Origin of the sequence: Kangiella sp. TOML190 (assembly GCF_023706045.1) — a bacterium.
In the GTDB taxonomy this organism is placed as follows: Bacteria; Pseudomonadota; Gammaproteobacteria; order Enterobacterales; family Kangiellaceae; genus Kangiella.
In genome coordinates, this window is record NZ_BQYL01000001.1 from 749,387 (window position 1) to 1,210,759 (window position 461,373).

General features: G+C 44.0%; 428 protein-coding genes, 8 tRNA genes, 3 rRNA genes, 1 other RNA gene and 6 pseudogenes (2 of these 446 only partly in view). 258 read left to right on the forward strand and 188 right to left on the reverse strand.

Annotated elements, in window-relative coordinates; translation table 11 throughout:
- Positions 1 to 1,331, forward strand: the 3' portion of a protein-coding gene (locus NFS34_RS03605) for a YifB family Mg chelatase-like AAA ATPase (RefSeq protein ID WP_251358519.1). 190 nt of this gene lie to the left of the window's left edge; 1,331 of the gene's 1,521 nt are visible here — the last part of the coding sequence; its start codon lies off the left edge, out of view; it ends in the stop codon at positions 1,329 to 1,331.
- Positions 1,332 to 1,341: 10 nt separating this feature from the next.
- Here the strand turns inward: NFS34_RS03605 and NFS34_RS03610 are convergent, their stop codons facing one another.
- Positions 1,342 to 1,824, reverse strand: coding sequence for a histidine phosphatase family protein (locus NFS34_RS03610; protein WP_251358520.1), 483 nt, complete (start codon positions 1,822 to 1,824; stop codon positions 1,342 to 1,344).
- Positions 1,825 to 1,966: 142 nt separating this feature from the next.
- On the opposite strand from NFS34_RS03610, the gene NFS34_RS03615 reads away from it, so the two are divergent.
- The 3 genes from NFS34_RS03615 (at position 1,967) to NFS34_RS03625 (ending at position 4,181) form a co-directional block, all read left to right on the forward strand.
- A complete protein-coding gene (locus NFS34_RS03615) occupies positions 1,967 to 3,427 on the forward strand; it encodes an aminotransferase class V-fold PLP-dependent enzyme (RefSeq protein ID WP_251358521.1) in 1,461 nt (486 codons plus the stop codon).
- Between the two features lie 80 nt (positions 3,428 to 3,507).
- The gene (locus tag NFS34_RS03620) at positions 3,508 to 3,801 is read left to right on the forward strand and encodes an ArsR/SmtB family transcription factor (RefSeq protein WP_376707961.1); all 294 of its coding nucleotides are present in this window, start codon (positions 3,508 to 3,510) and stop codon (positions 3,799 to 3,801) included.
- Complete coding sequence (locus tag NFS34_RS03625) at positions 3,798 to 4,181, forward strand: rhodanese-like domain-containing protein (protein WP_251358523.1); 384 nt, start codon at positions 3,798 to 3,800, stop codon at positions 4,179 to 4,181. Before NFS34_RS03620 ends, NFS34_RS03625 begins: the two co-directional genes overlap by 4 nt.
- A gap of 67 nt (positions 4,182 to 4,248) precedes the next feature.
- Here NFS34_RS03625 and NFS34_RS03630 read toward each other — a convergent pair whose 3' ends face one another.
- From NFS34_RS03630 to NFS34_RS03640, 3 genes are read right to left on the reverse strand one after another with little or no spacing between them, the layout of a single operon-like run.
- A complete protein-coding gene (locus NFS34_RS03630) occupies positions 4,249 to 5,598 on the reverse strand; it encodes a hypothetical protein (protein WP_251358524.1) in 1,350 nt (449 codons plus the stop codon).
- Between the two features lie 14 nt (positions 5,599 to 5,612).
- Positions 5,613 to 6,398 carry an outer membrane lipoprotein-sorting protein gene (locus tag NFS34_RS03635; protein ID WP_251358525.1) on the reverse strand — a complete coding sequence of 262 codons (786 nt, stop codon included), beginning with the start codon at positions 6,396 to 6,398 and terminating at the stop codon, positions 5,613 to 5,615.
- 42 nt (positions 6,399 to 6,440) lie between these two features.
- Entirely contained in the window at positions 6,441 to 8,912 is a 2,472-nt protein-coding gene (locus NFS34_RS03640) for an RND family transporter (protein ID WP_251358526.1), read from the reverse strand.
- Positions 8,913 to 9,059: 147 nt separating this feature from the next.
- Between NFS34_RS03640 and NFS34_RS03645 the strand changes: the two genes are divergently transcribed.
- Together NFS34_RS03645 and rep are read left to right on the forward strand one after the other, a co-directional pair.
- A complete protein-coding gene (locus NFS34_RS03645) occupies positions 9,060 to 9,908 on the forward strand; it encodes an MBL fold metallo-hydrolase (RefSeq protein WP_251358527.1) in 849 nt (282 codons plus the stop codon).
- Between the two features lie 88 nt (positions 9,909 to 9,996).
- Positions 9,997 to 12,011: pseudogene (gene rep / locus NFS34_RS11630) on the forward strand (DNA helicase Rep).
- A gap of 297 nt (positions 12,012 to 12,308) precedes the next feature.
- On the opposite strand, the gene fadA reads toward rep, so the two are convergent.
- Positions 12,309 to 13,475 carry an acetyl-CoA C-acyltransferase FadA gene (gene fadA / locus NFS34_RS03660; protein ID WP_251358530.1) on the reverse strand — a complete coding sequence of 389 codons (1,167 nt, stop codon included), beginning with the start codon at positions 13,473 to 13,475 and terminating at the stop codon, positions 12,309 to 12,311.
- Positions 13,476 to 13,493: 18 nt separating this feature from the next.
- On the reverse strand, positions 13,494 to 15,647 hold the full coding sequence (fadB, locus tag NFS34_RS03665) for a fatty acid oxidation complex subunit alpha FadB (protein WP_376707962.1): 2,154 nt from the start codon (positions 15,645 to 15,647) through the stop codon (positions 13,494 to 13,496).
- Positions 15,648 to 15,902: 255 nt separating this feature from the next.
- Between fadB and pepQ the strand changes: the two genes are divergently transcribed.
- The 4 genes from pepQ to NFS34_RS03685 are packed head-to-tail and all read left to right on the forward strand — an operon-like array spanning position 15,903 to position 18,492.
- Positions 15,903 to 17,216, forward strand: coding sequence for a Xaa-Pro dipeptidase (gene pepQ / locus NFS34_RS03670; RefSeq protein WP_251358532.1), 1,314 nt, complete (start codon positions 15,903 to 15,905; stop codon positions 17,214 to 17,216).
- Between the two features lie 22 nt (positions 17,217 to 17,238).
- Positions 17,239 to 17,883, forward strand: a complete 645-nt coding sequence (locus NFS34_RS03675; RefSeq protein WP_251358533.1) for a YigZ family protein — start codon at positions 17,239 to 17,241, stop codon at positions 17,881 to 17,883.
- Positions 17,867 to 18,232, forward strand: coding sequence for a SirB2 family protein (locus NFS34_RS03680; RefSeq protein WP_251358534.1), 366 nt, complete (start codon positions 17,867 to 17,869; stop codon positions 18,230 to 18,232). The genes NFS34_RS03675 and NFS34_RS03680 overlap by 17 nt, the downstream gene beginning before the upstream one ends.
- A 14-nt stretch (positions 18,233 to 18,246) precedes the next feature.
- On the forward strand, positions 18,247 to 18,492 hold the full coding sequence (locus NFS34_RS03685) for an accessory factor UbiK family protein (protein WP_251358535.1): 246 nt from the start codon (positions 18,247 to 18,249) through the stop codon (positions 18,490 to 18,492).
- Positions 18,493 to 18,509: 17 nt separating this feature from the next.
- Here NFS34_RS03685 and NFS34_RS03690 read toward each other — a convergent pair whose 3' ends face one another.
- The 3 genes from NFS34_RS03690 to NFS34_RS03700 are packed head-to-tail and all read right to left on the reverse strand — an operon-like array spanning position 18,510 to position 20,969.
- A complete protein-coding gene (locus tag NFS34_RS03690) occupies positions 18,510 to 19,490 on the reverse strand; it encodes an EAL domain-containing protein (RefSeq protein ID WP_251358536.1) in 981 nt (326 codons plus the stop codon).
- Complete coding sequence (locus NFS34_RS03695; protein WP_251358537.1) at positions 19,487 to 20,287, reverse strand: GAF domain-containing protein; 801 nt, start codon at positions 20,285 to 20,287, stop codon at positions 19,487 to 19,489. Before NFS34_RS03695 ends, NFS34_RS03690 begins: the two co-directional genes overlap by 4 nt.
- Before the next feature lie 46 nt (positions 20,288 to 20,333).
- Complete coding sequence (locus NFS34_RS03700) at positions 20,334 to 20,969, reverse strand: DUF2959 domain-containing protein (protein WP_251358538.1); 636 nt, start codon at positions 20,967 to 20,969, stop codon at positions 20,334 to 20,336.
- A 164-nt stretch (positions 20,970 to 21,133) separates the two neighbouring features.
- On the opposite strand from NFS34_RS03700, the gene NFS34_RS03705 reads away from it, so the two are divergent.
- Positions 21,134 to 22,621, forward strand: a complete 1,488-nt coding sequence (locus NFS34_RS03705; protein ID WP_251358539.1) for a helicase HerA-like domain-containing protein — start codon at positions 21,134 to 21,136, stop codon at positions 22,619 to 22,621.
- Between the two features lie 85 nt (positions 22,622 to 22,706).
- On the opposite strand, the gene NFS34_RS03710 is transcribed toward NFS34_RS03705, so the two are convergent.
- Complete coding sequence (locus tag NFS34_RS03710) at positions 22,707 to 22,910, reverse strand: dodecin family protein (protein ID WP_251358540.1); 204 nt, start codon at positions 22,908 to 22,910, stop codon at positions 22,707 to 22,709.
- Between the two features lie 151 nt (positions 22,911 to 23,061).
- Here NFS34_RS03710 and NFS34_RS03715 point away from each other — a divergent pair, with 151 nt between their 5' ends.
- Complete coding sequence (locus NFS34_RS03715; protein WP_251358541.1) at positions 23,062 to 23,946, forward strand: PPK2 family polyphosphate kinase; 885 nt, start codon at positions 23,062 to 23,064, stop codon at positions 23,944 to 23,946.
- Here NFS34_RS03715 and NFS34_RS03720 read toward each other — a convergent pair.
- From NFS34_RS03720 to dnaA, 5 genes are all read right to left on the reverse strand, one after another.
- Entirely contained in the window at positions 23,936 to 24,736 is an 801-nt protein-coding gene (locus NFS34_RS03720; protein WP_251358542.1) for a YHYH protein, read from the reverse strand. The genes NFS34_RS03715 and NFS34_RS03720 overlap by 11 nt on opposite strands.
- 199 nt (positions 24,737 to 24,935) lie before the next feature.
- On the reverse strand, positions 24,936 to 27,359 hold the full coding sequence (gene gyrB, locus NFS34_RS03725) for a DNA topoisomerase (ATP-hydrolyzing) subunit B (protein ID WP_251358543.1): 2,424 nt from the start codon (positions 27,357 to 27,359) through the stop codon (positions 24,936 to 24,938).
- Positions 27,360 to 27,464: 105 nt separating this feature from the next.
- Entirely contained in the window at positions 27,465 to 28,565 is a 1,101-nt protein-coding gene (recF, locus tag NFS34_RS03730; RefSeq protein WP_251358544.1) for a DNA replication/repair protein RecF, read from the reverse strand.
- A gap of 56 nt (positions 28,566 to 28,621) precedes the next feature.
- The gene (gene dnaN, locus NFS34_RS03735; protein ID WP_251358545.1) at positions 28,622 to 29,725 is read right to left on the reverse strand and encodes a DNA polymerase III subunit beta; all 1,104 of its coding nucleotides are present in this window, start codon (positions 29,723 to 29,725) and stop codon (positions 28,622 to 28,624) included.
- Between the two features lie 39 nt (positions 29,726 to 29,764).
- A complete protein-coding gene (gene dnaA, locus NFS34_RS03740) occupies positions 29,765 to 31,126 on the reverse strand; it encodes a chromosomal replication initiator protein DnaA (RefSeq protein ID WP_251358546.1) in 1,362 nt (453 codons plus the stop codon).
- 903 nt (positions 31,127 to 32,029) lie between these two features.
- On the opposite strand from dnaA, the gene rpmH reads away from it, so the two are divergent.
- From rpmH to NFS34_RS03775, 7 genes are all read left to right on the forward strand, one after another.
- Entirely contained in the window at positions 32,030 to 32,164 is a 135-nt protein-coding gene (rpmH, locus tag NFS34_RS03745) for a 50S ribosomal protein L34 (RefSeq protein ID WP_154246629.1), read from the forward strand.
- A gap of 36 nt (positions 32,165 to 32,200) precedes the next feature.
- Positions 32,201 to 32,578, forward strand: a complete 378-nt coding sequence (gene rnpA / locus NFS34_RS03750; protein ID WP_251358547.1) for a ribonuclease P protein component — start codon at positions 32,201 to 32,203, stop codon at positions 32,576 to 32,578.
- Complete coding sequence (gene yidD / locus NFS34_RS03755; protein ID WP_376707931.1) at positions 32,575 to 32,805, forward strand: membrane protein insertion efficiency factor YidD; 231 nt, start codon at positions 32,575 to 32,577, stop codon at positions 32,803 to 32,805. The genes rnpA and yidD overlap by 4 nt, the downstream gene beginning before the upstream one ends.
- Before the next feature lie 41 nt (positions 32,806 to 32,846).
- Complete coding sequence (yidC, locus tag NFS34_RS03760) at positions 32,847 to 34,511, forward strand: membrane protein insertase YidC (RefSeq protein WP_251358549.1); 1,665 nt, start codon at positions 32,847 to 32,849, stop codon at positions 34,509 to 34,511.
- A gap of 33 nt (positions 34,512 to 34,544) precedes the next feature.
- On the forward strand, positions 34,545 to 35,903 hold the full coding sequence (gene mnmE, locus NFS34_RS03765; protein ID WP_251358550.1) for a tRNA uridine-5-carboxymethylaminomethyl(34) synthesis GTPase MnmE: 1,359 nt from the start codon (positions 34,545 to 34,547) through the stop codon (positions 35,901 to 35,903).
- A gap of 311 nt (positions 35,904 to 36,214) precedes the next feature.
- Positions 36,215 to 36,892: an HNH endonuclease gene (locus NFS34_RS03770; RefSeq protein WP_251358551.1), complete on the forward strand. Its 678-nt coding sequence runs from the start codon at positions 36,215 to 36,217 to the stop codon at positions 36,890 to 36,892.
- 193 nt (positions 36,893 to 37,085) lie between these two features.
- On the forward strand, positions 37,086 to 37,466 hold the full coding sequence (locus tag NFS34_RS03775) for a VOC family protein (RefSeq protein WP_251358552.1): 381 nt from the start codon (positions 37,086 to 37,088) through the stop codon (positions 37,464 to 37,466).
- 287 nt (positions 37,467 to 37,753) lie between these two features.
- Here the strand turns inward: NFS34_RS03775 and NFS34_RS03780 are convergent, their stop codons facing one another.
- From NFS34_RS03780 to NFS34_RS03790, 3 genes are all read right to left on the reverse strand, one after another.
- Positions 37,754 to 38,599, reverse strand: a complete 846-nt coding sequence (locus NFS34_RS03780; protein WP_251358553.1) for a neutral zinc metallopeptidase — start codon at positions 38,597 to 38,599, stop codon at positions 37,754 to 37,756.
- 129 nt (positions 38,600 to 38,728) lie between these two features.
- Positions 38,729 to 40,000 carry a hypothetical protein gene (locus tag NFS34_RS03785; RefSeq protein WP_251358554.1) on the reverse strand — a complete coding sequence of 424 codons (1,272 nt, stop codon included), beginning with the start codon at positions 39,998 to 40,000 and terminating at the stop codon, positions 38,729 to 38,731.
- Between the two features lie 50 nt (positions 40,001 to 40,050).
- Positions 40,051 to 40,674 (reverse strand): CPBP family intramembrane glutamic endopeptidase, encoded by a 624-nt coding sequence (locus NFS34_RS03790; RefSeq protein ID WP_251358555.1) that lies wholly within the window; start codon positions 40,672 to 40,674, stop codon positions 40,051 to 40,053.
- 246 nt (positions 40,675 to 40,920) lie between these two features.
- Here NFS34_RS03790 and mnmG point away from each other — a divergent pair, with 246 nt between their 5' ends.
- The 17 genes from mnmG to NFS34_RS03875 all read left to right on the forward strand — a co-directional run bounded on the left by mnmG (position 40,921) and on the right by NFS34_RS03875 (position 57,641).
- Positions 40,921 to 42,819 carry a tRNA uridine-5-carboxymethylaminomethyl(34) synthesis enzyme MnmG gene (mnmG, locus tag NFS34_RS03795; RefSeq protein ID WP_251358556.1) on the forward strand — a complete coding sequence of 633 codons (1,899 nt, stop codon included), beginning with the start codon at positions 40,921 to 40,923 and terminating at the stop codon, positions 42,817 to 42,819.
- Between the two features lie 35 nt (positions 42,820 to 42,854).
- Positions 42,855 to 43,502 carry a 16S rRNA (guanine(527)-N(7))-methyltransferase RsmG gene (gene rsmG, locus NFS34_RS03800; RefSeq protein ID WP_251358557.1) on the forward strand — a complete coding sequence of 216 codons (648 nt, stop codon included), beginning with the start codon at positions 42,855 to 42,857 and terminating at the stop codon, positions 43,500 to 43,502.
- Positions 43,503 to 43,524: 22 nt separating this feature from the next.
- Entirely contained in the window at positions 43,525 to 44,292 is a 768-nt protein-coding gene (locus tag NFS34_RS03805) for a ParA family protein (protein WP_251358558.1), read from the forward strand.
- Between the two features lie 141 nt (positions 44,293 to 44,433).
- Positions 44,434 to 45,324, forward strand: coding sequence for a ParB/RepB/Spo0J family partition protein (locus NFS34_RS03810; protein WP_251358559.1), 891 nt, complete (start codon positions 44,434 to 44,436; stop codon positions 45,322 to 45,324).
- Between the two features lie 211 nt (positions 45,325 to 45,535).
- Positions 45,536 to 45,919, forward strand: a complete 384-nt coding sequence (locus NFS34_RS03815; protein ID WP_251358560.1) for an ATP synthase subunit I — start codon at positions 45,536 to 45,538, stop codon at positions 45,917 to 45,919.
- A 26-nt stretch (positions 45,920 to 45,945) separates the two neighbouring features.
- Positions 45,946 to 46,821, forward strand: coding sequence for a F0F1 ATP synthase subunit A (gene atpB, locus NFS34_RS03820; protein WP_251358561.1), 876 nt, complete (start codon positions 45,946 to 45,948; stop codon positions 46,819 to 46,821).
- Between the two features lie 94 nt (positions 46,822 to 46,915).
- Positions 46,916 to 47,182: a F0F1 ATP synthase subunit C gene (gene atpE, locus NFS34_RS03825; RefSeq protein WP_251358562.1), complete on the forward strand. Its 267-nt coding sequence runs from the start codon at positions 46,916 to 46,918 to the stop codon at positions 47,180 to 47,182.
- Between the two features lie 58 nt (positions 47,183 to 47,240).
- Positions 47,241 to 47,711: a F0F1 ATP synthase subunit B gene (locus NFS34_RS03830; RefSeq protein WP_251358563.1), complete on the forward strand. Its 471-nt coding sequence runs from the start codon at positions 47,241 to 47,243 to the stop codon at positions 47,709 to 47,711.
- A gap of 17 nt (positions 47,712 to 47,728) precedes the next feature.
- The gene (locus tag NFS34_RS03835; RefSeq protein ID WP_251358564.1) at positions 47,729 to 48,265 is read left to right on the forward strand and encodes a F0F1 ATP synthase subunit delta; all 537 of its coding nucleotides are present in this window, start codon (positions 47,729 to 47,731) and stop codon (positions 48,263 to 48,265) included.
- Between the two features lie 14 nt (positions 48,266 to 48,279).
- Entirely contained in the window at positions 48,280 to 49,827 is a 1,548-nt protein-coding gene (atpA, locus tag NFS34_RS03840; protein WP_251358565.1) for a F0F1 ATP synthase subunit alpha, read from the forward strand.
- Positions 49,828 to 49,920: 93 nt separating this feature from the next.
- Positions 49,921 to 50,781 carry a F0F1 ATP synthase subunit gamma gene (atpG, locus tag NFS34_RS03845; RefSeq protein ID WP_251358566.1) on the forward strand — a complete coding sequence of 287 codons (861 nt, stop codon included), beginning with the start codon at positions 49,921 to 49,923 and terminating at the stop codon, positions 50,779 to 50,781.
- A gap of 82 nt (positions 50,782 to 50,863) precedes the next feature.
- Positions 50,864 to 52,240 carry a F0F1 ATP synthase subunit beta gene (atpD, locus tag NFS34_RS03850; RefSeq protein WP_251358567.1) on the forward strand — a complete coding sequence of 459 codons (1,377 nt, stop codon included), beginning with the start codon at positions 50,864 to 50,866 and terminating at the stop codon, positions 52,238 to 52,240.
- Positions 52,241 to 52,287: 47 nt separating this feature from the next.
- A complete protein-coding gene (locus tag NFS34_RS03855; RefSeq protein WP_251358568.1) occupies positions 52,288 to 52,713 on the forward strand; it encodes a F0F1 ATP synthase subunit epsilon in 426 nt (141 codons plus the stop codon).
- A 102-nt stretch (positions 52,714 to 52,815) separates the two neighbouring features.
- On the forward strand, positions 52,816 to 54,192 hold the full coding sequence (gene glmU, locus NFS34_RS03860; protein ID WP_251358569.1) for a bifunctional UDP-N-acetylglucosamine diphosphorylase/glucosamine-1-phosphate N-acetyltransferase GlmU: 1,377 nt from the start codon (positions 52,816 to 52,818) through the stop codon (positions 54,190 to 54,192).
- Positions 54,193 to 56,028, forward strand: coding sequence for a glutamine--fructose-6-phosphate transaminase (isomerizing) (gene glmS / locus NFS34_RS03865; RefSeq protein WP_251358570.1), 1,836 nt, complete (start codon positions 54,193 to 54,195; stop codon positions 56,026 to 56,028).
- A gap of 26 nt (positions 56,029 to 56,054) precedes the next feature.
- Positions 56,055 to 56,672 carry a thiol:disulfide interchange protein DsbA/DsbL gene (locus NFS34_RS03870; RefSeq protein WP_251358571.1) on the forward strand — a complete coding sequence of 206 codons (618 nt, stop codon included), beginning with the start codon at positions 56,055 to 56,057 and terminating at the stop codon, positions 56,670 to 56,672.
- A 69-nt stretch (positions 56,673 to 56,741) separates the two neighbouring features.
- A complete protein-coding gene (locus NFS34_RS03875; RefSeq protein ID WP_251358572.1) occupies positions 56,742 to 57,641 on the forward strand; it encodes a lysophospholipid acyltransferase family protein in 900 nt (299 codons plus the stop codon).
- Here NFS34_RS03875 and NFS34_RS03880 read toward each other — a convergent pair.
- From NFS34_RS03880 to NFS34_RS03915, 8 genes are all read right to left on the reverse strand, one after another.
- Positions 57,629 to 58,054: an arsenate reductase ArsC gene (locus NFS34_RS03880; protein WP_251358573.1), complete on the reverse strand. Its 426-nt coding sequence runs from the start codon at positions 58,052 to 58,054 to the stop codon at positions 57,629 to 57,631. The two genes, NFS34_RS03875 and NFS34_RS03880, sit on opposite strands and share 13 nt — an antisense overlap.
- Positions 58,054 to 58,512: an ArsI/CadI family heavy metal resistance metalloenzyme gene (locus NFS34_RS03885; protein WP_251358574.1), complete on the reverse strand. Its 459-nt coding sequence runs from the start codon at positions 58,510 to 58,512 to the stop codon at positions 58,054 to 58,056. The genes NFS34_RS03880 and NFS34_RS03885 overlap by 1 nt, the downstream gene beginning before the upstream one ends.
- 9 nt (positions 58,513 to 58,521) lie before the next feature.
- Positions 58,522 to 58,827, reverse strand: coding sequence for a metalloregulator ArsR/SmtB family transcription factor (locus NFS34_RS03890; RefSeq protein WP_251358575.1), 306 nt, complete (start codon positions 58,825 to 58,827; stop codon positions 58,522 to 58,524).
- Between the two features lie 456 nt (positions 58,828 to 59,283).
- Positions 59,284 to 59,766, reverse strand: a complete 483-nt coding sequence (locus NFS34_RS03895; protein WP_251358576.1) for a peptidylprolyl isomerase — start codon at positions 59,764 to 59,766, stop codon at positions 59,284 to 59,286.
- Complete coding sequence (locus NFS34_RS03900; RefSeq protein WP_251358577.1) at positions 59,766 to 60,188, reverse strand: MAPEG family protein; 423 nt, start codon at positions 60,186 to 60,188, stop codon at positions 59,766 to 59,768. The genes NFS34_RS03895 and NFS34_RS03900 overlap by 1 nt, the downstream gene beginning before the upstream one ends.
- Complete coding sequence (locus tag NFS34_RS03905; RefSeq protein WP_251358578.1) at positions 60,185 to 60,442, reverse strand: hypothetical protein; 258 nt, start codon at positions 60,440 to 60,442, stop codon at positions 60,185 to 60,187. Before NFS34_RS03905 ends, NFS34_RS03900 begins: the two co-directional genes overlap by 4 nt.
- Before the next feature lie 110 nt (positions 60,443 to 60,552).
- Entirely contained in the window at positions 60,553 to 61,443 is an 891-nt protein-coding gene (locus NFS34_RS03910) for a LysR substrate-binding domain-containing protein (protein WP_251358579.1), read from the reverse strand.
- Between the two features lie 39 nt (positions 61,444 to 61,482).
- Positions 61,483 to 62,238, reverse strand: a complete 756-nt coding sequence (locus NFS34_RS03915) for an SDR family oxidoreductase (RefSeq protein WP_251358580.1) — start codon at positions 62,236 to 62,238, stop codon at positions 61,483 to 61,485.
- A gap of 180 nt (positions 62,239 to 62,418) precedes the next feature.
- Between NFS34_RS03915 and apaG the strand changes: the two genes are divergently transcribed.
- Together apaG and NFS34_RS03925 are read left to right on the forward strand one after the other, a co-directional pair.
- A complete protein-coding gene (gene apaG / locus NFS34_RS03920) occupies positions 62,419 to 62,793 on the forward strand; it encodes a Co2+/Mg2+ efflux protein ApaG (RefSeq protein ID WP_251358581.1) in 375 nt (124 codons plus the stop codon).
- Between the two features lie 48 nt (positions 62,794 to 62,841).
- Positions 62,842 to 63,684 carry a symmetrical bis(5'-nucleosyl)-tetraphosphatase gene (locus NFS34_RS03925; RefSeq protein ID WP_251358582.1) on the forward strand — a complete coding sequence of 281 codons (843 nt, stop codon included), beginning with the start codon at positions 62,842 to 62,844 and terminating at the stop codon, positions 63,682 to 63,684.
- A 103-nt stretch (positions 63,685 to 63,787) separates the two neighbouring features.
- On the opposite strand, the gene NFS34_RS03930 is transcribed toward NFS34_RS03925, so the two are convergent.
- Positions 63,788 to 64,408, reverse strand: coding sequence for a hypothetical protein (locus NFS34_RS03930; RefSeq protein WP_251358583.1), 621 nt, complete (start codon positions 64,406 to 64,408; stop codon positions 63,788 to 63,790).
- Positions 64,409 to 64,631: 223 nt separating this feature from the next.
- Between NFS34_RS03930 and NFS34_RS03935 the strand changes: the two genes are divergently transcribed.
- The 3 genes from NFS34_RS03935 to rpoZ are packed head-to-tail and all read left to right on the forward strand — an operon-like array spanning position 64,632 to position 66,455.
- Positions 64,632 to 65,498, forward strand: coding sequence for a YicC/YloC family endoribonuclease (locus tag NFS34_RS03935; RefSeq protein ID WP_251358584.1), 867 nt, complete (start codon positions 64,632 to 64,634; stop codon positions 65,496 to 65,498).
- A gap of 10 nt (positions 65,499 to 65,508) precedes the next feature.
- Positions 65,509 to 66,162, forward strand: a complete 654-nt coding sequence (gene gmk, locus NFS34_RS03940; RefSeq protein WP_251358585.1) for a guanylate kinase — start codon at positions 65,509 to 65,511, stop codon at positions 66,160 to 66,162.
- A 44-nt stretch (positions 66,163 to 66,206) separates the two neighbouring features.
- Positions 66,207 to 66,455 (forward strand): DNA-directed RNA polymerase subunit omega, encoded by a 249-nt coding sequence (gene rpoZ, locus NFS34_RS03945; RefSeq protein WP_251358586.1) that lies wholly within the window; start codon positions 66,207 to 66,209, stop codon positions 66,453 to 66,455.
- Between the two features lie 88 nt (positions 66,456 to 66,543).
- Here rpoZ and NFS34_RS03950 read toward each other — a convergent pair whose 3' ends face one another.
- Positions 66,544 to 67,623 carry a CDP-glycerol glycerophosphotransferase family protein gene (locus NFS34_RS03950; protein WP_251358587.1) on the reverse strand — a complete coding sequence of 360 codons (1,080 nt, stop codon included), beginning with the start codon at positions 67,621 to 67,623 and terminating at the stop codon, positions 66,544 to 66,546.
- 456 nt (positions 67,624 to 68,079) lie between these two features.
- On the opposite strand from NFS34_RS03950, the gene spoT reads away from it, so the two are divergent.
- The 14 genes from spoT to NFS34_RS04020 all read left to right on the forward strand — a co-directional run bounded on the left by spoT (position 68,080) and on the right by NFS34_RS04020 (position 80,840).
- A complete protein-coding gene (gene spoT / locus NFS34_RS03955) occupies positions 68,080 to 70,191 on the forward strand; it encodes a bifunctional GTP diphosphokinase/guanosine-3',5'-bis pyrophosphate 3'-pyrophosphohydrolase (protein WP_251358588.1) in 2,112 nt (703 codons plus the stop codon).
- 51 nt (positions 70,192 to 70,242) lie between these two features.
- Positions 70,243 to 70,629 (forward strand): RidA family protein, encoded by a 387-nt coding sequence (locus tag NFS34_RS03960; protein ID WP_251358589.1) that lies wholly within the window; start codon positions 70,243 to 70,245, stop codon positions 70,627 to 70,629.
- Positions 70,630 to 70,640: 11 nt separating this feature from the next.
- On the forward strand, positions 70,641 to 71,327 hold the full coding sequence (gene trmH / locus NFS34_RS03965; protein WP_251358590.1) for a tRNA (guanosine(18)-2'-O)-methyltransferase TrmH: 687 nt from the start codon (positions 70,641 to 70,643) through the stop codon (positions 71,325 to 71,327).
- A gap of 51 nt (positions 71,328 to 71,378) precedes the next feature.
- The gene (locus NFS34_RS03970) at positions 71,379 to 71,594 is read left to right on the forward strand and encodes a hypothetical protein (RefSeq protein WP_251358591.1); all 216 of its coding nucleotides are present in this window, start codon (positions 71,379 to 71,381) and stop codon (positions 71,592 to 71,594) included.
- A gap of 111 nt (positions 71,595 to 71,705) precedes the next feature.
- Positions 71,706 to 72,929 (forward strand): DUF418 domain-containing protein, encoded by a 1,224-nt coding sequence (locus NFS34_RS03975; RefSeq protein WP_251358592.1) that lies wholly within the window; start codon positions 71,706 to 71,708, stop codon positions 72,927 to 72,929.
- Positions 72,892 to 73,749, forward strand: coding sequence for a tellurite resistance methyltransferase TehB (locus tag NFS34_RS03980; RefSeq protein ID WP_251358593.1), 858 nt, complete (start codon positions 72,892 to 72,894; stop codon positions 73,747 to 73,749). The genes NFS34_RS03975 and NFS34_RS03980 overlap by 38 nt, the downstream gene beginning before the upstream one ends.
- A gap of 96 nt (positions 73,750 to 73,845) precedes the next feature.
- On the forward strand, positions 73,846 to 74,760 hold the full coding sequence (locus NFS34_RS03985) for a hydrogen peroxide-inducible genes activator (protein ID WP_251358594.1): 915 nt from the start codon (positions 73,846 to 73,848) through the stop codon (positions 74,758 to 74,760).
- A complete protein-coding gene (recG, locus tag NFS34_RS03990; RefSeq protein WP_251358595.1) occupies positions 74,761 to 76,845 on the forward strand; it encodes an ATP-dependent DNA helicase RecG in 2,085 nt (694 codons plus the stop codon).
- A 114-nt stretch (positions 76,846 to 76,959) separates the two neighbouring features.
- Positions 76,960 to 77,937 (forward strand): malate dehydrogenase, encoded by a 978-nt coding sequence (locus tag NFS34_RS03995; RefSeq protein ID WP_251358596.1) that lies wholly within the window; start codon positions 76,960 to 76,962, stop codon positions 77,935 to 77,937.
- A 230-nt stretch (positions 77,938 to 78,167) separates the two neighbouring features.
- Positions 78,168 to 78,689, forward strand: a complete 522-nt coding sequence (locus NFS34_RS04000; protein WP_251358597.1) for a hypothetical protein — start codon at positions 78,168 to 78,170, stop codon at positions 78,687 to 78,689.
- Positions 78,690 to 78,712: 23 nt separating this feature from the next.
- Positions 78,713 to 79,123: a hypothetical protein gene (locus tag NFS34_RS04005; RefSeq protein ID WP_251358598.1), complete on the forward strand. Its 411-nt coding sequence runs from the start codon at positions 78,713 to 78,715 to the stop codon at positions 79,121 to 79,123.
- A 150-nt stretch (positions 79,124 to 79,273) separates the two neighbouring features.
- The gene (locus NFS34_RS04010; RefSeq protein WP_251358599.1) at positions 79,274 to 79,780 is read left to right on the forward strand and encodes an RNA polymerase sigma factor; all 507 of its coding nucleotides are present in this window, start codon (positions 79,274 to 79,276) and stop codon (positions 79,778 to 79,780) included.
- Between the two features lie 31 nt (positions 79,781 to 79,811).
- Entirely contained in the window at positions 79,812 to 80,186 is a 375-nt protein-coding gene (locus NFS34_RS04015; protein WP_251358600.1) for a DUF6768 family protein, read from the forward strand.
- A 66-nt stretch (positions 80,187 to 80,252) separates the two neighbouring features.
- Positions 80,253 to 80,840, forward strand: coding sequence for a hypothetical protein (locus NFS34_RS04020; RefSeq protein WP_251358601.1), 588 nt, complete (start codon positions 80,253 to 80,255; stop codon positions 80,838 to 80,840).
- A gap of 1 nt (position 80,841) precedes the next feature.
- Here NFS34_RS04020 and NFS34_RS04025 read toward each other — a convergent pair whose 3' ends face one another.
- Positions 80,842 to 81,315, reverse strand: coding sequence for a thermonuclease family protein (locus NFS34_RS04025; RefSeq protein WP_251358602.1), 474 nt, complete (start codon positions 81,313 to 81,315; stop codon positions 80,842 to 80,844).
- 37 nt (positions 81,316 to 81,352) lie between these two features.
- A complete protein-coding gene (locus NFS34_RS04030; RefSeq protein WP_251358603.1) occupies positions 81,353 to 82,630 on the reverse strand; it encodes a threonine/serine exporter ThrE family protein in 1,278 nt (425 codons plus the stop codon).
- Between the two features lie 157 nt (positions 82,631 to 82,787).
- On the opposite strand from NFS34_RS04030, the gene NFS34_RS04035 reads away from it, so the two are divergent.
- From NFS34_RS04035 to NFS34_RS04045, 3 genes are all read left to right on the forward strand, one after another.
- Positions 82,788 to 83,084, forward strand: a complete 297-nt coding sequence (locus NFS34_RS04035) for a hypothetical protein (protein WP_251358604.1) — start codon at positions 82,788 to 82,790, stop codon at positions 83,082 to 83,084.
- Positions 83,085 to 83,157: 73 nt separating this feature from the next.
- A complete protein-coding gene (locus NFS34_RS04040) occupies positions 83,158 to 85,482 on the forward strand; it encodes a TonB-dependent receptor (RefSeq protein WP_251358605.1) in 2,325 nt (774 codons plus the stop codon).
- 108 nt (positions 85,483 to 85,590) lie between these two features.
- Positions 85,591 to 86,850, forward strand: coding sequence for a pepsin-like aspartic protease (locus NFS34_RS04045; RefSeq protein ID WP_251358606.1), 1,260 nt, complete (start codon positions 85,591 to 85,593; stop codon positions 86,848 to 86,850).
- Positions 86,851 to 86,854: 4 nt separating this feature from the next.
- Here NFS34_RS04045 and rarD read toward each other — a convergent pair whose 3' ends face one another.
- Together rarD and NFS34_RS04055 are read right to left on the reverse strand one after the other, a co-directional pair.
- A complete protein-coding gene (gene rarD, locus NFS34_RS04050) occupies positions 86,855 to 87,730 on the reverse strand; it encodes an EamA family transporter RarD (protein WP_251358607.1) in 876 nt (291 codons plus the stop codon).
- A 43-nt stretch (positions 87,731 to 87,773) separates the two neighbouring features.
- A complete protein-coding gene (locus tag NFS34_RS04055; RefSeq protein WP_251358608.1) occupies positions 87,774 to 88,235 on the reverse strand; it encodes a thioesterase family protein in 462 nt (153 codons plus the stop codon).
- Between the two features lie 204 nt (positions 88,236 to 88,439).
- Here NFS34_RS04055 and NFS34_RS04060 point away from each other — a divergent pair, with 204 nt between their 5' ends.
- From NFS34_RS04060 to NFS34_RS04080, 5 genes are all read left to right on the forward strand, one after another.
- Positions 88,440 to 88,880, forward strand: a complete 441-nt coding sequence (locus NFS34_RS04060) for a cytochrome c5 family protein (RefSeq protein ID WP_251358609.1) — start codon at positions 88,440 to 88,442, stop codon at positions 88,878 to 88,880.
- Between the two features lie 296 nt (positions 88,881 to 89,176).
- Positions 89,177 to 89,500, forward strand: coding sequence for a cytochrome c5 family protein (locus tag NFS34_RS04065; protein WP_251358610.1), 324 nt, complete (start codon positions 89,177 to 89,179; stop codon positions 89,498 to 89,500).
- Between the two features lie 31 nt (positions 89,501 to 89,531).
- Positions 89,532 to 90,053: a DUF2391 family protein gene (locus NFS34_RS04070; RefSeq protein ID WP_251358611.1), complete on the forward strand. Its 522-nt coding sequence runs from the start codon at positions 89,532 to 89,534 to the stop codon at positions 90,051 to 90,053.
- Between the two features lie 148 nt (positions 90,054 to 90,201).
- A complete protein-coding gene (locus NFS34_RS04075) occupies positions 90,202 to 93,444 on the forward strand; it encodes an amidohydrolase family protein (protein WP_251358612.1) in 3,243 nt (1,080 codons plus the stop codon).
- A gap of 137 nt (positions 93,445 to 93,581) precedes the next feature.
- Complete coding sequence (locus NFS34_RS04080; RefSeq protein ID WP_251358613.1) at positions 93,582 to 95,456, forward strand: GGDEF domain-containing protein; 1,875 nt, start codon at positions 93,582 to 93,584, stop codon at positions 95,454 to 95,456.
- Positions 95,457 to 95,479: 23 nt separating this feature from the next.
- Here NFS34_RS04080 and NFS34_RS04085 read toward each other — a convergent pair whose 3' ends face one another.
- Positions 95,480 to 95,956 carry a Dps family protein gene (locus NFS34_RS04085; RefSeq protein WP_251358614.1) on the reverse strand — a complete coding sequence of 159 codons (477 nt, stop codon included), beginning with the start codon at positions 95,954 to 95,956 and terminating at the stop codon, positions 95,480 to 95,482.
- A 182-nt stretch (positions 95,957 to 96,138) separates the two neighbouring features.
- Between NFS34_RS04085 and tusA the strand changes: the two genes are divergently transcribed.
- From tusA to NFS34_RS04115, 6 genes and pseudogenes are all read left to right on the forward strand, one after another.
- On the forward strand, positions 96,139 to 96,387 hold the full coding sequence (tusA, locus tag NFS34_RS04090) for a sulfurtransferase TusA (RefSeq protein WP_251358615.1): 249 nt from the start codon (positions 96,139 to 96,141) through the stop codon (positions 96,385 to 96,387).
- A 17-nt stretch (positions 96,388 to 96,404) separates the two neighbouring features.
- Positions 96,405 to 96,968, forward strand: coding sequence for a DUF1285 domain-containing protein (locus tag NFS34_RS04095; RefSeq protein WP_251358616.1), 564 nt, complete (start codon positions 96,405 to 96,407; stop codon positions 96,966 to 96,968).
- A 36-nt stretch (positions 96,969 to 97,004) separates the two neighbouring features.
- Positions 97,005 to 97,217, forward strand: coding sequence for a hypothetical protein (locus NFS34_RS04100; RefSeq protein WP_251358617.1), 213 nt, complete (start codon positions 97,005 to 97,007; stop codon positions 97,215 to 97,217).
- Positions 97,218 to 97,289: 72 nt separating this feature from the next.
- Complete coding sequence (locus NFS34_RS04105; protein ID WP_251358618.1) at positions 97,290 to 97,781, forward strand: GNAT family N-acetyltransferase; 492 nt, start codon at positions 97,290 to 97,292, stop codon at positions 97,779 to 97,781.
- A 9-nt stretch (positions 97,782 to 97,790) separates the two neighbouring features.
- Positions 97,791 to 98,203 (forward strand): annotated as a pseudogene (locus NFS34_RS04110) (GNAT family N-acetyltransferase).
- A gap of 128 nt (positions 98,204 to 98,331) precedes the next feature.
- On the forward strand, positions 98,332 to 99,180 hold the full coding sequence (locus tag NFS34_RS04115) for a CPBP family intramembrane glutamic endopeptidase (RefSeq protein WP_251358620.1): 849 nt from the start codon (positions 98,332 to 98,334) through the stop codon (positions 99,178 to 99,180).
- A gap of 9 nt (positions 99,181 to 99,189) precedes the next feature.
- Here NFS34_RS04115 and NFS34_RS04120 read toward each other — a convergent pair whose 3' ends face one another.
- Complete coding sequence (locus NFS34_RS04120; protein WP_251358621.1) at positions 99,190 to 99,738, reverse strand: DNA-3-methyladenine glycosylase I; 549 nt, start codon at positions 99,736 to 99,738, stop codon at positions 99,190 to 99,192.
- Between the two features lie 211 nt (positions 99,739 to 99,949).
- On the opposite strand from NFS34_RS04120, the gene glyQ reads away from it, so the two are divergent.
- The 5 genes from glyQ (at position 99,950) to NFS34_RS04145 (ending at position 105,117) form a co-directional block, all read left to right on the forward strand.
- A complete protein-coding gene (gene glyQ, locus NFS34_RS04125; protein WP_309296424.1) occupies positions 99,950 to 100,885 on the forward strand; it encodes a glycine--tRNA ligase subunit alpha in 936 nt (311 codons plus the stop codon).
- The gene (gene glyS, locus NFS34_RS04130) at positions 100,885 to 102,945 is read left to right on the forward strand and encodes a glycine--tRNA ligase subunit beta (protein WP_251358623.1); all 2,061 of its coding nucleotides are present in this window, start codon (positions 100,885 to 100,887) and stop codon (positions 102,943 to 102,945) included. Before glyQ ends, glyS begins: the two co-directional genes overlap by 1 nt.
- Positions 102,946 to 102,996: 51 nt before the next feature.
- Complete coding sequence (gene gmhB, locus NFS34_RS04135; protein WP_251358624.1) at positions 102,997 to 103,551, forward strand: D-glycero-beta-D-manno-heptose 1,7-bisphosphate 7-phosphatase; 555 nt, start codon at positions 102,997 to 102,999, stop codon at positions 103,549 to 103,551.
- Positions 103,541 to 104,302, forward strand: a complete 762-nt coding sequence (locus NFS34_RS04140; protein WP_251358625.1) for a sugar nucleotide-binding protein — start codon at positions 103,541 to 103,543, stop codon at positions 104,300 to 104,302. The genes gmhB and NFS34_RS04140 overlap by 11 nt, the downstream gene beginning before the upstream one ends.
- Before the next feature lie 83 nt (positions 104,303 to 104,385).
- Positions 104,386 to 105,117 (forward strand): YdiY family protein, encoded by a 732-nt coding sequence (locus tag NFS34_RS04145; protein ID WP_251358626.1) that lies wholly within the window; start codon positions 104,386 to 104,388, stop codon positions 105,115 to 105,117.
- A gap of 47 nt (positions 105,118 to 105,164) precedes the next feature.
- Here NFS34_RS04145 and NFS34_RS04150 read toward each other — a convergent pair whose 3' ends face one another.
- The 3 genes from NFS34_RS04150 to NFS34_RS04160 form a co-directional block, all read right to left on the reverse strand.
- Positions 105,165 to 107,069 (reverse strand): lipopolysaccharide assembly protein LapB, encoded by a 1,905-nt coding sequence (locus NFS34_RS04150; RefSeq protein WP_251358627.1) that lies wholly within the window; start codon positions 107,067 to 107,069, stop codon positions 105,165 to 105,167.
- 10 nt (positions 107,070 to 107,079) lie between these two features.
- Positions 107,080 to 108,771 (reverse strand): DUF262 domain-containing protein, encoded by a 1,692-nt coding sequence (locus tag NFS34_RS04155; protein WP_251358628.1) that lies wholly within the window; start codon positions 108,769 to 108,771, stop codon positions 107,080 to 107,082.
- A gap of 100 nt (positions 108,772 to 108,871) precedes the next feature.
- The gene (locus NFS34_RS04160) at positions 108,872 to 109,708 is read right to left on the reverse strand and encodes a hypothetical protein (protein WP_251358629.1); all 837 of its coding nucleotides are present in this window, start codon (positions 109,706 to 109,708) and stop codon (positions 108,872 to 108,874) included.
- A 138-nt stretch (positions 109,709 to 109,846) separates the two neighbouring features.
- Here NFS34_RS04160 and NFS34_RS04165 point away from each other — a divergent pair, with 138 nt between their 5' ends.
- Both NFS34_RS04165 and NFS34_RS04170 read left to right on the forward strand, forming a co-directional pair.
- Positions 109,847 to 110,125 (forward strand): hypothetical protein, encoded by a 279-nt coding sequence (locus tag NFS34_RS04165; RefSeq protein WP_251358630.1) that lies wholly within the window; start codon positions 109,847 to 109,849, stop codon positions 110,123 to 110,125.
- A gap of 264 nt (positions 110,126 to 110,389) precedes the next feature.
- Complete coding sequence (locus tag NFS34_RS04170; protein ID WP_251358631.1) at positions 110,390 to 111,469, forward strand: IS1595 family transposase; 1,080 nt, start codon at positions 110,390 to 110,392, stop codon at positions 111,467 to 111,469.
- Here the strand turns inward: NFS34_RS04170 and NFS34_RS04175 are convergent.
- The 3 genes from NFS34_RS04175 to NFS34_RS04185 form a co-directional block, all read right to left on the reverse strand.
- A complete protein-coding gene (locus NFS34_RS04175; protein ID WP_251358632.1) occupies positions 111,455 to 111,937 on the reverse strand; it encodes a hypothetical protein in 483 nt (160 codons plus the stop codon). The genes NFS34_RS04170 and NFS34_RS04175 overlap by 15 nt on opposite strands.
- Before the next feature lie 105 nt (positions 111,938 to 112,042).
- Positions 112,043 to 112,912, reverse strand: coding sequence for a rhombotarget lipoprotein (gene rhlP / locus NFS34_RS04180; protein WP_251358633.1), 870 nt, complete (start codon positions 112,910 to 112,912; stop codon positions 112,043 to 112,045).
- Between the two features lie 129 nt (positions 112,913 to 113,041).
- Complete coding sequence (locus NFS34_RS04185; RefSeq protein ID WP_251358634.1) at positions 113,042 to 113,581, reverse strand: gamma carbonic anhydrase family protein; 540 nt, start codon at positions 113,579 to 113,581, stop codon at positions 113,042 to 113,044.
- A 158-nt stretch (positions 113,582 to 113,739) separates the two neighbouring features.
- Here NFS34_RS04185 and NFS34_RS04190 point away from each other — a divergent pair, with 158 nt between their 5' ends.
- Genes NFS34_RS04190 through NFS34_RS04200 form a run of 3 tightly spaced genes read left to right on the forward strand, consistent with a single transcriptional unit; the run spans position 113,740 to position 118,093 of the window.
- Positions 113,740 to 116,169, forward strand: a complete 2,430-nt coding sequence (locus tag NFS34_RS04190) for a bifunctional diguanylate cyclase/phosphodiesterase (protein ID WP_251358635.1) — start codon at positions 113,740 to 113,742, stop codon at positions 116,167 to 116,169.
- 23 nt (positions 116,170 to 116,192) lie between these two features.
- Positions 116,193 to 117,074 carry a RimK family alpha-L-glutamate ligase gene (locus tag NFS34_RS04195; protein ID WP_251358636.1) on the forward strand — a complete coding sequence of 294 codons (882 nt, stop codon included), beginning with the start codon at positions 116,193 to 116,195 and terminating at the stop codon, positions 117,072 to 117,074.
- 2 nt (positions 117,075 to 117,076) lie between these two features.
- Positions 117,077 to 118,093 (forward strand): TraB/GumN family protein, encoded by a 1,017-nt coding sequence (locus tag NFS34_RS04200; RefSeq protein WP_251358637.1) that lies wholly within the window; start codon positions 117,077 to 117,079, stop codon positions 118,091 to 118,093.
- Positions 118,094 to 118,201: 108 nt separating this feature from the next.
- Here the strand turns inward: NFS34_RS04200 and gorA are convergent, their stop codons facing one another.
- A complete protein-coding gene (gorA, locus tag NFS34_RS04205; RefSeq protein WP_251358638.1) occupies positions 118,202 to 119,554 on the reverse strand; it encodes a glutathione-disulfide reductase in 1,353 nt (450 codons plus the stop codon).
- A gap of 108 nt (positions 119,555 to 119,662) precedes the next feature.
- On the opposite strand from gorA, the gene hldE reads away from it, so the two are divergent.
- Entirely contained in the window at positions 119,663 to 121,081 is a 1,419-nt protein-coding gene (gene hldE, locus NFS34_RS04210; RefSeq protein ID WP_251358639.1) for a bifunctional D-glycero-beta-D-manno-heptose-7-phosphate kinase/D-glycero-beta-D-manno-heptose 1-phosphate adenylyltransferase HldE, read from the forward strand.
- A 26-nt stretch (positions 121,082 to 121,107) separates the two neighbouring features.
- Here the strand turns inward: hldE and NFS34_RS04215 are convergent, their stop codons facing one another.
- Positions 121,108 to 121,956 (reverse strand): adenylyltransferase/cytidyltransferase family protein, encoded by an 849-nt coding sequence (locus tag NFS34_RS04215; protein ID WP_251358640.1) that lies wholly within the window; start codon positions 121,954 to 121,956, stop codon positions 121,108 to 121,110.
- Between the two features lie 86 nt (positions 121,957 to 122,042).
- Here NFS34_RS04215 and NFS34_RS04220 point away from each other — a divergent pair, with 86 nt between their 5' ends.
- The 3 genes from NFS34_RS04220 to NFS34_RS04230 are packed head-to-tail and all read left to right on the forward strand — an operon-like array spanning position 122,043 to position 126,724.
- Positions 122,043 to 123,101 (forward strand): CDP-glycerol glycerophosphotransferase family protein, encoded by a 1,059-nt coding sequence (locus NFS34_RS04220; RefSeq protein ID WP_251358641.1) that lies wholly within the window; start codon positions 122,043 to 122,045, stop codon positions 123,099 to 123,101.
- A gap of 24 nt (positions 123,102 to 123,125) precedes the next feature.
- Positions 123,126 to 125,171: an oligopeptidase A gene (gene prlC / locus NFS34_RS04225; RefSeq protein ID WP_376707963.1), complete on the forward strand. Its 2,046-nt coding sequence runs from the start codon at positions 123,126 to 123,128 to the stop codon at positions 125,169 to 125,171.
- A 2-nt stretch (positions 125,172 to 125,173) separates the two neighbouring features.
- On the forward strand, positions 125,174 to 126,724 hold the full coding sequence (locus tag NFS34_RS04230; protein WP_251358643.1) for an FGGY-family carbohydrate kinase: 1,551 nt from the start codon (positions 125,174 to 125,176) through the stop codon (positions 126,722 to 126,724).
- A 191-nt stretch (positions 126,725 to 126,915) separates the two neighbouring features.
- On the opposite strand, the gene NFS34_RS04235 is transcribed toward NFS34_RS04230, so the two are convergent.
- The 3 genes from NFS34_RS04235 to NFS34_RS04245 are packed head-to-tail and all read right to left on the reverse strand — an operon-like array spanning position 126,916 to position 130,852.
- Positions 126,916 to 127,524: a TetR/AcrR family transcriptional regulator gene (locus tag NFS34_RS04235; RefSeq protein ID WP_251358644.1), complete on the reverse strand. Its 609-nt coding sequence runs from the start codon at positions 127,522 to 127,524 to the stop codon at positions 126,916 to 126,918.
- A complete protein-coding gene (locus NFS34_RS04240) occupies positions 127,524 to 128,312 on the reverse strand; it encodes an outer membrane lipoprotein-sorting protein (protein ID WP_251358645.1) in 789 nt (262 codons plus the stop codon). Before NFS34_RS04240 ends, NFS34_RS04235 begins: the two co-directional genes overlap by 1 nt.
- Positions 128,309 to 130,852: an RND family transporter gene (locus NFS34_RS04245; protein ID WP_251358646.1), complete on the reverse strand. Its 2,544-nt coding sequence runs from the start codon at positions 130,850 to 130,852 to the stop codon at positions 128,309 to 128,311. Before NFS34_RS04245 ends, NFS34_RS04240 begins: the two co-directional genes overlap by 4 nt.
- A gap of 260 nt (positions 130,853 to 131,112) precedes the next feature.
- On the opposite strand from NFS34_RS04245, the gene NFS34_RS04250 reads away from it, so the two are divergent.
- The gene (locus tag NFS34_RS04250) at positions 131,113 to 131,655 is read left to right on the forward strand and encodes an NADPH-dependent FMN reductase (protein WP_251358647.1); all 543 of its coding nucleotides are present in this window, start codon (positions 131,113 to 131,115) and stop codon (positions 131,653 to 131,655) included.
- Between the two features lie 5 nt (positions 131,656 to 131,660).
- The gene (locus NFS34_RS04255) at positions 131,661 to 131,825 is read left to right on the forward strand and encodes a DUF1415 family protein (RefSeq protein ID WP_251358648.1); all 165 of its coding nucleotides are present in this window, start codon (positions 131,661 to 131,663) and stop codon (positions 131,823 to 131,825) included.
- 64 nt (positions 131,826 to 131,889) lie between these two features.
- On the opposite strand, the gene NFS34_RS04260 is transcribed toward NFS34_RS04255, so the two are convergent.
- Together NFS34_RS04260 and NFS34_RS04265 are read right to left on the reverse strand one after the other, a co-directional pair.
- The gene (locus NFS34_RS04260) at positions 131,890 to 133,158 is read right to left on the reverse strand and encodes a serine hydrolase (protein ID WP_251358649.1); all 1,269 of its coding nucleotides are present in this window, start codon (positions 133,156 to 133,158) and stop codon (positions 131,890 to 131,892) included.
- A 14-nt stretch (positions 133,159 to 133,172) separates the two neighbouring features.
- Positions 133,173 to 134,123, reverse strand: a complete 951-nt coding sequence (locus NFS34_RS04265) for a GlxA family transcriptional regulator (RefSeq protein WP_251358650.1) — start codon at positions 134,121 to 134,123, stop codon at positions 133,173 to 133,175.
- A gap of 85 nt (positions 134,124 to 134,208) precedes the next feature.
- Between NFS34_RS04265 and NFS34_RS04270 the strand changes: the two genes are divergently transcribed.
- Entirely contained in the window at positions 134,209 to 134,757 is a 549-nt protein-coding gene (locus tag NFS34_RS04270; RefSeq protein ID WP_251358651.1) for a DUF1415 domain-containing protein, read from the forward strand.
- On the opposite strand, the gene NFS34_RS04275 is transcribed toward NFS34_RS04270, so the two are convergent.
- Both NFS34_RS04275 and NFS34_RS04280 read right to left on the reverse strand, forming a co-directional pair.
- Positions 134,751 to 135,401, reverse strand: coding sequence for an RDD family protein (locus tag NFS34_RS04275; RefSeq protein ID WP_251358652.1), 651 nt, complete (start codon positions 135,399 to 135,401; stop codon positions 134,751 to 134,753). The two genes, NFS34_RS04270 and NFS34_RS04275, sit on opposite strands and share 7 nt — an antisense overlap.
- Before the next feature lie 40 nt (positions 135,402 to 135,441).
- The gene (locus NFS34_RS04280; protein WP_251358653.1) at positions 135,442 to 136,032 is read right to left on the reverse strand and encodes a uracil-DNA glycosylase family protein; all 591 of its coding nucleotides are present in this window, start codon (positions 136,030 to 136,032) and stop codon (positions 135,442 to 135,444) included.
- Between the two features lie 191 nt (positions 136,033 to 136,223).
- Between NFS34_RS04280 and NFS34_RS04285 the strand changes: the two genes are divergently transcribed.
- The 4 genes from NFS34_RS04285 to NFS34_RS04300 all read left to right on the forward strand — a co-directional run bounded on the left by NFS34_RS04285 (position 136,224) and on the right by NFS34_RS04300 (position 139,997).
- Positions 136,224 to 137,936, forward strand: a complete 1,713-nt coding sequence (locus tag NFS34_RS04285; protein WP_251358654.1) for a murein L,D-transpeptidase — start codon at positions 136,224 to 136,226, stop codon at positions 137,934 to 137,936.
- 94 nt (positions 137,937 to 138,030) lie between these two features.
- The gene (locus NFS34_RS04290) at positions 138,031 to 139,029 is read left to right on the forward strand and encodes a D-Ala-D-Ala carboxypeptidase family metallohydrolase (RefSeq protein ID WP_251358655.1); all 999 of its coding nucleotides are present in this window, start codon (positions 138,031 to 138,033) and stop codon (positions 139,027 to 139,029) included.
- Positions 139,030 to 139,142: 113 nt separating this feature from the next.
- Positions 139,143 to 139,361 (forward strand): helix-turn-helix transcriptional regulator, encoded by a 219-nt coding sequence (locus tag NFS34_RS04295; RefSeq protein WP_251358656.1) that lies wholly within the window; start codon positions 139,143 to 139,145, stop codon positions 139,359 to 139,361.
- A gap of 24 nt (positions 139,362 to 139,385) precedes the next feature.
- A complete protein-coding gene (locus NFS34_RS04300) occupies positions 139,386 to 139,997 on the forward strand; it encodes a hypothetical protein (RefSeq protein ID WP_251358657.1) in 612 nt (203 codons plus the stop codon).
- Between the two features lie 8 nt (positions 139,998 to 140,005).
- On the opposite strand, the gene NFS34_RS04305 is transcribed toward NFS34_RS04300, so the two are convergent.
- On the reverse strand, positions 140,006 to 140,863 hold the full coding sequence (locus tag NFS34_RS04305) for an RluA family pseudouridine synthase (RefSeq protein ID WP_251358658.1): 858 nt from the start codon (positions 140,861 to 140,863) through the stop codon (positions 140,006 to 140,008).
- A 29-nt stretch (positions 140,864 to 140,892) separates the two neighbouring features.
- On the opposite strand from NFS34_RS04305, the gene NFS34_RS04310 reads away from it, so the two are divergent.
- From NFS34_RS04310 to NFS34_RS04320, 3 genes are read left to right on the forward strand one after another with little or no spacing between them, the layout of a single operon-like run.
- Positions 140,893 to 141,708: a class I SAM-dependent methyltransferase gene (locus tag NFS34_RS04310; protein WP_251358659.1), complete on the forward strand. Its 816-nt coding sequence runs from the start codon at positions 140,893 to 140,895 to the stop codon at positions 141,706 to 141,708.
- Entirely contained in the window at positions 141,698 to 142,294 is a 597-nt protein-coding gene (locus NFS34_RS04315; RefSeq protein ID WP_251358660.1) for a hypothetical protein, read from the forward strand. Before NFS34_RS04310 ends, NFS34_RS04315 begins: the two co-directional genes overlap by 11 nt.
- A gap of 2 nt (positions 142,295 to 142,296) precedes the next feature.
- Positions 142,297 to 142,581 (forward strand): peptidylprolyl isomerase, encoded by a 285-nt coding sequence (locus NFS34_RS04320; RefSeq protein WP_251358661.1) that lies wholly within the window; start codon positions 142,297 to 142,299, stop codon positions 142,579 to 142,581.
- A 62-nt stretch (positions 142,582 to 142,643) separates the two neighbouring features.
- On the opposite strand, the gene rsmD is transcribed toward NFS34_RS04320, so the two are convergent.
- Positions 142,644 to 143,246: a 16S rRNA (guanine(966)-N(2))-methyltransferase RsmD gene (rsmD, locus tag NFS34_RS04325; protein ID WP_251358662.1), complete on the reverse strand. Its 603-nt coding sequence runs from the start codon at positions 143,244 to 143,246 to the stop codon at positions 142,644 to 142,646.
- A 165-nt stretch (positions 143,247 to 143,411) separates the two neighbouring features.
- Here rsmD and ftsY point away from each other — a divergent pair, with 165 nt between their 5' ends.
- The 3 genes and pseudogenes from ftsY to ftsX all read left to right on the forward strand — a co-directional run bounded on the left by ftsY (position 143,412) and on the right by ftsX (position 146,467).
- A complete protein-coding gene (gene ftsY / locus NFS34_RS04330) occupies positions 143,412 to 144,770 on the forward strand; it encodes a signal recognition particle-docking protein FtsY (RefSeq protein ID WP_251358663.1) in 1,359 nt (452 codons plus the stop codon).
- Positions 144,771 to 144,819: 49 nt separating this feature from the next.
- A pseudogene (gene ftsE, locus NFS34_RS11605) lies at positions 144,820 to 145,499 on the forward strand (cell division ATP-binding protein FtsE).
- Positions 145,499 to 146,467, forward strand: a complete 969-nt coding sequence (gene ftsX / locus NFS34_RS04345) for a permease-like cell division protein FtsX (RefSeq protein ID WP_251358664.1) — start codon at positions 145,499 to 145,501, stop codon at positions 146,465 to 146,467. Before ftsE ends, ftsX begins: the two are co-directional and overlap by 1 nt.
- Here the strand turns inward: ftsX and NFS34_RS04350 are convergent.
- The 5 genes from NFS34_RS04350 to NFS34_RS04370 form a co-directional block, all read right to left on the reverse strand.
- Positions 146,464 to 147,720, reverse strand: coding sequence for an RNA polymerase sigma factor (locus tag NFS34_RS04350; RefSeq protein ID WP_251358665.1), 1,257 nt, complete (start codon positions 147,718 to 147,720; stop codon positions 146,464 to 146,466). The genes ftsX and NFS34_RS04350 overlap by 4 nt on opposite strands.
- Before the next feature lies 1 nt (position 147,721).
- Positions 147,722 to 148,075, reverse strand: coding sequence for a YciI family protein (locus NFS34_RS04355; protein ID WP_251358666.1), 354 nt, complete (start codon positions 148,073 to 148,075; stop codon positions 147,722 to 147,724).
- A gap of 99 nt (positions 148,076 to 148,174) precedes the next feature.
- Positions 148,175 to 149,089 (reverse strand): branched-chain amino acid transaminase, encoded by a 915-nt coding sequence (locus tag NFS34_RS04360; RefSeq protein WP_251358667.1) that lies wholly within the window; start codon positions 149,087 to 149,089, stop codon positions 148,175 to 148,177.
- A 32-nt stretch (positions 149,090 to 149,121) separates the two neighbouring features.
- The gene (locus NFS34_RS04365) at positions 149,122 to 149,421 is read right to left on the reverse strand and encodes a hypothetical protein (protein ID WP_251358668.1); all 300 of its coding nucleotides are present in this window, start codon (positions 149,419 to 149,421) and stop codon (positions 149,122 to 149,124) included.
- Positions 149,422 to 149,706: 285 nt separating this feature from the next.
- On the reverse strand, positions 149,707 to 150,069 hold the full coding sequence (locus tag NFS34_RS04370; protein ID WP_251358669.1) for a DUF1304 domain-containing protein: 363 nt from the start codon (positions 150,067 to 150,069) through the stop codon (positions 149,707 to 149,709).
- A 305-nt stretch (positions 150,070 to 150,374) separates the two neighbouring features.
- Between NFS34_RS04370 and rpoH the strand changes: the two genes are divergently transcribed.
- The 3 genes from rpoH (at position 150,375) to NFS34_RS04385 (ending at position 152,374) form a co-directional block, all read left to right on the forward strand.
- Positions 150,375 to 151,223, forward strand: a complete 849-nt coding sequence (gene rpoH / locus NFS34_RS04375; protein ID WP_251358670.1) for an RNA polymerase sigma factor RpoH — start codon at positions 150,375 to 150,377, stop codon at positions 151,221 to 151,223.
- Between the two features lie 29 nt (positions 151,224 to 151,252).
- A complete protein-coding gene (locus NFS34_RS04380) occupies positions 151,253 to 151,453 on the forward strand; it encodes a hypothetical protein (protein WP_251358671.1) in 201 nt (66 codons plus the stop codon).
- Between the two features lie 126 nt (positions 151,454 to 151,579).
- A complete protein-coding gene (locus NFS34_RS04385) occupies positions 151,580 to 152,374 on the forward strand; it encodes an ABC transporter substrate-binding protein (protein ID WP_251358672.1) in 795 nt (264 codons plus the stop codon).
- A 69-nt stretch (positions 152,375 to 152,443) separates the two neighbouring features.
- Here the strand turns inward: NFS34_RS04385 and NFS34_RS04390 are convergent, their stop codons facing one another.
- The 4 genes from NFS34_RS04390 to rho all read right to left on the reverse strand — a co-directional run bounded on the left by NFS34_RS04390 (position 152,444) and on the right by rho (position 157,825).
- Positions 152,444 to 153,187 carry an NAD(P)H-flavin reductase gene (locus NFS34_RS04390; protein WP_251358673.1) on the reverse strand — a complete coding sequence of 248 codons (744 nt, stop codon included), beginning with the start codon at positions 153,185 to 153,187 and terminating at the stop codon, positions 152,444 to 152,446.
- Complete coding sequence (ubiD, locus tag NFS34_RS04395) at positions 153,188 to 154,669, reverse strand: 4-hydroxy-3-polyprenylbenzoate decarboxylase (protein ID WP_251358674.1); 1,482 nt, start codon at positions 154,667 to 154,669, stop codon at positions 153,188 to 153,190.
- Positions 154,670 to 154,858: 189 nt separating this feature from the next.
- Positions 154,859 to 156,433, reverse strand: a complete 1,575-nt coding sequence (locus NFS34_RS04400; RefSeq protein ID WP_251358675.1) for a hypothetical protein — start codon at positions 156,431 to 156,433, stop codon at positions 154,859 to 154,861.
- A 135-nt stretch (positions 156,434 to 156,568) separates the two neighbouring features.
- Complete coding sequence (rho, locus tag NFS34_RS04405) at positions 156,569 to 157,825, reverse strand: transcription termination factor Rho (RefSeq protein ID WP_251358676.1); 1,257 nt, start codon at positions 157,823 to 157,825, stop codon at positions 156,569 to 156,571.
- Positions 157,826 to 158,075: 250 nt separating this feature from the next.
- Between rho and NFS34_RS04410 the strand changes: the two genes are divergently transcribed.
- The gene (locus NFS34_RS04410; RefSeq protein WP_251358677.1) at positions 158,076 to 159,920 is read left to right on the forward strand and encodes a hypothetical protein; all 1,845 of its coding nucleotides are present in this window, start codon (positions 158,076 to 158,078) and stop codon (positions 159,918 to 159,920) included.
- 210 nt (positions 159,921 to 160,130) lie between these two features.
- Here the strand turns inward: NFS34_RS04410 and trxA are convergent, their stop codons facing one another.
- The gene (gene trxA, locus NFS34_RS04415; RefSeq protein ID WP_251358678.1) at positions 160,131 to 160,457 is read right to left on the reverse strand and encodes a thioredoxin TrxA; all 327 of its coding nucleotides are present in this window, start codon (positions 160,455 to 160,457) and stop codon (positions 160,131 to 160,133) included.
- A gap of 110 nt (positions 160,458 to 160,567) precedes the next feature.
- Between trxA and rhlB the strand changes: the two genes are divergently transcribed.
- The 3 genes from rhlB (at position 160,568) to NFS34_RS04430 (ending at position 162,971) form a co-directional block, all read left to right on the forward strand.
- Positions 160,568 to 161,827 carry an ATP-dependent RNA helicase RhlB gene (gene rhlB / locus NFS34_RS04420; protein WP_251358679.1) on the forward strand — a complete coding sequence of 420 codons (1,260 nt, stop codon included), beginning with the start codon at positions 160,568 to 160,570 and terminating at the stop codon, positions 161,825 to 161,827.
- 21 nt (positions 161,828 to 161,848) lie between these two features.
- Positions 161,849 to 162,478: a YceI family protein gene (locus NFS34_RS04425; RefSeq protein WP_251358680.1), complete on the forward strand. Its 630-nt coding sequence runs from the start codon at positions 161,849 to 161,851 to the stop codon at positions 162,476 to 162,478.
- A gap of 187 nt (positions 162,479 to 162,665) precedes the next feature.
- On the forward strand, positions 162,666 to 162,971 hold the full coding sequence (locus tag NFS34_RS04430; protein ID WP_251358681.1) for a hypothetical protein: 306 nt from the start codon (positions 162,666 to 162,668) through the stop codon (positions 162,969 to 162,971).
- 27 nt (positions 162,972 to 162,998) lie between these two features.
- Here NFS34_RS04430 and NFS34_RS04435 read toward each other — a convergent pair whose 3' ends face one another.
- The 7 genes from NFS34_RS04435 to NFS34_RS04465 all read right to left on the reverse strand — a co-directional run bounded on the left by NFS34_RS04435 (position 162,999) and on the right by NFS34_RS04465 (position 168,435).
- Positions 162,999 to 163,505: an acyl-CoA thioesterase gene (locus tag NFS34_RS04435; protein ID WP_251358682.1), complete on the reverse strand. Its 507-nt coding sequence runs from the start codon at positions 163,503 to 163,505 to the stop codon at positions 162,999 to 163,001.
- Complete coding sequence (locus NFS34_RS04440) at positions 163,498 to 164,376, reverse strand: alpha/beta fold hydrolase (protein WP_251358683.1); 879 nt, start codon at positions 164,374 to 164,376, stop codon at positions 163,498 to 163,500. Before NFS34_RS04440 ends, NFS34_RS04435 begins: the two co-directional genes overlap by 8 nt.
- Before the next feature lie 88 nt (positions 164,377 to 164,464).
- The gene (locus NFS34_RS04445) at positions 164,465 to 165,145 is read right to left on the reverse strand and encodes a DUF4197 domain-containing protein (RefSeq protein WP_285834471.1); all 681 of its coding nucleotides are present in this window, start codon (positions 165,143 to 165,145) and stop codon (positions 164,465 to 164,467) included.
- Between the two features lie 145 nt (positions 165,146 to 165,290).
- A complete protein-coding gene (locus NFS34_RS04450) occupies positions 165,291 to 165,617 on the reverse strand; it encodes a hypothetical protein (RefSeq protein ID WP_251358685.1) in 327 nt (108 codons plus the stop codon).
- Positions 165,618 to 165,833: 216 nt separating this feature from the next.
- The gene (gene hemB / locus NFS34_RS04455) at positions 165,834 to 166,838 is read right to left on the reverse strand and encodes a porphobilinogen synthase (RefSeq protein WP_251358686.1); all 1,005 of its coding nucleotides are present in this window, start codon (positions 166,836 to 166,838) and stop codon (positions 165,834 to 165,836) included.
- Positions 166,839 to 166,865: 27 nt separating this feature from the next.
- Positions 166,866 to 167,867 (reverse strand): oxygen-dependent coproporphyrinogen oxidase, encoded by a 1,002-nt coding sequence (hemF, locus tag NFS34_RS04460; RefSeq protein WP_251358687.1) that lies wholly within the window; start codon positions 167,865 to 167,867, stop codon positions 166,866 to 166,868.
- A gap of 1 nt (position 167,868) precedes the next feature.
- Entirely contained in the window at positions 167,869 to 168,435 is a 567-nt protein-coding gene (locus NFS34_RS04465; RefSeq protein WP_251358688.1) for an L-threonylcarbamoyladenylate synthase, read from the reverse strand.
- Positions 168,436 to 168,629: 194 nt separating this feature from the next.
- Here NFS34_RS04465 and polA point away from each other — a divergent pair, with 194 nt between their 5' ends.
- Positions 168,630 to 171,350, forward strand: coding sequence for a DNA polymerase I (polA, locus tag NFS34_RS04470; RefSeq protein ID WP_251358689.1), 2,721 nt, complete (start codon positions 168,630 to 168,632; stop codon positions 171,348 to 171,350).
- Positions 171,351 to 171,735: 385 nt separating this feature from the next.
- On the opposite strand, the gene NFS34_RS04475 is transcribed toward polA, so the two are convergent.
- Both NFS34_RS04475 and yihA read right to left on the reverse strand, forming a co-directional pair.
- A complete protein-coding gene (locus NFS34_RS04475; protein WP_251358690.1) occupies positions 171,736 to 172,149 on the reverse strand; it encodes an MmcQ/YjbR family DNA-binding protein in 414 nt (137 codons plus the stop codon).
- 17 nt (positions 172,150 to 172,166) lie between these two features.
- A complete protein-coding gene (gene yihA, locus NFS34_RS04480) occupies positions 172,167 to 172,769 on the reverse strand; it encodes a ribosome biogenesis GTP-binding protein YihA/YsxC (RefSeq protein WP_376707964.1) in 603 nt (200 codons plus the stop codon).
- A gap of 150 nt (positions 172,770 to 172,919) precedes the next feature.
- Here yihA and NFS34_RS04485 point away from each other — a divergent pair, with 150 nt between their 5' ends.
- On the forward strand, positions 172,920 to 173,546 hold the full coding sequence (locus NFS34_RS04485; protein ID WP_251358692.1) for a cytochrome c: 627 nt from the start codon (positions 172,920 to 172,922) through the stop codon (positions 173,544 to 173,546).
- Positions 173,547 to 173,657: 111 nt separating this feature from the next.
- On the opposite strand, the gene NFS34_RS04490 is transcribed toward NFS34_RS04485, so the two are convergent.
- Positions 173,658 to 174,389 carry a DUF599 domain-containing protein gene (locus NFS34_RS04490; protein ID WP_251358693.1) on the reverse strand — a complete coding sequence of 244 codons (732 nt, stop codon included), beginning with the start codon at positions 174,387 to 174,389 and terminating at the stop codon, positions 173,658 to 173,660.
- Positions 174,390 to 174,539: 150 nt separating this feature from the next.
- On the opposite strand from NFS34_RS04490, the gene NFS34_RS04495 reads away from it, so the two are divergent.
- From NFS34_RS04495 to NFS34_RS04520, 6 genes are all read left to right on the forward strand, one after another.
- Complete coding sequence (locus NFS34_RS04495) at positions 174,540 to 179,177, forward strand: EAL domain-containing protein (RefSeq protein WP_251358694.1); 4,638 nt, start codon at positions 174,540 to 174,542, stop codon at positions 179,175 to 179,177.
- 166 nt (positions 179,178 to 179,343) lie between these two features.
- Positions 179,344 to 181,350, forward strand: coding sequence for a transketolase (gene tkt, locus NFS34_RS04500; protein WP_251358695.1), 2,007 nt, complete (start codon positions 179,344 to 179,346; stop codon positions 181,348 to 181,350).
- Positions 181,351 to 181,419: 69 nt separating this feature from the next.
- Positions 181,420 to 182,421, forward strand: coding sequence for a type I glyceraldehyde-3-phosphate dehydrogenase (gap, locus tag NFS34_RS04505; RefSeq protein WP_251358696.1), 1,002 nt, complete (start codon positions 181,420 to 181,422; stop codon positions 182,419 to 182,421).
- Between the two features lie 244 nt (positions 182,422 to 182,665).
- The gene (locus tag NFS34_RS04510; protein WP_251358697.1) at positions 182,666 to 183,850 is read left to right on the forward strand and encodes a phosphoglycerate kinase; all 1,185 of its coding nucleotides are present in this window, start codon (positions 182,666 to 182,668) and stop codon (positions 183,848 to 183,850) included.
- Positions 183,851 to 183,888: 38 nt separating this feature from the next.
- Positions 183,889 to 184,953 (forward strand): class II fructose-bisphosphate aldolase, encoded by a 1,065-nt coding sequence (gene fba, locus NFS34_RS04515; protein WP_251358698.1) that lies wholly within the window; start codon positions 183,889 to 183,891, stop codon positions 184,951 to 184,953.
- Positions 184,954 to 185,026: 73 nt separating this feature from the next.
- Positions 185,027 to 185,548 carry a hypothetical protein gene (locus NFS34_RS04520; protein ID WP_251358699.1) on the forward strand — a complete coding sequence of 174 codons (522 nt, stop codon included), beginning with the start codon at positions 185,027 to 185,029 and terminating at the stop codon, positions 185,546 to 185,548.
- Positions 185,549 to 185,557: 9 nt separating this feature from the next.
- Here NFS34_RS04520 and serA read toward each other — a convergent pair whose 3' ends face one another.
- Complete coding sequence (gene serA / locus NFS34_RS04525; RefSeq protein ID WP_251358700.1) at positions 185,558 to 186,790, reverse strand: phosphoglycerate dehydrogenase; 1,233 nt, start codon at positions 186,788 to 186,790, stop codon at positions 185,558 to 185,560.
- A 180-nt stretch (positions 186,791 to 186,970) separates the two neighbouring features.
- Here serA and NFS34_RS04530 point away from each other — a divergent pair, with 180 nt between their 5' ends.
- From NFS34_RS04530 to NFS34_RS04545, 4 genes are all read left to right on the forward strand, one after another.
- Complete coding sequence (locus NFS34_RS04530; protein ID WP_251358701.1) at positions 186,971 to 187,234, forward strand: acyl carrier protein; 264 nt, start codon at positions 186,971 to 186,973, stop codon at positions 187,232 to 187,234.
- 111 nt (positions 187,235 to 187,345) lie between these two features.
- Positions 187,346 to 188,809, forward strand: coding sequence for an XrtA/PEP-CTERM system histidine kinase PrsK (gene prsK / locus NFS34_RS04535; RefSeq protein ID WP_251358702.1), 1,464 nt, complete (start codon positions 187,346 to 187,348; stop codon positions 188,807 to 188,809).
- Positions 188,796 to 190,148: a PEP-CTERM-box response regulator transcription factor gene (gene prsR, locus NFS34_RS04540; protein WP_251358703.1), complete on the forward strand. Its 1,353-nt coding sequence runs from the start codon at positions 188,796 to 188,798 to the stop codon at positions 190,146 to 190,148. Before prsK ends, prsR begins: the two co-directional genes overlap by 14 nt.
- Complete coding sequence (locus NFS34_RS04545) at positions 190,132 to 190,614, forward strand: hypothetical protein (RefSeq protein WP_251358704.1); 483 nt, start codon at positions 190,132 to 190,134, stop codon at positions 190,612 to 190,614. The genes prsR and NFS34_RS04545 overlap by 17 nt, the downstream gene beginning before the upstream one ends.
- 9 nt (positions 190,615 to 190,623) lie before the next feature.
- Here NFS34_RS04545 and rpiA read toward each other — a convergent pair whose 3' ends face one another.
- The 5 genes from rpiA to NFS34_RS04570 all read right to left on the reverse strand — a co-directional run bounded on the left by rpiA (position 190,624) and on the right by NFS34_RS04570 (position 192,757).
- Positions 190,624 to 191,295 (reverse strand): ribose-5-phosphate isomerase RpiA, encoded by a 672-nt coding sequence (rpiA, locus tag NFS34_RS04550; protein WP_251358705.1) that lies wholly within the window; start codon positions 191,293 to 191,295, stop codon positions 190,624 to 190,626.
- A gap of 86 nt (positions 191,296 to 191,381) precedes the next feature.
- A complete protein-coding gene (locus NFS34_RS04555; RefSeq protein WP_251358706.1) occupies positions 191,382 to 191,987 on the reverse strand; it encodes a 5-formyltetrahydrofolate cyclo-ligase in 606 nt (201 codons plus the stop codon).
- Positions 191,988 to 192,169: non-coding RNA, 6S RNA (ssrS, locus tag NFS34_RS04560), on the reverse strand.
- Positions 192,170 to 192,183: 14 nt separating this feature from the next.
- Positions 192,184 to 192,525: a cell division protein ZapA gene (locus NFS34_RS04565; protein ID WP_251358707.1), complete on the reverse strand. Its 342-nt coding sequence runs from the start codon at positions 192,523 to 192,525 to the stop codon at positions 192,184 to 192,186.
- A gap of 28 nt (positions 192,526 to 192,553) precedes the next feature.
- Complete coding sequence (locus NFS34_RS04570; protein ID WP_251358708.1) at positions 192,554 to 192,757, reverse strand: TIGR02449 family protein; 204 nt, start codon at positions 192,755 to 192,757, stop codon at positions 192,554 to 192,556.
- A gap of 188 nt (positions 192,758 to 192,945) precedes the next feature.
- Between NFS34_RS04570 and NFS34_RS04575 the strand changes: the two genes are divergently transcribed.
- The 8 genes from NFS34_RS04575 (at position 192,946) to NFS34_RS04610 (ending at position 202,930) form a co-directional block, all read left to right on the forward strand.
- Positions 192,946 to 193,506 carry a UPF0149 family protein gene (locus NFS34_RS04575; RefSeq protein ID WP_251358709.1) on the forward strand — a complete coding sequence of 187 codons (561 nt, stop codon included), beginning with the start codon at positions 192,946 to 192,948 and terminating at the stop codon, positions 193,504 to 193,506.
- A 3-nt stretch (positions 193,507 to 193,509) separates the two neighbouring features.
- Positions 193,510 to 194,823 (forward strand): aminopeptidase P N-terminal domain-containing protein, encoded by a 1,314-nt coding sequence (locus NFS34_RS04580; protein ID WP_251358710.1) that lies wholly within the window; start codon positions 193,510 to 193,512, stop codon positions 194,821 to 194,823.
- Positions 194,802 to 196,025 (forward strand): 2-octaprenyl-6-methoxyphenyl hydroxylase, encoded by a 1,224-nt coding sequence (gene ubiH / locus NFS34_RS04585; RefSeq protein ID WP_251358711.1) that lies wholly within the window; start codon positions 194,802 to 194,804, stop codon positions 196,023 to 196,025. Before NFS34_RS04580 ends, ubiH begins: the two co-directional genes overlap by 22 nt.
- A gap of 13 nt (positions 196,026 to 196,038) precedes the next feature.
- Positions 196,039 to 197,217, forward strand: coding sequence for a UbiH/UbiF/VisC/COQ6 family ubiquinone biosynthesis hydroxylase (locus tag NFS34_RS04590; RefSeq protein WP_251358712.1), 1,179 nt, complete (start codon positions 196,039 to 196,041; stop codon positions 197,215 to 197,217).
- 138 nt (positions 197,218 to 197,355) lie between these two features.
- Positions 197,356 to 199,665 carry a serine protease gene (locus NFS34_RS04595; RefSeq protein WP_251358713.1) on the forward strand — a complete coding sequence of 770 codons (2,310 nt, stop codon included), beginning with the start codon at positions 197,356 to 197,358 and terminating at the stop codon, positions 199,663 to 199,665.
- Positions 199,665 to 199,997 carry a hypothetical protein gene (locus NFS34_RS04600; protein WP_251358714.1) on the forward strand — a complete coding sequence of 111 codons (333 nt, stop codon included), beginning with the start codon at positions 199,665 to 199,667 and terminating at the stop codon, positions 199,995 to 199,997. Before NFS34_RS04595 ends, NFS34_RS04600 begins: the two co-directional genes overlap by 1 nt.
- Positions 199,998 to 200,141: 144 nt before the next feature.
- Positions 200,142 to 201,251 carry an extracellular solute-binding protein gene (locus tag NFS34_RS04605; protein WP_251358715.1) on the forward strand — a complete coding sequence of 370 codons (1,110 nt, stop codon included), beginning with the start codon at positions 200,142 to 200,144 and terminating at the stop codon, positions 201,249 to 201,251.
- 119 nt (positions 201,252 to 201,370) lie between these two features.
- Positions 201,371 to 202,930: an ABC transporter permease gene (locus tag NFS34_RS04610; RefSeq protein WP_376707965.1), complete on the forward strand. Its 1,560-nt coding sequence runs from the start codon at positions 201,371 to 201,373 to the stop codon at positions 202,928 to 202,930.
- Here the strand turns inward: NFS34_RS04610 and NFS34_RS04615 are convergent.
- Together NFS34_RS04615 and NFS34_RS04620 are read right to left on the reverse strand one after the other, a co-directional pair.
- Complete coding sequence (locus NFS34_RS04615) at positions 202,927 to 203,346, reverse strand: VOC family protein (RefSeq protein ID WP_251358717.1); 420 nt, start codon at positions 203,344 to 203,346, stop codon at positions 202,927 to 202,929. The two genes, NFS34_RS04610 and NFS34_RS04615, sit on opposite strands and share 4 nt — an antisense overlap.
- A 42-nt stretch (positions 203,347 to 203,388) precedes the next feature.
- Positions 203,389 to 203,959, reverse strand: a pseudogene (locus NFS34_RS04620) (NADPH-dependent FMN reductase).
- A 120-nt stretch (positions 203,960 to 204,079) separates the two neighbouring features.
- On the opposite strand from NFS34_RS04620, the gene soxR reads away from it, so the two are divergent.
- The 7 genes from soxR (at position 204,080) to NFS34_RS04660 (ending at position 211,918) form a co-directional block, all read left to right on the forward strand.
- Positions 204,080 to 204,544, forward strand: coding sequence for a redox-sensitive transcriptional activator SoxR (gene soxR / locus NFS34_RS04630; RefSeq protein WP_251358720.1), 465 nt, complete (start codon positions 204,080 to 204,082; stop codon positions 204,542 to 204,544).
- A 185-nt stretch (positions 204,545 to 204,729) separates the two neighbouring features.
- The gene (gene gcvT, locus NFS34_RS04635) at positions 204,730 to 205,818 is read left to right on the forward strand and encodes a glycine cleavage system aminomethyltransferase GcvT (protein WP_251358721.1); all 1,089 of its coding nucleotides are present in this window, start codon (positions 204,730 to 204,732) and stop codon (positions 205,816 to 205,818) included.
- 148 nt (positions 205,819 to 205,966) lie between these two features.
- Positions 205,967 to 206,356: a glycine cleavage system protein GcvH gene (gene gcvH / locus NFS34_RS04640; RefSeq protein WP_251358722.1), complete on the forward strand. Its 390-nt coding sequence runs from the start codon at positions 205,967 to 205,969 to the stop codon at positions 206,354 to 206,356.
- 246 nt (positions 206,357 to 206,602) lie between these two features.
- On the forward strand, positions 206,603 to 209,470 hold the full coding sequence (gcvP, locus tag NFS34_RS04645; RefSeq protein WP_251358723.1) for an aminomethyl-transferring glycine dehydrogenase: 2,868 nt from the start codon (positions 206,603 to 206,605) through the stop codon (positions 209,468 to 209,470).
- A 139-nt stretch (positions 209,471 to 209,609) separates the two neighbouring features.
- The gene (locus NFS34_RS04650; RefSeq protein ID WP_251358724.1) at positions 209,610 to 209,840 is read left to right on the forward strand and encodes a hypothetical protein; all 231 of its coding nucleotides are present in this window, start codon (positions 209,610 to 209,612) and stop codon (positions 209,838 to 209,840) included.
- A 62-nt stretch (positions 209,841 to 209,902) separates the two neighbouring features.
- On the forward strand, positions 209,903 to 210,703 hold the full coding sequence (locus NFS34_RS04655; RefSeq protein WP_251358725.1) for an SAM-dependent methyltransferase: 801 nt from the start codon (positions 209,903 to 209,905) through the stop codon (positions 210,701 to 210,703).
- A gap of 39 nt (positions 210,704 to 210,742) precedes the next feature.
- Complete coding sequence (locus NFS34_RS04660; protein ID WP_251358726.1) at positions 210,743 to 211,918, forward strand: hypothetical protein; 1,176 nt, start codon at positions 210,743 to 210,745, stop codon at positions 211,916 to 211,918.
- 131 nt (positions 211,919 to 212,049) lie between these two features.
- Here NFS34_RS04660 and mutH read toward each other — a convergent pair whose 3' ends face one another.
- The gene (gene mutH, locus NFS34_RS04665; RefSeq protein WP_251358727.1) at positions 212,050 to 212,706 is read right to left on the reverse strand and encodes a DNA mismatch repair endonuclease MutH; all 657 of its coding nucleotides are present in this window, start codon (positions 212,704 to 212,706) and stop codon (positions 212,050 to 212,052) included.
- An 83-nt stretch (positions 212,707 to 212,789) separates the two neighbouring features.
- Here mutH and rppH point away from each other — a divergent pair.
- Positions 212,790 to 213,269 (forward strand): annotated as a pseudogene (gene rppH / locus NFS34_RS04670) (RNA pyrophosphohydrolase); the annotation flags it as partial.
- A gap of 239 nt (positions 213,270 to 213,508) precedes the next feature.
- On the opposite strand, the gene NFS34_RS04675 reads toward rppH, so the two are convergent.
- Positions 213,509 to 214,126: a carbonic anhydrase gene (locus tag NFS34_RS04675; RefSeq protein ID WP_251358728.1), complete on the reverse strand. Its 618-nt coding sequence runs from the start codon at positions 214,124 to 214,126 to the stop codon at positions 213,509 to 213,511.
- A gap of 70 nt (positions 214,127 to 214,196) precedes the next feature.
- On the reverse strand, positions 214,197 to 214,790 hold the full coding sequence (locus NFS34_RS04680) for a DUF938 domain-containing protein (RefSeq protein WP_251358729.1): 594 nt from the start codon (positions 214,788 to 214,790) through the stop codon (positions 214,197 to 214,199).
- Between the two features lie 121 nt (positions 214,791 to 214,911).
- Here NFS34_RS04680 and NFS34_RS04685 point away from each other — a divergent pair, with 121 nt between their 5' ends.
- From NFS34_RS04685 to folA, 4 genes are all read left to right on the forward strand, one after another.
- Positions 214,912 to 215,718 (forward strand): sulfite exporter TauE/SafE family protein, encoded by an 807-nt coding sequence (locus NFS34_RS04685; RefSeq protein ID WP_251358730.1) that lies wholly within the window; start codon positions 214,912 to 214,914, stop codon positions 215,716 to 215,718.
- A gap of 31 nt (positions 215,719 to 215,749) precedes the next feature.
- A complete protein-coding gene (gene lgt, locus NFS34_RS04690; protein ID WP_376707932.1) occupies positions 215,750 to 216,538 on the forward strand; it encodes a prolipoprotein diacylglyceryl transferase in 789 nt (262 codons plus the stop codon).
- Between the two features lie 111 nt (positions 216,539 to 216,649).
- Positions 216,650 to 217,444, forward strand: coding sequence for a thymidylate synthase (locus NFS34_RS04695; protein WP_251358731.1), 795 nt, complete (start codon positions 216,650 to 216,652; stop codon positions 217,442 to 217,444).
- Positions 217,445 to 217,490: 46 nt separating this feature from the next.
- Entirely contained in the window at positions 217,491 to 218,003 is a 513-nt protein-coding gene (gene folA, locus NFS34_RS04700) for a type 3 dihydrofolate reductase (protein WP_251358732.1), read from the forward strand.
- Between the two features lie 67 nt (positions 218,004 to 218,070).
- Here folA and NFS34_RS04705 read toward each other — a convergent pair whose 3' ends face one another.
- The 4 genes from NFS34_RS04705 to NFS34_RS04720 all read right to left on the reverse strand — a co-directional run bounded on the left by NFS34_RS04705 (position 218,071) and on the right by NFS34_RS04720 (position 222,113).
- A complete protein-coding gene (locus NFS34_RS04705) occupies positions 218,071 to 218,640 on the reverse strand; it encodes a class GN sortase (RefSeq protein WP_251358733.1) in 570 nt (189 codons plus the stop codon).
- On the reverse strand, positions 218,637 to 220,727 hold the full coding sequence (locus NFS34_RS04710; protein ID WP_251358734.1) for a marine proteobacterial sortase target protein: 2,091 nt from the start codon (positions 220,725 to 220,727) through the stop codon (positions 218,637 to 218,639). The genes NFS34_RS04705 and NFS34_RS04710 overlap by 4 nt, the downstream gene beginning before the upstream one ends.
- A 151-nt stretch (positions 220,728 to 220,878) precedes the next feature.
- Complete coding sequence (locus NFS34_RS04715) at positions 220,879 to 221,586, reverse strand: SIMPL domain-containing protein (protein ID WP_251358735.1); 708 nt, start codon at positions 221,584 to 221,586, stop codon at positions 220,879 to 220,881.
- A 119-nt stretch (positions 221,587 to 221,705) separates the two neighbouring features.
- The gene (locus NFS34_RS04720) at positions 221,706 to 222,113 is read right to left on the reverse strand and encodes a YccF domain-containing protein (protein ID WP_251358736.1); all 408 of its coding nucleotides are present in this window, start codon (positions 222,111 to 222,113) and stop codon (positions 221,706 to 221,708) included.
- Between the two features lie 137 nt (positions 222,114 to 222,250).
- Here NFS34_RS04720 and NFS34_RS04725 point away from each other — a divergent pair, with 137 nt between their 5' ends.
- Positions 222,251 to 223,108 carry an aspartoacylase gene (locus NFS34_RS04725; RefSeq protein WP_251358737.1) on the forward strand — a complete coding sequence of 286 codons (858 nt, stop codon included), beginning with the start codon at positions 222,251 to 222,253 and terminating at the stop codon, positions 223,106 to 223,108.
- 86 nt (positions 223,109 to 223,194) lie between these two features.
- Here NFS34_RS04725 and NFS34_RS04730 read toward each other — a convergent pair.
- The 4 genes from NFS34_RS04730 to NFS34_RS04745 form a co-directional block, all read right to left on the reverse strand.
- Positions 223,195 to 223,270: transfer RNA gene (locus NFS34_RS04730), tRNA-Phe, on the reverse strand.
- A gap of 80 nt (positions 223,271 to 223,350) precedes the next feature.
- Complete coding sequence (locus NFS34_RS04735; protein WP_251358738.1) at positions 223,351 to 223,632, reverse strand: oxidative damage protection protein; 282 nt, start codon at positions 223,630 to 223,632, stop codon at positions 223,351 to 223,353.
- 1 nt (position 223,633) lies between these two features.
- A complete protein-coding gene (gene mutY, locus NFS34_RS04740) occupies positions 223,634 to 224,707 on the reverse strand; it encodes an A/G-specific adenine glycosylase (protein WP_251358739.1) in 1,074 nt (357 codons plus the stop codon).
- Positions 224,708 to 224,732: 25 nt separating this feature from the next.
- Entirely contained in the window at positions 224,733 to 226,562 is a 1,830-nt protein-coding gene (locus NFS34_RS04745) for an SLC13 family permease (protein WP_251358740.1), read from the reverse strand.
- Positions 226,563 to 226,758: 196 nt separating this feature from the next.
- Between NFS34_RS04745 and trmB the strand changes: the two genes are divergently transcribed.
- Positions 226,759 to 227,484, forward strand: a complete 726-nt coding sequence (trmB, locus tag NFS34_RS04750; RefSeq protein WP_251358741.1) for a tRNA (guanosine(46)-N7)-methyltransferase TrmB — start codon at positions 226,759 to 226,761, stop codon at positions 227,482 to 227,484.
- A gap of 240 nt (positions 227,485 to 227,724) precedes the next feature.
- Here trmB and NFS34_RS04755 read toward each other — a convergent pair whose 3' ends face one another.
- The 10 genes from NFS34_RS04755 to NFS34_RS04800 all read right to left on the reverse strand — a co-directional run bounded on the left by NFS34_RS04755 (position 227,725) and on the right by NFS34_RS04800 (position 235,306).
- Complete coding sequence (locus NFS34_RS04755) at positions 227,725 to 228,006, reverse strand: DUF6232 family protein (RefSeq protein WP_251358742.1); 282 nt, start codon at positions 228,004 to 228,006, stop codon at positions 227,725 to 227,727.
- 191 nt (positions 228,007 to 228,197) lie between these two features.
- Complete coding sequence (locus NFS34_RS04760; RefSeq protein WP_251358743.1) at positions 228,198 to 229,022, reverse strand: META domain-containing protein; 825 nt, start codon at positions 229,020 to 229,022, stop codon at positions 228,198 to 228,200.
- 174 nt (positions 229,023 to 229,196) lie between these two features.
- On the reverse strand, positions 229,197 to 229,640 hold the full coding sequence (locus tag NFS34_RS04765) for an SRPBCC domain-containing protein (protein WP_251358744.1): 444 nt from the start codon (positions 229,638 to 229,640) through the stop codon (positions 229,197 to 229,199).
- Between the two features lie 20 nt (positions 229,641 to 229,660).
- Positions 229,661 to 230,668, reverse strand: coding sequence for an NAD(P)-dependent alcohol dehydrogenase (locus NFS34_RS04770; RefSeq protein WP_251358745.1), 1,008 nt, complete (start codon positions 230,666 to 230,668; stop codon positions 229,661 to 229,663).
- A 65-nt stretch (positions 230,669 to 230,733) separates the two neighbouring features.
- The gene (gene hemW / locus NFS34_RS04775; protein ID WP_251358746.1) at positions 230,734 to 231,939 is read right to left on the reverse strand and encodes a radical SAM family heme chaperone HemW; all 1,206 of its coding nucleotides are present in this window, start codon (positions 231,937 to 231,939) and stop codon (positions 230,734 to 230,736) included.
- 6 nt (positions 231,940 to 231,945) lie between these two features.
- On the reverse strand, positions 231,946 to 232,575 hold the full coding sequence (gene rdgB / locus NFS34_RS04780; protein WP_251358747.1) for an RdgB/HAM1 family non-canonical purine NTP pyrophosphatase: 630 nt from the start codon (positions 232,573 to 232,575) through the stop codon (positions 231,946 to 231,948).
- 114 nt (positions 232,576 to 232,689) lie between these two features.
- Entirely contained in the window at positions 232,690 to 233,139 is a 450-nt protein-coding gene (locus NFS34_RS04785) for a DUF4426 domain-containing protein (RefSeq protein ID WP_251358748.1), read from the reverse strand.
- A gap of 28 nt (positions 233,140 to 233,167) precedes the next feature.
- Positions 233,168 to 233,737, reverse strand: coding sequence for a YggT family protein (locus tag NFS34_RS04790; RefSeq protein WP_251358749.1), 570 nt, complete (start codon positions 233,735 to 233,737; stop codon positions 233,168 to 233,170).
- Between the two features lie 31 nt (positions 233,738 to 233,768).
- Entirely contained in the window at positions 233,769 to 234,626 is an 858-nt protein-coding gene (gene proC / locus NFS34_RS04795) for a pyrroline-5-carboxylate reductase (RefSeq protein ID WP_251358750.1), read from the reverse strand.
- On the reverse strand, positions 234,626 to 235,306 hold the full coding sequence (locus NFS34_RS04800; protein WP_251358751.1) for a YggS family pyridoxal phosphate-dependent enzyme: 681 nt from the start codon (positions 235,304 to 235,306) through the stop codon (positions 234,626 to 234,628). Before NFS34_RS04800 ends, proC begins: the two co-directional genes overlap by 1 nt.
- Before the next feature lie 35 nt (positions 235,307 to 235,341).
- On the opposite strand from NFS34_RS04800, the gene NFS34_RS04805 reads away from it, so the two are divergent.
- Both NFS34_RS04805 and NFS34_RS04810 read left to right on the forward strand, forming a co-directional pair.
- Positions 235,342 to 236,376 carry a type IV pilus twitching motility protein PilT gene (locus tag NFS34_RS04805; RefSeq protein WP_251358752.1) on the forward strand — a complete coding sequence of 345 codons (1,035 nt, stop codon included), beginning with the start codon at positions 235,342 to 235,344 and terminating at the stop codon, positions 236,374 to 236,376.
- A 15-nt stretch (positions 236,377 to 236,391) separates the two neighbouring features.
- On the forward strand, positions 236,392 to 237,531 hold the full coding sequence (locus NFS34_RS04810; protein WP_251358753.1) for a PilT/PilU family type 4a pilus ATPase: 1,140 nt from the start codon (positions 236,392 to 236,394) through the stop codon (positions 237,529 to 237,531).
- 429 nt (positions 237,532 to 237,960) lie between these two features.
- On the opposite strand, the gene NFS34_RS04815 is transcribed toward NFS34_RS04810, so the two are convergent.
- The 6 genes from NFS34_RS04815 to gshB all read right to left on the reverse strand — a co-directional run bounded on the left by NFS34_RS04815 (position 237,961) and on the right by gshB (position 246,772).
- Positions 237,961 to 238,416, reverse strand: a complete 456-nt coding sequence (locus tag NFS34_RS04815) for a hypothetical protein (protein ID WP_251358754.1) — start codon at positions 238,414 to 238,416, stop codon at positions 237,961 to 237,963.
- Positions 238,391 to 243,490 (reverse strand): RHS repeat-associated core domain-containing protein, encoded by a 5,100-nt coding sequence (locus NFS34_RS04820; protein ID WP_251358755.1) that lies wholly within the window; start codon positions 243,488 to 243,490, stop codon positions 238,391 to 238,393. The genes NFS34_RS04815 and NFS34_RS04820 overlap by 26 nt, the downstream gene beginning before the upstream one ends.
- 253 nt (positions 243,491 to 243,743) lie before the next feature.
- Entirely contained in the window at positions 243,744 to 244,181 is a 438-nt protein-coding gene (gene ruvX / locus NFS34_RS04825; protein ID WP_251358756.1) for a Holliday junction resolvase RuvX, read from the reverse strand.
- A complete protein-coding gene (locus tag NFS34_RS04830) occupies positions 244,182 to 244,745 on the reverse strand; it encodes a YqgE/AlgH family protein (protein ID WP_251358757.1) in 564 nt (187 codons plus the stop codon).
- Positions 244,746 to 244,814: 69 nt separating this feature from the next.
- Positions 244,815 to 245,720 carry an energy transducer TonB gene (locus NFS34_RS04835; protein WP_251358758.1) on the reverse strand — a complete coding sequence of 302 codons (906 nt, stop codon included), beginning with the start codon at positions 245,718 to 245,720 and terminating at the stop codon, positions 244,815 to 244,817.
- A 104-nt stretch (positions 245,721 to 245,824) separates the two neighbouring features.
- Positions 245,825 to 246,772 carry a glutathione synthase gene (gshB, locus tag NFS34_RS04840; RefSeq protein ID WP_376707966.1) on the reverse strand — a complete coding sequence of 316 codons (948 nt, stop codon included), beginning with the start codon at positions 246,770 to 246,772 and terminating at the stop codon, positions 245,825 to 245,827.
- A 269-nt stretch (positions 246,773 to 247,041) separates the two neighbouring features.
- Here gshB and pilG point away from each other — a divergent pair, with 269 nt between their 5' ends.
- The 6 genes from pilG (at position 247,042) to NFS34_RS04870 (ending at position 257,369) form a co-directional block, all read left to right on the forward strand.
- Complete coding sequence (gene pilG / locus NFS34_RS04845; RefSeq protein ID WP_251358760.1) at positions 247,042 to 247,425, forward strand: twitching motility response regulator PilG; 384 nt, start codon at positions 247,042 to 247,044, stop codon at positions 247,423 to 247,425.
- A gap of 82 nt (positions 247,426 to 247,507) precedes the next feature.
- Complete coding sequence (locus NFS34_RS04850; protein ID WP_251358761.1) at positions 247,508 to 247,873, forward strand: response regulator transcription factor; 366 nt, start codon at positions 247,508 to 247,510, stop codon at positions 247,871 to 247,873.
- Positions 247,874 to 247,876: 3 nt separating this feature from the next.
- Complete coding sequence (locus tag NFS34_RS04855; RefSeq protein ID WP_251358762.1) at positions 247,877 to 248,434, forward strand: chemotaxis protein CheW; 558 nt, start codon at positions 247,877 to 247,879, stop codon at positions 248,432 to 248,434.
- A 52-nt stretch (positions 248,435 to 248,486) separates the two neighbouring features.
- Entirely contained in the window at positions 248,487 to 250,784 is a 2,298-nt protein-coding gene (locus NFS34_RS04860; protein WP_251358763.1) for a methyl-accepting chemotaxis protein, read from the forward strand.
- A 107-nt stretch (positions 250,785 to 250,891) separates the two neighbouring features.
- On the forward strand, positions 250,892 to 256,876 hold the full coding sequence (locus NFS34_RS04865; protein ID WP_251358764.1) for an Hpt domain-containing protein: 5,985 nt from the start codon (positions 250,892 to 250,894) through the stop codon (positions 256,874 to 256,876).
- Positions 256,877 to 256,898: 22 nt separating this feature from the next.
- The gene (locus tag NFS34_RS04870; RefSeq protein ID WP_251358765.1) at positions 256,899 to 257,369 is read left to right on the forward strand and encodes a chemotaxis protein CheW; all 471 of its coding nucleotides are present in this window, start codon (positions 256,899 to 256,901) and stop codon (positions 257,367 to 257,369) included.
- Between the two features lie 25 nt (positions 257,370 to 257,394).
- On the opposite strand, the gene NFS34_RS04875 is transcribed toward NFS34_RS04870, so the two are convergent.
- The 4 genes from NFS34_RS04875 to coq7 form a co-directional block, all read right to left on the reverse strand.
- Positions 257,395 to 258,126, reverse strand: coding sequence for a 16S rRNA (uracil(1498)-N(3))-methyltransferase (locus NFS34_RS04875; RefSeq protein ID WP_251358766.1), 732 nt, complete (start codon positions 258,124 to 258,126; stop codon positions 257,395 to 257,397).
- A gap of 124 nt (positions 258,127 to 258,250) precedes the next feature.
- Positions 258,251 to 259,648 (reverse strand): adenosylhomocysteinase, encoded by a 1,398-nt coding sequence (gene ahcY / locus NFS34_RS04880; RefSeq protein ID WP_251358767.1) that lies wholly within the window; start codon positions 259,646 to 259,648, stop codon positions 258,251 to 258,253.
- Positions 259,649 to 259,688: 40 nt separating this feature from the next.
- Positions 259,689 to 260,852, reverse strand: a complete 1,164-nt coding sequence (gene metK / locus NFS34_RS04885; protein ID WP_285834446.1) for a methionine adenosyltransferase — start codon at positions 260,850 to 260,852, stop codon at positions 259,689 to 259,691.
- Between the two features lie 201 nt (positions 260,853 to 261,053).
- Positions 261,054 to 261,692 carry a 2-polyprenyl-3-methyl-6-methoxy-1,4-benzoquinone monooxygenase gene (coq7, locus tag NFS34_RS04890; protein WP_251358768.1) on the reverse strand — a complete coding sequence of 213 codons (639 nt, stop codon included), beginning with the start codon at positions 261,690 to 261,692 and terminating at the stop codon, positions 261,054 to 261,056.
- Positions 261,693 to 261,780: 88 nt separating this feature from the next.
- On the opposite strand from coq7, the gene NFS34_RS04895 reads away from it, so the two are divergent.
- Positions 261,781 to 263,280, forward strand: a complete 1,500-nt coding sequence (locus NFS34_RS04895; protein ID WP_251358769.1) for an AAA family ATPase — start codon at positions 261,781 to 261,783, stop codon at positions 263,278 to 263,280.
- A gap of 23 nt (positions 263,281 to 263,303) precedes the next feature.
- Positions 263,304 to 263,900 carry a glutathione S-transferase gene (locus NFS34_RS04900; protein ID WP_251358770.1) on the forward strand — a complete coding sequence of 199 codons (597 nt, stop codon included), beginning with the start codon at positions 263,304 to 263,306 and terminating at the stop codon, positions 263,898 to 263,900.
- A gap of 105 nt (positions 263,901 to 264,005) precedes the next feature.
- Here NFS34_RS04900 and NFS34_RS04905 read toward each other — a convergent pair whose 3' ends face one another.
- From NFS34_RS04905 to aroQ, 15 genes are all read right to left on the reverse strand, one after another.
- Positions 264,006 to 264,326: a YdbL family protein gene (locus NFS34_RS04905; protein ID WP_251358771.1), complete on the reverse strand. Its 321-nt coding sequence runs from the start codon at positions 264,324 to 264,326 to the stop codon at positions 264,006 to 264,008.
- A gap of 10 nt (positions 264,327 to 264,336) precedes the next feature.
- Complete coding sequence (locus tag NFS34_RS04910) at positions 264,337 to 264,525, reverse strand: YnbE family lipoprotein (protein WP_251358772.1); 189 nt, start codon at positions 264,523 to 264,525, stop codon at positions 264,337 to 264,339.
- Positions 264,526 to 264,610: 85 nt separating this feature from the next.
- Positions 264,611 to 267,244 (reverse strand): YdbH domain-containing protein, encoded by a 2,634-nt coding sequence (locus NFS34_RS04915; RefSeq protein WP_251358773.1) that lies wholly within the window; start codon positions 267,242 to 267,244, stop codon positions 264,611 to 264,613.
- 89 nt (positions 267,245 to 267,333) lie between these two features.
- Positions 267,334 to 268,614: a phosphoribosylamine--glycine ligase gene (gene purD, locus NFS34_RS04920; RefSeq protein WP_251358774.1), complete on the reverse strand. Its 1,281-nt coding sequence runs from the start codon at positions 268,612 to 268,614 to the stop codon at positions 267,334 to 267,336.
- Between the two features lie 15 nt (positions 268,615 to 268,629).
- Entirely contained in the window at positions 268,630 to 270,195 is a 1,566-nt protein-coding gene (gene purH / locus NFS34_RS04925) for a bifunctional phosphoribosylaminoimidazolecarboxamide formyltransferase/IMP cyclohydrolase (protein WP_251358775.1), read from the reverse strand.
- A 34-nt stretch (positions 270,196 to 270,229) separates the two neighbouring features.
- The gene (fis, locus tag NFS34_RS04930) at positions 270,230 to 270,532 is read right to left on the reverse strand and encodes a DNA-binding transcriptional regulator Fis (RefSeq protein ID WP_376707967.1); all 303 of its coding nucleotides are present in this window, start codon (positions 270,530 to 270,532) and stop codon (positions 270,230 to 270,232) included.
- Between the two features lie 2 nt (positions 270,533 to 270,534).
- Entirely contained in the window at positions 270,535 to 271,515 is a 981-nt protein-coding gene (dusB, locus tag NFS34_RS04935) for a tRNA dihydrouridine synthase DusB (protein ID WP_251358777.1), read from the reverse strand.
- A 157-nt stretch (positions 271,516 to 271,672) separates the two neighbouring features.
- Positions 271,673 to 272,428 (reverse strand): zinc-ribbon and DUF3426 domain-containing protein, encoded by a 756-nt coding sequence (locus NFS34_RS04940; protein ID WP_251358778.1) that lies wholly within the window; start codon positions 272,426 to 272,428, stop codon positions 271,673 to 271,675.
- A gap of 33 nt (positions 272,429 to 272,461) precedes the next feature.
- A complete protein-coding gene (gene prmA, locus NFS34_RS04945; protein WP_251358779.1) occupies positions 272,462 to 273,364 on the reverse strand; it encodes a 50S ribosomal protein L11 methyltransferase in 903 nt (300 codons plus the stop codon).
- A gap of 32 nt (positions 273,365 to 273,396) precedes the next feature.
- Positions 273,397 to 274,383: a PH domain-containing protein gene (locus NFS34_RS04950; RefSeq protein WP_251358780.1), complete on the reverse strand. Its 987-nt coding sequence runs from the start codon at positions 274,381 to 274,383 to the stop codon at positions 273,397 to 273,399.
- Between the two features lie 4 nt (positions 274,384 to 274,387).
- Positions 274,388 to 274,789, reverse strand: a complete 402-nt coding sequence (locus tag NFS34_RS04955) for an SMI1/KNR4 family protein (protein WP_251358781.1) — start codon at positions 274,787 to 274,789, stop codon at positions 274,388 to 274,390.
- Positions 274,790 to 274,885: 96 nt separating this feature from the next.
- Positions 274,886 to 275,689 (reverse strand): DUF4437 domain-containing protein, encoded by an 804-nt coding sequence (locus NFS34_RS04960; protein ID WP_251358782.1) that lies wholly within the window; start codon positions 275,687 to 275,689, stop codon positions 274,886 to 274,888.
- Positions 275,690 to 275,774: 85 nt separating this feature from the next.
- On the reverse strand, positions 275,775 to 277,121 hold the full coding sequence (gene accC / locus NFS34_RS04965; protein WP_251358783.1) for an acetyl-CoA carboxylase biotin carboxylase subunit: 1,347 nt from the start codon (positions 277,119 to 277,121) through the stop codon (positions 275,775 to 275,777).
- A gap of 27 nt (positions 277,122 to 277,148) precedes the next feature.
- Positions 277,149 to 277,607 carry an acetyl-CoA carboxylase biotin carboxyl carrier protein gene (gene accB / locus NFS34_RS04970; RefSeq protein ID WP_251358784.1) on the reverse strand — a complete coding sequence of 153 codons (459 nt, stop codon included), beginning with the start codon at positions 277,605 to 277,607 and terminating at the stop codon, positions 277,149 to 277,151.
- 29 nt (positions 277,608 to 277,636) lie between these two features.
- Positions 277,637 to 278,080: a type II 3-dehydroquinate dehydratase gene (aroQ, locus tag NFS34_RS04975; RefSeq protein ID WP_251358785.1), complete on the reverse strand. Its 444-nt coding sequence runs from the start codon at positions 278,078 to 278,080 to the stop codon at positions 277,637 to 277,639.
- Between the two features lie 384 nt (positions 278,081 to 278,464).
- On the opposite strand from aroQ, the gene NFS34_RS04980 reads away from it, so the two are divergent.
- The 4 genes from NFS34_RS04980 to NFS34_RS04995 all read left to right on the forward strand — a co-directional run bounded on the left by NFS34_RS04980 (position 278,465) and on the right by NFS34_RS04995 (position 284,487).
- Positions 278,465 to 279,178 (forward strand): response regulator transcription factor, encoded by a 714-nt coding sequence (locus NFS34_RS04980; RefSeq protein ID WP_251358786.1) that lies wholly within the window; start codon positions 278,465 to 278,467, stop codon positions 279,176 to 279,178.
- Positions 279,179 to 279,199: 21 nt separating this feature from the next.
- On the forward strand, positions 279,200 to 280,834 hold the full coding sequence (locus NFS34_RS04985) for a FecR domain-containing protein (protein ID WP_251358787.1): 1,635 nt from the start codon (positions 279,200 to 279,202) through the stop codon (positions 280,832 to 280,834).
- Between the two features lie 85 nt (positions 280,835 to 280,919).
- Positions 280,920 to 283,382 (forward strand): CHASE2 domain-containing protein, encoded by a 2,463-nt coding sequence (locus NFS34_RS04990; RefSeq protein ID WP_251358789.1) that lies wholly within the window; start codon positions 280,920 to 280,922, stop codon positions 283,380 to 283,382.
- A gap of 100 nt (positions 283,383 to 283,482) precedes the next feature.
- A complete protein-coding gene (locus NFS34_RS04995; RefSeq protein ID WP_251358790.1) occupies positions 283,483 to 284,487 on the forward strand; it encodes a DMT family transporter in 1,005 nt (334 codons plus the stop codon).
- A 146-nt stretch (positions 284,488 to 284,633) separates the two neighbouring features.
- Here NFS34_RS04995 and NFS34_RS05000 read toward each other — a convergent pair whose 3' ends face one another.
- The 5 genes from NFS34_RS05000 to cutA form a co-directional block, all read right to left on the reverse strand.
- Positions 284,634 to 285,242 carry a copper resistance protein B gene (locus NFS34_RS05000; protein WP_251358791.1) on the reverse strand — a complete coding sequence of 203 codons (609 nt, stop codon included), beginning with the start codon at positions 285,240 to 285,242 and terminating at the stop codon, positions 284,634 to 284,636.
- A gap of 104 nt (positions 285,243 to 285,346) precedes the next feature.
- On the reverse strand, positions 285,347 to 287,179 hold the full coding sequence (locus tag NFS34_RS05005; RefSeq protein ID WP_251358792.1) for a copper resistance system multicopper oxidase: 1,833 nt from the start codon (positions 287,177 to 287,179) through the stop codon (positions 285,347 to 285,349).
- Positions 287,180 to 287,280: 101 nt separating this feature from the next.
- Positions 287,281 to 287,655, reverse strand: a complete 375-nt coding sequence (locus tag NFS34_RS05010) for a hypothetical protein (protein WP_251358794.1) — start codon at positions 287,653 to 287,655, stop codon at positions 287,281 to 287,283.
- Between the two features lie 61 nt (positions 287,656 to 287,716).
- Positions 287,717 to 289,573: a protein-disulfide reductase DsbD gene (gene dsbD, locus NFS34_RS05015; protein ID WP_251358796.1), complete on the reverse strand. Its 1,857-nt coding sequence runs from the start codon at positions 289,571 to 289,573 to the stop codon at positions 287,717 to 287,719.
- 7 nt (positions 289,574 to 289,580) lie between these two features.
- The gene (gene cutA / locus NFS34_RS05020) at positions 289,581 to 289,910 is read right to left on the reverse strand and encodes a divalent-cation tolerance protein CutA (RefSeq protein ID WP_251358797.1); all 330 of its coding nucleotides are present in this window, start codon (positions 289,908 to 289,910) and stop codon (positions 289,581 to 289,583) included.
- A gap of 168 nt (positions 289,911 to 290,078) precedes the next feature.
- Between cutA and NFS34_RS05025 the strand changes: the two genes are divergently transcribed.
- The 3 genes from NFS34_RS05025 (at position 290,079) to katG (ending at position 295,661) form a co-directional block, all read left to right on the forward strand.
- Positions 290,079 to 290,567: an FxsA family protein gene (locus NFS34_RS05025; RefSeq protein ID WP_251358798.1), complete on the forward strand. Its 489-nt coding sequence runs from the start codon at positions 290,079 to 290,081 to the stop codon at positions 290,565 to 290,567.
- Positions 290,568 to 290,772: 205 nt separating this feature from the next.
- Positions 290,773 to 293,160 carry a membrane-bound PQQ-dependent dehydrogenase, glucose/quinate/shikimate family gene (locus NFS34_RS05030; RefSeq protein WP_251358799.1) on the forward strand — a complete coding sequence of 796 codons (2,388 nt, stop codon included), beginning with the start codon at positions 290,773 to 290,775 and terminating at the stop codon, positions 293,158 to 293,160.
- 278 nt (positions 293,161 to 293,438) lie between these two features.
- Complete coding sequence (katG, locus tag NFS34_RS05035) at positions 293,439 to 295,661, forward strand: catalase/peroxidase HPI (protein ID WP_285834447.1); 2,223 nt, start codon at positions 293,439 to 293,441, stop codon at positions 295,659 to 295,661.
- 108 nt (positions 295,662 to 295,769) lie between these two features.
- Here the strand turns inward: katG and NFS34_RS05040 are convergent, their stop codons facing one another.
- From NFS34_RS05040 to NFS34_RS05065, 6 genes are all read right to left on the reverse strand, one after another.
- Positions 295,770 to 297,176: a hypothetical protein gene (locus NFS34_RS05040; protein ID WP_251358801.1), complete on the reverse strand. Its 1,407-nt coding sequence runs from the start codon at positions 297,174 to 297,176 to the stop codon at positions 295,770 to 295,772.
- Between the two features lie 255 nt (positions 297,177 to 297,431).
- Positions 297,432 to 298,367 (reverse strand): NADP-dependent oxidoreductase, encoded by a 936-nt coding sequence (locus NFS34_RS05045; RefSeq protein WP_251358802.1) that lies wholly within the window; start codon positions 298,365 to 298,367, stop codon positions 297,432 to 297,434.
- 182 nt (positions 298,368 to 298,549) lie between these two features.
- The gene (locus NFS34_RS05050) at positions 298,550 to 298,885 is read right to left on the reverse strand and encodes a zinc ribbon domain-containing protein YjdM (RefSeq protein ID WP_251358804.1); all 336 of its coding nucleotides are present in this window, start codon (positions 298,883 to 298,885) and stop codon (positions 298,550 to 298,552) included.
- Between the two features lie 143 nt (positions 298,886 to 299,028).
- Entirely contained in the window at positions 299,029 to 299,406 is a 378-nt protein-coding gene (locus NFS34_RS05055; protein ID WP_251358806.1) for a hypothetical protein, read from the reverse strand.
- 74 nt (positions 299,407 to 299,480) lie between these two features.
- Positions 299,481 to 300,533: an NAD(P)-dependent alcohol dehydrogenase gene (locus NFS34_RS05060; protein WP_251358807.1), complete on the reverse strand. Its 1,053-nt coding sequence runs from the start codon at positions 300,531 to 300,533 to the stop codon at positions 299,481 to 299,483.
- Positions 300,534 to 300,672: 139 nt separating this feature from the next.
- A complete protein-coding gene (locus tag NFS34_RS05065) occupies positions 300,673 to 301,176 on the reverse strand; it encodes a transposase (protein WP_251358808.1) in 504 nt (167 codons plus the stop codon).
- A 330-nt stretch (positions 301,177 to 301,506) separates the two neighbouring features.
- Here NFS34_RS05065 and NFS34_RS05070 point away from each other — a divergent pair, with 330 nt between their 5' ends.
- The 4 genes from NFS34_RS05070 (at position 301,507) to tfpZ (ending at position 305,573) form a co-directional block, all read left to right on the forward strand.
- Entirely contained in the window at positions 301,507 to 301,797 is a 291-nt protein-coding gene (locus tag NFS34_RS05070) for a co-chaperone GroES (protein ID WP_251358809.1), read from the forward strand.
- Between the two features lie 42 nt (positions 301,798 to 301,839).
- A complete protein-coding gene (gene groL, locus NFS34_RS05075) occupies positions 301,840 to 303,486 on the forward strand; it encodes a chaperonin GroEL (RefSeq protein WP_251360295.1) in 1,647 nt (548 codons plus the stop codon).
- A 261-nt stretch (positions 303,487 to 303,747) separates the two neighbouring features.
- Positions 303,748 to 304,770, forward strand: a complete 1,023-nt coding sequence (locus NFS34_RS05080) for a hypothetical protein (RefSeq protein ID WP_251358810.1) — start codon at positions 303,748 to 303,750, stop codon at positions 304,768 to 304,770.
- Positions 304,771 to 304,868: 98 nt separating this feature from the next.
- Entirely contained in the window at positions 304,869 to 305,573 is a 705-nt protein-coding gene (gene tfpZ, locus NFS34_RS05085; RefSeq protein WP_251358811.1) for a TfpX/TfpZ family type IV pilin accessory protein, read from the forward strand.
- A 16-nt stretch (positions 305,574 to 305,589) separates the two neighbouring features.
- On the opposite strand, the gene NFS34_RS05090 is transcribed toward tfpZ, so the two are convergent.
- The gene (locus NFS34_RS05090) at positions 305,590 to 306,027 is read right to left on the reverse strand and encodes a YiiD C-terminal domain-containing protein (protein WP_251358812.1); all 438 of its coding nucleotides are present in this window, start codon (positions 306,025 to 306,027) and stop codon (positions 305,590 to 305,592) included.
- A gap of 123 nt (positions 306,028 to 306,150) precedes the next feature.
- Here NFS34_RS05090 and NFS34_RS05095 point away from each other — a divergent pair, with 123 nt between their 5' ends.
- From NFS34_RS05095 to NFS34_RS05135, 9 genes are all read left to right on the forward strand, one after another.
- The gene (locus tag NFS34_RS05095; RefSeq protein ID WP_251358813.1) at positions 306,151 to 307,995 is read left to right on the forward strand and encodes a VWA domain-containing protein; all 1,845 of its coding nucleotides are present in this window, start codon (positions 306,151 to 306,153) and stop codon (positions 307,993 to 307,995) included.
- 45 nt (positions 307,996 to 308,040) lie between these two features.
- Complete coding sequence (locus NFS34_RS05100) at positions 308,041 to 308,733, forward strand: sigma-70 family RNA polymerase sigma factor (protein ID WP_251358814.1); 693 nt, start codon at positions 308,041 to 308,043, stop codon at positions 308,731 to 308,733.
- A gap of 19 nt (positions 308,734 to 308,752) precedes the next feature.
- Entirely contained in the window at positions 308,753 to 309,736 is a 984-nt protein-coding gene (locus NFS34_RS05105) for a hypothetical protein (protein ID WP_251358816.1), read from the forward strand.
- A gap of 242 nt (positions 309,737 to 309,978) precedes the next feature.
- Positions 309,979 to 311,145, forward strand: coding sequence for a cytochrome c oxidase subunit II (gene coxB, locus NFS34_RS05110; protein WP_251358817.1), 1,167 nt, complete (start codon positions 309,979 to 309,981; stop codon positions 311,143 to 311,145).
- A gap of 2 nt (positions 311,146 to 311,147) precedes the next feature.
- Entirely contained in the window at positions 311,148 to 312,707 is a 1,560-nt protein-coding gene (gene ctaD, locus NFS34_RS05115; RefSeq protein ID WP_251358818.1) for a cytochrome c oxidase subunit I, read from the forward strand.
- A 53-nt stretch (positions 312,708 to 312,760) separates the two neighbouring features.
- Positions 312,761 to 313,372, forward strand: coding sequence for a cytochrome c oxidase assembly protein (locus tag NFS34_RS05120; protein WP_251358819.1), 612 nt, complete (start codon positions 312,761 to 312,763; stop codon positions 313,370 to 313,372).
- A 22-nt stretch (positions 313,373 to 313,394) separates the two neighbouring features.
- Complete coding sequence (locus NFS34_RS05125; RefSeq protein WP_251358820.1) at positions 313,395 to 314,315, forward strand: cytochrome c oxidase subunit 3; 921 nt, start codon at positions 313,395 to 313,397, stop codon at positions 314,313 to 314,315.
- A gap of 100 nt (positions 314,316 to 314,415) precedes the next feature.
- Positions 314,416 to 316,059: a hypothetical protein gene (locus tag NFS34_RS05130; protein ID WP_251358822.1), complete on the forward strand. Its 1,644-nt coding sequence runs from the start codon at positions 314,416 to 314,418 to the stop codon at positions 316,057 to 316,059.
- Positions 316,060 to 316,267: 208 nt separating this feature from the next.
- Complete coding sequence (locus tag NFS34_RS05135) at positions 316,268 to 316,429, forward strand: hypothetical protein (RefSeq protein WP_251358824.1); 162 nt, start codon at positions 316,268 to 316,270, stop codon at positions 316,427 to 316,429.
- Here the strand turns inward: NFS34_RS05135 and NFS34_RS05140 are convergent.
- On the reverse strand, positions 316,426 to 317,550 hold the full coding sequence (locus NFS34_RS05140; RefSeq protein ID WP_251358825.1) for a glycosyltransferase family 9 protein: 1,125 nt from the start codon (positions 317,548 to 317,550) through the stop codon (positions 316,426 to 316,428). The genes NFS34_RS05135 and NFS34_RS05140 overlap by 4 nt on opposite strands.
- Before the next feature lie 12 nt (positions 317,551 to 317,562).
- Between NFS34_RS05140 and NFS34_RS05145 the strand changes: the two genes are divergently transcribed.
- On the forward strand, positions 317,563 to 318,279 hold the full coding sequence (locus NFS34_RS05145; protein ID WP_251358827.1) for a 3-deoxy-D-manno-octulosonic acid kinase: 717 nt from the start codon (positions 317,563 to 317,565) through the stop codon (positions 318,277 to 318,279).
- 105 nt (positions 318,280 to 318,384) lie between these two features.
- A complete protein-coding gene (locus NFS34_RS05150; RefSeq protein ID WP_251358829.1) occupies positions 318,385 to 319,350 on the forward strand; it encodes a hypothetical protein in 966 nt (321 codons plus the stop codon).
- Position 319,351: 1 nt separating this feature from the next.
- On the opposite strand, the gene NFS34_RS05155 is transcribed toward NFS34_RS05150, so the two are convergent.
- Positions 319,352 to 320,467, reverse strand: coding sequence for a hypothetical protein (locus NFS34_RS05155; RefSeq protein ID WP_251358830.1), 1,116 nt, complete (start codon positions 320,465 to 320,467; stop codon positions 319,352 to 319,354).
- A gap of 66 nt (positions 320,468 to 320,533) precedes the next feature.
- Positions 320,534 to 320,755: a twin transmembrane helix small protein gene (locus tag NFS34_RS05160; protein ID WP_251358832.1), complete on the reverse strand. Its 222-nt coding sequence runs from the start codon at positions 320,753 to 320,755 to the stop codon at positions 320,534 to 320,536.
- A gap of 117 nt (positions 320,756 to 320,872) precedes the next feature.
- On the opposite strand from NFS34_RS05160, the gene NFS34_RS05165 reads away from it, so the two are divergent.
- Genes NFS34_RS05165 through NFS34_RS05195 form a run of 7 tightly spaced genes read left to right on the forward strand, consistent with a single transcriptional unit; the run spans position 320,873 to position 327,473 of the window.
- Positions 320,873 to 321,664, forward strand: a complete 792-nt coding sequence (locus NFS34_RS05165; protein ID WP_251358833.1) for an SURF1 family protein — start codon at positions 320,873 to 320,875, stop codon at positions 321,662 to 321,664.
- 50 nt (positions 321,665 to 321,714) lie between these two features.
- The gene (locus tag NFS34_RS05170) at positions 321,715 to 322,344 is read left to right on the forward strand and encodes a hypothetical protein (protein WP_251358834.1); all 630 of its coding nucleotides are present in this window, start codon (positions 321,715 to 321,717) and stop codon (positions 322,342 to 322,344) included.
- Positions 322,345 to 322,355: 11 nt separating this feature from the next.
- Positions 322,356 to 323,450 carry a heme A synthase gene (locus tag NFS34_RS05175; RefSeq protein ID WP_251358835.1) on the forward strand — a complete coding sequence of 365 codons (1,095 nt, stop codon included), beginning with the start codon at positions 322,356 to 322,358 and terminating at the stop codon, positions 323,448 to 323,450.
- Positions 323,450 to 324,376: a heme o synthase gene (cyoE, locus tag NFS34_RS05180; protein ID WP_251358837.1), complete on the forward strand. Its 927-nt coding sequence runs from the start codon at positions 323,450 to 323,452 to the stop codon at positions 324,374 to 324,376. Before NFS34_RS05175 ends, cyoE begins: the two co-directional genes overlap by 1 nt.
- A gap of 16 nt (positions 324,377 to 324,392) precedes the next feature.
- Complete coding sequence (locus NFS34_RS05185) at positions 324,393 to 325,046, forward strand: SCO family protein (RefSeq protein ID WP_251358838.1); 654 nt, start codon at positions 324,393 to 324,395, stop codon at positions 325,044 to 325,046.
- 25 nt (positions 325,047 to 325,071) lie between these two features.
- Positions 325,072 to 326,436, forward strand: coding sequence for an MATE family efflux transporter (locus NFS34_RS05190; protein WP_251358839.1), 1,365 nt, complete (start codon positions 325,072 to 325,074; stop codon positions 326,434 to 326,436).
- Entirely contained in the window at positions 326,433 to 327,473 is a 1,041-nt protein-coding gene (locus NFS34_RS05195; RefSeq protein WP_251358840.1) for a glycosyltransferase family 9 protein, read from the forward strand. The genes NFS34_RS05190 and NFS34_RS05195 overlap by 4 nt, the downstream gene beginning before the upstream one ends.
- Here the strand turns inward: NFS34_RS05195 and NFS34_RS05200 are convergent.
- Complete coding sequence (locus tag NFS34_RS05200) at positions 327,470 to 328,378, reverse strand: lysophospholipid acyltransferase family protein (protein ID WP_251358841.1); 909 nt, start codon at positions 328,376 to 328,378, stop codon at positions 327,470 to 327,472. The two genes, NFS34_RS05195 and NFS34_RS05200, sit on opposite strands and share 4 nt — an antisense overlap.
- A gap of 130 nt (positions 328,379 to 328,508) precedes the next feature.
- On the opposite strand from NFS34_RS05200, the gene NFS34_RS05205 reads away from it, so the two are divergent.
- The 4 genes from NFS34_RS05205 to NFS34_RS05220 all read left to right on the forward strand — a co-directional run bounded on the left by NFS34_RS05205 (position 328,509) and on the right by NFS34_RS05220 (position 330,644).
- Complete coding sequence (locus NFS34_RS05205; protein WP_251358842.1) at positions 328,509 to 328,889, forward strand: DUF423 domain-containing protein; 381 nt, start codon at positions 328,509 to 328,511, stop codon at positions 328,887 to 328,889.
- The gene (locus tag NFS34_RS05210; RefSeq protein ID WP_251358843.1) at positions 328,886 to 329,410 is read left to right on the forward strand and encodes a TIGR02444 family protein; all 525 of its coding nucleotides are present in this window, start codon (positions 328,886 to 328,888) and stop codon (positions 329,408 to 329,410) included. Before NFS34_RS05205 ends, NFS34_RS05210 begins: the two co-directional genes overlap by 4 nt.
- Positions 329,411 to 329,486: 76 nt before the next feature.
- Positions 329,487 to 330,290: an FKBP-type peptidyl-prolyl cis-trans isomerase gene (locus NFS34_RS05215; protein WP_251358845.1), complete on the forward strand. Its 804-nt coding sequence runs from the start codon at positions 329,487 to 329,489 to the stop codon at positions 330,288 to 330,290.
- A 27-nt stretch (positions 330,291 to 330,317) separates the two neighbouring features.
- Positions 330,318 to 330,644 carry a DUF962 domain-containing protein gene (locus NFS34_RS05220; RefSeq protein ID WP_251358847.1) on the forward strand — a complete coding sequence of 109 codons (327 nt, stop codon included), beginning with the start codon at positions 330,318 to 330,320 and terminating at the stop codon, positions 330,642 to 330,644.
- A 15-nt stretch (positions 330,645 to 330,659) separates the two neighbouring features.
- Here NFS34_RS05220 and NFS34_RS05225 read toward each other — a convergent pair whose 3' ends face one another.
- The 5 genes from NFS34_RS05225 to NFS34_RS05245 all read right to left on the reverse strand — a co-directional run bounded on the left by NFS34_RS05225 (position 330,660) and on the right by NFS34_RS05245 (position 334,741).
- Positions 330,660 to 330,887 (reverse strand): helix-turn-helix transcriptional regulator, encoded by a 228-nt coding sequence (locus NFS34_RS05225; RefSeq protein WP_251358848.1) that lies wholly within the window; start codon positions 330,885 to 330,887, stop codon positions 330,660 to 330,662.
- Positions 330,887 to 331,303, reverse strand: a complete 417-nt coding sequence (locus NFS34_RS05230; protein ID WP_251358849.1) for a hypothetical protein — start codon at positions 331,301 to 331,303, stop codon at positions 330,887 to 330,889. Before NFS34_RS05230 ends, NFS34_RS05225 begins: the two co-directional genes overlap by 1 nt.
- Before the next feature lie 160 nt (positions 331,304 to 331,463).
- Complete coding sequence (locus tag NFS34_RS05235) at positions 331,464 to 331,757, reverse strand: antibiotic biosynthesis monooxygenase (RefSeq protein WP_251358850.1); 294 nt, start codon at positions 331,755 to 331,757, stop codon at positions 331,464 to 331,466.
- Between the two features lie 15 nt (positions 331,758 to 331,772).
- Entirely contained in the window at positions 331,773 to 332,285 is a 513-nt protein-coding gene (locus tag NFS34_RS05240; RefSeq protein WP_251358852.1) for a disulfide bond formation protein B, read from the reverse strand.
- 146 nt (positions 332,286 to 332,431) lie between these two features.
- Complete coding sequence (locus tag NFS34_RS05245) at positions 332,432 to 334,741, reverse strand: Tex family protein (RefSeq protein ID WP_251358854.1); 2,310 nt, start codon at positions 334,739 to 334,741, stop codon at positions 332,432 to 332,434.
- 247 nt (positions 334,742 to 334,988) lie between these two features.
- On the opposite strand from NFS34_RS05245, the gene ompR reads away from it, so the two are divergent.
- Together ompR and envZ are read left to right on the forward strand one after the other, a co-directional pair.
- Positions 334,989 to 335,711 (forward strand): two-component system response regulator OmpR, encoded by a 723-nt coding sequence (gene ompR / locus NFS34_RS05250; RefSeq protein WP_251358862.1) that lies wholly within the window; start codon positions 334,989 to 334,991, stop codon positions 335,709 to 335,711.
- A gap of 10 nt (positions 335,712 to 335,721) precedes the next feature.
- On the forward strand, positions 335,722 to 337,011 hold the full coding sequence (gene envZ / locus NFS34_RS05255) for a two-component system sensor histidine kinase EnvZ (protein WP_251358865.1): 1,290 nt from the start codon (positions 335,722 to 335,724) through the stop codon (positions 337,009 to 337,011).
- A gap of 76 nt (positions 337,012 to 337,087) precedes the next feature.
- Here envZ and hslO read toward each other — a convergent pair whose 3' ends face one another.
- Together hslO and NFS34_RS05265 are read right to left on the reverse strand one after the other, a co-directional pair.
- Positions 337,088 to 337,981, reverse strand: coding sequence for an Hsp33 family molecular chaperone HslO (hslO, locus tag NFS34_RS05260; protein ID WP_251358867.1), 894 nt, complete (start codon positions 337,979 to 337,981; stop codon positions 337,088 to 337,090).
- A gap of 67 nt (positions 337,982 to 338,048) precedes the next feature.
- The gene (locus tag NFS34_RS05265; RefSeq protein ID WP_251358869.1) at positions 338,049 to 338,429 is read right to left on the reverse strand and encodes an RNA-binding S4 domain-containing protein; all 381 of its coding nucleotides are present in this window, start codon (positions 338,427 to 338,429) and stop codon (positions 338,049 to 338,051) included.
- A gap of 227 nt (positions 338,430 to 338,656) precedes the next feature.
- Here NFS34_RS05265 and gspC point away from each other — a divergent pair, with 227 nt between their 5' ends.
- From gspC to nudE, 14 genes are all read left to right on the forward strand, one after another.
- Positions 338,657 to 339,646: a type II secretion system protein GspC gene (gene gspC, locus NFS34_RS05270; protein ID WP_251358871.1), complete on the forward strand. Its 990-nt coding sequence runs from the start codon at positions 338,657 to 338,659 to the stop codon at positions 339,644 to 339,646.
- A gap of 30 nt (positions 339,647 to 339,676) precedes the next feature.
- Positions 339,677 to 341,773, forward strand: a complete 2,097-nt coding sequence (gene gspD, locus NFS34_RS05275; RefSeq protein WP_251358873.1) for a type II secretion system secretin GspD — start codon at positions 339,677 to 339,679, stop codon at positions 341,771 to 341,773.
- Between the two features lie 5 nt (positions 341,774 to 341,778).
- Positions 341,779 to 343,305 (forward strand): type II secretion system ATPase GspE, encoded by a 1,527-nt coding sequence (gspE, locus tag NFS34_RS05280; protein WP_251358875.1) that lies wholly within the window; start codon positions 341,779 to 341,781, stop codon positions 343,303 to 343,305.
- A 26-nt stretch (positions 343,306 to 343,331) separates the two neighbouring features.
- Complete coding sequence (gene gspF / locus NFS34_RS05285; protein ID WP_251358877.1) at positions 343,332 to 344,555, forward strand: type II secretion system inner membrane protein GspF; 1,224 nt, start codon at positions 343,332 to 343,334, stop codon at positions 344,553 to 344,555.
- Positions 344,556 to 344,644: 89 nt separating this feature from the next.
- On the forward strand, positions 344,645 to 345,112 hold the full coding sequence (gspG, locus tag NFS34_RS05290) for a type II secretion system major pseudopilin GspG (RefSeq protein ID WP_376707968.1): 468 nt from the start codon (positions 344,645 to 344,647) through the stop codon (positions 345,110 to 345,112).
- Positions 345,099 to 345,755 carry a type II secretion system minor pseudopilin GspH gene (gene gspH, locus NFS34_RS05295; RefSeq protein ID WP_251358882.1) on the forward strand — a complete coding sequence of 219 codons (657 nt, stop codon included), beginning with the start codon at positions 345,099 to 345,101 and terminating at the stop codon, positions 345,753 to 345,755. Before gspG ends, gspH begins: the two co-directional genes overlap by 14 nt.
- Complete coding sequence (gspI, locus tag NFS34_RS05300; protein ID WP_251358884.1) at positions 345,730 to 346,125, forward strand: type II secretion system minor pseudopilin GspI; 396 nt, start codon at positions 345,730 to 345,732, stop codon at positions 346,123 to 346,125. The genes gspH and gspI overlap by 26 nt, the downstream gene beginning before the upstream one ends.
- 2 nt (positions 346,126 to 346,127) lie before the next feature.
- On the forward strand, positions 346,128 to 346,817 hold the full coding sequence (gspJ, locus tag NFS34_RS05305) for a type II secretion system minor pseudopilin GspJ (protein ID WP_251358886.1): 690 nt from the start codon (positions 346,128 to 346,130) through the stop codon (positions 346,815 to 346,817).
- On the forward strand, positions 346,810 to 347,910 hold the full coding sequence (gene gspK / locus NFS34_RS05310; protein ID WP_251358888.1) for a type II secretion system minor pseudopilin GspK: 1,101 nt from the start codon (positions 346,810 to 346,812) through the stop codon (positions 347,908 to 347,910). The genes gspJ and gspK overlap by 8 nt, the downstream gene beginning before the upstream one ends.
- A 2-nt stretch (positions 347,911 to 347,912) precedes the next feature.
- Positions 347,913 to 349,145: a type II secretion system protein GspL gene (gene gspL, locus NFS34_RS05315; protein WP_251358890.1), complete on the forward strand. Its 1,233-nt coding sequence runs from the start codon at positions 347,913 to 347,915 to the stop codon at positions 349,143 to 349,145.
- A 17-nt stretch (positions 349,146 to 349,162) separates the two neighbouring features.
- A complete protein-coding gene (gene gspM / locus NFS34_RS05320) occupies positions 349,163 to 349,639 on the forward strand; it encodes a type II secretion system protein GspM (RefSeq protein ID WP_251358892.1) in 477 nt (158 codons plus the stop codon).
- 2 nt (positions 349,640 to 349,641) lie between these two features.
- Complete coding sequence (gene gspN, locus NFS34_RS05325) at positions 349,642 to 350,418, forward strand: type II secretion system protein N (RefSeq protein ID WP_251358894.1); 777 nt, start codon at positions 349,642 to 349,644, stop codon at positions 350,416 to 350,418.
- A 2-nt stretch (positions 350,419 to 350,420) separates the two neighbouring features.
- Positions 350,421 to 351,086, forward strand: coding sequence for a GMP/IMP nucleotidase (yrfG, locus tag NFS34_RS05330; RefSeq protein ID WP_251358896.1), 666 nt, complete (start codon positions 350,421 to 350,423; stop codon positions 351,084 to 351,086).
- Positions 351,083 to 351,628 carry an ADP compounds hydrolase NudE gene (gene nudE, locus NFS34_RS05335; RefSeq protein WP_251358898.1) on the forward strand — a complete coding sequence of 182 codons (546 nt, stop codon included), beginning with the start codon at positions 351,083 to 351,085 and terminating at the stop codon, positions 351,626 to 351,628. Before yrfG ends, nudE begins: the two co-directional genes overlap by 4 nt.
- 29 nt (positions 351,629 to 351,657) lie before the next feature.
- Here nudE and NFS34_RS05340 read toward each other — a convergent pair whose 3' ends face one another.
- Genes NFS34_RS05340 through gpmI form a run of 3 tightly spaced genes read right to left on the reverse strand, consistent with a single transcriptional unit; the run spans position 351,658 to position 355,598 of the window.
- Entirely contained in the window at positions 351,658 to 352,878 is a 1,221-nt protein-coding gene (locus NFS34_RS05340) for a S41 family peptidase (RefSeq protein ID WP_251358900.1), read from the reverse strand.
- 28 nt (positions 352,879 to 352,906) lie between these two features.
- Complete coding sequence (locus NFS34_RS05345; protein ID WP_251358902.1) at positions 352,907 to 354,016, reverse strand: murein hydrolase activator EnvC; 1,110 nt, start codon at positions 354,014 to 354,016, stop codon at positions 352,907 to 352,909.
- A gap of 46 nt (positions 354,017 to 354,062) precedes the next feature.
- Positions 354,063 to 355,598: a 2,3-bisphosphoglycerate-independent phosphoglycerate mutase gene (gene gpmI / locus NFS34_RS05350; RefSeq protein ID WP_251358904.1), complete on the reverse strand. Its 1,536-nt coding sequence runs from the start codon at positions 355,596 to 355,598 to the stop codon at positions 354,063 to 354,065.
- A 199-nt stretch (positions 355,599 to 355,797) separates the two neighbouring features.
- Here gpmI and NFS34_RS05355 point away from each other — a divergent pair, with 199 nt between their 5' ends.
- The 6 genes from NFS34_RS05355 to gpsA all read left to right on the forward strand — a co-directional run bounded on the left by NFS34_RS05355 (position 355,798) and on the right by gpsA (position 359,811).
- A complete protein-coding gene (locus NFS34_RS05355) occupies positions 355,798 to 356,706 on the forward strand; it encodes an SPFH domain-containing protein (RefSeq protein ID WP_251358906.1) in 909 nt (302 codons plus the stop codon).
- A gap of 34 nt (positions 356,707 to 356,740) precedes the next feature.
- On the forward strand, positions 356,741 to 357,193 hold the full coding sequence (locus tag NFS34_RS05360; protein ID WP_251358908.1) for an NfeD family protein: 453 nt from the start codon (positions 356,741 to 356,743) through the stop codon (positions 357,191 to 357,193).
- Between the two features lie 286 nt (positions 357,194 to 357,479).
- A complete protein-coding gene (locus tag NFS34_RS05365) occupies positions 357,480 to 357,905 on the forward strand; it encodes a rhodanese-like domain-containing protein (protein WP_251358910.1) in 426 nt (141 codons plus the stop codon).
- Between the two features lie 25 nt (positions 357,906 to 357,930).
- The gene (gene grxC / locus NFS34_RS05370; protein WP_251358912.1) at positions 357,931 to 358,218 is read left to right on the forward strand and encodes a glutaredoxin 3; all 288 of its coding nucleotides are present in this window, start codon (positions 357,931 to 357,933) and stop codon (positions 358,216 to 358,218) included.
- A 55-nt stretch (positions 358,219 to 358,273) separates the two neighbouring features.
- Positions 358,274 to 358,789, forward strand: a complete 516-nt coding sequence (secB, locus tag NFS34_RS05375; RefSeq protein ID WP_251358914.1) for a protein-export chaperone SecB — start codon at positions 358,274 to 358,276, stop codon at positions 358,787 to 358,789.
- Between the two features lie 17 nt (positions 358,790 to 358,806).
- Positions 358,807 to 359,811 carry an NAD(P)H-dependent glycerol-3-phosphate dehydrogenase gene (gene gpsA / locus NFS34_RS05380; RefSeq protein ID WP_251358916.1) on the forward strand — a complete coding sequence of 335 codons (1,005 nt, stop codon included), beginning with the start codon at positions 358,807 to 358,809 and terminating at the stop codon, positions 359,809 to 359,811.
- A 698-nt stretch (positions 359,812 to 360,509) separates the two neighbouring features.
- Here the strand turns inward: gpsA and trmL are convergent.
- The 5 genes from trmL to glnA form a co-directional block, all read right to left on the reverse strand.
- Positions 360,510 to 360,971 (reverse strand): tRNA (uridine(34)/cytosine(34)/5-carboxymethylaminomethyluridine(34)-2'-O)-methyltransferase TrmL, encoded by a 462-nt coding sequence (gene trmL / locus NFS34_RS05385; RefSeq protein ID WP_251358918.1) that lies wholly within the window; start codon positions 360,969 to 360,971, stop codon positions 360,510 to 360,512.
- Complete coding sequence (locus tag NFS34_RS05390) at positions 360,971 to 361,591, reverse strand: response regulator (protein WP_251358920.1); 621 nt, start codon at positions 361,589 to 361,591, stop codon at positions 360,971 to 360,973. The genes trmL and NFS34_RS05390 overlap by 1 nt, the downstream gene beginning before the upstream one ends.
- Positions 361,584 to 362,645: a nitrogen regulation protein NR(II) gene (gene glnL, locus NFS34_RS05395; protein WP_251358922.1), complete on the reverse strand. Its 1,062-nt coding sequence runs from the start codon at positions 362,643 to 362,645 to the stop codon at positions 361,584 to 361,586. The genes NFS34_RS05390 and glnL overlap by 8 nt, the downstream gene beginning before the upstream one ends.
- 97 nt (positions 362,646 to 362,742) lie before the next feature.
- The gene (locus tag NFS34_RS05400; protein WP_251358924.1) at positions 362,743 to 363,267 is read right to left on the reverse strand and encodes a DUF4124 domain-containing protein; all 525 of its coding nucleotides are present in this window, start codon (positions 363,265 to 363,267) and stop codon (positions 362,743 to 362,745) included.
- Positions 363,268 to 363,370: 103 nt separating this feature from the next.
- Positions 363,371 to 364,780 carry a glutamate--ammonia ligase gene (gene glnA / locus NFS34_RS05405; protein ID WP_251358926.1) on the reverse strand — a complete coding sequence of 470 codons (1,410 nt, stop codon included), beginning with the start codon at positions 364,778 to 364,780 and terminating at the stop codon, positions 363,371 to 363,373.
- A gap of 417 nt (positions 364,781 to 365,197) precedes the next feature.
- Between glnA and NFS34_RS05410 the strand changes: the two genes are divergently transcribed.
- Entirely contained in the window at positions 365,198 to 367,801 is a 2,604-nt protein-coding gene (locus tag NFS34_RS05410; protein ID WP_251358928.1) for a TonB-dependent siderophore receptor, read from the forward strand.
- A 65-nt stretch (positions 367,802 to 367,866) separates the two neighbouring features.
- Positions 367,867 to 368,853 carry a methyltransferase domain-containing protein gene (locus NFS34_RS05415; protein ID WP_251358929.1) on the forward strand — a complete coding sequence of 329 codons (987 nt, stop codon included), beginning with the start codon at positions 367,867 to 367,869 and terminating at the stop codon, positions 368,851 to 368,853.
- Positions 368,854 to 368,866: 13 nt separating this feature from the next.
- On the opposite strand, the gene NFS34_RS05420 is transcribed toward NFS34_RS05415, so the two are convergent.
- The 3 genes from NFS34_RS05420 to NFS34_RS05430 form a co-directional block, all read right to left on the reverse strand.
- Entirely contained in the window at positions 368,867 to 369,940 is a 1,074-nt protein-coding gene (locus NFS34_RS05420; RefSeq protein ID WP_251358930.1) for a tRNA (5-methylaminomethyl-2-thiouridylate)-methyltransferase, read from the reverse strand.
- Positions 369,941 to 370,107: 167 nt separating this feature from the next.
- Complete coding sequence (locus NFS34_RS05425; protein ID WP_251358931.1) at positions 370,108 to 370,599, reverse strand: hypothetical protein; 492 nt, start codon at positions 370,597 to 370,599, stop codon at positions 370,108 to 370,110.
- A gap of 146 nt (positions 370,600 to 370,745) precedes the next feature.
- The gene (locus NFS34_RS05430; RefSeq protein WP_251358932.1) at positions 370,746 to 371,018 is read right to left on the reverse strand and encodes a sulfurtransferase TusA family protein; all 273 of its coding nucleotides are present in this window, start codon (positions 371,016 to 371,018) and stop codon (positions 370,746 to 370,748) included.
- Between the two features lie 197 nt (positions 371,019 to 371,215).
- Here NFS34_RS05430 and typA point away from each other — a divergent pair, with 197 nt between their 5' ends.
- The 3 genes from typA (at position 371,216) to dtd (ending at position 374,012) form a co-directional block, all read left to right on the forward strand.
- Entirely contained in the window at positions 371,216 to 373,036 is a 1,821-nt protein-coding gene (typA, locus tag NFS34_RS05435) for a translational GTPase TypA (RefSeq protein ID WP_251358933.1), read from the forward strand.
- A gap of 170 nt (positions 373,037 to 373,206) precedes the next feature.
- Positions 373,207 to 373,578 carry a hypothetical protein gene (locus NFS34_RS05440; RefSeq protein ID WP_251358934.1) on the forward strand — a complete coding sequence of 124 codons (372 nt, stop codon included), beginning with the start codon at positions 373,207 to 373,209 and terminating at the stop codon, positions 373,576 to 373,578.
- Complete coding sequence (gene dtd, locus NFS34_RS05445) at positions 373,575 to 374,012, forward strand: D-aminoacyl-tRNA deacylase (RefSeq protein WP_251358935.1); 438 nt, start codon at positions 373,575 to 373,577, stop codon at positions 374,010 to 374,012. Before NFS34_RS05440 ends, dtd begins: the two co-directional genes overlap by 4 nt.
- Positions 374,013 to 374,038: 26 nt before the next feature.
- Here the strand turns inward: dtd and NFS34_RS05450 are convergent, their stop codons facing one another.
- Both NFS34_RS05450 and NFS34_RS05455 read right to left on the reverse strand, forming a co-directional pair.
- Complete coding sequence (locus NFS34_RS05450; RefSeq protein WP_251358936.1) at positions 374,039 to 375,916, reverse strand: MFS transporter; 1,878 nt, start codon at positions 375,914 to 375,916, stop codon at positions 374,039 to 374,041.
- A gap of 10 nt (positions 375,917 to 375,926) precedes the next feature.
- Positions 375,927 to 376,745: a TatD family hydrolase gene (locus NFS34_RS05455; RefSeq protein WP_251358937.1), complete on the reverse strand. Its 819-nt coding sequence runs from the start codon at positions 376,743 to 376,745 to the stop codon at positions 375,927 to 375,929.
- An 83-nt stretch (positions 376,746 to 376,828) separates the two neighbouring features.
- On the opposite strand from NFS34_RS05455, the gene NFS34_RS05460 reads away from it, so the two are divergent.
- The gene (locus NFS34_RS05460; RefSeq protein ID WP_251358938.1) at positions 376,829 to 377,890 is read left to right on the forward strand and encodes an AI-2E family transporter; all 1,062 of its coding nucleotides are present in this window, start codon (positions 376,829 to 376,831) and stop codon (positions 377,888 to 377,890) included.
- 79 nt (positions 377,891 to 377,969) lie between these two features.
- On the opposite strand, the gene NFS34_RS05465 is transcribed toward NFS34_RS05460, so the two are convergent.
- The 4 genes from NFS34_RS05465 to NFS34_RS05480 are packed head-to-tail and all read right to left on the reverse strand — an operon-like array spanning position 377,970 to position 384,318.
- Positions 377,970 to 379,445: an efflux transporter outer membrane subunit gene (locus NFS34_RS05465; RefSeq protein ID WP_251358939.1), complete on the reverse strand. Its 1,476-nt coding sequence runs from the start codon at positions 379,443 to 379,445 to the stop codon at positions 377,970 to 377,972.
- Positions 379,446 to 379,460: 15 nt separating this feature from the next.
- The gene (locus tag NFS34_RS05470; RefSeq protein WP_251358940.1) at positions 379,461 to 382,580 is read right to left on the reverse strand and encodes a multidrug efflux RND transporter permease subunit; all 3,120 of its coding nucleotides are present in this window, start codon (positions 382,578 to 382,580) and stop codon (positions 379,461 to 379,463) included.
- An 18-nt stretch (positions 382,581 to 382,598) separates the two neighbouring features.
- Entirely contained in the window at positions 382,599 to 383,729 is a 1,131-nt protein-coding gene (locus NFS34_RS05475; RefSeq protein WP_251358941.1) for an efflux RND transporter periplasmic adaptor subunit, read from the reverse strand.
- Between the two features lie 4 nt (positions 383,730 to 383,733).
- On the reverse strand, positions 383,734 to 384,318 hold the full coding sequence (locus NFS34_RS05480; protein ID WP_251358942.1) for a TetR/AcrR family transcriptional regulator: 585 nt from the start codon (positions 384,316 to 384,318) through the stop codon (positions 383,734 to 383,736).
- A 147-nt stretch (positions 384,319 to 384,465) separates the two neighbouring features.
- Between NFS34_RS05480 and NFS34_RS05485 the strand changes: the two genes are divergently transcribed.
- Positions 384,466 to 385,008: an HdeD family acid-resistance protein gene (locus NFS34_RS05485; RefSeq protein ID WP_251358943.1), complete on the forward strand. Its 543-nt coding sequence runs from the start codon at positions 384,466 to 384,468 to the stop codon at positions 385,006 to 385,008.
- A 43-nt stretch (positions 385,009 to 385,051) separates the two neighbouring features.
- On the opposite strand, the gene NFS34_RS05490 is transcribed toward NFS34_RS05485, so the two are convergent.
- Genes NFS34_RS05490 through NFS34_RS05510 form a run of 5 tightly spaced genes read right to left on the reverse strand, consistent with a single transcriptional unit; the run spans position 385,052 to position 387,212 of the window.
- A complete protein-coding gene (locus tag NFS34_RS05490) occupies positions 385,052 to 385,513 on the reverse strand; it encodes a DUF4442 domain-containing protein (RefSeq protein WP_251358944.1) in 462 nt (153 codons plus the stop codon).
- Positions 385,497 to 386,297 carry a twin-arginine translocase subunit TatC gene (gene tatC, locus NFS34_RS05495; RefSeq protein ID WP_251358945.1) on the reverse strand — a complete coding sequence of 267 codons (801 nt, stop codon included), beginning with the start codon at positions 386,295 to 386,297 and terminating at the stop codon, positions 385,497 to 385,499. Before tatC ends, NFS34_RS05490 begins: the two co-directional genes overlap by 17 nt.
- A 5-nt stretch (positions 386,298 to 386,302) precedes the next feature.
- On the reverse strand, positions 386,303 to 386,605 hold the full coding sequence (tatB, locus tag NFS34_RS05500; RefSeq protein ID WP_251358946.1) for a Sec-independent protein translocase protein TatB: 303 nt from the start codon (positions 386,603 to 386,605) through the stop codon (positions 386,303 to 386,305).
- A 17-nt stretch (positions 386,606 to 386,622) separates the two neighbouring features.
- The gene (gene tatA / locus NFS34_RS05505; protein WP_251358947.1) at positions 386,623 to 386,853 is read right to left on the reverse strand and encodes a Sec-independent protein translocase subunit TatA; all 231 of its coding nucleotides are present in this window, start codon (positions 386,851 to 386,853) and stop codon (positions 386,623 to 386,625) included.
- A gap of 26 nt (positions 386,854 to 386,879) precedes the next feature.
- Positions 386,880 to 387,212, reverse strand: coding sequence for a histidine triad nucleotide-binding protein (locus tag NFS34_RS05510; protein ID WP_251358948.1), 333 nt, complete (start codon positions 387,210 to 387,212; stop codon positions 386,880 to 386,882).
- Between the two features lie 153 nt (positions 387,213 to 387,365).
- Between NFS34_RS05510 and NFS34_RS05515 the strand changes: the two genes are divergently transcribed.
- Positions 387,366 to 387,644, forward strand: coding sequence for a hypothetical protein (locus NFS34_RS05515; RefSeq protein ID WP_251358949.1), 279 nt, complete (start codon positions 387,366 to 387,368; stop codon positions 387,642 to 387,644).
- A gap of 18 nt (positions 387,645 to 387,662) precedes the next feature.
- On the opposite strand, the pseudogene ubiB reads toward NFS34_RS05515, so the two are convergent.
- The 5 genes and pseudogenes from ubiB to NFS34_RS05545 form a co-directional block, all read right to left on the reverse strand.
- Positions 387,663 to 389,308 (reverse strand): annotated as a pseudogene (gene ubiB / locus NFS34_RS11635) (ubiquinone biosynthesis regulatory protein kinase UbiB).
- Between the two features lie 9 nt (positions 389,309 to 389,317).
- Positions 389,318 to 389,959 (reverse strand): SCP2 domain-containing protein, encoded by a 642-nt coding sequence (locus NFS34_RS05530; RefSeq protein WP_251358952.1) that lies wholly within the window; start codon positions 389,957 to 389,959, stop codon positions 389,318 to 389,320.
- The gene (gene ubiE, locus NFS34_RS05535) at positions 389,959 to 390,765 is read right to left on the reverse strand and encodes a bifunctional demethylmenaquinone methyltransferase/2-methoxy-6-polyprenyl-1,4-benzoquinol methylase UbiE (protein ID WP_251358953.1); all 807 of its coding nucleotides are present in this window, start codon (positions 390,763 to 390,765) and stop codon (positions 389,959 to 389,961) included. The genes NFS34_RS05530 and ubiE overlap by 1 nt, the downstream gene beginning before the upstream one ends.
- 2 nt (positions 390,766 to 390,767) lie before the next feature.
- On the reverse strand, positions 390,768 to 391,160 hold the full coding sequence (locus NFS34_RS05540; RefSeq protein WP_251358954.1) for a gamma-butyrobetaine hydroxylase-like domain-containing protein: 393 nt from the start codon (positions 391,158 to 391,160) through the stop codon (positions 390,768 to 390,770).
- Between the two features lie 71 nt (positions 391,161 to 391,231).
- On the reverse strand, positions 391,232 to 392,431 hold the full coding sequence (locus tag NFS34_RS05545; RefSeq protein WP_251358955.1) for an acyltransferase family protein: 1,200 nt from the start codon (positions 392,429 to 392,431) through the stop codon (positions 391,232 to 391,234).
- Between the two features lie 233 nt (positions 392,432 to 392,664).
- On the opposite strand from NFS34_RS05545, the gene NFS34_RS05550 reads away from it, so the two are divergent.
- On the forward strand, positions 392,665 to 393,462 hold the full coding sequence (locus NFS34_RS05550) for a LytTR family DNA-binding domain-containing protein (protein WP_251358956.1): 798 nt from the start codon (positions 392,665 to 392,667) through the stop codon (positions 393,460 to 393,462).
- A gap of 182 nt (positions 393,463 to 393,644) precedes the next feature.
- Here the strand turns inward: NFS34_RS05550 and NFS34_RS05555 are convergent, their stop codons facing one another.
- From NFS34_RS05555 to NFS34_RS05565, 3 genes are all read right to left on the reverse strand, one after another.
- On the reverse strand, positions 393,645 to 394,271 hold the full coding sequence (locus NFS34_RS05555) for a glutathione S-transferase family protein (RefSeq protein WP_251358957.1): 627 nt from the start codon (positions 394,269 to 394,271) through the stop codon (positions 393,645 to 393,647).
- A gap of 23 nt (positions 394,272 to 394,294) precedes the next feature.
- The gene (locus tag NFS34_RS05560) at positions 394,295 to 395,329 is read right to left on the reverse strand and encodes an NADP-dependent oxidoreductase (protein WP_251358958.1); all 1,035 of its coding nucleotides are present in this window, start codon (positions 395,327 to 395,329) and stop codon (positions 394,295 to 394,297) included.
- A gap of 128 nt (positions 395,330 to 395,457) precedes the next feature.
- Positions 395,458 to 396,051: a TetR/AcrR family transcriptional regulator gene (locus tag NFS34_RS05565; protein WP_251358959.1), complete on the reverse strand. Its 594-nt coding sequence runs from the start codon at positions 396,049 to 396,051 to the stop codon at positions 395,458 to 395,460.
- Positions 396,052 to 396,283: 232 nt separating this feature from the next.
- On the opposite strand from NFS34_RS05565, the gene NFS34_RS05570 reads away from it, so the two are divergent.
- Complete coding sequence (locus tag NFS34_RS05570) at positions 396,284 to 396,640, forward strand: YbaN family protein (protein ID WP_251358960.1); 357 nt, start codon at positions 396,284 to 396,286, stop codon at positions 396,638 to 396,640.
- Positions 396,641 to 396,696: 56 nt separating this feature from the next.
- On the opposite strand, the gene hslU is transcribed toward NFS34_RS05570, so the two are convergent.
- The 5 genes from hslU to priA all read right to left on the reverse strand — a co-directional run bounded on the left by hslU (position 396,697) and on the right by priA (position 402,633).
- Positions 396,697 to 398,037 carry an ATP-dependent protease ATPase subunit HslU gene (gene hslU, locus NFS34_RS05575; protein ID WP_251358961.1) on the reverse strand — a complete coding sequence of 447 codons (1,341 nt, stop codon included), beginning with the start codon at positions 398,035 to 398,037 and terminating at the stop codon, positions 396,697 to 396,699.
- A 263-nt stretch (positions 398,038 to 398,300) separates the two neighbouring features.
- On the reverse strand, positions 398,301 to 398,840 hold the full coding sequence (gene hslV, locus NFS34_RS05580; protein WP_251358962.1) for an ATP-dependent protease subunit HslV: 540 nt from the start codon (positions 398,838 to 398,840) through the stop codon (positions 398,301 to 398,303).
- A 71-nt stretch (positions 398,841 to 398,911) separates the two neighbouring features.
- Positions 398,912 to 399,718 (reverse strand): ceramidase domain-containing protein, encoded by an 807-nt coding sequence (locus tag NFS34_RS05585; protein WP_251358963.1) that lies wholly within the window; start codon positions 399,716 to 399,718, stop codon positions 398,912 to 398,914.
- The gene (locus NFS34_RS05590; RefSeq protein WP_251358964.1) at positions 399,712 to 400,290 is read right to left on the reverse strand and encodes an SPOR domain-containing protein; all 579 of its coding nucleotides are present in this window, start codon (positions 400,288 to 400,290) and stop codon (positions 399,712 to 399,714) included. The genes NFS34_RS05585 and NFS34_RS05590 overlap by 7 nt, the downstream gene beginning before the upstream one ends.
- 153 nt (positions 400,291 to 400,443) lie before the next feature.
- Complete coding sequence (gene priA / locus NFS34_RS05595) at positions 400,444 to 402,633, reverse strand: primosomal protein N' (protein WP_251358965.1); 2,190 nt, start codon at positions 402,631 to 402,633, stop codon at positions 400,444 to 400,446.
- 224 nt (positions 402,634 to 402,857) lie between these two features.
- Here priA and NFS34_RS05600 point away from each other — a divergent pair, with 224 nt between their 5' ends.
- Together NFS34_RS05600 and rpmE are read left to right on the forward strand one after the other, a co-directional pair.
- Positions 402,858 to 403,178 carry a hypothetical protein gene (locus NFS34_RS05600; RefSeq protein ID WP_251358966.1) on the forward strand — a complete coding sequence of 107 codons (321 nt, stop codon included), beginning with the start codon at positions 402,858 to 402,860 and terminating at the stop codon, positions 403,176 to 403,178.
- Positions 403,179 to 403,441: 263 nt separating this feature from the next.
- Positions 403,442 to 403,654 (forward strand): 50S ribosomal protein L31, encoded by a 213-nt coding sequence (gene rpmE / locus NFS34_RS05605; protein WP_251358967.1) that lies wholly within the window; start codon positions 403,442 to 403,444, stop codon positions 403,652 to 403,654.
- Positions 403,655 to 403,719: 65 nt separating this feature from the next.
- Here rpmE and NFS34_RS11640 read toward each other — a convergent pair whose 3' ends face one another.
- Positions 403,720 to 403,923, reverse strand: coding sequence for a hypothetical protein (locus NFS34_RS11640; protein WP_376707933.1), 204 nt, complete (start codon positions 403,921 to 403,923; stop codon positions 403,720 to 403,722).
- Between the two features lie 140 nt (positions 403,924 to 404,063).
- Between NFS34_RS11640 and NFS34_RS05610 the strand changes: the two genes are divergently transcribed.
- Positions 404,064 to 404,273, forward strand: a complete 210-nt coding sequence (locus NFS34_RS05610) for a helix-turn-helix transcriptional regulator (protein WP_251358968.1) — start codon at positions 404,064 to 404,066, stop codon at positions 404,271 to 404,273.
- A gap of 1 nt (position 404,274) precedes the next feature.
- On the opposite strand, the gene NFS34_RS05615 is transcribed toward NFS34_RS05610, so the two are convergent.
- The 3 genes from NFS34_RS05615 to NFS34_RS05625 all read right to left on the reverse strand — a co-directional run bounded on the left by NFS34_RS05615 (position 404,275) and on the right by NFS34_RS05625 (position 407,524).
- A complete protein-coding gene (locus NFS34_RS05615; protein WP_251358969.1) occupies positions 404,275 to 404,766 on the reverse strand; it encodes a helix-turn-helix domain-containing protein in 492 nt (163 codons plus the stop codon).
- A gap of 138 nt (positions 404,767 to 404,904) precedes the next feature.
- On the reverse strand, positions 404,905 to 406,002 hold the full coding sequence (locus tag NFS34_RS05620; RefSeq protein ID WP_251358970.1) for an anhydro-N-acetylmuramic acid kinase: 1,098 nt from the start codon (positions 406,000 to 406,002) through the stop codon (positions 404,905 to 404,907).
- A gap of 7 nt (positions 406,003 to 406,009) precedes the next feature.
- Positions 406,010 to 407,524, reverse strand: coding sequence for a peptidoglycan DD-metalloendopeptidase family protein (locus tag NFS34_RS05625; protein WP_251358971.1), 1,515 nt, complete (start codon positions 407,522 to 407,524; stop codon positions 406,010 to 406,012).
- A 360-nt stretch (positions 407,525 to 407,884) separates the two neighbouring features.
- Between NFS34_RS05625 and tyrS the strand changes: the two genes are divergently transcribed.
- From tyrS to NFS34_RS05675, 10 genes are all read left to right on the forward strand, one after another.
- Positions 407,885 to 409,081, forward strand: coding sequence for a tyrosine--tRNA ligase (tyrS, locus tag NFS34_RS05630; protein WP_251358972.1), 1,197 nt, complete (start codon positions 407,885 to 407,887; stop codon positions 409,079 to 409,081).
- Between the two features lie 676 nt (positions 409,082 to 409,757).
- Positions 409,758 to 411,292: ribosomal RNA gene (locus tag NFS34_RS05635) — 16S ribosomal RNA — on the forward strand.
- Positions 411,293 to 411,393: 101 nt separating this feature from the next.
- A tRNA-Ile gene (locus NFS34_RS05640) sits at positions 411,394 to 411,470 on the forward strand.
- A 236-nt stretch (positions 411,471 to 411,706) separates the two neighbouring features.
- A tRNA-Ala gene (locus NFS34_RS05645) sits at positions 411,707 to 411,782 on the forward strand.
- A 382-nt stretch (positions 411,783 to 412,164) separates the two neighbouring features.
- Positions 412,165 to 415,165, forward strand: a 23S ribosomal RNA gene (locus tag NFS34_RS05650).
- 161 nt (positions 415,166 to 415,326) lie between these two features.
- A 5S ribosomal RNA gene (gene rrf, locus NFS34_RS05655) occupies positions 415,327 to 415,442 on the forward strand.
- The 16S, 23S and 5S rRNA genes sit together here with 2 tRNA genes alongside, the layout of an rRNA operon.
- Positions 415,443 to 415,596: 154 nt before the next feature.
- Complete coding sequence (locus tag NFS34_RS05660) at positions 415,597 to 418,875, forward strand: thrombospondin type 3 repeat-containing protein (RefSeq protein ID WP_251358973.1); 3,279 nt, start codon at positions 415,597 to 415,599, stop codon at positions 418,873 to 418,875.
- 101 nt (positions 418,876 to 418,976) lie between these two features.
- Complete coding sequence (locus NFS34_RS05665) at positions 418,977 to 419,549, forward strand: hypothetical protein (RefSeq protein WP_251358974.1); 573 nt, start codon at positions 418,977 to 418,979, stop codon at positions 419,547 to 419,549.
- 138 nt (positions 419,550 to 419,687) lie between these two features.
- Positions 419,688 to 420,746, forward strand: coding sequence for a hypothetical protein (locus tag NFS34_RS05670; protein ID WP_251358975.1), 1,059 nt, complete (start codon positions 419,688 to 419,690; stop codon positions 420,744 to 420,746).
- Positions 420,734 to 422,638 carry a M14 family zinc carboxypeptidase gene (locus NFS34_RS05675; RefSeq protein WP_251358976.1) on the forward strand — a complete coding sequence of 635 codons (1,905 nt, stop codon included), beginning with the start codon at positions 420,734 to 420,736 and terminating at the stop codon, positions 422,636 to 422,638. Before NFS34_RS05670 ends, NFS34_RS05675 begins: the two co-directional genes overlap by 13 nt.
- 299 nt (positions 422,639 to 422,937) lie before the next feature.
- On the opposite strand, the gene NFS34_RS05680 is transcribed toward NFS34_RS05675, so the two are convergent.
- Positions 422,938 to 424,221 (reverse strand): amidohydrolase family protein, encoded by a 1,284-nt coding sequence (locus tag NFS34_RS05680; protein WP_251358977.1) that lies wholly within the window; start codon positions 424,219 to 424,221, stop codon positions 422,938 to 422,940.
- Between the two features lie 98 nt (positions 424,222 to 424,319).
- Between NFS34_RS05680 and murB the strand changes: the two genes are divergently transcribed.
- The 33 genes from murB to rplB all read left to right on the forward strand — a co-directional run.
- Positions 424,320 to 425,369: a UDP-N-acetylmuramate dehydrogenase gene (gene murB / locus NFS34_RS05685; RefSeq protein WP_285834448.1), complete on the forward strand. Its 1,050-nt coding sequence runs from the start codon at positions 424,320 to 424,322 to the stop codon at positions 425,367 to 425,369.
- Positions 425,369 to 426,346: a bifunctional biotin--[acetyl-CoA-carboxylase] ligase/biotin operon repressor BirA gene (gene birA, locus NFS34_RS05690; RefSeq protein WP_251358979.1), complete on the forward strand. Its 978-nt coding sequence runs from the start codon at positions 425,369 to 425,371 to the stop codon at positions 426,344 to 426,346. The genes murB and birA overlap by 1 nt, the downstream gene beginning before the upstream one ends.
- A 34-nt stretch (positions 426,347 to 426,380) precedes the next feature.
- Positions 426,381 to 427,238: a type III pantothenate kinase gene (locus tag NFS34_RS05695; protein WP_251358980.1), complete on the forward strand. Its 858-nt coding sequence runs from the start codon at positions 426,381 to 426,383 to the stop codon at positions 427,236 to 427,238.
- A 158-nt stretch (positions 427,239 to 427,396) separates the two neighbouring features.
- Positions 427,397 to 427,472 (forward strand) — tRNA-Thr (locus NFS34_RS05700).
- Positions 427,473 to 427,606: 134 nt separating this feature from the next.
- Positions 427,607 to 427,690, forward strand: a tRNA-Tyr gene (locus tag NFS34_RS05705).
- Between the two features lie 291 nt (positions 427,691 to 427,981).
- Positions 427,982 to 428,055: transfer RNA gene (locus NFS34_RS05710), tRNA-Gly, on the forward strand.
- A gap of 206 nt (positions 428,056 to 428,261) precedes the next feature.
- Positions 428,262 to 428,337 (forward strand) — tRNA-Thr (locus NFS34_RS05715).
- A 132-nt stretch (positions 428,338 to 428,469) separates the two neighbouring features.
- Positions 428,470 to 429,660: an elongation factor Tu gene (tuf, locus tag NFS34_RS05720; protein ID WP_251358981.1), complete on the forward strand. Its 1,191-nt coding sequence runs from the start codon at positions 428,470 to 428,472 to the stop codon at positions 429,658 to 429,660.
- Positions 429,661 to 429,922: 262 nt separating this feature from the next.
- Positions 429,923 to 432,553, forward strand: a complete 2,631-nt coding sequence (locus NFS34_RS05725; protein ID WP_251358982.1) for a GEVED domain-containing protein — start codon at positions 429,923 to 429,925, stop codon at positions 432,551 to 432,553.
- A gap of 227 nt (positions 432,554 to 432,780) precedes the next feature.
- Positions 432,781 to 432,856 (forward strand) — tRNA-Trp (locus tag NFS34_RS05730).
- 62 nt (positions 432,857 to 432,918) lie between these two features.
- Positions 432,919 to 433,287: a preprotein translocase subunit SecE gene (secE, locus tag NFS34_RS05735; protein WP_251358983.1), complete on the forward strand. Its 369-nt coding sequence runs from the start codon at positions 432,919 to 432,921 to the stop codon at positions 433,285 to 433,287.
- A gap of 44 nt (positions 433,288 to 433,331) precedes the next feature.
- Positions 433,332 to 433,865, forward strand: coding sequence for a transcription termination/antitermination protein NusG (gene nusG / locus NFS34_RS05740; protein WP_251358984.1), 534 nt, complete (start codon positions 433,332 to 433,334; stop codon positions 433,863 to 433,865).
- A 164-nt stretch (positions 433,866 to 434,029) separates the two neighbouring features.
- On the forward strand, positions 434,030 to 434,458 hold the full coding sequence (gene rplK / locus NFS34_RS05745) for a 50S ribosomal protein L11 (protein WP_251358985.1): 429 nt from the start codon (positions 434,030 to 434,032) through the stop codon (positions 434,456 to 434,458).
- A 4-nt stretch (positions 434,459 to 434,462) separates the two neighbouring features.
- Positions 434,463 to 435,158 (forward strand): 50S ribosomal protein L1, encoded by a 696-nt coding sequence (gene rplA, locus NFS34_RS05750; protein ID WP_251358986.1) that lies wholly within the window; start codon positions 434,463 to 434,465, stop codon positions 435,156 to 435,158.
- A gap of 638 nt (positions 435,159 to 435,796) precedes the next feature.
- Entirely contained in the window at positions 435,797 to 436,324 is a 528-nt protein-coding gene (rplJ, locus tag NFS34_RS05755) for a 50S ribosomal protein L10 (protein ID WP_251358987.1), read from the forward strand.
- An 84-nt stretch (positions 436,325 to 436,408) separates the two neighbouring features.
- Positions 436,409 to 436,786, forward strand: a complete 378-nt coding sequence (gene rplL / locus NFS34_RS05760) for a 50S ribosomal protein L7/L12 (protein ID WP_251358988.1) — start codon at positions 436,409 to 436,411, stop codon at positions 436,784 to 436,786.
- A 222-nt stretch (positions 436,787 to 437,008) separates the two neighbouring features.
- On the forward strand, positions 437,009 to 441,079 hold the full coding sequence (gene rpoB, locus NFS34_RS05765; RefSeq protein WP_251358989.1) for a DNA-directed RNA polymerase subunit beta: 4,071 nt from the start codon (positions 437,009 to 437,011) through the stop codon (positions 441,077 to 441,079).
- A 111-nt stretch (positions 441,080 to 441,190) separates the two neighbouring features.
- On the forward strand, positions 441,191 to 445,411 hold the full coding sequence (gene rpoC / locus NFS34_RS05770) for a DNA-directed RNA polymerase subunit beta' (RefSeq protein WP_251358990.1): 4,221 nt from the start codon (positions 441,191 to 441,193) through the stop codon (positions 445,409 to 445,411).
- A gap of 174 nt (positions 445,412 to 445,585) precedes the next feature.
- Positions 445,586 to 445,957 (forward strand): 30S ribosomal protein S12, encoded by a 372-nt coding sequence (gene rpsL, locus NFS34_RS05775; RefSeq protein ID WP_251358991.1) that lies wholly within the window; start codon positions 445,586 to 445,588, stop codon positions 445,955 to 445,957.
- 275 nt (positions 445,958 to 446,232) lie between these two features.
- Complete coding sequence (rpsG, locus tag NFS34_RS05780; RefSeq protein ID WP_251358992.1) at positions 446,233 to 446,706, forward strand: 30S ribosomal protein S7; 474 nt, start codon at positions 446,233 to 446,235, stop codon at positions 446,704 to 446,706.
- Between the two features lie 15 nt (positions 446,707 to 446,721).
- A complete protein-coding gene (gene fusA / locus NFS34_RS05785; RefSeq protein ID WP_251358993.1) occupies positions 446,722 to 448,818 on the forward strand; it encodes an elongation factor G in 2,097 nt (698 codons plus the stop codon).
- Between the two features lie 66 nt (positions 448,819 to 448,884).
- Positions 448,885 to 450,075, forward strand: a complete 1,191-nt coding sequence (gene tuf / locus NFS34_RS05790; protein ID WP_251358981.1) for an elongation factor Tu — start codon at positions 448,885 to 448,887, stop codon at positions 450,073 to 450,075.
- Between the two features lie 411 nt (positions 450,076 to 450,486).
- Positions 450,487 to 451,350 carry a DUF11 domain-containing protein gene (locus tag NFS34_RS05795; protein WP_251358994.1) on the forward strand — a complete coding sequence of 288 codons (864 nt, stop codon included), beginning with the start codon at positions 450,487 to 450,489 and terminating at the stop codon, positions 451,348 to 451,350.
- A gap of 494 nt (positions 451,351 to 451,844) precedes the next feature.
- Positions 451,845 to 452,378: a hypothetical protein gene (locus NFS34_RS05800; protein ID WP_251358995.1), complete on the forward strand. Its 534-nt coding sequence runs from the start codon at positions 451,845 to 451,847 to the stop codon at positions 452,376 to 452,378.
- A complete protein-coding gene (locus tag NFS34_RS05805) occupies positions 452,354 to 454,165 on the forward strand; it encodes a hypothetical protein (RefSeq protein ID WP_251358996.1) in 1,812 nt (603 codons plus the stop codon). Before NFS34_RS05800 ends, NFS34_RS05805 begins: the two co-directional genes overlap by 25 nt.
- Before the next feature lie 182 nt (positions 454,166 to 454,347).
- Entirely contained in the window at positions 454,348 to 456,015 is a 1,668-nt protein-coding gene (locus NFS34_RS05810) for a DUF1800 family protein (RefSeq protein WP_251358997.1), read from the forward strand.
- A 14-nt stretch (positions 456,016 to 456,029) separates the two neighbouring features.
- Positions 456,030 to 457,388 (forward strand): DUF1501 domain-containing protein, encoded by a 1,359-nt coding sequence (locus tag NFS34_RS05815; RefSeq protein WP_251358998.1) that lies wholly within the window; start codon positions 456,030 to 456,032, stop codon positions 457,386 to 457,388.
- Positions 457,389 to 457,515: 127 nt separating this feature from the next.
- A complete protein-coding gene (locus NFS34_RS05820; protein WP_251358999.1) occupies positions 457,516 to 458,682 on the forward strand; it encodes a hypothetical protein in 1,167 nt (388 codons plus the stop codon).
- Positions 458,683 to 459,041: 359 nt separating this feature from the next.
- On the forward strand, positions 459,042 to 459,353 hold the full coding sequence (gene rpsJ / locus NFS34_RS05825; protein ID WP_251359000.1) for a 30S ribosomal protein S10: 312 nt from the start codon (positions 459,042 to 459,044) through the stop codon (positions 459,351 to 459,353).
- Positions 459,354 to 459,410: 57 nt separating this feature from the next.
- Complete coding sequence (rplC, locus tag NFS34_RS05830) at positions 459,411 to 460,043, forward strand: 50S ribosomal protein L3 (RefSeq protein WP_251359001.1); 633 nt, start codon at positions 459,411 to 459,413, stop codon at positions 460,041 to 460,043.
- A gap of 17 nt (positions 460,044 to 460,060) precedes the next feature.
- The gene (rplD, locus tag NFS34_RS05835) at positions 460,061 to 460,663 is read left to right on the forward strand and encodes a 50S ribosomal protein L4 (RefSeq protein WP_251359002.1); all 603 of its coding nucleotides are present in this window, start codon (positions 460,061 to 460,063) and stop codon (positions 460,661 to 460,663) included.
- Complete coding sequence (gene rplW / locus NFS34_RS05840) at positions 460,660 to 460,953, forward strand: 50S ribosomal protein L23 (protein WP_251359003.1); 294 nt, start codon at positions 460,660 to 460,662, stop codon at positions 460,951 to 460,953. Before rplD ends, rplW begins: the two co-directional genes overlap by 4 nt.
- Positions 460,954 to 460,964: 11 nt before the next feature.
- A protein-coding gene (gene rplB / locus NFS34_RS05845) for a 50S ribosomal protein L2 (protein ID WP_251359004.1) crosses the window boundary here: on the forward strand, positions 460,965 to 461,373 show its 5' portion. The gene runs 419 nt beyond the window's last position; 409 of the gene's 828 nt are visible here — the first part of the coding sequence; its start codon is at positions 460,965 to 460,967; the stop codon falls past the right edge of the window.

A 461,373-nucleotide genomic window follows, 5' to 3' on the forward strand; every position in this document is an offset into this window, starting at 1 on the left:
GCATTACCATTAATTTAGCTCCAGCCGATCTGCCCAAAGAAGGCGGGCGTTTTGATCTGCCGATTGCTTTAGGAATTTTAGCTGCTTCTGGACAAATTAATGGCGATCGTTTAAATCGCTACGAGTTTGTTGGCGAACTGGCATTAACAGGCGAGCTACGAGCGATTAAAGGCGTTTTACCGATTGGTATTGCCTGCCAAGAGGCCGGCAGAACATTAATCGTACCTGCGAACAACGCTGAAGAAGCAGGGTTAATCCCTGCCAGTAAAGCTCTGCAAGCAAACCATTTATTGCAGGTATGCGAATTGCTGAATCAACACAATGAATTGGCTTCTTGTCCACCACCAAGCCATATTAACGGCTATCATTATCCCGTAGATGTATCGGACGTGATCGCGCAAGAAGCCGCCAAGCGTGCCTTGTTAATTGCTGCCAGCGGCAGTCATCATTTGCTGTTGGTAGGCCCGCCAGGAACTGGCAAAAGTATGTTAGCGCAACGTTTGCCGACTATTCTGTCGCCCATGAACGAGCGAGAAGCAAAAGAGTCTGCCGCAATTTATTCCGTTAGTCACTTTGGTTTTGATGCGCGCAGCTTTTTTCAAAGAAAGATCCGCTCGCCGCATCATTCTTGCTCGGCGCCAGCGCTGATTGGCGGCGGCAGCCACCCAAAGCCCGGCGAAATTTCCTTAAGTCACCGCGGCGTATTATTCCTTGATGAGTTTACCGAGTTCGATCGGCACGTTTTGGATAATCTTCGCGAGCCTATGGAGTCTGGCAAGGTCACCATTTCGCGGGCCGCTTCACAAATGGAATATCCTGCGCGGTTTTTATTGATCGCCGCCATGAATCCTTGTCCCTGCGGTCATTTTGGTAATAGCCAGGGTCAGTGTCGCTGTACTCCCGATCAGATCCGGCGATACCTTGGCAAAATTTCTGGGCCACTGCTGGATCGCATTGATTTACAAGTCGAAGTGCCGCTGCTCAGTGATCAACAGCTGACCCAGGGCAATCCCAAAGGCGTTATGCGCAGCCATGATTACCAGCAACAAGTGCTGGCATGCCAAGACTTACAAATAACAAGACAAGGAAAGCTTAATGGCGAACTGGCCTCAAGCGAATTAGAGCAATATGCCCAGCTATCGTCGGAAGCGCAGAGCTTAATCAGTCAATCCTTAAAACAGCTTAACCTTTCCGCTCGCTCTTACCATCGCATCATTAAGGTGGCGCGCACCATCGCAGACTTAGGGCAATCGCCGGCTGTTGAAGCCGCTCATATCAGTGAAACCTTGGGCTATCGCAAACTGGAACGTTATTTGGCGCAGTTGCCATAAAACCCATAGTTTAGTCCGTGGAGAGTTTCAGTAAACTCGATGCTTCACCCATTCGAGTGACTAAAAACAAATGCTGATATTCTTTTTCCGTCATCGGATTAACCATTTGCTCGGTTAACAACGCTGCTAATTGCGGAGTGGTATTACTGTGGCCCACCACCAAAATATTGCCCGATTGCTGTTTGAGCTGCTTGGCAAATTCGGCAAGTTTACGGGGATCGTATAGCTTCACTTCTAGTCCCAATTGCGTTGCTAAAGGCGCTGCGGTTTGCCGGGTTCTTTGGAAGTTTGTGCTATAAATTTGAGAAATATCACTATTAATTAGCAAGTTAGCTATTTTTTTCGCTCTATGCTCTCCTTGTTCGGTTAAGGCCGGATCGCGCCCTTGATCCACCGCTTTTTCTGCATGGCGCACTAAAAAGATATGGCTGTCCGCCACTGCTGTAACACTGGCTAACGCCAACAAAACACAAACTAACCGCATGATTTTCATAGCTAAATCCTTAACTGAGAAGTTCTTAGTATAGCTTGCATTCGTTTCAGGCATAATGCCAATATACATTTGCTAACAATTTTGCTTGTAAAAGCAGTATTTTTTGTTACATTAGCCAAACTTAATATAATAGTTGAACCTCATGAGTCTAGAGCAATACTTCCAGCCCTTTCGTGATAACATCATTGGCCATAATCACCCTTATCCCGAGGCCGGCGGACAACCCTTAATTTATGCCGACTGGATCGCCAGTGGCCGTCTTTATGCCCCAATTGAAGACTATTTAGCCAAAACTCTTGGCCCTTACGTTGCCAATACGCATACCGAAACGACCCTGACAGGCACTACCATGACTCACGCCTATCATGAGGCACAGCAGATCATTAAACGTCATGTGAATGCGGATCAAAACGACGTTTTAATTGCTGCCGGCTCTGGAATGACGCTGGTTATCAATAAATTTCAACGCATGTTGGGATTACGCATTCCAGAAAAATGGCGCGAACGGGTAACCATCGCCGAACATGAAAAACCTCTGGTGCTGATCACCCACATGGAACATCATTCCAACCAAACCACTTGGCACGAATGTGAAGTGACGGTGGAAATCGTAAAAGCCAACGCACAAGGTTGCCCCGATCTCGATCATATGCGGCAGTTGTTGGAAGACTATAAGGATAGACCCCTTAAAATTGGCTCTTTTACCGCCTGCTCGAACGTTACGGGGATCAAAACGCCTTACCATCAGATGGCAGAAATCATGCATCAGCACGGCGGCTTGTGTTTTGTGGATTTTGCAGCTTCTGCACCTTATGTCGATATTGATATGCACCCAGAAAACCCCGCACAAAAGCTGGATGCTGTTTTTATTTCGCCGCACAAGTTCTTGGGCGGCCCAGGTTCGAGCGGGATCTTAGTATTTGATAAGCATCTGTATGACTGCGAAGTGCCCGATCAGCCTGGCGGTGGTACCGTTTCTTGGACCAACCCTTGGGGCGAGCATCGCTTTTTTGATGATATTGAAGCGCGCGAAGATGGCGGCACCCCTGGATTTTTGCAAACCATTAAAGCGGCCTTATCGATCAAGGTTAAAGAGCAGATGGGCGTGGACAAAATGGTGGCGCGCGAAAAAGAGCTATCTTCTTACATGATGCAAGAATTATCACAAATTCCTAATTTACACATTCTTGAGGCGGATAAAACCGATCGCCTGTGCGTGATTTCTTTTTACGTATTAGGACTGCACCATAACCTTATCGTACGGTTGCTTAATGATCGATTCGGTATTCAAACGCGTGGCGGCTGCTCTTGCGCCGGAACCTACGGCCATATTTTGCTCGACGTCGATCAGGTCACCAGCTTAGAGATCACCAAGCGTATTGATCAAGGCGATCTAACCGACAAACCCGGCTGGGTTCGTGTTTCCATGCACCCCACCAGTACCGACGAAGATGCGCGAAAAATCGTAGCGGCGATCAAGGCAGTGGTAGAGAATGCTGCCGAATGGTCAAAAGATTATCAGTTTGATCCGTGTTGCGGCGAATTTACCCCTAATCATAATACCCAATACCAATCCTTAGCCGGATTTGCAGTTTTGCCCTAGAAGCCCTAAGCTATCGGCTCTTAAATTTCGAGGTTTTAAACGTGACAACATCAGTGCCCGCATTCGCAATCAGCAAAGAGATGATGGAAAACTCTGCCGAGGCAGCAGCTTTACTAAAGATTTTATCCAACGAACAGCGCTTATTGATCTTGTGCATATTACATGAAAATGAACTATCGGTCGGACAGCTCAATGAGATGTTACCCAACTTAAGTCAATCGGCGCTCTCGCAACATTTGTCCTTGTTGCGCAAAGAAAAGTTGGTTGCGACCCGTCGCGACTCGCAAACCATCTACTATAAACTTGCCTCGAATGATGCAGCACGTATTATTCACCTAATGCACGATATTTTTTGCCCCGAGGTGTGCCAATGAAACCTGCTATCGCCAACTACATGGCCAATGTTAAAAGCCAAGTCACCGAAGTTTCGGTAGATGATCTTAAACAAGCGCAAAATAACCAAGCGCTGATTTTTGACGTGCGCGAACCGCAAGAACATGCCCAGGGCGTGATTGCCGGAGCTTTAGCGATCCCGCGAGGAGTTCTTGAGTTTAATGTGTTTAATTTACCGATGCTCAAAGAGCTGCCAGAAGAAGACGCTTTTAACCAACCGATTTATGTTTATTGTGCCTCAGGCGGTCGCTCAGCCTGTAGCGCCTTAAGTTTACAACAAATTGGTTTTAAGAAAGTTTACTCGGTAGCAGGCGGTATTAAGCAATGGACTGAATCGGGCGGCCAGCTGATAAAGCCGTAATATTAAAATCGTAAGAGTAACTGTTGTTAACAGCAATTAAAGCGGCTTAGCCGCTTTTTTTATACGGCTAAAAACTGTAACGCACTCGAAAATAGGCATTGGATGCTTTTTCAAATTGGGCAAAAAAAGTATCAGCTTTATCCCCATCAATTTGGTTCACACCAAACGTATAACTCCATTGATCGTTTTGCCGGTAGCTAATATTCCAGCGCAAAAAATAATCTTCGTCCGTTAAAGAATAAAAACTAAATAAATTGATTCGCAGCTTATCTTGCATTGCCGAATACACAATCCGATTGGTTAGCCACTCTCGATATTCGCTAGGTTCGAATTCTGGGGAAAAAGAATTGCTAACAAGCTCTGAATGATGGTGCATTTTTTCCACATAATATTGAAAAGAAACGGTCAGCTTCGATAGCCATTCAGATTCAAACCCGACCAACCATTTGCTAAGACTATTAGTAACTAATGGATCCGTTCCAGCTTGGTCTTCTGTCGCATTTTCCCGCACCCACTCAAGATTGAATACGCCTCCGGCTAAGTTTCCTCGCAGACTAGCACCATAAGCATTACGCTCATGAAAAGTCGGTCTGAAATTTTCTGATAATCCTAACGGTTGTTTGGCAAAACCCTTATAGCCATATAGGGCTATTTCATAGCCTTGATAATTTTTATGCAGTCGTAAAGAAAATTCCCCATTGGAAAATTCTTTTTTGGGTCTTGATGGATTAATCAAATCGGCTCCGCCGAGATTCTCTCCCGCCAATGGCGAAAAAAAGGCAAAGCGTTCGCCGTCAATATAATCATCAGGAGTAAATTTTGGCGTCCACACTAAGTCTAAGTTAAGCGTATCGAAATGACTGGATACTCTCACCGCGTTGGTCGGTTTTTTTAAATAAGCATCATCGCGACCGTTAAAGTAAGCATTCCAATCTTTAGCAAAGAGGTCGTTCAAGAATAACAGATCACCAGTACCCCAAGTGATAATTTGCCGGCCCATCTTAAAGTCGGTATTTCCAAAAGCACTAAAGTTTAGGTTAAGCTCTCGGATATCAGCATCCATTTCGTTCAACACATGGTCGTACCAAAGATCCCCTGCAAAATCGACAAAGCTAGTATTAAAGCTCCAATCTTTTTGTAAATGTACTCGCGCTTCATTTAGCGTCTGCTGCTTGGAAAATAATGGATCGCTAGAGAGCCGATCGCCATAGCCATATTCAATAAAACCGGTCCAAGCTGAAGCTTCGTTAGCCGACTCGTCTTGCCACAGATCTTCTTCCCAAAGATCTTCATCTTGTTGCTCTTTTGCTATAACTTTAGTTTCAGCAGCCAAAACCGTTTGTGGCATCAGTGGTGAGAGCAAACCAACGATTAACAACAATACTAAGCTTGAAAAAGATTTTACGGCTGGTTGCATAAGTTATTTTGTGATTATTTTGTGAATAAAGTCTTAGGCGGATTTCGCAAGGACCGTTCCGTAAACAAGAGATTCTCTAGTCCAAGGTCATAACTTGGCTTTCTAAATTGCACCAGGGTATAGCCGCCTGATTCCAAATCGGTAACTTTTGATTTCAATACGGTCGGGTAAGTGTCAATAATTTCGCTTTCTAAGATTTCTGCTTGGCGATACAGTTTTCCTTTTTTAAAGTATTGCATCAACATTGGTAGTTTCGTTGTTTTAGCAATAATAATTTGATAATGGTCAAACTCCACCGAGGAAGGATCTTTGGGTATGGCTTTTATGGTATAAGTGTCTGCCGATTCTTCTAGAAATTCAAAGGTATCTAATTCGATATTACGCCCTGAAATATCTTCATAAAAATAATGCGAGCCGACAAAACTGGTTCTTTTATCGCTTGCTGAAATACGCTTAGTGAGATCCAGCCCTGGCAAATAGAGCCAACGATTGTCTTCTGAAGCTACTTTCTTGTTCACTAGAAAAACCGTGTCTTTAACATCGGTGGGTTTTTCAAACACCACTAAATAATCCTGAGCGCCACCATCAAGCTTATCCTTGCGAAAAATATTAAATTGGCGCAGCTGCTTATTGCCACTATTATCCACGATTAACATACGTGCCTTAGTTTGCCCATCATCGCCTGCATAATAAAACGCTTGGTAAGCTTGAGCGACAATTTGCTCCACCTTATTCTGCTCATTCGCTAGTGCGCTAGCAGAAAATACCATCGCAACTAGGGTAACCATCAATTTATTCATATTTATCTCTTCGCTTTCGCTTTAACACATTGTTTTTGAGCACTAAAGTTGTTTTCTAGCTTGCTTTAACGCTATCGGCAGTAATACCAGCGTGACTAAGGCCGATACGGCCATAATAGTCGCAAGGAAAAATCCTACCGTAACATACGGCATCAACGGCGCTACCAACAAAGGGGTAAACCCAACCGCAATCACAATAGCATTCCGGCTGATGGCACTCGCCGGTTCTTTATACATCTGTTCAAAAGTTTTTTGCAGGTTGCCAGTTTGCCGATAAATGTCTCGACTACGTTGTACAAAGTGTATCGCGAAATCGACCGATAAACCTAAGGTTAAAGCGGACAGTACCGCTATTGGCATATCATAATCCTTGCCCAGCCAGCCAATCAGTCCGTAAATGCTGGTGATGGTGATGGTTAGCGGCAACATTGCCAGCAGACCTAGCCAAACATTTCTAAACAAAAGCACCATCATAATAAAAACCACCACAAAGGCACTCAACAAGCTGGTTAACATTCCAGCCACCATTTCATCTTGCCAGATCTTATTGAGGAAGGTTTTACCAGCCCAATTAGCTGATACCCCTTCAGGCAAAGGTGCATTGACAAAATAATTATCCAACTTGCTAATAATCTGGCTCATCTTCTGATTATCGCCACTGGTCATTTGTAGCCAAATCACCGCGGATGAATAATCTTGCGTCACCAGATGCCACAAATCATTTGGCCGATGGGATGACTGATATTGCAACAAGGTTTGCGCTACTGCCGGTTGGCTTGCCGGTATTTGGTAATCTTGATCAAGACCTGATCGCAATTCTCGGTTGACGGTTTTAACCGCTTCAACCAAGCTCATGCTTTTTCCGACTAATCGATTAGCCGCCAATTCGTTTTGGATCTGCTCGAGCAACTTTAACGCTTGCGGACTTTGGAAATACGCCAGCTCTCTTTTAAGCAACTCCAATTCTTGCAAACTTTTTTCTAGCACTGGGTTTTGCGCTGCAAACAACTTATCTTCAAGTGCTACTATAGCTTCGTTAATTTGAGAGCCCAGCGCTAAATCAGTATTGATACTATCGTTAAGTTCTAGGCTCTTGATTAATTTGCTATATCTTTGAGCTATCGCGTAGCTATCTTTTTCTAATACTAAATAAGCATCGTAGGTTCCGGCAAAATGTTGATTTAACACCTTATCGGCAATCCGAATTTTATGATCTGCTTTAAACCAGCGAGTTGGATTATCGTTAATCTGAATTTTTTGGATACCGATAATGGCCAAGATTATTAACACCACAAAACCAGCAATAATCCCCTTACTATATTTAAAGCTGGCCACGCCTAACTTTGGTAGCCAGCGCTCTAAACGCTTAGCACGAGTTTCGGTGGTTTTTAGCGATGCTAAAGATTCTGCTTTTAAACTAGTCAGGTAAGCCGGAATAAAAATAATGGTTAACATAAACGCTAATAAGATCCCAAAGGCTACGAATGCGCCAAACACTTGTACTGGCGGGATCGGCGTTAGCATTAAGGAGGCAAAGCCCACTGCAGAAGTCAAACTGGTAAATAGCATTGGCTTATAAAGATTATCAATAACTTTTTTGATTACTGCTTGTTTATCGTTATGTTTGCGATAATGATCAGCAAATTCGGACATGATATGTACCGAGTCAACCACCGCAATCGGCATCAAAAAGATTGGGATCATGGAGCTCATAATGTGCACGGTAAAGCCCATTCCGATCATAACGCCCATCACAATAATTACTGTCGCCATTGCCACTATCATCGGCGCCGCTACAAATTTTAGGTTTCTAAAAAACAACCACATCAGAACAAAGATCATCAATGCCGCCAGTGGCGCAGAGATCCCCATCTGTACAAACATTTCAAAACCAAAAGTATCTTCGGCCACTGGCAAACCGGTAATATGGTATTGGTCATCGGAATCTAACGTTGCGATGAAATCTGTTATTTGTTGCGAGATTTGATAACTCTGATCTTTATTTTTTATGGGAATATAAACTGCCGCCGCTTGATGATCGGCTGACACCAAAGTATTTTTAAATAAAGGCAAGCGTTCAAGCTGTTGTTTTATCTTATCGCTTTGTTCCAGATTTGTTGGTGCTGACTGCATCATCCACTCAAACCTAAGCGCGCCATTTTGCTGAGTGATATTATCCACATTGGCGATGGATACCAAGTCAGCTACCAGCACTCCTTGCAGCTGTGTTAGCCAATCGGTTATTTCGATCAAATTTGATAAGGATTTTGGATTATAGATCCCCGCTTGATGCTCTGAAACTGCGCCGAGTACAATGGCATCGTGTAGCTGAAACCTTTGTTTGATCTGATTATGGAAAACCCGCTCTACTTGATCCGCTGCTAGCATATTTTCAGGATCGGTATCGATTTTGATATTCACGATAAAAGCGGCACAAGCAAAGCTTAGCAATGCGAGCAAGGCATAAACCCATTTAGGTCGATTTACCGAAAATTGAAATAAGTGGTTTTTCATAAATGTTATTCAAATAGTTAATGATGCGGATTAAAATTTATCAGTCCTTAGCAGCTTCGCAATTCTATATTAAGTTTTGCTAATATACAATTGCTGCACTATACTTCTTCAATACCTTTATTATCACTTAAGTAGATACCCACTCTAATGAGTCTTAGCATTCGATCGTTTTATCATAACGCCAGCGGCACTTGGAGTTATTTAGTTACGGATCAACCGCAGCGCAAATGCGCTATTATCGATCCCGTTATGGATTTCGACTTATCATCGGGCAGCATAGGTTTCGATGCTATCAACCCCATCATAGAGATCATTGAGACCGAAAGCCTGCAATTAGTGTGGATATTAGAAACCCATGCTCATGCCGATCATTTAACCGCTGCCAATTACGTCAAACAAAAACTAGGCGGCAAAACCGTCATTGGCGCAGGGATCACCGCAGTGCAGCAGCATTTTGCGCAAGTCTTCAACCTCGACATAGCCTGCGATGGCTCGCAATTTGATCGGCTAGTAAGTGAAGGCGACCGGCTTGCACTGGGCGACTTTTCATTTGAAGTTTACAGCACCCCTGGCCACACCAGCGATAGTATTATTTATAAAATTGCTGACAACATATTTCTTGGTGATACCTTCTTCCACCCCAACTCCGGCACCGCGCGCTGCGACTTCCCGGGTGGCGATGCGGCTACTTTATTCCAGTCTCTTAGCAAAATATTAAGTTTCTCTGAGCAGAGCCGTTTATGGTTATGCCATGACTATCCTGGCAATGATCGTGAGCCGATTGACGCCATACCACTTGCCCAAATGAAGCAGAACATTCATATCCAGAATGCACCTAATCAAGCATCTTATGTTGAACTGCGGCAAAGTCGCGACTCGCAACTGGCAGTACCAAAGCTGCTTTACCCCGCCTTGCAGGTCAATATCTGCGCAGGCCAGTTGCCGCAAGCAGAATCAAACGGCGCTAACTATTTGAAAATTCCTTTGAGATCCTAAATTATTAGACAATCTCCAATTTTCTTTTTCCTTCGGCGGCTAGCCTTGCTAAACTTGCCGCCTATTTTGCGCTAATCGAATCCAACTTTTGCATCAGCTTAATCCTCGCCAACAACAAGCCTTAATCAGCACCAGCGGTCCGCTACTGGTATTGGCTGGCGCTGGCAGTGGCAAAACCAGCGTTATCACGCGCAAGATGGTATATCTGATTAAAGAAAAAGGGATCCCTGCGCGCAATATCGTTGCCATGACCTTTACCAATAAAGCTGCGCGCGAAATGAAGCAAAGGGTTAGTAAGCTCGCTGGAAGTAACGCCACTCAAGGCTTAACGGTTTCGACCTTCCATAATTTTGGTTTGAATTTTATTCGCCGTGAATATAAAGCTTTGGGCATTAAGCCTAACTTTACTATTTTCGACGATCAAGATTGCTTGGCACTATTGAAAGACTTGGGTTTTAAAGAAGCTGAATCGGATAAAGAACTGTTACGACGCTTACAAGATCAAATTTCCAGCTGGAAAAATGATCTGATCCAAGCGCAAGAGGCCATTAACCTTGCTAAAGATCAAGAACAACTGATTTTTGCCAAAGTCTACGAACAATATGCTCGTAGCATGAAAGCTTATAATGCGGTGGATTTTGACGATCTCATCATGATTCCAGTATTACTACTAAAAGCACATCCGGAAGTTCGAGAAAAGTGGCAAAACAAGATCAAATATTTGCTGGTCGATGAGTATCAAGATACCAATACCTCGCAATATGAGCTGGTCAAATTACTCTGTGGTACTTTTGGTAACTTTACCGTGGTTGGCGATGATGATCAGTCGATCTACTCTTGGCGCGGCGCCAATCCCGAAAATTTAGAACTGCTAGCTAAAGACTACCCCAATCTAAAAATTGTCAAACTCGAACAAAATTATCGCTCTTATGGTCGGATCTTAAAAGCCGCCAATGTGTTGATTGATAATAACCCGCACGTTTTTGAAAAAAATTGTGGTCGGATAAACCTTATGGCGATATTTTAAAAGTCGTGACCTGCGCTGACGAAGAGGAAGAAGCGCAACGAGTGGTCACCGAAATCTTGAGTCGCAAAGTTAAATACCGCGATTTGAGTTATTCCGATTTTGCGATTTTGTACCGCGGCAATCATCAAGCGCGGATTTTTGAAAAGACCTTAATCGCTAACAAGGTTCCCTATAAAATCTCGGGCAGCACTTCTTTTTTCGCGCGCACTGAAATCAAAGATATGATGGCTTACCTGCGCCTGCTGATAAACCATGACGATGATAATGCCTTTTTACGCATCGCCAATACCCCCAAGCGCAGTATTGGCCCAACGACCCTAGAAAAACTTGGCACCTACGCCAGCCAACGTCATGTCAGCCTGTTTCAAGCCGCTACCGAAATGGGCTTGGAGCAATATTTGCAAGGTGCGGGGCTTGAGGCGGTTCGACGTTTTGTCAAAACCATTGGGCTTGCTGCTGACAATGCGCAGCGCGGCGATACCATAGGGATTATTCACGATCTGATCTCAAAAATTGGTTATCACTCTTACCTTTATGAAACTTCCAGCACTCCAAAAGCGGCAGAATTTCGTTGGAACAATATCCAAGAATTGTTGGGCTGGGTTGAAACCTATGTGGATGAAAACGAATCTGACGAGAATCCTTTTGCAGCTGCAATAACCAATTTAATGCTGCGCGATATGCTTGATCGTGAAGAAGAGGAAGACGCGGAAACCCATCAGGTGCAACTGATGACGCTGCATGCGGCCAAAGGTTTAGAGTTTAACCACGTCTATTTGGTCGGTATGGAAGAAGAGTTGCTGCCGCACAAAAGCAGTATCGAAATGGACGACATCGAAGAAGAGCGACGATTAGCTTATGTAGGCATTACCCGCGCTCAAAAAACCCTAACTTTTACCTTGTGCAAAAAGCGAAATCGCTTTGGCGAGTTGGTTAATTGTGAGCCGAGTCGTTTTTTAGATGAATTACCCGCAGATGATTTAGATTGGGATCTAAAGCGCAAACCGCTAACTGAAGATCAACAAAAAGAACTCGCCGACGATAATTTGTCCATGCTGAAATCGCTTTTTTCCTAAATACTAAGTGCTAGGTCCTTAGCGCTAGATTCAATTTATAGAGTTTACAGAATTTTACTTGAGCCTCTGCTTAAGCAGATCCACAATAAAACTTACACTTTAACTAAGATTTTTGGAGTCGAATTGAACACTTTCGAGTGGATCATTATTATCGCACTATCGCTATTAATTGGCTTTTTTGGTTACATTGGTGTAACCGGTAGAGTACCTTTTACAAACTCTCGCCGAAAAAAAGATTCTTAATAAAAAGAATAAAAAAAGGGCAGCTATTCTACCCTTTTCGTAACTTGCTAGCTTTTAATTTAAGCGCTGGAATACCGTCGCGATCCCTTGACCAAGTCCAATACACATGGTGGCTACGCCAATTTCTTTATCTTTAGCTTCCATCAAACGTAATAAGGTAGTCGAAATTCGCGAACCAGAACAGCCTAGCGGATGACCTAGGGCAATAGCGCCACCATTAAGGTTGACCTTATCTTCCCAGCCAGTGCGCATACCCAAACCATCCAAAACCGCTATCGACTGAGCGGCGAAAGCTTCATTAAGCTCAAACAAATCAATATCGCTTAACTCCATCTTGGCTCGTTTTAAGGCTTTTTTCACCGCTGGCACTGGACCAAAACCCATAATGGATGGATCGCAACCCGCCACACCGGTCGAAACAATTTTCGCTATTGGTTTTAACCCCAACGCATCCGCTTTAGCTCGCGACATGACTAGCATGGCCGATGCTCCATCAGAAATGGCCGAAGAGGTTGCCGCTGTTACCGAACCGTTTTTCGGATCAAATACTGGGCGTAACTTAGCTAGGTCTTCAACCGTCGATTCAGGGCGGATCACCTCATCATAATCAAACAGCTGCAAAGCGCCATCCGCATCGTGTCCTTCCATCGGTAAAATTTCTGCTTTAAAGCCGCCATTTAAGGTCGCTTGGTGCGCCAGCTGATGGGAGCGATAGCCAAATTCATCCTGCTCTTGTCGCGAGACTTTATGAATCTGCGCTAACATTTCCGCGGTTAAGCCCATCATTCCTGCCGCTTTAGCAGTGTATTTAGCAAGTTCCGGATCAAAATCAATGCCATGATTCATCGGCACATGCCCCATATGCTCAACACCACCGATAATAAAGGCATCACCGTCACCAACCATAATTGCGTGCGCCGCGCTGTGTAGCGCCTGCATGGAAGAGCCACACAAGCGGTTAACCGTTTGCCCTGCTACCGTATGCGGCAAATCCGTCTTTAACATAGCATTGCGCGCAATGTTAAAACCTTGCTCCAAGGTTTGCTGCACACAACCCCAAATTACGTCTTCGATATCTGCCGGATCCAGTGCTTCATTACGATCCAACAAGCCTTGCATTAAACGTGCTGATAATTCTTCTGCTCTGGTATTGCGAAACATACCACCCTTCGAACGACCCATAGGAGTTCGAATGGCATCTACAATTACTACTTCATTCATCTTAAATTCTCCTATGCCTTAGGCGTAAAATTTTTCGTTATTTTTGGCCATTTGCAACATCCGCTCCGTTGGTTTGTAGGCATTGCCTAATTGGCTATATTGATTCGCTAAATCGACAATTGCTTGCATCCCGCGATCATCCACATATTTGAAAACGCCACCTCTAAACGGCGGAAAACCTAAACCGTAAATTAACGCCATATCGCCTTCTGCCGGACTGCCAATAATGCCTTCTTCAAGGCAACGAATGGTTTCGATAATCATCGGCAACATGGTACGTGCGATAATTTCATCATCAGAAAAATCTTTTGCATCCGAACAAACTTGCTTTAATAACTCATAAGTTTTCGGATCGGCTTCTTTGGTCGGACGGCCTTTTTTATCTTTACCATAAACATAAAAACCCGCAGCGGTTTTCTGACCATAACGCGCTTCGTCAAACATCACATCAATCGCATCTTTTTCATCTTTGCTCATGCGATCAGGAAACCCTTCGGCCATCACTTCAGCGGCATGTTTGCCTGTGTCCATACCCACCACATCTAACAAATAAGCAGGACCCATCGGCCAACCGAATTTTTTGTGCATCACCTTGTCGGCCTGTTGGAAGTCACAACCATCGCGCAACAACTTAGTGAAGCCACCAAAATAAGGGAACAGCACCCGATTCACAAAAAAGCCGGGACAGTCATTAACCACCACTGGCGACTTGCCCATAGCCGAAGCGTAGGCGACCACGCTAGCCACCGTTTCTTCGGAAGTATCTTTACCGCGAATCACTTCCACTAAAGGCATTTTATGCACGGGATTAAAGAAGTGCATACCACAGAATTTTTCTGGACGCTTTAAATTTGTAGCTAAGCGATCAATCGAAATAGTGGACGTATTAGAACAAATAATGGCATCGGCAGGCATCAATTCTTCAACCTCGGATAACACCGCTGCTTTAATTTTAGGATTTTCCACCACCGCCTCAACCACGATATCCGTATGCTTAATTTCATCGTAGCTCAAGGTTGGCTTAATACTGGCCACGCCCTGCGCCATTTGCTCATTAGTGATTTTCTTGTACTTAACACCTTTACCAAACAAGCCAATCGCTTCTTTCATACCTAAATCAAGCGCGGATTGATTGATGTCTTTCATGATCGCCGGCACACCACGCGAGGCCGACTGATAAGCAATACCGCCACCCATAATACCAGCGCCTAACACGGTCGCTGAAGCCACGGCTTTATCCGCAGTTTTCGCAGCAATCTTAGCTTTTTTCTTAAGCACTTGATCGTTCAAGAACAATTGAATAAGCGAGGAAGCTTGCTCGGTTTGCGCCATATCAGCAAAAGCCTCATGCTCCATGGCAATCGCTTCTTCCAATGGTAAGTAAGCAGATTTTTCGATCAATTCAACACCTCGCACAGGCGCTGGATAATGCGGCCCGGCTTGTGCTGCGATATAACCTTTTGAGGTCATAAAAGACATTGCTGCTTCGGTACGATTAAGTTGCAACGGTGACTTCTTTTCTGCGCGACGCGAATGCCAGTCGATTTTGCCGCTAGCCGCATCCAGCAACATTTGCTCCGTGGCTTCGATTAATTTTTCCGAAGCGACCACCGCATCTAGAGTTCCGAGTGCTAGAGCTTTATCAGCTTTATAGCCTTTACCCGTTGCCAACCATTCAAACGCATTATCCGGGCCAATCAATCGAGCAAGCCGCACGCTACCACCAAAACCAGGCACCAAGCCCAACTTAGATTCTGGCAAACCAACTTGCGCTTTTGGTGAGCCGACTCTCAAGTCGCAGGTTAGGCACATTTCCAAACCGCCACCAAAGGCGATACCGTCTATGGCCGCTGCGGTTGGAAACGGCAAATCCTCGAAACCGGTAAATACTTCATTGGCTTGCACTAGCCATTTGATTAACTGTTCACGGCTTGAAGCAAATAATTCGTTAAACTCGGTAATATCGGCGCCAACGATAAATACTGGCTTGCCACTGGTGGCCATGACCGCTTTGACACCGCCATGATCTTTTAAAATCTGGGTAACTTGTCTCCACTCTTGCAGCGTATTGCGATCAAACTTATTGACCGACTCATTTTGATTATCGAAGCGCATTTCTGCCACGCCACTTTCGCGCAGGCTGCACTGGATCGATTGACCTTCAAATAGCATTCTCATTTTCTCCGTTAAGTGCTAACAGATGGGATGGCGACTAACCATCTTTCTATTGATGATGACAATAGGGGTTGACCCGTCAGTGTACTGCCCAGAGGCAATCACCTCAAGGCATGTTTCTGGTCTGACCAATGATAGCCAACTTTTGTAACAAACAAAAGCGATAAAAGTACCGGCTTTATGATCTAATCTGTTGGGTAATGATAGCTTTTCTGAAATAATGTCTTATTCAACTTTATTATTAGCAACCTTATGTCAATGGAAGAACTCTTTAAAAATCATATAGCTACCATCAGTGATCGGTACTTTCAAGCGATGGAAAAGCACGGCTTTGATCACCTCTTGATCCCCGCAGGTTCATTGCATGGGGTTTTTCTTGACGATAATAAGTACCCTTTCAAGGCTAACTTCCACTTCAACAGCTTTGTGCCACTGACGCAGATCCACGACAGCTGCCTGATGTTAACGCCCGGTAAAAAACCGCTGCTGTGTTATTACCAGCCGGTGGACTTTTGGCACCTAGTTGCAGGCGATCCAGCCGGTTTTTGGGTCGAGCATTTCGACATTAAGATGATGCGGCAAAAAGACGAGGTGCGCGCAGTTATGCCCTCAACTGGTAATATCGCTTTTATAGGTGAAATGGGCGCCCCTTACCAAGATGATGATTTTGATGCCATTAATCCGCTCGGCCTGATCCATGAAATCAATTGGCATCGAGCGCGCAAAACTGCTTATGAAGTCGAATGTGCCTCGCGTGCCAACCAAATGGCGGCGGCAGGACATTTGGCGGCCAAAGAAATGTTTTATAACCAAGGCTCTGAACTCGAGATCCATCTGGCCTACCAATTAGCCACAGGCCAAAACGAAAGCGAGCTACCCTATGGCTCGATTGTGGCGCTCAACCAAAACGCCTCGATTTTGCATTATGTAAACTATGAAGCACAAGCGCCGCAAGAGCATCGCACTTTCTTAATCGACGCCGGCGCGCGTTACAATGGTTATGCCTCTGACGTTACCCGAACCTACGCCTATCAGCAGAATCAATTCGCTGAATTGATAACCGACTTGGATCGGATCCAACAAGCGATTAATCAGAAGGTTAAACCAGGGCATTCTTACGTTGATCTGCATATTGATTACCATTTAGACGTTGCTAAGTTACTGAATAAACATGACATTTGTGACATGAGCCCAGAGTCTCAACTCGAAACTGGAATCACCAGTGGCTTCTTTCCACACGGTCTAGGCCATCAAATTGGTTTGCAGGTGCACGATGTAGGCGGCCATCAAGCCAACATTGAAGGGGATACCGCGCCACCGCCAGCGGAACACCCGTTTCTCAGGAACACTCGCCCAATGGAAGCTGGCCAGATTTTAACCATTGAACCCGGTCTGTATTTTATTGATTCCCTGCTAGCGGATCTTAAGGCTAGCGAACATGGCAATAGCATTAACTGGAACACCATCGCTGAATTGATGCCCTATGGCGGCATTCGTATTGAAGACGATGTTTTGGTCACCGCCACCGGCCATCGCAACCTAACCCGAGAGCACCTGCCCGACTGACTTTTAGCGTTAGATACGACTCATGGCTAAAATGCATTATTCGGTACCCAATCAAAGCTTGCGTGCCGAATCCCCTTTTCAGGTTGAAGAAGTGATCAAAGGCAGCCGCTTCATTACTCGCGTGATCTTTTCGCCTGAGGTGACCGATGCCAAAGCCTTTATTAAACAACTAAACCAAACTGAACCCGAGGCCACCCATCACTGCTGGGCTTATATTGTAGGCAACCCCAACAGCACCACCTTAATGGCTTGCTCGGATGATGGCGAGCCTAGCGGAACCGCTGGAATGCCAATGCTCAATGTGCTCAAGTATGGTGACATTGGCGATATTACTGCGGTGGTAACGCGCTATTATGGCGGCACCAAATTGGGCACTGGTGGCTTAGCGCGCGCTTATGGCGGCGGCGTCAAGCTGGCTTTAGAAACGCTGCCCATCCAGCAACGTATTTTTACCGAACAGCTTCAACTGAGCTGCGCCTACGATTTGCAAAATCAAATCGATTATCTGTTAAAGGAACACCAGGCTACCATTAACCAAATTGATTATTCCGAATCGGTTGATTTTCAGGTGGAAGTGCCTCAAGATCAGCTACAAATTTTATTGGCGGCTTTTCAGGCTTACCAAAATAAAAACCAACTCGAGGTAGTACATGTATCCGGCAATTAAACACTTACACATGACGCTGGCCATGATCAGCATTCTTGGCTTTATGCTTCGCGCGGTTTGGTTGTTTAGCCAAAGCTCGCTCTTACACAAAAAGCCAGTGAAAATTTTACCGCACATTATTGATACCCTCTTGTTAGCAAGCGGTATTACTTTGATGGTTATCACCACTCAATACCCCGCTATACTAAACTGGGTAACGCTTAAGCTGGTCTTTATCGTCTGTTATATTGTGTTTGGAATTTTGACCTTTAAGGCGCAAGCTAAAAACAAACAAATTCTGTTCTTCTTATTAGCCATTGGCACCGTATTTGCCGTATTGCATTTAGCATTCGGCAAACCCGTTTATTAAAGGTAGTATTCATTATGATTGATTCAAAAACCATTGATGACTTGGCCAAAAAATTATCCGAACTCGTTCCCGATGCTTTAAAAAATGCCGGCGATGATCTGGGTAAACAGTTTAAACAGGCCTTACAATCCGGCTTAGCTAAAATGGATCTGGTCACGCGAGAAGAGTTTGACGCTCAAACCAAAGTGCTCGAGCGTACTCGTGAAAAATTAGAGCAACTGGAAAAACTAGTGCAACAATTGGAAAAAGAAAGCACATAATTCTGGTGCTTTTTCGCTTAACGCTTTTTAACCCATTCTAAGAAATCTCTAGCCATCATCGGTCTGGCAATAAAGTAACCTTGGATATAATTAACGCCGAAACTTTCGAGTATTTTTTTATCTTCAAGTGTTTCAACCCCTTCGGCTATCAATTCAAAGCCTAAAGCTTTGGCCAGCGAACAAGTATGCTTCACGATAGCCAGATCACGTTCAGAGCTGCTTATTGATTGTATAAACTGTCGATCTAATTTAATCGCAGAAACGTCCATCTTACTTAAGTGTGATAAGTTACTGTGACCAGTTCCAAAATCATCAATATGCGTTTTAAGGCCAATAGTTTTTAATTGATTAATTACTTGGTTAATTTTTCTTATATTAGAAATTGCTGCGGTTTCTGTTAATTCAAAGCAAATCAGGTCAGCATTTTTCATCAACCTTTGATTCGCTTTAAGCAAATTGACCCAATCTTTTCGCTCAAAATCCTTAACGGAAACATTGATCGATACCTTGATCTTTAAGCCTAGTCCTTGCCAGTAATCAATATCCCTAAGAACTTGGCTAATAACCCATTCCGTGAGTTTAAAAATAAATTCGGTATCCTCAATGATTGGAATAAATTCTGACGGAGATATGCTTTCGGTTTTTTTATTATTCCAACGCACCAAGGCTTCAACCCCATAAAATCGACCGCTGCGACAAGTAACTTTGGGTTGATATACCAAAAAGAAATCGCCACGGGCCAACGCTTTCGGGAAATCGTAAATCAGCTTTAATCTACGGCGAATTTTATCTTCACCAGCCTTGCTATAAATCGCTAAGTTGCCATAACTCTTACGGGCATCTTCCATCGCAGTGATCGCCATCCGCACTAGTTTGGTAGGATTAACCTCGCGATTTTCCACAAAAGCTAAACCAATTTTAGGTTTGTTAATCACGCTGCCAAAATCAAAGTCAAAAACTTTAGATAAACTTACATGGATCCTTTTTTCTAACTTCATTGCTTCTTGTTGATCGAGTCCAGCAACCACACACAAAACCCTATCCAAACCAAAAAAAAAACATGACTCTTATGGTGCGGCAGAACCTTTTCTATAGCTCTAACGCCTTGTTGCAAAATAGAAAAAAACTTTTTCTCTCCGAAAGAAATGACCAGCTCTGAAACCCTTGCGCTACCAAACAGCTCTATCGAAAAAGCTGAAACAGACTCTTTTCTGATCTGTGCAAAATGATTAATGGTACTGGTTGCGATTGATGCCAGCGGCAATAGATTAATCGGATCTTTATGCTCTTTTGAAATACGCAGTTCAATATAAGAGGTGACGATATCCGCCATATCCTTTAGGTATCGCGCATCTTCTTTCGAAAAATTATAATAGGGTTCATCATAAACAAAACATAAAGTACCAATAATCACTCCGGAGGTAAGGATCAGTGGAGCACCAGCATAAAATCGCGCGTAAGGATCGCTCTTAACAATTGGGCAGTTGATAAATCGCTCGTCGTCTTTGGCATCTTCAACCACTAACACATCATCTGACAAAATGGCTACTGTGCAAAAAGTATTTGCACGGGGCACCTGTTCAACGTCAGAGCCGAAACTCGACTTGAAAAACAAGCGGTCTTTATCAACGATTGAAACTAAAGAAATGCTAGCATTAAATTTTTGAGCTACAGATCGAGTGATCTTGTCATAGAAAGGTTCTGGCGAGCTATCAAGAATACCTAAGCCGCCAAGCATGCCCAAACGGTTAGCTTCATCCTCATACTTTTCAATATGGTAACTCGCTAACCCCATAAAAACCTTACTTTATAAATTCGCTATCTCTCTATAATAGACCTTTTTAGCGCATAGTTGAAATAAATTCATTAGCTTCACTAATCGACTTATTCATTTCTGCAATCAAATTACCCACGTTCGACTCAATAGTTGATAACTCACCTTTTAAAGAAGCTATCGCTCTAGCATTCAGATTATGTTTTAAAAACAAAACTTGATCGTTAAATACTGTTAACACGGGTTGGATCGAACTTTCTGCTTTGCGCATGGCGCTGATTAAACCCGAATATTGACGACGAGTTTCATAAAGCTGCTTTTGACTTTTGCGTTTAAAATCAGCATTGGAATATTGCTCAAGCTCTTCGCGCCATTCGTCGAACAGCTTTTCTGCCACATACTCAACACTATCGATTCGTTCGCTCACATCTTCCGCTGCTTCTTTACTCGCATCGTATTGATCGCTTAACCGATTATAGGTTTTTTCAAGCTCGCCACCATCGAATTTGACAACGCTTTGGAACTCTTGCAAAGCATTTTCGAATTGCTCTTTGGCATCCAATTGGGCATCACGCGCTTTTTCGATTCTGCCAACCAAGACGTCGCGTTTTTCATAGCCCAGCTGCTCTAGGGCGCCTAGCTTTACTGTTTCACAGCCAGTTAAAGTTACCATCAGCAAACAGGCAATCAGTAGGTTTTTCATCATAAATCCTTATCCGTTTTTTGCCTATTATAAAGTTTGTTAGTGGCTAAACAAATTTCTGTGCCAAATTTTACAGCCTTTTACGCTTTTCTGTCGCTCCAGTCTTGCCTTTTTCTTAGCTTAAGCTACCCTAGTTAATATTTTACAGAGCACTAGGACATCCCATGCTGTTAATTGGTGGCAATCCCGAAAAACAACATATCCAACTTAACCCCAAAATGGCTAATCGCCACGGCTTAATAGCTGGCGCAACCGGTACTGGTAAAACCGTTACCCTGCAAGTGCTAGCCGAAGGCTTTTCCAAAATGGGCGTTCCGGTATTCACCGCCGACGTTAAAGGTGATTTATCAGGCGTTGCCGCTAAGGCCAAAGCACATCCAAAAATTGCTGAACGAATTGAAAAAATTGGGATCACCGATTACCAAGCAGATACAAATCCGGTTATTTTTTGGGACGTTTTCGGAAAGCATGGTCATCCTGTTAGAACCACCATTTCCGAAATGGGCCCGATCCTTTTAGCCAATTTATTAGAACTGAACGATACCCAGGAAGGTGTTTTGCATATCGCTTTTGATATCGCTGACGAACAAGGGTTATTGCTACTTGATATCAAAGATCTTCGCTCCATGTTGAACTGGGTTGCCGATAATCGCAAAGACATTGTCCGCGAATATGGCAATGTCTCACCACAATCCGTTGCGGCCATTGTGCGTAAATTGCTAGTGCTAGAAAATGCCGGCGGCGATCAATTTTTCGGTGAACCAGCTTTAAACATCCGCGATATGATGCGTATCGATCACAGTGGTAAGGGATTAATTAACATCCTTCACTCTAAAGAGCTTATGCTTAATCCGCGAATATATGCCACTTTTTTGTTATGGATGCTCTCTGAGTTATTTGAAGAACTGGATGAAGTAGGCGATCCTGACAAACCGCGATTGGTATTCTTTTTTGATGAAGCTCATTTGCTATTTGACAACGCGCCCAAGGCGCTACTGGATCGTATTGAACAGGTTGTCCGACTGATCCGCTCTAAAGGCGTTGGCGTCTTTTTTATTACCCAGCACCCTACGGACATTCCGGAAGATGTGCTTGGCCAATTGAGCAATCGTATTCAACACGCCCTACGCGCCTTTACTCCTAAAGATTTCAAAGCGGTTAAAACTGCTGCTGAAACTTTTCGACCCAATCCTAAGCTTAATGAAGAAGAATTAATTACCACTCTTGGCGTCGGCGAAGCTTTGGTCTCGGTTCTTGACGAAAAAGGACGGCCATCGATCGTTGAACAAACTTTAATATGCCCCCCAGAATCACAAATCGGTCCACTAACTGCAAGTGGGCGAAAAAAAGTTGCTCAATCCTCTCCTGTCGCTGGGCTCTATGATAAAGCTGTCGATCGCGAATCTGCTTACGAAATTTTGCTGGAGAGAGAACAGGAGCTACAAAAACGCCAAGAGCGTGAAATGGCGGAAGCCAAAAAACTTCGCGAAGCGGAAACCAAAGCTAAGGCTGCGGCTAAGAAAAAGCGCAGTGGATCTCGTCGCCAGTCTAACTCGGAAGCTTTTATGAAAACCTTGATCCGAACTGTCAGCTCCGGCCTTGGTCGTAAACTAGTCCGCGGGATCTTGGGCGGTTTACTTGGCAGCAAATAAGGCGAAACCCAAGACACAGACAATAAAAAAGGAGCATTAAGCTCCTTTTTAAATTTATAACGTTTAACTTTTGCTTAAAATAACATTAGTCTTTTAATACAAAAGTTATTTTTAAGGAAACACGGAAACCAACTACTTCACCGTCTTCAATCACTGCTTGTTGATCCTTAACCCAGGCTGCCTTAACATTGTCTAAGGTTTTGTTGGCGCGCTTGACCCCTTTGACTATCGCATCTTCAAAACTTTTCTTCGATTCTGAAATAATTTCCGTTACGCGTGCTACTGACATTTTTAGTTCCTCTTTTTCATAAATAACAGAACAATTTATATTACTCTTTTCCCTCTTGAGCGCAAGTTTGAAACTTTAATATTTGTAAAATTGTTGATTTCATTCAACTTTTTATGGTTCTATTAACCACTCTCACTAAAAATACAACTTTATGTTTCAGGCAACCGATCATCCATTTAGGGTTCCTTTTGACGGCTCTTTTTCCTTAGCTCAATCGCCCACTTCCGTTACCAGTTCGTTAAACGATAAAGCTTTAAAAAAGCAATTAAAGCGTGACCAAAAAGATCTCGATGACCTGCAACGTTTACTCTATGCCCACGATCAGTTTTCTTTACTACTAGTATTTCAAGCGATGGATGCTGCCGGCAAAGACTCAACCATTCGCGCGGTGCTTAAAGGTATCGATCCTGCTGGCTGCCAAGTTTTTAGTTTTAAACAACCGTCTAAACAAGAGTTAGATCATGACTTTTTATGGCGAACCGCTAAATGTCTTCCAGAGCGGGGACGTATTGGCGTTTTTAATCGCAGTTATTACGAAGAAGTTTTGGTGGTCAAAGTTCACCCGCAATTTTTACAGTCGCAACGCTTACCCTTTATACCCGATCTGAATCATCATGAACTTATGGATCAATTTTGGGATCAGCGTTATCAGTCTATTCTCGATCACGAGAAGCACTTGGCCCTTAATGGCACTTTGGTATTGAAATTTTTCTTAAACGTTTCACAACAAGAACAACACCTCCGCTTTCTTTCGCGTATTGAAAGTGTTGAAAAAAATTGGAAATTTTCTGATAGTGACTTAAAAGAAAGTGCCCTCTGGCAGCAGTATCAAGCAGCTTATCAAACAGCTCTTAATAAAACCTCAAAACCTTGGGCACCTTGGTATGCGATTCCTGCTGATAATAAAGCCATTATGCGCACCATGGTTTGCAGCATTATTCGAGACAACTTACAGCAATTGAATATGCAGTACCCCAAATTAAATCCTGAAGATAGCAACAAACTTGATCACTACAAGCAACAGCTTAATCTTTAATTTCGAGTTGAAAATCTTCTGACGGTAAGCCTTTGAAGCAACGCGGAATGACCGGCCACTTGCGTGTTAAGAAATAGCCATAAGTACCTTGCGGAAATTCTGGTGTTTTCACAAAGATGCCATTACATTCGTCTAAGTCACCCGAATCTTTAACAAACTCATAGTCCTCAAGGTAGCTGCCGTCATAAACGCCAGCGCCTTCTCGGCGCTTACCCTTACGCAGTTGATAACTGGAGCGGAATTCCGTAACCCGCTTTTGCTGACGATAACTTTGATCATAGCCATAAAGCGCATAAATTGGGAAGCCATCTCTCGCCCAACCAATTAGTGGCGAATGACTTGCGCTATTCCATCCAATTTGCGCTAACCAATCCCTGGGCAAACCGTGGTAATGATAAGCACCATTGCGATCTGGATGGCCAAAATTGTCATCTAAACCAAACCGCTGCGGCTGATTTAGCACCTCCAAGTTTTGCGTTTTATCTTCCGTTATGGCGGCAAAAGGAATACCGTTTTTAGCAATTCCGAAGGCATAACCGTGCAAAGGGCGAATGCCATATTGCTCCTGCGGATAAGCCGTGATTTTATAAAAGTAATATTGTTTTTTGATTGGATAAGGAAGCGCCGAGTTAGGAAAACTGCCCGTTGCATGATTGGGCAGACCATTGCCTTTAATTTTGCGATGATCGCCATTAATTTTCATGTGATGAACAAATGGCTGTTCGCTCTTTGGTTTGCTCTCTTTTGGCAGAATAATCTTAACCCGCGCCTCAATGGTAAAAGAGCCCATTAAGGCGAAAGCTAACCCGAACCTGCAAAAGGGGTAGTTGAATTTTTTTTTAAATATCCTTTTTTTCACTTAAGCAATTCCTAACTCACTTACTCGATTCATCCTTTAATTTTAATCAAACAGCCTTGGCTTGGCGAGAAATACGCTTCTCTAAAAAAACCAAGCCAAGTTACTTATCTTGTAATTTATCACTAATCGATCAGACGTCGAGGTTAGCCACTGATAAAGCATTCGATTCAATAAAATCTCGGCGCGGCTCTACCTGATCACCCATTAAGGTGGTAAACAACTGATCGGCACCAACCGCATCTTCAATCGTTACCTGCAACATACGGCGGGTTTCCGGATCCATGGTGGTTTCCCATAATTGATCCGGATTCATCTCACCCAAACCTTTGTAGCGCTGGATGTGCTGGCCACGACGGGCTTCGCTCATCAACCAATCGAGCGCTTGACGGAAACTGGAAACCTCTTGGATTTTCTCGCCTCGCTTAACGTAAGCACCTTCTTGCAGCAACTCTGAAAGCTCTTCACCCAGCTCGGTAATTTTACGGTAGTCTCCAGAAGCAAAGAATTCTGACGAAAGTAAGTAATCACTTTCAACCCCGTGATGGTGCATCACGATATGCGGCAAATAATGATCTAACTCATTATCTTTACGCAGGTTTAACTCATAACGTACCGCACCAGAGCGATTATCCGTGTTTAGCAACTCTGCCAATTTATCGGTCCAGGCTTGTACCTTTGCTTCCTCCGTTAATGCTTCACTGGTCAGCTTTTCATGATAAATCAGCTGATCCAAAATTTTCTGCGGGTATAAACGCGAAAGCCGGCGAATAGTATGTTTTACCTCACGATAATCGTTCACCAGCTTTTCTAAACCAGGCCCAGAGATGGCTGGAGACTCTTTATTGATATATAGCTCGGAGTTAGTAAGTGCTAACTGCGTTAAATACTGCTCTAATGCCTCATCATCCTTTAAATATTGCTCCTGTTTACCTTTTTTGATCTTATACAAAGGTGGCTGAGCAATATACACATAGCCGCGCTCGATAAGCTCTGGCACTTGGCGATAGAAGAAGGTCAGCAATAGGGTACGAATGTGCGCACCATCCACATCGGCATCGGTCATGATAATAATGCGATGATAACGAGTCTTATCCGGATCAAACTCTTCGCGGCCAATACCGCAGCCCAGAGCTGTAATTAAAGTACCAACTTCTTGCGAGGACAGCATCTTATCAAAACGGGCTTTTTCAACGTTTAAGATCTTACCCTTAAGCGGCAAGATGGCCTGATTTTTACGATCGCGACCCTGTTTGGCTGAGCCACCCGCAGAATCACCCTCCACAATGTAAAGCTCTGATAAAGCAGGATCTTTTTCCTGACAATCGGCCAATTTACCCGGCAAACCGGCGATATCGAGCGCACCCTTACGGCGGGTCATCTCACGCGCTTTACGCGCTGCTTCGCGCGCTCTGGAAGCGTCAATCATCTTGTTGATAACTGTCTTAGCATCCTGTGGATTTTCTAACAAAAAATCCTTCAGATGTTCGCCCATAGCTTGTTCAACCGCAGTTTTTACCTCGCTGGAAACCAGCTTATCCTTGGTTTGCGAGCTAAACTTTGGATCCGGCACTTTAACCGAAACCACTGCCGCCAACCCTTCTCGCGCATCATCACCAGTAGTGCTAACCTTGCCCTTTTTATTGTAGCCTTCGGCTTCCATAAAGTTATTTAAACTGCGAGTCAGCGCACCTTTGAAACCCGCTAAGTGAGTACCACCGTCACGCTGCGGAATATTATTGGTAAAACAATAAATATTTTCTTGGAAAGAGTCATTCCACTGCATCGAGACTTCTACCGTGATGCCATCTTCACGCTCTTGGGTAAAATGGAACACCTTTTCATGGATCGGCGTTTTCTTTTCATTGATGTAAGCCACGAAAGCACTGATCCCGCCGTCGTATTTGAAGTGCTCTTTTTCACCACTACGCTCATCAATCAGATGAATACTAACTCCTGAATTCAAAAAAGACAGCTCACGCAAGCGCTTGGCTAGAATATCGTAATGGAATTGGATATTGGTGAAAGTTTCAGCGCTGGGTTTAAAGCGCACCTCGGTACCGCTGGTTTTAGCATCGCCGACCACCTTTAGTGGCTCTTGCGGCTCGCCATGCACATAAATCTGCTCATGGCGCTTACCTTCGCGACGAATGGTTAATTTCAGCTCTTCGGAAAGCGCGTTAACTACCGAAACCCCAACCCCATGCAAACCGCCGGAAACCTTATAAGAATTGTCATCAAACTTACCGCCAGCATGCAGCACCGTTAGAATAACCTCTGCCGCCGAACGACCTTCTTCTTCATGGATTTCAGTAGGAATTCCGCGGCCATTATCCTTAACCGATACGGATTCATCGGTATGAATGGTGACGTAAATTTCCGAGCAATAACCCGCTAGCGCCTCATCGATGGAGTTATCCACCACTTCAAACACCATATGGTGTAAGCCGGTACCATCGTCGGTATCACCGATATACATACCTGGACGCTTGCGCACCGCATCCAAACCTTTAAGAACTTTAATACTGGAGGAGTCGTAATTAGTCTCTTCTGACATTGTCTATTCCTGTTATCATCACTGGCTGAGTGGGTTCAGCAGCTTTCATCACTTATAATTTACTTGGTGTAAGGCCTTTGCCCAAATACACTGCTTGTAGGCGTTTTACGCCACCTTTTCTTCCGTTATCACGCCATGTTCCACGTGAAACAATTTAACTCTATTATACCCTTTTATGAGCCTTTTTAGGGGATCTAAATGCACCGATGTTATAAATATTTGCTGGTTTTTAGGTTGCTTTGCTAAAAAATCCAATAGCACCTTTTGGTGATCAATATCCAACTCCGCCCCAATATCGTCCAGTAGGAAAATCGGACAGCGCTTTGTCAGCTGTTGCATCAACTGGACCTGAGCCAACTTCAACGCAATAGTGACTAACTTTTGTTGGCCGCGCGACAGTTGATCCGCTGCAGCTTGTCCATCGACCAGTATTTTTAAATCAGCTTTTTGAATACTCGAATGGGTAAACCCTGTTTTTACATCCAATGCAAACTGGCGGAGCAAGACTTGTTCGAGACTCTCTCCGCTCTTCCAACCCGAATACAAATTAAGCTCGGTTGTAATGCTCGGCAAAAAAGCCGCCAATAATTGTTGGAAAATTGGCTCTATTGCTTTTATATACTCTTGGCGCTTAGTATCGATTTCAAGGGATACTGGGATCAATTGCTGATCCCAAGGCGATAACTGCTGATAACGCGTCACTTGCTTTAAAGCCTGATTTCGCTGCTGCAATATTTTTAAGGCTTTTTGCCATAACGATAAAAACGAATGTTCCACGTGGAACACTCCCCAGTCGAGTAACTTTCGTCGACCACTAGGGCCTTTACTAAGCAGTTCGTATTGCTCGGGCGCTAAAATTTGCATCGGCAAGGTCTTACTTAAATTGCTTAGCTTGGTAACTTTATCTCCATTAAGTTTTATTTGGATATCGCCATTGCGTTGTCGAATAAGGCCTATTTTTTGACTGTGTGGCTGATCGGTTCGGAATTGAGCAAACACATTGAATGAATCCATTCCTTCTTGGATAACCTTGGCATGGCGTGCGGTACGAAAGGAGCGACCATTGCCTAGAGTGTAGATAGCTTCTAATAAACTGCTTTTTCCAGCACCGTTGCTGCCATAAAAGATATTCAGCTGTTGGGATAATTCAAGCTGACAGCTGCGGATGTTACGCAGCTGCCCGATTTTCAGTTGTTGGATCTGCATGATCCTTAGGGTAAATAGAGAAGCAAGAAAGGGTTCAAAATGGTTGGATGCTATTATTAAAGTCGCATCGGCATTACCACGTAAAGGCTTTCGCCACCATCCACCTCTTCAATCAAGCTAGAAGAGTTGGCATCAATAAACGTCATTTTTACTTGCGGGGTTTTAATGGTGTTCATCACGTCAATCATGTAGCCAACGTTAAAACCAATTTCCAGATCCGTGCCTTGATAATCCACGCTGAACTCCACTTCCGCTTCTTCTTGCTCAGGATTGTTAGCATGTAATCGCACCTGATCGTTAGAAAGCATAAACCTAACACCGCGGAACTTTTCATTACACAAGATCGAAGCGCGCGATAAAGAATCTTTGATCAGCTCGCGATCCACCATCACGACCTTGTCACCGTTTCTTGGTAACACCTTGTTGTATTCTGGGAAACGACCATCCACCAATTTGGAAGTGAAACTGTAATCGGAATTCGTCACTTTAATGTGGTTCGAGCCTAACGCAATCGATACCAATTCGTCGGAATGATCCAACAAACGCGCCAGCTCCATCACTCCTTTGCGCGGAATTATCGCACTGACCTTATCTTCGGCATCCACTTCCGCCGGTTCGCGCGACAGTGCCAAGCGATGGCCGTCGGTAGCTACAGTGGTCAGTTGATTATTATCAAACTCGAACAGCATGCCGTTTAAATAATACCGCACGTCTTGTTGCGCCATGGCAAATTGAGTTTTTTCTATCAAGCCTTTCAATAGGGTTTGCTGCAATTGCAGATTAACCAAGCTGGCGGTTTCTTCTACGTTGGGGAATTCAGTGGCCGGCATAGTGGATAAACTGAAACGGCTGGAAGGGGTTTTCAATGTTAAGCGCGACTCGCCCATGTTCAACTGGATCAGTTCCTCGCTAGCAAAGCTTTTGACAATATCCAATAATTTGCGCGCGGGTACGGTGATTTCACCTGGCTCGAAATCGCCTTCTAACATCACTTCGGTTTTTAACTCCAACTCTAGATCGGTTGCAGTTAGTGATAACTTACTATCATCAACAACCAATAAAACATTGGATAAAATTGGAAGTGTCTGCCTTTTTTCAACCGCCCCACTGATCAACTGTAATGGATTTAAAAGTTGCTCACGATGAATACTAAAGCGCATAAAATCACCTTATCAGCCAATTCGCCTTGGCCTTTATTGTTAACTGGATAATGTTCTTAATAAATTCGAAAAATCTTCTTCAATATCGTTGCTTTCGCCTTTTAGCTCGTTAATTTTACGGCAGGCATGTAAAACCGTCGTGTGATCACGCCCACCAAAGGCTTCGCCAATTTCCGGCAAACTGTGGTTGGTCAAATGCTTGGCTAATGCCATCGCCATTTGCCGTGGTCGTGCGATCGAACGACTGCGTCTTTGAGATAATAGATCAGAAACCTTGATCTTGTAATAGCTAGCAACGGTTTTTTGAATATTTTCAATGGAAATCATCTTATCTTGCGCCGCGATCAGATCTTTTAGCGCATCTTTAACGAAATCTAAGGTAATGGCGCGACCAGTAAACTGCGCGTTGGCAATCACCCTTTTCAAGGCTCCTTCGAGCTCTCGCACATTCGAGCGGATCCGCTTAGCGATAAAGAAGGCCACTTCGTGCGGCAATTCAATATTGGAAGCAGCAGCCTTGCTCATCAAAATAGCTACTCGAGTTTCCAGCTCCGGCGGTTCGATGGCAACCGTTAACCCCCAACCAAAACGCGATTTGAGTCGCTCTTCTAACCCTTCGACTTCTTTCGGATAGCGATCGCAAGTCATGATCACCTGTTTATTGTTCTCGATCAGGGTATTAAAGGTATGAAAAAATTCTTCTTGGGTACGCCCTTTGTTGGCGAAAAATTGAATGTCATCGATCAACAAGGCATCCAAAGAGCGGTAAAAGTTTTTAAACTTCTCCATGGTATTGGTTTGCAAGGCCTTAACCATGTTGGCCATAAAACGCTCCGAATGCAGGTAAACAATCTTAGCGTCAGGCTTTTGCTCCAAAATCAAATTACCAATCGAGTGCATCAAGTGGGTTTTACCCAAACCAACGCCACCGTAAATAAACAAAGGGTTATAAACCGTACCGGGATTTTCCACCACCTGCTGCGCTGCTGCGCGGGCCAGCTGGTTGGATTTACCCTCAACAAACTTGGTAAAAATAAACTTAGGATTCAAGTTATTGTGCTGAAACAGGTTTTGACTCTGATGATTCGTTTTCGCGGCGGCAGGAGCTGGGTTGGATTTGTTAACCGTTGCTGGTTTGTTGTTATTCACCGGGCTGGAGCCAACTTGCAACGAGACTTGCTTGTTCTGGCTGGCCGGATGGTTTGATACCATCTCATTGATTTTATTGAGGTATTGTTGCCTAATCCAATCCACAAAAAAAGGATTGGGGGCAAATAAACTAACCTCGGAATCAGACTCTTCTACCCGCAAAGGCTTGATCCAAGTATTAAATTCGTTGACGGACAATTCCGACTGCAGCTGCTGCAGACAGGTTCGCCAAGTCGTATGTGAAGTATTCATGCGTTACTGCTTTGTTCTTGTAGCTATTGTTATGCTTGTCATTGCCTATGTCGCTAAGAGCTTTTGTATCTGTTAGCCCCGCTTTTGCCAATCCCTTTTCGATCTCAACAGGAACAGAATCGATAGTAGGGTACACAGTGTAGATCGCTTCTAAAAAAGAATCCACAAGGATCGACAAAAAACTGCATATTTTTACCCTAATGACAATTTTTGCTCTAATAGTGTAAAACGCTGTAAAAAACAGCAATCACAATTTAACTGGCCTATTAGGATAAGTTTGTGGTTATAAAATGTATATAAATGATGCTATTCTGTGGATATATAGCCAAAAGCAAGCAAAAACCCACTTATCCATTTTTTGGACACAGGGATAAAGACAAGCTAACAACAAGCTTATCAATGCTATAACCTCCTGTTTTAAAAAATAAAAAAGCGGTTACCCACAGCAAAGTAGAGCACTAATAATAATAAAAAGATCTTTTAAAGATCATATATTTATTATAAGCCTTGGATAAGCAAAAAAGCTGGCAAATGGAGCTAAAAGTGACCCTAATAACCTTTTTGAGTTTATTTTGCTTGTTTCAGGTGAAAATACAAACTTTTAACGAAAAAGACAAAGAAATGCCATTTAATCAGTTATCCACAAGTCACTGTTTTCAGCAATCGATCCACAAGATCTAGTGTTATCCAGAAACATTGTTACTAGATAGTCCGATCTTCAAAAATAGGCGTTCTATCCAGTCAAAAAAATAGGGGTAAAAGGCCTTAAAATAAACGGTTTTAGGGCTTGCGCCTGACCAGGATTTACTATAGAATTTCGCGTCCTTGTGAAATAGGCCTGTTAAGCAGATATTGCTAGCAACCTAGTTATTAACAAATTTTAGAGTTAAGTGGGTTATCCCGATGAAAAGAACATTTCAACCAAGCAACATTAAGCGTAAACGTACTCACGGTTTCCGCGCTCGTATGGCTACCAAAAACGGCCGTGCTATTTTAAATCGTCGTCGTGCTAAAGGTCGTAAGCGTTTAAGCGCCTAAGCTTAAACCCACAACCTTGAAGAGCATTGTTTTGCAGTGAGTGATCCGCAGCTTGAACCCAACAAGAGGTTTACGGCTACCCAACGATTACTCACCGCTAAACAATATAAGCAAGTATTTACTAACCCAGTAAAAGCCACCAGTAAAGACTTCACCTTGCTCGCCTGTTCCAATTCCTGTAATCACCCGCGACTTGGGTTAATCGTTGCCAAGAAAAATGTACGCTTTGCGGTTGATCGCAATCGGCTTAAGCGTTTGGTGCGAGAAAGCTTTCGTCATCAGCAAAGTCTGTTACCAGCGATCGATTGCGTGATCTTGGCGCGTCGTGGTAGTAGTGAACGATCGAATCAGGTATTATTCGGGCAGCTCGAAGCTTTGTGGGAAAAAATCGCCAAACGATGCGCTGGCTCTTGATCAAATTGGTACGGCTTTATCAGCTGACCTTAAGTCCTTTTATCGGCAATCAATGCCGTTTTGCGCCGACTTGTTCGAATTATTCCATCGAAGCTCTGGAAAAACACGGGGCAGTAAAAGGTAGCTGGTTAACGCTAAAACGCCTTGGGCGTTGTCATCCGGGTTGTGAGGGTGGTTGCGATCCGGTACCTGAAGTGAATTCTGAGCCAAAGAAGCTCCAATCCTAAGACCATAGACAATCATTGATACTTAAATAAAGAGAACACAAATGTTGGAATCTAAACGCGGTTTTTTATTTCTAGCTTTCGCCATCTTAAGTTTTTTGCTGTACCAAGCCTGGCAAAAAGATTATGGGCCAAAACCGGAACTAACACCGGTTACGAGCGAGCAAGGTTTGGTTGGCAAAAGCAGCAATACCGATGCTGAAAATCTAATTACCGTGACCACGGATAGATTGATACTAAAGATTGACACTTTAGGTGGCGATTTGGTGTACGCCGAAACGCTGGATTACGATCTGCGTTTAAACCAGCCGCAACCTAAAGTGGTGTTGCTGGATTATCGAGAGCGAACTTACCTTGCTAAAAGTGCTTTATTAGGCACTGGTGCGCCGGATAACCAATTGCCAAGAGCTAATTACCGAGCCGATAAAACGTCTTATCAGCTGGCTGAAGGTCAAGATGAAGTTATAGTGCCTTTGCGCTGGCAAAACGCTGAAGGGGTTAGCTTTATCAAAACCTTCACCTTTAAACGTGACAGCTACTTGGTTGGGTTGGATTATCAGATCAATAACCAATCTAACAACGATCGCACTTTCAACTTTATTGCCGAATTAGTACGCGATCAAAAAGAAACGGGCCTTGAGGATAAAGGCGCTTTTGGTATGAAGCCTTTTCTTGGGGTTGCTTATTCGCCTGAAGGTGAAGTATACGAAAAGCGTGATTACGAAGATCTGATGGATGAGCCGATCAAGGCAACGCGCCAAGGCGGCTGGATTGGTTACATTCAGCATTATTTCGTTGCTGCTTGGATCCCTGAGCAAGATAGAACCATTAATTTGAGTGCCAAAGCGTCACAAGTGGCGGAAGGTGATTTTGAGTCTAAGGTACAGTTTGTCCAACCTTCGATTAGTGTTCCGGCCAATAGCCAACAGCAAATCAAAGCGTCCTTATACGTCGGTCCTAAATTGCTTGAACAACTCGAAGCGGCAGCGCCTGGTCTAAATAAAACCATGGATTTATCTTGGGTTTGGTGGATTGGCATTCCGCTGTATAAGTTGCTCAACTTTTTTTATGGCTTTTTAGCCAATTGGGGCTTAGCGATTATTATGGTAACAGTGGTGGTTAAGACACTGCTCTATCCTTTGTCGAAAAAGCAATACAAATCAGCCCATGCGATGCGTAAATTGCAACCGAAAATGCAGCGTCTAAAAGAGCGCTATGGTGAAGACAAGCAGCGTATGCAGCAAGAAATGATGAAGATGTATAAAGACGAAGGGGCCAACCCTTTAGGCGGTTGCTTACCAATGTTGCTTCAGTTTCCGATCTTTATCGCCTTGTATTATGTGTTGTTTGAAGCGGTTGAATTACGTCATGCGCCATTCTTTGGTTGGATCCAAGATTTATCGGTAGCCGATCCCTATTTCGTCTTGCCGATTTTAATGGGGGCTAGTATGTATTTGATGCAAAAAATGCAACCGGTTTCGCCTAACATGGATCCGGTGCAACAAAAAATGTTCCAATATTTGCCCGTGATGCTGTCGGTCTTTATGCTGTTTTTCCCCGCAGGTTTGGTGCTCTATTGGTTATGCAACAACTTAATTTCCATTGCCCAACAGCAATACGTAAATAAAAAAATTGAACACCAAGAAGCTTTAGGCAAAAGCGCCTTGACGAAAAACAAAAAATCGACCAAAGCTAAAAAGAAAGGATAAACAGGCAAGCACCTAAACGCTTGAATAACCTTAATGAGTAACTCGGATACCATTGCCGCCATTGCAACCCCACCCGGTCGTGGTGGCGTTGGTATTATTCGAGTCTCGGGCAAACTATCCTCACAAGTTGCACAACAACTACTAAAAACTGAACTCAAAGTTCGGGATGCGACCTACCTACCTTTTTTTGATCAGCAAGCGCAAATTGTCGATCAAGGGATCGCAATTTTTTTTAAAGCGCCCCACTCCTTTACTGGCGAAGACGTTTTAGAACTGCAAGGCCACGGCGGGCCAGTGGTTTTAGATGTTTTATTAAAAGAATTGCTAAAACTTGGCGTTAGAATCGCTAAACCGGGGGAGTTTTCCGAGCGCGCTTTTCTCAATGATAAGCTTGATCTGGCGCAAGCCGAAGCGATTGCCGATCTAATTGAATCCACTTCCGAGCAAGCTGCTCGATCGGCAATTCGATCCTTGCAAGGTGAGTTTTCGGCGAAGGTTCATGGCCTAGTGGAAGAGCTAATCGCACTGCGAATTTATGTAGAAGCGGCGATTGACTTTCCCGAAGAAGAAATTGATTTCTTATCGGACGGCAAAGTCTTAGCTGATCTTAATCGCATTATCGAAGCCGTTAAAAATTTGCAACAAGAAGCCCAGCAAGGATCGATTTTACGCGAAGGCATGACTGTGGTTATTGCGGGCAAGCCTAATGCGGGAAAATCGAGTTTACTGAATGCTTTGGCCGGCAAAGAAGCAGCGATTGTTACTGAAATTGCTGGGACCACTAGGGATGTGCTAAGAGAGCATATTCATATCGACGGCTTGCCATTGCACATTATTGATACTGCTGGCCTGCGCGAGTCCGATGATAAGGTTGAGCAAATTGGCATTGAGCGAGCTTGGAAAGAAATTGAACAAGCGGATCAAATTATTCTGGTGGCCGACTCTAACGAAGTGACCGACTATTCACCCCACGCTATTGATCAATCTTTTACCCGCTTTGAACAATTTAAAGATAAATTATTGATCGTTGCTAACAAAACCGATCTCTCGAAAATAGATAAGCAACCGATTGATTCGGAATATAAAGTCATTCCCATTAGCGCCAAAAAAGGCGATGGTATCGAAGCTCTAAAAAGCGCACTCAAAGAAATTGTTGGCTACCAGCAATCTTCCGAAGGTTCTTTTTTGGCTCGCCGCCGCCACCTAGACGCTATTCAAAAAAGTTTGGACTTTTGCGTAAAGGGTAAAGCACAACTGGTCGATTTTAATGCCGGTGAATTACTCGCCGATGAACTGCGCCAAGCGCAAAACTCGCTTTCAGAAATCACCGGCGAATTTTCCGCCGATGATTTGTTGGGTCGAATATTTAGTAGCTTTTGTATTGGCAAATAAAAACTTAACTTAAGCGGTTCAGCTGTTCTGCATGGCGTTATTCTTGTTTTCGCGGGCGACTGATGGAAGTGCCTGTAGTCAATAACAGAAAAGTTCAATTTAGGTTAATACCTTGAGGTCAAGATCCCTTTTGCTCAAGAAAAAGCAAATAACCAATTGATTTTATTAAGACACAATCAGTATTATGGGAACTAAAATGTCCTCTTAACAGGGGTAATTAAGAGCAAAAGGGATCTAAAAAATAAATGTCTTATAAATCAAGCAATTATGCGCAATGTCGCATATTCAACTGTTAGCTGCAAAGAGAAAGTATGGACGTTGAAAAATTTTTAGCAGATTTCCAAGATTTCATGGCGCCATCTATGGATGTATACGAGCAATCAATTTACATCTATATCATTCGTCATAGTCGCCTGATTGGTCAGAGCGATGCTGTCATTGGTTTTAAATCTGCGCGTAAAAAGCTGGGTTATGGAGTGGGCAAACACAAAACACCACCTTCAGAAGGTGTATGTTATGAGAGGCTCGGGACCCTCTCGGAAAAGGGATTCATTAAAGTCTTGGGCTCCGAGCGAATGGGAACAAGAATTCATGCATATCTTCCAGAAGAGATCCCAGAGCTGTGTGATGGCCACTCCAGCGAACAAATCATAGATATCGAAGATATGGATTTCTTTGAGGATGTAGAAAATCGTCAGGCCATATTAGAAAGAGAAAAACATGAATGCTTCTATTGCAGGGCAAAGTTAACGGCAGACAACTACATTATGGAGCATGTAGTAAGTCGGCCTGCTGGCGACAATTCCTACCGAAATATAGTCGCCTCTTGCAGAACCTGCAACAATAAAAAGGGCCCCATTGATGCTGCTTCTTTTGTTCGCAGTCTGTATCGAGAAAATTTGCTTTCCCAAGACGAATTTAAGCAGGTTCTCGAAAAACTTGAGATGTTAAAAAAAGGCGAGTTGCAGCCCATAGTGCTAAGCAGCTAACAATTTGCTGTACTCGGACCCAACTACGCGCCGCAAGCTTGTGGTTTGCTGCGCAAACTTTACCACAAGCTTGCTCTGCTCCGTTGGGCCGGTAAGCAAGGCGTTACAAAAAATCATCTTAGTTACTAAAAAATTGTGTATTCCCATTACTATTTGCTAGATTGAGTCTTTGGTATTTAACAAGGAGTTAATTATGGCGAATAATCCGATCGGTTGGTTTGAGATTTATGTGGACGATATGCAACGGGCGAAAAATTTTTATCAATCGGTGTTAAAGGTTGAGCTGGAGTCTTTAAGTAACCCTACTGAAGATTCATTAACCATGTGGGCTTTTCCCTCGAATATGGAAACTTATGGTGCCAGCGGCGCTTTGGTGCACCATGACAGTGTTAAAGCGGGCGGCATGAGCACGATTGTTTATTTTCATTGCGAGGATTGTGCGCTGGAAGAGTCACGGGTGGAAGCTGCGGGTGGTAAAGTTGAAAATGGTAAAATGTCGATAGGTCAGTATGGTTTTTGCAGTTTGGTGCGGGATACTGAAGGCAATATGATTGGCTTGCATTCGATGAAGTAGCAATAGAGCTCAGACCTATGCACCATAGCCCCCTTTATATTTAGCTGAGCAAAGTCAAAGGCATAGCAATTCAAATCTGTGACCAACGGAAATCCCTTTAGGGAGACGATTTGAACAAAGAACATCAGCACCATGTTCTAGATATTAAAAGCCACAACAGGAAAATCAATCCAGATCTATTCTGGATCCTGCGGTCAAGCCGCAGGATGACGTATTCTGAGTTTTAATAACTTATTAAGTAATTTAAGGAAATACTTTTGAGGCTTTGCGGGATAATCAAGTAAGTATTAAATCCCGGTATCACACTGTCGAATATCACCCGACTGAATACCGCGGTTAAACCACTGCATTCGTTGTTGTGAGGTGCCGTGAGTAAAATTTTCTTTTCTTGGCGGGATCCCTGCTCTTTGCATAATGGTATCGTCGCCAACCGAAGCGGCGGCTTTGATCGCCTCTTCCACATCACCACGTTCTAAAAACTGAGTTCTTTGTTGAGTATGATTTGCCCAAACGCCAGCGTAGCAATCGGCCTGTAATTCCATTCGTACTTGCAAGTCGTTGGCCTCTGCTTTGCTGCGAGCACGGGCTTGTCTTTGCCGCACTTTGCTTGAGGTGCCAGTAATGGTTTGAATATGATGGCCGACTTCGTGCGCTAACACATAAGCTACCGCAAAATCACCGGAAGCGCCCATCCGTTGCAATTCATTTAAAAAAGCCATGTCGATATAAATATCCTGATCACCAGGGCAATAAAATGGCCCCGAAGCCGCTTGGCCAACGCCACAGGCGGTTTGCGTCGCGCCTGAATACAAAACTAAGGTTGGCGGCGGATATTGTTGACCGGCATTTTGAAAAATGCGTCCCCAAGTATCTTCCGTATCTGCCATCACCACCGACATAAAATCTTTAACGGCTTCTTCTTGTGGCGAAGATTGATAAGGTTTGGACTGTTGCGGAGTTTGCGCTTGTTGCTGTTGCATCCCCTGCATCACTTGCGCCGGATCTTTGCCCAATAAAAAAATTGCGATTAGTGCCATGATAATGCCACCGCCGCCAATCGCCGCACCCTTTTTCATGCTTTGGCCGCGTCTATCGTCTACGTTTGTACTGCGTCTTCTATCTTTCCAGCGCATAGGTCCCCCATAAGTTACATAACATAGAGACTTTACCATAAAGTGGTTCGTAATTGAGGGTTGAAACGGCAAACAATGTAAAGCATAAAAAAGCCCAGTAAAAACTGGGCTTATAAGGTATTAACAGATTTAATTATCGCTGCTGGCCTTAGGCGGAACAAACTCGCGACGAACTCGCAAATTTTTAATTTCACTTATAGCAAAAGGCTTGGAAACACGGTTGCCAGCATTGATTTCATACTTGATAAGTGCGTTATCGCCAGAAACCGAAAGAATTTCGCCTTTATATTTTTGTCCACGGTAGTTAAAAAACGCATCGTAACCCACATAGTTAGCCAGCGAAGCAACGGCTGTTGGTTGTACCGTTAGGCCTTGAACGATCGTTAGGGTCGATTCTTCAGGCGTGACTTCGTCAAGTTCTGGCAATTCTGAAGGATCGGGACGGTTACCGAATAGTGGAGTGATGGATTGATCGTTAATCATCACATCGGCATTCAATAAACTCATTAAACGACGAGGAGAAACACCTGCTAAGCTCATAGGTTGTAAACTGCTGTCGGGGTGGAATTTAAGCTTTATGGAGCGTGGGTTAGCGTGATAAGCCGCATATGTTTGATAAAACTCTGGGCTTAGGTAAATATTTTCTCGGAACAACAGATGTTTCAAATAGGAAATATGGCGTTCGGTATATTGTTTCTCGCTTAGGTTCGATTCTTGCGCACACAGTTTATTGATGTCTCTTTGAATACCATTGTCAGAAACCTCTATCGAGCCGCCGCCCAAACCCATACCAAAAGGGTTGGTAAAAGAAAAACCATCTAAACGGAAGTCCATTTTCAAAGTGCTTAATTTATCCAAATTGATGTAGAAATCGGCAAATGCCTTGCTATTGGTTTTATCAATAGAAACTTTAACTTTGGCATCGGAAGTTAGCGCATAGATACCTAAGCTGGATAGATCGGCTACGGATAAATCAGTACGATTACCACAACCGGCAAAGGTTGCTAGATTTAAAAAGGGCGTTGCTCCGGCATTCGTTTGATCCATGGCAGGGTCCAGCGGAAGCTTAGCCCCTTTGGCATCAAACAAAAGATCAAAGTGATTCGGCAAACCTTCTAAGTCTTGATTAGCAAAAGCTTTAGCAACCCGCACATTGGTTAATAGGCTACCGGTTCCCATGCGCAGCTCTTGCACCGTGGCAGCATCAGACAGACCAGGAATGTTAAAGCGAATGCCTTTGATAACGCTATCGCCATTAAGATCCAAGTAGGTTGAATCGTAGCTGCCGCCATTGTTAATAATCATGCTATCGACAGATTGCTTATTTTTATACCAAGCGTAGCCGTAGACTAGCGCTGCAATTACGATTAAAAATAAAAATAATCGAATAAAAAATCTCACAAGTTGCTCCTTTGATGTTTTCCGCCGTCCTTTTTTCTTTGTTTTCCATCTTATGAGTGGAATAGCAAAGTCGTATTATAAGCGGCATGTAATATTATTGGATTTAGCATAGATTCGCTTTTATAGCGCACGATTGCAAGTATTATTGCCAAACTAAAGATCGCCAACCAAGCTAGCCAATAGTGATAATATTCGAATAAATGAAACAGCGTAAAAATAAAAGCCGATAGCAAGACTGCCATCAACAGTCCCCACTGTTGCTTGAAACTGTCAAACACAATGCCGCGAAAAAGGTATTCTTCAAAAAAAGGCGCTAAACCAATAGCGCTAAAATAAACCAAAACTTTTAACCAGTCGTCGCTAGAGAGCGCCAATTGCATACTGGTTTTAAGCCCGGTTGGCGCTGGGAACTGCTTTTGCAATTGCTGGATCAGGAGCGCAAAAACTACACCTAAGATTAAGCTGCCCAATAGCCAGCTGGGGGAAAAACCTAAGCTCGGCAAAAATTGCTGGTGCCAATAGTGTTTGCTGATAATAACAAGAATCAGATAGCTCGCCGCTAGGGAGATAAAAATGGCCAAAGCCGTGGCGTTGGCGGTCACGGTTTCACTAGCCGGATCGTTGCTTACGGCCAGTACCGCTGTGGCGATAACCAGCATTAATAGAAATACCAATAACAACAGGCTAAGTGCTTGTGCAACCGATGGGCTTGTATTGGATAATGCGCGGGAGATGCTATAGCCTTAAATTTAAACCTAAAGACATGATTTTAAAGCTTTATTTCCGATAAAAATAGCGTTATTAGGGCTAAAATTTGAAAAATAGTTGTTCAAAAGATAAACAAATCTCGGTATGATCGCTGCCCCTTGTAAATTACGGCGTTGTTGGCGGCTTTTTTGAGTTAGCGGCTTGTTGATTTTATGAAATATCCTGAAAAATACTCAGTTATTATTGTTGGTGGCGGGCACGCTGGCACTGAAGCGGCGCTGGCGGCTGCGCGCATGGGCGTAAAAACCCTGTTGCTAACTCATAATATTGAAACCTTGGGGCAAATGTCTTGCAATCCTGCCATTGGCGGTATTGGCAAAGGCCACTTAGTCAAAGAAATTGATGCGCTGGGCGGCGCTATGGCCAAGGCTATCGACTTAGGTGGTATTCAATTCAGAACCCTAAACGCTTCTAAAGGCCCTGCGGTACGGGCTACGCGCGGCCAAGCGGATCGCGCTTTGTATAAGGCCGCCATTCGCAGCATGCTGGAAAGCCAAGAAAACCTGCAAATTTTTCAAAACGCGGTCGTGGATCTCATTGTTGAAGGAGCTGGCTCTGAGCAAAAAGTCCGTGGCGTCAAAACCCAAATGGGTTTGGATTTTTATGCGGACACAGTGGTTTTGACCGTGGGGACTTTCCTTGGCGGCAAAATTCATATTGGTATGGATAACCATTCCGGTGGTCGCGCGGGCGATCCGCCGTCGATAGCTCTAGCCGAACGATTAAGAGCCCTGCCCTTTAGGGTGGATCGCTTAAAAACCGGTACTCCGCCACGGATTGACGCTAAATCGGTGGATTTTTCCAAGATGGAAGAGCAGCCAGGCGATACACCAGTGCCAACCTTTTCGTTTATGGGCAAAGCATCGGATCACCCACAACAGATCAGCTGCTGGATCACCCATACTAACGAGCAAACTCATGAGCTGATTCGTGGTGGCTTGGATCGATCGCCAATGTATTCTGGCGAGATCGAAGGGGTTGGGCCGCGCTATTGCCCTTCGATTGAAGATAAAATTGTTCGTTTTGCTGATAAATCCAGCCATCAGATTTTTGTTGAGCCAGAAGGCTTAGATACCGATGAATTGTATCCTAATGGCATTTCCACCAGCCTACCGTTTGATGTACAGATGGAATTGGTGCGCTCGATTAAGGGTTTTGAAAATGCCCACATTACTCGTCCCGGCTATGCGATTGAGTATGACTTTTTCGATCCGCGCGACTTAAAAGCCTCACTGGAAACCAAATTTATTCATGGCCTATTTTTTGCTGGTCAAATCAATGGTACTACCGGCTATGAAGAAGCTGGTGCCCAAGGTTTGATTGCTGGCATGAACGCAGCGTTGCAATCGCAGGATAAGGAGAGCTGGTCGCCAAGACGCGATCAAGCCTATATTGGGGTTTTGATTGACGATCTGATCACCCGCGGAACTCAAGAGCCTTATCGGATGTTTACTTCACGCGCCGAATACCGTTTGATCCTGCGTGAAGATAATGCTGACGCTCGTTTGACCGAAAAAGGCCGCGAGTTAGGCTTGGTCGATGATGCGCGCTGGGCGGCTTTTAGTGACAAAATGGAGTCGATAGAGCAAGAGTCGAAGCGTTTAGCCAATTTAGTGCTACGGCCCGATAGCCAAGCGGCAAAGGCTTTGAATCAACAAATTAAAGATCCGATTAGCCGCGCTTATAAAGTGCAAGAATTGTTGCGGCGCCCTGATTTGAACTATCAAACCTTGGTGGGTTTGCCCGAAATGGGGCCGGCGGTGACCGATCCAAAGGTGGCTGAGCAGGTGGAAATTCGGGTGAAGTATGCTGGCTATATCGATCGCCAGAAAGAGGAAGTCGAGCGTAATTTACGTAATGAAAATACTGCCCTGCCAGCAGATATGGATTACAGCCAAGTCAAAGGCTTATCCAACGAAGTGGCGCAAAAGTTGGCCAACATCCAACCGCAAACCATTGGCCAAGCCAGTCGAATTTCTGGAGTCACACCAGCGGCAATTTCGTTATTATTGGTTTATCTCAAAAAACGTAAGCATTTAAAATCGGCCTGATAGAAAACCGCTAACTTAAAACTAAGAATTAACTTATGGAATCCAGCTTAATTTATCTGCGTAAGGACTTTTTGGATAAGTGCACGCAGCTTGGTGTGAGTGTAACTGCTGAGCAGACCGATAGCCTGCTGGCCTACTTGTCTCTGCTGTTAAAGTGGAACAAGGGGTTTAATCTAACCGCCATTACCGATCCTAAAGAAGCGCTTGATTTGCATCTGGTAGATTCGGTGTCGATTTCACCTTTTATTAAGGATTTCAATAGTTTACTGGATGTTGGCACTGGCGGTGGGCTGCCTGGGATCCCCTTGGCGATATTAAATCCAGACAAGCAATTTAGCCTGCTCGATACCAATTCCAAGAAAACCCGTTTTCTAAAACAAACGGTGTTTGAACTGGGTTTGTCCAATGTTCAGGTGGTCAATTCAAGAGTACAAGACTTTGCTCAGGAATCAGGGTATGCTTGCATACTTTCGCGTGCTTTCGCCTCCATTGAGGACATGCTGAACTGGACTGAACATCTGCTCGCTGAGCAGGGTCAGTGGCTTGCCATGAAAGGGGTTTACCCGACTGAGGAATTGCAGCAGTTGCCGCAACAGATACAGCTGGTTAACAGTGAGCTTATCCAGTTGCCCAATCGAAGCGAACAGCGCCATTTAATCTATTTGCAAAAAACTAACCAATAACAAAGAGTTACTAGAGGTCACTGTGGCGCAAGCAAGAATCATTTCAGTTGCCAATCAAAAAGGCGGAGTCGGCAAAACCACCACCAGCGTTAATCTCGCCGCTTCGTTAGCGCAAGAAGGCAAAAAAGTGTTGTTGGTGGATCTGGATCCGCAAGGCAACGCCACCATGGGCTCCGGTATTGAGAAAAATGAACTCGAAGTGTCGGTTTATGATGCGCTAATGAATCCTTCTGAGGCCAAAGCACATATCACCGTTTCGGAGATCGCTGGCTATGACTTGCTGCCCTCAAATGCCGATCTCACCGCTGCCGAGGTTCACCTATTAGAATTGGAAAACAAAGAGCAGCGGTTAGCCGAAGCACTTAGCAATGTAAGTACTTACTATGATTATGTGCTCATAGATTGCCCGCCTTCACTAAACATGTTGACTTTAAATGCCTTGGTGGCTTCAGATTCTGTGATCATTCCAATGCAGTGCGAATATTACGCATTGGAAGGTTTGTCAGCACTGTTGAATACCATCAATCAAGTGCAGGCGCATGTGAATGAAAACTTGGACATCGAAGGTATTTTGCGCACCATGTACGATCCGCGCAACCGCTTGTCGTTGGAAGTCTCGCGCCAGTTGTTTAACCATTTTCCAGAAAAAGTGTACCGCACAGTAATTCCGAGAAATGTGCGGCTGGCCGAAGCGCCCAGTCATGGGGTTCCCGTATTATTACACGATAGACATTCTACTGGCTCGAAAGCCTATTTGGCTTTGGCTGGTGAAATTATTAGGCAACAGTAATTTATTAAGATTGTCATTGCGAGTGAGGTACGAGCGTGGCAATCTCTCGAAGCGTCGAATTAACTAGATTGTGACAGAAGGAAATACCTTTAGGTACTTCGTCGTTATCACTCCTCGCAATGACGGAAATACAGATAAACTATGAGTAAACCAGGATTAGGAAAAGGCTTAGATGCGCTGCTAGGCGGCGCGGTCAGTAAAAAAGCGAAAACGGGCAAAGCAGCCAGCGCTAGATCTGAAGCGGAGCAAAATGAGCTGCGCGAAATGCCGATCGAGTATTTGCAGCCAGGCCAATACCAACCTCGTCGAGTGATGACAGAAGAAGGTTTGGATGAGTTGGCTGAATCCATCAAAGCCCAAGGCATGATCCAACCGATAGTTATTCGGGCGCTAGCCAAAGATAAATACGAGATTATTGCTGGCGAACGCCGCTGGCGTGCGGCACAAAGGGCGGGCTTGCATCAGGTGCCAGTATTGCTAAAAGATGTGCCGGATGAAGCGGCGATTGCGATGGCGCTGATTGAGAATATTCAGCGTGAAGACTTAAACGCGATGGAAGAAGCTTATGCTTTGCACCGTTTGATGGAAGAATTTGGCCTTACCCAGCAGCAAACTGCGGATGCGGTGGGCAAAAGCCGTACCACCGTGACGAATCTATTGCGCTTACTTCAACTGTCCGAGCATTGCAAAACCCTGTTGGAGCGTGGCGATCTGGATATGGGGCATGCCCGTGCTTTATTATCGTTGGAGCCTTCGATGCAGACCGATACCGCTAAAGTCGTGGTGGCTAAAGGCTTAACGGTGCGTGAAACTGAAAAATTGGTACGAAATCTTAATGAGCCTAAGCCCAAAGCGGCAAAAAAAGAAAAAGATCACCACATTTCAGCGTTAGAACAGCAGGTTGCTGAGAAAATTGGCGCTAATGTGGAAATTCAGCACGGTAATAAGGGCAAAGGTAAGATGGTGATCAACTACCATAGCTTGGACGAGCTGGATGGGATCCTACAACATCTAGGGGTATCAGAAGAATAAAACACTAGGTTTTGTGTGATTAAAATTGCTAATGCTTGAGCCTTAAACGCCCGCGAAAAAAAACAGCAATGTGGCAGTCCTTTGGTTGATAAAAGTGTCCGAAATCTTTATACTTGCCGCCCGAATGAATGGTGAAAGCCTCGATTTTTTGCGTTAGCTCCAGTAATGGACAGAAATTGCAAAATGTTGAGCATTGAAGAAAAGGCAAGCTATGAGTCAAACCATAGCCAAAAAGCAACGCCAAGCAGCCTATAAAATGGTTAAGCTCCAATTAGCCATCAGCATTATTTTAGGCTTGCTCGGATTATTATTATCAAAACAAATTGCCCTTTCTTTATTGGTTGGCGCCCTTATTGTAGTGGTAGCCAATTTCGTTTTTACCAGTATGGTTTTTCGTAAATCAGGAGCGCAAGCAGCGAGCGAAGTGAAAAAGCACTTTGCCATAGGTGAAAGCCTTAAATTGCTGTTAACCATTGGGCTTTTGATAGCAGTATTTACATTATTACCGGTGCAGCCCGCGGCATTATTAATAGGTTTTTCTATTATCGTGCTATCGCAGTGGTTTGCGCCTTGGGTGGTTAAACCGTCAGTTTGACGATTTATTACAGGTTAAAAGAAGTAATGGCATCTTCAGAAAATCAAACCAGTGTTGAATATATCAAGCACCATTTACAAAACCTTCAAGTTTGTAAAACGGATGAAGGTTGGGTTTGGAATCAGTGTCAAGACGCTGGTTTTTGGACGATTCACGTCGATAGTTTAGTGATTTCATTTTTATTAGGTGCTTTGTTCTGTTTTGGTTTCTGGCGCGTAGCTAAAAATGCCAAAGTTGAAAACCCAGGTCGCTGGCAGTCATTCGTTGAAATGATTTTTGAATTTGTTGATAAATCAGTCAAAGACACCTTCCACGGCAAAAACCCTTTAATTGCCCCGTTAGCATTGACCATTTTCGTCTGGATCTTCTTGATGAACTTAATGGATTTGGTGCCGGTAGATTTATTACCTTGGGCGGCCGATAAGATTAATGTGATGGCAATGGGCGCTGAGCCTGGCTCGAGCTACTTGAAAGTCGTTCCATCTACTGATGCCAACATTACCTTCAGTTTATCCTTGGGTGTTTTCTTATTAATTATCTTCTACTCGATTAAAGTTAAAGGTTTTGGCGGCTTTATTGGCGAGCTTACGCTACATCCTTTCTCGAGCAGTAACAAATTCGTACAAATCCTATTGATTCCTGTGAACTTCCTAATGGAGTCAATTGGTTTACTAGCAAAACCAGTGTCATTAGCACTGCGTTTGTTCGGTAACCTTTATGCGGGTGAGTTAATCTTCATCTTGATTGCAGTTCTTATGAGTGCGGGCATCGGCGGTTTTGTTGGCGGTGGTATCGCTTATATGATTTGGGCAATCTTCCACATTTTGGTAATCGTGTTACAAGCATTTATCTTCATGATGTTAACCATTGTTTATTTAAGCATGGCGCATGAAGATCACTAATCACTGGTAACAGTTATTAGTATTAGGTTTTAGTTTTACTTTTTATATTTTGTTTTTTTACATTTAACTATTATTTCTCGATTGGAGGAAAACAATGGAAACTTTATTCGCGTTCACTGCACTAGGTGTATTGTTAATTTTAGGTCTTGGTGCTTTAGGTACTGCGATTGGCTTCGGTCTTTTAGGGGGTAAATTCCTGGAAGCTTCTGCTCGTCAACCAGAATTAGCGCCTATGCTACAAACTAAAATGTTCCTAGTAGCAGGCCTATTAGACGCGGTAACCATGATCGGTATCGGTATCGGCATGTGGTTCACATTCGCAAGCCCATATGTTGGTCAATTACAAGCCTTGATCGGTTAATCCGACAGGTTTGACAGGTTTAACTGTAATTTTGACTAACTAACTGGAGGGGCGAGAAGTGAATATTAACTTTACCCTATTTATTAATATGATTTTCTTTGTCGGCTTTGTGTGGTTCTGCATGAAGTTTGTATGGCCACCGATTATGGCGGCTATCAAAGAACGTCAAGATAAAATCGCTGAAGGTCTAGCCGCTTCTGAGAGAAGCGCTAAAGATCTTGAGTTAGCACAAGCAAAAGCAGCAGATATGTTGCGCGACGCTAAAACTCAATCAGCGGAAATTGTAGATTCAGCGAAAAAACGTCATGCTGAAATTGTTGACTCTGCTAAGGACGATGCTCGTTCTGAAGCGGACAAGATCAAAAATGGCGCTATGGCTGAAATCGACCAAGAAGTTAATCGTGCACGCGAACAGCTTCGCTCTAAAGTCGCTACTCTAGCAGTAGCTGGCGCAGAGAAAGTTATCGAGCGTAGTATTGACGAATCAGCTAATAACGACTTGTTCGACAAGTTAGTTAAAGAGCTGTAAGGCTATAAGGAACTATTATGGCTGAGTTGACGACAATCGCACGACCATACGCTAAAGCAGCATTTGAATATGCGCTAGCTAACAGCAAAGTTGCTGATTGGGCTAACGCATTGGATTTTGCTGCTCAAGTCGCCAGCAATAAACAAGTTGCAGCAGTGATTAGTAACCCTGCCCTTTCTTCTGAAGAAAAAGGCAATGTGTTGCTAAAAATCGGTGAAGGCAAAGTATCGGATAAGGTCGAAAACTTTATCAAGTTACTGGCTCGCAATCATCGTCTTGAAGCGCTGCCTGCTATTAAGCAGCGTTTCGAAGTTCTAAAGGCGGAGTATGAGAAAGCAGCAGAAGTTGAAGTTATCTCAGCGAATCCTTTGAGCGATGAACAGCTACAACGTTTAGTTGAAAAACTAACGGCGAAACTTGGTCGCAAAGTAAATATTGAAACTAGAATCGATGAGTCATTAATTGGCGGTTTGGTTATCCGAGCTGACGATATGGTTATTGACGGATCGGTACGCGGTAAGCTCGACAAGCTTTCCGAAAGTCTAAGAGCTTAAGTAGAGGAACAGGCATGAGTGTGCAACTGAATCCATCTGAAATCAGTGAGCTAATCAAAGATCGCATCGACTCGTTCGAAGTGGTTTCTGAAGCTCGCAACGAAGGTACTATCGTCAGCGTTTCTGACGGTATTTTACGTATTCACGGTTTAGCCGACGTAATGGCTGGTGAGATGATTGAATTACCAGGCGGCAAATACGGTATGGCATTAAACCTAGAGCGTGACTCTGTTGGTGCGGTAGTGTTGGGTGATTACACCGATATCGTAGAAGGTATGACAGCCAAATGTACTGGCCGTATCTTGGAAGTACCAGTAGGTCGTGGTCTATTAGGTCGTGTTGTTGACGCTTTGGGTAACCCCATCGACGGCAAAGGCCCAATCGAGAATGACGGCACATCAGCAATCGAAAAGATTGCTCCTGGTGTAATTGAACGTCAATCGGTTGATCAACCAGTACAAACCGGTATCAAATCTATCGATGCGATGATTCCTGTTGGTCGTGGTCAACGTGAGTTGATTATTGGTGACCGTCAAACGGGTAAAACAGCGATCGCTGTTGACGCTATCATCAACCAAAAAGGCACTGGCGTTGTCTGTGTCTACATAGCGGTTGGTCAAAAAGCCTCAACCATTGCGGGTATCGTTCGTAAATTAGAAGAGCACGGCGCTATGGACCACACAATCGTGGTTGCAGCTTCGGCTTCTGACGCGGCGGCATTACAATTCATCGCGCCTTTCTCAGGCTGTACGATGGGTGAATACTTCCGTGATCGCGGTGAAGATGGCTTGATCGTATATGATGATTTAACCAAGCAAGCTTGGGCTTACCGTCAAATCTCATTGTTGCTTCGTCGTCCGCCAGGTCGTGAAGCCTACCCAGGTGACGTATTCTACTTGCACTCACGCTTACTTGAGCGTGCGGCGCGTGTTAACGCTGACTATGTAGAAGCTTTCACTAAGGGTGAAGTTAAAGGTCAAACCGGTTCATTGACCGCATTGCCTATCATTGAAACGCAAGCGGGTGACGTATCGGCATTCGTACCAACCAACGTAATCTCGATTACCGATGGTCAGATTTTCTTAGAAACGGATCTTTTCAACGCCGGTATCCGTCCTGCGGTTAACGCGGGTCTTTCGGTATCGCGTGTTGGTGGTGCAGCACAGACTAAGATCATTAAGAAGCTTGGTGGTGGTGTACGTCTAGCATTGGCTCAGTATCGTGAATTGGCGGCATTCGCTCAGTTCGCATCGGATCTTGATGACGCAACTCGTGCCCAATTAGAGCACGGTCAGCGGGTAACTGAATTAATGAAGCAAAATCAATATGCTCCATTGTCAGTAGCCGAGATGGCAGTTTCTCTATACGCAGCTGAGAAAGGTCACTTACAAGACGTTGAAATCTCGAAAGTTGGTGATTTCGAGTCGGCTTTATTGGATTACTTCCGTAACCAACACGGCGACTTGATGAAAGACATCAACGAAAAATGTGATTACAACGACGACGTTGCTGGTCTGTTAGAAGAAGCAGTAACTAAGTTTAAAGCGACGCAAACTTGGTAGGTTTTTTAAGATCAAGAGCGTTTTTAAAAAGCGCTCTTGGTGCTTAAAGAGAATACCGATTTGTTGAATTAACAAGACTAACTGGAAAAGAGTATGTCAGGCGCTAAAGAAATTCGTACCAAAATTGGGTCGATTAAAAATACGCAAAAGATTACTTCTGCCATGGAAATGGTGGCAGCGAGTAAAATGCGTAAAGCGCAAGATCGCATGGCTTCTTCTCGTCCTTATGCCGAGAAAGTCCGTAATGTGATCAAGCACATTGCACAAGGTACTCCAGAATACCGTCACGCTTATATCTCAGAAAGAGACATCAAGCGCGTAGGTTATATCGTTGTTTCAACGGATCGTGGTTTGTGTGGCGGTTTGAACATTAACTTGTTCAAGCAAGCTTTATCAGACATGCAAACCTGGTCTGAAAAAGACATCGAAATTGACTTGTGCTTAATCGGCAGCAAAGCTACTTCATTCTTCCGCAAGTTCGGTGGCAGCGTAGTAGCAAAAACTTCAAACTTGGGTGATACGCCAGAGATTGAAGATTTAATCGGTTCAGTAAAAGTAATGCTTGATGCTTACGACGAAGGGCGTATTGATCGTTTATTCGTGGTATCCAATGAGTTTGTTAACTCTATGACTCAAGATCCAACGGTTGAGCAGTTATTGCCATTGCCGGTGGGTGAAGAAGAAGAGTTAAAACATCATTGGGATTATATCTATGAGCCAGAAGCGAAGCCGCTTTTGGATAAATTAATGATTCGTTTCATTGAGTCACAGGTATATCAAGCAGTGGTTGAGAATATTGCATGTGAACAAGCCGCGCGAATGGTAGCGATGAAAGCCGCTTCCGATAACGCCGGTGATTTGATTGATGATCTGGAGTTGGTTTACAACAAAGCTCGTCAAGCAGCAATTACTCAAGAGTTGGCAGAAATTAGTGCAGGTGCAGCGGCTGTATAAGCAGCTTTTCACCTCCGCTGACACTGACAGCTAAACAGGTTTTAATAAAAGTTTTTATAAGCTTAAGATTGAGGAAATCAATATGAGCACAGGTAACATTGTAGAAATTATCGGCGCGGTTATCGACGTAGAGTTCCCGCGTGATAGTGTTCCTAAGGTATATGACGCATTAACAATTGATGGCAAAGAGCTAACGCTAGAAGTTCAACAGCAGTTAGGTGATGGTGTTGTTCGTTGTATTGCGATGGGTTCATCAGAAGGTTTACGTCGTGGTTTAGAAGCCAAGAATACTGGCGCGCCAATTCAAGTACCTGTGGGTCAAGAAACCCTAGGCCGCATCATGGACGTATTGGGCAACCCAATCGACATGAAAGGTCCTATCGGTGAACAAGAGCGTATGGCTATTCACCGTAAAGCACCTTCATTAGAAGAATTAGCACCTGCTAACGAATTGTTAGAAACGGGTATTAAAGTAATCGACTTGGTTTGTCCATTCGCTAAGGGTGGTAAAGTTGGTCTATTTGGTGGTGCCGGTGTTGGTAAAACCGTAAACATGATGGAATTGATTCGTAACATCGCGATTGAGCACTCAGGTTTCTCAGTATTCGCAGGTGTTGGTGAGCGTACTCGTGAGGGTAACGATTTCTATCACGAAATGACTGACTCAAACGTAATCGACAAAGTATCACTAGTCTATGGTCAGATGAACGAACCACCGGGTAACCGTTTGCGCGTTGCATTGACTGGTTTGACGATGGCGGAAAAATTCCGTGATGAAGGTCGTGACGTACTATTATTCATCGACAACATCTATCGTTATACACTAGCGGGTACGGAAGTTTCTGCACTGCTAGGTCGTATGCCATCAGCGGTAGGTTACCAGCCTACTCTTGCCGAAGAGATGGGTGTACTTCAGGAGCGTATTACCTCGACTAAGACGGGTTCGATTACTTCGATCCAGGCGGTATACGTACCTGCGGATGACTTAACGGATCCATCGCCAGCGACTACCTTCGCTCACTTGGATGCAACGGTTGTATTATCTCGTCAAATCGCTGAGTTAGGTATTTACCCTGCGATTGACCCACTTGATTCTTCTTCTCGTCAATTAGATCCATTAGTAATTGGTAATGAGCACTATGAAGTAGCACGTGGCGTTCAAGGTGTATTACAACGTTATAAAGAATTGAAAGATATTATCGCGATTCTTGGTATGGACGAGCTTTCGGAAGAAGATAAGCAAACTGTATCTCGTGCTCGTAAGATTCAACGTTTCTTATCACAGCCTTTCTTCGTAGCTGAAGTATTCACAGGCGCACCTGGTAAGTATGTTTCTTTGAAAGACACCATTTCTGGCTTTAAAGGTATCTTGAACGGTGAGTACGATCACCTTCCAGAGCAAGCCTTCTACATGGTTGGCTCAATCGAAGAAGCTGTTGAGAAAGCTAAGTCAATCTAAGCCTAGGCTTGGATTGACCCCCTTCGCATAGAAGAACGGGAGTTAATATGGCGATGACAGTACATTTAGACATAGTTAGTGCAGAGAGCGAAATTTTCTCAGGTCGTGTCGAGCGTTTGATCGCAACTGGCGACTTGGGTGAGCTTGGTGTAGAACCAGGTCACGCGCCCTTACTAACTTCGCTGAATCCTGGCCCAATTAAAGTCACTATGCCTGGCGGCGAAGAAGAATTCTTCTACGTTTCGGGCGGTATGTTGGAGATCCAACCACACCAAGTGACGGTATTGGCGGATACGGCAGTTCGAGCAGAAGATGTTGATGAAGCAAAAGCGATTGAAGCGGAGAAACACGCGCGTGAAGCTTTGGCCGATCAAACTTCAGAAATCGAATACTCAAAAGCTGCGGCTGAATTGGCAGCAGCGGTTGCTCAGCTTAGAACTTTGCGTTCTATCAAGAAAAAAGCTGGCAAGTAACTGATTTTAGGTGAAAATCTAACAATCTGTGTTCTAAAGGGTAGCTTAGGCTGCCCTTTTTTATTATGGTTTAGGCAGTTTTTTTAAGAAGGAAACCTTGAGATGGGCTTAAGTGTCGTTATTTTAGCTGCAGGTAAAGGTACTCGGATGCAATCGAGTATGCCAAAAGTCTTGCACCCTATCGCTGGTAAACCCATGTTGCAGCATGTGATTGATGCTGCAAATAAGTTAAATGCCGAACAAATTGTGGTGGTTGCCGGACATGGTATCAGCCGGGTTCGCGATGCACTAGCAAAGCAAAGCGTAGATATCGCGAAGCAAACACAGCAGCTCGGCACTGGTCATGCGGTGGATCAAGCGCTACCTTTGATCAACTCGAGTAATGAGGTGTTGGTGTTGTATGGCGATGTGCCGCTAATTGAGCCGCAAACGCTGGCAGATTTATGCCAACAGATCCCCGATTCAGGCATCAGCTTATTAACCGTAATGTTAGATAATCCACAAGGTTATGGCCGCATCGTACGCAACGCGCAAGATGAGGTGGTAGCTATTGTTGAGCAGAAAGATGCTAATAGCGATCAGCTGCTGATTAATGAAGTCAATACAGGGATTCTAGCGGCTAAAGCTTCGGATTTAAGTGCTTGGCTAAAAAATATCGATAATAACAATGCCCAAGGCGAATATTATTTAACGGACACTATCGCCATGGCCGCGAGCCAAGGTGGAGTTATTGCTAGTCATCCGAGTTCGGCCATTGAAGTAGAAGGGGTTAATAGCCGAATACAGTTAGCGACCTTGGAGCGTGCTTACCAGTTATCAAAAGCTGAAACCCTGATGGCGCAAGGCGTTACTCTGATCGATCCTAACCGTTTGGATATTCGTGGTGAACTTGATTGCGCATCTGATGTCTTAATCGACTTGAATGTAATTGTTGAAGGCAAAGTTACCATCGAAACGGGTGCTCAAATAGACGCTAACGTGATATTGAAGGATTGTGTAATTGGTCAAGGTACTCATGTTAAAGCTAATAGTATGATCGACGGCGCCAAGATTGGCCGTGATTGCCAGATAGGCCCTTTTGCCCGAATTCGTCCGAATACTGAGCTTAAAGATGAAGCTTTTATTGGCAATTTTGTGGAAACAAAAAAGACCACCCTTGGTAAAGGCAGTAAAGCTAGCCATCTGGCTTATATTGGCGATGCCAAGGTTGGCGAGCAAGTGAATATTGGTGCTGGTGTTATTACCTGTAATTATGATGGGGTTAACAAGTACCAAACGTTAATTGAAGATGGCGCCTTTATTGGCTCAGATTCGCAATTGGTTGCACCAGTGACGATTGGAAAAATGGCTACAGTGGGCGCGGGAACGACCGTGACCAAAGATGTGCCAGCTGAGAATTTGGTGATAAGCCGAGTGAAACAAAAGCATCTTGATGATTGGCAGCGACCAACGAAGATTGCTAAAGAGGATAAGAAATAAATGTGTGGCATTGTAGGCGCGATTGCGCAGCGTGATGTTAGCCAGATTTTGGTTGAAGGTTTAAAACGATTAGAGTACCGCGGTTATGATTCTGCGGGAGTGGCTTTGTACGATTCCGAAAACAAAGGTATTCAAAGAATCCGTCGCTTAGGAAAAGTGGCTGAGTTAGACACCGCGCTAGAAAACAACCCTATTCATGGCGGTTTAGGCATTGCCCATACTCGTTGGGCGACTCATGGCGAGCCAAGCGAACGTAACGCCCATCCGCACATGTCGAAAAATAATATTGCTTTGGTCCACAACGGCATTATTGAAAATCATGATGAGCTGCGAGACGAGCTTAAGTCTTTAGGCTACCACTTTGATTCGGATACCGATACGGAAGTAATGGCGCATTTGCTGCACCATGAAATGCAGAGCCACGACTCTTTATTACAAGCTTTGTTGGCAGCTACTAAACGGCTCGAAGGTGCTTATGGAACTGTCGCGATTGATGCTAGCCAGCCTGATAAAATGGTAGTTGCCCGTTCAGGCTCACCATTAGTGATCGGTAAAGGCATTGGTGAGAACTTTATTGCTTCGGATCAGTTAGCACTATTGCCCGTCACCCGTGAGTTTTTATATCTAGAAGAAGGCGAAGTGGCGCAAGTCACCAGAACCAGCGTAACCATTTTAAACGCCAATGGTGAAGCCGTAGAGCGCGGCTTTGAAGTATCGGATATACAGCATGATGCGGTAGACAAAGGCCACTATCGTCACTTTATGCTCAAAGAAATTTATGAGCAGCCGCAAGTGGTCACTGAATCGCTAGAAGGCCGGTTGGTTAACCATAAAATTTTTGTAGAAACTTTAGGCGAGAATGCGAATAAGGTTTTTGAGCAAACGGATGTTCTACAAATTATTGCTTGCGGTACTTCTTACCATGCGGCGATGGTTGCAAAATATTGGGTTGAAGATGTGATTGGTATTCCCTGCTTGGTGGAGATTGCCAGCGAATACCGCTACCGTAAAACCGCCGTCCTGCCTAACAGTTTATTTATTACGATTTCCCAATCGGGCGAAACTGCCGATACTTTGGCGGCCTTGAAAAAAGCTAAAACGGAAAATTATTTAGCCAGCTTAACCGTTTGTAACTCCCCTGCTTCTTCGATGGTGCGCGAATCAGATTTTACTCTGATCACCCGCGCTGGCACCGAAATTGGGGTGGCCTCTACCAAAGCGTTTACCGCGCAATTGGTTTCTTTATTATTGCTTATGGTTTCAATTGCCAAAGCTAAAGGTTTGTCTGAAGAAAAGGAAAAAGAAATTGCCATTGCTTTGGAACATTTGCCGCATGAAATCCAAGAAGCTTTGGAGCAAGCCAAAGAAATTGACCAATTATCCAAGCGGTTTGCGGAAAAACACCATACGCTTTTCCTGGGGCGTGGCCAGCAGTATCCTATCGCAATGGAAGGCGCTTTAAAGCTTAAGGAAATTTCCTATATCCATGCGGAAGCGTATGCGGCAGGCGAGTTGAAACACGGCCCTTTGGCGCTGATTGATAAAGAGATGCCGATTGTGGTGGTAGCGCCAAATGATAATTTATTGGAAAAATTAAAGTCTAATATTGAAGAGGTTCGCTCTCGAGGTGGCAAGCTGTTCGTATTTGCTGATGAGTCAGCTAAAATTCAGGAAACTGATGGTATAACGGTATTGTCAGTAAAAAGTAAATATGAGATTACCGCTCCCATAGTCTATACAATTCCTTTACAATTATTGTCTTACTATGTTGCGGTGATTAAAGGCACGGATGTCGATCAGCCGAGAAACTTGGCGAAATCGGTAACGGTTGAGTAACGATTTAATAGATTTAAGAGGTCGAAATGAAATTAAAAACGGTTTTTTTTGCAGCTTTATCTTTTGTAGCATTAACGCAGCTAGCCTGTGCGGAGAGTCCGCAAGCAGTTGCCAGCAAATATAAAGAAGGCAAAGATTATGAAACAATCGCTGGCGCTAAAGGTATTAGCAAACCACAGGTGATAGAGTTTTTCTCTTATACTTGTCCACATTGCTACACTATGGAAGGCTTTGTCCATAAATGGGTTGAAGGTAAGCCTGCTGACGTTGAGTTTGTGCAAATGCCGGTTTATATGTCGCAAGTTCCACACCTAACACAAGGCTATTATGCCGCGGAAGTTTTAGGGGTTTTAGACAAGGTTCACATGGTCATTTTTAATCAATGGCATCGTGATAAGCAAGTTATTCGTACTAAGCGTGACTTATACCCTGTCTTTGAAAACGCTGGTGTATCGAGTGCTGATTTTGAGAAAGCTTATAACTCTTTTGCAGTAGCGAATAAAGTTCAACATGCAAAAAAGATGGCGAAAGATCTGAAGGTAACCAGCTTCCCACGTTTTGTGGTGAACCAGAAATATACCGTTAAAAACTATGATCAGCTCGAAAAATTATTAAATGAGCTTCCGCTAGAAAAAGCCAAATAAGATCATTATGATTTGCAAAATGCCAGCTAAGCTGGCATTTTTTATGTTAAGCCTGCGTAACCGTCGCTCATGAGTAAAAAAAGTGAATCTAAACCCATAAAAACCCGTGTGATCTATGGGTTAATTTGGTTATTTGCAAAATTACCGCTGAGCATAACTCAGCCGTTGATGGCCTTCTTTGCTCAATTGGCAGTGATTTTCAATAGTCGCTCCTACCGCGTCAGTTTAGTCAACATTCAGCGCTGTTACCCGGAAAAAAACGCCAAAGATCAGCTTGCGCTAACTAAAAGTAGCTTAAAACATACTTTCAAGATTGCCCCTGAAATCGCCAAAGCCTGGCTCAATCCGTCGATCGAAACATGGATCGATAAGGTTTATGGCGAAGAGGATATTCGAGAAACCTTAGCTCAACAGCAAGGCGTTTTGATCACTGGTAGCCACTTGGGCAATTGGGAGGTCGCACTTTTTTATTTGGGCAAGAGTTTCGACTTTACTTGCATGTACCGTAAGCCCAGATACCAAGAGCTGGATAGAATTATTTCTGAAGGACGTGGTAAAAATACTACCAAAATGGTGCCTGGCGATGCGCGCGGCTTAAGAGACTTTTTGAAAGCCTTAAAAGCTGGTGAGGTGGCAGCTTTGCTGTCTGATCAAGAGCCTGGTGGTGATAGTGGAGTCTTTGCTCCTTTTTTTGGGCAGCCGGCTAAAACTATGGATTTGATTCAAAAGGTTCAAACAAAATCCGGTGCTGCCCTCTATCAGATCGCTGCAATTAAAAATGATAGAGGTAAATACGATATTTATTTGCCAAAAATAGAAATTGATATTCAGCTGGATCCGCAAGATTATGCAACACAACTAAATCTTGAACTAGAAAAGCTGATTCGAAAGCACCCGCAGCAATATCAGTGGTCCTACAAGCGCTTTAAAACTGCGCCAGATGGTAACCGAAATAATTACCCTAAGTAGTTTTTGATATCCTTAACGAAAATTTTTATTTGATCCCTAACCTTACGATAACAATCCAATTGTTCTTGCTGGTTTTCAAAAGCTTGAGCCATCCTCGGCGGATCCTCAAAACCATGATGAATAATTTTGGTTTTTGCTGGGAAGTAAGGGCAGTGTTCATCAGCATGACCGCAAACGGTAATCACATAGTCAAATTCTTGAATCGGAAGTTCATCAAGGGTTTGAGATTGCTGCTGAGAAATATCAACCCCAGCTTCTGTCATCACTAAGATAGCGTTAGGGTTTTGCCCGTGCTTTTCTATTCCAGCCGAATAAAAATCATACTCTTCAGCTTTTAAGGCTCTGCCCCAACCCTCAGCCATTTGGCTACGGCAAGAATTTCCAGTACAGAGAAATAAAATTGAGGTTTTCATCAGCAGCAGGCCGCCTCTGTGTGCTTGTTGGATGTTTGCTCGTTTGGCGCACAACAAGCCTGTTTGCCGCTATCGCTTTGCTCCAAGCCATAAGTTGGAATTTCCGATAAACTATGGAAAGCTTCCCAAGCATTGCCATCGGGATCTAAAGTCCAGTATTTATCCGAATTACTGTAGCAGCAGCTAGTCCCAAGCTCTTCTTTTAGCGAAGCCTGTGACAGTTCGATGGCGCTTTTTATTTCACTAAGCTCTTCGTCATTTTCTGCTTGGATCCCAAGGTGATCGAGTCCTAACTTAGTCGAGCGATTCGAAATGGCAAAGTTAAGTCGCGGATCATTGAGTAGCCATTTCACATAATCATCTTTTTCAACACTGGGTTTTTGTGCAAAAAGCTGACTATAAAATTCGCTACTTTTTTGCAAATCACTAACACTGATATGGATATGTAATCGTTTCATAGAAACTCCTTAGCAACACTCGAGTTTTTGCTTATCTTTAGTGAAGTCGTAATTGGCTTGGATAGACTTTAAAATCGCCTTGGTGCCGGAGCTTAAATGGTCGCTAAGTCGATAATAAATCCACTGCTCTTTGCGTTGAGTTTGTACCAAGCCGTTGAGCCTTAGCGTCGCTAAATGGCGACTAATTTTAGGCTGAGATAGCTGTAGCATTTCGGTTAGATCACAAACACAAAGCTCGTCATGTTGTAGTAACAAGATGATGCACTTGAGTCGAGTTTGCTCTGCTAGACATTTAAAAAGGATCTCTAAAGGCATTTCACATCTTAATATATGGATATGCGTATATATTAAGTCAAAAACTCTCAGCGGTCAAGTAGAGTTATAGAGCTAGTTAAATCGAAGGTTCATCAGCGTCTAAGAAAGAATGCGCGGCTATGGCGTAGGAAAAACCGAAAAAAAAGTACTGTCAGCGATAGACTGATGAAGTAGGCCTCAATGGGTTTTTGTTGAATGCCAAGCAAAATTAGCCATTTAAAGAAAAATATGAAACCTAAAATAATAATACCTTTGGTAAGGAATACTCTTGCTTTAGACCAGTCTGTTGCTAAAAATGATAAGAGCAGTTGAATAAAAAAGAACAAAGCAAATAAGGAAATGCCCTCTTGTAGCACGAACCAATAAAAAAATATCCAGCGATTAAAGACCAAGCTCTTAGTAACAGAAATGAGTAACCAGCTTTAGAGTTAGGAATTTTGCCGCCGTAATAAGCCATTAATGACCACAAGTTCCTTGTTGGTGGACATGACCGTGAGCGATTTCTTCATCACTGGCGGCGCGCACAGCAAGAATCTTAACTTCGACCTTGACCGCTTGGCCTGCTAAGGGATGATTGGCATCAATGGTCACCGTTTCATCGGTAATTTTTTTTACCGTTACTGCATGCACGCCATCTTGGTTTTCAGCCGCTAGCCGCATTCCTTCGGTCAGGTTTTGTACTTCGGCGAAAGCCTCGCGCGGCACTTGGGTACAAAGATCCGCTTCATACTGTCCATAAGCTTCTTCAGGCTGCATCTGTAGTTTGAGTTTTTGCCCAATCCCCTTGCCAATCAGGGCTTGTTCTAGGGCTGGCATTAACTCGCCATGCCCATGTAAATATACCCAAGGGCCGCCCTCATCCGAAGACTCCCAGATTTGGTTATTGAGATCCATTAATTTGTAGTCGAGTTCGACCACACAGTTTTTATCAATTTTCATTAAAGACTTATTCCAAACAAAATTTGCACAATTAGAATTAACCAGATAGCGAGCAAGGTAATAGCGCTCAACATAAAGGCGCCGAAACGGTGCATCACGATGTTATAAGTACAATGGATAAGCGAGTGGGCAACTCGAAAAGCCACATAAGCCCATAACAGCGCAATTAAAAGCTTGGTACCTTGGTTAGCGAACAAGATAACAAAACCCGCGACATAAAATAGAACGGGCATTTCGAACAAATTTAGATAGTTATCCGAGGCGCGATTATCTTTTAACAGCTCTTTAGCTTGCTCGCGATTGGCGACTTTTTGCGGATGAATGCGATGAGATTTCATGTAGTTAATGCGTCTAAAATACATCAAACAAGCAACTACAATGGTCAAAGCGACCATGGCTAGCAGCGGATATAAAACGGTCATGCAGAGCTCGATAAATTGGTGAGTGGTGATTTTAACACAGCTGCAGCGGGCTTTTTAGCGCTGTGTTGGTTTTCAGCCAAGCGTTGCAGATAGCTGCGTAGAGCAAAAAACAGCGACCAGATTGTTAACAGCAAAAGCGGTAAATAGATAAAAGCGGCTGCCGGCTTCAAGGTGCTGTTGGCAACAATAATAAAGAAAACAAGATTAGCGGCTAAATGCAACAAATCAAACAGACCTATCAAAAAACGAATCATGGCTAACTCCAATAAAAATGTGCGGGAACATTTATAGCCTAATTAATTGTGTAGAAGCCGACAAAAGGATAATACTAAGGGTTATAGATGAATTTTATTCAACCATGAGGCTAGAGCGAGGCTATTTGCATTTTTAGCCATTGCAAGACTTGTTTACTGGCGGCGGATAGCGGTTTGCTGGCTGTGCGAACTAAATATATTCCGGAATTTAATTCGGATTTATAACCCAGAACGGGAACTAATTTCTGTTTGTCGATCAGGTTTTTTTCCAGCTCATAAATTGCAGTGGCTAAGCCGAGATCTTGTTGTGCAGCTTGAATGCCAGCCCCATAGGAGTGGTAATTAAGCGGATGTTGGATACTGAAGTTTTTGATTTTTAACGATTTTGCCAAAGCGTACCAAGCATTTTCCACTTGATTAAGGCAGATCAAAGGTAGCTGCTGTAGATCTTCTGGCTGAGTTATGGGATGCGCTTCAAGAAATTCTGGACTGGCGACAATAACCCCATGACAGCGGCGCAATAGTTGCGATTGGTAGGATGGCCAATCGCCAAAACCATAACGAATGGCAAAATCAATCTCATCATCATTAAGATCGGAAAGCTCTTCACAAGAGTCAATCTCAAGCGCTATGTCGGGGTGTTGCTGCTTAAACTGAGACAAGTTGGGATGGATCAAGTTATTGGCCAGCGACGGCATAATGCTGATTTTGACTCGAGTTTGTTGCTGTTGTTTAAGAAATTGTTTAGAGGCTTCATCGATCTTTCTAAAAGCACTGTTTAAAGCAAATGCGTACTCGCGCCCAGCCCTAGTAACTTTAACCCCGCGGGTAATTCGCTTGAATAGTTGTATCTCTAAAATCTGCTCTAGGTTTTTAATTTGGTGGCTAACGGCCGACGCACTGATGTGTAATTCCTCGCCAGCTAGCTTGAAGCTTTCAAGTCGAGCGGCTGCCTCAAAGACTTCTAGTAAATGAATGGGCGGACGTTGTTTCCTTGGCATTTGACGGTGTCCTTTGGAATCCGATTAAAGTAACCCCTACTAACCTTGAACCTTATCGATTGCTAATGCAGCCCAAGCTTGACTGGTGGGCATCAGTTCAATGGAGTTGATATTAACATGAGCTGGTTGCTGGGCAGCCCAGAGCACCGCATTGGCAATATCCTCGGCGGTCAGGGCTTGCGTGTTCTGGTAAACCTTGTCAGCTTTATCCTTGTCGCCATGAAAGCGAACTAAGGAAAATTCTGTTTCAGCTAAACCGGGTTCGATATTGGTAACGCGTACGTTAGTTCCTAATAAATCCGCTCGCAAATTACGACTAAATTGCTTCACAAAGGCCTTGGTAGCGCCGTAAGCATTGCCGCCCGGATAGGCGTAGTTTCCGGCGATCGAGCCGATATTGATGATGTGCCCCGATTGGCGTTCGACCATTTGCGGTAATAGCTTGCGGGTCATCAGGTATAAGCCTTTGATATTGGTGTCCACCATCTGATGCCAGTCCTCAAGCTCCGCTTCATGCGCTGGCGATAAACCCAAAGCTAGCCCCGCATTGTTAATTAAAATATCAACTTGAGTGAAATCTTCAGGCAAAGCGCCTAGCATTTGATCAATCTGCGTCTCTGAAGTCACGTCCAGCGGCAACACAAAGATCTGCTGCGGAAATTCCGTCTGCAACAGTTGTAAACGGTCTTTGCGGCGGGCGGCAGCAATAACTTTGTAGCCTTTGGCGGCGAATTCTTTGGCGGTAGCTAAACCAAAGCCAGAACTGGCTCCAGTCACCAAAACGGTTTTTGACATATTAACATCTCTAATTTGTAATAAACGGATATCTAAATTCGTCTAACTTGTTGAAATTGCGTGCTTGAATTTCATGCGAATCATATCATAGCTTAGAATACTAGACCTAGGCTTGCGTCGAGCGAGATTAGATACCATACTAGAAAGAAAAGATACTAGAAGAGACCATGGTGATCGAATATGAATGAATATCAATTTCAAATAAAAGTGGCGACTAAATATCTTGCAGATCAATCCGAGCCTGACAATGAACGCTATGCTTTCGCATATACCATTCGTATCACAAACTCCGGTGATAGCGGCGCTAAACTTAATGCGCGCCATTGGTTGATCACCGATGCCAACGGTGAAGTGACCGAGGTCAAAGGCCAAGGCGTGGTCGGCGAACAGCCGTTTATTGAGCCTGGCAAAAGCTACGAATATTCCAGTGGCGCTGTGTTAACCACGCCGATGGGCAGTATGCACGGCAGCTATAAAATGGAAGGCGAAGATGGTGATGAATTCGAAGCGCCAATTCCGGCTTTCAGCCTGAGTATTCCTGGCCTGTTGCATTAGAATATCTGAAAATACCGTTACCATTAGACGCTTCCAGCCCAAGCTGGAATGGCGAAAAGGAAGTTTATGGCGACCTATGCGATAGGCGATATTCAAGGCTGTTATCACGAGTTACGATTACTGCTAAAGAAAATACAATTTAATCCCAATTGCGACCAATTATGGCTGGCCGGCGATCTGATCTGTCGTGGCCCTAAGTCATTAGAAGTATTAGAGTTTTTGTACGACATCCAAGACGCTTGTATCGTGGTATTAGGCAATCATGATCTGCATTTATTGGCGACTTATGAGCTGGGTGGGCGTTTTAATAAAAAAGAAAAACTAAGCAAATTGCTCGCCTCGAATCGCTGCGATCAGCTGTTGGCTTGGCTCACTACTCAACCAATGGCGCACTACGATCGGGATTTGGGTTTTTTAATGACTCATGCTGGTGTGCCGCCTGGTTGGGATCTGGAACAAACCTTAGCAAGCGCCTACGAGTTAGAAGAAGCGCTACAAAAGCCAAAACAAAGGATCAAATTTTTTAGCAAGATGTATGGCAATAGTCCTCGAAATTGGTCCGAAAATCTTAAAAAAACCAAACGCTTACGCTTTACTACCAATGCTTTGACACGAATGCGATTTTGTCATCTTGACGGTAGTTTGGACTTTTCGCATAAAGGCGCGCCCAGCAAGCGCTATAAAAAATACCAACCTTGGTACGCTTTCCACAAGGAATTACTGCAAGAAACCGGCCTAGTGTTTGGCCATTGGGCAGCACTTAATGGCAAAGTTAAGATCCCCAATCTGCATGCGCTCGATACGGGCTGCGTTTGGGGCAACAAACTGACCGCTTTAAGATTAGAAGATAAAAAGAAATTTCACGTAAAAGCACTTAAAAAATGGGCTTAACATCGTATCCGTCATTGCGAGCAGCTTAGCAACGCGGCAATTTTGTAAAGCTTGTATTCTTTTGAAAGATTGCTTCGCTTCACTCGCAATGACGTGCTCAATTTTAAATCCGGCCAGGTTGTCCCCTGACATCAAGAACTTGTTTGGTGTGGGGATTGAAGTCGCACTCATATATGTAGTTTTGCCAGGCCCCAAATCCATTTTGAAATTTTATTTTATCGCCTATATATGTGATAACTCCATTCCTTTTATTTTTCCATTTATAATGACTAAATTTAACTTCAAACATTCCATCGGTCCATTCATAATCGTATTTTGCAAGCTTTGGAACATATTTTTGGCATTGAACGGTTGCTTCAATATCATTCTTTTCCGCCCAGCAAGTTAAATCTATTTTACAGTTTTTTTCAGTAGCTTGATTCCCATATTTGTTTTTAATTGAAGAATTACTGTTAATTTTATTAGATTGATTCTTATTGTTTACAGGTGTATTCATGGCGTCAGGTTTATTGATAGTGCTGTTTGGATTGCTATCTTGGTTAAAGCTAAAAAAGATAACTAATAAGATAAATGTCCAAGAAAAGGATAGCAGTTTTGTTAATGATGAATACTTCTCATTTAAGGTAAACCATGAAAATATGTAAGGTAGGAAAAATATTCCAATAATTAATAAGATGCTAGGAGATATCGTTGTTTTATTATTTTGCTCTTGACGTGATTCCATAATAGTCCCTTCATTAAGTTATAATTATATTGCTTCAGCAAATGTAGCAAAGTTTTTGATCTAATAACAGTAAAGGAAAGTACTTAGATCTCGCCAAATCCCTTTAAGATCGGTACAATTCAAGGTTCATGCCGAAAAAAATGGCTAAAAAACGAAAGCCAACAGAGTTCGGCGTTAAACGATTGAAATATAAAGACATTTTTAGTCATTATTGAGAGAACGCATGGTTAAAAGCATGACCGCTTTCGCCCGTCAGCAGTTAGCAGCTGATTGGGGCACCCTAACTTGGGAAATAAAATCCGTTAATCAACGGTTTTTAGAGCCGAATTTTCGGATGCCGGAAACTTTCCGCCATTTAGAATTTGAGCTAAGAAATCAGCTTCGTAAGCAACTAAGCCGTGGTAAGTTAGAGTGCAGTTTGCGCATCGAATATAACAATGCCGCTGCTGCCAATATGAAGTTGGATCAAGACTTGGCGCAACAGTTATTGACTATGCACCAAGAGTTGCAAGTGTTGGCGCAAGAAAATCAGCCGCCGAACCTGATGCAAATTATGCGCTGGCCAAATATTTTGCAGCAAGAAGAAGCTGATACGGATCAGATGGAAGCGGATGTCAGGGCTTTATTTGAAAAAGCGATAGCGCAGCTGATCGAGGTTCGCGGGCGTGAAGGCCAAGATCTAGCGCGTATGATTGAAGAGCGCTTAGGCGGTATCGAACAAGAAGTAGCCAAGGTTGCGGCAAGAATGCCGGAAGTGATGGCGTGGCAGAAAGACAAGTTGCAAAGTCGCTTTGCCGAAGCACAGCTTGAATTGGACTCTGAACGAGTCGAGCAAGAAATGCTGATGTTGGCGCAAAAGCTTGACGTTGCCGAAGAGTTAGATAGGCTGACCACTCATGTTAAAGAGTGCAAGCGTTTGGTGACAAAAGGTGGTGCCATTGGTCGCCGTTTGGATTTTCTGATGCAAGAATTTAATCGCGAAGCCAATACCTTAGGCTCCAAATCGATCCATTCGGATATTACTGCCAGCGCGGTCGAGATGAAGGTGTTGATCGAGCAGATGCGCGAACAAGTACAAAATATGGAATAAGGGTTTTTAGTTGCAGCAACCAGCCAATACAACCAATCAAGCTCAAGCCGTAGGCACTTTGTACGTGGTATCAGCGCCATCGGGCGCGGGTAAAACCAGCCTGTTAAAAGCGGTTTTGGCGCAAATGCCGGAGCTGAAATTATCGGTGTCCACCACCACCCGAGCGCAGCGACCGGGTGAAGAAGATGGTGTTGATTATAATTTTGTTGCGCTGGAAAAGTTCCAAGCGATGCTCGAGCAAGATGCATTTTTAGAGCACGCGCAAGTATTTGGCAACTACTATGGCACCAGCCGCTGGTGGCTCGAAGAGCAGTTAGCGCAAGGCCAAGACGTGATCCTGGAAATTGATTGGCAGGGTGCCGAACAAGTGCGTCATTTGATGCCCGCATGTCGTAGCATTTTTATTTTGCCGCCATCCAAAACGGCACTACAGGAGCGACTAAATCATCGCGGACAAGATAGTGAAGCGGTGATCGCTTCGCGAATGCAAGCGGCGCGGAATGAGATGCAGCAGTATGCCAGTTATGATTTTTTGATCATTAATGATGATTTTGATACTGCAAAAAATGAATTAGCGGCAATTTTTGTGGCGGAACGACAAAGGGTTCAACAGCAAGAGTTGCGATACAGAGAACTGATTAACGAATTGTTAAGTGGCGAATAATCGCAACTTAATTTAGATTTAGTAAAAAAAGTAAGAGGTAAATTATGGCTCGAGTAACAGTACAAGACGCGGTAGAAAAAGTTGGAAACCGTTTTGATTTAATTATGTTGGCGGCGAAGCGTGCGCGCCAAATCGCCACCGGCGGCCACGATCCGAAAGTTGAATGGGATAATGACAAGCCGACAGTGGTTGCGTTACGTGAAATTGAAGACGGTTTAACGGATAAACTAACCGTTGAAGCTGATGAGCGTATGGCAAAGGCTGAACAAGAAAATGGTCCAGTGTTATTCTAATAAAACTTAGAAATACACGGCGTTATTAATAAAAAGGCAGATAATAATTCTGCCTTTTTAGTTATAGAGTTCTGTTTAAACTTGTTTTTCACCATCCCCAATAGCCTAGTTTTTTTCGTATTTTGAGTTCGCGCATCAAGTTTAATGGCTTGGATTTGAGTTCAGTATTATCAGCACCTATCAGCTGATTGGTTGCTGCTAATACTCGCTGACTTGAAAGACCATCTTGATAAGGGTGTAACTCTTGGCAGTAGTCTTCAATTTTTTTCATCAATTCGGCTGGCCGAGTTAAAGCTTGCTCAATGGCCGCCTCAACTTTATCTGCTTTGGTAATATTCAGTAAATGAGGCTGTGGATCTTGATTACGGAAGGTCACTACAGGTTTTCGCTGGAGCAAAAACATCAGCAACACCGACGAGGTATCGCATAACATCACGTCAGCTGCTTGCAATAAAGGAATGACGTTATCGGTTTCCACAAAAGTTAAGTTATCATTTTGTAATTCTTGATATTGGCTGACAATCTCTTTTGCCATCTTGGGGTGAAATTGAACCAAAATTCGCCATTTTCCCGACTGGCTATAATCTTTTATCTGTTGATATAAGCGCGGTGCCAAGCTTAACCGATGCGAAAAAGTAGAACAGACTAGCAGCGTTGGGCGAGGATCTTGCTCAGCTAAGTAAGGATTATCTTTGCTGGGTTTAAATAAAGGATCCATTGCGCTCCAGCCAGTTTCTTGCACTTTAAAGTAGCCATGCTCATTAGCGAGTTGCTGGAAGGTTTTGGTGGTGTTGGGGCCTTGGGTGCAGTAAAGATCAAAACAGCCTCTTATTTTAAAATGGGTAGAAAGGCCATTTTTTTGCACTCGTTTGGTAACGTTAAAGCCATGAAAAAGTGCGATTTTCTTTCCAGGGAAAAAATTAGGAAGTACATTGCCAGGTGCGAAGCAGGCGTCGGGCTGCCAAGCTTTGACCTGAGACACCTGTTTTAACTGAGTTTCATTGGCTCTTAGATAATGTGCGGATACTTGTTCACCCATCAAAAACCATGCTACTTCTCCGCCACGCAATAAGATCTCACTTTGTAGTGGCCGCAATATGGCATAAGAGTAATTCTGGGTAATAAAGAAGAGGTATCTTTTACCTTGAGTCGATTGATTTAAATCCATGCTGCTGTTTGTTACAAAGACTTAGATTTTATTCTATCTAAATTATAAGGAAAAAAAATAGGGTTTCTACCAAGGTATTAACCCAAACGGGACTTTTCTGTCATTCTCTCGAAAGCGGGAATCCACCTGAAACTATCATACAAGCATTAGAATAGATTCCCGATTTCGCGGGAATGAAGTAACAAATAAGTAAATATTTACTGGGATATTGTAGGTTATAAAAGTAAAAGCCCTTAAAACTAAGAGCTTTTTCTTTCTATCAGGCTTAGGAGCCCAGAACTGGTGACCGCCTTGGGTTTCTACTAGTTTTTTTGAAGGGCACTGATTAGTGTTACTTCTGTGATGAGAGAAGGGTAAATTAATGATGTGAATAAAGACAAATTTTCAGTAAACTAAAAGTTCGTGCTGCGAATACCTAAAAGTGATTTCGCAAGCAAACAGATACAGTAATTCGATATGGTATATTTCGCTGGATTAAAAGAAGTTGTTGACAGCTACCTAGAGCCTGCTCAAGTTGATGATATTGGGCGAGCCTACGAGGTTGCGGAAGCCGCGCATGAAGGGCAAATGCGTTCCAGTGGCGATCCTTATATCACCCATCCAGTAGCAGCGGCTCGAATCTTGGCCGAATTGCGGCTTGATCACCAAACCATCATGGCGGCTTTGATGCACGATGTGATCGAAGATACCGAAGTGACTAAACAAGATCTGGCCGATCAGTTTGGCGATCAGGTAGCCGAATTAGTCGAAGGTGTAAGCAAGCTTACCCAAATTAATTTCCGTTCAAAAGAAGAGGCGCAAGCGGAGAATTTCCGCAAAATGATGATGGCAATGGTGCAGGACATTCGAGTGATCCTGATCAAGCTTGCCGACCGCTTGCACAATATGCAAACGCTGGGATCGCTGCGTCCAGACAAGCGACGGCGAATAGCACGTGAGACCTTAGAAATTTATGCGCCAATTGCCAATCGGCTGGGGATCTACAAATTAAAAGAGCAGCTCGAGTTATTGGGTTTTGCCAATATGCATCCGCTGCGCTATAAAATTTTACAAGCATCGGTAACAAAAGCTCGAGGCCACCGCAAAGCTGTTATAGAGAAGATCCAAGAACAAATTACTAAACGACTAAAAGAAGCGCATATCAAAGGTATGGTCTTGGGTCGCGAAAAAAGTGTCTACAGCATCTATCGCAAAATGCGCGATAAAGTTGGTACTTTTAATGAAGTGATGGACATTTACGCCTTTCGAGTGATTACTGACAGTGAAGATTCTTGTTATCGAATTTTGGGTCAAGTGCATAATATTTTTAAACCATTGCCAGGACGCTTCAAAGACTATATCGCCATTCCAAAAGCCAACGGCTACCAATCGCTTCACTCCATCTTACAATCTAAACAGCAAGTTCGAATCGAAGTACAAATTCGCACCGAGTTAATGGATCAAATGGCGGAGCATGGAGTCGCGGCTCATTGGTTGTATAAAACCGGAAATTCGCATCCAGCTGAACATAAGGCGCGTGAATGGCTACAAAGTTTGATTGAACTGCAACAAAACGCAGACAACTCCTTGGAGTTTATCGAAAACGTTAAGATTGATCTTTTCCCGGATGAGGTTTATGTATTCACGCCGAAAGGGAAAATTATTCAGTTACCTAAAGGTGCAACGCCAGTGGATTTTGCCTATGCAATTCATACGGATGTTGGTAATACTTGTATTGCCTGCAAAATTGATAAGCAGTTTGCACCGCTGAGTACTAAGTTAACCAACGGTATGACCATAGAGGTGGTAACAGCGCTCGGCTCCAAGCCCAATCCTGCGTGGCTGAGTTTTGCTATGAGCGGCAAGGCGCGGGCAAACATTCGTAGCTTCGTTAAAAATATGCGTCGTGATGAAGCGGTGAATTTAGGGTATCGACTACTCGAGCAATCGCTTGCTAAAAACCTAGATAGCTTTGAGGTAGAACATTTAGAGCAAGTGGCAAAAACCATAAATTATGACAGTTTTGAAGATCTGCTGGCGGCTGTGGGCTTAGGACGAATTGCTTCAGTGTTAGTCGCTCATCGCTTGAATATGGATGATCCTCAAGAAGCGACGCCGGATTTAGGTTCAGTCTCTTCACAGCCCTCCGAGCCCATTGCGATTAAGGGCACAGAAGGTTTGGTCGTGAAGTATGCTAAGTGCTGTAACCCGATCCCTTTTGATCCAATTTTAGCTTACGTTAGCGCCGGTAAGGGTTTTACCGTGCATCGCCAAACGTGTCCTAATGTTAAGCGGGCGCACAAGCAAAATGATCGCTATGTGCCGATCGAGTGGTCGCCCGATGTGGTCGGTGAATTCACTTGCGGTTTGGAGATTGAAGTTTTTAATGGTCGCGGCGTGTTGGCCCAAATTACCAGCATTATTTCTAATCAAGAGATTAATATTGTTAACGTCAAAATTGATGAGTTGGATGGTGATATTAATATTTTGAATTTTGAAGTACGACTTAAGGATCGCGCTCAACTGGCATCCATTATCAAAAAATTGCGCGTAGTTCCTTTTGTCAATAAAGTACAGCGCCATTCTTAAAGCTGGCAAAGCATTGACCGCCAGCCGTAATAAAATTTAACTGAGAAAGATATGAAAAAAATAATCCATACCGATAAAGCTCCTGCTGCTATTGGCACTTACTCGCAAGCAGTTCAAGCAGGCGATAGTCTTTACTTGTCAGGGCAAATTCCGTTAATTCCTGAAACGATGGAGTTAGTAGAGGATTTTGAAGCGCAAGTTCATCAGGTGTTTAAAAACTTAACGGCGGTTTGCGAGGCTGCCAATGCCAGCCTTAACGATATCGTTAAGTTGAATATTTTTATGTTGGACCTAGCTAACTTTGCAACTGTTAATGAGATTATGGCTCAATACTTCAAGCAGCCATACCCAGCCCGAGCAGCGATTGGAGTCAAAGAATTGCCTAAAGGAGCTCAGATTGAAATGGATGGCGTGGCTTTTTTGGGTAGCTCTATTTAGGCGACTAGGTTATGCAAGATCAAAAGCCCGAACGGTTGCAAAAGATTTTACAACTAGTTGCCAACCGCCAGCCCGATTTGACAGTTTTTATGGAGCAAGTGCATAAGCCGCATAACCTAGCGGCGATTGTGCGTACTGCGGATGCGGTAGGGATTGGTGAGGTTCATGCGACCTTCCCAGAGGATGTTCAATATCGTGGTCATCATACCGCAAGCGGTTCGAAACGTTGGGTAAAAACGCATGCCCATGATTCTTTAGAAGAGGGATTAACTAAAATTCGAGCCAAAGGTATGCAACTGCTGTCGGCTCATTTTTCTGATTCGGCGGTGGATTTCCGAGAGATAGATTACACCCGACCAACTTGTTTATTGGTAGGTTCGGAGCTGGTGGGGGTTTCTGAAAAAGCCGCAGCGCTTGCCGATCAGCAGGTGATTATTCCAATGATGGGAATGGTGCAATCGCTTAATGTTTCGGTTGCGACCGCCTTAATTTTATACGAAGCGCAGCGACAAAGGGCTTTGGCGGGCATGTATGGTCAGTGCAAAATGCCGAAAGAAGAAGTGGATTTGCTGATTTTTAAATCGCTGCACCCTACAGTTAAAAAGTATTGTGATAGGCATCAAATCCGCTATCCGAAGCTTAATGAAATTGGTGAAATTGAGGATTCTGACTGGGATCAATTACGAAAATTAGTGTAGCCTTAAACTTCGGGATTTGGTTAGTCGATAAGGACAAGGAGTCGATATTTTATGAACACTAAGGAATCTAAACTGAGCTTAATGGACGAAACAGCGCCAACTAGCAGTCGCAAAGAATCTCCATTTCAAGTCAATACCCGTCTCCAAGCTGATAGACGTAAAAAGCGTGATCGTCGTCAAATTATCCGGTTTGAAGCCGATCGCCGTTCGCAAAAAGATAGGCGCAAAGAAGCCGCGGATCTGTGGTTGGAAAATTATCTAGAATAGTGGTTAAAGGGTAACGGATGTATTTTGTTACCCTTTTCATTTGATCGCCGAATTTCCTATCAGGTATAGTTGTGGCAACTTCTAGGATAAAAAAGATAGGAAATAATAACATTGGACATAGCAGCTTCCCAAGCCAGTGAGCGGCACCAATCTCTCGACTTACTGCGCGGCTTTGCCGTGTTAGGTATTTTGGTGATGAACATTGCCACCATTGCCAACATCAATGCCTTTTATATGAACCCCTACGTTTTGGGCGAACCTTCGAGCATTAACCTCAATGCTTGGTTTGTTAATCATTTCTTTGCCGATCAAAAATTTTATACGCTTTTTTCGATGCTGTTTGGCGCCGGTATTATGCTGATGGCGCAGCGGGCTAATAACAAGGGGGTTGCCGCTGGCCCAATCCATTATCGACGCATGGGTTGGCTGTTATTCTTTGGCCTGATCCATGGCTACCTTATTTGGTATGGCGATATTTTGGCGACTTACGCTTTGATGGGCTTCTGGGTGTACCTATTGGCGCTTAACACCAGCGCTAAAAAGAAATTTATCATTGCGGCGGTTTTAATGGGGCTCTACTTCTTAATGATGTACGGGATAAGCAATCTTTTCTATCAGATGTCCGAAGCGGATCTGTTAGAAATGACAGAAATGTTCTACCCTTCCAGTGATACTATTGCCGCGGAAGTTGCCGCTTACCGCGGAAGCTGGGCTGAGCAATTCGATCATCGTCTCGATTTTTATAGCGAAATGTTACTTAACGCCTTATTTATAGGACCATTGCGTATTGGTAGCGCCATGTTACTGGGTATGGCGCTCTACCAAACTGGCGTCTTAACCGCTCAGCGCAGTAAAGGATTTTATTGGAAATTTTTAGCGGTTTGTTTAACCCTTGGGGTGCTGATTCAGTATTACGATTATCGGGTATTACAGCAAGGTGACTTTAATATCATTGCCCTATTTAAGTCATTTGGGGCGCTAAACAGCATGGCAGCGGTGTTTATTGCTTTAGCTTATGTGGCGATCTTTTGTTTATGGTTTAAGTCCGGGTTGGGGCTGTGGATCCGCCATAAATTCGAAGCGGTTGGTCGTATGGCCTTTACCAACTACATTACTCAGTCCGTCATTTGCACCACGATCTTCTACGGTTTTGGTTTTGGCTATTTTGCCGAACTGGAGCGCTATCAACTCTACTTTATTGTCCTCGCTATTTTTATGCTGCAGCTGGTGTGGTCAGAATTGTGGCTAAAAAAATACTACTTTGGGCCGCTCGAATGGCTATGGCGCAGCTTAACCTATGGCAAATTGCAGCGTTTCTCCCGCGCTCACTCTTGAGCCGTTAGCCGCTGATCAAAGGCCGTTGGTGGATTTGCGTTCGCCACAGGCCTTTGTCCAAGGCCATCCGCTCGGCGCTACCAATATTCCGCTTGAGGAGCTGCCACTGGCTTGGCACGAGCTGCCACCCAAAGGCGCTCGCTTAGAGCTGTTGGTTAATCAAGCCGATGCCGAGCAGGCGCAACGGATCTTTGAACAGCAACAGTATGCCATCGAGCAAATTCGGATCGCTGAACAGCAAGATCAAGCCAGCTGGCTTGCTAATAATGTTAGTCAGCGGTTATGGCGCGCCAACCCTTTATTGGAGCATTACATTGAGCTTATTAAGCAGCACATACATTCGTCATCGCCAGTAGCTTTCGATATTGGTTGCGGCTCTGGGCGCGATGCCCTGTTCTTAGCACTGCACGGTTTTAAAGTGTTGGGACTAGACAATAATCCTTTTGCGCTAGAGCGTTTAGAGCAGTTTAAACGGCGTTGGAATGCTAATTTAAGCGCTAAAATTGTGGATTTTCAAACCCAGCGAATAGCCTTAGTGGAGCTTATCGAGCAGCAACAGCCCTCTCTTGTGGTACAAGCGCGTTATTTGCACCGCCCCTTGTTGGATGATTTTTATCAATACTTGCCGGCAGGTTCGATCTTGGCGATCCATACTTTTCTGGAAGCAGCGGCCAAGTTTGGTAAACCTAAAAACCCTGCTTACCTGTTAAAAAATAACGAATTAGCTGAAAAATTTAAAGGCTGGGATCTTCTTATAAATCAAGAGCATAGATTAGATGATGGGCGACCTTTAAGTTTATTTTTAGCGAAAAAGCCATAACCAAGCTCTCAGAATCTAGAATAGTGTTTGACTTTGGATGATGAATCTATGAATATCTAGTTATAGATAGAAAACAACTATTGCTAGAGGCCAGATATGACTCTTACCGAATTTCGTTACATCGTAGCGGTTGCCCAAGAGCAACATTTTGGGCGTGCTGCTGAAGCCTGTTTTGTTAGTCAGCCGACTTTGAGTGTTGGAGTAAAAAAGCTTGAAGAACAATTGGGCGTGGTGTTATTTGAGCGTAGTAAGTCGGACGTCAAAGTAACGCCGCAAGGCCAAAAAATTGTCGAGCAGGCACAGCGCATTTTGGAGCAAGTGGATCTACTCAAGCAAGAAGCGACCCAAAATTCGGATCAGCTTGATGGTCCACTGCGTATCGGCGCGATTTTCACGATTGGCCCTTATTTATTTCCAAGCTTAGTGCCCGAAATGCGCCGTTTAGCGCCTAAAATGCCGCTGCACATTGACGAAGACTATACCCATAACTTGAAAACCAAATTACGCAATGGTGAGCTCGACGCGATTTTTATTGCTTTGCCATTTGATGAAGCCGAAATCGACACCATTCCTTTGTATGAAGAAGAATTTCTGGCCTTACTGCCGCCTAAGCATCCTTGGGTTAAAAAAGAAACCATGCATTTAGCAGACATTGCCGACGAAGTCATGATCATGTTGGGAGCTGGACACTGTTTCCGCGATCAGGTACTAGAGGCGTGCCCCCAATGCCGTGACAACAGCCTTAATCCACAAAAAGATTGGATCACGGGTTCTTCACTGGAGACCATCCGCCATATGGTCGCTAGCGGTTTGGGGGTCAGTGTGGTGCCGGCCTCGGCTACCGAGTTCCAAAATAAAGAGTTAGGTTTAGAGGTAAGAGCTTTTACCGATCCGGTACCGAGCCGCAAAGTGGCTTTGGCCTTTCGCCGGAGCTTTCCGCGCAAAGAGGCGTTGGAAATTATTCAGCAGGCGCTTCGCCCTATTCAACTCCAAGGCACGCAAGCACTTTAGATGGCGTTGACATCGTTAACCGAGATAGAGGTCGATAGTCTAAAAGGCGTCGGCCCTAAGCTGAAAGAAAAACTAGCCAAACTGCGGATAGAAAACCTGCAAGATCTGCTATTCCACTTACCGCTGCGCTACGAAGATCGAACCAAGGTTAAGCCTTTGATCGAAACTCGCGATGGCGAGCGGGCCATGATTCGGGTGACGGTGCAACATAGCCAAGTCCAGTATGGCAAACGGCGCACACTGATTTGCCGCGCTTTTGATCAAACCGCGTCGATAGATTTTCGTTTTTTTCACTTTATGGCAGCGCAGCAGAAAAAATTGCAAGCGGGCGTCGAACTCTATGCCTTTGGTGAGGTGCGGCGTTTCGGACGCAGTTTGCAAATGGTGCATCCTGAAATCACTTACCTTGGTGCCAATCAAGCAGCGCCCTTATTGGATTCGCTCACGCCAATTTATCCGACTACCGAAGGGCTGCATCAGGCCAGTTGGCGCAATTTGCAAAAACAGGCTTTGGTTTACCTTACCAAGCATCCGGTAAAGGATTTATTGCCGCCCGAGTTAATCGACAAATGGCAACTGATGGGGATTAACGAGGCGTTATTGTGGTTGCATCAACCGCCTAAGCATACCGCAATTGAGGATCTATCTAGCGACCAATCGCCTGCTATTAAGCGTTTGATTTATGAGGAATTACTGGCGCAGCAGTTGAGTATGCAGTTGCAACGCCAGCGCTTCCAGCAAGATAGCGCCTTTGTCATGCGCAATAAAGGTGAGCTAGTGCAAAAACTACTAGCGCTGTTACCTTTTAAACCGACTAAGGCACAGCGCAGAGTGGTGTCTGAAATCAGCCAAGATTTACAGTCCAACCGTCCGATGTTGCGTTTATTGCAGGGCGATGTGGGCGCGGGTAAAACTCTGGTCGCCGCACTATGCGCTTTACAAGCTATAGAGTCTGGTTTCCAAGTAGCGCTAATGGCACCGACGGAAATTTTGGCGGAGCAGCACTTAAATAGCTTTAAAGCTTGGTGTGATAGTCTTGAGATAGAACTGGCGTTTTTGGTTGGCAAGCTAAAAGCCGCGCAAAGACGCGAGTCATTAGCAGCTATTCAGTCGGGACAGGCGCAGCTGGTGATTGGCACTCACGCCTTGTTTCAAGAGGAAGTGGCTTATCACAAGCTCGGTTTGGCGATTATTGATGAGCAGCACCGCTTTGGCGTGAAACAGCGTTTGGCACTTAAGAATAAAGCACCAGAAAATAAGCAGCTGCATCAACTGATGATGACTGCCACGCCCATTCCGCGCACCCTAGCCATGACCGCCTATGCGGATATGGATTTATCGATTATTGACGAACTGCCGCCGGGGCGAACGCCAGTAAAAACCATTGCCATTTCTGAGCAAAAACGTGATCAGGTTATGCAGCGTATGGAGGATGCTTGTCTTCATGAAAAGCGCCAAGTGTATTGGGTTTGTACCTTAATCGAAGAGTCGGAAGAAATTCAAAGCCAAGCGGCAGAAACCACTGCTAATCTATTAGCTGAGCAACTGCCGAACTGTCGCATTGGGCTTATTCATGGACGGCTAAAATCCGAACAAAAACAGATGGTTATGCAGCAATTTAAAAATGGCCGATTGGATATTTTGGTCGCAACCACGGTGATTGAGGTAGGCGTTGATGTGCCTAACGCGAGTCTGATGATTATCGAAAACCCGGAGCGCTTGGGCTTGGCGCAATTACACCAGTTGCGTGGTCGTGTGGGTCGCGGTTCGGTCGAGAGCCATTGTTTGTTGCTCTACGGACATCCGCTGTCTGACAATGCTAAGTCGCGAATACAAATTATGCGTGAAACCAATGATGGTTTTCAGATCGCTGAAGAAGATTTGCGTTTGCGGGGGCCTGGCGAGTTTTTAGGTACACGCCAGACTGGTGAAATGGCGCTGCAATTTGCCGATATTGTTAAAAATTCGGCATTAATCCCCGAAATTCAAACAGTTGCCAAAGCTATGATCAGCCAAAACCCAAAGTTAGCACAAAGTTTATGCAAACGCTGGCTCGGCTATCGGCATGAATTAGGTGATGTTTAGTGGTAAAAGACTGAGATCATAGGATCTTTAGCCTGTTTATGGTAAAGTTGCATCCCTAAAATTTTCCCCCTTTTGTTATCAAAAGTTTGTTAATCAGAAATTGAGGATTCAGGAATGAAACAGCCTGTTCGCGTTACGGTTACCGGTGCTGCCGGCCAAATTTGTTATTCATTATTATTCCGCATTGCCAGCGGTGAAATGCTTGGTAATGACCAGCCAGTAATTCTAAACCTGCTTGAAATCACGCCTGCTTTGAAAGTGTGCGAAGCGGTGGCGATGGAGTTAAACGATTGTGCTTTTCCATTGGTAAAAGACATAGTGGTCACTGACGATCCAGCGGTTGCTTTCAAAGATTCGCAAATTGGTTTGATGGTAGGCGCTAAGCCACGCGGCCCTGGTATGGAGCGTAAAGATCTAATCGCGGATAACGGTAAAATCTTCAGCTCATTGGGCAAAGTAATTAATGAAGTGGCCGATAAAAACATCAAAATTTGTGTGGTGGGTAATCCAGCGAACACCAACGCTTTCATCTTGGCAGCAAATGCGCCAAGCATTAATCAGCGCAACATCACTGCCCTAACCCGCCTTGATCACAACCGCGCTCTGTACCAATTAGCGGAAAAGTCTGGCTCTGATATTGCTGAGATTAAGAAAATGATCATCTGGGGCAATCACTCGGTAACACAGGTTCCTGATATTGCTTTTGCTACCGTTGCTGGGGATGCAGCAGCGGATAAAGTTGACGCCGCTTGGGCCAAAGATGACTTTATGCCAACCGTAGCCAAACGCGGCGCAGCCGTAATCGCAGCGCGCGGTTCTTCTTCAGCAGCTTCTGCCGCTAACGCGGTATTGGATCATATGCGCGATTGGTGCTTAGGTTCAGAAAGCGGCGATTGGGTTTCTATGGCGGTTCCATCAGACGGTTCTTATGGCGTTGAAAAAGGCTTGATCTACTCATACCCAGTTGTGTGCAAAGACGGCGACTATGAAATCGTTCAAGGCCTAGAGGTTTCAGACTTCATCAAAGGTAAAATGGACGAGTCTGAGCAAGAGCTTAAAGAAGAAAGAGAAGCGGTAGCCGATCTATTCTAATTAGTGATTAGCTTCTGCGAGATTAAAAGCCCAGCATTTGCTGGGCTTTTTGTAATTAAAGCGTGGTATTGCAAGAGTAGCAAAGCAATCTCTTACAGACAGTTCGACTTGAATAAATGAAACAATACAAAGAAGCTTTTTTCTAGTTTTATGAACTGCTCGCTTTACAGTCTTTAGTAGCTATGGTCTGATGGCTTTGTTAAAAATGGAGCTACATAAAAGGATTTGTTATGAAGGGATCAAGTCTAGCAATCGCTGGTCAAAAAAGTATTCTTATCATTTTAGGCTTACAGCTAGTGCTGATAGGCTTTTTGGTTTATAACCAGTTTCGATTAGAGCAGAAGCTTGATACTTTAGCTATCCAAAAAAACACGTCGAAGCAAAAACAAAATTCCATTCAATCTATTTCTTCAGATAATTCAATGCAGGCTTCTGATGAGCCCGCACTATCAGAAACACAGTTTCGTAATATATTAAAACAAGAGCTTTTAGCAATATTGGAAAGTCAATCAATAGCACAAAAAGTCGTTGTTAGCCCGGTTCCTGCGCAATTAAAGCCGCCAATGTCACCAGAAGATTTGGATCAAATTAGTTTTGAGTTAGATCAGTATCTTGCTGATGGTAATTTTACGGCAGTGGAGTTAGCTGACTTTGAAAAAAGCTTGGCAAACTTTAATAAGGACGATCGTCAAAAAATTCTTAATCGGATGGTCAAGGCGGTCAATCGAAGTGGGGTTATTATATCCCAATAACATTTGAGTAGAAGGAAACTATTATGAAACTTAGAAAATATTTGATACTTTTTTTGGCGATGATGCCGCTAGCACTGTACGCAGGTTACACTCAGCCTTATCCGGTGGAAGTGGATACGGTCAATCGAATCGCTAATGGTGATATGGTATCGGCAAGATTTGCCGATAATGATTTGGAATTTATTGGCTGTGGCATCCGACAAATCGCTTCGGGAGGGTCTGTGATTTCTTTTGGTTTTTGTCAGGCACGTGAAGGCGCTGAAGGTAGCGAAAGTCTAATTTGCAATACCCAAGATGAAGCATTGCTGGATGCTATTGATGCCATTAGCGATTATTCGTTTGTGACCTTTAGTTGGAATGAGGATGGTGAATGTACCCGTATTGGTAATTCCACCCAGTCATTCTATATACCAAACTTTAAATTGAAGAAATAAATAAACTACCCTTATGAAACCCAGCATTGGCTGGGTTTTTTTATTGCTAGGATTATCATCATTAGCGCTTTCGCCGGAGTGACATTTGTTATTAAATGAACCTCTTGTAACTTTCATACGTCTAGTAATTAAAGGCATAAAATAAATAGTATGAAAACGAGTCGCGAGGAATTATTGGTGATTTCAGCACAAGCAGGTAATCAAGCTGCTTTAGCAGAGCTATACCAAAGTTTTTATAAGCCTCTGGTCAAGTTTGCATTTAAGCTTTGTGGTCACCACGATTGGGCACAAGATGCGGTGCAGGACGTATGGTTAGAGGTGGCTAAGAAACTGCGTAAGTTAAATGATCCCAAAGCATTTCGCAGTTGGATATTTCGGGCGGTACGTTGGCGTTGTATAGATTTAGCGCGTAAAGCTAATAAGCTGCAACAATTAGAGGATAGCGATCAACAAGCGGCTGAAGAACTAAAGTCAAAAGATTCGGGACTATTAAAGCTGATCGATAAATTGCCTGGATTAGAACGCCAAGCTATCTACTTATTTTATTTGCAAGAATTTTCGATTGCCGAAATTGCAGTAGTTATGGAAGTGCCGCAAGGCACTATCAAGTCACGACTGAATCGAGCAAGAAAGCAATTGAAGCGATTGATTAGATAAAACGAATAAAGTTATTGTAAAGGTGAATGTTATGAAAATTGATGAGCGTATAAAAAAAGAATTGGAATCCGAGTCAGAGCAGTTGGATAAAATTTTAGCCCAAGAGCCGGGGTTGTTTAATCAAGTGACCAGTATTTTTAAAGGCAGCTTGAAAGGCTGGGTGATCATGGTAAATATTGCTGTCATGATATTTACAGTGTTAATGTTTTGGTCGGGATATGAATTTTTTATGGCTAGTTCTACAGATGACAGGATTTTTTGGGGAGTAATAGCTTTGGCGGCGATTAAAGGTCAAGTCTCCTTAAAAGAATGGTTGTTTAGTGAAATGCGTCGTAATTCTTTGATGCGCGAGATAAAACGACTCGAGCTATCGATTGAACATTTAGAGCAAAAAATTGAAACTTAACAAATTGTTCAGTATACGCCTTGGAGAAGAGGTAACTTGAAACCTTTTATAGCTTTGATTTTTTGCATGAGTTTATTATTTTACTCTACTATGCTTGATGCGAATGCTTGCCAACAAAACTTGGGTGGTGAACTTGATCTATTGCCGCCGGATATTATTGAAACCTTGAAGGTGGTTTCAGATGCCTTTTGCGAAATTCAGGTCAAACAAAGCGATACCATTTACCGAGTGAGAGTTACTGGTTCGGTCAGAAAGATTAGCGAGCAAGCAGAGTATATTTATCAATGTTTAAAAAAAGATGGTTGTAGCATTTATCAAAATCAAGAAGCGATACAGGAATATAAAACGATCAAAAATATCAGCCGCGAAAAGTTGGAAGCAAAAATACAAGATCAATTAAAACGCAACTGCTATATTTCAAAACACCTGTCTAATCGTGCAGTAGACATCGGTACTCGTAGCATGCCTAAATCTTTGGTTAGCTTGTTGGTTGATTTATTAAAGAACACCGAGTATTACGTTGAGGGCAAAAAATATCAGCCAATGGTAGTTGACCGTAGCCATGGCACTGGGCCGCATCTACACATCAACTTCGAACCTTACTATTTCAATCCAGCAAAATGCCCTAAAGAATATCGTTTTCAGACGGACTAAGTTACTTTTTGCGAGCGTTCTGTTTGCGCCACTGCCAAGGCTCGATGCGTTGCGATTCTGGAAGAGCCCATAACCCAAGCTTATTCTTTCGAGCTTGTTTTTGCTGCCACTGTAGCTTGAGACTTTCCGAATAACGCCATACCCAAGCGTGACCTGTTTTAACCATTTGCTCGTTGACCGACGATTTATCAATAACAATATCAGCCAGTCGGCGACCATAGCGATCGGTTTTTTTGCCTACCAATTTGAGTGGATGGCCTTCAAGCAGCTGGCTTAAATAATCGCGCGATTCACTAGCAAAAGGTTGGTGTTTTTCTGGCGCATCAATATCTTTGAGCCGAACAACAAAAGTTTCACCTTGGTCACAACATAAAATCACGCTGTCGCCATCCTGCACATATTTTAGTTGATAGTCGCCACTGGCTTGTTGGCACGCGCTGAGCAGGAAAAGACTGATACAAAATACAATTTTCATGAGGTTATTTTTATGCTGTTATTTTCCTAGAGCTAGTTTAGGGTTTTTTGGGCTTTGGTTTGGGCAGCGTCGCGACGGATGAAATTAGCAAGCCTGTAACTAAGGAAATCGCAATAATGGTCATGTTAAAGGCAGTTTCGATGCCGCCGATAATGTCATGATCCAAAATGGCGGTTAGGCTCTTAAAACCTACGGAACCGGGAACTAAAATAATCAATCCGGGCATCATAATGGCAGCGGTTGGAACTTTTTTGACCAGATAAGCAAGGTTAGCAAAAAGACCAACTGATAAAGCGCCGAGAAAGGCGCCCGTGGTAGGGCCTAATTGAGCGACCCCCCAACGTGAGACGTAATAAGCGATAAAGGTTGCAACAATGATCCAAGGCAGCTCGCGCCAGCGCGTTTGGAACAAAATGGTAAAAGACCAAGAAGTAGCCAGCAGCGCAACCCATAAAGTCCAGTTGGGCAAAGGGTTAAAGGCTGGCAGCACCGCGGAAGGGAAAAAGTAATTGGCTAGTTGGCTACCAATGGCAACACCAAAGCCCATCTGGATAAAGATCATGCCCGCGCCGATCAGGCGTGAAGTACCAGAAACGAGGTTTTGGGTGGCAAGTTCTGCCATTGCTATGGTCAACATCATGCCCGGAACCAATATAATGATGCCCGCCACAATCGGAATATAGGTCGAGTGCAGTCCTAACCATTTATTAAAGGCGAAGGAGATAAACGAAGCTAAAAAGGCGCACATAGCCGGCATCAAGCTGGAGACCGACTGAATGCGCGGGCTATTGTTGACTAGGATCCCGACGATTAAGCCGATAAAAGTTGCCGCGATTACTTCTTGCCAGCCGCCGTTAAAAATGCGCGCGATCGCGGCGGAGACTAAACTAAAACAAAAAACCATCCAGATTTTGTTGTGCAGTGGTTTTGAGGTGCTGATATGGTTTAATTCTTGTGCGCCCTCTTCTGCGGTCATATCGCCATTAATTACCGCGTGCGCTACTTCCATGGTGCTGCGCAACTTATCCACATTCACTTCGCCTGAATTAGAGCGAATCACGTAAGTATGTGGAGTTTCTTCATCTTCCATAAAGGTCATGGTAATGCTGGTTGGCACGGCAATTACTTGCACCCCGTAATCGAGCTGATTTGCGACCTGCGCCATGAGCGTTTCTAACTCGTAAGTTGGTACGCCATAGGTATGCAGGGCTTTAACTAGGCGTAGCATGAAGCCAACGGGTTTGTGTCGCTCGGGAAAGTTAGGAACCTTGTCCAGTCGGCGCTGTTCAATCGATTTTGGGACTTGTGTGCTCATAATCCTTAATTATGGGATTGGGGCTAATACAGATTAGCCCAATGCTACCGCTTTTGATTAACTTTTGTAACAACTATTTACGGCTGAAATATTGAATATTCTCAAGCAGGCGCATAGAATTGTCCGTACGGTATCAATTAATTGATAGCAACTGCTGTTGCTAAAGTCGAAGGCTAGTTTGTTGCAAAAACATCTGCAAAAAATTCTGTTAGTGCTGGCTCTGTTGAGCTTGGCCTTTTCGACTATTGCCCACTCCAGCGCTCCTTCGCACGATGCGTTGGATTGTTCGGTTTGTCTTTACCAGCCACTTTCTGATCTGATCGAAGCGCCTAAATCGCTGGAATTAGATCCGTCCCAATGGGCTGGAGAAGCGATCTCCAGTCGGTATTCTGAACTTTATCTTTACCAAGCTGCCAGCCCTTTTATGGGACGGGCCCCACCTATTTCTCGTTAATAACACTTTTTTTAAAACCTAACCTTTAAAATTTTACCGTGCTTAGCGCGGCAGTTGTTATTGAGGAATAATAATGAAACTATCAAAAATTAGCTTGCTTATGGCGGCGATATTTGCCCAGCCATTGGTTGCTGAACCTAAAAATTTAACCGGCAAAGTACTGGATGAACAAGACAATCCAGTGGTTGATGCGGAAGTTCATATTCGCCGTTTGAACAAAACCGTAACCACGGATGCGCAGGGTCTTTTCCGTTTTGAGCAGTTGGAAGAAGGTCGTTATGTGATCGATGTTGAAGCTGGCAGTAAGGGCCATATCAATCAATCGATCAACCATAATGGCGAGCAAAAGATGCTACGGGTCGGCGATGATAATACCGAAATCATCGTAGTTACTGGCAATCCGTTGGAGCATTCAAGTTTGGAAATGACCTCGCCTGCGGTCATCATTAGCGGTGATAACTTAATTAAAAACCGCGGCGCTAACATTGGCGAAACTCTTGCAGAAATTCCGGGAGTTAATCTATCCAGTTTTGGTTCCGGCGCTGGCCGTCCAGTTATCCGAGGACAACAAGGTAATCGGGTAACGGTATTATCCAATAACAGCTCTACTCAAGATGCCTCTAACGCTAGTCCCGATCACTGGATCGCTGCTGAACCTTTGTTGGCTGAGCGAGTTGAAATCTTAAAAGGACCTGCAACTTTGCTCTACGGTGGCGGCGCAGTTGGTGGCGCGATTAACGTAGTGGATAAAAAAATTCCTACCCGAGTACCGAATGCCGACACTGGTGGTATTGAAGGTGGCTTTGAATTGCGCTTGGGTGATTCTCCCACTGGCGAAAGAGCCGCAGTAGGCGGTTTAACCGCTGGTAAGGATGAGTGGGCATTTCGTTTTGAAGCCTTTGATGCTGAAACCGATTCGATTGAAATACCCGATTTTGCTGAGTCAGAAGCATTACGATTAGCTGAAGAAGCCGAAGGTGAGGCAGAGCATTCAGAAGAAGCGGAAGGTATTTTAGATAATAGTGATACTGATACCCATGGCGGAAGCGTCGGCTTCTCTTACATTACGGATGCAGGTTATTGGGGAATCGCTTTTAGCCAGTATGATCGCAATTATGGTTTACCGGGTCATGCTGAACACCATGAAGAGCACGAAGAAGATGAAGATGAAGAGGAGCATGGCGAAGAAGCTATTCGGCTTGATCTAAGGCAAAAAAGAATTGATCTAAAAGGCCAATGGAACGATCCGTTTGAACATTTCCAAAGCTTAAAAATGAATTACGCCTACACCGATTACGAGCATCGCGAAATTGAGGGTGATGAAATTGGAACTACCTTTACTAATGATGCGGATGAACTTCGTTTAGAGTTGGTGCATAAGGCCTGGGCCGGTTGGCAAGGTGCTTTTGGCTTGCAGTATAACAATAGCGATTTTGCTGCCTTGGGTGATGAGGCTTTTATTCCTGCCACTGAGACTAATAAATGGGGATTATTCTGGCTAGAAGAAGTTGATGTAGGCGACTGGCATACAGAGTTGGGCATTCGTTGGGATCGGCAAGAGATTGATGCCGGTATCTTTGGTAATAAAGATGATAATGCCTATAGTTTTGCTGCTGGAACCCTATGGCATATTAACGAACACTGGTCTTTGCCGATTAATTTTGCCCGCGCCCAGCGCTTGCCTTCGGTAGAAGAGTTGTATTCCAATGCGGGCAATGACGAAGACAGTTATGTTGCTCATTTGGCTACGCTAACGGTTGATGTTGGTGATGATGAGCTGGATAAAGAGACGGCTAACAATTGGGATATCGGTTTGCGTTTCCATACTGAGGAGATTCACGCTTCTTTAGCCGTTTTTCATAATCGGGTTGACGACTTTATCTATCAACAGTTGGTAGAGGAAGATCACTCGGCAGATCCGGATCATGAGCATGAATTGCCTATTTTACAATTCAGTCAAAAGGATGCGGTTTTCGAAGGGGTGGAACTAGAAGTAGATTGGGTGTTCGCTGATGATGGGAAGAGCTTGTGGAAAGCCGGTGTCTTTGGCGATTATACTCATGCGGAATTTGATGATGGCAACTATATCCCGCGCCAGCCAGCCAAACGTTTTGGAGCCAGTCTCGGCTATCAGTTGGGCGACTTTTCAGCGGATCTGAAAGCGATTGATGCGGCAAAGCAAGATAAAGTTTCGGATGGCGAATTTGCTACCGATGGTTATACTCTGGTCAACTTGAATTTAGGCTATAACTTGTATTTTGAGCAGTCTGAAATGTTACTTTTCTTGCGTGGACAAAATCTGCTAGACGAAGAAATTCGTGATCATGCTTCCTATCTTAAAGATCGAGCTCCTAGAGCCGGACGTTCTTTACTTGCGGGTATGCGTATTACCTTCTAAAGGCGTTTTATAACCTAAATGTAAATATTTAGGTATTGCTTTTGTGTCTCTGAAACTTGTGGGTTATGCTTTGCCCACAAGTTATCAGATACTTCTTAAACTGAGCGAATGCCGAAAAAAACATTGAAGTTACCGATCAATATTGCCGCTGCCAAAGGCGGCTATTGTGTACAAATGGACATTGGTTGTAACCAAGAACAGGTGCAACTATTACTGGACACAGGCAGCAGCACCATCGCGGTTGAAACCAAAAAATACCATCCGAACAATGATTTCTACCTAAAAGCCACTCCCTATGCACAAGCGATTACTTATGGCTCTGGCGGCTGGGCGGGACCATTAGTGGAAACTCATTTGCAGTTTGAAAGCCATGATAAAAAAATGACCTTAAAAGGCGGCCATATCGCGATTATTGAATCTGAACAACAGGATAATTTTTTTGGTGCTGATGGCATCTTAGGGCTAGCCTACCGCCAATTGAATAAGGCTTACGATCTTACGGAATATTTTCAACAACGAAATTATCAACCCGAGTTAACTTTCCCTTGGCCATTTAAGATCGAGGAAAATAAAAAGTCGGTACGGACCTTTAAAAATTTTTTAAAGGGTTACGATTCGATCCATCCCAAAGCTTTTTTTACCGAGCTTGAAGAACACAAGATTTGCAAAAATAAATTTTCCTTGTATTGCAAGCGAGCGATTGTGCATGTTGAAGATAACGATTATTCAACAGAAGAGTTAGCAGCCGATCCTTTAAATCAAGGCTGGTTGATTCTAGGCGCGGGCGAGGAACATAAAGAGCTTTACCATGGTGACTTGCAGATTATTGATGTGGTGCACGATGCTTATTACAACACTCAGCTGTTCGCTATGCAGGTCGGTGATAATGATGAACTGATTTTTCCTAAAGAAAATCCTGAACGAAAAGCGGCTAAATATTCCAACTCGATTATTGATTGTGGTTCCAGTTTTTTAGTATTGCAAGATAATTTATACCAAGAGCTGCTCGATCAGCTGCTAGAAATTAACGTTAATTTTATCAAGCAGATTGAAGCTTCGGATAAGGCTTACAAAACAGGTGGCAGCTATAAACCGGATGATTTGGATTTGAGCCAATGGCCGGAGATCCATTTTTATTTTATTGGTGAACATCAAGATGACCTGACTAAAGTGAGTTGCACTCCTGACAATTACTGGCAAATAAATGCCCTAGAGTACGGCAGAGCTTGGTTTACTTTTATGCAAGAATTGCCAAATATTCCCAACAAATCAATTTTTGGATTACCCTTAATTAGCGATTATTTTTGCATTTTTGATCGCGAGCATGATGAAAATGGTGTTATTAAGGTTGGCAAAATCGAACTTTAGCTATTTAGGGATTAACTTTTTTAAAATTACCAATGCTGTAAACCAATAGGCCAGCCCAAATGAAGGCAAAGCTTATTAACAGGTGGTGATTAAAAGGTTCTTCAAACAAAAATATAGCCAACAAAAAAGTTAGGGTTGGCGCTAAATACTGCATAAAACCTACCGTATTCAAGGGTAAAATCCTCGCGCCAGCAGCAAACAGAGCCAGTGGAACGGTAGTGATAACCCCGCCGGCCACAAGCAACCAATCAATAGTCGCAGAGCCTTGTAGAAAAGCCCCTTGGTTGGCGATAAATAGATAGACAATGTACCCCGCCGTCGCTGGTAGTACGATTAGCGTTTCTACTAACAAGCCTTGTAACGGGCCAATGTTAACTTGTTTACGCAGCAGACCGTAAATAGCAAACGTTGTCGCTAGGCTCAAACTGATCCATGGCACTCCGCCCATGACTACAATGCGATAGACAACGCCAAATACGGCTAACATTAATGCTACTTTTTTCCAGTTATCCAACCGCTCCTTTAATACCAAGATGCCTAGGGCGACCGTCAGCAGCGGGTTGATAAAGTAACCCAAGCTGGTGTCGAGCACTCGATCGTTGACCACCGCCCAAGTAAAAATAAGCCAGTTACTGGAAATTAAACAAGCAGTGATGAACAGAGTGAATAGGGTTTTTTTATCTTGAAAAATAGTTTTCGGAAAAGGCCGTTTGATAGCCAGCATGATCAAGATCACCACGGGCACTGACCATGCGATTCGGTGGGCGAGAATTTCCAGCGCCGAGGTGTCGCCAAGGGCTTTAAAATAGATCGGTGCTAGGCCCCAAATCAGGAAGGCAAAAAAGGTATACAGATAGCCGGAGCGGTTTGAGTCGGTCATGCTGATTACTGCGAGTTAGTATAAAAGAGCATCTTAAAGAGCCTTAGCCTACTAGGTAGGTGCCTGTGGCAACGGCTATTTGAGTACCTTTTTCATTGACTAATTCCATCCGAACCACCGCGATTTTACTGCCGGTTCTGAGCAGGCGCGCTTTGGCGTAAAAGGTTTCTCCCTTGCCCGGCCGCAAATAGTCTACCCGAATATCAATGGTGCTGAGTTTGGTTAGCTTTTCTTTGAGCTTGGCAAGATGGGTTGCAGGGTTATCGTTTAATACCCCCACTGCAGCCATGGTGCCGCCCACCATATCCAGAGAGGCTGAGGTTACTCCGCCGTGTAAGATCCCTTGAAAATAGTTGCCAACCAGCTCTGGCTTCATGGCAAACTTAATCACGCACAAATCATCACTGACGCTATCAAACTCAAGGCCAATATGACGATTAAAAGGGATCTTATTGACCATTAACTCGCCGATGGCGGCCAGTGCTTTATCTTTTAGAAAACCCATAAGTGCTGGAATTAGATGAAATTTGCAAGAATTGACTAGAGTGTGCCTGATCTGGATCAAAAAAGGTATCTTTTATCGCCTTTCTAACCCTGATCAGAAGAGCAAGCTATTTTATCGCAGGGCAATAACCGTTATAATGTCTGCCGATTTGAAGAATTACCGACGAGGTTGTGCTTTAACAACCGACAGCTAAGAGACTTAAGAATGAAAATCGTAAAATTGATAAGTGTTTTTACTGTTAGCCTAATGCTAGCGGCTTTTGCAGGTGATGCAGCAGCAACCCATTTAAGCAAAAAGAATACGGAAAATCGTATTAAACCAGCATTCAAGGTTTACGTTGAAGGCGACAAGGTGCCTCAGGTTGCGAATGAATTGCCAAAGCCGGCTAAGCCAGCAGGTCCTCGCTCGGGTGAAGACGTTTACAATACCTATTGTACTGCTTGTCACGGCACTGGCGTTGCTGGCGCACCAAAGTTGGGCGACGCAGCGGATTGGTCGGCGCGTTTAGCAGAAGGTGGTGTTGAGCACTTGTATGAAGATGCAATCAATGGTGTCGGCGCCATGCCAGCACGCGGTACCTGTGCGGACTGTTCTGATGATGAAATTAAGAAAACGGTAGATTACATTTTAGCTAACAGCAAGTAATCCATTCGCCTAGCAAAGCTATTTGCTTTTAAAGCCGATGCTGATAAATTATCGCCATCGGCTTTTTTGTGTCCAAAACCTAAGTATCCGGCAAGATGCGATTGATAAAACCACAAGCGGCTCATTTTTTACAGCTCATGGACTGGGTTAGGACGCCTGAAATCTTTAATCTTTGGGCGGGGCCCCAATTTCGTTTTCCATTTAACCAAAAAACCTTTATCTTAAATTAGGTTTCTAAGTTAGCCCCTATCCGGAAAAGCTAGAGCTGGACAATTGTTTGTATATGGTAAAATCTAATGAACCTGAATGTTAAAGCTGGTTGGCTAATTTTTAGTGTCTTAGTGCTTGTTGGTTGCGATCAGTCGCCTCAAGATCGCAGCGGTGAAGCGATTTATTATCGCTCCTGCGTAAGTTGCCATGAGCGCGGGCATGGTGGTGCCCCAATTCGCGGTAACAAAAAACAATGGGATGCCCGGCTTGCTAAGGGTAAACAGAAGGTTTTTGAGAATCTGAAGCAGGGCTATGCTGGCATGCCAGCTAAAGGGGCTTGTTTTAGTTGTAGCGATCAAGAATTAGAACGAGTGCTGCAGTATATTATCCACTCACAGCGCAATAATTAGCTTAGGCCAGCTTACAGCGGCGGATTGAACCATGGACAATGTTGAACAAAAACCAGCATCCTCGGATACCTCAATACAGCGTTTGGGGCGTAATGGTTATTTGCATCGGATCACGCCAATTGTCGATAGCACCGGAAAGATCGTGCAGCGCTTGATTAAGCCTCTAATGGTGGAATTTAGAGCGCGGGACTTGATGCAAACCCTAGTCGGTGCTTCGATTCTCGCAATTCCTGCGGCATATACCGAGGAAACCTGGGATCTAGGGCAAGAGTTGGCGCTCACTAATATTGTAGGCATCGCCTTTTTATCCTTATTTTTTATTGGCATTTTTGTCTATTACAACTTTTACAAAAGCTACTTTAAGCAGTTTGTTGGGCAATATTTTTTCCGCGTGTTGGCCACTTACGCCGTTTCTTTTGCGGTGGTAGCGCTGCTACTAACCCTGATCGATAAATGTCCTTGGGGAGTGGATAATATGCTCGCCATCAAGCGCATCATCGTAGTCGCCTTCCCTGCTTCCATGAGCGCGACAGTAACAGACGCGATCAAATAGCCAATTACATATTTTGTTACACATCCATGTGGCTTAAGATCCGGTTTTTGGCCTTTCTTTAGGTCATTCTCTTTGCCAAGTGACGGCGAAAGCACTATATTTAGGGGTTAAGATAACTTCTTGTTTGAATTAGAAAAAGGCGCAATTTATGAGAAAGGCCATGAACCACTCCCTAAAAAAAATCACCCTTGCCAGCAGTCTGTTTGGCCTGCTTTTCGCCTCGGCAGTTTATGCCGCGAAAGAGGCTCCAGAAGCCAGTGAAAAGGAACAAAAGTGGGATGTGAATCAAGCGCCAGGCGAGGTTGTTTTTGCCGATATCAAGGTAGACGAAGGAACTTGGATGAACCTTGATGTTAGCCCTGACGGTAAAACCATAGCCTTTGATATGTTGGGCGATATCTACACCATGTCGATCACTGGCGGCGAAGCAAAAAACGTAACTAATTCAATGGCTTGGGATATGCAGCCGCGATTCTCGCCGGATGGCAAACAGCTTTCTTTCACCTCGGATCAAGGCGGTGGCGATAATATCTGGGTGATGGATAGCGATGGTTCCGATGCTTACCAAGTGACCAAAGAGCAGTTCCGTTTGCTTAACAATGCGGTTTGGAGTCCCGATGGTAACTATTTGGCCGCGCGTAAACACTTCACTGGCACTCGTTCACTAGGCGCTGGCGAAATTTGGCTTTATCATAAATCCGGCGGTAATGGCATCAAGCTGAACAAAAGGCCGAATGAGCAAAAAGATCTCGGCGAGCCAGCTTTTACTGCTGACGGTCAGTATGTGCTTTTTTCAAGGGATTCCACGCCGGGACGCTTCTTTGAATACAGCAAGAACTCCAATGAGCAGATTTACGAGATTTTCGCCATTGATCGCCATACCGGCGACATCGAAACTTGGGTGACCGGTCAAGGCGGCGCGGTTCGCCCCACCCCTTCGCCCGATGGTAAGTACCTAGCTTTTGTTCGTCGCATACGGGAAAAAAGTACCCTGTATTTACAAGATCGCGAGACTGGCGCTGAGTTCCCAATTTTTAAAGGCTTGGAACGTGATATGCAGGAAACTTGGGCGATTCATGGGGTTTATCCCAACTTTGCTTGGATGCCCGATAGTCAAGCTATCGTCTTCTGGGCCGCCGGTAAGATTCATAGAATCAACATTGGCGATAAAGAAGTTACCGAAATTCCTTTTAGCGTGACCGATCGACGTGAAATGCGTCAGGCTATTAGCAAAATTCAGCAAGCGGCGCCTGCGGACTTTGATGTCAAGATGTTGCGTTGGTTGCAAGTAGCTCCCAATGGCAAAAGCGCTATTTTCCAAGCTTTGGGCCATATTTATAAGGTAGCACTACCTGAAGGTACGCCGCAAAGAATCACTAATCAGAATGAGCATTTCGAGTTCTATCCACGCTTCTCGCCCAATGGCGGCAGCATTATCTACACCACTTGGCACGATAAAGAGCTTGGCACCGTCCGCATTCATTCGCTATTCGATGGTCGCCAAAGGGTTATCAGCCAAAAACCGGGGCATTACATTAATCCTGCGCTAAGTCCGGATGGTCGCACTGCGGTATTTGAGGCGATTTCAGGGGGTTACTTAACCAGCCCGCTTTATTCCAATGAAACCGGTATCATTACAGTTGATCTGAAAACTAAGCAACAAGAGCGGATCAGCAAGTCGGGCTCTCGACCTTTCTTTGGTCTTGATCCAGATCGGATTTACTTTTCCGAATCGAAAGTAGACGGTGAAGTTCATTCGCAAAAGCTCGTCAGCGTGGATCTCAGTGGTAATGATAAGCGCGAGCACTATGTCGGCAACTGGATCAATGATTATGCGATTTCTCCGGATGGACAATGGTTAGCCTTTAATCAGCGCTATCAGGTGTATGTTACTCCTTTTGTCGCCGGTGGTAAGGCAATCGCTACTGGCCCTAAAGCTTCTAACCTACCAGTTAAGCGTTTTTCAAAGTTTTCCGGTGCTAACTTATCTTGGTCAGCCGATAGCCAAAGTCTAAATTGGTCAATGGGGCCGAACTTATACCAGCAGTCGTTGGGCGATAAGTTTGCCTTCTTAAACGCCGATGGCAAAGCGCCAGAGGATGTCGAAGCCAAAGTTACTAACATTAAATTGCCAGCTAAAGCTGATGTGCCGCAGGGCATAATCGCCTTAACGGGTGCCAAAATTATCACCATGAAAGATGAACAGGTGATTGAAGATGGCACTATTGTGATCGAGAACAACCGGATCAAAGCCATTGGTAAAGCTTCCGATGTGAGCGTGCCCTCATCGGCACAAAGCTTTGATGTTAAAGGCAAAACCATTATTCCTGGCTTGATTGATTTTCATTGGCACGGCCCATACGCCAACAGTCAAATGCAGCCCCAAACCAATTGGAATGCTCTGGCCTCGTTGGCCTTTGGAGTGACCACAACGCATAATCCTTCGGCCAGCACCGAGGCAGTTTTTTCAGCTTCTGAAATGCAAAAAACCGGACAAATTGTTGCGCCGCGACTGTTTTCAACGGGTACCATTTTATACGGTGCTAACCATTACATCACCGCCGATGTAAACAGTTTAGATGATGCGGTTGGACATTTAGAGCGGATGAAAGCGGTCGGTGCTTTTTCCGTAAAAAGCTATAACCAGCCTCGTCGCGATCAACGTCAGCAGGTATTAGAAGCGGCACGTCAGACCGGTTTGTTGGTGGTGCCCGAAGGGGGCTCTTTATTCCAGCACAATATGTCGATGGTGGTTGATGGGCATACCACTATCGAGCACTCGTTACCGGTGCCTAACGTTTATGCTGATGTAAAACAGCTAATGAGACAGGCAGACACGGCTTATGTGCCTACCATGGGGGTTGCCTACGGTGGCATCGCTGGTGAGCGTTATTGGTACGACAAAACTGAGGTTTGGAAACATCCACTATTAAGTAAATTTGTGCCGCGTCAGATCCTGGAAGCGCGTTCGGTGCGCCGTTATAAAGCGCCAGAAGAAGACTATAACCACGTTAATGTGGCGCGAGGCTCGGCTCAGCTGCAAGATGAAGGGGTTAAAGTCTTGATGGGCGCCCACGGTCAGCGCGAAGGTTTGGCCGCTCATTGGGAAATGTGGATGTTTGAGCAAGGCGGCATGACGCCGATGGAAGCACTGCGTACTGCGACTATCGATGGCGCTAAAGTGCTAGGTATGGAAAAAGATTTAGGCTCTATTGAAGTGGGAAAACTGGCCGATTTGGTGGTGCTAGATGCGGATCCGTTACAAAATTTGCGGGATAGTGATAAGGTTAATATGGTAATGATCAATGGTCGCCTTTATCAAGCGGACAGCATGAACCAACTGGCACCGCAGAAGGTAAATCGCGACAGCTTTTACTTCGAAGAGGATTAATAGTAGGAAAAGTTAGGTTAGATTTAGCCTAAATTCAGGGTAAGTGAGCGCAAAGTAATGCAAATTTGCATTGCTATTTAGAGCGCAAGGAATTAAGTTTGTAAAAAAAAGGATATAAATTAGGTTTGCGACTGTTAATGAAACGCTATTTGCTAGCGGGCTTTTTGGTCTGCTGCGGTATATTTGCTAGTGTTGAGCTTGCTGCGGCAAGTGATCAAGCTGCGCGTGGTTTATTTAAACTATCGCGCTTGCCGCTTTTGGAGCGTAGTAAGGCAGAATACTTAACAGATGTTCATCAGATCCAATCAGAAAATCAGAATAATCAATTTATTAATGCGTTTAGTAATATCCTAAAAGCGGATTATTACTTACTGCGGGAGAATTTTGCCAAAGCAGAAAACTTCCTAGAAAAAGTTAGACCTCTAATCGCTAGGTTGGGCTCTGAGTCACTGGCGTTAGAGTTTCAATACCAAGATATTTTTCTGCAACGCTCTAAAAATAACATCGACCAAGCTATAAGTTTAGCCGAAAATTTATTGCCGAATGTTATTAATGCTTGGCCAAAACATAAAGTGAATTATCTGATATTGGAAATGGCCTATTTGCATTCTTTTAAATATCAATACGAACAATCCTTGATTTTGCTCCAACGCGCTTTAGAGTTTGCCGAAGAGTCACAAGATCCTTTTTTAATTTCTGAAACCTATAATTTATTCGGCATTGTTTATTCCAAGTTAAAGGATCATCCCTCGGCAACCATGTACTATCAAAAAGCAGTTGCCCTTATTGATGCTAATCCTGAATTAAGAACTTCAACCTATACCCACAGTAATCTTGCCGATTCATTAAGAGTAGAAAAAAAATATGAGCAGGCAGAAGCAGTATTAACAAAGGCTTTACGCATTGCCGAAGAAGATCAAGATATAGGCAGTATTTCTTTTGCTAATCAGATGTTTGCGCGTTTATTTGCTGACTCAGGAGAGTACGAAAAAGCGACTGAACACATGTTAACGGCTGCCGAATTATCAAAGCAAATTGGTGAAGAACTGTTTGAATATGTATTGAACTCTGAGCTAAGCGATCTCTACTTAAAAGCAGGACAACTAGAGCCTGCCAAACGTTATTTTGATAAGGCAAAGGCTTTGCTACCCAAGCTGGCCGAAGATGATATGCATACTCTTGAGCACTTAAAAGCCAAAATATTGTTTGCCGAGGGCAATTATCAAGATGCGTATCAAGCACTGGATGAGTCTTACAGCACCTATCGCAATATTTTTAATGAGAATTTGACCAAAGTTTCTACTTTAGCGCGTGAAGAATTGGATCAGCAGCGACTCAAGTTTGATAATCGCTTGCTAGAAAAAGAAAAAGCCTTGAGCAAAAAAAATGAAAAAGCGGCGGTAGAGTTTAGAGCTTTGTTATGGGCTTTAATTTTGTTGCTGGTCGCTGCGATATGTATTCTAGTGTGGTTTTTATTTAGATTTAAAGCAATCGCTCAAGAGAGTAAAAGACAGGCTTTGACCGACAACTTAACTCAACTACCTAATCGACGTATGATTTTTCGTAAGTTGAGCGAAGTTCATCGAAACAGCGCGGCCAAAAGCTCCTCCGGTTATAGTGTGATTTTGTTTGATATTGATCGCTTTAAAAGTATCAATGATCGGTTTGGCCATCATATTGGCGACAAGGTCATCCAGCAAACCAAAGCTATTTGTCAGCCATCGTTAGGCGCTGCAGATGTGTTAGGGCGGATTGGCGGTGAAGAGTTTTTAATTATTCTGCCGCACACCAAGTTGATCAAAGCCAAAGAAATCGCAGAAAAAATTCGCCAAGCGTTTGAAACTCACAATTTTGAAGATATTGTATCGGGCTTAACCGTCACCTCTAGTTTTGGAGTGTCCGAGTCCAGCCTGGAAGATGCGAATGTGGATTTTATTGTCAATCGCGCGGATAGATTGTTGTATAAGGCCAAACACCAAGGTCGCAACAAGGTGGTTGCAAGCTTTGCGTAAGGCCTTGATTTAGATCGACTTGGTTAGCTTTCAAGGTGTGAACGTAGCATCCAAGCCGTTTTTTCGTGTACCACTAAGCGATCAGAAATCAAGCTAGCGGAAGACTCATCATCCGCATCCGAGGCTAATGGCAATATTTCGCGAGCAGTGCGCACTACCGTTTCATGACTTTCTACTAGACGTTCGATCATTTCGGTAGCACCAATATTTCCAGCAACCTCTTTAATTTGAGTCAACTTGGCAAATTCGGCATAGGTTCCAGGCGCAGTAATGCCTAAGGCGCGGATACGCTCAGCAATATCGTCCACTGCCACTGCTAGCTCGGTGTAATGATCTTCAAACAGGGTGTGCAGCGACTGAAAAAATGGTCCTGTGACATTCCAGTGGAAGTTGTGAGTTTGTAGATAAAGGCTATACGTATCTGCTAAAAGTTTTGATAATCCTTCACCGACAGCGGCTCTTTGCTGTTCATTGATACCAATATTAATTGAATTACTCATGGTAACTCCTCGCGTTATTTCGAATGTGTAGCACTATCATAGGGGATCGGTTTAGATATATAAAATATAATATCTTAAATAGAAAGATAGCTAAAAACTATTGATGGCTAAATATCCGATTGAAGTTTTCTAAGAAAAGACTAAAATTTGCCCAGTTTCCACCCCTTAGCTAGAATTATCCTATGAGTTTATTTGACCAGTTTGATCGTGAGTATGATGCCACCGGCCTGCGCTGTCCGGAACCGGTGATGATGGTGCGCCTAAATGTGCGTAAAATGCAAGATGGCGAAACCCTGCTGGTTTTAGCCGACGATCCTTCGACCACTCGAGACATTCCCAAGTTTTGTACTTTTATGGAGCATCAGCTATTGGCCAGTGATACCAAATCAGTGCCTTATAAATACTTGATTAAAAAAGGATTGGCGGCTTAAGTCGCTAGCGTTAGAGCATGCCACAAGCAAATGGCCTAGGCGAATTATTAAAGCAGCTTGAAGCAGCTGATGGCAAAAGTTTGCCACCAGTGGAGAAGTGGAGCCCTGATTTTTGTGGCGACATGGATCTGGTGATTAAGCGCGATGGTCATTGGTACTATCAAGGTACGCCAATCGGTCGCAAGCGATTGGTCAAACTGTTCTCCACCGTGTTAAAAAAAGAAGGCGATGACTATTTTTTGGTAACGCCAGTCGAAAAACTGGGCATTAAGGTTGAGGATGCGCCGTTTTTGGTGGTGCGAATGGAGCACATGGAGACTGAGCAAGGCGCGGTTATTGTTTTCGAAGATAACTGCGACAATAAAGTGCTGCTGACAAAAGACAACCCATTATGGGTGGAGCTGGATGCAAAAACTGGCGAGCCCTCGCCCTATATCAATATCCGTAGTAACTTAAACGCCTTAATTCACCGCAATCTGTTTTATGAGCTAGTAGCCATGGCGCAAGAAAAAACAGTGACTGGTGATAAACACCTTGGAGTAGTTTCCGCAGGCGAATTTTTTAGTTTGGGAAAAATATAACCATAACAACAAAGAGCAAAAGGAAAACCAATTAAAATGATAAAATTCAAGCCTTTACCGAAGTTTACCCTAGTCTGCTACGCCCTTTCCCTATTGATCATTGGCTTGGTGTTTGCCGATCAATTTCTTGAATGGCAACTCTTGTCAAGAAAGATAAAAATCGCCACTTTAGTTATCGCCGCCATTATTGGAGTGGCGGGTTCATTATGGAGTATCGGAAAGCAACTGGCGAAGTTCTTACAAAAATAAAGAAAGTTACCCAAATAATTCATATACTGAGAATAAATAGGGTTGGTATTATATTAGGAAGTTTCGAAAATTATGCAAAGCTTACTGCAGATCATTGACTTTTCTGATGAATACAAAGAGCAAGTAATAGAGCTAATTGTAAGTATCCAACAAAAAGAATTTGATATCCCCATTGGCGCTGAAGAACAGCCTGATCTTGAAAAGGTACAAACATTTTATCAGCAACGTAATGGAAATTTCTGGCTAGCGCTAATCAATAAACAAGTGGTCGGTACTGTGGCTTTACTTGATATAGGTAATAACCAAGCAGCGTTACGAAAAATGTTCGTTCATGCAGAGTTTCGAGGACCAAACTATGGAATAGCAAAAGCTTTGCTAGCGCGGTTGTTGAATTGGAGTGAAGAGAAAGAGATAAACGAAATTTATTTAGGCACGACCTCAAAATTTCTAGCGGCTCACCGCTTTTATGAAAAAAACAACTTCCAAGAAACATCAAAATCAGAACTTCCGAAGAGTTTTCCTGTTATGCAGGTAGATACAAAATTCTATAAATGCACAATTTAAGGATATGCTATGGGCATTGATTATAAAGTTAACGAAGCTGTTTCTGCAGAGCAATTTCAGAGTCTTCTGAAACGATCAACTTTAGGTGAGCGGCGTCCAGTAGAAGACATTAGTTGTCTTAAGGGAATGCTAGAGAATAGTAATTTAATTCTTAGCGCCTGGGATCAGGATGAGTTGGTTGGCATCTCTCGATCAGTGACTGATTATCATTTTGCTGCTATTTATCCGATTTGGCTGTTGATAGAAAGTATCAGCGTCAAGGTATTGGAAAGCAACTACAGATAAAAACCCAGCAACAACTAGGGGCGAAGTGCCTGTTAATATTGTTAGCAGCACCGGCGGCGGAAGATTACTACGGGCATATAGGTTTCGCTCGCCATAAAAAATGTTGGGTATTAGAACCAGGTAAGAGTATTAGGTAACTTGGAGTTATTTATCTAAAATTACCACCCTAGTTATCGCCGCCATTATTGGAGTGGCGGGTTCGATACGTTAGTATCGTTAAGCAATTAAAACAATACTTATTAAATAATAAAAAATAGGAAGCCTAATGGACAATATTAAATCGGTAGCTTGGTTGCCTGTAGTGGCTTGGTTTATGTTAGGTTTTTACCTTCCTGGTATCGAGCAATTTTTATTAAAAGTGGGTGCGGAGTGGAGCTGGTACTGGTGGGATTTAAGTTATTTCTACTATGGTTATTTCATATTATTTATAGCTATATTAATAGCTTCTGAGCGCGGTCCCATCGCTTGGACTAGTCTATTTCAGGGGAAAATGACGTCAAAGAATCTAAAATTTGGAATAATTTTAACTATCTTTTGCTTTGTTTTTTCAATCGGCACCGCCTATTTGCTATTTTACCCTTTATCATTTGCTGCCCCCGCTTTTGTCAGTTATTGGTATTTAAGTCCGAGCGAGATTATTTATTATGATGGTGATACTTATCCCCTAATAGCGAACTTGCTGAGCCTAATAGCTTTGGTCGTTTTACCCTCTATTCTGGAAGAATTTGCTTTTAGAGGTGTTATGTTGAAATGCTGGAGTAAAAAGTGGGGGTTTTGGAAAGCGACATTAGTATCTTCTTCTATCTTTGCAATTTTGCACCCAGATCCAATTGGTGCCTTTGGTTTTGGAGTTGCTATGTGCTACTTATATGCTCGCTTTAATACCTTGTTAATCCCCATTATTTGTCATGCTCTTAATAACTTCTTTGTGTGGGTTTGGGAGCTTGTTGATACTGGTATTTATGGGCCGGAAGATATTTATACACTCTTAGATTTTCAAAACAGTTGGTTTTTGGGTTTGATAGCGCTAGTCATAAGCATTGCATGGGCGAAGCGATATTGGTCAAGTGAATCAGTAAGACAGCATCTAAAGTCAATGCGCTATCCTACGTAACACAACAAGCTATCTAAAATCACAATCGCTGGTATGGTCATTGACCATGCCACAGGCTTGCATAAAGGCATAGCAGATGGTGGAACCAACAAATTTAAAGCCGTCTTTTTTAAGTTGTTTCGACATAGCATCCGATTCAGGGGTATTGGCAGGAACTTGTGAGCGATCGCTCCAGTGATTGATAATGGGCTTGCCATCGACAAATTGCCAGAGATAGTCGCTAAATGGCATACTTTCTTTGATCCGCAAATAATTCTGGGCATTGACGATAAAGGCGTTCACTTTGAGCTTATTGCGAATAATCCCTGCATCGGAAAGTAGTTTCTCGCGCTTTTTGTCGGTGTATTTAGCGATCTGAGTAGCATCAAAATCATCAAACACCTTGCGGTAATGTGCCCGTTTTTTTAGCACTGTGATCCAACTTAAGCCAGCTTGCGCGCCTTCTAAACAGAGCATTTCAAACAGTTTTTGATCCTCGTAAACAGGAATTCCCCATTCCTTATCATGGTAGTCGATATAGAGCGGATCGTCAGAAACCCAGAAGCAACGTTTGGTCATAAGGATAAATCCATAAGAAATTTAGTGTTTTTTACCACAAATTCGTGGATAAGGTTAGAAAATATAGGGATTTACCGTATAATTTCGCTCTTTGAGCGAATTCAAGCAATAAATGTAAATGCTGAGGTTTGAGCTAAAATCGTCATGAGCGTAATAGATTTTAACCAAACCGTTAAATGTAAATACCACTTTTGGAGCATCGTCAGTGGCAATCGGTAACGAAAATACAAAAACCTTTCAGGGTTTGATTTTAACATTACAAAACTATTGGGCGGAGCAAGGTTGTGTGATCCAGCAGCCTTTGGATTTAGAAGTTGGCGCGGGCACTTTCCACCCTGCGACTTTTCTAAGAGCGATTGGCCCAGAGCCATGGAGCGCCGCCTACGTGCAGCCCTGCCGTCGTCCGACCGATGGTCGTTACGGCGAAAACCCAAATCGTCTGCAGCACTATTACCAATATCAGGTGGTGATCAAGCCTTCGCCGCTGGACATCCAGGAAATGTATTTAGGTTCGATGAAAGCCTTGGGTATCGATCCCTTAGAGCATGATATCCGCTTTGTGGAAGATAACTGGGAGTCGCCAACACTAGGAGCTTGGGGATTGGGCTGGGAAGTTTGGCTGAATGGAATGGAAGTGACCCAATTTACCTATTTCCAGCAAGTGGGAGGCTTGGAATGTAAACCGGTGATGGGCGAAATTACTTACGGCCTTGAGCGGATTGCCATGTATCTACAAGGGGTTGATTCGATTTTTGATTTGGTTTGGACCGATGGCCCGCTGGGAACCGTTTATTATCGCGATGTGTTCCACCAGAACGAAGTGGAGCAATCGACTTATAATTTTGAGCACGCCAATGTGGATAAGTTATTCGAGTTTTTTGATTATTGCGAAAGCGAATGCAGTCGTTTGATGGAACATAACCTACCCTTGCCTGCTTATGAAATGGTACTTAAAGCTTCACATGCCTTTAACCTACTCGATGCGCGCCATGCGATTTCTGTAACCGAGCGGCAGCGTTTTATTTTGCGGGTACGTACCTTGGCGCGATCAGTAGCAGAAAGTTATTACGCTGCCCGCGAAGCGCTGGGTTTTCCGATGCTGCAAAATACCAATAAAGAAGCGGCAAACAATAAGGAGAGCAAATAATGACTAAGCAAGACTTATTATTTGAGCTTGGCACCGAAGAGCTACCGCCGAAAGCCTTAAAAGCTTTAAGTGAGGCGTTGCGGGATAATGTAGTGGCTAACTTAACCGCCAATGATTTTGAATATGATGTAGTCGAGGCTTATGCTGCCCCGCGCCGTTTGGCGCTCGTTGTGCGCCAATTAACCGATGCACAGCCGGATAAAGAGGTTGAGCGCCAAGGTCCAGCGGTAGCAGCAGCGTTTAATGAGGACGGAACGGCTAAGCCTGCGGCGATTGGTTTTGCCAAATCCTGTGGAGTAGAAGTCGAAGACTTGCAACGGATCGAAACGCCAAAAGGCGAGCGTTTAGGTTTTACTGTCGCACAACAAGGGCAACCCTTAAGTGACTTGATCGAAGAGATCATTAACAATGCACTAAAAAAATTACCGATCCCAAAAGCGATGCGTTGGGGTGATCGTAGCGAGCAGTTTATTCGTCCGGTGCATTGGGCAGTGTTAATTCATGGTGATAAGGTTTTGGACGCCACCATCGTTGGGGTTAAAACCAGCAACCAATCGCGCGGCCACCGTTTTATGGCGCCAGCAGCAATAGAGCTTAAGTCTGCTAACCAATATGTGGAAAAACTATTGGCGGCTAAAGTCGATGTAGATTATGAAAAACGTAAAGCCGTGGTCAAAGCACAGGTAGAAGCTGAAGCGAAAAACATTGGTGGCGCGGCACAAATCTCCGACAGCCTGCTGGATGAAGTGACCAGTTTGGTGGAATGGCCAATGGCCTTAACCGGTAAGTTTGATGAAGAGTTTTTACAGGTGCCCGCCGAGTGTTTGATCTCTTCTATGGCCGAGCATCAAAAGTATTTTCATGTGTTAGATAGTAACGGCAACTTGCTACCGAATTTTATTACCGTTGCCAATATTGAAAGTTCCAATCCGCAAGCGGTGATCGAAGGCAACGAAAAAGTGATTCGTCCGCGTTTAGCCGATGCAATGTTTTTCTTCGATACAGACAAAAAAGTTAGCCTAGAAAGTCATCAAGCGCACCTGAAGAATGTGGTATTCCAAAAGCAATTGGGTTCAGTGCAAGATAAAGCTGAGCGTATAGCTAAAATTGCTAAAGCCATTGCGCCGCAAATTGGCGCAGATCCAGAGCATGCGCAGCGTGCAGGTTTATTATCTAAATGTGACCTAGCCACTAACATGGTGGGTGAGTTTGATAAGCTACAAGGCATTATGGGCACTTATTATGCGCGGCATGATGGCGAAGATGACAATGTTGCCATTGCCATGACTGAGCAATACTTACCAAAATTTTCTGGCGATAAGTTAGCGCAAAATCCAGTCGGGCAAGCGCTTGCTATTGCCGATCGAATTGACACGCTTGTCGGGATTTTTGGGATCGGACAAATTCCAAAGGGCTCGAAAGATCCCTTTGCGCTGAGGCGTTCTGCAATCGGTTTAATTCGAACCTTGGTTGAGAATAAGCTGACTCTCGATTTAAAAACACTGATCAAATTGGCCGCGGATAATTTGTCAGGGAAACTCACTAATTCGAATGTCGAGTCGGATGTTTTTGAATTTATTTTAGAGCGCTTTAAAGCCTGGTATTTAGAGTCCGGAGTGGATGCCAATACCATTAATTCGGTATTGACGTTAAAACCAAGTTCACCACTGGACTTTGACGCGCGAGTTAAGGCCGTACAATTTTTCCAAACGCTACCGGAAGCGGAAAGTTTGTCGGCGGCTAATAAGAGGGTGAAAAATATTTTAGCTAAGGCAGACATTGAAATACCAAGCACCATTGATTCTTCTTTATTAGTAGAATCTGAGGAGCAGGTGTTAGCTAATGCTATTGCCCAAACTGAAAATAAACAAGCGCAACTTAATGACTACCAAGCCAAGTTAGAGCAGTTGGCCAGTTTGCGCGATGATGTGGATGCTTTCTTCGATAAAGTGATGGTTAATGCCGAAGATGTGAAAGTTAAAGCCAATCGTTTAGCGATGCTGAAAAAATTGCAGAGTTTATTTGGTTCGGTTGCTGATATTTCATTGCTGCAAAATTAATTATCATTGTGAAGTTTTGCGAGGAACGGGCGACGCGGCAATTTTATAATTATGGATAAAGTTATAGACTGGTCAAAAATTAAAGCGGTGGTTCTGGATCGTGATGGAGTTATTAATCACGATTCAGATGCTTATATCAAGTCGCCAGAAGAATGGATCCCGATTGCTGGTAGTTTGGCTGCTATTGCAAAATTGAATCAAGGCTTTAAAGTCGCGATTGCGACCAATCAATCGGGTATTGGTCGCGGCTTTTATGATGAATTAGTACTTGCGCAAATGCATCAAAAAATGGCCGACTTGTTGGCTAAGCATCATGGCCATATCGACCAAATCGAATTCTGTCCGCATCATCCGGATGATGGTTGCGAATGCCGCAAACCAAATACCTTGATGCTGGAGAAAATTGCCAGAAATTTTGATCTCGATCCTAGTGAAATGGTGTTTATTGGAGATTCAAAGTCCGATTATGAATCTGCGCAAGCGTTTGATTGTGCTTTTGTTCTGGTGCTGACCGGTAAGGGTTTGCAAACGTTGGAAAAACTGGCGGGAAAAGATATTCAGATAGAAAAAAGCCTTGCCAAATTGGTTGAAACCATTGGCAATTGAATCGTCATTAATTGTTGGCGCCGGGAAGTTTGGGCGGCGTTTCTATGATTTTTTACAAGCCCATGGCCAAGACCCAATTACTCTTTCCAAAAGTGATAAAGCTTGGTCACAGCAGCATATAAGGCTCGATCTTTTAGCAAAGAGTCTACAGCTGCCAAGCTTACCCAAGATTGATCAGTTATATTTGATTGTAGCGCCAACTTATCGCACTCAAGAGGCATACCAAAACATTTATATTGATGGTTTGGGTAATTTGCTTCGGGCATTGCTTAAGCAGCAACGTAGTTTTCACGCCACTTTTTTATCATCAACCGCCGTTTATGGCTCTCAACGATTGGGCCTGATTGATGAAAATTCACCGACGCAACCGGATAATTTTCGCGGTGAGCTGCTACTGCAAGCAGAGCAACAGATCCAACAGATGGCTCCTTCGAGTTCAATAGTTCGAGCCAGCGGGCTCTATTCGCGTCAGCGAGAGCGATTATTGCAATCTTTGTTAGATAAGCAAAAAGCGTCCGACGCTAAATGGTTAAATTTGGTGCATGAAGCTGATTTGTGCCAATGGTTACTAAAAGCCTCGGAAAATCAATGGCCTAGTGTGATCGCTAGTGATGGTGTGCCATTTCAAAGGACGCAGCTTTACCAAGAGCAAGCGGTAGATAAGCAGGGCTATCGACAGTTTAAGAGCCAATATTTCGAACAAATGGATTTGCAATATGTCAGTTTTGTGGATTGGTTCGATAGCCTTTAAATAAACAGTTTTTTACAATTGATATTAGGATTTTAGGACGAGTAAGAGTAAAATTGCCGTCCGCTTTAGAGAGGTGAATGACAATGAAATTAACTAAAATTTTTGCTGCAGTAGCTGCTGTAGTTTCCATGGGCTCAGTGCAAGCATCGGGTTTGTTAGCCGACGCTCCTGAGGAAGGCACTAAAGGTAATATCGATCTAGGCTTCGTTGATACGTCGGGTAACACTAACACGACGACTATGAATGGTGCTTTTGATTATCTGATTCGAGTGTCCGATCCTTATTCGATGGGCTTTAGTGTTACCGGTTTAAACAACTCTGATGATGACGAGCGCTCTGCGGAAAAGTATACTTTCGCATGGAATAATCGTTATGACTTATCTGAGAAAGATTTTTTGTACGGTACTTTAGATTACGTTAATGACTATTTTGGTGCTTATGATTACCAATCTGGTGTCTATTTTGGTTACGGTCGTCAAATTTTCAAAGACGACAGTGGCAGCCTTTCTTTAGGTGTTGCTGCTGGTTATCGAATCAATAAAGTATTTGTTGGCGATGATGAAAAAGAAGGTGTTTTGCGTGGCGACTTGGACTATGCCTACAATATTTCAGAATCAGCCACTTTTACCCAGAAGTTAACGGCGATCATTGGTGAAGAGGTGGACACTTATGATTCGGAAACGGCTTTGACAGCTAAGCTTTCTGACAGTTTGGCATTGAAAGTAGCCTATTTGGTAACTCATAATTCAAAAGTTCCTGCTGATCGTGACAAAACTGATAAGACTGCCTCAGTTGGAGTAAGCTATAGCTTCTAAACGAAGTTAGCCGCTATTAGGTAGCAAATGCACCTAATAGCGTGCTCCTAATTAATGGGGACTTTTTCCGCCTCAGAAAACCTTTTAAGGGTTATAAGCAAGTTTTTTAAATTCATATAGGCAATTTTATAATTAGGATTTAAGGCAATTGCTTTCCTATAGGCCTCTTCAGCTTTGGCGTATTCGCCTATTCTTTTTAAAGAAACGCCGTAATTAGAAAATTGTTTAGCGTCATCTGGAAGAAGTTCAGTTAGATGCTTATATACATCTACTACTTTCTCGTACTCTTTTAATTTCTGAAACTGGTTAGCCAGTGAAAGATATAAATCTTCATCATTTGACTTTATCCTTAATGTTTCATCAAAATGGTGCATCGCTTCGTTTGAGCGATTTGAGTTAAGTAATAAAATAGCATAATTGAATTGAATCTGTGCAATGTTTTCATTTATGGATATAACTTTTCTATATGCCTCGTCCGCTTCCTTTATTCGATTAGCAGAATGTAGACTTAAAGCTAATCCTATATAAGATGACAAACTTTCTGGATGTAAAGAAATACTTTTTTTGTAGATTTTTATGGCCTCATTATGCTTAGTTCTTCCGGCTAATACATTACCCAAAGCGTAAAGTGAGTAATGACTTTCAGGTGATAGCTGTATCGCTTTTTTGGCATATTGTTCTGCCTTGTCCAGATCATTAGATTTTAAATATGCGTAGCTAAGTCCTGCATAACCCATTTCGCTTTTCGGGAATCTCTCAAGATGCTTTTTGAAATAACTAAGTGCATCATTATGTCTGTTCTGAGCTGCGTATATATATCCTAAATATGAGTATGCCAAGTGAGGTGCGTGGCCTATATCTAAAAATTTGAGGAATGCTTTTTCAGCTAACATGAATTCATTGAGATCATAGAAATGAATGCCATGTACAAAGCAGTCTATAGGGCTTTCATCATTACAAGCCTTATCAAACATTTTGTCTGACATTTTAATATTGCCTAGCTGTTTGTGAAAAATGCCAGTAATAAAACAGTCGTGAGTGGAGTTTTCACTCTTTAGACAGGCTCTAGTCAGGTATTGCATTACTTCTGACTTATCGCTTGACTGAAAAGCTACATCGCCACATGTATCAGGACTAATATAGCAGGCTGCTTTCTCAATTATGTTAATGCTCTTGTTATCTTGTTTTATAAAAGGATACATGGCTATTCCTATTGATAGTACTAAGCCTGATAAAATTATCCCTAAAGAGCTACCGGGTTTGCTTTCTATGTCTAGCCATCTCGAAAGAAATGTTTTAGAGGATAGCTTCATCACCCAAGTAGATAAAACATATAACCATGAAAGAAAAGAGGTTAAAAAAGTTGAGTAAAAAAAGATAGAATATACACTAAATGCTGCTACCATTTTCATAATTGAAACATCATGTACATTAGCGATCCATAGATATACAAGTATATAAGTGCTAATAATTACTGCAGATAATACAATGTCAGCAAACAATAAGAACAAATGCCCGAAAACCCCTTTCACATTTTCAAACAATTTAAGTAAATATCTTGTTTGAAGCAAAGAAAGGTAATCTGGGACAAAGTTGATCAGAATACCAAGGGTTAAGATCTGAAATAAGGCTAGTTCTGTTTGTATCCGCGGTCTTTCGCTTGAAAAAAATGAGGCATTGTTAAAGACTACATATAAGATTAGAACGAAGCTTAAAGAAGCTATACACGAGTTAACAATGCATCTAACAGATAAGTGCTTAGAGCCAAATATACTGTCAAAGAAATTGTTATAGTGTTTTATCCAACTATCTTCATAATCTCCCCAAAGCCATAAAGAGAAACTTTCTCTTTTGCTTTGCGACATATGACTAATTGAAAACTTTGAAAAATTGTAAACTGCTACAACAATGGCAAAAAGGATTCCAAAGTAGCTTATAAATGTACTATCCATATAAATAAATTTAGAAATCAGATCGCCAAATATGGCTGGCTAATTTAGACATCTCCGTTTGTCTTGCTCGTAAAGCATCAGGATTCCAAGTCTGAGCGTTGATCTGGTTCGCAGAAGAGTAAACGCTCTCAATATAACTATTAACTTTAACTGCAAAAACTTCGTTACCAATTTCTCTATTCAAATTTGCTTCAAGTAAGCAATAGTTACCCAATCGATATAAGAAGCCTTCTTGAGAGTCTTTAGGAAAGTGTTCCAACCATGCTCTGCTAGAGTTTTCAGGGAAAATATGCTCAATTGTTCCTGCATCCAGTTCAAAGTCCCTATTTATTCCTGACATATGCTCTTCAATTTTATATAGAATATATCTAACCAGTTTTTTTCGTCTTTTATTATTCATAACCTTATTAGAAAAGTCATGTTCAAACTCTTCATCACTTACATAAATACTCTTTAGTTGCTCGAAAACATGCCTGGCTCTGGTTATCTCATTTTTGCTTATTTTAACTGCCGCGGCGTTATACGCTTTTTCTAGCTCATTAGGGTTTCTTCCGCATATGACACTGTATCGAAATGAAATTGCTATGCTTAGTTTTATAGTTTTTCTAAACTCTTCATCAGTGAAGTTGTTATATGCGGATAATAGAAGGGGTGTAATTTGTTTAACATTAAAAAGGCTAAACTCTCGGATTAAAGTTTTGGTTCCATCTCTGTCTTTCCAAATGTCGGAGTTATAGTTTTTTAAGGCTTCAAAAATATCAGCATTAACCTCAAGCTCTTCAAGTAAAGCCAGAGCCTTGGGCGCTGAGTCTACTCTACTTTTAATGGTTTTGAATAGCCTATCAGATCTTACTAGAGAAGATTTCGAATTTATAAAGTACCTAAGAAAGTCTGGCAGTTTATCAGTTCCAACGGTATCGCCTATTCGCTTCCACCTTCTTTGTTGAAGTTCTATTTCATTCTCATCGTCAATTAACGAAAATAAATAGTTTTTTAAAAGATCTGTCGAGGTTAATTCAACACCACGCGCATTTAATGTTTCAAACACTATATAAGCACTTAAATCATCTTCCACATTTATTTCTATAAAGAGAATCCTTCTTGAAATTAATTCAATGATTAATGCTGCAAGCGATGCTCCATTATCTTTTAAATTATCTAAGGTATTAATTTTTTCAGAAAAGTATAAGTATGCCCGATACAATCTTTTATTAGAGGCCGATAAACTTCTAATATTATTAGGCTCAACCAATTGAAGTAAATTGTTTTGAAAAAACTCATCATTATTTTTATTTAAAAACAATTTACTTGTATATTTTAAGGTCGTAGCGTGCTTATCGTCTAAGTAATTTCGCCTTAAAATCTCAACACGTTCTTTATTTTGCTCCTTTTCCTGCCCGGCATCCGCCAAATCTTCTATCCGTTTTATTATCGTAAGTATAATTATAGAAAAGGTTGTGAACCTTTGCTGACCATCTATCACGCTTGAAACTTTATCTTCGAGTTTCTGCAGAACTATTGATCCCATATAGTGGTAGGATTCAGGGTTATTTATTAAGGCTACAATATCTTCCCAAAGGTCTTCCCAATGCTCTTCTGACCAAGAGTAATCTCTTTGATAGGGAGGGACATGATAAATCTTACTAGAAGACAATAAGTCATCTAGCGTAACTGTACTTGTATTTAATAGATTTTTTGACATATGGAATTCCTTTTACTTTAAACATGACAATGCAAATATGCATTAAATTCAAATGGTTACATCATTATTAGGTAATACTATAGTATTGTAGTTATTTAAATCAAACTGATTGTTTTGTCTGGCTTTCATTTTTATAGTTATTTAGCTCTTCAAGATTAATCGAGCTTAAGACCGTGAATATTTCGGCTCTTTCAAAACCATATACCTCTTTTCCAAGCATATGGTTTAATTTGCTTTTTATAAATATTATCCAACTACTAAATGATTCTGTTTTACGCACTTTCTTTTGGTGGCTGCTAATTTTTTTTAATATCCCCGTTCTCTCAAACATCAGTTCATATAAATCAAAGCCAATTACGTCTGTTGGAGTACACATCGATAAGGTGATAATTGTTTTAATGAGCAATTCAATAACTAAATCTGCATGCTCTTCATATAAATCATGAAATACCAGCAAAGCTGCAGCTGAATCCAGTGAGCAATGTTTTGAGATATGTTCAATTAACTCTTTAGAAATTTCATTTTGTTGAACTCTCTGACTATATGCTTCCTCATAAAATATCTTTGAAGAAAGCTCAGGGTTTAGCAGCCTTAATAAAATAGAAGCGCTTGAAGTGTCATCAACCTTAAGAGCAAAAGCTTGCCATATGGGATGCCTTAATGTCGACATGCTCAAATCTGGCAGGTATTTATCCATAGCCTCTATTATATGGGTTCGATCTATTACTTCACCTCCACTTTTCAGTGTCCAAAAATTTCCTTTTGAAGTCGGTAGAGCAGGTAACTGAGGGTTGTAACTTCGCTCTAATTCAAAAAAGTCATAGAGGTGATTATGGTGACTTACATTCATTCTCATACAAGCAACCGAGACATAGTACTTCGTTGCAATACTTTTTATCTCTTTGGGCAGCTTTCTATATGCTTGGAGAGTGTACATTCTGTTGTTTACCAGTGGTTGTTTATTGGGTAGTTGCCGTTTGAGGTCATCATAACTTTATTCAAATACTTTGATTCTTACAATAGAATCGAAAAGTATCTTTAAATCACGAATCTATACAGTTGCGGAGTATTTCAAATGATAAATACATATGATGAACTAAAAGAATTAACTCTTGAGTTAGAAATTCAATTATTGCAGCTGTATAAATCTCCAATTTTGCACGGTGAATCTCTTCAACTTTCATTGGGGTATAAAAGTTTAGATGCAATGAGGCAATCTTTTGCTAAAGGCAGAGCGCCAATTAAGTTATTCAAAATGAGTAATAGGAGAGGGAAATATGCTTTAACAAAAGATGTTGCAGCATACTTAGCTAAAACCAGATTAGATATAGATAAGGAGGAGCATATGAAATAAAAAGGAAATAGCTTATTTAATCGAGGCAATTAGCTAGAAAGCAAAAAGCTCAAGTGAATAAACACTTGAGCCTCTTAAGAATAGCAAGTAAGACTTGCTATGCATACAGCTTAAGATTACTTACCTATCTGCTTTCTGTCAATCTATATAACCGGTGTTTTTCACATCGCTGTTAGATTGCTATTGCCTCCATTTTTCATAGAAATCGCATAAGTGATTGATAAATGGAGAAAAAAATTTTGAGAATACAATTAGGAGGTATTTATGCCTCAAAGCTATAGGTTGAGTAGTGAACGAAGAAATTTTTCATTAGACGACATTGATGAAATGACAGAAGAAAAAGCTATGTTATTTATTGCGAAATCGCGCTGGGGAAGTGAAAGTGAGCAGGTTTGTCCCGAATGCGGAAGCTTCTCCAAGCATTACTACAAAAAAACAAGAAAGCAGTGGCGATGCAAGCATTGTAATCATACTTTTAGTGTTACATCTAGCTCTGTTTTTGCCCATAAAAAGATTAAGTATAAAAAGTTACTCCGGTTGCTTTTTATGTTCTGTAATTCAGCTAAAGGAGTTAGCGCAACTGAATTAAGTGGCATCCTAGGTTTATCGCAAAAATCTAGCTGGCTTTTATGTCATAAAATTCGTGAAGGGCTATTACGATCAAGGGATGAATCGCCTCTATCTGGGTTAATACATATCGATGGAGCCTACTTTGGAGGAAAAAGAAGGCATGGCCGTAAAAGAAGGTATCGTATTGCTCACAAAGCTTATGAAGCAAGAATCGCCACAAAGGGCAAGGTTAAGCTTCCCTTAAGTCCAATACAGAAAAGAAATCTTTATAAAAGAAAGAAAAACAGGCGTGTAGTAATGAGTTTGAGAGAAATTAGCTCTAAATCTGGTCAAGGAGCAACTAAAACAAGAATTGCTGTTACTAGAGCTGAAGATGAAGCCAATGTAATAAAACTCTGTGAGCGATTCGTAGCTAAAGGAAGCACGATTTGGAGTGACGAACATAAGGCTTATAACAAGCTTCAGAGTAACTATAAACATGAATCCGTAGAGCATTCCGAAGAATTTATGTCCGAATCTGGCGTGCATAACAATCAAGCTGAATCATATAATTCTCGGTTACGCCGAGCAGAATATGGCACCTTTCATGGCATGCGTCCACAGTACATGCTTGATTATGCCCAAGAGATGGCATGGAGAGAAGATACACGCAGAGATACACTACTGGATCAATTAAGCAGTCTGATACGTTGTGTTTTCTCTGTTGGAGAATCCGTTTGGTGGCGAGGATACCACCAAGGAGTTAGGCGGAACGATGAACTACTTGCCTTTTAGGCGATAGTATCTTTTTGCAGCATTATTTTTAACAGGCAAGCACTCAAGTACTCCTTGAGTGCACATTGCATAAAGGGAATTCCTAATAGATTTATAAAATTTTGGATAGGTAATATCATCACTGATAGCGTAATTAGATGAGATATGATCTAGTACATCCTTTGTAGATAGTGCTTTATTATCATTCTTTTCAAAGTATCTTAAAATCAGCTGCTTAATAGTACGATTTTTTATTGCTTTCTTTACTGGCTGATCCTGAGTAGTCGGAATAACTTTGGGATTTATTTGTATTTCGTGAAGCCGAATAGTTTTATCTAAAGCATTCAAGTCTTCTTGTAACTTAAGAATTCTCCTATCAAAAGGCTCAGTATAAATATCTCGTTCTTGACGAAGACGTATTATTTTACCCTCAATAGATGAGCGTTTTTTAATAAGCCAGTTTAGAGATGCAGGGATACGATTTGACATAATCAAATTGTATCCCGCTTATTTAATTAGGCTAGGTGCATTTGCTACCTAATAGCGAAGTTAGCTATTAAAAAGCCCTTGTTTCAAGGGCTTTTTTTGTTGATGTTACTTTATTGATTTTTGTCTGAAGGGTAAGGTGAGTGAGAGCAATAACCATAAAACTAAAATTTCAAACATACCAAAACCACCTGCTCCAGAATAGCCTTTTTTATTAGAAACGATCACCGAGTCTTTATCGTTTTTTATTTTTTCCTGAAACTTTTCAAGTTCTAATTCTAGATTGCCTGTCATATTCGAGGCTGCCACTCGAAAGCCCTCGGCGCTGTCATGACGCAATTCTTCGCTTAAATTTACGGGAGTTGAGCGGCCTTTGACTGAGCTGGATCCGGGCGCGCGAAACAACATACTTCTGCTGCTGATGTCATAAACCACGGTATCAAGCATGGTACTGGTATCATTTTTTTCACCAGAAACCAGGTAAGCGCCGACTATGGTCCAATAGGATAAGGATAAGAAATCTTCGTCGGTGAACTGAACTTGGTCATAAGATACTAACGCGATCAGCTCAACGCCATACATATTCGCTATCTGATCGAGATTGTCGAAACCGCCTTGTGGTCTTAGGTAAGCTGAGGGAATAACGGCGATATCTTCAACAAACTCTAAATTTCTAAAATCTTGCGCGATGGTCTCCAATAATTCTGCTTTTAAGGTCTCGGGGAAGTCATGTCCATAACTGTTGCCTGACCAAACATTGTGAGCTCTTGAATGGTTGTGTTGATCTGGCACAAAAGCAATACCAACCTTTAAAGGCAGTTTAAGGTGAGGAATACTAGGGGAAACTTTGGTTTGCTCTCCAGAATAGAGGTAATCGACAACGCTACTTGAGCCTCTGACCTTTTGTCCTGCGCAGGATTGTAAAAACAAACCGATTACCATGATTAAAGTGAGTCTAAGCAAGTTACTGCCGATCATTTTAGGGCTCCTTATTATGTTTAAATCAGCCGTATCGCTAACAGCAACATACAATTATCGGACTGATTAGCACTTTTAATAGTAGTGCGGTTAATCATAAAGAGTGATCGAGTTGGGCGCAAATCCTTGTTAGATATCGCTATCGGATAAATGCTGGTTTTTAATTCGGACATAGTTGGCGGCGGAATATTCGAAGAAACCGATTTCCTCTTCAGTCAACTTACGAATTTTTCTTGCTGGCGAACCAACCCACAAATAGCCGCCTTCCAGCTCGCGCCCCGGCGGTACTAAACTGTTGGCGCCAATAATAACGTGTTCGCGAATAATGGCGCCGTCCATAACCACTGCCCCCATCCCGATAAGGCAATTATTTTCGATGTGGCAGCCGTGCAAGATGGCTTTATGACCAACAGTTACGTTGTCGCCAACCACCAGATCAAAGCCGCCCGGATCGTAAGGGCCATCATGAGTTACGTGGCAGACGGTTCCGTCTTGAATACTGGTGCGGTTGCCAATTCGGATCGAATGTACGTCGCCGCGCAAAACCGCCATTGGCCATATGGAGCTATCCTTTCCTATTTCCACATCGCCTAGCACCAGAGCCATTGGATCGACGAAAGTTTTGTCACCAATTTTTGGTGTGTATTGTTTAAATCTACGAATTGCCATTTGAAATGCTCGCTTTGTTCATTAATAGTATTTTAACTGGAAAAAAGAGTATCGCAAAATCTTATCGCTAACTTTGGACAACGGCTGCTCGCTAGTTTATTCTATGAAGCGATGTATGGGATAAAGTACATAAAAAATTAGGATAACGCTTAAGCTGAATGACTGAAAAACCACCGATACAAGAAGCAATTTTGCAAAGTATTTGCCAGCAAGATTATGTAGCGATTTTGCTGTGTAATGAGTCGCAAGTGGTCAAAGTTGTTAACAATAATCCTGAGATTAATGCCTCTAATTTGTTGGGTGTTGAGTATCCTTTGTGGCTGCCCAAAGAATTGATCGACGGCACTGCCAATCGTACCCTAGTTAAATTACCCGATGTGGTAACCAAAAACGAATACATTGCTTCTATTATCGATTTGCCCCAAGGCAAGTCCTTCCTTAAAAAAGCAATCACCTTACAATCTGTCCCCTCAAATTTGTTCGAAGGTTTAGAAGATGAGAAGTTTATGGATTCTTATCACAAAGCCTTGCTGAGTGAATTACCCATTTGTATTTTTAGTTTGGACTATAAGAGCCAATTGTTTACTCAAGGACTAGAGGAATTTGCAGAAATGTTGGGCTATAGTCCAAAAGAAATTCGCAAAATGCCGGAAGGGGTTTATTCACCCGTTTACCCCGCCGATCGTGAGATCATAGATGAGCAAGAAAAAGCATTGAGTGAAACGGATGATTCGAGCTTGGTCGCAACCAAATTTAGGCTAATTCATAAAGATGGTGCCATTCGCTGGTATCAGGTTAACAGCATCATCTCGCAGCGGGATGATAATGGTAAGCCAATTACCGAGATTGGAGCGATCATGCCAATTTCGCAGCCAGTATCTGAAACTGACGCTCTAAGAGATCAAGAGCGCTATTATAAAAGGCTGGTGGAAAATAGTTATGACTGCATTTTAGTCTTTGATAAGGATTTTTATGTGACCTATATGTCGCCTTCGGTAACTAAAGTTACGGGCTATACCGAAGAAGACTTAATCGGCAAACGTTTCGCGCCTTATATTTATGAAGATGATCGGGAAGAGTCAAGCTCTCACATTCAATACGTGGCTTCGAACCCAGGAATGTTATCGGTCGTTGAACGCCGGATTAACCATAAGAAAGGACATATGCTGTGGGTTGAAAGTCGTTTGGCTAACCATCTCAATGATCCAGCAATTCAAGGCGTGACCATTAATTTTCATGATATTTCCGAGCGCAAAAAAGCTGAGCGTAAAATTCATAGCTTGGCTAATTATGATCCCCTGACCAAATTACCAAACCGTTACCTGCTGCGAAAACGCTTGTTGAAAGGCATCGCTGAGTCGGTAAAAAAGCAACAAAAGTTAGCTTTTATGTATATTGATTTGGATCGTTTTAAAGAAATTAACGATACCTTAGGTCATTCCGTGGGAGATGCCTTATTACGAGACGTATCGGGAACCATCGAGAAATGTTTGCGTGAATCGGATACTTTAGCGCGGGTTGGTGGTGACGAATTTGCGATTGTCTTGCCGGATTCCAGTGAAAAAGAAGCCGGCGCGATTGCCTCAAGAATTTTAGATCAATTTAGAACTCCGTTTAAGGCGGATGACCATACGGTGCAGACTGGCGCTTCGATTGGCATTAGTATCTTTCCAAATCACACCAAAAAAGCCGAAGATTTGTTCCGTTTTGCCGATATCGCAATGTATTCGGCCAAACAGGATAGAAATTCCTATCAGTTTTATCAGATAAAACATACGCAACAAGAAAGTCAGCGCCGTCGCACCGAAAAGAAGCTTAAAGTGGCGATTGCTAATGGTGATTTGCGACTTTATTATCAGCCGCGCGTGGATATTCAAACGGGCAAAATCAAAAGTGTGGAAGCCTTGTGCCGTTGGTACGATCCGGACTCTGGCGATATATCACCTGGACTCTTTATCCCAATTGCTGAAGAAACGGCGCTGATTAATGAGTTAAGTAAGTCGGTAACCGATATGGCTTGCCGTCAGGTTAACGATTGGCGCAACATGGGGATTGATACGACCATTGCCTTGAACTTATCGATTAAAGATCTGAAGAACTTTAATATTGTGCGTCAGTTTTCCGATACCATGGCGATGTATGGGATCGAAGGAAACTCGCTTGAAATTGAGATCACCGAAAGCGCGGCTATGACCGATGTTCTCAATACGGTGAAAGTTCTCAATCAATTCAAAGAGTTAGACATTAAAATTTCGATTGATGATTTTGGTAAAGGCTATTCGTCTTTGGCCTATCTGAGTCAGTTGCCAGTGGATAATCTCAAAATTGATATGTATTTTGTTTCGCAATTAGGCAGTCAGAAACGGGATCGTCTGATCAACGTTAACATTATTCGCTCTATCATTTCCTTGGCCCAGAGCTTGGATCTGGCGACGGTTGGTGAAGGTATTGAAACCGTACAACAGATGTCTATCTTACAGTCTTTGGGCTGTGATATGGGGCAAGGTATGCTTTACTGTCGCCCGCTATCCGCTAATGCCATTACTGATATTATCAAAAAGGGTAGTATTTCTTTTCCCGTCCAATAATTTACCGACTAGCTGATTAACAAATGAAAATAGCCATTGCCAGTTGCTTTAACCTGCCCGAATGGGAGCAAGACGACCAACCCTTTTTTGCTCAACTGGCTGCAGATCAGATCGAATACCAAGTGTTAGCTTGGGATTCTGACGTCGATTGGTCACAATTTGATGCTTGCTTATTACGCACCACTTGGGATTATCAAGAGCGATTTGAGGAGTTCATCAACTGGATTGACAAAGTCAGTACGCAAACTCGGCTGCTCAACAATCAGGCGGTAGTTTTGTGGAATAGCCATAAAAAATACCTAAAAGATCTTGAGGACGCTGGAATTACTATTGCCCCAACCGAATGGTTATGGCGAGGGCAAACTTACAATATTGGGCACTTGATGGCGATGCGCGGTTGGGATCAAGGTTTTATTAAGCCTTTAGTGGGAGCCAATGCGCGAGAATGCTTGCCATTTGATAACTCAAGCAAGGGCCTGCAAAAGGCGCAGCAGCATTTAGAACGATTAGTAGCAACAGAAGATCTGGTCTTGCAGCCTTATTTAGCATCAGTAGAAACTTTTGGTGAAACTTCCGGTATTTTCTTTGACCATGAATTCAGTCATGGAACCCGTAAAGTGCCGGTAAAAGGTGATTTTAGGGTGCAAGATGATTATGGTGCTAAAGATTATCCATACCAATTGTCGCCTGCTGAAAAGGCCTTAGCAGCTAAGGCGATGGAATATGTTAGTGAACGATTTGGCCGTTTGCTTTACGCACGGATTGATTTCTTGCATGATCAAGAGGGAACGCCTTATCTGAATGAGATGGAATTAATTGAGCCTTCATTATTTTTTAGGCATGGTGGTAAGCAAAGCTGCCGATTATTGAGTCAAAAACTGAAATATTTATTATCAAGGGGATAAGCATGAACAAATTCATAAGCATTTTTTTGCTACTAGTGATCGCCGCTGGCGGTTACTATTTTTACAACAAAGATAAAGAGTCAAAAGCTGCTGAAGCGAAAGCGGAAATGGCGGCTGTAGAAGAGAAGGCAAAGGTTGAAGTTGAGAAGACCGTCGAGCCGATGCTTGAGGAGAAACAAGAGGTCTCTCAAGAACCAGCGGTTGCTCAAGACTATACTCCAGCGATTTGGAAGATTGAACATAGTGGTAAGACTTCCTACCTATTTGGTTCGATCCATGTAGGTAAAAAAGATATGTATCCGCTGCCAGAGAAGGTCATGCAAGCTTTTGCTGCTTCGGATACCTTGGCGGTTGAGGCCAACATCAACAAGGTTGATCAGATGGAAATGGCGCAGATGATTCAGCAAATGGCTCTGGATCTGGAAAACCCATTACCAACGGTGCTAACCGAAAAAACCAAGGCCAAATACGATGAGTATTGTGAGACACAAGCCGCCACCTGTAATATGGTGAGGGTATTTGAACCTTGGATGGCCGCTATGACTATCGAGGTAATGGGTGTGGTTCAAGCGGGTTACTCTGAAAATTACGGTGTTGATAAGTTCTTTATCAAAGGTGCCGAAAGTAAAGAAATTGCTGAATTAGAATCGATCAAAGAGCAGCTTACGCTATTGGACGAGATGCCAAAAGCATTACAAGACTATATGGTCTTAGGCGCGGTATCTAAGGATGTTGAAGATTTTGAGTTACTAATGGATGCTTGGAAAACGGGCAATATGGATGAAGTTTTAGAAAAGGCCGAACAAGAAGCGAAAGAATTGGGCGTGCCTGAAGATATTATGAACCAGTTTAACGATATTTTCCTTTATAAACGTAACCAAGTGATGGCCGATGGTATCGCCGATCTAATTAATCAAGGAAAGTCAGTTTTTGCGGTGGTGGGCGCGGCACATTACGCCGGTAAAAATAGCGTTAACCAATACCTTGAAGCAAAAGGTTTTACAGTCGAAAGACTTTAGATTATAACCATAGATCGCTCAAAAGCCCTGAAATTCAGGGCTTTTTTTATACCAAAACAGAATCTTGTTGCAGGCTTCTTTGATAAGAAGTTAAGTAAAAAATCCGCTTTAACGCATGGTCACGAACTCTTCCGCTGAGGTCGGATGAATCGCTATGGTATTATCAAAATCCGCTTTAGTAGCCCCCATTTTTAGAGCGACTGCAAAGCCTTGCAGAATTTCGTCCATGGCATAGCCAATACCGTGGATACCAACCACCTTTTCTTGTTCACCCACGCAAACCAGCTTCATACGAGTGGGTTCGCGATGGCTAGTAAGAGCCGAGTACATGGCGGTGAATTGTGATTGATACACTTTAACCTGATCATCGCCAAACTGATTTTGGGCCTGTTGCTCGGTAAGACCAACGGTGCCAATGGGCGGATGACTAAAAACCACGGTAGGAATATTAGAATAATCCAGATGCTCACCGGTTTTATTATTGAAAAGGCGTTCCGATAAGCGTCGTCCTGCGGCGACTGCCACCGGAGTTAGCGCTGCTCTACCGGTGTTATCGCCAATTGCATAAATGCCTTCGACGTTGGTATTTTGGTATTGGTCGGTTTGAATAAAGCCACCATCGGTTAACTGAATGTCAGTTTTGTCTAAACCAAGCTTGTCTGTGGCAGGTGCCCGCCCTACTGCCCAAATCAGCTGTTCAACAGGACCGATTTGAGTACCGCTTTGGCAGTGAATGGTTAAACCATGCTTATCACGGCTGATCTTCTCAGGGATACAGTGGGTGTGTAGATCCAGCTTAGAATTGTGCATCGTCTCCATCAAGGTTTCTGAAAGTAAATTATCAAAGCTGCGTAAAGGCTTGTCTTTGCGCATAACCAGATGAGTCTTGCTGCCAAGGGCATGGAACACTCCTGCAATTTCTACTGCGATATACCCAGCGCCAAGCACTGCGACGGACTTTGGCTGTTGCTCGAGCCCAAAAAAGCCATCGGAGTCAATGCCGTATTCAGCGCCAGGAATTTGCGGAATGACAGGGTAGCCACCAGTTGCTATCACGATATGATCTGCGGTCAAGCGCTGCCCATCGACTTCTAGGGTTTTGTTATCCTCAAAGGTGGCATAACCTTGGATCAGATCCACTTTGTTGTTGGCTAAAACTCGATCATAGCTTTGATGAATACGACCAATATAAGCTTGACGCGATTCGACCAATTTAGCCCAGTTAAAATCAGGAGATTTGACGGAAAAACCGTAATCTGGAGCAAATTTCATTGCTTCGGCAATTTGAGCGCCGTGCCACATGGCTTTTTTTGGCACGCAGCCTACATTTACGCAGGTGCCGCCCAGCGCTTTGGCTTCAATAATGGCACACTTAGCGCCGTACATGGCTGCTCGATTGGCAGATGCAATGCCACCACTTCCGCCGCCAACGGCAATAAAATCATAGTGTTTGATGCTCATAACAGGTTCCAACAAAAATTTTATTCAATTATACGGATATAACGCAGAAAATAGATAATAAGTTACAAAATCGTTATCATGAGTCAATTCTTATCAAGCAGCTAGTTTATGACGATTAAAGTTCCCGACTTTTCAAAAGCGAATATCTTGGTGATTGGCGATCTGATGTTGGATCGTTATTGGCACGGTGATACTTCAAGGATTTCACCGGAATCCCCAGTACCAGTGGTTAATGTGAATCAGGTGGAAAATCGCGCTGGAGGTGCGGCTAATGTGGCGCTTAACTTAGCGGCTTTAGGGGCTCAAGTTAGCGTTGCAGGGATCACGGGCGAAGATAGCGAAGCCGAGCTGCTGGAGTCATTATTGCAGGCAGCTGGCGTTAGCTGTTTATTTGAAAAAAGAGCTAATCAAGCCACCATCACTAAATTACGAGTCATTAGTCGTAACCAACAGCTTATTCGTTTAGATTTTGAAAAAGATTTTGCCTTGCAGAATCCGATCAAGCATACGCAATTGGAACAACAACTGGAGCAGTATGATCTGATTGTATTGTCGGATTACAACAAAGGAACTCTGCAAGCACCGCAATCGATTATCGCCAAAGCAAAACAAAGTAATATCCCACTGCTAGTCGATCCTAAGGGCAATGACTTTCGTAAGTATCGAGGGGCGACTTTGCTCACACCCAATCAGTCTGAATTTGAAGCGATTGTTGGTAAGACTCATGATGATGAAATCTTGCTTAGCCAAGGCGAGGCATTAAGAAAAGAGTTGGAATTAGGGGCACTGTTAATTACCCGTAGTGAAAAAGGTATGGCCTTAATTGAGCAGAGCAAACAGCCTTATTTACAACCTACCCAAGCAAAAGAAATTTCCGATGTAACAGGCGCTGGTGATACGGTGATTGCCACCTTGGCTGCTGCTTATGCGGTTGAACAAAATTTGGTGTTAGCGAGTAAAGTAGCCAATATTGCAGCGGGAATCGTGATCAGCAAATTAGGCACCGCTACCGTTAGTCCAAGTGAATTGCAGGCGGCGATTGAGCAAGATTTTGCTCCACAACACGGGGTTGTGACCGAACAGCAATTACTCAACTTGATAGCCACGGCGAAAGCAAAAAATGAAATCCTGGTTATGACTAATGGTTGTTTTGATATCCTTCATCCGGGTCATGCGGCCTATTTGAAAGAAGCTGCTGCCTTGGGTGACCGCTTGATCGTGGCGGTAAATGATGATGATTCTGTGCAGCGCTTAAAAGGTGATGCTAGACCGATTAACCCGCTGAGCCACCGTATGCAGATGCTCTCTTCCTTAACAGGAGTCGATTGGGTGGTCGCTTTTAGCGAAGATACTCCTGAGAGAATTATTGGTCGTTGTTTGCCAGATATCTTGGTTAAGGGTGGCGATTATAAAGCTGAAGATATCGCTGGTTATGAAGCAGTTAAAGCTAATGGCGGTGAGGTCAAAATATTACAATTCAAAGCAGGCTATTCGACCTCATCCATTATTGAGAAAATTCGTCGTTAAATTGAATTAGCTTGAGTTAGATAGAGCTAAGTTAAATTTAATTTAGATTTCAAAATAGTAGAGCTAACATTTGGGGTGTAAGGAAAATATTCCATAGCACAAGTCACTTTGGGGTACCTTCCTTTCCAATCATCGCCAACGGATATCGCATCAATTTTGTAAGTATCGACAATCGCTTGCTTATTTTTGTCCACTTGCGGAATGGCTTCATCAACAATATCGAGCGCTTTAATAATGGAAATGCGTTCTTCAAACGGAATAACTGGTAAGCGTCCTTTTTCTTTGAGGATCAGATCATCGGTAGATACCCCAACTATTAAGTGATTACAAAGGGCTTTGCTTTTAGCCAAGATATTCAGGTGGCCTTGATGGAATATATCAAAACAGCCAGACGTGTAGAGCCTGCGGTATTTTTTCCGCGGTATTATTTGCTCTTTACTGAGACTCGAAAATTGTTCGGTTAAAAAGTGATTAAACGCAAGTTGTGATTCGGCATTAATATTGATACTTTTGCTCAAATCCGGCGGCTTGCCCCAAGATGGATCAGGATACTGCTGACCATTAAAACTTGCCCCTTGCTCATAGCGCGGAATGATATGAAAATGCACTTCAGGATCCACAAGCATTAACATTAAGTAATTAATCTTGTTATAATTGAATTGAGATTTGAGGACATGTTCCACTTCCTTGATGATGTAATGCTTTTCCTTGTTGGCCTCAATAGAAATGGCTGAAAAATCAGTAACTTCTTCCTTGCAAATAAGTATCAGCGAGCCTAAGGTGGTTTGCTGCGGTCTTAGCAAAAGATGCCAATGATTGTAGCTTTTAACTAAGCTATTCGGGTAATCAAAAGAAGCTAAAGTTTGTTCTAACATCACAAAAGAAAATAGGTGTTTTAACTTTATTGTAGTTGCTTAAGACTAGATAGCAATAGAATTTCTTAAAATTATAAGAGAAACGTATGCAGGTTATTTTTGATACGCAAAACATATACTATATTCCACAATATTACCCTATCTATAAAGTACTGATAGAAAATAATATTGAATGTATCTTTGTGTGTTATACCGGGAAAAATGATCAGTCCGTTTTTGCAAAAGAAATTCCCGGTAACCAGGTTTGGGTGTCCGGTAAAGAGCAAGCCTTGGACTACTATTTAAAAACTAAGCCTGATTGGATTTTTTTTGGTAATGCTTTTCAAGGCTTAGAGCAAATACACCAATACTCAAAAACCGCTCAGTTAGGACATGGTGTAGGTCCTAAGCCAAGTTATTATAGAAAGTCTGATACACCTATGACGGTTCGCTTTATGGAAGGCGAATTGCGCTTGCGTATCATCAAGCAGATGTATCCAGAAGATACCTTTGTGCAAGTAGGATTTTCCAAGCTCGATCCGATTTTTGACGGTAGCGAGCAAGGTATCGATTTAGTAGCCAAGCAACTGGATACTAGTAAAAAAACATTACTTTATGCGCCAACCTTTAACCCAAGCTCACTAGAGCGATTTCCAGATAACTGGCCAGAGAAATTTTCCGACTATAATGTTCTAATCAAGCCGCATGCTTTTACCTACACTCGAAAACAGTACAAAGGCCAGAGGAAAAAATTAAAAAAATGGGCCAGTTATGCAAACTGCTATGTAGCCCCTGTCGAGGATTATTCGTTATTGCCCTATCTTAAAACTGCGGATCTCTTGATCAGCGAGGCTTCCTCGACCTTGTTTGAATTTGTTGTTCTGGATAAGCCGGTGATAGTAGCTAACTTTTTTAAGCTTAAATGGTCTTATCGTGGTCCCTTTAGTTATAGGTTTGAAAAACGGTTTGGCAAAGATAATGTTATTTATAATAAGATTGGCACTCACATCAGTAAATTTAGTCAGCTCAAAAACGCAGTCAAACAGCAGTTAGCTAACCCTCAAGAATATCGTGAGCAAAGAGCGCAATACCGCCAAGATCATATTGGTCCGGTAGATGGTAAGGCCTCGCAAAGAATCGTAGATTATTTGCTCGAACGTCGTTAATTTTAGAATCAACAACCTATTACAATTATGAACCCATTATTAGACTTAAAAACACTACCGCCTTTTACAAAAATCAAACCAAACAACATGGTAGAGGCGGTTAAAACCATCATCGAAGAGAGTCGCCAGCAGATCAATCAGCTGGTTGAGTCGCAGACTAAAAATACAATCAATTGGCAATCCTTTGTCGCACCGCTGGAAGCGATTAACGATCGGCTTGATCGCGCTTGGTCACCGATTAGCCATATGAATGCAGTGGTCAATAGTGATGAGATTCGTGAGGCCTATAACGCTTGTTTGCCACTATTATCAGAGTACGGAACTGAGATGGGGCAGCATCAAGGTTTGTACCAAGCAATACAAAACTTAAGTGACAAAGCTGATGAGTTGCAGCTGGATGAGATTCAGCAAAAAATCTTAAACGATGACTTAAGAGATTTTAAGTTATCTGGGGTTTCATTGTCCGATGAAAAGAAAAAAACTTATGGCAAAATCCAATTAAGAATGTCGGAACTAACCGCTAAGTTTGAACAGAATTTACTCGATTCGACCATGGGTTGGTATAAAGATCTGCAAGATGAATCAGCCTTAGAGGGATTGCCACAATCGGCAATAAAAGCGGCCAAACAAACTGCGCAAGCCAATGGCGTTGATGGTTATCGTTTAACCTTGGAGTACCCGTCCTATTTACCAGTGATGATGCATGCCAATGATCGAGCTTTGCGCCAAGAAGTTTATACCGCTTTTTGCACTCGCGCGTCAGATCAAGGGCCGCACGATAGTAAGTTTGATAATTCGAAACTGATGCCAGAAATACTGAGTTTGCGCCATCAACTAGCCGAGCTTTTGGATTTCGATAATTATGCGCAGCTATCATTGGCCACTAAAATGGCCAACTCTACCGATCAAGTTATCGATTTTTTGCAAGATTTGGCCAATAAGTCGCAGTCACAAGCGCAAGCGGAAATCTTGGAGTTAGAAAATTTTGCTAAAGAGCATTATCAGCAAGAGGCGCTGCAAGCATGGGATCTAGCCTACTACAGCGAAAAACTTAAAAAGCATAAATACAATATTTCGCAAGAAGAGTTGCGCCCTTGGTTTCCTGAAAATCAAGTGATTAAAGGCATGTTTGAGATTACCGGGCAGTTATTTGGGATCAGTTTTGAGCAAAGGGATGATGTGGATATTTGGCATCCCGATGTGCGCTTTTATGATATTTATAATAGTCATAATCAACCCATTGCCAGTTTTTACTTGGATCTGTACGCGCGCAAAAATAAACGCGGTGGCGCTTGGATGGCCGACTGCATTGGGCGACGAAAAGATGGTGAGACGACGCAAAAGCCAGTGGCGTTCTTGACCTGCAACTTCAATGCGCCAGTAGGTGAGCAGCCAGCGTTGTTTACCCACGATGAAGTTACCACTCTATTTCATGAGTTTGGGCATGGCTTACACCATATGTTGACCAAGATTGACTATGCTGCGGTCGCAGGTATTAGCGGTGTTGCTTGGGATGCGGTTGAATTGCCAAGCCAGTTTTTAGAGAACTTTTGCTGGGTTGAGTTGGGGCTTGACAAAATTGCTCGTCATTTTGAAACAGGCGAGCCGCTGCCAAAAGAAAAGCTGGAGCGGTTGTTAGCCGCTAAGAATTTTCAGTCTGCGATGCAAATGCTGCGGCAAATTGAGTTTGCGTTATTTGACTTTAAAATTCATAGAGAATTTGATCCGAGCGAACCTGATCTAATACAAACGATCTTAGATCAGGTTCGAGATAAATTTGCGGTAGTAAAAACGCCGGAGTTTAACCGTTTTCAACATGGTTTTAGCCATATTTTCGCGGGCGGTTATGCCGCAGGTTATTACTCTTATAAATGGGCGGAAGTCTTGTCGGCGGATGCTTTTTCGCGCTTTGAAGAAGAAGGCATTTTCAACTCAAAAGTGGGTCAAGATTTCTTAGAACATATTTTAGAAAAAGGTGGCTCGCAAGAAGCCGCAGATCTGTTTGTTGCTTTTCGCGGGCGTGAACCTTCCACCGAGCCGCTATTACGTCATTCAGGTATAGGACAATAGGCTTGACTGAAGAAACGATTCTTGCCATTGATAATGGCACTCAATCGCTGCGTGCTATTATTTTTGATTTAGCGGGAAATTTAATTGCTAAGTCGCAAGTGCCTTTATTGGAGGCGTATTTTTCAGATCAAGCCGATTGGAGTGAACAGCATCCTCATTTTTTTTGGGACTCTTTGTGCAGGGCTTGTAACAATTTGTGGCAGGATCCAAAGGTTGATCGCAAGGCTATTAAGGCAGTTGCGGTTACTACTATGCGCAATACGGTGATTAACCTTGATGAGCAAGGTGAACCTTTACGACCAGCCATTATTTGGACCGATAAACGTAAGCTTAAAGACATTAAACCGATCCAAGGGCTTTGGAAATATGCGTTTAAATTGGCGCGGGTTGAAGATACCATTCATAATTTTCAAGCCAGTTGTCAGGCTGCTTGGATTGCACATCATCAGCCACAGATTTGGCAAAAAACCCATAAGTATCTGCTGCTTTCGGGCTACCTTAATTTTAAGCTGACAGGAGAGTTTAAGGACTCTCTTGCCTCGCAAGTGGGCTATATTCCTTTTGACTATAAGCGCCATCAGTGGGCGCAAGATGGCGATTGGAAATGGCAAGTCGCGCCGATGGATAAAGATCTATTACCGGATCTGGTAAAGCCAGGCGAGCCTATTGGTCAAGTTCATGCGGCAGCTTCGGTAGCAACGGGTATCCCGAAAAACATTCCGGTTATCGCCGCAGGTGCGGATAAATCATCGGAAGTATTGGGCTCCGGTTGTATTCAAGATCATCAGGCCTGCTTGAGCTATGGTACAACAGCAACTATTAACGTCACCAGTTCTAAGTACATTGAACCAATCAAGTTTGTGCCGCCCTATCCCTCCAATGTGGCTGATGCCTACACCATCGAGTATCAAATTTACCGCGGCTATTGGATGGTCAGTTGGTTTAAAGAGCAATTTGGTCAGATGGAACGAGATTTATCGCAAAAAATGGGGATTGCAGCGGAACAGTTGTTTGATGAAGCGATAACCCTAATTCCACCAGGCTCAGAGGGTTTAATGCTACAGCCCTACTGGTCACCTGGCGTGAAGATCCCGGACCCAGAAGCGCGTGGCGCTATTATTGGTTTTAGCGATTTGCATACTCGGGCTCACGTTTATCGCGCTATTTTAGAGGGGATTGCTTATGGCTTGCGCGATGGTATGGAGTCGATAGAAAAGCGTACCAAGCAGCCGATGCAGGAGCTGATAGTTTCTGGTGGCGGTTCGCAAAGTCCAGTGGCGATGCAGCTGACCGCTGATATTTTTAATATGCCCGCGATCCGTCCGCATACTTATGAAACTTCGGCTTTGGGGGCGGCGATAAACGCTGCAGTTGGTATTGGCGCGTTTAAGAATTATGCCGAGGCAGTGAAGGCCATGTGTCGGCATGGCGAAACCTTTGAGCCGCTGACTGCCAATGTTGCCTTGTATGAAGAACTTTATCAGCAAGGCTATAAGAAAATGTACCGGCAATTAAAACCCATTTATCAGCGTTTTAGACAACTATTGGGCTAAAGGACTAAGCAAAGGATTTAGCTAATTAACTGATATAATCGGCTTGGCATACAAACATAAAAAAAGCCGTACCGATTTTGCAAAAGGTACGGCTTGAGCGCCAAAAGTGTTACATCAAACTTGTATTGGGGGTGACAAGTGAAGGTTTGTGGCTTAAAAGCACAACCCAAGATGTACACAACAGGGAGTAATCAGGCGCTTAAACTTTTAATGTAATCTTTTAAACACTCCCCTGCTTGATCAAAAACTTCATCGTTCATATAGCATTTACACTGACCAATGATCCCTTCCATAGTAGCGATTAAAAAACGCGCCACATTATCAGGCTCTACATCCTGACGAATATATCCTTGGGCAATACCTTTGGCGAATGCTTCGCTCAAGGCTTGATGCCACAACTGCCAAATTTCAGTAATTTTTAGGCGGAAGGATTCATCCAGTGGTGACATTTCTTGCGTTAAGTTGTTTAAAGGACAGCCAGTATGCAAATTATTGGCGCTGAGCTCTTGCCGCGCTTCGGTTAAAAAATTGATCAAGTCATCCACCGGATTTTTAAACTGGTGCAAAGGCTTGATCCACCTATCAATAATCCAAGGTTTTAGTACCTCGTCAATCACTGCGTGGCCGAGTGTTTGCTTGCTACTAAAATGGTGATAAAAAGCACCCTTAGTGAGCCCAGTCATTTTTAGCACTTGATCCACTCGCAAGCCTTGATAGCCTTTGACTAGAATTTCCTCAAAGGCTACATCAAGAATACGCTGACGAGTAGCGTCAGGATTACGGATAGCTACAGCAGACATTACTTAGCTCGCTTAAGACTCGACTTGTTAAAGTCTTTGTCCGTTAGACCAACATTGAACTGATATTCGCCCCAGTCAATGGTAGTGCTTTTACCCGTCTGAACATTTTCCATGACCTGTTTATGGGCGCGCCAGAATTTATCCAGATACAATTTAAGATCGCTAAAGGTCATGACCTTTAACAGCTTGCCCTGCTTATCAAAATATTCAATTTTGCGTACTCGGTAATGATCTTGATCGATCCAAGAAATTGATTTGCTATAACCCGAGTTTTTATATTGCGGGTAAAGTTCAGTGACGAATACCTTATCGCCTTCGATTTCATCTTCGCGCAAAAATTTGTAGCTGTATTTTTCTACTTCAAAGGAGGTTAAGTCTTCGTTAGCAAATTCACTGCCCATCCAAGGGCCAGATTTGTTGGAGGAAGAAATACGCTTTACGCGCTTCAAAGCTGGCAAATAGAGCCATTGATCGTCATTACCTTGAATGTGGGTAAAGGACAAAAAGGCGGTGCCTTTAACGTCGCGTGGCTCATCAAAAATACTTAAACCCTTATCGCCATCGTCTTGTACTTCCAAAGATTTCGAGCGCACTTTGCGAATCGTCTCGCGGCCTGCCTTGTTGCGCAAAGTCATGGTCATGCTCGCTTCGCTATCGCCCCAGCCGACGTTACGCGCCTTAGCTTCTTTGGCAATGGCCAGCCCTTTTTCTTCAGGCGTTTCGCTACTTACGCTATTAGTAGCAAGCAGTAGGCTTGAAAGGGTTAATAATATCACTGCGGGTTTCATGCGTTTTCTCCAAGAGGTTGTGTCTTTGCAACTTGCTTGCTCGGTTTAAAGAGCATCAGCAATGGTGGCAATAGTAAGAAATCAATAATTAAAGCGGCGGCTAAAGTAATGGCGGTCATAATGCCCATTTCAGCGTTCATCACATAATGCGACATGCCCAAGACCAAGAAGCCGAGCACCAATACAATGGTAGTCACGGTCAGCGCCATCCCAACCGTCTGGAAGGCGTAGCGTACGGCTTGCGTTTGATCCATGCCTTTTTCGCGTCGCGCGCGCAGGTATTTACTTAAAAAGTGGACCGTATCGTCGACCACAATACCCAAGGTCATGCCCATCACCACCGACAGCCCCATGCCAACTTGACCTTTAAAGATGCCCCAAATACCAAAAGCAACGGCCATAGGAATAATATTGGGGATCAAGCTTAATATTCCAAGTTTTACGGAACGTAGCGCCACGCCGAGGATAATCGAAATCAGCACCAACGCCAGCAAGGTGCCTTGGATCATGGAGTAAATATTGCGCTGCCCAACGTGTGAGAACATAATCGCGGGACTCGAGGCGGAAATTTCAAGTTGCGGCGCGTTTTGTTTGAACCAGTTAGCGAATTTATCTTCCAGTGCTATCACTTCGATGCTGGAAACATTTTTCAGCGATAACTGCATTCGAGTAGAAGATTTATCGCCATTAAGCTGATTATTCAGATCCATACCGCGTGGCAATGAAGTTTCATACATCAAAGTGTATTGAGCCGTAAGTTCGCGTACTCGAGTATCCAATTCAATATTTTCTTCATCTGGCTCAAGTAAAACTGCATTACAATTTTGCTGCAAGGATTGTTTTGGCAGGCTGTAACAATACGGCTTATCGCCATTCATACTTTTGTTCAGCCGCTTCATCACATCGCCATAAGACTGGACGTGTAACACTTCCGGCTGCTGCTTAGCAAAAGCGGCAAAATTTTCAATGATATCTAAGAAGCTTGATTCGTGAATGCCATCTTGCTGGCCAGTTTTAATGCTGTACAGCATCACATAAAGCCCTGTCAGATTGTCCGCGGTATAGTCAGAGTCGACCCGAAAATCGATGGTTTCATCAAAGTATTTAACGAACTCATCGTTCAGCTCGTTATTGGGTAGAAAAGCGATAATGGCGATACTCAAGATTGTCATTACGGGCAATAAAGCTTTACGCTTAGTGATCACAAAATCAGCCAGCTTATTCATGGCCTGACTTTCGCCTTTTTCCTTAGCCGCAGTTTTTACTGGCAAAATCATCATCAAGGCTGGTAAGAAAGTTACCGATAAGAAGAATGCCCAGCCTACCCCGATGGCGACCGTATTGCCCAGATCTCGCAGCGGCGGCACTTCACTAAAGTTCATGGTCATAAAGCCGATGATGGTGGTGATGCTGGTGAGGAAGATCGGCATCATATTAATCCGAATCGCTTCAACCATGGCATCATCTTTGGCCATACCGCGCCGCTTATTCTGTAAAAAGGTGACCAGTAAATGTACCGAATCGGCCACCGCCATAGTTGCCACAATAGTCGGTACCGAGAAAATCGGTCCGGTTAGATAAATCCCTACCCAACCCGCGCCGCCCATCGCTGCCACGATTGAAAAAACAATCACCAGCACGCTGCTAAAAGTACCGCTAATGCTGCGTAACATAAAAAATAAGGCTAGCGGGATCACCAAAAACAGCATTAATGGCGTTAGGGTCAGCATGTCATTCATGCCGGTTTCAGAGAAGGCGTTGTTCATCATGATAACGCCAGTCATGCGTACTTCGATATTGGGATCGCGCTCCATGATGCGCTGCTTTAAATCACGTGCGAAAACGGTAATTTCAGGAACGGCGGACATAACTTTACGTTGCATTTCCGCTTTAGCTTCGCCTTCTAAGCCTTCCACGTCCGGATCCGAGGGCGGCTGAACCGTGACGTTAATGGCGGTCACGGTTTTTTCTGGATTGATCATGCGGTTGATAATCTGTGGCTCATTGAGCAGAATTTGCGATAATTCTTCGAGCTGCTGTTCGGAAAGCGCATCGATCATTTCCGGCGTGACACCTTCATGTTCACACTCGCTGTCCATATCGACCGTTTTGTCAGGAATACACAGTAGCGCCCCGACCAACATATAGTCTTCGTCTTGGGGCGTGACCCAGGTATGTTGGTAGTTGGTGATGGAATCGACGCGAGTCACATAAGGGGTTTTCCAACCCTCTTCGGTGGCCCATTGAATGGTTTTTAAGGTCTGCTTGCTAAACACCTTGCCGTCTTTCGGGGTTAAGACAAACATAACGTTATCGGCTTTATCGTAAGTATCTTGAATGTCCTCAAACGCCAACATTTGCGGATTATCTTCAGAGAAGAACACTCGATAATCTGTCTTAATTTCTAATAACTTGCCGCCAAAAGCAGCTAAAAAGCTTAAAAGTAACGATAAAATTAAGACTAGCCACTTATTATTGACCACAAACCGCGCGAACCTAACGGTTCTGTTGGTTGCTTGATTGTTGTCCGCCTGTGCCATGGGAGCTCTCTTTTATAAACTGTTATTTGCTGTTGTTAATAATCTTCTGCCAATATAAAGATTAAATAACAAACCAACTAGTCTGTCAATTGTCGCTTTAGCAGAATGTGAGCTAGTTTCAGAGGCTCCAAGTTGGAGAGGAAGTGGTGAGGTTCGAAAAATGGCCGCACTCGATAAGCTAGGAAGTGTTGCTAAGCTTTTCTATGCTTGCGTTTTTAGTTAGGCTAATAGCATACAATGTGTCAAAAAATCTTAAACTTATGAAAATCTTAGCTTTTTCCGGTAGCAATAGCGCCAGCTCTATCAATCAACAACTGATCCAGTACGTCAGTTCACAAATCCATAACCATTCGGTCACAGTGGCTAGCTTGCGCGATTATGAATTGCCCTTGTTTGGCGTGGATTTAGAAAAAGACATAACTCAGCCTAAAAATTCGCTCGCTTTTCGTACGTTAATGGACGAGCATGATGCTTTTATTATCAGCTGCCCTGAACATAACGGCAGTATGCCGACGGTGTTTAAAAACTTTATAGATTGGCAGTCGCGAAACCCCTTACAACAAGAAAACTTTAAGTTGTTTTGCAATAAACCGCTATTACTGTTAGCTACTTCGCCTGGTGCTCGCGGTGGCTTAACTAACCTCGAAAATTTGCTCAAGCTTATGCCTTATTGGGGAGCCCAAGTGCGTGGTCATTTCAGCTTGCCAAGCTTTTTGGATAATTTTTCTGACGGAGAAGTGACTGGCCATTATCAAAAAGAATTACAACAATTGGTGTTGGAATTTACTCAAAGCTTGGATTAACTCTTATGGACTCCGTAATAACAGCGACTCAATACTGGCTAGAGCAGACAGTGATTGGTTTCAACTTTTGTGCTTTTGCTAAGCGTGAATTAGTAAGAAATAGTATTGATTATCAAGTCAGCGATACTGTGCTGGCCGAAGAAGCGCTTTATCAATTGGTGGATGATTAAGTGCAAATTCAGTGTGTAAGGCAGAGAAGTTTTCGATCTTATACAGTAGGTTGATAACGAGCACCTAATCAAGATTAAGCTGGTCGAGAAAAGCTTCAGCAATATCCATTGATATCTTAGCGAAGTCCCAAAAGTGTTCAACATTGCTATTAATATTAACGGCAACCGCCATACGGTATTTAGGTAAAACCATAAGCCAGCTTTGTGCACCTCGAGAAACCCCGCCGTGATTAGCATGCATAACTAACTCATGATGACCAATAGATGTATTGGCAATGCGCCAGCCTATGGCATAGTTTTGAGCATTAACTTTACCGTCAGCTAGTCTTTGTGGTTGCAAGAAAAGCTGCTGTGTATTAAGACTAATAAAGTCAGTGTCGATAAATGCCGAAGCCAATTTAACCAGATCTGAGGAGGTGGCAGCAAAACCACCGCCAGGTAGTCGATGACTCAAATCCACCGGCCGCCATTTGCGAACTAGGTTTGGTTGATGATTGCGATTATCACGCTTATAACTGGTAGCAATATTAGTACCATCGGTAGAGGTTGTTGGGGCGATGATAACGTCAGTAATATTTAATGGCTCAAAAACTAAATCATCAACAAGTTTGAAATAACTTTTTTGTTCGACGGATTCCATAACCGCTCCTAATAACACTGTCCCCAAGGTTGAATACGAGAATTGACTACCAGGTTGCGATAATAATTGAGCACTATCAAAAATTTCTAAAGCATCAATCATACTTTCATATGCTGTACTTAAAGTTATTGTTTTATAAAGGCCAAAAAGATCCGTATTTTCTTTGTAATGGGGCAGGCCAGAACTGTGAGAAGCTAGCATGCGTGGGGTAATGTATTGCCAAGCAGGGTTAGGTAAAGGTTTAATGTAGTGATCAACAGTATGATCCAAGTTGATCTTTCCAGCATCCACTAAACGAGCTAATGCGATTGAATTTATGGCTTTAGAAGTACTGCCAATACGAAATCGACTATTTATAGTGATTGGCTTTTTTCCAGTAATGTCTTGCCAACCAGTAGCAGCAGCCCAAACAAGTTTGTTATCGATAGCAACGGCTACTGAAATAGCTGGACTATGAATAGTATTCTTATGATTGTCGATTAAATGAAGGGATTTTTGGGCGGCTTTTGTAAATCTAGTACCATACAGTTTTTCACTTAAAGGGTTCTTTTCTGGGAGCTGATGCCATCCCCAAAAAGGTAATGGCAATTTATCCTTATGAGCATAAAAGCTATAAATAGGCTGTAAAAACCAGACTACCATGATGATAATAAGACTGAAAACTATGGTCTTCTTATATCTCAAAATATACATGTAATATTTCCTAATCAAAATTGTTGTTGGTATAAACTTGGATTAATCGAAAATTTTCGTTCAAAAGCACGGCGAAAACTATCTGCAGAATTAAAACCAACCTTTAGGGCAATTTGTTCGACCGTGAACTGTTTATTGCTAAGAAGAATACGAGCTTGATCCAAGCGTATGGATTCTAAATACTTAGCAGGGGTTGTTTTAAAAGTAGATTTAAAGACGCGATTAAACTGCCTAAGACTTAAACCAAAGTGTTCAGCTAGGTTTGCTACATTAATAGGTTCGCTTATATTCTTTAAAAGCCAATTAGGTAAATTTGCTAGACGCCCTTTCGCATTGACTTGATGTTTTAATGGGTCGGAGAATTGACTTTGATCACCAGGACGTTTCATATAAACGACTAGCTGTCTAGCAACTGAGTTTGCGATGGATGATCCTAAATCTCGTTCAATTAAAGCAAGTGATAAATCAATTCCTGCGGTAACTCCGGCGGATGACCAAACTTTGCCTTGCTGTAGATACAAGGCTTTACAGTTGAGTGTTACATCAGGGTATTCTTTGCTAAAATCATTTTCATGATCCCAATGGGTGGTAACGCTAAATCGTGTTGGAAGATTAAGAGCTGCTAATAAAAAAGCGCCAGTACAAATGCTAACAAGTCGCTCAGTATCTGTAGCAAGCCTTTCAAGTTGCGCTAGATCTCTAGTTGAAAGCCTATCTTTTCTAGCGCCACTACCGCCACAGAATACTAAAGTATCGAGATTAGAAATTTGATAGATACTCTTGTCTACTTGCAATTGAATGCCAGATTCCGAAGTAACTTTACCGCTTTTTATGCTGCAAAGAGTAAGGCGATATTGCGGCCCCGCGATTTGGTTGGCGGCAGCAAAGGATTCTAAAGGGCCAAATAGATCTAAAGGTTGAAATTCGTTAACAATGAAAAAAGCAATATGGTGTAGCTTACTCATGGGTTACAATTTGGTGTAATATTGATTATATATTAGCAATATTTACCGGCGACATAAATGACGCAAAACCTACAAATCGAGCCATATGAAACAAGAAGCTAAAGCCATACAAGCCACCAAATATTGGTTATTAAAAACCGTTATTGGTTTTAACTTTTGCCCTTTTGCTAAGCGTGAATTAATTCGTAATAGCATCGACTATCAGGTCAGTGATACTTTGCAGACCGAAGATGCACTTTACCAATTGATGGAGGTGTTTAAACGGCTTGATCATCATAAAACTATTGAAACCAGCTTGCTGATTTTCGAGCGAGGTTTTGCCAAGTTTGAAGACTATTTGGATCTACTGGATTACGCCAACCAACTGTTAGAACAGGAAGATTATACGGGCATTTATCAAATCGCCAGTTTTCATCCGAATTATATTTTTGATGGCGTGGATCAAGATGATGCCAGTAATTACACTAACCGCTCGCCCTACCCGATATTACATATTCTCCGCGAAGCCAGTTTAGAAAAAGCCCTGCAACATCTTGAAAATCCGGAAGAAATACCCGAACGAAATATTAGTTTAGCGCAAGAAAAAGGCACTAGGGTATTTGAAAAAGTTTTAGAGAAAGCATTTCATCAATGATTCGTTCTGACGACAACCGTGTTTGCAACAAAGTCGTGCAAGGCTCTATGTTTTTGATTGAATAACATAGTTACTATTTCAAGTAAGTACCAAATAATAATTGAAATGGCGACTATAAAAAGTATGGAATTGGAGGTTTGTTCACTGAGATTAAAAAGTATGCTGACATAAGCAAATAGCATCAGTGTTAAGGGTACTATGTCACGCATAATAGCGTGTTTGTAGCTAATATTGGCTTCATCTTCGAAAGTAACAATTTGAACTCCAGTAATCATTTTTCCCAGAGTTTGTCCTGAACACAAACTGTGCATTAAAATCGAGTAGACTACAAAAATAAAGTCATCGATTGCTTGAAAAAAGGTGTCAGAATAGTTTTCAGGCTTTAAAATGAACGAAAAGCAAATCCAAATTAGAACCGATAAAATTATACTATCGATAATAATTGCAAAAAACCTAGGCCAAAAAGTATTATATTTTAGTTCTTCGATGCTCGCTTTAGTTTCTGTTTCCGCACTTTCCCTTAGAGAGTAGTTTTTGATTTGTAAATCAATTTCCTTGGCTCGCTCAGGATAATTAGCTCGATCTATAGAATTTTTGGCTTGGTGAAGCTCTGCTAAAGAATACTTAGAATAATCAGGTTCCATTATCATTTAATTGTTATATTTAATTACCATTTCAGTATAACTATAAGATTCGGGATATGGAAGCTTGTAGGGTGGGCAAAACCTCACTTTCAAACCAAGGGTTATTTTTCAGCCAACGATTATTGCGCGGACTAGGGTGCGGTAGCGGCAATTGAGAAGGTAAATAATCTGCCCACTGCTGTACGATTTGAGTCAGGGTCATTTTCTTTTCAGGTTTTAAGTGCCAATCCATCGCATAGCGGCCAATGACCAAAGTGAGTTCTAGGTTTGGTAGCGTATCGAGTATGGGTTGGCGCCAAGTATCGGCACAGATTGCTGGCGGCGGTCGGTCACCATTTTTTCCTTGCGCTTTGCTGTATGTTCCAGGAAAACAGAAAGCCATCGGAATAATCGCGAATTTGGTCTCATCGTAAAAGGTTGCTTGATCGACTCCCAGCCAATTGCGCAAACGTTCTCCGCTGGGATCGTCAAAGGGGCGATTTTTATGGTGCGTAATGCGTCCCGGTGCTTGCCCCGCAATTAAAATTTTAGCGTCGGGGTGACACTGTAAAATTGGGTTTGGCCCCAGCGGTAGCTGCTGGCACAGTTGGCAAGCTCGTACCCGTTGCAAAAGTGTGTCGTGTTTCGGCATTTGCTTAGCCTAATGCTAGCGGCTTGCTGGCGCAAGCTTGGTATGGAATTGCAGACAACTTTATCGCTTTTGGTACTTGTTCACCCCATAAGCATTAAAAAAGTATTAGTATTATTAGCAGCTGTAGCAAGTTTGGGGCGATACTTTAGGCTGAGATAACAATATCTTAATAACGGAAAAGGTAATTTGATATGAAGCAGTTGGTTTACAAGGATGCAGGGAAGAATCTGGGGTTAAATAATAGGAGTGTGGTTAATATAGATTTGCGATACTTTCTCAAGCATGCGTTGATAGGTCTTATCATCACATCGGCAATCCTCGGTAGGGTGGTGCAAAGTGCCGAGCCCGCCGAGCAAGACGTGCAAATTTTCTTTGATGGAATGGATAATGATCAACATCCGAAACTGCTGTCTCGCTACCTAGCTTACCCTAAGTTACTACAGAAGTTTTATCAGCAAAGAGCCTATACAGTGGCTTGGTATCCACCTTTGCGGCAAGATAAAGCGCATCAAGCCTTGTTGGATTTTATTGCTGAGATTGAAAAGGATGGTTTATTTGCAGAAGACTACCATTACTCAACACTGCTTGAGCATTGCCAACAGCCGGTCAAAGCTGAGAATCTATTAGCCTGCGATATTCTATCAACCGATTCAGCGCTATTGCTGCAGCAGCATATTTTGGCTGGTAAGGTCGATCCTAATCGCTTTAAAAACTCGGAAGTGGCAAAGCAGCCATTGGATTTAGTGGATTTATTAGAGCAAGCTTTGGCGGCCCCTGATTTAGCAGCCTATATCGAGCAGCATAAGCCTTCGCATATTTATTACCAATTACTTAAAGAACAACTGGCGCGGTTACGATCGTTGCCAGATCCCAACTGGCAGCCCTTCGATGTAAGCGGCAGTAGCATCAAGCCTGGCGCAACGGATGCGCGAGTTTCGCAATTGGTTGAACGTTTGATTTACTGGGGCGATCTGGCTTCCGATTTTAGTTTCGATAGCACTAATCCGCTTTATAGCCCTGAAGTCGAAGTGGCAGTAAAGCGCTATCAAAAACGTCATGGCTTGGAAGTTGATGGGGTCGTGGGTAAGGCGAGTTTTGATGCGTTGAATGTCAGTAAAGCTGAGCGAATAGAGCAGATGTTGATCAATATGGAGCGGTGGCGCTGGTTGGCTGAAAAACTTGGTGAGCGCTTTGTCTTAGTCAATATCGCAGGCTTTGAAGTCTATGGCGTTGAAAATGATCAAGTCACCTTCCAAAAGCCGATCATTACGGGTAAAAATCACCATCAAACCCCAGTATTTAGCGATGAAATTGAGTATGTGGTTATCAACCCGACTTGGACGGTGCCTTACAGTATCGCCGTTAATGAGACGCTGCCGCGTTTGAAAAAAGATCCTAGCTATTTGCAGCAAAAGAATTTTGGGGTTTACCGCAATTATTCTGAAAGGGTTAATACTAGCAATATCGATTGGAGCCAATATTCGCGCGGTAATTTCCCCTTTCAGTTCGTACAGGCTCCGGGTAAAAACAATGCTCTAGGGCAAGTGAAATTTATTTTCCCCAATTCGCACAGCATCTATCTTCACGACACTCCGTCTAAACAGTTGTTTAGTCGTACCAGCCGCGCTTTTAGCCACGGTTGTATTCGAGTGTTTGAACCCTTTGATTTAGCAGAATGGCTGTTAGCGCCACAAGGCGTCACGCGCCAAGAGATTGAAAATAAATTGAACCAAAAGACCACAAAAACCGTCTATCTCAAGCAGAAATTGCCGGTACATCTGACCTATTGGACTGCTTTTATTGATGAAGAGCGACAACTCAATTTTCGCCCAGATATTTATAAACGCGATCCGCAGGTCAGCAAAGCTCTGCACACCAGTGTGCAACAAACCTTGGCGCGCTAAGTCAGTTACAAATTAGCTTGGCGAGCATGGTTTCTCGCCAACCAGTATTTAGTCGCTTGTAAATAGTGACTGCTAACTATTTAGGTTATCCATCATGAATAAATTCAGCTATGGGTTAGTAGCCATCTTGTTACTAACGGTAACCAGTTCCCTATCCGCACAGACAAAAGCCAGCGCTAATAAAAAGTCGACCTTCGATAAAAGCTTAGCGCCTTTTATGTTAAAAGTGGATCAACACTCGATCCCTTATAAGCGCTTTATGCACAGTGCGCTGCCGGGGCAAGTTCTTGAGTTTGAAAAGTTAGCACAAGCTCAGATCGAGCTGTATGTCGAATCTAATGACTATTCGGAAAAAGGCAAGGACGAAACGACTGGCGAAAAGTTGCAATGGAATAACAATAAAGCCCAATGGCAGCTGCCTAATAATGCAGGGAATTATCGACTGGTTGCTAGGGGTCAAAAAGGACAATCGATAGAACTCACGGTGTTTGTATTAGAGCCTGCGGCTAATATACGAAAAGGCAAGCTCAATGGGTACGCTATAGGTGCCTATCCCAAAGCTTTACGCGGCCTTGCCAGTTATCAAGCGCCGCAAGGCTTTATCAAAGTTACCCCAGAGAATAAAGAGCTTTACCTTAGTCCGCATTTTCAACTCAAGCAGTTTTTATGCAAACAAAAAAGTGGCTACCCTAAATACCTTGTGGTCAAGAAAGAACTGGTTTGGGCTTTAGAAAATTTGTTGGCAGAGGTTAATGGCAAAGGTTTAGCCGCCAATAGATTGGTGGTGATGAGTGGCTATCGTACCCCAAGCTATAACAAAGTGATTGGCAGTGCTAAGCATAGTCGCCACTTGTATGGCGATGCGGCAGATGTCTATTTGGATGTAAGCCCCGTTGATGGGGTGATGGATGACATTAATGCTGACGGTAAAGTGAATAAAAAAGATGCTCAACAACTCTATCGCTGGGCAGAGGAGCTTGGCGAAAAGCTTATTCATGACAAGATGGTTGGCGGTTTAGGGGCATACAAAGCCAATGCCTACCATGGTCCTTTTTTACACCTCGATCTAAGAGGCTACAAGGCGCGCTGGTAGCATGCTGCTGGTTATTTTCGAACGCTCTCTCTTTTATTTTAAACAACATTTATTTTACGCTTAACATAAAATAAATGTTGAAAAGCATAAATGTCAATCGTATTGTAAAAAGCATGAATATTCGTATTAACTTAGACATCGAGATGGCAAAAAATAAAATGCCGCTCAAAGAATTGTCAGAAAAGATAGGCATATCTATGACTAACTTATCGTTACTCAAAAACGGCAAAGTTAAGGCGATTCGCTTTTCTACCTTGGAAGCGATTTGCCGCGAATTGAATTGTCAGCCGGGTGATATCCTTGAGTATGTTCTAAGTGATGATGCGAAGTAAAGATGAAGAGTTGGAGATAATTTGATGAAAAGTGAATATTTAATTCCGGGCTTGTTGGCAATTGCCTTAGCCGTAATATTTCCTATCTATTTGATCTATGAGGCCTTAAGCATCGTTTGGGGTGACTGGAACCAGATTGCAAACAGTATGATCCAATTTGGAGCTTCTGATCTAGCCTTTCTGTTGATCGGCGTCCTTTCTATTATTGTATACCTCGGTTTCAAAAAGATTTTAAATGATCAATTAAACTTTAAAGCATTAGATGTACCACTATTGATTATAATTGCCATCTCGGCTGTTTTCTATTTAGGTTTTTTCCTTTTTGCGGTGGTTTTTAGCGTAGGAACTTATGATTTATTCAGCGATGGAAGTTGGTTAGCCACCTTTATAGTGGGCTTTACTTTCGTATGTTTTATCCTCTTTGGTATTCTTGATATTTTAATAGGTGCGATTATTTTACGCCATCACAAAAAGCTGCCAAGTCTGTTAATGGTTTCGGCGGTAGTATCGATAATACAAGGTGTTTTTGAAATCAGTTTAATATTTGCTGAAGCGACGCTAATCACTTTCCCGATGTATTTAATAGTGCTGGCAGTGTATTTCCTACGTCCGCCAGAAACCATAGAAGTGGTTTAGGCAAGTTTTCAATTCTGGCTTAGGTATTGGCGTGGGACCCCAGTAAAGGGGCATGCAAATTTCAGCTCAAAGGCAGTTAATTGCAGGTCACTATCAGTATTTTTTGCTTCGCCGTACAACCTATCGCCAATAATCGGAAAGCCAATGGATGATAAGTGTTTACGGATCTGATGTTTGCGTCCAGTTTCAATTTTAATTTCTAGCAACGACTGATTAGCCGTCGCATCAAATTCCAATAAAGCGGCATGGCTGATGGCCGTTTTGCCGTCAATCGGGCTCTCGATGGTTTGGTCGTGCGTGAAATGCCCTACCACGGCAGCGCGGTAAATTTTTTCCACTTTACGATTAGCAAATAATTCGCTTAAAGCTTGTGCGGCTTTTTTGTTATGGGCGATGAGAATAAGACCATTGGCAGCGCGATCCAAGCGGTGTACCACAAAACTTTGTCGAGGCTTTTGCTGCTGAGAAAAGTACTGCTCCACCAAGCGGCCAATCGAGCAATGATCGCCCCATTTAGAGCCATGTGACCAAACCCCATAAGGCTTGTGCCATACCGAATAGTCACCCTCATCGGCAATTAATCTCGGCGAATCGACCTGTTGCGCCAATACTTGCGGGTTATAATAGAGCGATAATTGATTGCCTGCTTTGAGCTTGGCATGTTTGCGTCGCAGCGGTTTGGCATTTTGACTCTTCGCTGACGGAGAAAGCCACACCGCCCCTTTGCTCATAGCATCTTTAAGCTTTTGTTTGGATAGGCCACTGGCCTGCGCCAAAATATCCAATGCATTGATATTTTGTGCGATCATTTGCTCGCTAATATCAATCTGCAGCTCAATAATGTTATTCTTAGGATCTGGTGCCATAAATAATAATTAACGCCTAGGATTTGTTTTTGTATTCATTTTTAGATCGGTCTTTTGCTTTTCACCAACAAGATGACAGCTCTCATAAGAGTATAGCCCCGCAATGGCTCGAATCCTTGCCATTGGTTACAGAAGCAGACGATTTAGCGAATTATCAAGGTTATTTCGCCTATCAGCAAGTGGCTGGCGAAGATGCCTTAAGTTTCTTTGCGCAACTGGATAAGCAATGGGTGTCCATCAGTGTCGATTTGGTTGGCGGGCAGGTAGCCTACCGTCGACAACAAGGCGGCGGTCGTAAACAACATATCGCCAAAGCTTGTGGCTTAAAATCCAACAGGAATCCAACCGTGTTAGACGCCACCGGCGGTTTGGGCCGTGATGCCGCTGAGTTGCGAAATTTAGGTTGCGAACTGAGAGTAGTCGAGCGCTCGCCCTATGTCGCCAGTTTATTGCAAGACGCCATTAGTCGAGCGCAAGCGAACCCTGAAACGAACCAACTTTTTAGTCAAGGTTTTGAGCTCCATCATGGCCAAGCAATTGATTTAATTGAGCAATTATCGGCCGAGCAACAACCCGACATTATCTATCTCGACCCCATGTTTCCACCGCGCAACAAATCCGCCGCGGTAAAAAAAGAAATGCGCTTGGTCAAACGCTTAGTCGGCGAAGATCCCGATGCGGATAATCTATTACCCGTAGCATTGGCCAATGCCGCCAAACGGGTGGTAGTAAAACGCCCTAGTTACGCGCCTTATTTAAATCAACAAAAACCCAGCATGAGCATTGAAAGCAAAGGCAATCGGTTTGATGTTTATTTGATGACAAGGTTCTCAAATGGAAATTAATGCAAATGACCGTACATTAGGTCTCGTTAATATTTGGCAGGTTTTGAGAAAATTAAAGTGGGAACTGTCCTTGATAGATATTATTCCAGATTATACTCAGATCGAAAATATGGATAAGCAAGTAATAGCCACAAAAGACGCAATTTGTTATGCACAAATAAATGCTGCTAGCACCTGTATATCTCTAGTGGATTGGTTGTATCATGTTGTAAAAAATGATGAGAATAAAAAAGATCTGATATGCTCAAAATACCCTACTTTAAATGTTTCAAGCGATAAAGAATTGATGGTAAGTTTAAGAACACTCAATAAAGATATAAATTCTTGCCATCAAATATGTAATGCCAACAAGCACTCTCATTTGCGTAACTTAGACAAAGAATTTTATGTTAGAACGTTTGATATGATTATCTTAAACTCAAACAATGAAAACGAATCAATATCTACTCGTTCTATTATCGAAGATCAAAGTGAAAAAAATAATAGTATTGATGTCAAAGATATGCTGAAAAGAGTGTATTCTTGGTGGGAAATGCTATTAAATGACCTAAACATAGATGGTAAAGAAGTGTTTTTTGAAGATTAAATGTGAATAAAGCAGCTGCGTTACATATTTTAGTGAAAACCGAGTCCGAAGCAGAAGCGTTAAAAAAGTGTCTGGAAAAGGGTGAGGATTTTTTTAAGTTAGCCAAAAAGCATTCTACATGTCCGTCGAAACGACAAGGTGGCGACTTAGGTGAGTTTAAAAAAGGCGCTATGGTTAAACAATTTGACGATGCGGTTTTTGCTAAAGGTAGCGAAGATAAGCCATTAATTGGCCCTGTTAAAACCCGTTTTGGTTATCATTTAATTAAGGTTCTATATAAATCTTAATAGCTTGTCATTTACCGCAGGAACTTGATTTGGTTGCCAACGTAAGTGAGAAGGGCAATGTTTTAACTAACTTGGTACAACTTATATAACAACTGCCCTGCTTTTTTGTTTTTTAATAAATTCCAGTGTTCTGGAATTTCTAATGCTAAATCTTGCTCGGTTTCTAGGTAAACTAGAGTCTCAGCTTTTAACCATGTCGCTTCTGCCAAAAGATCTATGACTTGTTGTGCTATGCCCTGGTGAAACGGCGGATCGAGAAAGATAATGTCGAAACTGGTTTGATTGGTTTCGATAAATTTCAGCGCATCGCCAGTTACCAGCTGAGAATTTTTGGACTTCAGTAGTTCGAGATTATTGGCAAGCTGTCCGGCGGCTTTTGTGTTTAACTCGACAAATTGTACCCAGTCGGCGTTTCGAGAAAGCGCTTCGATACCCAGTGCGCCAGAGCCGGCAAACAGATCCAGCACCTTGGCGCCATGAATCTGCGCTTGCAGCCAATTAAAGAGGGTTTCACGCACTCGATCCAAGCTCGGACGCAAGCCTTCAACTTCGATAAAGTTAAGCTTTCGGCCTTTATGTTGGCCGCCAATCACCCGAAACACGCCTTTTTTGCTAGAAGTGCACGACTTTGTCCGGTTTTGATGGAGTTTCTGTCGATTGGCCATATTGAGAGTAAATAGTAATAATCCGTAGGTGCTATCGGCTGTTAAAGTCGCTTTAAAAGCTGACGAGCTTTGGCTGAAAATGATAGGATAGCGCCTTTAATATTTTTCACAAGTCGCGCTTTAGCCAAATCCTGCGCTAGCGCTTAAGTAGCATTAAGAGAATTCATGAGCGAAAAGAAAAAAGGCGGTTTGTTTGGCTTTTTCCGCAAAAAGGACACTGGCAGCGAATCGGCACCGCAAGAGGTGATCGAAAACGAACTACAGGAAGAGCTGGATGAACAGCTCGATGAGCAACTTGAAGAAGTGGTAACTGAGGTTGTCGAAGAAACTTTTGAGCCGGAGTCAGAGTTAGAGCTAGAACCGGAAGCAGAAAAACCGCAAGTAGCGGTCGTTGTTCAAGAGCACACTTTAGCAAGCTCCGAACAAGAAAGCTCTGTTAAAGAAAACACTGATAAAAATGACTCGAATCTAGAAATTACCGATCCTGAGCAAATATCGTTGTTAGAAGAAACTCCAAAGCTTGGAGATAAAGATACGATTAGTCCGCAAGAGTTGGCAACCCCAGAAAAAGTAGAACAACCGCAAGAAAAGCCTAAAAAAACAGGCTTTTTTGCCCGTTTAAAGTCGGGTTTAAGCAAAACCCGCAGTCAGTTAACCGGCGGTATTGCCGATCTGGTGTTAGGTTCCAAACAGATTGACGAAGACTTGCTTGAAGAGATTGAAACTCAGCTTTTGATGGCGGATGTGGGGGTTGCTGCTACTCGCAAAATTATTGACGATCTGACCGATAAAGCCGAACGAAAAGAACTAAAAAATCCAGAAGCTTTGATGGATCGTTTGCGTGAGCTTTTGTTTGAGATTGTTGCGCCCTGCTCCGCACCTTTAGAGATCACGCAGAAACCTTTTGTGATTTTAATGGTGGGTGTGAATGGTGTGGGTAAAACTACGACCATTGGTAAGCTGGCGAAAAAATTCCAGAATGAAGGCAAGTCGGTGATGCTGGCGGCGGGCGATACTTTCCGCGCGGCGGCGGTGGAACAACTAGAGGTTTGGGGCGAGCGCAATAATATTCACGTTACCGCGCAGCACACTGGCGCGGACTCGGCTTCGGTGGTGTTTGATGCTTTGCAGGCGGCGCAAGCGCGTAATATTGATGTTTTGATTGCCGATACTGCTGGTCGTTTGCATACTAAATCCAATTTAATGGATGAACTGACTAAGGTGGTGCGGGTGATGCAAAAGCTCGATCCAAGTGCGCCGCACGAAACCATGTTGGTGGTGGATGCTGGCACTGGGCAAAACGCTTTGAGCCAGGCTGAACATTTCAACAAGGCGGTAGCTTTATCGGGAATTTCTATTACTAAGCTTGACGGCACTGCCAAAGGCGGGGTAGTTTTTGCTTTAGCCGATAAGATGTCGATCCCGATTCGCTTTATTGGCGTGGGCGAAGGGATTGATGATTTACGACCTTTTGATAACGCTGATTTTATCGATGCGCTATTTAGTAAAGAGGCCGATAGCTAACAAAAGGCAAGCGCTACTTTCAATAGGCATTGGGGAATAATTATAATAAATGATTGAATTTCATCAGGTTTTTAAGCGTTATGAGGGCGGTCATGAGGCCCTAAAAGGCGTTAGCTTTGCGCTGGAGTCCGGTGAAATGGCTTTCTTGACTGGCCATTCTGGTGCTGGAAAAAGTACCCTATTAAAGTTGATTGCGCTGATGGAGCGCCCTACTCGCGGCCAAGTGATCCTTGACGGACAAAATATTGGCAAAGCCAAAGATCGGCATATTCCTTTTCATCGCCGCAAGATTGGCATGATTTTTCAAGATCACCGACTGCTTTACGACCGTACCGTGTTCGATAATGTTGCCCTACCCTTGGTTATCGCTGGCGTTTCGGAGCGGGATATTCCAAAACGAGTACGCGCTGCCTTGGATAAAGTCGGTTTACTAAAAAAGAAAAACAGCTGCCGATCCAGCTATCGGGCGGTGAGCAACAAAGAGTGGGTATCGCAAGGGCTGTAGTCAATAAACCGCCGCTATTATTGGCCGATGAGCCAACTGGTAATCTTGATCCTGAATTGTCATCGGAAATTATGCAGCTGTTCGAACAATTTAATCAGGTCGGCGTGAGCGTGTTAATTGCTTCGCACGATTTAGGTTTGATTGCGCGCTTAAAGCATCCTGTGATCACGCTAAAAGAAGGTCGCGCCATTCGTAATGATTTGTTTGAAGAGGTAGATGCTTAATGGCGGGCGCAGCAAAACACGCCAGAGCGCACAAAGTCGGTTTCTTTGACCGTTTGTTTATGGGGCTTAAATTGCACCGAAAAAATGCGCTTGAGAGTCTGCTGAATATTTTAAAACACCCGACCAATAGTTTGCTGACCATTATGGTTTTGGCGATTGCGCTGGCGCTACCGGGTATTTTTTATATTATGACCAATAATGCCAAGGCTTTGTCCGGCAACTGGGATACCAGTATGCAGATGGCCTTGTATTTAGAGGATTCCGCCAGCGAACAGCAAGCACAGCAGCTACTAGCAGAGCTTATCGCAAAGCCAGAAATTAAAAGTGCTAGCTTGCGCAATAAAGAACAAGTATTAGAAGAGTTTAAGCGCTATTCGGGCTTTGCCGAAGCGCTAGAATTGCTCGACGACAATCCAATGCCGATGGAAATTACTTTGCTACCCGATGAAACGCAACTTGATACTCAAGCGTTGGCGGCCTTAAAAACCGAATTGGAACAAGAATCATTGGTGGATTCGGCCAGCTTGGATATGGAGTGGGTTAATAAATACCAAGAGATCTTAAAAATCTCGGAAAAAATAGGTTCTTTTATCAGTTTGCTATTGGCGATAGGGGTTTTATTGATCGTCGGTAACACCATTCGCTTGGCAATTCTAAATCGGCGCGAAGAGATCCAGGTGATTAAGCTAGTCGGCGCGACTAATGCTTTTATTCGCCGCCCTTTTCTTTATACCGGGATCTGGTATGGTTTGATGGCAGGAATTATCGCCGCCTTGATGATCAGCATTTTAAGCAATCTAGTGGCAAACTCCGCCAGTCGTTTAGCTGAGTTGTATCAAAGTCAATATCAACTGCTGGGGTTAAGTCTTGAGCAAACCCTAATTCTAATCGCTCTGGGCGCCCTACTCGGCTTGATCGGCGCTTGGGTTTCGGTTCGCAAACACCTCAAAGAAATTCAACCCAGCTAGTTGTTAAGCAACTGTTCTATTTCTAATCGAAAGTGATCTTTCTGGTATTGGTTATCGCTGAGTTCAATGGCTTTTTCATAAGCTTGCTTAGCTGAGACTTTATCGCCGATTTGGTTGAGCACCTCAGCTTTAGCTGCATACAGCAAATGATAGTTTTTGAGCAGTTTATCTTGTTCAAGCTGCTGGATAATACTCAGAGCCTTTTCAGGTTGGCCACCTTTTAGCAAAGCCACCGCAGCATTTAATTTCACGATCGGACTTGTTTGGTATTGGTATAACTTTTCATATAGCCAGTAAATTTGTTGCCAATCAGTATCTTGGTAGCGCTTTGCCGCGGTATGCACTGCGCTGATGGCCGCTTGAATTTGGTATGGCCCCAAGGCTTTTAGGGCAACCGCCTGCTCTAAATATTGGTGGCCTTGTTTTATCGACTCTTGCGACCAGAGCTTACGATTTTGATCGGCTAGCTTAACGCTACGCCCAAACTTATCTAAACGGGTGCTAAATCGTGCCACGTTAAAATGCATCAATGATAAAAGCCCCAATAATTCGACACGCTGGGGTAACAGTCGATTAAGTAATTGGGCCAAGCGAATTGCCTCTAGAGATAAAGCGCTAGAGACTAACAATCGATCCCCTTTGGAGTAATAAGCTTCGTTAAAAATTAAATAAATAACGCTTAACGCTGCAGCTAATCTTGCTGCCATGTCTTTAGTTTCCGGTATGGCAAAAGGGATCTTGGCAACTTTAATTTTACGTTTAGCCCGAACCAGTCGTTGCGCCATGGTGCTGGTTGAAACCAAGAAGGCTTTAGCGATTTCTTCAGTGGCAAAACCACAAACCGTGTTTAGGGTTAGCGCCACTTGCGAATGTAAATCCAGAGCTGGGTGGCAGCAAGTAAAAATTAACTCAAGCCGATGATCCTCAAGGCCGTCAACAACAGACGGATCCTCAAGAATATCTTGAGCAAAGGTAATATAGTTATCAGCTTTTTGTAATTCTGATTGATTTTTTCTAATAAAATCAATGGCTTTTCTTTTAGCGCTGAGCATTAACCAGGCTTCAGCTTGTTTTGGGATCCCTTTTTCTGACCAAGCTTTAAGGGCGCTGATACTGGCTTCCTGTAGCGCATCTTCGGCCAGCTCGATTTGTCTGAATTGACGAATCAATTGGGCTAGCACTTTGCCATAGGATTGGCGCACTAGCCCTTCGATTTGTTGCGAAAGACTAGCGTTGGATGGGTCTTGAGCCACCTTAGCTTGGATATTGCATAATGGGCCTAACCTCAACACTGCCGTACTTGGCGGAAGGGATCTTGGCGGCGTATTGTAAAGCCTGATCCAGATTGTCACAGTCCAACAAATAGTAGCCGCCGAGTACTTCCTTTGTCTCAGCAAAAGGGCCATCAGTAATTAAGGATTCGCCATTTCTAACTCGAACGGTTGAGGCGGTGGCGACTGGCTCTAATGGCTCTCCTGCTAGAAATACTCCGTCGGCCTTAACTTCTTCGGTAAAAACGCCGTAGTCTTGAAGCAGCTGCATAAATTCTGGACTGCCTGCTGTTGGCTCGGCGGACTCGGCAGCATAGATCATCAATAAATATTGCATAATTAAATTCCTCTTTATGGTTAATTCTGACTATAAATGAGCAGAACTCATTAGCAAAGACGAAATTGCAATACTAAAATCGACAAGCTAATAGCAAGATTATAAATAATCCAGCCAGCCCCATTGATCTTCGGTTTCGCCGGAAAAGAGTCCAAAAAACGCTTGTTGTAATTGCTTGGTGATATTGCCAGCGCGACCAGAGCCAATGGTCAGCCCGTCTACTGAGCGGATCGGTACGATTTCAGTGGCGGTTCCGGTAAAGAATAATTCGTCGGCTAGATACAGGCTTTCACGACTGATATCGGCTTCTTGAACCGTTAAATCCATCGTTTGTGCTAGCTTAAAAACGCTGTCACGGGTTAATCCGGTTAAGATGGCCGCTGTGCTTGGTGGGGTGATAAGTTTGTTGTCCTTAACCATAAAAATATTTTGCCCCGAGCCTTCCGAGACAAAACCGCGAGCGTCTAAAGCGATGGCTTCTTGATAGCCGTGGCGTTGGTATTCTTCCACGATAAGCTGCGAAGAAAGGTAGTTGCCGCCGGCTTTAGCGGCGCTGGGTAAGGTGTTAGGAGCAACTCGATTCCAAGACGATACGGCGGTGTCCACGCCCTGCTCTATTGAGTCTTCGCCAAGGTAAGCGCCCCACTCAAAAGCCGCAATGGAAACTTCTAACGGACACTGTTTGGGACTAACGCCAATCGAGCCGTAACCAAAAAAAGCAAAAGGACGAATATAGGCATTGGTTAACTGGTTGGCGCTAAGCAGCTCTTTGCAGGCTCGGACTATTTGTTGCTGGCTGTAATCGAGCGGCATGCGATAAATTTTGGCAGAGTCAAATAGCCGTTTTATATGATCCTGCAAGCGGAAAATGGCAATGCCTGTTGCAGTTTGGTAGCTGCGAATGCCTTCGAAAATTGATGAGCCGTAATGGATGGCATGAGAAAGTACGTGGGTTTGCGCTTGATCCCAAGGCACAAGCTTGCCATTAAACCAGATGGTTTCTGTTGGTTGCATAAATTGCCCTTTTTGTTATTTAGTAGAGGTTTTTAATTAGTTAAACAGCTTCTTAGCGGACTTTGGTATTGAGAGATCTCAATAATGTCCGATTCCTGTTGCAACAATCGGACAAATTCATCGTTGCGCTTGGATTCTTGTTTAGGATTATCGAGTCCTAACACCAGATGTGATAACTCCTTTCCCTGATCCAGTTCAATTTGGTGGTGCTGGATAGTAACGCCAGCGTTATTGGCCAACTGCTGGATCTTAGCCAAGGTTAAATCGATAGAATTAACCGTATTTTTGACTATCAGTTTCCAGCTGTTGTTTGAGTGGTTTGGCTTGGACATAGTCCCTCCTTCGCGCTTATAACCTAAATCCTACTGCTCTGTGTTACTCATGTTGTGCTCGTAAAAAACTAGCTACCATAAAAAAGCCCCCGAACTTTTCAGTGCGAGGGCTTCAATTTGCTTTTCTCTAGCGCATCAGCCCTCTCGCGGTAATAAAATCACCACGCGTAATAAGGCAAATAGCTTGCTACTAACAAGTTTGATATTCAGGGCTGCTACCCGATTAGCGGCTAAAGTTTTCATAGTTCGAAGGTAACACATTCGTTTTCATGGCTGCAATCGCTTTTAAGCCTTTTTTTGCAAAAAACATAAAACCAAACCAAGTAAAGCGGGCAATGCTTGGGTAAATAGGATACTTGGTTTAGCCGTTATAGCGCCAAAAATACCTGCAACCACAACACAACCCAAGAAAAACAGCTTAATGTCGCGTCGCCCAGAAATTAATCCCCAAATTAATCCCGCTGCTAAAAAGCCGTTATACAAACCCTGATTGGCAGCCAAGGTGGCTGAGGCTGAGGCTACTTCGGGACTCATACTAAAGATTTTATGGCCAACTGGATGATCCCAATAGAACATCTCCAACACCATAATGGCAATATGTTCGATGGCGACCAAGCCAGTGATAATATTTGCTAGCGTTTTTAGCATGACTAAAATCCTATCTTCTAGTTAATGATAAGCATGAAAGTTATCGCGCTTGGGACTAGTGGCACTACGCAGCCTAGTTGGTATGTCCTTGCATGCTGACATACCTAATAGAAATCCAAAAGAATCAAGCGTTTAGCAATCATAGATTTTTACTATATAGCCAATAGGGATAAATATGAAACTTTTGCCGTGAAATATGCTCTTATAGACATGTGTTTAGCACTCTCTATCACGGAGTGCTAAAAAATTAGCACTCTAGATTAAAGAGTGCTAATATAGAGTGTAAGTATTAATAGGAGGAAAGCATGAGCAACACTTCAATGTCTATGGCGTTAGCCGTACCTACAGGCAGCATCGAGGGTTATATCTCGTCTGTCAATGCGATTCCTGTCCTATCTGTAGAAGAAGAACAGGCATTAGCTCATAGCTTCAGAGATGAAGAAAATTTAGATGCTGCGCGTCAGTTAGTAATGGCTCACTTACGCTTTGTGGCTCATATAGCAAGAAGTTATAATGGTTATGGTTTGCCGCAAGCGGATCTTATCCAAGAAGGTAATATTGGCTTGATGAAGGCTGTTAAGCGCTTCGACCCGACCATGGGTGTGCGTTTAGTGTCTTTCGCGGTGCATTGGATCAAAGCGGAAATTCACGAGTACGTTTTGAAAAACTGGCGCATCGTTAAAGTGGCGACCACGAAAGCGCAACGCAAACTGTTTTTTAACTTACGCTCGAAGAAAAAGTCCTTAAGTTGGCTGAATTCGGCAGAAGTTAAAGCGATTGCCGAAGATTTGAACGTATCGCCAGAAGAGGTGGTGCGGATGGAAGGGCGTTTGAATGCGCACGATGCGGCATTTGATGCGCCGGCGATTGATGATGATAGCCAGGCTTATGCCCCAGTGCATTATCTTGAGTCGAAAAGCCTCGATCCTGCGGTGGAAGTTGAGCAAAACGATTGGCAAGATCAGCGTGAAGCGCGTTTGATGTCGGCGATGAAGGCGCTTGATGAGCGTAGCCAAGACATTTTACAGCAACGTTGGCTTTCTGATCAAAAGGCTACTTTGCACGATTTAGCTGGAAAATATGGGGTTTCGGCGGAGCGTATTCGTCAATTGGAAAAAAACGCCATGAACAAAATCAAAAACGCCATTGCTTAATGGCGTTTTTTCGTAACAGCTGACAAAAAATGGCAATTACCATCACCAGCCTACTGCTGTTTTTTGTCTTAGTAGGCTTTCTCTACATACTTCCTATCTTATTGATTTTATTGTCTAAAAAGACGGTGGCTAGCGAAAAACTTGGCTGGATCTTAGCCATCTGGTTTATTTCTTGGTTTGCTTGGATCTTTTATCTGATCTTTGCCCCTATTCAGGACAGACAAGTCTAACTACTTGATAAAACGCGTTTTTCCTAATTTCTGTCGGGATTTTATACAAAATTAGTTGATCTGGATCACAAGTTCGTCAATACTTGTGCGGTATTTGTTATTTATCGTTCAATTAGGGGAAATCAAATGCGACTCTCGAAGTACTGGATGCTATTGGCATCATTAGTGCTGGTTGCTTGTGGCGATGAAAATGGAAGCTCTGACACCCAAAGTTCCAAAGCACAACCCAAAACTGACTGCACCATAAGTTATGGTTGGGAATCTCGTAAACCGTATCAGTTCTACGAAAATAAGAAGATGCGAGGCATCGATGTTGAAATCCTTGAGCAAGCCGCTGGTAAAGCGGGTTGCCAATTGAATTTTGTTGAAAAATCTTGGGCTGATCTGCTTGAAGCAGTGGAGAAGGGCACGGTTGACGTCTTAGCCGGCGCAACACCAACCGAAGATAGAAAGCAGTTTGCGGATTTCTCAGTGCCTTATCGTGAAGAGGCTTTTGCCCTTTTTATCGCTAACAGCAACAGCTTTAGCGGCGATGATTTGGCACAGTTTGTGAGTTTTGGTAATAAAATTGGCGTTTCTTCCGGCTATTTTTACGGTGGCGATGTTGAGATCTTAATGCAGCACCCGCAGTACAAAAGTATGTTTGTGGGCAGCACTACCAATGAAGCCAGTTTTTACAATGTCGAATATGGCCGCGTGCATGGCGTCTTAGTGGATCCAATCGAAGGGCGCTACATTATGAAGCGCAGAGGCTTCGAATCTAAAATGAAGGAGTCGAAGATTAAGATTCCAGCAGATAGCGTAGCCTATATGTTTAGTAAGAAAAGCAAGAAATTAGAGAAGCTTAATGAAATTAAAATGGGGGTCGAGCAGCTAGTGGCTGCACAAACACCGCAAAAGGTGATAGCAAAATACCAATAAAAAATACTAATAACAACGATTTAACAATAAGAGCCTTCGGGCTCTTTTTTTACCTTACGGTTTTATTAATTAATCTAACTGACCAAAGTCACGCTTGATGTGCAGTATGTCGGAATGGATATTGGCCTTGTCAACGCCGCGATCCAATAAGTCTTGATAAACCGACATGACCATCGGCTCAGAGCCTGCCACATAAATATCCATTTCGCTTAAATCGTCATAGTCGAGCATAAAAGCATGGTGAACAAAGCCTTTACGACCTTGCCATTTCGGATCAATTCCCGACAGAACTGGCACAAATGTTAGGTTTTCGACGGAATTAGCCCATTTTTCGGGTTCCTCTAATAAATACAGATCCTCTCCGGTTTGGGCGCCCCAATAGAGAATAAGAGGGCGTTTATCACCATTCATTAAGGCGGTTTTTACAATCGAATGAAAGGGCGCAAAACCAGTGCCGCCAGCGATAAACACTGCGGGGCGCTGTGCATCGGTGAGTAGACAACAGCCAAAAGGCATTTGCAGTCGGACTTTGTTGCGGTGTTTCAAATGGCTAATGATTTTATCGGCTTCGTCATGACCGGGTAGGCGGCGGATATGCAGCTCAAGCACATCTTGCAACGGCGAGCTAGCAATGGAAAAAGGGCACAAATGGCCATCGGCCAGCTCTAACAGCAAATATTGACCCGCTGAGTAGGGTGGCAATTGATCGATGGGATCCAGCTGTACCCAGTAGACATCGCTACTGACTTTTCGTACCAAACGGACTTCAAATTCATATAACTTTTCAATATCTTTTTCAATAGAATCAGTCATTTAGCTATCTTCCTTGGGCATAATAGCCAATGAATCCCAAAGAGAATCAACCTTAGCTTTAACTGCCGGATCCATCTTAATCGGCTCGCCCCATTCGCGCTCGGTTTCTCCTGCCCATTTGTTGGTGGCATCGATCCCCATCTTCGAGCCTAAGCCCGAAACTGGCGACGCAAAATCGAGATAATCGATCGGCGTATTGTCGATTAAGGTGGTATCGCGGTTTGGATCCACTCTGGTGGTCAGCGCCCAGATCACATCGTTCCAATCGCGAGTATTAACGTCATCATCCACCACAATCACAAACTTGGTGTACATAAATTGTCGTAAGAAAGACCAAACGCCCATCATCACGCGTTTGGCATGTCCCGGATATTGTTTCTTCATCGAAACTATCGCTAAACGATACGAACAGCCTTCAGTTGGTAGGTAAAAGTCGCTAATTTCTGGGAACTGCTTTTGCAAAATTGGCACGAAAACCTCGTTCAAAGCTTCCCCTAAAATCGCTGGCTCATCGGGCGGACGGCCGGTATAAGTCGAATGATAAATAGGATTTTCGCGCATGGTTATACGCTCGATGGTAAATACTGGAAAGCGTTCAACCTCATTGTAATAACCGGTGTGATCGCCGTAAGGCCCTTCATCAGCCATCTCGTTTGGATCAATAAAACCCTCTAAAACAATTTCAGCAGAAGCCGGCACTTGCAGATCATTACCAAGGGACGTTACAACCTCAGTTTTCTCGCCGCGCAATAAACCCGCAAAGGCATATTCGCTTAAAGTATCGGGAACGGGCGTCACCGCACCTAAAATGGTGGCAGGATCGGCACCAAAAGCAACCGAAACAGAGAAGGGCTCATTAGGATTGGCTTCGTACCAATCTTTAAAATCCAGTGCACCGCCACGATGGGCTAACCAGCGCATAATTAGCTTATTTTTGCCAATCACCTGCTGGCGATAAATGCCTAAATTTTGCCGCGATTGGTTCGGGCCTTTGGTCACGGTCAAACCCCAAGTCATTAAGGGCGCGGCATCGCCTGGCCAACAGGTTTGCACGGGTATCTTCGCCAAATCAACCTCATCACCTTCAAACACGATTTTTTGGCATGGTGCTTTTTTGACCTTTTTCGGCGCCATATTGAGCACTTGCTTAAATACCGGCAATTGCTCCCAAGCATCACGCAGACCTTCCGGCGGTTTGGGTTCCTTTAAGAAAGCCAATAACTCACCTAAATCGCGTAAGCCCGATAAATCTTCTTTGCCCATCGCCAAAGCCACGCGGCGAGTAGTACCAAATAAATTACCTAAAACAGGGATCGAATGGCCTTTTACATTCTCGAATAAAATCGCAGGACCGCCAGCGCGCAAAGTGCGATCGCAAATTTCCGTCATTTCTAAATTCGGATCCACTTCCACTGAAACACGTTTTAGCTCACCCATAGATTCGAGCTTGGAAATAAAATCGCGTAGGTCTTTGTATTGCATAGGGGTTTTGGTTTTTGGTGTTGAGAGTATTCTAGCAGATAGTGCAAAGGTTGATCATGCTTTTCGCTTTTCAGCGATTGTTTAGGTTATTGTCATCCCCGCAAAAGCGGGGAGCCATGCTTTGATTAGATCGTAGGTTGGGCAGAGCTTGCGAACCCCAACGTTAAGTTAAGTGGTTAGTGTTGGGGTTTATTCTTCACCCCAACCTACTTGCTGCATAATTGTATCTAAGACCGCTTGGGGGTAGTTCGAGTAATTCTTAATGGTAAGGGGTACTTGGGTAAGAGTTGGAGTTTGTATATTTCTTAATTCGCCATTAAGGGTTACGGTTTTAGAATAGGGGATTTTTAATTCTGCTAATGAGTAATCTATATCATCTAAATAAAAACTATGGGTTTCTGCAGAAACTTTTGTAGAAATTTCCCCAGTTTTGTTTAGGTATAATAATACTCTTGCACGAGCATAAGTAGCATCTTGAGCTGGGGCTATGCCGTAAAGTTTAGCACCAGCAAACTGCATCATACGCCAGACAAAGTCATCACAAGAAGATACACACATCCAGTCTGAAATGATGGATATTTTATCTGCAACATAAGCATTTGGATTAGGTTTAATTAAGGACAAGTGACAGCCGTTTTTGCCGCGACAAAAATCTCCTCGAATTGGGAAAAACTCACCTTGATAACCCTTTACTTGTTGAAACCATTTTTCTCCATCTGCATTTCCCCAGAATAAGTTTATCCTAATGTCTTGATCATGGATTTCTTTAGTATTGCGATACATTACGGGTAAATCTTGAAAATTATTGGGCATAAAAGCCGCTAAAAACTTAGTGTTTTCATTGCCACCAAAGTTGTGGGACATATCAAAAATCAAATGATTAGGTTTATGCAAGTGAAGCTGTTCTAGCAGCCCATTAATATCTTTGCAAAAGTCTCCCTCTTGTTTTTGGCAATAAATATCCGACTCAGTCTTATCTTGGTAGTTGAAATTACGCAAACGAAGAACTGCAGTATCTTGTTTTTTATAAAGACAAGCGTTTTGGCCTTTAAAAACTAACTCAAATCCTGTGTATCCTTGATGAGATTCGCAATAGTTATCGGTAAAAGGATCTGGATCGGCTGTAGGTTCTGCATTGAATTGCGCTATAACAGTTTGTACATTACCATCGGCTGTTAGCGTTCTGAATTTGCTAATCTCTTCGCCATTAGGTTTGATAGCGCCAGCCTGTAGGTAAACGCTAAACATATCGATACATCCAGCTTCATTGTTATGGCGACAACGGTAGTTACTAAACTTTTGAAAAGCATCAAGAATAGGGGTTTTGTTTAGATAAGTGATTTCTGATTTATCAGATTCCAAATAAAATCTCTTTGCCGGATATTCAAATAAAACTTTATCATTGAGCCAATCATTTTTTGAGGTGTTTTCTGGCTCAAAAGCCAAAAATTTTGTGCGGGTATGCAAATTAACTAAACCTTGGGAGAAATGATAGAATCTTCTTGAGAGTTGGTCCCAGTTTGAGGCCTCTTCAAATAATTTTCTATAGTGCTGTTTAAATTGATCCCACTTTACCTCTTTTGCATGGTTACGAGTTTCTATAATTTCTGCATCCAAGCGCTCAATTTCGTAGATCATCTTCTCAAAGAATTCAATTTTTTGTTTATTGGTAAGAAATGGCGGTGGTTCGGTAGGAGTTTTATCTCTTTCCGCAGAAATAGATAAAGTTATAGTGAGAAAAAAGATGGTGACTATAAATTTCAAGATTCGCTCCTTATTGGATTAGCTCCTATAAATAACCAATAAGTATGCCAGATTTAATTTCAAGAGTTTGTATTAGGAGTGTAAATACCGGTAAAGAAAAAAGCCCCTGATATTATCCAGAGGCTTTGGGGTAGGTTAACGCTTCATGGCGTCAAAGAACTCGTCGTTACTTTTTGTGAGCGACATCTTATCGATTAAGAATTCAATCGCGTCTAACTCATCCATTGGGTGTAAAATTTTGCGTAAAATCCACATTTTCTGCAGTTCGTCAGGCGTGGTCAGCAAGTCTTCTTTGCGTGAGCCAGAGCGGTTAAAGTCGATGGCTGGGAAGACACGTTTCTCAGCGATTTTACGCGAAAGGTGCAGTTCCATATTACCAGTGCCTTTAAACTCTTCGTAGATAACTTCGTCCATTTTGGAACCCGTATCTACTAACGCTGTCGCAATAATGGTTAAGCTGCCGCCTTCTTCGATATTACGGGCGGCACCAAAGAAACGTTTTGGACGTTGCAGGGCGTTAGCATCCACACCACCAGTCAGTACTTTACCTGATGATGGAACTACGGTGTTATAAGCGCGGGCTAAACGCGTAATAGAGTCGAGTAAAATGACTACGTCTTTTTTATGTTCGACCAGACGCTTGGCTTTTTCGATCACCATCTCGGCTACTTGGACGTGACGCGCCGCAGGCTCATCGAAAGTTGAAGCAACCACTTCGCCTTGTACCATTCGCTGCATCTCGGTCACTTCTTCCGGACGTTCGTCAATTAATAATACGATGACGATACATTCTGGATGCAGGGTAGTAATCGACTGGGCGATATTTTGCAGCATCATAGTTTTACCGGCTTTGGGCGGCGATACGATTAAGGCGCGTTGACCTTTACCCACCGGCGAGGCTAAATCAATCACCCGCGCAGTAATATCTTCGGTCGAACCATTGCCGCGCTCCATTCGCATCCGCTCATCAGGGTGTAACGGTGTTAGGTTTTCAAATAGGATCTTGCGTCGAGAATTTTCAGGACTGTCGTAGTTAATTTCAGCAACTTTTAATAGGGCAAAATAGCGCTCACCATCTTTCGGCGGTCGGATTTTGCCGGTAATGGTATCACCGGTACGCAGGTTAAAACGGCGGATTTGGCTGGGTGAGACGTAAATATCGTCCGGACCAGCTAAGTAAGAGCCTTCGGCCGAGCGCAAGAATCCAAAACCATCGGGTAAGATTTCTAACACGCCACCACCAAAAATGTCTTCGCCAGATTTTGCGTGGTTTTTGAGTAAGCCAAAGATAATATCTTGTTTGCGCATCCGCGCCATGTGCTCAAGACCAGCCGCTTTGGTTAATTCAGCGAGTTCTTGGGCGTTTTTTTTCTTTAATTCGGATAAATTCATAGAGATCTACTAGAAAAGTTGTGAAATGCGTAAGATCGAAAGATCGGTCCTGTCTATCGTAATTTGAAATTGGAGTTGCCGTTTTCGTATTCTTTATTTAAATGCTACTTTTAAGCGTTACTAGCGGCTGTAGGTCTTGCTGGTATCAGCAGGGTTCAATTTAGCACTGAGGTGTTGATTTGTCTAGTGTTTTCAGGCTCTAAAACTGTGCTAGTATGTTGTTCGTACTGGGATGTAAGGGGGAGTAGCATTGAGTAGGTTTTTTGATGAACTGAAAAAGCGAAATGTTTTTCGGGTAGCGGTCGCCTATATCGTTATTGGTTGGCTACTGATGCAGGTGGCGGATACCTTAGTTCCTGTTCTGCAACTCTCTGAAGAGACCAGCCGTTATATTTTCTTAGCCCTGTTGATCGGTTTTATCCCGACCTTATTGTTTTCTTGGGCATACGAGCTGACCCCTGAAGGTTTGAAGCGAGAAAAGGATGTAGAGCGTGATAAATCCATTACTCATCATACCGCTAAAAAGCTCGATTTAATTACCCTGTTTGCTGTTTTTTTACTGTTGGTGATGATTGTCTGGCAACAAATGAGCCCGGTGACGGATCAAGTCACTCAGCCGAATAAGCTAGTTAAACAGACTACAGACACTACTACCGAAGACACTAGTCCATTAGCTGATGCCTCGATTGCAGTGTTGCCCTTTGCGGATTTATCAGCAGAGGGCAATCAAGGCTATTTTTCGGACGGTATTGCCGAAGAAATACTCAATGTTTTAGTCAAGATTAAAGAACTCAATGTGTCTTCACGGACCTCATCGTTCCAATTCAAAGGGCGTGATATTGGCATTCCTGAAATAGCCAAGCAATTGAAAGTTAAGCATGTGTTAGAAGGTTCGGTTAGAAAAGCAGGTGACACCATTCGAGTTACCGCGCAATTAATTGAAGCTCAAACCGACAAACATTTATGGTCAGAAACTTATGATCGTCCATTAACTGCCAAAAATATTTTTGCCATTCAAGATGACATTTCCAAAGCGATTGTTGCTGCGCTGAAAGATCATTTGGGTATTTCCATTACTGAAAAGGTAGCGGTAAAGGCAAGTACCGATAACTTAACTGCCTATGATTTGTATTTAAAAGCGAGGCCCTTGTTTCAAAGCCGTTTTAGGCTTGATGAAGCGGATCAGTGGCTAATTCAGGCTTTAGAACAGGATCCAAACTTTGTACCAGCGTTAGAAACTCGGGCGGCTTTGCAGTCCTTGATGGTGGAGTATGGATATAGTCAGTCTGAAAAAAATGATGTTATGTTGGCGACGGAAAAGCTAGTAAATAGGGCGCTAAGCATAGAGCCTAATAGCGCTTTGGCCATTGCGGTCAGTGCTAAATCAAGAATGAATAGCTATCAGCAATATAATATTCCAGTTGATATGAATCAGCTGGAGAAAGACTATAATTTTGCTTTAGAGCTTGATCCAAGAAATGCTTCTGCGCTTAATTGGCGAGGACTACATTATAATTATTTAGGATTTCTTGATAAGTCTTTGCAAGACTTTCAAACTTGCGTTAAGTATGAGCCCCTTTATGTGCCCTGCAGAGAGAACGTAACCGATACCTTGTCCGAATTAGGACGTTATGAAGAAAGTATGGACTCCTTTATTGCGGGTTTAAATAATAGTTCGCAAAAAATTCAGTATGTGCCGCTTTATATGTTGGCTAAATTAAAAAAAGAGGTAGCCTTTAAAACCGCGACTAATAATTTTAATCTGCTTTTTGGATGGCATCGGCATGATGAGCTGTATGAAGCTTACCAAAATCTTGATCAAGATCATTCTGAATTAGCTCGCGACATTAAACGATTTGCCAAAAACCATCAGGGCATAGATGCCTTAATGATCGATTCAATTATAATTGCGCTAGGGAGCAGTGATTTAATCGAAAATCCTTTCTTTTATTGGGGAGAAGGCGCAAAGAAATACCGCCAATCGCAGCATTTTAAAAGCTATATTAAAAAGTCGGGGATATTAGCGTATTGGCAAGATAAAGGCTTTCCACCGCAATGTAAGCCAGTAGGGCAAGATGATTTTGAGTGTGATTAAAACTGTATAAAGAATATAAATAAAAGTAAAAGTATTATGAGACTCAATAATCCGAGTCCACCAGCTAAATCGCTATCTTCTTCTACCCAGCCTTTGGGAAGAAGGTGCTTGCAATAAGGTTTCCTATGATATGAGCTAAATCTGGCATGCTAGTGTAAGATCTAAAAAAGAGGCTAAAAAGCCTCTTTTTTATTCAAATTAGATGACCAATTAGAGGTTAGAATCAATAAAGGCCATTAATTGAGACTTTGATAAAGCGCCCACTTTAGTGGCTTCCACTTGACCACTTTTGAACAGCATCAAAGTTGGAATGCCGCGGATACCAAATTTTGGTGGCGTTTCGTTGTTTTCGTCGATGTTCAGCTTAGCAACTTTAACCTTGCCTTCGTATTCTTTGGCGATTTCATCCAAAATCGGCGCGATCATTTTACAAGGGCCGCACCACTCTGCCCAATAATCAACCAGTACAGGGCCTTCGGCGTTTAATACTTCAGCGTCAAAGCTGGCGTCGCTTAGGTATACAATTTTGTCACTCATTAAAATATTCTCCTGCTATTGCTTGCGCAAAAGCCATTAGATGCTCACAATGGCACTATTTGAAACAAACAAGCGCCATTTTGCAAGCGCTCATGGTAAAAATTCACTTTATGGACACATCACATCTGTCAAATGTTACATTCGCAGAGTTAGGGCTGCATCCGAAACTGTTAAAGGCAGTACAAGATCTCGGTTTTGAGAAATGCACGCCGATTCAGGCCAAAACCTTGCCATTATTGCTCAAAGGGCAAAATGTAGCTGGCCAAGGACAAACCGGTACGGGTAAAACCATCGCTTTCCTACTGGGCATTATGAACGATATGCTCAAATTGCCGGAAATTGAGGGCCGTCGCCCGAATGAGCCGCGCTCTTTAATCATGGCGCCTACTCGCGAATTGGCGGTTCAAATCGCTAAAGATGCGGTACAACTCGCGAAATACGCCAAATTCAAGATTCGCGTAGTATATGGGGGTGAAGATTACGAAAAACAACGCCTATCGTTAGAAAAGGGCGTGGATATTCTGATCGGCACAACTGGCCGTTTGATTGATTATTACAAGCAGCACGCTTATGGCCTTGAAGCGATTGATTCGGTGGTGTTGGACGAAGCGGATCGGATGTTTGATTTAGGTTTTATTAAGGATATTCGCTATTTATTCCGTCGCATGCCGCCGGCTAATGACCGTTTGAATTTACTTTTTTCTGCGACTTTATCGCATCGAGTGCAAGAGCTGGCTTATGAGCAGATGCACAACCCACAACATATCCAAGTGCAAGCGACCCAAGTGACTGCCAAGAAAATTCGTGAAGCTTTATTTTATCCCAGCCGTGAAGAGGCATTGCCTTTATTAGTGGGTTTGATGCAGCGCTTACAACCGGAGCGTTCGATTGTGTTTACCAATACCAAGCGCGCGGCTGAGCACGTGTGGGCTTGTTTAAAAGGTAATGATATTGCGGCAGAAATGTTAACTGGCGATGTGCATCAGAAAAAACGCCTGCGTTTATTAGGCGAGCTGGAAAACAACAAGGTTAATGTGTTGGTCTGTACCGATGTGGCGGCACGTGGTTTGCATATTGATGGCGTGACCCATGTGTTTAATTTCCATTTGCCCGATGATCCTGAAGATTATGTGCATCGAATTGGTCGAACCGCGCGAGCAGGAGCAGAAGGTGACGCGGTTAGCTTTGCTGGTGAAGATTTTGCCATGAATTTAACCGCGATCGAAAAGTATATCGATCACGAATTACCAAAACTGGATATCAAACCAGAATATATGGCGGAGCTAAAACCTTCGGCGCCCATCCAGCAAAAACGCCGCCATCCCAGTCAAAGACGCGGTGGTAAGCCAAAAGGGCAAAAACGCTCTTAAGCTCGGGAATACAGTAGTTTTATGAAAATGCTAACGAAAAACGGTATAAGTTGCTTGTTAGCATTGCTGCTTTTGGTGCTGCTTAGTGCTTGTGCTTCTTTATTGGCACCCAAGGTTAAAAACCAGCTAATTGAGTTGCAAGCTGGTCAGTATCAGCTCGATAAAAACCATGCCAGTTTACTATTCCGGGTGAAACATTTAGGCCTGTCTGATTATGTTGGCCGTTTTAATGATTTTGATGCTAGCCTTGATTTCGATCCTCAAGATCCACTATCCATGCAACTGCAAGCTGTGATCAATAGCGCTAGTATCGATGTTAATAATCCGGAGTTTGAGGATACCTTAAAAGGTAGCAGTTGGCTCAATAGCCAAGAGTTTCCACAAGCCAGTTTTACCTCGCAATCAATTAAGCAAGTTTCCGACAATCAATTTATCATTACCGGCAGCTTGTTGTTGAATGGGATCCGTAAGCTAATTGATATCAATCTAATATTTAACGGCGGCGCCAATAATTTTATCAGTGGCAAATACACTCTAGGGTTTTCGGCTCGGGTGAGTTTTTTGCGCTCCGAGTTTGGCATTGACCAATATTTAGGGCTAGTTGGAGATGAGGTCTTGGTAGAAGTGGATGGAGAGTTTTATAAGAGATAAGAACTTTATCGCTACAGCATTATATGTAAGAAGGTTTTAAGGATCCAAGTTAACTTCTTTATAATATTTTTATTGTATGAACTATTTATGAATGTTACACATTCATGCAAAATACCTGTTGTACCTTGTTGTTAATTATGTTTATCATTTAGGTTCATTCTTTTTTTATTAAGGATTAATTATAGCAATGAAAAAAATAATATTGGCGGCTTTGCCACTTATCGCTGTTGGTTGCGCAACTACTAATGAACCAGTAACGGTAGCTAAAAACGAAAATGTTACAGTTGCAACAGCAAAAAATGCTGAAGCGGAAGAAACTACCGAAGCTAAGCAAAAACTAAAATGTGTTTACAGTCGCGCTACTGGCAGTCAGATGCGAAAAAAGCGTTGCTGGACAAAAGAACAGTATAAAGAAATACAGGAGCAAAGTAGAGATACACTCAGAAGAGCTGCTGAGGCAGGAACATTCCACCCAGTTCCACCTGAGAACTAAGAGCCGCGCGTTAAAGGGCTAGATAGATTAACCCCACTTCTCTACCACATGTTGGATCCGCTCTTCGCGGCGTTTGACGTGGGCTTTGATCTGCTGAGCTAGTTCAAAGTGTTTTTGCTCAGTTTCACTTTCGATAATCAGATCGGGTACCTGACAAGGTACTCGATTTTCATCAAACGCCACTAAGGTAAAGTGGGCGGTAGTGCTTAAAATATCTTTTTCGCCGCTTTCCCCTTCGTTGCGATCTACAAAAACGTCAGTTCGTACCATCATGGACGTGCGACCCACTAAGACCACTTTAGCTACGGTGCGGATCCTATCGCCTACAAAAATCGGATGCTTAAAAATGACACGCTCGGAAGAGGCGGTTGATACGGTCTGGCCTGAATAGCGAATGGCGGCCATGGCTGCTGTGGAGTCCATAATGGCTAATAATTCACCACCAAACATGTTGCCATAAGGGTTGCTTTGATTGGGAAAAACAAAGTTCCAAGTTTCGATCGCTTCGGCTTTTTTTTGTGGACGTTCAGTCATCGGATTTTCCAGTTAAAAAATTAAGCATAGGTTGCCATATTCCTTGCTCAATTTCTTGTTTTTTCTTAAATAATCCAAAATGGCCAATGGATTTCAGGTTGATATCTTTGGGCTGCACTAGCAGGGTGTTAGTTTGCCCACTGGCATAGTGACTTAAGAGTGCATCTCTTGCCGATACTGGTGCGTACCAGTCATCGCTGATGGTAACTGCAAAAATATTCGCTTTAATAGCTTGATAGGCGGACAGATCAAGTTCGTGTTGCGGGGTAAATAGATAATCTTTGGAGCGCGCCCAATTGAGCCACTGATTAACCGCGTGTTTGGGAACTGGGATCGGTCCAAGCATTTTGGAATGAAAGTAATCGCCTTTTTGGAATAATTTCACTAGAGGAAAAACCAGATACCAAATTCCAGCCAGTAAGTATTTTTGTAAACCTGGCCATTTGCGCCAAGTACCAACGCCACTGGCGGCAATGATGATCTTATTAATTTTAGGGCTGGATTGGGCTAGTCCCAATATTTGGCCGCCGGCGCTGTGGCCTAAATAGTGCAGCTCGGCCACTGGATCCTGAGCTAGGATAAATTGTATCGCTGCTTCAATATCCCGTTGGCCCCAGTGTTGCATCAGGATTTTATCGGTTGGCATATTGCCTTGTTTGGAATGACTAATACCGCGATAGTCGAAGACCAGAGTGTTAAAACCATTGCGCGCCATATAATCGGCAAAATGTTTGTAGTATTGGTATGGCACACCAAAAGCGGAGCCGATCAGCAAGTAGCGATTCGAACCTTCCGCTAAGTAGAAAGCACCTTGCAATGGATAGCCGTCGGCGGCTTCAAAGGTGACTTGGGTATGTGGGTAGGGCGGCACTAGGATTCACCATCATTAATTCAGTTCAATCATTAATACCTGAAATTTCGACAAATTACCAGTGGTCAGTCCAGTGCGCTTGGCTTTGTTATTGCTGAGCAAAGACTTTACGCAATAATTCGGTAGTCCGAGCGATGGGATCACGGCGTATTTTGGCTTCTTCTTGCGCGACTAGGGTAAACAAGCCGTCAAGCGCCTGTTCAGTAATGTAAGTTTCAATGGAGAGATCTTGTTTTTTGGTGAAGGGTAGGGCGTTATAGGTCTCTAGTAGCCTATTATAATCTTGGTAAAAGCCGACTTTTTGCATATTACTTTGTACTATCGGTTTAAAGCGGTTAGTAAGCGCTGTGGTTGTGTGAGTTTTAAAGTAATTGGTGGCTGCATTATCGCCACCTTGTAAAATTCCCCAAGCATCTTGCCAACTCATACGGCTAATGGCGTCGAAAAAAACTGCTTTAGCCTCGCCAGCGGCTGATTCTGCAGCGCGATTCATCTGCAACTCAAATTTATCCACATAAGAGCCCAAGCCAATTTTACGAATGGTCGTTGCCGCGTCATGAAATTTTTCCGGAACTGCAATCTTAATCAATGGGTTATCGCTAAAACCGCCATCTCGATTAGTCGCGAAGACGCTGTTTTCGGTGCCTACTTGCAACGCTTGCTTTAAACCCGCAGCCACGGTCTGCTGAGAAAGCCCCTGTTGTTGGCCGATAGAATCGAGAACTTGGTTAAAATCAGTGGTTTTACAGCTGATCAGTGTTAGTGAAATAAAAAGTGCAAAATACGCATAACTAGAAGTTTGGCAAAAAAGAGCTGCTGACTATAACACGAATGTTTTGCGAAATATAAATATGCTTAGTTTGAGGTATTGAGTTTTGAGTTGAGCGTCAGGACTGGGGAGTCTAGGGGAGGGGTTAGTGAGCATTAGGAACTGTTGGCGCACGTTTGCTTATTCGTGAGTCGCCCATTAAGAATTTGGTACTTACCAAAAGCTTTTGCTGATAGGGAATTGCTATGCCATCAACTTTTTTCTGCCCGAGTTGTTTGCCCATAAAAGCCTTTACGGTTTTTTCTTGAAGCTTTTTTGGCATACCAGGTTCGGTCGTTACCTTATCAACCTTACCTTGCAGGTTAACGGCTAGAATTACCTGATAATCATTAGTCACGGATTTATCTTTGGCGCACAAACTGCTACTCAAAAAACAAATTGCGACTAACAAGGCGTAGAAAATTTTTGTCATTGTCAAAAAGATATATGGTGTACGCACATTATACGGGATCCTTACGGGCTCTCCGTTTTGCGCTGTGTATTTTTTATACAATTTTACAATTGCTTTAGCTATAGTTTATAAGGGATTAAGGGATGCTTGTAAATTGACAAAAAACGTCAGTTTTGGCATAGAAGCTTTGCTCGGTAGAGCTGACAAGGCAAGCAGCGCCTAGAGGGAACTAAAACTTTAGGCGCTTTTTATCAGGTAGCGGCAAATGTCTTTCGCAAAATAAGTCAAAATTGCGTCGCAACCAGCGCGTTTAAAGGCGATTAATGACTCCATTACAACCTGCTCTTCATCCAGCCAGCCGTTTTGTGCCGCTGCTTTGAGCATGGCGTATTCGCCACTGACTTGATAGGCAAAAGTAGGCACTTTAAATTGATCCTTCACTCGTCGAATGATGTCTAAGTAGGGTAAGCCGGGTTTGACCATCACCATATCTGCGCCTTCTTCAATATCCAGTGCGACTTCATGCAGCGCTTCGTCAGAATTAGCAGGATCCATCTGATAGGTTTTTTTGTCAGCTTTACCTAGAGCGCTACTCGAGCCCACCGCATCGCGAAAAGGCCCATAAAAAGCAGAAGCATATTTGGCGGCATAGGATAAAATCAGGGTGTTGGTAAAATCAGCGGCTTCAAAAGCTTCGCGAATGGCACCAATACGACCATCCATCATATCTGACGGTGCTACGATATCGGCACCCGCTTGAGCGTGAGTTAGGGCTTGCTTAACTAATACTTCTTTAGTGACTTCGTTTAAGATATAGCCATCACCGTCAATGATCCCATCTTGGCCGTGGGAAGTATAAGGATCGAGCGCCACATCGGTGATAATCCCTAGTTCGGGAAACTCGGCTTTAATCGCTTTAACCACCGTCGGCACTAACCCTTGCGGGTTATAAGCTTCGGCCGCATCTAAGGATTTTTTATTTTCGGAGATAACCGGAAACAACGCAATTGCTGGAATCCCTAAATCGACAATCTCTTGGCATTCTTGTAATAATAAATCGAGTGACTTGCGTTCAATCCCTGGCATTGAAGCGACCGCTTCACGGCGATTATTACCTTCTAAAACAAACATCGGATAAATCAAATCTTTCGCCGATAGGCTATTTTCACGAACTAAATCCCGTGAAAAAGCATTCGCCCTAATGCGTCTCAGTCGTCGGTTTGGATAAAATCCACTATTCATAAATTATCTCAAGTTCGTAATTTGTAATTAAAGGTTAAGCCAATCCTTTGGCTTTAAATAATAGTCAGTCAATTGAGCTTCGGGACTACCTTCTTGTGGCTGATAATCGTAGCGCCAATTTACCACATTCGGTAGCGACATGAGAATCGACTCAGTGCGCCCGCCCGTTTGCAGTCCGAACAGAGTGCCGCGATCCCAAACCAAGTTAAACTCCACATAACGACCACGACGGTATAGCTGGAAGTCGCGCTCAGCTGGGGTAAAGGTTTCGTTTTTACGCCTGGCTAATAGCGGACGATAGGCTTTGATGTAGTGATCGCCCACCGAGCGCATAAAAGCAAAACAACGCTCAAAGTCCCACTGGGAACCATCGGCAAAAGTGGCATCATTGTTTAAATCATCAAAAAATAAACCGCCAATACCACGATGTTCGCCGCGATGTTTCAGGTAAAAATAATCGTCGCACCACTTTTTATATTTGGGATAGACTTCGGCGCCAAATGGCTCGCAAGCATCTTTTGCCGTTTGATGCCAAAAGACACAATCGTCTTGATTGGCGTAATAGGGGGTGAGATCGAAGCCGCCGCCAAACCACCAAATGGGCTCTTGGCCTTCTTTCTCGGCGATAAAAAAGCGCACATTCATGTGCGAAGTGGGCGCTTTCGGATTTCTCGGATGAATCACTAGTGACACGCCCATGGCTTTGAAACCGCGCCCTGCTAATTCAGGTCGGTGCGCCGTGGCCGAAGCCGGCAAGTTAGTGCCTTCCACATAAGAGTAATTGACTCCACCTTTTTCGATGACTGCGCCATCTTCCATCACTCGAGTAACGCCACCCCCGACAATTTTTTCTCGATCCCACTTATCGACAATAAAGTCTTTAGCGCCATCTTCGGCCGCTAATTGCTGACAAATATCTGCTTGTAACGCTAACAAGTAGTCTTGAACTGCCTGAATTTTTGCGGCGGCGCCAGTACCTTTGATATTAGTATCTTGGGTAATAGTACCTTGAGTATTGGTAGCTTGCATCTTAATAAGCTCGAATGATGGTTTGAGTTTCGGCGTCAATTATAGCCGAAGGTTTGGCAAAGCTCCCAACATTTCCTGATAGCACTTGATCAAGATCATCGTGAAATTGGTTGCGCACTTGATGCGCTTTGGTAAAGGGTGGTTGGCCGGCGCGATTGGCGCTGGTAGAGACGATCGCACTATTGGCCGTCTCGCACAGAGCTTGAACCAGTGGGTGATTAGAAATACGAATGGCAATTTTTTGATGAGTACCGCGAAGCAGCTGTGACACTTGCGGCTCAACGGGTAATAACCACGTTACTGGGTAGTCTTTTTCAATTAACAGACAATCAATAAACTCTAAACCAGTTTCGGAAATATAGGGGATCACTTGATCCATGTGTGAGGCCACTAAAATCATACCTTTTTGCCAGTCGCGCTGTTTGATCTTAAGAATCCTTGATAAACCTAGATTAGAATCAGGCGAGCAGCCAAAGCCATACACCGCCTCAGTAGGATAGGCGATCACGCCATTATGGAGATTAATCCACTCGGCAGCTTTGCGGATCTGAAAGTTAATCTGGGTCATCAATAAAAAAGGCCAGCTTAAAACTGGCCTTTAGTATAGCTTTATTTAGCTAAATCAGGAACTTAAGTCATTAATTTCTTTTACCCAAACAGTACTATTCAAAGCTTTTAAAACTGCATAAGAATTGTTAAAAAATAGCAACGCCTATACACTTAGAGCCACGATTCATTCATTGTCCAACATAGCCCTAGAAAATGCCTGAGCAAAAATCCCCCTTTATCCTAGTCGATGGTTCTTCTTACCTGTTTCGCGCCTACCATGTTCCACAGTTACAGCGCATGACCAATTCCAAGGGCATGATGACCGGCGCGGTGTTTGGGGTGATCAATATGCTCAAAAGCTTGATCAACGAATATCAACCCAGTCATATGGCGGTGGTGTTTGATGCGAAAGGCAAAACTTTTCGTAATGATCTTTATCCCGAATACAAGGCCAATCGGCCACCGATGCCAGAAGAGTTGCGGGATCAGATCCAGCCGATCCATCAGATCGTTAAAGCCATGGGGTTACCCTTGTTGGTGATTGATGGGGTGGAAGCGGATGATGTGATTGGGACGCTCGCGGATCAGGCTAGTCGTGCCGGAATTGAAACCCTGATCTCCACTGGTGATAAGGATATGGCGCAGCTGGTTACGGAATACGTAACTTTGATTAATACTATGGATAAAAATCATCCCATTACCGATCGTGAGCGGGTGATCGAAAAGTTTGGCGTTAAGCCTGAGCAAATCATTGACTATTTGGCCTTAGTTGGCGACAAGGTGGATAATATTCCAGGGGTGGAAAAGTGCGGTCCTAAAACGGCTGTTAAGTGGCTCAGCGAATATGGCTCGATGCAAGGCGTTATCGATAATGCCGACAAAATAGGCGGTAAAATCGGCGAAAATCTACGAAATGCACTCGAACAACTGCCTTTATCTTATGAATTAGCAACCATTAAGCTGGATTGTGAGCTGGATAAAAAGCCGCAAGCGCTAACCATTGATGAGCCAAAGCTAGAAGAACTTAAGGTGCTTTATGGTGAAATGGAGTTTAAGCGCTGGCTGACCGAAGTGTTGCAAGCCGGCGGTGAGGCGATTGAAGCCGAAGAAGAAGCTACAACAATTGATCGTTCACAATATGAAACTATTTTAGACAAATCACAGTTCGATAAGTGGCTGAAAAAATTAGAAAAAGCAGAGCTGTTTGCGCTGGATACGGAAACCACCAGCCTGAATTATATTGATGCTGAATTGGTGGGTTTATCTTTTGCGCTGGATAATGGCGAGGCGGCTTATTTGCCAGTGGCGCACAGCTATATGGGCGCGCCCGAGCAGTTGGGGCGCGATTGGGTCTTAGCGCAAATGAAACCGCTGCTGGAGAGTGATAACCATAAAAAAGTCGGGCAGAATTTAAAATATGACAAAAGCGTTCTGGCCCGTTATGGGATTGAGCTTGCTGGAATTAAGTTCGATACTATGCTGGAGTCCTACTGTTTGAACAGCGTAGCTTCGCGTCATGATATGGATACGCTGGCTTTGCATCATTTGAACCATGCCAATATCAAGTTCGAGGAAATCGCTGGTAAAGGCAAAGCACAGTTAACGTTTGACCAGATTGATTTAGAGCAAGCCTCGCCCTATGCCGCCGAAGATGCGGACATCACCATGAAGTTGCACCAAAAATTGTGGCCGCAACTGGCTGCAAATCAAGGCCCAAAACAAATCTTCGAAGAGATCGAAATGCCGCTGCTTAATGTGTTATCGGCTATCGAGCGTAATGGGGTTTTGGTGGATGGCAACCTATTAGGTGAAAAAAGCCATCAGTTTGGCGAGCGCTTGGTGGAGCTTGAGCGAGAGGCTTATGATATTGCTGGGGAAGAGTTTAACTTAGGCTCGCCAAAACAATTGCAAGCAATATTCTTCGAGAAATTGGGTTTGCCCGTGATTAAGAAAACGCCGAAAGGGCAACCATCGACGGCGGAAGAAGTATTGCAAGAGCTGGCAATGGATTATCCGCTGCCGAAGCTCATTTTAGAACACCGTAGTTTGTCCAAACTAAAGTCGACTTATACCGATAAGTTGCCGCAAATGATCAATGCCACCACTGGCCGAGTTCACACCTCCTACCATCAGGCGGTGGCGGCAACTGGGCGCTTGTCTTCGAAAGATCCCAACTTACAAAATATTCCCATTAAAACCGCTGAAGGCCGATCGATTCGGACTGCTTTTATTGCACCCAAGGGTTATCGGATCCTAGCTGCGGACTATTCGCAAATTGAGCTGCGAATTATGGCCCATTTATCACAGGACAAAGGCTTGCTTGATGCCTTTGCCAAAGGTTTAGATGTGCATTCTGCCACCGCAGCGGAAGTGTTTGACGTGGAGCTTGAGGAAGTTAGCGCCAACCAACGCCGTAACGCCAAAGCGATTAATTTCGGTTTAATTTACGGGATGTCAGCCTTTGGTCTTGCCAAGCAAATCGATACCGACCGCAATACCGCGCAGGATTACATCAACACCTATTTCGCGCGCTATCCGGGGGTTGAGCAATATATGGAGTCGACCAAAACCAAGGCTAGCGAGTTAGGTTATGTCGAAACCTTGTTTGGGCGACGCCTATATCTACCTGAAATTAATGCCAAAAATGGTCTACGCCGCAAAGCCGCCGAGCGTACCGCGATCAATGCACCGATGCAGGGTAGTGCTGCTGATATCATCAAGCTGGCGATGTTGGAAGTGGATCAATGGCTTAAGACTCAAGCAGGGATCAAAATGATTATGCAGGTTCATGATGAATTAGTATTCGAAGTGGCCGATGATCAGTTGGAACTGGCCAAACAAAAAATCCCCGAAATTATGGCCTCAGTCGCGGAGTTTTCAGTACCGCTAATTGCTGATGTTGGGGTAGGCGATAATTGGGATCAGGCGCACTAGTTCACAAAGTTGAAGTTTAACAAGTGAGTAACGCCTTGATCTTACAATGATGATACAAGTCTTTACAAAAGCCTTACAAAATTTCTGCAACATTATCACCCGTTCAAGGTCACTATATATAAGGGCAATGATTGCCCTTCCCGCGACTCCCTCCTTCTTGCGGGTATTACAGTTCGACCTCCCCAAGTCGTGCTGTGTTTATTAAGGGCTCATAATTTATGAGCCCTCTTTTTATTTCTCTGGCCTTGTTATCCTTATTCACGGTATTTTGATTTCTGTGTTGCTCATTATCTGTATGATAAATCCGCTACTCAAAATACTGCAAATAAGCAATAGCAATTCTCGGAAAAATATTACCAGCAATGATTAGCTTTTATAAGGTTGCCTATTGATGTAGGTCTTTTTCTGAGTGATGCAGTTCCAACAATTCCCGCTCGGATTTTTTAAGGCTTTTAACAACTAGTGAATAAGAATGGTCGATCAGCTTTTCAATTTCTGAAGCTGGAATAGTGCCGTCGAGAATAAGGGTGTTCCAGTGCTTTTTGTTCATGTGATAGCCGGGGATCACGGCGGTAAAGGTGCTACGAATGGCGTCGGCGTGATCTGGGTTGCATTTTAAGTTCATACACCAATGACCGGCCATCTTGCCTTGGGTGCCTTTTTCTTTACCGTCGCCCAGTGCTAGAGTCGCGAACATCTTGCCTTTGACTTTAAAGACTGCGACATCGGGACCGAAGGGGTGATCTTCGATGGCTTCGGGCTTGCTCAATACATATTGTTTGGCTTGTTGGCTATCCATACTATTATTCCAAGAGTCTATTCAAGCATTGGCGGGTCATACCAATGATCGAGTTTGGCATAGAGCTGGTCAAGCCCTTGACGTTTTAGAGATGAAAAGGCTTGCACGCTGGCATTGGGGTGGATGTCTTTTAATTGCTTTTTACATTGCATCAGCGCTTTTGATTTGGCGCCGGATTTTAATTTGTCGGCTTTACTTAATAGACAATGCACCGGCAGATCCACTTGGTGCGCCCAGCTCAGCATTTGTTCGTCAGTGTCTTTTAAGAAATGGCGAATATCCATTAGCAAGACCAGCCCATGCAGACATTGGCGGCTTTGTAAGTATTTGCCCAATTCTGCTTGCCATTGCTCTTTCATGGCCTGTGGAACCTTGGCGTAACCATAGCCAGGCAGATCAATTAGGCGGCGTCCTTCGTCCAGAGTGAAGACGTTGATCAGCTGGGTACGACCAGGAGTTTTACTGGTGCGGGCAAGGCTTTTTTGCTGGGTTAAGGTGTTTAAAGCGCTAGATTTTCCGGCATTGGAACGACCGGCAAAGGCCACCTCAATCCCTTGATCGGGTGGCAACTGGTGCAATTTGGCGGCACCGAGTAAATATTTTGCTTGCTGGTAGTTCATATTCATGGAATTTTAATCACAAAGATGGCATTTTACTGGTTAGTTCCCTATAATTCATCGAACTTTTGTAATTTCCGCAAGATTTTTAACTAGGGGAGCAGCTAGTTAAGCTAAATCCTAGTAACTATTGATTTTTTTGAAGGTAGCGTGATGAAAAAAGTAGCTGTTTTAGCTCTATTATTCGGCTCAAGTTTAGCCATTTCGAGTTCTGTGCAAGCTGGCGATGCAACTGCTGGTGCACAAAAAGCCGTCCAATGTGCCGCGTGCCATGGTCAAGACGGTAACAGTATCGATCCACAATGGCCAAAACTGGCGGGTCAAAATGAAAAATATTTGCTTAAGCAAATTGAGGATTTCCGTTTGGGTGCGCAAGAAGCGGGCAAAGGCCGCGCTGGTTTGCAAATGGCCGGTTTATGGGGTGGTGTGAGTGAAGAAGACGCTGAAAATATTGCAGCTTTCTTTTCGGCACAACAAACCCAGTTAGGTGCGGTAAAGGCAGATTTCGTGGAACTGGGTAAGAAAATCTATTTCCAAGGTGATGCTGAGCGTGGCGTGCCAGCTTGTAGTGCCTGCCACGGAGCGACCGGAAAAGGCCTAAATGCGGCTGGTTACCCGAGCGTTTCTGGTCAGTATCCGACTTATACCATCAAGCAGTTGAAGGCCTTTTCTTCGGCTGAGCGTAATAATGATGACAATGGCGTAATGCGCGATATTGCGGTTCGTATGTCCGATGCACAAATTGAAGCGGTGGCAAACTTTATGTTGGGTTTACACTAAGCTTTAACTCAGTTTGAAAAGAAAAAGGTAACCATTGGGTTACCTTTTTTTTGGGCTGAATTTTAGGGCTGCTGTTATGGGGCAACTGTATAAAACGTGTTGAATTTTAAGTTAGATCAAATGATCCGATAGCGGTTTTTCACTGTTATGATGACTGGCGTTATACAGCGCCGCCAAGGTCGAAGACTTAAATTCCCGGCGGTATAAGACAGCAACTACGAACAGGGTGCAACCAATAAAAAACCAAGCATTGATAAACCAACATAAAGCGGCAATGGCGAAACTGTAGCAACGTAAGCCATAATTAAAAGAGTTGGTCGCTCGGGTTAGTAGCCAGTTACAATGTTTGGTAAAGAGGGCTTTATCCTTTGCTGCTGCATTTGCTTCGGGCGCGGCTCCAAATAATACGATAGAAAAGTTGTATTGGCGCATTGCCCAGGTAAATTTAAAGAAAGCATAAGAAAAACTAACCACCAATAACAGTACTTTGAGTTCCCAAGAAGCTTTAGATTCTACTTCTATCCAAGGTAGGGCGGATAATAGCTGAATGGCTTTGTCGGAAGAGCCCAATACCGTGAGTAATCCTGCGATAATAAAGATAGTGGTGGAGGCGAAAAAAGTCACATTGCGTTGCAAAATACCTAAACTGGTAATGTCTGAGATCCGTACTTCCCGTTCGATCATTTGTTCAATCCATTCGATGCGACTGGCAGCTAATTGGTTGGCGATAGTGGGGCGCGATTTTTGTAGCGATTTAGAAACTAGGGTATAGCCAACCCAAAAAATAATAAATAGCGACAAGGCAATCCAATCAAGGGGCGCTAGAAATGATAAGCTCTGCATACTTCAAGTTGTTACTCACGGTCATTACTGAACGTTGCCACGACACTCTGGAAGATGCAACCACTATGTAAAAAATAAAGCTAACCAACTGATTAATAATAAAATTACAGCGATATTTTTTTTGCTTTTTGCTTCAAATTGGCTGAAACTGTGATTAACTCTGACACTAATCAAGAAAAATTTGCACAAGGCCTTGTCGATTTGTTATTTGGAGACAGAATAATCCGTAACTTGATGCTCAAAGCTGTGTTTTTGGCTTGGCTGTTGGGTTGCTGTGGCGAATTGGCGGCGAATACCTTAGAGCCGGATTCGGCTGAATTGGATGATCAACTGAGTAACAGCATCACGACTAGCCTAGCCGAAGACCGTTTAGGGTTTTTGTGGATAGGTACTCGCGATGGTTTGAATCGCTATGACGGTTATAAGGTTGAGATTTTCCATAGCCGCACCAGTAATTTGAGTCACGATGACATTAGTGCTTTGGTGGTGGATGCGCAAGATAATCTGTGGGTCGGTACCCGAGACGGTCTGAATCTATTCCAACAACAAACCGGCAGATTTATTAATTACTTCCATAACCCTGCCGAGCCTTTAACCCTAGCCAGTAATAAAATTTTAAGTTTAGCCGCCGATGCGCAAGGTGGAGTTTGGGTTGGAACTGCTGGTGGGATTTCCTATTTTCAGTCGGACACTAACAGTTTTAAAAGTTTCCCGATCATTAATCGTTTTGGTATAAGGCGGCCAGTCGAAGAAGTCAGCTCGTTATACATCGACTCGGAACAAACGGTATGGCTTGGAACTACCGATGGCGCGATTGCCATTTTCGATCCCAAAAAGCAGCAATTTGATTTGGTCGATTTACCGGATGAATTGGATGCCATTTTACAAATTCTGGAAATTGCTCCTGAGCAATATTACCTCTTAACGCAGAAAGAGCTTTATCTGTGGAGTCCGTCGCGTAAGACTTTGCAAGTTCAAGACTTAACCAACTTTGGCATAGATAACCCTTTTGTTAATGTCACCCAGATCTTAAAAACTCAAGATCAAGGCTTATGGTTAGCAACGCGCAAAAACGGTGTCTATTCGTATCAAGCCGATCAGCACACTAACCACTACCATTACACCAATCACACTCAAGACCGCCTTGGAGTAAACCGAGTTGAAGCTTTGTTACAAGACCGTACTGGCGTGGTTTGGTTAGGAACGGGCGCATATTTACAGCGGATCAATCCTAATCGAGTTAACTTCCAGCACTATTTTGCGCGGCCTAATTTCTCGCAAAACATATCTGCGCAAAACCTAGTAGGCGACTCGACTTTTTCCATTCTAATAGATTCGGATAATTGGCTGTGGGTTGGTAGTGAATTTGATGGCATTAGTTTGCTAAAGCCAAAAGGTACGGCTTATGAAATGGATCTTGAAGCGAGTATTAAAGATTGGGATGGCACTACCATTAATGGAATTTTAGAAGGATCTGCTGGCAAACTTTGGATCATTGCATCGCAAAAACTATGGCAATACGACAAATTAACCAACAACTTAGAACCTTTAAATCACTTCGATTTTAAAGGTGCGACTTTATTTTCGGGAGCCTATCACCATGGTGGTTTATGGTTAGCTACCTCAAAAGGGCTCTGGGAAATTAATAATGATGGCAAGATTACTCAGCACCTGATTGAGCAAAAAAATTACAGCCACAAAAACATTATTTATGGCTTGATGTTTGATCAATCCAAGAAGTTCCTTTGGTTGGCTACTGAGCAGGGTTTGCTGCGGTTTTATCCTGACGATAAGCGTACCGAAGGAGCGAGCCAGTATCTCGAAAATTCTCCATCGGCTTTAAACAGCCCAGTGTTTGATATTCATCAAGATATTCATGGTCGTCTTTGGGTGGCAACTTATGGTAGCGGGCTACTACGTTTGGATCTGACCATACAAAGCTATGAGCAAATTCACAGTGACAATTCCAATTTAAACGATGTTATCTATTCGGTGGTGGCAGATGAGAACCATTTTATGTGGTTGGCAACGGCCCGCGGTTTGTATCGATTGGATCCAAATAGTTTGAGCTTATCCCACTTTACCTTAGATCAAGGGCAGCCTATTTATGATTTTAATTTAGGCGCTAAAGCAGTCGATAAGAAAGGGCGGATTTATTTGGGCGGTATTAATGGACTGATTAGTTTTGATCCGAAAAGCTATTTTGAAGATAAAACGCAGGCTATTCCGGTTATCACACAGGTCTTGGTGAATAATAATCCTGCTCGAGTTGGATCGGATGAAACGGCCCATTCTAAATTGCCAGTGAATCGAACGGATCTGTTAACGCTGTTCTCACAAGATAATTCGGTGACCTTCGAATTTTCGGGAATGCACTTTGCTAACCCTAAAGCTAATCGTTTTCGGTATATGTTAGAAGGTTATGATCAGGATTGGATTGAAGTTGGAGCTTCCAATCGTAGCGCGGTCTATGCCAAACTTGAGCCCAATCAATATCGTTTTCGCCTAATGGCTTCTAACAAAGATGGTCTATGGAGCCCTATGACCAAAGATTTGGTGGTAGAGGTTTTACCTTCGCCCTATTTATCGGGCTGGGCAATCTTAGCTTATACTCTAGCGCTACTGATGTTTGTAGGCACCTTTGGCTATATTATGCGAGCGCGTTTCAAGGAACGCCGCGAAGCCCAGTCTAAATTGCAAGAGAGTGAAGAGCGCCTCAAATTATCCTTATGGGGTAGCGGTGATGAGCTGTGGGATTGGGATATGCAAACGGGAGCGCTGCATTTATCCAACGAGTGGGAGCAAGACTTTCCACGCGACGGTATTCGCAGCGGCTATTCCGATGCTAACTCCAATATTCATCCGAACGATCTGTCATACGTTAAACAAGCATTAAATGCGCATATCAATGGTAAATCACAGCACTTTGAAAGCACTTATCGCATCAGTGACGATAACGGTGGTTGGATTTGGGTTCTGGATCAAGGCAAAACCGTGGAGTTTGATCGCACACGACCAATCCGTATGGCAGGAACCATAAAAAATATTACCGATCTTAAAGATGCTGAGCAGCAATTAAACGTGATCGTAAAATCGTTCGAGAATATTTCTGATGCGGTTTGGATTTTAGACGATAACTTGACCTATATTGTGGTCAATAAGGCTTTTGAGTCGATTACCGGTTATGTCGCGGAAGAAGTTATTGGGGCGCCAATGCATGAAAATGCGATCCACGGAATGACCGATGATTTTTATCAACAAATCATGCAAACCTTAGCGGCCAAAGGTAGCTGGCAGGGCGAATTAGAAGCCGTAAAAAGTAATGGGGATATCTACCCCATTGAAATCAACGTCGATGCTATTCGTGATAACGATGGCACCATTACCAATTACGTGGGTGTCTTTTCGGACATTACTTATCGCAAAAAAGCCGAGCATGAATTACGACGCCTAGCCACGACCGATCAGCTAACCAACTTGCCTAATCGCAGCACCTTTAGAAAAGAAGTGGAGTATTGTTTACGGCATTCTGACAACCATGCTCAACACGCCTTGTTGTTTATCGATTTGGATAATTTTAAGCGAATTAACGACTCGCTTGGGCATGGAGTTGGGGATGAATTGCTCATTGCGGTGGCGGAGGCGTTGCAAGAAATTTTGGATGGCAATAAAGGTTTGGTCGCGCGATTAGGTGGTGATGAATTTATCGTTTTCTTACAAGATGTTGATGCTTGGAATCATCCGGCTAAAATTGCTCAGGAAATTTTAGATCGCTTCGGGCAGACTCTAAAATTATCCAATAATGAAATTTTGGTATCGCCGAGTATTGGCATCGTGATGTCGCCGGAGAATGGGCAAACGGCAGAAGAATTGTTACGCAACGCTGATACCGCCATGTATTACGCTAAGAAAAAAGGTAAAAACACTTTCCAATTCTACACTCGCCAAATGAATGAGCAGGCTAAGATGCGCCTGACTTTGGAAAACGATTTGCGGCAGGCGATAGAAAAAGATGAGTTTGTGGTGTTCTACCAGCCCAAAGTAAATTTAGCCACGGGTAAAGTGTCGGGGCTGGAAGCCTTGGTGCGTTGGCGTAGCGAAGAAAGGGGCTTGGTACCGCCGAATGAGTTTATTCCGCTGGCAGAAGAGTCAGGGCTGATTATTCCGATCAGTCAACAAGTGATTGAAAAAGCTTGTCTAAAGTTACGGGACTGGAGAGCGCGCGGGATCTTTGATGGCAAGATGGCGATTAACTTATCGGCCATTCAGTTTTACCATGAGAATCTTTGGGAAACGGTCAAAAATGCATTGCACTTGGCGAAAATTGAGGCTGAGGCGATTGAGTTTGAAATTACCGAAGGTATGGTGATGCAGGATCTGTCGCACTCGATCCAGCAAATGAACACCCTAAAAGAGATGGGTGTTTCCTTAGCACTGGACGATTTTGGAGTTGGCTATTCTTCATTAGGTAACTTAAAAGAGTTTCCTATCGATACCTTGAAAATCGATCGTTCCTTTATATGGGATTTGGATGATTCGGCAAGGGATCGCCAATTGGTGGCTTCGATTGTTACCTTGGCGCATAACTTGGGGATTCGCGTGGTCGCTGAAGGGGTAGAAACAGTGCATCAGGTCGAAGCGCTAAAATCTATGAATTGTGAGGAAATTCAAGGGTTTATCTATAGCCCGCCAGTGCCCGATTTCGAGATAGAGAAGTTACTGACGGATGCTAATTCCACCTTGGATAAGGCATTAGAAGAAGCTGCCGAAGATCTTTTCGAAGGTTGATCCCGTCGCCGATTTTATTCTTGCTGGGCTTGTTTGGCGATTGGATAAGCCCAACTAGCAATCGAATTATTTAAAATTGCTGCAAATTTAAGCAAATCATTTGCTTGGCTGGTGCGGGTTTGAGACAATATGCGCCTTAAAAATACCCGACTCAATTGGAGACTTGATGTCAGCATCATCGCCTAGCCGTTTCGAGATGGCCAATGCCATTCGCGCCTTAAGTATGGACGCCGTCCAAAAAGCTAAATCTGGTCACCCCGGAGCCCCAATGGGCATGGCCGATATCGCCCAAGTGTTATGGAATGATTATTTCAAACACAATCCCTCAAATCCTAATTGGGTTAATCGCGATCGGTTTGTGATGTCCAATGGTCATGGCTCCATGATGGTCTATTCGGTGTTGCACCTAACTGGTTATGATGTTTCGATTGACGACATTAAAAATTTCCGCCAGATCCATTCCAAAACCCCAGGTCACCCGGAGTACGGTTATACCCCCGGCGTGGAAACTACCACTGGTCCTCTAGGCCAAGGCATAGCCAACGCGGTCGGTTTTGCCATTGCCGAAAAAACTTTAGCGGCGCAATTTAACCAACCTGGGCATGAAGTGATTGACCATAATACTTATGTTTTTATGGGCGATGGTTGCTTGATGGAAGGTATTTCGCACGAAGTTTGTTCTTTAGCCGGCACTTTGGGTTTAGGTAAGTTAATTGTGTTCTGGGATGACAATGGTATTTCCATTGATGGCGAAGTCGAAGGTTGGTTCTCTGACGATACGCCGAAGCGTTTCGAGTCTTATGGTTGGCAGGTAATTCCTGGTGTTGATGGACACGATCCGGCAGCAGTGAGCCAAGCGATTGCTGCAGCGAAAGCGGATGAAAATCGCCCAACTTTGATTTGCTGCAAAACCATCATTGGTTTTGGTTCGCCGAACAAAGAAGGCAAAGAAGATTGCCACGGCGCACCATTAGGCGATGATGAAATTGTTTTAGCCCGTGAAAAACTGGGTTGGACCGCGCCTGCTTTTGATATCCCTAGCAAGATTGCCGATGCTTGGAATGCGCAAGATACAGGGAAAAAACTGGAAGCAACTTGGAATGAGCAGTTTGCCGCTTATCAAGCCGCGCATCCGGAATTAGCAGCTGAACTAAACCGTCGCTTAAACTCTGAATTACCAGCCAATTTCCAATCAGAAGCGCAGCAATACATTGAGAATTTACAAGCCGAGGGCCCAACCGTGGCCTCGCGTAAGGCTTCGCAAATGGCGTTGAATGCTTATTCGCCAATGTTGCCAGAAATGATTGGTGGCTCTGCGGATTTAGCCGGCTCTAATTTAACCATCAGCCAAACTTCAAAAGCGATTGATGCCAAAGACGCTTCGGGTAACTATTTGTATTACGGCGTTCGTGAATTTGGTATGTGCGCCATTATGAATGGCATGGCCTTGCATGGCGGTTTAATGCCCTATGGCGGCACCTTCCTGATCTTCATGGAGTATGCACGCAACGCCGTTCGTATGGCGGCTCTGATGAAGCAGCAAGCAATTTATGTGTTTACTCACGATTCGATCGGCTTGGGCGAAGATGGCCCTACCCACCAACCCATTGAGCAGTTAGCCAACATGCGCTTAACACCTAATTGTTCGGTTTGGCGTCCTTGCGATGCGGTAGAAACAGCGGTGGCATGGAAAGCGGCGATTGAGCGTAAAGATGGGCCAACCGCCTTAAGTTTGTCGCGTCAAAACTTAAAACATCAAGAGCGTGATACAGAGCAACTAGCCAACATCGCGCGCGGCGCTTATGTGATTAAGGATACTGATGGAAACCCTGATGCGATTTTGATTGCCACTGGTTCGGAAGTGGAACTGGCAGTTGATGCGGCGGCGCAAATGGCGCAGCAAGGCAAAAAAATCCGAGTGGTTTCGATGCCATCGACCGATGTATTTGATGCGCAAGACGCGGAATATAAAGAGTCGGTATTGCCAAGTTCGGTAATTAAACGCCTAGCGATTGAAGCGGGCATTGCCGACTATTGGTATAAATATGTTGGCTTAAATGGCGCTGTGGTTGGCATGACCAGTTTTGGTGAGTCAGCACCAGCAGGTGATTTATTTAAACACTTTGGTTTTACGGTAGACAATATCGTTGCCAAAGCGAATGAGCTTTTTTAAAAGCAACCGCTTTTTAGAGCTCGCATAACGAATTTTTTATTTAGAACTGTAGTATTTCGGAGATTTAAGATGACAGTTAAAGTAGCAATTAATGGTTATGGTCGTATTGGCCGCACAGCACTTCGCGCAATTTATGAGCATGGCTATCGTGATCGCATTCAAGTGGTTGCGATTAACTCTTCGCACCCAGCGGAAACTACCGTTCACTTAACCAAATACGATACTACTCATGGCCGCTTTAATGCTGATGTTGCTACTGATGGCGAGCACATGATTGTGAATGGCGATAAGATCAAATTGTACGCTGAGCGTAATCCTGAGTTAATCCCTTGGGGTGATCAAGATGTAGACGTGGTATTCGAATGTACTGGTGTCTTCAAAGATCAAGCGGGCGCTTCAAAGCACTTTAAAGGTGGTGCGAAAAAGGTATTGATTTCAGCGCCAGGCGCAGCAGACGTTGACGCCACGGTCGTATTCGGCGTGAATGATGACATTTTAAAACCAGAACACCGCGTAGTCTCGAACGCTTCTTGCACCACAAACTGTTTAGCGCCTTTAGCCAAAGTATTAAACGATACAGTTGGTATCAAGTCAGGTTTAGTAAATACCATTCATGCTTACACTAATGATCAAAAATTAATTGATAATCAGCACAAAGATTTGCGTCGTGCGCGTGCAGCGGCACAAAGTATTATCCCAACTAAGACAGGTGCTGCTAAAGCAGTTGGTTTAGTGCTCCCGGAACTAAATGGTGTGATGGATGGTTTCGCAATGCGTGTTCCAACCATTAACGTATCTTGTGTGGATTTAACCTTTGAAGCAGGTCGCGATACTTCTGCTGAAGAAATTAATGAGATTGTTAAAAAAGCAGCAGACGAGCACGTGCTTTGTTATAACGATGAGCCGTTGGTTTCAATCGACTTTAACCATAGCCCAGCATCATCAACATTTGACGCAGGTCAAACTCGTGTAATGAATGGTAACTTGGTGAAAGTGGTGACCTGGTACGATAACGAGTGGGGTTTCTCGAACCGAATGCTCGACGTTGCCATCAAGATGATGTCTGTTTAGTGGTCTTTTTTGACTTATGCTTTGTTGCGATTAGTTTTCTGTTTGCTAGTGTACTGATGTACACGACGCTGCTCATAAAATTAATCGCGCCTTGCCTAAGTGCAAAAAATCCCTACTAAACATAGTGCAAATTAAAAGGCTTTTTTCGGAAAGTCTTTTGCGTTTTAAAATATGGCTTCGTCATTGCGAGAAGCGTAGCGACGATGCAATCTCTTAAAGTTAGAACTAACTCGAAGAAAAGATTATGAATGTTTTACGAATGGCGGATTTGGATTTACAAGGTAAGCGAGTGCTTATTCGTGAAGATCTGAACGTTCCGGTAAAAGATGGCAAAATTACCAGCGATGTGCGTATTCAAGCGTCGATCCCGACCATTAAATTGGCCTTAAAAAAAGGCGCGATAGTAATGGTGATGTCGCACCGTGGTCGCCCGTCCGAAGGGGTTTTAACGGAAAAAGACTCGATGAAAATGGTTGCTGATTATTTGAATGAGCAGCTAGATGCGCCAGTTCGATTGGTCACTGAATATTTAAATGGCGTGGAACTTGAGCAGGGCGAAGTCGTCGTTTTCGAGAACGTGCGTTGCAATGTAGGTGAAAAAGCCAATGACGATCGCTTAGCAAAAATGTACGCCGATTTGTGCGATGTATTTGTGCATGACGCTTTCGGCACTGCGCACCGTGCGCAAGCCTCGACTCATGGTGTAGCTAAGTTTGCGCCTGTTGCTTGTGCGGGTTTATTGCTCGCAGGCGAGCTGGAAGCTTTAGGTAAAGCTTTGGACAATCCTGCAAGACCAATGGTGGCGATCGTTGGCGGCTCAAAAGTTTCGACTAAACTCACGGTGTTAGAAAAGTTATCGGGTATTGTTGACCAGCTGATTGTTGGTGGTGGTATTGCTAATACTTTTATTGCGGCTGAAGGCCATGCGGTGGGTAAATCTTTATATGAGGCAGATTTAATTCCAGAAGCCAAACGACTGATCGAGCAAGCTAAAGCCAATGGTGGCGAGATTCCGGTGCCAGTAGATGTGGTAACGGGTAAAGAGTTTTCTGAAAGTGCAGCAGCGGAGGCTAAGTCAGTGTCAGAGGTTGCCGCTGACGATATGATTTTCGATATTGGTGAACAATCTGCTGAGCATCTGGCAAATATTTTGGCGCAAGCGAAAACCATTGTGTGGAATGGCCCAGTAGGGGTGTTTGAGTTTGATCAATTTGGTCAAGGCACTGAAATCATTTCTCGAGCTATTGCGGCAAGCGATGCCTTTTCGATTGCTGGTGGCGGTGATACGGTGGCGGCGGTTGATAAATACGGCATTAAGGATCAAGTCTCGTATATTTCAACAGGCGGCGGTGCTTTTTTGGAGTTCTTGGAAGGCAAAGAATTACCGGCCGTGGCTATCTTAGAAGCAAGAGCCAAAGAATTAGTTTAATAGGATTAGGGTAAAGGCGGAATTTAAAGGTAAAAATTATGGCATTAATTACATTAAGACAATTGTTAGATCACGCAGCTGAAAATGCTTATGGTATCCCAGCGTTTAACGTGAATAATTTGGAGCAGATGCGTGCAGTTATGCAGGCGGCGGATGAAACTGATTCGCCAGTAATCGTTCAGGCTTCTGCTGGTGCTCGTAAATACGCAGGTTCAAACTTCTTGCGCCACTTAATTTTGGCGGCGACTGAAGAGTTTCCGCATATCCCAGTTTGTATGCACCAAGATCACGGTGCTTCGCCGGCGATTTGTCAGCAGTCGATCCAATTAGGTTTTACTTCGGTGATGATGGATGGTTCTTTAGAAGAGGACATGAAAACCCCTGCGTCTTACGAGTACAATTCGCGCGTGACTAAATTAGCCACCGATATGGCGCACGCCTGCGGTGTTTCGGTTGAGGGTGAATTGGGTTGTTTAGGCTCGCTTGAAACGGGGATGGCTGGCGAAGAAGATGGCTCGGGTGCGGAAGGTGTTTTAACCGAAGATCAACTGTTGACCGATCCGGAAGAAGCAGCTCAGTTTGTTAAAGACACTGGAGTTGATGCTTTGGCGATTGCGATTGGTACTTCTCACGGTGCTTATAAATTTACTCGTCCGCCAACAGGTGACGTATTATCGATTCAGCGTATCAAAGAAATTCATCAGCGCATCCCAGATACTCATTTGGTGATGCACGGATCTTCTTCAGTTCCACAAGATTGGTTGGCAGTAATCAATGAATACGGCGGCGACTTGGGCGAGACTTATGGCGTGCCAGTGGAAGAGATTCAAGAGGGCATCAAGTACGGCGTGCGTAAAGTGAATATTGATACTGACTTACGCTTAGCGGCTACTGGCGCAGTTCGTAAATTCTTAAAGCATAATCCAAAAGAATTTGATCCGCGCAAATATAACAAGGTTGCGCAAGATGCGATGCAAGCGATTTGCAAAGCGCGCTACGAATCCTTTGGAACGGCGGGTAACGCTGCTAAAATCAAGCCGATTAATATGGAACAAATGGCGATTGATTATAAAGCAGGAAAGTTGGATCCGCGGGTGAACTAACTATTGATATTTTAAACGATTTAAGCCAGCATTATTGCTGGCTTTTTTTATAATAAAAAATAAAGGAAATAATATGAATCAGAAAGCAATACTAATTATCGTATTAAGGGTTTTGGCGCTATGGATGTTAGTGGATCTCGTCAAAGATATTGGAAATATTTTTCAAGAACTAAACTTAATCGAAAATATTGGAGTGGGTTACTCTGAAACTAATTTAGGTTGGGGAAACTTTGCAGCAATAGGCTTGAAATTTCTTTTAATGATACTATTTTTATTCTTTCCAAACCTATTTTTAGCGAAAATATCCGGGTTGCCTAAAGAGGATAATTTTATCAATGCTGAACATTTTATTCTGCCATTAATCGCATTGTTAGGATTATTTTTTGTGAGTAAGAGTGTAATTTATTTCTTGGTAAACCTTTCAACAATAATCTTTACCGAGAACAACTTTATCGAAATATTACCGGTATTTGCGTGGTTGCCAGCACTAGTGCAGTTATTCATTGGCGGTTGGTTGATATTCGGAAATAGAGGAGTCTATAACTTATTTGATAAGTTTAGTAGTGCTTTTGCGCCACATAGAAAAAGGCTATAAATATAGCCTTTAATACAAAATCCTAGCGCGAATAGTGCCGTCGATTTGGCGCATCTTTTCCAGTGCGATTTGACTGGAGCTTTGATCGATATCGGTGACCACGTAACCGACTTGGTCTTTGGTCTGCAAATACTGAGCGGCAATATTAACGTCATTATCCGCCAGAATATTGGTGATTTGCGACAGCATTCCCGGTTGGTTTTTGTGGATATGCAAAATTCGATGAGTGCCAGTATGTTCGGGTAGCGCTACTTCTGGGAAATTGACTGAAGAAACCGTAGAGCCGTTATTGCTGTATTTAAGCATCTTTTCAGTCACTTCAATGGCAATATTTTCCTGCGCTTCGAGAGTTGAGCCGCCAATATGCGGGGTTAAAATTACGTTATCAAATTGACGCAAAGGGGAAACAAACTCTTCATTGTTGGCTTTCGGTTCAGTAGGGAACACGTCAAGTGCCGCACCGGCAAGTTGGCCGCTAGCAAGTGCGTCCACTAAAGCATCGATATCCACCACGCTACCGCGCGAGGCGTTGATTAGGATCGAGTTGGCTTTCATCGCCGCCAGTTGTGCTTGACCAATCATGCCCTTGGTTTGCGCGGTTTCAGGGACGTGTAATGAAACCACATCGGACGTTGCCAGTAGGCTCTCAAGGCGGGTCTCTTGATCCGCATTACCAAGAGTAAGCTTGGTTTCGATATCATAAAACTTGACCCGCATACCAATTCCTTCGGCCAAGATCCCAAGCTGAGTGCCGATATGACCATAGCCAATAATGCCTAAAGTTTTGCCTCGAGCTTCATTGGAATTGGTCGCTGATTTTAGCCACTCACCTCGATGGGCAGCGGCATTTTTAGCTGGAATACCGCGAAGCAGCATAATCATTTCACCCAAAACTAACTCGGCGACGCTGCGGGTATTCGAATAAGGCGCGTTAAACACGGGGATCCCACTTTTTTGCGCAGCAGATAAATCTACTTGATTAGTGCCAATACAAAAGCAGCCGACGGTCACTAATTTATTGGCGTGGGCTAAAATGCTATCGCTTAATTGAGTGCGAGAGCGAATACCGAGAAAGTGTGCTTGCGCGATTTCAGTTTCAAGTTCGGCACCTGACAGAGCCGTCTTATAGGACTTGATATTGGTATAGCCATCATTGCGAAACAGCTGTTCAGCTTGTGGGTGAACTCCTTCTAGCAACAGGACCTTTAATTGGCTTTTATCAAACGAAGTTGGAACACTCATGGTTTATTAATTTGACCTATCTTGAGCTCTATTTAAGCAAATCAGACCAGATCAAGAAAGCCCCTTGGTGGAAAAAATCAGCATCTGTAAAAAAGTGGCTGATTTAGGCGATCTTAGGGGAGTATCCTGCTACAATGTGCGCCCTTAATTTGGGTTTGGCAGGTAATTTGAGGTAACTGAATGTCGGTGAATATTAATTTGGACAAGTTGATTGCGATTTTAAGCGAGACCTTGTCAATTGATGCTTCCGAGTTTTCTGTCGATACGTTATTACTTGGCAATTTCCCCGAGTTTGATTCGATGGCCATCGTCTCAATTTTGATGGAGTTGGAAGAGCAGTTTGGTATTTCTATCGCGGAAGACGAACTGACGGGGGATGCTTTTGAATCCGTAGCCAGTTTACTGGAATTTATCGATATCCAGCAGGCTCTGACGGCTATTTAGCAAGCTTACCACCAATCCAGCGCACAAAATTCTCTAAGAGTTGTGGTTACGAGTAGTAATCCAGTAAAATATCTTTTATAACAATAGGATAACGGCTTATAAAGGATAGCTATGGGGATCGTCACGCTCGTTGGCTTGATTTTCATTTTCGTAATTTTTATTACTTTCAGCTGGAAAGATAATCGCTTTTCTTGGCTATTCTTAGGTTTTGTGGTCTTCTTTGGTCTGTTGTTTTGGCTGTTCTACGATCTCAACCGGTTAACACCAAAAGCCATCTTTTATGAGATCTTGTTGGCGATTATTGTCAGTATCGTGGCTGCCCTTTTTTGGTACAGCTACGATAAGCGCAAACGCAGTCAATTCAAAATTAGTTTTGCAAAAGTCTTTTCCTTCTATAAGTATGACTATCGAGAGAGTTGGCTCGGTTTTAATTCGGCTTTGGACTTTGCTCATCGCGAAAAAGATTTTTATGCCAAATCGATCCAAGCGTTGGCCAGTATCATCGACAGTTCTGGCGGAAAACTTTGGTATCAAGTTTCCAATCGTTTTAGTTTTATTGACCACTGGGATTCACCGCTAGTATCAAATAGTGATTTCAAATTACCCGATAGCCTTATCGAGTTTATGCAAAAAACCAATTGGGTAGTAGATCTGAATGAGTTTCGAATTACACCGGAAGTGTACCGCGGTTTGTCACTGGATTTAGAACAACACAAGTTTCAAGATTTGCATATCTTTGTTCCTTTGCGTCGTGAAAATGAATTGGTAGGGATTGTCGGGCTGAAAGTTTCTGATGAGCAGCAAAACTTAAATTGGGAAGATCACGATTTGTTGAAAGCGGCTGGTCAGCAAATGGCCAGCTACATCGAATTATTCGAAGCTACTTCAAGACTTTATGAGCAGCGTGAGTTGGAAGCTTTTAATCGCGTTTCAACCTTTGTGGTGCACGATATTAAAAATGTCTCGGCGCAGCTAGAATTAATTAGCCATAACGCAGAAAAATTCAAAAATAATCCAGAGTTTATCGAAGATACCTTTGCTACTGTGGCCAGCGCCAATCAACGCTTAACAAGAATGTTGCAGGATTTACGGCGTAAAGAAATACCCAAGGTGGAAAGTGCAGTTTGCTATTTGGCATCGCTCAAGGCCAAAGTTGCAGAAGTTAATCCGCTGATAAAGATTGAAGGTGGCTCTGAAGCGGTATTGTTAATTGGGCTTGAAGATCAGCTGTGCAATATTATTTTGCATTTGGATGAAAATGCTCGCCAAGCGGTTGCTGCTGACAAAGCAGCTAATGCCAAAGTTGAGCACTGGATTGAGATTAAGGACAAAGATCTCTATTGGCATATTCGTGATAATGGGGTGGGTATGAGCGAAGAGTTTATGCGAGATCACCTTTTTAAACCTTTCCAGACCACCAAAGGTAATGCTGGAATGGGGATCGGGGTATATCAATGTCGACATTTGCTCCGAAGCTTTGAGGGTGATTTAATAATACGTAGCAAGCTGGGTGAGGGCACCCATTGCACTGCCATTATGGCTATAACAACAGGGGATGAGGATGACTCAAAATAAATTGGATTTATTAGTTATTGAAGATGATGCAGGTTTGCAAAAACAGCTCAAATGGTCATTCGATGAATATAATGTGGTGGTAGCAAATAACCACCAAGAAGCGATCGTTGAGCTAAGACGTTTTCAGCCTAAAGTAGTCACGCTGGATTTAGGCCTGCCGCCCGATCCGGCTAATGCCAGTGTTGGTTTAGCGTTATTGGATGAAATTCTAAAGTTGGCGCCAACGACCAAGGTTATTGTGGTCACTGGCAACGATCAGCGTGAGGTAGCGCTGAGTGCGGTAGAAAAAGGTGCCTACGACTATTATCAAAAGCCCATTCAGGTCGAAGAGTTATCCTTGATTGTAAAGCGTGCTTTTGAATTGGCGGAACTCGAAGAAGATAACCGTAACTTATTTAAACGTCAGACCAGCAGTTTTCATGGCATCATCGCTAGCAGCCCAGAGATGTTGTCAGTTTGCCAAAAGGTTGAAAAAGTTGCCCCGACTAATGTCAGTGTCTTGCTGTATGGTGATAGCGGTACTGGTAAGGAATTATTGGCTCGCGCGATTCATGAAATCAGTCCGCGCAAAGAGCAAAAGATGGTGGCTATTAATTGTGCCGCAATCCCTGATAATTTATTAGAGAGTGAGCTTTTTGGTTATGAAGCGGGCGCTTTTACTGGCGCCAATAAGCAAACCATTGGCAAAATTGAAAGCGCCAATGGCGGAACTCTATTTTTAGATGAAATCGGCGATATGCCCTTGTCGCTACAGGCGAAATTATTGCGCTTTTTACAGGAGCGCCAAATTGAGCGAGTGGGTGGCCGAGATTCAATCGCGGTGGATGTGAGGATTGTTGCGGCAACCCATCAACCGTTAACCGAGTTGGTGGAAAATGGGGACTTTAGAGAAGACTTATTTTACCGCTTAAGTGAGATTGGTTTGGAGATCCCTTCGCTCGCTAAACGCAATGGCGATGTGGTTTTGATTGGCCGTTCTTTGCTGGATAAATATGGCAAGCAGTATGGTCGTAATTTGCGTGGTTTTACTTCTGATGCGGTGCACGCAATGGAATCTTATAGTTGGCCGGGCAATGTGCGCGAGCTGGAGAATAAGATTAAGTCTGCGGTGGTGATGTCAGAAAATCCGCAAATTAGTGCGCACGATTTACAAATTGGCGAAGATCAGCTGGAAGAGATGCCGCTTAATTTACGCCAGGTTCGTGAGGCAGCTGAATCAAAAGCCATTCAAAGAGCGATTGTTTTATCCAATGGCAATATTTCCAATGCTTCGAAGTTGTTAGGAGTAACTCGACCAACCCTATACAGCTTGATGGATAAGTATGGTATTCAGCATTAGGTTGCTGCTATTGCTAATAGGCTTGTGCACCATTACGGCTTGTGGTGGTGATTATGAAGCTGAGTTGCTAGCAGAGCGTTGGTCAAAACACGACTGGAGTCAAAATCAGCCCGAGCTGTGGTTAGATATTAATAATGACGGTGAACAAGAAAGGGCGCTGGTCGGTTTTGGAACGCGCACCGTGTTAGTGGCGGTATTGATAGAGGATGAAGTCGAGCAGGTGGATTTTGTCGAGTTTTTTATTAATAAACCCAGTCAACAGAATGCGCTCTGCTCTGCAAAAGGCCAATTGGCAATCGAAGCGCAGGATGATTCTTTGGTCGAGCAGTTTGGAGAGAACCCTGAAGGCTTTAAGTCTTGTCAAAACTGTCAGGGATTAGTGTTAAAGGATTTTGCTGGGACTTGCTCTCCCTTTCACATCTATTGGGATCACAAAAATCAAATGCTCAGTTGGTGGCGCAACTAATCTCGGTGGTTAAACCGCACTGGCTCGTTTTATGGTTTCCACACCGTCTTCTTTTCCCAACAATAACACGTCTGCTGAGCGTTCGGCAAAGAGTCCATTAGTTACCACTCCAACGATACCATTGAGCAGATTTTCTAGTTTCATCGGCTCATTAATTTCTAAGCCATGAAGGTCCAAAATAACGTTACCATTATCGGTGGTAAAGCCTGCCCGATAGACTGGATCGCCACCAAGCTTGACGATTTCGCGTGCCACATAACTGCGAGCCATTGGAATTACTTCTACTGGCAGCGGAAACTCTCCTAATCTGCGAACCAGCTTGGATTCATCGGCAATACAGACAAAGGTATCGGCAACTGCGGCGATAATTTTTTCGCGGGTTAAAGCGCCGCCACCACCCTTAATCAAGGCCAATAGATGGTTGGATTCATCGGCGCCGTCAACATACACTGGAATTTCGGAGACTTGGTTTAGGTCAAACACTTCGATGTCATGCGATTCAAGCCGTTTGGTAGAAGCTTCCGAGCTGGAAACGGCCCCTTTAATTTTGTGTTTTATCTTGGCAAGCTCATCAATAAAATAATTCACCGTGGAGCCAGTACCTACACCAACTATGGCATCTTCGACCACATAATCCATCGCGGCCTTACCAACTAAAGCTTTTAGTTCGTCTTGATTCATACTGTCCCCGCAGCAAATGCATTTTGCAATTATTGTAAATCAAGCGCTTGCTGATTGTAAGTCAGCGCTGGAAGGATTCTTCGATTTTAATCTTGAGAAGGAAACTTTAAAAAGTAAGAAGGCGTTGCAACCGCATCCATGGTGACATCCCAACTTTGCAATGGTACTTGGCTTACCTGCTGAAAATTGTAGGCTAACCCAATAAGTAAAGGGCGTTTTTGCTGCTTTTTAAAATTACTTAACACTGAGTCATAATAGCCGCCGCCCATGCCTACTCGATTGCCAAGATTATCGAAAGCGACCAAAGGCATAAAAATCACATCCAATTGGCTGGGACGGATCGCGTCTTTAATATTGGCAGTTGGTTCCAAGATCCCAAACGGGCCTTTTTGCACTGACTCTTTGCCCTCATAGGGTAAAAACCACATGCCTCGCTTTTTGTTGGGAAATACTTTCGGTAGGAAACTATGTTTATTGAGCGATTTAGCGTATTCGATCAAAGGCCAGCAACTGATCTCGCCTTTAATCGGCAAATAAAAGGCAAAGTTTTGGTGATCTTCAATAATTTTTGCAGCAGACAGGTGACCCAAAAGTGCCAGCGCCGAGCGCTCCATAAAGGGTTTGGTAAGGGTGTTACGTTGATGTTTAATGCGCGCTCTTAAATGATTTTTTTGCGCGATTGCTAAATTCATTAAAAACCCAGACTGCCGTTGTAGGTAGAGGCCCTAGAACCCAAAGGTTCAGGGGGGAAACCAGGCGGATGATCAGGCTTTCCGGTCGAAACGGACTTGCACAACACTTCCTAGCTAAGGCTTCCCTAAAAAAATATTATCGGCTCAAGAACGTTCGCTACTGACGAACAGTCCAGGCAAATACAGTATAACATAACTAGTTATTTGCGAGCTCGATTTGTTTGCAACTTTCTAAAGAGTGATCAATTTTATCGCTCAAACTCTGTAGCTTGTTGTTTATTATAGAGATTTCTTCTGGGTTAGAGTCGGACTTACTTAACAATTCATAACTTAAGTTTAAGGCAGCCATCACGGCGATCCGCTCCAAACCTAGTACTTTGCCGGATTCTCGGATTTCACGCATGCGTTTATCTAAAAAGTTAGCCGCTTGCAGCAATTGTTGGTGTTCGCTTTCAGGGCTCGCCACTTGAAATTCTTTGCCAAGAATCGAGATATTGACGGGAATGACTTTCTCACTGGAGTTTTTTGAACTGGACATAGCGTTGTCTTAAATTGATAAGATAAGATTACATCGAGCGTAAACGATGGATCATAAGATCGATTTGTTTACGAGCCGATTCGTTTTTATTTACAAGCTGCTCTTTTTCGCTCAGCATCTGATTGACCTGATTACGCAAAGCCGTATTCTCAGCATTAATTTTATCAAACTGTTCAATTAGACCATTGATTTTATTTTCTAATAGTTCCAATTGGGATAGTGAATTTGCCATATTCCTTAGACAGTTATAATCATTTATTAAAGCATACTATAAGGTTCAGCGCTTGGCTGGTCAATCTTTGCTCAAGGTAAATTGCACGAAAAAGCCAATAATTATGCCTTTTTGACATTTAAACTGGGATTTCACTAGGGCAAAGGGTAAACTTAGGGCTCTTATTTGGCGCCCAATGAGATCCGAATGTGATAGCTTATTCTCAAGTAAATGAACTCTGTTTAACCTACCTTCCTGATTTATCCGCATCCCAATTGGCGGGAATGTTACATGGTTTGGTGACCAATGGCTATGTCCCCAAAGAGGGTTTGTGGCATCAAGAGTTGGCCGATTTTTTGAATTCTGGCGATCCCCTGCCAGCCGAAGGATTGGAAGGTTTAGAATCCTTATTGGCCTTTACCCAAAAAGACTATCAGGTTGATTCCTTCAGTATTGATTTGATTCTACCCGAAGACGATTATCCGCTGCCCCAGCGAGTGGCGGCGATTGGCGATTGGGCGCAAGGTTTTTTAACCGGTTACGGTTTAATTAAGCAACAAAAAGAACTTGAAGGTGATGCCAAAGAAGCACTGCAAGATCTGGCGCAAATTGCTCAAATCGACAGTAACGCCGAAGAGGTTGAAGAGTTGGAAGAGGCCTATATGACCATTTGTGAGCATCTAAAAATGTCAGCACAAATTATCTTTGCGGCCAATCAGCCTGAGCCGACAGCTACCGCTAACAATAGTAATAAAGAGTCTATTCACTAATTTATGCAAGCGATCAATTTTGCCGCCAGACGCAAGCGTTTGATGCAATGGATGGGGCCAAATTCCATTGCTATTTTGCCCGCCGCAAGTGAGAAAGTTCGTAGTCGCGATGTTAATTATCCTTATCGACAAGACAGTGATTTCTGGTATTTGACCGGCTTTAATGAGCCAGAAGCGGTGGTTGTGTTGATCCCCAATCGTAAGCATGGGGAATTTATTTTATTTAATCGCGAAAAAGATCCCATGCAAGAAACTTGGCATGGCAAACGCCTTGGCCAAGAAGGTGCTATGGGATATCTTGCTGCGGACGATGCTTTTCCCATCACGGATATCGACGATATTTTGCCCGGTTTAATGGAAGGCAAGGAGCGGATCTATTTTGAGTTGGGGGTCAATCCTGAGTTTGATCAACAAATTTTGGAGTGGCGCAACCAACTCAGCCAGCCGCAGAATAAATCAGTAGCGCGTCCAGGCGAGATGATCGATCTTAAGCATCATCTACACGAAATGCGTCTGATCAAAACTCAAGCCGAAATTCAGCGGATGCGCTTCGCGGCCAATGCATCGGCCAAAGCGCATAAAGCTCTGATGAGTGCTTGCGCTGCTGGTAAAAGCGAGGCCGATATGGAAGCCGAGTTGCTCTATCATTATGCCAAAAACGCTTGTCGTAATGCTGCCTATCCGTCGATTGTGGCGGCAGGCGATAATGCCAATATTTTGCACTATATTGAGAATGATAGTGCACTCAAGGATGGTGAATTGCTACTGGTGGATGCGGGTTGCGAGTTTGAATATTATGCTTCGGATATTTCGCGCACCATTCCGATCAGTGGCCAATATACCGAGCCGCAAGCGCAGCTCTATGATCTGGTGCTTAAAGCGCAACTGGCTGCGATTGAGATGGTTAAACCTGGCAACCATTGGAACGATATTCACGACAAGGCGGTTGAGGTCATTACTCAAGGTCTAATCGAGCTAAAAATCTTGAAAGGGAGCCTAAAGGATAATCTTGCCAAGGAAACTTACAAAGAATTTTACATGCACAAAACTGGCCATTGGTTGGGTTTGGATGTGCATGATGTTGGCGACTATCAGGTACATGGGCAATCGCGCCTACTCGAGGCGGGCATGGTGTTGACCGTTGAGCCGGGAATATACATTAGCAAAAGCAATCGCAAAGTTGCAAAGAAGTGGCGCGGTATCGGCATTAGGATTGAAGATGACGTGGTTGTGACCAAAAAGGGTTACGATATCTTATCCAAAGCAGTGCCTAAATGCAGAGACGAGATTGAGCGATGGATGCAACAAACGGCGTAAATTTAGAATCGAATTACCCTCTAGTCATTGTCGGTGGCGGGCTGGTCGGTGCTACTCTTGCGATCAGTTTAAAAGCTATTGGGATCAGTCCCTTGGTTGTTGAGCCTTTTGCTATCGATAGCGAGCAGCAGCCCAGTTTTGATGATCGCAGTGTGGCTTTGTCGTTAGCGTCTTTGAATGCTCTGTCTGAATTGGGCTTAACTCAGGTTTTACCCTTTCTAAATCCGATACATCATATCCACGTTTCCGATCAGGGACATTACGGCTTCACTAGAATTCATGCCCAAGACTACGGTTTTGATGAGCTGGGTGCTGTGGTAGAAAATTTTCGGTTAGGACAAGCGTTAATTAGCTCCTTGACTCAGCATGGAATCGACTACTGCTGTCCGGCGCGAGTTACTAAAATTGAACAAAGCAAGCCAGAAAATAATGCTAATCAGGCGCTATTAACCCTTGTCAGTGAAGAGCAGTCTTACCAAGTGAAAACGCCTCTGGTTATTTTGGCCGATGGCGCTCGCTCGCAATTAAGGGAGTCGTTAGCTTTTGAAGCAAAACTGACCGACTTTAAAGCCGAGGCGATCGTGTGCAATATACAAACGCAACAGCCCCACCAGAACCGGGCATTCGAGCGTTTCACCAATACAGGCCCGCTAGCGTTATTACCCTTATCCAGTAATCGCTTATCGGTGGTTTGGTCGCAACCGAAGGCCGAAGCGCAAGCTTTATTGAGCGCCTCAGTGAGTGATTTTGGCAAAGCGCTAACAGATGTTTTTGGTGCACGTTTGGGGAAGGTTACTAGGGTTGGCAGACGCCAGTCTTTTCCGCTGGTGCAGTTGGTGACTGACAATACCATCAAAGGGCGCTGCTTATTGATGGGTAATTCGGCCCAGTCATTACACCCGATAGCAGGCCAAGGATTGAACTTGGCCATCCGTGACATAATGGCGTTTCAAGCTTTTGTTGCCACTAAATTAGCAAGCGATCCACAAGCAGATCTGGGCGATTACCAATGGTTAAACCAATACCAGCAAGCGCGCCAAGCTGATCGTCAGCATACGGTATGGATCACCGAATCTTTGGCAAGGCTGTTTGCCAATGACTCGAAACTTTTGTCGGTGAGCCGTAACCTATTAATGAAAGCGGTGGATATAGTGCCAATCGCCAAAGAAACATTAGCGAAAAATGCTATGGGCTTTCGATGAAAGGGTTTGCTAAATGAAACACTATGATTTGATTATTGTTGGTGGTGGCATGGTGGGCTTGGCACTCGCCGGCCAATTAAAAAGCAGCCAGCTTAAAGTGGCGCTGATAGACTCTAAGGGGATCGAACTCGATTGGAGTCAAGGCTATGATCTGCGGGTTAGCGCCATTACCCGCGCTTCTGAAAACCTGTTTAAACAGGTCGGCGCTTGGCCCTTGATTGAAGCCAACCAAAAATCGCCTTATCAGAAGATGTCTGTCTGGGACGGCGAATCTAGCCAAGGCTCAATTGAGTTTAAGGCCACTTCTATTGGTGAAGATAACCTCGGGCACATCATCGAAAATCGAGTATTAAGAAAGGCTTTGTATCAGTCTGGTCAAAGTGCTAGCAATATCGATTATTATTTTGAGCGCCAATGTCAATCGGTTGACTATCAAGCAGAGCACGCCGAATTGCTGTTAGCCGATGGCGAGCGACTTACGGCTAAACTGTTGGTAGCTGCCGATGGAGCTTTCTCTTGGCTCAGGCAAAATTCAGGAATAGAAGTTAGGGAAAAACCTTATGGCCATAAAGCTTTAGTCGCGACCATTAAAACCGAGCAAAGTCATGAAGCTACTGCTTTTCAACGTTTCGATCAGCATGGCCCTTTAGCCTTTTTGCCCTTACCCGATCCTAATTACTGCTCAATCGTCTGGTCCACCAAGGAATCTTTCGCCGATTATTTGTTGCAGCTTGAGCCCGAGGATTTTGAACAGCAGTTGCAACAAGACTTCGAACAACGGTTAGGAACCGTTACTTTAGCTAGCCAAAGACTGGCGTTTCCACTTATCGAAAGGACTGTTGCAACCAGTATCCAGCCACGACTCGCTTTGATTGGCGATGCCGCTCACACCATTCACCCCTTGGCAGGTCAGGGCGTTAACCTAGGATTTGCTGATGCTAAGGTATTGGCAGAAACTATTCTCAAAGCTGCGGCTAAAACAAAAGATATTGGTAGTTTAGCTTGTCTAAGGCCTTATCAACGCCAGCGCCAAGGAGATATTTGGCTGATGCAACAAGCGATGCAAAGCTTTAAAAGCTTGTTTGAGCAGACTCATCCAGCGGTGCAAACGGCGCGAGCTTGGGGTATGAAACTACTTGATAAGCAGCCAGCTCTCAAACAACAAGTAATTAAAAAAGCTTTAGGCTTCTGATTTTATCACCTAACTTATTGATTTTTATCAAAAGTTGTATCCATTTGTAGCAAGTTTATACTTTTTTCGCAGTTTCACTTTCCATTCAGGCACGGCGGGTTATACTTGGTCAGTTATTAAGATCAAGGGTGTTATTTGATGAAAAAAGCTATTTTCCCGCTAGCCAGTTTGGCTTTACTAATGTTTACAAGTGTTTCCGCACAATCCCAAGAGAGCAATTACCAAGTTTTGCCGCTGAGTCATGCGCTCAAAAGTTTGCCTGCGGCACCAGAGTTAAAGATCCCGGCGTTGGATATGAATAAAATTGCTGCGGAAGACAAAAAGTTTAATAAATTTGAGAAGGTCTACCGTTACGCGGTGGCTTATCGAGCAAAAGATAACTACAGCGATCAAGGTCGCTGGACTAAAGCTGATGGTCAGTCGATCTGGCGATTAGCGGTGAATGCTGAAAATACTCACAATTTAAGTTTTGGTTTTAAAAATGTGTTTTTACCGAGAGGGGCTCAACTACACGTTTATAATTCCGATCACAGTCAGGTTATTGGGCCATTCACTGAGAGAGATAACAATGCCTTTCAAGAGCTTTGGACGCCATTAATCTTGGGTGGAAAAGCCGTTATCGAGATCTCTGTCCCAGAAAATCTACAACGGTATGTCAGCTTTGATTTGACTGATATCAACCAGGGTTATCGCGGCATCGATAAGATTTCAATTGCTAAGTCGGGTAGCTGTAATATTGACGTCGTTTGCCCTGTGGCCGATCCATGGCGTAAAGAAATTCGCTCAGTAGCGCATTACTCTTTTCAAACTAGTGGCGGTGGATTCGTTTGTACCGGTACTTTAGTTAATAACACCGCACTGGATAGAAAACCCTATTTTTTGACGGCTAACCATTGTGTTAGCAATCAATCTGAAGTGAGTAGTATGGTTTTCTACTGGAACTTTGAAACCAGTGTTTGTGATGGAACCCCTGACGGTAGCAAGAGCCAAAGCCAGTCGGGCGCTACTTTGCGAGCAACCTGGCCCGGTTCGGATATGACTTTGGTGGAGTTAAATTCTGCGCCCAGCAACGCTTTTAATGTTCATTGGGCGGGTTGGGATAATAATCCGGATGCGCCAATCAAGTCGGTTGCGATTCATCACCCCGCTGGCGATGAAAAACGCATTAGTTTCGATGACGATCCTGCGACTATTACTAACTATTCTAGTGACACGCCTGTAGCTAACGGTTCTCACCTTCGTATTGGAGCTTGGGATCAAGGCACCACCGAAGGTGGCTCTTCTGGTTCAGCGATTTGGAACCCGAATCATCATATAGTAGGTACTTTGCATGGCGGCTTAGCGTCTTGTTCAGCACCAAACGATCCTGATTGGTATGGTCGCGTTTCTCAGCAATGGGAAGGTGGAGGAACTGCTGCCTCACAATTAAAAGCTTGGCTCGATCCGAGTGACTCAGGCGCAAAAACTTTAGACGGTACGGATGCTTGTACCGCGCCTAGCGTTACCATAGCAACCATTGTTCCTAATCCTGCGGAAGTGGGTGAAATTGTCAGCTTTACCTCGGTGGTAACCGGTGGTTCGGGTAGTGGCTATACGTACCAGTGGGATTTTGATGGTGATGGCGCTACCGATAGCACTCAAGCTAACCCTACTCATACCTACAGCGATGCTTATACTGGCAACGTTTCTTTGGACGTTACTGATTCGTCAAGCTGCTCTCAGCCCACTAATGCTTCTATTGTGGTGGAATTTCCAAATCGAGCGCCAGTGGCTTCGGTGGCTAGTAGCAGTTTAACCGCCAACGAAAATACCAACGTGACCTTAGATGCTAGTTCGAGTAGTGATCCGGATGGTGATACTCTAACTTACGTTTGGACGCAGACCGTCGGCCCTAATGTGAATTTGTCGGGGGCTTCTTCGGCTCAAGCTAGCTTTACTGCACCGGATGTTTCAGCAGAAACCGACCTAGAGTTTGAAGTTACGGTTACCGATCCAGATGGCTTGAACTCAACAGCAACCGTTGCGGTGAGAGTTACTGTAAATCAAGCGCCAACGGCAGCAGTCGCTAGTAGCAGTTTATCAGCTAATGAAGGTGCTACTGTGAACCTAAATGCTAGTTCCAGCAGTGATCCGGATGGTGATACTTTAAGCTTTGCTTGGACGCAGACCTCAGGAACCAGTGTGACCATTAATAATGCGTCGAGCAGCACTGCGTCGTTTGTTGCACCGCAAGTTACTGCAGCGACTACTTTAGAGTTTGAAGTTACGGTTACCGATCCTTCTGGCGAATCTTCGACAGCATCAGTTACAGTCACTGTAAATGAAGCTTCATCGGGTGGCGGCGGTGGTGGTTCAGCTGGCTTCGGCTTGTTAGCCTTGTTGGGCTTGATCGCTGGTCGTCGTCGTGCTTATCGTCTTGCAAAAAAGTTTGCTCAAGGAGCTGAGTAATGATCAAGAATATTGTATTAATGACATTGATGGTGGCTAGCATTATGGCCTGTAAAGATAGCGCAAGAAAGGCAACCATATACACCAAACAATCGGAAGCGGTTGCGACAGTTGATAGCGAACAAGATATAGATGCTATCGTTGCTACTTGGCAATCAAAGCAACGTGCTTTAGAAAAGCTGATGCCTTTGTTTGAATACAAAGTGGAGATGGATGTAGATGGAGAAAAACAGGTATGGCTATTTAATAAAGCTGGATACTTGATGAAGGAAGGTTCCTCAGAGCTCTATAAAGTTAAAGACTCTAGTGCTTTAACCAAGCATTTAAATTAGCTGTCATAGCAGTCTACTAAAAGCCCTCGTCAGTGAGGGCTTTTTTTATTACCGGGTTATTTCTTAAGCATAACAATCAAAGCTTGTATTTATAAATGAGAACTATTATCATTTGGTTTTACTTTATTGATCTCCCAAAAAAGCATGAAACAACAGATTTTAACCATTGCAGTAGCGACCAGTGTGCTGCTTGCAGCTTGTGATACACAAAAAGACGATGGCAAAGCGGCTTCAAAGCAGACTGTTTCTGAAAAAACTGCCTCTAAACAAGCTATGGCTAATTCAGCCACAGAGACAAAAGCTGAAAGCCTAGCGTCAAATGACGAAATCGTGGTGTATTCTTCGCGTAAAGAGCATTTGATCAAGCCTTTTTTTGAAGAGTTTACTGCCAATACCGGTATTCCAGTGAAATACGTTACCGATAAAGCAGGCGCTTTGGTCACTCGCTTAAAAGCGGAAGGCGAGAGAACGCCGGCAGATATTTTTATGACGGTTGATGCTGGCAATTTATGGCTCGCGAGACAAGAAGAGGTTGTGCAGCCGATTGATTCGGCAGTGCTTGAAGCCAATATTCCTGATTATCTACAGGATCCGGATAATCATTGGTTTGGTTTAACCGTGCGAGCGCGGACCATGGTGTATGACGCCAATAAAATTAAGCCGAGCGACCTAAGCTCTTATGAAGATTTGGCCGACCCAAAATGGAAAGGGCGCTTATGTTTGCGCACTTCTAAAAAGGTTTACAACCAATCCTTGGTGGCGATGTTAATTGCCCGCCATGGTCAAGCCAAGGCCGAAAGCATTGTTCAGGGCTGGGTTGATAATTTGGCTACAGCACCTTTTTCCAACGATACAAAAGTGATGAAAGCGATTGAAGCAGGGCAATGCGAAGTGGGAATTGTGAATAGCTATTATTTTGGTCGTTTGCAAAAAGAAGATCCCAGCATTGGCTTAGCACTTTATTTACCGGAAGACTCTGCGCAAGGGACACACGTTAATATTTCTGGAGCGGCTATCACCAAACATGCGGGTAATGTGGCAGGTGCTCAGCAGCTAATTGAGTGGCTATCTTCAGAAGCTGCCCAGAAAATGTATGCGGGTTTAAACATGGAATATCCTGCCAATCCCAAGGTTGAGCCGGTCGAACAGGTTAAAGCTTGGGGTGAATTAAAGGCAGATGATATGAACTTATCAAAAGCTGGCGAACTGCAAGCTCAGTCGGTGCAGCTGATGGATCGGGTGGGTTATAAGTAAAATCTCAGAGATTAATGCTGTAACTGCTTTTGAAACCTTTTATTAGCCATAATAGAAACCATGCCGAGCCTACTCGACATGGTTTTTTACCTTTATTTAAAGGCAAAGTTAGCAGCAAGTTGATCTTGCTGTTGCTCGCCTTATTGGTGCTGATCCCGGTTGTTCCTTTAGTTACCGCTTGGCTTAAGATTGATGGCGACTTGTGGCAGCATCTATGGCAAACCCAACTAGTCACTTTATTACAGAACACCTTGATGTTAAGCCTTTTGGTTGGGCTTGGTGCATTTAGTCTTGGGGTAGGTTTAGCTTGGTTGCTGGTCATCTACGAATTTCCGGGGCGCAAAATATTGCAATGGGGCTTGATGTTGCCGCTGGCGATCCCGCCTTATATCTTGGCGTTTGTATTTTTAGGTTTTAGCGATTTTGGCGGAGCACTTCATCAAAGTTTGCAATGGTTTGGACTGCCGATAAGTTGGCTACCTGATATTCGTAATTCGGTTGGGGTGGCGATAGTCTTTATCTTGAGTTTATACCCCTACGTTTACTTGCTGATGCGCGCTGCTTTAATTAAAAAGGGCCGCACCAGTTATGAAAGCGCCAGAACCTTGGGGTATTCAAAAAACGCAGCTTTTTGGAAGCTGATCATCCCCATGACGCGGCCTGCTTGGGTTGCAGGTGTGGCGCTTGTGTTAATGGAAACCCTTGCCGATTTTGGCGCGGTATCGATTTTTAATTACGATACCTTTACCACCGCCATCTACAAGTCGTGGTTTGGGTTGTTCAGTTTGCAAACCGCGGCGCAGTTGGCCTCGATACTATTATTAATGGTTTTTCTAGCTTTAATCGCCGAACGTTGGGGACGTGGACAGGGTCGTTTCACAGAAGCAGGCAGTGCGCTGCAACAACACCGAAAGCCTTTGACTGGTTTGAGTGGTATTTTAATGCAGTTAACCGCTTGGTTGGTTTTTGCGGTGGGTTTTGTGTTACCGCTAATGCAGTTGATCTATTGGTCATTGGCGTATCAAGGCTTCGATCAAGCGATCGGCCAATTGCTATCCAATAGCGTGAGTTTGGCTTTGATTGCAACCGCGCTGACTTTAATCGTGGCGTTATTAATGGCGTTTGCGCAAAGGCGCTTAGAGCTACAAAACCAGTTTAGTCCAGCTTGGTCGTTACTCAGTGAATTTGGTTTGTTAGGCTATGCGTTGCCTGGCACTGTGTTAGCGGTTGGAGTCGTCTTGAGCCTTAATGCTTTGGAGGCGCAATTCGGTGCTGGGCAATGGTTATTGGGCGGGATCTTTGGTCTTTGCTTTGCTTATGTGATCCGTTTTCTGCGGATTGCTCAAGGTCCAGTGACTAATTCAATGGCGCAGATAAAACCAAGCTTAATTGAAGCGGCCAGCAGTCTTGGCGCTGATAAGAAAGAGTTGCTCTATCGGGTCTATTTGCCCTTGCTTAAACCGGGTGTTCTAACGGCCATGCTGCTGATTTTTGTGGAAGTGATGAAAGAGATGCCGGCCACCTTATTATTACGTCCCTTCGGTTGGGATACCTTATCGGTTCGGATTTATGAGCTCACCTCGGAAGGTGAGTGGCAACTGGCAGCGCTACCAGCGGTGATGCTAGTAGCGGTAGGGATCTTGCCAGTGATTTACTTGATCAAAAAAAGCGAAAGCTAGTCGTCTGAATTTCGCTCAGCCGGAATATCGCTTAGGTATTCCACAAACTCCACTTCGAAACCTTGCGGATCTAGAAAGTAGATATTTTTTCGGTACTGATTGTCTGCGCCAGCTTTATGAATGTCATAACCAGCCGCTTCTAACCTATTAATCATCGCAGCCAGATCATGGGTCACAAACGCAAAGTGGGCAAGGCCCACTTGATGACCGGATAGATCGCGATTGTCTCCCTCGCCATTATCGCTTAGCGCGATATAGTTGTAGTCGTCGCCAAAGTGAAGCCAGCGCCGCGGCTTGCCATTCCAATCGCCAGTACCTTGGCTACGAATATGCCAATGTGGGAAGGCGGCACCATAAAAATGCAGCATGGCATCCACATCGCTGACCACTAAATTGATATGCTCTAATTGAATCATCCTTTTGCTCCTTGTGCTATAGATTGCTAGACGTAACTGCTGCTAGACGGCTTGAGCTAGTGCTTGCGTGTTTTGCGATAGCGCCTGCTGCAATTGAAGCACTAAATTTTTAAGCTCGGCTTGATATTGCGGTTCGATCAATTGCCCTTGATTAAGATCAAAATTATCATAAAAATTAGCTAATGCCATGTTACCTACCAGTTTTGCACCTAAAAAGGGCGCAGAGGTCACCGCATGTTTTAAAGCGGTAGCGCCGCCATTAGCACCGGGAGAGGTGGATAATAGTAGGGTAGGTTTATCGGAAAAAATATTACGCTCAATACGGCTAAGCCAATCCAACAAGTTCTTATACACAGCGGTAAAGTAACCGTTATGTTCGGCGTGGCTGATGATAAAACCATCGGCTGTTTGCAGTTTTGTCAGAAAATCTTGCGCTGCCTGATTGCTTTTCAAAGTCTTCGCTATACAGCGGCAACTGAAAGTCGTTTAAGTCTAAAATTTCAACCTTAGCTTTATCGACTAAGGCGCTTGCATAGGTTAATAATTGTTTGTTGATTGAGTTAGAGCTGTTGCTAGCAGCGAAAGCGATAGTGGTGGATGGTTTTGCATTCATTATAAATTCCTATTGGTAAATAAGGTTTGATGGTCGTTATGATAAAATCTCAACTTAAGTTGAGGTCAAGGGTGTTTAAGCGTACTATAGAGAAAACTATGAGCTTGATAGGAATTGGCTATGACAGCTGAGTATTTATCGGTGGGGAAAGTGGCTAAACGCTGTGGGGTTAATGTGTCGGCGCTACATTTTTACGAAAAAAAGGGGCTGATCCGCAGCCAGCGCAATGCAGGTAATCAACGCATTTATCAGAAATCGACTTTGCGTAGAATTGCTTTAATCAAAGCGGCGCAACAGCTGGGTATCAGTCTCGATGAGATCAAGCAGGCTTTGGACAGTTTACCTAACGGTTGCGAGCCAACGGCACAAGATTGGCAGCGTTTATCTCGAGGCTGGGAGCAACAACTCGCGCAACGAATCGAGCGATTGCAGCGCTTGCAGCAGTTACTCACGGGCTGTATTGGTTGTGGTTGCCTTTCCATGAAAAACTGCCCAATTTACAACCCTGACGATCAATTGGCAGAGCAAGGAACTGGCGCAGTACTGGTCACTGATGGAGTTAATTCTAACCAAAGGGAAAATTAATCAGTATACACAGCATCCAAGTTAGCTGGATTCAGCACGAGCACTTCCCAGGGCCGCCCGCTTGCGCGGGAATGGCGGTTCATAAGTAACCAGTGATCCTTGTTTTACTTTGCTTCTCCAAATCAAGATTCCCCTGTATAATTGCCCGCCACTGATGTCCAATTTACTCATTGTGGAAATTTCAAATGGCCAATAAAACACCTCTTTATCAAGCTCATGTCGATGCCAATGCCCGAATTGTCGATTTTGGTGGCTGGGATATGCCGCTAAATTATGGTTCGCAAATTGATGAACACCATGCAGTGCGTCAGGACGCCGGTATGTTTGATGTCTCGCACATGACGGTGGTGGAAGTCACTGGTTCAGAGGCCAAAGCGTATTTACAGTATTTATTGGCCAATGACGTGGATAAGTTGCAAATGGCTGGCAAAGCGCTGTATAGCGGCATGTTAAACGAAGATGCAGGCGTGATCGACGATCTTATCGTGTATTACCTAACCGATACCCATTATCGAGTAGTGGTTAATGCTTCTACGCGCGATAAAGACTTGGCTTGGATGGAAAATGTGGCGCAGCAGTTTGACGTTTCGGTAGCGGAAAAAACCGACGTAGCCATGATTGCGGTGCAGGGCCCAAAGGCGATTGAGAAAGCCAATTCAGTGATGGATGGGCAGCAGCAAGCGCTAGTGGCAGATTTGAAACCATTTGTAGCGGTACAGGCTGGCAGCTGGTTTGTGGCGCGTACCGGTTACACTGGCGAAGACGGTTATGAGATCATGGTGCCTGATGAGCAGGGCATTGCGGTTTGGAATAAGCTCGAAGCCGCTGGAGTAAAACCTGCGGGTTTAGCGGCGCGTGATACCTTGCGGCTTGAAGCGGGTATGAATTTATATGGCCATGATATGGACGAGACGGTTTCGCCATTAGAGGCCAATATGGGCTGGACCATTGCGTGGGAGCCTGCGGAGCGTGATTTTGTTGGGCGCAAGGCACTGGCGGCGCAAAAAGAGGCGGGTATTCCGCGCAAATTGATCGGTTTAGTGCTGGAAGATAAAGGTATTATGCGCGAAGGTCAAGAGGTGGTGGCCAATGGTGATATTGTTGGCGTAATTACTTCTGGCACCATGTCGCCAACTACCGGCAAGAGTATCGCCATGGCGCGAGTAGCGCGCTCAGTGGATGCGGAAAATGTGTTGGTGCAGGTGCGTAAAAAGCAACTGAGTGCCAAAGTGGTGAAGCCTTGTTTTGTGCGTAAAGGCGAAGCTTTAGTTTAAAGCCTAATAAGCCTGTTTCCAGCATAGTTTTGCTTGGGTCAGGCGGCAGTTTCGGATAGAATATGCCCTTAATTTGAACCGCTTCTGGTTTCGAGCGTAAGGGCAGCAGTTCAAGGCAAATAGTGTGGGGCAGTAGAGGATAATAGCAATGAGCCAAATTCCAGCAGAATTAAAATATGTATCAAGCCACGAGTGGATCCGTCATGAAGGTGAAGGCGTAGTTACCGTCGGCATTACCGATCACGCGCAAGAATTGCTGGGTGATGTGGTGTTTGTTGAAGCTCCAGAAACTGATGAAGAAGTCGCTGCGGATGATGAAATTGCAGTGGTCGAATCGGTAAAAGCGGCTTCTGATATTTATGCACCGATTGCTGGCACCATTATCGAAGTTAACGAAGAACTGGAAGATTCGCCTGAACTGGTTAACAGCGATCCTTATGGCGATGGCTGGATGTTTAAGATGGAATTGGCGGATGTGGGTGATTTGGATAAACTTTTATCGGCGGAAGAGTACGCCGAAGAAATCGCTGACGAATAATTATTCGCCTCATTACGGCGTTAAAGCATTCCAAGACTCAGCTCATTTGCGAAAAGCAAACCACGCTTCGACTTGAAACGCTTTGCCTAGTACTGAAACGAATAACATCAAGGGTCCTAGCTAACCCCGATAAGATAATATTAAGTTTTAGCCTCGATAGTTTATCGAGGCTTTTTCAGTTTTATAGCGTGAGTTAAGCTTTTAGTTTTTTAACAGATATTTCAATTAGTTAAGGTAGTTTTAGCAATGGCTGAGCAAACAAGTTTGAATGATTTACAGCAACACGATGATTTTATTCGCCGGCATTTAGGGCCGCGCGAAGATGAAATTCAGGCGATGCTGCAGGAGTTGGGCTTGGATTCATTGGATGATCTGATCGAACAGGCGGTTCCACACAAGATCCAAGTGGACAAGCCATTGGCAGTGGATGAATCGCGCTCGGAAGCGGAAACTTTGGCTTACTTGAAAAGCCTAGCGAATAAAAATACCGTCGCTAAATCCTATATTGGCATGGGCTATTATGATACGGTTACGCCGACGGTTATTTTGCGTAACGTGTTGGAAAATCCGGGCTGGTATACCGCCTATACCCCTTATCAGCCAGAAATTGCACAAGGCCGTTTAGAAGCGATTTTAAACTTTCAGCAAATGAGCTTGGATTTAAGTGGCATGGAACTTGCCTCGGCTTCTTTGCTCGATGAAGCTACTGCCGCGGCAGAAGCGATGGCACTTGCCAAACGTTCGTCTAAGAATAAAAAGTGCAATCTGTTTTTTATTGATAAAAATGTCTTCCCGCAAACCATTGATGTGGTAAAAACTCGCGCCGAACATTATGGCTGGGATATTCATGTGGGTGACTTGGCTGAACTAGACAGCCTTGATGTATTCGGTGCCTTATTGCAATACACCGACATCACAGGACAAATTCACGATTTGCAGCCGATTATTGAAAACTTGCACGCGAAAAAAGCAATTGCCTGCGTGGCAGCGGATATTATGAGTTTGGTGATGCTCAAATCACCTGGTGAGATGGGCGCGGATGTGGTCTTTGGTTCGGCGCAGCGTTTTGGCGTACCAATGGGTTTTGGTGGTCCTCATGCGGCCTATTTCGCCACACGGGATACTTTTAAGCGCTCAATCCCAGGACGCATTATTGGAGTCTCGGTGGATACTCGCGGCAACCAAGCGATGCGCATGGCGATGCAAACTCGTGAGCAACATATTCGTCGTGAAAAAGCTACTTCGAATATTTGTACTGCGCAGGTGCTATTAGCTAATATCGCTGGCTTCTACGCGGTTTATCATGGCAAAAAAGGCTTAACCAATATTGCAAATCGTATCAACCGCTACGCTTCGGTAGTTGCTGAGGCACTAAAAGATGCGGGTATGACCTTGGTTAATAATAGCTGGTTCGATACCCTCACTTTTATTGCTGACGATGTGGATGCGATTAAATTGCGCGCCGAGCAAGCGCAAATTAACTTGCGCTATGACGGCAATAAGATTGGTGTATCCATTGATGAAGCTAAAACCCAAGCGGACATTGAAGCCCTGATTCAGGTATTAACGGGTGAAACTTCCAACTTGAATTATTTGGACGGCAAAGCTGAAGGGTCGATCCCAAGTCATTTGGTTCGTACTTCCGACTTTTTAACCCACCCGACCTTTAACGACTATTATTCTGAAACGGATATGTTGCGTTACCTAAAGCGTTTGGAAAATAAAGACTTCTCCTTGGCGCACGGTATGATCCCGTTGGGCTCTTGCACCATGAAGTTAAACGCGACTTCGGAAATGATCCCAATCACTTGGCCAGAGTTCGCCCATATCCATCCGTTCGCGCCAGAAGAGCAAACTACGGGCTATCTCGAAATGATCAAAGAGTTAGAAGCCGATTTGGTTGAGATCACGGGTTATGACTTTGTCTCAATGCAACCCAATTCTGGCGCACAGGGCGAATACGCTGGTTTGTTGGCAATTAAGAAATATTATGAATCGATTGGTCAATCGCACCGTAACATTTGTTTGATCCCCAGCTCGGCTCACGGTACTAACCCAGCTTCGGCGCAAATGGCGGGGATGAAGGTGGTGGTAACCAAATGTGACGAAAATGGCAATGTAGACGTTGCGGATTTAGAAGCAAAAGCTAGCGAGTTAAAAGATAATTTAGCCGCGCTGATGGTCACCTATCCTTCGACTCATGGTGTCTATGAAGAAGAAATTAAGCAAATTTGCGAGATTATTCATGACAATGGCGGTCAGGTTTATATGGATGGCGCCAACATGAATGCGCAAGTGGGCATTTCCAAGCCGGGCGAGATTGGTTCGGACGTATCGCATCTGAACTTGCACAAAACTTTTGCTATTCCGCATGGCGGCGGCGGCCCAGGCATGGGGCCAATTGGCGTTAAGTCACATTTAGCGCCATTCGTTTCTGGCCACAGTGTGCGCAAGGTACATTCGGTTGAAGCGGAGCAAGGTGCGGTATCAGCAGCACCATACGGCTCGGGTATGATTTTGCCGATATCGTGGGCTTATATCAAGATGCTGGGTCGTCAGGGTTTGCGCAAATCGACCGAAGTGGCGCTACTAAATGCTAACTATCTGAAAAATAAATTGGCGGCGCATTATCCGGTGCTTTATACCGGCCGTAACGATAAGGTGGCGCACGAGTGCATCATTGACTTGCGTCCGATTAAAGCCGAAACTGGAATTAGTGAAGTGGATTTTGCTAAACGCTTAATGGATTATGGCTTCCACGCGCCGACCATGAGTTTCCCAGTAGCGGGAACTTTTATGATCGAACCCACCGAATCGGAATCTAAATACGAGTTGGATCGTTTTATCGAAGCCATGATTAATATCCGTCAAGAAGTGGAAAAGGTTCGCTCTGGCGAATGGGATGCGGAGAATAACCCGCTGAAAAATGCGCCGCATACCCAAGCGGATATTCGCCACTGGGATAAACCTTATTCGATCCAAGATGCGGTGTATCCATCGCAGGCGACTATGGATGGAAAGTTCTGGCCTTCGGTAAATCGTGTCGACGATGTCTATGGCGACAGAAACTTGATCTGCTCTTGCCCTAGTATCGACTCTTATCATCAAGATTAGATAATAAACTTTAACAAAGCCAGCCTAGAGCTGGCTTTTTTATGCGTCCTGTTTATCTGATTGTAAAGACAATGATTGCATTTAATGCAAATTTGCATATATTAATAGCGTCAATTGATTAAAGTTAAAGGGAGAACAAATGGCACAGACTAATCAAGATCTAACTAATCTTAAAAATTTAATAGTTCGGTTGGGTGAAGATCCTGAGTTATTACAAGCGTATGTGAAAAGTCCCGAGGCGGTATTGTTAGGCGCTGATGTTCCAAAAGAGCAGGTTGAGGTAGTGCTATCGGGTGATCAAAAAGCAATAAAGTCACTGTTAGACGATAACCATTTAGCAATAACCATCATTCACTTACCAAAGTGTTAACATTGTTGTCCAAGTAATAAGAGCACCTAGGTGCTCTTTTTTTATGCTAATAGAGGGTATATATGGATTCAAATCGCGGAAGCCTAACCATAGTCAGTACCGGCATGCTTATTGGGGGCGATATTTCGGTTCGTTGCCAAGAAATCATTAAGCAGGCGGATCAGGTATTCAGTTTGATGTCTTCAGCCGTGGGCGACAGTTGGCTTGATAAACTTAACCCAAACCATCAGAGTTTGCAGTATTTATATGGTAAGACTAAGCATCGCATGGACAGCTATGAAGAAATGGTTGAGGTTATGATGCAGGCAGTGCGTCAAGGGAAAAAAGTGTGTGGTGCTTTTTACGGTCACGCAGGGGTTTTTGCTTGGGCGCCCCATGAGGCGGTTAGGGTCGCGCGAAAAGAAGGCTTCGAAGCTAACATGCTGCCAGGAATTTCAGCGGATTTGGCGCTGTATGCCGATGTAGGTATAGACCCTGCAACACAAGGCGTGCAAGCTTTTGAAGCAACACAGCTTTTATTTTATAAACACAATATTAATCCTGCGGGATATGTGATTTTGTGGCAAATTGGTCTGATAGGGGAGTATACAGCTCGAAGTTTTGATTTCCCTGAAAAAGGCCCTGCGATTTTAGTCGAACACCTCAGTCAGTGGTATCCACTGGATCATTCAATAATTTTGTATGAATGTGCGGTGTTACCAATACTCGAAACGCGCATCGAAAGAATGGAACTAAAAGATCTGGTTAATGCAGAGCTAAATTTGATAACAACCATGGTGTTAGAGCCCTACGGTGAATTAGAAGCGAATGATGAAATTTTAAATAAGTTTAATATTAGTGAGGCTTTGATAGCCAAACGATAAATTGATAGAAGAGCACAAATTTTGTGCTAAAATGGAATTATGAAGAAGTTCTTCGCCAGTGTTGTTTTATTTCTTGTTTGCGCGTCTGTTGTTGCCCAAACTGAAGAAAGCTCGCATCAAGAAAGCTCGTATCAGGAAAAGTTAGATTATATTTATTCGATCAGGCTTAATGATATTAATGAAGCCAAACGCCAGCTAGCTGAGTTAGCTCAAGAGTTGAACAATCTATCAAAACCGCAACGAACACAGTTTTATAATCTGCGAGCCCACTCGGAGCTTATAAGAGGTAATATCCAAGAGTCATTAGGTTATTCAAGAAAAGCAGAATCATTAGCGAATAAGTATGATTTTGTGGCTAGGGCAAAATCGCTACAAGTTGTTGCTTTGGCTTCAAGCGGTAACTATCAAAAAAGTTTTATAGAGCTCTATGAAATCTTAGACAGGATAGATGAAATTGAGTCGGCCGAGCTTAAGCAAAGTATCTTACAAAATGCGCTATCGCAGCATACCAATGCAGGCATTTTTGATAAGTCGCAAGAGTTAATCAGAATGATTCTTGCGCAGGCAAAACGTAATAATAGTGATTACTACAATTGTTTTGGTTTCCTAGAGTTAGCCTTGCTCAATTTAACCTTGGGTAATCACAAGCAAGTGCAGTTTGATATTGATAGCGCGACCACCGAATGCCGGAAGGCTCAAAATAATATGGCTTACCTGACGCTCGATGTATACAGAGCCAAGCTTTCGAATGAAACAGGCAAAACTGCAGAGGCCAAGCGAATTTATGAGCAACAATATCCGAAGCTAAAGACTTTTGGTTGGAAGTCAATGTTGGTTGATGCACAAATTGCTATGGCAGAAATTTATTTAGAGCTCAAAGAGCTCGAGAAAATAGAGCCGTTAGCATTGGCAGCTTATAATTATGCTAAGGAAGTAAATAATATTAGGGAAGTTCGTGACAGTAGCCTAGTTTTATCACAGTACTTTACCGAGATTAAGGATGATGACAAGGCAGGTTTTTATAAAAATAAATACCTAGAAGCTGCTAATGAATTAAATACCCAATTGCAAAAAAAACGTATTGCTTATTATCAAGCAATGAACTATCGAGCAGTAAAAAAGCAGTCAGAGAAAGAAGAAGACTTGGTTAACCTAGAATCGGAAAAAAAAAATAACCTTCCTGTTAGGGGCGAATTTAAGTCTCCCCACCCCTAAAACCCAAGCGTAATTAGTCCTGCCTTGGCAAAATAGCTGTTCCCCCATTTCGTTATCAAAAGTTTTGTAACTAGACCTCGAATTGACGGTTTTTATGATCACTTGAAAGCATGAGCGTAAAGCAAACCGTTTCAAAATTGTTGTTGCAAAATTTTTGCAGTAAATTGTGGACGTATATAAAAGCCGCGCGGTAAAGTTTTTATCATTTCACCATCGCGTCCCACTGAATCGGTAACAACTTTTGAATTGGCGGCCTTGGGTCTGACTTGCAAAATATCACCAAAGCGTGCATCAATCGTATCAATTCTACCCATGGCAATGGTTTCAATCACTTCTTCGAAATCATTTTGTATCGTTTGTTGTTCATTTGGCGAAGGTTGCCATAAGAACGGCATGGCGAGGGTTCTTTGTTCTATTGGGAGCTGCTTTTCGGCAATAATAGGGACCCACAATACATGCTGAAGTTTTTGTTGTACTACCGAACCTTGCCACTGTACCTGATGTAAATTGGTTAGTGGCACAACACTGACGTAGGTGGATTCTAGCGGTTTGCCTTGGCGATCGATGGGTAAGGTTTTCATTTCAACCCCAATACTGGGAAAGTCGGGTTGCGCAAGTGATCCAGATTCAGCTCCCAGTAAATACTCCAAAAACTGCCCAACCCAACCTTTTTCGCGCAGCAAATTTTCCGGCACTAGCGCCTGATATTGTTGCGCTAATTCGCCCAAACTAAAGCCAGCAAGGATTTGTGCCTTGTCGAGCAAGGCTTGTGGGGAATCATACTTCATCAGTGCAAAGGTCGTTAAATAATGATTGTCGAGATTTCATTCTGGTGGCACAATGATACCAAAGTTTTTTATTGGATAGATAGATGATCGACGCAGAAGGCTTTCGAGCCAACGTCGGCATCATCATATGTAACAAACAAGGCCAGTTGTTATGGACCAGACGTTATGGACAAACGTCATGGCAATTCCCGCAAGGCGGCGTGCACTCAGGAGAGAGTGCCGAGCAGACCATGTATCGGGAACTGTATGAAGAAGTGGGCCTTGAAAAAGATGATGTCCGTATTCTAGGGAGTACGCAGCATTGGTATAAATACCGATTGCCACCAAAACTAATTCGTCAAAACTCTAAGCCCTTGTGTATTGGGCAAAAGCAAAAGTGGTTTTTGCTGGAGCTGAACAGTGACGAAAGTAAAATTGATTTTAATGCCACCAACCATCCCGAATTTGATGACTTTATCTGGGTCAATTATTGGTATCCGGTGCGCCATGTGGTCAACTTCAAGCGCGATGTGTATCGACTGGCTTTATCCGAGCTGATCCACTCCATGTTTAAATATCAATTGCATGGGCAAACCGCAAGCCAAGACCACCAAGGCCAAAAGCCGCGCCATAAAAAACGCGGTAACCAGTCGCAGGGGCAAAATAAGGGCGCTTATAAATCGCACCAAGGCCAAAATCGAAATCAAAACGCTAATAAAAAGCGTAAGCCACGCCATCCTTATCGCTCCAATGCCAATCAGGAGTCGAAAGACTAAGGTGCTTGCTTAGCTAGCCTTCTATTTTGGGTATAACAATAGAGTTTTTAGTCGTCGAAAAACTCTACTTGCCCTGACTCTAAGGAATATTCGGCACCAACGATGGTTAAGCGTTTTTCCGCCAGTGCTTTGGTTAGAATGTCCGAATTCCCCACCAATTTTTGTACCGACTTTTCTACATTGGCTTTAACCGCGACTTGTTTGAGTTGATCGGCCTTGATGTTGATATTTTGTTTTATCAGCCCAAGTACTGCTGGCGAAATTCGAGTGACAATCGATTCTAAGTTGCCGCTGGCGACATTAGCATCGCTATCGAGCAGGTAATCCACTGTTGCGTTGATAGCGCCGCAATTGGAATGCCCCATCACTACCACTAGCGGAGTACCAAACGACTCCACCGCAAACTCAACGCTGGCGATCTGAGAAGGGGCTACGATATTGCCGGCCACTCGAATCACAAATAAATCCCCAAGGCCTTGATCAAACACGATTTCTGCCGGAACGCGAGAATCGGAGCAGCCCAAAATGATGGCAAAAGGTGCTTGCCCAGACGCTAGCTGGCTACGTTGCTCAGAATTGAGTTGAACATTACTGTTTTGGTAGCACTCAACGTAACGTTGATTGCCTTTTTTTAGTTCGGATAAAGCTTGCTCTGCACTGATCATGAAAAAGTACCACGATAAAATTTTCCAGATTTTACCATAAATTTGTCTATTGATTAGGGTCTTGCAGCTTTCAAATGGTTTTTTGGAATACCAGCAGCATATTGTTCGCGGGCATTTGGTGACGCTCTAATAAGCTAAGGCCATTATACCGGCCATGACTTAGAATATCTTCATAGTCCCGAATGGCAGATTCAGGATCACGCTTTTTTAGACTTTGATCAAACTGTTGGTTGGAAGGTGAAGTGTAGTTGCCACCGACATTAAAAGGACCATAAAGCAGAAAGTGGCCACCCGGTTTAAGATTCTTGCCAATCCCAGTAAACATACTTTTCACCGTATCCCAAGCCATAATATGGGCCGTATTGGCGGTAAAAATAGCATCGACCGGCTCGATATCCCAATAACGTCGAGCGGCGTCTAGAGTAAAAGGTTTACGCAAATTTGGCAGTTGGGTTTGTTCGATCCAGGCAATAATAGAGGCATGATTAGCTCGTAAGTCGCTGGTTTGCCAAGTTAAATGCGGCAATGCTGCGGCGAAATGCACCGCATGTTGGCCTGTGCCAGAGCCGATTTCCAGCACTTTTTTGCTGTGGCTTAAATAGGGCTTGATAACCTCAAGGATGGGCTCTTTGTTTCGCTCGCAAGCTTCGCTATATTGGCGCATGGTTTTCCTTTGCGCTGGTTCTTGCTAGAGTAGGCGGCGGCTTGCCAATTATCATCACAACCAGCACTTTTACTAAACGATTTACTGAAATCTATTACAAAACGACAGACACAATACTAACATGCTTTTGGAATGGCACTTTATTATTTTGCTTATCGCCCTTGGCTTATTCAATGGCATCTTAGCGGGGCTGCTCGGGATTGGTGGCGGCTTGGTGATAGTGCCAGCGATGATTTGGCTGTTACCGACAATTGGTGTGCCAGCTGAGCATTTGATGCACATGGCCTTGGCCACTTCAATGGCTACCATTTGTTTTACCGCTATTTCCTCAGCTTATGCTCATCACCAGCGTGGTTCAGTTTCAATATCTTTGCTAAAACTGCTGGTTCCTGCGATTGCTGCAGGCGGCTTACTAGGCGCCTATATTGCTAACTTGATCGATACCCTATGGCTAGGGCGGATCTTTGGCGTCGCGGCTGTTCTGATGGGGTTGCAAATGGTGGTTGGCAAGCAACCTACTGCCAAGGGCCTAAAGCTGAATGCTGTCAATGCTGCGCCTGCTGGGCTGGGCATGGGCGCGATCTCCTCATTGTTGGGTATTGGCGGTGGCTCGGTGGTGGTGCCCTATTTGTTGTATCATAAAGAAAAACTGGTCATGGCCATCGGAACTGCGGCCGCTTGCGGTTTGCCGCTAGCAATTATGGCGACAATCGGCTATGTTGTGCTGGGCTGGCAAGTTAGCAATTTGCCCCCATATCATTGGGGCTATGTGTATCTGCCGGCGGTGTTTGCGATTGCATTCGGCTCGATATTAAGCGCCCCTTTGGGAGCTTATTTAGCTCATAAGTTGCCAACCTTGATCATCAAGCGTATTTTTGCACTGCTGATGGTGGTGGTTGGGGCAAAAATTATTATGAATAATCTATAAACATCATTAAAGAGAGTGTTAAAAAAGACTGATGGATTTTCCACAAATTGATCCGGTAATTTTTTCTATAGGCCCGCTATCCTTACATTGGTACGGGTTTATGTATTTGTTGGGTTTTATCACCGCTTGGCTTCTGGGCAACTATCGCGCTAAACAAGCGAATTCAGGCTGGACCAAAGATATGGTCGCCGACTTTCTGTTTTACGCCTTTTTAGGGGTCATTATTGGTGGTCGCTTAGGCTATGTGTTGTTTTATCATATGGATCTGTGGCAACAAGATTTCTGGTATTTGTTTAAAATAACCGAAGGCGGTATGTCCTTCCATGGTGGTTTACTGGGAGTCTTGGGGGCAGTTTTCTATTTCGCCCGCAAAAACCAAATGCGCTTTTGGCAAGTGGGCGATTTTATTGCTCCATTAGCACCACTCGGCTTATTATTTGGTCGTCTAGGTAATTTTATTAATGGCGAGCTGTGGGGGCGCGAAGCCAGTGCCGATTTCTTTTTAGGGATGCGCTTTCCGGCGGATTCAGAAGGTTTAATTCGCCATCCTTCGCAGCTCTACGAAGCCTTTTTTGAGGGGTTGGTGCTGTTTATTATTTTATGGCTCTACTCGGCCAAGCCGCGCCCGACCAAAGCCGTATCCGGCGTGTTTTTATTAGGCTACGGCGGCTTTAGATTTGTGATAGAGTATTTCCGCGAGCCGGATTCGCATCTAGCTGCGGTAAGCGAGATCATCACTCGGGGGCAGTTGTTGTGCCTACCAATGGTAGCGCTCGGTTTATATTTAATTATCAGTGCTTATAAACAAAGCGCTAAATAATATTCGTCATTCCCGCGCAGGCGGGAATTAAAGAAAAGACAGGTAAAGAATAGAGATTCCCATTTTTCCCTAAAGGGATTTCCTTTGGTCACATGGGGATGACAAAAAATTATGAAACAGTATTTAGATATGATGCGCCATGTTCTAGACAATGGCGAAGATAAAGGCGATAGAACTGGCACGGGCACTCGCAGCGTGTTTGGGCATCAGATGCGGTTCGATCTGCAACAAGGCTTTCCTTTGGTTACCACCAAAAAATTGCACTTGCGCTCTATTATTTATGAGCTTTTGTGGTTTCTAAATGGTGATACCAATATCAAATACCTAAAAGATAATGGTGTTCGGATTTGGGACGAGTGGGCGGATGAAAATGGCGATTTGGGTCCCGTTTATGGCGAGCAATGGCGTTCTTGGAAAAAGCCAGATGGCACAACCGTCGATCAGATCTCGAATGTGTTAGAGCAAATTAAAAACAACCCTAACAGTCGCCGCTTAATGGTGGTGGCCTACAATCCTGGGGTGGCCGATGAAATGGCGCTGCCGCCTTGCCATTCTTTATTCCAGTTTTATGTGGCGAATGGCAAGCTTTCTTGTCAGCTGTATCAGCGCAGCGCTGATATTTTCTTAGGCGTGCCTTTTAATATTGCTTCTTATGCCTTGTTAACGCACATGATGGCGGAGCAGGCGGGATTGGATGTGGGTGAGTTTATTTGGTCAGGTGGCGACGTCCATTTGTACAGTAACCATTTTGAGCAAGCTCAAGAGCAGCTGTCGCGAGAAACTTTGCCTTTACCTAAACTGGAAATAAAGCGTAAGCCCGATTCCTTGTTCGATTACCAATTTGAAGATTTCGAGATTGTTGGCTATGAGTCTCATCCGCACATTAAAGCGCCTGTGGCCGTTTAGCTCAGCCCTGAGCGAACAGCAGCTAAAGAGCAAGGAACGAAAAAACATGCCTAAAATTAGCTTAATCGTGGCTATGGCCAGCAATCGTGTAATTGGCAAAGGCAATCAAATGCCTTGGCATTTACCTGCCGATCTAAAACACTTTAAGGCAGTAACTATGGGTAAGCCAGTGGTAATGGGGCGTAAAACCCATGAATCGATTGGCATGGTTTTGCCTGGGCGTAAAAATATTATTATAAGTCGCGATGCAAATTACGCTTCCAATTTTTATAACGACCAATGCCTAACGGTTACCAGTCTCGAACAAGGACTAGAAGCGGCTAAAGTTGCGGTTGGCGAAGCTAATGAAATCATGATTATCGGTGGCGCCAATATTTACCAACAAATGATCGAGCAAGCCGACAAGCTCTATTTAACTTTTATTGATCTAGACACCGAAGGCGATGCGCACTTCCCGGACTGGACGCACTTAGAGTGGCAAGAAGTTTCTCGAGAAGAATATAAAGCTGATGAAAAAAATCCTTTTAACTATCAGTTTGTAACCTTAGAAAGAAAATAACATTGCTTACAAATTATTTTAGTCTTTACTGAAAAGGGGGTTGGCAAAGAGATGCAAAGGGTTGAACTTAAAGTTTTTCCGCATGCACTAAATATCGTAATGGTCCGCCTGTTTCGAGCATATTAAAAGGATAGCAGGTAACAAGCGTTAATTGATTAGCACCTCTATCCAACATCGAATCTTGCTCGATATTATGAATTTCAGTGGCGGTGATTTGATAGCGATTTTTCTTTCCTTGCTTATCTTGCAATACAATTTCTTGATCAATGATTAGGTGTTGTAAAAACTCAAAATGAGTATCCCGATGGCCGCCAATAATAGTGTAGCCGTTTTTTTCTGGCGAATCGCTAGAGAGCAACAACCCTGGTCCGAAAGCAAGATTACGTCCTGAAGCGCCGGACAAAACGATCTGTTCGATTTGTTGACTGGGTACTAAGAGTTTAGCTATCGGATAGGTATCCGCCCATGACCAAGGTTTGTGGGGTTTGTCATAATCTAAGGTTTTTTGCCACGCGCTTTGCAGCAAATATTGAGCAAATATGGCTTTGCTTTTGATATAGGCGGCTTGACCAAAAGCGGCTAAGCTAATGGTCAGGAGAATAAAAAACACAGCGTATTTTTTTTGGAAAAATTTCATGCAGTTTTCCCTTGAGCTTGTTGCAAGCCTTGTTTGATAAGAGTGCAAGGATGTGGCGTGCGAAATAGCCAAACTAACCAGTAGACTAAAGCCAATAGTAAGCTCAAGGCGCCAATTGCTAGGCTGATATTGGCAAGCGTACCGCCTTGCGGATAGCCGTGTGTTTTTTGATTAGGTTTTTGCCAACCCGCGGCAAGGCGATTTTTCATTTGAATTTGTTTAAGTTTTTCCGCGACATCATGTGGCGTTTTATCCACTGCTACTAGACTGGTGTAGTCGCTGACCAGATGAAAGTCTAGAGCAGTATTTAGGATTTGCTGTTTAATGGTATCGCTTTGTTGATAGTCATAAACCATTTCATTTTTTAGCGAAGCGATCTTCATGCGTGCCCACAGTTTGGCAACGCCTGCGTTGTTACTTTTAGTACTCTTGGGCAAGCTCGATTGCCATTGTCTGCCTGAAGTTTCGCCGCTAAGCTCCATCGTGAAATTAGTGCCCACGGGCGTACGATAGCTGGCATAAAGCGGTTCGCCTAAATACAAGTCACGCAGATATTTAGGTTGTAATTCGATATCTTGTAACACGCCTTGATTCAGCGAAAGGTTACTCAATACCGGATAACGCAGCTTGCTAAACAATTTTTGCAGTTGCTGTTCGACTTTGCTGATACTACTGATATAGGTAAAGGTGCCGCGGCCATATTCAGCGGCTTTGCTCATAAAGTAACTGTTAGGAGCCGCGCCAATGCCAATGGTGAATAGGCGGTTATTGCCCAATCGATTATGAATCAATGAAAAAACCTGCTGCTCATTACCAATACTGCCGTCGGTCAGGAAAATAATCTGGCGCAACTTTTCGCTGTTAGGTTTGGTTAGTGCTAGATCGACCGCTTTAGCAATCTCAGTACCACCTTCTGGTTGCAAGCTATTGATGAAAGTGAGCGCGTCTTGCACTGATTGATCGCTAAATTCTTGCGCCTGTGAAAATAATTTTCTGGCGTTACTATCAAAATCAATAATGTTAAAACTGTCGCCCGGATTGAGCTGGCGTAGCGCAAACTCTAAGCCGGCTTTGGCTTGTTGCATCGATTGGCCAGACATAGAGCCGGAAGAGTCCACCACAAAAATCATTTCTCGCGGCTGAATGTTTTCGGTGAGTAACTGTTGTGCCGGCGGTACTAACACTAAAAGATGATATTGATAGTCAGCTAAAGTTTCTGTGAGTAGTGTTGCTTGTGGTTCTTGTCCTAACTTAGGTTGCCATTTCAGAATAAAATCGCGCTCAGCCTGTATGCTATTATCAAGCTTAATTTGTAGCTGATTGGATTTTTGTTCGGTTTTAATCGAATGGTGTGGGCTATCAAGTTTTGCTAACTCGAAGCCAGCATTAAGGTTAATGGTAAAGTTAACTGGCCGATCCGGTGGGTTGCCCATATTAAATTGTGAGACTTGAGGCGAAAGCGGTTGCGAGCCTGCTATGTTAGTTTTTAATGGCGATTCAGGATCAATTGATCGATTAGTTACAGTAGCTTGCTGGGGTTGATAGCGCGGAGTGATCCCTAGCGGTATCTTGAAGCTAAATTCGGTGTCGTCAATATGGATCAATTGCTGAAATTCGATGTGAATTTTAATGGTTTCATAAGGTGCAATATTGGCGAGTTTGGTAGTAAACAGGTTTGGCCTTTCTTGGCGTACCAAACTGGCCTTTTTACCTTCTAATTTTGCTTTTTGGTAAGTCGCCTCAGCTTGCTGTTTTTCTTGAATTTCACCTTCAATAACTTGCTCACCAATAATCATTTTTAACGTATCCACCACTGCATTTTCCGGCAAAGGAAACTTATAAACGCCCTCTAACCATTCGCCAGTTTGATTGGAAAAGGTTTGGATTACTTGGGTGCGCGCTACGACTCCATTAATCTCTACCGAGATATCGGTAGATAGGGGTAGCTGTTCCTGTTGGTAACCGCTTTCAAGCGAGCGATAAGAAATTTGCGAATAGTCGTCCTTGTCATGGCGGCTTTTGCCTAAGGCGAAAAGGCTTGGTATAAAACAAAGGTTGAGTAGTAAGGCGGTGAAAAAGGTTTTCATAACTGCTCCTAGCGATCTAATCAGATGCAGTTATTACAACCTATGATCTAAGCATTTTACGGCTTAGAAACTGGAGCATTATGCCAAATTATGACGAAAAAAAGGCACTGCTAAATACAGCGCCTATTTACACAGGAAATGTATTGGTGGATTAGTCCGCTAGATAATATTCTAAGGTCGAAACGATACGAATTTTTTTAATATGGGGCGTATTAGAATCGCGATCGCTAATGCTAAATTGCCCTTGGCGCGCTTTGCGCAACTTGCCTAGAGTGCTGTTTGAATCTTGGGCAAATTTTTGTGCCACTTGGCGCGCATTATTAGTCGCCTGCTCAATCATTTTGGGTTTTAAATCGTTAAGCTTTGTGAATATAAACTCAACCCGCGCTTGATAGTCATTACCAGCAATCACAATGCCTTTTGAGGTTAGATCTAATAATTTTTTTCTGGCATTCACCACCTTGTCGACACTCTTGGTGTAAACGTTGATGGTGGCAGTTGCGGTGTAACGGAAGCCCTGTTGCGCGCCACCATATTGTTGCGCTTGCTTATCGACGATAGTCGGGGCGCCAGTAGTGATTTCTTCTTTGCTAAAACCTTGCGCTAGCAGAAAGTCCTGAATGATGTTGCTTTGTTGCTTTAAAGTTTGATGAAGATCGCTGAGTTGATTGCTGCCGCTGCTAAAGCGGATTGGGAAAATCGCGGTGTCGGCCACAACTTCTTGCTCTGCTAAACCTTTGGCGGTTACGGTGCGCTCCATCTGTTTAAAATCGATCAAGGCTTTTGCCAATAAAAAGCCTGCTACGACTAGGCCAAGGCCTATAAAAAATCCGCCAAGTGGTGATAATTTATTGCTCATTACTGCTATTCCATAGATTTAAAATCGCGATGATAACAAAAGAATGTGGCGAAATTATGGAATTAGTCGCGCTTACTAGCAGATTGCAATAAATTTTACCTTTGCCTTGTTGTTAACCGTTATGCGGTTGCCAATTGGCGGGAGTCGTCTTTAGAGACAATCACCGCACCAAACGGCCATATTCCGAGTTTGACCATTTTGAAATGTTGTAGTCCAAACGGAATACCGATGATGGTCAGGCAAAGGAATAGCCCCCAGAAAAGGTGGTTGATGACCACAAAAACACCACCAAAGATCAGCCAAACAATATTAAGCAATACATTGATCACACCGCTCATGGGTTGCTGGCCGCTCATACGAGTTTCTTGGCCGAATGGGAAGATGGAAAAGATCGCGAGTTTGAAACATTGCACTCCCCAAGGAATGCCAACGATGGTAAAACACAGGGCGATGCCGCCAGCGATATAGCCGAAAAATATAAAAATACCGCCGAACAGTAACCATATGATGTTAAGTAGTAGTGACAATTAAAGTCTCCATTTGCTTGCTTATCTTTAGTCTAGACTGAAATCAAAGCAAGTCGCTACTAATAAAACGCAACAAAATCCGCTAAACTGTTAGCAGATGTAACAATAGAAAAAGCAATAAATTCAGCGAGTTAGGCATGATTAAACGAATGGCGATGGTTGGCGGTACGCACGGTAATGAATTTACTGGCATCTATTTACTCGACAAACTGCAAAACCAATTGCAACTAACGGCTGTGACGATTGACTATGTGCTGGCCAATCCCAAAGCGTATCAAGCAGTAAAGCGGTATTTGGATCGAGACTTAAATCGTTGCTTCAAACTTAGCGATCTGGCTGATCATAAGCTTTCTGGTTATGAAAATCTGCGCGCCAAAGAAATCAACCAACAATTAGGACCCAAAGGAAACAGTAAGACAGATTTTATTGTGGATTTGCATACCTCGACCGCGCCGATGGGGATTAATTTGGTGCTCACTAAAATTGATGAGTTTCATTTGAGATTGGTGGATTTTGTGCAACAGCGACTCGAAGGCGTAATCATTACTTGGGAAGATATTGCCGATCACCACTTTTTGATGAGCATTGCTGAAAAGCATCTTTTGGTGGAGGTGGGCGCAACGCCGCAAGGGGTCTTAAGGCAAGATGTGTTTGATAAAACGGAAGCCGCGGTTGGCTTTATTATAGAATTTATTGAGCTATACAATTCGCATGAATTACCTAAGCCATCAGCGTCGGTAGATATTTACAAATATTTTGACGTAGCCTATTTGCCGCAAAACGAACAAGGCGAAATTATCGGTATGGTACATCAAAACATCCAAGATCGAGATTTTGGCTTGCTGAAAACTGGCGAACCGATTTTTAAGCTATTTAGTGGAGAAGATGTTGTATATCAAGGCGAAGACTGTACGATCAGCTTTATCAACGAAGCCGCTTATTATGATGAAAAGAAAGCGTTTTCGATGTCGAGGAAAGTAAGTATAGAGTTGTAACTAAAACCAAGTGCTGTTTTGAGTGTACTTCTGGTGTACCTAGACATAAAAAAGCCTGACTCTTTCGAATCAGGCTTTGTGAATAATGGTGGCTCGGGGCAGAATTGAACTGCCGACACAAGGATTTTCAATCCTCCGCTCTACCAACTGAGCTACCAAGCCAATGGACGCGTATTAAACCGATTGTGAGGCTTTTAGTCAAGCCCCTTTTTGCCAAAAACACAAAATTATTGGCGGATTTTCTAGCTCGGACTCTGGTCGTTAGGGGTATAGCCTTCAGGCTTTTCATAATCCCCACCAAATAGGAATAATTCCATCTGTTCCGCGAGGTATTGTTGCGCTTTGGGATCGATCAAACTCAGGCGTTTTTCGTTGATCATCATGGTTTGATGGTTAAGCCAGAGCATCCAAGCTTCTTGCGAAATTTCTTTCATAATACGCTCGCCGAGCTCGCCGGGATAGGGCTGAAAGCTTAGCGCTGGGGCTTCCTTTTGGAGTTTGGTACAAAAAACGGTGTCGGTCATGTTATTCGAGAGTCTGTTTTAGCTGTTTGAGTAAATTGGTTACTGGTGTCGGCAACCCAATCGCTAGTTCTTCCAACGGTTCGGTTAGCGAATACCAGTCACTGGAATCGGCCTCCATAATACTCATATTAGGCTCTTGTTGCATTGTTTTTTCGATTGTTTTGTTCATCAATAGAGGGGTGATATGCAGATCATAATGGCTAAATTTATGCAAAATTTCTGGCAATCGTCGCGCACTGCTGTAGTTCTGCTTTACCGCTTCAGTCCTTTCAACTTCCGGCAGGGACCAGAGCCCGCCCCAAATACCCGAGGGCGGTCTTTTTTGTAATAAAATCCGTTGTTTATCGAGATAAATTAACCAATAAACACTTTTAGCAGGGCGTGCTTTTTTGGGCTTTTTATGTGGCAGTTCGGAAACGCGATCTTGCTGAAAAGCAAGGCAATGTGCGGTTAAGGGGCACTCTTGGCATAACGGCTTGCTACGTTTGCACACCAGCGCCCCCAAATCCATCATGGCTTGATTGTAGCCAGCTGTTTCTTGATTCGGGGTCAATTTTTCCGATAATTCCCACAGTTGGTTTAGTACTGTAGTTTGTCCATACCAACCTTCGATGGCGAAGCAGCGCGCTAGCACTCGCTTGACGTTGCCATCTAAAATTGCGCTTGGCTTGTTAAAAGCAAAAGCCGCGATAGCGCCTGCGGTGGAGCGGCCAATCCCAGGTAGGCTTTCTAGCTCGGCTTGGTTTTCCGGAAACTGACCAGCAAATTCATCCCGAATCATTTTTGCCGCTTTGTGCAAATTGCGAGCTCGGCTGTAATAACCGAGCCCGCTCCATAAATGCAAAACCTGATCTTGTTCGGCATTGGCCAAATCTAACACGCTAGGAAAGGCTTGGAGGAATTTTTGATAATAAGGAATAACCGTTTTGACTTGGGTTTGCTGCAGCATAATTTCAGACAGCCAGATCCGATAGGGATCTTGAGTATTTTGCCAAGGCAAATCTTTTCGGCCACTTTGATGGTAGTAAGCAATTACTTTTTGTGCGAACTCTACTTCTGACCAAGCCCTTGTCATAGTTACTTTTTAGCGTAGAGCCTAACTAGAAGCCGTAGAGGATCGGCAGAATAATGCTCAGGCTGATCCACATTAAGATCACCAATGGCACCCCGACTTTAATAAAGTCAGAAAATTTATAGCCGCCGGCATTCATAACTAATAGGTTGGTTTTATAAGCCATTGGCGTGGCGAAGCTCATATTAGCGCCGAATAAAACTGCAATCACGAATGGCTCTGGCGGTAGGTTCAATTGGGTTGCAACGCTGATCGCAATAGGGGTGCCAATTACCGCCGCGGCATTATTGGAAACCACATTGGTCAAAAGCGCTAGCAGCAACATTAAACCACTAAGAATAATCATCGGTGGGGTGCCGTCAGTTGCCCAGACAAAGATTTCCGCAATATATTGAGCGCCATCGGTTTCGGTCATGGCGATACCCAACGCTAAACTGGATGCGACGATCAAGACCACTTGCGCTGACAGGGCATTCATCGCATCGCGCCAGCTAATGCAGTGGGTTAGGATCATCAAGAGTGCGCCAGCTAAAGCACTGATAGCAATGGGCAAAATGCCGACTGCGGCGAAGAATACGATCCCCAACATGATCCACAAGGCTCTTGGTGCGCGGTGGGAGCGGGGAAGATCGGTGGTGGCGTCGAGGATCAGGATTTCGCCTCGTTTTTTAAATTCGGCAATTTCTTTTTGCCCGCCTTGGATCAGCAGAACATCGCCTACGTGCAAGGTGACTTTGCCCAATCCTTTATTGTGCATATCAACCACTTTATCTGCACGATGTAAGGCGATAGCGACCAATCCATACTCGTTCATGAAACTTACGTCTTTGAGCGTTTTGCCCGCAAGCGGTGAACCTGGGGTTACTACCAGTTCCGAAAGCTGCTGATTTTCTGCGGTTAGCGGATGATCGTCATCCACCAAATGGCCTTGTTTGAAGAGTTTAGCGCCTAGAACTTGTTCATACTCTTTGAGTTTGTCGGGAGTATCAATCACCCTTAGTTTATCGCCAGCCTTTATTCTCGCATCAGGCATTGGAATAATGGTCGCGCCAGAACCACGCTGGATCCGTGCAACCTTCATCAAACCTTCGGTTTTGTTAATCGCTTCGGCTAGGCTTTTACCATTGACCCAGCTGCTCTCGCTAATGTGTAGCTGAGCGGTAAAGACTCGCGGCGAGGTGTCCTTCATGATGGCTTGGCGTTCAGGAATAATTCGTGGCGCTATTAGCCATAAATATAAAATAGCGACAATCCCTGCTAATGAAGCTGGCAAGAAGAAGTCGAACATTCCAAACTTTTCCAGACCCAGATCGGCCGCTACCGAAACCACTAATAAGTTGGTAGAAGTACCAATGGTGGTGGCCATACCGCCAATTAAGGTGGCAAAGCCCATCGGCATTAACAGACTTGATGGGCTGGTATTCGCACGCAGGGCAACACTGATTAAAATCGGTAAAAGTAGGACAACGATAGGCGTATTGTTGACAAATGCGCTTAAAATCGCAGCAATTAATAAGGTTAGTAAGAGCGAAAACAGCGGTGAAGCCTTCCAAATACGACCTAAAAAGCGGCCAATGGGTTCTAAAGCACCAGTGCGCACCAATCCTTGTCCAGCAACCATCAAGGCGCAAACTGCGATCAAAGCTTCGTGGCCAAAGCCAGTGAAAAACTCCATCGGCTCTAGGTGACCATTGTGGTTATGGAAGGGTGCTAAGGTAAAACCGATGGTCAATAACAGCAATACGATAACGCATGAAGTTTCCAGCGGGATATCATCCCGGCGGAATAAGAAAAGCGCAATAACTGTCAGAATCAGCACGAAAAGTGCGTGATAATTGGGCAATTCGGGAAATGGCATTCCTTAGCTACCCCCACAAATAGAGTTCATTCGTTATTGTTTGTTTTTTTCGCAGTCGAAGTTAAAACTCTACTGATTTATCGTTGGGGAAGCAATGATTTTATAGGAAATCAATCGCTTAAAGCGGTCAAACCGTGAACCTCACAACGGCTCTATGATAGAATTGCGCCAATTTTATCCACATGAGTAGCAGCTGGTGAGTCAGGACAAAGGGGTTGAAGCCGATATTGAAATTAACTCGATTGGTAAAAGGGTGCGTAAGATCCGTAGCTATGTGCTGCGAGAAGGCCGCCTAACCAAGGGACAACAGCGCGCTATGGATGAACTTTTTCCGCAACTAGGATTAGAATTTCAGCGCCAAGCTTATGATTTAGAAGAGGTTTTCGGCAGAAGTTCGGCGAAGGTACTAGAAATTGGCTTCGGTATGGGTAAATCGCTAGCCGAGCAAGCCAGTTGTGAGCGCGATAAAGATTTTGTTGGGATTGAGGTGCATAAACCTGGAGTTGGCGCTTGTTTATTACTTGCTGAAGAATACGAGCTGACGAATTTACGCGTGATCCACCATGATGCAGTGGAAATTATAGACTATGCTATCGCGGATAAGTCGCTGGATAAAATACAAATCTTCTTCCCCGATCCTTGGCATAAAAAGAAGCACCATAAAAGGCGTATTGTGCAAACCGAGTTTTGCCAAAAGTTACATAAAAAACTAAAAACAGGCGGTATTTTGCACCTTGCCACCGACTGGGAAAATTATGCAGAGCATATGCTCGAAGTGCTTAACCCGCTACCAGAGTTCGAAAATCTTTCTAAGACTGGCGACTATGTACCTAGACCAGATTCAAGGCCGCTGACCAAGTTCGAACAGCGAGGACACAGATTAGGGCATGGGGTTTGGGATCTTCACTTTGTCGCTAAATAATTACCTATTTTCTCCATAACTTTGTTACTTTTGATTTTTAATTCGGTCATTACCTAGTTAGTAGCTCCGCTTATTAAAAATCAAAAGCGACTCGTTCTGAATAAAAACATCTTAATTATTTAATGTAGCTGAAGGACGATATTATCCTCGATCAATTATAGCTTCATTTAAAGCATGAACAACCTTGTTTATCCAAGTATTATCTTCACTGCTTAATGCTTTTGCTTCTCCTGAAGCTGTTTAAAGTAGAACATGAAATGTGGGTTTTTGTAGGAAAAACCAGCCTATACCTAATACAAGGCATATTATTCCCCCAGCAATTAGATCTCCTTTACCAGAAAATAATAGAACACCAATTATGATAAAAACAATTGGCCCCACCCTTGATGGTTTTTCTTCACTAGATTGAACGGAAGTGATGCCGCTCATTGCAAAGGTTTGTTTTGGTAAAATAAAGCGGGCATTAGTTACTCTTACTCCATCTTCATTTAAAAAAACAGATTCTTGATTTGATTCAGTCATTTATAGCTCCTTGTTTTTATACTTTTGTTTAAATTTTTTTATATGCCTTCAACTACACTAAAGATTTTATAGTTAAAGTAATTTATGTCAATTTTTTTGCTGGAAGGAATTTTCGAATCAATAAGATATTTAACTCCGCAGTTTTAAGGTCGACTTAAAACTACGGGAAGGTTGGATACTAGTCTTGGTAACTATTGCATTCTTGCCTTTATAGTCGAGCCATCGCCTGCGGTTAAAATCAAGGCACCTGTTGGATCGAATTGGTAGCTTTCAATCTTATTGAGTAGGCTTAAAAAACGATATTCTTGGTTCATCAGCGCTTCGGACATACAGGCTTTTTTGGTGCTCATGGCCGGTTTGATGGTCAGCATTGAATTATCAATTTGGTAGGTTGCGCTGTAGTTATTGCAAGAGGCGATACCTGAAACACGCCCTGAATGATCAAACCTTAGGCTTAGCCGAGAGTTATCAATAATTCCTTTATTATCAATATCTTCCACTATCCAGTCTTTTTCTAGTAGCGGTTGACGCTTTGAGTCAGGCTGAGATATCGCAGCCGAAGTTCTTTGCAGCACGATAGTTCCTAGCCGGCTATTGGCTTGTTCGACATTGATCGGGTTGTGTGTGGTACTGGTCCATAATAAGTCACCATCGCTACTTCTGATAACTGCTCTTAGCGAGTAGCTACGCCCCGACTCTAATAGATTTTGAGCAAAAGAAAAGTCGAGTTTATAGGGCAGTTGGGTTTGTCCCAAGACAATTTCTTTGCTGCTAATTAATTCAGATGCTTTATCGGCAATCGAAACATCCTCGACTCTGATAATAAGCTTGCTACCTGCTGGTGCCATCATTCTTTCGCGATAGAGCAGCTCGCCGCTAACCTGATGCTGGGCGACTTTATCAATTCCAGTTTGACTGCTGCTATTGCTCATATTCTCACCATTGTCCAGATTGGAAGTACATGCGAGCAAACCGCTACAAAGGGTTGCCGCTACGAATATTTTGGATAATTGCATAATCTCTAACCTATTTATCAAATGAATAGCGCCACTATCCCATCAAGCTGTATTTGGATAGGGCGTTTGAGTTTAAATGATGTATAAAGAATTACCTGATACGGTAGCTAAATCATAAGCTAGTGAGACTGAATAGGAGCTTAATAGTTCCTTATGTTAACAATGGCTATGGTACTAGCTATGATCGATAGCCACATCATTGGGAAACGGTTTGCCTTGGCCTGTTTCTAAATAGTCTTTAAGGCTTAGCAAGAATACCGCCCACTTTAAATTACAGTGCGCGAAAAATGGCGAAGCTTCTTGCCAGTTGCTGTGTTTCATATGCAATAAAATTTGCTGATCGGTAACCTCGAAGCCAAAAGAAATTTCCGTCCCAGACCATTCTGGTGGCATTTCGCCATAATGCAACCAGACCACTTTTTTATTTTCGATTTGCTCTTTGACCCGAAACTGGACGAGGCTGTCGTTAAACTTGAAGTCGATAATCGAGCGTACCCCAGCATCGGCGCCAGAAGTTTCGTGAGTCCACCACTGGCTTAAGCCCTGATCCGTGGTTAGCGCTTGGAACAGCTTTTCCGCCGAGGTTTTGATTCCTACTCTATGATAAATAGTTGGCATAGAACTCCTTATGATAAAAACTAGACTTTAAGTACCACCCGATAACGCGCTTTGCCTGCTTTAAGGTGGTCAATTGCTTGATTAACGTCTGGCAAGGCAAACTCTTCGGTCATGGGCGAAATTTGGTGGCGAGCGCAAAACTCTAGCATGGTTTTAGTCAGCGCCGGACTGCCCAACGGGCTACCAGAGACGGATTTTTGACCGCTTAACAGGCTAAAAGCGGGAATGGCCATAGGCTCTAAAACAGCGCCAACCGTATGCAGTTTTCCTTTGGCAGCTAACAGATCCAGATAGGCGTTCCAATCCAGCGAAACATTGGTGGTGTTTAAAATAAAGTCGTAACTGCCGTTATGCTGGGCCATAGCTTCTGAGTCGCGCGAGTTTAAAACCCTGTGTGCGCCCAGTGCTTTTAGCTCTTCGGCTTTGTCAGGTGAGGAGCTAAAAGCGGTCACTTCGCAGCCCCATTTATTCAGAAATTGTAGTGCTAGATGGCCCAGTCCACCAATTCCAATAACCGCAACCTTGTCGGTTGGCTTAACCCCCATTTGTACAATCGGGTTGAACACAGTAATACCGCCGCATAGCAAAGGCCCCGCTTTAGCAGGATCCAGCTCCTTGGGGATAGGAATAGCCCAAGCCCAATGACAACGGACCGTGTCGGCAAAGCCACCATGCCGGCCAGTAATAGTCCCTACTTGGCTTGCACAAAGGTTATGGGCGCCATCCATACAGGGATTGCAGTGCATGCAACTTGACGCCAGCCAGCCTAAGCCAACTCGCTCGCCAACCTTAACGCCTTTAACGGATTCGCCGACTTCGCTGACCACGCCAATCACTTCATGGCCAGGGATCAGCGGATATTGGCTCATGCCCCAATCGTTATTGAGCATGCTGAGATCGGAGTGGCAGATCCCACAATACTCAACTTTAATGGTTACTTCCTCGGCACCGATCTGGCCAAGTTGGTAAGAATGAGCTTGTAAAGATTCGCCAGCAGAAAGAGCCGCGAAAGCTTGTACTTGTGACATCAGAAAATTCCTTCTTCTAGCAAAACAGAAATTTAGCTTAGAATAATCTGACTAAGATTGCCAATTCAGAGTTCGCGGATTGAAATTTTTGGCGTGGCTAACGGCGAACTTTCTTGAATAAAACGTTGCAATAATTCGTTTAAAAATAATCCGCCTTTTTCTGAAACCTGTAACCAGCCTGCGCGCGATTTAAGCAAGCCATCGTCAACGGCTCGATCAATCTCTGGTTGAATATCCGCTAACAAGCGTCCGGTTCTTTGCGGGTAAATAGTCGTCGGAACCCCTTCAATTAGGCGCAAAGCGTTCAACATAAATTCAAACGGAATTTCATGCTCAGGGATCATGCTGGTTTGCGCTACTTGTGCCCAATCCTGTTGTAAATAGTCTTTGGGATGGCGCTTTTTAGTGGTGCGCTGAATAAGATTAAGATCCAGCCGAGTTATTTTGCCATGCGCACCGGCACCGATACCTAAATAGTCGCCGAACTGCCAATAGTTAAGGTTGTGTTTGGATTGAGAACTCAGCTCAGTAGAATAAGCAGAGGTTTCATATTGTTTAAAGCCTTGCTCGGCAAGCAGTTGTTGTCCTGCTTCTTGAATATCCCATAGGGTTTCATCTTGCGGTAATTTTGGCGGCTGTTGATAAAACAGGGTATTTGGCTCTAAGGTCAGCTGATACCAGGAAATATGTTGTGGTTTTAACTCTATTGCGGTTTTTAGATCGCCTAATGCTTGCTGCAAGCTTTGTTGTGGCAAGCCATGCATCAGATCTAGATTAAAAGAATTAAAGCCCGCCTGATGCGCAAATTCCGCGGCCGCTATGGCTTGCTCGGGGTTATGCACTCGACCGAGGATCTCAAGATGTTTGGCATTGAAGCTTTGCACGCCGATGGATAAGCGGTTGACTCCAGCTTGGCGAAAGCCTAAAAATTTCTCAGCTTCAAAAGTCCCGGGATTGGCTTCCATGCTAATTTCGATCTCGCCTTCAAAAGGTAGCAAGGCGCGAATCCCGCTTAACAGTCGATCAATCGCTGCAGCGGAAAATAAACTGGGTGTGCCGCCGCCAATAAAAATACTGTGCAGACGTCGCCCCCAAACCTTGGGTACTTCCTGTGCTAAATCTTCCAACAAGCGCTCCACATATTGTTGCTCAGGAATATCGCTAAGCTGTTGGCCTTGTTTTATGCCGTGGGAATTAAAGTCGCAATAGGGGCACTTCTTGATGCACCAAGGAAGATGAACATAAAGCGAAAGTGGCGGATTGGTTAGCATTGTTAGTTAGGTTGATGAGGCTTCGGGTAAATATTTGGGTAGCTGCGCCATCAGCTCACGCAAGGCTTTGCCGCGATGACTAATGTTAGCTTTTTCTTCAGGCGTTAGTTCAGCAGAGGCACATTGATGTTCGGGGCACCAAAATAAGGGATCATATCCAAAACCACCACTGCCGATTTCTGCTTCTAAAATTCGCCCTTGCCAACTACCGTGGCAAATCAAAGGGGTTGGATCTTGCGCGTGGCGCATAAATACTAAGATGCATTGATAGCGGCCAGTTCTTTTTTCGGCGGCAACGCCTTTAAGTTTTTCCACTAACAAGTCATTATTCGCTTGATCAGGATTGTCGGTTTTTATGCCATGCATAGTGGCAAAGCGCGCGGAATAAATCCCTGGCTGACCCTTTAAGAAGTCCACTTCAATTCCCGAATCATCAGCAATCGCGGGCAGACCCGTTACTTCGGCCGCATGGCGCGCTTTGATAATGGCATTTTCAACAAAAGTGGTGCCCGTTTCCGGCACATCCGCAACCCCGAGCTCAGTTTGCGGAATAATTTGATGATTAAAGGGTGCTAACAACTCAGTCAGCTCTTTAACTTTTTTGGCATTACTAGAGGCGAGCACAATTTTTTGCATGGGTTTACTCACAGCTTTAGACAAGGTTTAAATACTTCTTACAGGTGATTATAAAGCAAAAAGGTCGCGAGTAAGCGACCTTTTTGAGTTCAGTGTTATCGAGCTAGTAAAATATTATTCTTTATGGAATTTTTGATCCAGCTTTAACTCAATGGGGTTGGCTTCACCTGGCAGTCGTATATTAAAAGTCAACTCAGTATTTTCTTCAGGCCGAAATTGAAAATCTGCCAAGTAGTAGATGGCGTTATCTTCACGAATTTCGCGAAAAGCTAAATCTTCGTATTGCGACAAATTATTTTTGGCGCGACCTTGTATGTTAGCTTTAATTGGATCGGGCGTATTAGTTGGGTTGTGCCGATGAACGGCTACGTTGATCACGCCGGTAGTGCCGGAGCGCGGGATCTTGTATGAATTGGCAATGTTCGGCTGTAAAAATGTGCTGTTAAAAGCATTGTAATAAATAACGTAATCACCGACCCGCTTTTCTTCGGCGGTTAAGGCCGTTGAAAACAAGCTGGTAACAATCGCAATAACCATTGCAACAGAGGTATAAGCTAAACGCATAACAAACTCCTTGTGATCGAGTTAATCATCAGGCCAAAAATTTAGCCGCGAGATTAACTAAAAAACTTTGTGAATAGATTAACACAAGTAGCACTATCATTGGCGTGATATCTATCGCACCTCCAATCGGTGGAATGATTTTTCGTAAAGGTTGTAGTACTGGATTAGTGACCTGATGTAAAAAAGCATAGGCCGGATTATATTGGCCGCCGGATAAAAAACTCGCCAACATCAGGCCGATAAATAAAACGGTGAGTAGGGTAATAATATTGACTAGTAAGCCGGCAAAAGCAGGAAAACCCAGTAACACCGTGACTAGATAATACTTAGCACTCAAAGGTTGCCCTAACATGGAACTGATAACAAAAAACTTCAAAGTTAGAATGACGAGCGCAATAATCAAAGCGGTTAGATTAAATTTGCCTAAATCGGGAATAAGCGAGCGCAAAGGATTTAATATGGGATAAGTAAATTTATGGATCAACTGCGCTAAAGGGTTGTTAAAGTCAGCGCGCGCCAGTTGCAGTAAAATTCTGACCAAGAAAATCATGCATAAAAGGTTGCCCAGATGTTCGATAATTTGAATGAAAACGTTCATGAAGTAAGCCTTAGACTCCGATATAAATTATTTAGAGTTGTTCTTTTGCTATTTTAGCCAATTCTATACCGCGATTAACAGCAGATTTAATGGCTTTATCGACTATGCTCTGGAATTGGCTTTGCTCGAAGCTGGCCAGTGCTGCTGCGGTAGTGCCGCCAGGCGAAGTTACTTTAGTCCGCAGTGTAGCAATATCTTGGCTTAAATCTTGCGCTACCATTGAGCTTGCGCCAAATGCGGTTTGGCTGGCGAGTAGTTTAGCGGTTTTGGGATCCATACCTTGAGCGATTGCGCTGTCGATAATCGCTTCTAGAAACAAAAAGTAATAAGCAGGTGCGCTGCCTGCAATGGCCGTGACCAGATCCATCTGTTGCTCCTGTTCCAGCCAAGCACTCTTACCCACGGCATCGAAAATCGTTTCGCTTTGCGACTTTTGTTGCCGATTAACCGACTCAGTCGCAAACAGCCCCGTTGCTCCTTGGCCAATTAAGGCTGGGGTGTTGGGCATTGCGCGAACCACTGCGAGCTCTTGCTTGAGTAGTGTTGAGAAAGTTTCAGTTTCCACCCCAGCAGCTACCGAAATAAGCAGTTTATTTGAAAAGTTCTGATCCGCTAAAGGTGTTAATGCCGCGGCAAGCTTTTGCGGCTTAACGGCAAAAATGACGATATCCGATGTTTCCACCACCTGGCGGTTATGATTAGAGGTTGTCAGATTCGGATACTGCTGCTTGAGTGCTTCCAGTTTGCCATTGGAAGGATTGGAGCAGGCCACTTGGTTTTGGCTAAGGCCATTGGACAGCAGGCCATGAATAATCGCCTGCGCCATATTTCCGGCACCAATAAAGCCGATGTGAACCTTTTCTAAAGTTTGCATGCAACTGGTCATCATTAGTTTCTGTCTCCAAACAGTCGAGTGCCAACACGAACCATGGTCGAGCCGGCGGCAATGGCGGCCGCAAAATCACCCGACATGCCCATGGAAATGGTATCTATATTCGGGTATTTCTCAGCTAATTGGCGATAAAAGTCGTAAACTTCTTCAAATTGCCGTTTTTGCGCTGTAAATTCGCTTTGCCGAGGTGGTAGCACCATTAAGCCCCTAAGTGCCAAATTTTGTTCATTTTCGATCAATTCTGCCAGCTCGAAAACCTCTTCAGGGCCCGCTCCGGCCTTTTGTGACTCATTAAAGAGGTTTAGTTGGATGCAAACATTGAGTGGTTTTAGTCCTAGTCGAGCTTGGGCTAATTTGGGGATTAACTTGGCACGATCAACCGATTGTACCCAATCAAAGTTTTCCGCAATGGCCTTGCACTTGCGTGACTGGATGGCCCCAATAAAATGCCATTTTATTTTAAAATCAATAAGTTGCGGTATTTTTTCGAGTGCTTCTTGCAGTTGGTTTTCGGCGAAATCTCGTTGTCCTTGCTGTGCTAGACGAACCATTTTTTCTACTGACTGGCGTTTACTGACGGCAACAAGGCGCACTTTTTGTCGGAAATTTTGACTTTTCTCAGTGCTTTTTGCGATTTCTAGTTGCAGATCTTCTAGTGTAGAGGCTATTCTAGTCATAGAGTATAAAAACTATCAAGTATGGGGTCTAACATATGGATATTACTGAACTTTTAGCATTTAGTGTAAAGAATAATGCTTCTGACTTACACATCTCGGCTGGGATGCCTCCGTTGATTCGGGTTGATGGCGATATTCGGCGTATTAATTTACCGCCATTAGAAGATAAAGAAGTTCACTCGCTGATTTATGACATTATGAATGATAAACAGCGTAAAGACTATGAAGAATTCTTGGAAGCGGATTTCTCCTTCGAAATTAAAGATATTGCCCGTTTCCGTGTCAATGCTTATGTACAAAACCGTGGTCGAGCCGCGGTTTTTCGTACCATTCCCTCGCGCGTTTTGACCTTAGAAGAAATTAACGCGCCGAAAATTTTCCAAGATATTTCGATGCAGCCGCGTGGCCTAGTGTTAGTGACAGGGCCTACCGGTTCGGGTAAGTCGACCACCTTGGCGGCGATGATGGATTATGTGAATGAGCAAAAACATGAGCATATTTTGACCATCGAGGATCCTATTGAGTTTGTGCATGAGTCAAAAAAATGTTTGGTTAATCAGCGTGAAGTACATCGCGATACGCACAGCTTCTCCAATGCGCTGCGCTCTGCTTTGCGTGAAGATCCGGATATTATTCTGGTTGGTGAGATGCGTGACCTTGAAACCATTCGCTTGGCGCTGACCGCCGCGGAAACGGGACACTTGGTATTCGGTACCTTGCATACCACCTCTGCGGCTAAAACCATTGACCGGGTTATTGACGTTTTCCCAGCTGGCGAAAAAGCCATGGTGCGTTCGATGCTTTCTGAGTCTTTGCAAGCGGTTATCGCGCAAACCTTGTTGAAGAAAAATGGTGGTGGTCGTTGCGCGGCGCATGAAATCATGATCGGTACTCCAGCGATTCGGAATCTGATTCGCGAGGATAAAATTGCGCAAATGTATTCTGCGATGCAAACTGGTATGTCATTGGGCATGCAGACCTTGGATCATGGCTTGAAACAGCTAGTACAAAAAGGCATGGTGTCGCGTGCCGATGCTAAATTAAAAGCTAAAAACCCAGAAGAATTCTAAGACTAAGGAGTTGTTATGTTAATCGAACCTTTGCTTAGAGCATTGATGGATAATAAGGGCTCGGATTTATTTATTACGGTACATAAACCGCCGAGCATCAAAATCAACGGCGCTATTCGACCGGCTTCAAAAACCATGTTAACGCCAAAGCAGGTTGAAGAATTAATCCTTTCTTCGATGACTGAAAAACAGAAGAAAGAATTTGAAGAAACCAATGAATGCCAATATGCCATTAGTTTGGAGAACGTTGGTCGTTTTCGTGCTTCGGCTTTTGTACAGCGTAACCAACCTGGTTTGGTGGTGCGCCGGATCGAAACCAAAATTCCGACCTCAGAAGATCTAAAAATCCCTAAAATTCTTGATGAATTGGTGATGGCCAAGCGTGGCATTATTATTTTCGTGGGCGCAACGGGTACTGGTAAATCTACTTCTTTGGCTTCGATGATTGGTTATCGGAACCGTAATTCAACAGGCCATATTATTTCGGTAGAAGATCCGATCGAGTATGTGCATCGTCACGACCAGTGCATCATTACCCAGCGCGAAGTGGGGATCGATACCGAGTCTTTTGAAACCGCCTTGAAAAATACTCTACGTCAGGCGCCCGACGTGATTTTGATTGGTGAGGTTCGTTCGCACGAAACCATGGCCAACGCTATTACCTTCGCAGAAACCGGTCACTTGTGTTTATGTACTCTGCACGCCAATAACGCTAACCAAGCGATTGACCGGATTTTGCATTTCTTCCCAAAAGAAGAGCATACAAGGGTCTTGATGGATCTATCCATGAACCTAAAAGCGATTATTGCGCAGCAATTGGTACCAACGGTGGATGGCAAGGGCCGTCGTGCAGCGATTGAAATTATGATCAACTCGCCATTGATGTCCGATCATATTCGTAAAGGCGAAGTGCATCTGTTGAAAGAATTAATGTCGCGCTCACGCGATCTAGGTATGCAGACTTTCGATCAGGCGTTATTTGATTTGTATGTTGCAGGCCATATTAGCTATGACGATGCCTTGTTGCATGCAGACTCGGCTAACGATCTGCGTTTGCGTATCAAGTTGCATGAAAAAGATGCCGCGGCTTTAACCGAATCTACCAGCGACTTGCAAATGCAAGTAGATGATGATGTTTCATCGACTATGTTTTAGGTAAGCAATTAAAAATAGCGCTTTGTATATAGCTGCTTGAAGCAGAAGTTATTTGTTATTCACCATGACATTTCCTTAGCTCGCTTGCCAAAGCGGGTGAGCATTTCAGTGCCAGTGCGAAAAAATAGACCTGTCCCCTTTAATTCAATTCATAAAGTGAAATTCATTATGGATAAGATGAAGCTGATAATCTAAAAAGCCGCGAGAATTGCGGAAAGATGTTTTTCAGGAAGATGTTATTCTTCTTATAAAAGTTTTAGTGTTTTGTGTCGGGTTCTACACAGTTGCTTTATTCATAGATGCTGGCGCTGGACTAATCCCCAGACTGTACCGCACTAACTTCCCAATCAAAACCGAAAAGCTATCCCCGCGTATGCTGATTAAACATCCAAATTTCAGGCAATAAAAAAGCTCCCGGAGGAGCTTCTTTTAATTATTACATGATTCGTTTTTATTAAGCTTTAATGTTTTTGGATTCTTATCTCCTTCCACATAATAAGTAACTCCTAGTTCACAATTTTCGGTAGTAACTATAATTATTGAGTGAGAGCCATAACTTGTATGAGCACCAGTACTTAAGGTATTTATTATAGGGTTAAAGATCATTCCAATAATTGGGATGCTGGTTTTGCGTTCCGGTACAAGAACCGCACCCTGTTCATCGCTTTTTAAATATTCTCTTCCACCATTAAATTGAAATGTTGAATGCTTCCAGGTATTAAGCACCTCTACATTTTTTAACGGTTGACTACTTGAATCTTTTATTATTACTTTCCATTCAGGATTAACAGTAATAGGAATCGGTATTAACATTACTAGAATCAAGCCAATAATAACTAATACCTTGTTCTTATTACTTTTATTCGATGTCGCATTGGCAGTCAAAAGTTCCTCCTTTCAGTACATTATTCATATCATTTACTGTTTGCTGTAACAACTCAGGGTTCTTTAATAAGTCTTGAAGATCTTCTTCTGAACCAGTTGTAAGTTGACCAACAGATCCACCCATCGGACTTGGAAAGACTATACTAATACTTGGGAAGTCTCCATGCCTAGGAATTTGGCTATTATTCCAAGGCTGGAATCCAACATGAGCAGGAGATGTGTTATCCATTACAGGGTGCAGTGCCTGACCCAGTGAATGATAAGCTCTAAATTCATTTCCTTGTTTTAAAAATTTCTCATAGTTTTTTAACTTACCCTCAATATATTTTTTTGTTTCAAGACACGCCTTATACTTATCAGGGAAAGTACTTGAAGTCATTGCATGAATATAAGATGTGTAGGGCTCTTGATTTCCAAGCCAAAAACTATCGGCAAATTTACTCCCAGCTTGCATATGGCTGATTTGATTTGATGTAAAATTATCCCCTCTACCGAATACATCTATTATCAAATTGTGAGCGTCTGTGGAATGCAATCCTAAAGGGTCAACAAAATTAACAGGATTAGCACCAACATACCCATAAGTATTAATGCCGCCATTCAATCCAATCGGATCAGATTGCAAGTATCTTCCTATTTCAGGATCGTAATCCCTAAAGTAGTTGTAGTGCATGCCTGTTTCAGCATCGCTAATTTGCCCTGGGAATCGTAGCTTTTGGCTGACATTGTCCAGTTGTACCGTTAGGTTGCCGTATGGGTCGTAACTGCCCTGCCATTGGGTGCTGCCTGATTCATCAGTTAAGGCGATGGGCGAACCTAGGTGGTCAGTGTGAACGTAAAGTATTTCTTGAGTCTTTGGCTTTTCTCCCAATAGGGCAATATCATCAAGACGACCATGTCCTTTCACCTGAATAAACTTCACGTTAGTCAACTGAATAGTGGAGTTTAGCAATGCTAAGTCGGCCTGTAAGTCACGCGTAAACGTTTGCCAGCTATTGTTTTTGGCTTCATTGCCTAAATAAATCTTAAAGGTATTGCCATTACTGGATACAGAATTTGTGCCAGCCTTCGAGTAATAAACAATCGTTTTATTGCCTTCGTTAGAAGCGATTTTAACCTGTAATAACATGGCTGAAGTTTTTTGTTTCCAACCTAAATAAAACTGCGTTTTGTTGTTCCAGTTTTTATTGCTGGCATTTTTCAGGCGGAATCCGTTTTTAGTACCATCACCGGTTAATACAATCACATTCGAGTTTAATTCAGTATCAAATTCATTCACCATGGCAGCACCCGCTGGATTATTATCAAAAATAGTCCAACCCTCTAATGCTCCATTGTCTCCGTCAAAGTAAACCGTTTTATTGTTTTGATCAGCACCGCCGCCTACTTCTGCTAGCGTTGCAAGACGCATACCGTTCAAATAGATATATTCTTGGGTGATAGTTCCATCGCTGCTGGTTTCAGCGATTAACTGCCCTGCTTGGTCGTAATGGTAAAGAGTAATATCTCCATCCACTGTCTTCTTAACTCGCTCACCTTGGGCATTGTATTGATACAGTGCGCTCATGCCGGTTTTGTTGGCTGTGACCATGCGTCCCATTTGGTTGTATGTAAAACTTAAGTCACCTTTGGTGAGCGTATTGCCCATCGCATCGTAGCTAAGGTTCGTCGCACCTGCTTGAGTTAAGCGATGACTTGCTGCATCGTATTGGTAATTTTCAGTAGAACCATCTTGTGTCTTAGTAAGACGATTACCAATCGCATCAAAGCTGTAATCTTGGTCGCCATAAGCGCCCGTCGCATCCGTCAAACGCGCTAGATTGTCATAGTTAAAACTTTGGTCAAAGTTGGAGTCAAAACTATCGACAATGCTGTTGATGTTGTTTCTTGGAGTATAACCATAGCTTAGGTCATTAATACCCGAGAATGACTTGTTGATTAAACGATAATCTTGGTCATAGCTCATGCTTAAGACTTTGCCGTTACCAAAGGTTAGGCTTTGCAATGGCCCAAACGGTAAGTAGCTGATATTCGAAGCTAAGGTTTGAGTTTGTCCATCGGCTGATGTAGCAACGCTGATTACTTGCCCTAGGTTATTGCGATTATAATCCACTATTCGACCTGATGGATAGGCGACTTGAGTTAACAAGCCTGCGGCATCGTAGCCATAAGCCGTGACAAAACTAACGCCATTAATCACTCGCGTTTCTTGAGATAACTGACCTTTGGCATCGTATTGATAAGAAGTTGAGCCTGACTCATCGTTAATACTGGTGAGTCGACCAATACCTTTATTGTTATTAGCGGTGGCGTCATACACAAAGCTCACATTCTCTGAGGCATTCGGATAACTAATGCTCGTCACACGATTTAGCGCATCATAGCTATAAGTCGCCGTAATATTACGAGCATCGGTAACCGTTGACAGATTCCCCGCCGAGTCATAGGTAAAGCTCGAAGTGCCACTATCGGGACTGGTTTGCGAGGTGACTTCACCAAAAGCGTTGTAAGCGTAGCTCGTGGTTTTATTGGTGGCATCAGTCACTGAGGTTAAACGGTTTTGGCTATCGTAATCGAACTCAGTTTCACCTAGAGCAGGGTCAACCACTTTTATCAGCCTATCCAACGTATCGTAATAATTGGCTGTAGGATTATTCAGCGCATCGGTACTTTGGGTCGGCAAACCTTCGGCGTCGTAATCAACTTTATTGGATTGATTGTTGGCTCCTAAAGTTTCTTTTAAACGCCCTAAATCATTAAACACCGAAGTCGCAAAGCTTTTGATGGTACCACTAGAATCTTTAATCTCAGTGCGAGTGCGGTTGCTCATATAATCGAGGGTGTATTCAATGCGGTTGCCTTGTCCATCGACAATGGCGGTTAAACGCTGCGCCGCATCGTATTCATAATTGAGCACTACACCGTTGGCCATAGTGACTGAGGTTAGCTGCCCCGCTTTATCATAAGCATAGGTCGTAGTGTCCCCCGCCGTGGTCATGGAGGTTAACCAGCCGCGAGGGTGATAGGCCATGCTCGTCACAGTGCCGTTCGGGTCGGTCACTGATAACGGTTTACCGTGCGCATCATGACTAGTGATTAAGGTTTCATGCCCCAGCGCATTGGTCACTTTAACCAAGTTACCATTACCTGAAGCATCGTATTCATAAGTGGTGATATCCGACACATCCGTGCGAGCACCGTTCACCGTTAACACTTGACCAACTGAGTTATAGGTATAAGAAACCGTACGCGTCTCGTTAGTAGCCTTATCTTTCACCGAGCGCAACAACAAGTTTCCATTGGCATCATAAGAGTAAGTGGTTAAACGCTGTGGCTCGTCCACACTTAAGGGCAAGTTGTAAGACGAATGCCATGCTGTGCTAATAGTGCGAGCTTCAGCGGTGCCAAAGGCTTCAGTTCGAGTTAGCTGCTGACCTTTCGAGTTGTATTGATACGCAGTGATAGTACCGTCGGGTTGGGTCGCTTGGCTCAACATGCCATTATCGTCATATTGATATTGATAGGTACCTACTGCACAATCAACACAAGGTTGTTGTTGATGGGATACTACTTTGTAAGTACCGTTTTTAATTTCAAACTGATAATCGGACTCGGAATAGTTGGCTGCGTTGCGATAAAGCTTAACACTGCTTAAACCTAGCTGATTGGGCAGTTGCTCCGTATATCCAATAGTTGCTTTTAAAGCGCCACCTGCGTGCTCGGTGGATGTGGCACGGTTAAAGCTATCGTAGTCGTAAGTAGCGTAAATATTGCCTAGCTCGTCCTTAACATTGGTTAATACGTTGGTATAACCTCGGTCATCATAAAGATATTCTTTAAAAGGATTATCTGTTAAATCATTCGCTGTTTTATCGGGGAAAGTCACCTTGGTGATAAAGCCTTTAGAATCATGCTCATAAAGGTATTGATTACCTGCTGGGTCAATAAATGTATTGATAACACGTTTAGTAGTTTGATTGGTAATTGGCACCAGCGTATAGAACAATTCTGCTGTACGACCAAAATTATCGGTAATGACCGCATGCTCACCGGTGGGATAGTTAATGTCTTGGTACTGACCATTGCGGAAGCTCTTTTTGATTAAGCGCCCCTGACTATCAAACTCGTAAAGCGTTCCTGAGATGCTGGTAAAAGCAAAACCATTGGCTGTGTCCGTGAGTTGGCCATCGCGAACTCGACCAGCTTGCCAACTTGAGTTTGTTTTTAGAAAGCTGGTTCGACTGCCTGATGGTATGCTTAAGGTTGCGACTTTTGACGTTCCAAAGCCATTGCGAATGGTTAAATAAGGTAAACCTTCTGCTTGCCAATCATGCTTGGCAATATTTAATAGTTGTATTGGTTGATAGTTATCTGGCAAAGGCTGGTCAAGCACTTCTTTAAACTTCGCCAATGCATCGCTGGGGCGCTCGGTCGAAAAATAGGTACGTGCAAAATTCAAAGCGCCAACGCTCGCGCTATAATCCGTCTCGGTTTGACGCTTAACGCCATTGGTGCAATTGATTGGATTATTCTGCCAAGGCGATATGACTGGATTAGAGTCTCCATCACAGCTTTTCGCTTCCTGCGGAATGCGATAACAGATTCTGCCCTGATTATTGGCATCACTAATTTCTTCAACAATACCATTAACCGTTCGAGAACCGCCTTCACCAACCTCACGTGCCACACACTGATTATCAATTAGATCTTCGGTGCATTCGCAGGCGGGTAGGCACTCACCAGTTTCGTAATCAACAACTTCATCATCTTGACATGAAACCCCATAGTAATCATAAAGAAGCGCCCATGGGCTATGCTGAACTCCTTTTTGCTTCATTAACCAACCTGCTCCATAAAAATGTAATTGTTTCACGGTGTCGTATCCATAAGAGCAGTAACGACTTTCATAACCTCTTTCGGCCGCGAATGAAATGCAAGCATTTAAAGCAGCCTGTTCAGTTTCAAAGTAATAGTGGTGTCTAAAGTGACTGCCTTCGATAACTTCAATAACTTCCGACTCGGATTCTAAAGAGATTAATAGTAATGAGATAAGCAAAGTAAAAAAACGTTTCACTGGGGTTTCCTTTTTTATTATTCGGACTTAAAGCAGTTTTTTTATAGTCGAAGTCCGTTTCAAATGATGGATAAAGCTTATAGTTACTTATTGCTGAGATCAAGCCTGTTCAAGCAAGGTTTAACCCCGTCATTGCGAGCGAAGTTTAAATAGTTTTCTTGTTTGTTGGGATTCTCAAGTTCATCCGAACGTACGAATGTTTATCCCAAGCTAGGTTTGCTCAACTCAATATTAAGCCTGTTATTAGAGCTTACTAAACCGATTCAAAATAACTTTTGAGAATTAGCTCGGCGGCGTAGGCGTCGATTTCCTGATTAACTTTTTTATAGCCGCCGATTTCGAATAAATATTCTTTGACTTCCACAGAGCTTAGCCGCTCGTCGTGTAAAAAGGCGGGCAAGCCAAAACGGCCATGCAGTCTGTCGGCGAATTTTTTGGCCTTTTGGGTGAACGCTTGTTCACTGTCATCCATATTCAGCGGTAAGCCCACCACGAAAGCATCCACTTGCCATTCTTTGATAAGTTTTTCGACTTCTTGCCACTGGGGTTGATCGTTTTTGCAGGCAAGAACTGTTAGCGCTTGGGTGGATAAACTCGGCTTATAACCGGTGGCGATGCCAATTCTTTTTTCACCAAAATCAAAGCTGAGAAAGCGATTGAGCGTCTTTTGGGATTTTACCGACGATATCATCTAGGCGTGGCCTTCTTGATTGCTTAATTGAGTCCAGTCAATACCTAACAGCTCGGTTGCTTTATGCCAAACTTGATCGGCAGGGGTATCAAACAACAGATCGGGCGTGGCTTCCACCAATAGCCAAGAGCTGTCTTCCATTTCTTTTTCCAGCTGGCCTTTTTCCCAGCCGGCATAGCCCAAAGCGATGCGCACTTTTTCCGGCCCTTCGTTTTTAGCAATGGCGCTTAAAATATCTTCCGAGGTGGACAATGCCAGTTCATTGGTTACCGTCAGTGACGATTGCCAATTACCAATCGGGCTGTGCAGAATAAAGCCGCGCTCTGGCGACACAGGGCCTCCAGCCAGCAGCTTTTCCGCTAACGGTTGATCGCTATTGGTTTCAAATTTAAGGTGATCGAACAGTTCTTGGTAAGTGGCTTCCAAAGGAATATTGATGACAATGCCTAAGGCGCCTTCGCTGCTGTGTTCGCAAATATAGGTCACACTGCGGTTAAAGAAGGGATCTTCTAAAGAGGGCATGGCAATCAATAAGTGATTGGCCAGAGAATTAATTGGCTGCATAGGGCAATTATATCAGGTCTAATATTAGAGGTTAAACAAACTTATTGGCTAGAGCTTACTAGAGAGTATTTATTTACTGGAGCTGCTGTTAACGCCGCGCCCCGGATCAAAATTCATTACACGCACGATTTCTAAAGTATTTTTTTGTTGGCGAATGGATTCAGGCAAAGGATCGAAAGGCGCCGCCAAACGAATAAGCTCTTTGGCGGTTTCGTCAATGAGCGCATTGCCCGAAGCTTTCTCGATGGAGACCGCTAATAATTCACCTTGCTTGCCGATCACTACTCGTACGGTAGGCGAACCTTGACCAAGTTTTTGCGAGATAGGAATATAGTGGCGGTTGCCAACGGCCAGGACTTTGTTGCGCCAGGCTTCTAAATAGGGTGCTTCATCGGGCGAGGCCATCACTGATGCTGCAATTCCTTCTTCTTTAATGCCGCGAGTATCAAGCTTATCTTGCAAATCTTGCTCAAGGTTCATTTGCTTTAAAAGCTCCGGATCCGGAGAGATCTCCGCCAATTCTTCAACCGTCTGCTCAATTGGTTTTGGCTCTTCTAAAGGATTGGCATTAACCGTTCGATTACCTTGACTACTGGTAACTAGGCTTTGGTTAGCAAGCATTTTAGCCTGCTGCGGATCCACTTCAAGGCTCGGTGTTGCGGTCACGCCTTCGGTGGTTTTAAAGTGTTCCAATTCGGTGGTGGGGCGTTCGGCCTGTTCGGCACTGCCTGCACCAATTTGATTGTTTTGACCTACGAAATCAGGATTTTCAGGGGCTTCTAAACTGGCACGATGGGCCAGAGTTACGTCTAGCGACAGGGGTACTGGGCTCGATTCGGCTGACGGTAATACAAAACGAACCCCAAATATCAGCAAAAAATGCACTGCAATGGCTAAAAAAATGGCAAACCGCAGTCGATCACTGTCAGTAACCACCCGTTCTTGTAGCTTTACTGCGGTTTTAGCTTGTGCCATGAGTCCTTTTGCCTTGAATTTGTGCTTGGGGTTTTCTTCTTGGATTCAGTGGCATAGTAGCAAGCATTGATTCTTTTCGTAAGTTTTATTGCTAGCCAGTGTTGTTATTCTAGCTGAGCTTCCACCGCATCAAACAGCTTAGCGGCGATGTTAATGCCATACTCATCTTGCAATTCTCGCATACAAGTTGGGCTGGTAACGTTGATTTCGGTAACATAATCGCCAATCATATCTAAGCCCACGAAATAAAGTCCTCGCTTGACCAGATCCGGTGCTATTTGTTGAGCGATGGCTAGTTCCTTTTCTGTGATCGGCATTGGCACGCCGCTACCGCCAGCAGCTAAGTTACCTCGGGTTTCACCCTGTGGAGGAATTCGCGCCAAGGTATAGGGAATCACTTCGCCATTGACCACTAGAATACGCTTATCGCCCGCGGTGATTTCGGGAATAAACTTTTGCGCCATCGCTAGCTGCTTGCCATGTTCGGTTAGGGTTTCGATGATCACCGATAAATTGGGGTCGCCTTGTTTTACCCTGAAAATCGAAGCGCCGCCCATGCCGTCGAGCGGTTTTAAAATCACGTCTTGGTGTTGCGCCAAAAACTGCTCAAATTGTGCTTTATTGGCGGCAACTAGGGTTTCTGGGGTAAATTGCGGAAACCAGGCGGTGTAGAGTTTTTCATTACAGTCGCGCAGGCTGCGCGGATTGTTCACAACCATGGCGCCTTGTTCTTGCGCCAATTCCAGCAGGTAGGTGCTGTAGATATAGTCCATATTAAAGGGCGGATCTTTGCGCATAAAGGCGAAACTGAAGTCTGCTAAAGCTCTTATTTCAGTGGGCTCTAGCTTATAGTGATTACCTACTTCATTGTAAACTTGTGCCTTTTGGCAAGAAGCGACAATTTTTGTCGATCTAAGGCTTAAATCCTGCGGCTGGCAATAATAAATATCCCAATTACGCTCTTGTGCCTCGAGCAGAAATCCAAAGCTGGTGTCCTTCTTAATGTTAATTTTTTCGATCGGATCCATGATCATGAGCAGCGAGTAAGTCATAAAAAAGTCAATTAAATCAATCAATGACTAAGGTTATCATCAAATATCCTGCGAAATCCATCACAAGCTTGGCAATAAAGGCGTAAAAATTATTGACATAAAAGGCTCATAAATGACTTGCAACAGGGTCTGAAGCGCTTTAGGCTATATTTCGTAGGAGCTTTACCAGCTAGGGATAAGTATGATACAAAGACCATATAAGAAAAAAAGTTAAGTTGTTAAGCTAACCTATTAATTAAATTAGCTATTTTAATTCGGGTATCCCAACAATGAGCGATTTATTTGCAGGACTGAAGGTCATGGTCGTGGACGATAGTAAAACTATCCGCCGGACGGCTGAAACTTTGCTTAAAAAACAAGGATGTGAGGTGGTCACCGGGGTCGATGGTTACGATGCCTTATCTAAGATTGCCGACTACAAGCCAGATATCATATTTATTGACATTATGATGCCGCGTTTAGACGGCTATCAAACTTGTGCCTTGGTAAAAAGCAATAAAGAATTTGGTAAAACTCCAATCATTATGCTGTCGAGTAAGGACGGTGTTTTTGATAAGGCCAAAGGACGTGTGGTGGGATCGGATAATTATCTAACTAAACCCTTTAGTCGTGACGAACTCTTGAATGCAATCAGTGGCCAATTAAGTGATTAGCCGGCAAAAATTAGTTATTCAAAAAATTTAATGAGTGATGTAAACATCACTACTCACATTTTAGCAAAGAGGTATTGAAGATATGGCGCGTGTACTAATTGTGGATGATTCACCCACAGAAGCTCATATCCTGACAGGTATTTTAGAAAAAAATGGTCATCAGGTAATCACGGCTCCCGATGGTGAGTCGGGCATCGTTTCGGCAAAGGCCAACAATCCTGATGTGATTTTAATGGACGTAGTGATGCCTGGCTTGAATGGCTTTCAGGCAACGCGTCAACTAAAACGCGATAACGCTACCTCTGGGATCCCGGTGATTATCGTGTCTACCAAATCTCAAGCCACAGACCGAGTCTGGGGGATGCGTCAAGGCGCTAACGACTATATCACCAAACCGGTAGATGAGTCGGCCTTGATGGAGTCGTTAAACAACGTGCTTGGTGGCTAATCTATGGCGAAGCGTAGCGGTAACAAGTCGATGGATGTAGTTGAACTCTTAGCTACCATTGAGCAACGTAGCCGCACTCACAAAGAATCGCTGCCGGAACACGATGTTCGCGGTACGTCTTTTTGGAGCGGCGTTAGCTTTCGCTTGAGCGGTGTTGATTATTTGGCTTCGCTCGATGAAATCCACGAAATTATTCCAATCCCAGAAACCACTAAGGTTCCTGGAGTTAAGCCTTGGCTAAAAGGTGTTGCCAATCTGCGCGGGGTCTTATTAACGCTGGTAGATTTGCAGGAATTTTTAGGCCGTCCCAGTTCGCGCAATGTACTCAATCAAAGGGTGTTGGTTTTAGACCAAAAGGGCTCTTATTTGGGTTTGATTGTGGATCAGGTTACCGGCATGCAGCATTTTGATAAAAATGATGTATTAGAAAAAGGCTTAACCGCCGATGCTGCGGTAGCGCCCTATGTGGTTGCTGCCTTTGAGAAAGAACAAGAAGTATGGCGAGTGTTCGGGATGAATGAGCTGGCGGAAAGTGCCGCGCTTCATCAAATCGCTGTCTAATCAATTTTTAGTTTTTAATTTTAGTTGTTGATCAACGTCTCGGGAGCAACTCATGAGTGAGACCAAAGTAAAACAGGGCAAACAAGGCTCTAACTTTATTATCGTATTATTGGTATTGGCGCTGATTGCATTCGCCGTCAATGCAATCTACGGTGCAATTCAGTCTGGTAATGTCGCTAAGCGGGTGGCACTAGCTTCAGAAATGAAGGTATTGTCGCAGCAGATTTCTACTAACGCTACCGAGGCCGCTAAGGGTACTCAAGCAGCGTTTGCGGATTTGGATACGGCGACCAATAAGTTCAACCAGAATTTACGTTATCTGATGGATGGTGATGCCACTTCTGGTTTGCCAGCTTCGCCTGCGGCGATCAAAAATAATCAGCTAACGCAGTTGAGTAACTTGTGGCAAACGGTCAATGAGAATACCGATAAAATCTTGGAAAACCGAGATGTGGTTAATCAGATGTTCAGTAACTCGCAAGAGTTAAATCAGCTGATCCCGAATTTGCAAAGCCAGTATGACAGCGTTATTGATACCCTTTTAGATTCTCGCGCCAGTGGTAGCGAAGTTCATCAAGCAACGCGTCAAAAATGGTTAGCTGAGCGGATTTCATCTGGCCTACAAAAAGTATTCCGTGGTGGTGAAGAAGCAAAGTTAGCATCGGAGAACTTTGGTCAAGACGTGGATACCTTTGGTGCTAACCTTGAAGGTCAGTTAAACGGTGATGAAATTTTAGAGGTTCGTCGTGTTGCCAACGCAAGCGCTCGCTCCGCGCTTGAGTCAATCGTCGACGTTTACCAAAACGTTAATGACCGAGTTGATTACATTGTATTTAGTACTCCAAAGTTATTTGAAGTACAGTCTGCATCGGATGCGATTTTCGCGAGTTCCGATGAACTATTACAAGATACTCAGAAAGTTGAAACGGCTTATACCAGCCAAACTACTAGCTTAACCGAGTTTGGTAGTATCGCAATTTCAGGTGCTTTATTCGCATTGGTTCTATTGTTGCTGGTGTTGTTGTACCTAAGTCAGCGTAAGGCGGAAAAATCACGCTTAAAAGAGTCAGAAGTTGCGGCGGAAAAAGAAAAAGAAGAAAACGCCCAGAACCAGGAAGCGATTATCCGATTGCTTGATGAGATCGACAGCTTGGCAGATGGTGACTTGACGGTAAAGGCAACCGTAACCGAGGACTTCACAGGTGCTATTGCTGACTCCTTTAACTTAACTATTGACCAGTTGCGTGGTGTGGTAGGAACCATTAACGATGCGGTAAAACAAGTATCGAAATCTACCGATGAAACTCAACAAACCTCGATGGCATTAGCCGAAGCTTCGCGCCAACAAGCGCAAGAAATTACCGGAGCTTCTGCCGCGATTAATGAGATGGCTGCTTCGATCGAGCAGGTATCTACCAACGCATCTGAATCTTCTCAGGTTGCGGAAAAATCGGTAGAAATCGCCAAAAAAGGCGGAGCGGTTGTACGAAATACGATTAAAGGGATGGATACCATTCGTGAGCAGATTCAAGAAACCTCGAAACGTATTAAGCGTCTTGGTGAGTCGTCGCAAGAGATTGGTAACATCGTATCTTTGATTAACGATATTGCTGACCAAACCAACATTCTGGCACTAAACGCAGCGATTCAGGCATCGGCGGCAGGTGAAGCCGGTCGTGGTTTCGCGGTTGTTGCGGATGAGGTACAACGACTGGCGGAACGTTCTGGTAACGCAACTAAGCAGATTGAAGCGCTAGTAAAAACCATTCAGAATGATACTAACGAAGCAGTAATCTCGATGGAAGATACCACCTCTGAAGTTGTTCGCGGTGCTCGTTTGGCGCAAGACGCGGGTGTTTCTCTAGAAGAAATTGAAAACGTATCGACCAATCTGGCAGATTTGATTCAATCGATTTCAAACGCTGCACGCCAACAGGCAGCTTCCGCAGGTCACGTATCTAATACCATGACCATTATTCAGGAAATTACTTCACAAACTTCTGACGGTACTACAGAAACTGCTCGCTCGATTGGTGAGTTGGCTGAACTTTCTGAAGGTTTGCGTCGTTCGGTTGCCGGCTTTAAGTTGGACTCTAGTAACGAAGATTACTATGGTGCTGACGCGGCTGCTAGCCAACAGTATGACGAAGTCTCGATCGAGGATATGCTCGAGCAAACCGAAGAAGATATGATGGAAGCTGAAAGAGAGTTTGAGGATGTTGAACAGCAAATCGATGAACTTGATGAAGACTTATCAAAAGAAGAGCCGCAAATGAGCGAAGAATCTGATTTTGATGATTTAGAAGAGTTGTTTGCTGAAGAAACTGAATCAACTGAAAAAACTCTTTAATTCAGTTCGATAATTTGATTTAGAACTCCAAGGTTGGAGTTCTAAGAAATGTTCCATACTTCAAACTCTTAAATAAGAATAATCTTGAAGTTAATAACGGTGTGAAGATGAGCGATAGTCAAACCAAAGTAGCTTTAAATTGGGTACGTCCAGAAATCGAAAGTACGTTTGAGCAGGCGCAGGCCGCGATCAATGCTTACGCTGAAAACGAGTCAGATAAAACTCAAATCCATTTTTGTACAAATTGTATGCACCAAATTCGTGGCACCTTGCAGATGCTCGAATTTAATGGCGCTGCTATGTTGGCGGAAGAAATGGAAGCGTTATCGGAAGCTATTGGAGACGATAAGGTTCAATCCAAATCTCAGGCTTATGAGGTTTTTCTATCTGCTGCATTACGTTTCAAAAGTTATTTAGCTCGTTACGCTGAAGATAAACCAGATTTGCCGATCATTTTAATGCCTATCGTTAACGATATGCGCACTTGCCGTAAACAAGAGTTAGTTGGTGCTGGTAGTTTTGTGGATATTAATACTGCCGAAGTGACACCAGAAGTATCGGATGAAAAGTTACAACTTTCTGGCGATATTAATCGTGAAGTTAAACAAATTCGAGCGGATTATCAGCAGGCCCTAGTCGGTTTTTTAAAACAAGATTCGCAAGACGACCTGAAGAAAATGACTGCCTCGGTAAAAACTTTATGGCAGCTTGGAGAGCGAGTTCCTTATAGTACTTTATGGTGGGTGAGTCATGTTTTCCTAAACCATATTGATCAGCATGCTGAATTAAGTAATGTTGCTATTAAAGGTTTGTGCTCAAAGGTTGATCGTCGTATCAAAGATTTAATTGAGCAAAATACGGATCAAGAACAGGCCGATTTATTACTCAATAATTTGTTGTTTTACATTGCCCAATTCGATAGCGAAGATCCGCAAGTTAAAACTGTCCAAGACAAATATCAACTAAAGAGTCTTATTGAGTCTTTAGGCGACTATCAAAACGAAGCTGAAAGTTTGCATGGTCCCGATACGGATAGCATTAAAGTGGTGTTAAAAGTTATCAAAGACGACTTAGATGATATTAAAGAGTCGTTAGATCTCTACATTCGAACCCAGTCGGAAGAGAGAGAGCCACTAGAAGCACTTTTGCCTAATATGCAAAAGATCTCTGACACCATGGCAATTTTGAATTTAGCTCGGTCGCGTTCCTTGATCCAAGAACAGATGTCGGCAGTAAATGCGCTACTGGATATGCAGTCATCGGATCGAGGTCAAGGCTTAATTTCGGTTGTTGAGTCGGTTTTAAAGCTCGAGGATTACATTAACCGAGCAATGGAGAAAACGGGTCAGCAGCTAGCCAGAGAAGCAGATTCTGATAGCGAAGAAGAATCCTTGCAAGTGGTTAACGCTCGTTACCAGCTTATACAAGAATCACGTAGTAACTTACAAAGAGTCAAGGATGCCATTTCCGACTATTTAGAGGAAGATCATCGTATCCCTCGTTTGGAACCAGTACCCGATTTATTGAGTGAAGTGGAAGGTGCTTTAGAGTTCTCTAAACTTGAAGTATTAAAAGATGTAGTCATTAAAACTAAAGATTTTACTGCGGATTTTTTGATTGATAAGCAAGTGGTTTTAAGCGAGCAAGAAGTGATAAATCTTGCTGATGCTATTAGTAGTGTTGATTATTACCTAGAAGGTTTGCTGTCATCAGGCTTGCACGGGCTACCAAGAGTATTACAAAAGGCTGTGGTCAGTATTGATGAGCTTTATGGCCATTACGCCAAAGTCGATGAAGAGCCTGTTCCAGTACTTGACGATGCCATTGTCATGCCTGAGATTGAATTGGTGGCTGAGTCTGAGCCAGAAGAAGATTTGATCGACGACAATTTGATTGATGATGAAGTGCGAGAAATCTTTATCGAAGAAGCCGAAGAAGTCCTGGCCGAGTTACAAGAACTAGTGCCTAGCTACCGTAAAGATCAGTCGCAAGTAGAGGTGCTTTCGACGATTCGTCGCAGCTACCATACCTTAAAAGGTAGCGGTCGAATGGTAGAAGCCGAAGAAATTGGCGAGTTGAGTTGGTCGGTTGAGACCATGCTTAACCGCTTGATTGACAACAGCATAGAATATAGTCCTGCTTTATTACTAACCTTAGAGGAAGTGACCGCTAAGCTGCCAGCGATGGTTGAGGATTTTGCCCTAGGCAGAAAATCACATTACCCTCAAGTATTAGCAGATCGTGCGCAGAGAATTGCTCGTGGTGAGATCATCACCGATCTAAGTGCTGAAGAGGCTGTAACCGAACCTGAGCAAACCCCTGAAGAAGAGTTATTCGAAGTCTTCAAACAGGAAGCTGAAGGTCATGTGACTAATCTTGAAATGTTTGCGAATCAGCGCGTTCAAGGTATTACTCAAAGTCACGTTAGCGATAATTTATTGCGCTCCTTGCATACTCTAAAAGGGGTAGCTCACGTTTCTAATATTGAATCGCTGAAGAATGTGATAGTGCCTGTAGAAGCCTATTTCCAAGAGTTAAGAACGCGCGAGTTAATGGCTGAAACCGAAGATATGGTATTGGTTGCTCATACCAAGGATTTGCTAAGACACATTATTGAGCAGCCAGAAGACCAGCAAGTTATCGAAGCTCACGAGAAAGAAATTTATCAACAAGTCTCGCAGCTGCAGTTGCGTTTTGATGAAGAACTGCAAGCCGAAGAAGATACTGGCCGCGATCCAGAGCTTATTAAAGATTTGTTCAATATCGCTGCCGATGTGCTTAATGACTTTAAAACTATCCGCTTAGAAAAATTGGCAGAAGAAGAACGCCGCGATCAAGTGTCTTATTTGATGGCTTCCAATGATCGTTTAGACTCAATTCTCGATATGGCTGAGTTGCCAGAGATTTCGGTAGTGACAACTGCTATAGGTGGTGCGCTCCAGAAAAATCTTGCGGCAAATCATGTGGATACTAGTTTGGATGAATTGATCGCTGAGGCTAGTGAACAATTAGAGAACCAATTCGATTGTTTAGCAGCCAACTTATCTATTCCAGAAGTACCAACTTTAGTTGAAAAATTCGATTTGTGGCAACCGCTTGAAGAAGTAGCCGAAGAAGTAGCCGAAGAAGTAGCCGAAGAAGTAGCTGAAGAAGTAGCTGAAGAAGTGGCTGAAGAAGTGGCTGAAGAAGTGGCTGAAGAAGTGGCTGAAGAAGTGGCTGAAGAAGTGGCTGAAGAAGTGGCTGAAGAAGTGGCTGAAGAAGTGGCTGAAGAAGTAGCCGAAGAAGTGGCTGAAGAAGTGGCTGAAGAAGTGGCTGAAGAAACTCCGGAAGAAATGGATGAAGAGATTCTGGAGATCTTTGTCGAAGAAGCCGAAGAGATATTCGCTACTGATACCGATTTGCTAGAGCAGTGGCAACAAAACCCGGCTGATTCAGTAGTTATAGTCGAGTTACAGCGTAATTTACATACCTTAAAAGGTAGTGCTCGAATGGCTGGTTTCAGTGAAATTGGTGATTTGGCTCACGGCCTAGAAGATCTTTATACCGATATTAACGATAAATTATTTGCTGCCACTCCAGAGGCTGTGCAGTTAGCGCAGGCTGCTGAAGACCGGTTGATGGAAATGTTTAGTGCTCGTAAGCAAGGCCATGTATTGCCAGAAGATAATGGTTTGTTGGCGGCGATTAATGAGTTTATCGAGCATGCTAAAGCTGCCAAGCCGGAAGATACGGCGGAAGAGGCAGTTGAAGAAATTGCCGAAGAAACAGAAGCCTTGTGGGATAAAGAGTTGGCTGAAATCTTCTTGTCTGAAGCTAACGAACTGTTGGCTACCTATGACGAATCGATTGCTGCTTGGTCAAAAGATATGGCAAAAGTCGATGAGCTCAAGCCTGCTTTAAGATACTTACATACTTTAAAAGGTGGTGCTCGCCTATCGACTCTATCTTCTATTGCTAATGTGGCAGAAAAATCGGAAAAAGTGGTTGAACTATTAACACTAGATCCGCGTATGGGGCAGTCTCGCTGGAGAGATTTATTAGTCCACACCCACGAAAAGCTGCACGCCATGGTGACCGATGTTCGTAGCGGTAAGTTACCTGAAGACGACGATAAATTCTTAGCTCAATTAGAAAATGATATTGCAACCATTAAGGCGCAGCTTGAGCAGCTTCGTCAAAGACAAGAAGAGCCAACCGATGAGCAGGTTGATGTTAAAGTGGTTTCTTTGGTTGAGCGTCAGAAGCAAAAAGAAGACTCAGTTAAAGAGGCAGAAACGCGCGATGTGATTCGGGTGCGCTCAGAAGTGCTTGATAATTTGGTGAACCTTTCAGGGGAAGCCTCGATTTTAAGAGCGCGTCTAGAGCAACAAATTGGCGACATGAACTTTAACTTGAATGAGGTAGGTTCAACCGTTGACCGTTTACGTGATCAGTTGCGTAATCTTGAAATCGAAACCGAAGCGCAAGTGTTGTATCGTCGAGAAGTTGCTGGGGTTGATTTTGATGAGTTCGATCCCTTGGAGATGGACCGCTATACCCGACAGCAAGAATTAACGCGCTCCTTATTGGAGGCGGCCAGTGACTTGGTTTCTTTGCAAGAAACTTTGCAGACCAAACTTGGTGATACAGAGGCAGCTTTATTACAACAATCTCGAATTAATACTGAATTACAAGAGCGTTTGATGCGCACTCGGATGGTTCCCTTTAATAGTATCGAGAGCCGTTTAAACCGTATGGTTCGCCAAATATCCAGCGAACTTGGTAAAAAGGTAAAACTAAATCTTCGTTCCGAAGGCGAGATGGATAGAACGGTGATCGAGCGAATGGTTGCACCACTCGATCATATGCTAAGAAATGCGATTGACCACGGCATCGAGTCGGAAGCTGAGCGTAAAAAAGCTGGTAAAGCTGCTGTCGGTAATATCGATTTAGCGCTAGAGCGTCGTGGTAATGAAGTATTTATCCGGTTATCTGATGATGGCGCCGGTATACATAAAGAAAAAGTTAAAGCGCGTGCCGTGGCGCAGGGTATGATCGATGAGTCTTACCAGCCAACCGATCGAGAGCTGTACCGGTTGATTCTACAAGCAGGATTTTCGACCGCCGAAGAGGTTACTCAAATCTCAGGTCGAGGTGTTGGTATGGATGTGGTGCACAGTGAAATTCTCCAACTTGGTGGCTCGCTGGCAATTCAATCGGAAGAAGGTCAGGGTACTAGCATGACGGTTCGTCTGCCCTTTACCTTATCTTCGAATCAGTCGTTAATGGTCAAAGTAAAAGGCGAGAATTACGCAATACCACTTTCCAATATTACTACTGTAGCGCGCGTTCCGGCGGATGAGTTGCGTCGTATTTATCTCGATCCTAAGGCGACTTTTAGCCATTTAGGTCAAGAGTATGAGTTGCGCTATTTGGGTCAGATCCTAGATCGCAATTCACAAGTAATGGCACCGACCGAAGAGATGGTACCCGTCTTAATTATCGAAGGTGAAGATAAGCCCATTGCCGTTCAGGTCGATGAATTGCTTGGCTCTCGTGAGGTTGTGGTTAAGTCTGTTGGCCGACAGTTAAGTACGGTTCCGGGTATTTCCGGAGCTTCCATCTTGGGTGATGGTAGCGTGGTTTTAATTCTGGATATGCAAACACTGGTTGATCGATTCCACGAGTGGGATTTCTCGAAGACCACTGAAATTTCAGAAGAAGTGGTGGTCGAAGATCAGATCCCAACAGTTATGGTGGTGGACGATTCGATTACGGTACGCAAAGTAACCTCGCGCTTATTGCAACGTCATCAATATAAAGTGGTTACTGCCAAAGATGGTGTTGACGCGGTGACTCAGTTAAATGATGTGATTCCTGACGTGATGTTGCTGGATATCGAAATGCCACGAATGGATGGTTTCGAGTTGGCTAGTTTGATTCGTCACGACTCTCGTTTAAAGCATATTCCGATTATCATGATTACTTCCAGAACGGGTGAGAAACACCGCCAGCGAGCAGAAGAAATTGGGGTTAATGATTACTTAGGTAAGCCTTATAACGAAGAAAACCTTTTAAGCACCATCGAAAATATGTTGGATGTTACTTCCTAAGGTTACAATTTAAGAGTTAAGTATGAGTAAAAAGAAAAAAGTCTCGGAAGTTTTTAGTTTTTTGATCCCCATGCAACAGGATCACTTATTGATGCCCAACGAAGCAGTGGCAGAAATCGTGCCTTTTATGAATGTATCTTTATTTTCCGGAGTGGAAGAGAATAAAGAATGGCACATTGGTAACTTAGCTTGGCGTAATATGACTATTCCAGTAATTTCGTTAGAGCGAGTGCATGGGCAACAGGATATTGGTGATATCCGCCGCTCAAGAATTGCGGTAATTTATACCTTAAATGGCAACCAAGAAGTTCCCTATTTGGCTTTGACAGTGCGCGGTATCCCACGGGTTATTCCCATTGATGAAAACAATAGCGCTATGGAAAATGCTAAGCCTAAAGAAAAAGGTATTTCTGCATGGGTTACCGTAGGTGAGCAAAAAGCCTTGATCCCTGATATGGATGCGTTAGAGGAGCTGGCGAAAAGCGTTGCTTAAGTCTTGAGCAAGCTTATGGTTAGAATTAAAAGTCGCCCCATAAAGCATTAATCGAAGCAACGGCAGCTAAGGCCGCCGTTTCTGTTCTTAAGATCCGCGGTCCCAAAAACACCGGCGTGCCTTTCAAGTCTTGGATTTGTGCAACTTCGCTTTCACTAAAGCCACCTTCAGGGCCTACCCACAACTGAATTTCGTGTGCTAAATCTGGTTTATTCAGTAGGCGAAACGAGGTGTCGCTGTGTGGATCTAGAAAATAACTTTGACTTGAGAAGTGCTCGAGAGCTTCTTGCCAAGTTTGCACGGAACTGAGTTGCGGGATAATATTTCTGCCCGACTGTTCGCAAGCACTGATAATAACCTTGTGCCAATGCTCATGTTTTTTTTGCCAACGCTTTCGATCAAGCTTAACACCACAACGTTCCGTGATAATCGGGGTGAACTTTGCTATTCCCAACTCAACCCCCTTCTGAAAAGTCAGATCCATCTTATCGCCGCGCGAAACCCCCTGAAACAAATGAATCTTTAATGGTGATTCGTTAGTAGAGCTTTGTTTGTCACTAACTAACACTTCGACTCGATTTTTGTCTAGACTAGAGATCGTAGCGCTATACAAATAACCATCACCATTGAACAGGTGAAGTGGCGCTCCTAGGTTTAAGCGTAGTACCTTGCCCACATGGTTACTAGCAGCTTTATCAAGAACAATATTCTCGCCAATAGATAAAGCAGTGTTGACATAAATTCGATTAATGCGCATAAATTCAGTTATAACTTTCGCCTAAGTCGCAAAGGTGTAGAAAGTTTAAAAGGCGTTAAAGAGTTTAGAAAGTATAGCATTAAAAAAGCCAGCGTTAAGCTGGCTTTAATCGATAAACTCTTAATTAATAGCGGTAATGCTCCGGCTTGTAAGGACCGTCCACTTTAACGTTAATGTAATCGGCTTGCTCTTTTGAGAGCTCGGTTAATTGTGCACCGATACGCTCAAGGTGCAAGCGAGCAACTTTTTCATCCAAGTGCTTTGGTAACACATAAACATCTTGCTTGTACTTCTCGCCATGCTGCCACAATTCGATTTGCGCCAACACTTGGTTGGTGAAAGAATTAGACATAACAAAACTTGGGTGGCCAGTGGCGCAACCTAAGTTTACTAAGCGGCCTTGGGCTAACAAGATAATGCGCTTACCATCTTCGAAGATAACATGATCGACTTGATCTTTAATGTTTTCCCACTGACACTTTTCTAAACCTGCAACGTCAATTTCGTTATCGAAGTGACCAATATTACAAACAATGGCTTGGTCTTTCATACGCTCCATATGATCAAAACGAATCACATCTTTGTTACCAGTGGCAGTAACAAAAATATCCGCTTGTTCGATAACGCCAGCCTCTTCCATGTTAACCACACGATAGCCTTCCATTGAAGCTTGTAAAGCGCAGATGGGGTCAATTTCTGTGACCCATACGTTAGCGCCAAGACCACGCAGTGATTGAGCCGAGCCTTTGCCCACATCGCCAAAACCACATACGATGGCAACTTTGCCAGCAACCATCACGTCGGTGGCACGCTTAATACCGTCAACTAACGATTCGCGACAACCGTATAAATTATCGAATTTAGATTTCGTCACCGAATCGTTAACATTAATGGCAGGGAAGGGTAATTCTCCTTTATCGCGTAATTGGTATAAACGCGCCACGCCAGTAGTGGTTTCTTCAGTCACGCCCTGAATGTTAGCTAAAGTACGCGAATAAAAATCCGAATCTTCTTTTAGTTTCGCTTTAATCGAATTAAACAAAGCAACTTCTTCTTCGCTGGCAGGATTATCTAAAACGGATAGTTCTTTTTCAGCGCGAGTACCGATGATTAACAACATGGTTGCATCACCACCATCATCCAAAATCATATTTGGCGTACTGCCATCGTGCCAAGTCATTAAGCGGTGGGTATAATCCCAATACTCTTCAAGAGTTTCGCCTTTGTAAGCAAATACGGGAATACCTTGATCGGCAATTGCTGCGGCTGCGTGATCTTGAGTTGAGAAGATGTTACAAGAAACCCAGCGTACTTCAGCACCTAATTCGATTAGGGTTTCGATTAACATGGCGGTTTGGATGGTCATGTGCAATGAGCCAGCAATACGCGCACCTTTGAGCGGTTTTTCGTTGCCATACTCTTCACGAATAGCCATCAAGCCCGGCATTTCACTTTTAGCGATTTCTATTTCTTTATGACCCCAAGGAGCCAAACTAATATCTTTAACAATATAATCAGACATAATATTCTCTTTAAATTCTCGTTTAAGGCTATATAAACAGCTACTGAATTCCAGCAGCGGCGCGTAAAGCCTCTGCTTTGTCGGTTCTTTCCCAACTAAAAGTCTCTTCGGTGCGACCAAAGTGGCCGTACGCGGCAGTTGGTAAGTAAATTGGTTTTAATAAATCCAGCATATTTAAAATACCTACAGGTCGCAGATCAAAATGATTGCGCACTAACTCGGTTAAACGTTTTTCAGAAACTTTACCCGTGCCAAAGGTATTGATGCTGATCGAGGTTGGCTCAGCAACCCCGATAGCATAAGACACTTGAATTTCACAACGATCAGCAAGACCTGCGGCAACGATATTCTTGGCCACATAACGACCTGCATAAGCTGCGCTACGATCGACTTTAGAAGGGTCTTTGCCCGAGAAAGCTCCGCCACCGTGACGTGCCATACCGCCATAAGTATCGACGATAATTTTACGTCCGGTTAAACCGCAGTCGCCCATCGGGCCACCGATCACGAAATTACCGGTAGGGTTAATAAAATATTGGGTATCTTTTGAGAGCCACTTTTGCGGCAATACTGGTTTGATGATTTCTTCCATCACCGCTTCTTGTAAGTCGCTATGCTTGATGCCGTCTCTATGCTGAGTAGATAAAACTACCGCATCAATGGCCACTGGCTGGTTATCTTGATAGCGGAAAGATAATTGACTCTTGGCATCTGGGCGCAACCAATCAAGGGTACCATTTTTACGCACCTCTGCTTGACGTTGAACTAAACGGTGAGAAAAAGTGATCGGCGCTGGCATCAACACATCGGTTTCGTTTGAGGCATAGCCGAACATTAATCCTTGATCGCCGGCACCTTGATCTTCAGGCTTGTCGCGATCCACCCCTTGCGCAATATCGGGACTTTGCTTGCCAATAGCGTTTAATACCGCACAAGATTCCCAGTCAAAGCCCATATCCGAGCCGTTATAGCCAATGCGACGAATAGTTTGGCGAGCAATATCTTCAATATCGACCCACGCCGTTGTAGTTACTTCACCTGCCACCACCACCATGCCGGTTTTGACCATGGTCTCAACCGCTACTCGAGCGTTAGGATCTTGGGCGATAATCGCATCCAGTACCGCATCAGAGATCTGATCGGCAACTTTATCTGGATGGCCTTCTGAAACCGATTCAGAAGTAAAAACTGAATTAATAGTCATTAATTTTCTATACCTGAATTTTTGGCTGCTCAAAAATGATAGTTTTGATGAGAAAGCCTGAATTTAGTGTGAAAAGTGCGCAAATTTTACCCTGTTTAGACGCTTAAATCACGGAATATTACAGTTAGCGCTGCATATAAGGCACTGCTTAATAAGGATTTTCTAAACTAGCGATAGCACTGATGAATGTGGCTTTTCTGATTAGATATAGTAAACGCTTTTGGTCATCACTTTGGACATCAGTCCCATGGCGCTTTTTATCGGCTTAGGTAGCTCTGCAGCACCATGATGAATGGCGTTGGCGGCGTGTTGTAATTCTTCTTGATGCATTTGCTTTAGGATGGCGCGGCTTTTATGGTCTTGCTCAGGTAGCTTGTCTAAATGGCTTTCCAAATGTTTTCCCACCTGTTGTTCCGTTTCAGCGACAAAGCCAAGGCTCCATTTATCGCCTGCAAGGCCTGCAATAGCGCCAATGGTAAAAGATCCTGCGTACCAGAGCGGATTTAACAGGCTTTCACGACTGTCCAACTCTTTGATCCGCTCGCTACACCAAGCTAAATGATCCACCTCTTCCTTAGCCGCTTGTTCCATTTCCTGCCGAATATCCGGCAACTTAGCGGTTAAGGCTTGGCCTTGATAGAGCGCTTGAGCGCAGACTTCGCCTGTATGGTTGATACGCATCAAACTGGCAGCATGTCGGCTTTGTTGCTCGCTTAGCTCAGGTTGTTCGATATTAGCCGCTGGATTGGCGCGAGTTTGCGCATCATAAACCCCAAAGGTGGTTTTCAAGGCCGAATCGGCAACATTACAAAGGCGATCAAAAAAGCTAAATTGGCGCATTTTTCTGGTAAGCTATGGCAAATTGATTCTTTAATTTTGCCTTTATTGGCATCAAATAACAATAACAGCACAAGAAAATACCAAAGCAATGGCCTCAAAAACCGAACAAAACGATCTGACCTTATTAATCAAATCTAAAAACCCCATTATTGTCATCGAAACGCATGAAGAAGAGCGCGCGCTGGAGCTATTAGCCCGAATCTCGATTGTTTTAGGACAGCCCTTATTTGGTTGGCACTTGACAGAAGGCTTGCGTCGAACCGAGTTAAAAGAAGATGCGATGGCGGCATTGCCAGGAACCGAAGATCCGATTAAGTGTTTGCAACACATTAAGAAAATGCAACGCAAAGGGATTTATGTGTTATGCGATTACCACCCTTTTTTAGATAAGGAGCACCCACAGAATATTCGCCTAATCAAAGATATTGCACAAGATTTTCCACTATTCCAACAAACCTTGGTGTTTATTAGCCATCAAATAGAGCTGCCAAAGGAAGTTAAGCGCTTCGGTGCCCGCTTTGAGCTAGAGCTGCCTGATCCGGCCCAGCTTGAAAAAATGATCCGACAAGAAGCGGCCAAATGGTCCGTCAACAACGGTGGTATTAAGGTTCGTACGGATAGGGCTATTATGCAACGCTTAGTGCAAAATCTTACTGGCCTTACTTATGCGGATGCGCGACAAATTATTCGTAATATTATTTATGACGATGGCGCTATTACCGAAGATGAAATGGAGTCGGTGAATCGCGCTCGTTATCAATTGTTGGATCTGGAAGGCGCGGTACATTATGAATATGAAACGGCGCATTTTAAAGAAGTTGGCGGTATGAACCGACTCAAAGATTGGTTAGAGTTGCGCAAAAAAGTGTTTTTGCAGGCGAATGATTTTGCTCTCGATAAGCCTAAAGGGATCATGTTAGTTGGTGTGCAAGGTGGTGGCAAATCCTTAGCGGCCAAAGCGGTAGCTGGGATGTGGGGAGTGCCGCTGCTACGGCTAGATTTTGGTGCGCTTTATAACAAATGGCATGGTGAGAGCGAGAAGAATTTACGTGATTCCTTAAAGTTAGCGGAAATGATGTCGCCATGTGTGCTGTGGCTAGATGAAGTGGAAAAGGGAATTTCAACTGGCGATAATGAGGGTGGCACTTCGAAACGAGTGTTAGGCACTTTGTTGACTTTTATGCAGGAAAATCAGTACCCAATTTTTATGGTGGCAACGGCTAATGACATTAGCGCACTGCCACCGGAGTTTGTGCGTAAAGGACGACTGGATGAGATCTTTTTTGTAGATTTACCTGACAATCAAACGCGCCAAGAAATTTTTAAAATTCATTTGTCTAAACGCAAACAGGTACATCTGGAGTTTGATGTATTAAAGTTGGCCGAAGCGACCGAAGGTTTTAGTGGTGCAGAAATCGAGCAGGCTATTGTTGCAGGCTTGTATGCTTCACTTTATTCCGATCAGTCTTTGGATACGCAAACTATTTTAAACGAAATTATCGCGACCAGTCCTTTGTCGCAAGTGATGTCCGAGAAGATGCAAGCGCTGAGAGCTTGGGCTGAAGGGCGGGCGGTTATTGCCAACTAATCGAGTATCGAGAGGAATTGTCTATGAAACTCATCTATTCAACGGCATCACCTTATGCTAGAACCACACGAATTGCCGTGCGTGAGTTAGGTTTGCAGGAACAGGTGGAAGAAATTTTCCAGCATCCGTTTGAAGATCCTGCGCAGCTTATCAGCTTTAACCCCTTGTGCAAAGTGCCTTGTTTAATTGACGACAAAGGCAATGGCATTTTTGATAGTGAGGTCATTTGCGAGTATTTAGATGCTCAATCAGGCAATCAGTTATTTAAAGAGATTCATCAAGACTGGCACTTAAAAACTTTGTATTCATTAACACGCGGTATTTTAGATTCCTGTGTCGCTTGGCAGCAGGATAAGATGCGAGGTAAGGCTGGGGAATCGGAGTTTTGGCAAAAGCGCTTTATCAGCAGTATTGAACGTGGTTTGAATTATTTACAAAAACAATTAGCGAGTTTTCCTGAGCAAGTTTCGGCATTGCAGATTAATTTAGTGGTGATTTTGGATTACTTAGCTTTTCGTCATTCAGAGTATGAATGGACAGAGCGTCATCCGGAGCTAATTGAATGGCATCAGATTTGGCAGCAGCGACCGGCAATGCTTGATACTTTTCCAACGGCATAAACATCAAAAAGGCCTCGAGTGAGGCCTTTTGACGAAAGCAGAAGTAACACTATGAGCGTTTGATTCTTCTACTTCTTAACTTAACTATTGCTACTACTACAAAGGTTACTTCTTAACCCAGCTGCCTGAAACATTCACATAATGGCCTTTTTCAGTTTTTTCGATATTGCGCTTAGCGGCAATTTTCTCAACTTCCGTTAAAGGGATATTGTTTTTCTTAGCCTGTTTTAGGTAAATGGCCTTGCGCTTAACGTTGACATCGGCAACTAATTTTTTTGCATCCGCATTGGCGTTAGAGGAGACTAATCCAACATAGCCATTAGCCAGTTCGCCAATAACCCCTTGTGATTTGAGATCGCCGATGGATGCTGCCAATACGGTGCCACTAAATAAAATACTGGTTAAGAATAGTGTTAATTTTTTCATGGGTTTCTCCCTAGAATAAGCCTGAGTCTTCGCTTAGCGCTTTGTCTAATTCTTTTTCAACACGCACAACAATTTCATGTTGAATTTTAATGTTGGCTTCAATTTTTATCGGCTCTTTCGGCGCTTCGATGCGGACAGTTGGGTTGCATGCTGTCGCAAAAAAAAGTGCCATCGATAATAAGGGTATTAGCTTTTTCATGCTCATCTCGGTATAAAAAGTTAAGTCATTATAGACTAGCATAAAAAAATGAATCTGTGCTGAATCGCATAAATTAATAGTCGCTTCAGGGTTGTTCTACAGATTCGGGCAGTTCCAGCTCTCCAGCTTTGTATTTATCAATAATTGGCTTGGTCATATCGCCACTGACTAACATGGAATAGAGTAGGTTCGGTAAGTTACCCTCGACATTTAAAGTCAGTTCGATGGGAAAGCCATCGTATAAGTCCGGATTAGCCCCTTTTAAAAATATTTTTAGCCGGTATATTTCAGACTCAGAGTAATTAATGACCCCCGATAGTTCTTGGTAATGGAAGTTTTGTAGTGCTTGAAAAGCGATATTGGTTTGCGCACTCGCCCCTGTATTTACTTTAATGATCCCGGCAGCATTACTCTTAAAGCTACCATCAACAATACTTGGCCCCTTGTCGCTGATTTTGATGGGAAGCAGCAGATCGAACCGCCCTTGAATGTCGAGAGCTTCGGATTCTAGCGCTTTGAGTAATTGGCCTAAATCGATTTTATCGAGCTTAACGTTAAAAGGAGCTATCCCTTTTTCAGATAGAGTTAGTTGCGGAATATAAAGATTGCCTTTGAGTAGATAAGCAAAAACATCCTGTAGTTGGTAAGCATCAGCACTGTGTTGCATAAAAAATTGTAAGTCGGTGATATCAATACCTGCCGCCACCTCAATTTTTTGTACTCGACCTTGAGCGGTTCCTGTCACGGGAGCTTTTGGATCAAGCTGCTCATCAAGTTGTAAATTAACCACCGACAATTGATCGTAAGCAAGGTTGACATTATCCGCTGTTAACGCACCTTCAAAAGCAAGAGTTATAGGATAGCCTTTTATTTTTTCACTAGATATCTGTCCGGCGGTGATGGATAAATTTGGATACTTGGTTAATAGCGGTGATAGCCATTGGCTAATGCTGGTGGCGGAAATGTGTAGCGGACTCAGGGTAAGTTGCTGTTTATCGTTATCAAAATTGATCTGATAACGAAAAGGAATGGCTTCGTCTTGGTAATTCAGTTGTCCTTTGCTAAAAATATGGTTCCTACTTTTTAACCATGAAAGTTTGCCGTTAGCATTATTCACTGCAACTTGATCATTATTAAAACTGGCATTTTTAAACCTTATCGAGCCATTGAGCTTGTCATTGTTAAGATTCAAATTGCTGGTGGCTGCAATATCGTTAATGAGCAAATTGTCTTGCGCAACCTGACCAATATTTGAGTCAAGAGTGAGCTTATCTTTAGTCAGAGTAACTTGATTGTTCAACTGACCTATTGTGGTTGTTAATCCTTGAATGATTATTGGCAGATCAATGGTATTGCGTTGTTTTAGTATCAGCAACTGATGATTGTTTTTATCCTCGCCCACCAAGCTTTGCTGAACTTCTCCATGCCCATTCCATTGAGTTGCAGCCGCGGTCACTTGCAGCTCAAGATCTTTGATCTGAGTTGTACCCATATTGAGCTTGATTTGCTCTGCAGCTAATTTCAGGGAAGCATTTTCAATGACAAAAGATGAGTCTAGGTTTAGCGCAAGTTTGTCGCTACTAATATGACTACTAGCTTGCTTAACAGCTAAGTGTTTTAACAAGGTATCTGCCTTTAGATTTCCTGCTAATCGCTGTTCGGGAGCGGATAAAGGCAAGCTTGCATACAGCTGTAATTGTTCGAGGGTTAATTGGGTATTGAGTAGAGGGTGTTGCATTAAAAAAGGCAAACTGCCTTGAGTTAACTCAAGCTGATACTGATCCGAATGCCATAATACATTGGTTATTTCAGTGGTATGAAGCTTGAGCGTTAAGGCGTCTTCGAGTTGCGCTAGATCTAGCGATATACCCTTGTTTGCTAATTGCTCTGCAAGTTCGGCTTTGAGCTTTAACTGCTTAAGATCAAATGGCGCTGACAGCATAAAATCTTTGTCTAGCTGCAAAAGTAGTGATTCTTTCAGATCGAGTGCACCGTTGCCTTCTAACGCAATAGTTGATAAGCCATCAATCGGGTAGTAGTTGCGGCTATCGAGTGTTGCAGCAAGTTCCCAATCAAAAGCTGTTGTTGAATTATTAGCAGGAGATAATTCTAAATGAATAGTATCTTGTTGTTGTTTAATTTGAGCTTTAAGATTGTGCAGCAAGTTATTGTTGCTGTTGATCTTGGCTAAGAGGTCAAATTCTAAGCCGATAAATTCAACTTGAGTGTCGAGCTGCAGTGCATCATTTTGTTGTTCAATATTAAGGTTTTCGAAAAATAATTCTTGCACAAACAATCCTGAGACCGATGCTTGTTCAAAGTTAAGCTGTTCGATGGGAAGGTGCGGAATGTTAATAGCATTGCTAAAAGTATTGTTTGGCGGGGAACTAGATTCTTGCAGCTCTAGGACAGCGTTTTTAGCCTCGATACGGGTCAATTTTTTTTGCGCCAAAGAATAGTGCAGTGTGATATTTTTTAATTGGGCGTTCAGTTGTTGTTCGCCCACAAGTGTAATTTCAAGTTCCTCGACAAAGGCTTGGGCTAGTCCTGGTCTTTGCAGTTTAAGGTTGGTTATTTTTAACTCAGGCGGTAACAGCTGTTGGACTTGCGTTGGCACCCAGCGCGGTGCCGTCCAATAAGCCACTGCTAGTATTAATAACACCAGTAGCAGAAAAATCAGTAACCATTTTGCGGTTTTTTTGAATAATGCTCTAATCAATGGTTGAAAACTTTGCTAAACAACAAAGCAAAAAAAAGCCTTACTTTTAGTGTAAGGCTTTTCGATTAATGGTCAATGAATGATTGAGCCTATCCATTCTCGCGACTAATGGCTCTATGGCCAATATCGGTGCGATAATAGACTTTATCCCAAGAAACGTGTTTAACCGCAGCGTAAGCTTTGCTTTGTGCTTGGGTAACAGTATCGCCAAGTGCCACCACGCACAAGACGCGGCCACCGTTAGTAACTATTTGGCCATCTTTTTCCGCGGTGCCTGCGTGGAAAACTTTGCCTTCTGCGACCTGCTCTAGGCCAGAAATCACATCACCTTTTGGATACGTTTCTGGATAACCACCAGCGGCCATCACCACACCTAATGCAGCGCGTGGATCCCAGTCAGCTTCCATTACATCAAGCTTGCCATCAATCGCTGCCAAACATAGTTCGCTTAAGTCAGACTGCAAACGGCTCATGATGGGTTGAGTTTCTGGATCGCCAAAACGGCAGTTAAATTCCAATACTTTGGGGATGCCGTCCTTATCGATCATGACACCGGCATATAAAAATCCAGTGTAAGGATGACCTTCTGATTCCATGCCTTGTACGGTTGGCACGATAACTTGTTGCATAATACGCTCATGCATTTCAGGAGTCACTACCGGAGCAGGAGAGTAGGCTCCCATGCCGCCTGTGTTCGGCCCCGTATCGCCATTATCGCGAGCTTTGTGATCTTGCGAGGTAGCTAGTGGTAAAATATTTTTACCATCAACCATCACAATAAAACTGGCTTCTTCGCCTTGTAAAAACTCTTCCACCACCACACGATGCCCAGCATCACCAAACTTATTGCCAGCCAACATATCGTCGATAGCTTCATCGGCTTGCTCAAGCGTCTCGGCAATGATGACCCCCTTACCAGCGGCTAAACCGTCGGCTTTGATCACAATCGGCGTACCCATTTGGCGAACATAGGCTTTGGCGGGTTCGATTTCAGTAAAGTTTTGATAGGCAGCCGTTGGGATCTGATGGCGCGCTAAAAAGTCTTTGGTAAAAGCTTTCGAGCCTTCGAGTTGTGCGGCGCCTTGGGTCGGGCCAAAGCATTTCAGGCCGGCTTCGCTAAAAGCATCAACCACGCCAATTACTAATGGCGCCTCAGGCCCAACAATGGTTAACTCAACATGATTGCCTTTGGCAAAAGTGATCAGGCTTTCGATATCTGCCGAGTCGATGGCAACATTGCTAACCTTGTCTTCTAAAGCGGTGCCGGCATTTCCAGGAGCCACAAATACTTGCTCGACTTTACTCGACTGGGCTACTTTCCAAGCTAAAGCATGTTCGCGCCCGCCGCTACCAATAATTAAAACTTTCATTCATTCAGTCCTCAATTAATGACGGAAATGACGCATGCCAGTAAAAACCATTGCCATGCCATGCTCGTTAGCCGCTTCAATCACTTCGTCGTCACGAATTGAACCGCCAGGCTGGATAACGGCAGTGATACCCGCTTCCGCCGCGGCATCGATACCGTCGCGGAATGGAAAAAAGGCATCGGATGCCATCACTGAACCGTTAACTTCAAGACTTTCATCGGCAGCTTTAATGCCAGCGATTTTTGCCGAGTAAACGCGGCTCATTTGGCCGGCGCCTACGCCAATGGTTTGGCCGTTGCGGGCATAGACGATGGCGTTGGATTTAACGAATTTAGCGACTTTCCAGCAGAATTTTAAATCACGCATTTCATCACTTGAGGGTTTGCGTTTTGAAACAATGCGCAAATCTTCTTCGAACACTTGGCCTAGATCGCGATCTTGAACTAATAAGCCGCCATTGACGCGCTTATAGTCAAGGCTTGGAACCGCTTGGCGCCATTGACCAGATTCCAACAGACGGACGTTTTTCTTTTGAGCGATGGCTGCTTTGGCCTCTGCAGTAACGCTAGGGGCAATAATCACTTCCACAAATTGACGATCAACGATTTTCTTAGCCGTTTCGCCATCTAATTGGCGGTTAAAGGCGATAATGCCGCCGAAGGCTGAGGTTGGGTCAGTTTGGAAAGCAAGCTCATAGGCTAGCTCGATGTTTTCCGCGATAGCTACCCCGCATGGGTTAGCGTGTTTGACGATCACACAAGCCGGATCATCGAAACTTTTAACGCACTCTAGGGCTGCGTCGGTATCTGCCACATTGTTAAAAGACAATGCTTTGCCTTGAACTTGGGTTGCAGTCGAAACGCTCGCTTCTTGTGGCGAATGTTCTACATAAAAAGCGGCATTTTGATGAGGGTTTTCACCATAACGCATATCCTGAGCTTTTTTGTATTGAACAGAATAGGTTGGCGCAAAGTCACTGGAGTTCTCTGCCGCCTGTACGCCCAAATAATTGGAAATAGCGGCGTCATAACGTGCGGTATGCGCAAAGGCTCTGGCGGCTAATTTAAAACGAGTGGGCTTGTCTACGTCGCCTTTTTCGCCAATTTGGCGAGCGACTTCTGTAAAGTCTTCATTTTCCACCACAATACAAACATCTTGGTGGTTTTTCGCTGCTGAGCGAACCATCGTAGGGCCGCCTATGTCGATATTTTCGATGGCATCTTCAAGACTGGCATCGTCGCGCGAAATGGTGCTTTCGAAAGGATACAAGTTCACCACCACCAAATCGATACCGATAATATCGTGCTCGGCCATTACTGCATCATCCATACCGCGGCGACCTAAAATAGCGCCATGCACTTTTGGATGTAGCGTTTTAACTCGACCGTCCATCATTTCAGGAAAGCCGGTGTAATTTGAAACATCGGTTACATCTAATCCTGACTCACGCAATAATTTCGCTGTGCCGCCAGTGGATAGAATTTCTATATTGCTTTGCGCCAATGTTTGAGCAAACTCAACCACGCCATTCTTATCAGAAACGCTTATTAATGCGCGTTTAATCGGGCGAAAATTCGACATAATCAATCCTCAGAGATTTTATGTTCGTGGAAAATTAAAGAAGGTTGTAACGCTTTAGTTTTTTGCGCAAAGTACCGCGGTTTAAGCCTAGCACTTGCGCGGCTTTGGTTTGGTTGTTACGCGTATGCTCCATAATGGCGCGTAGTAAAGGTTCTTCCACTTGCGTTAATACCAAGTCATAGACTTCGTTTAGCGGTTGTCCGTTCATCTGCTGTAAGTAGCTTTGCATTGAAAGGGCAACATGCTCACGCAAAGTTGGGTTGGCGTTAGTGCTGGTGTTGTTAATAAAGTTGTTGTTAGAAGCAACTGCTTCTTGAGTTTGGTTGTTGTCAAAAATAGTCATGCTGCTATAGCCTGTTGTTTTTGTTCAAAATAAAGATTAAGTGTTGTTATTTGCTCACCACCATCATCAATCTTGTTGAAATGGCGACGAAACTCCTTTCCATCCGCTTGTTCTTGGAAATACCAAGAAACGTGCTTACGGGCTATCCTTGGCCCCATCACTTCACCATAAAACTGATGTAACCTAGTGATATGCTGAAGCAAAATTTGTTGTACCTCTTGCCAACTTGGTGCTGCTAAGTACTCGCCAGTTTGCAAAAAGTGCCAAATCTCTCTAAAAATCCAAGGTTTACCTTGCGCTGCGCGACCAATCATCAAACCATCCGCCTGAGTCTGCGCTAAAACCTGTTTAGCCTTTTCGGGGCTGTTAATATCGCCATTGGCAATAATCGGAATCGACACCGCTTGTTTTATTTTGGCAATGGTCTCAAATTCGGCATTGCCCATAAACTTGTCGGCGCGGGTTCTGCCGTGGATCGCCAAGGCTTGGATCCCTGCCTGCTCAGCAATCTTGGCAATCTCTAGACCATTACGATTATCCGCATCCTGTCCGGTACGAATTTTCAAGGTCACTGGCACATTCACCGCTTCGACCACCGCTGTTAAAATCCGCTCGACCAAAGCTGGATCTTGCAAAAGCGCAGAACCAGCGGCTTTTTTACAGACTTTTTTAGCCGGACAACCCATATTGATATCGATCATCTGGGCGCCATGTTCCACATTGTGTTGCGCTGCCATGGCCATAATGTTCGGTTCAGTACCGGCAATTTGCACTGAGCGGATGCCAAGTTCACCCTTGTGAATTTTACGCAAACGGCTTTTTTTGCTGTTCCAAAGGCGTGGATCCGAAGCAATCATTTCCGAAACCGTCATGCCTGCGCCTAACTGTTTACACAACTGGCGAAAAGGTTGATCGGTAACACCTGCCATAGGCGCTAAGATCAATGGGTTCTCCAGTTGGTAAGGGCCAATTTGCATTTAAGTCTCGGGTTTTTAGTGCAGGAGTTATTCCACGGCAAAATCGAGGTCGCGATCATACACCGTTTGTGGTCGGATTTGAACGGAAATTGTTTAAAAAATCGTCAATAATTTGCTTGACAAATGAGGTGCTGGACTAACTTTAGTGAAATTCCCGCTAGTTGACCAACTGAACCTGATAACCGCTGTAGCTCTTATTGTCGCTTAAAAAGCTAAAGCCGATCTGCACCGTTTGGTTAGGCTCAATCAAAGTATTGTGATTAACTTCGGGCAAATATTGAGCGGGCGTAAACACTGGAGTGGTAAATTGGCCGCCCTTAATGTCACTTAATACCACCTTGACCTTTGGGAAAGGTTGGGCGAAATCGGCGGTGTTTTTTAACAGCATACTAACTTCTTGCTGTCCTTTGACCTTAGGTGATACTTCAATTGCGCTGACCACAAATAGCTCGATACGTTGCAGCGAAGGAACCTGACAACCAAAAATTGAACAGGAAGCTTGGAGTAGCGGCCGCCAAGCCTTATCTTGTGACAAAGCCATCCGGTTGGGCCATAAATAGAGGTACCAAAAAGCGCATGACAATAAAATGACGCTGGAAAGCCCATAAAACAAGCCTTTCCAAGGTATGGGGCGAGCTTCAGGCTTGGGTTTTGCAGGCTCAATGGTCAGTTCAGGCGCATCAACTAAATCGTCGAAAGCTTTCTCCACCAATTTCTCAGAAGCCTGCTCTACATCCTCGGCCATAGCGGTTTTCTGGCTTTCCTGTTCCATCGAGACCAAGGAATCCGTGGCTAAAAATAAGGAATGGCAAGAACCGCAGCGAACATGACCTTCCGCCATTTCAAGATGCTCTTTACGCAACTTAAAAACAGATTTGCAATGTGGACAATGGGTTAAAAAGGTTTCGCTCATGCCGGTAACTTGTCGTTTAGCACTGATCGGCGCTTAAGCTTTAACTCCAGTCAGTCGCGCCCAATCTCCCTCAATTGCTGGCGACTCCATCTGGAACCAAGGCTGATAAATGCTAATTAATTCATCCGCTTGTTGTTTTAATAGTCCTGATAATACCAGATTACCGCCGGATTTCACGGAGTTTGCTAGAGATTCTGCTAATTGACGCAGAGGCTCCGCTAAAATATTGGCCACCAAAATATCGGCGGTTGGTAGACTCACTTCATTGGGCAGACCTAGCACCAAACGTTCTTCAGCGAGCCCATTGCGTTTTAGGTTCTCGCGAGTCGCGTCAATCGCCTGCGGATCGATATCCACCGCATACACTTTTTTTGCGCCGAGCAGTAGCGCCGCCAAGGTTAGAATTCCCGAGCCGCAGCCATAGTCGATCACTGTTTTACCGCTTAAATCAGCAGCGTCTAACCACTGCAAACACAAAGAGGTCGTGGGGTGAGTGCCAGTACCAAAAGCTAAACCAGGGTCGAGTTTGATATTAACTGCATCTGGATCGGGCGACTCGTGCCAGCTAGGAACTATCCAAACTCGCTGGCCAAACTGCATTGGCTTGAAGCTCTCCATCCAAGCTCGCTCCCAATCTTGATCACGAATAATTTCCCATTGGTATTGATTATTGGTTTTATCGATATGGCCAGAAAAATCACTATTGGCAAGGATTCTATCGAGTAGCGCCGTTTCCGTATCAGCCTCAAACAATGCTAGCACGATTAAATGATCCCAAAATGGGGTTTCCCCAGGCTTAGGCTCTAAAATTGGTTTATCTTCAGCGTCTAAAAAAGTCACCGCCAGCGCACCCAGCTCCATTAAAAAATCGCTAAGGTTTTCAGTATCCGTGCTATTGGGGTTATGGTAATTAAATTTTAATTGGATCCAGGACATATTAGAGCCTTAGTTAAGAATGAGGAATCACATCAGGATATATATTTATTTGCTATCTTTATAAAATCATTTGGATTATTTACACCAAGGTAAATTCTATCGATAGCTTTATCAGTTATTTTTAGTTGAATAAGTACATTGGGATTGCCAGAAAAATTATAACGTTTAATAGATCTATCTCTTTTAATGTATGATTTTGTGCTGGAAATAGATTTAATATTGCTTAGAGGTATGACTCGATTATTGTAAATGCCGAAGCGAATATTCAAACTACTTTCATCTATCGTTATAGGCCTTATGCCCATTGCTCGATATTCCGCAATAAAGAATAGTAAACTGAATAAAGTGAGCAGAGTGATCACATTTGCTGCTAAGGGCGACCACAAAAAGTGTATTATTAAGTGCATTATGGGCATTTCAGCGGCAATAAGCAGGATAAAACCAATGGCATTGCTCTGAGCATCGTCTTTTAGATGATAATTAAATTGGTATTTTCCTTTAAAGTTTTCGGGGCGAACATTTCTTGCGAAGAGCGCGTAAGTCCAGATCCTAACTTCAAATATCAGAAAATTAGCAATTGGAGTTTTACCTAAAAAATTATATACAGGCTCAGCTATAGCCAGATCCGGATCTTTTGTCTTTTGCAAAGAAGATCTGATGGCTAAGTAGACAGTTAATAAAGCCGTTATTTCAACGATTAAGAAGGTCCCTAAAACTATGTAGCGACCAGTTTCTAGATAGCGCCAAAAAAATTTATTTTGCTCCGGAATAATGTAGCTGCCAATCAATACAAGTATACAAGCATAAACTATAGCCTTTATTAGAGCTTCTTTTTTATCTTTAATACAAAGAAAACAGAGGATAGGAAGTACTAGCAGACCATCTAATAAATACAGCCACTCAAAGTTGGCTTGTCCAAAATCATTTAATGGAGAGTGAGTCTGGTAATAATATGCCCACCAAATTGATATCCCGATAAAAAACATTAACGGTAGTTTTTGCTTAATTGATGGATTCATAAAGTTAACTTCCTAGCCAAACGTCCTTCGCCCAATGCCAAATCGACGGCCAAATGTCATCGGTTTGCTGCTGTCCTTGCCAGAGGCTAATTTCGTTAGCTTCGGAAATGCAATAATAGCCTTGCGCTGTTTCACAGATGGGGATTAAGTTTCTAGGTACGCCTATGTCCCATGCGTTGGCGGCAACGTCGGGTAGATGGGTGTGGGCTTGCGGATCGGTAATGGTAACTGGTTCGAGCGAGCCGATAACTAGATTGCTTAGCTCTAATAAAAATAGCCGCAAGTCACTGGGAAGGGGAATAAACAATTCCTCTTCGATCATGACTAAGTCGTCTTCATCGGGTAGTTCCAAGCCAAAGGCTACTGATTGAGCCGATTCTTGGAGTAATTCAATAACGTCTTCCATGGCTCAAGTATAGGCTAATTAAGATGTTCTGGGGAAGCAAACAAGTGTAAGTAAATAAGCTAAAGCAAATATTTAGCTCTCTATTTAAGGGCTCGACTATTTCAAGCGATAACCTTCTTTGCTTTTAAGGTAGAGAATTACTTCCGTTTTAGTTTTTAGGCCATGTTTTGCTGTGGTTTTAGAGCTAAAAAAGCTAGCAGGGGATAGGTTGGTCGAGGACTCTTGATGGTTAAAGTGATAATAGGCTTCTCCTTTAATCACGACAGCCTTTAGATCTGAATCCGTTTCGATATATCCGCTAAAATCTGCTGGCAATTTAATAAAGCTTGCAGTTTCGCCATCCGCTTTTCGCCACAGGTTGGCTATTTGTACGGAACTTCTATCTGTCCAGCTAATGTCGTTTGCCCCAAGCCACACTAGATTACTGCTTGCTACATTGATAGTTTTTTCGCCATTATCAAATGCTTGGTTAGCAGGTTTTACCAAGTATGGGCCGCTATCAATTTCTAGGTAGATTAGGTTGCTTTGTCCATTGGCTGCGGTGATGTGATTTTCTCCTGCCGGTTGGGTCCAAAAAGAACCTGGAGTCAACCACATTTTTTCAGCCGTAGGGTCGTCATTGTGTAGTAACCCTTCAATAACGACTCCCCGATAAGATATGTTATGAATATGAGGTGGTGAGGAGAAGCCTTTGTCGAACTTAACGAGCATACCCGTAGCCACATTCTTGCTGCGGTCACCCCACAAATTTACTGCCTTGGGACTCGAATTACCACGAGCAGGATTTAACAGTCCCCATTCAATGTCTGAGATTGAAATCACTTGGTTTTCTTGTGCCTGAACCAATGAGCTCATGAGAAAGGCGACCCATAAAGTCGTAGTGAATTTTCCTACAGGCATATTCAACCTCTTAACTGGTGAAAACAGCGTTTACAATCTAGATCAGAATAACGGATTACTCTGATCTAGATATGTAGAGTACAGGTTATCCTTCGCCAAACATTTGTCGCTCAAGATAATGAATGTTAGTACCACCTTTTTGGAAGTTAACGTCTTTTAGGATACGTTTTTGTAGATCTACGTTGGTTTTAATACCATCGATAACGATTTCTTCCAAAGCCATTTGCATTCGCGCAATCGCTACTTCGCGAGTTTCACCGTGCGTGATCAGCTTGCCAATCATTGAGTCATAATGTGGCGGTACTTTATAGGTCGCGTAAATATGCGAATCCATACGAATACCAGGGCCGCCGGGCGCATGATAACGTTTGATTTCGCCTGGACTTGGAATAAAGGTTTCCGGATCTTCAGCGTTGATTCGGCATTCGATGGCATGGCCATTAAGCACTATATCTTCTTGTTTAAAAGATAGCGGCTGATTAGAAGCAATCCGTAATTGCTCTTTGATAATATCAACTCCAGTTATCAACTCTGAAACCGGATGTTCGACCTGAACCCGAGTATTCATCTCGATAAAGTAGAACTCGCCTTTTTCGAACAAAAACTCGAAAGTGCCGGCGCCTTTGTAGCCCAATTCAATGCAAGCTTGCACACAACGCTCGCCAATGTGACGTCGCATTTGCTCGGTGATGCCCGGAGCAGGCGCTTCTTCTACCACTTTTTGATGGCGCCGCTGCATTGAACAATCTCGTTCGCCCAAGTGAATGGCGTTGCCGTGGCCATCGGCTAAGACTTGAATTTCGATATGGCGCGGAGTTTCCAAGAATTTTTCCATATAAACCATATCGTTACCGAATACTGAGCCGGCTTCTGACTTGGTCAAAGAGATAGCGTTAATCAGCTCTTCTTCTTTGTGTACTACCCGCATACCACGACCACCGCCACCGCCTGCGGCTTTGATAATGACCGGATAGCCGATACGTTTAGCCATTGATAGGTTGGTTTTTTCATCCTCGCCTAGAGGCCCATCAGAACCCGGAACGCACGGTACTCCCGCTTTTTTCATGGCCGAAATGGCTGAAACTTTATCACCCATAAGGCGAATAACGTCAGCGCTTGGGCCAATAAAACTAAAACCGGATTGCTCTACTTGCTCGGCGAAGTCGGCATTTTCCGCCAAAAAGCCGTAACCAGGGTGAATACCGACGGCATCGGTAATTTCCGCAGCAGAAATAATCGCTGGAATATTTAAATAACTTTGAGTTGCAGGAGCAGGACCAATGCACACCGATTCGTCAGCCAGACGAACGTGCATCAAGTCTTGATCAGCAGTGGAATGAACCGCTACCGTTTTAATCCCTAACTCACGACAAGCGCGCAGAATGCGTAGCGCAATTTCTCCGCGGTTGGCAATAACCACTTTTTCTAACATAAGATTCTCTCAAACTGATGAGTGGGATTACTCGATAACAAACATAGGCTCGTCAAACTCAACCGGATCGCCATTGGTGTGCAAGATTTGCTTAACCACCCCAGCTTTATCCGACTCAATTTGGTTCATCATCTTCATAGCCTCGACGATACATAAGACATCGCCGACATTAACCTGCTGGCCAATTTCAACAAAGTCTTTAGCGCCAGGAGAAGGCGCTGCATAGAAGGTGCCGACCATTGGCGAGCGGACAAGGTGTCCTGCTGGCTCTGGTTCAGCTGCGGCGGCGGCAGTGGTCGCTTCGGCAGCAACCGGAGCCGCTGGCGCAGCTACAGGAGCGGAAGGAACCGTGATTTGAGTGGGAGCGGCAACTTGGCTACCAGCGCGCGAAATGCGGACTGATTCTTCGCCTTCTTGGATCTCCAGTTCGGCGATACCAGATTCTTCAACTAACTCAATTAATTTTTTGATCTTACGTAAATCCATAACTTTTTACTCGGGTTAAATAATGTAAGTTAATGCTGCTTTAAATAATTAATGGCAGCATCCATAGCATATCGATAGCTGTCTGCACCAAAGCCCGCCACTTGTCCCAGCGCTATATCGCTAAAGTAGGAATGATGGCGAAAAGGTTCGCGGCTATGAGGGTTGGATAAATGTACTTCAATAAACGGAATGGCAACGGCTAGCAAAGCATCTCTTAGAGCAACACTGGTATGAGTATACCCCGCAGAGTTAAATACAATTAAACTCACGTTATCTTCTTTTGCCTGCTGAATCGCATCAATTAAAGCTGACTCGGAATTGGATTGAAAATGAGCAAAAGCCAAATCCGCGGCTTTAACTTGTGATTTGGCGTCTTTTACGATGGTCTCCAAGCTTACGTCACCATAAACTCCAGGCTCACGCGAGCCTAAAAGGTTAAGATTGGGGCCATTCAGTAAAAGAATCTGCTTCATTTGCTGCCAAAATAAAGTTAAATGTGGTTAAGTTCACTTAAAGTAGCATTATTGTAATTGGCTATCAATAATCCAAGGTCGTTAAGTGAAGTTGCACAGGTTTTTAACGATAGGCGATTTTACTGCATTTTGATGGTCTTTAGCCACATTTTTGCTTCGTGGTCGGAGTAGATTGGCAAAATTGTTGAGTAATTCAACAAATCGCTTAAGAATTTTACAATTGTTTTAAGAATTGTTTCGATAGAGTGGTTAGAATAGATTGGTAATTGTGTGCTTTAGTAAAAAGCATTGGTAGTGAATTAAACATTCTTTTAAACGTTTTGCCAGGCAAGGCGATTCGGTGAAAGAAGTTAATAACAATAACAAGTCAGCATTGGAGTTTGGATGTCTGAGATTATAAAAGTACTGTATCTGGAAGATGATATTGCACAATCTGAAGCCCTCAAGCAGGTTCTTAAAGAAACAGGTTATGATTTTACTCATTGCCTGACCGGAACCGATTTGTTGAAGCAAATTGAGGAAAACGACTTTGACTTGATGATCCTGGATTGGGAAGTGCCTGATCTAACCGGAGTTGAAGTTTTGGAACAGGTGCGTTCTTTCCATAATTGGAAAGGGCCTATTTTATTCGTGACTCAGCGTGATGCTGAGCAGGATATAGTACAAGCCTTAGAAAAAGGCGCCGATGATTATATGGTTAAGCCATTCCGTCCGACGGAATTGGAAGCGCGCTTAAAAGCCTTGGTTCGTCGCGCTGGTCTTTTAGATAACGATGCCGATATTGAATTGGGGATCTTCACCATTTCGCAAAAACATCGCGAGGTGCTGGTGGATGGTAAGCCGGTGTCTTTGACCACAAAAGAATACGAATTGGCTTTATTACTTATGAAGAATCTGGGACGTCTTTATTCTCGACGTTACCTATTAAAAAATATCTGGGGTATCGACTCCGATATTAGTACCCGAACGGTGGATGCGCACGTCAGTTCCTTAAGACGAAAATTAGGCTTAAGGGCTTCTTCGGGTTATCAAATTAAAACCGTGTATCAACATGGATATCGTTTAGAAAAGCTGTTAGAGTCAGAGGCTGTGGCTTAAGCATTAAATTTCTAAAAAACTATGAAAAAACATTGGCTTATAAGACTATTAATCGCTGGGTTAATAGTCACTGCGGCTTTGCCAATTTTTGCAAAAGACTGGTTGTACACGGTTCGAAAAGGCGATTCAGCCAGTGCCATTGCGAATAAATACCTAACTAACCCCTACCGTATCGACGATATCCTTCGATATAACCAGCTAGTTCCTGGCGAAGATTTAACTGCCGGAAGCGTTATTAAATTCCCCCTAAACAGCCTTAAGTTCGGCCCTGCTCGAGTATCGGTTTTATCGGTTCAAGGTGAGGTCAACTTAGTTCGCGGCGATCTAAGTCAAGCATTAGAGACCAGTTCTTCGATAAAGCTGGGCGATAAGGTGATTACTGGAGAGGATGCCTCGACCACCTTACGTTTTGCGGATAAGTCAGAGTTGTTGCTAGGCAGTAGTTCAGAACTGATTTTCGATGTTCTGACGCGCTGGGGACGCACAGGCATGGTCGATAGCCGAATGCGTTTGATGAAAGGCAGTGTCGAAGGGCGGGTAGAAACTTTGCAAGGCCCAGGAGCACATTTTGAAGTGCACACGCCATCTGCGGTGGCCACGGTTCGGGGTACTGAATTTCGGGTCAGGGTTGATGGCAATAACACCAAAGTATCTTACAACGAAGTGAGCGAAGGTAAGGTTAAGGTTGAAAACAAAGTTTCAGAAGAGCTGATCCCGCAAGGCTTTGGTCTGGTTTCCGAGCAAGGCAAGCAAGCCGATAAGCCAATAGAGTTGCTTAGTGCGCCCACCTTAAATGATCCCCAAGCAAATTTTCCTAGTCTACCAGTGCGAATAAGCTGGCAAGCGGACTCGGCAGCCGTAGGTTATCGCTACGAACTTTTTAAGGGGAGCGATATTAATCAGCAAATTGCTACGGATAAAGTTACCGATACCGCTATTAATATGAATCAGCTTGCCGCTGGCGATTATACTGTTAGGTTGCGCAAGATCGATAGTAACGGTTTGGAAGGCTTGAATAGGGTGCATCGCTTTACCCTAAATGGCGCACCGCTAGCACCAACCAACTTGCTGGCAAAGTCAGAATTGCTGTTCGGTGAGCCGATTGAGCTGAGCTGGCAGCCATCAGAAAAAGCAGAATTCTATAATCTTGAAATCGCGAGTGACTCAGAGTTTTCAAGCATTGTGCAGCAGCAACAAGTTGAATCGAATCAGCTAACGCTAACTCAGCCGATGGAAACGCGCGATTACTTTTGGCGAGTCAATGCGCAAAACGAAGAAGGCATTGGTTATTATAGTCAATCCAGCAGTTTCTCAGTAGTGCTTGCGGATACACCGATGGTGGCTAGCGCCGCTGATGTGGAGCTGGGACAGGGCGCGGCTTTGAGTTGGCAGCCAGTACCTTACGCTAAAGATTACCACTGGCAATTAGCGCGCGATGCGGATTTCACCAACCTAGTTGAGCAAGGTCGCTCCAATCAAACTAGCATTAGCTTCGATGATTTGCCTGCGGGTGATTACTATTTTAGGGTAGCTACGGATGCACCTAATGATACACAGCGGTTCAGCGAAACCCAATCCTTTGAGGTGTTTGAACCTGGCAATGGAAAGAATCCTTTTATGTTATCGTCATTGTTATTATTGTTGCTCGCTCTGTAACTTTCTTTAGTACGCAGTGGCAAGGTTAAAAACGAAAGCACGCAATTCTAAAATCAGCAGCTATCTGGTTGCCTTCTTGGTAGCTGTGTTAACTTTTGTCGCTAGTTATTTCCAACTGTTATTACCCATTGAGCACCTGCTCTATGACCGTTTATTGAGGCTGCAAAATTCCAGCCATAATCAAGAACTGGTGATAGTGGCGATAGATGAGAATAGTTTGCAGCAATATGGTCCATTGCCTTGGGCGCGTGAAAAACATGCCAAACTGATCAATCAATTGACCAAAGCTCAAGTTAAAGCGGTGGGCTATGATGTTCTATTCAATAAGTCTCAGTCGCCAGCCGACGCTCAGTTGGTGCAAGCAGTGCAAGACAATGGCAAGGTTATTTTTCCGGTTATTATCGAGCGGGTCACGCAAACCGGTGAATTGATTGAATTGATGCCTTTTCCAGAATTAATGCAGGCGGCAAATAATCTCGGTTTAGTTCACTTTGAGCTGAGCGACGATAATATTGCACGTTCCAGTTACCTAAAGGCGGGACTGGGCGAACCTTATTGGCGAGCTTTTGCTGCTGAACTATTGGATGTGGCAAATGGCGATGAAGTGTATCAGTTTCCATTTGCTGCCAGCGATAAAAAACCCAGTTATGATCTAACCCAAATCGAGCAGCAACATCGAGTTTATTTGCCGTTCAAGCAAAATCCATTTCACTACAAGCAGTTAAGCTTTGCAGAGGTCGCTGAGACGGATCTATTGCTAGATGAGCTAACGGATAAAGTGGTGCTGGTTGGGGTAACGGCGACTGCTGCGCGTAATGCAGATTTTTTGCCAGTCCCTGTGGATCGGGATGGGCAAATCATGTCGGGAGTTGAAATTAACGCAACCTTATATGAGGCGCTAAAGAAGGAGCAATTTATACTACCAGCTTCCCGTTTTGGTAATGCCCTAATTGCCGCCTTGTTTACGTTTTTATTTTTTCTGACCCTGCCAAAATCGCTACCGCGGAGAAATTTCTTTTACGCAATAGCGTTTTTATTAGGATTATTGGCCTTTAGTTGGTGGCTGCTACATCTACAACAAAGATGGCTGCAAGTGGCGACACCGGCAATTGCCATTATCTTGGGCTACCTTATTTGGGCATGGCTTAAAGTTGTCGCCAATATGAGTTTTTTCAAAAATACCATTGAGCGTTTGTCGCTTGAAACGCAAGAGTCAATGACGCTTGAACTAGCGCCTAATAGCAATATGCGGGTTAAATTTCTTTCCTATTTAAATTTACTAGATGTCACTAAATATCAGGCTGAAAGTAAAGATGTTAATCCCGAGACGGAAGATTTACTGAAGTTTGTTAAGCAACAAGCTAGCGCCAAAGAAAAAGCCTTGGTGAGAAAAATTCAAAACCAATCGCCCCATTTTGAGAAACTTTCCGAGCAGCCTGAATACGGCATTATTGAAGGGCGAATTGAGCAGTTAAACACCGCCATTACCCAAATTAATTTTTTACGTCGTTTTACCGAACAGACGATGGATCGGATGAGTGACGGCATTGTGCTATCGGACATTAATGGCCAAATTTTTTATAGCAACTTGGTTGCAAAACGTTATTTTTCTGAGCTTCGTGAGCATAAATTATTTGAGCTGCCTCGTCTTTTGAATGAAATCAAGCTGGCGGACAATAAGTTGTGGGAAGAAAAGTTAAAAAGAGTGCTGCAAGACGGGATCGTGAGTGAGCTAGTGGCGGTCACTAGCGATGGGCGCGATTTAAAAATCAGTATTTCTTTGCTAGATAATGTTTCTGGTCGTGATTTCATTATTCTCAATATGGTGGATATTAGCGCCATCAAAAGAGAGCAACGGCGTCAATTAGAGATGATCGACTTTATCTCGCACGATTTGCGCTCACCCATGACCTCGATTTTGGCACTATTAAGCCGCTATCAACGTCAACCGGAAAAGTATGATAGCCAGCAGATGCACCAAGAAATAGAGCAGCTGACACGCTCAAGTTTAAGCTTGGCGGAGCAATTTTTGATGTTGTCCAGAGCTGAGTCGAGTATTGAGTTAGCGCTTTATCCGATAGAACTATTAAATACCATCGACAATGCGATTGGGGTGGTGTTGCCGCAAGCGGCGAACAAGGATATTGATTTACAGTTTGATTTCGCTGCGCATCAAGACGTTTGGATTAAGGCCAATCAAGATCTACTCGAGCGTGTTCTGACTAATCTATTAACCAACGCCGTAAAATATTCTCCAGCTCGGTCGCAGGTCAATATTGTATTAGAGCAGGCGGCTAAACACATCAATATTAGAGTGATTGATCAAGGGGAAGGCATTAATCAAGAACAGATGGATGCGATTTTTAAACCTTTTACTCGAATGCAAAAACATGAAATGGCCAAGGTTAAAGGTATTGGTTTAGGCTTGAGATTTGTGCGCGCAGCTATGATGCGACTCGGTGGCACGGTTGCAGTAGAGAGTCCGCCGGGTAAAGGCGCCTGTTTTATTTTAAGCCTTCCACGGCATTTAAAAATTGAAAACCCCTGATAGATAAGGATTTCTAATGATAATGATGAAAAATCATCATTTTTCTTTAAGCGACTAAAGCGCTACTATTTTCCCAACTTTAGTTAACTGGGGAAATGCAATGTTCAAATTTGTAGCAAAAAACACTAACCAGTTAGCCCTTGTGGGCTTGGTCACCGCCATTTTATTATGGTCGGCTTCATTCGTCGCGATGAAATATGCTATTGCCGAATTTGGCCCAATCTTGACGGTATTTTTACGCATGCTGCTGGCGATGGCAGTATTGTTATTTTTCCTAAAACCTATCACCAAAAAGCAAAAATATGAAAAAGGTGATTGGTGGCTGTTAGGTTTGTTGGCCTTGTGTGAGCCTTGCCTGTATTTTATTTTTGAAAGCTATGCGCTAACTTTTACTACCGCTTCGGAAGCGGGCATGGTCACCGCCTTGCAACCCTTGTTGATTGCAGTGGCAGCATTTTATTTCCTTAAAGAAAAAATTAGTGGTCGCACTATTGTGGGTTGTTTGTTGGCAATGGCTGGCGTTGTTTGGCTGACACTGGCCGGTGGTTCAAGCGAGCATGCTTCAAATCCATGGCTGGGTAATTTATTAGAGCTTGGTGCCATTGCATCAGCGACAGTTTATTGTTTGTTAGCTCGAAAATTGGCACAGCGCTATTCGCCGATCTTCCTGACTTTGTTGCAAACAGTAGCAGGCACTATTTTTTTCTTGCCTTTATTGTTCATACAAACCGAAGCAGTGAGTTTTAACGTTTCAGTTCAAGCAGTGTTTGCGATTTTATTTTTAGCATTTGGCGTCAACATTTTTGCCTTTACTTGCTATAACTATGCTTTTAAAACTATGCCAGCTAATCGGGTCGGTAGTTTGATGAATCTGTTGCCGCTAGGAACCTTATTTTTTGGCTGGCTACTGTTGGGCGAAACCTTGGCACCCATGCAATACGCCGCTGCGGGCTTGGTATTATTAGGAGTTATCTGGTCGCAAACCAAACCTAAAGCCAAAACCGTATTTATCGAACAGTCGGCTATTGCTCGTCAATGGGAAGAACTTCCCAGCTCCAAAGAGATGATCTTTGAGCTAAAGTCGCAATTAAAAATTAGTCATTAACGGATAGCGAAAACGGTAAACAAAAGTAGCTAGGAATAGGGATATAGGTTTACTTATTGCGCATATCCTAATCAGTGCGGTTATTCATGTGAAAGCAGGAATAACCACCATGTGTTATAAAAAATATCTTATTACTAAGATGCCGGTTAGAACCAAAAACTAATTCCGACCAGCCATTCGTTGGAGTCTTTGGCTCCACCGGCATTAATAGCGAAGTCTGCAGTTTTACCAAATTTGCGTTGATATTCATAACCAACATAGACGGCAAACTCCCGGATAAATTCGTAGCGTAATCTAAGTCCAAAACTGGCATCGGCAAGTCCTGAACCGAGTTGGTTAACCGGATCATTTTGGCCGAAAAAGTTTAACTCTAACTCAGGAACTAAGATCCATTGTTGGGTAAACAGCATTTCATACTCGGCTTCGAAACGCGCTGCGACTCTGCCTGACTCGCCAATAAACAGGGCACTATCGATCTCGAAATAATAAGGTGCTAGCCCTTGCAAGCCAATAACTGTCCAAGTGCGTTCTTGCGGTTGCTCAAAATCATGTTTTAGTCCCAGTTGTAGATCCCAGTAGGCTGCTACCGCTTTGGAGTAAAGCATTTGTAATTCGGCACCTTCGAAATCGCCGCCTTCTTTTTCCAATTCAGTTTTAAACCAAAGCTTATCGAGATCTTTACCGATCCAAAAATCGCCCGTGAGTGCATAGCTATCTTCGTCAGCGTCAGGAACATATTCCAGTTGTTCAATCATTAGACTCGTGAGCCAGGGATCATCTTTACTGCCAGCCAAAAGACTTGAGCTCGTCGAAACTAATATCAATGTGAGTAAAAAATTCAAATATGTCATCATGCTTCCTAACCGATCCGAACTTCCCGCATCATGCCCGGCATGTGAAATAGCAGATGGCAATGATAAGCCCAGCGGCCTTTGGCATCGGCGGTGACTAGATAGCTGACTTTGGAGCCTGGCTGTACGATAATGGTATGTTTTTTGGGGATATAGTCAGGATCGCCCGTTTCCAATTCGCTCCAAACACCATGCAAATGAACTGGATGGGTCATCATGGTGTCATTAATCAGTACAATTCTGATCCGTTCGCCATATTCTAGATGGATGGGTTCTGCGTGCATGTGCTTAACGCCATTCATCGACCACATATAACGACTCATATTGCCCGTCAGGTGAATATGCAGCTCACGACTGGGTTGACGCTTATCTTGGGTCGGATAATAATTTTTAAGATCAGAATATTGCAACACCCGGCGTCCATAACGCGCTTGGTGTTGCCTTAATCCAACCCCTGGGTCGCTTACCCCATCCATTGGCATTTCGGCACGCATATCCACCTGTGGGCCAAATTCCGTCGCGGCATGCTGTATTGGGCTGTGACTGCCAAAGCCTGCTTTGCCCAAATTAGATTCTTCAGCCATCAGATCATGATGTTTATGATGCTGCATTCCATTGTGTTTTGGCATTTGATGCTGCTGATGATCCATTTTCGAGTGATCAGTTTTCGAATGATCCATGTCGATATGACTGCTTGTTGAATGATCCATTCCCATATCACGATGCTCTAAGATTGGTGCAAAATCCATGCCGGGGAGTTCAACCTGATACCCTAAATCAGGAGTTAGAGTGCCGCGGGCAAAACCCGAACGATCAATGCTTTGGGCAAAAATGGTGTAAGCCTTGTCTTCGGGCTCAACAATCACGTCATAAGTTTCAGCCACGCCAATTCGAAATTCATCAATACTCACTGGCTGAATGAGTTGTCCATCGGTTGCCACCAATCTCATCTTTAAACCGGGAATACGCACATCGAAAATGGTCATGGCGGCAGCATTGATAAATCGCAAACGCACCTTATCGCCATTGCGAAATTGACCCAGCCAACCAAGATCGGGCGTATTACCATTCATCAGAAAGCTGTAGGTATAGCCAGTAACGTCAGCGATATCGGTTTCACTCATGCGCATCTGATTCCACATCTCGCGCTCGGCGAGCGTGCCTGATAACCCTTTTTCGCGAATATCGCGCCACAGATCGCGCATGGTTCTTTCGCGGAAATTATAGTAATGGCTCATCTTCTTGAGTTTGGCGTAAATGTCGTGCGGATCCTCATCGCTCCAATCGGATAGCATCACCACAAAATCACAATCGTATTCAAACGGCTCTGGCTCTTTGGGATGAATAATAATAGGGCCGTAAACCCCCGTTTGTTCTTGGAATCCCGAATGGCTGTGATACCAATAGGTGCCACTTTGATTGATATCAAATTCATATTGGAAAGTTTCGCCGGGCTTGATGCCATCGAAACTTAAACCCGGCACTCCATCCATCGCACTTGGCAAAATCATGCCATGCCAATGAATCGAACTGTCAGTTTTTAAATGATTGCTAACATTAATCTTTATTCGTTGTCCTTCCTGCCAATGCAGTAGCGGCGCGGGCAAACCTTGGTTAATGCAGGTAGCCAGGCGCGGTTTGCCAGTAAAATTTACCGGATGGTAACCAATATTGAGATCAAATTGATTACCCTTAAGACTGGTGAGCTGATTGATTTTTTCGTGATTGTAAGGGCTCGCTGCTAAGCGCGACCATGGCAACGCCGAAAGCGCTAAACTAGAACTGGCGCCTAGCACAAACTGCCGACGCGAAATTTTGGGGCGGAAACATTTGTTGTTCATCACAACACCTAAATCTGAACAAGTGGTTAAAACTCTGCTAGATAAAAGTAGTAGTTTTTCAAGAATATATACAGCCTATTGTTAGGCGGATCGATCTTGTGTTAGCTGATTTTAGGTGGCTTGAAAAATGTGTGGGTAGGGTTGGTGTGGCCTTCTATCGGCGCCGCTAGTGAGTCGGATGAAGCGGAGTTGGCTACTGCCGATAGGCTAGCAATCAGACTTACGAAGTTAGCGCAACTGGCAAAAGAGCATTGGCAATCCTCGCAACAGCCACTGCTTGTTTCATGCTGTGGCTGTTGCGCTTGCGAGCTTTTAGTATCAGTGGTTTCAGCGCAGTGGCTACTGCTCGTCTGAGTTTGAGTTGCTGGATTGGTCACTTCGCTAAAAGTCATTGGCATTGCCAAGGAATTTGGCACTACTAGGTTAATCACCAGTAGCAGAGCCAAACCATAAAATCTAGATACCATATTAGTCATGAATTTATTCTACACTGACCAGCGCATAGCCTCAAGTGTAAGCCTTAGTTTATGCAGCACGCTAAGGATTCAGTGCGGCTTGAATACGCCTATGAAAAACCTCGGCATCTTCAAATCCAGTGGCTCGGTATTCAGTCAGTTCTTGCCCTTGAGCATCAAAAAACATAATGGTGGGCAGGCCTAACACTTGATATTGCATCATCAGTTCAACATCTTGCTCGTCATTATCAGTAACATCTGCCTGTAGTAAAATGCTGTTACTTAAAGCGTCTTGAACCTTCTTATCGGTAAAGACTAAATCTTCAAATTCATAACAGGCGCTGCACCATTCGGCAAAAAAGTCGAGCATAATAGTTTTATTTTGTGCCTTGGCATTTGCAATTTCTCGATTCAGATCGGCCAAAGATTTAATGGTTTTAAATTCAAGATGGCTACTGGCTTGATTGTTAATACCGTTAAGCGGATTGCTAATCCGACCTTTGCCCGTGTAGGTACCCACCGCAAGCAAAACACCGTAAATAGCCATTAATAGCCCTAGCAATTTGAACACTTTGGCGGCTTTGCCTTGCGCGGTGTTAAAAGCGCCCAGCAGGTAAGCACCAGCAAAAGCCAGCACGCTTAAGCCGCCCAAGAAGAGCCAGTGCGGGATCAAGTGCTTGACGATGTAAAGCGCTAGGCCAAGCATAATAATGCCGAACAAGCTACGGATCTTGCTCATCCAAGGACCAGCTTTAGGCAGCAGTTTGCCGCCTGAGGCGCCGATGATTAGCAATGGAATACCAATACCAAAGCCCAATCCATATAAGGTCACAGCGCCTAGCAGCGCATCACCAGTTGCCGAAATCACGATAAAAGCGGCAATCAAGGGTGCGGTGACGCAAGGCGAAACAATTAAGGCAGAAATGGCGCCCATAATGCCTGCACCAAGGTAAGAGCCTGAGGCTTGTTGGTTGCTGGTGTTGGTTAACTTTTCTTGTAAGCTGCTTGGCAATTTAATTTCGTACAAACCAAACATCGACAGTGCTAGTAATACGAAAATAATGGCGGCGCTGATGGTAAAAGCCGGCGACTGCAATTCCGCGGTGAAACTTTTGCCAACCAAGGCCACTACCACGCCCATAATGGCATAGGTGATGGCAACGGCTTGAGTGTAACTCAGAGATAATAACAAGGATTTGCGGCTTGAGATTTGCTCGCCTTGGCCAACGATAATGCTCGAAATGATCGGGATCATCGGGTACACGCAAGCGGTGAAAGCCATTAACAAGCCTGCGCCGATAAACCAAATAAAGTTTTGCCAAAGGTTATTGGATTTGATTTCTTCGACCCAGACATTGGTGTTGTTTTGGAAACCAGAGGCAAGCTTTGAGCCGGCGTCTGAATTGTCCAAGGGTTTGAAATTAGTGGTATCTGCCGACACCAGTGTTTTGGCGATTTCAGGACTTAAGTTGAGCTCAAACTCGCGACTGGTCGGCGGGTAACAGAGTCGATCTTCGGCGCAACCTTGAAAGTCGAGCGTCAGCAACAAAGAAGGATTAATCGCTGATTGGATGGGAGCCGAGAACTCCAGAAAATTGTAATAGACTTCGGTCAAACCAAAATAGGGGTCGTCCTTTTCGTAACCTTCGGGGATCAACAACTCGCCGAACTCAGCGTCATTGGAACGTAACTTGAGGCGCATTTTATACAGATAATAGCCTTTGGCGATCTCAAATTTCACCAAAACCTGATCGTCTAACACTTCCAGGCTAGGAATAAAGGCTTCGTCCACCTTCAAAAGTTTTTCTTCTTTTTCGATCAAAGAGCCTAAATCAATAGGGTTGTTGGCCAAAACAGCAAAGCTAGCAAAAAAAGCTAGCAGAACTAGCACAGTGGTAACGAAAAAAGGCGCAAAGAAACGGTAATTAATGTTATTCATGGAGTTATTAAGCTTTGTTGATATTCGTTTGTAACCATTGTCCATAAGAGGCTGAAAGCTGCTCAATATTACAACTAATCAGCTCCGGAATCTCATAAGGGTGCTGTTTGGTTAACAATTCTTCGATGGCAGTGAATTGTTCAGCAGTGGATTTGATCAATAAGATCACTTCTTGGGTTTTCTCGATGGCGCCTTGCCAAGCGTAAACACTGCTCACTTGCGGGATCAGATTAACGCAGGCGGCAAGCTTACGCTCAACCAGTTGGCGCGCCAACGATTCGGCAATCGCTTGCTCGGGCGCGGTGCTGATAAATAATTGGAACTCTTGTTGACTCACCTGACTATTCCTAAGGCCTCATAATTGGTTACAATTGTTTGGCTTGCATTATCGAAAGTGACCGCCATTATAAGGTTATTCACTACAGATATCATGAGTTTGCTGCGCCTTGCATAGTAAAGGTTTGTCAGCAATTTGGGTATTTTCTTAGGACAATTGAGCAAAATTATGTGGTTTAGACACTTTCTTCTACTGTTTATCGTTATTGCTATCGCCGAAGTTTATGTGTTGCTGAGCGTTGGCGGTCTTATCGGTGCTGGCTGGACGGTGTTTTTGATTATTCTTACCGGTGTGATCGGGGTTAATATGCTGAAAGGGCAAGGGATTAGTGTGTTTGCTCGTTTCCAACAAAAGCTTAGTAGTGGTCAAGCGCCAGCAGAAGAGATGGTCGAAGGGATACTGTTAGTAGTTGCTGGGGCTTTTTTGATTACCCCAGGTTTTATCACTGACACCCTAGGTTTTTTATGGCTAATTCCGCAAAGTCGCGACTGGTTTGCTAAAAAATTGATCAAGCTTGGCTGGTTTGGTGCGGTAAGAACCACAGGGTTTACCTCAGATCCGAGCGCCGATCCTCATCAATCGAGCCAATCTCATTCGTCCAGCAAAGCTGCAACCGATGATAGCGTGATTGAAGGCGAATATGAGCGCAAGGATTAATTTGGAATATATCGTACAAAATCAAGGCTCTAGGGCTTAGAGTTAACTCATTGATTACACGGCAATATTTTGTGATGGAGTTCACTATTTGCCCGTAATGAAACATGCTAAAGTGGGTTTCAAATTGCCTATAAATATGAGATTCAAGGCGGTTTCATCCAAAAAGTGGTATTCAATACCGTAGAAAGTATCTAAGGAGGGCAACATGTCTTATAGCAGTAAAGCCTTAAAGGCTCTTGCTATCTTTACTATAGCAGTTGGCGCACTTTTATTCTTCCCAGGTATCTGGTTAATAGTCGAAGGCGGTCAGGCGAGTAGTTGGTTTTATATAATTGCTGGTGCAAGTTTGTTATTCGCTGGTTATAAATTTTACCGAGCTGAGCATAGCGGTATTCATATATACCTTTTGGTCTGCTTATTGGCCATTCCTTGGGCTTTATATGAAGTTTGGTCAATGCAAAGTTGGTTTTGGCCTCTGATCCCTAGACTTTTCAGTTTTGCTTTTTTGTTACTGTTGGTTTTGCTGGCGGTGCCAAAATTTGAACAGTATAGGAATGACAATAAAGCCAAATATTTATCTAGAATCGCCGCTGCGGTATTGGCGGTTGGCTTGTTGACGACTTTATGGGGTATGTTTCAACCGCAAGGGGTGATTCAAAACCCCTACACGCCTGATCCGAAAGCTATGTTGATGCAGGCTACTAAAGAAATGGGTAATCGATGGCATAATTATGGCGGAACAACCATGGGTAATCGTTATATTCCTGCCAAGCAAATTACGCGGGAAAACATCGATAAACTGGAGGTTGCCTGGACTTATCGAACCAAGGTTTTTGGTGATCACGATTTAGCCGATCAAAACACTCCAGTATTTGGTAATAATACGGTCTTTGCTTGTACCCCTAATAATCAAGTGCATGCTATCGATGGCGAAACCGGTGTTGGTAAATGGGTTTATGATCCTAAAGCTAGCTCGCCCTTTTTCTACCGATGTCGCGGAGTAACCTATTACGAGCCGCCAGTTGATCCGGACGGTAGAGCTGGGGGTGTTTGCAGTAAGCGGATTGCGATGAATACGGTAGATGCACGGTTATTCTCTTTGGATGCCGAGACAGGCCAACCCTGTACTGACTTTGGTAACAATGGAGTTTTAGATCTTACCAAGGATATGGGAAAGGTTGAACCTGGCTATTATTTTCAAACCTCTGCGCCTACGGTCACTCGCAATATGATTATCGTCGGAGGTTTGGTGGTTGATAACAATCGAGTAGGTGAACCATCTGGAGTTATTCGTGCTTTTGATGGCAGCAGTGGGGAGTTGAAATGGGCTTGGGACTTGGGTCGACCCGGAAAAATGGGGGCTCCGGAGCCGGGCGAAACTTATACACGAGGAACCCCAAACGTTTGGACACATCCGGCAGTGGATGAAGCATTGGGTCTTATTTATTTACCCATGGGTAATGCTACACCAGATGTCGGCATTGCACATCGTCGCCCCTTCGATCATGAGTATGGCGCCTCTATTGTGGCTTTGGATACTGCCACTGGCGAGGAGCGCTGGAAGTTCCAGACGGTATATCGTGACAGCTGGGATTATGATTTACCATCCCAACCCACTTTATATGATGTAACGGATCCTGAAACTGGCGCTAAGGTGCCAGCGTTAATTCAACCCACTAAACGTGGGCAAATCTTTATGCTCAACCGGATTACTGGCAAACCGATAGCTGAAGTGGTTGACAAGCCAGTGGCTACTGATGGTGCGGCTCCGGGTATTGGAGAGCTATCGCCAGTACAGCCTTATTCTGTTGGCATGCCGAATATTGGTGGAGAAGCCTTATCAGAAAATCATATGTGGGGCGCTACCATTATCGATCAACTTTTTTGTCGCATTCAATTTCGTTCAGTCGCTTATACCGGTAATGAATTTCCGCCACCTTCTTTGGAGCCATTTTTTACTTATCCAGGAGCGCAAGGTGGCATGAACTGGGGCTCCGGCTCAGTAGACGAAACTCGTGGAATCTACGTGATCAATGATCTCAGGTTACCCATTATTACCAGCCTTATTCCACGCGAAGATATGCCTGATATTAAGCTTCCGGCAGGGCCGCATGATCCAATCGGCCCCCAGCTTGGAACTCCGTATGCATTAAAGCGTGATGCGCCGAGTTCGATTCTAGGCTTTTTATGCAGCCAACCCCCTTACGGAACTATTTCTGGAATCGATTTGAAAACTCGCAAAATCCTATGGCAAAGACCAGTAGGTACGGTTGAGGATTTGGATTTTATCGGGGTCCATACTGGTATGCGAATCCCGTTGGGCATGCCAACCTTGGGCGGTAGCGTGATTACTGGAGGTGGCCTAGTCTTTTTCCCTAATGCCATGGATCGCTATATGCGAGTATTTGATATTGAAACAGGTGAAGAAATTCGGCGTATAAAAATGCCAGTTGGCGCCAATGCAACGCCGATGAGTTACGTTGCTGATAACGGTAAGCAATATGTTGTTGCTTCTTTTGGTGGCTCTACTTATGCTACGGATGAAAATCGAGGAGATTACGTTGTAGCTTTTGCATTACCCGATGACCTCTAGAGCGTAGATTGGGTTGAATGGAATAACCACGGCTAAAATGTCATCTGTAAGGGCTTTTTAATCGTGGCCAGCGAAAATTATCATATATAACTGAGATTGTAGATCAAATTAAACATTCCTTAGGCTTTCAAGCTTTAGTTTTTTTCGAGGCAAAAAAATCTGTCAATTAAATAATTCTATCAAACAGATAGAAAAGCTTGATTTCATAATCGGTGGTGGTCGGAGGATACTCAGACACATCCAATAGTGGATATGTATATTATTTTAGGGGTAATTTTATGAATTTTTCGATGAAATCATTGGCGTTAAGCACAGCTTTGAGTTTGGCGCTAGCAAGTGGCGCTGGAGGCGCAACAACCATGAGTACAACAAATGAATTTTGGTGGCCTGAGCAGGTCGATTTAAGTCCATTAAGGCAACATTCGGCAGAATCCAATCCTTATGGCGATGAGTTTGATTATACCAAAGAATTCGCCAGCCTCGATCTGGATGCTTTGAAAAAAGATATCGAAGCGGTAATGACCGATTCGCAAGATTGGTGGCCAGCGGATTATGGTCATTATGGTCCTTTCTTTATTCGCATGGCTTGGCACAGCGCGGGCGTTTATCGAATTTTCGATGGCCGCGGTGGTGCGGGCGGCGGACAGCAGCGTTTCGAGCCGCTCAACAGTTGGCCGGATAATGCCAATTTGGATAAAGCACGGCGTTTATTATGGCCGGTAAAAAAGAAGTATGGTCGTAAAATTTCCTGGGCCGACTTAATGGTGCTGACGGGTAATGTGGCGATGGAATCGATGGGTTTTAAAACCATAGGCTTTGCCGGTGGCCGCACTGACGACTGGGAAGCTGAAGTCGTCGATTGGGGTTCGGAAAAAGAATGGCTAACCGATGGCGAGCGGTATTCGGGTAAAGAACAGGGCCAGCGGCAATTGAAAAAGCCCTTGGCGGCGGTACAAATGGGGCTGATTTACGTCAACCCAGAAGGGCCAAATGGTAATCCCGATCCCTTGTTAGCAGCCAAAGATATTCGCGATACCTTTGGCCGTATGGCGATGAACGATGAAGAAACCGTTGCCCTGATCGCCGGTGGCCACACTTTTGGTAAGGCTCATGGCGCAAGAAAGCCGGATAACTGTGTCGGCAAAGAACCCGCAGCGGCAGGTCTGGAAGAACAGGGTTTTGGCTGGACCAGTAAATGCGGCAGTGGCAAAGGCGCAGATACTATTACCTCTGGCTTAGAAGGTGCTTGGACCGTCAGCCCTGCCCAGTGGACGCACAATTTCCTGCAGAACCTATTCCAATTCGAGTGGGTGCAAACCAAAAGTCCCGCTGGTGCGACCCAGTGGATCCCAAAAGATGGTCAAGCGGCGAATTTGGTTCCGGATGCGCACGATAAATCTAAACGCCATGCTCCCATTATGTTGACAACGGATCTGGCGTTAAAAGAAGATCCTGAGTATCGAAAAATTTCAAAACGTTTTTTGGAGGACCCAGAAGAATTTGAATTAGCCTTTGCTCGCGCTTGGTTTAAATTGACTCACCGTGATATGGGGCCAAACCATCGCTATATCGGCAAAGAAGTGCCAACTCAAACTTTTATTTGGCAAGATCCGCTACCAAAACGCGATTACGATCTAATCAATGCGAGCGATATTAAAACCTTAAAAGCCGAACTAACGGACAAGTTAAGTGTTTCAGCGTTAGTTCAAACCGCTTGGGCTTCGGCGGCTTCTTATCGCGCAACCGATGGCCGTGGTGGTGCTAACGGTGCGCGAGTGGCACTAGCGCCGCAAAAAGATTGGCCAGTCAATAACCCCCAAGCCTTAGCTAAGAATTTGGATGTTTTAAAAGCGATTCAAAAAGACTTTAACGATGACTCGGGCAAGCGCAAAGTATCCTTAGCCGATCTTATCGTGCTAGGCGGCGCAGCGGCAGTTGAAAAAGCAGCCAAGCAGAATGGTTTTGATATTAGCGTACCCTTTACCGCAGGGCGGGTAGACGCCAGCCAAACGCAAACCGACGCCGAATCTTTTGAAGTGTTAGAGCCGAGCGCCGATGGCTTTAGAAATTATTACTCAACAGATAATAGTTTCAAGCGGCCAACCGATGCCTTGATCGATCGTGCAAGCATGCTAAACCTTACGGTGCCGGAAATGACGGTACTGGTAGGCGGATTGCGAGTTCTGGGTGCGAATGCAAACGGTTCTTCCGATGGCGTATTTACCGATCAAGTAGGTACTCTAAGCAATGACTTCTTCGTCAATTTGTTGGATATGTCGACTCAATGGACTAAATCCGAAAAATCCGAAGGGCTCTATAAAGGCATTGACCGTACGACTGGCGATGCAAAATACAGCGCTACGCCAGTGGACTTGTTGTTCGGCTCACACGCTGAGCTAAGAGCCATTGCTGAAGTGTATGCTGCCAACGACGGACAAGAAAAATTTATCAATGACTTTGTTAAAGCGTGGCATAAAGTGATGAATCTTGACCGTTCTTAAGGCTCATTGAGATAAACACCTAATAAAAAAGCGTTAGCCTTGGCTAGCGTTTTTTTTATGTAGGTTCTTACTCTTAAAGATAACGGCATCAAGTGGCATGAGTAATTTTCAAGGCGACCAGTCAGGGTTTCGGCCATCGTCAACCAATTGGACTAGGTTCTTTCCGTCGCTGTCGATGCGCCAGATGGAGCAGGGGCATTGTGGGCGGTCGCCAAAGCGAACTTTTTGTGGGCTATCGCTTAGTTTGGCAGCGCGATCAAACACGATTTGCTGACCATTGGGGGAAATGGCGGCGGTACCAATGGCTTGATTGTCGAGCTTTAAAATTTGCTTAAATGGACCATCGTTGTGGGAAATATAAATTGCCGCAAAATCTGGCAATCGAGTATCTCTGCCATAGGCCGAAATAATGGTGGTTTTGCCATCAGTGGTTGCATCAATGCTGGTTAATTTACAGCTAATGGTCTCACCACACAGGTTGGTTGCCCCGCCTTTAATTTCAGCGGGCTGTTTAACTGGCGCAACATAAAGTCCGGTGGCAATGGCGGCGGATTGAAAAGCCACGATAGCCGGTTGGTCGCTGTCGGCACCGCCGGCAAAGACTCGTGTGATCTTATTGTTAGTGGTATTGTCGCGCGTATCTAGCCAGCGGCTAGCGCTTTCGTTCGGTTTTATATCGGCATTAACCATCCAGATATTGTGTGACGAGAGCGTCGTATCCGGCTCCGAATAAATCACCGCTAAAGTTTGGTCGTCGACCCAAGCAGGTGAATAAACTAATGGACAAGTCACGCTAAACAACATTGGCATAGAGCCTGCATCCACCGTTTTTCCGGCGATTAGATCCACTTTTAACGCAGCATCAAAGCTACAAGGGTTGCTATGCCCCGGGTGGTGATTGAAAATCCGCACATATTGATAGATGTCTTTACCAAAATCGGCAACTTCTAAAGTAAAGGTTGCTGTTTGTCCTTCGCGCAATAGTTGTTTCGATGGCTCTTTAGCGCCTTGCACCCAAGCTGACAATTCACCGCCTTTAAGCAAACGGCGAGCTTTAACCTGTACCTTGCCAGTATTATATTGTGCCAATTCATCGATGGAGGGTGCATCGCTAGGACGCTTTAAATTATCACCATTGGCATCGATCACATAGACATTGGTGGTGTTGTAGGAGCGATCCCAGTCATGATCCGAAGCAAAGGCAATCCGCTGCCCATCGGGCGAAGCGGCAAGTTCCCAGATAGAGGTTTCTTTGGCTGCATAATCGGGGATGCTAAAAATTTCTCGCTGATTGTTGCCATCGGGGCTGATCGCTTGAATGCTGTTGCCGACATGGCTGGGTGTGATAAAGATAATTTCTTCTTGTTTGGTAAACGCTTGAATCGGTTTGTCTTGTGTGAAAGTTTTCAGCGAGTTGTTTTTTTCAGGCTCAGACGAACTTGTCCGAGGGTTCTCATCGGTTGGCGAACAGGCGATCAATATTAAAGCGGCAAGGCAAAACCCAAAGTAGCGCATAACCTCTATCTTTCCAATAAAAGCGGTTTAGATGAGTTTATCTGCAATGATGTGTGCTTTGCTAGGCCGCAGTCCTTATCTTTGGCGGGTTGATCGGTGATACTGATGGGTAATTATCATCTTAAATGTGAGGCTTTCCACAAATGGAACTAACCCATTCACCTTCACCTAGTTAGTCATTCGTCTTCGCAAGTAAAGCCCAAAACGGTTTATGATGGGTTTTTTGTTAATGCTAAAAAACTATCAGCCTTGACGTTAAGGTTGACCAACGTACAGGGCAATTTTACCCACCGTGCGTCCAGATTCGCTTAAGGCATGAGCTTTTTCGATATCGCTTAAGGCAAACTCGGCTCCGACTAGTGGTCGAACTTGGCCTTGATCGACCATTTCTGCCAATTGCTCAAGAATTTGCGCGTTTGGTTCAATAAAATAATCCATTGCCTTAACGCCATATTCTTGGGCTTTTTCTTGTGAGGGCGGGCTAACCACCGATGCTAGCAAGCCGCCAGGTTTGAGTACCGAAAATGACGATTCTTGAACCTCTCCACCAAGAGTATCGAAAACCATATCTAGATCGCTCAAGACTTGGCTGAAATCTGTTGTTGTGTAATCAATGACTTGGTCAGCACCTAAAGATTTAACCAAAGCGGCGTTTTTGCTTGATGTGGTTGAAATAACGTAGGCGCCACGCGCTTTGGCGATTTGAATGGCCAGTGAACCGACGCCGCCAGAACCAGCATGAACCAAAACTTTTTGCCCAGCCTTAAGATTGCCATGGGTGACGATAGCGTCCCAAGCGGTGATCCCCGCCAACGGCAAGGTTGCTGCTTCGGTATGGGAAATGGTTTGCGGTTTAAGCGCCACTTCATCAGCCTTGACGCTAATATATTCAGCATAGGTGCCATTGCGGTTAATATCGGGGCGCGAATAGACCTGATCGCCCGCTTTAAAATCAGTCACTTGTGAGCCAACAGCCTCAACCACGCCCGAAAGATCCCAACCAGGGGTTAAGGGCATGTCATAGTTGATATAATCTTTTAAATAACCAGCGCGAACTTTCCAGTCCACAGGGTTTACCGAACTGGCAACGATCTTGATCAGGACTTCATCAGCGGCAATTTCAGGTTTAGGCGCATCTTCATAAGATAAAACTTTGGCGTCACCATATTGGTGCATTCTAACGGCTTTCATAAGGTTACCTTTTGTATCAATGAATCAGATTTAGCAAATCTGCTTTGCTAAAAAATAGGTGTTGATAAGACCTAGACAACTGGTCTAAGTTCAAGCAAAAAGGTGAAGCAGTTGGCAAATTGCGCTATTAGTTGGCAGATTAATTAATGTAAGCCCTGCGCTTTTATACGGCCTTTATTTATCTAGGCTTTTTTCACGAAAGCGGCGGTGATCATCATTTCGCCCGCGCCATCGACTTTACAGTCGAGTTCGTGATCTTTGCCGTCTTTAATGCGTCTGATCAAAGCTTTAGTGCCAATTTTTAGCACTTGCGAACTGCCTTTTACCTTTAAGTCTTTGATAAAAGTGACTTTATCGCCCGCGACTAATTCAGTGCCATTGGCATCTTTAGCGGTTGGCTCATCACTTTCAGCGTTTTCATCAGGATTCCACTCAAAAGCACATTCAGGACAAATTAGCTGCTGCATGTCTTGATAAACATACTCGGAGTTACATTGTGGGCAAGGCGGTAAAGACATAATTTACTAGCTGTTGAATTAAATAAGACAATTGTAGAGGATAGATGAGTTAGGGAGAAGCATAAACCTCAATATTCGTTTGAGTATGGCCGCTATGAGTTCAAAAGTTTAATCTCGGCCTTATATCGCACTTGCTTTTATATTCAACTTGCACCATAGCTGGCTAGCAACCCGATGGGGAGGAGTAATGTCCATTGCGGTAGCTTGATAAACACTTTGTTTGCAAAAAAGTACCAGCCAACCGCAATAAATACTAATGCAAACAGAAGGTATAGCGCCCCTACAAGCCTAGTGGCTAAATAGAACGCTTGCAGATCATGCCAACCTACATATAAAAGCGCTAGGGAGCTAACAAATAAGGTAACTGAAACAAGGTGCCAGCATGCCAGTAGCGTCGCTTTCGGAACATCTTCCAGATTGGACTTTAGGAAAGGTCGAACAGGATCTGCTTGACCAGCGAAAAGGTGAATTAGCGCGGTTAAAAGCCCAAGTCCGCCAGCACTTAATATCCACACATTCATAATGGCCTCCGACAGCTCAGGTGGAAACAACTATTCGCTGCATCTTATTGGTTATTCTAAAAGTAGCGATTGTGCTAGGCTTGTTGCTTTAAGGATTGCATATCAATCACAAAACGGTATTTCACATCCGATTTCATGACCCGTTCATAAGCGGTGTTAATGTCTTGCATATCGATCATTTCGATGTCGGAAACGATATTATGTGCGGCACAAAAGTCCAGCATTTCCTGAGTTTCTTTAATACCACCAATTAAGGAACCTGCAACTACTTTGCGACCAAAGGCCAATGGCAAGGTATGTAGCTGGGTTGGCGAAGCGCCGACAATGGCCATGGTTTTGCCCAGTTTCAGCAGGTTGATATAAGGCGTCATATCGTGTTCGACGGGAATGGTATTAAGCAAAAAGTCGAAAGTGCCAGCGTGCGCCGCCATCTGTGCTTCGTCTTGAGAAACCAAAACCTCGCTGGCGCCCAGTCTTTTCGCATCTTCGCCTTTTTCGAGCGAGCGCGTGATCATAATCACTTCGGCGCCCATAGCCGCCGCAAGCTTGACACCCATATGGCCAAGGCCGCCTAGGCCAATCACCCCAACTTTATCGCCACTTTTAACCCCCCATTGCTTGAGTGGAGAGTAGCTGGTGATCCCAGCACATAACAATGGCGCCACCCCTTTGGCATCTAAATCCTCAGATACCTTTAACACAAAATCTTGATCAACAACAATTTGCGTGGAGTAGCCGCCTTGAGTAATGGCATCGTTGCCATGCGGATCAGGGCTGCCATAGGTCATGATCATGCCTTTTTCGCAATGCTGCTCCAGATCTTGCTCGCAAGCTGAGCAGACGCGACAAGAATCCACCATACAGCCAACGCCCACTAGATCGCCTGCGGCAAAGCCTTGAGTATCGGAGCCGACTGCGGTTACGCGACCAACAATTTCATGCCCAGGAACGACAGGATAAATAGAATTCCCCCAGTCATTGTGCGCAACATGAATATCGCTATGGCAAACCCCACAAAACAAAATATCAATCAAGACATCCTTAGCGCCTAATTCGCGGCGATTAAAATCATAAGGTTTTAAAACATCGGTAGCATTATAGGCGGCGTAAGATTTGGTAGGCTTCATAATGGGTACTCCTTATACGATGACTTTTAGTCTAGCAGAATTGGCAAATTAATCGTAGGTTGGTGGTGAGCAGCGCGAACCCCAACGATTAGGTATCGCCTTTGTTGTAGGTTAGGGTGAGTTTATGAACCTCGACAAATTATTCACCAAAGACAATTTTTGTATCATCTTGCCAAGCCCAATCATGACTTATAACTCCTTGCTTGATAAACCGATGAATACTTGAATATTGCCAATCTGCTGCTCGTTGGCAATAACCATGCCTAACAGGGTTGTAATGAATATAATTTACATGGTTCTCAAAGTCCTGTGGATCACGAATCAAATGCTCCCAGAAACGCTTTTGCCAGACAACTGGCTTTGAACTGTTTGGGTTTAATTGATTGAGATGGCGGGTGAAATGTTGCTTGATAAGCCCAATTCGGGTTGAAAAGTCATCATCAGCGGGCAGCGTCATTATCAAGTGCAAATGATCAGGCAAAACCACAATAGCATCAATGGTAAAAGGATGACGACTCTTAACATACCGAAAAGATTCGCGAAGCAAATCAACATGATCGGTTAATAAAGTCTGTTTTCGATTGTAAAGATTAATAGTGAAAAAATAAGTGCCACCATCAACATAAGCACGTCGATATTGCATAATCATCCTTGATTATTGGTATTGATTTTTAGTGTAGCAAAATGTATAGATTAATCGTAGGTTGGCGGTGAGCAGCGCGAACCCCAACAGTTAGACATCGGCTTTGTTGTAGGTTAGGGTGAGTTTACGAACCCTAACATTGATAGTATGGATTGATTGTCGGGGTTCACAAGTTCACCCCGACCTACGTTAAATCGCCAATCCAACATACAACTCAAAAAATTAGCACTCAATCCCCTTGAGTGCTAAAATTTCGTCCCCATATCTTGGTCACTTATTAATTTATAAGTCTCAAATCTAACCAAATAAGAGATAGTTTAGGAGAGTAAAATGAGCTTACGTCCATTACATGACCGCGTTGTAGTTAAACGCATTGAAGAAGAGGCTCTTTCTGCTGGCGGTATCGTAATTCCTGATAACGCTAAAGAAAAAGCAAACAAAGGCACAGTGATTGCTGTGGGTAACGGTAAGGCATTGGATAACGGCGATGTTCGCGCGGTATCTGTGAATGAAGGCGACGTTGTATTGTTCGGTCAATACGCTGGCCAAGAAGTTAAGGTCGACGGCGATAAGTTATTGATTTTGAAAGAAGACGAAATTTTTGCTGTTATCGAAGCATAATCGATACAGATAACTGAATTTAAAAGCATTTAGAGGAATTTAATCATGGCTAAAGACGTACGTTTTGGTGATGAAGCTCGCGCAGGCATGTTGCGTGGTGTTAATACTTTGGCGAACGCGGTTCGCGTAACTTTGGGCCCTAAGGGTCGTAATGTGGTGTTAGACAAGTCTTTCGGCGCGCCGACCATCACTAAAGATGGTGTATCGGTTGCTAAGGAAATCGAATTAGAAGATAAGTTCGAGAACATGGGCGCACAAATGTTGAAAGAAGTGGCGTCACAAACTAACGATATCGCTGGTGACGGTACTACCACTGCGACTGTATTGGCGCAATCTATCGTTAACGAAGGTTTGAAAGCGGTTGCTGCTGGCATGAATCCAATGGATTTAAAGCGCGGTATCGACAAGGCTGTTTCTGTGGCGGTCGAAGAATTGAAAGCGATTTCGGTTCCTTGCGAAGACGAGACGGCGATTGCTCAGGTAGGTACTATCTCTGCGAACTCTGATGTTTCTGTGGGTAAGATCATTGCTGAAGCGATGAACAAGGTTGGCAAAGAAGGCGTTATTACGGTTGAAGAAGGTTCAGGCTTACACAACGAGCTAGACGTGGTTGAAGGTATGCAATTCGATCGCGGTTACTTATCGCCGTATTTTGTTACGAATGCAGAAAATATGACCGCGGAATTGGAAAACCCATTCGTCTTATTGGTGGACAAGAAAATCGCTAACATCCGCGACTTATTACCAATCTTAGAAGGCGTTGCCAAAGCTGGTCGTCCTTTGTTGATTATCGCGGAAGACGTTGAAGGCGAAGCCTTAGCGACGTTAGTGGTAAACAATATGCGTGGTATCGTCAAAGTTGCTGCGGTTAAAGCGCCTGGTTTCGGCGACCGTCGTAAGGCGATGTTAGAAGATATTGCTATCTTAACGGGCGCGACTGTTATTTCTGAAGAAGTGGGCATGAGCCTAGAAGCGGCTGAAGTTGAGCACTTAGGTTCTGCTAAGCGCGTTCAAATCAGCAAAGAAAACACCACCATTATTGATGGCGTTGGTAACCCGGCAAACATTGAAGCGCGTGTTTCTCAAATTCGTGCACAAATCGAAGAAACCACTTCGGATTACGACAAAGAAAAACTTCAAGAGCGCGTAGCTAAGCTAGCTGGCGGTGTTGCAGTGATTAAAGTTGGCGCAGCGACTGAAGTTGAGATGAAAGAAAAGAAAGATCGCGTTGATGATGCTTTGCACGCGACTCGTGCTGCGGTAGAAGAAGGCGTGGTTGCTGGCGGTGGTACTGCCTTAGTGCGCGTTTTATCTAAGCTAGCAGATCTAAAAGGCGACAACGAAGATCAAAACGTTGGTGTTCAAATCGCATTACGCGCAATGCAATCACCATTACGCCAAATCGCGTCTAATTCAGGCGACGAAGCCGCAGTGGTTATCGACACCGTAGCTAAAGGCGATGGTAACTACGGTTACAACGCGGCGACTGGCGAATATGGCGATGTTGTTGAGATGGGTATCCTAGATCCAGCTAAAGTAACCCGTTCAGCGCTACAAAACGCTGCGTCAGTTGCTGGTCTTATGATCACCACGGAAGCCATGATTACTGACTTACCTCAACCTGAAGCTCCAGCTGCGCCTGATATGGGTGGTATGGGCGGTATGGGTGGTATGCCTGGTATGATGTAATTTTGTAAGCTTTTTGATTCACTGACTTTGTTGTGACGATTACTGCGTTGCTCACCTATTTAATATAGGCTCTGCTACTCGATAATCATCACGCCGCGTCAGTAAACAAAAATCTAGACAAAATACTGCTCGATTAAAAAGCTCCTTTTTAGGAGCTTTTTTATTATTCATCCTTAGTTCAGGCTATCAGGAGTATCGTGAATTGTGCAATATTTAAACAATAAGATTATGATATCTTATTGAATTATGGAGGATGGTGTTATGAAAAAGGTATTTGTATTAAGCACTATATTGATAGCAACGAATCAAACAGCTTTGGCTAATAAAGTAGATAAGTTGGAACTTAAGCCAGAGAGCGGCTTTTCAGAAGTTTCAAGGGTGAATGTTTATTCCACCAATGGTGAAAAGTGGAATAAGATTGATAAAACCAAACTCGGCATGTTCTCTGTTGAGTTGAAAGCGAAATGTCGCTTTGAGGGTAAAGGGAATAAAGCCTACAAAGGAGCTTTCTGGCTGGATGGGTTTGAAGCGGCTGGTAATAAGTATCCCGAGGATAAATATATTCCGCATGCGGATTTTGCCAGAGGCGCATTTAGGTATGTTGCTAGTGACGAGGTTAATCCGGTTAAAGCTTGCAATACGGAGTTAGAAAAACGGTTATCGGAAGATGCGAGTAAGTCTAAATATGATATCTTGGCGGAAGGGTTTAGTATCAACTACCCAGCGGCCTTCACGGCTACTTACAATCTAACTTGTTATCCTACCGGTCTGGGCGCCTTGGATAATAAAAAGCGCTCGGTAAAGGTGAACGCCGTGTTTAATTGCCTAGCTTCTGATCTGGCAAAAGAGAAAATCCCGAAACCAAAACCTAAGCCTGTTCCAATTAAAAAGGCGCAATTGGTGGATCTAGTCAAGGATATAAAGTTTGCCCCAAAAGTAACAAATATTGTTGCTGCTTGCCCAGCGGCCGTTGAGTTTAATGGCTCTATCGCGACCAACCGCCCTGGTGTGGTCGAGTATCGGTATGTCAGTCACGATGGGCGTAAGTCGCCTAAACTAAAATTAGAGTTCGATAAGGCGGGTAAAAAGCCATTGCGGGTATGGAAAAGAACCATTAATAAAGGTGATGGCGGCAACATGGCTAGAGCCACAAGCAAAGGCAAAACGTCTTATGACTATCAAGGCTGGTACCGTTTAGAAATTGTATCGCCCAAAGGAGTGAAAAGCATTAAACGCAACTACACTCTGACCTGTAAAAAAGACGACATGAAATTTAAGAATTAGTACTGAGTTTATTGCAGCCTCGCAAACGCGGGGCTTTTTTTTGCTTGATAAAAGCGGTAATATTTTTCGCAAGTTAAGTTATCACAGTATAAATCAATATGACTCGAGTTCGTGCGGCTTTAACCCACTTTGGGATCAGCGTTATCGTCTTTGCGCTGTTTTTATCTTTGGTCTTTTTTGTTTGGTATGCATGGCCATTTAACCTTACTCAAGGGATTGCCGAGATTGTTTATATCATGGCTGGGGTTGACGTAGTGCTGGGGCCTTTGTTGACTTTAATCGTCTTTAAGTCGGGCAAGAAGAGCTTGAAGTTTGATTTGTCGGTGATTGCCGCAATACAGATCGCTGCGCTGGTTTATGGCGCTAGCGTTATCTATAAAGAACGTCCTGCTTATATCGTTTTTAACGTGGATCGTTTTAGTGTGGTAGAGATTAGCGATATTAATATGCAAGATAGTCCCATCCCTGAGCAGGTCGTGGGTATCTTCGAGAAGCCACGACTGATTTTTGCGGAAAGGGCTTCGGGTGATGATGCTTTTGAAATTATGCTGAATGCCGCTGCGGGTGGTAAAGATATTGATCGCCTGCCAAAGTTCTACCGCGATTATCATACCAATAAGCTCGAGGTGATTCGGGGTACTAAGCCTGCCAAATCGCTGCCCGTTGATGCTGGGCCGATTGATATGATCGAGCATATTCATTATGCGCCGGTGGTGGGCAAAAAGCGAAACATCGTTGCGCTATTGGACAATCGTACTGGCGAAGTTCTGGAGTATCGTCTGGTTGATCCTTGGGGTGAATAATCAGGTTGTTAGCTGTTTATAAGACCGCGTAAGCACCTTCAAAGGAAGCTTTAACCTGCTCATTTTCGATCACTTCGACCAGCAGCTTGAGTTTCGATCGGCCTTTGCTATTTAGCTGTTTTTCAAATAAGGTCAGCTGCTCATCACTAGGTAGCTTGGTGCGAGCGATAATGTCACCTTTGATAGGTTGTAAATAGTTGATTTGTGCTTTCCCTAACACCACTGAGCCTTTTAAACCCTCTTGTTTTAAGTGGTTTGTCAGTAGCGACCAGCCAGCCAGAGTTGCGGTGGTATAGATGCTGCCGGCAAAAGCGGTTTGGTGGATATTTTTATTCGCTTCAAAGGGCGCTTTGATTTCGATATCAGACTTACTCAACTTTTGTACCTCTATCGCCATGGCTTGGGTGATAGGAATCTCTTGATACAGCAGCTGTTGCAGTTCATGCGGCGTCATTATTAGTTTTTAATCTATGTTGACAAGGCTATTGCCTAAATCTTAGCAATTTAACCGCTAAAAATAACCCTTTTTGTAGGCTTTGGCGTTTATAGCATCAGATTGATAACGAATAGGATGCAGATGATGAAACCCTTAATGAAGAAAACCTTAATCGCCGCTTCGGTGGCTATGGCTTTAGCCGCTTGTCAAAACCTTGAGCAAGAACCTAAGGGGGAAAAGCAAGCCAATAAATCCGATAAAGAAACAGAGTTGGTGGAACTCAATATCGCGCAAGAAGAAAAACGACAGCTTATCGAGTTACAACAAAAGCAACGACAGATTGCAAAAAAGCCAGTGACCACCACCGGCTCACGGATTATGGCTGACAGCATTGACTATAATCATACTAGTCCTCTTGTCATGCCAGTGCCGCCAGTGGCTGAAAATCGTGAAAATTATAAGCACTTTGACGATAATGGTGTTTTTGTAGTCAGCGAAAATCCAGTTTCTACCTTTAGCATTGATGTGGATACTGCCTCATACACTAATGTTCGCCGTATTTTAAATGAAGGTGTTTTACCGCCTAAAGATGCGGTGCGTTTAGAAGAGTTTATTAATTATTTTGATTACGATTTCGCAGGTTCAAAGAATCTGGAAAAGCCTTTCTCCGTCAACACCAGCGTTATGGCAGCCCCTTGGAACCAAGATGCGCATCTGGTGCAGATTGGGATTAAGGGTTATGAACCAGAAGAAAAACCTTTGCCTGCTTCTAATCTAGTGTTTTTGGTGGATGTGTCCGGCTCGATGCAAAGTCCTAAAAAATTGGGATTAGTAAAACGTTCATTAAAACTGCTGATCAAACAACTGTCTGCTAAGGATAAGGTATCTTTGGTGGTTTATGCGGGTGCTTCAGGCGTGGTGCTTGACCCCACTTCTGGTGATAACAAGATTGCAATCGAACAAGCTATTGATCGACTAACTGCTGGCGGTTCGACCAATGGTGCCGCGGGGATTGAACTGGCTTATCAAATGGCCAAACAGGGTTTTATTAAAGAAGGTATTAATCGCGTTATTTTGGCGACCGATGGCGATTTTAATGTGGGCGTTACTAATCATGAACAGTTGATGGAACTGATCGAGTCTAAGCGCAAAAGCAATATTTTCTTTAGCAGCTTGGGTTTTGGTCGCGGTAACTATAATGATCATTTGATGGAACAGCTCGCGAACAAGGGCAATGGCAATGCCGCCTATATTGACAGCTTGCAAGAAGCGAAAAAAGTGCTGGTAGATGAGCGCGCAGGAACCTTAATGACCATAGCCAAGGATGTCAAAATTCAGGTGGAATTTAATCCACAAGTGGTTAGCGAATACCGTTTGTTAGGTTATGAAAATCGTTTGCTAAACCGTGAAGATTTTAATAATGATAAGGTGGATGCTGGTGAAATTGGCGCTGGACATACTATCACTGCCCTGTATGAAGTAGTGTTGAATGACTCTAAGGCTAAGCGAGTCGATCCTTTGCGTTATTCTCAAGAACGCCAAGCGGCAGTAGAGCAACAAGCTGCCTCGGGACAAAGACTGGCGAACGAAGCGGCAATGGTCAAACTGCGCTATAAGATGCCGGATGGCGAGAGCAGCCGATTAATCCAGCAGCCGTTATACCGAACGGCTTTTGATAAGCCGCAGAGCGATAAGAATATTCAGTTTGCTGCTAGCGCTGCAGGCTTTGCTCAATTGCTGCGCGGCGGTAAGTTTGTTGGTGACTGGAATTGGCAAGATGCGATTACTTATGCTCGCCAAGCTAAAGGCAAGGATCACCACGGCTATCGAGCTGAAATGATTCGCCTAATGGAAATGGCACAGCTCTTATCGGATGAGGTATCTGACCAAGTTTCTGATGAAAAAGTTGATAGGGGCAAGGTCTCAACTAATGCCAGTACCGTCCAGAATAAAGTCCTAGTGAGTATGCAAAAGCGTCAGCGTTAGTGGTTAGTCCACAAGCGTAAGTATTATGCAGAAACTTATTTTGCCATGAGACCGGTGCTTGAAAGCTTTGGCGTTAATCGGCATCATGAGGAAACCTTAGTTAATCCTGATGATGCCTTGGACGCCAGTTTAACCAACTCTAAAGATGGTCAGTCGCCGCCAGCGGCTAAAGCTGAGTTTAGCGATGAAGCTTTGATGGCGGCTTACGCGTCGGGTAATTTACAGGCTTTTGAAGCTTTATACCTACGCCACAAGGATCCGCTGTTACGCTATTTTATACGTCAGGTAAGTCCACGAGAAACCGCCGAAGAACTATTCCAAGAAACATGGCAGAGTTTAATTAAAAATGCCAAGTCCTATAAAAGCTCGGCAAAATTTACCACTTACCTTTACACCATTGCCCACAGTCGTTTAGTGGATTTTTATCGAAAAAATGGTCGCTTAGGCGAATTTGCAATGGACGATCAGTATGCCGAGCTTGAGGCAACTAAGGATAGCCAACCAGAGCGTTTGTTGGATCTATCACAACTGGGTGAGCAATTATTGGCGGCGTTGGATCAATTGGCAGCGGCCCAGAAAGAAGTTTTTATTTTAAAATTTGAGGCGGGAATGACGGTTCCCGAAATAGCAGAATCTTTAGGTGACAACGCCGAAGCAGTTAAAAGCCGTTTGCGCTATGCGATAGCCAATTTAAAGGGGTTTTTTAAGGCAGAAGAGTTAAAAGTCGAGTCGAACTGAAGATTAGGCGGTTATATGTATGAGTAATCACGAAACTAATAGCGACAAAAACACTGAGCAAAACATTGAGCAGCAGCTTGAGGCAGCCTATCAGGCTCAATCGCAAGAGAAAACTTCGCTGGAGTTGGATCAAAATATTATGAAGATGGCGCAGGAACAACTACAAGTTGATGCTACGCCAACAAAAGGCTTCTGGGCGAGTTTATTTACCTCTAAAAAAATGAAGTATGGTTTTTCCACTGCGGCTGCACTTTTTATGACCGTTGGAATAGCCCGCTTTATGGTTTATTTAAGCCAAACGCCACAAAGCTCTTCGCAAGTAATGTCGCAAGCGGTGTCGGAAGACCTAGCGCAAAGCTCTGATCAGTATGCGGCTAAAATTTCTAGTGACATAGTCGCGGATTCGGTGACCTTTGAAAGTCCAGAAGTGTTAGTTGCCAAGGAGTCTGTTGCCAATGCCAGAACTCGAGAGTTAGCAGCCTTGAAAAAGCAAAAAAGGCCTGTTGCTGACTCGAGCAGCGATAAACCAACCAAACCAAGCTTCGTGGATAGTAGCAGTGATCAAGAGCCGCTAGCGATGGCAAAAACAAGCCCGCCGGTAGAGCTAGAAGCCGATGATAAAGCTATCCCTGCAGCTGCCGCGCCAGATAAAACTGAGTTAGCCGCTGCTCAAGTCGTGGCTGCTAAACAAGGTGCAGAGCATCAAACAGCAAGCGTAGCAGAAGTAGCCGTAGCAGAAGAAAATAGTCTGGTCATTACCGGAGCAAGAATTAAAGCCGATTCCGAAGCAGTGGGCGTTTTGGATGAAGCGGTGGCGGGATATCCTCTACCGGAAGTCTGGCTAGAAGAAATCGAAGCTTATTTAGAAGAGGGTGATCAATTAAAAGCGCTCGAAGAGTGGCAGCAATTAAAAAATACTTACCCAGAGTTTACAGCTCCTGCAAAAGTGCAAAAACAGCTCGAAGCGATCATTGAAATTGGACACAAAAACAACAAAAAATAAGAGTCAAAGGACGCTTTGCTACTGTTTTCTAAGGGATTTTTCTTTGCGTAATTGACGTTTTGGATCTAGCTTCTCACCCTCAACTCAAGTAAAATATCGCCCCTAAAATTGACTTAAATCAATGCGTTAAAAATTAATGGGGTACGGTTTCTCGATTGAGAAAATCTGATTTTTAGCACTTAAGTCTTTGATATTTTTATAATTTCCCATTTTTGGGGTTTCTATAACTAGTGGAGAGAAGCATGTCATTGTTCCGCAAAATCGCTGTGGCAGTTGCGGCCCTATCAGTCTTGGCACTGATGGGTTGTTCTGATCAAGCGTATAATATGCGTGAAGGGGTGACCGAGATCAGCAAAGAAGTTTACAGTCTGCATATGATTGTATTCTGGGTTTGCGTGGTGATCGGTGTATTCACTTTCGGCGCTATGTTCTACTCGATGTGGGCACACCGCAAGAGTAAAAATCCAAATCCAGCCAAATTTTCACACAGCACCACCGTTGAAATCATTTGGACCATTATTCCATTTATCATTCTTATCGCCTTGGCGGTTCCAGCCGTTGGTCTTTTGATCAAGATGGAAGATCCTTCGAATGCGGATATGGAAATTGTGGTTAAAGGCTGGCAGTGGAAATGGGAATACAAATATTTAGACGAAGATGACAATCCGCGTAATGATGTCAGTTTCTTCTCCAACCTAGATCAAGCTTCTCGCGACGCCAGTCTTAACTCTCCGAAATGGACATTCAGCGCGGAAAAAATTGAAGATCCGAACTATTTGTTAGAAGTCGATAATCCACTGGTGATCCCTGTCAATAAGAAAGTAAAATTCTTAGTGACAGCTGAAGATGTGATCCACTCTTTCTGGGTTCCTGATTTTTCGGTGAAAAAAGACGCCGTTCCTGGCATTATCAACGACGTTTGGGCCAATGTTCCTGAAACTGGCGTCTATCGCGGCGTTTGTGCTGAGCTTTGTGGTAAAGATCACGGCTATATGCCAATCGTGGTTAAAGTGGTTGAGCAAGCTGAGTTTGACGAATGGTACGCGGCTAAAGTCGCGGAAGCCGAAGCTGGCCCTGACTTAAGCGAACGCACCACCGCGCAGCTAATGGCTGAAGGTGAAGCAGCCTACAACAAATATTGCTCAGCTTGTCACATGCCGAACGGCCAAGGCAATGGTCCTTTCCCATCGCTGGTTGGCGCCGAGTCAATTAAAGGCGACATCACAAAGCACGTGGATATCGTCTTAAACGGTATTCCTGGTACGGCGATGCAGGCTTTTGCCGCGCAGCTTACGGAAGCGGAAATTGCGGCCATCGTGACTTATGAGCGGAACGCTTGGGGTAACGATATGGGCGATCAAGTCCAGCCTCAAGAAGTACATGACCAGAAAAATGGCGGGGGAGAATAATCATGGGTGACCATAAACCAACCGGCATTTCACGCTGGCTCTTTACAACTAACCACAAAGACATTGGTACTATGTACCTAGTCTTCTCGTTCATCATGTTCTTAATCGGTGGTGGCATGGCGATGGTCATTCGTGCCGAGCTATTCCAACCTGGTTTGCAATTTGTTGAACCTAATTTCTTCAACCAGATGACTACGCTGCATGGTCTTATCATGGTCTTTGGTGCCGTGATGCCTGCAACCGTTGGTCTTGCTAACTGGTTGATCCCAATGATGATTGGTGCGCCAGATATGGCCTTGCCAAGAATGAACAACTGGAGCTTCTGGATCTTGCCATTTGCTTTCTTCTTGTTGTTATCATCATTATTCATGGAAGGCGGCGCACCTAACTTCGGTTGGACTTTCTATGCGCCGTTATCGACCACTTACGCGCCGCCAAGCACCACCTTCTTTATTTTCGGTGTGCATATGATGGGTATTTCTTCCATCATGGGTGCGATTAACGTGATTGTGACTGTGTTTAATATGCGCGCTCCAGGCATGACTTTAATGAAGATGCCATTGTTCGTTTGGACTTGGTTAATCACCGCCTTCTTACTGGTGATGGTTATGCCTGTTCTGGCTGGCGCTGTGACCATGATGTTGACGGATATCCACTTCGGTACTTCATTCTTTGATACCGCAGGTGGTGGTGATCCGGTCTTGTTCCAGCACGTATTCTGGTTCTTCGGTCACCCTGAAGTGTACATCATGATCTTGCCAGCCTTTGGTATCGCCTCCGCGATTATCCCGACGTTCTCGCGCAAGAAACTGTTTGGTTATGCTTCAATGGTTTACGCTACCGGCTCGATTGCTTTCCTATCCTTTATCGTTTGGGCACACCATATGTTTACGGTGGGTATGCCAGTCAAAGCTGAGTTGTTCTTTATGATTGCGACCATGCTGATTGCAGTACCGACGGGTGTGAAAGTATTCAACTGGATAGCGACCATGTGGAGAGGCTCGATCACTTATGAAACGCCGATGTTATACGCTTTGGCCTTCGTGATCTTGTTCACCATTGGTGGTTTCTCAGGCGTAATGCTTGCGATCACGCCAGTGGATTGGCAGTATCACGATACTTACTTCGTGGTAGCCCACTTCCACTACGTGTTATTCCCGGGTGCGATTTTCGGTACTATGGCGGCAGTTTACTATTGGTTGCCAAAATGGACTGGGCGTATGTATGACGAGAAGTTGGCGAAAATCCACTTCTGGTTATCGATCATATTCGTTAATCTAACCTTCTTCCCAATGCACTTCTCAGGTTTGGCGGGTATGCAACGCCGTGTTCCTGACTATTCGATTATGTATTCTGATTTTAATATGTGGTCGAGTATTGGTGCGTTCGGATTGGGCTTGATGCAGTTGTTGTTCGCTTGGATCCTGATCAAGGTTTGTATCTTGAAGAAAGGTGACCAAGCAACCGGTCAAGTTTGGGAAGGTGCAGAAGGCCTTGAGTTTACTCATTTGCCATCGCCAGCACCTTATCACTCTTTCTCTACCCCACCAAAAGTAGACTAAGAGCAACTTGAACTCGTGCAGTTTTAACAGATAACGAAAAGTAGGAATAAAAAATGAGCCAAGAGCCAATTTCTCAGGAACAGTCGCAAGAGACTGTTTCTGCTGAGACAAAGCAGGAAAACCGCGTCATGACCCGCAAGTTGGTCACGGTGGCGGTGATCATGTTGGCTTTTGGTTTTGCTTTAGTGCCTTTGTACGATGTGTTTTGTGAAATCACCGGTTGGAATAGCTCCTTGGATCGGGGCCTTGCGGTCTACCAAGAACAAGAAGCCGATACCAGCCGTGAGATTAAAGTGCGTTTTGTAACCGTAACCAAGAACGACATGCCTTGGGATTTCCGGCCACTACAAACCACCATGAAAGTACATCCTGGCAAGGAATATGAAGTGGCTTTTCGAGTAAAAAACCGCGCAAACAAAAATATTATTGGGCAGGCAATTCCAAGTTTTTCCCCAGTTAGAGTGAGTCAGTATTTCAACAAAACCGAGTGCTTTTGTTTTAATCAGCAAACTTTAATGGCGGGAGCTGCAGAAGATATGCCGATGCGTTTCTTTATTGATAAAGATTTGCCAAAAGAGTATGACTCCATTACCTTGGTTTATACTTTGCATAATGTCTCGGAAGAAAACGTTGGCCCAAAATTACAAAAAGTAGCGGCAAACTAGTCGTTACCATTGGAGAAACATAATGAGTGAACAAACAACCAATAGTGAATACGGAAACTATTATGTTCCAGAGCAAAGCAAGCTACCCATAATCGGCTCTGTCGGTTTATTTGTAACTGCCTTCGGCGCAGGAAGCATGATCAATGGGGATTCGTATGGCGGTGCTGTTTTAGCTTTAGGTATTCTAATATTAGTGGGAATGCTGTCGACTTGGTGGCGCAGTACCATCAAAGAATCGATGGGCGGTTTATACAGCGCGCAAATGAGCCGCTCTTTCCGTCAAGGCATGATGTGGTTTATTACCTCGGAAGTGATGTTCTTCTTCGCTTTCTTTGGCGCTTTATTCTACATTCGAGCCTTTGTACTACCCTTGTTGGGCGGTGACTTTAATGGCGCCTCAACCCACAACCAATTGTTTCCAGACTATACGCCGCAATGGCCAATGACCGAAACTCCGGGTACGTTCGAGCCGAATGTTGGGGTAGGGCAAGTGGAGTCAGCAGTGGGAACCTGGAAAGCGATGGGTGCTTGGGGTTTGCCTGCGATCAACACTGCAATCCTTTTGACCTCTTCGTGGACGCTAACCATTGCTCACCATGCTTTACTTGAAAAAAATCGTCCAACCTTAATCGCTTTCACTTGGTTGACAGCGGCTTTAGGCGCGATCTTCTTAGGTTTGCAGGTATTTGAGTATTATGAAGCCTACGTACATTATGGCCTAACTTTAAAGAGTGGAGTCTATGGCTCAACCTTTTTTATGCTAACCGGTTTCCACGGTATGCACGTTTTGGTGGGTACTATCTTCTTGATTGTGCTTTCGGTACGCTGCTCTAAAGGCCACTTTACGCCCAAAGATCACTTTGCATTTGAAGCCGGTGCTTGGTACTGGCACTTTGTTGATGTGGTATGGGTGTTCTTGTTTATTTTCGTTTACATGATGTAACGCGAAAGTTAGCAAAAGACTGTGAAGAAACCGCCGATTGGCGGTTTTTTTTTGCCTCTGGTTAACGGTATAGTAGTTATATAAACAAAAAGGGACTGTCTTGAGTAAAGTATATCCAGTTGGGATTTTATTGATGTTAGGCGTTGGCTTGTCGCTAGTAGCTGCAGCTATGGTAGCAACAAGTCAGGTATCTTTAGCTGAAAATAAATCGACTTTGGTTATAGACGAGCGCGCGGAAACGGCTAGTTTCACAATAGCCTCGATCGAGGTTGTGGTTAATCCAATTTTCGACTTGGAGCAAGATGATGGCTGGATTTACCGGACTGCCAATAAGTTGCATATTGATACCAAGCCAAAGATTATCCTTCGCTTATTGCCGTTTCGAGAGGGGCAAACTGTTAACCAGAAGCAGTTACAAGAAGCTGAGCGTATTTTAAGGCGGCAGAAATTCTTACGCGAAGCGAAAATTGTGGCAAAAACCGATCCCCTAAAGGGCACTGCTCAACTGCAGGTACAGACTTGGGAGAATTGGACTCTCTTTCCTACTTTTAGTTTTAAGAGTGAAGGCGGAGAGGATGATCTAAGCTACGGTATTAAGGACGACAACTTCTTAGGTTTAGGAATTGGCGCAGATCTGATTTATTTTTCTGAGGAAGATCGCTCCGGCTATGTGCTGAGTTTATCTTCTGAGGCTATTAACGAAGATTATTTAAGGGCGAGTATTCGGCTAGCCGATAACTCTGACGGTGAGCGAGTAGCGATTAAGTTGGATAAGCCGTTTTATCGATTAGACGAGCGCCATGCGGCGGGAGTGGCACTGGATAGCCACCGACAGGAAGTAAGGATTGACGCCAATGAGCAAGAGGTCAATCGTTTCGATAGCAACCGCCAGTTTTCACAAGCTTTTTTTGGCTACTCAACGGGAATTACAGATAAAGGTATTTTCCGTTGGTTAGGCGGAATTACTCATGATAAGTACGACTTTGATCCTTTGACCAGCACCAGTGTCTTGCCAGAAAATCGTGACTTAACCTACCCATGGTTAGCCTTTAGTTATCAGCAAGATAAATTTACCACCACTAAAAATTTATATTTATTGGCAAAAACTGAAGACGTTCAGTTGGGTTGGCATCACTATCTGCAGTTGGGTTATAACCTTGAGACATCATATCGCGATGGTGGTTTAGTGTGGCAGCTCGATAGCGGCTACTTCGGAGTTTGGAATCAGCAGCATTGGTATCGCTATGGCTTAAGCGGTAATGGAGTGCACAGCTCTGATGATATTTCCAATAGTTACTTTTCCATTTTCTACGAGCACTTCTACCGTACTAATGCTTTCCGAAGTTGGTACTTAAAAGCGCAATATTCTGGAGCTGATAACCCTTATGTTGATCGCCCTTTGTCTTTGGGAGGGGAAACGGGGTTACGAGGTTATCCCAATGAATACCAGCATGGAAAACGACAATGGCTCATCAACCTTGAAAAGCGATTCTACCCAGATATTAATATCTACAAGCTCGCTGACGTGGCGTTCGTTGGTTTTATTGACGTTGGTAGAAATTTTGGTGAAACGCCGTATCCTAATCAAGAAAATTCGGCATTGGCAAGTGCAGGGCTGGGATTACGGTTATTCCTCACTCGCTCAAGCGGCCGCAACGTGATTAATATAAACTTTTCTCAGCCGCTCAATTCAGACTTTGTAAAAGACTTCGACGTTAGTGTGATTGTACGAACGCGTTTTTAATGTAAAACTATTTTTTTATTTACATTTCTTCACACAATCCACCTAAATTCCGGGAAACTTCAAGAAGCGTCACTTTCGACACAGTTGGTAACATCCCCTGACATCAATTTCTACTGCAATAGCGTCTAATCATTATAGTAAAACAATTTTTGTGGTGTGTTTTTTCTGGTATGAACCAATAGTGGCCAAGAGGCAAAGGGGTATTAATATGGCAACCATCGATAGTGATTCGAAAGCAAGGCTAGTGAAATATGTAGATCATAATGAGCAAGAGAGTCTAGATAACGAAGATATTTTCTTAGATTTATGTCGAGTTTTGTTAGTGATGTTAGTGGTCTTTGCGTTAGTTTACGGCGTTTGGTTCGCCTAGGACTCGTTGTGTAAAACCTTGTCGATTAGGGTTTTGACTTGCTGCTCGCTAATGTGCGCCATCAGTTGCTCACCTTTAAGACGCAGTCCCCACTCGAGTTGCTCTGCGGGTCGGTCAAATTGAACTTGGGCTAAAGGGCTATAGGCATCGGCCACCAGCTCAAGAGATAGATAAGGGCCTGTGCGACGAGGGTTACTGTGGGCATATAAACCTATCACAGGGGTGGCTTGAGTGACTGCCATATGAGCAGGGCCTGAATCGGGAGCTATTACAAGCTCTGCTTGTTTAAGCGTAACTAGTAACTGTTGCAAATTAGTTTTGCCAGCCAAATTAGCAGGCTGAGTTTCACAACAAGCAAGGATCGCTTCTACTAATTGAGTTTCTCTGATTGCTGGACTGGCGGTTAATAGCACCGGAAATCCTAAGGTTTGGCAATAATCGGCAATAGCAGCATAACGTTGCGGCAACCAATCGCGTTCGGCCTTGCTGGCGGCAGGTGAAATGACTACATAGGGTTGTTTCGGGAGCTGTTTTTCCCCCCAGCCTAGGGTTGTAGTGCTAACCGGTAGCTGCCAACATGGCGCTGAATCTGGAACACCAATTGCTCTTGCGAAATCGCGAAATCCATCTAAAACATGAAAGCCTTTTTCATTTTCGATATGACGATTCACAAACAGTGAGTGTAATTCTTTTGAGCGCTGTTTAGAGAAACCTAACTTAATTTTCGCTGGTATAAAAGCTGCGGCTAAGTTGGCACGAAAAGCTAGCTGCATTTGCAGTAAAATGTCGAATCGTTGTCCCTTTAACGTTTTTCGTAACTCTTTTCGTAATTGTGAATAAGCTTTTAATCCTTGCGCTTTATCGAATACTACAAAGTTGATATTTGCAGCATTTTTCAAGAGTTGGTATTCAATTTTTCCGATAATCCAAGTGATTTCTGCTTGCGGATAGTGCTGTTGGATCGCTTGAACGCTGGAGAGTGCGTGACAGACATCGCCAATCGCGGATAAGCGTAAAATGCAGATCTTGGGATTGCTTGGTAATGAAATCTTGGTCATGGCGCCAACAGATTTGAGACTTGCTTGAATTTTAAGGTATAGTGGCGGATAAACCAAATTCAATATCGCATTCTTTTGAAAGTCGTTAAATTAAATGAAAAAGAATGGTTGGTAACGGAAAAAAAATACCGATCAATAGTGACTAGGGACTGGTTTGATCCCAACTATTGGCAGCAACAAGATGCAATAGATGGACAATCCTTGGGTCGTGGTACCACTTACCTCTTTTCACACCTTAACAAAGGTTATGTGCTGCGGCATTATCGTCGTGGCGGTTTGGTGGGTAAAGTTATTGAGAAAAGTTATCTTTTTAATGGGATCCAAGTTACCCGTGCTTATCGAGAACTAAAGTTATTAAAGGCACTTCGGAAAAAGAAGTTGCCTGTACCTAAACCAGTCGCCGCTTTCGTTCGGGTCGAGAATCTACGCTATCAAGCAGCCATTGTTATTCGTCTGATTAAAAATGCGCAGGATTTATTTCACTACCTTCGACAAAAACCGCTTTCAGAAGATCAGTGGCAGCAAGTTGGCGCTATGATTAAGCAATTTCACGAGCAAGGTTTAGATCACGCCGATCTGAATATCCATAATATTATGCTTAACGCAAAAGGAAAATTTTGGTTAATTGATTTCGATAAAAGCGAATTGATACGGCCTAATCATCCGCGTTTAGGGAAAAATTTACAGCGTTTATTACGCTCTCTACGCAAAGAAAAGGAAAAGCACCCTGATTTTCAATGGCAAGAATCTGACTGGGCAGCGTTGCTGCTTGGTTATCACGAGCAGCAGTAACCCACCGCGATATTCATCCTAGCAAGAGTTTGTTAGCACAAGTTTTGTAACAACTCTTAGCTTTGGTTGACGGAAAAGTAGCGGTAAGCACTTTACACTGCAGTTATGGAAAACACTAAAGTAACATTCAAGTCCTCAAAGCGCTCGCTAAGACTAAAGACTTTCTTGCTGATAGGGCTACTCAGTCTTTTAATACCGAATTTGATCCGTGCGGAAAGCTTGCGCGTCAAGAACAGTCGGCTGGAGGTTAGTTTTTCCGGAAGCTTCAACCAAGAACAACGTCAGATGCTGCTCGGTTGGATCAAGGAAATGGCAACTTCTGTGACTGACATTTATGGTGAGTTTCCGCTGGATAGAGCCAAAGTCAAATTGGTGCGTAGTTATTCTTGGCGCGAGCCTGTGCCTTGGGGCGAAGTTCAGCGATGGCAACAAAGTCAGGTGGTCTTGCACGTCAATCCGGAGTTTGGTTATCAGCGAGTAAGGGGCGACTGGACTGCAGTGCACGAAATGAGCCATTTGCTATTGCCTTATGCGGGCGAGCGTGGACGCTGGTTGTCTGAGGGGCTCGCGAGTTATTATCAAAATATTGCGCGTGGTAATTCTGGGCTTTTATCGGAAAAAGAAACTTGGCAAAAACTGTTTCATGGCTTTCGACGAGGAGAAAGGAGCAGCAAACGTTATCCGCAACCGCTATCGAAAGTGACCCGTCGCAGAGGCAGCACCATGCGCATTTATTGGAGTGGCGCAGCTTACTTTCTAAAAGTAGATTTAGCACTGCGCCAAGCTTCTAATGGAAACCAGTCCTTACCAACGGTGCTTAAACAGTACAAAGATTGTTGTTTGCCAAACCATCGACCAACTTCGGCTCTGAGTATTGTGAGTAAGTTGGACGAATTATCCGGGACGGGTATTTTTTCAAAAGAGTATGAACAAATAATTCATAGCAAAGTGTTTCCGGATTATCGGTCGGCGTTTGAAGATTTAGGCATAAAATTGGGCTGGGGCGGAGTATCCTTTACTGTTGATCCAACTAAAGAGCAACTCAGACGCGCGATAGTTAAATCTGACTAAGCTATCCTAATAAAATCCCCACTAGTGCAGTGCACAGCAGAATGATACAAATTAGGACTATGTAGATAAGCCCAAATAAGCTAAAGCGCCATAATGTCGCCCACCAGCCGCGCTGATAAAACCATTTTTGCGATAAAAACAGATAAACGATAATGCCTATGCCGAAGATTTCTTCCACCGGAATTATTTGTAGGCTTGTTACGGCTGTTGCCAATTGATACCAGCCTAAATACATCAAAATAGCCGCAAACATAAAGCTGTGGCTGTGCATTAATAAAACCAGATGTTCTACATAGAGTCGTCTTGATAAGAAGTAGAAAACACCAAGAAATAAGGCAAGTAAGGGTAAGGATAGGAAGAATGTCTGTGGGATTAGCTCGATGGCTTTTTGGGCTAAGGATAATCCCCATTGTTTCTTGGCGCTTTTTTGCTCATCTTTCGGCAGATATAAAATATTTGCGTAGGACTGACACAGCTCTTCCGCGCCTTGATCGAACTGCCGATCTAACCATCCTGGCCAGAGGTTAACAAACTCAGCGGGGTCTCTCATACAGCCATGTTGGCTGCTGAAGTCGGTATCGCCAGACACTGTAATTTGAACTCCTTGGTCATCTGGTTTTCCGTCCGTTTGTTGATTAGCTTCTGTTGGATCAGTATTTTCTGATTTAAGATCTTCTTTGATACCTTGCGCTACTTGCTCAATAATAGCTTTGGCTTGCTCTGAATCGACTTCTTGTTTGGCTTCTTGCAATTCGGCGAGGGCTTGAGCTTTTTGCTCTTGGCTCGCTTGCGGACTAATATCCTCGATCTCGATTTCAGTAACGTTAAAGCCACCAAACTTAGTCAGCACAAAAAAGATAATTGATAGCAGCAGATAAAGTCGAATTGGGGTTATGTAGTGATTTTTATGATGTGAATTGGCAAAATAATCCAGACTTAAAGCCGCAGGTTTACACAGTTTGGCTGCAGTTTTATAAATTTTAGAGTCATAACCAAGCCAATCTTCCACAAATTCTACGAATAGCTCTTTTAAACTGCGATTGGGACGAAAATTCTTTTGTCCGCATTGACCACAATATTTCTTGGGTTTGGTTAGCTTTGAAGATTCTTGGCTCATTTCTTATGGGGCAAGTTAGGCTGCAAGCAAAGATAAATGATTTTAGCTAATACTAGAGTAAATCAATTAGTTAGGCAAAAGTTGCGTCCGCAAATCGATAATTCCAAAATAATGCAATGCTATCACTCCCAAAAACAGCAAAGTGCTTAAGCCAATACGCCATTTCAGCGATTTTAATAATTCTTTGCTGGATTCCGGATCGCCTTTGCTTAGGAAGAAAAGTCCGCGAAAAAGGCTGAATAAAATAGCCAGCATGAATATAATTACCACAAGTTTTAACCAGTCCATAGGGTTTCCCAATTGGTTTTTGTCAAAAGTAATGAATAGCAAAAATTATACGCTAAATATGGCGGGAATCCGACTACTAGGCGCTAACAAGGCTAAAGGTATCCGTTGAGCGAATCTTTGAAGTATACAATCCTCGAAAAACCCTTATTTCGGCTTAAGCTAGGGACATTCAATTTTGCCCCAAGACTTATCCCAACGCTGATGGTGTTGCTATTGCTACCAGTATTGCTGCGGTTGGGCTGGTGGCAGCTCGACAGGGCGCAAGAAAAACGTGATTTAACCGTTAATTTGCAAGCTAAGGCGACTCAAGAGCCGATGGGTTTAGTGCAAGCTTTGGCTTCAAGCCAACCGGATCAGACGCCAGTGGTGATCTTAGGTCAGCCTTTGAACCAATTCTTTTTGGTTATCGATAACCAGAAGCAAGGCAATCGATTAGGTTACGAAGTTTTAGCGTTATTCCAGCCTGAAAATTATCAGCAGCCAGTGCTCGTTAGTCGGGGATGGTTGCCGCGAAAGGACTTTTATCAGAAAGTGCCAGAGATACCCGAATTTAAAGATCCGATTATCAAAGGTAGCTTGTATTTTTCCAAGGGTGCTAATGCGGTGGTGGCAGCTAATGCCCAGTGGGAAAATTTTGATAGTCATTACTTGATTGGGCAGTTTGATATGCAAACAGTTAAGGAAAAAGTGGCGCAAATGGGGTATCATATCGCGCCTTTTGTGGTGCGCCAGCAGGCTGAGCCAGATTCGCCTTTTGTCCGTTATTGGCCTTTGATGGCTAGCCCGCCGCAGAAGCATACTGCTTATGCGGTGCAATGGTTTGGAATGGCGCTGGCGGTGTTGATTATTTTTATAGTAGTCAATAGTAAGCGAGTGAGGCATTCCAAAGAAGATACAGCTAAAAGTTAGTACAGCTAAAAATATAGTGAAAAGTATAGAAATTAATAAGAGTTAACCTTATGAGTGATAATTCTCAACAAGCAACCAACAGCGACCTGCTGAAAAATAGACAGCAGAATCGTCGCGTTATCTCCGCCTTGGTTTTATTGTTTGTGGTGCCCGTAATTTTAGCCTATGTGGCTTTTTATCAAGGCTGGTTTAATCAGGCCACGCGCAATCACGGCAAGCTTCTGGAGTCGCCTTATCCGCGCTTTGAGCAATTCCAGTGGTTTGCTGCAAATGCAAAGCCGCTACACTTTAAAGACTTTGAAACTCAGTGGTGGTGGATTTATTTTCCAAAATCCAACCAATGTGATGCCGAATGTGAAGTCAATATGGAGTTTTTATCGCGCACCCATCAGGGTTTAGGTAAGCGGATTGAAAAGCTAACACGGCTAGTGGTTTTCCCAAGTGAAAATCGGTATGCCGACAAAATCGAAAAGCCTGAGCAGTTGCAAATTGCTTACGGCAACGGGCAGGCTCATCTGGGTGAGCAAGCCGCTTTAGAGTTAGGGAAAATTTACGCGATGGACGTGCATGGCAATATTTTTATGCAGTATGAGCCAGTCAAGGATCTAGAACAGGCGCGGATTAAAGCGAAAGATTTGCGTGATGATATTGTGCGCGCTATGCGCAACACAGGTTTATAGGGGCGCTGTTGATGAGCAAAAAAGCTTTAAGAAACCTCACTTTTATCGCAATTCTATTGGCTTTAACGGTGATTTTATTAGGTGCTTGGACTCGCCTTGAAGATGCCGGTTTAGGTTGTCCGGATTGGCCAGGATGCTATGGCCATTTCACGGTTCCGCAAGATGCAGAATACATTGCCAAAGCTGAGATCGAGTACGGTAAGAAGTTTGAAGCGGAAAAAGCTTGGCCAGAAATGATCCACCGCCATTTTGCTAAAGGCATTGGTTTGGTCATTGTGATCATGTTTATCGGTGCTTGGCTGGGGCGCAAAAAAGATCCAACTGTGCCAGTGGTGTTGCCAACAACTTTATTGCCGTTGGTTATACTGCAAGGTCTGCTTGGGATGTGGACGGTAACCTTAAAAGTACATCCGTTTATCGTGATGTTGCACTTACTTGGCGGTTTTACAACCTTATCTTTGTTATTTCTATATTACTTACAGTTGCGTCCTAAAATAGTTTCTTTGTCGCAGGTAGTGGCAAAAAAGTTTAAAGCCTTGGCCTTTGCGGGTTTGATTTTAGTGATTGGGCAGATTGCCTTAGGTGGCTGGACTGCATCGAATTATGCCGCGACAGTTTGTGCTGAACTGCCGTTTTGTAACAGCGGTTGGACGCAAAATGTGGATTTTAAAGGCGGTTTTGACCTATGGCAAAAAGGTTTCGAGTTTGATGAATTTCAAACTCTGGAAGAAGAAAAACAGCAGGCCGATCTGAATAAAGCCCAAGGTAAGCCTTTCAAAGATTACGAAGGCGGGATCTTGTCTCATCAGGCCAAAGTGGCGATTCATGTGACTCACCGCTTTGGAGCTTACTTAGTTTTTGTGGTTATTGGTTTGCTGGCAGTGTGGTTGATGCGGGAAAAAGACAGTATTTTGTTGCGCCGCTTTGGGCGAGCCTTGGGTGTCATTTTACTGGCGCAGATGATGCTGGGGGTCAGTAATGTGATATTCGGCTTACCGCTGTATGTAGCGGTGGCGCATAATGGTGGTGGCGCAATTTTACTGTTGGCCATGATTGCAACTAACTATTTGGTCAATTGGCAGTTTAAAGGTAAGGGGCAGGTCTAATGGCGCAGCAAGTCGAGAAGCAATATAAAATTGACCGCCCTGTGACTTGGCGTGATTACTATGAAATGACCAAACCGAAGGTGGTTTACCTACTGGTATTCACCGCCGTGGTTGGAATGTTTTTAGCGAATGACGTTAGTGTTAGTTGGCTACCGCCAATCAATGCCTTGGTATGGGGCACTCTCGGGATAGCTTTTGCTGCTGGCGCCGCGGCAGTAGTTAATCATGTGGTGGATGCGCGGATTGACACTATCATGGCGCGAACCATGCAAAGGCCAGTCGCGCAAGGGCGGGTTGAACCGAAAAAGGCGATTCTATTTGCGACCTTTTTAGGCGTGATTGCCATGGCGATGCTGTGGTATTTGGTGAATCCTTTAACGGCAGTACTCACCCTTGGCGGTTTGGTAGGTTATGCTTTTATTTACACCATGTTCCTGAAGCGCGCTACCCCGCAAAATATTGTGATTGGCGGTTTGTCCGGCGCAATTCCGCCGTTGTTGGGTTGGACCTCAGTCACGGGTTCGGCCGATCCCTATGCATGGTTATTAGTCTTGATTATCTTTACTTGGACGCCGCCACATTTTTGGGCGCTATCGATTCATCGTATCGAAGATTATGCTAAGGCTGAGATCCCGATGTTGCCCGTTACGCATGGCGAAGAGTTTACTAAAACTTCGATTTTGCTCTATTGTATTTTATTAATCTTATCCACTTTATTACCTTATTTAACGGGTATGAGTGGCCTGATATACCTAGTTGGCGCAGTGATTCTTGGTGCTTGGTTTTTGTATTACTGTGTGGTGTTGAAGTATCGTGAGACCGATGGCGTAGCGATGAAAACCTTTGGCGTCTCCATTGGCTACCTAACCTTCCTATTCGCGGTTTTATTGATTGATCATTATTTAAAACCGGTGATTGGATTTTAACGATTGGAAATTAGTGATGTTTAAAAAAACTCAGGCTCATGTATTAGTGTATCTTTTGGTAGCTCTAGTCGCTTTAGGTTTAGGCTTTGCTGGCTATAAAGCTTTTATGGCACCAAAACCATTACAACTGATTAATACCTTTCCAAAGCTTAATCCATTGGCACCTTTTAATGCACAAAATCATCGTGCCGAAAGTGTTACAGAAAAAGATTTTATTGGTCACTGGTCGATCGTGTTCTTTGGCTTTACCACCTGTCCTGATATTTGTCCGACTACCATGATGGATATGAATCAGGTCCAGAAAGGGTTGGATCAAAAATTTCAGCAAGACACTCAGTTTGTTTTTATTAGTGTTGATCCGGAGCGTGATACGGTTGAAAAACTGGCGAGCTATGTCCCTGCTTTTAACCCAGAATTTATCGGTTTAACCATGGATCTGAAACAAACCCGTGCAGTAACTAAAAATCTTGGTGTGGCTTTTATGAAAACGCCAAGTCATGACGGCAATCCTGACAACTATTTAGTGGATCACACTGCGCGCTGGTTTATTGTTGATCCGCTAGGACGTCGTTTTGCCTTAATCAATCCTGCTGACGCGTTAGGTAAAGATTTAGTCCAGTTGGTGATTGATGACTATCAAAATTTACGCCAGCAAGCACGACTCAATTAGTAGCCAACGAAGCTAGCTTTTACTCATGAAGATCTGGTCATCGCAAGCGATAAAAACCGACCTTCAACAACAAGACACTCATCGACAAATTTGGCGTATTGCAGCGCCAATGGTGCTATCCAACCTGACCATTCCACTCGTTGGTTTAGTCGATTCGGCGGTAATGGGGCATCTTGATGAGGTGCATTACCTTGCTGCAGTCGGCCTTGGCTCGGCACTATTTACCTTTATTATTTGGACCATGGGCTTTTTGCGTATGATCACCACTGGTTTGGTGGCGCAAGCTTATGGCCAGCAAGATCACCAGCTGATCCGGCAATGGCTCTATTTGCCTGCGGCTTTGGGTTTGATCATCAGTTTATTGGTGGTGCTACTCAATCCGTGGCTTATTGATCTAATTCTATGGTGGATAAAAGGTTCGCCAGATGTCGAGACTAAAGTCATCGAATATTGGAACATTCGAATTTTGGGCTTACCGATTTCGTTATTAAATGCGGTCTTTATTGGCTGGTATTTGGGAATGCAAAATGCCCGGATCCCATTCTTGATGTTACTTACGACCAATCTCAGTAATGTTGTTTTGGATATTGTGTTGGTGCAACAGGGAATGGACGTGGATGGTGTGGCCATAGCTAGCGTGATTGCAGAAAGTCTAGGGTTGATGATTGCTTTAAGCGGCTTAATGCCTGTGTTACGACGCTATCCGTTAGCCGAAAAATTATCCTTAGCGTGGCATAAACTCGGTTTTTTATTAAACCTAAATAAAGATTTGTTGATCCGAACTTTGGCTTTGGAAACGGTCTTATTTACCATCCACGCCCGCGGCTCAGAGTTGGGAGATGAGGCGATGGCGGTTAATGCAATTTTATTGAATTTCTTACTGCTGGTGTCCAACGGCTTAGACGGCATTGCCAATGCGGTGGAAGCCTTGGTTGGTAAAGCCATTGGTCGTCAGAAGTGGCTCGAGTTTCGAGCATCGGTCGTTGTTGGCGGCTTCTGGTCGCTACTAACCAGTTTAGTAATGGCTTTGGGTTTTTTACTGTTTGGTAGCTTTTTTATCGGACTATTAACGGATATTTCGAGCCTCCAAGATGCGCTCGATCCTTTTCTGATTTATAGCGTGTTAGTTCCTTTAGTGGCAGTCGCCAGTTTTTGGCTAGACGGTGTTTTTATTGGTGCTTCAGCCATTAAAACCATGCGAAACTCCATGTTGGCTGCATTAATCTTAGGTTTTATTCCCCTATATTATTTATCGAAACCACTCGGTAATCACGGTATCTGGCTGGCCTTTATGGGCTTTATGCTAGCGCGTGCGGTGGCTTCTTGGTATTTATTCAATAAAGGCCTTAGAATGGGGCGCTATATTAAATTCGAAACTATTAAGCCATGAATATTGTGGTTGTGCGCTTGTCTGCGATTGGCGATTGCTGCTTAGTGTTGCCGCTAGTGCGAGCCATTTTACAGCAAAATCCCTATATCAAAATTGATTGGTTGATTGGTAAGGCTGCCTATCAATTACTGCAATACTCCACTCACCCTCGTTTGAATTATCGAGTGATAGATAAGCCTAACTCCGTTTCTGATTATCGCTCCATCTACAAATTGTTTAAAGGCAAAAATATTGATGCCGTGTTGGCAATGCAGGCTTCGACTCGAGCTAATTTGATTTGCCCTTGCATAAAAGCGCCAAAAAAAATTGGTTTTGATAAATCTCGTGCCCGAGAACTGCAATGGTTATGGACTAACCAGCGAATTGATTTTAAGCAGCAACATTTGCACGACAGCTTTTGCCAATTTGCGGATGCTTTAGGGCTAGCTGCTTCGGTAAACAATCAAGACTGGCAAATAAAACTGGCGCCAGACCATGCGGAACTTTTAAAAAAATTCTCGCTGCCTAAAAACTATCTGGTGATAAATCCCGCGGCTAGTAAATTAGAGCGCTGCTGGCGAGCCGAATCTTATGCCGAACTGATCGATTGGCTCTACCAAGAATACCAAATTAACGTAGTGTTAACCGGTGCCGCTCAAGACTTTGAGCTTGCGCTAGTCGAGGAGATTATGCAGCGAGTTCAGTCTAAGCCAATTAATTTATTGGCCAAAACCAATCTGCCGGAGCTTGCGGTTATCCTCAAACATGCACAATTATTGATAGCTCCTGACACTGGACCAGTGCATATTGCCAATGGCGTTGGCACCCATGTGATAGGTTTGTATGCGGTGGTTTCGAGTCGCTTATCCGGGCCTTATTTGCATCAAGAGTTAGTGCTCGATAAGTTCGAACAAGCAGTGGCCGAAATTTTAAATGAAGATCCGCAAAGGATTCCTTGGCGTACTCGAGTGCACGATAGAGCCGCTATGGATCTGATTCAAGTTGAAGAAGTACAACAGAAAGTTGCTAGTGTTTTGGCTAGCAATAAGTCTAATTAATAAATGGAAGCTTCGCCTTCAGGGCGAGTCTTAAAGCGACGATGGACCCAGTAATATTGCTCGGGAGCCTTGTTAATACAGCTTTCTAAGACTTGATTCATTAAGCTGCAGTCAGCCAGATCATCCCCGCTAAATTCAATCGGAGGCATCACCTCAAGAATCATTTTGCCATGTTCTTTATGGTAACTGATCGGTAATACCTGCGCATTGCCCAGCTTGGCGATGCGCATTGGCGAGTTTAAAGTTGCTGCGGGTTTGCCGTAAAAAGGCGCGAAGACGGTGCTTTTACGGCCCATATCCTGATCCGGCATAAACCATAAATTATGACCACTCTTAAGCCATTTACCAATGGTGCGGATATCATTGCGGCCTAAGGTTTGTGAACGATTATTACGGCCTTTTTGAATATGATAATTTAGGGATGCATTTTTATTGGGTCGATAAAAAGCGGCAAAGTCGAGATGGCGCGACATAACAGCGCCAGCGAGTTCTAGGCTAGTAATGTGATAACCTAAAAATAAGATCCCTTGACCGCTGGCTTGCGCTTTTTGGTAATGCTCTAGACCTCGAACTTCTTGGTACTTTTCCAGATCCTTGAAGGGTTTATACCAAGCGACTGCTAGCTCAATAAACCCAATACCAAGGCTACGAAAGTGCGCTTTACACAAGGTTAATCGTTGGTCATTGGTAAGTTCGGGAAAGCAATACTTAAGGTTGGCTAAAACGATATTGCGGCGGCTTTTCACCAGATAAAGTAATTTGCCAATCATCCCACCAAGGCCGTTGACGACGGGGTAGGGCAGTCGACCAATTAACTTTAAAAAACCAAACAGGATCCCGTAAAGATGAACCGCAATTCCCTTTGGTTTTTCGGTAATGGTTGCTTGGGGCTGGCCGTTTGCCATTGAATCAGTTGCCTCAATTAAGGTTAATTGTGCTGCACAATTTGCAGGGGTTCATTGTAACGAGAAATCAACTAATTACAAAGCTTGAGCTTTTTGTCATAATGATTTTAAAGCCTAGTAATTTCTTTTTATGAATAAACATTTTGTACTGCACGGCGCCATGTTTATGGCTTTGGCCGTCGCTTTAGGGGCCATGTCTTCTCACGGCCTTGCTGCTTTGTCGGAGCATTCGCGCTATTTGTTTCAATTGGGTGTTCAGTATCAGATCTACCACGCGATTGGTTTGTTGGCGATCGGCATTATGGCAGCGCAATTAGCCAATAAGCCTTTGTTGATTGCGGGTCGCTTGATGTTTTTTGGCATCATCCTTTTTAGTGGCGGTCTTTATTTTCTAGCAGTAACCGAACTGAGCTTTTTAAAGTTTGTGATACCCATTGGTGGAATTTGTCTAATCGCTAGCTGGTTATGCATTGTCTGGTCAATTTTTTCTAAATCGGGATCGAGCGAATGAGTTCAGCCACTTTTAATTCTGACAAAACCGCTAACAATAACGAAATAAAGCAAAGCTATATTGATCAGTTTTGGCAATGGTCATGTGCTGTTTATCAACAAAAAGAGGTCGCTGAGCTTTGTTTAGCGGTGCAAAATACCCTCGATCTTAATGTGAATTATTTGCTCTTGGCAATTTGGAGTCAGCATAAGCAATTGCCCATCACGGAAGCTCATTGGGAGCTTATCCATGCTAATGCCCAAGAAGCTGAAGATGCGGTTCGCTACATTCGGCAAAAGCGTATGGCTTTAAAAGGTGAGAATGAACAAGCTTATAAACAGGCGCTGTTAATTGAGCTTCGAGCCGAGCAGCAGCACCAAAAGCAAGCAATCCAAGCCATGTTTAAGGAAAATCAATGGCTTAGCACTAAAAATACTTCCAATAACAACCTTGTGCATTACTTAAACTACCGCCAAGTTAGTGATCGCGATCAGGATACTATTTTACAGCTCGGTCAACTGGTTCAAAACATTAGCCTCTAGTCCTTGATTTTGTCGCTGAAACTACTGCACAATGCGCTTTTGTTTTTAATTTAGTGTTATCAAAATAAGGTTTAGTATGAAAAAAATATCATTAGTGCTTGCGATGGGCTTGGCTTTGGCCGCCTGTAAAGACGATAAAAAAGTAGAAGTTAACAAGGAAGAATCTAAAGCGGCAGAACAAACGGTTGCCCAGAAGAACCTTGAATTAACGGATCTGAATCAAAAAGCGGCTTATTCCATTGGCCAGAATTTTTCTAAACAAATGACCAGTAACTTTGGTTCTTTAAAAGAATACGGGATCGAAATCGATACTGCCTTGGTGGTGCAAGGGATTAAAGATGGCTTTGAGGGCAAAGGCCAATTCGACGAGAAGCAGCTTGCGGCCAATATGCAAGAGTTCCAAGCCAACCTACAAACCAAGATGAAAGCGCAGCAAGATAAACTGGCAGCCGAAGCGAAAGTTAAAGCGGAAGAAGCTAAAGCGGCTGGCGATGCCTATCGCGCAGAGTATGCGAAAAAAGACGGGGTTAAGACCACCGAGTCTGGCTTGATGTATAAAGTTGTGACTAAGGGTAACGGCGGCGCTAAGCCAAAGGTTGAGGATACGGTTCAGGTACATTACAAAGGCACTTTTATTGATGGCGAAGAATTCGATAGCTCCTATTCGCGTAACCAACCGACTACTTTTCCGTTGGGCGGTGTGATCAAAGGGTGGACTGAGGGTCTGCAATTAATGGAAGTGGGTGACAAGTTTGAATTTGTTATTCCAGCCGACATTGCTTATGGCGAACATGGCAGCTCGCGTATTCCTGGCAATTCTACGTTGGTATTTGAAGTAGAATTATTGAACATCAATCCAAAAGCCGAAGAGCAAATGTAAGGCTCGGTTATTTAGAGCAAACTCTTAATGCCGCAGCAAACGATTCAGAGCTTTAAGGAATTTTGGCCTTATTATTTGGGCGAACACCGCTTGCCCAAGAATCGTTTGTTGCATTATATTGGCTCTTTTTTATCGCTATCCTTGTTGATTTATAGCATCGCCAGTCAGAGCTGGTGGCTCCTTATCGTATGTTTCCTGATCGGCTACGGCTTTGCTTGGATCGGACATTTTTTTGTCGAAAAAAATAAGCCTGCTACTTTTCAATATCCACTTTGGTCATTTATTGCCGATTATAAGATGTTTGCCATGGCCATTAGCGGCAAGCTAAAACACGAATGGCCTAAGTATTTCTAGTTATTTTACGACACTCTATTTTTCCAACTGATACTGGAACACTTCTTCAAGCGGCTTATTAAATAGTTGTGCGATCTTAAAAGCCACTTCTAGCGAAGGCGAATACTTATTCTTCTCAATCGCCACGACCGTTTGTCGAGTAACCCCTATCGCTTCGGCTAGAGCTTGTTGGGTCATTTCATCGTGCAGAAAGCGCAAAGTGCGTACATTATTGGTAATTTTGCCTTTCGCTAAAGCCACCATTAAAGCCCTCGACGATAGAAGAGTAACTGCAAGCTGTAATGCAGTATCTCGGCGATCACCAGTATCGAGAGTACATTGGCGAGACTAAGCACTGGGATTCCCAGCAGTAGGCTACCGCAGATGTAGAAAATAATCAGGCCTGACAATAATAATCCGGAAAAGTGTGAGGACTTGTATTCCACCAACTTATCCCGCTCGTCCAAGGATTGGTTGGCTTCGCGCTTGTTGAACGCGGCTAATAGGCCATGGCCTATCGCTTCAATGGCAATAAACAGGATAATCGCAATCCAAAGATGTTTCACTGGGATAGAGGCCGGATCTAATGCTGGCCAACGGGCAGAGCTGCTAATCATGTAGGTCAGTAAAAATACAAAAGCTACAATGTGCAAGACGGCACTTTTTTCTCGAAAAGACATAAAATTAACTCCAAATATCAGGTCGAACTAAAGTAATAAATATTTAACTTAATGTCAAATATATTTGACATTAATGGAAATAAAAAAAGCAGAATAAGCTCTGCTTTCTTTGAATTGGACTGAGTTGTTGGTGATGTAGAGCTTAAGAAGCTTACGGCAGCTACTTTAAATTGGTGGACTCCATGACCAACACTCGCTCATCAGCTTCGAGCAAAGGGCGCATGGCATCAAGCAAATCAACTCTTTGCTCAGATTCAGCCCAAGTTTCCCACGCTTCCAGCGTATCCCAGCAAGACATTACCACCACATGGTTAGGATCGCTAACTAGGCTAAACAATTCGCCGGATAAAAAGCCCGGAACATTGCTCGCTTTATTTTTTGCTTTACGGATAAGTGCATGATAATCATCAACTTTTTCTGCACTAATTTGGCGTTCGATTACTACACGGATCATAATTTTAACCTGTTATTACACATAAGCTGGGGCTTTAAAAGCCTTGATCAAGCGGTATAGCATGACCATAAAAGCCACGCTAAAGATAAGCAGCATCCAAGTCGGCATGGACAATCCTAGCCACTGCCAGCTGATGTCGGCGCATTTGCCATCGCCAGCGAGTACTTGCTTAATGACATCAAATAAGGGTAACACGTCCATCAGCACATCCAAAGGCGCGCCGCAGTCCATTACCTGATCTTTTGGTAAGTTTTGAATGTAGACATGTTTGGCGGAGATCCAGATCCCCATCGCAGCACACAATACCCCAAAAATTTGAAAGAGTTTATTCCAAATCGATTCATGGCGTGGATTGAAAATGGCGTTAAGCAATAAAGTTATGCCCAAACCAAGCACGGCAACCCTTGAGAAAATACACAAAGGGCAGGGATCCATAAATTGAACGTATTGGAAGTAATAGGCGGTCACCAATAACTGGTAACAAATGAAGGCGCCTAAAAAATTTAGTGGGCGAGTATTTAAGGTCATATTGTTTGAAATTGTGCTTAAAACTGCTGCTGACAACTTAGATTTAGCGCACACTACTCCTAACTTCAGCAAAGTTCAAGTGATGGTGCTTAAAATCTAAACAAATTGCAACTAATCAGACCAATGGCATTTTGCCTATTGTGGTTTTAGTTCTTTTTTAAAGCATCGGCCAGCGCGTTAGCAAAAGCCCCTTGCGGCGGGTGTTGGCGCTTAGGACGAGCTTTATGCTGGTGCTTTTTACCATTGTTAGCATTGGGCTTTTTGTTGTTAGGGTTGCCCGCTTGACGGGTGCCGGTCATTGACAAGCCAATACGCTTGCGCTGCAAATCTACATCGAGTACCCAGACGCGGACAATATCGCCTGCTTTAACCACTTGCGCCGGATCCTTGATAAATTCATTGGCCATATTGGAAAGATGCACTAAACCATCTTGATGCACTCCAATATCCACAAAGGCGCCGAAAGCTGTGACATTGGTGATCACGCCTTCCAGCTCCATATTGGGCTTGAGATCATGCATGGTTTCAACGCCCTCTTTATAGCGCACCATTTTAAACTCGGGACGCGGATCGCGACCGGGCTTATCCAGTTCGCTAAGAATATCTTGGACTGTGTGCTGGCCATGCTCATCATCAATATAGCGATCGGCGTTGATCGCTTTTAGCTTCTCGCCATTACCGATTAATTGACTCACTTCTTTTATCGCCAAGTCCTGCATCATCTGTTGCACTAGCGGATAGGACTCAGGGTGTACTGCCGAGCTATCCAAAGCATTATCGCCATTGGCAATGCGCAAGAAACCCGCCGCTTGCTCAAAGGTTTTGGGGCCCATTCGCTCCACTTCCAGAAGTTGTTGGCGATTTTTAAAGCGGCCATTATGATCGCGCCAATTGACAATGTTTTGGGCGATGGTTTTGCTTAGTCCCGATACCCTCGTTAACAAGGGCACCGATGCCATGTTCAGGTCCACGCCCACCGCGTTTACACAATCTTCTACCACTCCATCAAGGCTTTTAGCCAATTGGCTTTGGCTGACGTCATGCTGATATTGGCCAACGCCAATGGATTTTGGTTCGATTTTCACCAACTCAGGTAGGGGATCCTGTAGTCGGCGGGCGATCGACACTGAGCCACGATAACTAACATCCAAATCGGGAAATTCTTGCGAGGCCAGCGCTGAAGCGGAATAGACCGAAGCACCAGCCTCGCTCACCATAATCTTCTGTGGTTTGCTATCCAGTTGTTTGATCAATTCGGCAACCAGTTTATCGGTTTCCCGCGACGCTGTGCCGTTACCGATACTAATCAGTTCAACCTTATGCATCTCGCACAGGGTTTTCAATTTACGCAAGGATTGATCCCACTGGTTTTGCGGAGCGTGTGGAAAAATGGTGGTGTGTGTCATCAATTTTCCAGTTTGGTCAACCACCACGGCCTTACAGCCAGTGCGTAAACCCGGATCAATTCCCATAGTGATTTTAGCACCAGCTGGAGCGGCCATTAGCAAGTCCTGCAAGTTTTTGGCAAAAATACGGATAGCTTCGGCTTCGGCTTGTTCGCGCACTTTACTCAACAGTTCGGTTTCCAAATAAAGATGCAGCTTTATTTTCCAAGTCCATAGCACCACTTGCTGCAACCAGCTGTCGGCAGGGCGTTTTTGATCGCGAATGTTAAAATGTTCAGCAATAAAACCAAGGCACGGATCGACCGAGTTTTCATCCTGAATTAAGCGCAGATTTGAAACCATTTGCAGACTTAGAATCGATTCGTTGCGGCCACGCAACAAAGCCAAAGTGCGGTGCGATGGGATCTGGTTAAATAGCTCGTGATGATCGAAATAATCGGAGAACTTGATACCTTCTTTTTCTTTAGCTGGCATCACGCTACTCTTAAGATAAGCATTTTTCCACAAATAATCGCGCAGGGTTTTTAGTAGCTCAGCATTTTCCGCAAACTGCTCCATGAGGATCTGCTTAGCGCCATCAAGCGCGTCTTTGCTCGTGGCAATCTTATGTTCTTGATTGATAAAGTTAGCCGCTTCGGTTTCTGGCTCTAGGCTGGGGTTTTGCCATAAGGCTAGGGCTAGCGGTTGTAAACCGGCTTCGCGAGCGATTTGTGCTTTAGTGCGTCTTTTGGGCTTGAAAGGCAAATAAAGATCTTCCAGCTCGCTTTTGGTTTCAGCGCTTTGAATTGCTTTGCTCAGCTCGGGGGTCAGCTTTTCCTGTTCCTCGATAGACTTTAAGATAGCGTTACGTCGTTCTTCTAATTCCCGCAAATAACCTAAACGTTGCTCAATATCGCGAAGCTGCGCATCATCCAGCGCGCCAGTAACTTCTTTACGGTAGCGAGCGATAAAGGGCACGGTAGAGCCTTCATCTAACATTCTAACGGCGGCATCGACTTGTTGCGGACGAACTTTAAGCTCGGCGGCAATTTGTTGGTTAATTTGTAACATCTTGTGATAGTTTATTGGGAAAAATAAAGCGGCATAGTATAGTAGCCTTAGCTTTTTGAAAAGAGCCGCAGATAAAAAGTGCTGAAAGTTTCAAAAAGTGTTTCCTAATAACAAATACTTAGCCAATTAATGGGAATTGGCCTAGCACAAAGAATAGATTCAGGTAGGGTTTTGGCCAGATTAGCTAATCTAAATTAATCATAAAAATGTCATAGCATAAAAGCCAAAGTGAAGAAGGGTAACGAAAATGACTGAAGAAACACCAAAAATTTTAGTAGTGGATGACGATGTTCGATTGCGTAGTTTGCTTGAACGTTATCTTAAGGAGCAAGATTTTATCGTTAGAACGGTGGAAAACGCCGAGCAGATGGACCGCTTTTTGGAGCGCGAGAATTATCATTTGATGGTGCTTGATTTAATGCTGCCTGGCGAAGATGGTCTATCCATTTGCCGTCGCTTGCGCGCCGACAATAATCCAATCCCGATTATTATGTTGACCGCTAAAGGTGATGAGGTGGATCGAATCGTTGGCTTGGAAGTTGGAGCGGATGATTATCTGGCTAAGCCTTTTAACCCGCGTGAGTTGTTGGCGCGCATTCGAGCCGTGTTGCGCCGTCAGGCTAAACATATTCCGGGCGCCCCCAGCAATTCTGAGGCGGTGGTTTCTTTTGGACGCTTTACTTTGAATCTGGCTACTCGTGAGATGACTGAAGATGGCAATTCGATTTCTCTGACCAGTGGTGAATTTGCAGTTCTAAAGTCTTTGGTGGAGCATTCGCGCCAGCCGTTATCGCGCGATAAGTTGATGAATTTGGCGCGCGGTCGTGATTATTCGGCTCTGGAGCGCAGTATTGACGTGCAAGTATCGCGTTTGCGGCGCTTGATCGAGGAAGATCCTGCCAATCCACGCTATATCCAGACCGTATGGGGTGTTGGTTATGTGTTTGTACCCGATGGCGGTGAAGCCTAGCCAATAACTGATGCGGATCTTACCTAAAACCGCCTTTGGACGAATTGCCTTATTAGTAGGGTTCCTGCTGGTGATCAATCAGTTGGTTTCCTATTTTACTATTTCTTGGTACGTCACTCAGCCGTCCGTAAAGCAATTGGTGCAACTATTGGCGGCGGATGTGAATACCGCTATCTATGTGCAGCATAAAGAATTCCCGCCAGCGGTGCGCCAAGAAATTATGCAAACTCAAAGTATGGAGCTGGTCTCGACCCGTAATGGTGAGCCGAAAGCTTTGCGTGAAGCCCAACCTTATGCAGTGCTAACTCAAGAGCTGGCTGATTATTTGCAAATTCCGGTAGAGCGCACCGAAATGCGGGTCGAAGAATCGGACAAAATTTACTATTGGATTAAATCGCCACGGCATACCAATGTCTGGCTGCGAGTGGCGATGGAGCCATTTCAGGGCTTTAACATTCATCCACCAGTAGTATATTTTACCGCGATTTTACTGTTGAGTTTGCTTGGTGGTTGGATCTTTACCCGCCAAATTTCTAAGCCGTTACGCCGCCTTGAATTTGCCGCGCGAGAAATTGGTCGTGGCGATAACCCTGGACAGCTGCAAGAAAAAGGCTTAGAAGAAATGGTTACCGTAACCCGCGCTTTTAACCAGATGGCGCGCAACGTACAGCAGCTAGAAGAAGATCGAACCTTACTGTTGGCTGGTGTTTCTCATGATCTGCGCACGCCCTTGACTCGAATTCGTCTGGCTACCGAGTTTATGAGCGATGCTGAAGCAGAAACCCGCGACGGGATTGTGCGTGATACTGAAGATATGGATCAGATCATAAGCCAGTTTATTTCATTTGTGCGTGATGGTCGTGATGAGCGGGCAAGACCTGGCGATTTGAATGCGCTGGTGGAAGATTGTGTTTTGACCAATCGAATTAAAGAGGAAGACATTAGTTTTGAGCTGGGCAAGTTGCCGCAAGCCGCTTTTAAACCCTTGGCGATGAAACGTTTGGTGACTAACTTGATTCAAAATGGTCTGAAATATGCAGGCCCGCCCTTAACGGTGGTAACTGGCTTATACGGTAGCAAAATACGAATTTCGGTTTTTGATCAAGGTGATGGCATTGACGAAGAAGAAATTGAGCGACTATTTCAACCGTTTTCCCGCGGCAACACTGCTCGTTCCGGCGGTGGCTCTGGCTTGGGTTTAGCCATCGTGCGCCGAATTGCTGAAATGCATCAGGGCCAAGTGAAGTTAATTAACCGTCCTGAAGGTGGGCTTGAAGCTCGATTTGAAATGCCGCGATGAGTATAGAGCTTTTCTCAAGTTAAACCCTTAGAGTTTACCCTAGTATTAGCAGAAATTCGCTGAGCTTAGTGCGCTACTAATTCACCGTTCCCTGATCCGCTTCAGCCGTTAGTAGCGCCATAATTTCCTGACGGTTGAAGACTTCTTTGTTGCTGCAAAAATCACAAATCATTTCTATCTCGCCCTGTTCTTCGACGATCCCCATTAACTCGGAAGGATCTAAGGTGGTCAGTGCCGCCATATTTCTTTCGCGCGAACAACTGCATTGGAACTCAATTGCTTTGGCTGGATAAATACTCACTTCGTCCTGATGGAATAGACGGTAGAGCAGATCTTCATGGCTGAGCGCAAATGCTTCTTCGGCGCCAAGGGTTTGGGTTAGGGCAGTAACGTGGTCAAAGGCTTGTTGAGTTTCCTCATTACCAACACTGGAAGCGGCTTCTTGTGGCAGGCTTTGTAAAAAGATACCAAAAGCTTGTTGTTGGTTGGCAATAATTTTGATGTGGGTCGGTAACTGCTCAGAAAGATTAAAATAATCTTCTAAACATTCGGCCAGACTAGTTTTATCCAGTGGTACTATGCCTTGATAGCGTTGTCCCTTGTCAGGATCGATCGTGATCGCCATTTGACCGCCGTGGGTCCAGCGTGAAAAATCGAACGATTGATCGCTAATAAGATGGGCGGACTCTTCATTCACTTGCAATAGCCCGCGGATATGACCATGGTGATCCACTTCTAACAACATCAATTTCACCAAAGAAGGGCTTTGCAGTTGCAAAGAAACTCGTCCTTCGATTTTGATAATATCGGCTAGTAAGGCGCAAGCGGCTAGGCATTCGGCCAATAAATGGCGGACTTCTTGCGGGTATTGGTGTTGATCGCAAATGGTTTGAATCGAGTCTTGTAAACTAACAATTTCGCCACGGATCGGCAGTTGAGCAAAACTAAATCGCTGGATTTGGTCGGCCATGATGATAAAAGCTACCAATAATGATTAAATTATAGTTAATGATTATACCGTTAAAAGGCCTAAGAGATCAGTCTTGCTCGCGAAGAAATTTATGGATCTGGCGTCTTTGTTTCTTGTCGGGGCGTTTGTCCGATGTCGGCATTGACTGGCGTTGCACACGAATTTCTTCCCTTTTGGCGATACTCTCTTCGGTTTCATGGTAAAGGCTTTGGGCGACGCTAGCAGGGCCTCTTTGTTCGGATAGAGCGGTCACCACAATGGTTTTTTGGACAAAACCTTGCATCAGCCGAATTTCCATACCGGGCTGCACTGTGCGATTGGCCTTGCCACGAACGCCGTCACAATGCACTTTGCCGCCTTCGATAGCCTTTTTGGCGAGACTGCGAGTCTTGTAGAAGCGTGCCGCCCATAACCATTTGTCTAATCGAGTATTTTTGTCAGTGGACACCTTGAACCTTACCTATCTTTACAGTATTGTGGCTTGCCATCTTTAAATTAGCGTGGGAAACTTTATCCGTAATCTAGCTAGTTCTATATAGTAACTCTTAGTGCAGTTAAGCGGTATCAAAAGTTATTATTAGCACGGAATTTGGAAGCCTTTAAGGTTGATAATTTATAGTTATGGAAGAGACTTTCGACAATAACAATCATAACGAATTTAGATAAGATTTATTAATGAACACTTCGAGTCAGAAAATTTCAGCAATGTGGCAAAAACACATGGGGTTAATCGGTAAGTTAATCGCTCTAGTGTTTATTCTGCTTGCTCTGTATTGGCTAGCCAAAATGGTCTGGTTATGGGTCGATTATGCTCAGCCCAAACCAGTGGCCAGCAACGTCATCGAAGCCCCTAAAGTTCGTAAGTCGACTCCGGTCAATGCCAATAATTTGGTGAAAAAACACTTGTTTGGGATCGCTAATCAAAAACCGGTGGAAGTTGAAGAGGTGGTGGGTGAGACGCGCCTCAATCTAAAATTATTAGGCGTCTATGTCGGCGCCGATGATAAGGCCGGTAGCGCCATCATCCGCGCTGGTGGCGGTAAAGAGAAGGTTTACTGGATAGATGACAAGTTGGAGGTTTCTGGTCGCGGCAACGTTACCTTAAAGCGCGTAGAGCCGCTAAAAGTCATAATTAATAATAATGGCAAAAATGAAACCCTAACTTTGTTGGAGCAATTAAATAAGCAAGTGATGGCTACTGCTAATAAAAAGCAGGCGAGTGCAGATGATAAGGATGCGGATGCTAAAACCATTGATAAAAGACGTGATAGCCGTATTAGTAAACAACTGGCTGACATGAAAGAAAAGCTGGTTTCGAGTCCGCAATCTTATGCCGATTTGGCGCGTTTTGAGCCAGTAGTAGATGCTAATGGACAGGTTTCTGGCTTTAAATTAGCGCCAGGTAAAGATCCCAGAATGTTTACTCGGTTGGGATTACGTCGCAACGATGTGGTTAAATCGATTAATGGGGTGGGGTTAGATAATCAAGCCTACTGGGCAGCGTTAGAGCAATTACAAACCTCAGATACCTTGGAGATCAACCTTGAGCGCAATGGACAGGCGATCACTTTGTTATTAAATGTGGGCGCAAATTCGGCAGAGACGACGCCAGAAAACCGGCAGCAAGAACCGCGCAGAACTTCAAATAGCTTGGAAATACAATAAATATTGGCAGGATTTAGAGACAAAAATGGTATGAAAAAAACAACCAAACTAATCACAACCGCGGCGAGTCTAAGCTTGTTGCTGACTTCTTTTAATGCCGATGCGGAGCGGCTGAATGTTCGAGATGCGGACATTCGCGAAGTGGTGGAAACGATTGCTCGAATAACGGGCAAAAACATGATCGTCGATCCGCGAGTATCGAATAAAAAGATCACCATTATCTCCAACCAAGATATGAGCAAAGACGATATTTATCGGATGTTTATATCGGCCTTAAAAATTCACGGATTCCAAGCCATCAGTGTTGATAAAAATACCGTAAAAATCATCCAAGAAGCTAAAGCGCGAGCCGAACCGGGGCCGGTTAATGCAAAAAATTACAGCCAGTTAGGCGATACCTATGTAACTCAAGTCATTCCAGTGCAGAACGTCAATGCGCAACAGTTAGTAAATGTGTTGCGGCCTATGGTCTCCGCCGCTTCGGGTCAAATGTTGGCAGTGCAAGGGACCAACACCATTATCGTGCACGACTCGGCGGTGAACGTGAAGCGCTTACAAGAAATTATCGCGCGTACCGATAAAGCCAATGATGAAGAAATTGAAGTGATTCCACTGCAACACGCCTCGGCTTCGGAGATAGTGCGGATCCTTGATTCAATTATGAAAACTCAAGGCGGTCAACAACAGGTTAATCAAATTCAGGCTCCGAAATTTGTTGCCGATGAGCGTATGAACTCGATCTTATTAAGTGCTACCGATAAGGCGCGAATTCGATTGCGCGCTTTGATCGCCAGTTTAGATCGTCCGCTGGATTCGATTGGTAATACCAAAACGATTTTCTTGAAATATGCCAAAGCGGAAGAAGTCAAAGAAGTGCTTTCCGGAATTGGCGAGTACAAACAAAAAGAAGAGTCAGGCGGTGCTGCCGGCGGCCAAACCAGAAGTGGGCCACAACAAAAATCACTTTATAGCATTCAATCGCACGAAGAAACTAACGCCTTAGTTTTAACCGCGCCACCGGATATTATGCGCGAGTTTGAAGCGGTAGTAAGAAGCTTAGATATTCGCCGCAAGCAGGTGCATGTCGAAGCGATTATTGTGGAAATTTCCGATCGCAAAGCGCGTGAATTAGGTATCCAGTGGCTGTTTTATCCGGCGGGTGATGGCACCCAACCGGCAGGTATTATCAACTTTGGTAATTCCGGAGTGAGTATCGGTCAGGTTGCCGGCGGGGCGATTTTAAACCGAGGCACTACTAATGAAACGGCTGTATTGGATCCGGATACCGGACTGCCTACGGGTGACACGGTGAGCACGACATCAGGTGGCGATAATGGCGCTGCGCTAGCGCAAATCCTCAGTGGCTTATCTGGAGCTGGAGTTGGCATTGCACGAACTTCGAGTTCTGGTTTAAGTTGGGCAGCCTTTATCAATGCTTTGGAAGGTGTTACCGATTCGAATACTTTAGCGCGTCCAAGTATTACCACTCTAGATAATACCGAAGCTGAATTTAGTGCGGGTCAAGAAATTCCGATCATTACGGGTTCGACTCTTGGCAACAATAACTCCAATCCATTCCAGAATGTGGATCGAAAAGATATTGGGGTTTCTTTAAAAATTAAGCCGCAAATAAATGAAGGTAATCACGTTCGGTTGGATATTGAGCAAGAAGTTTCCTCGTTAGCCGGCGCGACCCAAGTCGACGTAGTTACCAATAAACGTAAGGTTAAAACCTCAGTGCTGGTGCCCGATGGCGGCATGGTGGTGCTGGGTGGTTTGATTGATGACACCATTAACGAAAGCGAACAGAAGGTTCCTTTATTGGGTGATATTCCTTTGCTAGGTAATTTGTTTAAATCGCGCGCAACGACCAAAGAAAAGCGTAACTTAATGGTCTTTATTCACCCAATGGTACTAAAGAGTGATTTGGAATTACGTCAAATCAGCTCCAGTAAATACAGCTATATGCGGGCGCAACAAATCGAGCAAGCGAATCGTGGGATCAGTTTGATGCCAGGTGAAGAAGCACACGTTATGCCTACTTATGATGAAGCTTTGATCTTGCCGCCAAGTTTCGAGGAGTACTTGGAGCAAGAGCAAAAAGAAGAGTCTAAAGGTGATCGCTAGTTACCATGAGTGAGCAATTATTATCTGAACCTGTAGAGACAGTGGAAGTGGAACTGGCTAGTGATAGTTTTCGTCCTTTGCCGTTTAGTTTTGCCAAAAGGCACGGTGTTTTTCTAACCCATACCGATGCCGGTTTGCAGTGTTTCTTGCGCGAAGGTACTTCGCCTCAAGCTTTATTGGAAGTGAAGCGTTATTACGATGGCAGCTTTCAGATCCAAAAGTTAAACGCCGAGGATTTTGAGTCACAACTCAGTGCCTTTTACCAATCAGGCACTGGCGGCGCGCAGCAGGCGATGGATGATTTGGGCGATGAAATGGATCTGTTTAAACTGGCAGAAGAATTGCCAGAAACAGAAGATCTGTTAGAAGCGGAAGACGATGCGCCAATTATCAAGCTTATCAATGCCTTGCTAACCGAAGCCATCAAAGAAAATGCTTCCGATATTCATATCGAAACCTTTGAAAAAACTTTATCGGTGCGCTTTCGAGTGGATGGAGTGTTGCGAGAAGTATTACAACCTAGCCGGAAATTAGCGCCACTATTGGTGTCTCGGATCAAGGTTATGGCAAAACTGGACATTGCTGAAAAACGTATTCCACAAGATGGACGTATTGCTTTGCGCATTGCCAGTCGCGCAGTGGACGTGCGGGTTTCGACTATGCCTTCAAGCCATGGTGAGCGAGTGGTGTTGCGTCTATTGGATAAAGAAGCTGGGCGTTTGGAGTTTTCCCACCTTGGCATGCAACAAGACACTATGGATCTGATGAGCGGCTTGCTGCATAAACCGCATGGCATTATTTTGGTTACGGGGCCAACGGGTTCCGGTAAAACCACTACTTTATATGCTGGTCTTTCACTTTTAAATAATGCCAGCCGAAATATTTTAACGGTCGAAGATCCGATCGAGTATTTGATTGATGGTATCGGCCAGACCCAGGTTAATCCGAAAGTGGATATGACTTTTGCGCGGGGTTTACGGGCGATTTTACGGCAAGATCCTGACGTGGTGATGGTCGGTGAGATCCGCGATCTGGAGACGGCGCAAATTGCGGTACAAGCCAGTTTGACTGGTCACTTGGTACTTTCTACTTTGCATACCAATACCGCGGTAGGCGCGGTCACTCGGATGCAAGATATGGGCGTTGAGCCTTTCTTGTTATCTTCAAGTGTACTGGGAGTCTTAGCTCAGCGTTTGGTGCGTCGCCTTTGTGGCGAGTGTAAAACTGCCGCTCCGGCGAATGCCAAAGAGTGTGAGCTGATGGGGTTTGAGCCGCAGCAAGCGCCTATTATTCATCATCCTAAAGGTTGCGAGGCTTGTAACTATCGTGGTTACAATGGCCGTCAAGGTATTTATGAGCTGGTGGTGATTGATGAACAGATGCGAACCATGATTCACAATAATGCTAGCGAACAAGAAATGGAACGCCATGCTCGAAAATCCACCCCGAGTATTCGAGCTGATGGTCGTGATCGAATTTTACAAGGCATTACCACGGTCGAAGAAGTGTTGCGGGTTACCCGCGAAGATTAGGTAGAGAACTAGGGTAACGACAGATCATGGCTGCTTTTGAATATGTTGCACTAAATAATAAAGGACGTGAAAAAAAAGGCGTGCTTGAGGGCGATACGGCGCGTCAAATTCGCCAGCAACTACGAGAAAAAGGATTTACCCCACTCGAAGTCTTGCACATTGGCGAAGCCACGAAAAGCTCCGACAAGTCCAAAGGTCGTTTTGGTGGCACTTCCATTAAAGTTGCCGATTTAGCCTTGATCACGCGCCAATTGGCAACCTTGGTCAAAGCCGCCTTACCGATTGAAGAAGCGCTCAAAGCGGTAGCCGAGCAAACTGACAAAGCTAAGATTAAAAGTGTCATTTTAGGGGTGCGAGCTAAGGTGATGGAAGGCCATACTCTAGCCGATGGTATGGCAGAGTTTCCTCGAATATTCAACGAGTTGTACCGCTCGATGGTCGCCGCAGGGGAAAGAGCTGGACACTTGGATACGGTACTGAATCGTTTGGCTGATTACACCGAAAGGCGGCACGCCATTCAAAGTAAAATCTCTGCAGCTATGGTCTATCCTATCGTCTTGATCCTAGTGGCGATAGGGGTGGTTTCTGGTTTGATGGTCTATGCAGTACCCAAAGTGGTAGGGCAATTTCAAACTTCAGGTCAGGAACTTCCGGTACTGACACAGATTCTAATCAGTATCAGTGGTTTTATTAGTAGCTATGGTTTGCTGGTGTTGGTGGTGCTGATTTTGTTGATTATTGGCGTTCGTTTATGGCTTAGAAACCCTGCCAATAAAGAGCGTTGGCATAACCAAATTTTGAAACTACCGATTTTTGGACGCTTATCGCGCAACTTGAATACTTCGCAGTTTGCTAGCACTTTGAGCATTTTGCATTCGAGTGGAGTACCTTTGTTAGAGGCGATGAATATTGGCGGTAAGGTGTTAACCAATTTAAAAATGCGCAGCGCAGTTTCCAATGCTGCGGTTAAGGTACGTGAAGGCGCTAGTTTAAAAAATGCTTTGCAGCAAACCAAATTGTTTCCACCAATGATGATCCACATGATCGGTAGTGGTGAAGCTAGTGGCGAATTAGAAGATATGCTCAAACAAATTTCTGATAATCAGGAATCGCAGTTTGAAAACAGTGTCGACGTGGCGCTGAATATTATGGGGCCGTTAATTATTTTATTTTTAGGGGGCGTGGTCTTCTTTATTGTACTGGCTATGATGTCGCCTATTTATGAGCTAACCAAATCGATAACCGGTTAGTGGGCAGCTGATTATTAACCAAACATAAATACGATTTTTAAGTTTAATTATTAAGTGAGTTTTGTATGAAAATTATTCGAACAAAGAACATGAATTTAGTTGCTAAAAAGCAACAAGGTTTTACCTTGACCGAGATTCTGATTGCGATAGCCATTGTGGCGATTATGTCCACCGTGGTAGCGCTTAACTTTTTGGGTGAAACCGACAAGGCGCGTTTAACCCGAGTTAAGGGCGACTTAACTACTTTGGAAAGTGCGCTACAAGGTTTTTACAACGATAATGGGTTTTTCCCAACCACCGATCAAGGCTTAGAAGCTTTGGTTTCAAAACCAACCAATGAGCCGGTACCGCGTAATTATCGTAAAGGTGGCTATCTTGGCTCAGGGGGCTTGATAAAAGATCCTTGGCAATCGCCTTATCAATACATTTCGCCAGGTCAAAATGGTGAGTTTGATCTGTTCTCGATGGGCGCCGATGGTCGTCCAGGTGGTGAAGGCAAGTTCCAAGATATCGGCACTTGGAATATGAATCAAGTTAGCTTTAATGAGGAAAACTAAGCTCTTTTCTTTAGCTAACCCTCAGGCGGCTTTTACTCTGCTTGAGGTTTTGATCGCGATTGCAATTGTTAGTATCGTTGCTACCGGAGCTTATTTAGCATTTGGTGATAGCCGTTCTGGTGACTTAAAAAATCATGCCTACAAGTTGCTTGGGCAAATGCAAATTGCGCAAGAAGAATCTATTATTCGCGGTGTTGAGTTAGGACTTAGGGTTGATGACGACGGCTATTTTTTTATGGTGTACAACGATGAAAAATGGCAACCGCTCGAAGACCATCAAATTTTAAAAGAGCAAAAGTTTGAAGAACCTTTCCGTTTATACGTGCATTTGGAAGGGCAAGAAGCACTATTAAAAAATGCTGAAGATGAAGAAGAAAAGGATAGCAACGAGTCCGATTCCAGTAATTCTGAAATTGAAGCTAGCCAAAAAAAGCGATTAAAAACGCCACAAATTTTTATGCTTTCCAGTGGTGAGATGAATGAGTTTTTATTAACCATTGGCTTAGATAATGATGATGAAAAATTCTATCGAATATTAGGTAACTATTTAGGGCGCTTACAAATTTCTTCGGTGCCAATCGAAGGTCACTATGAAAGTGATTGGGATAAAGACTTTGATGAAGACTGGGATAAACTCGACTAAGCAACAGGGCTTAAGCCTGTTGGAGTTGCTGATTGCAATGGCGATTATCGGCATTCTTATTGCGCCGATGGTATTTAATGTCTTTAATTCCAGTAGTAAAAACTTAGCCGCCAATCGTGAAATGACGTTGGCCAGTTACATTGCGCAAAATCATATTGCTGAATTACAACTCGCCGAAAAGTGGCCATCGACTGGCACAAAAGAGGGTGAAGTAGAGTTTGCCGAGCGTAGTTGGAAGTGGCGCCAAGAAGTGGTGGATACTGGCGATCCCAATATGCGCCGAGTGTTAGTGACCATCTTGTTTGGTAAAGACGGTTCTTTTTCGATGACTGGTTTTGTTGGCAAGCCTAAAGATAAGCAAGCAGGTTAGTCATGAGATTGCCCATAAAATATGCTGCTTTTACCTTAACCGAAATTTTGATTGCTTTAGCGATCATGGGAATAGTATTGCTTTCGGCGATGCAGCTGTTTAATGCGGTTCAGATCAATATGGAAGTGAATGAAAAGCAGGCCAATCGACTGCGCGAGATACAATTAGCCGTGCGCCAAATAGAAGATGACATTCAGCATTTTGTGTTTCGAGAGCGACGTAATGAATACGGTGATCGAGTGGCTTTGTTACGCGGTAAAACCTCGAGTGTTGACAGTTTTCTAGAGTTTACTCGTACCAATTGGCGCAATCCGGCTAAGCTTGCTCGCAGTAACTTGCAGCATATAGTCTATAAAATTGAGGATACGCAGCTTATTCGTAACCATTGGCTCTACGTGGATAATGCCAGTGAAGGACAAGAGCTAAAACGGCCCTTATTGACGGGACTTGAGTCGGTGGAGTTTGAATTCTTGAAAGAAGATGATTGGCAAAAACAATGGGAAGCCGAAGAAGATAGGCTCAGCGATTTGCCGAAAGCGATTAAAGTCACCTTAACTTTAGAGGATCTAGGAGAGGTTTATCGAATATTTCCGCTGGCCTCGTTTGACGGCGTTAAGGTTCCGACTAATCAAGCTCCAGCCAATACCTTAGGCAGCAATCCGGCTAGCGGCGGAGGTAAGCCTAATGGGTAAATCGATTCCGAATCAAAATCAGCAAGCGGGCGTGGCGTTAATTACGGTATTGGTGATCAGTGCGATTTTGATCGTTTATGCCACTTTTATTTTAAATGATCGTCAGATTAGCGATCGTAGAACCTTTAATATTTTAAACGCTTCCAGAGCACAGCAGTATATGGCCGGTGCGGAAACCTTCGGTATCAGTTTGCTAGAGCAATTTTTGCAGCAAAGCAAAGCTAAGCGGTTAGTAAGGACTCAGCAATGGGCGACCACACCGATGCAGTTTCCAATAGAAGATAACCAAGGCACTTTAGAGGGCAGCGTTAGAGATATGCACAGTTGCTTTAACCTAAACTCGATAGTGTTAGAGCAGCAAACACCAGCAAGTGGCGCTGGGCAAACTGGTTCTGGGCAAGCCGGCGGAACCGATACTGAGCTGACTGATCCCAATGCTAGTTCGAATGCCACCAGCAGTATTGGCACTAGCGCAGGTTTTGGTTCGCAGCTCGCCGGCGAGAAAATATTTATTAAAATTATTGAGCCTTTGTTACCATCGGAAACAGAAGCCACGCCAACCGCTTTAGCGGCTAGTTTGCGCGATTGGGTTGATGAAGACCAAGAGGTTGCGGGCGCTGATGGTGCCGAGGACTATACTTATACTGGCTATGAGATCCCCTATCGTACTGGTGATACCTTATTAGCACATAGTAGCGAGTTGTTGGTTATTAAGGGCTTTACTCCTGCAATTTACGATGCAATTAAAGATTACATTTGTGTTTTACCCACCAAAGAAGGCAGCATTAACGTCAATACGGTCAAACCCGAGCAAGCGGAATTAGTGTGGGCGCTATTAGACGGAGTGGATTTGGCAACGGTAAGACAGGTATTAGAAGACATGCCGGACGATGGTTACGAGCAAGGCGATTTTTTTACCGCCTTGGGTTCGGGTAAACTATCCAAAGAAGGTGCGGGTCGCTTGGTGTTTGATAGCCAATATTTACTGTTAACGGCGACTGCCAATATAAAAACTGGACGAGCTCAGACTAAGTCCCTATTACTAAAAAATAACGATCAATTTCAAGTGGTTTCGCGCCACATTGGAGATTAATGATGAAAGATAGCCTGTTAATACGCCTAGCGGCCGATCAAGAATCGGTGGAATGGGGGTTAATCAATCAACAAGAAGCGACGCCAAAGTTTTTAGAACGAGGAAATTTGTTATTGGATGATTTGGTGGCGCTGGCGGAAGTGGCTGCCGATAACCCAGTGGTAGTTTTAGTGCCCGCAGAAAAAGTGCGGAATTTTGAAGTTGAAGCGCCAACGAAAAACCGTAAACACCTAGAAAAGGCCATTCCTTATGTATTGGAAGAGCAGATTATTGAAAATGTTGAGAGTCAGCATTTTGCCATTGGCGCGGTTCAAACTAATTCAAAAGTAACCGTTAACGTCATCAGTAAACAGTATTTACAAAACTTACTCGAGAAGTTTGCGCAAGCTGAGATTGAGCCGGATCGAATGATGGCCGATGCTGCTGCGTTACCAGTATTTGATGATGCTTGGAGTTTGTTAGATGGTGAGCCAGTCTTGGTTAGGCAAGATATGAGCACTTTTTGGTCAGCAGACAAATCCATGGTAGCAGATTTATTGCAATGGAACTTAAACGAAAAAATTGAACAAGAGCAGGTGATTAGTCAGGCGATAAGGGTCTTTTCTGCTAGCGAGCAAGCTATCAGTTTAGAAACGCTTTCAGGTATTGCGGTACAACCGATGCCGCTAGACGATGAGCTCTTATGGTTGGCGGGACAAAATTTAACTGACAGCATTAATTTGTTGCAACAAGAGTTCACCCCGAATAAAAAAAGCTCAGCTGGTTTAGGCGTTTGGAAGCTGCCCTTAATCGCTGCCTCGGTGGCATTAATTGTTGGCGCTGTGTATTTTTTCAGTCAAGTGTTCACCTTGAATTCTGAAAAGCAATATTATACGGAAATGGCGATGGCTGAAGTAAAAAAGATTAGCCCTAATATTAATGAAGATCGTTTAAATTCAAAAATTATCGAAATTAATGGTTTATATAGAAACTTAGGTTCTGCGGGGCAATCGGCAGGTTTTGTTAACTTGTTGGATAAAGTGTATAAAAAACTCGATCCAACAAAAGTGAAGTTAGAGCAGTTAGAATATAACGCTAAACTTGGTACTTTAAACTTAGACGTTCGAGCTAAGGATTATCAAGTCTTGACTGCGTCGCAGCAAGAATTGGAGCAATCGGGGTTGCAAGTGGATATGAAAAATGCACGAGAAAACGGCGCTAACTGGAATACCCGTTTAGTCATCAAACTTAATTAAGGCGAGGCATAAGAATCATGAGTGGATTAAAAACTTGGTATGTTGGCCTTAATCAGCGCGAACGGATCATGGTTAATCTATTAGCTACGTCTTTTGCAATTCTGCTATTAACGCTATTGGTGATCATGCCGTTAAAAAAATATAAGGCTGGGTTAGAAGCTGATCGAAATGCTTTAGCTGCGCAAGTGGTTAATTTAAAGCAGCAAGTTGCGGCTATTAAAGGTGGTTCAAACATTAAGCCAAGTCAGAAAGCTTTAAACCAGTTGGTGACGCAAACGGCGCAAAATTACAATATCAGTTTTTCCAGTATCCAAGAGCGTAAGCGTGATAAGGAGATCCAGTTGCGTATGGATGAAGTCGAGTTTGATAATTTTATTCGCTGGATCACTTTGTTAGAGCAGAAAAATGGCTTGATAATTGATAACTTGCGTGTCTCGGACACTGACGAAGTTGGCAAGGTAGACGTTTCGCTGAAGGTGTTAAAAGCAGGTTAAACATGAAGAAAATAATTCTCGGCAGCTTGCTGGGAATGGTAGTTTTGCTGGTCTTTATCGCCGTATTAGCCCCTGCCAAAACTATTGTTCCAATGCTCACCAAGCAGCTTCCAGCTTCAATAAAACCCATCCACATCAGCGGAATCGAAGGTTCTATCTGGAGTCCTAAATTTGCCAGTCTGGCAGTCAAAGGCTATCAGCTGGAGCGAGTATCTTTAGCTTTAAATCCTTTCTCGTTACTGTCGGGCAGTTTAAATACCCAGCTTCAAGTGCAAGATCCAAGCTTGCAGCTAACGGCTCAACTAAATGCTAACCAGCAAAGTTTATTAATCACGGATAGTGATTTTTCGTTGGATGCTTCTCGATTGGACCCTTTGATGCGCTTTCCAGTTAAAGGGCTTGCAGGAGAAATCGAAGGGCAAATTGAAGTATTTCAGCTAGCCGCTAATCAATTGATCGAGCAAGCTCAGGGTAAAGGTGTATGGCGAGATGCTATGCTGTATTATCTAGAACAATCTTTGCAACTAGGCGATATTCGATTCGAGCTTAGTAGCGATCAAGATCCTCAAAATCCGACGCTAATCTTAACCATTGTTGATAACCAAGGGATGTTAGATTTAAAAGGGGATTTCAAGCTTTCCAGTCAGGGAGCTTATAAATTGGATTTAAGTATGTCAGAAGAGCTCCCCGAGCAAATCAAATCAGGGGTTCAAAATTTTGCCAAATTGGTTGATGGACGTTACCGCATCCAGTGGCAAGGTCAACTCACTAGAAACTGAATATGAAATCTTATGATTGGTCAAAACTCGAAACGGTGCTACTTGATATGGATGGCACCTTGCTAGATTTGGCATTTGATAATTATTTTTGGTTGGAACTTATACCGCGAGAATATGCCAAAAAGCATCAATTAACGCAGCCGCAGGCAACAAGGTTTTTAAAAGATCTTTATCACAATCATTACGGTACCTTGAATTGGTATTGCACTGATTTTTGGAGTGAGCAAATGCAATTGGATGTGGTTGCAATTAAAAGTCAGGTTGCGGAAAAGGTCGAATATCGAACGGGGACGCTAGAGTTTTTGAAGCAAGCCAAAGCCGATAATAAAAAGCTATACTTGGTAACTAATGCCCATCCAGATACCTTAAGAATTAAACTTGAGCGCAAAGATTTCTCGCCTTATTTTGATGAGTTGCTGTCTAGTCATGACACTGGCTATCCCAAAGAAAATATGAAATTTTGGAATTTTATTAAAAAACGCTGGTGCTTTAATTCGGCTTCTACATTATTTGTCGATGATAGCCCAACCATTTTACAAACCGCAAAATCATTCGGGATTGGCGCAGTTTATGGAGTCAGTCATCCCGATTCTAGTAAAGCACCAATCGAACACAGAGATTTTCCATTAGTGAATCGATTAACTGAGCTGCTAGAATACAGTAGATGAAGAAAAGGCCTCTAATTAAAAGTAAAAAGACCATTGCTCAGACGCGAATTTTTGCGGTAGAAGAGTTGCAGATGCAATTCTCCAATGGCGAAGAGCGGATCTATGAACGCTTGAAGGCGGGAACTCATGGCGCAGTAATGATTATTCCGGTTCTGGATGACGAACATTTTCTGCTGATTAAGGAGTATGCCGCTGGGGTTGAAAATTACGAGTTGGCATTTCCTAAAGGCTTGATCGAAACAGCTGAAGCGCCGGAGTTAGCGGCCAATCGTGAACTGCAAGAGGAGACTGGCTATGCCGCCAAGCAGTTAGATTTGCTCAAGCAGATCAGCTTAGCTCCAGGCTATTTAAGTCATAAAATGTTTCTGGTGCTAGCACGAGATTTGTATGAATCGAGTCTTAAGGGCGACGAGCCGGAGCCAATCGAGGTAGTCAAATGGCGCTTTGACCAAATTGATCAGCTATTAGCGCATGAGGATTTTACCGAGGCTCGCTCGATCGCTGCTTTATATCTGTTGCAACGTTATCTGCAAATGGTATGACAATCGTAAGCAAACTGTGAGCCTAAAGACTATTGTTGCTTTTGATTTCCTTGCGGCTTTTCTGTGAGAAACTCCACCGCGGCAACAACCTGATTATCAACTTTATAAGTTCTTTCGTCTTCTGCTAATGTACCTTCAAAAACTTCAAGCTCAACCTCTTGATCGGGGCTGATCCCTAGATCTTGGATCGAACGATCGCTAGGCGTATAGTAAAGAGCGGTGGTAATTTTGACCCCGCCGCCGCCATGGATCGGATAGATAGTTTGCACCGAGCCTTTGCCATAAGACTGAGTGCCCATAATGGTCGCTCTGTTATGATCTTGCAGTGCGCCAGCGACAATTTCCGAAGCAGAAGCCGAGACATTATTAATCAAAATAATCATGGGCCGGTTACGCAAAATATCGCCAGAAGTGGCATGGTACTCTTGATTAGAATCTTTTAAGCGGCCTTTAGTTGCGACAATTAAGCCCTTTTGCAAAAACAAATCACTGACCGCTACCGCTGAATCTAAAATCCCGCCAGGATTATTGCGTAAGTCGAGAATAAACCCTTTGAGTGGCTTTTTGTTTTGTTTTTCCATTTTAGTAATGGCTTGGGTTAAATCCTTGGCTGAGCGAGTCTGGAACTCACCAATGCGGGCATAACCAATATCATTTTCAATAAGCTCGTAATTAACACTGGTGAATTGAATGACCTTGCGCACCACAGTGAGATCTTTAGCTTGCGGCTCTTTATCCGATACCACGGTTAGAATCACTTTAGTATTCGGCAGGCCACGTAGCATATTGCTGCCTTCTTCCACCGATAAACCTTCGGTAGTTTTGCCATCAATAGCGATGATTTTGTCATTAAGCTGCAAGCCAGCTTTTAACGCAGGCGAACTCTCGAACAAATAGCGCACATAGATAGCGTCTTCGGAATGTTCCGCGCGAATGCCAATACCAGCATATTCACCACGAGCAGACTCTTCTAGCTGTTCGAAGTTGCTGGAGTCCATGAAACGCGAATGTGGATCAAGGTTGCTTAGCATGCCCTTGATAGCATTGTCTAAGATTTCCTTGTCGCTGAGTTCTTTAACGTATACTTTTTTAATTTGCGCATACACATCCGTTAGGGTTACTAACTCGTCGAGCGGTAACTCTTCGATTCGCTCATCGGCGGTTTCGATTGTGTTTTGTTTGTGCTCGGCTTGCAACCCCATGCCCAATGAAGCTAACAAGAGTAACCAAGTCAATTGACGCTGTATCATCTTTGCATTCCCATCCTAAACAATCGTCCTAGCGTTTGATCCAGTGTAACGGATTTTGCGGTTTTCCGTTATGACGAATTTCAAAATAAAGTCCTGAGCGCTGGAAGTTTGCGCTTTGACCAATGGTCGCTAAAGGCTCGCCAGCTTCAACAAAGTCGCCAACATTCTTTAGCAAGGCTTGGTTGTGCCCGTAGAGCGACAAATAGCCTTTGCCATGATCGATAATAGTGAGCAGTCCAAAGCCGCGTAACCAATCGGAAAATACTACTCGACCATGTTGTATCGCTTTGACTTGACTACCTTCTTGACTAGCAATAATGATACCATTCCAGCGCAAGCTAGAATCCAATTTGGCACTACCAAAGCGGTGCAAGATAGCGCCTTTTACGGGCCAAGAGAGCTTGCGTTTAAACTTGGCTAGACCACTGAGAGATTGCGGTGGACTGAAGTTTTTTAAGGTCTGCTCCAACTGTGTTAACAGTTGTTGTAACTCTTGCTCATTGCGCTTGAGCTTGCTTAATCGTTGGCTATTGCTGGAGTAATCTGCCTTAAGCGCGGTTAAAGCTTTTTGTTGAGCGACTTTTAATTGTCGCTGTTGTGCTTGTTGCGATTTTTGTTGAGCGCTTAGGGATTGCAGCTCTAGAATGCTTTGGTTAATTTCTGTTTCAATAGTTTCCAGTCGTTGCAGAGTTGTTTGTAGTGACCGAATATCCTCAACGCGAGCTTTATTCAAATAGTCATAATATTTCAGCATTCGGGAAATTTTTGCAGGATCTTCTTGGTTTAGCAGAAATTTAATATATTCCTGACTGCCAGAGCGGCGAGCGCTTCGGAGCTGATTTGCCAGTAATCTTTTTTGCGCTTGGCTGGCTTGTTGTTTTCGCAGTTGTTCCTTTTTAAGCTGAGTGAGCTTTTGTTGTCGTGTTTTGATCTCGCGATTAGTTTGGGTTAAAGCCTTGGTTGCTGCTGATAAGGCTTTGTCGGCTTTGGCTAGCGATTTTTCAGTGGTGGATTGCTGTTGACGATTTTTATTCAGCTCGTTTTGTACCGATTGGATCGCTTGCTTGAGTTCTTTGAGTTCTTGCTCGGCCTTTTTTTTATCGAAAGCATGACTGCTGCTGGTAAAAACCAGCAGCATAAAAAAAACGCAAGTAAGAAGTTTTTGTGTCAAGTTTGAATCAAGCTTATTGTAATTTAAAGATAGGTCGCCCAGTCATTTCAGCAGGAATCGGCAGCCCCATCAAGTCCAACATAGTCGGCGCTAGATCGGAAAGAACACCATCACTGACCTGTACTTGCGCTTTGCGTCCGATATACAGCAACGGCACTGGCTCGCTGGTGTGGGCGGTATGCGCTTGTCCAGTGGAAGCATCCGCCATCTTTTCCGCATTGCCATGATCGGCGGTTAATAAAGCTTCACCACCAACTTTTTCTAAAGCACTGACGATACGGCCAATACAATCGTCCAAAGCCTCAATGGCCTTGACAGTAGCGGCAAAATTACCGGTGTGGCCCACCATATCGGGATTCGCAAAATTACAAATAATCACATCGTGGCTTTGGTTCTCTATGACCTCAACCAACTTATCGGTGACTACCGCAGCATTCATTTCGGGCTGCAAATCATAGGTTGCCACATTCGGCGAGGGGATCAGTTCCCGCTCTTCACCTTCGAACGGCTGCTCCACGCCGCCATTAAAGAAGAAGGTAACATGAGCATATTTTTCCGTTTCGGCAATCCGCAATTGAGTTTTGCCCAGTTTTTGCAAATGTTCGCCAAGTACATTGCTCATGCTGATCGGCGCAAAGGCCACGCTGCTTTCAATATCGGCAGCATATTGGGTTAGCATGACAAAGTCACTTAGCACAGGGCGAGCTTTGCGCTCAAAAGCTTGAAAGTCGCTATCGACAAAGGCGCGGGTTAATTGGCGCGCTCGGTCAGCGCGGTAATTCATAAAAATTACGCTATCGTCATTGGAAATAGGTGCGGCTTCACCAATGATAGTGGTTTTTACAAACTCGTCATTTTCGCCACGCTCATAAGCGGCGTCGAGCGCTTCTAATGCAGAATCATATTGATAGTCTGCTTGGCCTTGAGTGAGCATATTGTAGACACTTTCAACTCGATCCCAGCGATTATCGCGATCCATGGCGTAATAGCGCCCTGTCAAAGCGACAATTCGACCGACTCCTATGTCTTTGCAAACGGCTTCTAGACGCTCAATACTCGGCTGGGCTGAGCGTGGCGGCATATCGCGGCCGTCCAAACAGGCGTGGATATAAACTTGATTGGCACCTCTTTGCTTGGCGAGCTTAATTGCGGCATGGAAATGTTCTTCATGGCTATGAACGCCGCCGGGGGAAAGCAAACCCATCAGGTGAACGGCGCTATTGTTAGCAACTGCTTTATCGATGGCGTTGATCAAAACCTCATTCTCAAAAAAATCTCCGTCTTGAATCGCTTTGCTGATCCGAGTGTAATCTTGATAAACCACGCGGCCAGCACCAAGGTTTAGATGACCTACTTCGGAGTTGCCCATTTGCCCATCGGGTAAACCAACATCGACGCCGGAACCGGAAATGAGGGTTTTAGAGTATTGCGACCAGTACTTATCCCAGTTTGGAGTTTTAGCCGCCATAATGGCGTTGTCTTGCGGATCTTCTGAGTAGCCCCAACCGTCAAGAATGATCAGAGCCATGGGTTTTACCGATTGTGTCATGGGTATGCTTGCTTGATTAAAAGTGCGCCTATTGTACCTTTTGTGCAAAAACTAGGCTAGAGCTCGATTTGTCGTTAAGTTGCGAGCAGAGTTTGAACCCAGTTAAATAATTGGTAACACAAAACTTATTGAAATTGTTAATGAAATCCCCATATTATATTAAGATAATTCGTGTTGAATAACTATAAAGGGGAAACTGATGGAAGTTATTATTGGTATTGTTGCGCTGGTCATTGTTGGGATTTTCTTAGGTGTCAAAACCGTTTCTCAGGGGTATGAATATACGGTCGAGCGATTCGGCAAATTGAAAAAAGTATTGCCGCCTGGCTTACACATCATTGTTCCTATCATCGACAAAATTGGTGCTAAAGTGAATATGATGGAGCAGGTTTTGGATATTCCTGCCCAGCAAGTCATTTCACAAGATAACGCTACCGTGACCATTGATGCGGTCTGCTTCTATCAAGTGGTGGATTCGGTTAAAGCAACCTATGAGGTTAATCAGCTGCACCGCGCGATGCAAAATCTGGTCATGACCAACATTCGTACCGTTTTGGGTTCGATGGATCTGGATTGGATGTTATCCAAGCGTGATGAAATTAATGCGCGTATTTTGACCATTGTTGACGAAGCAACTAATCCTTGGGGCGTTAAAGTTACGCGTATCGAGATTAAAGATATTTTGCCGCCACGCGATCTGGTAGATGCGATGGCGCGTCAGATGAAGGCCGAGCGTGTTAAGCGGGCGCAAATCCTCGAAGCGGAAGGTCAAAAGCAATCGGAAGTATTAGAAGCGGAAGGTCAAAAGCAGTCGCAAATTCTAAAAGCCGAAGGTGAGCGTGAAGCGGCTTTCCGTGAAGCTGAGGCACGTGAGCGGTTAGCAGAAGCTGAAGCTAACGCAACGCAAATGGTCTCAAAAGCTATTGCCGAAGGTAATATACAGGCGATTAACTACTTCGTAGCACAAAAGTACGTAGATGCGTTGGGCCAGATTGCCACTTCGGATAATCAAAAAGTCTTGATGATGCCGTTGGAAGCTTCCTCGGTGATTGGTTCAGTAGCGGGCATTGCCGAATTGGCGAAAGAAGCTTTTGATAAAAAAGCCTAGTGATCGAAACGATCGTAATTAAAGAGGAGTCACTATGGAATTTTTAATGCAGATGGAATATTGGCATTGGCTGGTTTTAGGCTTGGTGCTGTTAATTCTGGAAATGTTTGCCCCGGGCGCTATTTTGTTGTGGTTTGGTGTTGCCGGTTTGATAGTGGGTATTCTACAGCTGGTTTTTGGTGAGTTGATTTCACCGCAAATTCAGTGGCTGATATTCTCAGTCTTGTCAGTGGCGAGTATTATCCTTTGGAAATCCTATGCTAAGAAGCACAAAATTGATGTTCGCGACGAAAACGATACGCTAAACCAGCGGGGTAAAGCCTTGATTGGTAAGGAGTTTATTTTAAGCAAAGCGATTATTAATGGCGTTGGAAAGGCCAAAGTTGGCGATACTCACTGGCGGGTGTTAGGCCCTGATACGGCGGTGCAAGCGCGAGTCAAGGTGGTGGGCTTTGAGGGCGCTAGCCTAAAGGTTGAACCTGTTTAGCTTGTTGCTTGAAGCTAGTCTTAGCTTAATTGAAGGATAGGCTTCTAGCCAGAGTCATTCAAAAGTAAGCTCTAAAAAGGCAAATCGAAAGGTTTGCCTTTTTTATTTATCAAGTGCTTACCATCAGGTCTGGGTTGAAAGCTTTTATTGAGCTGTCTTTTAGGGCTTTTAACGCTTGAAACACTAGGTTTAGGGACGCATTTATGTATAATGCTCTATCTTATTTACGCATTCCCAGATGACCTTTGTGGTAGCGACTAATCCATAAACCACTACCCAATTTATTATGGAACAATTAACAGAGTTTTTTACCAATCATTTTCTTTTAGGCGGCGCTTGGCTACTGGTGGCGATTTTATTGATCATCAGCTATATTCAAACTGCCATGAGCGGCTCGCAAGCCTTAACTCCTTTGATGGCGAGCGAAGTGGTCAATCGCCAAGACGGTAAGCTGGTAGATCTGCGCGCCATTGCCGACTATAACAAGGGGCATATTCCCGGCTCGATCAATATTCCTTTTACCAAGCTAAAAGATAGCGTCAAAGAGCTTGAAAAGTACCAAGACAACCCCATGATTATGGTCTGTAACACCGGAATGCAGGCAGGCTCAGCTTCGACTTTGTTGCGCGGTCAAGGCTTTAAGCAGGTGCATAAGCTTAAAGGCGGGATCCAGTCTTGGGTTGCAGATAATTTGCCTTTAAATAAAGGTTAGTTTTAGCAACTAGCGTTGGAAGTCCATGAGTCAACAAGAGAACCGCAAGCCGCAAGCAGACATCGTGATTTATACTAAAAGTTATTGCCCTTTTTGTATTCGCGCTAAACACTTGCTGGATTCATTAGCGCTTAGCTATCAAGAAATTTCGGTTGATGGTAAGCCTGAATTGCAAAACGAAATGGCGCAAATGGCCGGCGCGCGGACGGTACCGCAAATTTTTGTGGATCAGAAACCGATTGGTGGTAATGATGATTTGCAGGCGCTATATCGTGCCAATAAATTAGACGCGCTGGTTTATCCGACGTCATAACCCAGCTTCCGAATCCAATAGTCAATTTTAAATTTTAAAGATAAGAGAGAGAACAATGGCAGAGAATGATCAAATCCAAAATAATCAGGAACAAGCGGTAGAAACTCCTGACGGTGTGCAGCTTAATATCCAAACGATTTACGCTAAAGACATTTCGTTTGAGACGCCTAATTCACCACAAATCTTCTTGGAAGAATATAAGCCTGACATCAACATCAACTTGGGCAACAACGCCAAAGATTTGGAAAACGATGCCTTTGAAGTGGATTTACAAGTTACCGTAACGTCTAAAGTTGGCGAGAAAACGGCTTATATTGCTGAAGTAAAATACGGCGGCGTATTTACCGTTAAAGGTTTAGACGAAGCGACTCGCAATCGTGTATTGCGCACTTTCTGCCCTGAACAATTATTCCCGTATGTACGTGAAGCGGTTTCGGAAACCATTGCTCGCGGCGGTTTCCCACGTTTTGTATTACAACCGATTAACTTTAATGCTTTGTATGAGCAAGCGATGCAGCAAGCTCAGCAACAGCAAGCACAAGCTGGCCAGCCAGCCGAAGGTCAAGCTTAATCGTTGCTCGAGACTCCATGTCAGCAATAAAATCCATCGCGGTTCTAGGGGCAGGCTCCTACGGAACCGCTTTGGCTGTTTTGCTAGCCAAGAATGGTAACCAAACTAGGCTCTGGGCTAGGGATGCGCAACAAGTAGCCCAAATGCAACAAGATAGAGCCAACCAGCACTACCTTCCCGATATTCCTTTTCCAGATAATTTAGAGCTTACTGATTCTATTGAAACAGCACTTGATGCTGTCGATGCGGTTTTGATCTCGGTGCCAAGTCATGCTTTTGGCGCTTGTTTGGAATTGGCTAAGCCATACCTGAACGAGCAATCGCGGCTGATTTGGGCGAGCAAAGGGCTTGATCCTGAAACCGGTGATCTTTTAGGAAGCGTGTTGCAAGCTAACTTAGGCTTCGAGCTGCCGCATGCGATTCTTTCGGGGCCTACTTTTGCCAAAGAAATGGCTAAAGGAATGCCTACGGCGATTACCCTTGCTTCGAAAAACAAAAAGCTGCGCAAACAATTTGCCAAAGCCTTACATAACGATCGTTTCCGCGTTTATTTGAGCAAAGACATTGTCGGAGTGCAAATTGGTGGTGCGGTGAAAAACGTGATTGCGATTGGCGCTGGAATTGCCGATGGCTTAGGTTTTGGCGCTAATGCCAGAACTGCTTTAATCACCCGCGGTTTGGCGGAGATGATGCGACTGGGCAAAGCGATGGGCGGCAAACGTAACACTTTTACCGGTATGGCCGGCATGGGCGATTTAGTTTTGACTTGTACCGACAATCAATCGCGTAACCGCCGTTTTGGTATGGCCTTGGGTCAAGGCAAAGCGCGCGCCGATATTGAAGCCCAGATTGGGCAGGTGGTCGAAGGAGTGCGTAACGCCAAGGAAGTGAAAATGCTGTCTGAGCGAGTGGGGGTGGAAATGCCCATTTGTGATGTGGTGTACAAAATTATTTATCAAAACCTTGATGCCAAACAGGCTGCGCATGAGCTGTTAACTAGGGATTTAAAGAGGGAAAGTTAATTTCCGTCTTTTTTAATGCGCTCGTCATTCCGTACTTGTGACCAAAGAAATCTCTCTAGGGAGTGCGGATTTTAGTTTTTCTTGTCATTGCGAGGAAGCGAAGCTGACGCGGCAATCTCGCTGAGTCTTAGTATTGCGTCATTCTGATGAAAGTCAGAATATGGCTTTTATTGAGAGCTTTAGATTGGTGCCTGAGTTAATCCTCACGCTGTACTATTAAATCATGAACCTACTGTGTTTTCTTGTTCATTTCTTTGCACCTAAAGGTATTCCTTATAGTCATCCGCACAAAGAAAGGCGCCCTCATCACTGCGGCCTACGGCTTCCCTCAAACCTAAAGTTCATTAACGCGTCGTTTCAATGGGACTTCCCTGTCCCTTGAAACTCAATTTGTATCCACCTAATTGTCGCTATTCATCTAACCTTCTCGGCTTGTGATAAGGGGGGAGTGGTGTGTTCTTAATCCCCTTTATATTTAGCTGAAGTAAAGGCCATTCATAGTAATTCAAATCAGGACATGGATGTGCTGTTTTTCACGGTGCGTTAAGTGAATGGGCTTTGGTGAGGGAAGTCATTCGCAGAATGACCTGAATATTCGGGGAAACTTCTTTTGGTTACTTTTCCAAGTTTGGAAAAGTAACTCGCTGAAAAGCGAAAAGCACTTTCTGTTAAATTTCCGATAAGTTAAACGCGCTATCCTACTCAAAACTATTGAATTCAAATTGTCTCAAGGCTTCATACGCCAATATGGCAACCGTATTAGACAAATTTAAGCTGCGGCTATCTTTTTTCATGGGGATCCGTAGTAGGTTCGCGGCCATATCGTCTAAAATCCAGTCGGGCAGGCCGCGGGTTTCAGGGCCGAAGATAAAAAAATCGCCATCTTGATAATTGATTTCATGATAATAGGCTTTGCCTTTGGTGCTCAGGCCAAATAGGCGCTTGGGTTGCTCGGCTGTTTTGAAGTGGTCATAAGATTTATGAATTTTGAGATTGGCCCATTCATGATAATCCAAGCCGGCGCGGCGCATGCGTTTGTCGTCAATTTCAAACCCCAGCGGCTCTATTAAATGTAGTTGAAAGCCAGTGTTGGCACAAAGACGGATAATATTGCCGGTGTTGGGTGGAATTTCTGGTTCAAATAAAACGATATGAAACATTAGTGGTTATCTTCATCAGGCGTGGTTTGCTCAAGCTGCCACGATTGTAGTTTACGGGTGAGGGTATTGCGACCCCATCCGAGTAATTTTGCAGCTTTTTGTTTATGTCCTTGGCACAACTCGAGCGCTTGCTGCACCATAAATTGCTCAAATTCGGTTTGCAGGCTCTGCAAGATTTGAGTATTACCTTGGTGGTATTCGGCTTGCAAGGTTTTATTGAGCTGCTGTTGCCATGGCGATAGTGGTTGTGGCTTATCGAGCGCCAAAGCTTTTTGGCAAATAGACACTGCTTGATTGAGATCAAAGGGTTTGGGCAAATAATCGAAAGCACCGATTTGATGCGACTCGACCGCCATTTGCGTGTCGGTATTGGCCGTAATGATCACCACAGGCAACTGAGGGTAACGATTTTTGACCGTTTCCATCAATTCTAGACCGCTGATCCCGGGCATTTGGACATCGGTGATCAAGACTTTAGGTGGTTCTTTTGCCACCAGCTTGAGCGCCTCTTGACCGTTGTCTGCGGCGACCACTTTAAAGCCTGCGTTGCTCAGCGCTTTGCTGAGCACCCAGCGAATGGAGCTGTCATCATCTACCAATAAAATCAATGGCTTATCCATATACTCTTGCCTTCAGCGGTAAATAACAATTAAACAGAGTTTTGCCTGGATTGGAGCTAAATTCGATTAAACCTTGGTGCTGTTGGATCAAACTTTGGGCAATGCCAAGCCCTAAACCAGAGCTGTTTTTGCCGCTGATCATGGGAAAAAATATATTTGGCTGAAGCTCTTCTGAGATCCCTGGGCCATTATCGATAATTTCAATTTTCAGCACCTGTTGGGATTGATAGTTGACCAGCGGGTGATCTTTGCTGACCCGCGTTTTAAATTGGATCTCACCATCGACAGTTTTGGCATGACTTAAGGCTTCAATGGCGTTCTGGGCAAGATTCAACAAGACTTGATAGATTTGCTCGGGGGCTGCCTGAATTTCAGGCAAGCTGGGGTCGTAATCACGTTTAATACTAATCGATTTTGACAAGTTGAGGCTGATAAAGCTAATCACCTGTTCGATGATTTCGTGGATATTCGTATCGATTCGGCTGGCAACCTTTTGCCCCAGCAACATTCTGTCCACCAAATCCGAAAGGCGTTTCACTTCTTTGCTGACGATTTGGCTAATGGTTGATTTGGGGCTATTAGGATCATGAGATTCCATTTCCAACAGCTGGGCTGCACCTGCAATTCCGCTCAGCGGGGTTTTAATCTCATGCGCTAGGTTTTGCAATAGTTGCCGCTGAATCGCTTGGTTTCGTTGCCATTCATGATCTTGCTTATGGCGTTGTAATAATTGGCTATTTTGCCACTCGATGAGTAAATGAGATTGGTTTTGGTAGTCAACTTTTTGCAATGATAAATCGGCAGCAAAGCGCTGACCGTTTTTGAGCTCAATCAGTCTGTGATCAAACAGCTTTGATTCTGCTTTAACCAGCTCCTGTAACCACTCCCGTACTGGCAGGCTGTTGGCGTCGACAAAATAGGAATAGCGCTTGCCAAGCAAGTTTCTCGCGGTGATATTCAGACATTGCTCAGCCGCCTGGTTGAGGTAGCTAAAACGCCCCTTCATATCCAGTAAGATAATGGCGGTAGACATTTGATCGAGCAGGTTTTGCATTGCTGGTCGCTTGTATGCTGAGTAGCTGCTATTGTAACAAATGCAGTAACAAATGCACCATATTGGTGCGAAAAGAAGGAAATATTAAGATTAACGCTTATCTAAGCTGGAAATCGATGCTGGGGCTGGATTGAACTAAGGCTTTAGTCTCGTCGTCGAAGACTTCTGCTATCAACTGATGTTTGCCTTTTTTAAGTTCGGTTAGAGTGAAGTAGGGCACTTTTTGGTCATCGCCAACCATTTCACCATTGAGAATAAGGCGAATGCTATGGTTTGCACTCAAATTCGGGGTCATAGCAACAATCACATAGAGGCTACCATTTTGCATCTTAACCCTATCGTCATTGGCCGGTTGTTCGATGGCTAACACCTCATAAGGGGCTTCTGTGTTGGATTCGGCGACTTGCTCTTTAGTTTTGGGTTTAATTTTGGGGATGCTCATAAGGTTCTTACTGGTATCAACAGTTACTTTTTTCGAGCCAGCGATGGGTTTGTCGGTGAAAATAATGCGTCCATTTTTATCAACTTTCTTATACATGACCTTGTCTTGTGCTTGAGCATGGTTATGCACCCAGGTAAGTGGTAGAGCAAAAATTAGAAACAGTTTAAATTTCAACGACATAAGACCCTCCTTATCAGCCTATTTTCTAGCAGTTGGCGCTTTTTATGTCAAAATAAAAAAGCCCAGCGGTTGCTGGGCTTGGATAAATGGTACTGCAGAGCGATTAAAGGCTGTAGTACATTTCAAACTCAATCGGGTGAGTGGTCATGTTCAATAGCGCGACTTCGCCACGTTTTAATTCGATGTAAGCATCCAACATTTCGTCCGAGAAGACGCCGCCACGAGTCAGGAACTCGCGATCAGCATCGAGCGCGTCTAAGGCTTGTTCTAGTGAAGATGCCACGGTTGGGATACTCAAGGCTTCTTCAGCGGGTAAGTCGTACAAGTCCTTATCCATAGCGTCACCTGGGTGGATCTTGTTCTGGATCCCGTCAAGACCAGCCATCATCATCGCAGCGAAAGCCAAATAGGGATTAGCCATCGGATCAGGGAAGCGCGCTTCGATGCGGCGAGCTTTGGCGCTTGGCACGTGCGGGATACGAATGGAAGCTGAGCGGTTTCGCGCCGAATAGGCGAGCATTACTGGCGCTTCGAAACCTGGAACCAAACGCTTATAAGAGTTGGTTGAAGGGTTGGTAATGGCATTTAAAGCGCGAGCATGCTTGATCACACCGCCAATGTAGTAAAGTGCGTCTTCGGAAAGGCCGCCATACTTGTCGCCAGCAAAAATGTTAGTGCCGTCTTTGGCTAGAGACATGTGAATGTGCATGCCGGTACCGTTATCGCCAACGATGGGTTTGGGCATGAAAGTCGCGGTTTTACCATAAGCGTGTGCTACGTTGTGAGTCACGTATTTTAAGATCTGAACTTCGTCGGCTTTTTTCACTAAGGTATTGAATTGGGTAGCAATTTCGTTCTGACCGGCGGTCGCGACTTCGTGGTGGTGAGCTTCGATAACTAAGCCCATCTCTTCCATCACCAAGCACATTTGCGAGCGAATATCTTGCGAAGAATCCACTGGTGGAACGGGAAAATAACCGCCTTTGACGCCTGGACGGTGACCTGTGTTACCGTCTTCATAGCTTTTATCTGAGTTCCAAGCCGCTTCTGGATCGTCGATTTTAACCATTGAGCCGCTCATGTCGGTTTTGAACTTAACGTCTTCAAACATAAAGAACTCTGGCTCTGGGCCAAAGTAAGCGGTGTCGGCGATGCCGGTAGATTTTAAGTATTCCTCAGCACGTTTAGCGACTGAGCGAGGATCGCGGTCATAACCGGTCATGGTTGCCGGTTCAAGAATGTCGCAGCGTAAGTTTAAGGTCGGATCTTCAAAGAAGGGGTCCATCACCGCGGTTTCAGTATCTGGCATCAATACCATGTCCGATTCGTTAATGCCTTTCCAGCCAGCAATGGAAGAACCGTCAAACATCTTGCCATCGGTAAGGAAATCTTCGTCAACCTGGTGGGCAGGAATGGTCACGTGCTGCTCTTTACCCTTGGTATCGGTGAAGCGTAAATCGACGAATTTTACTTCGTATTCTTTAATCATTTCTAAAACGTTGCTGATTGACATCTTGATCTCCAAAAATGGCGGCAATTGATAATTGGTTGGCGGCTATTATAAAGAGCAAAGGGCTTAAGGTGTAGCAAGTTAGTCAAAATTTGAAGAATAAAATGCACCAAAGTGGTGCAAAGCGCGGTGGTTAAAATGAGACAAATTTGAACTTTAGAGGTTAGATTTAGAAGTGATTCTAACTAATTGATTTTTGGAAAAAATTTTATGATTTTGTGAAGCTGATTAATAATTGTTCGAAAAGTTCCATTAATTTATGGCAAAAAGGTAAAATTTGTTGACCAAATTGTAACAAATATGATACTTATTACGGTCACCAAGGCTTATTTTGTTCTTGTGCATGCCTATGCTGGATAAAATAAGCTCAAATGGTGTAAAAAAGTAAATTTACTAACTACATACTATAGGTAGGATTTTATGACTAACAAGACAATGATAGCTAAAGCTGTTAAAGCAGCTTTATACAGCGGCTTTGCTGCTTCTATCGCTATCTCCTCTCCAGCAACTTTCGCTGCTGAAGAAGAAGGCGCTGAAGAACAGAACGTTGTTGTAACAACGGGTTCTCGACTAAAGCGAAGTGACGTAGAAGGCGCTCTTCCTGTAACAATTATTGACCGTGAACAAATTGAATTAAGCGGTGAGTCAAACGCTGCTGATTTTTTGCGTAATTTGACTTTTAACAGTGGTGGTTCTTTCCGCCCACAATCTGGTAGTTCTGCTCAAGGTACTGCTTCAATCAGTTTACGTGGTATTGGCGCTAGCCGTACTTTGGTCTTGATTGATGGCCGTCGTCTACCTAAATCTGGTTCGACGGGTTCTACTCAAGATTTGAATACTATTCCAATGGGTGCTATTGAGCGTATTGAGGTACTAGTTGATGGTGCTTCAGCGGTATACGGTTCTGACGCAATTGGTGGTGTTGTAAACGTAATTTTGCGTTCCGATTATGAAGGCGCTGAAATTATGTTAGGTCGTGCAGGCGTTAGTATTCCTCGTGACGGTGGTGACAGAGAAGAAGGTTCTATCGTATTTGGTGCAGCAGGCGATCGTTCTAACATCATCGCTGGTATTTCTTGGAATGATCGTGACATCATATTTGCGCGTGATTTCCCTTGGAACACTCCTGGCGGTTCTATTTATGGTAACAGCTTCACTACTATTGATGGACAAGGTTTCGATAACTTTGACTGGACTTCTATTCCGGATGGTCAAGGCGGTACAGCTTGTGACTTCCCGGGTACAGGTTTCTACACCATTGGCAACGTCAATGCAGTTAACCCTGATCAAACACGTTGTGCCTACGACTTTACATTAGTAAGTGCTGATGAAGCGTCGATTAAAAACAAAGGTTTGTTCATTAAAGCTGAGCACGAAGTCAACGATGACTGGATGATTTACATGAATGCTCGTGTAACTCGTACAGAATCTTTTGGTCGTTATGCTCCAGTACCTGATTCGAGCTTCTTCTCGACTCCGTTAACAGCCGATAGCCCAAATAACCCAACCAATCCTAATGGTAACGTTTACGATGCAAGCTTAGGTCTAGCACCACAAGCTGTAAACTGGTGGCACCGTTTTGATGCACTAGGTAATCGTGATTCTACCGTAACTAACAACATGAATGATGTGTTGATTGGTACAACCGGTAACTGGATGAATGTGGACTGGGATATAGGTTATCGTCGTACAGATAATAAAACTGACGATGTAGGACGTAACTATTTACTACGTTCAGCAGCTTCAACTTTGATTGAGTCAGGTGCTTATGACTTAGCAAATCCATATGCTTCAGACGAAGATGTTCTAAATGCAATGAGAATCACGGTTTACCGTGAGTCAAACTTCGATTTTGAAGAAGCGTTTGCTCAAGGTCAATTTGATTTATTCGATATGGGCGGCGGTACTTCATCTATGTTAGTAGGTGCTGAGTGGCGTAAAGAAATCTACTCTGATCAGTACGATCCACAATCTGAAGCAGGTCAAGTAGGTGGTTCAGCGGGTAACTCTGCAGCAGGTACACGTCAAGTTCGCGTTCTTGCATTCGAGGCTCTATTCCCATTCACCGATAACTTTGAAATGAATGTTGCGGCTCGTTACGATGATTACTCTGATTTTGGTGATAACACTTCTCCAAAAGTATCATTCCGTTACCAGCCATGGGATGAGTTGACTCTTCGTGCATCTTGGGGTCAAGGTTTCCGTGCACCGTCACTACCTGAGTTAAACGCTAAAACTACTTTTAGTGCGACTTCAGTAAATGATCCTCAAAGTTGTGTTGCTCAAGGCCAGCCTGCTGACTGTTCATTGCAAATCAATGAATTCAGACAAGCTAATCCTGCGTTGCAAGCAGAAGAATCAGATCAATACTCTATTGGTGCAGCTTGGCAGCCACTGGAATGGTTAAACTTAACTGTTGATTACAGTAATATTGAAATCACCGATCAAATTACTCTAATTGGTCCTCAAGATATTATTGATTCTCAAATCACCGGTGTTCCAGTTCCAGCTGGTTTGACTTGTACACGTGCGCCAAGTGGTTCGATCGTTGAGTGTTTAACTGGCTTTGGTAACCAAGGTGAGTTAGAAGTTGAAAATATGGATGTTAACTTACGCATGAACTTTGATCTTTGGGGCGGTCAATTGACCTCAAACACTCAATGGTCTCGTGTCATAAGCTACAGCTTCGATGGTGGAGACAGTATTGTTAGAAATGCTGGTTTGCCAAAAGATCGTTTAACGCTTTGGAACACTTACGCTATCAACGACTTCACTTTCGGTTATAACCTAAACCTAATCGGTCACAATGGTCAAGATACTAACCGTGCTGGTACTTGGGTTACACATGACTTACAAGTGAACTACAGTGCTCCTTGGGATGGTCGTTTCACTGTTGGTGTACGTAACATTGGTGAGAAATTCCCTCCAATCGGTAAGGGCTCAACTGGCGGTCGTGACTATGACTTCGGTCTTTACGACGGTTTTGGTCGAGTAACTTACATGCGTTACACTCAATCTTTCTAAAACTTAGTTTTAAAAAGATAAAAAAGGGCGAGATTTTCGCCCTTTTTTTTTATGAGAGCTGTTATATGAGAAAAGATAAAAAGTATAGAAAAGACGTTTGGTCGAGCTATTGGCAAAAGAGTGTTATTGAATCTTGTGCGGGCTTTATTCAGTCAGATGAGTCTGATATCGAACGATTTTGGGAAGTTTGCTCGCAAGAGATATCAAGTTCTGATCAAGTTCTCGATCTTTGTATGGGCAAAGGTGCTGTTATTAAAAGCATCCTGAACCAAAAAACATTAGCTAAAGAAGATTTCCCACTTTGCTATGGAGTTGACTTAGCGAGCTATTCAGAGCAACTCGCTTGGTTAGAGCCGTATCGTGCAAATGTTAGACTATTACTTAATACTTCAATTGAGGATATCCCTTTAAAAGATAACTCTATTGATCACTGTGTAAGTCAGTTTGGAATAGAGTATGCGTTGTCAGAGGCTACTTATAGTGAGTTATTGAGGTTGTTGAAGCCGAAAGCGAAACTCAGCTTGGTTATTCACCATAGTGACTCCATTCTAATTAACGTCGCAAGGCAAGAAATTGAACAAATAGATTTTCTAGTGGATGAGATAGGAGTATTTGAAAAAGTTGAAAAAATGATTCCTTTCTTTGTGCTACTAAGAAATCCGGCCAATATTAGTAAGCTTAATAAGAGCGCTGAAGCACAACACGCAAGGCAGGAATATAATCAAAATTTAACTGCAATCAAGGCTAATGTTGAAAAATTTATTAATCCAGATATTCTACAGGAATCATTAAATATTTTTTCTAACTGCTTACAGCTAGCGAAGGAGAAAGGTAAAAAGACAGCGGTTAACTTTTTAAAGAATTATCAAAAAGAGCTTTTGGATTCTAGCTTTAGATCAAACGAACTTATTGACTGTGCAATGGGGAAAGCTGAGTTGGATAGTTTCTTAGCTAGGTTAGGTAAAGAGATGTCGATTGACTATGAAATTTCCGAACTAAAAAGTAATCACAGGCTTGTTGCCTGGGGGGTTAAAGTCAATCTTAGGGACTGACGAAAAGCACGTTTTAAACGTGCCACTCTTCTTTGACTTCATGGACTGGCATCGGTGCTACGTCCATGACGTATGAGGTGCCTTGATAGTTTTCAACTTCTACCGTGACTTTATCAGCCGTTCTGCCGCCAGAATAACGAGCTACGATTTGTGCGGCGAGTTTGATGTCGTCTTTGTCGAAAGTACCATCTAACAAAGTTAGCGGGCCGCCATGACTGATAGTGTGGATAGAGGTAAACTCTTTTTTGTAGCCACGTAGAAAGTTATTCTCGCCTTCTTCACGACTCACGATAAGTTTAAAGTTATCTTTTGGACGGATATGACGGCCAACTTTTAATAACATAATATCATCAAGTTCATAGCGTCGTTCGCCGCGGGCTTGCCACAAATCGGCCAATTTTTTGGAATAGTTGGGATCGGTTAAGAAGCAACAGCCGCCCGCAGGCTGGGCGTAATCTTCAAAACCAAATTTCTTAGCGAGTTCAAATTGCGGCTTTCGGCTACGCCCTGACCAGTCATAGAGCTCATCTCGATTGACCCAACCTTCGCGCTCAGGCAAAGTCGGGATTAGGTTTTTGGCGCACAAGGGGCGCAATAAGCGATCATCTGCGCCGGATTCACGGGCGATGATGGGCATGGTTTCTTTGCGCTGGGATTTTGGACGCTGTCCAATCACTTCGCCGGTAATAATAAAGTCGAAACCATTTTCTTCAGCCCAAGCCCATGCTTGTGCCTGATTCACCATAAATATTTTACAGTCTAGGCAAGGGTTTAGGTTAGCGCCATAGCCGTGCTTAGGGTTTATCACGATATCCTTGTATTCTTCGGAAATATCGATGATATGTAACTTAATTCCTAGTTGTTCAGCAACCCACAGGGCATTGTTACGCTTTTGCTTGTCTTTATCTTTTTTTCGGATGGCATGGGTATGCCCTTCGACACAGAAACCGGTATAAAAGTTGATTCCTTCCACATGCACCCCTTGCTCCATCACTACTTTGGCTGCTAATAGGGAGTCTAGGCCACCAGAAATCAAAGCGACGGCTTTGCGTTGCGGTTGTGTGGTAGGAATTGCTGTGTCAGTCATACTTAATATCAATTGCTTTGCAAGGCAGTCATAAGTTATTACCGCCGGCCGCTTAAAAAATGGACAGCGATTATATATTAGCTTGGCGACACAAGCAAAGCCTTGCGGCTGGATTTGCCGGAGAAACTAAAGCTTTGCAAGTGTACTAAACAGCAGCAGAAGCCTTCTTATAAATCGAATGAGTCTTCGTCAAAGGAGCGATTGATGTCCCTAATAATAATAACCGGATCGAGTACAGGTCGACGTTCACTGCCGTCTCGATTAGAGACATCCACGATAGAATATTTATAAGAACCTGGGACGTTGGTAAATTGTAGCCGTTTGTTAGAGCCGCGCCCGGGATTGATTCTGACGCGATATTTGCCTGAAACGAAAGGCGATGTTTCCGACTCGATAATTAACAAAACTGCTCCTGTGCGAGGAGATACTGATAAATCCAGTTGATCGCCTGGAGCTACGGTAATGGTCGAGGCTCCTTTGGAGATTCTTGGGGCACGGTTGAGCTCCTCAGGGGTATCGAATTCAAGTCTAAATAGCCTTTTGAAATGGTTATCGGCCTTTAGCGGCTGTACGGATAGAAATATGAATATACAGCCTAAACACAATAGTAGGCGGTTGAGTAAATATACAGGCAGTTTACTGATCTTATTAGGTTGCATCGAATCCTTCCCCTTAGAATTAATTGGCAACATCAGTCTAGTACGAACCCTCACGGCTGTATAAAAAATAGTCAAAAAATTGTGATGTGTGTCACATTTTGATCGGTGATAGGCCCATCTAAGATGAGTGTGCGAGTTAAAATTTGCTAAGCCTTAAGTAAAAACTCGATAGTGTGATCATCCAGCTCAGCATAGCCCAGTACCTCGATCGCATTGATGCGCGACCAAGTGGGGATATCCGCCATAGTGCCAGGATCGGTACAAATGACTTTTAAGATATCGCCAGAGGCCATGGTTTTTAGCTGGTTTTGGGTTTTAATGACTGGCATAGGGCAAAGCAAGCGACTGCAGTTTAGAGTCTCGCTAACGGTTAACTCGGCTTGAAGTTGTTGAAATTCAGCTTGGCTTAGTTTGCCCATGGTGTGGTTCTCGTGGTTTTGGTCGATGACGCTAAGAGGATATGTTTGCGGTTAATGATACATTCGCGGCCATTATAAGAGAATTGGCGGCTTTGGGAAAACCAATAAAAGTGATTATTTTCTGTGCGCAAGCCCTTATCTAGTGTAGAATTGCGCCACTTTTTATATCCTTGATTTCAAGTTCGGCGAGACTCTCTATGATCGAAAAATTACGCAATATTGCGATTATTGCCCACGTTGACCATGGCAAAACCACTCTAGTGGACAAGCTTTTAGAGCAATCCGGTACTCTGGGCGAGCGTGCAGGCGCGCAAGATCGAGTCATGGACTCTAATGACTTGGAAAAAGAACGTGGTATTACTATTTTGGCTAAAAATACCGCTATCACTTGGAATGATTACCGTATCAACATTGTAGACACTCCAGGGCACGCCGATTTTGGTGGCGAAGTTGAGCGAGTGATGTCTATGGTTGATTCGGTGTTATTGTTGGTGGATGCGGCCGAAGGGCCTATGCCGCAAACTCGCTTTGTAACGCAAAAAGCCTTTGCTCAAGGTTTAAAACCGATTCTGGTGATTAACAAAATTGATAAGCCAGGGGCGCGGCCAGACTGGGTTATGGATCAGGTTTTTGATTTATTTGATAATTTAGGCGCAACAGACGAGCAGCTTGATTTTGAAGTGGTTTACGCTTCGGCCCTAAACGGTTGGGCCAGCCGCGATGAAATCGAGACTGGTGAGAATATGCAGCCTTTGTTTGAAGCGATAGTGGATAATGTTTCACCGCCACCCGCTAATAGCGAGGGCGGCTTCCAGATGCAAATCTCGCAACTGGATTATAACTCTTATGTCGGCGTGATTGGGGTTGGTCGTATTAAGCGTGGTAGCGTGAAACTTAACCAGCCAGTGACGGTCATCAGCGCTGATGGACAAAAACGTAATGGTAAAGTAGGTCAGGTGCTAGGCTATTTAGGACTCGATCGACACGAAGTGGAAACTGCCGAAGCTGGCGATATCATCGCGATTACTGGTTTGGGCGACCTAAAAATTTCCGATACTATTTGTGACCAATCGGCTGTCGAAGCTTTGCCGCCACTGAGCGTGGACGAGCCAACGGTTACCATGACTTTCCAAGTTAACACTTCTCCTTTTGCCGGCAAAGAAGGTAAATTCGTAACCTCGCGCAATATTCTTGAGCGTTTGCATCAAGAGTTAGTGCATAACGTTGCTTTGCGAGTGGAAGAAACCGATGATCCGGATAAATTCCGAGTGTCTGGTCGTGGTGAACTACACCTTGGGATCTTGATCGAAAATATGCGCCGCGAAGGATATGAGTTGGCGGTGTCGCGACCAGAAGTTATTATTCGCGAAGAAAATGGCCAACTGATGGAACCTTATGAAACGGTTACCATTGATGTGGAAGAAGAGCATCAAGGTAGCGTGATGGAAAATCTTGGTCTGCGTAAAGCTGAGTTGACCAACATGAGCCCTGATGGCAAAGGTCGTATTCGAATGGACTTTATTATGCCGAGTCGTGGCTTGATTGGCTTTCAAACGGAATTTATGACTATGACCTCAGGCTCAGGCTTAATGTATCACACCTTTGAGCATTATGGCCCGCATAAAGGTGGCGAAATTGGCCAGCGGATTAATGGCGTTTTAATTTCCAATGGTCAGGGTAAAGCTTTGACCAATGCACTGTTCAACTTGCAAGAGCGTGGCCGCTTATTTGCTCAGCATGGTGACGAAGTCTACGAAGGACAAATTATTGGTATTCACAGTCGCGCCAACGATTTAACCGTAAATGCTTTAAAAGGTAAGCAACTGACCAACGTTCGTGCTTCGGGAACTGATGATGCCCAAGTGTTGACGCCACCGATCAAAATGACCCTTGAACAAGCATTAGAGTTTATTGATAACGATGAGTTGGTGGAGGTTACTCCTGAGTCGATTCGGATTCGAAAAAAATTGCTTACAGAAAGCGAGCGCAAGCGAGCAGCAAGACCACCAAAAGCTTAATCAGCTTAATAAAATGGCCGCATTGTTAGCGGCTTTTTTATCACGACCAATTAGCAAGCTAAAGAAATGCTGACTTGGTGAGATTAATTGCACAATAGTATGCTTTTACTGCAATTTTTTCTTGCTATACTGGTCTGATGCACATCACAATAAATTTGGGGAACTTATCTATGGGACAAACTATGCGCTTAGGATTATTGCTTATTGGAATTATTATTATTAGTGGCTGTTCGAGCTCTTCAGTGCAATCGGCAGCTAAAACCGTGCGCGGCCTTACTGGCGGCGATGTCCCACGCTCCCAGTTTTTAGATCCTAGTGTTAAACAAGCGCTTGAACATGAAATGCGGGTTTGCCTTGATGGCAACTACGAAGATGTGGAGTTGCGCTCTAAGTGCGTGCAAGTGGCCTATGCTAAGGTTAAAGCCCAGAAAGGCCTTGATGAGTTGCCTGAGGTTGATGGCGAGGTGATTGTTAAGCAAGTGGACGAAGACGATGTAATTGACGGCACTGAAGACAAGAAAGACGAGGACGGCGATCAGTGATCGGTCTGTTGCAGCGAGTTAAGCACGCTTCAGTAACCGTTAACAAACAACAAATTGGTAAGATAGCACAAGGATTGATGGTGCTCATCGGCGTCGAGAAAGACGATACTCAGGCAACTGCTGATAAATTACTGCAAAAGTTATTAAAGTACCGAGTTTTTTGTGACGCTGAGGATAAAATGAATTTATCCCTTACGGATGTAAAAGGGGGACTTCTGTTAGTACCCCAATTTACACTAGCTGCCGATACTAACTCAGGACTAAGACCCAGCTTTTCTAGCGCCGCACCCCCAAGCCAAGGGCAAGAATTATTTGAGTATCTGGTCAAGCAAGCCAAGCAAAGCTACCCTGAGGTTGAGTGCGGCAAGTTCGGTGCCGATATGCAAGTGGAGTTGCTAAATGACGGCCCCGTGACTTTTAATATAAAGGTGTAAAATAGATCTGAAAATAAAGTTCAGATCTAAGCTTGATCGTCCCTTAATTCGCTAACTAATTGATGTAATTTTTCTTTGCTTACCGCTTCAGGTGGGATCGGTTTTGCAACAACAAGCCCCACCGAAGTGCGTAAGCGTTTTAGTCGGTCAGTAAACTTATTGACCTTTTTGCGGCTGAATAAACTATGCCACAAGCCTTGTAGAGCCATTGGCACTACTGGCACCGGCGAGGCCTCCATAATCTTTTCGATTCCGGATTTAAATTCATTCATTTCGCCGTCGCTGGTTAATTTACCCTCTGGGAAAATACAAACCAACTCACCAGCATCTAGCGCTTCAGCAATTTCGTACATGGATTTATTCAGCAATGTTTGGTTTTCCGTCTTGCCAGCAATCGGAATGGCCTTAGCGGTTTTAAAAATAAAGCTTAATACGGGGATTTGGAAGATTTTATAGTACATCACAAACCGAACGGGCCGTCTAATGTAGCCACCGATAATCAGCGAGTCCACATAGCTGACGTGATTACACACCAGTACCGCAGGCCCTTCTTCAGGAATATTTTCCAGTCCTTTAGCTTTAACTTTATAAATAGTGCTGATCAAAATCCAAACCAAAAAACGCATTAAAAACTCTGGCACCAATGAGAAAATATAAATAGCAACGATGGCATTTAAAATACCGGTAATAAACAATAATTCAGGAACCGTGATGCCCAGCATTAATAATGTCGCTGACATGATCGCTGCAATAACCATAAATAAGGAGTTGATGATGTTATTGCCAGCGATAACGCGCGAAAGATAACTTCGTTCACAGCGCTCTTGAACTAAGGCATAAAGCGGCACTATATAAAAACCTGCAAAAACACCAACTAATGTACAGTCGAGTAGGGTGCGAATAGCACCGTCGGTGGCTAAAAACTGCCAAGGACTTAGTGTGCCTTCGAAGCCCACTTGCGGATTGGCAAAGTAAAGATCAAGAGCAAACCAAGTCATACCAATGGCACCAAAAGGTACTAAGCCTAACTCCACTCTCTTTCCAGACAGTTTTTCACACAAAGCTGAACCAACGCCAATACCAACGGAGAAGGCCGTTAAAAGTAGTATCGCAGTAAAAGCATTTCCATTAAGACTGACTTTGGCGAAAGTATTGATCTGAGTGAGAAAAACAGTGCCGTAGAACCAAAACCACGAAATACCCAAAATGGATAAGAAAACTACCCGATTTTTTTTGGTGAATTTTAGAGTTTTCCAAGTTTGGGTGACGGGATTCCAATTGATTTTTAAATCGGGTTCGACTGCAGGTGTTGCTGGGATCCGACGACTGGATAAGTAGCCGAAGATGGCAACTGAGATGATCAATGCGGATAAGATGATTTTTCCAGTTTCATTGTAGCCGATTAGGGCGCCTCCAATAATGGTGCCAACTAGGATGGCGATAAAGGTGCCCATTTCTACCATACCGTTGCCACCGACTAGCTCTTCTTCTTTTAGGTGTTGTGGCAAAATGGAGTATTTGATGGGGCCAAAAAAGGTGGACTGCAGTCCTAACAAAAACAACACCAGCAGTAAGAAATAAATATTATCAAAGTAAATACCAGCGATGGCTAACAACATTATGCAGATCTCAAGCAATTTAATTTTTCGGATCAACCAAGATTTTTCATATTTTTCGGCGAATTGACCTGCAGTAGCTGAGAATAAGAAGAAAGGAACGATAAAGAGTCCCGCAGCAACGTTGGTCATAATTTGTGGCTCTAGCGCGATTTTCCCCGCAGAATAATAGGTGATCAAGGTGATCAATGCTTGCTTAAAGGTGCTGTCATTGAATGCGCCCAATGCTTGAGTAATAAAATAAGAAGAAAAGAATTTTTGTTTGAAGAGCTGAAATTGAGTGGCCATGATTCTTATCCTACGGTTGAGCTTCTGGAGTCAGTTTTAAATTAAAAAGGTTGCAAGCATTTTGGGAGGACATAGTCGCAATTTGTTTCCAAGATTGCTGTCGTAGCTCAGCGATACGCTTAGCAATGTGTGGCAAATATTGTGGCAAATTACGGTTGGATTTAGGTTTCGGTTTAAGATCGCGCGGAATTAAATAGGGTGCATCGGTTTCAATCAGCAAACGATCATCAGGAATACGGGATACTATTTGTGCAAGCTCTTGCCCGCGGCGTTCATCGCAAATCCAACCGGTGATGCCAATCCAAAGGCCACGTTCTAAATATGCATCTAAAGCTTGCTCGGAGCCGGTAAAGCAATGAATGACCGCGTTAGGAAGTTGTTGTTGATAGTCATCAAGGATTGCTAGCATAGTATCGGTGGCGTCACGTTCATGTAAAAATAAGGGCTTCTTCAGCTCACAGGCTAATTCGATTTGCTGCCGAAAAACGTGTTGTTGAATATCGCGTGGTGAAAAATCTCTATTAAAATCTAACCCACACTCACCTACAGCAACGACTTTTTCTTGTTGCAATAAGGTTTTTATTCGCTCTAAATCTACTGAGTTCATTCGCGCTGCGTCATGTGGATGGCAACCTGCTGTCGCAAAAAGTTGCGGGTATTGTTGAGTTAAGGTAAATGCTGCCTGACTTTCTTGAGCGTTAGTTCCAGTGACGACTTGGTAGTGAACGCCTGCTTGGATAGCAGCTTGAATCAGCTGATCGCGATCTTTGTCGAATCTGGAATTGGTCAGGTTGACTCCAATGTCTATAAAAAAGACTGGTTTTGTCATAAAAGAATTGCCATAAATGAGTGTTTTTATTAGAAAAATACTTCCTAGATGGTATAAACTTAATGACATAAAAACAAGGGTCAATGGGGCAGCCAGTGCAAGTCAGTCGATCAACCAACGTGTTGTTAGCAATAGCAGCAACTTTTATTATCATCGCAGGTATGAAGGCAGCGAGCAGTTTTATTGTGCCGGTGATCTTGTCAATTTTTGTTTCTATTATTCTAGGACCTTTGTATTTCTTTTTTGCTAGCAGCAAAATCCCTTTCACCAAAAAAGAAATCCCGGATTGGTTGGCGATAATTTTGGTGGTATTAATTGCGGGTTTCTTTTTCTTCTTGGTCGGTAAGTTAGTAGGCAATTCGGTACAAGAGTTTTCCAACAAGTTGCCGCAATATCAGCAGGCGTTAGTTAATAAATTAACGGGTGTTATCGAAGGGCTGAAAAAGTTAGGGCTGCCAATTCCTGAAAGTGGTATTTCAGAAAACTTTTCGCCGGGTATGATTATGAATATCTCTACTTCGGTGTTGAATGGTTTGGGTAGTTTATTAAGCAATACGTTTTTGATTGTCTTCACATCAATTTTTCTACTGATGGAAGCTAGTGTTTTTTCTGACAAGTTGCGTAGAGCTTTTCCCGGCAGCGAGCTGGGCGACAGCAAAGCACAAAGTGGTACCAGTCAGGTAGTGGAGAAGATTAAGCGTTATGCCACCATCAAGTCTATTGTCAGCTTAATGACCGGCGCCTTTATTTCTTCTTGGCTCTGGTTCTTTGATGTGGAATATCCTTTTTTATGGGGGCTAGTAGCCTTTATGTTTAACTTTATTCCCAATATCGGTTCTATCATTGCAGCGGTACCGGCGGTGATTCTGGCTTGGTTGACTTCAGACTCCATCACTACCCCGATTTTAGTAGCGGTAGGCTATTTGCTGGTGAACTTTATCATCGGCAACATTGTCGAGCCAAAGTTTATGGGTAAAGGCTTGGGGCTATCAACGTTAGTAGTATTTTTGTCTTTATTATTCTGGGGTTGGGTATTAGGGCCTGTGGGGATGCTGCTTTCAGTACCCTTAACCATCATTGTAAAAATTATTTTAGATGCTAATGATGAAACCCAGTGGATTGGTATTATGCTCGGGGATAAATAGGTATAACTACTATTTTTTGATGCTTCTTATGAAAAAAAAACCAGCTCTAAAGCTGGTTTTTTATAGCTATTTTAAGGATTTAATTATCGTCTTGCTCTTTTCCTTCCAGTTGATCTTCAACTTGTTGCACCGCTTGTGCGCTTAAGATAATCGGCCGCTCATCGCCACCACCGAGTGCTCGGTAGAGACCTATGGTTGCGGCGAGTCGCTTACGTTCGGATTCGAGTAGCGCTTGTTGTGCGGCAAACAATTCTTGTTGTGAGTTGAGTACTTCGATATAACTGGCTAAGCCTGCGTTGTATTTTTGATCGGCAAGATCTAAGCGCAGACTCTGTGCTTTAACCAGATCTTTATTGGCAGAAATCTCTTCAACTAAAGTTTTGCCATTTTCCATTTGCTGATAAGTTTCGGCAAAGGCAAGTTGGATGGTTTGTTCGTAAATGGCCAACAAGGCTTCTTTTTGTGCTTTCGCAATTTCCAGATTGGAGTCTAGATCATTGTTGAAAATCGGAATATTGATGGAAGGCACAAAGCTCCAAGTATCCGAATCACCATCAAATAAATCGTCAAATTCCAAACTTGAGAAACCGATACTGCCACCAAGCCGGATGGATGGGAAATAAGCCGCTCGGGCAGCGCCAATGTTGGCGTTAGCAGCAATCAAGGACTGTTCAGCGGAGAGTACATCAGGACGATTCAGCAGTACTCGTGAGTCCAATTCGTCTGGAATATCTAGTTGGAGCTGAAAGTCATTGGTAAGCTTAGGATTCAAATTTAAACTACCCATCGGCGCCCCTATCAACAGTTCAAGGTTGGCTTTTCTTGAGGTTAATACCTGCTTAAGTTGGGCTTTTTGAGCCGCTACCGAGGCTCGAGATGCTTGTGCTTGCGCTAAATCTAAATTACTCGCAATCCCTACCGTTTTACGGCGCTCGATCAAGTCGAGGCTTTTGTCACGACTGATTAAGGTTTGCTCGGCCAACTCATAGCTTTTTAACGCAAATAGCCAATCATAGTAAGCATTGGCGGTTTCAGAAATTAAGCTCAGCTGGGTCGATCTCTTAGCTTCTTCAGTCGAGAAGTAATCGGCTAAAGCTGCGTCTTTTAACGAACGAATTTTGCCAAAAAAATCGAGCTCATAAGCAGTAAAACCAATGTTGGCGGAAGATAAACGGCTAATATTTTCGTTACCTTCAACATTGATAGAGTTTTGCTGAGAGGATTGGCTTACTTGAGCGCCAATGGCTGGGAAAAAGTCGTCATAACTAATTTGGTAGCGTGCGCGCGCAATGGCAACGTTGGCCGCGGCGACTCTTAAGTTACGGTTATTTTCCAAGGCAATATTAATTAAGCGCTGAGCATTTTGATCGGTAAAAAATTGATCCCATGCTTTGAGTTCAACCGCATCAGCTGAAGCAGGCTGACCATTATCGGCCAGCGATTCGGCCACTGGTAAAGCTGACCGTTCATAATCAGGGGCAAGACTGATACAGCCTGATAAGAACAAAGCGGAGCAGACTGCCGTAAGCTTAAAACTAGTATATTTACTCTTCATATTGTCGTCTCCCTACTAAGATTCTGATTCTAAGTTTTTAAGCTTGCTGGGGAATATTTTTCGCATCAGTAAGTAGAATACTGGTACGAAGAATATGGCTAAGCAGGTTGCGGTAATCATGCCACCGAACACGCCCGTGCCGATTGCGTTTCGACTAGCCGAGCCGGCACCGCTGGATATCATCAAAGGTACCACGCCCATGGTAAAGGCTAACGAGGTCATTAAAATTGGACGGAAACGTAGACGACAGGCTTCGATGGTTGCTTCTAAAGGTTTCTTACCCTCGAGCTCTTGATCGCGAGCAAACTCGACAATCATGATGGCATTTTTAGCCGCCAAGCCAATAATCGTAATCAAGCCCACTTTAAAGTAGATATCGTTTGGTAAGCCGCGCAGATCCATGGCTAAAATACAGCCTAAGACCCCTAGTGGCACTACCAACATTACCGAAACTGGTAAAGACCAACTTTCGTATAAGGCCGCCAAAACTAAGAACACTACCAAGATCGAGAGGCTAAACAGCATGGCCGTTTGGTTACCTGCAATTTTTTCCTCTAACGATTGTCCTGACCATTCATAGCTCATGCCTTTAGGCAATTGCTCGGTGTATTCTTCCATCAAGTTCATGATTTCACCGGAGCTGGTTCCAGGCACACCTTCACCCGTTAGCGGGATTGACGAAATACCGTTGTATCGGGTTAGCTTGGAAGGGCCTTCCGACCATTCGGCAGTAGCAATTTCAGCCAATTCAACCGTTTCACCAAGGTTATTACGAACCTGCATGCGCAAGATCTCATAAGGTGTGGAGCGAGTTTCTTCATTCGCCTGCACCCAAACTTCATGCACTTTGCCGCTTTCAACATAGTCGTTAACATAGACTGAGCCCAAAGCCACTTGCAAGGTGGTGTTCAAGTTGCCGATATCCACGCCTAAAGAGCGAGCTTTAACCCGATCAACTGAAACCGTCAGAACCGGAGCAGGGGGCATGGTATCGGGACGAATAGTCGCGAACTTCCCTGACTCGGTAGCTAAACCAATGATTTTCGCTGAACCGCTGTACAGCGTTTGTAGACCTTGGAAAGACGTATCTTTTAGGTGGAAATCAAAACCGTTACTGTTACCTAGACCCGGGATTGGCGGCAGGTTGAAGGCAAAAGCTGCACCTTCTTGGTATTTTTGGAACTCTTTAGCCGCATCCGCGACAAACTCGTCGGCGTCACGCATGTCTGCACGCTCATCCCACGGTTTGAAGTTCACGAATGAAATGGCGGTATTTTGTCCCTGACCGAAGAAGCTAAAGCCGATAACCGTAATGATCCGCTCTACTTCTGGTTGCTCTCTGACCCACTTATCGATTTTATCGGTAACTTCTTTGGTACGAGCTTCAGTTGCGCCAGATGGCATTAACACAGAGGTTAGCGCAAAGCCCTGATCTTCTGAGGGTAAGAAACCTGTTGGCATTTGGGAAAAACGGAGTCCGACTAAGGCACAAATACCTACAAAGGCGAGCATCACAACGGTAATCCCTTTTTTGCTAAAGCAGCGCTTGGCAACTCCCATGTAGCTGCCGGTCATTTTACTGAAGCTATTGTTAAACCATCTAAAGAAAGGATTTGAATCATCGTGTCCTTCTTTCTTGGCTTTCAATAAACCTTGCGCGATAGCCGGGGTTAGCGATAGTGCTAAAAATGCGGAGAAAGAAACCGAGACTACAATGGTCAATGAAAACTGTTGGTAAATTTTACCGACCGTTCCGCTGAAAAACGCCATTGGAATAAATACCGAAATCAGCGCCAGAGTAACCCCGATGACCGCGCCGGAGATTTGGTGCATGGCTTTTTTCGTAGCTTCATAAGCGCCAAGGCCTTCTTCTTCCATGATCCGCTCGGTATTTTCGATAACTAGAATCGCATCATCAACCACGATACCAATCACCAGTACCATCGCGAACATGGTTAACTGATTAATAGAGAAACCGAATAAAGCGAGTCCTATACAGGTACCGATCAAGGAAATAGGTACTACGATGACCGGAACAATGGTGGCGCGCCAGCTTTGCAGGAACACGAACATAACGATAGTCACCAGCACGATAGCTTCGAGCAACGTGTGGAACACTTCTTCAATCGATACTTCAACGAAAATTGAAGTATCGTAAGGCATAACCCACTCCACATCGTCAGGGAAAATCGACTCAAGTTCGGTCATTTTTTCTTTAATCAGCTCAGCAGTTTCAAGCGCATTACCATCGTTGGTAAGCTTAACCGCATAAGCTGCAGCTTCTTGCCCATTCAAAAATCCGCTGGTGGCGTAAGTGCTGGCACCACGCTCAACGTAGGCAATGTCTTTCATCCGCACTAAAGCGCCTTCGGTGCTTGAGCGCAAAATAATGTTGGCAAATTCATCAACTTCGGACAACCGAGAAGGTACTAATACGGTTGCGTTAATTTGTTGTTCTCCTTTGGACGGTAGCGAACCGAGCTCACCAGTAGCTAACTGAGCATTTTGTTGTTGAATGGCGACTAAAACTTCATCAGGAGTGATGCCGTAGGAGGTCATTTTTTTCTGATCAAGCCACATCCGCATGGCATACTTTGAGCCAAAGACCTGAACCGTACCCACCCCTTTAACACGACGAATGTCGTTAACAATGGCTCGATCCATGAAGTCGCCCAAGTCAGTACGATCGTGAGTACCATTAGGAGAATACAAAGCGACAACCATCAGGAAGTCAGGGCGGGTTTTGTCAATTTCCACCCCTTGAGTTCTAACCGAGTCGGGCAGTCGAGCTTCCACTCGTTTGATACGGTTTTGTACATCAACCGCGGCAATGTCGATATCAGTACCCGTTTCGAAAATTAAAGAAATGGTGGCATTACCAGTACGTAAGCTTTCAGATTTAACGTACTTTAAACCATCAATACCGTTCATCTCATCTTCAATCAGCGAGGTCACGGTATCTTCTAAAACCTGTGCTGATGCACCAGGATAGAAAGCACTAACGGTTACTTGCGGTGGAGCAATGTTTGGGTAAGCCGACACGGGCAGGGTTTGTAACGATAAAAAACCTGCCAACATGATGAGGGCGGCGATAACCCAAGCAAAAATCGGACGATTAATAAAAAACTGTGCCATGAGAAGTTCCCTCTGTCTTTATTTCTGTGAGTTGTCGGCCTTTACAGCGGTTCCTGGGCGCAGCATTTGCGTATCACTAACAATAACTTCTTGTCCTTCGCTGATGCCGCTTTTGATGATCCAGTTTTGCTCAAGCATAGGACCAAGCTCGACAGGCAGTAATTCCAGTTTGCCATTTTTAATGATTTTTACTGCAGCACCTTGGGCGGTTACTTGAACGGCTCTTTGTGGTACTTGCAATAAATTCTCAGATTCAGCAACTGGTAACTTCACTCGTACATACATACCCGGCAGCAATTCTTTTGCGGGATTCTCCACTATGGCTCTTAGCAACACCGAACCAGTTTCGGCATCTACCCGAATACTGGCAAATTCTAAGCGGCCATCTTTTCCAAAAGGGGTTCCATCATCATAAAAGACTTTAACCACATCGCTGGAAGCGCCTTTAACCTCTTTGTTGCTCGACATGATTTGGCGTAACTTATTAATGTCAGCATTGGAGCGAGTAAAGTCGATGTAGACTTTATCAATCTGCTCGATGGTGGCTAAATGGGTCGAAGCTGCGCCTCGAACCAAAGCACCTTCGGTGACCAAGGCACGACCTATGCGACCGGAAATTGGCGCAGTGACCGTGGCATAATCTAAATCAATTTCTGCCGTTCTCAAGCGCGCTCTGGCTTGTTGAACCGCGGCTGCTGATTGCTCGTTTTGAGCAGCATAGGTATCGTATTCTTGACGACTAACAGCACCTTGATCGAGTAATGTTTTGTAACGATCTAAGGTTTGTCGGCTCAGTTTGCGCACCGCAATGGCGTTGCTAACATCAGCTTTTGCCGCGGAAACTAGGGCTTTTAGCGTACGATCATCAATTTGAAACAGCTTCTCGCCTTCTACCACGTCTTGCCCTTCAGTGAAAATACGTTTTTCAATGATTCCATCAACACGGGCACGCACCTCAGAGGTTCGATAGGCAACGACCCTGCCAGGCAAGTCTTGCGAGAAAGTTGCAGCACTTGAGGTCACCTTGTAAGTCTGAACCGGCACCGGAGCGGACTTTTGGCTCTGTTCATCTTCAGCGGCAAGCACAATCCCAGTGTGAAGTACGCCCAGCGCAAACGTGGCGATAATTGAAATAAATGTTTTATTCATAGATTTATCCTTTAAAGCTTTCAGATTCAGATGGCATCGCGATGGCATCCCATGCAATATCAAGAATTTGCTCTGTATCAGACTGATGGAAGGGATGGTTGTGGCGTATTATCCAGTGGATCATGCGAGCAATACCACCGTAGGCTTGCAGGTGTAGCATTTTAGGGTCAAGCGGTTTTACCATTCCCATTTCCTTCGCATCCTCATAAAATTCGATCAAGTCCGTAAAGAGTTCCTTGAGTTGCTCATGCGATTCGTCGGTAATTATCGGTGAAAAGTGATAATTCTCGAAGAATTTAAAGGGCAACTGATTGCCGAGCATATAGTCAATCGAACAGCCATAAAGGTGACGAAATCGTTGTTTGATCGGCTTACTCTTATCATAATGCTTTGCGATGTAATCAAGTTCAAGTGATTTAGCGTAAATAAATAATTCATTAATCAGTTCTTTTTTACTTTCGAAGTAGTTATAGATACTTCCAGCAGCAATGTTCGCTTCTTTGGCCAGCAACGACATTGAGGTGGATTGGATCCCTCTCTCAACGAACAGCCGTAAAGCGGTATCAATAATAATTTGCTGCTTACTCATACAATCAAATGACAATGAATGAACGTTCATAATAGGTTAGTTTGTGAACTATTACCACGTTTCCGACAACTGACTAATAGAAATTGTGACTTATTTGGCATAAGGTAGAAGATAATATCCAATTTAGATGTTGGCGGGAGCTTAGTGATGGATCAGGTAGAAGCATTGGTAGGAAAAAAGCTACAAGCGAAACAAACTTGGCTGCTAGTTGCGGGTATTTTGGCGATATTGGGTGGGGTTATTACGCTATTTCATCCGGTCTTGACGACCCTATCCTTGGGCTTGGTACTAGGTAGCTTACTCATCATTATTGGCGCGAGTGATTTAGTTGGAGCTTTTAGACCCAACTTTAGTCTTTGGGTGTTCTTGATTGGGCTGGTGACTTTCCTTGCTGGATTGGCTTTGGTGCTAAATCCTAGGCTCAGCATTGCCAGCATCCTCACTATTTTAATTATTTACTTGTGGTTTCGTGCGGCTTCGGAGCTGCTGTTCGCCTTACGCGTAAGGCCTTTAGCTGGTTGGGGCTGGATAATGTTTAGCGGCATCGTAACCTTGGTTTTGGCGATATTAGTCACCTTTAATGCCTTTGAGCTTGGAACCCTTTATATTGGCTTTGTGATTGGATTCCAGCTGTTACTGTTTGGAGTTTCGTTACTGATTATTCGTTCGATGGTTAAAAAGGCAGGCTGACTAGCGATAAGCCGTAGAAGATAGCTGCGGCAAAGTTAGGTGTTTAGGATTTTTGGGTGTTTTTATTAGCGATGTAAAGGGTTTTCCAGACCTTAGCAATTAAAATGCCATCGCCGTCTTTAATGTCCACTTCTAGTTGCGGTTCAATTTTATCTTGTGTTTTCAGTTGCTCTAACCAGCCTTGGAGCATACTTTCGGGGATGTGAAATTCTGCAAAGACCACTTTTTTAGTAGCTTTGATAAACTTAATTTCCGCTTTTTTATCCCAGACAATGTGAGTTTTTTTGATCCGATAAAGCGTTAGTAGCATACAAAAAGGATCGGTCATGGCAAACAAAGAACCACCAAAGTGAGTACCGACCGCATTTTGATTATACCAGCGCCGGCGTAAACGCACCTTGGCATAGCTCCAGTCAGACTTAATTTCCAGTACCTTGATGCCTGAAAATAAAAAAGGAAACCAGAGGTTTAAGACGACTCTTAATTTTTTAGGAGTTATTTTCATGCTCAGCTTTGGGTAACTCTTGCTCGGCGTTTGCTTGTTTGGGAAACATCTTGCCAAAAATTAAACCAACCTCAAACAGCAACCACATGGGTAAAGCGAGCAAGGTTTGAGAAATCACATCCGGTGGTGTCAGCAACATCCCAAACACGAAAGCGCCAACCACAATATAGGGTCTTTTCGCAGCTAGGGCTTCAACGCTGGAAATGCCCGACCAGATCAATAGTAAAGTCACAATCGGCACTTGGAAAGCTAACCCAAAAGCAAAAAATAATTTTATCGAGACGTCTAAATAACTGGAAATATCCGGCATATAGGTCACTCCAGCGGGAGCAATACTCGGCAAGAACTTGAATAAAATGGGTAAAATAACCAAGTAAGCAAAAGCAATCCCAGCGTAAAACAAGAAAACGCTGGAGAATAATAGTGGAAAGGCGAATTTTTTCTCTTTAGCGTAAAGTCCTGGTGAAACGAAAGCCCAAGCCTGATGCAAAATTACTGGAATGGCGATAAAAACGGAAGTAACGAAAGCGAGTTTTAGCGGCGCTAAAAACGGCGAAATAACCCCAATCGCTACTTGTTGCGAGTCAGCGGGTAAGTTGTTGGTCAATGGGATCGAGAGCAATTCGTAAAGGCGGTTAGCAAAGATCGCCAGCACAATGAAGACCAGTCCCACTACCGTCACACAGCGCAACAAGCGATCACGCAGCTCTACAAGATGTGCCATCAAAGGCATATCTTTTTCGCTCGATTCTGTCTTGGAGTCGGGAGAGTTATTGCTAGCCATAAGGATTAGTCTTTAGCTCTATTTTTCGCTTGGCGCAGGGTTTTTTCGGCTTCGTCACGGAGCTTTTCAAGCTCGGTACCCGTAGCTTGCTGTTTGATTAGTTGCTCATGTGCTTCGACTTTTTTACGCAACTCATCGATTTCAAGCTCGCGATTTATTTGATGGTTAAATTGGGTCATGGTGGATTTGGCTTTGCCAAACCAACGGCCAACTCTTTGCGCTGCTTTTGGCAAGCGCTCAGGTCCAAGCACTAGTAAGGCGATCACAAAAATGATCAGCCATTCGAATAAACCGGTATCAAAAGGCATTGCGCTTTACTTCCGCGTTATTTGTTCTCGGCTTCAGTTTTGTTTTCAGTTTTTGATTGCGACTGACCGTCAAATTCTGCATCTTTATGCTCTACGGAAGCGGATGGTTTTTCTTCATCTTTGACCGCATCTTTAAAATTCTTCATGGCGCCACCTAAATCGCCACCAATATTGCGCAATTTTTTTGTGCCGAAAATCAAAACGATGATGACCAATACGATCAACAGTTGCCAGATACTTAGACCCATACTAAACCTCTATCTTTGCTTGAATACTAAAAGGGCAGCGAACCACCGCCACCTAAGATATGAATATGAATGTGAAAAACGATTTGTCCGCCTTCTTTGCCGGTGTTAATGATGGTTCTAAAACCCTTCAGCCCAGCTGTTTTGGCGATCTCGGGCACTTTGCTCAGCATATAACCTAGTAGGTCGCTATCGTCGGCAGTTACTTCGGCTAGGCTGGGAATGTGTTTTTTCGGGATCATCAATAAGTGAACCGGTGCTTTTGGTGCTATGTCTTTAAACACCAAAATCTGCTCATTCTCGTAGACCTTGCTACTGGGGATTTCGTCATCAATGATTTTGCAAAAAATACAGTCGCTCATGCAGGCCAGTTTTCACATCAGTTATTTTTACCAAATAATTTCTTATTATACAGAGATCCGAATAAGATAAACCAGTCAGGATCGAATTTAGCGACAAAATCAAGAACTCGGCCAAAACTGAGCAAAAGCCATTAAAATAAAGAAAGGAAACCTATGTATTGGTTAAGAGGCTTGACAGCAGTATTGTTGATATTTTTTGGTATCATCAGTTTAGTATGGAATCTGCCTTATATTAATAAACCGATTGCCGCCATTGCCTTATGTGTGGGGTTGCTGTGGGCGCACTTTTTACCAGCGGGGATGAATATCGACAAGCCTATTCGCCAATACGCCAAGCAGCAAGCCAGTCAGCCGATCCCCTTACTGCGCTCGCCTGTACTGTGGTTATCTTTGGCGATCTTGATCTTGCTTATATGGATGTTTAAGTTTTGATGGATTAGATTAACGTTATCAGCTTTTGCTCGGCCACAGGCTTTTTATCAAAAAATAAGCGCCGCCCAGCCCGACTATCACTGCCGGCCACCAGTTATTCGGCATTGCGCTGTAAAGCAAGCCAGCGGTAATGGCGAGACTGGCGCCAATAATGGCGTGCTTTTGTGCGTATTGTTGGCGCAGCTTGTGGGCTTCTAGCTCCACCATTTGACTTTTTATCTCGTCAAAAGACTCTGTTAATTGGTTTACCTGATCAAGAGCCTTAATGACTTTGCCTGGTACTTTGGGTAAATCGTCCAAAATTTGTGGGGCTTCATGTTTCATCTGTTTAAAAAAGTTGATAGGTGAATACTGCTCTTTAACCCATTGTTTTAAATAAGGTTGCGCCGTCTGCCACAGATCCAGTTGTGGGTAGAGTTGACGCCCTAATCCTTCTATATACAGCAAGGTTTTTTGCAGCAACACCAATTGCGGTTGTACTTGCATATTAAAGCGGCGAGCGGTTTGAAACAACTGAATTAAAAAATGACCGAAAGAAATCTCGGCAATTTTTTTACCAAAAATTGGTTCGCAAGCTGCGCGAATGGCCGATTCAAATTCTGGAATGGAAACACTTTTATCAATCCAACCAGATTCCACATGCAGCTCGGCAATGCGTCGGTAGTTGCGATCAAAAAAGGCCAAAAAGTTATCCGCTAAATACCGTTTATCCGAAGCTTCGAGCGTGCCCATAATACCGCAATCGATAGCGATATACTTAGGAGCTTTAGGATCGGATGCATCCACAAAAATATTACCAGGGTGCATATCGGCATGGAAAAAACTGTCACGAAATACTTGGGTGAAAAAATTTCCACACCACGATCAGCCAAAACCTTCATATCCACTTTCGCGGTTTGTAGTGCTTGAATATCGCCAATCGGAATACCGCTGATGCGCTCCATGACCATTACTTGAGCGCGGCAATAATCCCAATGAATCTCAGGTACGTACAGCAGCTCTGAGTCGACAAAGTTGTTTCTTAAGTTGGAACAATTGGCCGCTTCGATCCGCAAATCCATTTCTTTTTTTATAGTGGTATCGTAATCGGCAACCACTTCTTTAATGCGAAAACGGCGTGCCTCGCTGGAATATTGCTCGGCCCAATGAGCCAGTGAATGCATCATATCCAGATCTTTTTGTACTTTCTGACGGATCCCTGGTCGTAATACTTTGACCACCACTGCTTCGCCATTGTGTAACACTGCGCTATGCACTTGCGCTACTGAGGCGGAGGCCAAAGGTTTTTCATCAAAGTTGCTAAATATAGAGTCTACCGAGTCCTCAAGTTGGGTTTCGATGCTGTTCTTGGCGACTGCTCCAGCAAAAGGCGCTACTTGATCTTGTAGTTTGGATAATTCTTCGGCAATGTCTGGCGGCATCAAATCTCGGCGAGTGGAGAGCATTTGGCCTAACTTGATATAAATAGGTCCTAACTCGGTGAGCGCTAATGCTAGTCGCTTACCGCGCGGTTGATCTTTAGCTTTTTTGGTAGTGAAGGAAAAAAGTCGGGCTAATGGGCGCAATTTCGCCATAGGCGTCGGCGCCAAAAACTCATCCAAACCGTACTTGATTAAAGTACGATTAATGGTCATGGCGTGGTGCAATTGCTTGATGCTTTTCATAACGCAGTTCTATGGACTTTCAGAGAATTGAGATTCTTGTTTTAAGCGCTCTTGTCGTAAAACCAGTCGCTCAACTCTTTGTGCTAATCGCTCCAAATCAGAAGTTAGATCCGCTACCTCATCATAAAAGTTTTCCAGTTCTATCGAAGCTGGAGTGGCTCTAGCTTCAAATCTTAGGTACTCGCTAAGATTGAGCTTAGCAGTATCCAAGGTGTTCATTGCCCAACCGTGAAATTTTTTGCCCGTGGTAAAAAGTTGATGAGCAACTATATCGCCTGTGTATTGAGAGAGGTGTTCTTCCAAATCTATATCCAGCTGTTCAAAAAAACTTTGAAATTTTTGTGCGGTTTGGATCTCGCCAGCAAATAAAACTTCACCTTTAAATAACGGATCTTGTTGTTGGGATAATGCTAAGTTAAAAAAAGCCAGGCTGTTGCCGGTGAGCTCGGCATCTGGTTTTTGCTCAACAGTGTCTTTGACTAAAATATAGTCGTCATCAATCACAAAAAAAATTGATTGCTTGAGATCGGTTAAGTCAATTTTGATAATTTTACTGTCTAGTGCTTGCAAGCGTGATTTCGCATCAGGGTCGAGTGTGACGACCTGATTGATAAGGGTTTCGATAGTAGGAGCAAGCAGGGCGATCAGCATTAATACTTCTTACCAAGGTGCAAGGCGACCACGCCACCGGTTAAATTAGTATAATCTACTTCATCAAAACCAGAGTCTTGCATCATGCTTTTGAGCGTATCTTGATCGGGATGCATCCGGATCGACTCAGCCAAATATTGATAGCTTTGGGCGTCATTAGCAACCAGTTTGCCCATAAAAGGCAGCAAAGAAAATGAATAAGCATCATAGACCTTGGATAAGGCAGGAAGAACTGGCTTTGAAAACTCTAACACCAGCAATTTACCGCCAGGTTTTAAGATCCGGTACATGGATGTTAGGGCTTTTGCTTTTTCCGTTACGTTACGCAAACCAAAGGCAATGGTGATGCGATCAAAATAATTATCCGGAAAGGGTAAACTTTCGGCATTGGCTTGGACATATTCCACATTGCCAACGATGCCGCTATCGACTAGCTTGCTGCGCCCAACTTTTAACATCGAGTCGTTAATGTCTGCCAACACAACTTGGCCTTTTTCGCCTACCAGCTTGGAAAACTTTGCGGTGAGATCGCCAGTACCGCCAGCAATATCCAAAATTTTCTGACCTGGTCGAACTGCCGCCCGCTCGATGGTGTAACGTTTCCACAAGCGATGAACACCAAAAGACATGAGATCATTCATCACATCGTATTTACCAGCGACCGAGTGAAAAACCTCTGCTACCTTTGCCTGCTTATCGGCTTTTGCTACCGTTTCGTAGCCAAAATGAGTGGTATTATCATGGGTGTTTGAGCCGCTATTTTCGCTAGTCGCTTGATCGGCGGATGATTTCTTTTGTTCTGTCATGATTAATTCTTTTGCTTGGGGTCAAAATGGCCAACGCTCGGATCGGCTGAGCGCTGTAGTCCTGCCGCTGCTAATTGTTTTAGATAATACTGCCAATTGGCAGCATAATCACGGCCTAATTCATACAAGGTTTGCCAATTATACAAGCCGCTGTCATGACCGTCATCAAAAGTCAGTTTAATGGCGTACTGGCCAACGGCTTCGAGGTTGGTGATTTGCACTTCTTTTTTGCCGCCAACGATTAGCATTTGTTGATTGCCATGTCCGCGAATTTCAGCCGAAGGCGAGAATACCCGCAAGTATTCGTAGGGCAATAAAAGAGTCTGACCCTCGAAAGCCACTTCCAATTGGCGTGAGGCTTGCTTGAGTTTGATTTTAGTTGGCGGGGCTCGCATAGCTGTATGATTTCAAACTAATTGAGCAAATCATACGCGCTATCATGATTATTGGCTAGTCAGGGTGTCTGTTAATTTTGACTGTTTATGCTTGACTTTTTCAAACCAAACCAAGGTCGTAAGATATTGATTCGCTTCACGATCTCAAATCCAAGTGCCGATAATAGGAAAGTGCCAATAATGATCAGGCTGGGTTCAATAATCCGCCCCAACCCTAACTGTGTCAATGGATAGCCAATAACAATGGTAATGGTTTGGTGTAAAATATAATACGGAAACACGGCTTCATTTAGATATCGAAGATAGCGACTATTCTTATTAAGATAGTGGTGAGCAAAGCCACACAGCATTAAAATCCATGCCCAAGTATTAATATAACGAATATAGAGAATAATCCTATCAATGATCGACTCGACCCACTCTGGAATCCAAGTCACGTCGTCTGGAAGGGTGTTCATCAGCATCAGCAGGGTATAGCAACTTAGAGCAACGCTTAAAAAGTAGCGGCGGTGTTGATCAGTCAGTTGCCAAATTGAATTGTTTTTTGCAAGCCAGTATCCATAAATAAAAAAGGTAAAAAAGAATAAATTGTTATACCAATCGTTATAAAAAGCATAGGTAGAGGGGAATGGCTCACGCAATACTAGACCTAGTAGCAAAAAGGGTAAGCAAGGAATGAGTAGAAGTTTTAATCTATCAGCTGGGAATATTATGGAGTATGCACGTTCTGAAAATGACGATAAGGGTAGTTTTTTCATTCCGTAAAAGAATATGGAAAAGAATAATAGATAAACAACGAACCACATATGATTCCATGTCATGTGTCCCCATAAGGGAGTTTCGTAACCTCGGAAAAGCTCACTATTTTTGTCTAAATACTGCCAGTAAAACTCTAGGTAATTAGTGGTTTTTGCGCTTAAAGCACCATCGTATAGCATTTCGAAATATAATTGAGGTGGCACAATGACTAAAATTCCGAAGATGATAGGCAGTAATAAGCGTTGAACTCGTAATTTGAGTAACTGACGGTCATGGTATCTGGTTGATGCAAAAAAAATCGCACACCCTGAGACAAAGAACAGCAAGGGAATTCTCCATTGATTGAGCATCAACATTAAATATTCAAGGTTGCTACTAATATAAGTGCTTTTTATGTGCCAACCCCAGCTAACATACATCATCCCAACGTGATAAAAAATCAGTAAAATAAAAGCAATAACTCTTAGCCAGTCTAAATCATAGCGTCTTATGATCTGGGGTGTGCGGTTCATAATGCTTGTGTAGTTCGGTTTTTTTAGAAAATCCAATACAGCAAAAAGATCATCTTTATTCTAGTGTTAAGTGCTGGATTACTCCTAAATTGGGATATTCGGTGAAATACAGTGATGAGCTCTTGAGCAAAAATACAAATATCCTGTAATAATAATTAAAAAGTTGAATATTACTTAATATGTTTGAACACTTTAAGCGGTACCAGAGATTTTATGAGATAGCATTTTGGGTTGTGCTGCTGCTAGTTGTCAGCTCCGTCAATGCAACCTCTATCATTATTGATCGGTATAGGAATGATAATTCCCAGCCGTATTGGCAGCCTTTTGTTTGGGAATACTCGGCTAGTTTAGTTTTGTTAATTCTGATAATACCGCTGCTATGGTTTGATCAAAAATTTTCTCTAAATGGCCCTAAGTTGTTGAGAAATATTGGGCTGCACTTCCTCTTTACCATTCCTTACGCTTTGGCCTTTACCCTTGGGATAATAGTGATTCGGAGTTGGGTATACAGAGTTTATGCAGCAGATTATGAATTTGGTCCTTTTTTAATAGGCTTTATCTATGAATACAGAAAAGTCCTACTGGCTTATCTGGCTTTCATGTTTATTTTGTATACCTATCGATTTATTTTGTCTAGGTTAGATGGGGAGGCAACGTTTGTTGGCAAGGGAGAGTTAGAAGCAGATAATATTCGGCAGGGATCTGTAACTAAGCGATTATTGATAAAAAAATTTGGAAAAGAATTTATTGTTGAGCTGGATGATGTTGAGTGGATAGAGTCTGCTGGTAATTATCTTAATCTGCATGTGGGTGATAGAGTTTATCCACTACGGCAGACCATGACTCGTATGCAACAAACATTGGCTAAAAATGATTTTGTCAGAATCCACAGATCAACAATTGTTAGAATTGATCAAATTAGAGAAATTAGGAGTCTAGATTCAGGGGATCAAGAAGTGACTCTAAAAGGAAATAAAACGCTGAGAATGTCTAGGCGTTACAAAGATGAGCTTAAATCAGTTTTAGAGTAAGCGCGCAGTGTCAACAGGGTTTGCCCTATTGAAAAATGAAGCTATGGTACCTCGTGTTCTGCAAGAGTTGGCTAGCGCTATAATCCCATCATTGATGGAGGTGATGTAAAAAAAGGTGGGCTAAAAGCCCACCAAAAATCCCTATAGGTAGGGAAGGTTTATGACAAAATCGATATTCACGGCTAATCAGTATTAGCGTGTTCGGCCTCAATTAAATTGGCTTTTTGATAAGCAGGGATCAGCAATAAGCGTTTGTAGTAGGACTCCAAATTTGGAAAATCCGCTAAACTACCGTTTTTATGTAACCACTCCAATATAAAGGAGATCATAATGTCAGCGCCGCTTAAGGTTTCTCCGACTAAAAAGGTTTTATCGTGCATGGACTGATCCAAGTAGCTCATGATCTTGCGTGCTTCGCTATCGGCATAACCTTTCAAGAAGGTGGTTTCGGCTTTGTCCAAGTCGATAAAGGTTTGCAATAATAGTGGCAAGACCCCAGAGCTTTCAGCAAAATGTAGCCATTGCATATACTCGATATGGTCGTGGCTATGTTTTTCCGGTGCCAAGCGGCCTTGACCGTATTTTTCGATCAAATAATCGGTAATCGCAGCAGATTCAGCAATCACCACACCCTTATCCTCTACCACGGGTGACTTACCCAGCGGGTGGACCGATTTTAACTCTGGCGGAGCTAAAAAAGTCACCGCATCGCGCTGATAAGGTATCAGTTTATATTCAAGTCCTAGCTCTTCTAATAACCAAATAATGCGCTTAGAGCGAGATTGATTTAAATGATGTAACGTAATCATTGGATTCTCCTTAAGCCATTGCTTTAGGCTGCTAACGGTTGATTGGTTTGAATCACGACCTTGCCGAAATTCGAGCCTTGTAACATGCCGATCAAGGCTTCTGGAGCAGATTCCAAGCCATCAATTAGCTGCTCGCGATACTTGATTTTGCCTTGCTGATACCATTTGAGCATTTGCTCGGCAAATTCAGGATAACGATCACCATAGTCGTCCAAAATCAAGAAACCCTGAGTGGTGATACGCTTGGTTTGCAGGTGGGCGAAAATAGCTGGTGTTTGATCTGGACCTGCGGGTAATTCAGTATCATTGAAGTGAGAAATGATGCCACACAGGGGTACACGCGCCTTAACATTGAGCATTGGCCAGACTGCGGAAAATACCTTGCCGCCAATGTTTTCGAAATAGACATCAATACCATCGGGGCAAGCTTGCTTAAGTTGCTCGGCAAAGTCGTCCGCTTTATGATCGATACATTCGTCAAAGCCTAATTCTTGTTTGGCAAAGTCGCATTTTTCCTTACCACCTGCGATCCCGACTACGCGTGCGCCCTTGATTTTGGCCACTTGGCCGACAATCGAGCCCACGCCACCGGTGGCCGCGCCGACCACAACCGTCTCGCCCGCTTGTGGTTTGCCGATATCGAGTAAGCCCATGTAGGCAGTAAAACTCGGCATGCCCAATACACCAAGATGCTGCGAAGGATTTTCAGGCTGAGCACCTAGTTTAATAAGGCCTTCGCCATTGGAAATGCTGTAATCTTGCCAACCGCCAAAAGCTACGACCCATTCGCCCTCTTTATAATCCGGGTGTTTTGATTCGACCACTTGCGCTACGGTGCCGCCGACCATGGTGCCACCAATAGGCGTGGATTCGCCATAAAGCACTTTTTCGTTCATGGTGCCGCGCATATAGGGATCTAAGGATAAATAGACATTGCGCAGTAACATTTCGCCACTTTTTGGCGTCGCCAATTTTGCTTTTTCCAAGGAAAAATCTGCTGGGGTTGGCATGCCATGTGGGCGCTGTGCTAAAACAATTTTTCTGTTAAGAGTAGTCATAGGGTTTCTCCTGCGTTAGACCGATCGTCTAGTGATAGGTCTTAAAAAACGCTTAATTAGAAAGCGCGTTAATATTTCATGAGAGTGCATTAATCTCTAACGGTTAAGGCAATCTCGCATTTAACGTATTAATTTGGGCCTTGACTGAGCTTCAGTTCGGTTTCTCGTAACGCTAAGTCAAAGATACCGTGATCTTGCCGAACCTTGGCCACTAAACTTGCACCAATCCAAAGGCTATATAAAAGCTCTGCAGCTTGCGCACTGTTTTGCGACTTAATGCTGCCGTCTGCGATGCCTGCCTCTATGGCCGTTACAATTCGCTTGATCGACTGTTGAGAGCCTTCTTCCAGTGCTGCCCGCATCGGCTCAGATTGCTCCGAAACTTCACCAGCTAGCGCTACTACTAACGAGCGCTTGAGTTCAAAAGCTTCGGACTGATTTGGGATCCAAAACTTCCAATAGTTCATCAGCCGTTCGTAGCCTGATTGATCCGTTGCTTCTAGTAGAGGCTTGGCCCGCAGATGATCGTTGTGGAAATAGCCTCGGATTAATTCAACCCCAAACTGTTCCTTCGACTTAAAGTAATGGTAGAAAGAACCTTTGGGAACCTGTGCCGCTTTTAATAGTTCAGTTAAACCCACGCTTGAAAAGCCTTTATTGGCAATCAACTGGTAACCAACTTCTAAAATGTGCTGGCGGGTGTCTTTAGTCTTCATATTCATGGTGGTTATACTATCATTAAATAGACTGGTCGTCTAGTAAAGTGAGTGGAATGCCGATAATACTGCTAAGCGATTGATTTTCTTGATCAATTAATAATATCGACGCGACAGAAAGCGCTGAAACTAGGTATTTCATATGAGATTTACTTCACAATTTTTATATTTATTTTCTTATATGCATCTATCTGGTTAAGATAAATGGCCATTATTCTTATCTTCTAATTTATTTGTTATGGGCAAGCTTTTTTATACTATTCTTGGCTGGTTAGCGCTTGCACTGGGGGCTTTAGGTTTATTTTTACCCTTATTACCAACCACACCTTTTGTTATTTCTGCTGCTTTTCTATTGGGCAAAAGCTCCCCGAGAACCCGTCAATGGCTAATAAGCAATAAGACCTTCGGTCCTATTATTACTGACTGGGAACTTAAGGGTGCAATCGCACCGAGAATAAAGATGATTGCTTGCTCAATGATGGTATTAGTTATAGTTATTAGTATTGTGCTTAAGGTTAACGGTTTGCTGATATTATTACAAGTTTTGTGCATAGTGGCCGCCGCGAGCTATATTTTGACTCGGCCTAGCCAATAAATTTTCCAATAAAGAAGCACCCGTAGGTGCTTCTTTAGATCCTAGATAATTTAGTTTTAGAGAATAAAGCGGCTAAGATCTTCATCTTCTGCCAGTTCTGAAAGCTGTTGGTTTACATAGTCGGCATCGATTACCAGCTTTTCATCGCTATCGGTAGCGGCAAAAGAAACTTCGTCCAACAAGCGCTCCATAACCGTATGCAAACGGCGTGCGCCAATATTTTCAGTACGCTCGTTCACTTGATAAGAAAACTCTGCGATCCGCTCAATCCCAGAATCAGCAAACTCGATTTGCTTGCCTTCGGTAGCCAAAAGCGCTTCGTATTGCTTTGTTAAGGCAGCATCTGGCTCGGTTAAAATACGCTTAAAATCTTCAACGGTTAAGGCGCGAAGTTCAACCCGAATCGGCAGGCGGCCTTGCAGTTCAGGGATCAAATCTGATGGCTTAGCCAAATGGAAAGCGCCGGAAGCGATAAATAAAATATGATCGGTTTTGATCATGCCATATTTGGTGCTCACGGTTGAACCTTCGACTAAAGGCAATAAGTCCCGCTGTACCCCCTCGCGCGATACGCCGCCTTCGGTATTTTCACCGCGTTTGGCGACCTTGTCGATTTCGTCTAAGAACACAATACCGTGTTGTTCAACCGCCTCAACCGCCTTAACTTTCAGCTCCTCTTGGTCAATCAACTTCGCCGCTTCTTCTTCGGCCAATAGTTTCATGGCGTCTTTAACTTTTAGCTTGCGCTTTTTAGTCTTAGCTGGCGTCATGTTTTGGAACATTGATTGTAGCTGATTGGTCATATCTTCCATGCCCGGTGGTGCCATAATATCGATCCCCACCGCCATTTGTGCCACGTCAATTTCGATTTCACGATCGTCCAAATCGCCCTGGCGTAGCTTCTTGCGGAAAACCTGCCGCGCCGAAGAATCTTCTGATGGCTTATTTTCCTCATCCCAAGGTGAATCGCTAGTACTGGAACGAGCTGGTGGTAAAAGCGCGTCTAACACTTTTTCTTCAGCAGCATCCATGGCGCGATTTTCTTGTTTAGCCATTTCTTGCTCGCGCATCATTTTATAAGAAGCATCGACCAGATCGCGGATAATGGACTCAACATCACGCCCAACGTAGCCTACTTCGGTAAATTTTGTGGCTTCGATTTTAATAAAAGGGGCATTGGCCAATTTCGCCAAACGCCGCGCAATTTCGGTCTTGCCTACACCCGTTGGGCCAATCATTAAAATGTTCTTCGGGGTAATTTCATTGCGCAGCTCTTCTGCTACCTGCATTCGGCGCCAGCGGTTTCTTAAAGCAATTGCCACCGAGCGCTTAGCCCCTTGCTGCCCAATAATGTGTTTATCTAGTTCGTGTACGATTTCACGCGGAGTCATCGACATAATAGTTATCTCTTTATAAATGTTTGTCATTGTGAGGAAGTATGACGAAGTTATTGCCTTTGGTCACAATCTTCGTAAGCCCAGCCGTTAGGCTAAAGCCGCCCGCAATGACGCTGTTTTAGATTCCTGCTTCTGCAGAAATTACAATATTAAATTGTTTCTTCTATTGAGAGGGTTTTGAGTTTATTTCGAGGAAAAGGTTGGCGTAGTGTATAGACTATACGTGAGCCATACCTTTGACAAAGAAATCAGCTCAAAAGACCTCAATAGGACAGTTCTTCGATAGTCTGATTGTGATTGGTGTAAATACAAATATCACCAGCAATGGTTAAGCCCGTTTCCACAATCTCGCGGGCGCTTAGATCAGTCTTTTGCAACAAAGCGCTTGCAGCCGACTGAGCGAAAGCACCGCCAGAGCCGATAGCAATCAAATCATTTTCTGGTTGGATCACGTCGCCATTACCAGTAATAATTAAAGAGTGCTCTTTATCCGCAACCGCCAATAGCGCTTCTAATTTGCGTAAGGCTCGATCGGTTCGCCAATCTTTCGCTAACTCCACCGCCGCACGCATCAGTTTGCCGCCATGGGATTCTAATTTAGCTTCAAAGCGCTCGAATAAAGTAAAAGCATCGGCTGTTCCGCCGGCGAAACCTGCGATCACTTGGTTGTTGTATAAACGACGCACTTTGCGCGCGTTACCTTTCATGATGGTATTGCCAAGCGATACCTGGCCATCGCCACCGATCACCACTTTGCCATTACGGCGCACCGATAAAATGGTGGTTCCACGATATTGTTCCACAAAGGACTCCTATCTTTATATAAATAAGCTTATTTTAGTATGGGAAAAAGATGGGGGTGAAGTAAGGGAATTCAAGCGGTTTTTCGTCGTTGCCGATAAAACTTTAGTAGCAGCGCTACGCCAGTGGCGGCGGCGATATGTTTTAGCGGGTGGCCGCTCATTATTGCTAGGAGCTGGTGGATTTGAGCATCGAAATACTCCAATACTTTAGCCAAAAGATAAAATGCTAATAGCCACCAGTAGCCACTGATGCTGTTAAAGCTCGATTTGCAGCCCAGCAAAATGATAGGAATGGCGATAACGGGAATAAATTGCACCAGAGCATAAAAGCGTAAGTCGCCAACCCCGTGACTTTCGGTAAAGTCCCAATAGAGCACCGAGCTTAAACCAACAATAAGCAAAGGATAGAGTAGTCGTTTGCCCCAAGTTTCGGATAAAAATTCGCTGACTAACATCGAACATAAGGCCATAAAGGCCATAAAGGCCATAAAGGCCATAAAGGCCAAGGTCATGGGCAGTCTATCCCACACCAAGGTTTGGTTGCTTGGCTTAAGGTGGTAATAACCTGAGCCAAAAGCGACCAGCGCTATACCGATAAAGAAGATGACATAGGCTTGGCGATTGCTGGCGAGAATTTGTAGTTGGCTGCGCTGCAGTTGGAGCAAACCAAACAATCCCACAAATAGAAACGGAAGGTTAGACAAAACGTTCCAAAAATTAGGGACTGCTAGCAGGGTGTTGTTGTCTGAGAAAAGGTGATAATTTGGGTCTTGCGCGATGGGTGCGACTAGCCAAAAGAAAATAATGATAACCGCGATTAGGCTAGCGCCAATCCAGGCGCTATGTTTAGGGGTGACTTTAGATTGGTTGTTTACCAAATTCGACAGTCTTGAAAGTTATTATCTTGTAGCTTGTGGCGATCGCTTTCGGCGGCACGCTTTGAAAGGTATGGGCCGAGCTGAACACGATACCAACCATTTTTTTCGCTAACCTTGGCTTGCAAACCGATAAAGGCGATTTGCGCTTTCATGCTTTCAGCCTTTTCCAGAACTTTAGATGCGCCACATTGCATAATGTATTTGCGGTTGGATGGTGGCTGAGTGGCGGTAGGATCTTTCTCTACAGCCAATTCTTTGTTAGTCAAAATTTGATGATAATCCAGTTGTTTATCATCGCCATTGGTTTTGCTGGATTTATTTTGAGTTTGATGATTTGTCACCACTTGCTCTGCGGGCGCTTGATCCGTTTTAAACCAAGCTTTAATCGTTTGCGGCTGGGTAATAAATAACCAAATAACCACGCCGATCAGGGTTAAGAATATTCCTGCAAAGAAAAACAGCATTGGTGACTTTTGTTTTTTCGGCGCAGCCTTACGCCGCGGCGCGCGCGTGTTTTTGCGCGCAGACTTGCGTCCGGAAGTTTTGCGATTGGCTATTTTATGAAACGGCATAAATGTTTTGTCTTATCTCTCGGTGTCGGCTACTAGTGGTTATAGCAAAGGTTTGTACTTTTGCGGTTTATTCTAGCGGTAATTGGCGTATTGACCAATACGCTGGTGTGAAAAGATTTGCAAATGCTTGTTATCAAGAGCAAGTTTTAGCTGCTAAAACACTTCTTGCGGATCAATATCGATAGACCAGCGAACACTTTTGGCCGTTTTAAGGTTTTCCACAGTTTCAAGACACGCGTTCAATACCTGTTGTAGTTCTTTTTTGCTGGCGGCTTGTAATAATAGTTGGCCACGCATTTTGCCCGCGCGCTTTATCATGGGCGCAGGGTAAGGGCCAAACACGGAAATTTGCGAATATTGATTCAGCAGATTTGCCACTTGTTGTAAAAACGCCATGGGCTTTTCTAGTTGGTTAGCGTTGGCGCGCAGCAGCGCTTGGGCACTGTAAGGAGGCAATTGGGCTGCTTGTCTTTCTTGAAGGATTTGCTCACTGAGTTGTTGGTAGTTTTGAGTAAATAAATTGACCAGCAGCGGATGATCCGGGTGATGGCTTTGGATCACCACTTCGCCCTTGTCTTGGCCGCGACCGGCACGTCCAGCAACCTGGGTTAGTAGCTGCGCGGTGCGCTCGGTAGCACGATAGTCGGCGCTAAATAAGCAGCCGTCCACATCGATCACCGCTACTAAAGTAAGCTTTGGGAAATGGTGACCTTTAGCCAACATCTGAGTGCCAACTACGATATCAATATCACCACGATTAAGCTGAGCAACGATTTCTTTCATGGCGTCTTTTTTACGGGTTGAATCCCGATCCACCCGCGCTATAACTTGGCTGGGAAACATCTGTTGCAAAGCTTCTTCCAGCCGCTCAGTGCCTAAACCAATGGGTAGTAGCTGTTCCGACTGACAACTGGGGCACTGTTTGGGAATAAACACTTGCCGATCACAATGGTGACAATGTAAACGCTTTTGTTGTTGATGTAAGGTCATATTGCGATCACAGCGGTTACACTCGGCTAACCAGCCGCAGTCATGACACAATAGGCTAGGCGCAAAGCCGCGGCGGTTTAAAAACACCAAACATTGATTGCCATTATCTAAATGTTGCTGCATCAACTGCTGCAAAGGCTCGGAGATCCCCTGGTTGAGATGGCGTTGACGCACATCGAAAATCTTATAATGGGGCGGCTTGGCATCGGCTGCCCGCTGGGTTAATTGCAATCGTTCAAACTTGCCTTGAGCGACATTGAGTTGCGACTCCATAGCGGGTGTGGCAGAGCCGAGAAGGATAGGAATATCCAGTTGGTTGGCGCGAAACAGTGCCAGATCGCGCGCCGAGTAACGAAACCCTTCTTGTTGTTTAAAAGACAGATCATGCTCTTCGTCGATTATGATCAGGCCTAGATTTTTGAAGGGAGTAAAGAGCGCTGAACGGGTTCCAATAACAATTGAAGTAAGTCCTTGCTTAGCTTTTAACCATTGATTTAAGCGCTGTTTATCGGTCATTCCCGAATGCAACATAGCGATAGGGCAATCAAAGCGTTGCTCAAACCGGCGCAAAGTTTGCGGCGTAAGACCAATTTCTGGTACCAGCATTAGTACCTGCCGATCGGCGGTTAATTGCTGCTCGATGGCTCGCAAATAGACTTCGGTTTTGCCGCTGGCGGTCACCCCATCAAGCAGAAAAGCTTTAAACTGATCTTTGGCCGCATAAATCCGCGCCAAGGCGCTGTGTTGCTCTTTGTTGAGTGTTAGCGATGAGGGGTTGATTTTAATTTTAGCGCCACTTTCTTCGGTTTTTGCTTTTCGCTCAAACCAGCCTTTTTCGGCTAACTTTTTAAGATCCGCCTGGCTAAAAGCGGTTGCTTGCAAGCTTTGGCTCTCAATAATGCCATCATGTGTCTTGGCTAACTGCAAGATTTGCTGCTGTTTATGAGCATTTTTCGCTGGCTTGGCTTGAATGCCTTGCTCGGTAATGTGCCAGTAATATTCAGGAGTTAGACTCGCGGGCTCGCCTTTATTGAGCAAAGTCGGCAGGCAGCTGGAAAACACCTCGCCAATTGGGTGCTGATAATAACTGGCAGACCAGCGGATCAATGTAAATAACGCTTGATCGATCAAAGCTTGGCTATCGATCACTTTAACAATGGATTTAAGCTTGCCGGACTCGATAGCAGTTTCTTCTGGAAAATCAAGAACATAACCAACAAGTTGTTGCCGCCCAAAGGGCACCAGCACCCGTCCGCCTATCACGGGTTTGGCGGCAGCGGGATAACAATAGTCAAAAGTACGACGCAAAGGAACCGGAATGGCGATCCTTACGATGAGCTTCTTGTTGGGCATTAAGTCAGCTTTGGAATCTTGAATGCCATTAGCATAGGCACAGTTTAAGCAAGTCGCAATATCTGCGGCTGGATAAGTGATGAAATATTTTGCAACTGGTCAGACTAGCGATTGTAAAAAAGTCTGATAGTCTTAGCCCAGCAACAATATTTGCTAATAGTACGAAAAATAAACACAAGATGTGCTGTTCGTTAGAAGTAGCCATCAATAATTGGGGGTGACACATGAAAATAGGTAGTATCGCGTTTTTAGTGGGTTTGGTTTTGGCTGTGGTTGGCGCTTTCGTTGACGTACAGTGGTTTCCAGCGCTATTGGTTGTAATCGGCCTAGTGGTTGGTTTCTTAAACGTATCAGGTGGGGAGTCTCGTCGTTTCTTGATCGCAGCTATTGCTTTCATGATGGCTTCGACAGCTTTATATCCAATCGATAACTTGTTGGGTATGGGCGGCGTTGTTGGCGAAATCATGCATAACATTGGTTATATGGTAGGTGCTGCGGCGCTATTAGTAGCGGTTTTATCCTTGTTTGACATGAGCAAAGACTAAATAAGAAACACTGATCGAAATACTAAGAAAAATATAATAAAAACAAATGGTTACAACTTTAAAGCGGCTTTAAGCCGCTTTTTTATGGTGAATCCTTTTATTGGCAAAATCGAAGGATTCATCTTAGGTCTTGATCTAAGTCCTCGGCAGGCGTATGATCGCCGCTCGAAATTTAATGTACTCGGATCGTGTTTGGCGTGGCGCTAAAAAGTTTAGCAAGGCCATAGCCCAGATGGCGACCCACTAAAAAGAGATCTACTACTATGAAAACTGATATCCACCCAAATTATAAAACTATCAAAGCGACCTGTAGTTGCGGTAACGTGATCGAAGTTGGTTCTACTGGATCTGACATGAACTTGGACGTATGTTCAGCTTGCCACCCATTTTTCACCGGCAAGCAAAAGATGTTGGATACTGGCGGCCGTGTTGACCGTTTCCGTAAGCGTTTTGGTAACCGTTCTTTAAACAAATAATTTAAGAAGACCAAATAAAAAAGGCGCGGCTCGTAAAGAGTTAGCGCCTTTTTTGTGTTTTCGATTTATACAACATCGACATCATGTTTAACCACAAGAATAATTAAATATATTATTCCAAAAAATGGAATAAAAGATAAAAAGAAGCCTAATAATCCGGCTATAACGGGATTTTCCGTTTTTTTCTTTCCCAACTGATAGCAAATAGCACCCATTATCAAAGCAAATACTGGGAGCACATAAAATAAAAAGGTAAGGTCTATAGTCATTTTTTGAGGTTGCTGTAGATATTGCTAGAAATTAAATCACAGAGTATATCGAATAACAATGTGTTTTTATCGTTAAAAAATGTATTTATATCGTTAATTGATATAATATCAAGCTAGATATTAAATAGCGGAAAGCCTTGATGAGTAAGATAGTCAGAATAAATCTTGATTTGTTATTGATTCAAAAAGGTATGACTTTAACCGAGCTATCAAAAAGGGTTGGTATTACTCATGCCAACCTTTCAAAACTGAAAAACGGTAAAGCTAAGGCTATCAGGTTTACTACATTGATTGCTATCTGCCAGGCTCTCGATTGTGAGCCTGGCGATTTGATATCCTTGATTGATTAACTTATAACTTTCTTCCGAGCCGTTTTTCTATTTGTTTCTTTTCCCATTCTGCGCCGAACAAGAAGGGTAGATCGAGTACTCCGATAGCATGACCTGCAACACCGATCCCCCAGCCAAAAGTTGGCCACCAAGCCCAAATAACATTAGGTGAAGTCATCATATTTAACACCCATAGTGCTGAAATGACTAAGCAAAATATGATTAGGTGGATATAAAGCCCTTTGATTTCTTTAACTTTCTCGATGGCTTTTGCTTCATCGTAAGTAAGTTGAGTGTCGGGTTGCATAATGGGATCCTCTTTGGTGTGTAAAAGATAATGCTCTGATAATTCAGCAACATTAATTTCAAACACAGATGCTAAAGATTTTAAAGTTTCCAAACTGGCATTTTCACCACGCTCTAACCGCTGAATGGTTCTTGCGCTAAGCCCGCTGATGTCAGCAAGCTGTTCTTGTGACCAGCCTTTTTGTAAACGTAATTTTTTTATTAACATAATCTTAATGCTGTTGTGTTTGTTGGATTTCATTATGAAAAAACATTATCGCATAAACCACGACGTCAAGGCGAAATTTACCAGACAGAGCAGAATAAGTGCAATAAAAACAAGAGATTAGAAGTCTTTTTGTCGTGTTCAGGTCGGGTAAATGGCGCCTAAAATAGTGGCTTGCGAAGCGCCTGTAACACTGGGTAGGTTGCCAGTCTGACGATTTAAGGTGCGTTGTGCCAGCCAAGCAAAGGCCATGGCTTCTACCCAGTCAGGATCGACACCAAGTTTAAAGCTAGAAGCTATCGAAAAATTAGGTAGCAGATGTTTGATGCGCTCAATTAGAAAATCGTTATGTGCGCCGCCACCGCAAACATAAATTTGCCCTGAATCCATGTGATTGTCGATAGCATCGGCCAGTGAATGAGCGGTTAACTCCAGTAAGCTTCTTTGCACATCTTCAGCGGTATATTGCGCAACCTGAAACTGCTCTAGCCATTTGAGGTTGAAGTATTCACGACCGGTGCTTTTAGGCGGAGCTTGCGAAAAGTAGGGATCAGCCAACATTGCTTGTAACAAGCTAGAAATCAATTGTCCTGATTGCGCCCAATAGCCGTTGAGATCGAAGTCTTTGCCGAAATGCTGCTTGATCCATTGATCGAGCAAGGTATTGGCCGGCCCTGTGTCGTAGCCAATAACGTCTTGCTCAGGCGTTAACACGGTAATGTTGGCAATACCGCCAAGGTTGACGATAACTCTGGCTTGTTCGGAGCTTGCAAAAATGGACTCATGGAAGGCGGGCACCAGAGGGGCTCCTTGGCCGCCCAAGGCCATATCACGTCGTCTGAAATCGGCAATGGTGGTAATGCCGGTATTCGCGGCGATTATATTGGGATCGCCAATTTGTAGGCTAAAGGCTTGTTGATGCTCAGGAATATGGCGAATGGTTTGACCGTGCGAACCAATGGCGACCACCTCTTGGCTGCGTATTTTGGCCTTGTCGAGTAGCGCATCAACGGCTTGTGAGAAGACTTGGCCAACTTCGACATCTAAAAAACCCATCATATTGATGGGGTCTTGTTGATAATCTTCGCTGGCTATTTGGTGGAGCTTGCGCTGCAGTTCTAGCGGCAGCGGATAGGACAAAGAGGAAACTAGTTGGATTTTATCTTGCTCAATATCACACAAGACGGCATCGATGCCATCGACGCTAGTTCCTGACATTAAACCGATATAATAGGGCATAAGCTCCCTACTGTTTTAGTTTGGTCGTTTCGGGGTTCAGGTTTAAACGCGCAAAATGTTCCGTACGTTGAGTTTCCAGCTGCGCCAATAAACCTTTGGTTTGTTCTTTAAATCGAGCTAACTCTTTTTTGCGAACTGGCGCTGCGTGCGGCAACTTGACCGTTCTTGGGTTGCGATGGACGCCATTTACCACAAACTCATAATGTAAGTGCGGTGCTTGCGACATACCGGTTGAGCCGACATAACCAATGATTTGCCCTTGCTTAACGCGTTGGCCTTTTTTGACTTTGCGCTTAGAGAAGTGCAAATACTTGGTCACGATATTGTTGCCGTGTTGTACGAAAACATGATGACCATTGTATTTGTCATACTGTGAACGAATGACTCTACCATCGCCAGAGGCGCGAACGGGAGTGCCAGTGGCCGCACGATAATCGACACCGCGATGCGGTTTGACACGCTTTTGAATCGGGTGGAAACGGCGCGGATTAAAATTTGAGCTGACGTAGTTGAACTTCAGCGGCGCGCGTAAGAAAGACTTTCTTAAGGCTTTGCCTTCTGGGGTATAGTAAGCAGTGCGACCTTTTTCATCGGTATATTGAACGGCGGCATATTGATCGCCTTGATTGCTAAACTCTGCCGATAGAATATCGCCATAGCCAACTTTTTCGCCGTCGATATATTTTTCTTGGTACAACACGGAAAACGAGTCGCCTTTACGGATCTCTAAGGCAAAATCGATGTCATATTCAAATACGCCTGCCAATTCCATAATCACACCATCGGGTAAACCGGCGTCTATTCCAGCGTTATAGAAGCTAGAGTTAATGGTCGCGGTAGCGAAGCGTTGTTGATAGCTAATTGTTTTTTTATCAATGTTGGAACTAAACTGCTTGTCGCCAGTTTTATTCACTACCAAAGTTTCGCTCTTGCTGTAAGGGTAGCGCAAGCTATGAAAGCCGCTATCCTTGGCGTCTTGGGAAGCTTTGGCAAATTCGATATGATGGCCAGGACGAATGGACTTTAATACTTTGATGTTATCGCCAGAGCGCATTAAATAATGCAGGTCGCTGGCGCTGTAACCTTGGCGATTGAAGATTTTTGCCAGCGTATCACCTTTTTTGACGGTGACGGTTTGCCACTGGATTTTAGGTTCTAGAATTTCAGCGCTAGCATCAATGGTTTTATGGATCGGCTTGATTAATTCTTCTGCCGTTTTGGCCAATTGTTGACTTGCTTGAGGCTGCATTTCAGCAGTATCGGGCGTTGGCTCAAGAGCTAAGTCGATTTTAAGCTCGGAAGTTTCAGAGTTATCGACCTGAGTTTCAGCCGCTCCCATCAGTGATAGATTTTGAGGTTGCTCAAGACTATGCTCGGTTCTGGTTTCATTGGCCAGATACTGATATGAAGAAAAAAGTCCAACAACGGCAACTGCCGCAATGAAGATAGGTTTTTTAGGACTTTTCTTTTTGCCAAACAGCGGCTTCTTGCTGTCGAAGCTTTTAAAATCTCGATTGATCATCAAATGTCACTTGTCACTATAGTTATATTGTTAACTCTTGCAGTCAGAGGGTGTTAAAAAAACTGACGTCAAGATAACCATTGACCAAAGATTGGTCAATTAAAAAAGTGCTTAAAACAGTCGTTTTAAGCTATTTTGTTAAAAAATGTGAAAAACTAGCTATTTTATAGCGTTTCTTAGCACAAATTTCCAGCCTTAAACCCTATTATTTCGTTGCATCCTGCCTAAGATAGTGTATCTTTGCCAAAATAATGAAAATAACCTCAATTCTCTGTAAAAATATGGAGGATTGCGACAGATTTTGTCAATTAAAGAGAGTTTTAGAGGTTTCTTCGGTAAAAATCTATTTTGAGGATAAAAATGGCGGATTTTGAAAAAGCATTGGCTGAGATAAAGCGCGGTGCGGATGAAATTTTAGTGGAAGACGAGCTAGTTGAGCGCCTCAAAAGTGGCGAAACCATGCGCATTAAAGCCGGATTCGATCCGACCGCTCCTGATCTACACTTAGGCCATACAGTTCTGTTAAATAAAATGCGTCAGTTCCAACAATTAGGTCACGAGGTAGTGTTCTTAATTGGTGATTTTACGGGCTTGATTGGCGATCCTACCGGTAAAAACGTTACCCGTAAGCCGCTAACCAAAGAAGCCATCTTGGAAAACGCCGAAACCTATAAACAGCAGGTGTTTAAAATACTTGACCCTGAAAAAACGGTGATTGAGTTTAATTCGAAATGGATGGATGAGCTGGGTGCCGCTGGCATGATCAAGCTAACGTCCCTTTCGACGGTAGCAAGAATGTTGGAGCGTGATGATTTTAAAAAGCGTTACGCCAATGAGCAGCCGATTGCGATCCATGAATTTATCTATCCATTGGCGCAAGGTTACGACTCGGTGGCACTGGAGTCGGATGTGGAATTGGGTGGCACCGATCAGCGCTTTAACCTTTTAATGGGGCGTGAGTTGCAAAAGCATTACGGTCAAAAGCCGCAGGTGGTTTTGATGATGCCATTGTTAGAAGGCTTGGACGGGGTGCAAAAAATGTCGAAATCCCTCAATAACTATGTGGGAATCACCGAAGCGCCTGGCGTCATGTACCAAAAACTTTTGTCGATCCCAGATTCCTTAATGTGGCGTTATTTTGACTTATTATCCTTTAAGCCGCTTGAGGAGATCGAAAAGCTAAAAGCGGACGTGGACAACGGCGTTAATCCGCGGGATATTAAAATCTTGCTGGCCAAGGAAATTATCGAACGTTTTCATGATAAAGAGGCCGCGGAGAATGCCCATAAAGGTGCGGGTAATCTAATCGTCGAAGGTGAAGTTCCCGAAGGCACGCCAGAAGTGGAAGTTTCATTGGATGGCGCTGAGCAATTTCCGATTGGCGCCATTATTAATAGAGCGGGTCTTGCAGTAAATGGCGCCCAAGCCAAAGACATGCTGAAAAATGGTCGCGTGAAAGTGGATTGGCAAGTGGTAGAGCCATCCTTAATGCTGGGTGCGGGCAAATACCTGATCCAAGCGGGCAAAAAGAAAATTGCCTTTGTGACGTTGGTATAATTAAAGCCATAACCATAGGTTAAGCACTAAAAGGCCAGCTCACGCTGGCTTTTTTATTGCTGGTTTTCTAGCCAAACTGATGAATTTAAAGGCAATTTGTGGCTTTTCTAAACAGGTTGCCAATTAATTTTAAATTTATTGAAAATATGTGTTGATCTAATCCTTTTCCCTCCTATAATGCGCTCCACTTTCGAGGCAGATGTGAAAACTAATTGCCGCGAAAAGAGTCTAAGGAAAGGCGGATTGAAAACTCCTTAAAATTGTTTTCAAAAAGATGTTGACACGGAAATCGCGCTCTATATAATGCGCGTCCGCTTCGGCCAAAAAGCCCAAGCAAAAAGAGGGTTTTGACATAGTCAGCCGACCCTATGAAACGACTCCAAAAGTAGCGCTTTTCAAAGATGTGAACAAAGAGTCAAAAAAGTTTCATAAATGTGTTGACAGCTTTGGGGTGCAATGTATAATTCGCATCCTCTCGAGCGAAGCAGGTTCTTCGTCGGGATGTTCTTTAACAGTATATAAGACAATTTGTGTGGGCACTTACGTTGATGATGCATCGCATTATCAGTGAAGTGACCAACACCCTAAAATTAATTCGATAACGATTTATTTTTATATAAGTTGGTGATTCATTGAGCAAAAGATTAGAGACTATTTTCCAGTCTCGCAAAACTTTAAACTGAAGAGTTTGATCATGGCTCAGATTGAACGCTGGCGGTATGCTTAACACATGCAAGTCGAACGGTAACAGCAGAGCTTGCTCTGGCTGACGAGTGGCGGACGGGTGAGTAACACGTAGAAATCTACCGAGTAGTGGGGGATAGCCAGAAGAAATTCTGATTAATACCGCATGTGCACTACGGTGTAAAGGGGGCCTCTATTTATAAGCTCTCGCTATTTGATGAGTCTGCGTCAGATTAGCTAGATGGTGGGGTAATGGCCTACCATGGCGACGATCTGTAGCTGGTCTGAGAGGATGATCAGCCACACTGGGACTGAGACACGGCCCAGACTCCTACGGGAGGCAGCAGTGGGGAATATTGGACAATGGGGGCAACCCTGATCCAGCAATACCGCGTGTGTGAAGAAGGCCTTCGGGTTGTAAAGCACTTTCAATAGGGAGGAAAGGTTGCTAATTAATACTTAGTGGCTGTGACGTTACCTATAGAAGAAGCACCGGCTAACTCCGTGCCAGCAGCCGCGGTAATACGGAGGGTGCAAGCGTTAATCGGAATTACTGGGCGTAAAGCGCGCGTAGGCGGATAATTAAGTCAGATGTGAAAGCCCTGGGCTCAACCTGGGAACTGCATTTGATACTGGTTATCTAGAGTACAGTAGAGGGGGGTGGAATTCCAGGTGTAGCGGTGAAATGCGTAGAGATCTGGAGGAACATCAGTGGCGAAGGCGACCCCCTGGACTGATACTGACGCTGAGGTGCGAAAGCGTGGGTAGCGAACAGGATTAGATACCCTGGTAGTCCACGCCGTAAACGATGTCTATTAGCTGTTGGGCATATTAAAATGCTTAGTGGCGTAGCTAACGCGATAAATAGACCGCCTGGGGAGTACGGCCGCAAGGTTAAAACTCAAATGAATTGACGGGGGCCCGCACAAGCGGTGGAGCATGTGGTTTAATTCGATGCAACGCGAAGAACCTTACCAGGTCTTGACATCCAGAGAACTTTCCAGAGATGGATTGGTGCCTTCGGGAACTCTGAGACAGGTGCTGCATGGCTGTCGTCAGCTCGTGTCGTGAGATGTTGGGTTAAGTCCCGTAACGAGCGCAACCCTTGTCCTTAGTTGCTAACATTTAGTTGAGAACTCTAAGGAGACTGCCGGTGACAAACCGGAGGAAGGTGGGGACGACGTCAAGTCATCATGGCCCTTACGACCTGGGCTACACACGTGCTACAATGGGCAGTACAGAGGGTTGCCAACCCGCGAGGGGGAGCTAATCTCACAAAGCTGTTCGTAGTCCGGATTGTACTCTGCAACTCGAGTGCATGAAGTCGGAATCGCTAGTAATCGTGGATCAGAATGCCACGGTGAATACGTTCCCGGGCCTTGTACACACCGCCCGTCACACCATGGGAGTTGATTGCACCAGAAGTAGCTAGCTTAATATCGGGCGGTTACCACGGTGTGGTTGATGACTGGGGTGAAGTCGTAACAAGGTAGCCGTAGGGGAACCTGCGGCTGGATCACCTCCTTAACGACAACGATGCAACGTTTCGTAAGTGTTCACACAAATTGTCTTATAGAATGGAACAATCGGTTGTGCAGGCCATGTGTGTCTGTAACAAGACAGATAATAGGTCTGTAGCTCAGCTGGTTAGAGCGCACCCCTGATAAGGGTGAGGTCGGCAGTTCAAGTCTGCCCAGACCTACCAAATTTTGCGTAAAGCTTTGTTGGTTTCTTGGTCGTTTATTTTTAATAAACTTCCCGACGAAACCGTCGCGCTTTGACACAAAATTGAGTATCAATGCTTTTAACCGAAGCACATCTTACGAAGTAATTTTGTTGCTACTTGAGGCGCTTGAGTGTTGAGCGAAGGAGTTACCATCAGGGTAATGACTGAGTCGAAACGCAAGAGCAACGATAATGAGCGGCAAAAGGACGAGATAAGGGGCTATAGCTCAGCTGGGAGAGCGCCTGCCTTGCACGCAGGAGGTCAGCAGTTCGATCCTGCTTAGCTCCACCATTTTTGCGTTTAGCATTGTTAGTTACTTAGTCGTTTACTAGAGTAAACTTTCTGCGTAACTGCCGCGCTAAAGCACAAAAAACGACCATTGACCGATTGTTTAAGTATTTAGAGCAAAACCAGAAGGTTTTGCTCTGGGTATTTATACCAGAGCGAGTTCTTTAACAATTAGGTAGAAGCAAAGTAAATGAGTAACAAAAGAGTTTTAATAATTTTGTAAGCGAATTTGTATTCATCATGTTGGCGTTAGCGATTCGAAGTCGGAATTGTTAACACGTAATACGGTTATTTGAAGATACCGAAGTGGTGATTGCTGAGGTTGGCTAGGGCTATACAAAAGGCCTGGTTAAGCGAAGTGATCGAAAACTATTTGGGGTTATATAGTCAAGTGACTAAGAGCATGCGGTGGATGCCTTGGCGACAGAAGGCGATGAAGGACGTGGTAGTCTGCGATAAGCCCGGGGGAGTTGACAACAAACGTGATATCCCGGGATTTCCGAATGGGGAAACCCAGTGACTGTAAGGTCATTATCTTTATCTGAATACATAGGATAAAGAGGCGAACGCGGGGAACTGAAACATCTAAGTACCCGTAGGAACAGAAATCAAACGAGATTTCCTTAGTAGCGGCGAGCGAACGGGAATTAGCCCTTAAGCTTCTTATGCGTTAGTGGAATGGTCTGGAAAGTCCAGCGATACGAGGTGATAGCCCTGTACACGAAAGCGCGTTTTAAGTGAAAACGAGTAGGTCGGGACACGTGATATCTTGACTGAACATGGGGGGACCATCCTCCAAGGCTAAATACTCTCTGTCGACCGATAGTGAACCAGTACCGTGAGGGAAAGGCGAAAAGAACCCCAGTGAGGGGAGTGAAATAGAACCTGAAACCGCATGCTTACAAGCAGTGGGAGCTAGATTTTAGTCTAGTGACTGCGTACCTTTTGTATAATGGGTCAGCGACTTACTCTTCAGTAGCAAGGTTAACCGTTTAGGGGAGCCGTAGGGAAACCGAGTCTTAATAGGGCGTTTAGTTGCTGGAGGTAGACCCGAAACCCGGTGATCTATCCATGGTCAGGTTGAAGGTGAGGTAACACTTACTGGAGGACCGAACCCACTTATGTTGCAAAATGAGGGGATGAACTGTGGATTGGAGTGAAAGGCTAATCAAACCGGGAGATAGCTGGTTCTCCTCGAAATCTATTTAGGTAGAGCCTCGCGTCTTACCCTGGGGGGTAGAGCACTGTTTCGGCTAGGGGGTCATCCCGACTTACCAACCCGATGCAAACTCCGAATACCCAGGAGTACAATCGCGGGAGACACACGGCGGGTGCTAACGTCCGTCGTGGAAAGGGAAACAACCCAGACCGCCAGCTAAGGTCCCAAAGTGTATGTTAAGTGGGAAACGATGTGGGAAGGCTTAGACAGCTAGGAGGTTGGCTTAGAAGCAGCCACCCTTTAAAGAAAGCGTAATAGCTCACTAGTCGAGTCGGCCTGCGCGGAAGATGTAACGGGGCTAAACATACCACCGAAGCTGCGGATGCGATACTTCACTTAAGTTTATTTGCTGTAGAGCAGTGAGCACGTTTTTTGTGCGAACAAAGCGCCTCCGAACGTTGAGTCGGTGAGGTGTTCTAGAGTAAGTGAGTTTAAGGAAGTATCGCATGGTAGAGGAGCGTTCTGTAAGCCGTTGAAGGTGAGCCGGGAGGTTTGCTGGAGGTATCAGAAGTGCGAATGCTGACATGAGTAACGTTAATGCGGGTGAAAAACCCGCACGCCGGAAGACCAAGGGTTCCTGTTCGACGCTAATCGGAGCAGGGTGAGTCGACCCCTAAGGCGAGGCAGAGATGCGTAGTCGATGGGAAACGGGTTAATATTCCCGTACCGGTTATTATTGTGATGGAGAGACGGAGAAGGCTAAACCAGCGCGGCGACGGTTGTCCGCGTTTAAGGTAGTAGGCTGGGTGTTTAGGCAAATCCGGACACCTAAGGCTGAGAGCTGACGACGAAGTCCCACGGGACTGAAGTGGTTGATGCCCTGCTTCCAGGAAAATCTTCTAAACTTCAGATAATAACCGATCGTACCCCAAACCAACACTGGTGGTCAGGTAGAGAATACTAAGGCGCTTGAGAGAACTCGGGTGAAGGAACTAGGCAAAATGGCACCGTAACTTCGGGAGAAGGTGCGCCGCTGATGGTGATCGGACTTGCTCCGTAAGCTGTTGGCGGTCGAAGATACCAGGTGGCTGCGACTGTTTATCAAAAACACAGCACTCTGCAAACACGAAAGTGGACGTATAGGGTGTGACGCCTGCCCGGTGCCGGAAGGTTAATTGATGGGGTTAGACTTAGGTCGAAGCTCTTGATCGAAGCCCCGGTAAACGGCGGCCGTAACTATAACGGTCCTAAGGTAGCGAAATTCCTTGTCGGGTAAGTTCCGACCTGCACGAATGGCGTAACGACGGCCACACTGTCTCCACCCGAGACTCAGTGAAATTGAAATCGCAGTGAAGATGCTGTGTACCCGCGGCTAGACGGAAAGACCCCGTGAACCTTTACTACAGCTTCACACTGGACTTAGAGCCTGCATGTGTAGGATAGCTGGGAGACTGTGAAACGTGTACGCCAGTATGCGTGGAGTCAACCTTGAAATACCAGCCTTGTATGTTTTGAGTTCTAACTCAGGTCCGTTATCCGGATCGAGGACAGTGTGTGGTGGGTAGTTTGACTGGGGCGGTCTCCTCCCAAAGAGTAACGGAGGAGCACGAAGGTTGGCTAATCCTGGTCGGAAATCAGGAGGTTAGTGCAATGGCATAAGCCAGCTTAACTGCGAGACAGACACGTCGAGCAGGTACGAAAGTAGGTCATAGTGATCCGGTGGTTCTGTATGGAAGGGCCATCGCTCAACGGATAAAAGGTACTCCGGGGATAACAGGCTGATACTACCCAAGAGTTCATATCGACGGTAGTGTTTGGCACCTCGATGTCGGCTCATCTCATCCTGGGGCTGTAGCCGGTCCCAAGGGTATGGCTGTTCGCCATTTAAAGAGGTACGCGAGCTGGGTTCAGAACGTCGTGAGACAGTTCGGTCCCTATCTGCCGTGGGCGTTGGATATTTGAAGAGAGCTGCTCCTAGTACGAGAGGACCGGAGTGGACGAACCTCTGGTGTTCCGGTTGTCACGCCAGTGGCATTGCCGGGTAGCTATGTTCGGACAGGATAACCGCTGAAAGCATCTAAGCGGGAAGCCCCCTCTAAGATTAGATATCCCTAGGACTTTAAGTCCTCCTAAGAGCCGTTGTAGACTACGACGTTGATAGGCAAGGTGTGGAAGCGCTGTGAGGCGTTGAGCTAACTTGTACTAATTGCTCGCGAGGCTTGGCTATATAACACCCAAGTGGTTTTAGCCGACCATGGAAAGTGTGAGTCAAATAACCTTATTAACGATAACAATGTGATGAACATTGCTTACGAATGTGACTCAAGCTTGTTTACTAGCTTCTACTTGATTGGACTTGTTTCAAGTATAAATACTCAACGTTTTTTGCTTGGCGACCATAGAGAGTTGGAACCACCTGATCCCTTCCCGAACTCAGAAGTGAAACGACTCATCGCCGATGGTAGTGTGGGGCTTCCCCATGTGAGAGTAGGTCATCGCCAAGCGCTTATTTAAATAAAAAGGGCTCACCGAAAGGTGGGCCCTTTTTATTTACTATTGACTAATTGAGTCAGAGTATGAATTGAAAAGATTTCAGGTGGCTAATACAAGGGTATTCTTTTATAATCTGGGAAACAAAAGAATAAAAAAAGACGAAATATGCCTAAAATTCCTGTTCATATCTTTTTTCTGCTTCTGCTTACAAGCACTAATGTATTTGCTGATACATTTGAAGTTCTTAAAGATCATAATAATAGGGTTAAATCCAGCAACTCCAGCCTGGATTTCTATAAAGAAAATGATGCAATAATATTAAACGACAATATCTATAGCTTTGTTCAAATTGAATCTCTGCCTAATCAAAAAAGGGTGTTGTCAGTTATTGACATAGGGTCGGATAATAGCTCAGTTATTACTGAGTTGGCTGATTATCAGCAGCATGAGTATGTAGGGAGGTTGATACATAATGGCGAGTTGTTTGTTTTTACAAAAAATAAAGATGTTTCTTTTGATACGGATGTATGGAGGGTGGACGGTAATACGAATGTAGCTGAATTAAAGACTGTGATAAAATTTTCTGAAACCACAGTTCCAGGGAGAAGTTATTCAGTTTATTCGATTAACAATAATGAAATACTATTACATGTGAACAGGAGTGAATACATAACACTAAATACTAATACTTACACGATTGAATCCAATAATTTTGATCAAACTTTAAACCCCTCAGCTGATTATTATCCATATGAAAATAGTATATTTTATCCTTTGAATGATGAAGTGTGGAAGTTTAATTTAGCAACAAAGGCTTCAGAATTTTTCTCGTTAGCTTCCTTTGGAAGGTACCATACAGAATTCGAAGGGAGAGTATATTATTTCGCTTTAAAAAGTATGCAGGGTGATAACCCAGATATACAAATTTTTGATATTTATTCGAATAACGGCCAAGAAATTACGTTAGAGTATAAAAATTTCGCTACTAATAGTGCCAATAACCCCAAAATTAAACGCGTCAATGATAAGTTAATACTAATAAGTGATGACAACAAAATTATAAGTAAATCTATAGATGAAAGTGTGTTTGCGGAATTAGGCTTTGGTTTTGATATTTATTCAAAAGATGAGGTAGGGTTCGATTTTGTTGAAAGTAATAATAGTTACTATTTTCTTGCCGATATAAGCCCTACAGGGAATGGATTTAAGGAAGCAATCATCAATACCGATCTGGTATCTAGGTTTAATCAGCTGGTTGTTAATGAGGGCAATTTATCATGGAAATATATTTTCCATGATGAAGGGAAACTCAGCCTAATAGAGGCAAACCCTTTGCCAGAGTTTGGTGCGGTTTTGGATATTAAAAACTCTTGTTTTGAGATAAGGCCTGATGGCTCTTTAGCACTGCAAACTATATTAAATAATTTTGATTTTAAGTGGAAAGTCGCTGAACCATTAGGACAGTTTGTATTTGCTGATTCAGTAGAACATGGTATAGAACCGAGAAAAATATCCTGTGTTAATAAACAGCAAGCTTTAATCAGAGATTTTAATGGTAATTTGGATAACCAAGGTTCTCAGTTTGTTTATTTGGAAAACTCAACTAGAGTTATAGGGAAATATTTTAATTTTTTCACTGGGTCAAGTGATTTTTACTCAATTGACGGCTCTCACTTTGATTTATTGGATACATCAACGGTTCCGAATTATTTTGATACGCCTCCTCAACCATCCTTCATAGGACTTGATGATAAATACCTCTACTTGGATGTGCCAGAGGATGGCCAAATTTACCAAAGGTTAGCTTATGATCTTGTAAGTGGTGAGACTCATTTGGTTCATCGAAGTAGTGCAGGTGCTTTTGGAATTTCTAAAACGAGTAAATTTCATAGAGGAGAGCTCTTATCATTGTCTGTATCGCTCGATACTAATCCAAGCACCCTTTATGGATTTGCAATTGATAGGAATACTCAAATAAGTGTGCCTAATAAACTTAAACGATTCATAGCTCATGACGGTGATTTGCTCTTTTATGGGGCAGATACCGAGAGACAAACTCATGAATTCTTTTTGAAAGGTAATGATTCGAACAGCTTTGAATTTGAAATTCCTTGTAATCTTGATTGTTCGGAACCTTTAGTTACAAAAAATCAATCTGGTGTTCTCTTTGAGCTGGAAGGTAGTCAGGATAGTTCCAAATACTACTATTTTGATTTTATGCTTAAAGAAGAACCCACATTTATTAGTGAGAGTGTTCCAAGTGAATTTTCTATAGGCACAAAGTTAATTGCTGTGAGTGAGGGGGTAGCCTTGTTCATAAAGGAGGTCGACTTTAAGCAAGAGCTTTACAAATACAATTTTACTTCTCGGGAATTTACCAAGGTTTTATCCGGGTACGGTAATTATATTGCTGTTAAACCATTAGGTAATTATTTTATAGGCTTATCAGAGTTTCATAGTTTATATTTGTTTAATACAAATTTTGAGATTATTGATACTGCTGTTTTAGATACAGAGGCTTATAAGGACGTTACACATGACAATTATTTTGATTGTGATAATGGTGTTTGTTATATCAATTTGAAAAGAAAAGAGAGTTTTTTGTTTGAGCGTACAGACTTAATTAAAATTGATAAGTCGTTAAAATCATTAGAAGCTATTGTTGCCGATTCTAGAGTTGAAGAAACTATTTCGAAGCGTAATAACTACTTGATAATGAGAGCATCGACAAAAGCCTATTCAGAGGAAATGTACATTTTAACACGAGATATTAAAGATGTTGACGCTGATGGTATGGATGATAGTTATGAGATTTCAATTGATTTAGATCCGAGTAATCCTACAGACGGTAATTTAGATCTTGATAATGATGGTTTATCGAATTTAGAGGAATATTTACATAGAACTAGGCCGGATATGGCCGATTCAGATGCTGATGGTCTATCTGATAAGATAGAGTTGGATTTCGGTATGAATCCATTGGAATATGATTTGCATTTATTTGATAAAGATCAAGACGGCCTGTCACTTCGTGTAGAAAATGAAATTGGCACGAACGATAATAATCCTGACACGGATGACGATGGTGTGTTGGATATGGATGATCTTTTTCCGGTTGACGGAACTGAATCATCTGATAATGACTCTGATGGTATAGGTGATAACGCTGATACTGATGACGATAATGACGGAATGCCAGATGACTGGGAAGAGCAGTATGGTTTAGATCCTTTATCAGCCTCTGACAGAAATACCGATGCAGATAATGATGGTGAAACTAACTATGAGGAATACCAAGCAGGAACAGACCCAACTGTAGCGAATAATACTGGCGGGGGAGGTGGTACTACTCCTCCTCCGAGTGGTGGCGGAGGAGGTGGCTCAACATCACTTCTGCTTATACTAATGATGTTAGTTTTTGCGGGAAGACGCTATTATCGATAAATATATAAAGGTCTCATTTGAGGCCTTTTTTATGCCTATATGAAATCCATGCCAAAATAGTTTATTCTTCAACTGGTTAAAACAATTATTGGGGGTAAATTATGTCTGTGTCTTTGATGGATTTGTGGCTAGCAATTTTGTTAGCGGGTTTATTTTGCTGGATTGCCAGTGCGGTTATTCATATGGTGATCAAGTATCACAATGCGGATATGAAGAATTTGTCCAACGAGGATGAAGTCGCTTCAGCGATCGGTGCAGGTAAGCCCGCGCCAGGTTTGTATCATATGCCTTGGTGCGGTGATATGAAAAATATGGGCAAGCCTGAAGTTCAAGAAAAGTTTAATAAAGGCCCTGTCGCCGTTGTGACAGTTTTCCAGAATGGCTTGCCCCCCATGGGCAAGTTGTTAGTGCAGCAATTCTTATATTTTGTGTTTGCCTCGTTACTGGTAGCCTACGCAGCCTCGCTAGCTTATCCAGTGGGTACCGATTATATGACGATTTTTAGGCAAGTGTTCGTGCTTGCTTTTCTTGCTCACGGCGTTGGTACTATTCCTTATAGCATTTGGTACGGCCATCCTTGGTCGAATTGTGTGCGTTTTCTGATTGATGCAATAATTTATGCGGCAGTAACTGCAGGTACCTTTGCATGGTTATGGCCCAGTATGACTAATTAAAGCATTACTAAGTCATTGATATTGAATATATTAAGCCAGCTAAGCGCTGGCTTTTTTGTAACTATTTATGACAAAAGCGCCTCTAATTTATAGAGATCCGCTATATTGGATAGTTGAAGAGCTTCTACGGGGGTAGCTATGAAACGAGTATTGACGGGCTTAGCAGTGCTGCTGGCCTTACCATCTTTGGCCACACTGGCGGTTAATGCTGAAAAACCGCTTCTTATCTCTGACATTTCGTCGGAGAATTTATATTCTCAGCAGCAAATTGTTGCACAAATATCCATGGCGAAACGAGTTAGTCAAAATCAGCTGAGCAGTTTGCAGCAAGAATTTTTGATGTTGGAGCAAATTAAAAATCTTGATGCAAAAAATTTAAACTCGCAGGATTTAGAGGTACTAGCACAAGCATGTCGACATCAGCCTATGGCTTATAAGTTACATGACGAAGGACCTTTGACAGTAGCGATATTTGATGTGGCAAGTTTGGCAAAGGCTAAAGTGGAAACCTATAACATTCATCAGCAATATTTAGAAATTTCTGAACTAAAACAACAAAATCCGTCGATCTTTATGCAGCGGTTTTTAGTCTTGCAAGGTGCTATTGAAGAAAAAGCAAAACTGAAGATGGTACCGCAGCTATCTAAGGCCGAGGCAAGAGATGTTAGCGGTCAATTATTAGCAACCCGAAATGTGGCCGATCCTTTGCTGATTGCGGCGACTCATCAAGCACAAGATAAAGCTTTATATCAAGCGGTGCTATCCCAACTAGTCGATGCCAAAGCGCACTCCCTATTAAATTCGGCGTTACGGAATTTACCAGCTTTTGAACAAGAAGATTTATTAAAAACTGTGATCCAAGAAAACCCCTATTTAGCTTCACAAGCTTTAAGCGAATATGCCAAATTACCCGGCCAGTTAAGGCACAATGCACTCTTGTTGGAGACCTTGGGTGATGAAACACTAGGGGCAGCGGCGGCTTATGCTATCGGTAAAACTCAAGATGGCGAGCTACAGCAGCAATTGGTACAGCTAGTTACTGGAAAATCGGCTGCTCGCGCGCAAGTGGCCCATGCTTTGTTGGCTTTGCGAGTCGCGGATAGCGATTATGCCAAGAGGCAATTGCGGCAGTTCGTTGAGAACAATCAGATCCCCTTCGCAGATATGCAGCAGGAGGTGGCACGATGGGTAAAATAATCCAAAAAAGTTTATTGGCCTTGAGTACTGCTTTGTTACCCTTTGCTGCGAGTAGCGAGGTATTAACCTATACCGAAAGCACTAATTCCAATACTGAAATGGCGATAGGCTATCCGGTGCCAATTCCGGTGGACTCGATGATGGCAATTAACGGCTTTCGCAGTTACGATTCGTTAAAGGCTCATCATCAAGGCTTGGCACTATTACACCCTGAAATGAGCTCGATTAAAGTTGGGGATACCGCTAATGGCAGAGAAATTTTGGCTTACCAATTTGGTGATACCAACAATACCGACGCTGATGGTCTAACCGAGCCCGCGTTTTTGGTCAATGGCACCATTCATGCTCGCGAGTGGCAAAGTCCTGAGGTAGTGACCGAACTGATTGAGCAGCTGATGGAGCGTAAAGCGGATCAAGGCATGGTGCAGTATTTGCTGGAAAACACCAATATTGTCATTTTGCCGGTGCTCAATATAGATGGCTTTTTACAAACTCAGCGCAATCCGGTCAATGTCACCAACAGTCCGGGCACTAATGCTAATTCATCTGCTAATGATAAATTTGCTCAACCGCGGGATGGCAGGATGCGGCGTAAAAATATGCCGAATGTAGATGAGGTGTTAGCGACTGAGAATGATCGACTCAATGGCGTGGATCTCAATCGAAACTCCAAACATTTTTTCGGCGTGCAGCCGGGCAACTCGGATCCCTTGAGTTTACTCTATGGCGGTACCAATCCTTTTTCAGAGCCAGAAACACAAGCCCTGTTAGAAGCTGCTAAGCTTGCGCCTGAATCAAGATTACGTTTTTATCAGGATACTCACTCTTTTTCTCGAGTTCTGTTTGTACCTCAGCCGAACAATTCGCGCTTAAATGCAATCACGCAAAATATCGCGACTCGGTTTCAAAATACCACCATTAGCCAAGGTGCTAATTATTTTCCAGTGATCGATCAAGTTGGCTCTGGGATCGCAACCACCGCCGATTACTTTGCCTATGAATATTTTATTCCAACCTGGACACTTGAAATCGAGCCGCCGCAAGGTTTCCAAGGCGAGCCAAACGGCGGCGCTTTTTATGGTGGAACTGGCGCGAGCCATTCGGGTTTTATTGCACCCGATTCAGCCATAGCGCGAATACGTGATCAGCTAGCGCCGGCACAACTGTTAATGTTTTATCATCAAGCGGGCCCAGCTTACGTTAAGTCGGTGCGCATTGCTGATGAGAATGATCAACTGGTGTATGCGGCCGACTGGCAAACCAATGGCAACAGCCGGAGCTTGAGTGTGAGCACGGATCAGGTGTTATCGGGCGGACAGCAATATAGATTATGGGTGCAGTTTTCAAAGCCGATGCGCTGGCGCTCTGGTGGTAATATCGTTCAGTACCCTGGCCAATCAGTGACACTAGCCCCAACCATTAGCTTAACGGGAACGGCCAATGGATCGAGCTTTAATCGCGCTATTGCTACCAGTAATAATGATTGGCAAAACCAAGCTGGCGGAGAGTTGCAGGGCTTTGCGACGTATCTTGACGATGCCATTTTAGTCAACTTTACCGTGCCATCGAATGTGAATGTTTCCAGTGCAAGCGGCAATACCAATTTTGATTTGAATCTGAATGTGCAAGATTTTGCGGGACTGTCGCTTGATGCCAATCCTGCCAGCCCAGTTGATTGGGCGAATGGTGCTTGGACCGGTTATCAAAATACTAATGGCGCTAGTGGTGATATTGGTGGCACTGATGCCTCTTACAGCATTAAAGTGGCTAACAGTAGTTTAACTTTATCTAACTCCGCTAATGATAGTGGCTCTGGTGGCGGTGGCGGAGCCATCAGTTGGTGGTTGCTGTTGGCTTTGACTGGATTTAGATTAGCTCGCAAGAAAAACTAAGATAGCGCATAAAATAAAAAGGGCTCAACAGACAAGGCACTAACCCAAACTGGACTTTTCTGTCATTCCCGCGAAAGCGGGAATCCACCTGAAACTATCATACAAGCATTGGAATAGATTCCCGCTTTCGCGGGAATGACGTATTGAGTAAGTAAATATTCATTTAGAATGTAGTTGATTGAAAATTAAAAAAGCCCTTAAAATTAAGGGCCTTTATCTTTCTATAAGTTTAAGAAGTCCAGAACTGGTTAACCTCTTGCTCAACAGAGCCCTTTTTTTGGTTACTGGCTTAAGGTAACTTACTGCTTGATGATCTGCCCATCCTTCATCACAAAAGTGACATTTTGCAAGCTAGTGATATCTTCCAGCGGGTTGTTATCTACTGCAATAATATCGGCTAATTTACCCACTTCGAGACTACCCAGCTGATGGTCGATGTCTAAGATCTTGGCTGGCGTAAGGGTGGCACTTTGAATGGCCTCTAGTGCAGGCATACCCACTTCCACCATATATGCAAATTCCTTGCCGTTGTCGCCGTGAGCTGAAACACCGCTATCAGTCCCAAAGGCAATTTTGACCCCTGCTTGGTAGGCTTGCTCGAAAGTCTTTTGGATCTGAGGACCAACCGCCGCAGCTTTGGGGCGAACTATTTCTGGAAAGTATCCATCAATTTTCGATTTTTCGGCAACAAACTTACCGGCTAAGATGGTCGGCACATAGTAGGTGCCCATTTTTTTCATGGCCTGCATCACCTCTTTATCCATGTAGGTGCCATGCTCGATGGTGGTAATGCCGGCATTAACCGCGCGCAACATCCCCTCTTTGCCGTGTGCATGCGCAGCAACATGCATTCCATAATCTTGAGCAGTGTCAATCACGGCTTGAACTTCTTGCTTGGTGAATTGAGGGTTTTGGCCGCTTTTGGCCAAACTTAAAACACCGCCAGTGGCGGTGATTTTAATAAAATCAGCACCATCTTTATAGCGTTGGCGTACCGCTTTTTTAGCATCCTCAACACTATTGACGACTCCTTGCTTTGGCCCTGGATCGCCGACCAATTGGGCATTGTAGCCATTAGTCGGATCGGCGTGACCGCCCGTGGTGCCGATTGCTTTGCCAGCGGAAAATATTCGCGGACCTTGCACCCAACCTTGGTTAATGGCATTGCGCAACGAAATGGTGACATTATAGGAATCGCCCGGATTGCGCACCGTGGTAAAACCAGCGTTTAAAGTTCTCTGCGCATATTCATGAGCCCGATAGGCTAGATCCGCTGGATTTAGTATGAACTCTTCAATATAAGCCTTAGGGTTCATTTCACCATCAAGGTGAACGTGCATATCCATTAAACCTGGCAGACAAGTTTTGTCTTTAAGGCTGATTAGGTTGTCGGTTTTTTTAGGGGCGCTGGAGACAATGGCACCGATGGTATTATCCTGAATTTGCAACCATTGATCTTTGACTATTTTTCCGCTGTTCACATCCAATAGCTGACCGCAATGCAGCCATTGTTCTTTAGCGTTTATTGAGCTACTAAAGGCTAGCGCGAGGCTACTGAACGCTAAAAGGTATTTTTTATTCATTAAAATCTCCTAATGTTGGAGCTATATCAATAACGGATTTTGTACGATAATTCAAATCCTTAGCAAAAGCTATACTATTTCAAAAGCCTTTTGTTACAATGGCTTATCTTTCAAAAGAGCTAAACCTTGTGCAAAAAACCAGGTTAAAAAAACTGAATAGTTTCGGTATCGAGGCAAGCTGTGAGCAGCTAGTGAGTTTTCATTCGGAGGCCGAAATTAGTAGCTGGCTGGCGCTGAATAACAATCAAAGCGAACGTTTTTTCGTGCTTGGTGGCGGCAGTAATTTATTGCTGATTGGGCATGTGCCTTATATTTTGTTGCAGGCGAATATTCAAGGTGTTGAGTATCAAGAGCAGGGCGATGACGTATTGGTCAAAGCTGGCGCTGGTGTTAATTGGCATCAGCTGGTTATGCAAACTTTGGATAAAGGCTATTGCGGTCTGGAAAATTTATCCTTGATTCCGGGTAATGTAGGCGCGGCGCCAATCCAAAATATTGGTGCTTATGGGGTCGAACTTAAAGATTTGTTTGTGGAGCTGGAAGCGATTGAGTTAGCCACTGGCGACAAGCTGGTTTTTGCTCATCAAGAGTGCGATTTTGCTTATCGCCACAGTATTTTTAAAGGCGCCTTGAAAGGGCAGTATATTATTACTTCGGTGAGCTTGAAGTTATCGAAAATACCAAAGCTTAAACTGGATTATGGTCCTATTCGCAATGAGCTAAGCCATTTAAGCGATTCGGGAATTACTCCAAAGGCGGTGAGCGAGGCGGTGATCAAGATCCGCTCAAGCAAACTGCCCGATCCTGAAGAACTCGGTAATGCGGGTTCTTTTTTTAAAAACCCGATTGTCTCTGCCTCAAGCTATCAGCAACTCAAGCAGCAGTTCCCAGAGTTGGTGGCCTTTGAGATTGCCGATGGTCGTTATAAGTTGGCCGCTGGCTGGCTAATCGATCAGGCGGGTTTGAAAGGCTATCGACTGGGCGATGCGGGAGTGCATAAAAAGCAAGCTTTAGTGCTGGTAAATTACGGTGATGCTTCTGGAAAGGATATCTTGAGTCTGGCACGATTTGTGGCGAAAACTATCGATGAAAAATTTGGTGTGACGATTGAGCCTGAAGTCTGGATTTTAGGTGAGGCGAGTTGGTGATGCCAATCTCGCAAACGCCGCATAAAGAACAGCAGTTGCGCCAACTGATTGAATTGTTGGTGGATGGCGACTTCCACTCGGGGCAGACAATTGCGGATGAATTGGGAGTCAGCCGTGCTTACGTTTGGAAGCTTATCCAGCAGTTACAAGAATACGGTTTAGGTTTGGAGTCCGTCTCTGGCAAAGGCTATTGCTGGAATGATCCTTCGGCCTTGTTTGATAAAAATAGCTTAGATAGACAGTTAGCTGAATTATCCATCACCCAGGACTATTACCTTCTTACCGACTCGACAAATCAGCGACTCAAGCAAAGCTTTAAGGATCAGCATCTGGTGTTGGCAGAGTTTCAAACGTCAGGTCGGGGGCGTCGTGGGCGCAGTTGGCAATCGCCATTGGCGGCTAACCTTTACTTTTCCTATGGTTGGCGCTGTGAGCTGCCGGTGCAGCAACTCGGCGGTTTAAGTCTGGTGGTGGGGATTGCGATGGTCGAAGCTTTGCAAGCGTTAGGCTGGTCTGGACTAAAGTTAAAATGGCCCAATGATATTCGCCATCGGCATAAAAAGTTGGCGGGTATTTTGGTAGAACTAACGGGTGATGCGGCTGGCGGCTTGGAAGTGATTATTGGGGCTGGCCTGAATGTTAATATGTTGGCTGAGCAGTCTGCTATTTCTCAAGATTGGACAAGCTTAGCGCAGCTGCGCGGTGAGCTGGTAGCTAGAGAGTCGTTATTGTTAGCGATCATGCGACAATTGCAACAGCACTTAATGGATTTTGAGCAAAAAGGCTTTGCAGCTTTTATCGACAATTGGAATCAGTACGATGAAACCTTGGGTTCGCTGGTGGAGTTGAGCCAAGGCAAGCGCAGTATTGAAGGAATCGCTAGGGGCGTTGACGCTTTTGGTGCTTTATTATTGGAAGTTGATGGCAAGTTAGAGAGTCATTACGCGGGCGAAGTCAGCTTGAGGCTAAAGGTATGAGACTAAAACATGAGGCTAAAGGGTTAATCCAGCTATGAGTTATCTGTTGATGGATATGGGCAATAGCCGTTGCAAGGCTGTGCTTGCTAAGGCTGATCAGGAGCTGAATAAGCACTGGCTAGAGCGCTTTACTTGGGATAATCAGCAGTTTGATAAGGAGCACTGGCTGGGCAAGCTGCAGAGCCTCAAACTGCAAGCTTTGGAGCTTCAGGCCACCATTCAGAAAATTTATATTTCCAGCGTCGCTAATGAGCAAACTAAGCTGTTGATCAGTAGCTGGTGCCAAAGTATTTTTGAGTTAAAACCTGTTTTTGCCGACTCGCAAGCCAGTTATTCCTCCGGAGTGGATAGCGCGGCACAGCCTGCGGTGAACCGTCGCCAACTGGTGAATAGTTATGATAAGCCTACGGCTTTGGGAGTTGATCGCTGGTTAGCCATGGTGGGCGCTATTGAACGTAGCGATGGGGCCTTTGCCGTACTGGACGCAGGTACTGCGATTACTTTAGATCTGGTGGATAATAAGGGACAGCATTTAGGTGGGCATATAGTACCTGGAGCACGTTTGATGCAAAAAGCACTGTTTGGCGATACGGGGAAAATTGCCTATGGCGCGAGCCTAGACGCTAGCGACCCGACCCAAGAGCAATGGCTTGGCAATAACAGTTTACAAGCAGTAGAGCTTGGAACTTACCAAGCCGCTTTAGGCTATTTAAAGTCTTGTATAGAACGCTTGCAAAGCCACTATGGGATAGCTGAAATCTTTGTGTGCGGTGGTGACGGCGCCTTAATGATGGAACAAATTCTGCTACCGGCTAACTTTAATTGGCTACATTGCCCAGACTTGGTGCTCGAAGGACTCTTTTATCAACAAGTTTCATCGCAAAACGATTAAAATCGCGGCATTTGTCCAGCGGATTTCCAGTTTTTTGGGTGGATCGAGCGAAACCTGAAAAAATTGCGAAAAAAGCATTGCCAAACCAAAATGAGATCGCTAAAATTCCCGCCACTTAACGCAATGGCGCTTTTTCATCAAATGGCCATCGTCGTTATGCCGACTTAGCTCAGTAGGTAGAGCAACTGACTTGTAATCAGTAGGTCGCCAGTTCGATTCCGGCAGTCGGCACCATTATTCTTTAAAATGCTTAGGACGGCGTTTTATAAGATGCCAGCATATCCTTATTAGCATACAGATAGCTTGCATTTTTTTTCTCAAATTGGCATGATGCGCGCTCACTTGAGCGAGCACAATGTTCAAGTCCTGGAGGGGTTCCCGAGCGGCCAAAGGGATCAGACTGTAAATCTGACGCGAAAGCTTCGCTGGTTCGAATCCAGCCCCCTCCACCATATTATTATCCGGCTAAAGATGTTAATTGGCTGGGTGAGAACCAGCAGTAGCGGTTCGACAAAATTGCTAGGAGCAATTTTGAGCGCCCGAAGGGCGACCCGAGAGGGCGAAGGACGGGAGTCCTGAGTAATCCAGCCCCCTCCACCATATTATTGTCCGGCTAAAGATGTTAATTGGCTGGGTGAGAAGTCGCAATAGCGACTCGTTATTAGAGCTAAAATTTAGCTCAAAAAAGCTTAAAACCTGATTGGCAGTGGCCTTTCAGGTTTTTTGAATGAACAAAAGGATTTGCGGGTATAGTTCAATGGTAGAACGTCAGCCTTCCAAGCTGAATATGCGGGTTCGATTCCCGCTACCCGCTCCAGATTTAAATTAGTAGCTTCAAAAGTAAGATAATGAAGCTAGGTATTGCGAAAGTTTTTACTTCCGCAAGCCAAAGCCTAGCGAAAAGGCTTGATGCGCGGCGAAAATTGATTTAAAAGCGCAGTTTAGATTGTCTAAATGAGCACTTTTAATCAATTTTTAACAAAGCAGTAAGTCTTTGTAACAGGCTGAATTTAATAAATTTTTGCCGATATAGCTCAGTAGGTAGAGCACACCCTTGGTAAGGGTGAGGTCAGCAGTTCAAATCTGCTTATCGGCACCAGTTTTAATACGCGGCATGGGCGGCGAATTAAATTAAGGGTGCAGGGCGTCAGTTCACTTTCCGTATCGAATGACCCCGGTCGACACCCGTTTTAACGAGAAACTTAAAACGCGGATAATCCGGAGGCTTAAGATGGCTAAAGAAAAATTTGAACGAAATAAACCGCACGTTAATGTTGGTACGATTGGCCACGTTGACCACGGTAAAACGACTTTGACGGCAGCGATATGTACGGTATTGTCAAAGGTATACGGCGGTGACGCCCGTGCTTTTGACGAGATTGACAATGCTCCAGAAGAGAAAGAGCGTGGTATCACGATTTCGACGTCACACGTTGAGTACGAAACTCCTAATCGTCACTATGCGCACGTAGACTGCCCAGGTCACGCGGATTACGTTAAGAACATGATTACTGGTGCTGCTCAGATGGACGGCGCGATTTTAGTATGTTCAGCTGCGGACGGCCCGATGCCACAAACCCGTGAGCACATCTTGTTGTCACGTCAGGTTGGTGTACCTCGCATCATTGTTTTCTTGAACAAGTGCGACATGGTTGACGACGAAGAGTTGTTAGAGTTGGTTGAAATGGAAATCGTTGAGCTTCTTGACCAATACGAATTCCCAGGTGACGAAACGCCCATCATCCGTGGTTCAGCGTTGAAAGCGCTTGAAGGCGACGAAGGCGACATCGGCGAGAAAGCGATTATCGCTTTAGGCGAAGCTTTGGATACTTACATTCCGGAGCCAGAGCGTGTAACAGACAAGCCATTCTTGTTGCCGATTGAAGACGTATTCTCCATCTCAGGTCGTGGTACGGTAGTAACCGGCCGTGTTGAGACGGGTATCGTTAAAGTAGGCGAAGAGATTGAAATCGTTGGTATCAAAGACACGACTAAGACTACGGTTACCGGCGTTGAGATGTTCCGTAAGCTTCTAGACCAAGGTGAAGCTGGCGATAACGTGGGTGTATTGTTACGTGGTACTAAGCGTGACGAAGTAGAGCGTGGTCAAGTATTGGCGCACGTAGGTACTATTACGCCGCACACTAAGTTCGAGTCAGAAGTGTACGTATTGTCTAAAGATGAAGGTGGTCGTCATACGCCATTCTTCAAAGGCTACCGTCCACAGTTCTACTTCCGTACCACTGACGTGACTGGTGCTGTTGAGTTACCAGAAGGCGTCGAGATGGTCATGCCTGGCGATAACATCAAGATGGTGGTTGAGTTAATCGCACCAATCGCGATGGACGAAGGCTTACGTTTTGCTATCCGTGAAGGTGGCCGTACGGTAGGCGCTGGTGTTGTTGCTAAAATCTTTGAGTAAGGTTTAGGCTAACGCTAGAACTTCGGTTCAGAATGAGAAACCCTGCTTCGGCAGGGTTTTTTTATGCTGAAATGTAAAAAAATGTGATATATGTCACAAAATATTGCATCTTAATAATTGCTAGAGTAAATTAACAGTTGCGATCTGCAATTAGACTATTTACTTTTTTCAAATAAATATTGAAAGGTGAACTTTGGGTAAAATATTAAGACATAATTGGCAGCTGAATAGTCGACAAGTTAGGAAACTAACTATTAGTAATGTGTTTTTTTTCTTTTTACTAGCGTTTGGCTTACCTGGGATAGGCTTTGCCGCAGACCATGACAGTGATGGAGTTGCTGATCATTTGGATCTTGATGATGACAATGATGGTATTTTGGATACTGCTGAATGTACTGAAACTCTACGTCTAGATTTTGCCCAAATTGATGGCTTAAGTGCGATCCCTGCTGTCCCAGCTTCACAAAGTTTAACAATAACGGGTGCTTATACCAATGTTGTCGCGGATATAACGCTAGAGGCGGATATAGGGAGTGTTACAGCTTACGCGACACAGGGAGCTTTTAGAGACCGGAATACTGACGGTGACCCAAGTGGTGTTGTGCTTTTACCTAATGGAATTACTAGTGCAAGTCAAGGTGCTCGTTTGTTAGTTAACTTTAATCAACCTGTTTATGACGTTTCTTTTGTTTATACGGATACTGATTCAGGGAATGGTGCTAGTAATGAAACTACACTATATGAAGGTTCTTTATCCGGAAATGTAGTTACTCTAACTCCCAGCAATGTCACTACTATTGCTGGTCCCAGACCTAATCAGTCGGATAATTTATTTGTCGGTTCGCCACCAACGTCTAACCAAAATGTAATTCGAATTACCTATACCGATCCTATTGACAGACTTTTCGTCGAAAGCTCGATAGATAGAAACTCTCTGAATAGAGCAAATGCGCAACGAATATTTGATATTACCTTTACCGTAGGCTGCGATAACGATAGTGATGGCCAACCCGATTATCTGGATATTGATTCTGATAATGATGGTATTCCCGATAATATTGAGGCTCAAAGCACAGACAACTACCTTTACCCGAGTGGCACGGTTAATGCACAAGGTTTATGGAATAACTATGGTTCAGGTCTAGTCCCGGTGAATAGCGATGGGACTGACGATGTCGATTATCTAGACGAGGATTCTGATAATGATGGTCTGCCAGACTTACTTGAAAATGGTTTTCAACCGAACACATCGGTAACAGCGGATAATGATGGCGATGGTTTGCTAGACGCTTTTGATGCAGTATCTGGAGGTAGTAATTTAGGAAGTGCATCGAATGTAGTTGATGGTATGAATGCGGCAAATTTTGTTGGCGAGTGGGATGACTCGGATGGCGATGTTCCTAATGTTAATGGTGATGGGGCTGTGCCGCTGAATGCGGATGTGGATTTCAGGGATAGTCGGGACGATACGCCTTACGACTTTGGTGATGCTCCCGCGAGTTATGGTGATGCTCAGCATGCGACTTTAGTCACTAATCTGTATATGGGTAGCGTGGTTCCTGACTCTGAGGCGAGCAGTCAAAACTCAACAAACGCGGATGGTGATGATGCTAATGGCGTTGATGATGAAGACGGGGTTCGTTCACCTGCAGCTTTTGTAACCGGTTATGACTTTCAAGTAGGTGTTGAAGTCGAAGGTAGCGGTTTTATTTACGCGTGGGTCGATTGGGATGGTAATGGTAGTTTTAGCGCTACGGAAGTCATCGTTGACGGCAGTTCGGTGAATACAGGGTTGTTTAACATTACTGGCACGACTCCTGCTTCTGCAGCAGTAGGCAGTAGTTATTTGCGGGTACGTGTTTGTAGTAGCTCGACAGAATGTTCCAGCGCAACGGGGGTTGCAACTGATGGCGAGGTTGAGGACCAATTAGTGGTTATTGGTGAAGTTTTCAGTCCCAGCTTTTCTTGCGTTAGCCCACAAACTTTAGATTGGACGACCAGTGCTTGGCCGCCGGAGAGTTTAAGCAATAGCTATACGGTAGGCTCTACTGATTTGGATTTTAGAGTAACTGATAGCTCAAATTCCTTGATTAATAACTTACCCGTCAATTTTGCCTTCTATCAGGGAGATTTGAATAGTGTTGAAGCGTCGCTATTGCTTGCGTCGAACTTACAGGTGATTCGTGATACTAATGAAGTGGTGATTGACTTTGATGTGGGCTACCCAACAGCTGGAGTTGCTGAATTATTTTTTAAGCTGTTTGACATTGACGGTGAGATTGGAGATTTTGCTCGTCGTGAGCAGTATCAAATTAGCGGTAGCTTAAACGGGGTTGTTGTATCGCCGAGCATCAATGTTGCGGGTAGTCAGCTAGTTTCCGGGAACACTGTGTTGGGTATTCTCCCTAGCGCTCCTACTGGGCCAAATTCAGCATCGGGAACCGTTTATGTGCAGTTCCCATCACCAGTAGACAAGGTTCAGTTGCGTTTTTCTATGGCCGATGTGAGTAACTTTTCCAGTAGCGAACCGGGCTTTGGTTTGTATGATATTCGTTTCTGTCCATTGTCAGCGCAATCAGATATAGAGGTTAGTAAGTCTGATAGTTTGACGACTTATACTCCTGGCGGTAGCGGCAGCTATACTTTAGTCGTAACTAATAATGGGCCGCATGCGGCGTTGGGTGTTAGCATTGCTGATAGCTTACCTGCCGGAGTTACTTTATCTGGTGCTTGGAGCTGTAGTGCAACTGCGGGCTCTAGTTGCTCAGCGAGCTCTGGCGGCAGTGCGGGCGATAGCAGTTTAAGTTTAACTGCGGATATTATTAATGCAGGTATTATCACGATAACAGTACCGGTGTCTTATTCATCGACTGCTGATGACTACTCACCATGAAGAACAGAGAATGCTGCCAGCAGTTTGTATGGATAAGAACTGTCAGCCTTAAGGGCTGTGAAGGCTGATAAAGCAGCTTAAATCTAGGGATCACCACTAATCTTGGGTTGGTGGGCGTCCTCAGGGTAAATTTATTCCAAATTACAATTGCAATTCACCAAAGGCAGGGTATAATTCCCTGCCTTATTTTTGCAATCCACTGTATTGCAAAGTGATTTGGGAGTTTTAGGCCACTAGTTCAATTGGTAGAGCGTCGGTCTCCAAAACCGAAAGTTGGGGGTTCGAGTCCCTCGTGGCCTGCCATTTTTTTATAAAATGTGATAACAAAAATATTGGCAACTAGTTGATATTTATAGGTTTAATGAATGAGCGCACAAGCAACTGAAACACAATCAAAATTCGACAGCTTTAAATGGCTAATTGCCATCGCGGTTTTAGTCGGCGGTATTGTTGCCTTTAATATTTATAGCGAGCAAGCCTTGTGGATCCGCGTTGCTGCGGTACTGGGTGCCTTGATCGCGGCTTTCGCTGTGGTTATGACTACCGCAAGTGGTAAAGCACTGTGGCAGTTTGCCAAAGAATCGCGCATTGAATTGCGTAAGGTCATTTGGCCAGGTCGTAGTGAAACCGTTCGTACGACCATTGGCGTTTTGATCATGGTAATAATTTTGGGCTTGTTCCTGTGGGGCTTTGACTCATTAGTGGTTTGGGTATTAAACCCAATCATTGGATAATCGAAAGTTAGCTATCCGTCGCGGATTTTAGTTAGGAGCTAAAAATGGCATTACGTTGGTATGTAGTACAAGCCTTTTCAGGCTACGAAAACAAGGTTAAAACCATGTTGGAAGAGCGTATCCAACTGGCTGGCCTAGAAGAGTTTTTCGGCGAAGTGCTGGTTCCAACTGAAGAAGTGGTGGAAATGCGTGCTGGGCAAAAACGTCGTAGCGAGCGCAAATTCTTTCCAGGCTACGTTTTAGTAAGCATGGAAATGAACGAAGAAACTTGGCAAGTGGTGCGTAATACACCGCGCGTTATGGGCTTTATTGGCGGCACTTCGGATCGTCCGGCGCCAATCTCGCAACGTGAAGCGGATACTATCTTGAATCGTATTGAAGATAGCGGCGATAAGCCGAAGCCGAAAACTTTGTTCGAGCCAGGTGAAATGGTTCGTGTTATTGATGGCCCATTTGCAGATTTTAATGGCGTGGTAGAGACCGTAAACTACGAAAAGAGCCGTTTACAAGTGTCAGTCTCTATCTTTGGCCGCTCAACTCCGGTAGAATTGGAGTTTAGCCAAGTAGAAAAGGGCTAAAAAAGGCTAATTTCTCGTCAAGCGAGCGCTAGCTGGTTTAGAAAATTAGAATAACAGCATTTCTCTGTAAAACGATAGTTTAAACGGGGAAGTGCTTTTATGACTTTGTGAAACGGGGAGCTAGACGTGATGTCTAGCGTTTGAACCCACTAAAGAGGTGTAACATGGCTAAGAAAGTCGAAGCTTATATTAAGCTACAAGTAGCAGCTGGTTCTGCTAACCCTTCGCCACCCGTTGGTCCTGCATTAGGTCAACACGGTGTCAACATCATGGAGTTCTGTAAAGCATTCAACGCGGAAACAGACAAAGTAGAAAAAGGTTTGCCTATTCCAGTAGTCATTACTGTGTATAACGACCGTAGTTTTACTTTTATTACTAAAACTCCACCAGCATCAACCTTGATCAAAAAAGCTTTGAATCTGAAATCAGGTTCTGGCGAGCCTAACAAGAAAAAAGTTGGCAAGATCACTCGCGCCCAGTTGGAAGAAATCGCCAACATGAAAGAGCCTGATTTGACGGCTGCTGATATGGACGCTGCGGTAAACACAATTGCTGGCACAGCACGCTCAATGGGCGTTGACGTAGAGGGTTAATATCATGGCTAAAACATCTAAGCGCATGCGCGCGATTAGCGAAAAAGTTGCAGGACGTACTAACTTACCTGTAACTGAAGCAATCGATTTAATTAAAGAAGTTTCCAGCGTTAAGTTCAGCGAGTCAGTCGAAGTGGCTGTGAACTTAGGCGTTGATCCACGTAAATCGGATCAGGTGGTTCGTGGTGCTACGGTTCTTCCAAACGGTACTGGTAAAGACGTTCGTGTTGCCGTGTTCACCAACAATGTTGACGCTGCTAAAGAAGCGGGTGCTGACGTTGTAGGTATGGATGACCTAGCAGAAGAAGTTAAAAAAGGAAACTTGGATTTTGACGTAGTGATCGCTAGCCCAGACGCCATGCGTGTGGTTGGTCAACTAGGTCAAATCTTAGGCCCTCGCGGTCTTATGCCAAACCCTAAGGTTGGTACTGTAACTCCAGACGTAGCAACGGCGGTGAGAAACGCTAAAGCAGGTCAGGTGCAATACCGTACTGACAAGAACGGTATCGTTCACGCTGGTATTGGTAAAGTAGATTTCGGCACTGATGCTTTGGTTGAAAACTTAAGTGCTCTATTAAAAGCTCTTCAGAAAGGTAAACCAAGCTCAGCAAAAGGCACTTATTTGAAGAAGATTTCTTTGTCTTCGACTATGGGGCCTGGTCTTTCAGTAGATCAATCTACTTTAGATCTTAAAGACTAATTTGCAGTTGCTAAATTTTTCAATTGCGCTGTTGAAGTCTGCATAAAATTTGCTCCGATTACCAATAAGGTAACCTACGCATTTGGTTCAGGCTTCGCCTAGCACTTGAGAAAATTTCTCGAACTGCAAGGGTAATATAGAACAGCAAGAAGTTCTTTAAAAAATCTTGAGAAATTTTTTGCTATTGATTAGCAAAACTATTTAGCAAAAAAATTGATGAGTATGAGGCAAATTCATTCGAGATGACGCTGGTTATCATTTAGATAATCAAGGAAATCGAGAAGGAATTTAACAATGTAATCGACAATTTTAATCTAAATAGAAGGGCTTTGGGTTTCCTGGGTTGTGAAATGCTGTTCAGGGAACCGTCAAAGACCGTAGGCACTGACGAATCGGGTGTTTACTCAAGCTCTTTTTGAGCGATAACAGTAAAGCTCCTTTATGAGGAGTACGACGAGTTGGTTTAATCAAGAACCTTGGTTCTGAACCTACGCAGATGGTGAAACCTGATGATGTATTTTATACAGAGTCGTTCACCGCAACTCAAAGGATAAGGTTAGGCGAAAGCCAAAGCTTTATCGAAATGTAACTCAAGTGGAAGTGAACAACTGAAACTTGAATAAACTGGAGGTGAACTAGTGGCACTTGGACTTGAAGGCAAAAAAGCCATTGTTAGCGAAGTAAATGACATAGCTAAAGATGCGCTTTCAGCCGTAGTAGCTGAGTACCGCGGTTTAACAGTTGAAGACATGACCGCTCTACGTGTTAAAGCACGTGAAGCCAATGTCTATGTTCGTGTTGTGCGTAATACGCTCGCACGTCGCGCTGTTGAAGATACCGAGTTCGCTTGTATGCAAGAAGCATTAACTGGTCCATTAGTTTATGCATTCTCTATCGATGCGCCTGGCGCAGCGGCACGTCTTTTCAAAGACTTTGCTAAAGAGAATGACAAGCTAGCGGTAACTGGTATCGCCATTGGTGGTGAATTACACGGTCCTGAGCGTCTTGACGCTGTGGCTGCGTTACCAACCAAAGACGAAGCAATTGCATCCTTGATGATGGTTATGAATGGACCTATCACGAAACTTGCTCGTACTTTGAACGAAGTACCAAGCAAGATCACTCGTGTTATGGCGGCTGTTCGCGATCAGAAAGAAGCGGCTTAGTAGTTTCAATACTAATTTTATTAGTACTGTTAACCGTAGTTAATTTTTATTTATATTTTTTAAGAGAACCCAGGAGAGACTAAAATGGCTCTATCTAAAGACGATTTATTGAACGCTATCGCTGAAATGAGCGTTATGGAAGTAGTGGAACTTGTTGAAGCTATGGAAGAAAAATTCGGTGTTTCTGCTGCTGCAGCTGTAGCAGTAGCTGGCCCTGCAGCTGGCGGCGACGCTGGCGCTGCTGCTGAGCAAACTGAGTTTGACGTAGTAATGAAAAGCTTCGGCGGTAACAAAGTAGCTGTAATTAAAGCTATCCGCGGCATCACTGGTCTTGGCTTGAAAGAAGCTAAAGACATGGTTGAAGGCGCTCCTGTTGCTGTTAAAGAAGGCGTTGAGAAAGCAGAAGCTGAAGACGTTAAAAAGCAATTGGAAGAAGCTGGCGCTGAAGTTGAAGTTAAGTAATAACGATTTATTACTTGCTCACAACTAAGTAGCAAATAGCTCAAATGGCTGGTGACTTTTGTCACCGGCCTTTTTGCCGTTAAACGGCAGCCTAAGTTTTGTTTAGCAGACTTGTTTAACAGAACAGGGCAAGATGATTAGATTTGAGGTGAGCTCTCGATAATAATCTAGCCATCAAACGAATTCAAAATTGGTCAAAAGTTAGTGAACCGAGGAACCCAAATGGCATATTCTTACACTGAGAAAAAGCGAATCCGCAAGGATTTCGGTCGTCGTTCAAATACTCTCGATGTGCCTTATCTGTTGGCAATCCAGAAAGATTCATACCGTGAATTTATTGAGCAAAAGCAAGGCTCTGATGAATCGGGTTTGGATGCAGCCTTTAAATCGATTTTCCCAATTGAAAGTTATTCTGGCAACGCAGCTCTAGAATTTGTGAGCTACCGTTTAGGCGAGCCAGTTTTCAATGTTAAAGAATGTCAGATCCGTGGCGTAACTTACGCAGCGCCGCTTCGCGTGACTATTCGCTTAGTGATCTATGATAAAGATTCTAAGACGAAGAAAGTCAAAGACATCCGCGAACAAGAAGTTTATATGGGCGAATTACCATTGATGACAGACAATGGTACTTTCGTTATTAACGGTACTGAGCGTGTTATCGTATCGCAACTACACCGTTCACCTGGTGTGTTCTTCGACTCAGATCGTGGTAAAACCCACAGCTCAGGTAAGTTGTTATATCAAGCACGGGTGATTCCTTACCGTGGTTCATGGTTAGATTTTGAATTCGATCCAAAAGACATGCTTTACGTGCGAATTGACCGTCGTCGTAAATTGCCATCGTCTATTATCTTGCGTGCATTAGAATATAGCACTCAAGACATGTTGGATATTTTCTTCGAGCGAGACACCTTCTTTGTGACTAAGAAAGGTGATATCCAATTAGAATTAATTCCATCACGTTTACGTGGTGAGACTGCCACTTTTGATATTAAAGCAAAATCAAAAGTCGTAGTAGAAGAAGGTCGCCGTATCACGCCTCGTCACATTAAAGCGTTAGAAACTGCTGGTGTGAAGAAGCTAGATGTACCATCGGACTACATTTTAGGCCGTGCTTTAGGTTCAGATCTGATCGACAAAGAGTCAGGTGAAATCGTTGCTGAAGCAAATGCTGAAATTACCGAAGAATTATTAGCGACCATTATTGAAGCAGGCGTGACCGAAATCCCAACGCTTTACACTAACGATTTGGACCACGGTCCTTACATGTCGGATACTTTGCGTATTGATCCTTCAACCACTGCTTTAGAAGCAAAAGTTGAAATTTACCGCATGATGCGTCCGGGCGAGCCACCAACACAAGAAGCCGCTGAAGGTTTGTTTGATAACTTATTCTTCAATGGTGAGCGTTATGACTTGTCGCGCGTTGGTCGTATGAAATTCAACCGTCGCGTGGGACGTGATGAGATTGAAGGCCAAGGCACTTTATCCAACGACGATATTATCGACGTGATGAAAACCTTGATCGATATTCGTAACGGTAACGGTACCGTGGATGACATCGATCACTTGGGTAACCGTCGTATTCGCTCTGTTGGTGAGATGGCGGAAAACCAATTCCGTGTCGGTTTAGTTCGTGTTGAACGTGCTGTTAAAGAGCGTTTATCGCAAGCCGAGAGTGAGAACTTGATGCCGCAAGATTTGATCAACGCCAAGCCAGTATCGGCGGCGGTGAAAGAATTCTTTGGTTCAAGCCAATTGTCTCAATTTATGGATCAAAACAATCCATTATCGGAAATTACCCACAAGCGTCGTGTTTCTGCACTAGGACCTGGCGGTCTTACGCGTGAGCGCGCGGGCTTTGAGGTTCGTGACGTACACCCAACCCACTATGGCCGTGTTTGTCCGATTGAAACGCCGGAAGGTCCAAACATTGGTTTGATCAACTCGCTATCTTGTTACGCGCGTACCAACGAATACGGTTTCCTAGAAACTCCGTACCGCCGTGTGGTTAAAGGTAAGGCGACGGACGTGGTCGATTATTTATCAGCGATCGACGAAGGTAAGTTCGTTATCGCCCAGGCCAACGCTGAGTTAGATAAAAAAGGTAACTTCGTAGAAGAGTTAGTACCTTCGCGTCAATTAGGCGAATTTATTTTAGCGACACCGGATCAAGTAGAATATATGGACGTTTCGCCGCAGCAGATCGTATCGGTGGCAGCGTCTATGATCCCATTCCTTGAACACGATGATGCGAACCGTGCTTTGATGGGCTCGAACATGCAACGACAAGCGGTTCCAACCTTACGTGCTGAAAAACCATTAGTGGGCACTGGTATGGAGCGCACTGTGGCTGTTGATTCTGGTGTGGTGGTTGCTGCAAAACGTGGCGGTGTGGTGGATCAAGTCGATGCCAGCCGTGTAGTGATTCGGGTTAATGAAGAAGAGGTTGGCGAGAACGATTCTGGTGTTGATATTTATAACTTCACCAAGTACACCCGTTCTAACCAAAATACTTGTATTAACCAACGTCCAATCGTTAAACAAGGCGACGTGATAGCGCGTGGCGATGTGTTAGCTGATGGTCCTTCAACTGACTTGGGTGAGTTGGCGTTAGGTCAAAATATGCGTGTAGCCTTCATGCCTTGGAATGGTTATAACTTTGAGGATTCGATCCTTATTTCTGAAAACGTTGTTCAGGAAGATCGCTTCACCAGTATCCATATTCAAGAGCTAACCTGTGTATCGCGTGATACTAAGTTAGGCCCTGAAGAAATCACAGCGGATATTCCAAACGTTGGCGAAAGCGCATTAAGCAAACTTGACGAGTCAGGTATTGTTTACATTGGCGCTGAGGTTAAGCCCGGCGACATCCTAGTGGGTAAAGTTACCCCTAAGGGCGAAACCCAATTAACTCCAGAAGAAAAGCTATTGAGAGCTATCTTTGGTGAGAAAGCTTCTGACGTTAAAGATACTTCTTTACGCGTTGGCACTTCAACCTTCGGTACGGTCATTGACGTGCAAGTCTTTACTCGTGACGGCGTTGAAAAAGATGCTCGTGCTAAAGATATCGAAAACGAAGAAGTGGCTCGCGCCAAGAAAGATATTAATGATGAATTCCGTATCTTAGCGGATAATATCTATCAGCGTGCGCGTAACTTGGTATCAGGTTGTGTCGCTGAAAAAGGCCCGAACAAGTTGAAGAAAGGCAGCAAAGTTACTGTTGATTACTTGAACGAGTTAGAGCCGGCGCAAGTGTTGGAAATTCAATTGCGAGTTGAAGAAAAGCAACAGCAACTTGAAAACTTAGCCAACTTTATCACTGAGCAGAAGAAAGTTTACGATCAGAAGTTCGAAGCGCAAAAATTAAAAATCACTCAAGGTGATGAGCTAGCGCCAGGTGTGCAAAAAATCGTTAAGGTTTATTTGGCGGTTAAACGTCGAATTCAGCCAGGCGATAAAATGGCGGGTCGTCACGGTAACAAGGGTGTGATTTCTAACATCGTTCCAGTTGAAGATATGCCGTACGACGAAAATGGCGAGCCTGTGGATATCGTTTTGAATCCGTTAGGCGTTCCATCACGTATGAACATTGGTCAAGTATTGGAAACTCACCTAGGCTGGGCGGCGAAAGGCGTTGGCATAAAAATTGGTGAGCTTTTAGATACTGGCAAGGCGCCAAAAACGGTTCGTGCTTTCTTGAACAAGGTGTACAACCACCGCGATCAAAAAGAAGTTGATTTAGCGCAATTGTCTGATGATGAAGTGATGAATATGGCTTCTAACTTGCGCAAAGGTGTTCCTATGGGCACGCCGGTATTTGACGGTGCAAAAGAAGAAGATATTCATGCCATGTTTGATTTGGCTGAATTACCTAAAACGGGCCAAACTTGGCTATACGACGGTCGTACTGGCGATCAATTCGAGCGTCCGGTCACTGTGGGCTACATGTATATGCTTAAGTTGAACCACTTGGTTGATGACAAGATGCATGCTCGTTCAACTGGTTCATACAGCTTGGTAACACAGCAACCGTTGGGCGGTAAAGCCCAGTTCGGTGGCCAGCGTTTCGGTGAGATGGAAGTGTGGGCGCTTGAAGCTTATGGCGCTGCTTACACCTTGCAAGAAATGCTTACGGTTAAGTCGGATGATGTTAATGGTCGTACTCGTATGTACAAAAACATCGTTGATGGCGATCACCGCATGGAGCCAGGTATGCCTGAGTCATTCAACGTATTGACTAAGGAAATTCGCTCGCTGGCGATTAACATCGAGTTAGAGCACGAAGAGTAATACTTCACCTGCTGCGTTCTTTATCGTAATAAACAGCGCAGCAAATGAGACTCCTTAAAGTGTTGTAAGACAATTTAAGGAAAAGGTTTAACTCCTACTAGGAGAGAGATTGTGAAAGATTTATTAAATTTTATTAAGCAACAAAATCAGTCTGAAGAGTTTGATGCGATCCGTATTGGTTTGGCTTCGCCAGACCAAATTCGCTCATGGTCTTTTGGTGAAGTAAAAAAACCTGAGACGATTAACTATCGTACTTTCAAGCCAGAAAGAGATGGTTTGTTCTGTGCCAAAATTTTTGGCCCAGTAAAAGATTACGAATGTTTGTGTGGTAAATACAAACGCTTAAAACACCGCGGAATTATCTGCGAAAAATGTGGCGTTGAAGTTACCTTAACGAAAGTGCGTCGTGAGCGTATGGGGCATATTGATTTAGCCTGTCCGGTTGCCCACATTTGGTTCTTGAAATCATTGCCAAGCCGCATTGGTATGTTGCTTGACATGACCTTGCGTGACATTGAGCGCGTACTGTATTTCGAAGCCTTTGTGGTTACTGATCCGGGTATGACGACGTTAGAGACTGGCCAGTTATTAAGCGAAGAAGCTTATTTAGATGCGCTAGAAGAGTTTGGCGATGACTTTGAGGCCAAAATGGGTGCCGAAGCGGTATCTGCTTTATTGGATCACATCGATTTGCAAGAAGAAGCGACGCGTATTCGCGAAGAAGATATTCCAAGCACCAATTCTGAAACAAAACTGAAGAAACTGTCTAAGCGTTTAAAACTATTAGAAGCTTTCTTGGAGTCTGGTAACGATCCACAATGGATGATCATGACCATCTTGCCAGTACTTCCGCCAGATTTGCGTCCACTAGTACCGTTGGATGGTGGTCGTTTCGCAACTTCTGATTTGAACGATTTATACCGTCGTGTGATTAACCGTAACAACCGTTTGAAGCGTTTATTAGACCTAAATGCTCCTGACATTATCGTGCGCAACGAAAAGCGTATGTTACAAGAGTCGGTTGACGCGCTATTAGATAACGGTCGTCGTGGTCGTGCCATTACCGGTTCTAACAAGCGTCCATTGAAATCTTTGGCAGATATGATCAAAGGTAAGCAAGGTCGTTTCCGTCAGAACTTACTAGGTAAGCGTGTTGATTACTCTGGTCGTTCGGTGATCGTGGTTGGTCCTACTTTAAAACTGCATCAGTGTGGTCTTCCTAAAAAGATGGCATTGGAATTATTCAAACCATTTATTTACAGCAAGCTTGAAGGTCGTGGTTTAGCGACAACGATCAAAGCGGCTAAGAAAATGGTTGAGCGCGAAGAACCAATCGTTTGGGATATTTTAGAAGAAGTGATTCGTGAGCATCCGGTGATGTTAAACCGTGCCCCAACACTTCACAGACTTGGTTTACAAGCGTTTGAGCCAGTGCTGATCGAAGGTAAAGCGATCCAGTTGCACCCATTAGTGTGTGTGGCCTTTAACGCTGACTTCGATGGTGACCAAATGGCGGTACACGTACCATTAACTATCGAAGCGCAATTAGAAGCGCGTGCCTTGATGATGTCAACTAACAACATCTTGTCGCCTGCTAACGGTGAGCCAATCATCGTTCCAACCCAAGACGTGGTGCTAGGTTTATATTACCTTACTCGTGAGCGCATCAACGCTAAAGGTGAAGGCATGGTCTTTACCGATGCGGATGAAGTGCAGCGTGCTTACGCTAATGGCGTGGTAGATTTGCATGCGAAAGTAAAGGTTCGTTTGCCTATCGTTCATTTTGACGAAGCGGGCGAGCGTACCGATTCGATTGAATTATTAGACACTACGGTTGGTCGTTCATTGCTTTGGGGTATCGTTCCTGACGGTATCAGCTTTGAATTGGTGAACCAACCAATGACTAAGAAAGCGATCTCAAAATTGGTCAATACTTGTTACCGTGAGCGCGGCTTGAAAGCAACGGTAATTTTCGCCGACCAACTGATGTACACCGGTTTCTCCTACGCGACGCGTTCAGGTGCTTCGGTGGGTATCGAAGATATGCAAATTCCGGAAATCAAAGCTGAGATTATCGACGCTGCGGAAAAAGAAGTTGCTGAGATTCAAGAACAGTTTAACTCTGGTTTGGTAACTCAAGGCGAGCGCTACAACAAAGTTGTTGATATCTGGTCGCACACCAACGAAAAAGTTGCTAAAGCGATGATGGACAATATCGGTACTGAAGAAGTGACTGATAAAGAAGGTAACACTTCACGCGAACCATCGTTCAATTCGATCTTTATGATGGCTGACTCGGGTGCTCGTGGTAGTGCCGCTCAGATCCGTCAGTTAGCTGGTATGCGTGGTTTGATGGCAAAACCGGATGGCTCGATTATCGAAATGCCAATTAAGGCGAACTTCCGTGAAGGTCTAGACGTATCGCAATACTTCATCTCGACTCACGGTGCGCGTAAAGGTTTGGCCGATACCGCATTGAAAACCGCGAACTCAGGTTACTTAACCCGTCGTTTGGTTGACGTTGCTCAAGACATGGTTATCACTAAAGAAGACTGTGGCACTGAAAACGGTTTGGTGATGACACCATTAATCGAAGGCGGTGACGTAGTTGAGCCATTGAGTGAGCGAGTGCTAGGTCGTGTGGTCGCTGAGCATGTGTATATCCCAGGTACTGACGATGTATTAGCTGAAGCGGGTACCTTGTTGGACGAGAAATGGGTTGAGATCCTTGAGAAGAACTCAGTGGACGAAGTTAGAGTTCGCTCGGTGATTACTTGTGATACTCGTACTGGCGTTTGTGCGGCTTGTTATGGTCGTGACCTAGCGCGTGGCCACTTGATCAACCAAGGTGAAGCGGTTGGTGTTATCGCAGCCCAATCAATTGGTGAGCCAGGTACTCAGTTGACGATGCGTACTTTCCACATTGGTGGTGCGGCGTCTCGTGCTTCTGCTGAAAACAATGTACAAATTAAAAACGACGGTGAAATTCGCTTGAAGAATGCGAAAACCGTTGAACGTAAAGACAAAAAATTAGTGATTGTATCGCGTTCAGCTGAATTGAACGTAATCGATGAGTTCGGTCGTGAACGTGAGCGTTATAAAGTTCCTTATGGTGCGGTATTGAGCGCGCAAGAAGGCGCTAAAGCCACCGGTGGTGACATTGTTGCCAACTGGGATCCGCATACTCACCCAATCATTGCTGAGCTTGGCGGTAAGATCCAATTCGTTGACATGCTTGAAGGTGTCAACATTGAGCGTCAAACGGATGAATTAACCGGTTTGAGCTCAATCGTAATTACGGAAAACAAGCAGCGTACAGGTAAAGGCTCTGACGTTAAACCAGCGATTAAGTTGGTAGACAAGAAGGGTAAAGAACTGCATATTCCTGGAACTGATGTTCCGGCAGTTTATTTCTTACCAACCAACGCTATCGTTAATTTAGAAGATGGCTCAGAAGTGAACATCGGTGATGCGATTGCGCGTATCCCACAAGAAAGCTCGAAGACCAAGGATATTACCGGTGGTCTACCTCGAGTTGCTGACTTGTTTGAAGCTCGTAAACCAAAAGAGTCTGCAATCTTGGCAGAAATCTCAGGTACTGTGAGCTTTGGTAAAGAAACTAAAGGTAAGCGTCGTCTCGTTATCACTCCTCAAGACGGTGGCGATGCTTATGAAGAGTTGATCCCGAAATGGCGTCACCTAAACGTGTTTGAAGGTGAGAAAGTTGAAAAAGGTGAGGTGGTATCAGACGGTGCTGACAACCCACATGACATCTTACGCTTGAAAGGGATCACGGAACTTGCTCGTTACATTGTGAACGAAGTGCAAGAGGTTTATCGTCTGCAAGGTGTTGGCATTAACGATAAGCACATCGAGGTTGTGATCCGCCAGATGTTGCGTAAGTGTATCGTATCTAACCCAGGTGATTCGCGCTTGTTAAGAGGCGATCAGATGGAAGTGGTGCGAGTGTTAGAAGAGAACGATAAGTTAATTGAAGCAGGTAAAGATCCGGTAGAGTTCGAGCGGGTGCTAATGGGTATCACCAAAGCATCGCTGGCTACTGAATCCTTTATCTCGGCGGCATCTTTCCAAGAAACGACCCGTGTACTTACCGAGGCGGCTGTCAACGGTAAAATGGACGATTTACGTGGCTTGAAAGAAAACGTGATTGTGGGTCGCTTGATCCCGGCAGGTACCGGTTTAAGCTATCACCAAGAGCGTCGCCAAAAGCGTGCTGAAGTGCTAGTGGAAGACGCGGGCCCATCAGCCGACGAAGTAGAACAGGCCTTATCGGAAGAGCTAAGCTCAATCGAAGAGGCCACTGAGGAATAAAGCAAAATCAAGCGGTTAGATGCTCAATTTCTGATCGCTTGACTTATCGCCCTGACCTCATTAGAATAGCGCGCCCTAGACCTAGGACACTAGTTTTTAGTGCTTAGGGCGCATGAATTAGCGTAATTATTTGTAACGACTAACCGTTACAACGAATTTATAGAGAAAGAATTAATGGCTACTATTAATCAGCTAGTAAGAAAACCTCGCGTAAAGCAGGTTAAGAAAACTAACGTACCAGCGCTAGAAGCTTGCCCGCAGAAGCGTGGCGTTTGTACTCGTGTTTACACGACTACTCCAAAAAAACCAAACTCGGCACTTCGTAAAGTGGCTCGTGTACGTTTAACCAACGGTTTTGAAGTGACTTCATACATCGGTGGTGAAGGTCACAATCTTCAAGAGCACAGCGTTGTCATGATCCGTGGCGGTCGTGTAAAGGATTTGCCAGGTGTTCGTTATCACTGTGTTCGTGGTACTTTAGACTTAGCTGGCGTCAAAGATCGTAAGCAAGGTCGTTCTAAGTACGGTGCTAAGCGCCCTAAATAAGTTTTATAGCTTCGTTCTTTGATTGATTGCTTCGGTAACTTGTTGGCTAGAGCCAACTTCGCCTCACAATCACTCAAATAACTCGCTCTAAAAACTTATTGGTTTTAAACAAACAGTTTGAAACCCGCTCTTGAAAGAATAGAGCATTACAATTTGAGATATAGAGCAATAGTCGGTTTCATGCCGGCTATTTCACTATGTGAGTAAGGCTGGATAAGGTCCGTAACTACTTATTCCAGATCATCCTGAAGTTACACATGCATGAGGTAAATGACATGCCAAGAAGACGTGTTGTCGCAAAACGCGAGATCCTTCCTGATCCTAAATTTGGTTCAGAAATGTTAGCTAAGTTCATCAACATTTTGATGCTTGACGGTAAAAAGTCAGTTGCAGAAAAAATCGTTTATGGTGCGCTTGATATTATGGTTGAAAAGAAAGCTGGTGAAGAGCCGGTTGAATTGTTCGAGCAAGGCCTTGAGAAAATCCGCCCTATGGTGGAAGTAAAGTCTCGCCGTGTTGGTGGTTCAACTTATCAGGTTCCAGTAGAAGTTCGTCCTTCTCGTCAAACTGCACTAGCGATGCGCTGGTTGGTTGAAGCTGCTCGTAAGCGTAGTGAAAAGTCTATGCGTGAGCGTTTAGCTGGCGAAGTTATGGATGCGCTTGAAGGTCGTGGTTCAGCGGTTAAGAAACGTGAAGACGTTCACCGTATGGCTGAAGCGAACAAAGCATTCTCACACTACCGTTGGTAATCCAAGGAGATTATTGTGGCACGTAAAACCCCTATTAAAAGATACCGTAACTTGGGTATCGTTGCGCACGTTGACGCGGGTAAAACCACGACAACTGAGCGTATTTTGTTCTACACGGGTCTTTCTCATAAGATCGGTGAGGTACACGATGGCGCTGCAACTATGGACTGGATGGAGCAGGAGCAGGAGCGTGGTATTACTATTACCTCGGCTGCGACTACGACTTTCTGGCGTGGTATGGAAGCGCAATTTGACGAGCACCGAATCAACATCATCGACACCCCTGGTCACGTTGACTTTACGATTGAAGTAGAGCGTTCATTGCGTGTATTGGACGGTGCGGTAGTAGTACTTTGTGGTTCATCTGGTGTGCAACCACAAACTGAAACCGTATGGCGTCAAGCGAATAAATACGAAGTTCCTCGTATGGTATTCGTTAACAAGATGGACCGTGCTGGTGCTGATTTCGATATGGTTAAAGAGCAATTGAAAGAACGTTTGAATGCAAACGTGGTTCCAATGCAAATGACCATTGGCGCTGAAGACGAGTTCAAAGGCGTGGTTGATCTAATCAAAATGAAAGCGATTCTTTGGAATGAAGCGGATCAAGGCATGACCTTCGAATACGCTGACGTTCCAGCTGACTTAGCCGATCGTTGTGCGGAAATGCGCGAGTATATGGTTGAAGCAGCTGCTGAAGCTTCTGAAGAGTTGATGGAAAAGTACCTTGAAGAGATGGATCTTTCTGAAGAAGACATCAAAGCAGGTATTCGTGCGCGTACTTTGGCGAACGAAATTATCCCTATGTTCGGTGGTTCTGCCTTTAAAAATAAAGGCGTTCAAGCAGTACTAGACGCGGTTATCGAATATATGCCTTCGCCTGAAGAAGTTAAAGCGATTGAAGGTGTGGTTGACGCTGATGCTGAAGAAACTGAAACTCGTGAAGCTGACGATGATGCACCATTTGCTGCCTTGGCTTTTAAAATCGCAACTGACCCATTCGTGGGTACTTTAACCTTCTTCCGTGTTTACTCGGGTGTCATCAACTCTGGTGATCACGTAATGAACTCGGTTAAAGGTAAGAAAGAGCGTATCGGTCGTATCGTACAGATGCACGCGAATTCTCGTGAAGAGATCAAAGAAGTTCGTGCAGGCGATATCGCGGCAGGCGTTGGTCTTAAAGATGTAACCACGGGTGATACTTTGTGTGATTTGGATAACCAAATCATTCTAGAGCGTATGGAATTCCCAGATCCAGTAATCTCGGTAGCGGTTGAGCCAAAAACTAAAGCCGACCAAGAAAAGATGGGTATCGCCTTAGGCAAGTTGGCGCAGGAAGATCCGTCTTTCCGCGTACAAACCGATGAAGAGTCAGGCCAAACCATTATCTCTGGTATGGGCGAGCTGCACTTAGACATTCTTGTTGACCGTATGCGTCGTGAGTTTAAAGTTGAAGCTAACATTGGTGCGCCGCAAGTTGCTTACCGTGAGTCGATTCGCAACACGGTTGAAGTCGAAGGTAAATTCGTACGTCAATCAGGTGGTCGCGGTCAGTATGGTCACGTTTGGGTTAAACTTGAGCCACAAGAAGCGGGCGCTGGTTTTGAATTCGTTAATGAAATCGTTGGTGGTGTAGTTCCTCGTGAATACATCGGCGCGGTTGCTAAAGGTATCGAAGAACAGTTGGAAAATGGTATCTTGGCGGGTTACCCAGTATTAGACGTCAAAGCGACTTTATATGATGGTTCTTACCACGATGTAGACTCGAACGAAATGGCGTTTAAAATCGCGGGTAGCATGGCGGTGAAAAATGCAGCTGCAACTGCTAATCCAGCTTTACTTGAGCCAATGATGAAAGTTGAAGTTGTAACTCCTGAAGATTACATGGGTGACGTTATGGGTGACCTTAACCGTCGTCGCGGCATGGTAAAAGGCATGGACGAAAATCCATCGGGTAAAGTTATCAATGCTGAAGTACCACTTTCAGAAATGTTTGGTTACGCAACTGATATGCGTTCTTTGTCGCAAGGTCGTGCAAGTTTCACTATGGAATTCTCGCACTACGCCGAAGCCCCAATGAACATTGCAGAAGCGATAATGAATAAAGGTTAAGCTGTGGCTTAACCTTGTTAAACAAAATTTAATAAGTTTTTTAGAGAATCTAGAGGTAATAGGAAGATGGCTAAAGAAAAATTTGAACGAAATAAACCGCACGTTAATGTTGGTACGATTGGCCACGTTGACCACGGTAAAACGACTTTGACGGCAGCGATATGTACGGTATTGTCAAAGGTATACGGCGGTGACGCCCGTGCTTTTGACGAGATTGACAATGCTCCAGAAGAGAAAGAGCGTGGTATCACGATTTCGACGTCACACGTTGAGTACGAAACTCCTAATCGTCACTATGCGCACGTAGACTGCCCAGGTCACGCGGATTACGTTAAGAACATGATTACTGGTGCTGCTCAGATGGACGGCGCGATTTTAGTATGTTCAGCTGCGGACGGCCCGATGCCACAAACCCGTGAGCACATCTTGTTGTCACGTCAGGTTGGTGTACCTCGCATCATTGTTTTCTTGAACAAGTGCGACATGGTTGACGACGAAGAGTTGTTAGAGTTGGTTGAAATGGAAATCGTTGAGCTTCTTGACCAATACGAATTCCCAGGTGACGAAACGCCCATCATCCGTGGTTCAGCGTTGAAAGCGCTTGAAGGCGACGAAGGCGACATCGGCGAGAAAGCGATTATCGCTTTAGGCGAAGCTTTGGATACTTACATTCCGGAGCCAGAGCGTGTAACAGACAAGCCATTCTTGTTGCCGATTGAAGACGTATTCTCCATCTCAGGTCGTGGTACGGTAGTAACCGGCCGTGTTGAGACGGGTATCGTTAAAGTAGGCGAAGAGATTGAAATCGTTGGTATCAAAGACACGACTAAGACTACGGTTACCGGCGTTGAGATGTTCCGTAAGCTTCTAGACCAAGGTGAAGCTGGCGATAACGTGGGTGTATTGTTACGTGGTACTAAGCGTGACGAAGTAGAGCGTGGTCAAGTATTGGCGCACGTAGGTACTATTACGCCGCACACTAAGTTCGAGTCAGAAGTGTACGTATTGTCTAAAGATGAAGGTGGTCGTCATACGCCATTCTTCAAAGGCTACCGTCCACAGTTCTACTTCCGTACCACTGACGTGACTGGTGCTGTTGAGTTACCAGAAGGCGTCGAGATGGTCATGCCTGGCGATAACATCAAGATGGTGGTTGAGTTAATCGCACCAATCGCGATGGACGAAGGCTTACGTTTTGCTATCCGTGAAGGTGGCCGTACGGTAGGCGCTGGTGTTGTTGCTAAAATCTTTGAGTAAGGTTTAGGCTAACGCTAGAACTTCGGTTCAGAATGAGAAACCCTGCTTCGGCAGGGTTTTTTTATGGCTTATGGTGTTTTGGTGAGTGATTGGCTTTGTAAGTTAGTGTGAAGTGACTCACAAAAAACTTGAAATTGTACAATTTTTGAGCTAAATTGAGTTTATAAAGACTTTGTCCGTTTTTTTTACAAGTCAAAAGTCGGATGCCGTTTAAGTGCTTATAGACTTAGAAGAAGCACAAATTCTATGACGGCTAGGGGTAAAAATTGAATACATTTGCGCAGCCAATATGGGAAGAAATGGATTTCTGCCCTAAAAAACGTTCAGTGCTCTGGGTTATAGCTATTGGCTGTATCTCAACCAATACGTCTGTTTTTGCTGGTCCAGGCGGGCCAACTGCTAATTGTGCTTATGTGCAAAACTTTGACGCTGGTGATCCGATATACGACTCAACACCTTACCTATACGCTGAATAATACAACGACTTCTAATGGCCAGCATGTGGCGGAGAAAATAAGACCTGGTGTCAATAATCCAGACATCGAAACTGATGCTAGTGGTAGCGGTAAATTCTTGTTTAATAATACCGATGGGGGAAATTCAGTAGGCGAGGCTTGGGGTAGTCCAGGCGCTGCTCCCATCACTGTTACCCCCAATACCCTATACCGTTTGTCTTTTAAGATGTCGAATTTTAATGGTTTTAGACCACAGTTGATAACTGCCCAGATCAACGGCACAACTTTAGCAACGGGTATTACCAATAGCGCCCCTTATCTTGATATAAACGATTTACTAACCGAGTGGGAAACCTTCAACGTTAACTGGTTATCTGGAAGTGCCACCACGACAGCAGATATATCTTTAATACAAACTCGAACGAATGGCGGAGGCATTGACTGGGGATTTGATGAGATATGGTTATGTCCCATTCGCCCCGATATTGAGGTGACTAAAGATGATACGGCAGCCAACTATACGCCTGGTGGCACAGGAAGCTACACCATCCAAATCAGCAATACCGATGCAACGCCGCCGGATCAAGGTGTAGAGAGTGTTCAAATCAACGATAGCCTGCCGGCAGGTCTGACTTTATCTGGAGCCTGGTCATGTTCGGTAACGACAGCGGGTGCAGGTGCGGTGACCACTGCCTGCGGTACATCAAGTGGCGGCGCTGTGGGTGGTAGTGCGGTGAATTTATCGGTGGATTTAGCCGAGGGCGGCGTAATTACCATTACCGTGCCTATCCAGTACTCAAACGATCCAGCTCAATACTAAAAATAAATTCATGAGCTACATTACAACTTTGATCGAAACCTTTATGTGGCGGCGTTTGTTAACAGGTCTATCTTCTTAATAAGCCTTGTCTGGTCAGATATCTCTTTCAACGGCGTTAGCCGCTAGTATTAATTTCAAATGCGATTAAATAGTTGCTCGGCAAATCAAGCCTGTTACCATTTTTAGTAATTTTTTTCTGAGGCACAGATCACATTTTCTTGCAATTCCTCTTTGCTGGTAGTAGATTGGTCTACTGATAAGGGCGGCCCCGGAAGGCGTGTTATGAAACGGAGGGGCTATTTAAGACTAATATTCCCATTATTCTAAAAATTTTTAAACAAAGGACTGTGGTTTTGTGTTTATAAATACTAGATTAATGGGGTAGTAGTGTGAAAAACTTTAAGACAAGCAGCTTTTTGTCGAAAAAGCTGTCAACAAGTGCGTATTTTACACGCAACATCTTTATCGGTTTTGTCTTTGCCACTAGCATTTCCTTGCCATTATATGCCGTCGATACTGATGGTGACGGTTTCGATGATTTGGTGGATATCGATGATGATAATGATGGCATTTTAGATACCGTTGAGTGCTCAGCATTTGTTAATTCCATGACCCAAACCGTTGATGCTACGGTTATTACTGATGGTACTAATTTTACTTATGAGGGTAGCACTTACGCTACTTGGGCGGCTTATGTGGCGGCTTTGACCGCAGATGGCTTTACGGTGTCGACCAATATCATCAGTAGTCCGGTGGATTTAGGGGCGCCTTTGTTTCCGTTAAATAATCCTTCCTTTGAAGATACTGTTGATGCGCAGTGGGCTACCGGCCTTGCTCAAATTCCTCCTCGTATTACTGTGGGTTTTAATCAATGGCATAAATTCCAAGGTGGTAATGGTCAACCTGATTATACGGTGGATGTGGATATTCCAGGGCTAGCGGGTACTGGCGTTCGTAATATGGAGAATATTGGCGAACCTTCGCCTTTTGGCGGTCGCGCGGTATGGGCCTCTTCGGGGGCACTTTAACGGAAGGCGTACGGCAAAGAGTAACCGTAACTGCGGGGCAGGAGTATGCGCTACCGATAGCTTATACCAGCGATGGCTTCTACCCAGGTTCAACAAATATGGGGGTTACTTTACGAATTTATAACAGCAGTAATGTCCTTATTCATAACGATAGGATCATTAGTCCAGCATCAATAGCCGCAACCTCAGAGGATTGGTTGGTACACGTCTTTAGGTATACTCCCACCCTAAGCGGCGACATCACCATTCGCCTAAGCGGGATCCAGGCTGGAAACGCGCAAGGCGTTGTGTTTGATGGTGGAACTGAGTTTTTACCTGCGCAGTCAGAAGTCACCATTGTGGGCCCAGAAGTGATTAGTAGTTTCGATTATAACGATGGTAGCGGTACTCAGACCGTTAATCTGCAGCTGGATTCGCAGGATTGCAGTACGGATACCGATAGCGATGGGCTAAGTGATGAGCTTGATATTGATGCTGATAATGATGGCATTCCAGACAATATTGAGGCGCAAACAACTGCGAGTTATATTGCTCCTAGTAACAGCGATGCTAACAATAATGGTTTAGACGATGCCTATGAATCGAGCGGTATCACCCCAGTTGATACTGACTCGGATATGACGCCAGATTATAAAGACAGCGATGCGGATAATGATGGTATTGCTGATATGTCGGAAAATGGCATCTTTGAGCCCGACAGTTCGGTCAATAGTGATGCCGATGGCGATGGTTTGTTGGACGACTTTGATTCAGTAGATGGTGGAACAAACCTTGGTGTGCGCCGTAATGTCATTGATGGCATGAATCCGAATAATTTTACCAGCACTTGGGGAGACCTGGATAATGATGTGGCTAATGATAACGGTGATGGTGCCACGCCATTAACCCAAGATGTGAACTTTAGAGATGCTTCGGATGATGTCGATCCGGGCGGCCCAACCGCAGATTGTGCTTATGTACAAAACTTTGATGGCTTGGCGCCACAATATGACTCTAAACTATATTATTCGCTCAATAGAGGAGCCAATGGCCAGCATATAGCCATGTCAAATGCTATCCCAAGTGATGCTAGCGGTAGCGGTAAATTCTTGTTCCATAATACGGATGATGATCCTGTTGAGCCCAGCACGTCAGCTACCACTCAAGGTGAAGCTTGGGGCAGCCCGGGAGTCAGCCCGATAATGGTTATACCTAACACTCTCTATCGCTTGGTCTTTAAGATGGCGAGTAATAACCGCCGAAACCCTCCCTTGATCGATGTGCAAATAAACGGTATTACCTTAGGAATAGGACTAACGCCAGCTTCACAGCGTATTTGGGAAACTTTTAGTGTGAACTGGTTTTCAGGCAGTACTAATACTGCTGATATATCTCTGATCCAAACCCGAGAATTGTCAGGAGGGTTGGACTGGGGATTTGATGAAATAGAGTTGTGTGCGATTCGCCCAGATATTCAAGTAACCAAGGATGACGCTGCGGCTAGTTATACCCCAGGCGGTACAGGAAGCTATGTTATTCGGATCAGTAACTTGGATTTGAGTATACCTGATCACGGAGTAGAAGGCGTTTCAATTAATGATACCTTGCCTGATGGAGTGACCTTATCTGGCGCTTGGTCTTCTGCAGTGACCTCAGCTGGCGCGGGGGTGGTGACTACTGGCTGCGGCTCAGCAAGCGGCGGGGCTGTTGGCGATAGTGCGGTGAGTTTATTGGTGGATTTAGCCGATGGCGGAGAGGTTTCCATAAGCGTCCCTGTCCAATATGCTATCGACTCTTTGGACTATTAAGGTGCTGCTCACTGCTACGCAGAATTTTTAGTGTATTGAAAGGGTAAAGCGAGTGTGAACTAGGTTTTACGACTTAAGACTAAAGTTGCTTTTTGTAAAAAAGTGTGACACCCAACCCAGTCCAAAGTGAATCCTTAGGGTAGTATCGGGCTTTATTTTGTTCCTATAAGCCAGTATTGACAATGAGAAAGCTATTAAAACCCTTTGCCATTTTGCTTACAAGTCTAGTGCTATACGCTTGTGGTGGTGGCTCCGATTCGGAAACTACCACTACTACACCGCCACCTACCGGCGGCGGTAATCCTCCACCTCCGGTTACCAAAGCTGAAGCGGTTCGTTTGCTACAACAAGCTACTTTTGGTACCCGAATGCAAGATATCGATGAAGTTGTCGATAGGGGGATCGAGGATTGGATTGATTGGCAACTGAGCCTGCCTGCGACTAAGCATTTAGACTATTACAACGAAGTCACGATTGAAGATGATAATACCTGGAGCCAGCATATTAATGCTTGGTGGGATCGCTCTTTAACCGCTGAAGATCAGTTAAAACAAAGAGTTGCTTTTGCCTTAAGCCAGATATTGGTCATTGGACAGTCAGGAGTTAGTGCTGGAGGCCAAGACGGTGTGCGCTCACTTTCCAATTATTATGATGTATTACTGACAGAAGGTTTGGGTAACTATCGTCAGTTGATTGAGTCAGTCACCCTAAATCCAGTGATGGGTGAATACTTGAGTATGCTGCGTAATGAAAAGCCTGACTTGGAAAAAAATATTCGTCCGGATGAGAACTATGCAAGAGAGTTGATGCAGCTTTTCACCATTGGCTTGGTCGAGCTTGAGCTTGATGGTGAGGTTAAAACCGGTAGTCAGGGCAATCCTATCCCTACTTACAATCAGGACATTATTGAAGGTTTTGCCCACGTATTTACCGGCTGGACCTGGAGCAATGCGGAAAGGTTCAAATGGTGGGATGAGAATCGAGATCTGCTTGGTCCAATGAAGGCCTTTGCCGATTATCATGCGGAAGGCGAAAAGCAAGTATTAAATGGAGTTGTGATCCCTGCCGGCCAAACGCCAGAGCAGGACTTAGAGCAAGCACTGGACAATATTTTCAATCATCCTAACGTTGGCCCTTTTATTTCTAAGCAATTGATTCAGAAATTGGTTACCAGCAATCCTTCTAATGCTTATGTGCAGAGAGTGGCTACCATTTTTAACAATAATGGAGCGGGTGTTCGGGGCGATATGAAAGCCGTTGTTAAAGCCATTTTAATGGATGACGAGGCTCGTAGCGGAACCACTTCTAGTGACAAAATTTTCGGTAAAGTAAAAGAGCCTATTTTGCGCTTGACTGCTTTGTGGCGCGCTTTTGATGCGAAAACGACCAATGGTATTTATGACTTTCGCTGGGTAAACAACGACTTTGCTCAGGGCCCTTTACAATCACCCAGTGTCTTTAATTTCTTTTCGCCATTTTATTCACCGCAAGGTCAATTTAAAGATAATGACTGGGTCGCTCCTGAAATGCAGATTCACTCTGAAGGGACTATGGCTAAAATGACCAATCATTTGCATTGGCGAGCGCTTAGCTTGAATAATTTCGCTAGAGCTAATCCAGATGAGAATGATATTGTTATAGATATTACTCGAGAACGAGATTTGGCCAATGATATAGATGCTTTGATCGATCACTTAAATTTATTATTGTTAGCCGAACAAATGAGTGATGAACTCAAACTAGCATTGACTGATTTTCTAAACAGTTTTGGTGAGGAAGATTATGAAGATAAAGCGGCTGATGCCATTGGTTTAATTATTACATCGCCAGAATTTGCGGTTCAACGATAAGGGGTTTGAGAAACATGACATCTAAAAAAGTAAACCGCAGAGATTTTTTAAAGCTTGGTGCTGGTGCTTTGGCTACGGCGGGACTAGCCAATTGGCCCCAAGCGGGCTTAGCTGCTGCCAATCCGCCGTCGGATTACAAAGCAATCGTGAACATCTTTTTCTTGGGTGGTAATGATGGTTTTAATATGGTTATTCCGCGCAGTGATTTTGAATACGATGAATACGCGGCTTCGCGGCAAAATTTAGCCGTAGCTAAATCTGACTTACTGGCCATTAACCCAATCACAGCCGGTGGTGCTCAATATGGACTACACCCTATGATGAGTGAAGTGCAGCAGCTTTTCTCAGACGGCAGACTAGGCGTAATGGCTAATGTGGGTAACTTGATTCAACCTGTTACTAAAGCCCAGCTTGAGAACCCGAATACACCGCGACCAAGGCAACTGTTTTCGCATAACGACCAGCAGGATCAATGGCGTTATGGCGACCCTAACACAGAGCAGTCGGGTTGGGGCGGTCGTCTTATGGATTATAAGATAGCCGATAACACCAATCCATTGTTAACGGGAATGGCTATCGGTGGTCGCTCGAAATGGTTAGTTAGCCAACAAAACTTGGATATTTCCATTAATCGCAATGGTTTTGATAACTATAGCTATGTTCGTCCGGATGCGAATTGGACCCAGAATAGACGTACTGCTTTTCAAAGTTTATTGCATCAAAACTACGGTAATGCTTTTGCTCAAGAATTCTCGGGTACTCAAAAAAGAACCATGGATCTGGTGGAGCAAGTAGGCAGTTTAATCAATGATCTGCCGGAATTCACAACGAGTTTACCCGAGCAGCAAAATCGTTTAGCGGAGAGCTTGCGCATGGTTGGTCGTATGATCGCGATCCGCGAACAACTTGGTATGACTCGTCAGGTGTTTTATGTGGCTATGGGCGGTTTTGATACGCATGACGACCAACTTCAAAACCAACCAGCATTGCTACAGCAGATCAGCCAAGCACTTAAGTATTTCTACGATCTAACGGTGGAGTTAGGCGTCGAGAACTCAGTGACTAGCTTTACTAGCTCAGAGTTTGGTCGAACTCTGACCTCCAATGGCGATGGTACCGATCATGCCTGGGGAAATCATCAGTTGATGATGGGCGGTTCAGTGCGCGGTGGCGATATCTATGGCACCATGCCGAGCTTGGAGATCGGTGGTATCGACGATTATCGTGATGACGGGCGGATAATTCCAACCAGCTCAGTAGAGCAGTACGCTAAACCAATTTTAGATTGGTATGGTATGGATGCTAATCAGTTGGCTACTATTTTGCCGAACTTGAGCGCTTTTGATGCCAATGCTTTGGACTTTATGTTGTAGGTAAAAAGCGTTTAAAAAAAGTATCCTATTTGTGCGTGATATTTGTTAGCATGTAGGGCAATGTAAAGCTTGAAGTTCACCAATGTTACGCACGATCACTTGCTCTGCTCTGGGCCTAATCAGCCTTTTGGCACTTTCGGTGCAATCTGCGCCCAGAAAGCTCATCAACGGCTCTTTTGAAGAGCCTGAAGTCACCTTAGCTGCTCAATGGCAGTTATTTAATGAAACTATCGTACCAGGCTGGGATACCACTGCTGCAGGCGGTAGTGTCGAATTGTGGGAGGGTTTATTGGGGATTTCGGCGCCCGATGGTGACCAGATCACCGAGTTGAACTCCACCTCGCGCGCTACCATGTCGCAAAACTTCTGTTTAGCCGACGGTGAAACCCTTAGCTGGAGTTTTTGGCACCGTGGCCGCTCTGGCAATGAACGCATGCGTTTAGACTTTGGTAGCCAAACGGCGACGGACGTGACCACAGGCACCAGTTTTCAACAATATTCAGGCTCCATCACCATTGTCGGCAGTGGTAACAAGAATGTTTCACTGGTATCCATATCGCCCAATAGCTCACTCGGAAATCTAGTCGATGATCTAGTGATCCCCTTACCGCCACTGGTCGAATTTCTAGCGGCAACTAACGGTGGTGTGGAAGGTAGTGGTGATGATATTCCAAGGCTTCGGCTAAATGGTGAGTTGAGCAGTGCTGGCAGCGTTGATGTGGTGGTAACTGGCGGTAGTGCCACTGATGGAACCGACTTTAGCTTAGTGGAAACGGTGGTGGTGCCTGCGGGTGACTATGACGGCACTGCCGCAACTTCCATTCCAATCAATCTAACCATATTGAATACCTTTGATTTAGAGGCTGACGAAACCATTAGTTTTGGCTTGGCTAATGCTTTGGGTGGGGTTCGGATTGCTGATGCGGATTGTGATGGGACGAATCAGCTCAGCAATGTTTACACCATAGCTGACGATGACGATTCGGTTGATCTCAGGGTTATCAAGAACGACTCTCAAGTCAGTTATACTCCCGGCAGTAGCGGGATTTATGTGATCAATGTGTTCAATGATGGCCCCGGCGATGTTCAGGATGCCTTGGTGGTTGATGATTTGCCCAATGGCTTAACACTGAACGGTGCTGTCACTTGTAATACCAGCGCTCCTTCAAGCTGCAATGTCACCTCGGGCGCAACCGAGCCAGTGAACGTTAACGTTTCTTTGGAGTCCGGCGCTTCGGCGATCATTAGCATTCCCGTGTTGTTTTCTGCGGATCCTTCTGATTACCTACCTTAATTCCCTGCCGCTAGCCAAATAGTCTTCTCAAATTAAGGATTCTATTGACGGTAAGCTATGCCGGCCCTTGAGCGCCGATAAAAGTCATCGGCAAGGCTTGTCTTCTGAGCGAATAAGCGGTAATTATCTGCTAACAACAGTTGTTATCCGTTGCTAGATCGTGTATTATTCGCGTCCCTTTGTAGGCGTCATTGCCACAATTAGGGTTGTTCTTGCAAAGTGATTTCTTCATAAGTTATTGATTTTGCTAACAACAGGCTCGATTTGAGTCTGATTAATAAATGGCTACCGCACCCCTCAATGAAGTAGGGTGGAGCGGTTTTTTATGTTCTTTAAATGTAATTTAGGAGTTCTTTGCAATGGCAAAGCAACGTATTCGAATCAGATTGAAAGCATTCGATCACAAGTTGATTGACTTATCGACTTCAGAGATCGTGAACACTGCTAAGCGTACTGGTGCTCAGGTTAAAGGTCCTATTCCTTTACCAACTCGTAAGGAGCGCTACACCATCTTGATTTCACCTCACGTGAATAAAGATGCTCGTGATCAGTACGAAATTCGTACGCACAAGCGTTTAGTAGATATCATCGAGCCAACTGAGAAAACAGTTGATGCATTGATGAAATTGGATTTAGCAGCGGGTGTTGATGTTCAAATTAGTCTTACTTAAGACTAGAGCGAACACTCACTGAATTTGGGTTGATAACCATATAATTGAGGTTAAAACATGGCTATCGGAATTGTAGGTATAAAGCGTGGTATGACTCGTGTCTTCACTGAAGACGGCGTGTCTATTCCCGTGACCGTAGTAGAAGCCGATCCGAATCGCATCGCTCAGTTGAAAACGACTGACGTTGATGGTTACGAAGCGGTTCAAGTAACTACCGGTACCCGTAAAGCAAACCGTATCACTAAAGCAGAAGCAGGCCACTTTAAGAAAGCAGGCGTGGAAGCTGGTCGCGGTTTGTGGGAGTTTCGTGTAGATACACTAGAAGGTTTTGAAGTTGGCGGCACTATTAATGTCGAAACTTTTGAAGCTGGCCAAAAAGTTGACGTAACTGGTACTTCTAAAGGTAAAGGTTACGCTGGCGCGATCAAACGTTGGAATTTCCGTGGACAAGATTCTACCCACGGTAACTCGGTTTCTCACCGTGCTCCAGGTTCGATTGGTCAAAACCAAACGCCTGGCCGCGTATTCAAAGGTAAGAAAATGTCTGGCCACATGGGTGCGGAGCGCGTAACAGTACAAACGTTAGAAGTTGTACGAGTTGATGCGGAACGCAATTTGTTATTAATCAAAGGTGCCGTACCTGGCGCTACCGGCGGTGACGTTATCGTGCGTCCTGCTGAGAAAGCTTAAGCCTAAGGAGTTTGACTATGGAAATTAGTTTGACAACTGGCGGCGCACTTGAAGTTTCTGAAGTGGCTTTCGGTCGTGAATTCAACGAGCCGTTAGTTCACCAAGTAGTAGTTGCTTATATGGCAGCTGCTCGCGCGGGTACTCGCGCTCAGAAAAACCGTAGCGCTGTAAGCGGTGGTGGTAAGAAGCCTTGGAAACAGAAAGGTTCTGGTCGTGCTCGTGCCGGTACTATTCGTTCTCCATTATGGCGTAAAGGTGGTGTGACTTTTGCTGCACAACCTCAAGACTACACGCAAAAAGTTAACAAGAAAATGTATCGCGGTGCGATCCAAAGCATCTTGAGTGAATTAGTTCGTCAAGAGCGTTTGATCGTGGTGGAAGAGTTCGCAGTAGAAGCTCCTAAGACTAAAGAGCTTGTTAGCAAACTTAAAGATTTAAACACTAAAGAAGCTTTGATCGTGACTGAGTCAGTTGACGAAAACTTGTTCTTGGCTTCTCGTAACTTGCATAAAGTTGACGTTCGTGACGTTGACGCTATCGACCCTGTTAGCCTAATTGGTTTTGACAAGGTGGTTATGACGGTTGCGGCAGTGAAGAAAATCGAGGAGAAATTAGGATGAACCAAGAAAGAATCTTAAAAGTCCTAAAGGCACCTCACGTTTCTGAAAAAGCAACGATTTTGGCTGAGACAAACAATCAGTTTGTGTTCAAAGTGGCAGTTGATGCGACTAAGCGTGAAATCAAGAAAGCTGTTGAAACGTTATTCGAAGTTGAAGTCGATTCAGTTCGTACTTTAAACGTTAAAGGCAAAACGAAGCGTTTCGGTATGGTGCAAGGTAAGCGTGCCAACTGGAAAAAAGCTTACGTTTCATTGAAGCCTGGTCAAGATCTTGACTTTGTGGCTGAGTAAGGAGACTAGTTATGGCAGTAATTAAAGCTAAACCAACTTCTCCGGGCCGTCGCTTTGTCGTTAAGGTCGTTAACGAAGATTTGCATAAGGGTAAACCTCATGCTGCTTTGTTAGAGAAGAAATCAAGAAATGGTGGTCGTAACAACAACGGTCGTATTACCGTACGTCACGTTGGTGGTGGTCATAAGCAACACTACCGTGTTATCGACTTCAAGCGCAACAAAGATGCTATCCCGGCGACGGTTGAGCGTTTGGAATATGATCCAAATCGCAGCGCCCATATCGCCTTAGTTTGCTATGCAGACGGTGAGCGTCGTTACATCATCGCACCAAAAGGCTTAAAGGCTGGTGCTCAGATTATTTCTGGTGATGCAGCGCCGATCAAAGTGGGTAACACTTTGCCAATGCGTAATATTCCAA

Bases quoted from the DNA above. Each gene is read 5' to 3' on its own strand.
- NFS34_RS03610 (WP_251358520.1), bottom strand. From the start codon at position 1,824: ATGAAAATCATGCGGTTAGTTTGTGTTTTGTTGGCGTTAGCCAGTGTT.
- NFS34_RS03615 (WP_251358521.1), top strand. From the start codon at position 1,967: ATGAGTCTAGAGCAATACTTCCAGCCCTTTCGTGATAACATCATTGGC.
- NFS34_RS03620 (WP_376707961.1), top strand. From the start codon at position 3,508: ATGATGGAAAACTCTGCCGAGGCAGCAGCTTTACTAAAGATTTTATCC.
- NFS34_RS03625 (WP_251358523.1), top strand. From the start codon at position 3,798: ATGAAACCTGCTATCGCCAACTACATGGCCAATGTTAAAAGCCAAGTC.
- NFS34_RS03630 (WP_251358524.1), bottom strand. From the start codon at position 5,598: ATGCAACCAGCCGTAAAATCTTTTTCAAGCTTAGTATTGTTGTTAATC.
- NFS34_RS03635 (WP_251358525.1), bottom strand. From the start codon at position 6,398: ATGAATAAATTGATGGTTACCCTAGTTGCGATGGTATTTTCTGCTAGC.
- NFS34_RS03640 (WP_251358526.1), bottom strand. From the start codon at position 8,912: ATGAAAAACCACTTATTTCAATTTTCGGTAAATCGACCTAAATGGGTT.
- NFS34_RS03645 (WP_251358527.1), top strand. From the start codon at position 9,060: ATGAGTCTTAGCATTCGATCGTTTTATCATAACGCCAGCGGCACTTGG.
- fadA (WP_251358530.1), bottom strand. From the start codon at position 13,475: ATGAATGAAGTAGTAATTGTAGATGCCATTCGAACTCCTATGGGTCGT.
- fadB (WP_376707962.1), bottom strand. From the start codon at position 15,647: ATGCTATTTGAAGGTCAATCGATCCAGTGCAGCCTGCGCGAAAGTGGC.
- pepQ (WP_251358532.1), top strand. From the start codon at position 15,903: ATGTCAATGGAAGAACTCTTTAAAAATCATATAGCTACCATCAGTGAT.
- NFS34_RS03675 (WP_251358533.1), top strand. From the start codon at position 17,239: ATGGCTAAAATGCATTATTCGGTACCCAATCAAAGCTTGCGTGCCGAA.
- NFS34_RS03680 (WP_251358534.1), top strand. From the start codon at position 17,867: ATGTATCCGGCAATTAAACACTTACACATGACGCTGGCCATGATCAGC.
- NFS34_RS03685 (WP_251358535.1), top strand. From the start codon at position 18,247: ATGATTGATTCAAAAACCATTGATGACTTGGCCAAAAAATTATCCGAA.
- NFS34_RS03690 (WP_251358536.1), bottom strand. From the start codon at position 19,490: ATGAAGTTAGAAAAAAGGATCCATGTAAGTTTATCTAAAGTTTTTGAC.
- NFS34_RS03695 (WP_251358537.1), bottom strand. From the start codon at position 20,287: ATGGGGTTAGCGAGTTACCATATTGAAAAGTATGAGGATGAAGCTAAC.
- NFS34_RS03700 (WP_251358538.1), bottom strand. From the start codon at position 20,969: ATGAAAAACCTACTGATTGCCTGTTTGCTGATGGTAACTTTAACTGGC.
- NFS34_RS03705 (WP_251358539.1), top strand. From the start codon at position 21,134: ATGCTGTTAATTGGTGGCAATCCCGAAAAACAACATATCCAACTTAAC.
- NFS34_RS03710 (WP_251358540.1), bottom strand. From the start codon at position 22,910: ATGTCAGTAGCACGCGTAACGGAAATTATTTCAGAATCGAAGAAAAGT.
- NFS34_RS03715 (WP_251358541.1), top strand. From the start codon at position 23,062: ATGTTTCAGGCAACCGATCATCCATTTAGGGTTCCTTTTGACGGCTCT.
- NFS34_RS03720 (WP_251358542.1), bottom strand. From the start codon at position 24,736: ATGGGCTCTTTTACCATTGAGGCGCGGGTTAAGATTATTCTGCCAAAA.
- gyrB (WP_251358543.1), bottom strand. From the start codon at position 27,359: ATGTCAGAAGAGACTAATTACGACTCCTCCAGTATTAAAGTTCTTAAA.
- recF (WP_251358544.1), bottom strand. From the start codon at position 28,565: ATGCAGATCCAACAACTGAAAATCGGGCAGCTGCGTAACATCCGCAGC.
- dnaN (WP_251358545.1), bottom strand. From the start codon at position 29,725: ATGCGCTTTAGTATTCATCGTGAGCAACTTTTAAATCCATTACAGTTG.
- dnaA (WP_251358546.1), bottom strand. From the start codon at position 31,126: ATGAATACTTCACATACGACTTGGCGAACCTGTCTGCAGCAGCTGCAG.
- rpmH (WP_154246629.1), top strand. From the start codon at position 32,030: ATGAAAAGAACATTTCAACCAAGCAACATTAAGCGTAAACGTACTCAC.
- yidC (WP_251358549.1), top strand. From the start codon at position 32,847: ATGTTGGAATCTAAACGCGGTTTTTTATTTCTAGCTTTCGCCATCTTA.
- mnmE (WP_251358550.1), top strand. From the start codon at position 34,545: ATGAGTAACTCGGATACCATTGCCGCCATTGCAACCCCACCCGGTCGT.
- NFS34_RS03770 (WP_251358551.1), top strand. From the start codon at position 36,215: ATGGACGTTGAAAAATTTTTAGCAGATTTCCAAGATTTCATGGCGCCA.
- NFS34_RS03775 (WP_251358552.1), top strand. From the start codon at position 37,086: ATGGCGAATAATCCGATCGGTTGGTTTGAGATTTATGTGGACGATATG.
- NFS34_RS03780 (WP_251358553.1), bottom strand. From the start codon at position 38,599: ATGCGCTGGAAAGATAGAAGACGCAGTACAAACGTAGACGATAGACGC.
- mnmG (WP_251358556.1), top strand. From the start codon at position 40,921: ATGAAATATCCTGAAAAATACTCAGTTATTATTGTTGGTGGCGGGCAC.
- rsmG (WP_251358557.1), top strand. From the start codon at position 42,855: ATGGAATCCAGCTTAATTTATCTGCGTAAGGACTTTTTGGATAAGTGC.
- NFS34_RS03810 (WP_251358559.1), top strand. From the start codon at position 44,434: ATGAGTAAACCAGGATTAGGAAAAGGCTTAGATGCGCTGCTAGGCGGC.
- NFS34_RS03815 (WP_251358560.1), top strand. From the start codon at position 45,536: ATGAGTCAAACCATAGCCAAAAAGCAACGCCAAGCAGCCTATAAAATG.
- atpB (WP_251358561.1), top strand. From the start codon at position 45,946: ATGGCATCTTCAGAAAATCAAACCAGTGTTGAATATATCAAGCACCAT.
- atpE (WP_251358562.1), top strand. From the start codon at position 46,916: ATGGAAACTTTATTCGCGTTCACTGCACTAGGTGTATTGTTAATTTTA.
- NFS34_RS03835 (WP_251358564.1), top strand. From the start codon at position 47,729: ATGGCTGAGTTGACGACAATCGCACGACCATACGCTAAAGCAGCATTT.
- atpA (WP_251358565.1), top strand. From the start codon at position 48,280: ATGAGTGTGCAACTGAATCCATCTGAAATCAGTGAGCTAATCAAAGAT.
- atpG (WP_251358566.1), top strand. From the start codon at position 49,921: ATGTCAGGCGCTAAAGAAATTCGTACCAAAATTGGGTCGATTAAAAAT.
- atpD (WP_251358567.1), top strand. From the start codon at position 50,864: ATGAGCACAGGTAACATTGTAGAAATTATCGGCGCGGTTATCGACGTA.
- NFS34_RS03855 (WP_251358568.1), top strand. From the start codon at position 52,288: ATGGCGATGACAGTACATTTAGACATAGTTAGTGCAGAGAGCGAAATT.
- glmU (WP_251358569.1), top strand. From the start codon at position 52,816: ATGGGCTTAAGTGTCGTTATTTTAGCTGCAGGTAAAGGTACTCGGATG.
- glmS (WP_251358570.1), top strand. From the start codon at position 54,193: ATGTGTGGCATTGTAGGCGCGATTGCGCAGCGTGATGTTAGCCAGATT.
- NFS34_RS03870 (WP_251358571.1), top strand. From the start codon at position 56,055: ATGAAATTAAAAACGGTTTTTTTTGCAGCTTTATCTTTTGTAGCATTA.
- NFS34_RS03875 (WP_251358572.1), top strand. From the start codon at position 56,742: ATGAGTAAAAAAAGTGAATCTAAACCCATAAAAACCCGTGTGATCTAT.
- NFS34_RS03880 (WP_251358573.1), bottom strand. From the start codon at position 58,054: ATGAAAACCTCAATTTTATTTCTCTGTACTGGAAATTCTTGCCGTAGC.
- NFS34_RS03885 (WP_251358574.1), bottom strand. From the start codon at position 58,512: ATGAAACGATTACATATCCATATCAGTGTTAGTGATTTGCAAAAAAGT.
- NFS34_RS03890 (WP_251358575.1), bottom strand. From the start codon at position 58,827: ATGCCTTTAGAGATCCTTTTTAAATGTCTAGCAGAGCAAACTCGACTC.
- NFS34_RS03895 (WP_251358576.1), bottom strand. From the start codon at position 59,766: ATGAAAATTGATAAAAACTGTGTGGTCGAACTCGACTACAAATTAATG.
- NFS34_RS03900 (WP_251358577.1), bottom strand. From the start codon at position 60,188: ATGACCGTTTTATATCCGCTGCTAGCCATGGTCGCTTTGACCATTGTA.
- NFS34_RS03905 (WP_251358578.1), bottom strand. From the start codon at position 60,442: ATGATTCGTTTTTTGATAGGTCTGTTTGATTTGTTGCATTTAGCCGCT.
- NFS34_RS03910 (WP_251358579.1), bottom strand. From the start codon at position 61,443: ATGCCAAGGAAACAACGTCCGCCCATTCATTTACTAGAAGTCTTTGAG.
- NFS34_RS03915 (WP_251358580.1), bottom strand. From the start codon at position 62,238: ATGTCAAAAACCGTTTTGGTGACTGGAGCCAGTTCTGGCTTTGGTTTA.
- apaG (WP_251358581.1), top strand. From the start codon at position 62,419: ATGAATGAATATCAATTTCAAATAAAAGTGGCGACTAAATATCTTGCA.
- NFS34_RS03925 (WP_251358582.1), top strand. From the start codon at position 62,842: ATGGCGAAAAGGAAGTTTATGGCGACCTATGCGATAGGCGATATTCAA.
- NFS34_RS03930 (WP_251358583.1), bottom strand. From the start codon at position 64,408: ATGGAATCACGTCAAGAGCAAAATAATAAAACAACGATATCTCCTAGC.
- NFS34_RS03935 (WP_251358584.1), top strand. From the start codon at position 64,632: ATGGTTAAAAGCATGACCGCTTTCGCCCGTCAGCAGTTAGCAGCTGAT.
- rpoZ (WP_251358586.1), top strand. From the start codon at position 66,207: ATGGCTCGAGTAACAGTACAAGACGCGGTAGAAAAAGTTGGAAACCGT.
- NFS34_RS03950 (WP_251358587.1), bottom strand. From the start codon at position 67,623: ATGGATTTAAATCAATCGACTCAAGGTAAAAGATACCTCTTCTTTATT.
- spoT (WP_251358588.1), top strand. From the start codon at position 68,080: ATGGTATATTTCGCTGGATTAAAAGAAGTTGTTGACAGCTACCTAGAG.
- NFS34_RS03960 (WP_251358589.1), top strand. From the start codon at position 70,243: ATGAAAAAAATAATCCATACCGATAAAGCTCCTGCTGCTATTGGCACT.
- trmH (WP_251358590.1), top strand. From the start codon at position 70,641: ATGCAAGATCAAAAGCCCGAACGGTTGCAAAAGATTTTACAACTAGTT.
- NFS34_RS03970 (WP_251358591.1), top strand. From the start codon at position 71,379: ATGAACACTAAGGAATCTAAACTGAGCTTAATGGACGAAACAGCGCCA.
- NFS34_RS03980 (WP_251358593.1), top strand. From the start codon at position 72,892: ATGGCAAATTGCAGCGTTTCTCCCGCGCTCACTCTTGAGCCGTTAGCC.
- NFS34_RS03985 (WP_251358594.1), top strand. From the start codon at position 73,846: ATGACTCTTACCGAATTTCGTTACATCGTAGCGGTTGCCCAAGAGCAA.
- recG (WP_251358595.1), top strand. From the start codon at position 74,761: ATGGCGTTGACATCGTTAACCGAGATAGAGGTCGATAGTCTAAAAGGC.
- NFS34_RS03995 (WP_251358596.1), top strand. From the start codon at position 76,960: ATGAAACAGCCTGTTCGCGTTACGGTTACCGGTGCTGCCGGCCAAATT.
- NFS34_RS04000 (WP_251358597.1), top strand. From the start codon at position 78,168: ATGAAGGGATCAAGTCTAGCAATCGCTGGTCAAAAAAGTATTCTTATC.
- NFS34_RS04005 (WP_251358598.1), top strand. From the start codon at position 78,713: ATGAAACTTAGAAAATATTTGATACTTTTTTTGGCGATGATGCCGCTA.
- NFS34_RS04010 (WP_251358599.1), top strand. From the start codon at position 79,274: ATGAAAACGAGTCGCGAGGAATTATTGGTGATTTCAGCACAAGCAGGT.
- NFS34_RS04015 (WP_251358600.1), top strand. From the start codon at position 79,812: ATGAAAATTGATGAGCGTATAAAAAAAGAATTGGAATCCGAGTCAGAG.
- NFS34_RS04020 (WP_251358601.1), top strand. From the start codon at position 80,253: ATGAGTTTATTATTTTACTCTACTATGCTTGATGCGAATGCTTGCCAA.
- NFS34_RS04025 (WP_251358602.1), bottom strand. From the start codon at position 81,315: ATGAAAATTGTATTTTGTATCAGTCTTTTCCTGCTCAGCGCGTGCCAA.
- NFS34_RS04030 (WP_251358603.1), bottom strand. From the start codon at position 82,630: ATGAGCACACAAGTCCCAAAATCGATTGAACAGCGCCGACTGGACAAG.
- NFS34_RS04040 (WP_251358605.1), top strand. From the start codon at position 83,158: ATGAAACTATCAAAAATTAGCTTGCTTATGGCGGCGATATTTGCCCAG.
- NFS34_RS04045 (WP_251358606.1), top strand. From the start codon at position 85,591: ATGCCGAAAAAAACATTGAAGTTACCGATCAATATTGCCGCTGCCAAA.
- rarD (WP_251358607.1), bottom strand. From the start codon at position 87,730: ATGACCGACTCAAACCGCTCCGGCTATCTGTATACCTTTTTTGCCTTC.
- NFS34_RS04055 (WP_251358608.1), bottom strand. From the start codon at position 88,235: ATGGGTTTTCTAAAAGATAAAGCACTGGCCGCCATCGGCGAGTTAATG.
- NFS34_RS04060 (WP_251358609.1), top strand. From the start codon at position 88,440: ATGAAAATCGTAAAATTGATAAGTGTTTTTACTGTTAGCCTAATGCTA.
- NFS34_RS04065 (WP_251358610.1), top strand. From the start codon at position 89,177: ATGAACCTGAATGTTAAAGCTGGTTGGCTAATTTTTAGTGTCTTAGTG.
- NFS34_RS04070 (WP_251358611.1), top strand. From the start codon at position 89,532: ATGGACAATGTTGAACAAAAACCAGCATCCTCGGATACCTCAATACAG.
- NFS34_RS04075 (WP_251358612.1), top strand. From the start codon at position 90,202: ATGAGAAAGGCCATGAACCACTCCCTAAAAAAAATCACCCTTGCCAGC.
- NFS34_RS04080 (WP_251358613.1), top strand. From the start codon at position 93,582: ATGAAACGCTATTTGCTAGCGGGCTTTTTGGTCTGCTGCGGTATATTT.
- NFS34_RS04085 (WP_251358614.1), bottom strand. From the start codon at position 95,956: ATGAGTAATTCAATTAATATTGGTATCAATGAACAGCAAAGAGCCGCT.
- tusA (WP_251358615.1), top strand. From the start codon at position 96,139: ATGAGTTTATTTGACCAGTTTGATCGTGAGTATGATGCCACCGGCCTG.
- NFS34_RS04095 (WP_251358616.1), top strand. From the start codon at position 96,405: ATGCCACAAGCAAATGGCCTAGGCGAATTATTAAAGCAGCTTGAAGCA.
- NFS34_RS04100 (WP_251358617.1), top strand. From the start codon at position 97,005: ATGATAAAATTCAAGCCTTTACCGAAGTTTACCCTAGTCTGCTACGCC.
- NFS34_RS04105 (WP_251358618.1), top strand. From the start codon at position 97,290: ATGCAAAGCTTACTGCAGATCATTGACTTTTCTGATGAATACAAAGAG.
- NFS34_RS04115 (WP_251358620.1), top strand. From the start codon at position 98,332: ATGGACAATATTAAATCGGTAGCTTGGTTGCCTGTAGTGGCTTGGTTT.
- NFS34_RS04120 (WP_251358621.1), bottom strand. From the start codon at position 99,738: ATGACCAAACGTTGCTTCTGGGTTTCTGACGATCCGCTCTATATCGAC.
- glyS (WP_251358623.1), top strand. From the start codon at position 100,885: ATGACTAAGCAAGACTTATTATTTGAGCTTGGCACCGAAGAGCTACCG.
- gmhB (WP_251358624.1), top strand. From the start codon at position 102,997: ATGGATAAAGTTATAGACTGGTCAAAAATTAAAGCGGTGGTTCTGGAT.
- NFS34_RS04145 (WP_251358626.1), top strand. From the start codon at position 104,386: ATGAAATTAACTAAAATTTTTGCTGCAGTAGCTGCTGTAGTTTCCATG.
- NFS34_RS04150 (WP_251358627.1), bottom strand. From the start codon at position 107,069: ATGGATAGTACATTTATAAGCTACTTTGGAATCCTTTTTGCCATTGTT.
- NFS34_RS04155 (WP_251358628.1), bottom strand. From the start codon at position 108,771: ATGTCAAAAAATCTATTAAATACAAGTACAGTTACGCTAGATGACTTA.
- NFS34_RS04160 (WP_251358629.1), bottom strand. From the start codon at position 109,708: ATGTACACTCTCCAAGCATATAGAAAGCTGCCCAAAGAGATAAAAAGT.
- NFS34_RS04165 (WP_251358630.1), top strand. From the start codon at position 109,847: ATGATAAATACATATGATGAACTAAAAGAATTAACTCTTGAGTTAGAA.
- NFS34_RS04170 (WP_251358631.1), top strand. From the start codon at position 110,390: ATGCCTCAAAGCTATAGGTTGAGTAGTGAACGAAGAAATTTTTCATTA.
- NFS34_RS04175 (WP_251358632.1), bottom strand. From the start codon at position 111,937: ATGTCAAATCGTATCCCTGCATCTCTAAACTGGCTTATTAAAAAACGC.
- rhlP (WP_251358633.1), bottom strand. From the start codon at position 112,912: ATGATCGGCAGTAACTTGCTTAGACTCACTTTAATCATGGTAATCGGT.
- NFS34_RS04185 (WP_251358634.1), bottom strand. From the start codon at position 113,581: ATGGCAATTCGTAGATTTAAACAATACACACCAAAAATTGGTGACAAA.
- NFS34_RS04190 (WP_251358635.1), top strand. From the start codon at position 113,740: ATGACTGAAAAACCACCGATACAAGAAGCAATTTTGCAAAGTATTTGC.
- NFS34_RS04195 (WP_251358636.1), top strand. From the start codon at position 116,193: ATGAAAATAGCCATTGCCAGTTGCTTTAACCTGCCCGAATGGGAGCAA.
- NFS34_RS04200 (WP_251358637.1), top strand. From the start codon at position 117,077: ATGAACAAATTCATAAGCATTTTTTTGCTACTAGTGATCGCCGCTGGC.
- gorA (WP_251358638.1), bottom strand. From the start codon at position 119,554: ATGAGCATCAAACACTATGATTTTATTGCCGTTGGCGGCGGAAGTGGT.
- hldE (WP_251358639.1), top strand. From the start codon at position 119,663: ATGACGATTAAAGTTCCCGACTTTTCAAAAGCGAATATCTTGGTGATT.
- NFS34_RS04215 (WP_251358640.1), bottom strand. From the start codon at position 121,956: ATGTTAGAACAAACTTTAGCTTCTTTTGATTACCCGAATAGCTTAGTT.
- NFS34_RS04220 (WP_251358641.1), top strand. From the start codon at position 122,043: ATGCAGGTTATTTTTGATACGCAAAACATATACTATATTCCACAATAT.
- NFS34_RS04235 (WP_251358644.1), bottom strand. From the start codon at position 127,524: ATGTCTGCTGTAGCTATCCGTAATCCTGACGCTACTCGTCAGCGTATT.
- NFS34_RS04240 (WP_251358645.1), bottom strand. From the start codon at position 128,312: ATGAAACCCGCAGTGATATTATTAACCCTTTCAAGCCTACTGCTTGCT.
- NFS34_RS04245 (WP_251358646.1), bottom strand. From the start codon at position 130,852: ATGGCACAGGCGGACAACAATCAAGCAACCAACAGAACCGTTAGGTTC.
- NFS34_RS04250 (WP_251358647.1), top strand. From the start codon at position 131,113: ATGAAAATCTTAGCTTTTTCCGGTAGCAATAGCGCCAGCTCTATCAAT.
- NFS34_RS04255 (WP_251358648.1), top strand. From the start codon at position 131,661: ATGGACTCCGTAATAACAGCGACTCAATACTGGCTAGAGCAGACAGTG.
- NFS34_RS04260 (WP_251358649.1), bottom strand. From the start codon at position 133,158: ATGTATATTTTGAGATATAAGAAGACCATAGTTTTCAGTCTTATTATC.
- NFS34_RS04265 (WP_251358650.1), bottom strand. From the start codon at position 134,123: ATGAGTAAGCTACACCATATTGCTTTTTTCATTGTTAACGAATTTCAA.
- NFS34_RS04270 (WP_251358651.1), top strand. From the start codon at position 134,209: ATGAAACAAGAAGCTAAAGCCATACAAGCCACCAAATATTGGTTATTA.
- NFS34_RS04275 (WP_251358652.1), bottom strand. From the start codon at position 135,401: ATGGAACCTGATTATTCTAAGTATTCTTTAGCAGAGCTTCACCAAGCC.
- NFS34_RS04280 (WP_251358653.1), bottom strand. From the start codon at position 136,032: ATGCCGAAACACGACACACTTTTGCAACGGGTACGAGCTTGCCAACTG.
- NFS34_RS04285 (WP_251358654.1), top strand. From the start codon at position 136,224: ATGAAGCAGTTGGTTTACAAGGATGCAGGGAAGAATCTGGGGTTAAAT.
- NFS34_RS04290 (WP_251358655.1), top strand. From the start codon at position 138,031: ATGAATAAATTCAGCTATGGGTTAGTAGCCATCTTGTTACTAACGGTA.
- NFS34_RS04295 (WP_251358656.1), top strand. From the start codon at position 139,143: ATGAATATTCGTATTAACTTAGACATCGAGATGGCAAAAAATAAAATG.
- NFS34_RS04300 (WP_251358657.1), top strand. From the start codon at position 139,386: ATGAAAAGTGAATATTTAATTCCGGGCTTGTTGGCAATTGCCTTAGCC.
- NFS34_RS04305 (WP_251358658.1), bottom strand. From the start codon at position 140,863: ATGGCACCAGATCCTAAGAATAACATTATTGAGCTGCAGATTGATATT.
- NFS34_RS04315 (WP_251358660.1), top strand. From the start codon at position 141,698: ATGGAAATTAATGCAAATGACCGTACATTAGGTCTCGTTAATATTTGG.
- rsmD (WP_251358662.1), bottom strand. From the start codon at position 143,246: ATGGCCAATCGACAGAAACTCCATCAAAACCGGACAAAGTCGTGCACT.
- ftsY (WP_251358663.1), top strand. From the start codon at position 143,412: ATGAGCGAAAAGAAAAAAGGCGGTTTGTTTGGCTTTTTCCGCAAAAAG.
- ftsX (WP_251358664.1), top strand. From the start codon at position 145,499: ATGGCGGGCGCAGCAAAACACGCCAGAGCGCACAAAGTCGGTTTCTTT.
- NFS34_RS04355 (WP_251358666.1), bottom strand. From the start codon at position 148,075: ATGCAATATTTATTGATGATCTATGCTGCCGAGTCCGCCGAGCCAACA.
- NFS34_RS04360 (WP_251358667.1), bottom strand. From the start codon at position 149,089: ATGCAACCAACAGAAACCATCTGGTTTAATGGCAAGCTTGTGCCTTGG.
- NFS34_RS04365 (WP_251358668.1), bottom strand. From the start codon at position 149,421: ATGTCCAAGCCAAACCACTCAAACAACAGCTGGAAACTGATAGTCAAA.
- NFS34_RS04370 (WP_251358669.1), bottom strand. From the start codon at position 150,069: ATGCTAAAAACGCTAGCAAATATTATCACTGGCTTGGTCGCCATCGAA.
- rpoH (WP_251358670.1), top strand. From the start codon at position 150,375: ATGAGCAACACTTCAATGTCTATGGCGTTAGCCGTACCTACAGGCAGC.
- NFS34_RS04380 (WP_251358671.1), top strand. From the start codon at position 151,253: ATGGCAATTACCATCACCAGCCTACTGCTGTTTTTTGTCTTAGTAGGC.
- NFS34_RS04385 (WP_251358672.1), top strand. From the start codon at position 151,580: ATGCGACTCTCGAAGTACTGGATGCTATTGGCATCATTAGTGCTGGTT.
- NFS34_RS04390 (WP_251358673.1), bottom strand. From the start codon at position 153,187: ATGACTGATTCTATTGAAAAAGATATTGAAAAGTTATATGAATTTGAA.
- ubiD (WP_251358674.1), bottom strand. From the start codon at position 154,669: ATGCAATACAAAGACCTACGCGATTTTATTTCCAAGCTCGAATCTATG.
- rho (WP_251358676.1), bottom strand. From the start codon at position 157,825: ATGAATTTATCCGAATTAAAGAAAAAAAACGCCCAAGAACTCGCTGAA.
- trxA (WP_251358678.1), bottom strand. From the start codon at position 160,457: ATGAGTGACAAAATTGTATACCTAAGCGACGCCAGCTTTGACGCTGAA.
- rhlB (WP_251358679.1), top strand. From the start codon at position 160,568: ATGGACACATCACATCTGTCAAATGTTACATTCGCAGAGTTAGGGCTG.
- NFS34_RS04425 (WP_251358680.1), top strand. From the start codon at position 161,849: ATGAAAATGCTAACGAAAAACGGTATAAGTTGCTTGTTAGCATTGCTG.
- NFS34_RS04430 (WP_251358681.1), top strand. From the start codon at position 162,666: ATGAAAAAAATAATATTGGCGGCTTTGCCACTTATCGCTGTTGGTTGC.
- NFS34_RS04435 (WP_251358682.1), bottom strand. From the start codon at position 163,505: ATGACTGAACGTCCACAAAAAAAAGCCGAAGCGATCGAAACTTGGAAC.
- NFS34_RS04450 (WP_251358685.1), bottom strand. From the start codon at position 165,617: ATGACAAAAATTTTCTACGCCTTGTTAGTCGCAATTTGTTTTTTGAGT.
- hemB (WP_251358686.1), bottom strand. From the start codon at position 166,838: ATGAATAGTGGATTTTATCCAAACCGACGACTGAGACGCATTAGGGCG.
- hemF (WP_251358687.1), bottom strand. From the start codon at position 167,867: ATGCAAGCTACCAATACTCAAGGTACTATTACCCAAGATACTAATATC.
- NFS34_RS04465 (WP_251358688.1), bottom strand. From the start codon at position 168,435: ATGACCCAGATTAACTTTCAGATCCGCAAAGCTGCCGAGTGGATTAAT.
- polA (WP_251358689.1), top strand. From the start codon at position 168,630: ATGCCTGAGCAAAAATCCCCCTTTATCCTAGTCGATGGTTCTTCTTAC.
- NFS34_RS04475 (WP_251358690.1), bottom strand. From the start codon at position 172,149: ATGGATAGCCAACAAGCCAAACAATATGTATTGAGCAAGCCCGAAGCC.
- yihA (WP_376707964.1), bottom strand. From the start codon at position 172,769: ATGAACTACCAGCAAGCAAAATATTTACTCGGTGCCGCCAAATTGCAC.
- NFS34_RS04485 (WP_251358692.1), top strand. From the start codon at position 172,920: ATGAAAAAAGTAGCTGTTTTAGCTCTATTATTCGGCTCAAGTTTAGCC.
- NFS34_RS04490 (WP_251358693.1), bottom strand. From the start codon at position 174,389: ATGCAGAGCTTATCATTTCTAGCGCCCCTTGATTGGATTGCCTTGTCG.
- tkt (WP_251358695.1), top strand. From the start codon at position 179,344: ATGTCAGCATCATCGCCTAGCCGTTTCGAGATGGCCAATGCCATTCGC.
- gap (WP_251358696.1), top strand. From the start codon at position 181,420: ATGACAGTTAAAGTAGCAATTAATGGTTATGGTCGTATTGGCCGCACA.
- NFS34_RS04510 (WP_251358697.1), top strand. From the start codon at position 182,666: ATGAATGTTTTACGAATGGCGGATTTGGATTTACAAGGTAAGCGAGTG.
- fba (WP_251358698.1), top strand. From the start codon at position 183,889: ATGGCATTAATTACATTAAGACAATTGTTAGATCACGCAGCTGAAAAT.
- NFS34_RS04520 (WP_251358699.1), top strand. From the start codon at position 185,027: ATGAATCAGAAAGCAATACTAATTATCGTATTAAGGGTTTTGGCGCTA.
- serA (WP_251358700.1), bottom strand. From the start codon at position 186,790: ATGAGTGTTCCAACTTCGTTTGATAAAAGCCAATTAAAGGTCCTGTTG.
- NFS34_RS04530 (WP_251358701.1), top strand. From the start codon at position 186,971: ATGTCGGTGAATATTAATTTGGACAAGTTGATTGCGATTTTAAGCGAG.
- prsK (WP_251358702.1), top strand. From the start codon at position 187,346: ATGGGGATCGTCACGCTCGTTGGCTTGATTTTCATTTTCGTAATTTTT.
- prsR (WP_251358703.1), top strand. From the start codon at position 188,796: ATGACTCAAAATAAATTGGATTTATTAGTTATTGAAGATGATGCAGGT.
- NFS34_RS04545 (WP_251358704.1), top strand. From the start codon at position 190,132: ATGGTATTCAGCATTAGGTTGCTGCTATTGCTAATAGGCTTGTGCACC.
- rpiA (WP_251358705.1), bottom strand. From the start codon at position 191,295: ATGAATCAAGACGAACTAAAAGCTTTAGTTGGTAAGGCCGCGATGGAT.
- NFS34_RS04555 (WP_251358706.1), bottom strand. From the start codon at position 191,987: ATGAATTTAGCAATCGCGCAAAAAAATCATTTAAGAGCGCGCATTAAA.
- NFS34_RS04565 (WP_251358707.1), bottom strand. From the start codon at position 192,525: ATGTCCAGTTCAAAAAACTCCAGTGAGAAAGTCATTCCCGTCAATATC.
- NFS34_RS04570 (WP_251358708.1), bottom strand. From the start codon at position 192,757: ATGGCAAATTCACTATCCCAATTGGAACTATTAGAAAATAAAATCAAT.
- NFS34_RS04580 (WP_251358710.1), top strand. From the start codon at position 193,510: ATGCAAGCGATCAATTTTGCCGCCAGACGCAAGCGTTTGATGCAATGG.
- ubiH (WP_251358711.1), top strand. From the start codon at position 194,802: ATGGATGCAACAAACGGCGTAAATTTAGAATCGAATTACCCTCTAGTC.
- NFS34_RS04590 (WP_251358712.1), top strand. From the start codon at position 196,039: ATGAAACACTATGATTTGATTATTGTTGGTGGTGGCATGGTGGGCTTG.
- NFS34_RS04595 (WP_251358713.1), top strand. From the start codon at position 197,356: ATGAAAAAAGCTATTTTCCCGCTAGCCAGTTTGGCTTTACTAATGTTT.
- NFS34_RS04600 (WP_251358714.1), top strand. From the start codon at position 199,665: ATGATCAAGAATATTGTATTAATGACATTGATGGTGGCTAGCATTATG.
- NFS34_RS04605 (WP_251358715.1), top strand. From the start codon at position 200,142: ATGAAACAACAGATTTTAACCATTGCAGTAGCGACCAGTGTGCTGCTT.
- NFS34_RS04615 (WP_251358717.1), bottom strand. From the start codon at position 203,346: ATGATTCAATTAGAGCATATCAATTTAGTGGTCAGCGATGTGGATGCC.
- soxR (WP_251358720.1), top strand. From the start codon at position 204,080: ATGACAGCTGAGTATTTATCGGTGGGGAAAGTGGCTAAACGCTGTGGG.
- gcvT (WP_251358721.1), top strand. From the start codon at position 204,730: ATGGCCAATAAAACACCTCTTTATCAAGCTCATGTCGATGCCAATGCC.
- gcvH (WP_251358722.1), top strand. From the start codon at position 205,967: ATGAGCCAAATTCCAGCAGAATTAAAATATGTATCAAGCCACGAGTGG.
- gcvP (WP_251358723.1), top strand. From the start codon at position 206,603: ATGGCTGAGCAAACAAGTTTGAATGATTTACAGCAACACGATGATTTT.
- NFS34_RS04650 (WP_251358724.1), top strand. From the start codon at position 209,610: ATGGCACAGACTAATCAAGATCTAACTAATCTTAAAAATTTAATAGTT.
- NFS34_RS04655 (WP_251358725.1), top strand. From the start codon at position 209,903: ATGGATTCAAATCGCGGAAGCCTAACCATAGTCAGTACCGGCATGCTT.
- NFS34_RS04660 (WP_251358726.1), top strand. From the start codon at position 210,743: ATGAAGAAGTTCTTCGCCAGTGTTGTTTTATTTCTTGTTTGCGCGTCT.
- mutH (WP_251358727.1), bottom strand. From the start codon at position 212,706: ATGAAGTATGATTCCCCACAAGCCTTGCTCGACAAGGCACAAATCCTT.
- NFS34_RS04675 (WP_251358728.1), bottom strand. From the start codon at position 214,126: ATGATCAGTGCAGAGCAAGCTTTATCCGAACTAAAAAAAGGCAATCAA.
- NFS34_RS04680 (WP_251358729.1), bottom strand. From the start codon at position 214,790: ATGCGCCAATATAGCGAAGCTTGCGAGCGAAACAAAGAGCCCATCCTT.
- NFS34_RS04685 (WP_251358730.1), top strand. From the start codon at position 214,912: ATGCTTTTGGAATGGCACTTTATTATTTTGCTTATCGCCCTTGGCTTA.
- lgt (WP_376707932.1), top strand. From the start codon at position 215,750: ATGGATTTTCCACAAATTGATCCGGTAATTTTTTCTATAGGCCCGCTA.
- NFS34_RS04695 (WP_251358731.1), top strand. From the start codon at position 216,650: ATGAAACAGTATTTAGATATGATGCGCCATGTTCTAGACAATGGCGAA.
- folA (WP_251358732.1), top strand. From the start codon at position 217,491: ATGCCTAAAATTAGCTTAATCGTGGCTATGGCCAGCAATCGTGTAATT.
- NFS34_RS04705 (WP_251358733.1), bottom strand. From the start codon at position 218,640: ATGAAATTTTTCCAAAAAAAATACGCTGTGTTTTTTATTCTCCTGACC.
- NFS34_RS04710 (WP_251358734.1), bottom strand. From the start codon at position 220,727: ATGAAAACCTTTTTCACCGCCTTACTACTCAACCTTTGTTTTATACCA.
- NFS34_RS04715 (WP_251358735.1), bottom strand. From the start codon at position 221,586: ATGAGCAATAAATTATCACCACTTGGCGGATTTTTTATAGGCCTTGGC.
- NFS34_RS04725 (WP_251358737.1), top strand. From the start codon at position 222,251: ATGATTAAACGAATGGCGATGGTTGGCGGTACGCACGGTAATGAATTT.
- NFS34_RS04735 (WP_251358738.1), bottom strand. From the start codon at position 223,632: ATGACCGACACCGTTTTTTGTACCAAACTCCAAAAGGAAGCCCCAGCG.
- mutY (WP_251358739.1), bottom strand. From the start codon at position 224,707: ATGACAAGGGCTTGGTCAGAAGTAGAGTTCGCACAAAAAGTAATTGCT.
- NFS34_RS04745 (WP_251358740.1), bottom strand. From the start codon at position 226,562: ATGCCATTTCCCGAATTGCCCAATTATCACGCACTTTTCGTGCTGATT.
- NFS34_RS04755 (WP_251358742.1), bottom strand. From the start codon at position 228,006: ATGACTGAATCAAATCAAGAATCTGTTTTTTTAAATGAAGATGGAGTA.
- NFS34_RS04760 (WP_251358743.1), bottom strand. From the start codon at position 229,022: ATGCAATTATCCAAAATATTCGTAGCGGCAACCCTTTGTAGCGGTTTG.
- NFS34_RS04765 (WP_251358744.1), bottom strand. From the start codon at position 229,640: ATGCCAACTATTTATCATAGAGTAGGAATCAAAACCTCGGCGGAAAAG.
- NFS34_RS04770 (WP_251358745.1), bottom strand. From the start codon at position 230,668: ATGTCACAAGTACAAGCTTTCGCGGCTCTTTCTGCTGGCGAATCTTTA.
- hemW (WP_251358746.1), bottom strand. From the start codon at position 231,939: ATGCTAACCAATCCGCCACTTTCGCTTTATGTTCATCTTCCTTGGTGC.
- rdgB (WP_251358747.1), bottom strand. From the start codon at position 232,575: ATGCAAAAAATTGTGCTCGCCTCTAGTAATGCCAAAAAAGTTAAAGAG.
- NFS34_RS04785 (WP_251358748.1), bottom strand. From the start codon at position 233,139: ATGCGTTTAGCTTATACCTCTGTTGCAATGGTTATTGCGATTGTTACC.
- NFS34_RS04790 (WP_251358749.1), bottom strand. From the start codon at position 233,737: ATGAACGTTTTCATTCAAATTATCGAACATCTGGGCAACCTTTTATGC.
- proC (WP_251358750.1), bottom strand. From the start codon at position 234,626: ATGATGACCAGTTGCATGCAAACTTTAGAAAAGGTTCACATCGGCTTT.
- NFS34_RS04800 (WP_251358751.1), bottom strand. From the start codon at position 235,306: ATGACTAGAATAGCCTCTACACTAGAAGATCTGCAACTAGAAATCGCA.
- NFS34_RS04805 (WP_251358752.1), top strand. From the start codon at position 235,342: ATGGATATTACTGAACTTTTAGCATTTAGTGTAAAGAATAATGCTTCT.
- NFS34_RS04810 (WP_251358753.1), top strand. From the start codon at position 236,392: ATGTTAATCGAACCTTTGCTTAGAGCATTGATGGATAATAAGGGCTCG.
- ruvX (WP_251358756.1), bottom strand. From the start codon at position 244,181: ATGATATCGTCGGTAAAATCCCAAAAGACGCTCAATCGCTTTCTCAGC.
- NFS34_RS04830 (WP_251358757.1), bottom strand. From the start codon at position 244,745: ATGCAGCCAATTAATTCTCTGGCCAATCACTTATTGATTGCCATGCCC.
- NFS34_RS04835 (WP_251358758.1), bottom strand. From the start codon at position 245,720: ATGGCACAAGCTAAAACCGCAGTAAAGCTACAAGAACGGGTGGTTACT.
- gshB (WP_376707966.1), bottom strand. From the start codon at position 246,772: ATGACTTACTCGCTGCTCATGATCATGGATCCGATCGAAAAAATTAAC.
- pilG (WP_251358760.1), top strand. From the start codon at position 247,042: ATGAGCGATTTATTTGCAGGACTGAAGGTCATGGTCGTGGACGATAGT.
- NFS34_RS04850 (WP_251358761.1), top strand. From the start codon at position 247,508: ATGGCGCGTGTACTAATTGTGGATGATTCACCCACAGAAGCTCATATC.
- NFS34_RS04855 (WP_251358762.1), top strand. From the start codon at position 247,877: ATGGCGAAGCGTAGCGGTAACAAGTCGATGGATGTAGTTGAACTCTTA.
- NFS34_RS04860 (WP_251358763.1), top strand. From the start codon at position 248,487: ATGAGTGAGACCAAAGTAAAACAGGGCAAACAAGGCTCTAACTTTATT.
- NFS34_RS04865 (WP_251358764.1), top strand. From the start codon at position 250,892: ATGAGCGATAGTCAAACCAAAGTAGCTTTAAATTGGGTACGTCCAGAA.
- NFS34_RS04870 (WP_251358765.1), top strand. From the start codon at position 256,899: ATGAGTAAAAAGAAAAAAGTCTCGGAAGTTTTTAGTTTTTTGATCCCC.
- NFS34_RS04875 (WP_251358766.1), bottom strand. From the start codon at position 258,126: ATGCGCATTAATCGAATTTATGTCAACACTGCTTTATCTATTGGCGAG.
- ahcY (WP_251358767.1), bottom strand. From the start codon at position 259,648: ATGTCTGATTATATTGTTAAAGATATTAGTTTGGCTCCTTGGGGTCAT.
- metK (WP_285834446.1), bottom strand. From the start codon at position 260,852: ATGACTATTAATTCAGTTTTTACTTCTGAATCGGTTTCAGAAGGCCAT.
- coq7 (WP_251358768.1), bottom strand. From the start codon at position 261,692: ATGCGCCAATTTAGCTTTTTTGATCGCCTTTGTAATGTTGCCGATTCG.
- NFS34_RS04895 (WP_251358769.1), top strand. From the start codon at position 261,781: ATGGCCTCAAAAACCGAACAAAACGATCTGACCTTATTAATCAAATCT.
- NFS34_RS04900 (WP_251358770.1), top strand. From the start codon at position 263,304: ATGAAACTCATCTATTCAACGGCATCACCTTATGCTAGAACCACACGA.
- NFS34_RS04905 (WP_251358771.1), bottom strand. From the start codon at position 264,326: ATGAAAAAATTAACACTATTCTTAACCAGTATTTTATTTAGTGGCACC.
- NFS34_RS04910 (WP_251358772.1), bottom strand. From the start codon at position 264,525: ATGAAAAAGCTAATACCCTTATTATCGATGGCACTTTTTTTTGCGACA.
- purD (WP_251358774.1), bottom strand. From the start codon at position 268,614: ATGAAAGTTTTAATTATTGGTAGCGGCGGGCGCGAACATGCTTTAGCT.
- purH (WP_251358775.1), bottom strand. From the start codon at position 270,195: ATGTCGAATTTTCGCCCGATTAAACGCGCATTAATAAGCGTTTCTGAT.
- dusB (WP_251358777.1), bottom strand. From the start codon at position 271,515: ATGCAAATTGGCCCTTACCAACTGGAGAACCCATTGATCTTAGCGCCT.
- NFS34_RS04940 (WP_251358778.1), bottom strand. From the start codon at position 272,428: ATGAGCGAAACCTTTTTAACCCATTGTCCACATTGCAAATCTGTTTTT.
- prmA (WP_251358779.1), bottom strand. From the start codon at position 273,364: ATGTCCTGGATCCAATTAAAATTTAATTACCATAACCCCAATAGCACG.
- NFS34_RS04950 (WP_251358780.1), bottom strand. From the start codon at position 274,383: ATGAATCCATCAATTAAGCAAAAACTACCGTTAATGTTTTTTATCGGG.
- NFS34_RS04955 (WP_251358781.1), bottom strand. From the start codon at position 274,789: ATGGAAGACGTTATTGAATTACTCCAAGAATCGGCTCAATCAGTAGCC.
- NFS34_RS04960 (WP_251358782.1), bottom strand. From the start codon at position 275,689: ATGCCTGTAGGAAAATTCACTACGACTTTATGGGTCGCCTTTCTCATG.
- accC (WP_251358783.1), bottom strand. From the start codon at position 277,121: ATGTTAGAAAAAGTGGTTATTGCCAACCGCGGAGAAATTGCGCTACGC.
- accB (WP_251358784.1), bottom strand. From the start codon at position 277,607: ATGGATTTACGTAAGATCAAAAAATTAATTGAGTTAGTTGAAGAATCT.
- aroQ (WP_251358785.1), bottom strand. From the start codon at position 278,080: ATGAAGCAGATTCTTTTACTGAATGGCCCCAATCTTAACCTTTTAGGC.
- NFS34_RS04980 (WP_251358786.1), top strand. From the start codon at position 278,465: ATGTCTGAGATTATAAAAGTACTGTATCTGGAAGATGATATTGCACAA.
- NFS34_RS04985 (WP_251358787.1), top strand. From the start codon at position 279,200: ATGAAAAAACATTGGCTTATAAGACTATTAATCGCTGGGTTAATAGTC.
- NFS34_RS04995 (WP_251358790.1), top strand. From the start codon at position 283,483: ATGTTCAAATTTGTAGCAAAAAACACTAACCAGTTAGCCCTTGTGGGC.
- NFS34_RS05000 (WP_251358791.1), bottom strand. From the start codon at position 285,242: ATGATTGAACAACTGGAATATGTTCCTGACGCTGACGAAGATAGCTAT.
- NFS34_RS05005 (WP_251358792.1), bottom strand. From the start codon at position 287,179: ATGAACAACAAATGTTTCCGCCCCAAAATTTCGCGTCGGCAGTTTGTG.
- NFS34_RS05010 (WP_251358794.1), bottom strand. From the start codon at position 287,655: ATGACTAATATGGTATCTAGATTTTATGGTTTGGCTCTGCTACTGGTG.
- dsbD (WP_251358796.1), bottom strand. From the start codon at position 289,573: ATGAATAACATTAATTACCGTTTCTTTGCGCCTTTTTTCGTTACCACT.
- NFS34_RS05025 (WP_251358798.1), top strand. From the start codon at position 290,079: ATGTGGTTTAGACACTTTCTTCTACTGTTTATCGTTATTGCTATCGCC.
- NFS34_RS05030 (WP_251358799.1), top strand. From the start codon at position 290,773: ATGTCTTATAGCAGTAAAGCCTTAAAGGCTCTTGCTATCTTTACTATA.
- katG (WP_285834447.1), top strand. From the start codon at position 293,439: ATGAATTTTTCGATGAAATCATTGGCGTTAAGCACAGCTTTGAGTTTG.
- NFS34_RS05040 (WP_251358801.1), bottom strand. From the start codon at position 297,176: ATGCGCTACTTTGGGTTTTGCCTTGCCGCTTTAATATTGATCGCCTGT.
- NFS34_RS05045 (WP_251358802.1), bottom strand. From the start codon at position 298,367: ATGAAAGCCGTTAGAATGCACCAATATGGTGACGCCAAAGTTTTATCT.
- NFS34_RS05050 (WP_251358804.1), bottom strand. From the start codon at position 298,885: ATGTCTTTACCGCCTTGCCCACAATGTAACTCCGAGTATGTTTATCAA.
- NFS34_RS05055 (WP_251358806.1), bottom strand. From the start codon at position 299,406: ATGAATGTGTGGATATTAAGTGCTGGCGGACTTGGGCTTTTAACCGCG.
- NFS34_RS05060 (WP_251358807.1), bottom strand. From the start codon at position 300,533: ATGAAGCCTACCAAATCTTACGCCGCCTATAATGCTACCGATGTTTTA.
- NFS34_RS05065 (WP_251358808.1), bottom strand. From the start codon at position 301,176: ATGCAATATCGACGTGCTTATGTTGATGGTGGCACTTATTTTTTCACT.
- NFS34_RS05070 (WP_251358809.1), top strand. From the start codon at position 301,507: ATGAGCTTACGTCCATTACATGACCGCGTTGTAGTTAAACGCATTGAA.
- NFS34_RS05080 (WP_251358810.1), top strand. From the start codon at position 303,748: ATGAAAAAGGTATTTGTATTAAGCACTATATTGATAGCAACGAATCAA.
- tfpZ (WP_251358811.1), top strand. From the start codon at position 304,869: ATGACTCGAGTTCGTGCGGCTTTAACCCACTTTGGGATCAGCGTTATC.
- NFS34_RS05090 (WP_251358812.1), bottom strand. From the start codon at position 306,027: ATGACGCCGCATGAACTGCAACAGCTGCTGTATCAAGAGATTCCTATC.
- NFS34_RS05095 (WP_251358813.1), top strand. From the start codon at position 306,151: ATGATGAAACCCTTAATGAAGAAAACCTTAATCGCCGCTTCGGTGGCT.
- NFS34_RS05100 (WP_251358814.1), top strand. From the start codon at position 308,041: ATGAGACCGGTGCTTGAAAGCTTTGGCGTTAATCGGCATCATGAGGAA.
- NFS34_RS05105 (WP_251358816.1), top strand. From the start codon at position 308,753: ATGAGTAATCACGAAACTAATAGCGACAAAAACACTGAGCAAAACATT.
- coxB (WP_251358817.1), top strand. From the start codon at position 309,979: ATGTCATTGTTCCGCAAAATCGCTGTGGCAGTTGCGGCCCTATCAGTC.
- ctaD (WP_251358818.1), top strand. From the start codon at position 311,148: ATGGGTGACCATAAACCAACCGGCATTTCACGCTGGCTCTTTACAACT.
- NFS34_RS05120 (WP_251358819.1), top strand. From the start codon at position 312,761: ATGAGCCAAGAGCCAATTTCTCAGGAACAGTCGCAAGAGACTGTTTCT.
- NFS34_RS05125 (WP_251358820.1), top strand. From the start codon at position 313,395: ATGAGTGAACAAACAACCAATAGTGAATACGGAAACTATTATGTTCCA.
- NFS34_RS05135 (WP_251358824.1), top strand. From the start codon at position 316,268: ATGGCAACCATCGATAGTGATTCGAAAGCAAGGCTAGTGAAATATGTA.
- NFS34_RS05150 (WP_251358829.1), top strand. From the start codon at position 318,385: ATGGAAAACACTAAAGTAACATTCAAGTCCTCAAAGCGCTCGCTAAGA.
- NFS34_RS05155 (WP_251358830.1), bottom strand. From the start codon at position 320,467: ATGAGCCAAGAATCTTCAAAGCTAACCAAACCCAAGAAATATTGTGGT.
- NFS34_RS05160 (WP_251358832.1), bottom strand. From the start codon at position 320,755: ATGGACTGGTTAAAACTTGTGGTAATTATATTCATGCTGGCTATTTTA.
- NFS34_RS05170 (WP_251358834.1), top strand. From the start codon at position 321,715: ATGAGTGATAATTCTCAACAAGCAACCAACAGCGACCTGCTGAAAAAT.
- NFS34_RS05175 (WP_251358835.1), top strand. From the start codon at position 322,356: ATGAGCAAAAAAGCTTTAAGAAACCTCACTTTTATCGCAATTCTATTG.
- cyoE (WP_251358837.1), top strand. From the start codon at position 323,450: ATGGCGCAGCAAGTCGAGAAGCAATATAAAATTGACCGCCCTGTGACT.
- NFS34_RS05185 (WP_251358838.1), top strand. From the start codon at position 324,393: ATGTTTAAAAAAACTCAGGCTCATGTATTAGTGTATCTTTTGGTAGCT.
- NFS34_RS05190 (WP_251358839.1), top strand. From the start codon at position 325,072: ATGAAGATCTGGTCATCGCAAGCGATAAAAACCGACCTTCAACAACAA.
- NFS34_RS05195 (WP_251358840.1), top strand. From the start codon at position 326,433: ATGAATATTGTGGTTGTGCGCTTGTCTGCGATTGGCGATTGCTGCTTA.
- NFS34_RS05200 (WP_251358841.1), bottom strand. From the start codon at position 328,378: ATGGCAAACGGCCAGCCCCAAGCAACCATTACCGAAAAACCAAAGGGA.
- NFS34_RS05205 (WP_251358842.1), top strand. From the start codon at position 328,509: ATGAATAAACATTTTGTACTGCACGGCGCCATGTTTATGGCTTTGGCC.
- NFS34_RS05210 (WP_251358843.1), top strand. From the start codon at position 328,886: ATGAGTTCAGCCACTTTTAATTCTGACAAAACCGCTAACAATAACGAA.
- NFS34_RS05215 (WP_251358845.1), top strand. From the start codon at position 329,487: ATGAAAAAAATATCATTAGTGCTTGCGATGGGCTTGGCTTTGGCCGCC.
- NFS34_RS05220 (WP_251358847.1), top strand. From the start codon at position 330,318: ATGCCGCAGCAAACGATTCAGAGCTTTAAGGAATTTTGGCCTTATTAT.
- NFS34_RS05225 (WP_251358848.1), bottom strand. From the start codon at position 330,887: ATGGTGGCTTTAGCGAAAGGCAAAATTACCAATAATGTACGCACTTTG.
- NFS34_RS05230 (WP_251358849.1), bottom strand. From the start codon at position 331,303: ATGTCTTTTCGAGAAAAAAGTGCCGTCTTGCACATTGTAGCTTTTGTA.
- NFS34_RS05235 (WP_251358850.1), bottom strand. From the start codon at position 331,757: ATGATCCGTGTAGTAATCGAACGCCAAATTAGTGCAGAAAAAGTTGAT.
- NFS34_RS05240 (WP_251358852.1), bottom strand. From the start codon at position 332,285: ATGACCTTAAATACTCGCCCACTAAATTTTTTAGGCGCCTTCATTTGT.
- NFS34_RS05245 (WP_251358854.1), bottom strand. From the start codon at position 334,741: ATGTTACAAATTAACCAACAAATTGCCGCCGAGCTTAAAGTTCGTCCG.
- ompR (WP_251358862.1), top strand. From the start codon at position 334,989: ATGACTGAAGAAACACCAAAAATTTTAGTAGTGGATGACGATGTTCGA.
- envZ (WP_251358865.1), top strand. From the start codon at position 335,722: ATGCGGATCTTACCTAAAACCGCCTTTGGACGAATTGCCTTATTAGTA.
- hslO (WP_251358867.1), bottom strand. From the start codon at position 337,981: ATGGCCGACCAAATCCAGCGATTTAGTTTTGCTCAACTGCCGATCCGT.
- gspC (WP_251358871.1), top strand. From the start codon at position 338,657: ATGAACACTTCGAGTCAGAAAATTTCAGCAATGTGGCAAAAACACATG.
- gspD (WP_251358873.1), top strand. From the start codon at position 339,677: ATGAAAAAAACAACCAAACTAATCACAACCGCGGCGAGTCTAAGCTTG.
- gspE (WP_251358875.1), top strand. From the start codon at position 341,779: ATGAGTGAGCAATTATTATCTGAACCTGTAGAGACAGTGGAAGTGGAA.
- gspF (WP_251358877.1), top strand. From the start codon at position 343,332: ATGGCTGCTTTTGAATATGTTGCACTAAATAATAAAGGACGTGAAAAA.
- gspG (WP_376707968.1), top strand. From the start codon at position 344,645: ATGAATTTAGTTGCTAAAAAGCAACAAGGTTTTACCTTGACCGAGATT.
- gspH (WP_251358882.1), top strand. From the start codon at position 345,099: ATGAGGAAAACTAAGCTCTTTTCTTTAGCTAACCCTCAGGCGGCTTTT.
- gspI (WP_251358884.1), top strand. From the start codon at position 345,730: ATGAAGACTGGGATAAACTCGACTAAGCAACAGGGCTTAAGCCTGTTG.
- gspJ (WP_251358886.1), top strand. From the start codon at position 346,128: ATGAGATTGCCCATAAAATATGCTGCTTTTACCTTAACCGAAATTTTG.
- gspK (WP_251358888.1), top strand. From the start codon at position 346,810: ATGGGTAAATCGATTCCGAATCAAAATCAGCAAGCGGGCGTGGCGTTA.
- gspL (WP_251358890.1), top strand. From the start codon at position 347,913: ATGAAAGATAGCCTGTTAATACGCCTAGCGGCCGATCAAGAATCGGTG.
- gspM (WP_251358892.1), top strand. From the start codon at position 349,163: ATGAGTGGATTAAAAACTTGGTATGTTGGCCTTAATCAGCGCGAACGG.
- gspN (WP_251358894.1), top strand. From the start codon at position 349,642: ATGAAGAAAATAATTCTCGGCAGCTTGCTGGGAATGGTAGTTTTGCTG.
- yrfG (WP_251358896.1), top strand. From the start codon at position 350,421: ATGAAATCTTATGATTGGTCAAAACTCGAAACGGTGCTACTTGATATG.
- nudE (WP_251358898.1), top strand. From the start codon at position 351,083: ATGAAGAAAAGGCCTCTAATTAAAAGTAAAAAGACCATTGCTCAGACG.
- NFS34_RS05340 (WP_251358900.1), bottom strand. From the start codon at position 352,878: ATGATACAGCGTCAATTGACTTGGTTACTCTTGTTAGCTTCATTGGGC.
- NFS34_RS05345 (WP_251358902.1), bottom strand. From the start codon at position 354,016: ATGCTGCTGGTTTTTACCAGCAGCAGTCATGCTTTCGATAAAAAAAAG.
- gpmI (WP_251358904.1), bottom strand. From the start codon at position 355,598: ATGACACAATCGGTAAAACCCATGGCTCTGATCATTCTTGACGGTTGG.
- NFS34_RS05355 (WP_251358906.1), top strand. From the start codon at position 355,798: ATGGAAGTTATTATTGGTATTGTTGCGCTGGTCATTGTTGGGATTTTC.
- NFS34_RS05360 (WP_251358908.1), top strand. From the start codon at position 356,741: ATGGAATTTTTAATGCAGATGGAATATTGGCATTGGCTGGTTTTAGGC.
- NFS34_RS05365 (WP_251358910.1), top strand. From the start codon at position 357,480: ATGGAACAATTAACAGAGTTTTTTACCAATCATTTTCTTTTAGGCGGC.
- grxC (WP_251358912.1), top strand. From the start codon at position 357,931: ATGAGTCAACAAGAGAACCGCAAGCCGCAAGCAGACATCGTGATTTAT.
- secB (WP_251358914.1), top strand. From the start codon at position 358,274: ATGGCAGAGAATGATCAAATCCAAAATAATCAGGAACAAGCGGTAGAA.
- gpsA (WP_251358916.1), top strand. From the start codon at position 358,807: ATGTCAGCAATAAAATCCATCGCGGTTCTAGGGGCAGGCTCCTACGGA.
- trmL (WP_251358918.1), bottom strand. From the start codon at position 360,971: ATGTTTCATATCGTTTTATTTGAACCAGAAATTCCACCCAACACCGGC.
- NFS34_RS05390 (WP_251358920.1), bottom strand. From the start codon at position 361,591: ATGGATAAGCCATTGATTTTATTGGTAGATGATGACAGCTCCATTCGC.
- glnL (WP_251358922.1), bottom strand. From the start codon at position 362,645: ATGCAAAACCTGCTCGATCAAATGTCTACCGCCATTATCTTACTGGAT.
- NFS34_RS05400 (WP_251358924.1), bottom strand. From the start codon at position 363,267: ATGTCGTTGAAATTTAAACTGTTTCTAATTTTTGCTCTACCACTTACC.
- glnA (WP_251358926.1), bottom strand. From the start codon at position 364,780: ATGTCAATCAGCAACGTTTTAGAAATGATTAAAGAATACGAAGTAAAA.
- NFS34_RS05410 (WP_251358928.1), top strand. From the start codon at position 365,198: ATGACTAACAAGACAATGATAGCTAAAGCTGTTAAAGCAGCTTTATAC.
- NFS34_RS05415 (WP_251358929.1), top strand. From the start codon at position 367,867: ATGAGAAAAGATAAAAAGTATAGAAAAGACGTTTGGTCGAGCTATTGG.
- NFS34_RS05420 (WP_251358930.1), bottom strand. From the start codon at position 369,940: ATGACTGACACAGCAATTCCTACCACACAACCGCAACGCAAAGCCGTC.
- NFS34_RS05425 (WP_251358931.1), bottom strand. From the start codon at position 370,599: ATGCAACCTAATAAGATCAGTAAACTGCCTGTATATTTACTCAACCGC.
- NFS34_RS05430 (WP_251358932.1), bottom strand. From the start codon at position 371,018: ATGGGCAAACTAAGCCAAGCTGAATTTCAACAACTTCAAGCCGAGTTA.
- typA (WP_251358933.1), top strand. From the start codon at position 371,216: ATGATCGAAAAATTACGCAATATTGCGATTATTGCCCACGTTGACCAT.
- NFS34_RS05440 (WP_251358934.1), top strand. From the start codon at position 373,207: ATGGGACAAACTATGCGCTTAGGATTATTGCTTATTGGAATTATTATT.
- NFS34_RS05450 (WP_251358936.1), bottom strand. From the start codon at position 375,916: ATGGCCACTCAATTTCAGCTCTTCAAACAAAAATTCTTTTCTTCTTAT.
- NFS34_RS05455 (WP_251358937.1), bottom strand. From the start codon at position 376,745: ATGACAAAACCAGTCTTTTTTATAGACATTGGAGTCAACCTGACCAAT.
- NFS34_RS05460 (WP_251358938.1), top strand. From the start codon at position 376,829: ATGGGGCAGCCAGTGCAAGTCAGTCGATCAACCAACGTGTTGTTAGCA.
- NFS34_RS05465 (WP_251358939.1), bottom strand. From the start codon at position 379,445: ATGAAGAGTAAATATACTAGTTTTAAGCTTACGGCAGTCTGCTCCGCT.
- NFS34_RS05470 (WP_251358940.1), bottom strand. From the start codon at position 382,580: ATGGCACAGTTTTTTATTAATCGTCCGATTTTTGCTTGGGTTATCGCC.
- NFS34_RS05475 (WP_251358941.1), bottom strand. From the start codon at position 383,729: ATGAATAAAACATTTATTTCAATTATCGCCACGTTTGCGCTGGGCGTA.
- NFS34_RS05480 (WP_251358942.1), bottom strand. From the start codon at position 384,318: ATGAGTAAGCAGCAAATTATTATTGATACCGCTTTACGGCTGTTCGTT.
- NFS34_RS05485 (WP_251358943.1), top strand. From the start codon at position 384,466: ATGGATCAGGTAGAAGCATTGGTAGGAAAAAAGCTACAAGCGAAACAA.
- NFS34_RS05490 (WP_251358944.1), bottom strand. From the start codon at position 385,513: ATGAAAATAACTCCTAAAAAATTAAGAGTCGTCTTAAACCTCTGGTTT.
- tatC (WP_251358945.1), bottom strand. From the start codon at position 386,297: ATGGCTAGCAATAACTCTCCCGACTCCAAGACAGAATCGAGCGAAAAA.
- tatB (WP_251358946.1), bottom strand. From the start codon at position 386,605: ATGCCTTTTGATACCGGTTTATTCGAATGGCTGATCATTTTTGTGATC.
- tatA (WP_251358947.1), bottom strand. From the start codon at position 386,853: ATGGGTCTAAGTATCTGGCAACTGTTGATCGTATTGGTCATCATCGTT.
- NFS34_RS05510 (WP_251358948.1), bottom strand. From the start codon at position 387,212: ATGAGCGACTGTATTTTTTGCAAAATCATTGATGACGAAATCCCCAGT.
- NFS34_RS05515 (WP_251358949.1), top strand. From the start codon at position 387,366: ATGTATTGGTTAAGAGGCTTGACAGCAGTATTGTTGATATTTTTTGGT.
- NFS34_RS05530 (WP_251358952.1), bottom strand. From the start codon at position 389,959: ATGCTGATCGCCCTGCTTGCTCCTACTATCGAAACCCTTATCAATCAG.
- ubiE (WP_251358953.1), bottom strand. From the start codon at position 390,765: ATGACAGAACAAAAGAAATCATCCGCCGATCAAGCGACTAGCGAAAAT.
- NFS34_RS05540 (WP_251358954.1), bottom strand. From the start codon at position 391,160: ATGCGAGCCCCGCCAACTAAAATCAAACTCAAGCAAGCCTCACGCCAA.
- NFS34_RS05545 (WP_251358955.1), bottom strand. From the start codon at position 392,431: ATGAACCGCACACCCCAGATCATAAGACGCTATGATTTAGACTGGCTA.
- NFS34_RS05555 (WP_251358957.1), bottom strand. From the start codon at position 394,271: ATGATTACGTTACATCATTTAAATCAATCTCGCTCTAAGCGCATTATT.
- NFS34_RS05560 (WP_251358958.1), bottom strand. From the start codon at position 395,329: ATGACTACTCTTAACAGAAAAATTGTTTTAGCACAGCGCCCACATGGC.
- NFS34_RS05565 (WP_251358959.1), bottom strand. From the start codon at position 396,051: ATGAATATGAAGACTAAAGACACCCGCCAGCACATTTTAGAAGTTGGT.
- NFS34_RS05570 (WP_251358960.1), top strand. From the start codon at position 396,284: ATGGGCAAGCTTTTTTATACTATTCTTGGCTGGTTAGCGCTTGCACTG.
- hslU (WP_251358961.1), bottom strand. From the start codon at position 398,037: ATGTCGATGACTCCGCGTGAAATCGTACACGAACTAGATAAACACATT.
- NFS34_RS05590 (WP_251358964.1), bottom strand. From the start codon at position 400,290: ATGCCGTTTCATAAAATAGCCAATCGCAAAACTTCCGGACGCAAGTCT.
- priA (WP_251358965.1), bottom strand. From the start codon at position 402,633: ATGCCCAACAAGAAGCTCATCGTAAGGATCGCCATTCCGGTTCCTTTG.
- NFS34_RS05600 (WP_251358966.1), top strand. From the start codon at position 402,858: ATGAAAATAGGTAGTATCGCGTTTTTAGTGGGTTTGGTTTTGGCTGTG.
- rpmE (WP_251358967.1), top strand. From the start codon at position 403,442: ATGAAAACTGATATCCACCCAAATTATAAAACTATCAAAGCGACCTGT.
- NFS34_RS11640 (WP_376707933.1), bottom strand. From the start codon at position 403,923: ATGACTATAGACCTTACCTTTTTATTTTATGTGCTCCCAGTATTTGCT.
- NFS34_RS05610 (WP_251358968.1), top strand. From the start codon at position 404,064: ATGAGTAAGATAGTCAGAATAAATCTTGATTTGTTATTGATTCAAAAA.
- NFS34_RS05615 (WP_251358969.1), bottom strand. From the start codon at position 404,766: ATGTTAATAAAAAAATTACGTTTACAAAAAGGCTGGTCACAAGAACAG.
- NFS34_RS05620 (WP_251358970.1), bottom strand. From the start codon at position 406,002: ATGCCCTATTATATCGGTTTAATGTCAGGAACTAGCGTCGATGGCATC.
- NFS34_RS05625 (WP_251358971.1), bottom strand. From the start codon at position 407,524: ATGATCAATCGAGATTTTAAAAGCTTCGACAGCAAGAAGCCGCTGTTT.
- tyrS (WP_251358972.1), top strand. From the start codon at position 407,885: ATGGCGGATTTTGAAAAAGCATTGGCTGAGATAAAGCGCGGTGCGGAT.
- NFS34_RS05660 (WP_251358973.1), top strand. From the start codon at position 415,597: ATGCCTAAAATTCCTGTTCATATCTTTTTTCTGCTTCTGCTTACAAGC.
- NFS34_RS05665 (WP_251358974.1), top strand. From the start codon at position 418,977: ATGTCTGTGTCTTTGATGGATTTGTGGCTAGCAATTTTGTTAGCGGGT.
- NFS34_RS05670 (WP_251358975.1), top strand. From the start codon at position 419,688: ATGAAACGAGTATTGACGGGCTTAGCAGTGCTGCTGGCCTTACCATCT.
- NFS34_RS05675 (WP_251358976.1), top strand. From the start codon at position 420,734: ATGGGTAAAATAATCCAAAAAAGTTTATTGGCCTTGAGTACTGCTTTG.
- NFS34_RS05680 (WP_251358977.1), bottom strand. From the start codon at position 424,221: ATGAATAAAAAATACCTTTTAGCGTTCAGTAGCCTCGCGCTAGCCTTT.
- murB (WP_285834448.1), top strand. From the start codon at position 424,320: ATGGCTTATCTTTCAAAAGAGCTAAACCTTGTGCAAAAAACCAGGTTA.
- birA (WP_251358979.1), top strand. From the start codon at position 425,369: ATGCCAATCTCGCAAACGCCGCATAAAGAACAGCAGTTGCGCCAACTG.
- NFS34_RS05695 (WP_251358980.1), top strand. From the start codon at position 426,381: ATGAGTTATCTGTTGATGGATATGGGCAATAGCCGTTGCAAGGCTGTG.
- tuf (WP_251358981.1), top strand. From the start codon at position 428,470: ATGGCTAAAGAAAAATTTGAACGAAATAAACCGCACGTTAATGTTGGT.
- secE (WP_251358983.1), top strand. From the start codon at position 432,919: ATGAGCGCACAAGCAACTGAAACACAATCAAAATTCGACAGCTTTAAA.
- nusG (WP_251358984.1), top strand. From the start codon at position 433,332: ATGGCATTACGTTGGTATGTAGTACAAGCCTTTTCAGGCTACGAAAAC.
- rplK (WP_251358985.1), top strand. From the start codon at position 434,030: ATGGCTAAGAAAGTCGAAGCTTATATTAAGCTACAAGTAGCAGCTGGT.
- rplA (WP_251358986.1), top strand. From the start codon at position 434,463: ATGGCTAAAACATCTAAGCGCATGCGCGCGATTAGCGAAAAAGTTGCA.
- rplL (WP_251358988.1), top strand. From the start codon at position 436,409: ATGGCTCTATCTAAAGACGATTTATTGAACGCTATCGCTGAAATGAGC.
- rpoB (WP_251358989.1), top strand. From the start codon at position 437,009: ATGGCATATTCTTACACTGAGAAAAAGCGAATCCGCAAGGATTTCGGT.
- rpsL (WP_251358991.1), top strand. From the start codon at position 445,586: ATGGCTACTATTAATCAGCTAGTAAGAAAACCTCGCGTAAAGCAGGTT.
- rpsG (WP_251358992.1), top strand. From the start codon at position 446,233: ATGCCAAGAAGACGTGTTGTCGCAAAACGCGAGATCCTTCCTGATCCT.
- tuf (WP_251358981.1), top strand. From the start codon at position 448,885: ATGGCTAAAGAAAAATTTGAACGAAATAAACCGCACGTTAATGTTGGT.
- NFS34_RS05795 (WP_251358994.1), top strand. From the start codon at position 450,487: ATGTGCAAAACTTTGACGCTGGTGATCCGATATACGACTCAACACCTT.
- NFS34_RS05805 (WP_251358996.1), top strand. From the start codon at position 452,354: ATGGGCCTCTTCGGGGGCACTTTAACGGAAGGCGTACGGCAAAGAGTA.
- NFS34_RS05810 (WP_251358997.1), top strand. From the start codon at position 454,348: ATGAGAAAGCTATTAAAACCCTTTGCCATTTTGCTTACAAGTCTAGTG.
- NFS34_RS05815 (WP_251358998.1), top strand. From the start codon at position 456,030: ATGACATCTAAAAAAGTAAACCGCAGAGATTTTTTAAAGCTTGGTGCT.
- rpsJ (WP_251359000.1), top strand. From the start codon at position 459,042: ATGGCAAAGCAACGTATTCGAATCAGATTGAAAGCATTCGATCACAAG.
- rplC (WP_251359001.1), top strand. From the start codon at position 459,411: ATGGCTATCGGAATTGTAGGTATAAAGCGTGGTATGACTCGTGTCTTC.
- rplD (WP_251359002.1), top strand. From the start codon at position 460,061: ATGGAAATTAGTTTGACAACTGGCGGCGCACTTGAAGTTTCTGAAGTG.
- rplW (WP_251359003.1), top strand. From the start codon at position 460,660: ATGAACCAAGAAAGAATCTTAAAAGTCCTAAAGGCACCTCACGTTTCT.